Source organism: Catellatospora sp. TT07R-123 (assembly GCF_018327705.1).
GTDB lineage: Bacteria > Actinomycetota > Actinomycetes > Mycobacteriales > Micromonosporaceae > Catellatospora.
Genome location: NZ_BNEM01000001.1, coordinates 4,012,944 through 4,463,257, shown reverse-complemented (window position 1 = coordinate 4,463,257; position 450,314 = coordinate 4,012,944). Strand labels below are relative to the sequence as shown.

Here is a 450,314-nt window from a genome sequence, read left to right as displayed (position 1 = left end):
TTGGCGAAGACCTGGTGCAGCCGGGCCGGGTCGGCGCTGATGGTGTGGGCGACCACGCCGTCCAGCCGGAACCGGGTCTTCGGCGAGTTCAGCCCCGCCTCCTCCACGACCGTCGCCAGGAACTCGGCGACCGGCACCGGCACCCGCTGGAGCGTCACCGCGCCCGCGTCGACCTTCGACAGGTCCAGCAGCTCGGTGACCAGGCGGCTGAGGCGCTGCGTCTGCGCCAGCGCGGTGCGCAGCGTCGCGGGGTCGGCCGTGCTCACGCCGTCGACCATGTTCTCCAGCACGCCCTGCAGCGCCGTGATCGGCGTACGCAGCTCGTGGGACACGTTCGCGATGAGCTCCCGCCGCTGCTGGTCGCTGGCGGCGAGGTCGGCGGCCATCAGGTTGAACGCGCGGGCCAGGGTGCCGACCTCGTCGCGGCTGGTCGCGCGCACCCGGCGGCTGTAGTCCCCGCGCGCCATCGACCGGGCCGCGGCGGTCATCTCGCGCAGCGGCTTGGTCATCCCGTGCGCCAGCACCTGGAGCGTGATCACGCCGACCATCGCCGCCGAGATCGCGGTGCGCCACGGGATGCCGCCGAGCGAGAAGTAGAAGACGCTCAGGCCGGTCGCGCCGGAGATGCCCAGCAGGACGCCCAGCTTGAGCTTGATCGAACGGAACGGGTCCAGTGGCCGCGGCAGCCGGTCCAGCAGCCGGTTGGCGAACACGATCAGAGGGCCGAGCAGCCAGTACATGGGCTTGGTCAGCCAGTCGAGGATGCGCTCGATCATGTGTTCTCGGCTTCCAGCGCGTAGCCGACACCGTGCACGGTCCGGATCAGGTCCGCGCCGATCTTGCGGCGCAGGGCCTTGATGTGCGAGTCCACGGTACGGGTCCCGAAGCCCTCGGCCCAGCCCCAGATCTCGGCCAGCAGCCGCTCCCGGGGCAGCACCGCGCGGTGCCGCTCGGCCAGGTACACCAGCAGGTCGTACTCGGTCGGGGTCAGGTGGGCCTCGACGCCGTCGCGGCGCACCCGGCGCTCGGTCCGGTTGATCTCCAGCGGACCCAGCCTGATCGGCGCCTCCGGCGCGGTGGTGCGCTCGGTCCGGCGCAGCAGCGCGTGCACCCGCGCCGCCAGCACCCGCAGCGAGAACGGCTTGGTCAGGTAGTCGTCCGCCCCCACGGCCAGCCCGACCAGCAGGTCGTTCTCGTCGTCGCGGGCGGTCAGCATGAGCACCGGCACCGGCCGCTGCGCGTGGATGCGGCGGCACACCTCCAGCCCGTCGAACCCGGGCAGCATCAGGTCGAGCACGACCAGGTCCGGTCGCAGCCGCGCGGCTGCCTCGACCGCGGCGGGCCCCGTGCCCGCGTGGTCGACGGCGAACCCCTCCGCCCGCAGCCGCGCGATGACGGACCCGGCGATGGTGGGGTCGTCCTCGACAACCAGGACCCGACGCTCGTTCATGTCACGGGACTGTAGCCCTCACCTGTGCAGACCCTCAGCCCCCGATGTGAAGAACTTGTGCGCACGTAGGGAAGGGCACCTTCTTAACGGCCTGTGGATGGGGCACCCTGGAGATGTCAGACGGCTTCGATAGACCACTGGGGTGACAACGATGACCCATCCACTGCTCCGGCCCCAGCCGCTGCGCGCCTGGCAGTTCGAGGACCTCCTCGACACGCCCGACGACGGCTACCGGTACGAGATCTTCGACGGGAGCCTGATCGTGACCCCACCACCCCCGATGCCGCACTTCACCGTCTTGCACCGCATCCGCCGGGCGCTTGAGCGGCAGGCGCCTGACGATCTCGTGGTCGGGGAGAACCTCGGCGTGCTGCGCCGAGACGGAAGCTCCTACTTCATCCCCGACCTGGTCGTCTTCGACGCCGCGCTGCTCGGGACTGCGCTGCCCGCGCTGCCGCCACCAGCGGCGCAGCTGGTCATCGAGGTGGTATCGCCGAGCAACCCCGGCAATGACCTCGTGCTCAAGCGGTACGGCTACGCCGTGGCAGGCGTCCCCGAGTACTGGATCGTTGACGCGCGCACCCAGGACGTGCTGGTGCTGACACAGCCGGGGTCGATGGGCTACCTGACCGAGCAGAAGCACTCGGGCATCCTGCGCGGGGCTGACCCTTTCCCGTTCGAGCTGAATCTGGCCGAGGTCTTCGGCTGAGAGCCGCAGAAGCGGAACGGCCGGGCACCCGCTGGGGGTGACCGGCCGTTCGACGTCTTGCAGGATCAGTAGGCGCCCTTGCGCCGGAGCACGACCCCGACCGTCCGCCACAGGATGGACAGGTCGTAGGCCAGGGACCAGTTGTCGACGTAGTAGAGGTCCAGCCGGACCGCCTCGTCCCAGCTCAGGTCCGAGCGGCCGGAGACCTGCCACAGGCCGGTCATGCCGGGCCGCACCAGCAGCCGCCGCCGCACGTCGCCGAGGTAGTCGCCGTCGTCGGCGGGCAGCGGCCGCGGCCCGACCAGCGACATCTCGCCCTTGACCACGTTGATCAGCTGGGGCAGCTCGTCGATCGAGCTGGCCCGCAGGAACCGGCCGACCGGGGTGACCCGCGGGTCGTCGCGGATCTTGAAGAGCATGCCGTCGCCCTCGTTCTGGGCTTCCAGCTTGCTCTTGCGCTCCTCGGCGTCGGTGTACATGGTGCGGAACTTCCACACCTTGAACACCCGGCCCTCGTGCCCGACGCGCAGCTGGCGGAAGAACGCCGGGCCCCGGTCGGTGATCGAGATGGCCAGCGAGATCAGCAGCAGCAGCGGCGAGAGCACGATCAGGCCCAGCGCGGCGGCGACCCGGTCCAGCAGGTTCTTGGCCAGCCAGGCGACACCGGAGAGCTTCGGCTCCTCCACGTGCAGCAGCGGCAGGCCCTCGATGGGCCGGATGTGCACGCGCGGTCCGGCGATGTCGGTGAGCTGCGGCGCGACCACCAGGTCGATGCCGGTGCCCTCCAGCTGCCAGGCCAGGCGGCGCAGCTCGTCGGGCTCGGCCCCGGCCGAGCCGCACACCGCGATCGTGTCGGCGCGCAGCTCGTGCACCAGGTCGACCAGGTCGCGGCCGTAGTGCACCGGGATCGGCGCCTGCGCCCGCCGCGAGGCGGGCAGGTGCTCGGAGAGGTGGATCGCGACGGGCACCAGGCCGGCCCGGGGACTGCGGGAGACGACCTTGTACACGAACAGCGTCTCCGGCAGCGAGCCCACCAGCAGCATCCGGTACGTGGCCAGGCGCCCCCGGCGGCGGATCACGTACAGCACGCGCCGCAGCATCAGCCGCAGCACGAAGATGTACGCCATCGCGCCCAGCACGACGATGCCCACGGTGCCGCGCGACAGGTCCTTCTGGAACGCGAAGGCCAGGAACGACACGGTCGCGCCGACCGCGATGGTGGCCCGGAAGACGCGCTTGAACTCGTCGGTGCCCAGGCCGATGACGCGTCTGTCATAGGCGCCGTTGGCCCACAGCAGCAGCAGCCAGCCGATGGGCAGGCCGACATACGCCACGAGCTGGAAGAAGTTGGTGCGCCCGTCGAAGCCGGCGGTGACCCGCTGCGTCTCGAACTGGGAGATCGCCGTATAGCTGGCCAGGACCGCGCAGAGGAAGTCGGCGACGACCAGGCACAGGATGTATGGCCGGTGCCACTTGGCGCGCCGGGCCGTGGGCCGGGCGAACGCGCTCCGTGCCACGCCGTTGGTCTTGGGCGTCGGAGGGAGTTCGTAGCGGTCCGCCACGTAATCCGGGACGTTCGAACGGATGGGCGCCGTGCTCGGGTGCTTCAGGCTCGTCGTCACCTCACCTGGGTCCTCCCGTGCGTCACGTTCCTGCCCGGCGGAACCGGCCAGTGCTGCAGCCTGCGGCGCCGAACGTGCGGCAGGACGAGGTTCGCCCACAACGTTCAGTCTCGCATGGTTTGTCCGGGGTCACGGCGACACCGTGCGCAGATGCGTCCGAACACCCCAGGACCGGGACACTATACGAAGTCGGCTCCCGGTGACACTAGCGCAAGAGCTTGGAAAGTCTCCGGTCTGCGAGCGGCTTTCCGCCCGTCTGGCACGTGGGGCAGTATTGGAGACTGGAGTCCGCGAACGAGACTTCCCTGATCACGTCGCCGCAGACCGGGCATTTCTCACCCGCGCGCCCGTGCACCCGCAGCCCCGCCCGCTTCTCGGCTTTCAGCGTCGCCGCGCGCTGGCCGACCGACCGGGTGACCGCCTCGGTCAGCACCTGCTGCATGGCCGCGTGCAGCGCCTCCAGCTGCGCCGCGGTGAGCTTGTCGGCCCGCGCGAAGGGCGACAGCTTGGCCGTGTGCAGGATTTCGTCCGAGTACGCGTTGCCGACCCCGGCCAGCACCTGCTGGTCGCGCAGCACGCCCTTGAGCTGGGCGTTGCGGTCCTTGAGCACTCCGGCCAGACCGGCCAGGTCGAGGCTGAGCGCGTCCGGCCCGAGCCGGGCCACACCGGGCACCTGCGCCACGTCCGTCACGAGATAGGCGGCGAGCTTCTTCTGCGTACCGGCCTCGGTCAGGTCGAAGCCCGACCTGTCGCCCAGCCGCACCCGCAGCGCGATCGGCCCCTTGCCCGGCTTGAGCAGGGTGTCGGGCAGCTCGTCGCGGTAGTGCAGCCACCCGGCGCGGGCCAGGTGCACCACCAGGTGCAGCTCGTCGAGCTGGAGGTCGAGGAACTTGCCGTGGCGCCCGGCGCCGGTGACCGTCCGCCCGTGCAGGGCCGACAGGGGCGGGTCGAACGTCTTCAGGGCGCTGATCGCCGACACGTCGACCCGCTCGACGCGCTGACCCACGGCCCGCTCGCGCAGATACGCGGCGAGGGCCTCCACCTCAGGCAACTCCGGCACGACCGTAACGCTACCGTTCACCCATGGCGTTGAAAGTCGTCGTCGCACACAACCGGTACCGCTCCGAGCTGCCCTCGGGGGAGAACGTCATCGTCGACCAGGAGATGGCGCAGCTCACCGCGGCCGGGGTCACGGTGCTGCCCTTCCTGCGCAGCTCCGACGACATTCCGTCACTGTCGCCCGTCGGCAAGGCGCTGCTGCCGCTGTCGCCCATCTGGGCGCCGGGCGCGCAGCGGGACCTGGCCCGGCTGCTGAAGGCCGAGCGGCCGGACGTGCTGCACCTGCACAACCCGTACCCGCTGCTGTCGCCCTGGGTGGTGCGGACCGCGCACGCCCACGGGGTGCCGGTGGTGCAGACCGTGCACAACTTCCGGCAGGTCTGCGCGCCCGGCCTGTACTTCCGCGACGGCCAGGCCTGCTACGAGTGCCGGGGCAAGGCGTTCGCGCTGCCCGCGATCAAGCACCGGTGCTACCGGGACTCCGCCGCGCAGAGCGCGATCATGGCGACCACGCTGGCGGTGCACCGCCCGACCTGGCGCTCGGTCGACCGGTACATCGCGCTCACCGACAACATCGCCGACCACCTGCGCGACTACGGCATCCCGGACGGGCACATCGTGGTCAAGCCCAACGGCGTCGACGACCCGGGCCCCCCGACCCCGCCGGGGGAGGGCGTGCTGTTCGTGGGCCGGCTGACCCCGGAGAAGGGCCTGGGGCTGCTGCTGGACGCCTGGCGGCGGCACCCGGACGGCTCGCTGGGCACGCTGCGGATCGTCGGCGACGGCGAGCTGCGCACCCTGGCCGAGCAGGCCGCCGCGCAGCGGTCGGACGTGGTGTTCCTCGGCCCGCAGGACCGCGAGGGGGTACGGGCCGCGTTCCGCGCCTCGGCCCTGTTCGCCGCCCCGTCGACCTGGCACGACGTGCTGCCCACGGTGATCATCGAGGCGCTGGCCTCCGGCCGGGCCGTGATCGGCAGCGCGCTGGGCGGCATCCCGTACCTGATCGGGGACGCCGGGGTGGCGGTCGCGCCGACCGTCGACGACTGGGCCGCGGCCCTGCCCGACGCGGTCAAGCTCGCCCCGTCGCTCACCGAGGCCGCCCGCCGCCGCTACGAGCAGACCTTCCACCCGTCCGTGGTCATGGACCGCCTCATCGGCGTCTACGAGGACCTGCGCCGCTCCTGACTCGGGCGCGGGACGTGCTGTTCCCGCAGTTTCGGGGAAAGTGCTGGAATCACGGCCCGCTTTCGTGCAGTTCCCCGAAACTGCACGAAGCCTGCTACGCGCCGTAGAGGCGGGGCAGGTCGATCAGGAGGATGGTGGGGTCTGCCGCGGCGGCCCGGCGCAGCTCCTCGGTGAACCCGCGGCCGCTGAAGCAGGCCAGTCGCACCCGCTCGGTGCGGACCCGTTTCACGGCGAGCAGGTCCCGGGCCCGGCGCAGCCGGTCGAGATGGGGCAGCCCCATGGTCTGCTGCCACTTGGCCTCGCCCAGGCACAGCGCGGCGCCGTCGGTGCCGAGCACCACCACGTCGACCTGGATCTGGGTGCGCTCGGCCGGATCCGCGACGGTGCCGGCCGCCACCTCGGTCGGCGGCTCGCCGAACAACTCGACCGCGCTGCGCAGGGCGTACTCCCGGCAGAGCTGCTCGAAGTGGGGTCCGACCACCTGCGAGCGGAACGTGTCGCGACCAGCCTGCCAGGCCTGCTCGGCCATGCCGCGTTCCAGGAAGCTCCAGTTGCGGCGCATCACGGCCGAGTAGAACGTGATCAGCGGCTCCGCGATGCGGTAGACCGAGCGGCCGGTGCGGAACGCGTCCGCCTCCTTGGTGATCAGGCCGGAGTCCTCCAGCACCGTGAGCGGGTGGGAGATGTTGGTCGAGGGCCGCTCAAGATAGCCGGCGATGCCGCCTCGGGTGTTGTGTCCGAGCGCGATCGCGCCCAGCACGCCGTGGTAGAGCGCCGCGTCCCGGGCGCCGGTCTCTTCGGCGAGCAGGTATCGCGCCTCCCGGAACAGCGGCACCGCCGGGTTGAGCACGGTGCGCACCACCCACTCGTCGAAGTCGGCGGTCTTGGCCGGGGCGTCGGAGTGAACGAACTCGTGCCGGTACGCCGGGGTTCCGCCGACGATGCTGTGCAGCAGCACGGCCAGCTCCGGCTCTTCGGCGACCCCCCAGAATTCGGCGGCGGTCCGGTAGTCCATCGGCCGGACCACGAGTTCCAGGCTGGCCCGGCCGCGCAGGGGTGCGTTGCCGGACAGCAGGCCACCCATGATCGACATTGCGGAACCGCAGACGAGCAGTTTCGATGCGCGCTCGCGGGCCACGCCGCCCGGGTCGAGGGCCCGTTGCAGGTGTGAGGCCAGTGCGGGGCTCGCCGCCAGCAGGTACGGCAGCTCGTCGATGACGATCAGCCCGTCGGGCACCACGGCGTACAGCCGCTCGATCGCCTCTTCCCAGTTTCCGAGCTGGAATTCGCCACCGGTGCCCGCGCGTGCGCCCAGCGCCCGGCCGAAGCGGCGCAGCGACTCCAGCTCGGTGTCCTCACTGGCCGCGAAGTAGAAGCCGCCGGTGGCGCGGGCGATGGCGTCCAGCAGGAACGTCTTGCCCTGGCGGCGCCGACCGCTGACCACGCCGAACCGGACGCTGGGCGCGGTGGACGTCGCGAAGCCGACCAGCGACGTCCACTCGGCGTTCCGGTCGAACATCCCCTCAGGCTTCGTGAGCACCTTAGAACTGTACCTCTAAGAGGCGCGCCTCTTAGAGGTACAGTTCTAAGGCTGAGCGATGCAGGTGCGCCTCCGCTACGAGCGGTACGCCGAGCGGGCCGTGAAGGCGATGCTGGCCAGGAGGAAGCCGAAGTTGACCACGGTGAACGCGGCGATGAACCAGACGGTCAGCGCGGGCGCGAAGGCCAGCACCAGGCCGGCTGTGAAGATCACGGCGCCGTAGTCGCGGACCAGCTTCACCAGCCGCACCGGCAGCGAGGTCGAGGTGACCATCGACTGGGCCTTGTCGCTGGTGGCCAGCACGCTGGTCACCAGGTTGACCATCCACGAGCCCGCGAACAGCGCGGCCAGCCACACCGGCGGCTTGGCGACCGCCACCAGCGCGGTGACCAGCCCGATCTGGGCCGCGACGTCGCACAGGATGTCGATGCGCGCCCCGGCCAGGCTGCCCTGCTTGGTGACCCGGGCGAGCTGCCCGTCGGCGCAGTCCAGCGAGTACGCCACCTGCCAGCCGACCAGCGCCAGCAGCCCCAGCACCAGGCCGCCCTGCCCGCGCACCACCAGCAGCGTCGACACGGTCAGCCCGAGCACCAGGTTGGCCAGGGTCAGCGTGGTCGGCTTGAGGCCGGTGCGCTCGGCGATCAGCGCGAAGACCGCGCCGAGCCGCTGGCTGAGCGCCTCGGAGAACAGGCCGCCACCGCGGTTGACGGCGTAGAAGTCGGCGGCGGAGGGGCGCCGCACCGGCGCCGCGTGCAGCTCAGTCGATGACATCGGCGTAGTCTCCCACCCGCTCGCGGATCTGCTCGTAGCCCAGGTTCAGGTGCTCCAGGATGGTGTACCGGTCGGGCCGGGTACGCGGGGCGTACTCCACCGCGCGGGCGAAGTCGTCGTTGCTCAGGCCCAGGTCGGCCGGTGTGCGCGGCAGGTCGTGCCGCTTCAGGCAGGCGCTGATCTCGTCGAAGCGGGTCCGCTGCGCCGGGTCGATCGAGGCCCGCAGGTACGTGCAGAACAGGGCCCCGAGGCCGCACTGCTCGCCGTGCCCGGCCGTGCCGGGGAACAGGATGTCCAGCGCGTGCGAGATCTCGTGGCAGCCGCCGCTGGCGGGCCGGGACGTGCCGGCGATCGCCATGGCCAGGCCGCTGGTGATCAGCGACTCGGCCAGCACCGTCACGAAGCCGTCGTCGGTGACGTCGCCGGGGTGGCGCAGCACCGCCTCGGCGCCGGAGCGGGCCATCGCCACGGCCAGGCCGTCCACCGGCTCGCCGGTGACCTGGTTCGAGAGCTGCCAGTCGGCGATCGCGTTGATCTTGCTCAGCGTCTCGCCGACCCCGGCCCGGGTCTGCCGGTCCGGGCCCTGCTCGACGAAGTCGAGGTCGACCACGACCGCCAGCGGGATGTGCACGCCGTAGGAGCCCCGGCCGCCGTCGTGGTCCAGCGTGGCGACGGGGGAGGCGATGCCGTCGTTGGCCAGGCTGGTCGCGACGGCCACCATCGGGATGCCGTATCGCGAGGCCGCGTACTTCGTCGTGTCGATGGTCTTGCCGCCGCCGATGCCGACCACGGCGTCCAGGTTGCGCCCGCGTAGCTTCTCGCCCAGCGCCAGCGCCGACTCGACCGTCCCGCCCTCGACGTGCAGGACCAGCGCGTGGTCCAGGGTCGGGGCGATCAGTTCGGCGATGCGCTCGCCCTGGCCGGGGCCGACCACCACCGCGACGTCGCCGCCCGCGGAGATGCGCCGGTCGACCAGCAGCGGTCCCAGCGCGGCGATCGCCCCGCGGCGTACGTCGATGCTCAGCGGGGTCTGCACCGACCGGGTCAGTAGTGGCATGCGATCTCCCGGGCCCGGGCGAGGTCGTCGTGGTTGTCGACCTCGACCCAGTCCACCTTGCCGATCGCGGCGCCCCGGACGGTGCCGCCACGCTCGGCGAGCTCCTGGTAGCCGTCCTCGTAGTAGAGGTTGGGGTCGCGCTCCCAGGTGGCGCGCAGCGCGTCGGCGAGCGCGTCGGCGGCCTCGGGCCGGATCAGGGTGGCGCCGATGTACTCCCCGTGCGCGGTGGCCGGGTCCATCAGCTTGGTGATCTTCGCGAGGCGGCCGTCGGTGCCGAAGACGACCTTCATCTCCTCGTCGGCCAGCTTCTTCACGTCGTCGACCGCCAGCACGATGCCCGCGTCGGCGTACGCGGCGTCGGCGGCGGCGGCCTGGAGGGTGTGCTCGATCGACACCGGGTGCACGGTGTCGCCGTTGACCAGCAGCACGCCCCGGGCGAAGTGCTCGCGCGCCAGCCACAGCGAGTACGCGTTGTTCCACTCCTCGGCCTTGTCGTTGTGCACGAGGGTGATGGTCACGCCGTACTTCTCCTGCATGGCGGCGTGGCGGGCCTCGACGGCCTCGGCCCGGTAGCCGACCACGATCACGACCTCGGTGAACCCGGCCTCGGCCAGGTTGGCCAGCGCGATGTCGAGGATCGTGGTGTCCCCGTCCACCGGCACCAGGGCCTTGGGCAGCGTGTCGGTGTAGGGCCGCAGTCGCCGCCCGGCGCCGGCGGCCAGCACCATGCCGATCATGGTTTCTCCTTCGGGGAGGGGGTCTCGTCGCTGGTGAAGGCTACTGCACGGCAGACCCGCCCCCGGGTGCGGAGTTGGCACGGATACACACGCTCGCGGCCATGACAAGTCTTGTGAACTGCCCGAACCTGCCCCAAGATGTCCGTACGGTGCGTTTCAATGGGGTTGCGTTCCGAAGGGGTGATTGCAGATGACGCATGCCATGCAGGTGCGGGAGGCGATGAGCAAGCCGGTGCTGCTGGTTGGTCCGCAGCACACGCTGCGCCAGGCGGCTCAGCTCATGTCGATGCGCCGCGTCGGCTCGGCGATCGTGATCGATCCGGATGGCGAAGGACTCGGGATCATGACCGAGCGCGACATCCTCAATGCCATCGGTTCGGGCCTGGACCCGGACGTGGAGCAGTGTGCAGGCCACATCACCTGGGACGTGGTGTACGCGTCCCCCGACTGGAGTCTGGAGGAGGCCGCCATGGCGATGACCCGGGGCGGGTTCCGCCACCTCGCCGTCCTCGACGGCGACGAGATACTCGGCATCATCTCCGTACGCGACCTGATGCGGGTGTGGGCCCTGCGCCGTGCGGAGGCAACCGCCAACGTGTGATTTCCCGGTATCCGGACCCCACCCGCCCGGCTGAACGCAGGTGGGTGGGGGTGTCCCGCATTTCGGGCCGATTACGCTTGGTGGCCATGACCGCCGAGCAGCTCATCTCCTTCGCCCGGGGCGCCCCGAGCCTGGACATCGTCGATGTCGAGGGTCTCAGCGCCGCGGCCGTCCGCGCCTTCGCCGCCGACCCGGCCGGCCTCACCGCCTACGGCAACTCCTACGGCTACGCACCGCTGCGCAAGTGGGTGGCCGACAAGCACGGTGTCGCCGTCGACCAGGTCCTCATCACGAACGGCTCGCTGCAGGCCGACGCGTTCCTGTTCAACCAGCTCGTGAAGCCCGGCGACCACGTCGTGGTCGAGAGGCCGACCTACGACCGGACGCTGCTCAACCTGCGCTCGCTCGGCGCGCACGTGCACCAGGTCACGGTGCGGCCCGACGGCGTCGACACCGCCGAGCTGCGCGCGCTGCTGGAGTCCGGGGTGCGGCCGACGCTGGCGCACATCATCCCGAACTACCAGAACCCGGCGGGCGTCACGCTGTCGGTGGCGAAGCGGCGCGAGCTGATCGAGCTGGCCGTCGAGTACGGCTTCACGATCTTCGAGGACGACCCGTACGTCGACATCCGCTTCCGCGGCGACGCGCTGCCCTCGATGCTGTCGATGACGAAGCTCGGCGGCGGCGACGCGGCCGACGTGGTCGTGCACGCGAGCTCGTTCACCAAGACGGTCTGCCCCGGCGTGCGTGTGGGCTACCTGGTGGGTGCGAAGCAGGTCATCGACGACATCGCCCGCAACGCGACCAACCTCTACATCTCGGCCGGCCAGGTGGCGCAGGGCATCGTCTACGAGTTCTGCCGCTCCGGCGACATCGACCGCTCGGTGGCGACCGTCAGCGCGGCGCTGGCCGAGCGGGCGTCGGTGCTGGCCGAGTCGCTGCGCAAGCACATCCCGGGCGTCGAGTTCACCGAGCCCGACGGCGGCTACTTCCTCTGGATCGAGCTGCCCGCCGACGTGCACGTGGACAAGCTGCTGCCCGCGGCGGCCGAGCGAGGCGTGGCCGTGGTGAAGGGCTCCGACTTCCTGCTGGAGGGCGGCACCAGCGCGCTGCGGCTGGCGTTCAGCGCGGTCACCGCCGACCAGATCGACGAAGGTGTGCGCCGGCTCGCCGACGCCATCGAGGCCGTACGCGGCTGACGTCCCCGAACAGCCCGGCGCGCGGTCGAACCGCGCTGCCGGGCTGTTTCGCAGCCATTGGCCGATTCGGTTATCCGACCGATTTCTGTCGCATTTCTGACAATGGCTGGGTCGGCATGCAGGGTTCCCCCGCCCGCGTTCCGTGGATCACAATTCGTCCGGCGCGTCGACTACGTGCCGACAGCTTTGCCCCGCCCCCGATGAAAGAAGGAACGGTCACCCAACCCCCCACCCCGGGTGCCGTTCCGGCGCCGGGTGGACCTGCCGCATCTCCCCCCGACCGCGGCAGACACGTCCACCCGGCGCCATCGTCGTATCTGGACCCCGTCGCCCGGGACGCGCGGCCGGTGGTGCCCTCGGCCGCATGGCGCGGTGCCCGCGGCGCGTAGCCTGTCGAGCGGAGTCGCCGCCGCAGCGGCGGCCGCACGAAGGGGGCGAGCTGTGGTCGACGACATCCGGGACGAACCTGGCCGGCGCGCCTCCAACGGCGACCGCCTGACCCGCGCGTTCAGCGCCCCCGCGCGCGCCATGAGCAGGCTCGTCTCGGGAATCGGGCTCGGCGCCGACGAGGCGGCCGCCATCCCGCTCCAGCCGGGCGGGCGCCGTGACGCGATCGTCGACTGCGCCATCTACGAGCAGGGCCGGCGGCTGCCGTCCACGGGCGACTACCGCGAGGCGCTGGCGCAGGCCAAGCGCACGCCGGGGGCGTTCGTGTGGCTGGGGCTGCACGCGCCCGACGCCGAGCAGATGGCGGGTATCGCCGAGGCGTACGACCTGCACGAGCTCGCGGTCGAGGACGTGGTCAGCGCCGGGCAGCGGCCGAAGCTGGAGCAGTTCGGCGACGTGCACTTCCTGGTGCTGCGCACCGCCCGCTACGTCGAGCACAAGGAGCTGACCGACACCTCCGAGGTCGTCGAGACCGGGCAGATCATGCTGTTCATCGGCCCCGACTTCGTCATCTCGGTGCGCCACGGCAACGCCTGCCGGCTCCGGCCGGTCCGCGAGCTCCTGGAGAGCCGCCCCGAGCTGCTGCGCCAGGGCCCGTGGGCGGTGGCATACGGGGTGCTCGACCACGTGGTCGACCTGTACGTGCTGGCCGCCGACGGCATCGGCCAGGACGTGGACGTGCTGGAGGAGGCGGTGTTCTCCCGCGACTCCAGCGGCCGGATGCAGCGCATCTACCAGCTCAAGCGCGAGCTCGTGGAGTTCAAGCGCGCGGCGCTGCCGTTGCAGCGGCCGCTCCAGGCGATGCTCTCCGACACCCCGGAGATCACCAAGGAGCTGCGCAAGTACTTCCGGGACGTCCAGGACCACCTGGCCCGCGTGGTCGAGCAGGTCGGCGGGTACGACGACCTGCTGATCTCGATCATGCAGGCGCGCCTGGCCCAGGTCTCCGTCGACCAGAACAACGACATGCGCAAGATCGCCGCCTACGCCGGTATGGCCGCGGCGTGGACCGCGATCACCGGCGTCTACGGCATGAACTTCGAGTACATGCCGGAACTGCACATGCGCTACGGCTACCCGGTGACCATGGCCTTCGCCCTGGCCGTGTCGTACGGCATCTACCGCTCGTTCCGGCGCTCCGGCTGGCTGTGACGCCGGTGGGGCGCCGCTGGGGCGCCCCACCGGCGGTCCGCTACATGCGGCTGTTCTTCGAGCCCGAGGACGAGTACTTCGAGACGAAGCTGTCCGTCGCGTCGTTGGCCGCTTCGGCCATGTCGTCGACCTTGGACTTCGCGGCACCGCGGCTGTCCTTGAGCTGGGACGCCGCCGAGTGCAGCTTGTCGGCCGTCTTGTCCATCGCCTTGCTGGCGTGGTGGGTGGCCTTGTCGATGGCCGTGTCCGTCTTGCCGGACACCTTGTCGACCATGGCGCGGCTGTCCGAGCGCGCCGACTCCAGGGCCTGGCTCGGGTCGTACTCCGACCACTGCTGCTGCCTGCGGCGCCTGACGACCAGCGCACCCACGGCGCCGGCGGCGATCCCGGCCGCGAGCAGGCCGACGAGCATCTTGGTGTTCCTGTGCGACACCTGCGACTCCTTCTTCCGCGCCTTGGCCTTCGCCTTCTTCGCGGTAGAGGAGGCGCTCGCCGCGCCCTCCCGGTAGGCCGCGATCAGCGGCGCCAGGCTTGACATGGTCGAGTCGATCCCGCCGGACGTGGCGCGGCGCATCTTTCCGGTGGTCGGCCCGATCCGGTGGCCGACTCCGCCGGCGGCGTGCGTCGCCGCCTGGAGGAAATGGTCCCAGCTCTGGCCCATTTCATCCCGCATGAGCTCCCCGCGCGTCTTGTGCGGTTTGAAACCCAACATGTTCCCCCGCCTTCCTGCCGGCCGCCCCCGCGAACGGCAGATATCAGCCGCAGGGCGCCCCCGCGCCCTGTGGTGCACAAAGCGCGCGATCGAATCGATACGAAGGCGCGCCTTGCTCATGTCCCCGAGTGTCATCCTGCCTCGCCGGATGCCTCCGCACCACCGGAACGGGCACATGGGAGAATCTGTCGGTAACTGACCACCAAGAAATTCGGGAGAGAAGACGTGGCTGACGCCCGTTACGCCGTCCTGCACACCAGCGCCGGCCCGATCCGTCTTGAGCTGTTCGGCAACCACGCGCCCAAGACCGTCCGCAACTTCGTGGAGCTCGCCGAGGGCACCCGCGAGGGCGCGACCGACCCGCGCACCGGTGCTCCGATCAAGGGGCCGTACTACGACGGCACCCCGTTCCACCGCGTGATCGACGGCTTCATGATCCAGACTGGCGACCCGACCGGCACCGGTCGCGGCGGCCCCGGCTACACCTTCGCCGACGAGATCCACCCGGAGCTGGTCTTCGACAAGCCGTACCTGCTGGCGATGGCGAACGCCGGCCCGGGCACCAACGGGTCGCAGTTCTTCATCACCACCGCGCCGACGTCGTGGCTGAACCGCAAGCACACCATCTTCGGCGTGGTCGCCGACGCGGAGTCGCAGAAGATCGTCGACTCGATCTCCAGCACCGCGACGGACCCGATGGACCGCCCGCTGGAGCCGCTCGTCATCGAGCGAATCGAGATTGAGCGCTAGTCTCGTCCGCATGACGTCTCCCGCACCCCAGAGTGGTCAAGCCGCTGTGCCAGTCTGCTACCGCCACCGGGGGCGGGAGACGCATCTGACCTGCACCAGGTGCGGACGGCCGATCTGCCCCGACTGCATGATCCCGGCGTCGGTCGGGCACCAGTGCCCCGACTGCGTCGCCGAGGGCCGCCGCACCCAGCGCCCCGCGCTGACCCACTTCGGCGGGTCGCGCGCGGGCATGCACGGGTATGTCACCAAGGCGCTGATCGGCATCAACGTCGCCGTCTTCGCCGTGCTGGCCGTCCTGTACGGCATGGACACCCTGACCAGCGGTTCGACCCCGGTGCACGAGTGGGGCGCGGCGCTCGGCCGCACCGTCACCAAGATCGAGGGCGGCCTCTACCTCGGCGCGCTGCCGCAGTACGGCGAGGTCTTCACCGGCATCCACGACGGGGCCTACTACCGCCTCTTCACGGCGATGTTCCTGCACTACGGCGTGATCCACCTCGCGCTGAACATGTGGGCGCTGTGGGTGCTCGGCCGGTCCCTGGAGGCCGCGCTCGGCCCGATCCGGTTCGCGGCGCTCTACCTGCTGTGCGGGTTCGGCGGCAACGTGGCCTGCGCGCTGCTCAGCCCGTACGCGTTCTCCGCCGGTGCGTCGACGGCCATCTTCGGCCTGTTCGCGGCGTACTTCCTCGTGCTGCGGCGGCTGGGGCGCGACGCGATGTCGGTCGTGCCGGTCATCCTGGTCAACGTCGTGATCTCGTTCCTGCCGGGCATCTCGTGGCAGGGTCACCTGGGCGGGTTCGTCACCGGCGTCGCCTGCGGCCTGGGCCTGGCCTACGCGCCGCGGGAGAACCGCAACTTCGTGCAGGCGGCGGTGCTGGCCGGGGTGTTCGCGGTGCTGGTGGCGGTGGCGGTGTTCGTACCACCGCTGACGCAGGGGTAGCGCACAACGGGTGCGACGGGTGTCAATGGCCCCCGCGTGAGTGACTCGCGTGACGTCCGTCACGCGCGCTCGTTGGTCCTTACATGGACGTCTTCTCGCGTACGTTCCTCCCCGCCACCGGTGAGGCCGGCATTCCCATGGCCACGGTCAGCCGGCACATGCCGATCTTCCGGCGCTGCATCGAGGCGGGCGACGCCACCGTGCTGGTCGCCCGCGCGCTGCGCCCCGAACGGCCACTCGGGCGGGAGTACCTGCTGCTGCTGACGTACCGCCGCCTGGTCATCACCCAGGAGAGCCGGATCCTGCGGCGCCTGCGGCTGCACCTCAACACCGACCTGCGGCACCTGGCGAACGTCACCTGGCACCCGGACCCGCGCCTGTCGGCCATCGAGTTCGCGGCCACGGCCGTCGACGGCATCCGCGAGCGGTTCTGGATCCACGCGGGCCACCCCAAGCAGGTGTGGCACCTGGACGCCCTGTTCAGCCACGTCTTCAAGCCCAAGCTGATCGCCCAGCGCGCCGCCTCCCCCGACGCCACCCCGTACCGCTCCTTCGCGGAGCACCTAGTCGGCGCCTAGCTGTGCTGCTGGCGCCCGCCTCCGCGGGCGCGGGCTTCCGTCCCGAAAGCCGATGGCAGCCGCGCGTCGCTACATCGCTGCGCGATGTCACGCTCCTTCACGGCAACCATCGGCGGACGGAAGCCGGTCGGTGGTCGCGGCCCGGTGTGTAGGGAGCTTGACCCGAGCCTTACGTGATCCGTACACAGGTCGGACATGATGGCGGGCGTGACTGAGAAAGGTCTGGTCCTCGTCGTCGAGGACGAGCGGCCCATCGCCGACCTGATCCGGCTCTACCTACAGCGCGACGGCTACGGCGTGCAGGTCGAGCAGGACGGCAACGCGGGGCTCGCCGCGGCGCGGCGGCTGCGGCCGGTGGCGTGCGTGCTCGACATCGCGCTGCCCGGCCTGGACGGCACGGAGATCTGCCGCCGCCTGCGGGCCGACGACATCTGGGTCCCGATCATCTTCCTCACCGCCCGCGACGACGAGGTCGACCGCATCGTCGGCCTGGAACTGGGCGCCGACGACTACCTGACCAAGCCGTTCAGCCCCCGGGAGCTGGTCGCCCGGCTCAAGGCGGTGCTGCGCCGCTCCGGCGCCGCCCCCGAGCCCGACCGCAGCCGCACCGTCGGGACGGTGCGGCTCGACCCGTCCCGCCGCGAGGTGACCGCCGACGGCCGGTCGATCCACCTGACCAGCACCGAGTTCGACCTGCTGGCGCACCTGATGAGCCGCCCCGGCCGGGTCTACACCCGCGACGAGCTGCTCAGCACGGTGTGGGGCTACGCCGCCCACGGCGGCACCCGCACCGTCGACGTGCACGTCGCCCAGGTGCGGGCCAAGCTGGGCGAGGCCGCGGGCATCCTGCGTACGGTCCGGGGCGTGGGGTACACCGCCGATGCCTGACCGCCGCACCGACCTGACCGTGCCGATCCGGGTGCTCGCCGCCCCGCCGAGACCGGTCCGCAGCGCCACCACCCTGACCACCCGCGCGGTCGCCGCGGGCCTGCTCGTCGCGCTGATCTCGGTACTGGTGACGGCCCTGGTCGCGGTGCCGCTGGCCGCCCGCGCCGCCGAGCGCGCCGCCCGGGAGGGCCTGGCCGTCCAGACCGACGTGGTGGCCCTGATCCTGAAGAACCGCCGCACCGCGGCCTCCGACGAGAAGCTGATGCAGCAGCTGCGCAAGCTCGACGACGGCACCACGGGCTTCCTGATCACCGGCGGCGCGCCCGACCGCACCGGCCTGCCCGACCGGGTGGTCCGGCAGATCGCGGCCGGCCAGCCGGTGAGCGAGCGGCTGGCCCTGGTCGACGGCAGCCTGGCCGTGATCGAGGGACGTCCGCTGGGCGACGGCGACGGCGTCGTGCTGGCCCGGCCCGCCGGGACCGGGCTGGCCCGGCAGGTGCTGCGCAACCTGTGGCTGCCGCTGCTGGCCGGGCTGGGCGCGGGCGTGCTGGCGGGGGTGCTGCTGGGCCGGCGGCTGGCCCGCCCGATCCGCAACGCGGCCACCGCGGCGGCGCGGCTCAGCTCCGGCGACCGGGCCGTACGCCTGCACGCCGAGCCGCCGCTGGAGGTGGAGCGCCTGGCGCAGTCGATCAACGAGCTGGCCGAGGCGCTGGCCACCAGCGAGGGCCGCCAGCGCGAATTCCTGCTCTCGATCTCGCACGAGCTGCGCACCCCGCTGACCACCATCCGGGGGTACGCCGAGGCGCTGTCGGACGGGGTCGTCGACGCCGACGCCGCGCCGGGCGTCGGGCAGACCATGCTCGCCGAGGCGGAACGGCTGGACCGGCTGGTGGCCGACCTGCTGTCGCTGGCCCGCCTCGACGCCGCGGACTTCCCCATCGAGCCCGCCCAGGTGGAGCTCGTGTCGCTGGTGCGCTCGGCCGAGCGGGCGTTCGCGCCCCGGGTGGCGACCGCGGGCGTGCTGCTGCACGCCGACGTGCCGCCGCACGAGGTGTGGTCGTACACCGACCCGGTGCGGCTGCGGCAGATCATCGACGGCCTGGTCGAGAACGCGCTGCGGGTGGTGCCGCAGGGCCGCCCGATCGTGCTCGGGGTGCGCGAGCAGTCCGGCCGCGCCGTGGTCGAGGTCCGCGACGGCGGTCCGGGCCTCAGCGACGACGACCTGGCGGTCGCGTTCCAGCGCGGTGCGCTGTTCCAGCGCTACCAGGGGGTACGGCAGACCGGCACCGGCCTGGGCCTGGCGCTGGTGGCGGGGCTGGCCCGGCGTCTGGGCGGCACCATCGAGGCCGGGCACGCCGCCGAGGGCGGAGCCCGGTTCACGGTTTACCTTCCCCGTACGTCGGGCTGACCGGCGGTTGCCGCAGGCGGTGCAGGCTGTACGCCATGAAGAGACTCAGCCTCGCCGTCGCCCTGGGCCTGCTGCTCGGGCTGACCGCCTGCGGACCCGCGGCGCTGCCCGCGACCGCCACCGACCTGGTCGCCTCGGTCGAGGCGGAGTCGCTGGCCGCGCTGGGCGTGGACCCGGCCGATCTGGTCGCCGCCGAGCCGGAGTTCGCCGACAAGGCCTCCCCGGGCCCGGACAAGGCCGGTGACGGCACCGACCGGCGCCTGCGCAACTGGAAGCACCGCAAGGCGCTGCGGGTGCTGCTGCGCCGCGGCACCCTGCACGGCGAAGCCGTCGTGCAGACCAAGCAGGGGACCGTGACGGTGCTCGTCCAGCGGGGCGAGGTGACCGCGGTCGACGGCAGCACCGTCACCGTGAAGTCGGCCGACGGATTCACGGTCACCTGGACCTTCGGGGAGAAGCTGCGGGTGGTCGAAAAGCGCGCCACGGTCCAGCCGAGCGAGGTGAAGGTCGGTGCCCAGGTCGCGGTCGCCGGTGCGAAGAACGGCGACACGTCGACGGCCCGCCTGATCGTGATCCCGGTCGCGAAGTGACGGCACAGGGCGCCTTCCACCGGAGGTGCCCTGTCTCACACCCGGTTTCCTGAGCGCGCACATCGAACGGCGCTGACCTCGCCCGATGTGCGCGGGAGCAGCCGAAGGGCTAGACTCGGCGCGTTCCAGCCACAGTACGCAGCGGAGAGCCTCGTGAAGCTATCCATTCTCATGCCGGTCTACAACGAAGAGGCCCGGCTTGGCGAGGCGCTCAAGCAGGCGCTGGCGGTCGACTACCCCTGTGAGACCGAGCTGGTCGTGGTCAACGACGGCAGCAAGGACGCCACGGCCGAGATCCTCAACAACTGGGACGACTCCCGGTTGCGGGCGATCCACCACGCCAAGAACGCGGGCAAGGGTGCGGCGATCCGCACCGCGGTCGACTCCGCCACCGGTGACTACATGGTCATCCTGGACGCCGACCTCGAATACGACCCCAAGGACATCCCGAAGCTGCTCGGCCCGGTGCTGGAGGGCCGCAGCAAGGTCGTCTACGGCAATCGCACCTTCGGCGGCCACGCGGCCTTCTCGTTCTGGTACGTGATGGGCAACAAGGGCGTGACCCTGTTCGCCAACATCCTGTTCAACTCGTACATCGGCGACCTGGAGACCTGCTTCAAGCTGATGCCGCTGGAGCTGTACCGGTCGCTGAACATCAAGTCCAAGGGCTTCGGCATGGAGGCTGAGGCCACCGGGAAGCTGCTGCGCCGCAAGATCCGCCCGTACGAGGTGCCGATCAGCTACAACGCGCGCACCCGCGAAGAGGGCAAGAAGATCACCGCGATGGACGGCATCGAGGCGCTGCTCATCCTCATGCGCGAGCGCGTCCGCCCGATCCCGAAGCAGCGCTGACCCTCAGGGGCCGACCTTCAGCAGCACCTTGCCGACGTGATCGTTGGCCGCCACGAGCCGGTGCGCCGTGGCGGCCTCCGTGAGCGGCACCACCCGGTCGATCACCGGCCGGATCGCACCGGACTCCACCAGCGGCCACATGTCCCGGCGTACGCCCGCGACGATCTCGGCCTTCTCCGCCGCCGGGCGCGACCGCAGCGCCGTCGCCGCCACCGTGCCCCGCTTGGCCAGCAGCGCCCCCAGGTCCAGCTCCGCCCGGGTGCCGCCCTGCAACCCGATCACCACCAGCCGCCCGCCCCGGGCCAGCGCCTGCACGTTGCGCCCCAGGTATGACGCGCCCATGATGTCGAGCACCACGTCCGCGTTCACGCCGGTGAAGTCGTCGACCGTGTAGTCGATGCACTCGTCGGCGCCCAGCTCCCGCAGCCGGTCGTGCTTGACCGCGCGGGCCGTGGCCACCACGCGGGCGCCCAGCGCCTTCGCGTACTGGACCGCGAACGTGCCCACCCCGCTGCCGCCGCCGTGGATCAGGACCGTCTCGCCCGACCGCAGGCCCGCGACCTGGGTCAGGTTCGACCACACCGTGCAGGCCACCTCCGGCAACCCGGCCGCCGTCACCACGTCCACCCCGGACGGCACGGGCAGCAGCTGCGCCCCGGGCACGGCCGCCAGCTCCGCGTATCCGCCGCCGCTGAGCAGCGCGCACACCTCGTCGCCCGGCTGCCACTCCCCGGCGCCGCGCATGACGGTGCCCGAGCACTCCAGGCCGGGCCACGCGGGCGCGCCCTGCGGCGGCGGGTAGTAGCCGCCGACCTGGAGCAGATCGGCCCGGTTGACCGCCGTGGCGGCCACCCGCACCAGCACCTCGCCGTCACCCGGCACCGGGTCCGCCACCTCGCCCCACACGAGCTCGCCCTTGGCCGGGTTCGTCATCGCACGCACCCACCCATCTTCCCGCCCCAGGCGCCCCCACCCCCACCAACCCCGCCACATCCGCCCCCGCGCCGCGCGCCGCACGCGGCGGTTGGTGCAGTTTCGGGGAAAGTGCTGGAATCTTGGACCGGATACCCGCAGTTTCCCCGAAACTGCCGGACGCGACACCCGGCGGGTATCTGCGTGTACGCAGGGGGGTGCGCTCTGGCAGACTGGCTCCTGGCGATCTGCCAGGAGGGTTCGCCTAGTGGCCGATGGCGGCGGTCTTGAAAACCGCTAAGGGCAGCGATGTTCTTCGTGGGTTCGAATCCCACACCCTCCGCCGAAACAGGACGAAGGCCCCGCCCGTTCCCGGGCGGGGCCTTCGTGGTCGTGCCGGATGGTGCGTCGTGCCAGGTGGCGCGTCAGTGCTTGTCGTACAGGCCAGGCCCGCTGATCAGCTTGCCGAGCTGGTCGTCGTTCGTCGTGGCGACCGAACCGGCGCCGCCGAAGATGAGCACCTCCGAGACCGACCCGCTGGAGATGTTCAGCAGGTAGGCGGAGTACTTGTTCACGTCGCCGGTGCCCGGGGTGAGCAGCAGCGGCCCGCCGAGGACGCCCATCAGCGCGCCGCCCGCGAGGGCGTCGGGCCAGTTGGCGCCGGTGGCGAGGCTGGCCACCTTCATGTTCGGGAAGAACCTGTACGCCACCAGCGCCGCCGTCTGGTACCGGTCTGCGCCGGCCATCGCGATCGGAGCGTAGGGCGCCAGGGCGTTGGCCGCCTGGACGCCCACCGCGTACGGCTTCTGCCCCGTGGCCACAGTCCAGGCGTCCAGGTAGGTCTTGGTGGCCGCGGGCAGCACGTTGTCGCTGGTGAGCAGTACCACCGCGGACTTCGGGCCACCCGGGGTGTTGTACGCCCCGGCCGCCGCCCCCGCCGCCAGGGCGTCGGGGAAGTTGGCGCCGGTCGCGGTGATGACCACGTCCGGGTTGGGGTTGATCTTGTTCGCGATCGCGATCGAGGTGTCGAACCGGTTCGCACCCTGGAGCCGCTCGACCTCGTACCCCTTGGCGAGCAGGCCGGTCTCGATCGCCAGGGAGATCGCGCCGGTGCCGCCGAGCAGGTAGATCCGGCCGCCCGGGTCGAGCACGCGGTCGATCTCGGCCGCGGTGGTTCCGTCGAGGACGGTCGGCGAGGTCATCAGCAGCGGGCCCTGCTTGGCCCCGGCCAGGGCACCGCCGCCGAGCGCGTCGGCGAACGTGTCCGACCGCGACAGCACGACCGCGTCGGCCGTGGGCCGCGGGTCGGCCGGGTTGGTGGTGGTCGCCCAGCGGTAGGCGGAGACCGCCGCCGCCGTGGCGTACCGCGAGCTGCCCGAGATGCGGGTCACCGACTCCCGGGTCTGCGACCGGTAGAACGGCGTCCCGGTGATGCCGGGCAGCGCGGTGTGGGTGAGCTGCGCGCTGCCGTTGGCCGCGGCCGTCTCCACGCCGCCGGACTGATTGCGGAAGGCCAGGGTCTGACCGTTCGGCGACCAGCTCGGGAAGTCGTGGTTGTCCGGACCCGCCGCGGCGGCGGGGGTGTCGGTGACCTGCACGACGTTGCCGCCGGACAGATCCGAGGTGAAGACCTGCTGGTTGCTGCCCGTGCCCGCGGGGCGGACGAAGGCGACCTTGGTGCCGTCGGGCGACAGAGCCGGGTGGCTCGCGTTGCCGACGACCTTGCGCATGGTCGGGTTGGCCTTGGGGTTGTACACCCACACCTCGGGGGTGCTGCCCGCCAGCCGCGACTGGCGCTGGAACACCAGCACGCTGCCGTCGCCGCCGTCGGGGTAGGTGTAGTCGTAGCCGTCGCCCGCCGTGAGCGGCCCGGCAGTCGAGGACTGCAGGCTGATCGTGTCGGGCGCCGCCATGCAGCAGTACGGGTTGCCGCCGGCCGTCCACAGCTGCCACGGGTCGGTGGCCGAGGCACGCTCGGCCCAGACGACGCCGTTGCTGTCGAGGCCCAGCCAGCTGGGATGGGCACGTTCGGCGCCCGCCGCCGGGGCTCCGACGATCACCTGCGGATTGCCGGCGTCGGTGGCGTCCCAGCGGGAGGTGACGACCTGCCCGTTCCTGACGTAGAGCGCCCGGCTGCCGTCGGCGGTCCACGAGATCTCGTTCGTGGTGGCGCCGGAGGCCAACAGGGTGCCGTTGACGAAGATTCCGCCGTTGGCGGTGGTGAGGACGCCGTTGCCGTTGCCGCTGTGGCTGGCTTGGGCTGCCGGCGCGCCGCCGAAGGCGGCCAGTGCGCTGGTAGCGACGGCCGCGCCGAACGCGAGATACCGCCGTGACCGGTTTGAGGACAACGTGTCTCCTAGGGGAGGCGGCCGCCAGGTCCCTCGTGAGACGCCGGTAGGTTCCGGCCCCGGGCGGCACAGAACGCGAGTTTAAGCACGGTCCGTGAACGGATGGGCCGGTCGTACGGTCGAGGCTGTCCACTGATCGGGTCGGATATGCGAGACCGTACGGTCCGCGTCCCGCAGATGAACTGCGAGCGGCCGGTCAGCGCAGGCAGCAGCCGGAGCAGACCTTGGGCTGCGGCAGCGTGAAGGCCAGGCAGCAGGTGCGGCGCTGCACATCGGTCTCCCCGGCATGGCCGGGGACGAGGTCGACCAGATCCGCCAGGTCGAGCGCGCCGAGCACGGTGTGCGCGGAGTCGGTGACGTTGCCGGGCACGTCCGGACCGCCCCGGACCAGCGCATACGCGATGCCGGAGGCGATCGAGCCGAGCAGGGTGCGGCGGCCGACCTTGACGTGCTCGCGGATGCGCTCGGTCAGCGGGTCCAGGTGCTGGTCGAGCAGGCCGGTGCGCAGGGTCTTGAGCAGCAGCGCCTCGTCGCCGACGACGGTCACGCCCGGGTGGGGCGACTGGGCCAGCGGGTCGTCGGGCAGCACCGCGAGCTGCACGTCGCGCAGGCCGACCTGCACCAGCGCCTCGCCCGGCGCTCCGCTGAAGCGGACGAGCATGTTGTCGGCGGAGACCAGCGGCACGCGCCGGGCCACCGCCCAACTGAGGACGGCGGGCATGGCGACCCAGTAGCAGTAGGACTTCCACGAAAGAGTGGCAGCGGCGTGCGGTGCGGCGCCCCAGCGGCGGTGCGCGGTGGCGAACAGCGCGGGCATGCCCGCACCGCCCGTGAGCGCGGTCGCGGGCGTCCAGCCAGGCATCCCGCCGACGACGAGCGGTTCGGGCAGGCCGTGCACCGCTTCCTCACCGAGACGGCTGCGAATGGAGCGCAGTGTGACGGTCAGCGGCCTCAGGGCGTCGGCCAGGTCGAACGGCGTGAGCGTACGCACCCGTTCCTCACCTGCCCCTTCCTGCACCTAGTCATGGTCGCTGATGACTCGGCCACTCTACCTCGATAAGGCTAGGCTAACCAGACCCACGCCAGTTTACGTCATTTCACTTACCGTGTGTGACGTCTGGCATAGTTCGGTGTCTACGGTGATCCACTGGCCACTTGCAAAGCTGTCAAGGCTTTTGTCGCGTAATCACCACTTCTCGTTAGTTGATCCTCAGGCCGCGAAGAATGAGGATTCACGACATAAAGAGGAGGGGGCGAGGTGTGGCATGACCGAGCGCACCGAGGTCGGGTCATGAGCGTTTCGCCGGTGGAACGTGCCGTGGAGGCGTTCGCTACCGAGCTCAGCAGGTGGCGCATCGACCGGGGCATGACCAAGAAGCAGCTCGCCAGCCGGATGGGCTTCGATCCCTCCTACATCAGCCACATCGAGGGCCGAAGACATCGGCCCACCGAGGACTTCGCGCGCCGGGCCGAGGCGGTGCTCAACGCCGGCGGCGCGATCTGGCGCAGGTTCCAGGAATACGAGGAGGCCCGCCAGGCCCGCGGCCCGTCCACGCTGCTCACCCGTGAGCCGACCGTGCCCACCCAGTGGCTGCCCCCGGGCACCGGGCTGGTGGTGGAGCTAGAGGAGGCCCAGCTCACCTACGACGACGGGTCGTATCAGGTGGTGGTGCGCCGGGCCCTCTACAACGCGGGCAACGAGCCGGTCACGCGCTATCTGATCCGGGTCGCCGTCGACCGGTACCCGGGCCAGCCGCAGCGTTCCAACGCCCACCACCGCGCCCACCCGCTGAGCCTCGACGAGCTCGGTATGGTCGCGTTCTGCGGCGACCCCGGCTCCGCCGAGCCGATGGTGTGGCGCGCGAAGCAGGACCGGGACGCGTTCAAGGAGATCTGGCTGCTGTTCGAGAACGCCGACGGCCGGTTCCCGCTCTACCCGGGCGAGCGGACCACGGTGGAATACCGCTACCGCGTCGACGAGCTGAAGTGGGGCTCGTGGTTCGAGCGCGCGGTGCGGCTGCCCACGCGGCGGCTGGTGGTGCAGATGCGCTTCCCGGCCGGGCTCGACCCGCAGGTGTGGGGGGTGGAGACGTCGATGGCGGCCGAGGAGGCGCCGTTGCGCACCCCGATCGTGCGCGAGCAGGACGGCGACCGGGCGGTGTTCACCTGGCGCACCGAGGACCCGTCCCTGAACGCGCGGTTCCAGCTCCAGTGGCGGTTCCGGGCGGTGGCCTCGGCCCCGCCGGCCCTGGTGCACTGACGGCGGAGGCGCCGCGGCCGCAGCGGCCGCGGCGCTCAGACGTCGCTGAACGCGTCGTACCGGATCCGGGTCTGCGGCACCTGCAACTGCGCCAGCGACCGCAGCGTGCCGCGCACCATGCTCGGCGACCCGCACACGAAGAAGTCGTGCTCCAGCCACGGCCCGAACCGCGCCAGCGCGTCGGGGATCGTGCCCTCCTCGCCGCCCCACCCCGGATCGTCGCTGCACACCGGCACGATCGACAGCCACGGGTACGCCGCCGCGAGCTCCTGGAGCGAACCCAGGTCGTACAGGTCGTCGCGGTCGCGGGCGCCGAAGAACACGTGCACCCAGCGGGTGCGGTTGAACGTGGTCAGCTCCTCCAGCAGCGCCTTGATCGGCGACAGCCCGGTGCCGCCCGCCACGAACACGATGTCGCGGGTGGACCGGCGGTCCAGCACCATGGTGCCCATCGGCGAGGCCAGCCGCAGCATGTCGCCGACCCTGGTCCGGCGCACCAGCGCCCCCGACACCCAGCCCGCGCCCAGCGCCCGCACGTGGAAGTCCATCGTCCCGTCGCTGCGCGGCGCGTTGGCCACCGAGTACGTCCGCCACACCCGCGGGTGGTACCGCGGGCACTCCAGCGACAGGTACTGCCCGGCGCGGTACTCCAGCTGCTGGAGCGGCCGCACCGTGAACACGGCGATGTCGCGGCTGCGCCGCTCGTGCGCCACCACCTCGGCATGCCACCAGGCCGGGTTGCTGTCGGCGGCGGCCCCGGCGAGCATCTTGCGGGCGATCACGTCGTACGCGTCGCGCCACGCCTGCTCGTACTCGTGGGTCCACTCGTCGCGGGCGAAGGTGCGCAGGGACTCCAGCAGGGCGGCGCCGACCACCTCGTACTGGTCCGCCTGCACCTGGAACTTGCGGTGGTCGCGGCCCAGCGAGCGCAGGTACTCGTCGAACCGGTCCGGGTCGTCGACGGTCTGCACCGCGCTGACGATCGCGCCCAGCAGGCGAGCCCGCTGCACGTCCATCGTCACCGGGAACATCTCTCGTACGCTCGGATGGTTCAGGAAGATCCGGGCGTAGAAGTAACCGGCCAGCTTGTCCTGCTGCTCCTCGACGAGAGTCCAGCTCTCTTTCAACAGCCGCTGAAGGTCGCTCACGTTCGAACGATGTCAACTTCGAGCGTTCGGCCATCGCACAGAATGTGCGACCCTGTGGAGTCATGGCTGCTGAAGAGCTCGACTGGGGAAGCCCCCGCCCCACCCGGACCCTGCTGGGTCACGAGGTCCTGCTGCTGCTCGGCGTATCACTCGGCTACTCCGCCATACGATCCGTGCTCTCACTCATCGACAAACTCACGGTTCACGTTCCGTTGAACCAGCAGGCGGCCGAGCTGAACACGGCCGTCACCCCGGACCGGCCCTGGCTGGATCTGTCCATCCAGCTGACCCGGATCGCGTTCGGTGTGGTGCCCGCCCTGTTCGCGGTCCATCTGCTCAACCGGGGGCCCGGGCTGGGCGGCCGGCTCGGCGCGCCGGAGATCCTCGGGTACGCCCGGCGGCGGGTCGGTTTCGACCTCGGCGGCGGGGCACTGCTCGCGGCCGCCATCGGCATCCCCGGCCTCGGCCTGTACCTGGCCGCCAAGGCGCTGGGCGTCAACGCCACCGTGGTCGCCTCCGGGCTCGGCGACGTGTGGTGGGCGGTGCCGGTGCTGGTCCTGGCCGCGGTCGAGAACGCGGTGCTGGAGGAGGTCGTCGTGGTCGGCTACCTGCTGACCCGCCTGCGCCAGCTCGGCTGGAGCACCCCGGCGATGATCGCGGCCAGCGCGGTGCTGCGCGGGTCGTACCACCTCTACCAGGGCTTCGGCGCGTTCGTCGGGAACGCGGTCATGGGCGTGGTGTTCGCACTGGTGTTCCTGCGCTGGCGCCGGGTCGGACCGCTGATCGTGGCGCACACGCTGCTCGACATCGTGTCGTTCGTCGGATACGCCCTGCTGGCCGGTCACCTCAGCTGGCTGTGACGACCCGGCGGGGTGGTGGCGCGCCGCCCTGCCGTCCCGGCCGCCACCGTGCTGCCACCGTGCTGCCGTCGTGCCGCGCGGGAGTGGCCATGATCACAACGCCGGGGCTTTCCGCCCAGGATGAGGCACGGAACAGACACCCGGGCAGGAGCGGGGCGAGATCCCCCGACGCGCGACCCGATAGTCGCTTTGCTCAACCCGGTGCGGGCACGGTATCCTCGTGCGTCGGTGGTCGCACAGGGAAACCTGTATGCCCACCATGGAGGCTTCGCCTAGTTCGGTCTATGGCGCCGCACTGCTAATGCGGTTGGGGTCTTAAAGCCCCTCCCGGGTTCGAATCCCGGAGCCTCCGCGCGGGACCACGTTCGCGGTCGGAAATCCGGCCGTGTATGCTGATCCAGCAAGCAAGCGCCCGTAGCTCAACGGATAGAGCATCTGACTACGGATCAGAAGGTTAGGGGTTCGAGTCCCTTCGGGCGCACCAGCAGGCCAAGGGCCGGTTTCCAGTCAATGGAAACCGGCCCTTGATCGTTGTTACCCCCGACTTTGACCCCAGTAGGGCGCGGGCACGGCGATCTTTCGCTCGGAGCTGTCGGTCTTGACCGGCCCGAGGGTGATCTTGGGGTTCCACCCCAAACCCCGACCGACCTCGGGGATCAGCTCGCGGCCGAAGCCACGCCAGCACCCAAGGCGTTCCCGCGCTCTGGGCCGTCAGGCGGTGTGGGCGGCGAGGACGACGCGTACCCGCCGATGGATGGCGATGACGGCGACGAGGAGGAGGACGCCGATCGCGGCGCGTATCCACACGTAGAATTCCTGTCCGTGCTTCTCGTCGAGGATCGCGGTCCGCAACGCCGCGAGATCCTGCGTATCGATGCCGGGCGAGTTCAACCTGGAGAACGCGAGGAGCAGCAGTGCGATGGCGCCGGCCCGCCAGACGATGAAACCCCAATGGGTGAGGACGTCGCTCGCCGGAACGCGAACGGACTCCAGCGTCTTACGCACGGCGAAATGCCAACCGGCGAAGGCGAAGACGAAGACGAGACCCACAGCGACAACCATCTCTGACGACGACGTCGTAGTGTCAAAGGCGTCGAAGAACCGAGCACGGTCGAGGCCGGAGACAGTACCGTCCCATGACTCGTAGAACTCGATGCTGCGGGCGGTGACGAGCATCCAGTACGCGATGACGGCCAGGTGGGCAATACCAGCCGCCACCACGACCCAGGTCATGATGAGCCAGGTCCGAGGCGGACGTGGATAGCGGTACTCGGTACGCCACTCAAGCGGCTCATGACCGCACGCCCCACACCTGCCGGGCAGCGCCTTCGCCGCTCCGCACGCCACGCACGCCACGACATCCTCCCCGTATACCGCGCCCAAGCAGCGGACGGAACGATACCCATCCCAGAATCTTCGTGTCCAGCACTGTTCCCGTCCGGTTCTCTCGCCGTCGTACCGCCCACGAGAGACGCTCGCGGCCCGACTCCGGACCATAGGATTGGACCGGGCGGCCCGGAAGGGCGCGTTCGCTGTTGGAGAGGGAGGCTGCCCGTTCAGCCCGGGCCGGATCCGTAAAGTTCCAAGACGTGGTTGCACCTCAAGCACGGCGCTTCCACCTGGATCTCCGATACAGCAGCGACGTACAGCAACGCTGCTGCCCGCATCCAGCCGTGTCCGGCCGTCATTGGGCTGCGGACCTCGTCACGAACCGCCGTTGACCTTGCCGCCAGTAATCCGTAGGTCCAGGACCGGGCCGGGTCTGACCCTGCGCGACCCCAACGCCAGGCGACCATGCGCTCCATGGGGAACGAGCCGACCAGGCGGGGCAAGGCTCGTGCATCCGACGACGCGGTACGCGGCCGGGTCTACGGATCAGAAGGTTAGGGGTTCGAGTCCCTTCGGCCTCTACCTTTCCCCTCCCGCCCCGGTGGGATGGTGCAGTTTCGGGGAAAGTGCTGGAATCCGGCTCAAGATTCGTGCAGTTTCCCCGAAAGTGCATGTGGCGACGGCGAAAAGGCAGGAGCCCCGCACCGGTGACGGTGCGGGGCTCCTGTGGTCTGCGGCCGGGTCAGCCGACGAAGCTGAGCGAATACCCCTCGTGGATGTTCCCCGAGGTGTCCTGCACCCCGCCGACGACCAGCCGGTACGGCACGCCGTCGGTGAACATCGGCTTGCGCTGGACGCCGGTCGCCGGCCCCGTCGGGGCGATGGTGATGGTGCGGGTCGCCACGTTGTAGCCGACCTTGACCGGCACGACCTGGCCGGTGCGCCCGTCGTACAGCTTGACCGTCTTGGTGTTGACGGTGGCCGGGTTCAGCGCGCGCACGGTGGTGACCGTCATGCTGCCCACCGGGTCGAGGTTCGTGGCGAAGTCCGCCACGCTCGTCTGCCGGATCCAGGCGTACGGGGCGTTGCTGGGCACCGATCCGCGCACGTTGTACTTCACGTACAGGCCGAGCGCGTAGTTGCCCGCCGTGACCAGGTCCACCCAGCCGTCGCCGTTGACGTCGCCGACCGCCATCCCCCGGGGGTTCGGGTGCTGGGTGAGCGACACGGAGATGTTGACCGGGGCGGCGAACGAGCCGCCGGCCTGCTGGAGGTACATGAAGACCGGGCCGGTGTTGTTCGCGACGAACAGGTCCGTGCGGCCGTCCTTGTCGTAGTCCGCCACCGTGACCCCGCCAGGGAAGCCGGGTGAGGTCAGCTGCTGCGCGTCGGCGAGCGTGCCGTCGGGCAGCTGCTTGAGCAGGTTCACCGAGTTGCCGCCGGGCTTCGTGAACTGCGACTCGATCGTGTAGACCACGTCGGCCAGGCCGTCCCCGGTGACGTCGGCGATCTCGACGCCGTTGCTGGTGCTGCCGTGGGGGATCGGCCGGGCGGTGGTCGTCCAGCCGTCGGCCCCGTTGAGGCTGATGGTCAGGAACCCGTCCAGGTTGAGGCCGGAGTAGGTCACGACGTCGACCCGGCCGTCGCCGTTGACGTCCCCGGCGGCCACCTCGCCCATGTAGGGCCCGGTCGCGATGGTGGAGACCGTGAAGACCCCCGCCGGCTCCTGGGTGAGCAGGTAGAGCCCGCCCGCCGAGAACAGCAGGTCCTTGTCGCCGTCGCCGTCCACGTCGGCGGCGGTGAGGTAGGAGTAGAAGCTGGTGTTGGCGGTGCCGGGGATCAGCACGGGCGCGCCGAGCTTGCCGCTGCCGTTCTGGGCGTAGACCGCCACCCCGGCGGTCGTGGCTACGGCGACGTCGTTGCGGCCGTCGCCGGTGGCGTCGAGGACCGCCATCGCGAGCTGGCTGGCCGGCTGGATCTCGTCGTACTTGGTGCCGCTGTCGAGGGTGCCGTCGGGCTGCTGGGCGTAGACGTACATCCGGTAGCCGCTGGTGCCCTCGCCCTCCTCGTGGTCCGTCGCCATGAGGACGTCGTTGCGCCCGTCGCCGGTGACGTCGCCGATCGCCACGGTCTCGGCCCACGCCTGCCCCTGCGGCAGGTAGCGCTCGCCGGTGAACGGTCCGATCTCGGCCGCCGAGGTCGACATCCGCAGGTCGTAGGGGCGCGTGTCCGCGGCACCGTTGTAGTTGCGGACCTGCGCGTAGTACGCGCCGACGGCCAGGAGCCCGGTGAACTGCTCGACGGCGGCCGGGTCGGTGCTGTCCACGTGGGCGATGAGCCGCAGGTCCTTGTCGTACACGTCCAGGATCGGGTCGAGGTTCTGCGCCCAGAGCCCGTCATACCTGGGCGGGGTGACGGACAGCGTGACCGACCGGTCCGTGGCCAGGTCGAACCGGTACCAGTCGGTGTCGCCCTCCATCGCGACGATGGCGCTGACCGGGGTCGCGGTGAGCGCGGCGGCGCGGGCCGGGGTGTCGTTGGGCTCGCCGGTGCCGCCCGCACGCTGGGGGAAGGCGGTGGTGGCGGCGCCGCCGAGGGCCCGGTACGCGTCGAGCACGCCGAAGCCGTAGTACGGGTCGACGCCACGCGGACCGGCGTCGCGCGCCGTGGTCTTGATCCGCTCGATGACCTGCGTCGGCGTGAACGTCGGGTTCTTGGCCTTCACCAGCGCTGCGACGCCGGCGACCAGCGGCGCGGAGAACGACGTGCCGTCGCCGTACGCGTAGCAGTCGATGTCGCACGCGGGGTCGACGGGGTAGGTGGAGAGGATGCCGAACCCGGGCGCGGCGACGTCGACGTGGTCGCCCCACGAGCTGAAGTCCGTGAGGTTGCCCCCGCTGTCGGTGGCGCCGACGGCGAGGACCTCCGGGTAGTACGCCGGGTACTGCGGCTCGTCCGTGCCCTCGTTGCCCGCGGCGACCACCACGACGACGCCCTTGCCGACGGCGTACTTGATCGCCTCGTGCAGCATCGGGTTCTCGCCGGGGCCGCCCAGCGACATGTTGACGACCTTGGCGCCGTGGTCGACGGCCCAGGTCACGCCCTCGGCGATGTCGGAGTCGAATGCGTACTCGCCCGCGAACACCTTGATCGGCATGATCCGGCCGTTCCAGGTCACCCCGGCGATGCCCTCACCGTTGCCGGTGTTGGCGGCGATGATGCCGGAAACCATCGTGCCGTGCCCGGCGGTGTCCATCGTGTCGGTGTTGTTGCTGACGCTGTTGTATCCACCCACGACCCGGCCGACCAGGTCCCGGTTGCGCGAGTCGACGCCGGTGTCCACCACCGCGACGGTGACCGCGGTCGCGGACGACTGGAGGTCCCACGCCTGCGGCATCCGGATCGTGCTCAGGTAGCCCTGGTCGGTGGGGTAGAGCCAGTCGTTGGGCGCCTTGGTCGGGTAGCGGCGCTGGTCCAGCGCGGTGGTGACCACCGCGGGGTCGCCCTGGAGCACCTTGAGCGCATCACGGGCCGCGCTCTTGGTGGTGATTTTGAGGTACCCGGTCGAGCCGACGGTGCCGGCGACCTTGCCGCCGACCTTGCTCGCGATCCTGGCGCGGTCGGCCGCCGACGCGCCGGGCCGCAGGCGGACGAGCACGGTGTTCGGCTCGTACGCCGCCTTCTTCGTCTTGGACGCGGTGAGCCGCGCGGCCAGACGCTTGACCTTGCCGTTGCCGGCGGGTGCCCAGGTTGGTACGGTGCCCGCCTCGGCTGCGGCAGCCTGCCCGCTGACCCACTGGGGGCTGGCGCCGAAGGGCGCCGCGGCGGCGACGGAGACCAGCAGGACCGAACTGAAGACGGCCGCGACCGTGCGGCGGATGTACACGATTTCCTCCCCGTGGTGAAACCGCGCCCACAGGGCGCCGCCGCAGCCTTCCACCACATTCACCTGCGGCACAACCGACCGACAGGACACATCGAGATCCACTAGTCTGTCCGTCGAGGCTGCTCCGGCTATCCGTTCGGACGATTCACCACTGGTCAGCTGCCCGTTTTGCGGTCGTTGGCGGTATTGGATCCACCTGCCGCGTCTTGGCCCGGGGTGGCGTGCTCCTGCCATCGGCCCTAGGGTGATGAGCTGCGCCGCCCCGAGCGAGCAAGCTGCACGGCACCGACACGGGGTCGAGTGCGGCGCAGGATCCGAGGAGTCCCCTCTTGACTTCATCCCCCTTCAAGAAGCCGCTGGCGTATGCCGCGGCCCTGGCCGCGGCGGGTCTGCTCGCCGTCGGAGCCATGCCGACCGCCGCGGGTGCCAGCTACGGCGGCACCGGCAAGCTGACCTGGGCGACCGGTTCGCTCATCGCCATCCAGGGTTCCAACAACCTGGTGCCGTACTACTGCCCGACCACCAACTGCGCGTCGCCGGCCAACGAGCCCGTGACCGAGGTGGCCTGGACGCCGGACGGCAGCCGGGCGCTGTTCATCGACGTGGACGGCGACCTCAGCTCGGTGCGTTACAACAACACCGACAGCCGGACCTGGTACACCTACGGCTTCGGCACCGACGGCCACGTCCGGTCGTCGCCCACCTGGCTCGGCACCGGCCTGGTGGTCTTCGCCGACAAGCCCGCGGCCAACGAGCCGTGGGAGCTGCGTCAGGTCGACGGCTCCGGCACCATGTACGACTGGCTGTACTCGGTCGGCGACGGCTACAACTACACCAACCCCGACGGCAACGCCGGCGGCACGCTGGTCTACCAGCGCCAGGCCGACAGCAACGGCACGCCCACCGGCACGCCGTCGGTCCACGTCCAGAAGCCGAGTGCCAGCGAGACGGTCATCACCAACGCCGCCAACCCGGCGATCTCGCCCGACGGCACGAGGGTGGCCTTCGTCCGCGGCGGCCAGATCTACGTCTCGAACCCGACCGGCGGTGACCTGGTCCAGGTCGTCAGCACCGGTGTGGCCAGCGACAACCCGGTGTGGTCGCCCGACGGCACCGCCGTCGCGTTCAGCTACGGCACGGGCATCGCCACGGCCAAGGCGGACGGCAGCCAGGCCGACGCGCCGGTCTCGCAGACCGCGCAGTCGGGCAAGCCGGCGTACCAGACCACGCTGAAGAGCAAGGTCGCCCGGCTCCAGGGCAGCAACCGCTACGACACCGCGATCCAGGTGTCGAAGTCGCACTGGGCCACGGCCACCGACGCGGCCGACCCCCGGGCGAAGGCCAAGGCGGTCGTGCTGTCCCGGTCGGACACCTTCGCCGACGCGCTCAGCGGTTCCGCGCTGGCCGCCGCGAAGCAGGGTCCGCTGCTGATGACCCTGCCGACGTCGCTGGACGCCGCGACCGAGGCCGAGATCGCGCGCCTGCTGGGCGACGACACCTCGGCGACGGTCTACCTGCTCGGCGGCACCGGCGCCCTCTCGGCGGCGGTCGAGCAGAAGATCGTGGCGATGCACTACAACGTGGAGCGCCTGTCCGGCGACAACCGGTACAGCACCTCGGTGAGCATCGCCGACGCGATCCTCGAGGGCCAGCGGCCCACGTTCGTCCTCGCGGCGACCGGCGCCAACTACCCGGACGCGCTGGCGGCCGGCGCGGCGGCGGGCTCGTTCAACTACCCCGGCTCGAGCGGGCGGGCAGTCGTGGTGCTGACCAGCGACAAGGTCCTGCCCGCGCCGACCAAGCAGTTCCTGGACGGTCTGACCGACAGCACGTTCCTCTACGGCATCGGCGGTCAGGCGGTTCAGGCGCTCTCGTCGCCGACGAACTACTCCCCGATCCCGGTCACCGGCGCGAACCGCTACGAGACGGCCCGCGCCACGGCGTGGCAGTTCTTCGGCGGCGAGGCGACGGTCGGCCTGGCGACCGGCGCCAACTGGCCGGACGCGCTGGCCGGCGGTGCGCTGATGGCCACGCTCAACGGCCCGCTGCTGCTGACCCCGGGCACCAGCACCACGCTGCACCCGGAGGTGCAGGGGATGCTGGAGTCGGACAGCGGCTCGATCAACACCGTGCTGATCTTCGGTGGCTCCGGCGCGGTCAGCACCGCGCTCGACGCCGAGGCCGGCACGCTGGTCAGCGGCCCGGCCGGGTGGGACCCGCAGAACAACCCGACCACGCTCGGCGCGCGTACGACCGGCAAGACGGCGTCCACCTCGGTCCCCGTCTCGACGTACCACCGCACTCGCGAGCAGCTCCAGGAGATGGCGGAGCAGCTTCGGGCGGCGCAGAACGGTGCCAGCCGCACGCTGCGCTGACACTCGTACCACCGAAAAGGGACCCGGCCGACTGGCCGGGTCCCTTTTTTCGATGTCGTCATGGGCGTCCGCCGGGCATACAAAAGCGCCCGGCCGCACAAGCGCGGCACGGGTGCTCGGGCAACCGCCGGTCAGTCTTCCTTGCGGTTGGGGTCCTTGACGAAGACGCCGTCTCCCTGTCGTCCCTCGATCAGGTTCTCAGCCTTGAGGACCAGCATGGCACCGCGCACGGAGCCGTAGCTGATCTGGTACTCCTCGCGGAGCTGGCTGATGGACGGCAGCTTGTCTCCCGGCTTCAGCTCTCCCGAGCGGATCCTCTCGCGGATGGCGTTCGCCAGCCGCTCGTACTTGGCGGTCATACGGTCATCTCCCATGGCTCGCCCCAGTAGTAGATCACCGTCACTTGTCCGGAATCAACTCTTCTCTTCATCGTCTCTAGACATAGTCAACTAGCTCGTTTATGGTGATGAAGGCCTCAGGTCCCATGGCTCGCACCCCATGGTCCCTGAGGTCGAGGGTGTGCTGACTGCAGCCAGCGAGGCGCAGGTGGTACGCCGGGCGCGGTAGGCGCAACCCGTGTGCCGCCGCCTGCCGCGCCCTCCAGGGGATATACCCCCTGGCCGTTCAGCTGATTGGCAGGCTGTCGTTACAAAACCGTTACCTTAAGGTAAATCTCGACCGTCTGTGACGTGCCTCATGTGCGAGTCGGACATCCGCTGGCCAATGCCGCGAGTTCATTAACCCTGCGTGACATTTGTAGATCACGCACACCACCGCGTGTTACCGGCGGGTAGCTAGCCCCTTGTGGTCCGCGTCATAAGGCGGAAACATCTTGCCCACCCCCGAGCGCGCCGTACTCCTGCGCGCCGGTGCAGACGAACCCCGCTGGCGAGGCGCCGCGGGGCAACCCCCAACGCGAGGAGGTCCACGTGAAGGACTCGCAAGGCAACCTGGTACTGGGGCGTACCAGGTGGCGGCGTTTCGCCGCCGTCGTGGTGCCGGCCGCCGTCGCCGTCTCGGGCCTCATGGCCGGAGTGGCTCAGGGCGCGGTCCCGGTCACCTTCCACATCTCGGGTCAGACCGCGAAGATCGCGGCCAGCCACCTCAGCGCCGACGGCTTCAGCCAGTACGGCGGCGTGCTGGTGGAGAAGAACGGCACCCCGCACGCGGTGGCCATGTCGGCGATCAAGGACGCGACGCTGACCAACCTCTGCCAGTCGGTCACCACGCCGCTTCCGTTCGGCACGTTCACGCTGTTCATCCGGGCCGGCAACGAGCCGGGCAAGCCGGTGACCGCGCACAACCTGCTGATCGGCATGGACAGCCTGGCCGGTGACGCCGAGTTCACCAACATCAACATCGGCGCCGACGCGTCCGAGCTCACCGCCGGTGGCCCGCACGCGGGCAACGCCGGCCTGTTCGGCCAGGAGGCCGACGGCGCCGAGATCGACAACGTCAAGCAGGTCGCCCGCAGCACCCAGGCCGGCACCTTCAACCTGGTCGGTCTGTCGCTGACGGTCGAGGCGAACTCGACCGGCTGCTTCCCCGGCTGACACTGGCCGAGCCGTTTCGGCCGGGGGCGTGTCATCATGGCCCACCCCCGGCCGTTTTTCCTTGGAGGCACCCGTGAACCCGTGGCAACGGTATGGCGCCTGGCGCCGCAGCCGGCCGTACTGGGGTGGCAAGCTCCTCATACTCGCCGGTGTGGAGATCATCGGCAGTACGAAGATGACCCTGGACGGCGCCACCATCAGTGTCGGCATCACCGGGCTCCAGTCCCTGCTCATCCCGTTCATCCTCGTGGTGGCAGGGCTGCTGGCCTGGTTCTCGCCGGCGCAGCGGATGTTCTACGGCCTGGTCGGCGTGTTCGTGGCGATCTACTCGCTGATCGCGGTGAACCTGGGCGGCTGGTTCCTCGGCACGATCCTCGGCATCGTCGGCGGCGGACTCGTCTTCGCCTGGAACCCGGCGCCCGGCAAGGGCGACCAGGCTGAGCGCGACGACGACCCGGACGCCGACGGCGGCGGTCACTCGGCCGACGTGGACGACCTGCTCGACGGCCCGATGACCGACACCCTGCCGCCGGCGGTCAACCCGCTGCGCGGCGGCGTGCCGACCCAGCGCGAGCCGTACGGCGAGCCGATCACCGGTCAGGACCGCCCCGGCGGTGGGCGCCACGCGGCGCTGGGCATCGTCATGGCGACCCTGACCGCGTCCATGCTGGGCGTGGTCGCGGCCCAGCAGCCGGCCCGCGCCGCCGAGTGCGGCACGGCCCAGGCGGCCGCCGGTCCGGTCCGGACCGTCGTGGGCGGCCTGATCGGCACCGTGGGCAACCTGCTCGGCGCGGCGGCGGAGGTTACTCCGTCGCCGTCGGCCAGCCCCACCCCCTGCCCGTCCGCCTCGCCCGAGCCGTCGCCGTCGGCGTCGGCCGGGGGAGGCGAGCCCAGCCCGTCGGCGTCGCCGAAGCCGTCGGCCTCGCCGGAACCCTCCGGCTCGCCGACGGCCGAGCCGTCCCCGGACGACTCGGACCCCGCCTCGCCGACGCCGTCCCCGACGGCCAAGCAGCTGCAGGCGGCCAAGGGCCAGCCGCTGGTCGCCGAGCGCGCCTCGCTGCTGACCGGCAGCCGGGTCACCATGTACAACCTGGTGTTCGACGGGATCGTGCACCTGCCGACCCGCTCGGGCACGATCGAGGTGCTCCAGTTCTCGATGACCCAGTCGGACACGGTGGACTTCAAGCTCCACGTGTACGGCAAGGACGGCGCCGACCAGGAGCTGACCACGCCGAAGCTGACGGTCAAGGGTGACACCGTGAAGTTCTACACGAGCAGGTTCCGCGGGAACCTGCTCGGCGTCATCCCGGTCGACTACAGCCCGACGTCGCTGCCGCCGGGCCTCCCGCTCCCGCTGGTGTTCTTCACCGACCCGGTGATCGACCTGGTGTTCGTCGACTCGCCGGTGCTCACGGCACCCGACCTCAAGGTCACCACGCTGTAGCCGGTGCATGCGGTACATCCGAGGGCGCCTTCTCCCACCGGGAGGAGGCGCCCTTCGCATGTGCCGGGCGATCGGGGTGTGCGGCGCGGGACGTCCCCGATCGCCCGGCACACGCGAACGAGGCGTCAGGCGATGGCGGTGTCCAGGGCGATCTCGACCATCTGGGAGAAGGTCTGCTCGCGCTCCTGGGCGGTGGTGGCCTCGCCCCGCTTGATGTGGTCGCTGACGGTCAGGATGGTCAGCGCGCGCGCGTCGTAGCGGGCCGCGATCGTGTACAGCGCCGCCGACTCCATCTCGACCGCCAGCACGCCGTAGTCGGCCAGCGTGTCGTACAGGTCGGGGCGGTCGGTGTAGAAGGCGTCCGCGGCCAGGATCGGGCCGACCCGCATGGTGATGCCGCGCCGCTCGGCCACCTCGACCGCCGTACGCAGCAGGCCGAAGTCGGCCACCGGGGCGTAGTCGATCAGACCGTCGAAGCGCATCCGGTTCATGTTCGAGTCGGTGCTGGACCCGATGGCCGCGACCACGTCGCGCAGGTTCAGGGACTCGGCCAGCGCGCCGCAGGAACCCACCCGGATCAGCGTCTTCACGCCGTAGTCGTTGATCAGCTCGTGGGTGTAGATCGAGGCCGAGGGCATGCCCATGCCGGAACCCTGCACCGACACCCGCACCCCCTGGTACGTGCCGGTGAAGCCGAACATGTTGCGCACCGTCGAGTAGCAGTTCGCGTTCTCGAGGTAGTTGTCCGCGATCCATTTGGCCCGCAGCGGGTCGCCGGGCATGAGGACCCGCTCCGCGATCTCACCGGGCTTGGCGCCGATATGCGTACTCATGGGCTGATCTTCCCACGCAGCAGAAAACGCCCGCCGGTTCCTCGGTGGAAACCAACGGGCGTTCTCGTGGCGGTGGCGGCGGGATTTGAACCCGCGGAGGGGTTACCCCCTCACACGCTTTCGAGGCGTGCTCCTTAGGCCACTCGGACACACCACCGCCGCAGACAATACACGATGTTTCAGCAGGCGCCGAAACCGGTGTTGAACAGCTGACGCAGTGAGTCGCCGTAGCCGGCGATGGCCTTCTGGACGGTCGAGCCGTCGTGCAGGAACAGATAGCCGCGGTCGCCCTGGGTCACCAGCAACCCGGCGAACTGGTAGCTGCCGGTCGGCGGGGTCAGCTCCTGCGCCTGCGGGTACGCCGCCCGCACCTGCGCGACGGTGCTGCCGGTGTGCACGCCCTCGGGCGTACGCAGCGGGTGGTCGAACCAGACCAGCGCCAGCCGGTCGTCCGGGCCGAAGACCAGGCTGCCCTCGGGCATCCCACTGGCCTGGGCGGCGCAGCCCATGCGGGTCTTGTCCAGGCGCGGGTCGAGGTCGGTGCGGGTGTCGCCGAACCGCAGGCCGCGCACGCCCTGGAGGTCGACGATGTCGGGGCCCTGGGCCACGGAGCTGACCACGGCGCCGCGCACGGGCGCGGTGTGCGTCGCGGTGGTGGCCTGAGCGGCACAGGCGCCGCCCATCATCATGACGGTCGCGAGAGCGAATGATCCGCGCATGGCTGTCCCCTTACCAGAAACTACGGCCTGTGAAGCGATTCTCACCGGGGGTGAGGTCGTGCCGGTAATCCTACGACTACCTTGCGTGACCGCAACCTCACCGTGAGACTTCCTCGGGGACTCCAGGCTCATATTTATCCAGTTTAGGGCTGTTTTATGCCATCCAAACGCCCCGAAACACCACCACGCGCCCCCAAAACCCCCACCTCAAAGAATCTTGAAACTCGCGTGGATCATGCAGTTTCGGGGAAACTGCGCGAAAGGCGGCCAAGATTCCAGCACTTTCCCCGAAAGTGCACCCAGCGCACGGGGGTGGGTGGGGGAGGGGAGGAGCGGTCAGGGGCCCGTGGCCACTTGGCCGGGGTGGGGGTGGCAGGTGCAGGTGATCCAGAGGGCGCGGGTGGTGGTGCCCGTCGGGGTGCTGATGAGGCGGTGCTCCACCCGCTTGCCCGCGCCGTAGCAGTCCATGCAGACGAAGACGGGCTGCTGTGCCGCGCCGCGCTCCTGCTCGCTCATGCCGCCCACGCTAGGTCCCGGCCGCAGACGAGTCGAGCCCCGGTCCGCTGGACCGGGGCTCGCTGCTGGCGGAGGATACGAGATTCGAACTCGTGAGGGTTTTATCCCAACACGCTTTCCAAGCGTGCGCCCTAGGCCTCTAGGCGAATCCTCCGTGGAGAAGAATACATACCGGGGTGGCGACATGCACGACCGGCCCAGCGGGTATCATGGCATAGCCCCCGTGCGGCGGCATCCTGTGAACCTCCCCAGGGCCGGAAGGCAGCAAGGATAAGCAGGCAATACCGGGTGCACGGGGGCCCTTTCACGTCCGGGTCCGGCAGCGCGCGGGGATCGTGACGGTCTGTCGGCGGGGCGGTCTAGGCTGTCGGAGTCGGCAGTGGCGGCGATCCAGAGGAGCACGCATGCGCCCGGGTGGTGGACGGCAGCAGCAGCCCAACATGAAGCAGCTGATGAACCTGCAGCGCCAGCTTCAGCAGGCGCAGGAGGCGCTGGCCGAGGCCGAGGTGACCGGCACCGCGGGCGGTGGCCTGGTCACCGTGACCGCCAGCGGCACCGGCGAGTTCCGCCGCGTCTCGATCGACCCGAAGGCGGTCGACCCCGAGGACGTCGAGACCCTCGAAGACCTGGTCCTCGCGGCGATCACCAACGCCGCCGACGAGGTGCGCAAGATCACTGAGCAGAAGATGGGTCCGCTCTCCGCCGGTCTCGGCGGCATGGGCCTGCCCTTCTAAGGCCCGGCCACCGTGTATGAGGGTGCGATCCAGGATCTGATCGACGAGCTCGGCCGGCTGCCCGGAGTGGGCCCGAAGAGCGCCCAGCGCATCGCCTTCCACGTGCTGGCCGCCGACCCGACCGACATCAAGCGGCTGGCGGCCGCCCTGACGCGGGTCAAGGAGCAGGTGCGCTTCTGCGTGCAGTGCTACAACGTGGCTGAAGAGGAGTCGTGCCGCATCTGCCGCGATCCGCGCCGGCGTGAGGACGCGATCTGTGTCGTCGAGGAGCCCAAGGACGTGGTGGCCATCGAGCGCACCAACGAGTTCCGGGGCCGCTACCACGTGCTCGGCGGCGCGATCAACCCGCTGGAGGGCGTCGGCCCCGACAACCTGCGCATCCGTGAGCTGATGGCCCGGCTGAGCAGCGGGAAGGTCGCCGAGCTGATCCTGGCCACGGACCCCAACACCGAGGGTGAGGCCACCGCCACCTACCTGGCGCTGATGGTCAAGCCGATGGGCATCACGGTCAGCCGCCTCGCCAGCGGCCTGCCGGTCGGCGGCGATCTGGAGTACGCCGACGAGATCACGCTCGGTCGCGCATTCGAGGGTCGCCGCACTCTCTGAATTCCATCGCGGAATCCCCGGCATATATTCAAGCAGCGCGATGTTCCTATGGCATCTAGCTGCTGTTTCCCGCGTCACCGGCGTCCGGTTTTTATAACGCCCTCATCACGGTCGGGCCTGAACTTGGTTACAGGCACCGCCCGAGCTTGACGCCATACGACTCGCGAAGAATGCTCTGATCACGCGGTGGCGTGCACCACACGGCACCGTTGTCGCCTGTCATCCGACTGCCCCCCACGGCGGATGGGGTCGGGCGGCGCGAGTCACGCTAGGTAACAACCGAGCGGATGTCGCGCGGCAGCCGGCCATTCCTCAGGCGCAACCGGTGGACGTGACGGGCCTCCGCAGGGAGGGGCGCCCCGTCTCATGGCCACGCCAGTCGACACCTCAACTACCGAGGTGCGCACAGATGCCGCGCCCGCGAAGGAGATCGAAGGACGCTCGCTGGGCCGCATCGCCTGGACCCGACTGAAGCGGGACCGCGTCGCCATGGCAGGTGGGATCGTCATCATCCTGCTGGTGCTGATGGCCGTCTTCGCGCCGCTGATCGTCAAGTGGTTCGGGCATCCGGTCGACGAATACCACGACGGCCCGGAGTTCCTGGACCAGTCGACGGGCGGCGTGCCGGTCAGCGGCCCGCTCAACAGCGGGATCAGCTCAGACTTCTGGTTCGGCCTGGAGCCGCAGAAGGGCCGCGACATCTTCAGCCGGATCGTCTTCGGCGCCCGGATCTCGCTGCTCATCGCGTTCCTGGCGACGCTGCTGTCGGTGACCATCGGAGCGACCCTCGGGGTCGTGGCCGGGTACCTGGGCGGCTGGGTCGACACGATCATCAGCCGCCTGATGGACCTGTTCCTCGCCTTCCCGCTGCTGGTCTTCGCGCTCGCCATCGTGGGGGTGCTGCCCGACCACGCGTTCGGGCTCTCCGGCAACGGCCTGAAGATCGCGATCCTGGTCTTCATCATCGGCTTCTTCAACTGGCCCTACATCGCGCGCATCGTGCGCGGTCAGACGCTGTCGCTGCGCGAGCGCGAGTTCGTCGACGCCGCGCGCAGCCTGGGCGCCCGTGCGCCGTACATCATCGTCCGGGAGATGCTGCCCAACCTCGTGGCGCCGATCCTGATCTACGCCACGCTGCTCATCCCGAGCAACGTGCTGTTCGAGGCGGCGCTGTCCTTCCTGGGTGTCGGCATCCAGCCGCCGACCCCGAGCTGGGGCGGCATGCTCGGCGAGGCCGCGAACTGGACCAACCTGCCCCACTTCATGTTCTTCCCCGGTGCGGCGATCTTCGTGACCGTGCTGGCGTTCAACCTCTTCGGCGACGGCCTGCGCGACGCGCTCGACCCCAAGGGCAAGCGCTGATCAGCCGCAGGAGCGGTAACCAAGACCACCACCCCAGATCGCGGCCGACCGGGCCGCACCGTTAGGGAGGAATCGCAAGTGATCAAGAAGGCAAGGGCGCTGGCGGCCACTACGGCTGTCCTCGCGCTCGCGCTTGGAGCCGCCGCGTGCAGCTCCAAGAAGGACGAGACTCCGGGCACCGCGGCCCCGAAGCCGGCGTTCAACGCCGGTGTCGGTGCCGTCTACAACCCGTCCGACAAGAAGGGCGGCACCCTGACCTTCGCCGCCTCCCAGGACTGGGACTCCGTGGACCCCGGCGACACCTACTACGGTCTGTCCTGGAACTTCCTGCGCACCTACGGCCGCTCGCTGGTCATGTTCGCGCCGGCGCCGGGTGCCGCGGGCACCAAGCTGGTCGGCGACCTGGCCGAGGGCCTGGGCGTTCCCAGCGACGGTGGCAAGACCTGGACCTACAAGCTGCGTGCGGGTCTGAAGTACGAGGACGGCACCGCGATCAAGTCGGCTGACGTCAAGTACGCCGTGCTGCGGTCGCTGGACAAGGAGGTCCTGGTCAACGGGCCGACCTACTTCAACGACTGGCTGGCGCTCGAGGACGGGTACAAGGGCCCGTACAAGAGCAAGGGTGTCGACACCAAGGCGATCGAGACCCCGGACGACCTGACCATCGTCTTCCACCTGAACAAGCCGTACGGTGGCTTCGACTACTTCGCGATGCAGCCGTCGACCGTTCCGGTCCCGGAGGCCAAGGACACGGGCGCGAAGTACAAGGAGCACGTGATCTCCTCCGGCCCGTACATGTTCGACACGTACGAGGCGGGCAAGGGCTTCACCCTCAAGCGCAACCCCGAGTGGAGCGCGGCGACCGACCCGAACCGCAAGGCGCTGCCGGACCGCTACGAGGTCAAGCTCGGCCTCAACGCCAACGACATCGACAACCAGCTCATCTCCGGTGACCTGCAGGTCGACATCGCCGGCACGGGTGTGCAGGCCGCGACCCTGTCGAAGGTGCTGTCCACCCCGGACCTGAAGGCTCGCGCGGACAACCCGTCGATCCCGCGTCTGTGGTACACCTCGATCAACCCGATGGTGAAGCCGTTCGACAACATCGAGTGCCGCAAGGCCGTGATGTACGCGGTCGACAAGGTCGGCTACCAGAACGCCTACAACGGTGAGTTCGCCGGTGGCGCGATCGCGACCAGCATGCTGCCGCCGCAGGTGCCGGGTCACCTGACCGAGGACCTGTACCCGAACGGGGCCGACCACAAGGGCGACCTCGACAAGGCCAAGGCCGCGCTGACCGCCTGTGGCAAGCCCACCGGCTTCGACGCCAACATGGCGTACCGCTCGGACCGCCCGAAGGAGAAGGCGACCGCCGAGGCGCTGCAGCAGTCGCTGGCCCGCGTCGGCATCAAGCTGACCCTGAAGGGTTACCCGACCGGTGACTACTTCGCGCTGTACGCCGGCAAGCCGGGCTTCCGCAACGGTGAGGCCCAGCTGGGTCTGGCCACCAACGGCTGGGGCGCGGACTGGAACGACGGCTTCGGCTTCCTGCAGCAGATCGTCGACAGCCGGGTCATCCGTGACTCGGGCGGCTCGTCGAACCTCTCGGTCATGAGCCCCGAGGTCGACGCGCTGATCGACGCCGCGTTCAACGAGACCGACCAGGCCAAGCGCGACGCGCTGTGGGGCCAGGTCGACAAGAAGGTCATGGAGAACGCGGTCATCCTGCCGGGTGTCTGGGCCAAGGCGCTGACGCTGCGCGGCAAGAACGCGACCAACGTCTTCATCAACGAGTCGTTCGGTCAGTACGACTACCTCTCCATGGGTGTGCAGCAGTAATCCCTCACCCGCTACACACAGCAACAACCAAAGGTAGGTGAAGGCGTAGGGTGGCCCGGCCCGGAAGCGGGCCGGGCCACCCGAGCCGACGATTGTGGTCACATACATCATCAGGCGTCTGTTCGGCGCGGTGCTGATGCTCGTCGCGGTCAGCTTCTGCACTTTCATGATCTTCTTCGGGCTCCCCCGCCTCGCGGGCGCGACGCCGGAGAGCTTCGCGGCGCGCTACGTCGGCAAGACCTCGACCCCCGAGACGGTGGCGCTGGCCGCCGAGCGGCTCGGCTTCCACGACTCGCTCTGGGTGCAGTACGGGCGCTGGCTGCGCGACATCGTGATGGGTGCGGACTACAACTACGGGCCGGGCGTCGAGCACTGCTCCGCGCCGTGCTTCGGCTACTCCTTCATCACGCACCAGCCCGTCTGGCTGGACATCCTCGACCGCCTGCCGGTGACGGTGTCGCTGGCCCTGGGCGCCGCGATCCTCTGGCTGCTGGGCGGCGTCGCCACCGGCGTGGTGTCGGCGCTCAAGCGCGGCAGCATCTTCGACCGGGCCAGCATGGGCATCGCGCTCAGCGGCGTCTCGCTGCCGATCTTCTTCACCGGTCTGTTCGCGCTGACCTTCCTGAGCTACGGCGCTCCGCCGCTGTACCTGGACATCACCGCCAAGGGCGGCGCGTTCACCCCGATCACCGAGAACCCGATCGAGTGGGCGTACAACCTGATCCTGCCGTGGATCACCCTGGCGTTCATCTACGCCGCCGGCTACGCCCGGATCACCCGGGCGGGCATGCTGGAGACGATGGGCGAGGACTACATCCGTACGGCACGGGCCAAGGGCCTGCGCGAGCGCACCGTCATCACCAGGCACGGCCTGCGCGCGGCGCTGACCCCGATCGTCACCATCTTCGGTCTGGACCTCGGCCTGCTGCTGGGCGGCGCGGTGCTGACCGAGAGCACGTTCTCCCTGCAGGGCGTCGGCAAGTACACGATCGATGCGATCTTCGCCCAGGACATGCCCAAGATCATGGGCGTGACCATGGTGGCCGCCTTCTTCGTCGTCATCGCCAACCTGATCGTGGACGTGATGTACGCGGTCGTCGACCCCCGGGTGAGGCTGTCATGAACACTGTGATCTCTCCCCGCCAGGCGGAGGCCACCTCCTTCCTGGAGCTGCGCGACCTCAAGGTCCACTTCCCGACCGAGGACGGCCTGGTCAAGTCCGTCGACGGGCTGTCGTTCACGCTGGAGCGTGGCAAGACGCTGGGCATCGTGGGCGAGTCGGGCTCCGGCAAGTCGGTGTCCAGCCTGGGCATCCTCGGCATCTACAACAAGCGCAACGCCAGCGTCTCGGGCGAGATCTGGCTCGACGGCCAGGAGCTGGTCAGCGCCTCGCCGGAGTCCGTGCGCAAGCTGCGCGGCAAGCGGATGGCGATGATCTTCCAGGACCCGCTGTCGGCGATGCACCCGTACTACACCGTCGGCGCCCAGATCATCGAGGCGTACCGGGTGCACCACAACGTGTCGAAGAAGGTCGCCCGCAAGCACGCGATCGACATGCTCGGCCGGGTCGGCATCCCGCAGCCCGACCGGCGCGTGGACGACTTCCCGCACCAGTTCTCCGGCGGTATGCGCCAGCGGGCCATGATCGCCATGGCGCTGTCCTGCGACCCCGAGCTGCTGATCGCCGATGAGCCGACCACCGCCCTGGACGTGACGGTGCAGGCGCAGATCCTGGACCTGATGCGCGACCTCCAGCAGGAGTTCAATTCGGCGCTGGTCATCATCACGCACGACCTCGGGGTCACCGCCGAACTGGCCGACGACGTCCTGGTCATGTACGGCGGCAAGTGCATCGAGTACGGCACCGCCGAGGACATCTTCGAGCGGCCGGAGCACCCCTACACCTGGGGCCTGCTCGGGTCGATGCCCCGCCTGGACCGCCCGGTGACCGACCGGCTGCTGCCCATCAAGGGCACCCCGCCGTCGCTGATCAACGTGCCCTCGGGCTGCTCCTTCCACCCGCGGTGCGCCTTCGCCGACCGCACGGGCGGGGCCAGCCGGAACGAGGTCCCGGAGCTGCTGTCGCTCGACAGCGGCAGCCACTCGGTGCGGTGCCACCTGCCCGCGCCGCAGCGCCGCCAGATCTGGCAGCAAGAGATCAAGCCGAACCTGGAGGGAGCTGCGTGAGCACTCCGTTGAGCACCGAGCCGCTGCTGTCCGTGCGGGGTCTGCAGAAGCACTTCCCGATCACCAAGGGCCTGCTCAAGCGCAAGGTGGGCGCGGTGCAGGCGGTGGACGGGCTGGACTTCGACGTGCGACCGGGCGAGACCCTCGGCCTGGTGGGCGAGTCGGGCTGCGGCAAGACCACCACCGGCCGGCTGCTCACCCGGCTGATCGAGCCCACCGCAGGCAGCATCAGCTTCCAGGGCAAGGACATCACGCACCTGTCTCAGGGCAGGCTGCGCCCGATGCGGCGCGACCTCCAGATGATCTTCCAGGACCCGTACTCGTCGCTGAACCCGCGGCACACCGTCGGTGCGATCGTCGGTGCGCCGTTCCGGATCCAGGGGGTGAAGACCCCGCAGGGCATCAAGAAGTCCGTGCAGGACCTGCTGGAGCTGGTCGGCCTCAACCCCGAGCACTACAACCGGTATCCGCACGAGTTCTCGGGCGGCCAGCGCCAGCGCATCGGCATCGCCCGTACGCTGGCGCTGAAGCCCAAGATGATCATCGCGGACGAGCCGGTGTCGGCCCTGGACGTGTCCATCCAGGCCCAGGTGGTCAACCTGCTGGAAGACCTCCAGCAGGAGCTCGGCCTGACCTACGTGGTGATCGCGCACGACCTGTCGGTGGTGCGCCACATCTCCGACCGGGTCGCGGTCATGTACCTCGGCAAGATCGTCGAGATCGGCGACCGGGACTCGCTGTACCTCAAGCCGCGCCACCCGTACACGTCGGCGCTGCTGTCGGCGGTGCCGGTGCCGGACCCGAAGCGGCGCGCGGGTGACCAGCGCGAACGCATCCTGCTCACCGGGGACGTGCCCAGCCCGATCAACCCGCCGTCGGGCTGCCGCTTCCGCACCCGCTGCTGGAAGGCGCAGGACATCTGCGCGACCACCCCGCCGCCGCTGGTCCGCCAGGACGGCGACGTCGACGGCCACCTGGCCGCCTGCCACTTCCCGATGGCGGTCGGCGAGAAGCGCTGACGGCATCAGCTGCGAGAGGGCGAGGGCACGTGGGTGCCCTCGCCCTCTGCGTTGGTACAACTTGCGGCGGCACGGCCCGTGGCGGTGGCGCGGCGGGTGGCGGCGGCGCGGCGCGCGGTGATCGCTGTCTTCGGTCAGGAGATGCTGGCTGAGGCGAGGTTCTGACCGGAAGCACCGATCAACCCAGCCTGACCCCGCCTGACCCAGCCGGACCCGCCTGACCCGCCTGACCCAGCCTGACCCGGCCGCCGACGCGCGGTCGGCGGCAGGGTGGCAGGCGGGTCAGTCGAGTTTCTCCAGGTTGAAGGAGTGGCGGAGGGAGTCGACGGCGGCCTGCTCGGTGGACTGGCGCGCGGTGGCGGCGTCCATCACCTCGTCGGTGGGCTCGTCGCCGGGATCGAATCCCTCGTACGCGCGCACCCCGCCCGGCGGCGGGCCGTCGAACTCGGGGTCATAGGGCGGCTCGTCCAGCGGGGGGCCGTCGTCGGCGTGTGCCCGGCGCCCGGCCGCGGTCTGGGGCCGGCTCGGCCGCCCCGCGCCGCCGGTCGCACCGCCGGACGTGGCAGGGCCGCGGCGCGCGGCGGGTCCGCTCGGCGCGGCGGTCGGGCGGCTCGGTGCGGCCGGGGCACTGACCGGCGCGGCGCCGGGTGCCACCCCGCCGACCGGTGCCGTGGCGGGCCAGTCGGTGTCACCACCGGGCGGGGCGGGAGCGGCGGGTCGCGGCGCGGCCACCGAGGGGGCGGCGCCGACCGTACGCGCGGGCGCGGCGCCACGCTGGTCGCCGCCGACCTCGCAGCGCAGCTGCCACGTGCCGCCGAGCACCTGGTGCACCGCCTCCAGCAGCGGCGCGGGGTCGTTCTCCACCCCGGACGCGTGGATCTTGTGCTTGAACAGGAGGACCAGCGTGTGCCCGTCGAGGTCGCGGACGACCGCCTCCCGGGCGAACGCGGCGGCCTTCTTGCTCGTCCGACCGATCGTGCGCACGATCTCGTCCCACGAGCGGCGCACGTCGGCGGCGCTGCCCGCGCCACCGGCCGCCGCGGCCCCCGCGGGAGCACTGACGGGAACGGCGCTCACGGGCACGGAGCTCACCGGCGCGGGCGCCGCATTGACCGGCGCCGCACTGACCGGGGCCGCCGCCGGAGTGGGCCGGGCCGCGGCCTGCGGGGCCTGCGGGGCCGGCGGGGCCGGCGGCTGGGCGGGCGCAGCGTCACGGCCGGGTTCGGGCCGGGTCGGGGTCTCGGCGCGAGGTGCTTCGGCGCGGGCCGACGGCTCGGCACGGGCGTGGTCGGCCGGGCGCGGGGCCACGGCGCCCGACTCCAGCCGCTCCAGGCGCTGGAGCAGCGCGGACGCGGAGTCGTCCACGGCGGGCAGCAGCATGCGCGCGGCGATCAGCTCCAGCAGCAGCCGCGGCGAGGTCGCGCCCCGCATCTCGACCAGGCCGTTGGCCACGATGTCGGCGCAGCGCGACAGCGTCGCCGGGCCGAGCTGCCCGGCCTGGGCGCGCATCCGGGTCAGCTGCTCCTCGGGCACGTCCACCAGCCCGTTGGCCGCCGCCTCCGGCACCTGCCGCAGGATGATCAGGTCGCGCAGCCGCTCCAGCAGGTCGCCGGCGAAGCGGCGGGAGTCGTGCCCCGCCTCGGAGACCCGGTCGATGGTGGCGAACGCGGCCGAGCCGTCCCCGGCGATCAGGGCGTCGACCATCTCGTCGATCAGGGCGGCGTCGGTGACCCCGAGCAGGGACACCGCGCGGGCGTACGTGACGCCTTCGGGCCCGGAACCGGCGATGAGCTGGTCGAGCACCGACAGCGTGTCGCGGGCCGAGCCGCCGCCCGCGCGCACCACCAGCGGCAGCACCTGCGGCTCCACCGTGACGCCCTCGGACGCGCACAGCTGCTCCAGGTACGGCCGGAGCACGCCGGGCGGGAAGAGCCGGAACGGGTAGTGGTGGGTCCGGGACCGGATGGTGCCCAGCACCTTCTCCGGCTCGGTGGTGGCGAAGATGAACTTGACGTACTCCGGGGGCTCCTCGACGAGCTTCAGGAGCGCGTTGAAGCCCGCCGACGAGACCATGTGCGCCTCGTCGATGATGTAGATCTTGTAGCGGCTCACCGCGGGCGCGAAGAACGCGCGCTCACGCAGCTCACGGGCGTCGTCGACGCCGCCGTGGCTGGCCGCGTCGATCTCGATGACGTCGATCGAGCCGGGGCCGTCGGGTGCCAGCGCGCGGCACGAGTCGCACTCGCCGCACGGCTCCGGGGTCGGGCCCTTGGCGCAGTTCAGCGAGCGGGCCAGGATGCGCGCGCTGGAGGTCTTGCCGCAGCCGCGCGGCCCGGAGAACAGGTAGGCGTGGTTGAGCCGCCCGCTCTTCAGCGCCTGGATCAGGGGCTCGGTGACGTGATCCTGCCCGATCACCTCGGCGAAGGTGCGGGGGCGGTACTTGCGGTACAGCGCCAGCGCCACGGCTCCTCCATGTCTTCGCGCAGTTCAGGGGCACCGCATGCGTCAGATCCGCGCACGCCGGTTTTCATCCGAACGTCGCCCGCCACCGTACCCCGCGGGGCTGACCATCAGCTCACGCAGTCACTACGATCCCGCAGGCGACACTCGAAGGAAGGCACCACCATGCGACTGCGAACGATCGGCGTGCTCCTGGGCGCCCTGCTGCTGGGCGGGCTCGCCCCGGCGGCGGCGAGCGCGGCGGGCGGCCTCACCCTGTCCGCCGGGCGCGGCTCCGTGGAGATCAGCGAGTACGCGGTGAGCCTCGTCGGGGTCGCGGCGGCCGGTGCGAGCGGAAAGACGTCGGTGGTGGTGGACGCCTCGGAGGTGTCCAAGGACGTAGCCGTCCTGCACATGCTGCAGAACTGCGCGCGGGACGGGCAGGTGTTCACCTGCGAGACCAGCCTCGCGGCCGGGGCTGCGGCACAGTTCCAGCTGGTGGTGCAGGCGCGGCCCGGCGCCGCGCAGGGCCCGGCGGGCCACGTGCGCGTGTCGGCGCCCGGCGCGGACACGGTCACCGTCGACCTCACGGTGGTACGCCCCCGCCAGGCCGACCTCCAGACGGCCTCCGACCGGCAGGTCGCCTCGGTCGGCCAGACCGTGCCGGTGACCGTCGTGGTGCACAACGCGGGGCCCGACCCGGCCGCCGGCTCGGCGGTCACCGTCTCCACCGCCGACGACCTGGTGTTCCGCGGCTTCGCCAGTTGCCCCGGCAAGGTGTCGGGCCGCAGGTGCGTGCTGCCGGAACTGGCGGCGGGCACGTCGGTGGCGGTCGTGGTCTCGGTGAAGGTCACCGGCAGCCACCCCGCGGGGGCGTATGGCGTCGCCCTCTCGACCGCAGACCCGCGCCGGCCCGACGGCGGCCGCCTGGACGTGTGCGTGCGCGGCGGCTACTGCACCGACGGCCACCGCTACGGCGCCCGCGCGGCGGCGGCCCCCAAGCCGCCCGCCTCCCCGCAGCCTGCCGCCTCGGCGGAGCCGGACGGGCACCCGGCCGCGTCGGGTCTGCCGCTGTCGGCCCGGGGCCCGGTCGAGGGGCTGCCCGCGATGCTGGCGTTCGCGTTCGTGTTCGCGGTGGTCGTGCTCGCGTCGGTGCGGCTGGCCCGCTCGTCGCGGCCCGGCCGGGACGGCTGACGGGACAACGGTTCGATATCACCTCCACTACGGGAGGTAGCGAACTCCATCGACGACCGTTATGGTCGCGTCATGCGTACGCCCCGGCGCCGGGTCTGGTCGATCCTCCTCGTGCTCGCGACGCTGGTCGCGACGAGCTGCACCGACGACAACAGCAACCCGCTGCCCCCGCCGGGCGTGGCCGGGCTGCCCACCTTCAGCACCAAGGACACCCTGGTGTTCGGGGTGGGGCAGGCGCAGTCGCTCGACCCGGCGCTGGCCCCCGACGCCGAGTCGCTGCGGGTGGCCCGCCAGGTGCTGGAGACGCTGGTGCAGATCCAGCCGGGCACCGCCCGGGTGATGCCCGGCCTGGCCGAGAGTTTCACCGCCGACCCCGGTGGCACGGTGTGGACGTTCCAGCTCAAGCGGGGCGTGAAGTTCCACGACGGCACCGACTTCGACGCGGCCGCGGTCTGCGCCAACTTCGACCGGTGGTACCACTTCACCGGGCTGCTCCAGAACGCCGACGTCTCGGCGTACTGGCAGCTGGTGTTCGGCGGGTTCGCCCAGAACCGGTCCAGCCGCCTGCCCGCGAGCCTGTTCAAGTCGTGCGCGGCGACGGACGCGAGCACGGCGGTGCTGACGCTGACCAAGGCCAGCAGCAGGTTCCCGGCCGCGCTGGCGGTGCCCGCGTTCGCCATCTCCAGCCCGGCGGCGCTGGAGAAGTACCACGCCAACGACCTCAAGGGCCCGACCGGCTTCCCCGCGTACGCCGAGCACCCGGTCGGGACCGGGCCGTACCGGCTGGTGTCGTGGGACAAGAAGGCGCGCCGGATCACCATGGAGGCCTTCGACGGCTACCACGGGACCAAGGCGAAGATCAAGAATCTGGTGTTCCAGGCGATCGAGGCCAACCAGCGCAAGCAGGCGCTGATCGACGGCACCGTGCAGGGCTACGACCTGGTCAACCCGGCGGATCTGAAGGAGCTGGGGACGAAGGGCTTCAAGCTGCTGCCGCGGCCGCCGTACAACGTGCTCTACCTGGGTATCAACCAGAGCGGCAACCCGGCGCTGGCCAAGCCCGAGGTGCGGCAGGCGATCGCGTACGCGGTCAACCGGCAGCGCATCGTGGACCAGGTCTTCCCGCCGGGCGCGAAGGTGGCGCTGAACTTCCAGCCCGACACCGCCGCCGGGTACAACCCCGACGTCAACGACTACAAGCCGAACGTGGAGCAGGCCAAGCACCTGCTGGCACAGGCGGGCTACCCGAACGGGCTGACGCTGCGGCTGCACTACCCGACCAACATCTACCGCGACTACCTGCCGGACCCGAAGAAGATCGTGGACCTGATCGCCGAGGACCTGAAGGCGGCCGGGATCACGGTGCAGCCGGTGGCGCTGCCGTGGAACCCGGCGTACCTGACCGCGGTGACCAAGGGCAAGGCGCACGACCTGCACCTGTTCGGCTGGGAAGGCGACATCGGGGACGCGTACACGTTCCTGGGCAGCCTGTTCGACCAGCGGTCCAACGAGTTCGGCTTCACCGACGCCGAGCTGTTCGGCGCGCTGAAGGACGCCGACGCGGCGAGCTGGCTGCGCCGACCCGACCTGTACCGGGCGCTGAACGCGAGCCTGATGCAGAAGCTGCCCGCGGTGCCGCTGGTGCACGGCCCGACCACCATGGTCACCGTGCAGGACCTGGTCGGCATCGTGCCCAGCCCGCTGACCGACGAGCACTACGCGGACGCGCTGTTCCTCTAGCGGCGGCACAGCCGCCGCCGAGGCTGTGCCACGTCCGGGGTATCCGCGTGTCGGGATAAACGGACTTTTAAGGACATAAGGTAGCCTCCCAGCTTGCCACGTTCGTGCTCGCTGGGGGTCCGCATGGTCCGCGCTCTGGGTTCAGTCCTGTTGGGAACAGCGTTCGTGCTGGCCGGGGCCGGTGCGCTGCCCGCAGCCGCCGCCGACGGCCCGATAGCCGTCACCGTGCCCGACAAGGCGGTCGCCAACGAGATGGGCGGCACCGACCTGCTGGTCAAGCTAGACGACCGCGGTGAGCAGGACCTGAGCCGGGTGACGCTCAAGGTGCGCCTGGGCGGCGGGCTGTCCGGCCGGGTCGAGCTGGTCGGCGGCGACTGGTGCACCAAGGACAAGACCTCGGTCACCTGCTCCGTCGACCGGATCACGCCCGGCAGCGGCATCACCGCCCGCATCTCGCTGCGCGCCCGCAAGAACGCCCCGCTCGGGGCGGCGGGCAACGTCACCGTCAACGCCCACGCCGCCTCCGGCACCGCGCCCGCCGTCACCGTGCCGGTCGAGGTCGTCTCGCCGCCGTACACCGACATCGCCGCCCAGGCCGCGAGCGCCCCCACCTACCTGCGGGTCGGCGAGACCGGCGCGTTCACGGTCACCTACCGCAACGCGGGGCCGGTGCCCGGCGTGCTGCGCATCGGCAAGCCCGGCGGCTCCGGGTTCGCCGATCCGGCCTGGACGGACTGCCCGCTGGCGGACGGGGACGGCTGCCTGATCGAGGCGCTGGCACCCGGGGCCACCCGGAAGGTGACCTTCACCGAGAAGCTGACCAGCGCACATCCCGGCGAGCCGCACGTGCAGATGACCGTCGACGGGGCGTACGACCGCATCATCACCGACAACTACGCCAGCTTCCCGATCTGCGTGCACGAGACGGGCGAGTGCACCCGGGGCGGCCATCACGCCACGCCGACGCCGTCGCCCAAGCCGTCCGCGCACCCCAGCCCGGTCGACGCGCCCGCCGTGCAGCACGCGGCCGACAGCGCCGCGCCGGTGGCGCACGAGCCCGAGCAGCTGGCCCTGGCCAAGGCGGAGCCGCCGTACGACGAGGCCGAGGAGGTCATGGGCATCGGGACGTACGCGGTGATCGGGTTCTTGATCCTGTTCGCCTCCGGCATGCTCGCCTGGCACCACCGCCGTCGCCGCCGCTGACCGCGGACACGGAAGCGGCCGCCCGGAGTCACTCCGGGCGGCCGCTTCGGCGCTTCAGCCCTCGGGGCGGTTCAGGATGCCCACCGCCTGGGCGTGCAGCGCGGGCAGGCAGTCGCCGCCGCTCACCGGGACGGTCGCCCCGGTCACCGTGTACCACTCGCCCGCGCCCAGGTACTGCACCCGCAGCCGGGCCGCCCCGTCGGTGCCGAGCTCGCTGGCGAGGGTCAGCTCGCCGGTGACCACGCCCACCTCATCGGTCATGACTCCGCCCGGACCGGCGACGATGTTCGTGGTCAAGGAGCTCATCGGACTTCCTCCGTGGAGACCTGGCCGTCAGGGCTGTCAGACACACGTCTCCAGCATGTCCGTCAGGGCGGCCTTCTCGGCCGTGGTCACGGTGAGCTTCCAGTACGTCTTCACCGTGATCCAATCAACGGCGTAGGTGCACCAGAAGTCGCGCGACGGCGGCTTCCACGTCGACGGGTCCTGGTCGCCCTTGGACCGGTTGCTCGTGGACGACACCGCGAACAGCTGCGGCCGGGTCAGATCGTTGGCGAAGTCCGAGCGCTTGTCGTCGGTCCACGAGTCGGCCCCGGCGCGCCACGCGGCCGCCAGCGGCACCATGTGGTCGATGTCGACCTTCAGCGGGTCGGTGGTGTTGAGGCCGTCGTAGACGCTGTGCCAGCTGCCGCCGGTCACGTTGCAGCCGTCCAGCTTGATGTTCTTGCCGTCACGCGCCAGCACGGTGTCGCGGGTGTCGCAGTTGCTGCCCGCCTTCTTCCAGTGCGGGAAGCGGTCGCGGCTGTAGCCGGTCATCGGCTGGGGCTCGGCGACCTTCAGGCTCTTCAGCGAGGCCGCCGCGGTGGCGCCGTCACCGGCGGCCGCCGGCGGACGGGCGTTGCTGCTGCTCTTACTACCGGTGCCGGGCGAGCCCGTGCCGCCCGTCTCCGGGTCGCACGCGGCGGCGAACAGGGTGGCGCACAAGAGTAGGGAGATACCGGTCCATCTGAGGGGTTTGGGGGATCGCACGTGCTCACCCTACGGCTGATCCCTGCTGTCGCAACTACTCGGAAGACGTCTGCGCAGGTGTCCGGTTTCAGCGTGCGTTCGGCGCGACGGCGACGAGAATGGTGCGGGTGGACGGTGGGGGACTGGTGCTGCGCAGCCGCGCGGGCAAGGGGACGCTGGCCGCGGCGGTGCTCGCCTCCGGCATGGCCTTCCTCGACTCCACCGTCGTGAACGTGGCGCTGCCCTCGCTCGGCCGCGACTTCGGGGCGACCCTGGCGCAGCTCCAGTGGGTGATCAGCGGCTACACGCTGACGCTGGCGGCGTTCGTGCTGCTCGGCGGGGCGCTCGGCGACCACTGGGGACGGCGCCGGATGTTCGTCGTCGGCGTCGTCTGGTTCACCGTCGCCTCGGTGGCCTGCGGCGTGGCCCCGACCGTCGAGCTGCTGATCGCCGCGCGGATCGTGCAGGGCGTGGGCGCCGCGCTGCTCACGCCGGGCTCGCTGGCGCTGCTCCAGGCCTCGTTCACCGCCGACGACCGGGCACGCGCCATCGGGGCGTGGTCCGGGCTGGCCGGGGTCACCACCGCGCTCGGCCCGTTCGTCGGCGGGGTGCTGATCGACCAGGCGTCGTGGCGCTGGATCTTCCTGATAAACGTGCCGCTGGCGGCGGTGGCGGTGCTGCTGGCGCGGCGGTACGTGCCGGAGAGCCGCTCGCCGGCGGTGGACCACCACTTCGACCTGGCCGGCGGCCTGCTCGGGGCGGTGGCGCTGGCCGGGCTGACGTACGCGCTGATCGCCTGGCCGGAGCGGGGGTTCGGGTCGGTCGCCGTGCTGGGCGGGCTGATCGTGGCCGTGGCCGGGGCGGTGGCGTTCGTGCTGCGGGAGCGGCACTGCGGGCCGCGCGCGATGCTGCCGCTCAAGCTGTTCGACTCGCGCGCCTTCTCGGTGCTGAACCTCTACACCCTGCTGGTGTACGGCGCGTTCGGCGGCTTCCTGTTCCTGCTGGTCATCTTCCTGCAGAACGTCGTCGGGTACGACGCGCTCCAGGCGGGCCTGTCCACCCTGCCGATGACGCTGCTGATGTTCGCCTTCGCCGAGCGCTCCGGCGCCCTGGCCACGAAGATCGGGCCGAAACTACAGCTCACCGTCGGCCCGGTCTGCTGCGCGATCGGCATCCTGCTGCTGCGCGAGGTGGGTCCGGGCACGGACTACTGGACCGGCATCCTGCCCGGGGTGCTGGCCTTCGGCGTCGGCCTCACCCTGTTCGTCGCCCCGCTGACCGCCGCGGTGCTGGCCGCGGTCGCGGTGCGCCACGCCGGGGTGGCCAGCGGCGTCAACAACGCCGCCGCCCGCGCCGGGTCGCTGCTGGCCGTGGCCGTGCTGCCGCTGCTCGTCGGGCTCACCGGAGAACAGTACGAGCAGGCCGGGCCGATGACCGCCGGTTACCGGCAGGCGGCGCTGTGGGCGGCCGGGGTGCTGGTCGTCGCGGCGGCGGTGGCGCTGTTCGTCTGCCCGCACGTGCCCCTGACCAAGGCCGAGGTGCGCAGACAGAAGGAGGAGCACCTGCCCGAGTACGGCCGGTGCCCCTCCTCGTGAACGTCGTCAGCTGCGGTTGACCGCGCTCGCGACCGCCTTCAGCGAGGCCGTCACGATGTTGGCGTCGACACCCACGCCCCAGCGGGTCTCGCCGTCGACGTCGCACTCGACGTACGCGGCCGCCTGGGCGTCACCGCCGCTGGTCAGCGCATGCTCGGCGTAGTCCAGCACCCGCACCCGCACGCTGTGGTCGGACAGCGCGTGGATGAACGCGTCGATCGGGCCGTTGCCCACCCCGGTCAGGCGACAGGCGCTGCCGTCGAGGTCCGCCTCGGCGGCCAGCTCCACCTTGCCGTCGACCGTGGCCACCGAGTACGAGCGCACCGCCAGGCGGCGGTCGGTCAGGTACTCGTCGGCGAAGATCGCGTACATCTCGGCCGGGGTGACCTCGCCACCGGCGTCGTCGGTGCGGCGCTGGACCACGCCGGAGAACTCGATCTGCAGGCGGCGCGGCAGGTCCAGCTGGTGCTCGGACTTCATGATGTACGCGACGCCGCCCTTGCCGGACTGCGAGTTGACCCGGATCACGGCCTCGTACGAGCGCCCCAGGTCCTTCGGGTCGATCGGCAGGTAGGGCACGCCCCACTCGAAGTCCTCGACCGGCACCCCGGCCTTGGCGGCCTTGCGGGCGTGCGCGTCCAGGCCCTTCTTGATCGCGTCCTGGTGCGAGCCGGAGAACGCCGTGTAGACCAGGTCACCGGCGTACGGGTGCCGCTCGTGCACCGGCAGCTGGTTGCAGTACTCCACGGCGCGCTTGATCTCGTCGATGCCGGTGAAGTCGACCTTCGGGTCGATGCCCTGGCTGAACAGGTTCAGGCCCAGCGTGACCAGGTCGACGTTGCCGGTGCGCTCGCCGTTGCCGAACAGGCAGCCCTCGATCCGGTCCGCGCCGGCCAGCAGGCCCAGCTCGGCGGCGGCCACGCCGGTGCCCCGGTCGTTGTGCGGGTGCAGGCTCAGGATGACCGAGTCGCGGCGCGGCAGGCGGCGGTGCATCCACTCGATCGAGTCGGCGTACACGTTCGGCGTGGCCATCTCGACGGTGGCGGGCAGGTTGATGATCAGCGGGCGCTCGGGCGTCGGGTCGATGACCTCGATCACCGCCGAGCACACCTCCAGCGCGTACTCCAGCTCCGTGCCCGTGTAGGACTCGGGCGAGTACTCGTACCGGATCTCGGTGTCGGGGGTGATCATCTCGGCGTACTTCTGGCACAGCCGCGCCCCGTCGGTCGCGATCGCCGTGATGCCGTCGGTGTCCAGCCCGAACACCACCTCGCGCTGCAGCGTGGAGGTCGAGTTGTAGAAGTGCACGATCGCCCGCTTCGCCCCGCGCAGGCTCTCGAACGTCCGCTCGATCAGGTGCTCGCGGCACTGCACCAGCACCTGGATGGTCACGTCGTCCGGGATCAGCTGCTCCTCGATGAGCTGCCGCACGAACGAGAAGTCGGTCTCGCTGGCCGCCGGGAAACCGACCTCGATCTCCTTGTATCCCATCTTGACCAGCAGCTCGAACATGCGGCGCTTGCGGTCGGGGGACATCGGGTCGATCAGGGCCTGGTTGCCGTCGCGCAGGTCGACCGCGCACCACTGCGGGGCGGCCTCGACGCGGCGGGTGGGCCAGGTCCGGTCGGCGACGTCCACGCGGAACTGCTCGTGGTAGCCGCGATAACGCTGGAAGGGCATCTTGCTGGGGCGCTGAGCTGCAGCAGACATGGGTTCCATGCTCCTTGAAAGTCATGCGGGTCGCGCGATCCGACGCGGTTGTGTGGTCAAGCACACGGGCACGTGGATCGATGTCGTTGACCAGGCAACAGAAATGCCGGGACCGGGAGCTGAACGGAAACCGGCAAACGGGCACGCGCCGCTACTCCGCGACGAGGTGCCGGTGTGGCTGCGCAGTGGGCAGCGGCTAGGCCTCGTCGCGGCAGCGAAGCAGGAGGCTCACGTACCGCATGACAGTGGTCGACTTTACGCCGCTGTGGCCGTTGCGGGAGCAGTTGCCCGAAGACTGGGACGCGAGTCCGCCGCACGTCCCACCACCGGCCCGATGATCAGCGCCCCGACCGCGAACAGCCCGGCGATCACCAGCCAGCCCCACCCGCCCGTGCTGACCGCCAGCGCGATCAGCGCCGCCGGCCCGATCATCATCTGCGCCGACGTGCCCATCCGGTACGCCCCGAGGTACGCGCCCCGCCGCTCCGCCGGCGGCAGCTCGGCCATCAGGGTCCACGCGCCCGCCGACTGAAGCAGCTCGCACAGGGTCAGCAGCACCGTGGCCACCGCCAGCAGCGCCATCGTCAGCCAGCCGCTGGTGCCGCCCGCGAGCAGGTAGACCGGGCAGCCCACCGCCGCGGCGACGCCGCCCAGCCGCAGCGCGCGCACGGCCCCGGGCAGGGTGTGCGTCCCGCTGGTCAGCGCCACCTGCAACGTCGTGGCCATCAATGTGTTGATCAGGGTGAGCACGCCCAGCCACCAGCGCGGCGCGTCGGTGTCGTGCAGCAGCCAGAGCGGAGCCACCTCCAGCTCCACCGTGACGAAGCAGCCCATCACCGCGCAGACGGCGGTGACCGCCAGGTAGGGCCGGTCGCGGAACACCTCCAGCACGCGCGGGCGCTCGGCCCGGGCCTCGCGGCGCTGCCCGGCCCCGGGCAGCCTGGCGATGAAGACGGCGTTGCCGAGCAGCAGAACACTGTTGACCAGCACCATCGCGTAGTACGCGGGCCGGGCGTCGATCGCCAGCGCCAGGGCGGCGAGCCCGGCACCCAGTGACCAGCCGACGTTGAGCCAGGAGCGGGAGAAGGCGAGCGTCCGCACGCGTTCCTTCGGGTCGAGGGCCTCGATCAGATACACGCTGCGCCCGGCCTGTGCCACGGTGCCGAGCAGCTCCACGGCCACGATCACCACGAGGAACGTGGCGAACCCGCGCACGAGCGGCCACACCGCGAACAGCAGCCCCTGCAGCGCGACGCCCCGGCTCCAGAGCATCAGCGGGCCGAGCCGGTCGGCGAGCGAGCTCAGCGGTACGGAGAGCAGCAGCGCCGTCGCCGCGGCGGCGGACAGTCCGAGGCCGATCTCGTGCGGGCGCAGGCCGACGACGCGGGTGAAGAAGACGGCGCTGCCGGTGAGGAAGGTGCCCTGCCCGACCCCGAACAGCAGACTCTGGACGGCCAGCTGCCGGGCGACACCGGCGGGCGGGACCAGGTTCTCGCGTACCCCCATGCCGGACATCCCACCGGACGGGTGCTCATCCTGCTGCCCCGTGCTCGCCGACCTGCGGTTTCAGGATCCTTCGCCAAGACGGGAGACCATGCGGTGTCCGGCTACCTCGTATGCCCCGTCGCGCAGGACGTGCATGGTGATCATGCCGTCGACCTGGTCTGCGTCCGCGTCCCCGCGCACGATCCAGTAGTGCTCGACGCCGAGAGCCGCGTAGACACCGAACTTGTTCACGGCGTCGTTCTCCTCGCTGCGGTCCGAGACGGCCTCGACTACGACGTGGATGACTCCCGCGTCGTGGGTCGTATCGCGAGGTCGGGGCCGGTGCCCGGCGACGAAGACGACGCCGTCGGCGACGAAGTTGTTGCGGCCGCTGCCGCCGCGGACGAAACCGCTGTCCGCGACGTACTGCTCCCCGGCGACCTCGTGCCCGTGGCGGCGCCAGTGCTCCAGGATCATCAGGATGATCTGCCAGTGCCAGATGGTGACCGGCATGTGGACGAGCTCCAGCCTTCCGTCGTGCAACTCCCATGCCCAGCCCCGGTTGGGCGTGGGCAGGTTCTCGAACGTCGCGCGCGTGATCACGCCATCGCTGGGCAGATCGATGGTCACAGTCACGATCATCACCCTCCCTGCTCGACGCGTAAGGAGTTTCAGCGTACCGGCACGGGCAGATCCAGAGATACCGCCGATTCTCGGCTGTGGACAGCGTCTGCTGTCACGCCTTCGGGGATGGGCTCGGGGTGCCGGAGGCCGAGACGGACGGGCTGGGGGAGGGCGGGGCGTTGATCGGCAGCGGCTGGCCGGGCACGATCGGGCCGGGCAGCTGCACGGTCTGCGGGCCCGGCGCGGGCGCCCCGACCAGCATCAGCGTGCCGAAGCCGACCCGGGCCGCGGTCAGCGTGCCGTCGCTCTCGAAGCAGTAGATGCCCGGGTCCATCGGCAGCTTGAGGCTGGCCGCCGACGACTCCACCGAGTAGCAGCGGCCGATGGCGCCCGGCAGCGCGTCGACCTCGGCCACGGCCAGTGCCGCGCGGCGGTCGGTGAGCACGGTCAGCCAGTCGGTGACCAGGTGTTCCAGCTTCACGTCGGCCTTGGCGGGCAGCGCCCCGGGCAGCCGCACGCAGCCGGCGTAGGGGTGGTTGCCCGCGGGCAGGGCGCACTGGTGCAGCGCCCCGGCGGTCCAGACCAGCGCGATGTCGACCTGGCCGCTCTGCGCGCCGCCGGGCAGGTCGATGCGCCAGGTGCGGTCGATCGCCCGGGTGATGGTCACCCGGCGCACCGGCCGTTTCGGCGAGGTGAAGGTGTACGTGGCGACCTGCTTGAGGTCCTTGGCTGCCGCGGCCCGCCCGGCGAGCTGGGCGCGCGGCTCGGTCGGCTCGACCGGACCGGCGGCGGCCGTCGCGCTGGCGCTCGGCGTGGCCTGGGGGACGGTGTCCCCGCAGCCCGACAGGGCGACAGTCGCGACGATCAAGGCAAGGGGGGTGAGGGCAGCCCGACGCACGGGCCCATTGTCGCCGCCCGGTTCCACTCCCCGGCGCACCGCACTCGGTGTGGCGGGTGTCACAGTACAGATTTCTTCCGGCGGGAGCCCGGACCCGGCGGACGACCGGAGGGTGGGCGAGCCGGTGCGGCAGAGGATCTCGTACGCCACCAGCACCGCCGCCCGACTGCTGGGATCGAGCCGCAGGTGCTCGCGGAGGGCGCAGTTAAGCTGAGACGTCCCTAAGCCCTGACGTGGAGAGGAGCCCGGCACCGTGGCCCTCGTGGTGCAGAAGTACGGCGGTTCATCGGTCGCCAACGCCGAGCGGATCAAGCGGGTAGCCGAGCGGATCGTGGCGACGCGCAAGGCCGGCAACGACGTGGTCGTGGTGGTGTCGGCGATGGGCGACACGACGGACGAGCTGATCGACCTGGCTCACCAGGTGAGCCCGCTGCCGCCCGGTCGCGAGTTCGACATGCTGCTGACCGCCGGTGAGCGCATCTCGATGGCGCTGGTGGCGATGGCGATCCACAACCTGGGCTACGAGGCCCGGTCGTACACCGGATCGCAGGCGGGCGTGATCACCACGTCGACGCACGGCAGGGCGCGCATCATCGACGTGACGCCGGGCCGGCTGCGCGGCGCGCTCGACGAGGGCGCGATCGTGATCGTGGCGGGCTTCCAGGGCGTCTCCCAGGACACCAAGGACATCACCACCCTCGGCCGGGGCGGCTCGGACACCACCGCGGTGGCCCTGGCGTCCGCGCTCAAGGCCGACGTGTGCGAGATCTACACCGACGTGGACGGCGTCTACAGCGCCGACCCCCGGATCGTGCCCAACGCCAAGAAGGTCGAGCAGATCACGTACGAGGAGATGCTCGAACTGGCGGCCAGCGGTGCCAAGATCCTGCACCTGCGCAGCGTGGAGTACGCGCGCCGGTTCGGGCTGGCCATCCACGTCCGCTCTTCGTACTCGACCAAGACCGGAACCCTCGTCACCGGATCAATGGAGGACCTTTCCGTGGAGCAAGCACTCATCACCGGCGTGGCGCACGACCGCAGTGAAGCCAAGATCACGATCGTCTCCGTGCCGGACGAGCCGGGCGAGGCGGCCAACATCTTCCGCGCGCTGGCCGATGCCGAGATCAACATCGACATGATCGTGCAGAACGTCTCCACCGAGGCCTCCGGCCGCACCGACATCTCGTTCACCCTGCCCAAGGTCGACGGGCCGACCGCCATGGCCGCGCTCCAGAAGGTCCAGGAGCGCGTCGGCTTCAAGGGCCTGCTCTACGACGACCACATCGGCAAGATCTCGCTGGTCGGCGCGGGCATGCGCTCCAACCCGGGCGTGACCGCGACCTTCTGCGAGGCGCTGGCCCGCGCGGGCGTCAACATCGAGATCATCTCCACCTCCGAGATCCGCATCTCCGTGGTCTGCCGCGACACCGACCTCGACGAGGCCGTCCGCGCCGTCCACGACGCGTTCGAGCTCGGCGGGTCCGAGGAGGCCGTGGTCTACGCCGGTACCGGCAGGTGACGGCCGTGCCCATGCCCACCCCCGGCAGGCTCCCCACCCTCGCCGTCGTCGGCGCCACCGGCGCCGTCGGCACGGTGATGCTCGACATCCTCAGCCACCGCCGCAACGTGTGGGGCGAGATCCGCCTCATCGCCTCGGCCCGCTCCGCCGGGCGCCGGCTGACGGTCCGCGGCGAGGAGGTCGAGGTCGTCGCGCTCAGCGAGGAGGCCTTCGACGGCGTCGACGTGGCGATGTTCGACGTGCCCGACGAGGTCTCCGCGATCTGGGCCCCGATCGCCGTCGCGCGCGGCGCGGTCGCGGTCGACAACTCCGGCGCGTTCCGGATGGACCCGGACGTGCCGCTGGTCGTGCCCGAGATCAACCCGGAGCAGACGCGCAACCGGCCCAAGGGCATCATCGCCAACGCCAACTGCACGACCCTGGCGATGATCGTGGCCATCGCGCCCCTGCACAACGCGTACGGCCTCAAGGAACTGGTGCTCGCGTCGTACCAGGCGGTCTCCGGGGCCGGCCAGTCCGGCGTCGACGCCCTGCACGACCAGCTCACCAAGGTGGCCGGGGACCGGCTGCTGGGCTCGCGGCCCGGCAACGTCCGCCACGCCGTCGGCGACGACCTCGGCCCGTTCGCGGCGCCGGTCGCGCTCAACGTGGTGCCGTTCGCGGGCTCGCTCAAGGACGGCGGCTGGTCCAGCGAAGAGCTGAAGATGCGCAACGAGTCCCGGAAGATCCTCGGGCTGCCCGGCCTGAAGGTCAGCGCGACCTGCGTACGCGTCCCCGTGGTCACCGGCCACTCGGTCGCCGTGCACGCGGTGTTCGGGTCCGAGGTCGACGCGGGCGACGCCCGCGCGGTGCTGGACAGCGCCCCCGGCGTCATCGTCGTGGACGACCCCGGCGCCGGGGAGTTCCCGATGCCCATCGACGCCGTCGGCACCGACCCGTCCTGGGTCGGCCGCATCCGCCGGGCCGTCGACGACCCGCGCGCGCTGGACTTCTTCGTGACGGGCGACAACCTGCGCAAGGGTGCCGCCCTGAACACCGCCCAGATCGCCGAACTCCTCGCCACGGAACTCTCCCGCTGACTGAGGCAAGAAGGGCACCTTCTCATCGCATCGCGCGGTAGAGGGTGCCCTTCTTGACGCCCGTCCCTCCCCGCCTGGCCGGGGTGGGCGTGATGCGTGCAGTTTCGGGGAAGGGATGCGTGCAGTTTCGGGGAAACTGCCGGAATGGGGCCCGAGATTCCAGCACTTTCCCCGAAACTGCTGGAACGCTGTGGCGCTGGAACGCAGTCGGGAGTGCGGTCAGTCGGCGAGGAGGGCGTTGTTGCGGCCGGCTCGTTTGACCTTGTAGAGGGCCTGGTCCGCGCGATACAGGGCCGCTTCGGGGCTCTCCTGCTCGCGCTGGACCGCCACGCCGACGCTGATGGTGCGGCCGGTCGCCCGCGCCGCCGAGAGCAGCCGCTCGGAGATCCGCATCGCCTCGGCGGCGCTGGGCACGTCGATGACCGCGACGAACTCGTCGCCGCCGACCCGGAACAGCTCGTCGCCGAGCCGCAGCGCCTGTTGCAGCGCCGTCGCCATCTGCACCAGCACCCGGTCTCCCGCGGCGTGGCCGAGCGTGTCGTTGACCGTCTTGAACTCGTCGATGTCGATCGCGAGCAGCGCCGTCTGCCCCGGTGTCGCCGTGGCCAGCCGAGCCCCGAACGGGCCGCCGTGCCGCAGCCCGGTCAGCGGGTCGGAGTTGGCCTGGTGGTGCAGCCGCCGCAGCGTGCTCAGCTTCTCCAGGCAGCTCGTGGCCTGCGCCGCCAGCAGTTCCAGCAGGTTCACCATGGCGCTGTCGGGCATGATCGCGGTCTCGTCCAGCACCACCAGCGCGCCGGTCGACGAGGTCACCGACGGAGTGTTCGTCCCCAGCGGCACGGCGATCATCGTGCGGACCCCCGCCCCGGTCAGCGCCTCGAACCCGCGCGCGTCCAGCACCGCCGGATCGCCGAGCGTGTACGACGCCCCGTACCGGCAGGCCTCGTCCAGCAGTGCGGACAGCCGCTCCGGGTCGATCTGCGCCAGCCGGGCCACCAGCGGCCGGTCCCGGGGCTCGGGAGAGCTGGCCGCGATCACGACGTTGCCCGGCTGCTCGGGCTCGCCCGGCTCGGGAACCGGCAGGCCCAGCTCGGGCAGCAGGTCGGGAGCGGGCCGCAGCAGCACGGCCGCGGCCAGCCCGGTGACCTCGCGCGCCGCGCGGCAGGCCCGCATCAGCACCTCGGCGTCGGTCTCGGCGCTGGTCAGGGCCAGCGAGTGCCGCAGCAGCTGCTCGCTGCGGGTCTCCGGCGGCGGGCCGCCGAGCTCGCTGAGCCGGGCGCCGAGCAGGCGTCCGGCCTGCACGATGATCTCTTCCCAGCCGTCCAGCGCCTGGCCCTCGGCCCACTCGGCGTTGAGGACGCCGACGGGGTGGCCGGTGCGGTCGATGATGGGGGCGCAGATCTCGGCGGTGATGGGGGGCCCGAGCCGGATGTAGTCGGGATCGTTGGCGACGTCGAGGATGGTGACGGCCTGGCCGCTGGCGTACACCCGGCCGACCACGCCCCGGCCCAGGGGCACCGCCGAGAACACCTGCCAGGCGCCGCTGGCGGAGACGCAGCGGAGCTGGTCCTTGACGTGCAGCAGCGCCTCGATCAGTGCCGGGGTGTGGCGGCTGAGGACCGTCACGGTGGCACCGCACGCGTCGACCGCACTGCGTGAGGCACGCAATGCCGCGGCGACATCGTCGATGATGCGGTTAAGGGGCACGAGGTGGGGTTCCGCTTGATCCACTATTCCGGGGTAAGGGGCTTACGGCCGCCAAGCTTACTCACCGTGCGCGAGAAATCGGGGTTTCTGAGAACGCCTCGTAGACGGCTTCCGGCGCCGAACGGTGATCCCGTTGTCAGCCAAGGGACCAGCAGATCAGGCCGGTAGGGGTGGAACCGCTGCCCATCTCCCGGATATTGGGAAGGTGAGCTTCGGCACTCCGCGCTGACCTCCCCGCATGCTCGGTGGCAGGCCGGCTTGGCACCGATGCTTACATTGGCGCCGTGACACCCCCCGGTTCCCCGCGAGTGGTCCTTCGCGACTCGACGTGGAAGCAGCGCCTGGCCTTCTCGACCTTCTGGCTGTTCATGGCGGCGGTCGCCGTGAGGGTCCTCTGGGAGGTGGCGCACGATATCGCCACCTCGCCGCAGATCAGCGTGGCGGGGACGGCCTGCGTGGTCGCGCTCGTGCTGGCGATGAACTTCTTCGCCTGGTGCGGCCTGCTCTCGACGTTGCGCGATGCGGCCTGGCTGGCGGGCTCGGCCCTGACCGTGCGCGGCGCGTTCAGCACGCGCACGGTGGACCTGGCTGCCTCGACTGTCCAGGGCCAGGTCCACGACACCAGGGGTGGGCCGTCCATCTATCTCGTCGCGCGGGACGTCGCGACGGGCCGGACGGTGGAGCTCCGCATGGGCACCGGCGGCCGCGTCGACCTGACCCCGCAGCAGCTGGACGCGCTGGCGGACGCGGTCCTCGCGGGCGCGCACCAGCAGGGTGGGGACGGGCGGCACCTGCTGCTGTCGGAGCGGCTGCGGATGTACTACCGCCGACCGGCGCAGGTCGGGCGCTATCTGTGGGCCGACCCCAGCTGACGGCAGGCGCGGAAGCCGGTGCTCTGCCGGCTGTGTCGAGAAGCGACGACGTTCCGCGGCGGCCACCGGGTCGGTATCTGTTGGCAGCCATGGTTAACCTCTGCCTGCCCGCAACCTGACGTTCCGGAGGTAACAGTGCCCCGCGCCGCCCGGAGATCCACGTACCTCGGTGTCGCGACCGCAGCTTTCGCGGCCTGGGCCGCCCTCGGCGCGACCCCCGCGCTGGCGACCGAGCCCTCACCGTCAACCTCGCCGAGCAGCGATGCCACGAAGCCGACTCCGTCGGCGTCGCCCACCCCGGCACAGTGCCCTGGGAACCTGACGCTGACCCAGTTCGGGGGCGGCGGCGCGGTCCCGACTGCCAAACTTCCCGAGCAGCCGATCGTCGAAGTCGCCGCGCTGACCAACGACAGTGGTGCCATCTTGACCGATGGCTGGATCTTCTTCCAGGTGACGCCGTCGACTGACGTCTATCCCCCGACTCTGGGCCCCACGTCGCCGGTCAAGCCGAGCGTGTCCTGGAGCGTTGACGGAGGAGCATGGCATGCGGTCCCGCTGAGGTGGTTCTACGTTGAGCCGAGCCAGGGGCTGTCGTTTTGGACCACCGACGAGATGCCGCTGCACATGGTGCTGGCGCCGCACGTCCGCCACTCATTTCGTTTCCGGATGACGTTTCACCGGGGATCTCCGGTTGGTTCCTACACCATGACCCCCGAATTCGGTGCGAGCTGCACCCCGTTCGTGAGCGGTCACCAGAGATACCACTACGACTCGTCTCAGCAGCAGAACACGATGAGCACCCAGACATCCGCCTCGCCCGTCGGCGGGCCCTCCGCTTCGCCGTCGGCAGCGCAGGCGTCGACCGGCGCCTCCCCGACCCGCATGCCCGATCCCAGTCCGGCCGCTGCGGACGCGTCGAAGGGGCAGCCTGGCGGTCCGTGGCTGGCCGGAGGGGCCGCCGTCATGACCCTTCTCGCCGGATTCGTCGCCGTGAAGGCGGCACGAACCAGGCGGCTGCTTTCGTGACCGGCTAGCACACTGGGTCTACCCAGGACGTTTCCAGCGGGCGCAGCCCTCGTGCTGCCAGGTATTCCTCGAACCTGAACTGGCTGCCGGAGCTCACGAGCTCAGGGATCGGGTTGGGCATGGACGACGGCAGCGAACCCGACCCGGCGACAGTCACCTCCAAGCGGGCGTAGCAGTCACCTGCGGGACGGCCGGGCGCGCCCACGTGGACGCCCGAGGTGGAGGTCACCGTCGCTGACACGGTGGCGTGGCGGGTGAGTTTGGCCACGGTCGCGTTGGCGCCGACATACACGGCCCGGGTGATTTTGATCTTCATCGCCGGGCAGGCTTTCTGGAGCTGGGACGACTTCGCGAAGGTGTCCGAAGCCGGGCTTACCAGCAGCAGCAGCGCCGCCTTCGCGTCGTAAGGGCAGACCGGGGTGCTGGGCCGGGGGGTAGGGCTCGGCGAGGTCGCAGGCGGCGCAGTGCTCGGCTCGGCGCTGGCGGAGGCTGACGGTGACGGGTGCGGGCTGGGCGAGGGATTGGTGGGTGCCGACCCCGTGCTGACCGGGACGAGCGCGCCCAGGGCCAGCGCCAGGGCGCCCAGCAGCAGGGCCGCCGCGCGCGTGGCGTAGCGCCGGGTGACGGTGGTACGGACCGCGGCGACTCCCGGTGGCCGGGTCCGCGCCTGCGAGGCGGCGCGTGCGTCCGCGCCGTCTGCGCCGAGGGCGGCGGCGAGCGTGCTGCGGCCTCGGTGGAGCCAGGCCTTCACCGTGCCCTCCGGTGCCTCCATGAAGGCGGCGACGTCCGCGACGGCCATGTCCGCGAAGTAGTGCAGCACGATCGCCTGGCGCTGGTCCTGCGGCAGCTCCGCCAGGGCGCGGGCCAGGTCGATGTCGCTGCCGGTGGGTTCGGGCACGTCCGCCGGTGCCAGGTCGCGCTGCCACAGCCGGACCAGGCGGGTACGCCGCCAGCGGCTGACCGCGAGGTTCCAGGCGACCCGCCGTACCCAGGAATGGGGGTCCTCGTAGCGGGAGACTGTCGACCACTTGCCGAACGCTCGGCAGAACGCCTCCTGCACGAGGTCCTGTGCCTCGGCGTGGCTGCCGACGAAGGCGTGCAATTGGGATGTCAGCGGGCCGAACGCCGCGGAGTAGAACTCGGCGAAGTCACGCTGGCCCTGCACCTGATCTCCCGGGACGAAGGTGGTCGAGTATGGCGCTACGGCAGGCGCGGAGACTCTCGTCCCCGCGCCCCCCCGTTACGCCAGATCCGGCTCGCCACCGCAGTCGGAGTTCCCGTCGCCGGTCAACCCGACGGCCGTGGCAGGCCGTCCTTGCAAAGCGCGGGCGGATGTCAGGCCAGACCAGCCGTCCCTGCCGCTGTCGCCCTCTACACGTCGGGGGACGCATCAGGTTGCGGCGAAATTGGTGACCCCGGTCACAGGCGTCGGATGGCGAGCCTGAGCCGGGTCGCGTTGCGCCATGTTGGCAGAAATGAGGCGGGGCCACCCGGCAGGGTGGCCCCGAGGCATGCTTCCGCCGTTCAGCGGCTTTCTTCCATGGCCGGGTTCACCAACGGAGCCGGAGCCGCCGGAACTACCGGGTTGTACGCGACCGCAGCGGCCGCGGCCGCCTTCTCGTTGCGCTTGGCGATGATCGTCTTGACGGTGTGGAAGATCAGCGCCACCGGCACGATGAAGGCCTTGAACAGGATGAGGTACGACCCGCCGTCGAAGACGAAGGCGAGGTACAGGCCGTAGGCGAGGAAGCCGATGCCGAACAGCAGGTTGGCGATCCGAGCGCCCTTGGACGACTCCGGCGCGGTCAGCGCCAGCAGGATCACCCCACTGAGCAGTAGCAGCACGACGTACGTCGAGAACAATGGTTCGAGGGAGAAATCGATGTTCACAGAGGTCTCCGAAAATGCGGGGGGCACAGAGCCTGCCGAATGTAGGGGGCCTGTGACCTCGGCGTCTGTCCCGAACGCTGGCATTCTGGTGCCGACTCCGGCGCCAAGGGACAAACCACAGCCGGAGGCTTTCCCCGTACATGCGGAAAATGCCTCAGCGCCGGTTCTCTGCTGGACTATCGTGCACCGGTGTCTCGCGATCAGCTCCCCTCGACCGTCCTGCACGCGTTCGGCGTCGAAGGGCCGGCCCGACGACTGGACGGTGGGCAAGGCGACTCGTGGGCGGCAGACGACCTGGTATTCAAGCCGGACGGCGGTCCGCTGCAGGAATGGCTGGCCGGTGCGCTCGCGGAGGTGACGCCTGACGGCTTCCGTATCGCCGAGCCGGTCTGTACGCGTGACGGTGCCTGGGTCTCCCACGGGTGGTCGGCCACCCGGTGGGTCGAGGGCAGCGAACCGGACTACTCCGCGGTCTCGACGTGGCGGGACATCCTTGCCGCCGGCCGCGCATTCCACCGGGCGGTAGCTCATCTCGGCCGCCCGGACTTCCTGGAAGCGCGGCAGGACTGGTGGGCGCGGGCGGACAGGGCGGTGTGGGGTGAGCAGGAGATCCAGTTCCGCCCGGAGTTCGCCGCCGTGGCGCGACGGCTGCGGGGCGCACTGGAGCCGCTGGGGCGTCCTCAGCTCGTGCACGGGGACCTGACGAAGAACGTCTTGTTCGCTCCCGGGCTCGCTCCGGCGGTCATCGACATCTCGCCCTACTGGCGGCCGCCCCAGTACGCCGAGGGTGTCGTGGTGGCCGACGCGCTCTGCTGGCACGGTGCTCCGGCGACGCTGTGGAAGACCGTGGATGTACCGGTGGCGGCGGTCGCTCGCGCGCTGCTGTTTCGGATGGCCACGACGAACGAGCGGGTCGCTGCCGGAGCCGATGGGGTCGACCTGCGGGACGAAGCCCGGCGGTACGGGCTCGCAGCCGCAGCCATCGGCTTGTGACACACGAAAGCCCAGGTAAAGCAGTAGGGCCGGTCTCCCGTGAGGGAGGACCGGCCCTACTGGCACTTCTTCTGTCGGGGTAGCCGGATTTGAACCGACGGCCTCTTCGTCCCGAACGAAGCGCGCTACCAAGCTGCGCTATACCCCGAAGCGGTGCTCCGAAATACTAGCCCACCGCCCCGGCTCCGCCAAAACCGGTATCCCCCTCAGCGCGGGATGAGCGTCAGCAGCGTCGCCTCCGGGCGGCAGGCGAAGCGCACCGGCGCGGTCGGATGCGTGCCCAGCCCGGCCGACACGTGCAGCCAGGCCCCGTCCCAGCGGTGCAGTCCCCGGGCGAGCTTGCGCTCCAGCCCGCAGTTGGTGACCAGCGCCCCGAACCCGGGCACGCGCACCTGCCCGCCGTGGGTGTGCCCGGACAGCAGCAGGTCGAACCCGTCGGCGGCGAACGCGTCCAGCACCCGGGGCTCCGGGGCGTGGCTGAGCGCGATCCGCACCGCTGCGGCCGGGTCGGCGGGCCCGGCCGGGTACGCGTCGAGGCCGATGTGGGGGTCGTCCACGCCCGCGAGGTCGACCACGCGCCCACCCGCCTTGATCGTGGCGCGGGCGTTGTCGAGGTCGGTCCAGCCCGCGGCCAGGAAGGCGGCGCGCAGCTCCTCGGTGGGCAGCTCGACGCCGTGCTGGTATTCGCGGTCCTCCCGGAAGTAGCTGAAGGGGCTCTTCCAGACCGGGCCGGTGTAGTCGTTCGACCCGAAGACGAACGCGCCGGGCAGCGCCAGCAGCGGCTCGTACGCGGCGAGCACGCCGGGGACGGCGTCCGGGTGGGCCATGTTGTCGCCGGTGACGACGACCAGGTCCGGGTCGAGGCCGGCCAGCTCGCTGACCCAGCGCTGCTTGCGCTTCTGGCCGGGGGTCAGGTGCAGGTCCGACAGGTGCAGCACGCGCAGCGGCTCGGCCTCGGGGGCCAGCAGCGGCACGTCGTACCGGCGGAGGGTGAACATGTTGCGTTCGATCAGCGTGCCGTACGCGAGCGCGCCCGCGCCCACCACGACCGCGCCGACGGCGATTTTCCCGAGCGGACCCATGCTCCTAAGGGTAGTTTCATCGCCCATGAGGAAGCACATTGCCTGTCGCGCATCCGGCGGCGGCGGCGAGCGGGGCAGGGAGTCGTCATGGGCCTGAAGGAGCAGCTGACCGAGGACATGCGGGCCGCGATGAAGGCCCGTGACGAGGTGGTGACCGGCACGCTGCGGATGGCGCTGGCCGCCGTCGGCGTGGCCGAGGTGGCGGGCAAGGCCAAGCGGGAGCTGAGTGACGACGAGGTGCTCGCCGTGCTGGCCAAGGAGGCGAAGAAGCGGCGCGAGGCCGAGGTGGCGTTCGCCGACGCGGGCCGGGCCGAGCAGGCCGCCAAGGAGCGGGCCGAGGAGGAGGTGCTGGCGCGCTACCTGCCCAAGCAGCTCTCCGACACGGAGCTGGTGGAGCTGGTCACGCAGACGCTGGCTGCCGGCGGCTTCAGCGGCATGGGCGTGATGGGCCCGGCGATGAAGGCGGTCCAGGCCGCGGTGGCGGGCCGGGCCGAGGGCGGCAAGGTCTCGGCGGAGGTACGGCGTCAGCTCGCCGCCTGAGCGCATACATGAGGAAGGCCCCGGGTCGCCGCTGCTGCGGTGGCCCGGGGCCTTCTCACTTACTCCTGCTTGCTCACTTACTCCTGCTTGCGTAGCTGCGCGGCCAGGTTGGCCGGCGGCGGGATGATCGGGCCGTTGTGGTTGCCGTTGCCACCACCACCGCCCCCGCCCGGACCGCCGCCACCGGGGCCGCCACCGCCAGGGCCCCCGCCGGGCGGCGGGGTGGCGCCCTTGCCGTTGCTGATCTCGATCACGACGACGCCGTTCTTGATCGTCTTACCGGTCGGGTTGGTGCCCGCGGCGGTGCCCTTCGGGCAGGGGGAGTCGACCTCCTGCTTGGCGGTGTCGACGTCGAAGCCGGCCCTGCTCAGGATGGACTTGGCCTCGGGGATCGGCTTGCAGGTCACGACCGGGATGCTGACCTGGTTGCCGGTGACCAGCTTGTTGCTGCCGGGCTTGCTGAACTGGATGCCGGCCTTGCCCTTCATGGCACCCTTCATGGCGTTCTGCACCGATGGGTTGACCACGTCGTGCGACATCTTGTGCGTGCTGACCTGCGCCCAGTCCGGGTCGGTGAAGAAGCCCGAGATGGCCAGCTGCTTGGTCGTGATGGTCAGCGTCACCGACTTGGAGTTGTCGGTGGTGCCGGTCTTGCCCGCGATCGGCTTGCCGATGATGTCCCTGGAGGCGCGGGCGGTGGTGCCGTTGCAGCGGCCGTACAGCGACTGGTCGCCGACCGGGCAGCGGGCCGCGTCGATCGCGGCGCGGGCCACGTCGACCGCGATGTTCTGGGTGCACTCGGTCTGCGAACCGATCTCCAGCTTCTCGCCCTTGCTGTTGGTGATCGACTCGACCGGGATCGGCTTGCAGTACTTGCCGTCCGCGGCCAGCGTCGCGAAGGCGTTCGCGATCTGCAGCGGGGTCTGGTCCGAGGCGCCAAGGGTGAACGGGCCCCAGTCGTCCGGGTGCTGCGAGTGGTAGAAGTCGTCGATCTTCTGGTTCGGGTTGTCGTAGAAGGTCAGGCCCAGCCGCTTGGCCACGTCGATGACCTTGGCGCCGCCCACCATCTCGAACAGCGGCACGAAGAACGTGTTGACCGAGTTGCCGAAGCCGGTCCACATGTTCTGCGGGCCCCAGTTCTTGTTGCCCGAGTTGTTCGGGCACCAGAAGCCGCCGCAGTTCGGGTCGCCGTCGATGCGCATGTGCGAGACGTACGGCGCGGTGGTGTTGATGGTGGTGGCGAGCGGGTAGCCCTTCTCGATGGCCGCCACCATCGTGAAGAGCTTCATGACCGAGCCCGCCTGGTAGCCGGCGATGTCCGGGCCGCCGGTCATCAGCGGGTTGGTCGTGTTCGGGTACGACCCGCGGATGCCCTTGCTGGCCAGCGCCGGGTTCGAGGCGAGGCCGTTCTGCGGCTTGGTCTTGCTGTCGATCTTGAAGTTGCGGTTGGTGGCCAGGCCGCGGACCCGCCCGGTGCCCGGCTCGATCGCCGCCTGCATCAGCGCGTCGGACTTCCACTTCCAGCCCTTGAGCGCGTTGTTGATGCTGGTGCGCATCGCGTTCTGGGTCTGGAGGTCGAAGGAGGTCTGGATGCGGAACCCGCCGGACTTCAGCGCCCGCTCGCGGTCGTACGTGGTGGCGCCGAACTGCTCCTGCTCGTTCCACCAGCGCTGGAAGAAGTCGCAGAAGAAGCCCGCGTTGCTGGTCGCCTGCACGCAGCCGTTCGGGGTGATCTTGCCGACGATCTTCAGCTCCTCGGCCTTGCCCTTCGCGGCCTCCTCGGCCGTCAGGGCGCCGGTCTGCACCATCTCGTCGAGCACGTAGTCGCGGCGGCCCATGGCCTCCTGCTTGCCCACGCCGGTCTCGACGTTGAAGTCACCGGGGAACTTCACCAGCGCGGCCAGGAAGGCGGCCTCGGAGGCGGTCAGGTCCTTAGGCTCCTTGCCGAAGTACACCGAGGCGGCGGCGTAGACGCCGTAGGCGCGGTTGCCGAAGTAGGCGGTGTTCAGATACCCCTCGAGGATCTTGTCTTTGCCCATCTTCTGCTCGATGGCCAGCGCGTAGCGCATCTCGCGCACCTTGCGCTTGGTGGTGTCCTCGGTGGCGTCCACGACCTCCTGGGCCGTGTTCGCCGAGTACGAGATCGAGAGGCGGACGAACTGCATCGTCAGCGTCGAGGCGCCCTGCTGGACCTCGCCGGCGGCCTTGTTGTTGATGAAGGCACGCGCGATGCCCATGACGTCGACGCCGTTGTGCTCGTAGAACTTCTGGTCCTCGGCCGCGATGATCGCCTTCTGCATGACCTGGGGGATCTCGGCGAGCGCGAGGTCGCGCCGGTTCTCGTCATACATCGTCGCGATCAGCGTCTTGTTGTCGGACGCGTAGAGGTAGCTGATCTGCGGCGAGGTCTTCACGGTCAGCTCGTCCGGCAGCTGGCCGAACGCCTCGCTGCCGGCCTTCGTGGCCAGACCGGACAGTGCCACCGCCGGGAAGGCCGCCGCGGCGACCACCACTCCGGCAAGGAGGCCGCAAATCAGTAAGGACGCGGCATTCACCAGCAGGTTGTGGTCGCGCTTACGCATGGGGGTCACCGCCTCAGGTTACGTGAGCTGCTTTCGTTCTCGCATACCGCGTCGAGGCGGCCGCCCTCGGGGCCGCAACCGGAGCCGGAATGCGTCGTTGTCCAAGACGCACGACCCCTGGCGTGTGGTTGCGTTGCCGGCAGTGTGATGTCTCCCCAGATGTCGCCGACTGCTCATGTGTTACTCGCGATGCGACGCTCCGTGTCCGGGCGGGCCCCCGCCCACCGGTACCCGGAGCGTCGCGCCTTGGCGCGCACAACCCCAGGTCACGTACTGAGATGCGCCGTTTAAGACCTTTTTCAGGCATTTTGGCTGACAACGTTGCGTAATCGTCCGACTACGGAGCATGATGGGCGGGCGAGTAACGCACGCCGTTCGCGTCGGTTCGGGGGAACCATCGGGGGGATGTGCCCGCTTCCGCAGGAGCAGTCTGTCCCGCGGAAAAAGGCAGGTCGCGAGCGGTAGGGAACGTCAGGGGGGACGTGGACACATGGGCATGGTCAACGATTGGCCCAGTCTCGCGGCGTGCCGGAACGGAGATCCGGACGCGCTGTTCGTACAGGGAGCCGAGCAGAACGTCGCCAAACGGGTCTGCCGAGGCTGCCCGGTGCGGTACGAGTGCCTGGCGGACGCACTCGACAACCGCATCGAGTTCGGGGTCTGGGGTGGCATGACCGAGCGGGAGCGCCGCGCGCTGCTGCGCCGCCACCCGCACGTGGCCAGCTGGAAACGCGCCTTCGAGGTCGCCATGCAGGAGCAGGACCGCCGCGAGCTGGTCCGCGCCTGAGACCGGAATCACCAACGTCACCACGTATGGGAGCCGTCGGCGAACCGGACACCCGGTCCCGGCGGCTCCCCCGTGCGCTTCCTGTCAGCTCGCGAGGGCGTCGCGGACTGTCAGCTCGCGAGGGCGTCGCCGACGGTGCGCAGCCCGGCGAGGTCGTGCACGTCCGTCGGCTGAGCGGGCACGTACGCGACGGGGACGTTCGGGAACTCGTCGGTGAAATCGGTGGACACCACGCTCTCCCGCACCACCTGCCGCATCAGCAGCGCGTGCACCTCCAGCGCCTGCGCGGTCACCGCGTGTTCCGCGGACAGTTCGGCGGCCGCCTGCGCGCTCTGCGCGGCGGACAGCTCCGGCAGGTCCGAGCGGTGCACCCGGTTCAGGACCAGGCCGACCAGCGGCATCCGCTCGTCACCCAGGCGCCGGGCGAAGTAGCTCGCCTCCCGGACCGCGTCGGGCTCGGGCGCGGCCACCACCAGGAACGCCGTCTGCGGGTCCTGGAGCACCCGGTACGTCTGCTCGGCGCGCTCGCGGAAACCGCCGAAGGTCGAGTCGAGCGCCGACACGAACCCGGACAGGTCAGTCAGCAGCTGCGCGCCGAGGATCTTCTGGACCGCCTTCGAGAACACCCCGAACGACGCGGTGACCAGGTTGAACATGCTCTTGCCGCCCGCCCGCGCGGGCACCATCAGCAGCCGCAGCATCTTGCCGTCGAGGAACCGGCTCAGCCGGGCCGGGGCGTCGAGGAAGTCCAGCGCCGAGCGCGACGGCGGGGTGTCGACCACGATCAGGTCCCAGCGGTCCCCGGCCCGCAGCTGCCCCAGCTTCTCCATCGCCATGTACTCCTGCGTCCCGGAGAACGTCGAGCTCATCGCCTGGTAGAAGGGGTTGGCGAAGATCTCGCGGGCCCGCTCCGGCGCGGTGTGCGTCAGCACCACCTCGTCGAAGGTGCGCTTCATGTCGAGCATCATGGCGTGCAGCTCGCCCGGCCCGTCGACGTCCGCGACGGCGCGCGGGGTGTTGTCCAGCTCGGTCAGGCCCAGTGACTGGGCCAGGCGCCGGGCGGGGTCGATGGTGAGCACGACCGTACGGCGTCCGTGCTTCTCGGCTGCGCGCAGCGCCAGCGCCGCGGCCGTCGTGGTCTTGCCGACCCCGCCCGATCCGCAGCACACCACGATGCGCACTCTGGGGTCACCCAGCACGGCGTCCACGTCGAGCATGTGCTCAGCCTAAGCCGCGGCGCGCAGCAGCCCGGCGAGGTGCCGCACACCGGCCAGGTCGATGCCGTCGGGCAGCAGCGGCAGCTCCACCATCGGTCGGTGCAGCGCCTCCAGTTCCGTACGCAGCTGCTGCTCCAGGGCGTGGCGGGCCTGGTGGTCGCGCGCCTCGGCGAGCAGCGTCGTCACCGTACGCCGGTCGCCGGGCAGGCCCGCGGCGGCGAGCCCGCGCTTGAGCTCGGCCTGGGTGACCTTGGCGTCGGCGAGCAGCGGCGGGTGGGCGCAGTTCACGATGATCCGGCCGATCGGGATGTTCAGCGCCGACAGCTCGGCGATCGCGTCGGTGGTCTCCTGCACCGGCATCTCCTCCAGCAGGGTCACCAGGTGCACCGAGGTCATGGGGGAGCGCAGCAGCGCGGCCACGCTCTCGCTCTGCGTCTTGATCGGGCCCAGCTTGGCCAGGCGCGCCGCCTCGGCGGTGACGTTGAGGAAGCGGCCGATGCGGCCGGTGGGCGGGGCGTCCAGCACGACCGCGCGGTAGGTCCGGCGCCCGGCGTCGTCGGCGCGGGTCGTCGCCTCCTTGACCTTGCCGGTCAGCAGCACGTCGCGCAGGCCCGGGGCGATGGTCGTGGCGAAGTCGATCGCGCCGAGCTTGCGCAGGGCCCGGCCGGCCCGGCCCATCCGGTAGAACATTTCGAGATACTCCAGCAGCGCCTCTTCCGCGTCGACGGCGAGCAGGCGCACGTCGGCCCCGGCGTCGGGCAGCCGGCGTTCGGCGTACGGCAGCGGTTCCAGTTCGAACAGCTGGGCCAGGCCCTGCCGCCCCTCGACCTCGACCAGCAGCGTGCGGTGTCCGCCCGCGGCCAGCGCGAACGCCAGCGCGGCGGCCACGGTCGTCTTACCCGTGCCGCCCTTGCCCGTGACCACATGCAGACGGGCCGGCCACGCAGCGTCGTGTGCGCTGCGCGTGGCCGGCCCGGCGTTCGAGTCGTTCAGCACCACATGTTGATGGTGCCAGGTGCTACTTGACCTCGCAGACGAACCATCCCTCGTGCTTGACGAGGGTCAATGTCAGGTCCTGCTCGGACATCTTCTCGTCGCTGGTGACCAGCTTGATGGTCACCGCGGCGGTCGCCTCGGTCGTGGTCTCCCCGGAGATCTTCGGGGTCTCCCAGGTGAACGACGGGCTCTTCAGCTTCGCCTTGTCGGCCTTGATCTGGTCGATCTTCGCGGCGATCTTGTCGGTGTCGCGGGCGCCCTCGCAGGTCAGCTTCTCGGCCGCGGTCGCGTCGTTGTTCTTGTACACCGCGGTGAGGAAGCTCTGCGTCGCCTCCTTGGCCGTCGGCGCGCCGATGCCCTCGGTGTTGCGCAGCACGAAGTACGCCGTGATGCCGCCGGCGCCGCAGAGCAGCACCAGGACACCGGCGATGATGCCCAGGATCATGCCCAGGCGGCCCTTCTTCGCCGGCGGCACCGGAGCGCCGGGGAACGGCGCGTAGCCGGGCTGGCCGGGGGCCGGGTAACCCGGCTGGCCGGGGTAGGCGGGCTGGCCGGAGACCGGGTAGCCGGGCTGGGCCGACACGGGCTGGTCAGCGGTCGGGTACGCCGCGGTCGGGTAGGTCGGCTGGCCGGGAGCGGTGTAGCCGGGGGCGGTGTAGCCGGGCTGGCCCGTCACGGGCTGCGGCGCGGGCTCGCCCGGGGCCGGGTACGCCGCGGTCGGGGTCGTGAACGCGGGCTGCGGCGCGGTCGGGGCGCTGTAGCCCGGCTGCGGCGCGGCCGGGGCGGCGTAGGTCGGCTGGGTGTACGTCGGCTGGGTGTACGTGGGCTGCGGCGTGACCGCGGGCGGCACCGGCACGGCCGGAGCCGCGGGCGGCACCGGGGCGGGCGCGGCCGGGTACGTCGGCTGCGGCTCGACCGGCAGCGTGGCGGTCGGCTCGACCGGCGCGGCGGCCGGGGGCAGCGGCACCGCGGGCTGAGTAGCGGTGGGGTAGTCGATCGGGCCAGCCGCGTACGGGTCGACCGCCGGCGGGTACGAGCTGCCCGGCTCGGCAGACGGCTGCTGGTCGTTCGGCTGCGTCATGCGCGCTCTCCCCCTGGGTCGTCACTCTGCGGTGGTGGCACGTCCGGCCCCGCAGCGGCTCAGCTTAGCGGCACACTGCACATTTCCGCAGGGCCCCTGTGGCGGCGGCCGGACGCCGGCGGCGCGGTCGGCGGCGGTCGGCGGGGTGGTGCGGGTTAGGTTGTGGCCATGACGAAGTGGGAGTACGTCACCGTGCCGCTGCTGGTCCACGCGACCAAGCAGATCCTGGACAACTGGGGTGCCGACGGCTGGGAGCTGGTGCAGGTCGTGCCCGGCCCCAACCCGGAGCAGCTCGTCGCCTACCTGAAGCGGCCCAAGGCCGACTGAGCGAGATCCGCGGCCGGGGGCCGCGGCGACACAAGGAGAGACAAAGATGTCTGACCCGTACGCGAAGCTCGCCGAGCTGGGCCTGAAGGTCCCCGAGGTGGTGCCCCCGGTGGCGGCCTACGTGCCCGCCGTGCGCACCGGCAACCACGTGTACGTCTCCGGCCAGCTCCCCATGGCCGAGGGCAAGCTGCTGGCCACCGGCAAGGTCGGCGCGGAGATCACGCCCGAGCACGCCAAGGAGCTGGCGGCCCGCTGCGCCCTGAACGGCCTGGCCGCGCTGGAGTGGCTGGTCGGCCTGGACAAGGTCGTGAAGATCGTCAAGGTGACCGGGTTCGTGGCGTCGGCGCCCGGGTTCTCCGGGCAGCCGGGCGTCATCAACGGCGCGTCCGAGGTGTTCGGCGAGGTGTTCGGCGAGGCCGGGCGGCACGCCCGCTCGGCGGTCGGCGTCGGTGAGCTGCCGCTCAACGCGCCGGTCGAGGTCGAGCTGATCGCCGAGATAGCCGACTGATCAACTAGATCGCCGTTCGGATGGAATCCCGCGCCGGTGGGCCGGAGTTGGCATCCGAACGGCGATCTTGTGTCGGCTACAACGCCGAGGGGTGGGCGTTCGCGGAAAGCTCAGTAGCATCGCTGGCATGACGCAGCAGGTGGGCCCGGTGGCGCTGCCGGGGTGGGTGACCCTGGTCAAGGCGCCCAACCCTGGGCCGATGACCCTTGACGGCACCAACACGTGGCTGCTCGACGACGGGACGGTCATCGATCCCGGCCCGGACGACGCGGCCCACCTCAAAGCGATCATGGACGCCGGCCCGGTCCGCCGGATCCTGGTCACCCACGGCCACCCCGACCACCTCGACGGCGTCGCCCCGCTGGCGGCGCTGACCGGCGCGACCGTCGGCGAGGCGCCCGGCTGGGTCCGGGAGCTCAAGACCCCCGGCCACACCGCCGACTCCGTCTGCTTCGTCGCCGAGCGCGGTGCGGAGCGGGTCGTGTTCACCGGCGACACCATCCTCGGCCGCGGCAGCAGCGTGGTGGCCTGGCCCGACGGCGACGTCGGGGCATACCTGGCCAGCCTGGACCAGCTCAGCGCGTACCCGGTGCCGGGCCTGCCGGGCCACGGCCCGGTGCTGCCCGACTGCGCCGCCGCCGCGGCCTGGCTGCGCAGCCACCGCCTGGAGCGGCTGGACCAGGTGCGCGCCGCGATCGTCCAGGGAGCGCGCACCCCCACCGAGGTCTGCGAGGTCGTCTACGCCGACGTCGACCCGGCGCTGCGCTTCGCCGCCGAGTGGACCGTGCGGGCACAACTTGCCTACCTCGAAACGTTGAGCGAGCTGTGAAGACGCCATGACCTGCCCTGTCTGCGGGACCGTGCCGGTGCCGGCCGCCCGCTTCTGCCACCACTGCGGCGCGGCCCTGCCCGCGGCGGCGACCCTGCCCGCCACCGAGCGGCGCGTCGTCACCGTGCTCTTCGGCGACCTCTCCGACTTCACCTCCTGGTCGGAGGGGCTGGACCCGGAGCGGGTCGGCGCGGTCGTCGACCGGGTGCTGTCCGCGCTGGCCGGGGCGGTCAAGACGTTCGGCGGGCACGTGGACAAGCTGACCGGCGACGGCATCATGGCCGTCTTCGGCGCGCCGGTGGCGCACGAGGACGACGCCGAGCGGGCGGTGCGGGCCGCGCTGTCGATGCATCGCGCGGTGCGCCGGGTGCTCGACGACGAGCGTGGCGGCAGCGCCCCGACCGGGCTCCGGCTCGGGATCAACACCGGGCCGGTGGTCGCCGGCGTGCAGGCCGGGCTGGAGTACACGGTCATGGGCGACACCGTGAACACCGCCGCGCGGCTGGCCGACGCGGCTGCCGTCGGCGCCGTCTACGCGGGGGCGCGGACTGTCGCGGCGACCCAGTCCGTCGCGGGCTGGCGCACCCTGCGGCCGCTGCGGCTGAAGGGCAAGCGCGAGCCGGTCGAGACGTACGAGTTGCTGGGGCTGCACGACGCCCGGGGCAGCCGGGCCGGGCTGGGCGAGGAGGGGCCGTTCGTCGGCCGCGAGGCCGAGCTGGGCCGGGTCGCCGGCCGCCTGGCCGAGGTCGTCGATCGCGACGAGCCGCGGGTGCTGGTCTTCACCGCCGAGGCGGGCATCGGCAAGTCCCGGTTCGCCAGCGAGGTCGAGCGCTTCGCCAACGGGTACGAGGTGAGCGCGGGCCGCTTCGCCAGCCGCACCCAGGCGCGGGTGCTGTCGGTCCGCTGCGCCGCGTACGGCGAGCGCCGCCGCCTGGCGCCGCTGGCCGACCTGGTGCGCCTGGCCGTCGGCCTGCCCGCCGACCCGAACACCGCCGTCACCCGGCCGGTCGCCGAGGAGCGGCTGCGCCGCCTGGCCGCGCGGCTCACCCAGCGCAGCGAGCCCGGCCGCCCGGTCAACGTCGACGTCGAGGCGCTGCTGGCGCTGCTCGGCTACGCCGACCCGAACGAGCTGGCCCAGTGGCACGGCGTCTCGGGCGACGACCCGGAGCAGCCCGGCCGGGAGACGGCCGTGCTCGCCGTCGCCGTGGCCCGGCTGCTCGACGCGCTGTCCACCGAGTCCCCGCTCGTCGTGATCGTGGACGACCTGCACGACGGCACCCCGGAGACGCTGGACGCGCTCGGCTTCGCGCTGGAGGAGCTCACCGGCCCGGCGCTGGTGATCCTGCTGGGCCGCCCGGAGCTGGTGCGCCGGGCCGGGCAGCTCACCCGGGTCGCCGACGCCGAGGCGACGGCGCTGCCGCCGCTGCGCGGCGCGGACGCGGCCCGGCTGCTCACGGCGTACCTCAAGGGCGGGCGGCTGCCGCAGGCCGACGAGGACCGGCTGCTCACAACCGCGCAGGGCAACCCGTTCTACCTGGCCGAGCTCGTCACGCTGCTGATGGAGCGCGGGGCGCTGACCAAGGCCGGGGCGCAGCGCGGCCTGCCCGCCGCCCCGAACACGGCCGGCTGGCGGCTCACCCCCGGCTCGCTCGACGCGACGCTGCTCTCCCGCGACCTGGCCGCGGTGCTGGCCGCGCGCATCGACGCGCTGCCCACCGAGGCGCGCGCGGTGCTGCGCGACGCCGCCGTCGTCGGCGACGCGGTGCCCGCCGGGGCGCTGGAGGCGCTGCGCGAGCGCCGGTCCAGCCGCGACGGCCGCCCGGCCGCCGTGGTCGCCGTCGAGCTGGAACGCGCCGTCGACGAGCTGCTGCAACGCCGCATGCTGCGCCGGGTCCGGGGCGGGTTCGCCTTCGCCACCCCGCTGCTGCGCGAGGCCGCGTACGCGGGCGTCGGCAAGGCCGACCTGGCCGACCGGCACGCGTTCCTGGCCCGCTGGGCCGCGCCGGGCCAGACGCAGGTGACGGTCTCGTCCGGACGGACCGTGCCCGGCCTGGCCGGGGTCGCCGACGACGTGCGCGACTCGTTCGTGGCCGAGCACGCCGAGCGGGCCACCCGGCTGGCCGACGCCGTGCGGCTGCGTCCCGACGTGCCCGCCCGGCAGGTCGCCCCGCTGGGTGTGGCGGCACTGGGCCGGGCCGCGCGCCGGGCCGGGCAGGCGGGCGAACCCGCCGAGGCGGTGGCGTACGGCACGCGCGCCGCGCGCCTGGCCCCCGGCGCCCTGCCGCTGCCCGACCGCCTCGTGCACGCCCGCTCGCTGCTCCAGTACGGCCGCATCGCCGAGGCGCTGCACGACGCCGAGAAGCTGATCGCCGACGCCGCCGACGACCCGCGCGTGCGTGCCGGGGCGCTGCTGCTGGGCGGGCGCGGGCAGGTCGCGCAGGGCGACCCGGACCACGCGTACCGGCTGTGGTCGGAGGCGCTGAAGGCGGCCACCGACGCCGACCTGCCCGGGGAACGGGCCGAGGCGATGCGGCGGCTGGGCATGGCCGACTTCCTCAGCGGGCGGCTGGGCGACGCGTCCAGCCGGTTCGCCGGGGCGTACCAGATCGCGGTGAGCGCGGGCGACCGCAAGTCGCAGGCCTGGTCGCTGCAGAACCTGGCCTGGGTGACCACCACCCGGGGCGACTTCGCCGGGGCCGACGCGGCCCTGGCCCGCGCGGCGCGGCTGTTCGCCGAGACCCGCGACCCGGTGGGCCGGGCCTGGCTGCGCGGCACCACCGCGTTCGCGCGGCTGCTCGCGGGGCGGCTGACCGAGGCGCAGCGGCTCGCGCACGTGTTCCTGCCGTTCGGTGAGCGGGTCGGCGAGGCGTGGGCGGTCGGCACGCTGCGCGCCGTGGCCGCGTTCGCCGCCGCCGAGCTGGGCGACCTCGGCGAGGCCGACCGGGAGGCGCGGCGCGCCTACCGCGACTTCGCCGCCGCCAAGGACGTGTGGGGGCGCGGGTTCGCGCTGGTCGCGCGCGGGGTCGTCGCCCGCGGGCTGGGCGAGTACGGCCACGCCGAGGACCTGCTCGCCGAAGCCCTGGAGGAGGGCGAGAAGGTCGGGCACCCGCTGCTGGTCGGCATGGCCGGGACGGTGCGCGGCTTCGTGGCGCTGGACCGGGGCGACTTCGAGGCCGCCGAGTCCGACGCCCGCTCGGTGCTGACCATGGTCTCGCCGTACGGCGTGCTCGATCCGGCCCGGGTCGGCCCGCGCGCGCTGCTGGCCGCCGCGCGGCTGGCGGCCGGGGACGCGCCGATGGCGCTGCGGCTGCTCGCCCCGATCGCGGCCGCGCCGCACGGACCGTCGATGCTCTACTCCCGCCGCCAGGGCGTGGCCCTGTACAGCGAGGCGCTGCTGGCCGACGGGCAGATCGCGGCCGCGCTGGCCGCGGCGGAGCTGGCCCAGACGCTGCCGGCCGTCGATGTGCGCAGCCGGGTGCGGTCCGCGGTGACGTACGCGAAAGTGCTGTCCGCGGCGGGCCGCGACGCCGAGGCGGTCGAAGCCGCTGCCCAGGCGCGTGCGATGGCAGAGGAGACGCAGCAGGCGAGCGAACGCGGCGTTGCGTTGGCGACATGGGGTGCCGTTAGCGAAGGGCGAAGCGCTACCGTCTAGCGCGTGACTGACACCCCGCCGGCCGGGCCGAAGATTCCCGGCCTCACCGATCTGTCGCTGCTCGCCGTCGGCGGCTACGCGACGATCTTCCGTGCGGTGCAGGGATCGGTGGGCCGCGAAGTGGCGGTCAAGATCGAGAACCGGACCATCGACTCCGATCGGGACCGCACGCGGTTCCTGCGCGAGGCGCGGGCGGCGGGCAAGATGTCCGGGCACCCGCACGTGGCCGACCTGTTCGACGCCGGGGTGACCGAGGACAACCACCCATACCTGATCATGGAGCTGTACGCGGGGTCGTACCAGGACCGGATGCCGCTGAACCCGCACGAGGTGCGCGACATCGGCGTGAAGATCGCCGACGCGCTGGCCGACGCGCACGAGCGCGGCGTGGTCCACCGCGACGTCAAGCCCGCCAACATCCTGATCAGCCACTTCGGTGAGCCCGCGCTGGCCGACTTCGGCCTGGCCATCCTGGCCGAGCTGCGCGACCCCGACATCACCCTCGACGTGATGACCCCCGCGTACGCCCCGCCGGAGGCGTTCCGCCGCGCCGACCCCGCCGCGGCCGGCGACGTGTACGCGCTCTGCGCCACCCTGTACGCCCTGCTGCGGGGCGCCCCGCCGCGCTGGGAGCGCGACAGCCCGCCCGGCCTGCTCACCCTCATCGAGATGTTCGCGCTGCCGGTGCCCGACCTGCCCGACGTCCCCGCCTCCCTCTGCGAGGTGCTGCGCCAGGGCATGGCCAACGACCCGGACGACCGCCCCACGGCCCGTGCGCTGGAGGAGCTGCTCGCCGCCGTCAACCTCGACGCCGCCGACAAGAACGCCCCCGGCCGCGACACCGGGTCCGCCGGCGCCGACCAGCCCACCGTCCACGTCCCCGAACCCCGCCGCGGCGGCCTCGGCGGCTTCCTCGACAACCTCTTCGGTAGGTGATACCCGCAGTTTCGGGGAAACTGCGGGTATCACCGTCCCGATTGCTGCAGTTTCGGGGAAGCTGCAGCATCGTTGCTGGTGGGGGTCGTGTCGGAGGGTGACTCGCCGCCGGGTGCGTGTCGGCAGCGTTGAACCGCTCGTTGCTCTGGTGTCACCAAGCCGGAGAGCAGGTTCACCATGGCGACGCTCGACACCGCGCTGGACCCCCGCGCGCCCTCCTTCCTCGACAACCGGAGCACCGCCCAGGCCGCGCTGCGGCTGCTGGAGCAGGCGCACGGGCAGGCCCGCGACGGCGGTGGCGAGAAGGAGGTCACCCGCCACCACGCGCGCGGCAAGCTGCTGCCGCGCGAGCGGATCGAACTGCTCGTCGACAGCGACTCCGCACTGCTGGAACTGGCCGCCACGGCGGGCCGGGCGGGCGGCGAGCCCGCGGGCGCGGGCCTGGTCACGGCCGTGGGCATCATCGACGGGGTCGAGTGCATGCTGGTGGCCAGCGACCCGACGGTGCGCGACGGCGACCCGGCACTGGCCGGGCGGCGCAAGCTGGCCCGCGCCGTCGAGCTGGCCGGGCGGCAGCTGCTGCCGCTGGTGCTGCTGCTGGAGGCGACGCCCGACGCGGGCCGCCCCGCCGCGCCCGATCCGGCGCTCGCCGAGCTGAGCCGGCTGGCCACGCCGGTGCTGTGCGGGGTGTTCGGCCCGCTCGACGCCTGGCTGGCACCGCTGCCGGACCTGTGCGACCACGCGATCGTGGTGCGCGGCCGGGCCGAGGCGGTGCGGGTCGACCTGGTCGCCGAGGACGACCGCGACGCGCTGCGGCTGCTGCGGCAGAGCGTACGGCGGCTGGTGACCTTCCGCCCGCCGACGCCCGCGGTCGAGGGCGTGCCACCCCGGTACGAGGCAGAGGATCTGCTCGCCGTGGCCAGCGCCGATCCGGACCGGCCGGCCGACGCGCGCGAGGTGCTGGCCCGGGTGCTGGACGGGTCCGACTTCGACGAGTTCCGCCCGCAGCAGGGACCGGGGCTGCTGGCCGGGTTCGGCGCCGTGCACGGGCACCGCGTCGCGCTGCTGGCCGGGACGGACGCCGTGGTCGACGCCGAGTCGGCCGCCAAGGGCACGGAGCTGGTGCGGCTCGCCGTGGCGGCCCGGATGCCGGTGCTGGTGCTGGCCAACCCGCCGGTGGCCGGGCCGGGCGACCATGCGGCGCTGCTGCTGCGCGAGCTGGGCCGGGCCGACCGGATCACCGTGGTGCTCGGGCGGGAGCCCGGTGCCTGGGCGGTGGCCGGGCCGGGGTTCCGGTTCACCTGGCCCGTGGGCGACCTGTCGTCCGACCCGTACGACGGAGTGATCGATCCCCGGGACACCCGGACCGTGCTCGGCATCTGCCTGTCGGTGGTCGCCCGGTCCGCTTCCGCAGACCGAGAGGTGAGGCCATGATCCGCCGACTGCTGGTGGCCAACCGGGGCGAGGTGGCCCGGCGCATCTTCGCGACCTGCCGCGCCGTCGGCGTCGAGACGGTGGCGGTCTACTCGTCGGCCGACGCCGACGCGCCGTACGTGGCCGAGGCCGACTACGCGGTGCAGCTGCCGGGGTCGGCGCCGAGCGCGACGTACCTGCGGGGCGACCTGCTGCTCGCGGCGGCCCGCAAGACCGGCGCCGACGCGGTGCACCCCGGCTACGGCTTCCTCGCCGAGAACGCCGATTTCGCCGCGATGGTCACCGAGGCGGGGCTGACCTGGGTCGGACCGTCCTCAAAGATCATCTCGGTGATGGCGTCGAAGATCGACGCCAAGCTGCTGCTGGCCGAGGCCGAGGTGCCGGTGCTGCCGAGCTGGACCGACCCGCTCACGGTCGACGAGTTCCCGGTGCTGGTCAAGGCCGCCATCGGCGGCGGCGGGCGGGGCATGCGCATCGTGCGCGACGCCGACTCGCTCGGCGAGGCGGTCTCCTCGGCCCGCCGGGAGGCGTTCGGCGCGTTCGGCGACTCGACCGTCTTCTGCGAGCGCTACGTCGAGCAGGCCCGGCACATCGAGGTGCAGATCGCCGCCGACGAGCACGGCAACACCATCACCCTGGGCGAGCGCGAGTGCTCGATCCAGCGGCGGCACCAGAAGATCCTGGAGGAGGCGCCGTCCCCGGCCGTCTCGCCCGAACTGCGCGAGAACCTGTGCGCGGCCGCCGTCGCGGTCGCCGAGGCCATCGGGTACGTCGGCATCGGCACGGTCGAGTTCCTGCTCAGCCCCGACGGCGAGTTCTACTTCCTGGAGATGAACACCCGGCTCCAGGTCGAGCACCCGGTCACCGAGCTGGTCACCGGCCTGGATCTGGTGCGCCTCCAGCTGTTCCTCGCCGAGGGCGGGCAGCTGCCGTTCCCGAGCGCGCCGCCGATGCGCGGGCACGCCATCGAGGTGCGGCTGTGCGCCGAGGACCCGGCCAGCAACTGGCTGCCCGCCACCGGCCAGGTGCACCTGTTCGAGGTGCCCGAGGTGTCGGGCCGGTTCCGGCCGATGCTCCAGCCCGGCATCCGGGTCGACTCCGGCATCGAGGCCGGGTCGGTGGTCGGCGTCCACTACGACTCGATGCTCGCCAAGATCATCGCTTGGGCGCCCACCCGGTACGAGGCGGCGCGGATGCTCGCCGGGGCGCTGGCCCGTACCCGGATCCATGGCCTGGTCACCAACCGGGACCTGCTGGTACGCGTGCTGCGCCACCCCGCGTTCCTCACCGGCCAGATCGACACCGGCCTGCTCGACCGCCAGCCCGAGGTGTTCGCCCCGCTGCTGTCGTCGGTCGAGGCCGTACGCCTCAGCTGCCTGGCCGCGGCCCTGGCCGCCGCCGCCGACCGCCGCGCCGGGGCCTGCCTCCAGCGCGGCATCCCGTCCGGCTGGCGCAACGTCCCCTCCGTCGCCCAGACCGTCGTGTACGACGGCCCCGCCGGCCCGGTCGAGGTCGGCTACCGCCTCGACGGCACCGGCGCGCTGGCCCAGTGGTGGGTGCGCGCGGTCGACCCGGAGGAGCTCGACCTCGCCGGGCTCGGGCAGGTCGGCGTGCTCGACGACCACCCGCCCGTCGCGGTGGTCTCGGCCACCGGCACCGAGGTCGTGCTCGACGTGGCCGGCATCCGGCTGGCGTTGCAGGTGCACCGCGCCGGCGACATGTCGTACGTCGACAGCGCCGAGGGCTCGCTCGCGCTGCGGCGGCTGCCCCGGTTCCCGCTGCCCGTCCAGGAGCTGGAGGAGGGCGCGCTGACCGCGCCGCTGCCCGGCGCGGTCGGGCGGGTGCTGGTCGCGCCCGGACAGCGCGTCGGCGCCGGAGACCTGCTGCTCACGCTGGAGGCGATGAAGCTGGAGCACCCGGTGCACGCGCCCGCCGACGGGATCGTGTCGCAGGTGACGGTGCGGCCCGGAGCGCTGGTCGCGACCGGCGCGCTCCTGGCCGTGCTCGCCCCCGCCCCCGCCTAGCACGCAAAAGGAAGGGCACCTCCTTCTCGCAATGCGAGGTAGAAGGTGCCCTTCCTTACGCGCCCCCACTCCGCCCCCGCCGCCCGACGGGCGGAGGTGAGGCGACAGTTTCGGGGAAACTGCGCGAATCATGGGCGGCATTCCTGCACTTTCCCCGAAACTGCACGAACCCCACCGACCCGGTGACCCACCGACCCGGTGAGCCCGGAAACGGGACGTCCCCCGGGGAGCGGGCCGGATGGGTAGCCCGTCCCCGGGGGACGTCGGGTGGTGCTCGTGCGGACTACTCAGCGAAAGGGGTCCGTACGTATGGAACGTGGCGGAGCGCCGTGTTCGTTGTCCGGCCTGCCCGCCGGGTCAGGCGGTGCAGTGTTTTGCCTGGTCGGTCCGGAGTGACGGGAGAGTGTCCTCGGGCCGGCCCGGCGGGCAGGGCCGGGGTCTACTGCCGCGCCGAGGCGCCGCCGACACTCCAGGCGGCCGCGTCGCCGAGGGCGCCGACGGCCACGCTGCTGACGTTGACCGGCAGCTGGATCGGCGCGTACACCTGGGTGCCGTTGAGGATCCCGTGGTTGCCCGTGCTGACCAGGTTCACGTCGTGGTCGTGCCGGGCGTGGCGGCCGTGGTCGCCCTGGTGGTTGTGGTCGGTGCAGGGCTGGGGCCGCGGGCGCGGGCGCGGGTCCGGGTGGTGGCCGTTGCCGCCACCGCTGCCGCCGCCGTTGTTGCCGTTGTGACCCGTGCCGCCGCCGGTGCCGCCGCTGCTGTGGTCGATGTCGTCGCTCTCGGTGTCGAAGCGGTCGACCGTGCCGACCGCGTCCAGGGCGCCGAGGTCGATGCTGTCGGTGCCCCGGGCGGCGCTCTGGCCGCCGGACAGGCCGCCCAGGAGCGGGCCGACGAGCGGCAGGCCGCTGCCGAGACCGCCGCCGGCCAGGCCGCCGACCACGGGCAGGCCGCCCAGGCCGCCCACCAGCGGCAGGCCGCCGCCGGTCAGGCCGCCGCCGGTCAGGCCGCCGCCGGTCAGGCCGCCCACCAGGGGCAGGCCGCCGGCGAGGCCGCCGACCAGGGGCAGGCTGCCGACCAGCGGCAGGCCCTCGGTGGGCGCGGACTCGCGGCTGCCGTACCCGTCGTGGTCGTGGTGGCCGCACCCGCAGTTGTGGCCGTGGCCCTGGTCGGGCCGGGGGCGCGGCCGCGGCGTCGGGTAGTGCCCCGGCGTCGGGTTGTGGTGGCCGGGCTGCTCGGCGGAGGCGCCGCCGTCGCAGAACGCGGCCGCCGTGCCGAGCACGCCCGCGGCCACGCCGCAGACGTTGATCGGGGCCTGGATCGGCGCGAAGACCTGGGTGCCGTTGAGGATGCCGTGGTTGCCGGTGCTGATCAGGTGCGCGTCGTAGACGCCGTCCAGCTCGGCGGCGCTGCCGCCCTCGCAGCCGGCGAGCGCGTCACCGGCGACGCCGACGGCCACGCCGCACAGGTTGATCGGGGCCTGGATCGGGGCGAAGACCTGGGTGCCGTTCAGCACGCCGGTGTTGCCGGCACTGATGACACTGGCTTCCGCGTACGCCGCGGTGCCCGTGGCCATGACCGCGCCGGCGGTGAGCGCACCGGCCTTCAGGGAACGTCGAACCCACGTGTTCATAGTGGTGAGGACCTCTTTCGATCGTCGGAGACATCCGACCGACCGATCGAGGCGGCGTGAGAGGTGGTCCCGTCACCCGGGCAGGGGAGCTGGGTCACCGCACGATCGGTCACTGTGGACACGTCTAGCCGCTCGCCAAGGTGCGAGGTTCGCGACCACAGTGACCAACGAGGTCCGCCCAGGGGCTGACGTGTCAGGGACAGGTTCCCGACACTTCAGCGATACTATATGCCCGATTTTACCCTATTTGGCATGGCTCAGACGCGGGCGCGCCGGGCCAGCCGCTCCGGGTCCAGGATGATGACGCTCTTGCCGTCCAGCCGCAGCCAGCCGCGCGAGGCGAAGTCGGCCAGCGCCTTGTTGACGGTCTCCCGGGAGGCGCCGACGAGCTGCGCCAGCTCCTCCTGGGTGAGGTCGTGGGTGACCCGCAGCACGCCGCCGTCGCGGGTGCCGAAGCGGCCCGCCATCTGGAGCAGGTTCTTGGCCACGCGGCCGGGCACGTCGGTGAAGATGAGGTCGGCCAGCGCGTCGTTGGTCCGCCGCAGGCGGCGGGCGAGCACCCGCAGCAGCTGCTCGGCGATCTCCGGGCGGTTGTTCAGCCACGGGCGCAGGGCCTGCTTGCGCAGCCGGGCCAGCCGGACGTCGGTGACGGCGGTGGCGGTCGCGGTGCGCGGGCCGGGGTCGAACAGCGACAGCTCGCCGAGCATGTCCGACGGGCCCATCACGGAGACCAGGTTCTGCCGGCCGTCGGCGGCGCGGCGACCCAGCTTGATCTTGCCGGAGAGTACGATGTAGAGACTGTCGCCAGGCTCGCCCTCGTTGAACACGATCTCGCCCTTGCGGATCTCGATCGTCTCCATCTCACGGGCAAGCGCCTCCGCAGCCTCCGGGTCGACACCCTGGAAGATTCCGCTGCGAGCCAGCACCTCGTCCATCGCCATACCTCCATCGGCGCGGGGTGCGTGGGACCGCCATACGCCGCGCGAGGTCAGTCTAGGCGCAACCGGTCCCCAACCGGACGCCAACCCCCAGAATCCGCGGCGGTCGACCGATGTCGCAGGTGGCGCGCCGCGGGTAGAGTCCGCGGCGATGTCGACAGAGCCCCTCACCCCTGCTGACCAGCCCACCCCCCACCCCCGACCGGCCACCTCGATCGCTGCGACGGGCATGGATGCTCGACCGTCGGTCGTGGCGCGGCTGCGCAGCGTGCTGCGCGCCCGCCCCGGTGCGTCCGCGGCGGGCGGTGTCGTGCTTCTTGTCACAGTGGTCGCGCTCGTGGTGACCGCCACCACGTCCTCGGCCGGGGTGGGCCAGTGGCACGACCCGGTCGCGGCCGGCCCGTCCGCCGCCGCCAGCGCGTCCGCCGCCGCGCCGACCGGGGGCAAGACCATCAGCCTGTCCGCCACCGGCGACATCGTGATGGGCGACGCGCCCGGCAAGCTGCCGCCCAACGACGGCCGGGGCTACTTCGACAAGGTCAAGTCGCTGCTGCCCGCCGACGTGGTGATGGGCAACCTCGAACAGCCGATCACCGACGAGACCGGCACCGGCAAGTGCCCGAAGCCGGCGGCCAACCCGAGCCCCGCCAGCCCGGCGCCGGGCGCGAGCCCCAGCCCGAAGAACAACTGCCACCAGTTCCGGGTGCCCCCGTCGTACGCGGGGCACCTCAAGGACGCCGGGTTCAGCCTGCTCAACATGGCCAACAACCACGGCAAGGACTACGGCAACGCGGGTTACGCCAACACCCAGCAGTCGCTGGAGAAGTTCGGCCTCAAGCACACCGGCGAGACCAATGAGATCACCATCGTGCAGGTCGACGGGGTGAAGATCGCGGTGCTGGGCTTCTCGTCGTACTCGGGGAACAACAGCCTGCTGAACCTCACCTCGGCCAAGAAGGTCGTTTCGCAGGCGGCGGCGCAGGCCGACATCGTGGTGGTGCAGGTGCACATGGGCGCCGAGGGCGGCGACAAGAGCCACGTCCGGCCGGGCACCGAGTTCTTCCTGGGGGAGAACCGGGGCGACCCGATGAAGTTCGCCCGCGCGGTGATCGACGCCGGCGCCGACCTGATCATCGGGCACGGGCCGCACGTGGTGCGCGGCCTGGAGTTCTACAAGGGGCGCCTGATCGCGTACAGCCTGGGCAACTTCGCCGGAGGCGGCGCGCTGAGCAGCGGCGACCGGGTCGGCTGGGGCGGCGTGCTCACCGTCTCGCTCAAGCCGGACGGCAGCTTCGCCTCGGGGCGGTTCCGCTCGACCTACTTCTCCGGGTCGTACGGCATCCCGCAGCCCGACAAGGACGAGCGCGCGCTGAAGCTGATGAAGCAGATGACCGAGCAGGATTTCGGCGCGAACGGGGCGCGCGTCTCCGCCGACGGGTCGATCGCGGCACCCGCGACGTAGGCTCTCTGCCGTGGCAGCGGTGAAACCGGAGACCGAGCTCGGGCGCAAGCGGCGCGTGCGCAGGATGGCGCGCGAGCTGGCCGTGATCCACCCCGACGCGCACTGCGAACTGGACTTCACCACGCCGCTGGAGCTGGCCGTGGCGACGATCCTGTCCGCCCAGTGCACGGACGTGCGGGTGAACATGACCACCCCGGCCCTGTTCGCCAAGTACCGCACCGCGGCCGACTACGCCGGGGCCGACCGGGTCGAGCTGGAGGAGATGATCCGGCCGACCGGTTTCTTCCGGAACAAGACCGAGTCCCTCATGGGGCTGGGGCGCAACCTGGTCGAACGCTTCGACGGCGAGGTGCCGAAGACGCTCGAACAGCTGGTCACGCTGCCCGGCATCGGCCGCAAGACGGCGAACGTCGTGCTCGGCAACGCCTTCGGCAAGCCCGGGATCACCGTGGACACCCACTTCCAGCGGCTGGTCAACCGGTGGGCCTGGACCGAGGAGAGCGACCCCGTCAAGATCGAGCACGCGGTCGGGGCGCTGGTCGAGAAGCGCGACTGGACGATGCTGTCGCACCAGGTGATCTTCCACGGGCGGCGGGTGTGCCACGCCCGCAAGCCCGCCTGCGGCGCCTGCCCGCTCGCGCCGATGTGCCCGTCGTACGGCACCGGCCCCACCTCGCCGCTGGAGGCGGTCAAGCTGCTCAAGGGCCCGCGCACGGCGGAGATCGCCGCGCTGGCCGGGATCGAGGTCGCCGCGTGAGGCGCGTGCTCCCGGCGCTGGCGCTGCTGTCGCTGCTGGCCGGGTGCACCGGGTCCCCGCCGTCGGAAGAGCCGGTGCCGCAGCCGTTCGCCGCCTGCGCGCCGTACGGCCCGGCCGACCCGTCCCGCCCGTCCCCGCCCGCCACCGGGCAGCCCCGGCCGAAGACCGTCGCGCTGCCCGACCTCGACCTCGACTGCATGGCCGGCGGGCAGCAGGTCAACCTCGCCGCGCTGCGCGGCCCACTGGTGATCAACGTGTGGGCCTCATATTGCCTCCCGTGCCGCACCGAGCTGCCCGCACTCCAGCGGCTGGCCGACTCCGGCCGGGTGCCGGTGCTGGGCGTCATCGGCCGCGACACCCGCGACAGCGCCTCCTGGCTGGCCGACGAACTCAAGGTCAGCATGCGCACCCTGTACGACAAGGACGGCCGCCTGCTGGCCGGACTCGGCCTGAACGGCATGCCGCTGACGCTGTTCGTCGGCGCCGACGGCCGCGCCAGCGTCTACCACGGGACGGCGCTGACCGGCGAGACCCTCGACAGCCTGGTCGAGCAGCACTTCGGCGCCGCCGCATGAGCGCCCGCGGCGGCGTGAGCCCGACTCCACCGCAGTGGCTGGAGCCGCTGCTCACCAACCTGCGTACGGTCGAGGCCGTCGACTTCACCCGCATCCCGACCCCCGAGGACGGCGGCCGCCCGGCCGCGGTGCTGATCCTGCTCGCCGACGAGCACGAGCCCGGCGCCGGACCCGACGTGCTGATCATGCAGCGCGCCGCGACCCTGCGTACCCACGCGGGCCAGCCCGCCTTCCCCGGCGGCGCGGTCGAGCCGCAGGACACCGGCGCGTCCGCCACCGCGCTGCGCGAGGCGCAGGAGGAGGTCGGCCTCGACCCGGCCAGCGTCACCGTCCTGGCCGAGCTGCCGACCCTGTGGATCCCGGTGACCGACTTCCTGGTCACGCCGGTGCTGGCCTGGTGGCACGCACCGCACCCGGTCGGGGCGCACCAGCCGGAGGAGGTCGCCCACGTCGCCCGGCTGCCGCTGGCCGAGCTCGCCGACCCGCAGCACCGCGTCCGGGTGCGGCACCGCAGCGGCTGGATCGGCCCGGCCTTCCACGCCCGGGGCATGCTGGTCTGGGGCTTCACCGCCGGGGTGCTGTCGACGCTGCTCGACCTCGGCGGCTGGTCCCGTCCGTGGGACACCAGCCGCGTGGAGAGCCTGCCCGAGGTGGTGGCGCCGCCACACGTCACGCCGGTTAGTGGCAACCCCGATTCCCCTTCCGTAGGCTGAACCGATGTCGGTCGTCGACGTGGTCCTGCTAGCCCTGCTGCTGCTCTTCGGTATGAGCGGCTACCGGCAGGGCTTCGTCGTGGGCGTGCTCTCCTTCGCCGGCTTCTTCGGCGGCGCCCTGCTCGGCCTGCAACTCGGCCCGCTGGTCGCCGGCCTGGTCTCCGACGGCGCGCTGAAGCTGATCGTCTCCCTGATCGCCGTGTTCGGCCTGGCCGTGCTCGGCCAGTCGCTGGCCGGCTGGTGGGGCGGCAAGGTCCGCCGCGCGATCACCAACCCGGCCGGGCAGCACGTCGACGACCTCGGCGGCGCCGTGGTCTCGGTGCTGGCCGTGGCCATGGTGGCCTGGCTGGTCGCGGTGCCGCTGAGCGACGCGGGCCAGCCGTGGCTGGCCAAGGCGGTCCGCAACAGCCTGGTGCTCGGCGTGATCGACAAGGTCATGCCCGGCGAGGCCAAGAACCTGACCGAGGCGCTGCGCGAGACCGTCGACACCAACGGCTTCCCCGAGGTCTTCGGCGACCTGGTGCCCACCCGGGTCAAGGAGGTGCCCGCCCCCGACCCGAAGCTGGCCGGCTCGCAGATCGTGCTCAACGCCAAGAAGTCCGTGGTCAAGGTGCTGGGCAGCGCCCCGAGTTGCAGCCGCCGCATCGAGGGCTCCGGGTTCGTGTTCGCCAACGAGCACGTGATGACCAACGCGCACGTGGTCGCGGGCACCAAGACCATCCGGGTCGAGGTCAACGGCACGCGCCTGAACGGCAGGGTCGTCGTGTACGACCCTGAGCGCGACCTCGCCGTCATCCACGTGCCGGACCTGTCCGCGCCGGTGATGCGGTTCGCCAACTCGCCCGCCCGCACCGGCTCCGACGCGATCGTGCTCGGCTACCCGCTGGACGGGCCGTACAACGCGCAGTCGGCGCGCGTGCGCGACGTCGGCGACATCACCGGCCCCGACATCTACGAGGACGGCACGGTGACCCGCGAGGTCTACACCATCCGGGGCCTGGTGCGCAGCGGCAACTCCGGCGGCCCGCTGGTCTCGGCCGACGGCCAGGTGCTCGGCGTGATCTTCGCCGCGGCCGCGGACGACCCGAACGTCGGCTACGCGGTCACCGCCGACGAGGCGGCCACGGTCGCCCTGATGGGCCGCACCCGCACCACCGCCGTCGGCACCGGCAAGTGCGCCTGACCCCCACCCCTCGCCGACCGCCTGCCGCGCGCTAACCCCGCCACGCGCTAGCCCCGCCGGCCGCGCCTCCGTGCCGCGCGCATCCGCTGTCGATCATGCAGTTTCGGGGAAAGTGCACGAATAACGCCCGCCTTTGCGGCAGTTTCCCCGAAACTGCATGATCACCTCCCCGCCCGAAGGCGGGGTGGTGGTGCGGTGGGGGGCGTCAGTCGCGGTGGGAGCTGAGGCGGCGTAGGAGGGTGAGGGCGCCGCCGACGAGGACGGCGACGCCGGCCAGGGCGACGGTGAGGTCGCGGCGGCCGGGGGCGGGCACGGGTCGGCCGGGAGCCGGTGGGCCCGGTTCGGGTTCCGGGGAGGGTTCGAGGCTGGTGCCGGGGGCAGCGCCGAACCCGGCGTGGCCGGGCGGGGGCACCGAGTCCAGCTGGTTGCTCTCGACCGGGTCGACCTGCCTGGTCAGCGCGGCGACCGGGTCGACCAGGCCGAAGCCGTACTGATCGTCGCGGCCCGGCGGGCCGAGGTCCTGCGCGGTGGCGGTTAGGCGCTCGACCACGTCGGCAGCGGACATCCGGGGCCAGCGGGAGCGCACCAGCGCGGCTGTCGCCGACACCAGCGGGGCGGCGAAGCTGGTGCCCTGGACCCGCCAGTAGCCGCCGGGGCGGGCGCCGACCAGGTCGGTGCCGGGCGCGGCCAGGACCGCCTGCTCGCCGGTGAGCGAGCCCTGCCACAGGCTGTGCTGCACGCCCGGGGAGACGGCGGTGACGGCCAGCACGCCGGGTTCGCGGGCCGGGTACCAGATGTCGGAGGGCCCGTCCGGGCTGACGTTGCCGACGCAGGCGACCACGACCACGTCCCGGGCGAACGCGTAGTCGATCGCCTCGGCCAGCGCGTCGCTGGCGACGCCGCCGCCCAGCGACATGTTGATCACGCGGGCACCGTGGTCGACGGCCCAGCGCACGCCCTCGGCGACCACCCGCGCGTCGTCGTAGCGGTTCTTCGCGTCGAGGACCCGTACCGGAAGGATCTTGGCTGCGGGGGCGAGGCCGATCACGCCGCGGTCGTCGTCGTCGCGCCCGGCGATCAGCCCGGCCACGGTGGTGCCGTGCCCGACCTTGTCGTCGCTGCCGTCGCCGTGCTTGGTCACCAGGTCGATCCCGGGCAGCACCTGGCCGTCCAGATCCGAGTGGTGCGCGGACACCCCGGAGTCGATCACCGCGACGGTGACCCCGGCGCCGCGCGACAGCTTCCAGGCGTCGGCGGCGTCGAGTGCCCGCAGCTGCCACTGGTCGTCGCGGACCGAGTCGCGCGAGGCGCGCAGGGCCGCGCTGCGGTCGATCGTGAGCTCCGCCGGCGCGGCCGGCCCCGCCGCGGTCAGTGCCAGACCCGCCACCACCAGGGTGAACACCCCGGACACACGGAACAGCGCCGTCGCTGGATTACGCGGCACGGCGCTGCGGCTGGGCGTGGCTCGTCTGGGCACAGTGCGGCCATTCTCACACGCGATCCGGCGCAGCCGGAAGAATCGTCAGGCGGCCCAGCTCTGAATCAACCCGTAGAGACCGAGCACCCAGGCGGCCACCGGCACCACCGAGATCACCACGAGCAGGTCGAACAGATCCGCGGCGCGGCCGACGTACGGCGAGGGCGAGCGGCGCGACCAGGTCTGCCCGGCCAGCACCACCACCAGCGCCAGCAGCACCGCGCCGACGGCGAAGAAGGCCCGCGGCCCGCCGTCTGCCTGCCACACCGCCGCGCCGAGCAGCAGCACGTGCCCGATCAGGCCCGCCGCGATCAGCGGGGTGCGCTGGCGCACCGTCACGAACAGCCGCGAGCGCAGCAGCAGCGCGGTCGCGGCGACCGCGACGAGCACCCGCCCGGCCAGCCCGCCTGCGGTCACCAGCACCAGGCTGGCCCCGGCCATGAGCACCGTGTATCCCATCAGCATGCCGGTGAGCAGCTCCTCCGAGCGCGCCACCGCCGCGAAGACGCGGCTGCGGTCGGGCAGCCCGTTGCTGCCGCCGCGCCGCTGGTACGGGCTCTCCGCCTCGCCGGGCGCCCGCAGTTGCGTCACCGACGGCACCGGCACCTTGCCGAACCGGATCGCGAGCACCGGCACCAGGCCGATGCCGCAGACCAGCGCGCTGACCAGCACCGCCGCCGAGCCGCCCGGCCCGAGCGAGCCCAGCAGCGCGGCCAGCGCCCCGAGCAGGCCCGCGGTGCCGCCCGCGGTGAACACGCGCAGCCCGTGCCCGACACCCGCGGCGCCCAGCACCGCGAACAGCAGCACCGCCACGCAGCCGACCAGCAGCTGCCCGGCGCCGAGCCAGCCGCCCGCGCCGAAGAAGCCGCCGGGGCCCTCGCCGCCGAGCACCAGCGCACCGCCCGCGAACGCGTACGGCAGGGCGAACCCGGCCAGGGCGCTGCCCGCGACGCCGTCGCCGTACGCCCGGGAGGCCAGCACGCCGCCGACCAGCAGCAGCGCCGCCACGGTCAGGCCGAGGTAGCCGCCGGGCGCCCAGAGCGGACCGCCGCGCAGCAGCGCCAGCACGCCCGCGACCAGCAGCACGCCCGCCCCGGCCAGGGTGGCGGTGCGGGTGGCGGCCGGGGTCCAGGCGGCGCCGCGGCGGCGGGCGCCCTCGGCGATCGCCTCGACGACGTCGTCGTACTCCAGCTCGGGCCATTCGGCCTGCGCGGGCACGAGGTGCAGCAGCTCCCCGTCGCGCACCGCCTGCTGGTGCAGGGACTTGCCCTCGTCCAGGGCGGCGCCGTCGCCGCGGCGCAGCAGCCAGCCGCCGTGCTGCTCGCCGTCGTCGGCCAGGCCCATCCCGGCGTGGCGCAGCAGGTCGGGCAGGAGTTCGGCCAGTGGCACCTGCTCCGGCAGCGCGACGTCGACGCGGCGGTGCGGCGTGTGCACGGTGACCCGGGCGAGCCCGGCGGCCGAGGGCGTCGTGGCGGCGGTCGAGGGGTAGCTCACCCGGTACGTCTACCACGTTGTGCCGCAACGCGTCACCCCGTACCGGTCGCTGTCCACACCGCCGCCGGTCGCTGTCCACACCGGCGCAGCGGAAGTGAGCGGCAGCGATTAACCTGTGGTGCGTCAGCGCCTGGGGGAGGAGTCGCCATGGGTTCGGTGATCGTGAAGCGGGCGCCCCGCCGCCCCGCACCCGAGATCCCCGCCGGAGAGCTGGTCATCGACGCACCGCCGGAGATCCCGCAGGCGGCGGGCGGTCGCCTGCAGCAGGCCATGATGATCCTGCCGATGCTCGGCAGCGGTCTGGGCATGGCGATGATGGTCGGCAACGGCCAGGGCAACAAGATGTCCTATCTGGCTGGCGGCATGATGGGCGTCTCCAGCCTCGGCATGATCGCCGCGAGCCTGATGAGCGGCGCGGGCCAGCCGAAGAAGGCCGAGATGATGTCGGCCCGCCGCGAATACCTGCGCCACCTCGCCGCGCTGCGCCGCCGGGCCCGGCACGCGGTGCAGCAGCAGCGCGTCGGCCTGTTCTACCGCCACCCCGACCCGCAGCGGCTGTGGTCCACCGTGGACAGCCACCGGCTGTGGGAGCGGCGCGGCAGCGACCCCGACTTCGGCATCGTGCGCGTGGGCGTCGGCCCGCAGTCGCTGGCCACCCCGCTGATCCCGCCGGAGACCCGGCCGCTGGAGGAACTGGAGCCGATGACGGCCGGGGCGCTGCGGCGCTTCCTGGACGCGTACTCGGTGGTGCCGGACCTGCCGGTGGCGCTGTCGATCCGCGGCTTCGGCCGGGTGTACCTGCGCAGCGAGGGCGGCACCCGGGCCGACAACCAGCGCGCCGACGGCACGTACCAGGGCGGGGTCTTCGGCGGCGCGGCCGGGTTGACCCAGACCGACCACCGCGACGGCACCGACGCGCACGGCCTGGCCCGCGCGATGCTGGCGCAGCTGGCCGTGTTCCACGCCCCCGACGACCTGATCATCGCGGTCTGCGCCTCGCCGCACCGGCGCGACAGCTGGGACTGGGCCAAGTGGCTGCCGCACCACCAGCACCCCACCGAGAGCGACGCGCTCGGCCCGGTGCGGTTGTTCGCCACCTCCGCGGGCCAGCTGGAGGAGATGCTGTCCGGCGTGCTGGCCGGGCGGGCCCGCTTCGGCGTGGCCGACGCCGCGCCGCACGTGGTGGTGGTCTTCGACGGCGGCGATCTGGCCGACTCCCACCAGCTCGTGCTGCCCGAGGGCCTGGCCGGGGTGACCGTCTTCGACCTGGACACCGAGCCGCCGCGCCTGCTCGACCGCAGCATGCTGGTGCTGGAGACGCGCGGGCGCGAGCGCGGCCTGCACACCACCACCGCCAGCTCGGTCGCGGAGGTCGGCATCGCCGACCGGATCGGGGTCGCCGAGGCGGAGGCGATCGCGCGGCGGCTGGCGCCGCTGCGCCTGTCGGCGGTCGCGGTCGCCTCCAACACCGCGATGACCGGCGAGCGTGGCCTGGCCGACCTGCTGGGCATCCCCGACCCGGATCGCTTCGAGACCGCGTACGGCTGGTCGCCGCGGGCCGACCGCAACAAGCTGCGGGTGCCGATCGGCGTCGGCCCGGACGGCTCGGCGATCGAACTCGACATCAAGGAGTCGGCGCAGGACGGCATGGGCCCGCACGGCCTGCTCGTCGGCGCCACCGGCTCCGGCAAGTCGGAGCTGCTGCGCACCCTGGTGCTGGGCCTGGCCGCCACGCACTCCTCGGAGCAGCTCAACTTCGTGCTGGTCGACTTCAAGGGCGGCGCCACGTTCGCGTCGCTGGACCGGCTGCCGCACACCTCCGCGGTCATCACGAACCTGGAGGGCGAGAGCCACCTGGTCAACCGCATGGGCGACGCCATCACCGGCGAGGTGCTGCGCCGCCAGGAGCTGCTGCGGGCGGCGGGCAACTTCGCCAACCTGAAGGACTACGAGAAGGCCCGCACCGGCGGGGCGGCACTGGCGCCGCTGGCGTCGCTGTTCATCGTCTGCGACGAGTTCTCCGAGCTGCTGACCGCCAACCCGGACTTCATCGAGATCTTCGTGCAGATCGGCCGGGTCGGCCGGTCCATCGGCATGCACCTGCTGCTGGCCAGCCAGCGCCTGGAGGAGGGCCGCCTGCGCGGCCTGGACACGCACCTGTCGTACCGGATCGGTCTGCGGACCTTCTCGGCGATGGAGTCGCGCGCGGTGCTCGGCGTCGGCGACGCGTTCGACCTGCCCAAGGCGCCCGGCCACGGCTACCTCAAGTTCGGCTCGGAGCCGTTGCAGCGGTTCAAGGGGGCGTACGTCTCGGGCTCGTTCAAGCGGGCGGGCGAGGCCGTGGCCCGCCGCCGGGTCGACGGCGAGCAGTTCGTCTACGACTTCAGCAACCACTACCTGCCGGTGCCGAAGACCCCGAAGAGCACCGAGCTGGAAGTGAAGTGGGACGTCAAGCCGGGCGAGAGCCTGATGGACGTCATGATCGAGCGGATGGTGGGCCAGGGCCCGCCCGCGCACCAGGTGTGGCTGCCGCCGCTGGACCTGTCCGACCCGCTCGACCTCGCGTTCGGGCAGGTCGGCCTCGTCGAGGGGCGCGGCCTGACGGTGGCCAACCCGGAGCTGCGCGGCGCGCTGCGGGTCCCGCTCGCGGTCGTGGACAAGCCCGCCCAGCAGCTGCGCGACCTGCAATGGGTACGGCTGGCCGACGGCGCCGCCGGGCACGTGGCGGTCGCGGGCGGCAACCAGAGCGGCAAGTCCACCCTGCTGCGCACCCTGGTCACCGGCCTGGCGCTGACCCACACCCCGCAGGAGGTGCAGTTCTACTGCCTCGACTTCGGCGGCGGCACCCTGGCCGGCCTGCGCGAGCTGCCGCACGTCGGCGGCGTCGCGGGCCGCCAGGAGGCGATGCTGGTCCGCCGGACCGTCGGCGAGGTCGCCGAGCTGCTGAACAACCGCGAGGCCCGGTTCCTGGAGCACGGCATCGACTCGATGGCGTCGTACCGGCGGCTGCGGGCGGCCGGCCGGTTCCCCGACGATCCGTACGGCGACGTGTTCCTGGTCGTGGACGGCTGGGCCACGCTGAAGGAGAGCTACGACGACCTGGAGCCGGTGATCACCGACATCACCACCCGGGGTCTGGCGTACGGCGTGCACGTGGTCGCGGCGACGCTGCGCTGGCGCGACTTCCGCCCGGCCATCGCCGACCAGTTCGGCACCAAGCTGGAGCTGCGCCTGGGCGACCCCAGCGACACCATCTGCCGGGTCCGCCGGGTGGCGCCGCAGGTGCCGCAGCGCGCCGGCTTCGGCTGCACCCCGGACGGCCTGTTCTCGCTGGCCCTGCGCCCGGACGTGGACCAGGTCGGCGACCGGGAGGAACTGGTCCGGCAGATCGCCAAGCACTGGAGCGGCGCCCCCGCACCCCGTGTCCGCGTCCTGCCCAACGTCTACGCGTACGACCGGATGCCGGTCGAGGGCGGCGACCCCTGGGCCATGCCGATCGGCATCGCCGACGACCTCACCCCGGCCGTGGTCGACTTCTTCGCCGACGTGCACCTGTCGGCGTTCGGCGAGAGCGAGTGCGGCAAGTCGACGCTGCTGCGGCAGCTCGCCACCACGATCACCCGCCGGTACAGCCCGGACGAGGCGAAGCTGCTCATCGTCGACCCGCGCCGCAGCCTGCTCGGGGCGGTGACCACGCCGCACCAGCTGGCCTACATCACCAGCCTGGACCAGGTGCCCGACTACATGGACGCGATCGCGGCGAAGATGGCCGAGCGGCGCCCGCCCGCCGACGTCACCCCGCAGGACATCCCGCGCCGCCCGTGGCTGGCGGGCCGGGGCGAGTTCTTCCTGATCATCGACGACTACGACATCGTGGTCTCGTCGGGCGTGCACCCGCTGCGCAACCTGGAGCCGTTCCTGTTCGAGGCCCGCGACGTCGGCCTGCACCTGATCACCGCGTCGAACGTGAACTGGAGCCGCGCCGCGTACGACGCGGCGCTGTCGCGGGTGCTCGCCACGAACGCGCCGTACCTCCAGATGTCGGCCGACCGGAACGTGACGGCCCCGTTCGGCAGCCCGTTCCGCAACGAGCGGATGACGGCCGGCCGCGGCCGCCTGATCACCCGGCGCGGGGCGCGGCTGGTGCAGCTGGCGGACCTGCCGGCGTACTGACGCATATACGACGATCGGCCGCCCGGTGTCCCGGGCGGCCGATCATCACGTCAGTCGGCGAAAAGAACCGCAGGTCAGTGACCGGCGCCGCTCTCCAGGCGGTCGACCTCGCGCTGGAACGAGCGCTTGATCTCGGCCTCGGCGTCGGCGCGGCCGACCCAGGTCGCCCCCTCGACGCTCTTGCCGGGCTCCAGGTCCTTGTACACCTCGAAGAAGTGCTGGATCTCCAGCCGGTCGAACTCGGCGACGTGGTGGATGTCACGCAGGTGCTCCAGCCGCGGGTCGTCGGCCGGCACGCACAGCACCTTGTCGTCGCCGCCCTTCTCGTCCCGCATCCGGAACATGCCGATCGCGCGGCACCGGATCAGGCAGCCGGGGAACGTCGGCTCCTGGACCAGCACGAGTGCGTCCAGCGGGTCGCCGTCCTCGCCCAGCGTGTTCTCGATGAACCCGTAGTCAGCGGGGTACTGGGTGGAGGTGAAGAGGGTGCGGTCGAGCCGGATCCGTCCGGTCGCGTGGTCCACCTCGTACTTGTTGCGCTGCCCCTTAGGGATCTCAACCGTGACGTCGAAATCCATTTCACACTCCCAATGGCCTGTTAGTTCGCCGACGTTGGCGACTTTTAGTTAGTCTCGCCTGACTGAGTACGGCCATCCAAGGAGGGCACCGTTGGGGAGGCAAGGTTCACATTACGGTGCCGACCCTGCGGGTGGCGCCGGATCGCCGGGCGGTCCGGGCGTGCCCGGCGAGTGGGTGTGGAACGGCCGGGAGTACGTCTGGCTGGCGTCCCCAGGTTATCCACAACCCCAGGACCAGGGGATGCACGGCTATCCACCGTCTTATCCACAGGCGGCGGGCCCCCAGCCGGGCGGTTATCCACAGGATGTGCACAATGCGCGGCCGGGTAACCCACCGCCCAACCCCTATCCACAGGCCCACGACCAGCGCGGACAGTACGGCTACGCCCAGCCGCCCCAGGACGGCTACGGCCAGAGCGGCTACGGCCCGGCCCAGGACACCCAGCGGCTCCACGGCGCCCAGGGGAGCCAGGGCGGTCAGAGCGGTGCCCCCGCTCCCGCCGATCGGTCTGCTGCGCCCACCGCCCCGCACAGCCGCCGCCTGAAGAAGAAAAAGAAGAAGGGCAAGGGGCGCCGCGGTCTGATCACCACGTCGCTGGTGCTGGTGTCGGCGCTCGGCCTCGGCCTGGTCGGCGTCGGCGTGGCCAAGCCGCACCTGGTCACCGACCTGTTCTCCACCCCCGATCGGCAGTCCCCGGCGCCGACCGCGCCCGCCGAGCCGCCCCCGGCGGCGGTGCTCGCCGCGGCGGCAGCCGACGCGCCGATGCCCACCACGGCCGGGCTGAGCGCCGTGCTCGGCCCGCTGATGACCGGCACCGCGCTCGGCAGCCACGTGAGCGCCTCGGTGGTCGACCTGCACACCGGCGAGGTCCTGTTCGAACTGGACCCGACCGAGATGATCACTCCGGCGTCCAACACCAAGCTGGTGACGGCGGCGGCGGTCCTGGCCACCCGGGGCCCGACCTACCGGATCACCACGCGCGTGGTGGCCGGGCCCAACCCCGGCGAGGTCGTGCTGATCGGCGCGGGCGACGCCACCCTCGGCGTGAACAGCAAGAAGTTCTACGAGGGCGCGCCGCAGCTCGACACCCTCGCCGCCCAGGTCAAGAAGGCGATGGGGGCCACCCCGATCACCAAGGTGATCACGGACGGGTCGCTGTTCGCGGGCTCCAACACCGGCCCCGGCTGGTCGTCGGACGCCCCGCAGGAGGGCAACGTCTCCCGGATCACCGCACTGATGATCAACGGGGCGCGCACCGACATCAAGGACCGGGAGATGCCGTTCAACCGGTACAGCAACCCGGAGAAGGCCGCCGGCGAGGCGTTCGCCAAGCTGCTCGGCCTGCCCGCCAGTGCCGTGGTCAAGGGCGTCGCGCCCGCCGCGCCCGCCACCGACCCGGCCGCGCAGCCCAGCGCGGGCGCCTCGGCGGCCCCGGTCGCGATCGTGCCCGGCCTCGAACTCGGCGCCGTCCAGTCCGCTCCGCTGCTGCGCCAGATCGAGCAGATGCTCACCGAGAGCGACAACACCCTGGCCGAGATGCTGGCCCACCAGGTGGCGCTGGCCCGGGGCAAGCCTGCCTCGTTCGAGGGGGCGTCGGCGGCGATCGAGGAGGTCGTGACCGAACTCGGCCTCGACCCGGCGCAGAGCAACCTGTCCGACGGCTCCGGCATGTCCAGCCGCAACAAGATCTCGCCGAAGCTGCTGACGGCGCTGCTGGTGAAGGCGGCCGGCGGGGACCACCCGCAGCTCGCCGACTTCTTCAACGGCCTGCCCGTGGCGGGCTGGTCCGGCACCATGCTGCCCCGGTTCGGCAAGGTCAAGAACGCGTACGGCCTGGTCCGCGCCAAGAGCGGCACCCTCGACGGGGTGAACTCGCTGTCCGGCGTGCTCCAGACCGCCGACGGCCGGATGCTCGCCTTCGCGGTGCTCGCCGACGGCGTCACCGCGGGCCGCTATCCCGCCCAGGACGCCCTCGACAAGATCGTCGCCGCCATCGCCTCCTGCGGCTGCCGCTGACCCACCCGCCCCGCCCCGCCCCGTCCCGCCGGGCGGGGCCGAGACGGCCGGGACGACTCAAGATCAGCCGAGTTGCCGGGCAATCGGGCGAAAGAAGGCCCAAGATACGCCCGACTGCCCGGCAACTCGGCTGATCAAGGGCGCGCCCGGCGGCGCGTCGGTCACCGCGTACCCCCGAGGGTGGGTGCCGAGTGGCGCTGGGTGGGTGCAGTTTCGGGGAAAGTGCTCGAAATCCGGTGACGAATCCAGCACTTTCCCCGAAACTGCGGGAATCCGAGCTCGCCTCAAGCGGGGCGGGACGGGGTGAGAGTGTCGGCGGCGCGGGTGACGGTGATGGCGCCGGGCAGGTGGGTCGGACCCTGGCCGTGCCACCTGGTGACCAGGGCGTCCAGGGCTTCGACGTGGCGGTGGGACAGGGCCGTGCGCGGCGCGCCCAGCTCGGCGGCCCACTCGTGCAGCACCCGGGTCCGCAGCGCGGCGGGCAGGTCCCGCAGCGCGGGCACCGACAGGCCGCCGGTCACGCGGCAGGCGGCCAGCGCGTCGGCGGCCAGCTCGTCGAGGTAGGCGCTGTCCTGCGCGAGCTGTGCCGCCGTGCGGGCCAGGTTGGCCACCACGCCCTCGCCGAGCGTGGCGACCAGCGCGGGCAGGGCCTCGGCGCGCACCCGGGAGCGGGCGTACGCGGGGTCGGTGTTGTGCGGGTCGTCCCACGGGCGCAGGCCCTGGGCGGCGCAGGCGGCGCGGCAGTCGGCGCGGGGCAGGTCGAGGAACGGGCGGCTGAACCGTACCCCCGCCTGGTCCCGGTGGACCGGCATGCCGGACAGGCCCCGCGGCCCGGACCCGCGCGCCAGCGCGAGCAGCACCGTCTCGGCCTGGTCGTCGCGGGTGTGCCCGAGCAGCACGGCCGCGGCTGCATGGCGTCGGGCCGCCTCCGACAGCGCGGCGTAGCGGGCGGTCCGCGCCGCCGCCTCCGGGCCGCCGTCGGTGCCGACGTCGACCGCCGCGATCTCGACCGGGTCGAAGTCACGGGTACGCGCCCACGCCGCCACCTGCTCGGCCTGCCGCGCCGACCCGTCCTGGAGGCCGTGGTCCACGGTGACCAGCCCGACCCGGCGTCCCGCGCGGGGCCCGGCGAACGCGGCCGCGGCGGCCAGGGCGAGCGAGTCGGCGCCGCCGGAGCAGGCGACCAGGACCGGGCCCGGGGGCAGCGTGCGCAGCAGCGCGGTGACGGCGGTACGGGTGCGGGCGACAGCCGGGGGGAGCGCGCTCACGGACGCCCGGTCACGGGGTCGCGGGCGGGACCACGCGGGCGATCCAGGCGGCCGGGTCGGTGAGCTCGGCCGGCTTCGGCAGGGTCTGCGGCGAGGTCCAGACCTTGTTGAGGCCGTCCATGCCGACGCGGTCGAGCACCCCCTGCACGAAGGCGCGGCCCTCGGCGTACTGGCGCATCTTGATGTCGATGCCCAGCATCCGCCGCAGGTACTGCTCGACCGGGTTGCCCGGGTGCCGCCGCCGGTCGAACGCGGCCCGGATCTGGGCCACGCTCGGGATGACGCGCGGCCCGACGCCGTCCATGACCACCTCGGCGTGCCCTTCCAGCAGCGTGAGGATGGCGGTCAGCCGGTCCAGCACGGCCCGCTGCTGCGGTGTCTGCATCGCCTCGATCAGGGTCGTGCCGCGCTCGTCGCCGGTGGCCGAGCGGGCCGCCTTCATCGCGGCCTCGACCTGCCGGAACGTCTGGCTGAGCAGGTTGGCGGTCGGCGGCTCGGAGGCCTCGACGAAGCGGCGCACCTCGCCGAGGAAGTGCTCGCGCAGCCACGGCACGGCCGTGAACTGGGTGCGGTGGGTGACCTCGTGCAGGCACACCCACAGCCGGAAGTCGCGCGGGTCCGCCTTGATCCGGCGCTCCATGCCGACGATGTTCGGGGCGACCAGCAGCAGCTGGCCCGGATCGGTCGCGAACACCTCGTACTGGCCGAGCACCTTGCCCGACAGGTAGCCCAGCACCGCACCGGCCTCCACCGCGGTGACCTTCGCGCCGACCAGGCTGCCGACGACGCCGACCTTCGCCTCCAGCCGGTCGGTCAGCGGGTGGATGACCTGGCGCAGGCCGTGGATGTTGACCTCGGCCCAGGTGCGCCGGTCGACCACCCGCACCGGGGCGTCGTCGATCCGCGCGGTGAGCCCGGTGTACTCCGCGACGTGCGCGACGGCTTCGTCGGCGAGCAGGCGCAGCTCGCGTACTGCCGCGTCGGCCTGTGCGTAGGTGACCGACGGTCCGGTCGGCCCGAATCGGGCCGCGGCGGCGGTGGCCAGGTCCCAGTCCACGAGTGCCATGCCTAGAACCTACCCGCGCGGCTCCACCTGATGCCCGTGTCGCGCCGTTACGTGGTTTGATCGACCTCATGCGACGTCAGCCGGTGTACGCGCCGAACGGGGTGGTCGCCACCAGCCAGCCGCTGGCCGCGCAGGCGGGGCTGGCGATCCTGCGGGAGGGCGGTTCGGCCGTCGACGCGGCGGTGGCGGCCGCGGTGACCCTGACCGTGGTGCAGCCGGGCTCCAACGACATCGGCTCGGACCTGTTCGCGCTGGTCTGGGACGGGCAGCGGCTGCACGGGCTGAACGCCTCCGGCCGCGCCCCGGCCGCGCTGACCCGCGAGCTCATGGCGGAGCACGGTGAGGCGCCGACCGGCGCGCTGGGCGCGGCGCAGGCACGGGCCGCGCTGGCACCGCCGTCGCGCGGCTGGCTGCCGGTGACCGTGCCCGGCGCCCCGGCGGGCTGGCGCGACCTGCACGACCGGTTCGGCCGGGTGCCGTTCGAGCGGCTGTTCGCCGACGCGGTCTCCTATGCCGACCACGGCTGGACGGTGTCGCCGACGGTCGCGGCGGGCTGGGAGCGGGCGGTGCGTACGCACGCGGCCCTGACCCTGCCGGAGTGCCGGGCCTGGGCGGACGTCTTCGCCCCCGGCGGCCGGGCACCGCGGCCGGGGGAGCGGTTCCGCAATCCGGGGGCGGCGCAGGCGCTGCGGCTGATCGGCGGCAGCCACGCCGACGCGTTCTACCACGGCGAGATCGCGCGGGCGCTGGCCGCGCACGCCGCCGCCACGGGCGGGCTGCTCACCGCCGACGACCTGGCCCGGCACGAGAGCACCTGGGTCGAGCCGATGCGCGCCGACTATAAGGGCTTCAGCGTGTACGAGCTGCCGCCCAACGGCCAGGGCGTGGCCGCCCTCCAGGCGTTCGCGCTGCTGGACGGGCTGGCCGGGCACGGGCTGCACGAGCAGATCGAGGCGATGAAGCTCGGCTTCGCCGACGCCCACGCGTACGTCGCCGATCCCGACGCGGGGCCGGTGCCCGACCTGCTGGAGCCGGGCTACATCGCGGCGCGGCGGGCGCTGATCGGGCCCCGGGCCGGGGATCCGCCGCCCGGCGACCCGATGCGCGGCGGCACGGTGTACCTGGCCGCGGCCGATGCCGACGGGATGATGGTGAGCCTGATCCAGTCGACGTACCTGGGCTTCGGCTCGTTCACGGTGCTGCCGGAGTACGGCTTCGGGCTGCAGAACCGGGGCGCCGGGTTCAGTCTCGACCCCGCGCACCCGAACGTCGCCGCGCCGGGCAAGCGCCCGTTCCACACCATCATCCCCGGGTTCCTGTGCCGCGACGGGGCCCCGGTCGGGCCGTTCGGGGTGATGGGCGGGCACATGCAGCCGCAGGGGCACCTCCAGCTCGTGCTGTCCACCGTGGACGACGGCCTGGACCCGCAGGCCGCGCTGACCCGCCCCCGCTGGTACTGGCACACCGCCCGCCAGGTCGAGGTGGAACCCGAGTTCGATCCGGATCTGGTCCGTGACCTGCGCGAACGCGGCCACGAGGTGACCGTCTCGGCCGACCGGTCGACGTTCGGCATGGGACAGGCGATCTGGCGCCTGCCGGACGGGGCGGGTTACGTCGCGGGCTCCGAACCGCGCGGCGACGGGCAGGCCGCCGCGTACTGAGACGCCGCCGCAGCCAAGTCCCCGCCGGTCACGGGGTCGTTGACGCGGTGTGAGAATAGCGACGATTGTCCGGATCGCCTGCGGGGTCGCGCTGGTCGCGGGCTCGGTGGCCGTTCCGGCGGGTGCGAGCGTGGCGGCGCCGTCCGGCGCGCACAAGCTGCAACCCCAGTCCCGGGCCCTGGTCGGCCGAGCGCCGTCCAGCCGCCTGGCCCGAACCGACCGCAGCCTGCTCGGTCGCACCGACCACGAGCGCATCCCGGTCCTGGTCAAGCTCGACTACGACGCCGTGGCCAGCTACGCGGGCGGCCTGCCGGGCCTCGCCGCGACCAGCCCGGCGGTCACCGGCAAGCGCCTGCGGGCGGGCCGGGCCGAGCGCGACTACGAGGACTACCTGATCAAGCGGGAGCGCACCTTCGCCGCGACGCTGGCGGCCAAGCTGCCGTCGGCGCAGGTCGGCCGCCCGCTGCGCACCGTGTACGGCGGCCTGTCCCTCACCGTCCCCGCCGACCAGGTGCGCAAGCTCGCCGCGCTGCCGGACGTGGTGGCGGTGCAGCGCGACGAGCTGCGCGACCCGCTGACCGACTCGTCCGGCTCGTTCATCGGCGCCGACGCGCTCGCCCCGACCGGGCCGACCGGGACGGCCGACGTGTCCCGGGCCGGGCAGGGCGTCATCGTGGGCGTGCTGGACACCGGCGCCTGGCCCGAGCACCCGTCCTTCGCCGACCAGGGCGTGCTGGCCGCGCCCCCGGCCAAGGCCGACGGCACGAAGCGGACCTGCGACTTCGGCGACAACCCGCTGACCCCGGGCCGGGACGTGTTCCGCTGCAACCGCAAGCTGATCGGCGGCGCCCCGTTCCTGGACGGATACCTGGAGGCGTTCCCGAAGGAGACGTACAAGACGGCCCGCGACTCCGACGGGCACGGCACCCATACCGCCTCGACGGCGGCGGGCGACCTGCTGGCCTCGGCGAAGATCTTCGGGGTGGAGCGCGGCCCGATCCACGGCATCGCCCCGGGCGCCTGGGTCAGCGTGTACAAGGTGTGCGGCGCGCAGGGCTGCATGTCGTCGGACTCGGCCGCGGCCGTCGCCCAGGCGGTCCGCGACGGCGTCGACGTCATCAACTTCTCCGTCTCCGGCGGCACCGACCCGTTCACCGACCCGGTCGAGATGGCCTTCCTCGACGCGTACGCCGCGGGCGTGTTCGTGGCCGCGTCGGCGGGCAACTCCGGCCCGACCGCGGGCACGGTCAACCACCTGTCCCCGTGGGTGACCACGGTCGCGGCCTCGACCCAGCGCCGCGAGTTCGCCGCCGACCTCACCCTGCGCTCCGGCGACGCGGTGCAGACGCTGCGCGGCGCCTCGCTGATGGGCGCGGCCGGACCCGCGCCGCTGGTCCGGGCGGCCGACACCCCCGGCTACGGCGGCGGCAAGACCTGCGCGAAGGCGGCCAAGCCGAAGACGTTCACCGGCAAGATCGTGGTCTGCGAGCGCGGCGGCAACGCCCGCGTCGAGAAGGGCTGGAACGTCAAGGCCGGCGGCGCGGTCGGCATGGTGCTCTACAACCCGACCCTGCAGGACACCGAGACCGACAACCACTGGCTGCCGACGGTGCACCTGCCCGACGCGACGCTGCTGGAGTTCCTGGACGACCACCGCGACGTCACCGCGACGATCAGCGCGGGCGCCGCGGTCCAGGGCACCGGCGACGTGATGGCCGCGTTCTCCTCCCGCGGCCCCGGCGGCCTGATGCTCAAGCCGGACGTCACCGCTCCCGGCGTGCAGATCCTGGCCGGGAACACACCCACGCCCGACGACACCACCGGCGGCCCGTCCGGGCAGTACTTCCAGGCCATCGCGGGCACGTCGATGTCGTCGCCGCACGTGGCCGGCGCGGCGGCGGTGCTGGCCGCCCGCCACCCGGACTGGAGTCCGGGCGAGCTCAAGTCGGCCCTGATGACCACCGCCGTCACCGAGGTGACCGAGGAGAACGGCACCGACCCGGCCGGTCCGCTGGACCGGGGCGCTGGCCGGATCGCGGTGGACCGCGCCGACGCGGCCGGGGTGACCATCGCCGACACCGCCGACCGCATGTACGCCATGGCCGACGACGAGGTCCGCGCGGTGCAGCTCAACCTGCCGTCGATCAACGCGCCGATCATGCCCGGCCGCCTGTCGACCGTGCGGACGCTGCGCAACATGACCGACCGGCCGCTGACCTACCAGCTGGCCACCATCGAGCCGGACGACAGCGCGATCAGCGTCCCGGACACGGTCACCGTCCCGGCGCGCGGCACCGCCGCCCTGCCGGTGACGATCTACTCCCGCGCGGTCGCGTCCGACTTCCTGTTCGGCGAGATCCGGCTGGTGCCGGTCGGCGGCGGGCAGGACCTGCACCTGCCGGTCGCGTTCAAGCCGACCCAGGGCCAGGTCACCCTGGCCAGCGCCTGTACGGCGAAGAAGGTGACGCTGGCCCGCACCGTCGACTGCACCGTCACCGCCCGCAACACCGGCTACGACCAGGCGCCGGTGAACCTGTCGACCCGGCTCGACACGGGCCTGACCCTGGCCGACGTGGACGGCAAGGTGAAGCTAGACCGCGACGGCCAGGTGCGGCACAGCTCCGTCCTGCGCGGCGTCGAGCCGGGCACGCCCGCGCTGTCCGACCTGGCCGACCGGGCCTGGCAGCCGGTGGACGTCACGCCGGACCCGATCGGTGACGAGGAAATGATCAACTACGAGGTGCCGGAGTTCCGGTACGCCGGGCAGACCTACACCGGCATCGGCGTGGTCTCCAACGGCTACCTCGTCGTCGGCGGCGGCACCGGCCAGGACGTGCGCTTCGAACCGCCGAAGTCGGCCGAGGCGGCCCGCCCGAACAACGTGCTCGCGCCGTACTGGGCGGACCTGGACGGGTCGGCGGCCGAGGGCGTGCGCGTGGCCGAGGTGGACCGCGACGGCCGGAAGTGGATCGTGGTCGAGTGGCGGGTCAACCGCTTCGGCACCGAGGACGGCCAGCGCTTCCAGGCCTGGTTGGCCGAGGGCGACCAGGAGGACGTCCGGTTCGCGTACGACGCGAAGGAGCTGCCCGGCGGCGCGGCCGTGTTCGCGGTCGGCGCCGAGAACGCGCTCGGCAAGGGCGTGCTGTCCACCGACGCCCCGAAGGCGGACCGGGCGGTCGTGTCCACCGGCGGGCACCCGGGCGGGGTGGCGTCGTACACGGTGACGCTGCGCGGGGTCACGCCCGCCGACGGCACCCTCGTCACGACGATGACCAGCCCGGACGTGCCGGGCACCACCGTGGTCCGCAACCACCTCCCGGTGGTGCTCCACTGAGCGCTCCGCGTTCAGCGTCCCAGTAAGTCGCAGTAGGCAAAGGGCACCTTCTTCGGCTCGCTTCGCGAGGGGGAAGGTGCCCTTTCTCATCTCAGCCGGAAGGTCTGGCGGTAGCCCAGCGGGGTGGTGCCGAGGCGGCGGGCGAAGTGGTGGCGCAGGGTGGCCGAGTCGCCGAAACCGGCGCGGGTCGCGACCGACTCCACGGACAGTTCGGTCTCCTCCAGCAGCCGCCGGGCCAGCAGCACCCGCTGATGGGTGATCCAGTCGTGCGGTGTCGCCCCGGTCTCGGCCCGGAACCGGCGTGCGAACGTGCGCGGCGCCATGTGCGTCCGCCCGGCCAGGTCGTCCACGGTCAGCGGCTGGTCCAGGTGCCGCAGCAGCCACTCCAGCAGCGGTTGCAGCGTCTGGCAGTCGACCGCCTCGGGGATCGGTGCCTCGATGAACTGCGACTGCCCGCCCGCGCGGTGCGGCGGCACCACCATCCGCCGGGCCAGCTTCGTCGCCACGGACGCGCCGTGCGCCTGCCGGACCAGGTGCAGGCAGGCGTCGATCCCGGCGGCGGTGCCCGCACTGGTGATCACCCGGCCGTCCTGCACGTACAGCTCGTCCGGCGCCACCTGCGCGGTCGGGTAGCGCTCGCGCAGCAGGGCGGCGTGGTTCCAGTGGGTGGTGCAGCGGCGCCCGTCGAGCAGCCCGGCCTGCCCGAGCAGGAACGCGCCCGAGCACACCGCCAGCACCCAGGCCCCGCGCTCGGCGGCCGCCCGCAGCGCCGCCACGGCGGCGGGTGGCGCGTCGCAGGCCAGCGGGTGCGCGGGCACAGCGACCAGGTCGGCGTCGGCCAGCGGCGCGAGGTCCGCGTGCGGCTCGATCAGGAAACCCGACCGGGTACGGACCGGGCCGCCGTCGACGGTGCACACCGCGAAGTCGTACCCGGGGAAGCCGTCGGCGGTGCGGTCGGTGCCGAACACCTCGCACAGCACCCCGAGCTCGAACGGCGCGATCTCCTCCAGCGCCAGTACGGCGACGCGCGTCAGCATCCCTCCACGCTAGCCCGTGATTGGCAGGAAATCGACGGACAGTGGCATCTCTGCCACTGTCCGGCCCGCAGCCTGCGGCGGAGACTGGATACCGACACCGGTGCTGATCTCCAACAAATTTCTCTAAACGGTGAGGCCGTCATGGAGCTGTTCGTGTTCTTCGTGGTGTTCTCGCTGGTCCTCGGGGTTGCGGGCCAGCTCGGGATGATCGTCGCCAATTCCGACCCCGACGTGCCGAAGAGGTCCTTCATCGGGCACGCTTAAGCACATGGGCTGGTACGACGCGGACATCGACCGTGTGATCATCACTGAAGAGGAGCTCCGCGCTAAGACCGCGGAGCTCGCCAAGCAGGTCGCGGCCGACTACGCGTCGGTCGACGCCCTGCTGCTCGTCTGCGTCCTCAAGGGCGCGGTCATGTTCATGGCGGACTTCTCCCGCGAGCTGGGCCGCATCGGCGGTCCGCCGGCCGAGCTGGAGTTCATGGCGGTCTCGTCGTACGGCCAGGGGACCACGTCCTCCGGCGTCGTGCGCATCCTCAAGGACCTCGACCGCGACATCGCCGGGCGGCACGTGATCGTCGTGGAGGACATCGTCGACTCCGGCCTCACGCTGAGCTGGCTGCTGAAGTACCTGGAGTCCCGCTCGGCCAAGACCGTCGACGTGGTGGCCCTGTTCCGCAAGCCCGAGGCGATCAAGGTGCCGGTGCCGGTCAAGTACGTCGGCTTCGACATCCCGACCGAGTTCGTGGTCGGCTACGGCCTCGACTACGCGGAGCGCTACCGCGAGGTCCCCTACGTCGGCATCCTCAAGCCGGACGTGTACCAGCGCTGAGCGGTGTGGGGGTTGATCGCCGTTTCGGGCCGATTCCCGCGCTGTGCGCGCGGGTTCCGACCGGGAGCGGCGATCATGCAAGGTGCCCGAGTTCGCCCTGAGCGAACGGGGGTGCGATTTGTCCGTAATAGTGGGCAGCGGAACTGAGAAAACGCTGAACGTTGTGCGATCGGCACCACGCATCACTCAACCGATGGTTTCTACGGTGTACCGTCGAGTGACCGGGCCGCGCCCGGTGAGCTGACCGCCTCTATCGATCAGGAGGACACGGGCGCGATCTAGCGTCCGGTAACAGCATGGAGCGTACGCGTATCTTTCGCCGGCCGATCTTCTGGATCTTCATCGTGGCCATCTGCGCGATCCTGCTCAGCCAGCTCTTCACCAGCGGCCCGAGCTACCAGCCGGTTGACACCTCAGTTGCCCTGAGCACTATCGACCAGGCCGGCGCAGGTGCCATCAAGAAGGTGGAGCTGCGCGACAAGGAGCAGACGATCCGCATCGACCTGGCCAGCAAGGCCAAGTTCAACGATGTGGAGACCGACAAGATCGAAGCGCAGTACCCGTCTGACGCCGGACTTCAGGTGTTCAACCGGGTCGAGGAGGCCAAGAAGGCCGGCAAGATCTCGGAGAACTACAACACCGAGGTCACCGAGGAGAGCGTCTTCCTCTCCCTGCTGGTGAGCCTGCTGCCGATCGCGATCCTGGTCATTCTGCTGCTGCTGTTCATGTCGCAGATGCAGGGCGGCGGCTCCCGCGTCCTCAACTTCGGCAAGTCGAAGGCCAAGCTCGTCAGCAAGGACACCCCGAAGACCACCTTCTCGGACGTGGCCGGTGCCGACGAGGCCGTCGAGGAGCTGCACGAGATCAAGGACTTCCTACAGAACCCGGCGAAGTACCAGGCGCTCGGTGCCAAGATCCCGAAGGGCGTGCTGCTGTTCGGCCCGCCCGGAACCGGCAAGACCCTGCTGGCCCGCGCCGTCGCCGGCGAGGCCGGGGTGCCGTTCTACTCGATCTCGGGTTCCGACTTCGTCGAGATGTTCGTGGGTGTCGGCGCCTCGCGGGTCCGTGACCTGTTCGAGCAGGCCAAGGCGAACGCCCCGGCCATCGTCTTCGTCGACGAGATCGACGCCGTCGGCCGCCACCGCGGCGCCGGCCTGGGCGGCGGTCACGACGAGCGCGAGCAGACCCTCAACCAGCTGCTGGTCGAGATGGACGGCTTCGACGCCAAGGGCGGCGTCATCCTGATCGCCGCCACCAACCGCCCCGACATCCTCGACCCGGCGCTGCTGCGTCCCGGCCGCTTCGACCGCCAGATCGCGGTCGACACCCCGGACATGGTGGGCCGCAAGTCGATCCTGCGGGTGCACGCCAAGGGCAAGCCCTTCACGCCCGACGTCGACCTCGACGCGGTGGCCCGCCGCACGCCCGGCTTCACCGGTGCCGACCTGGCCAACGTGATCAACGAGGCCGCGCTGCTGACCGCGCGCCAGGACAAGCGCGCCATCAGCAACGACTCGCTGGAGGAGTCGATCGACCGCGTGGTCGCCGGCCCGCAGCGCCGCACCCGCGTGATGTCGGACCACGAGAAGAAGATCACCGCGTACCACGAGGGCGGGCACGCCCTGGTCGCCTGGGCGCTGCCGCACTCCGCGCCGGTGCACAAGGTGACCATCCTGTCCCGCAGCCGCTCGCTGGGCCACACCCTGGTGCTGCCGACCGAGGACAAGTACACCCAGACCCGTGCCGAGATGATCGACACCCTGGCGTACGCGCTGGGCGGCCGGGCCGCCGAGGAGCTGGTCTTCCACGAGCCCACCACCGGTGCCGGCAACGACATCGAGAAGGCGTCCGCCCTGGCCCGCGCCATGGTCACGCAGTACGGCATGAGCTCGAAGCTCGGTGCGGTCAAGTACGGCACCAGCGGCGACGAGCCGTTCCTGGGCCGGTCCTACGGCCACGAGCGGGACTACTCCGACTCGGTCGCCGCCGAGATCGACGCTGAGGTGCGCCACCTGATCGAGCTCGCCCACGACGAGGCGTACGAGATCCTGGTGGAGTACCGCGACGTCCTCGACGCGCTCGTGCTGGAGCTGATCGAGAAGGAGACCATCTCGACCGCCGACATGGCGCGGGTCTGTGCCCGGGTCGTCAAGCGGCCGCCGATGGCCCCGTTCAACGGCTTCGGCAAGCGCACGCCCTCCACCCAGCCGCCGGTGCTGACCCCGGCCGAGCTGGAGAAGAAGGCCAGCGAGAACGGCGCCGCAAGCGCCGACGGTGAGGTCACCGTCGGCTCGTCCGCGGAGAGCACGAACTGAACGGCGAGCAGGAACTAGACCACCTCGCCGCCCGACTGGTCGACGGCTCCCTCACCGGTGTTCCGGTGGAGGAGGCCGTCGACCTCGGGCGGATCGAGAAGGCTGTTCGGGAGATGCTCATCGCCCTCGGCGAGGACCCCGAACGCGACGGCCTCCAGCGCACCCCCGCCCGCGTCGCCCGCGCGTACGCCGAGCTGTTCGCCGGCCTGCGGGTCGACCCGTCGCAGGTGCTCACCACCACGTTCGAGGCCGACCACGACGAGTTCGTGCTGGTCCGCGACATCCAGGTGTTCAGCCTCTGCGAGCACCACCTGCTGCCGTTCAAGGGCGTCGCCCACGTCGGCTACCTGCCCGGCACCGACGGGCGCATCACCGGCCTGTCCAAGCTCGCCCGCCTCGTCGAGGTGTACGCGCGCCGCCCGCAGGTCCAGGAACGTCTCACCTCGCAGATCGCCGACCTGCTTCAGAAGCAGCTGGCCGCCCGCGGCGTGATCGTGGTGCTGGAGTGCGAGCACATGTGCATGGAGATGCGCGGCATCCGCAAGGCCGGTGCCCGCACCGTCACCAGTGCGCTGCGCGGCCTGTGCAAGACCGACCCGAAGACCCGCGCCGAGGCGCTGGCCCTCATCAACGCCCGCTGACGGCTTACCGCAGCGCGTACAGCAGCGCCGCCAGCAGCACCGGGGCGAAGCACGTCACCGCGCCCAGCGGCACCGTGCGCGACCCCTTCGGGAAGACCAGCCCGACCAGCAGCCAGCCCGTCGCGAACCCCAGCAGCGCCAGCGACAGGCCGCCCACCAGCAGGTAGAACAGCCGCGCGCCCGGGTCGGCCAGGCCCGCCAGGGCCATCTGCACGACCAGCACGGTCAGGCTGAGCGGGGCGTAGATGAGTAGGTTGCGGGGCAGCCCGCGCGCCGCCGTACCCCCGAATCGCGCCAGCGATCCGTCCGTGACCTCGATCGTCGCCTGCGCCTGCCGCAGCGCCGCCAGCGCCACCGCCGGACCGCCCGCCACCGCCTGCGCCGCCAGATGCTGCTCCGACGGGCCCGGCAGCAGCACCGGCGGCGGCGCGCCCACCCGGCCCGCGCCGGCCACCAGCCTGGTCGCCTGCAAGCTCAGCTGAGCCTGCACCGTCGGCAGCTCGTCGCGGGCCGCGGCCAGCGCCACCGCCTCCGCCGACGCGACGTCGGCGGCCTCCCGGCGCACCGTGTCCAACCGCTGCGCCGCGGCCAGATAATCCGTCCAGGCAGCACTGCGCTCGCTCATGCATCCCGCCCTGGAGCCGGTCCGACCAACACGCTCACGCCATCTCCTCGCTGCTCGCGCCGATCAGCACCACCGGCGGGTCCGAGTCCAGGTCACGCGCCTGCCACAGCCGCTGCCGCAGGGCCGTGAGCACCTGCAGATCGGTGTGCGGATCGGGGAAGCGCACCGTCTTCTCGTGGCCGCGCGTGGCGTTGCGCGGGCCGCCCAGGCCGCCCGCCGTGTTCACCACCGCGCAGCCCACCGGCAGCGACGCCGCCGCGTCGTTGGACGCCTGGAGCACGTCGGCGCCGCCCGGCAGCGCCACCCGCACCGGGAACTGCCCGAACACCGAATCACGCCGGGCGTGCAGCTGCTCGACCGCGTGCACCGACCGCGAGCTGAGGATCAGGTGCATCCCGTACGCCCGCGCGCGGCGCGCGATCGACTCCAGCAGCCCCACCGCCTCCTGTGCCACCGGATCGTCCCCGGCCAGCAGCACCGGGAACTCCTCCAGCACGCACACCACCCGCGGCAGCTGCGCCGACTCCCGCAGCTCGCCGAACCGCGCCACCCCGGCCTCCGCGCACCGCTGCACCCGGGCGTCCAGCTCCGCCGCCAGATCGCGCAGCACGGCCAGCCCCGCCTCGCGGGTGCAGCGCCCCCCGATGACGCGAGCGTGCGGCAGCCACGCCGGATCGGCCACACTCGGCGCGAACTCCGCGTACGCCCCGTCCCGCGCGAAGTCCAGCAGGTACAGGGCCAGCTCGTCGGGGTCGTAGCGGGTGCACAGGCCGTACAGGACATTGGTCAGGAACGCGGTCTTGCCCGCGCTCGCCCGACCCGCGACCAGCCAGTGCGGCGTCAGCTCGGTGAAGCTCAGCGGGATCGGCGCCTCCCCGGCCAGGCCCACCACCGTCGACAGCCCCGCCGCCGACGACTCGGCCCACCACTGGTCCGGGTCCGGCAGCAGGTCCATCAGATGCACCTGGCCCGAGGCGGCATAGCGGGCCGCGAGCTCCCGGCACACCCGCTGCACCAGGTCCGCGGGCGGATCCGGGTCCAGCTCCACCGGCACCGACAGACCGGACCACGTCGTGGTCGGGCTCGGCGGCCCACCGGCCGGCTGTGTCGCGAACGGACCACCACCCACCAGGGCGTACGGGTTGCGCAGCGCGAGCTGCGTGCTCATCGGCAGCGGCGCCTGCGCCGACGGCTGCGAGGTGTGCGGGGACAGGGGCGGCGGCGGCCAGCCCGCCACGATCAGATGCAGCCCCGCCGCCGGACCCGCCTGGGCCAGCGCCGTGATCCGCGACAGCTCGGCACCTTCGACATTCGACGGCAGAGCCGCGATCAGCAGCAGCATCGTGCAGTCCCGCCGCCGCGGCCGTGCCGCCGGGCGCCGCTGCGCGACCGGGCGGGTCGGCCGCACCCAGTGCTCCGCCTCGGCCAGCACCGCCTGCAACCCCGCCAGATCGTGCACCGGCGGAGGCATCAGCCCCGCGTCGGCCAGCGCCCCGAACGGGGCGAACAGCGCTCCGCCGACCGCGTCCACCGCCCGCACCACCAGCGTGCCCGACGGCGCCGTCGCCAGCAGCCGCAGCAGCAGCGACCGCAGCGCACCGGCCACCCGCGGATCACGCGAATCAGCCCCGAACGTCAGATGGCCCGTGCCCAGCAGCGGCACCACCAGCGGAAACTGGTCGTCGTCGAGCGGCCGGGCCGTGCCGACCCGGACGAACTCCGGGCGGCGCTGATCGCCCAGCGGCGTACCCGAAGAGATCCCGTCCAACCGTGCGCCCAGCCAACCCGGCGCCAGCTTCGCGGCCGCGGCCCGCAGCCGCTCCGCGAGATCGTGCTGCTCGGCCAGATCCGTTCGCGGCGGCGGCAGATAACTATCCAAAGCCGACATCGCCGCCTGCACCACAGCCGCCGCATGCCGGTGCAGACCAGCGGCCTGGTCAATGCGCGCGTTCCATCCTGCCAACGCTGAGCCCTCCGCTGCGTCCTCCCCCGGGGGAGGTTAGCGCAGGGCCCTCTACACCTCGCGCACAAACGCGCGGGAGGGTTTCACATACTTGCGACAGATCGACATCCGGAATCGGCTGCGCGGCACGCCCCCATCGGGTACGCGCCGCGCCGCGTCGTCCGCAGACCGGCTGCCGCCCTGCTACTGGGCCTTCGACAGGTAGTCGATGAACCGGGCGCGGATCAGGGGCTCGCTGCTGCCGTAGTGGTGGCCGGTGAACTCGCGCCACAGCGACACCGCGTCGTCGACCGCGGCGCCGATGTCGGCAAGCTCCCGCTCCTCCGTCTCCGGCGCGGTGGGCAGGTGACGGAACAGGTCCCAGAAGAAGCCCAGGTCGCGCTCGTCGCGCGCCTTCGCGAACGCGCGCTCGCGCAGCTGCTCGGTCGACATGGCGTCCAGTTCGGCGAAATCGGTCACCTGGCCAGCGTACCGGGGGGCCTGGATCGGGCCCGGCACGGTGGGAGATCACTAGGCGCCGGGGCGTCCAGGCCATAGGGTGTCGGCATGCAGCCTGAGCCGCCCAAGCCGCCGTCGCGACTGCTGGGGTATCTGAAGAAGCCGGTCGGGCTCGTGCTCGCGGCGGTCGCGATCGCGCTGATCCTGGTGATCATGTGTTGCTGCGGGCTGTGGGCTGCCGGAACGCTGAACCGCGGGTCTGTCTGAGCTGCTGCGGGGGGCCTTCGGGCCGGGGGCGCCGCCTGTCGGTGAAGTGATGGCGGGCGGGTGCGGCGGTGTGCCACGCTGGCATGCACTCACATGAGCGGATGTCTGAGCGAGAATGGTGCGATGGAGCGGCGGTCGGTTTGGCGCAAGGTCCTGCTGGGACTGGTGATCGTGTTGGCGGTGGGGGGCATCGGCGCCGCCGTCGCCACGTTGACGGCATACCACGAGGCAACCAAGATCGACCGATCCGTTCCGGAGGTGGTCGTCGCCGAGTATCTGCGGGCAGCGCTCCAGAACAAGGATGAAGTCGGTGTTGATCTCTACACCTGCCAGGATCCGAGCGCGCTGGCACCGATGTCAGCTCTTATCGATGAGCTGGCGAAACGGGAACACGACTTCGGCGTTCAGGTCATCATCAGCTGGGGTGCTCTCAACCGTGCTGACCAAAGCGGCCAGGTGCGGATTCAGACCGATCTGACCGTCACCGCGATCAAGGACGGCGCCGAGGAGAGCAGTAGTCAGCAGCGCTGGCAATTCGGTCTGGTAGAGGAGGACGGTTGGCGTGTCTGTGCTGCGGAGCAAGGCCCGATGCCAAGTGCCTCACCGACGCCTTCGCCAAGCATCGCAGCGTGATCGGCCACGACTACTCAAGCCAGAGTTCTGCTAGCGGGACGGCGCGAGTGGCTGGTGCCTGACCGGTAGCAGCCCAGCGATACCACTCACTTTCCTGGGCGACCCTGACCTGCGGCGAACCAGCCGTTCCCAGGTGCGCCTCCGTGACGGCCCGTAGACCGCGCTGCTCACCGTCGTTGCCAGTCTGGACGAGCCGGCGGCCCGTCAGCTGTCCAGTGGCCTGTGACGCCAGGATCTCGGCTGGCAGGGCCCCCCGAGTCGGCGGGGCGTCCAGCGATACCAGCACGAGACTGTCCACAGGTCCGGCGGCTCTTTCGGCGGCAGTACTGATGGTCTCGACCCAGACTCGCTCGACTGGTACCAGCGCCGCGAAGACCTCGACGCGTTCCCTCTCAGCGCGGTACCACTCTGCCTCCGCCAGAACTGGGACCAGACTTCGCGCGCCCTGCCGGATGATCGCATCACCACGCAGCTCGGTACGCCATCCGTGCCCCGGCAACCCGATCATCACGCGGGCTCCACGAAGCGATCCGCCACTGCCGACAAGTGTCATGGCAGGAACAGGAACTACCGGGGCAGGCGGAGTACGCCATTCGGCGGCCCAGGCCGCAAAGTCCGCTTCAGTCATGCGTCCTTCCCCCCATCGCCGTTGCCGAGAGCGGCGCCCTTTCCTGCCATGAAGGGAATCGGATCCACGGCGCCGCCATGCGAGCGGTCACCATCGAGATGGACTTCGAAGTGAAGGTGCGGTCCGGTGGAATGGCCACTGTTGCCGACGTACCCGATCACCTGCCCGGGCGAGATTCGATCGCCGACACGTACAAGGGGGCGGCTTTGCATATGGCAGTACCTGGTTATGACCTGGTCGGCATGAAGGATGTCTACGTACCAGCCGCATCCTGGGGTGTTGAGGTTGCCGTCTCGGTCGCAATTCCCGAGGTCGCACTTGCTTATGATCACCACGCCGGCTGCGGCGGCTCGAATGGGGGTGTGGCGGGCGGCACCAAGGTCGACGCCATTGTGGGCCGGCCGATCTGCAGTTCGAAAACGCGAATTGATCGAGGCCTTGACGGGGGCCGTCCATCCCGATGCCGCGATCTGGCCGAACGCCGCGCAACGCAGTTGGTTGCCGACGAGTACCGCGCGGGCAGCACCGTCGGTCAACTCGTTGACGATGCGTGTCGCCAAGGGCTCATGTTTTGCGTAGGCGTTCGGATAAGCGCTGATCTGGACCCGCTGTGCGGCGACAGTGAGCGGAAGGGTATCCCAGTTCTTTATCTTCAGGAGCTTCTGGTAGAACTTCGTCGCCGCGTACACAGGATCCATGATCTGTTCCGGGGTGCCCCAACCCTGACTTGGACGTTGTTGGAACAGCCCAAGGGAGTCATGGTCGTTGCGCTCGCCGAGAAATCCGTGATTAGTCAGGCTGCTTTCCTGCATCGCAGTTGCCACTGCGATCACCCAGCCGCGCGGTGGCACCTTCAGCTGCTGGCCGGTCTTGATGATGATGGCGGCATTTCGAACCTTGTCCTCGCCATAAGGACCGATGCGCGGAAACTGACCTGTGGCGCTCACGGTCTTGGTGCTGCCGCAGTTGAGTGTATTCGTCAGTGGTGATTGATTCGTAGCCAGATCTCCGAAGATCACGGCTGTAACGGCTCCACCGCAGCACAGCAGCGCCAGAACCGAAGTGACGGCAACTATGACTCCAGGGCGGAGTAATCGACGGCTGCCCTCGCGGATAGGGCTCGTGATGATAGGAGGGACGCTCATACGCGCTCCCAGTCGATGCCGTCCACCATCCATTTGCCCTGGGGCGCGACCAAACGTAGCCGAAGTGTACCGGCATCGATAGGAATGGCGACCTCGACGTAAGTGTCCGCAAGAGCCTCGACATGTGCCGTCCCGGTAATGCGATTGGCGGGCACGCTTACCGGATCCACCCCGTCGAGTTCGGTGACGAGCGCATCGGTGCACATCGGCCTGAGAGCGTCCAGCCATTCCTTCGCATTACGGTCGTGCCGGATCCAGTTCTTTGCGAAAGAGGTGGCTAGTGCCAAAGCCTCAGGCCCGTTGGTCGGCGTCACCGCGCTCGGCGTGGTGTCGACCGTTACGACCCCGTCATCGTCGGCGTCCGCGTCCACCGTGTGCTGTGTAGTCGGCGGCGGCTCATCGGCTGGCAGTACGCTTCCGCCGCCGACCAGCTTGCCGATTGCCACGATGAAGACGACGAATACCGCCAGCCCGAGCGCCACCACGGTTCGGGGCCGTAGAGGGATTCGGGACATCACTACCTCGACTCGGACCTGGTCTCGGCCCTGCTCGGCCGAGCGGGCTCGCTGGACGGCTCGGTTCGGGCCTCGGATCTGGTCGTGGCCTGCTGGGGCACGTTCGCCGGCCGGTAGACCGAGTAGCTCGGCTCGAGATCGGGCACGTCCGCCGAACGCCATGCCTCTGTCCGCACAGGGTCATTGCCGCCCCGTGCTTCGGCGCGAACCGATGCTGCGGACTCCTCGGCGGCTACTGCTAGCTCAGGCCTCGCCTCGGGGACAGATGTGGCGGTAGTGCTACCAGGAGCTACCACGATGCCAGCGGGGGTACGGTCGCCTGGCTGGATGCTCGTGGCCGCTGACGGCCGTGCGGTAATCAGGGAGGTGCCGCTGCTGCCTCCAGCCAACTGAGTGATTCGGCTGTATGGCCGAAGCAGAATCCATCCGACTATGCCGCACAGGAGCACCAAGGTGACCTGGAGCCAGCCTGCCAGCGACGACGTACTCATGATCAAATCAACTGCGAACAAGTAGATCGCGGCGCCTGTGCCGAAAATCGCGATGTTGAAGAGTGCTGCCAGCACCGAGTTGACCAGGCGTCGAAGCCCAGCGCTGGCCGGGCGTAGCAATCCGACGGTGCCGAGCGCCGGAGCAGCGATTACAGCCCATCTGATGATGAGGAAGCCGAGCAGGACCAGTACCGAAGCGATGACGTCAAACGCGGCGAAGGAGATGGCCGACAGGATCGCAACGAATCCCGCGCCGATCCGCTCCATACCCTTAGTGCCCTGTAGGTACTGGTATGCCTGCGGGTCTTCGGTGCGGATCTGCTCCGAGACCTTCATCCAATCGCTCTGCTTCTGACGAATCAGCCCGTCTCGTAACTGCTGTCGAGCATCCGCGTTCGGCGTGTCGTTGATCTGTTCGACTTCCTGCCAGCTCAGCGACTTCGCTCGGAGGAGAGCGGGTCCGTACTTCTTCGCCGTCTCGCTGTCTGCAGATCCGAGTTCGCCTCGCAGCCAATTGCGGTACAGGAGCGCCTCAACTGCAGTGTCCCCGGCGCGGACCGCCGGGGGCCGATGGTCGTCGCAGGCACCGGGTGCCGGGTCGCTACAGGTAGTGGTCGGCGCGGACCGAGGACCGACCGCATCGTGTACGACGCTGAGCACTCCAACCAAAGTTCCATCGGCTGCCTTCGCGGACTGGACAGGCCAGCTTGCTAGAGCAGTAACCCCGACCATGACGAGAATCGCCCAGCCGACGGTCGTGAGGGCCATGGACATCTGCGCCTGCCGGGATCGCCACAGCAGGTACACGCCGATGACAGCAAGCGTGATCACGCCGAAGACTGTGAACACCTGCGTGTAGAGGGCCTGGGTGGCCTTCTCGACGAGCGGGTCGGCCCAGCCCCACATCTCGCTGGGCTCCCAGGCACGCTCCCGGAGCGCGTTGGACACCCCGACGATGCCGCTGGCGAGCATGAACTCGCCGTTCGCGATCGTGTTCTCAAGCTTGTAGTCAGGGTGCATGACGGTCTGCACGCAGTTGATGTCATACGTGGTGTAGTCATAACCCGCGTAGCCGTAGCGGGCGTACTTACCCGCCGGCCCCCGGGTGTCCCAGGTGGGCTTGGAGACGAACCAGCCGGCGAGGCCGGAGTCGGGCGCGGCAGGATTCGGCGCCGCGAGGCACTGGGCCCGCGCCGCGCTGACCTCTTGCAGCCGTGAGATGCACTCGTCGAGCCCGCGCTTGGTCCACTCCTCCAGGGAGCACAGCTTGTCCCCGGGCGCAGTCTTCGCCGCGGCAGCAGTGTCCGCAGCCGCCTGCACCGGAGCCCCGAACAGTGTCCCCAGTGCCAGTACGACCGAAGCAACCGCCGCAGCTCCCAGCCGCTTCACCGCCCGCCCCCCTGCGCGCTCCGTGTCTCAGCCTGTCCGGTGGGCGTCGTGTCGAGGGTTTCGAGCAGCCCCGGCACGTACGACACGTCGACTCGCACCCGCTGCACGCGGCTGTCCACGTCCCGCAGCACGAACTCGCGGTATCCCAGCCGCCCCGCGCTGTTGGCGTCGGGCGCCGACAGCGAGGCCAGCACTTCCTCGTACCCCACATCCGTCGGCACGCGCAGCAGCCGCAGCGCCTCGGAGGCGATCTCCGGGTCCTGCGCGATACGCCCCACGAACACGGTCGAGACGAGGTTCTGCACGTCGAGCCCGAGGATGTCCTTCGGGTTCTGGGAGGCGACGAGCGCGGCGAGGTTCCACTTGCGGCTGTCGCGGGCGAGCCGGACCAGGAACGAGCGCCCGGACCGCCACCCCTCCATGAAGTGGGCCTCGTCGAGGCCGACGAGTTTGCGCTGGTGCATGTCGCCGGAGTAGCAGCGGCGCACGGCGAGCCGGTGCGCGGTGTGCAGCATCGGCAGGGCCAGGGCCTCTTCGGCCGACCAGTACTCGCGCTCGATCTTGAGGTCGGGCAGGCGCAGGCCGGACATGGTGATGACGGTGAGCGCCGCGTCGGTGCTGAGCAGGTCGCCGGGCGGGCTGCCGAAGAACAGCAGCGCCAGCGGCATCTCGGCGGTGTCGAGCAGCAGGTTGGCCAGTTCGCGGCCGGTGTCGTCGATGCCGGCGAGGCAGCGTACGACGTCGTCGAGGGTCGCGGTCTCCTCGGCGGGGACGGTGCGGACGGCGTGGCGCAGCAGCGTGGCGGTGGACGCCTCGCGGGCGACCTGCGGCGGCACGAGCATGGCGCAGATGTCCTGCACGAGCATGCGGCGTTCGGCGCGGGCGTTGCTGACGGCGATCTCATACTCGCGGTCGCCGTTGGGCCCGGTCGGGAACTCGGTGCGCTGCGGGGTCGGGATCAGGGAGTACGGCGCGAGCGTGCCCTGCTCCCCGCCGGTCAGGTTGAGCACGCGGGAGTACGGCCGCAGCTCGGGCATGCTCGCGAGCCGGGCCAGCGGGCCGCTCGGGTCGAGCAGGGTGACCTGGACGCCGCGGCGGGCGTTGAGGTAGCCCATGGCGCCGAGCAGGGTCGACTTGCCACCACCGGGCTCGGCGACCATGACGGACAGGCCGGAGCGCTCGCGCACCTCCATCGGGAAGTGCGGGTCGAGGAAGACGGGGCGGCGGCAGGTGCCCGCCGTACGGCCGAGCAGGTCGCCGCGGCGGTCGCCGACGGTCGACGCGGCCTGGGGCAGCGCGGCGGCGAGCAGCCGCACCGGCATACGGCGCAGGTAGCCGGTGTTGGCGATGGGCTCGCCGGGGATGAACTCGCGGGCGAGCTGGTCCTGCTGCTTGGGGTGCTGCAGGGACACGCGCAGGTCGCGGCTGTATGCCGAGATGACCGAGCGGGCCCGTTCCAGGCACTCGTCGCGGGTGGCGCCGCTGACGGCGACGCGGTGCCAGCCGTGCGCGCGGGCGGAGTCGACGGGCAGGCCGGTGGTCATCTCGTCGCCCATGACCAGGGCGCGGCTGGCCAGGCGCTCCAGCTCGGGCGGGGCGTCCATGCCGTGCTCGAGGTAGTCCAGCTGTTGCGAGCGGATCATGCGCAGCCGGTGTTCGAGGTTGCGGAAGCTGTCCTGCGGGCCGAGGATGTCCACCCGCGACGACAGCTCCATCGGCCAGGGCAGCCGCTCGTGGAAGTGCAACCAGGGCTCGTGCCGCTCGGGGATGTCCAGCGGCTCCATGCGGCCGACGGTGAGCACGGCGACGTGCCGTTCCTCGCCGGTCATCCGGTTGACGAGCTTGACCGTGCTGCCGTACGGCGCGCGGTAGCGCTCGATCTGCTCGGTGAGGGCGAGCAGGTCGCCCTCCTCCCAGCGGCCGTGGCCGACCGAGCCCATCGTGGCGGGCGGGCTCATGCCGAGCGCGACGGAGCGGTAGAGCAGCCATTCCAGCTCACCGGAGGCGGCGCGCTGGCCGCGCATGCCGAACGCGGCGAGCACCTCGTCGAACTGCTCGACCTGCTTGCCGAGTTTGCGGCGTTCGGAGTCGGCGGTGCCCTTGCCGAAGGCGCGCAGCAGCTTCTCGCTGAACGAGTCGCCCAGCGCCCGGCGGGCGAAGGTGACGCCCAGGAAGGTCTGGCCCTCGCTGTGGTTGATGTCGAGTAGGTGCCGCTGGGCGTTGACCAGGTGGTCGCCCCAGCCGGGGGCGCCGGGCACCGCGGGCAGCGGGCGGGTCGTGAGCTGGTCGAGCTGCTGCGCCCACTGGTCGGCCGGGAACGGCCTGGTGGTGCGCCGCAGGTGCAGCCGGAATCCGGCCAGGCCCGCGTACTGCTCGCTGATGGCGGACAGGAGCGCCTCGCGGTCGGCGTCGGGGCGGAACGCCCAGCGGACCTCGGGCAGCAGGTACCAGGCCGTCACCGCGTGCGGGGTGAACGTGAGGTGCCCGGCGATCTCGGTGATCGCGATCTCCTGCGCGGCGTCGCGGTCGCGCTTCTGCCTGGGCGGCGTCGCCGCCTTGACCGGCTTGGTGCTCGCGCGCTGGGGTGCGCGCGGCGCGGCCGGGGCCGCGTGGCGGCCGGGATGCTGCGCCGGGGCGCCCTGCGGCGCGAGGGGTCGGCTGCTCAGCGGCACGGTGCTGACCGGCACGGAGCTCACCGGGACCGAGCTGACGGGACGCTGGCGCAGGTCCGGCGGCGGGCGCATGGGGATGCCGCTGACGGGCACGCCGCTGACCGGGGCGGCCGGGGGCGGCCCGGCCGGGCGGGCCGGTCCGGCGGGCCCACCGGGGCGCTGGCCGGCCAGGCCGGATGCGGCCGGTCGGCCGGTCGCGGCGGGTCCGGCGGCAGGCGCCTCGGGGGTACGTCCCGACGGCTGCTGCGCGCGGCTCGGGGCGGCGGGCTGGCTCGGGGCGCGGCCCGGTGCCGCGGCGCCCGGGTGGGCGGCGGCGCGGGTCGGGTCGGGCGGCAGCGGGACGAAGTTCGGGGCCGGGCCGGCCGGCGGCGGCGGGACGGGCGGCTGCGCGGCCCGGGTCGGCGCCGTGCGGGGCACGCCGCCACCGCGGGTGACCGAACCCGGGTCGGCCGCCTCGGCGTCGAACAGCTCCAGGAACGGCGACTCGATGTCCGGGCCGACCGGTGCGGTTGGCGGCGGGGGAGGCGGTGGCGGCTCGTTCTCGCGGCGGGCGCTGGCGAGCCGTTCCCGCTGCGCCTGGGTGGCGCGGTCGGCGGCGGCGCGCAGCTCGGCGGCGCGGCGGTCGGCCGTGGTCTGCAGGTCGCTGCGCAGGTCGCGGCCGCTGTCGGGCCGGGTGCCGTCGATGCGGGCCTCGGGGCGGCCGTCACCGGCGACGGGGGCCTGCTCGGGCGCGGCCGGTTCGCGGCGCCGGGGCGGCTGGAACACGGCGACGGGGCCCTGCGCGGCAGAGCCTTCGACGGAGGGGACGACGTCGGAGACGGTGTCGTCCAGGTCGTACTCGGTATCGTGCCCGGTCATGTGATCGCCCGCCGCACGACGACGCGGCGCGCGACCAGGCGCGGGTCGTGATGCTCGGCGCCGGCCTCACGGTCGCGCCGCCAGTCGGTGAGCGCGGTGCGGATCACCATGCGGGCGGGGCGGTCGGGGTCGACGTGGCGGAACACGTACGACGTCGAGACGATAGCCAGCGCGATCTCCCAGGTCGGGAAGATCTCGAAGCGCTGGCTGAAGATCCAGTGGATGCCCATGTAGAGCGGCACGAGCAGCACGAACAGGCCGTACTGCGCGTAGGGCAGCTGCACCGGGAGGGTGTAGCCGGGCGGCCCGAGATAGACCAGGCGAGCCCGGTAGATGTCGTCGTCCGTGCGCAGCCGCATGGTTCCGCCTACTCGAACATGATCTTGACGAGGTTTTCCCCGACCAGCAGCAGCGCACCGGCGCCGACGATGAAGGCGATGCCGATGATGGCGATCGCGGAACTGGTGAGCACCTTCGAGACCTCGCCCTTGCTGGCGCGCCCGATGAAGATCACGCCCAGGATCGCGAGCAGGATCGGGGAGATCTTGGTCGCGAAGAAGGTCAGGATGTTCGTGGTGGCGATCTCGCCCTTGGGGTCCCCGGGTGCGGCCAGGACGGCGTCGGCGAGCGGGCTCAGCGTCGCTGTGGCGTGCGTCCACGCCGCCTGGGCGAGCTCCATGGCGATCATTTGTTACCTCCCCGCCGCGACCCGGCGCTGCATAATCGCTTAAGCCTTACCGATGGGGGTGCTCATCGGTGGGATGCGCCGAGTAACACCCTGCTTCGTGTCGAGTACTGTCAGTGGTTAGCGCCGGGATATTTCCATGTCTTGGTCCGGTGTCGGATCCATAGCAGAGAGTACGGTGCCCCCTGCGGCCCGACAAGCCGCGCAGCATGCGGCAGGTGTCAGATGTCCGCGCGTCACCTGCGCCCGGTGGCCGTGACGCTCACGTCACCGAAGGACAGCGGGATCGGCGCCTGTGGCTTGTGGACGGTGACCGTCGCCCGCGCCACCCGGTCGTCCTCCATGCAGGCCGCGACCAGGCGGTCGGCCAGCGTCTCCAGCAGGTTCACCGCGGGGCCCGCCACGATCACGGCCAGACGTGAGGCCAGCTCGCCGTAGTGGACGGTGTCGGCGACGTCGTCGCTGGCGGCGGCCGGAGCCAGGTCCAGCTCCAGCTCCACGTCCACGACGAAGTCCTGCCCGTCGCGCCGCTCGAAGTCGAAGACGCCGTGGTGGCCGCGTACCCGCAGGCCGGTCAACCGGATCAGACCCATGGTCACCAGCGTAGGCGGGGACTGCCCGTGGCCCGCCACACCGCGATCGCGTCGGCCGTGCCGAGCACGTCGTGCACCCGTACCCCCCAGGCGCCCGCGGCCACCGCGAGCAGGCTCGTCGCGGTGGTGGCCGCGTCGCGGTCGGCGGCGGGCCGCCCGTCCAGCAGCAGCCCCAGGTACGACTTGCGGCTGGCCGCGAACAGCACGGGGAAACCGAGCCCGACCAGCTCGTCCAGCCGCCGCGACAGGGCCCAGTTGTGCTCGGCCGTCTTGGCGAAGCCCAGACCCGGGTCGAGGATCAGCTGGTCGGGGCGCACCCCGGCGGCCAGCGCCTCGTCGACGCGCTCGGACAGCTCGGCCCGCACCTGGCCCACCACGTCGTGATAGGTCGCGAGGTCCTGCATCCGGTCCGAGTGCCCGCGCCAATGCATGATCACGTAGGGGCAGCCCGCCTCGGCCACCACCCGCCGGATGCCGGGGTCGGCCAGCCCGCCGGAGACGTCGTTGACCAGCACCGCCCCGGCCTCCAGGGCGGCGGCCGCGACGGCGGCGCGGGTGGTGTCCACGCTGGTCGCCACCCCCGCCCGCGCGAGCGCCCGGATGACCGGCACCACGCGGGCGGCCTCGGTCGCCGCGTCCACGCGCAGCGCGCCCGGCCGGGTCGACTCACCGCCCACGTCCACCAGGTGCGCGCCCTGGTCGCGCAGCTGGACCCCGTGGCGCACCGCGCTGTCGAGGTCCGTGTAGAGGCCGCCGTCGGAGAACGAATCCGGGGTCACGTTGAGAACGCCCATCACCACCGGCGGCGTCGCGCGCATCAGGTCGAGCACCACGCTGCGAGAATATCGGGCGTGACTTCCGTGGTCTTCTCGATCGGCAGCAACCTCGGCGACCGCGCCGACCACCTGCGCTTCGCCGTCCGGCGCCTGGCCGAACTCGGCGAGGTGGCGGCGGTGAGCGGGGTGTACGAGACCCCGCCGTGGGGCGACACCGAGCAGCCGGCGTACTACAACGCCGTGGTGCTGATGACCGGGGAGCACTCGGTCGAGGAGTGGCTGCTGCACGCGCAGCGCATCGAGCACGAGGCGGGCCGGGTCCGCCACCAGGCCCGCCGCTACAGCCCGCGCACCCTGGACGTGGACCTCGTCGCGGCCTGGACCGGCGAGGGCACCCCGGTCCTGCGTACGACGCCGGAGCTGACCCTGCCGCACCCGCACGCGCACCAGCGGGCCTTCGTCCTGCGCCCGTGGCTGGAGGTCCAGCCGTACGCCCAGCTCCCGGGGCACGGCTGGGTCAACGACCTCGTGCTGGCCGATCCGATGGCGGCGGAGGTGGCCGCGATGACCGCTCTACCCGAGGTCCGGCTCGAAGTAGAGTCGTAATCCGATCGGCCGCATTCTTGTCACGGGTGTGTGTCGCGACCGGAAGGGGAACGCCGCATGAGCGTGCGGAGCGAGGCGGCGGCATGAGCCGGCAACCCGCGCAGGAGCCTCGGCTGCAACCCACCAGTGCGTCCACCCTGGTCGTCGCGGCGCTCGCGTCGGCGGCGGTGGCCTGGCTGGTCATCAGCAACTGGTACATCAAGATGCCGCCGGTGCCGTGGCTGCCCGCGTTCACGCTGCTCGCGCTGGCGATCGTCGAGTTCACCCTGGCCCAGCAGACCCGCGCCCGGATCGAGCGCCGCCCCGGCCGTCTGCCGGTCGAGCCGCTCGCCGTCGCCCGGTACGTCGTGCTGGCCAAGGCGTCCTCACTGGCCGGTTCGATCTTCCTCGGCTTCTCGTCGGGCATCGCGGTGTGGCTGCTCGTCGACGACCGGCAGCTCGCCGCCGTCCAGCGCGACGTGCCGCCCTCGATCGTGCTGGCGGCCTGCTCGGCGGCGCTGGTGGCGGCCGCTCTGTGGCTCGAACGGGCCTGCCGCGTGCCCAAGCGGCCGGACGAGGACAAGTCCGAGCAACCCTGACGCTGCGCAACGGCGGCCCGACCCTCCGGAAGGGGCCGGTCGGACGCCGTCCGAACACTCGGGCAAGACTCTGTCGCATTCACGTTTCAGCCGGTACGGTGCGTCGGGTAACCCGGTCGTACCCCGCGACCGGTGGGGAGCCGACTCGGGAGGCGCGAGTCATGGCCTACGACAATGACGCGACCGAAACGACCGGGCAGCGGCGTTTTCGCGACGAGCCCGGGTTCCGGGAGGAGCCGGACTTCCGCGAGGGCGGCAGCACCGGGCAGCATGCGGCCGTGCCGAGCCGGGAGGCCGGGTTCCACCGCGGCCGTCCCGCCGCGGGCGGCAACCTCGACGACGTCTTCGACGACCCGGCGCACGGCGCGGTCGGCCGGGACCGGCTCGGCGTCCACTTCGCGTGGGAGGGCGTGCTCGCGCTCGGCATCGTGACCATCGGATACCTGCTGTTCCGCGGCTATGAGGACCGCCTGCACGGCACCTCGTTCAAGGAGCTGCTGGTCTTCGTCTCGGTGCTGGGCATGCTCGCCCTCGGCGCGTCCATGACGCTGCGGGTCGGCGCCGTCAACCTCGCGCTCGGCCCGGTCGCCGCCGGTGCGGCGGTCTTCTACGCCCAGCACGGCAACGACGGGATCGTCCCCACCGCCGGGGTGGCGGTCGCGCTCGCGGCCGCGCTCGGCGTGGCGATCGCGATCCTGGTGGTCGGCTTCCAGGTGCCCGGCTGGGCGGGCAGCCTCGCCGGGGCGCTGCTGGCCGTGGTCTGGATCCAGAAGCAGCCCACCACCGCGCTGACCGTCGCGGGCGAGTACAACCCGGTGCCCCACGCGTACTACCTGCTCGGCGCCTTCGCCGCGCTGAGCCTGGTCGGCGGCCTGCTCGGCGCGATCCGCTCGATCCGGCGCGGGATCGGCCGCTTCCGGCCCGTCGGCGACCCGGCCGAGCGCCGAGGCGCCCTCGCCGCGACGATCGCGGCGCTGGGCATCGTCGGCTCGACCGTGCTGGCCGCGATCGCCGGTGTGCTGCTCGCGGCGCTGTACGGCGCCCAGCAGCAGGTCGTCCTGCCCACTCTCGGGTTCGAACTGACCGGGCTGGCGGTCGGGGCGGCGCTGATCGGCGGCGTCAGCGCGTACGGCCGCCGCGGCGGCGTCTTCGGCACCGTGCTCGCCACGATCCTGCTCGGACTGGTGATGTGGTATTCGATCGCCGCCGACTGGAAGATGTCGCAGTTCGCGCTGGCCGCCGGGGCGCTCGCGGTCGGCCTGGTGGTCACCCGCCTGGTCGAGACGTTCGGGCGCCCGCTGCCCGCCGACGACCCCGACGACTGGTCCGACGTGGGTGTGCCCGGGACCGCGTCGTGGTCCACCGGCAGCGGCGACACCTGGGCGAACCTGCCCGCGCAGCCGGCGCCGCCGCGTACCGACCAGTGGGGCGACGACGACCGCTGGTCGTCGCTGCGCTGAGCTCACACTTTCGGGGGGTTGCCGCGCACGGCCGCGGCAACCCGTTCCCGGCACGTCACCGATCGTTAAGACGATGTGACGAATGTGCGGCGGTTACCGGCGCGACGGGCGTCGTTCTCCTGGTTCCAGGGGCTGTTCCGGACCGGGCGGCGCAGGTCCTCCGGCAAAAGGCTCTCGCATTCACCGGCCGTGGAGCATTCCCCTGGGCGGCAACTGTCGGTAGCCTCTAGCACCATGCCGGATTCCGAAACGCGAGATGATCAGCGGAGCGGACGACTGCTGCCAGTGCTCTTCTGGGCCGGCGTCGGTCTGGCCCCGATCGCAGCGTTGTTCCTGTTCGCAGCCGATGGAAGCATGGCGCTGCGCGCCGCCATCGGGATCATCATCCTATCGGTGATCTTGATTGGCCTGTCCATCACTCTGCGTCGCGATACCGAAACGGTACGCATAGAGCTTGAAGACATGATGATGGACGAGGTGGACACTCTGCGCGCCGACGTGCGCGACGACATCGCCACCGCCGCCCACGCGACCCACCGGGCGTTCGGCGAGAAGTTCCAGTACCTGGTGGACCAGCTGGAAGCCACCCGGCACGAGCTCGACGCCACCCGGGCGCAGATGGAGGCGATGCGCGCCGACCTGGCCCGCGCCGGTGCCCCCGCCCCGGCCGCCGCCCGCCCCAACGCCGCTCCCGCGCCGCACCAGCCGGGCCCCGGCGGGGGCCGGCAGGGCATGGCGCCCGGCGGCGTCGTCCGGCACACCGAGACCGTCCAGGTGACCACCCGCCAGACCATCGTCGACCCGCACGCCGAGGACGCCCAGCGCGGCACCGTATACGGCGGCTACGACCGAGACCGCGATCGCGACCGCAGCCGCGGCGACGGCGACTACGCGGCGCCCCGCATCGAGGTGCAGCGGCCGCGCTCCGAGCGGCACCGCGAGCGCGATCGCGAGGAGTCCTGGACCGAGCAGCGCCTGCGCGAGCAGCTCGACCGGCGCCGCGACGCGGCCGAGCCCGCCGCGGCCGAGCGCCGCAGCGGCCGTGAGGACCGCGACGACGACCGCCGCGGCCGCCGCTACGCCGACGAAGAGGACGACCGCCGCCCCGACCTCAGCGCCGGGGACCGCTGGGCCAGCATCCGCAGCGACGACCGCGGCCGCGAGCTGCGCATGGGCGAGCGTCGCGCCGACCTGCGCAGCGACGGCTCCGGCGGCACCGAGCTGCGCATCGAGGACCGCTGGGCCGCCGTCCGCCGCGAGGCCGACAAGCCCAGCAGCTTCTTCGACGACGACCAGTCCGACGAGCCGAGCAGCGGCTTCTCCAGGCGCGACCAGGAGCGCCGCGGCGACAACCCGCGCGCCCTGTCGTCCGCCTCCGACCGCGAGGAGCGCTGGTCCGACTACGAGTCCCGCCCCGAACGCGAACGCGACCGGGACCGCGACCGGGATCGAGACCGCTACCGCTGAGAGATCATCGATAGATGAGAACGGCGCCCGCCGACCGCGGGCGCCGTTCTCATTTGTCGATGTCGCCGACGACGAAGAACATCGAGCCGAGGATGGCGATGAGGTCGGGGACGAGGGTGCCGGGCAGCAGGGTGGACAGCGCCTGGACGTTGGCGTACGAAGCGGTGCGCAGCTTCATCCGCCACGGCGTCTTGTCGCCCCGCGACACCAGGTAGTAGCCGTTCACGCCGAGCGGGTTCTCGGTCCACGCGTAGGTGTGGCCCTCGGGCGCCTTGACCACCTTCGGCAGGCGTACGTTCACCGGCCCGCTGATCCGGTCGACCCGGTCCAGGCAGGCGCGGACGAGCCCCAGTGACGCGTACACCTGGTCCAGCAGCACCTCGAAGCGCGCGTGGCAGTCCCCGGTCGTACGGGTCACCACCGGCACGTCCAGCTCGCCGTACGCCAGGTACGGCTCGTCGCGGCGCAGGTCGAAGTCGAGCCCGCTGGCCCGCGCGACGGGCCCGGAGGCGCCGTACGCGGCGGCGGCGGCGGCGCTCAGCACGCCGACCCCGACCGTGCGGGCCAGGAAGATGTCGTTGCGCCGGATCAGGTCGTCGAGCGCGGGCATGCGCGACTCGACGAGGTCGACGGCCTCCCGGGCGCGCCGGGTCCAGCCCGCCGGGACCTCCTCCTTGAGGCCGCCGACGCGGTTGAACATGTAGTGCATGCGCCCGCCCGTGGCCTCCTCCATCACGGCCTGGAGCACCTCGCGCTCGCGGAACGCGAAGAACATCGGCGTGATCGCCCCGATCTCCAGCGGGTACGACCCGAGGAACATCAGGTGGTTGAGCACCCGGTTCAGCTCGGCCATCGCGGTGCGCAGCCAGACCGCCCGCTCGGGCACCTCCAGGCCCATCAGGCGCTCGACCGCCATCGCCGCGCCCAGCTCGTTGCTGAACGCGCTCAGCCAGTCGTGCCGGTTGGCCAGCACCAGGATCTGCCGGTAGTCGCGCACCTCGAACAGCTTCTCCGCGCCCCGGTGCATGTATCCGACCACCGGCTCGGCCGACAGCACCTTCTCGCCGTCGAGCACCAGCTTGAGCCGCAGCACGCCGTGCGTGGAGGGGTGCTGCGGCCCGATGTTGAGGACCATGTCGGTGCCGAGCTGCTGCGCTCCCGCGCCCGCACCGACCGTCAGTTCCCGAGTGCCGCCCGCATCCGCCATGGCCGCCATCGTAAGCCAGCTCCAGGCCTCCCCACCCCGTTAAGGAAGGGCAGCTTCAAATCGCCTACGGCGCAGAAGACGGCCCCGTCGGCCAGCTCCGCCCCGCGCCCCGCCCTTCGCGCCAAGTTGCCGGGCAATCGGGCGTATGCGGGCGCAAGATACGCCCGATTGCCCGGCAACTTGACTGATCTTGGACGTCTTTACCGCAGGTCGGTGAGGAAGGGCAACCCGCCGGGGTCGAGGTTGACGGGATGGGCTAGCCACCAGTGGGCGCCTAGGCCGGTGGGGGTGGTCAGCTCGGCGGACTCGCCGGCGGTGGCCAGGGCGCGGACGTACGCGGTGGGGTCGGTGGCCGCCAGGGACAGGGGCGGGCGGCGGCCGTCGACGCCGAGGCGGTGCAGGGCGTCGCGCTGGCGCAGCAGGACGTGCGGCCCGGCGGCGTCGGCGGCGGAGTCGACGGCGACGTGGCAGGTTATGTCGGTGCTGCCGTCGAAGGCGGGCAGGACCTCGCGGCCGTGGCGGAAGCCGGTCGCGGTCGGCAGGGACGGCCGGTCGCCGCGCAGGTGTCCGTAGTCGACGGTGAGCGCGAGCCCGGCCGACACGGCGGCGACGGCGTCGGCCCAGGCCTCGTCGCGGGCGCGGCCGATCTCGACGACGTCGTCGGGCCCGGCGGGCCACCAGCGGGCGGCCCAGGCGGCGTCGGCGGGCGACAGCGGGTCGCCGGGTTCCAGCCCGGGGTCGAGGTAGCGGCCGTCGCGGGCGAGGTCGAGGGGGACGTTGTCCAGCCACTCGGTGGCGAGCAGGACGCCGGTCAGGCCGCGCGGGATGTCGGTACGCCAGGAGATCCCGGCGCCCGTCCGTGCCGCGGCCTCCACGCCCACCGGCCGGACCCGGGCGCGGACGGGCGCGGGCAGCGCCGCCAGCAGTGCTTCCAGCAGTTCGCCCCGGCCCGCGCCGACGTCGACGAGGTCCAGGGCGGCGGGTTCGCCCAGCGCCGCGTCGACCTGGCAGACCAGCCGGGCCAGCGCGCCCGCGAACAGCGGGGAGGCGTGGGCGCTGGTGCGGAAGTGGTCGGCCGGCCGCTCGCGTACGAAGAAGCCGTCCGGCCCGTACAGGGCCTGCGCCATCGCGTCGCGCCACCGCATCAGCCGATCATGCCGTACGCCCGGTTTGTTAAGTCTGGGGGTCAGTGCGGTTTCGCACACTTGCTGTCGGGCAACTGGGACGCGGACGCATACTTGCCTCGACCGGTACCCCGACGCAGAGGACTGGATCGAACATGAGCGCAACGCGTGAGCTCACCGTGGGCGTGATCGGCGCCGGCCGGGTCGGCGCGGTCCTCGCGGCCGCCCTGCGGGCCGCCGGACACCACGTCGTAGCCGCCTCCGGCGTATCCGCCGCGGCCAAGCACCGCATCGGCACCCTGCTCCCCGGTGCCCGCAATCTTCCCGCCGACGAGGTGGCCCGCGCCGCCACCGATCTGCTGCTCGTGGCCGTGCCGGACGACGCCCTCGCGGGCGTGGTGACCGGGCTGGCCGCCACCGGCGCGCTGCGCCCCGGCCAGATCGTGGCGCACACCTCGGGCGCGCACGGGCTGGCCGTGCTGGCCCCGGCCGCCGCGGTCGGCGCCCGGCCGCTGGCGCTGCACCCGGCCATGACGTTCACCGGCGGCGCCGGTGACCTGCGCCGCCTGCGCGGCATCTCGTACGGCGTGACCGCCCCCGACGCCACCCTGCGCGAGCTGGCCGCCGATCTGGTGGCCGACCTCGGCGGCACCCCCGAGTGGATCGGCGAGCAGCAGCGCGCCCTCTACCACGCGGGCCTGGCGCACGGGGCGAACCACCTGGTGACGCTCGTGAACGAGGCGGCCGACCGGCTGCGGGACGCGGGCGTGTTCGACCCGGCCAAGGTGCTCGGGCCGCTGCTGACCGCCGCGCTGGACAACGCGCTGCGGATGGGCGACGCGGCGCTGACCGGCCCGGTGTCGCGCGGCGACGCGGGCACGGTGGCGCGCCACGTACAGGTGATGCGCGAGACGGCGCCCGACTCGCTGCCCGCGTACGTCGCACTGGCCCGCCGCACCGCCGACCGCGCCATCGCGGGCGGACGGCTGCGCCCGCGCGACGCGGAGCCGCTGCTGGGCGTGCTCGCCGGCTCGGCCACGGGGGCCGGGTATTCCGAGATCGGAGAGGCCGCGAAGTGAACGAGGGCATCGAGGTCGCGGGCAGCCGCGCCGAGCTGGCCGCCGCCCGCGCCGGGCTGACCGGCTCGGTGGCCGTGGTGATGACGATGGGCGCCCTGCACGAGGGGCATGCCACGCTGCTGCGCGAGGCCCGCAAGAGCGCCGACCACCTGCTCGCGACGATCTTCGTCAACCCGCTCCAGTTCGGGCCGAACGAGGACTTCTCCCGCTACCCGCGCACGTTCGACGCCGACCTGGAGATCTGCGCGCGCGAGGGCGTCGACGTGGTCTTCGCGCCGACGCCGGAGGTCATGTACCCGTACGGCCAGCCCGAGGTCACCATGCATCCGGGCCCGCTGGGCGACGTGCTGGAGGGCGCGGTGCGCCCCGGCCACTTCGCGGGCGTGCTGACCGTGGTCTGCAAGCTGCTCCGGCTCACCGGCGCCGACCTGGCGTTCTTCGGGGAGAAGGACTACCAGCAGCTGACGCTGATCCGGGCGATGGTCCGCGACCTGGAGCTGGGCGTGGAGATCGTCGGCGTGCCGACGGTCCGCGAGCCCGACGGCCTGGCCCTGTCCAGCCGCAACCGCTACCTCAGCGACGAGCAGCACGAGGCGTCGCTGGCCCTGTCGCGCGCGCTGCGCGCCGGTGCCGCGCGGCGCTCGGCGCCCGAGGTGCTGGCCGCGGCCCGGGCTGAGCTGGCCGGGCTGGACGTGGACTACCTGGCGCTGCGCGGCGCCGACCTGAGCGAGGACCCGGGTGCCGGGCCGGCGCGGCTGCTGGTCGCGGCCCGGGTCGGCCCGACCCGGTTGATCGACAACATGCCGGTGCACCTCGACGCGCCGCACCCCCGGGAGAGCTGAATGTTCCTGCGCACCATGTTCAAGTCGAAGATCCACCGGGCCGTGGTGACCCAGGCCGACCTGCACTACGTGGGGTCGGTGACGATCGACGAGGACCTGATGGACGCCGCGGACCTGCTGCCGGGCGAGCAGGTGGCGATCGTGGACGTCACCAACGGCGCCCGGCTGGAGACGTACGTGATCCCCGGCGAGCGGGGCACCGGCGTCATCGGCATCAACGGCGCGGCGGCGCATCTGGTCAAGCCGGGGGACCTGGTCATCCTGATCTCGTACGCCCAGATGGATGAAGCCGTCTCGCGGGCGTACACCCCGAAGGTGGTGCATGTCGACGCCGCCAACCGGGTCATCTCGCTGGGCGGGGACCCCGCCGAGGCGGTGGCGGGCATGGCCGGCGACCCGGTGCCGAGCCCGTACGCGGTGGTGCGCTAGCACCCTCGGCCGGTTTTGCGGCGCCCGCCGGTCCGTTAGGCTCCGGGCGGACCGGGCTCGGGAGGGGCGATGTCGATGAGGCGGTGGATCGCGGCCGGCACCGCCATGTGCGCGCTGCTGGCCCCGGCGCTGGCCGGATGTACGCAGACGATGGCCGGCGCGGACGGCGACCTCGTCGACGACTGGTCGGCGCTGCCGCAGGCCCAGGTGTTCACGCCCGGGGCCGAGGTCTGCCACCCCAAGACATACGAGCAGACCGGCCGGGCCACCGCCTACGAGCCGGTGGACTGCGCCCAGACCCACTACGGCGAGACGGTGTACGTCGGCACGCTGACCGGCGCCGCCGCCGCGCTGGCCGCCCCGCCGGAGCCGAACACGGCCGCGACGGCCGACGCGTTCGCCGAGTGCGACGAGCGGGCCACGGCGTACGCGGGACGCCAGTGGCGCGACGCCCGGCTCACCCTCGACCTCACGCTGCCCTCGACGGCGGCCTGGCAGGGCGGTGCCCGCTGGTACCGGTGCGAGCTGAACGAGCTGACCACCGTCACCGAGAACGCCGACTGGGTGCAGCGCAAGGGGAGCCTGCGCGGCGACCTGGCCGCGCCGCTGCTGCTCGGCTGCTTCAGCGAGAGCGGCGCCGACGACGTCGACAAGATGGACGAGGTCGACTGCGCCAAGTCGCACAACGCCGAGTACGTCGGCACGTTCGCCGCCGCCCGCAACCGCGCCTACCCGGCCAATGACAAGGACTGGGACTACTTCCACGACAACTGCCGCAAGGTGATCGCCGCGTACGTCGGCATCGCCCAGAGCGCGACCACCCGGTACGGGGTCATCTCGTGGCCGTACAGCCGCGCGACCTGGACCGGCGGCGACCGGGGCGTGCGCTGCTACCTGTGGCTGGAGCAGAAGAAGATGACGGGTTCGGCCAAGGACACCAAGGGCAAGGGCATCCCTACCTGACCAGATGGAATAGATCGGCCCCCAGGTGGGGAGCGGCGAGTGGCGCCCATGAACTATGCTCGCGATTCACGTTGGCCTAGATCGGGGGAGGGCATCCCATGCGACGTGGGATGAGCCGGGTTGTCGCCGGAATCCTGCTTGGTGCGGTGACGCTGCTCGCCGCCTCGGCGTGTACGCCGGAGCTGCCCAAGCACATCGACGGGAACCTGACGAACGGCTGGCCCGCCATGGCCGAGCCGAAGGGCTGGGAGCCCAAGGCGGACATGTGCATGAAGGCCTTCCACGACTCGCTCTCGCGCAGCATGTACGAGCCGGTGGAGTGTGACCGCGGACACAGCTACGAGACGGTGGGCATCGGCGAGTTCACCGGCGAGGCAGCGAACGCGGAGAAGGCCCCGGCGGCCGGTTCGGCCGCGCTGAAGGCGGCCTGGAGCGACTGCGACAAGAAGGCCACCGCGTTCGTCGGCGCCGACTGGCGCGGCGGCATGCTGTGGATGGGCGTCTCGGTGCCGGGCTCGGTCAGCTGGACCAGCGGCTCGCGCTGGTACCTCTGCCAGATCGCCGCCCTGGACCGGTCGTACGGCGACCCGAGCCTGCGCAGCATCTCGCTCAAGGACGAGCTCACCAAGAACTCGCCGCTGAAGTACGGCTGCTACCAGTACGGCAGCAGCATGGTCGCGATCGACTGCAAGAAGGCGCACAACTCGGAGTACGCGGGCATCTGGAACGCGCCGGCGAACATGACCTACGCGCGCCTGCCGAAGGCCGACGACACCATCGCGGGCGAGTGCCGCAAGGTGATCGCCAAGTACGTCAAGGTGCCGGCCGACGGCAACATGAAGTACCGCACCGGCGTCGCCTGGGACTGGCCGTCCGAGGCGGACTGGGACGCGGGCGACCACGGCGTGCGCTGCCACATCTGGCTGGACAAGAAGAAGGTCACCCGCTCGCTGAAGGGCACCGGCAACTCCGGTCTGCCGATCAACTACGCGTGATCATGATCGTTGGGATCGCCGTCTCGGGCCGTTCGGCCCGGGGCGGCGATCTTCTTTTTGCGCCGTTTCGGGGGCGAGTGTCAGGCGTCACGCGCCGTTGGGGGTGAATGGGCGGCTGCGGCGCGGTTGACTGTGCGTGTGCGCGAGGCGTTGAACGTTCCGGTCGAACTTCCGGTGCTGCCCCGGGCGCTGCCCGCGCGGGCGGCGTCGTGGGCCGAGCCCACCGACGTGGTGGTGATCGGGTCCGGCGTGGCCGGCCTGACCGCCGCCCTGCACCTGCGCGAGGCGGGTCTGCACGTCACGGTGGTCACCAAAGTCAACATCGACGACGGGTCCACCCGGTGGGCCCAGGGCGGCATCGCCGCCGTGCTCGATCCGCTGGACACCCCGGCCGCCCACGCCGAGGACACCCTGATCGCCGGGGTCGGCCTGTGCGCCGTGGACGCGGTGGACGTGCTGGTCACCGAGGGCCCGGCCCGGGTGCGCGAGCTGATCAAGATGGGCGCCGAGTTCGACCGCCACCCCGACGGCTCGCTGATGCTGACCCGCGAGGGCGGCCACCACGCCCGCCGGATCGTGCACGCGGGCGGCGACGCCACCGGTGCCGAGGTGCAGCGCGCCCTGCACGAGGCGGTGCGCCGCGACCCGTGGATCCGGCTGGTCGAGCACGCGCTCGTGCTGGACCTGCTGCGCGACGCCGACGGCCGCGCCTGCGGAGTGACCCTGCACGTGCTCGGGGAGGGCAGCGAGGACGGCGTCGGCGCGGTCATGGCCCGCGCGGTGGTGCTGGCCACCGGCGGCATGGGCCAGGTCTTCGCCTCGACCACGAACCCGGTCGTGTCCACCGGCGACGGCGTGGCCCTGGCGCTGCGCGCGGGCGCGGCAGTGACCGACCTGGAGTTCGTGCAGTTCCACCCCACCGCATTGTTCCTGCCCGGCAACAAGACCGCGCAGCAGCCGCTGGTCAGCGAGGCGCTGCGCGGTGAGGGGGCGTACCTGGTCGACGGGGACGGCAAGCGGTTCATGGTCGGGCAGCACGAGCTGGCCGAGCTGGCGCCGCGCGACGTGGTGGCCAAGGGCATCCACCGCCAACTGCTGGCCTCCGGCACCGACCACGTCTACCTCGACGCCCGGCACGTCGAGGACGTCACCCACCGGTTCCCGACCATCACGGCATACTGCCTGGCGGCCGGGGTGGACCCGTCGCGGGACCTGATCCCGGTCGCCCCGGCGGCGCACTTCGCCTCCGGCGGCGTCCGCACCGACCTGTTCGGCCGCACCAGCATCCCCGGCCTGTACGCCTGCGGCGAGGTCGCCTGCACCGGCGTGCACGGCGCCAACCGCCTGGCCTCGAACTCGCTGCTGGAGGGCCTGGTCTTCGCCCGCCGCATCGCGGTGGACATCGCCCGCGAGCTGCCCGCGCAGGGCCCGATAGGGCTCGACAAGGTCGCCGTCATCGGCGGCCTGGCCGCGACCGACGCGGTGACCGGGTCCGCCGACCTGGTCGTGGCGGAGACCGCCGAGCGCCGGGCCCGGCTCCAGCGGGCGATGACCCGGGGTGCGGGCGTGCTGCGCAGCGCCGAGACGCTGGCCGGGGCGGCCCGGGTGCTGGCCGAGGTCGGCGTGCCGCCGCTGCCGGGCCGCACCGCCGGGTGGGAGTTCGCGAACCTGCTGACGGTGGCCTCGGCGCTGGTCGCCGCGGCCTCGCTGCGCGCCGAGACGCGCGGCTGCCACTGGCGCGAGGATCATCCGGAGGCGAGCGCGGCCTGGCGCGGGCACCTGTTCCCGCAGCCGGACGCCGCGGGCAGGCTCACGGCGAAGTGGGAGGAGATGGCGTGAAGGAGTCGACGCGGCAGCGCCTGGACAAGGCGGGCCTGGACCCCGACGAGGTGCGGCGGATCGTCGAGAACGCGCTGCGCGAGGACCTCGGCCCGCAGGGGCTCGACGTCACCAGCGTGGCGACGATCCCGGCCGACCAGGTCGACACCGCCGAGCTGATCGCGCGCGAGGCGGGCGTGGTCGCCGGGCTGGCCGTGGCCGAGCTGGTCTTCGAGCTGGCCGGGCCGGGTGCCGAGGTGACCGTGCACGCCGCCGACGGCGACACCGTGGCCCGGGGCGACGTGCTCGCCACCGTCACGGGCCCGACCCGCACGCTGCTGTCGGCCGAGCGGACCGCGCTGAACCTGCTGTGCCGCATGTCGGGCGTGGCCACCCACACCCGCCGCTGGGTCGAGCAGCTGGCCGGGACGAAGGCGCTGGTGCTGGACACCCGCAAGACCACCCCGGGGCTGCGCCCGCTGGAGAAGTACGCGGTGCGCGCCGCGGGCGGCACCAACAAGCGCATGGGCCTCTACGACGTGGCCATGATCAAGGACAACCACAAGCTCGCCGCGGGCTCCATCACCGCCGCGTACGAGCTGGTCCGCGCGACGTTCCCGGACGTGCTGGTGCAGGTCGAGGTCACCACGCTGGCCGAGGCGCGGGAGGCGGTCGACGCCGGGGCCGGGTTCCTGCTCTGCGACAACATGTCCCCGCAGCTGCTGCGCGAGGTCGTCGCGGCGGTCGGCGACCGGGCCGAACTGGAGGCCACCGGCGGCCTCACCCTCGCGGTCGCCGCCGAGTACGCCGCCACCGGGGTCGACTATCTGTCGGTGGGGGCGCTGACCCACTCGTCCCCTATCGTGGACATCGCCTTGGACCTCCGACCGCGGAAGTGACGGCACATGCTGCTCTGCATCGACATCGGTAACACCAACACGGTGCTGGCCACGTTCGAGGGCGACAAGATCGTCCACTCGTGGCGGGTCAAGACCGATGCCCGCAACACCGCCGACGAGCTGGGCCTGATGTTCCGCGGACTGCTCGCCGGCGACAACGTGGAGATCAGCGGCGTGGCCGCCTGCTCGACCGTCCCGGCGGCGCTGCGCTCGCTGCGCACCATGCTCGGCCGGTACTACCCGGGCGTGCCCGCGGTGATCGTCGAGCCCGGGGTCAAGACCGGCGTGCAGCTGGCCATCGACAACCCGAAGGAGGTCGGCGCCGACCGCGTCGTCAACACCCTGGCCGCGCACACCCTGTACGGCGGCCCGGCGATCGTGGTCGACTTCGGCACCTCCACCAACTTCGACGCGATCAGCGCCCGGGGCGAGTTCCTCGGCGGGGTGCTGGCACCCGGGATCGAGATCTCGGTCGAGGCGCTGGCGGCCCGCGCGGCGCAGCTGCGCAAGGTCGAGCTGGTCAAGCCCGCGCGGGTGATCGGCAAGAACACGGTCGAGTGCCTTCAGTCGGGCGTGGTGTTCGGCTTCGCCGGGCAGGTCGACGGCGTGGTCAACCGCATGATCGAGGAGCTGGGCGGGGTGACGGCGGTGATCGGCACCGGCGGGCTGGCGCCCGTGGTGATCGGCGAGTGCCGCACCATCACCCACCACGAGCCGATGATCACCCTCATCGGCCTGCGCATGGTCTACGAGCGCAACGTCTAGGGCAGCCGGTGCATGCGGTAGACCACCGTCGTGTACGGCAGCTCGAACTCGTCCCGCCCGGCGAGCTCGGGATGCGTGGCGCACAGCTCGCGCACCTCGGCCAGCAGCCGCTGCTGCTCGTCGGGCGCCGCGGTCAGGTACCACGAGCGTGAGCTGACCAGGTTGAGCAGCCCCTGCGGGGTCTGCCGCACGCTGTGCCGGAACTCGGCCCGCTGGGCGAAGCTGAACCGCGGGCTGACGGCGAACGAGTCCAGGGCCGCGCGGTGGAAGGGCGCCGTCTTGATGAGCTCGTCCAGGCGCCTCGTCCAGTCCAGCGTGGTATCGCGGTCGTTCCACATGGGCGCCAGCACGCCGCCGGGCCGCAGCACCCGCGCGATCTCCGGGTACGCCGTGGCCGGGTCGAACCAGTGGAAGGCGGTGCCGGCCACCACCGCGTCGGCACCGCCGTCGGGCAGCGGGATCGCCTCGGCCGACCCGGCCAGGCACGCCGCGCCCGGGGTCGTGCGGGTGAACTCGGCCCGCATGTCCGGATCGGGCTCGACCGCCGTCACCTCGTGCCCGGCGGCCAGCGCGACCCGGGTGAGCTGGCCGGTGCCGGCCCCGAGGTCGACCACGCGCCGCGGCGTGTCGCCCAGCGCCCATGCCAGCGCCGCGCGGGGATAAGTGGGCCGTGCGCGGGCATAGGTCTGCGCGGCGGCCCCGAAGGAAAGGCGATGCTGTTCGAGTCGTTCCATGTCGTACCCCCGATTCAAGCGATCTTGGTCGAACACTGTAGCGCCGCGGATGGCGATGTGCCCGACCGGGCGGCGGCGGCGGATAGGCGGGCGCGGATCACTGCGCACCGCGATTGGACGACTGCCCGCAGTAATGCAATCGAGTGCGTCGAATCGTGCCCGGGAGTCGGCGGCCGTCCACCGCGTCCGGCACGCAGAGCGTACGCACTGGCGGTGCCCTGCTCGTGCCGACTCGCGCCCGGCGTTCGCGCCTCGGTACCGGCCGGTCTCGGCACCGCGCCGCCCATTGCCGGAGGCCTGATAATGGCGTCCGGTGCTGCTTATGTGGCAGCCTCGCGGTCGGCCTGGTCTGCGCGGCGGCGGCGCACGGGCCCGGTGGCCGACCGGCTCACCCGCTGTCACGGAGCTTTTGCGGAAACGTCGCCGGAAGCATCCGCGCGATGTTTAGGCCGTGTCCCGCTGTTCAGAATGTGGGCGTGCGCGGGGCGCTGTGCGGGCGCTCGGCTCGGCGGTGGGGCTTGGCGGTCGGGAGCGCGGCCAATTGACAGGGCATTCCATTTCCCCATGTCAGGGGCGCGGGCCTTCGGCTTTGTCCCGCGCGACCGCCGGGATGGTGCCGATCGCATTTCGTCGGTGGCGCGACAATGGTGCCGCAGAATTGATTCGCGCGCGTTGTCCAAGCTATCCTGTCGGCGTTCCCCATAGTTGAATTCGGCGCCTCGACTGGGACGGGGAGGCCAGGGGCGACGAGAAAGGAAGCCGAGCATGGCCAGGCGCGAGATTGTGGTGCTGGCAGACGACCTCGATGGTTCTGAGGGTGACGTCCGCAGCGTGAAGTTCGGGTTCGAGGGCAACAACTACGAGATCGACCTGGGCCCGGGGAACCACGACAAGCTGGCGCTGGCGCTGGCGCCGTTCGTGGCCGCCGCGCGCAAGGAGTCGAGCCGCCGGGGCCCGGCCGTCGCCGCCAAGGCGAAGGCGCCGACCGCCGCCGAGCAGCGCGCCTTCAACCAGCGCGTGCGCGAGTGGGCGAAGGGGCAGGGCAAGGAGGTCAACGACCGGGGCCGCGTCCCCGCCAAGGTGATCGAGGCGTACTACGCGGCGGGCCTGCGCTGACCCGCGCCGGTGCGGACCCGGGACGACCTGGGGGTTTCCAGCACCGTCCGGACTGACTGAGCGGTACAGCACGGAAGTTTCCGAGGACCTTTCGTGTTGTACCGCTTCGTGCTGTCTGCCCCCGGCACGGTCGCCGGGGGGTCCGGCACCCGATCCGGATATTTCGCTGTGCGCGTAGCGCCCGTGGATGCGGAACAGCCCGAGGGCGGGCATCGTTGGCTCAGATGCCTTTCCTGACCGAGGATTCGCGGGCAGTTTGCCCGCGAATATCCGAATTTCGACCGACGGTAAGCGACGTTACGGTTACCCAACGGTGACCGGGCGACCGTTTTCGGTGGGCCGACAGCGTCGGGGTCTGGCGTTAGAGTGAGTGAAACAGCTTCGCCGCCCCGCACCTCCAGAGGTGGAGGTCCGAGGAACTGAGGCGTAGGTGAGGAGCGGGAATGTTCGAGCGGTTCACCGACCGGGCGCGTCGGGTGGTCGTCCTGGCCCAAGAAGAGGCCCGGATGCTCAACCACAACTACATCGGCACGGAGCACATCCTGCTCGGCCTCATCCACGAGGGTGAGGGCGTCGCGGCGAAGGCGCTGGAGAGTCTCGGCATCTCGCTCGAAGGTGTGCGCCAGCAGGTAGAGGAGATCATCGGCCAGGGCCAGCAGGCGCCGAGCGGGCACATCCCGTTCACGCCGCGGGCCAAGAAGGTGCTGGAGCTGTCGCTGCGCGAGGCGCTGCAGCTCGGCCACAACTACATCGGCACCGAGCACATCCTGCTCGGTCTGATCCGCGAGGGTGAGGGTGTCGCGGCCCAGGTGCTGGTGAAGCTCGGCGCCGACCTCAACCGCGTGCGCCAGCAGGTGATCCAGCTGCTCTCGGGCTACCAGGGCGGCAAGGAGCCGGCTGCCGCCGGCACCGCCACCGGCGAGGCGGCCCCGTCCACCAGCCTCGTGCTGGACCAGTTCGGCCGCAACCTGACCCAGTCGGCACGGGAGGGCAAGCTCGACCCCGTGATCGGCCGGGAGAAGGAGATCGAGCGGGTCATGCAGGTGCTGTCCCGCCGCACCAAGAACAACCCGGTGCTGATCGGCGAGCCCGGCGTGGGCAAGACGACGGTCGTCGAGGGCCTGGCCCAGAAGATCGTCAAGGGCGAGGTGCCGGAGACGCTGAAGGACAAGCAGCTCTACACCCTCGACCTGGGTGCCCTGGTGGCCGGTTCGCGCTACCGCGGTGACTTCGAGGAGCGCCTGAAGAAGGTGCTCAAGGAGATCCGCACCCGCGGCGACATCATCCTCTTCATCGACGAGATCCACACCCTGGTCGGCGCGGGCGCCGCCGAGGGCGCGATCGACGCCGCCAGCATCCTCAAGCCGATGCTGGCCCGCGGCGAGCTGCAGACCATCGGCGCGACCACGCTCGACGAATACCGCAAGCACCTGGAGAAGGACGCGGCGCTGGAGCGGCGCTTCCAGCCGATCCAGGTCGGCGAGCCCTCGGTGGCCCACACCATCGAGATGCTCAAGGGCCTGCGCGACCGGTACGAGGCGCACCACCGGGTCACCATCACCGACGCGGCCCTGGTCGCGGCGGCGAACCTGGCCGACCGGTACATCTCCGACCGCTTCCTGCCGGACAAGGCGATCGACCTGATCGACGAGGCCGGTGCCCGGATGCGCATCCGCCGGATGACCGCGCCGCCGGACCTGCGCGACTTCGACGAGAAGATCGCCCAGGTGCGCCGCGACAAGGAGTCCGCGATCGACGCGCAGGACTTCGAGCGTGCCGCGCAGCTGCGCGACAAGGAGAAGCAGCTCCTGGGCCAGAAGGGCGAGCGGGAGAAGCAGTGGAAGGCCGGTGACCTGGACGTCGTCAGCGAGGTCGACGACGAGCAGATCGCCGAGGTCCTGGCCAACTGGACCGGCATCCCGGTGTACAAGCTGACCGAGGAGGAGACCTCCCGCCTGCTGCGTATGGAGGATGAGCTGCACAAGCGGGTCATCGGCCAGATCGACGCGGTCAAGGCCGTCTCCAAGGCGATCCGCCGTACGCGGGCCGGTCTGAAGGACCCCAAGCGCCCCTCGGGCTCGTTCATCTTCGCCGGTCCTTCGGGCATCGGTAAGACCGAGCTGTCCAAGGCGCTGGCGGAGTTCCTGTTCGGCAGCGAGGACGCGCTGATCCAGCTCGACATGTCCGAGTTCCACGACCGGTACACGGTGTCCCGCCTCGTCGGTGCCCCGCCCGGGTACGTCGGCTACGACGAGGGCGGTCAGCTCACCGAGAAGGTGCGCCGCCGGCCGTTCTCCGTGGTGCTCTTCGACGAGATCGAGAAGGCCCACCCGGACGTGTTCAACACGCTGCTGCAGATCCTGGAGGACGGTCGCCTGACCGACGGCCAGGGCCGCATCGTGGACTTCAAGAACACGGTGATCATCCTGACCACCAACCTGGGCACCCGTGACGTGGCCAAGGCCGTGTCGCTGGGCTTCCAGAAGTCCGAGGACGCCGAGTCGAACTACGAGCGGATGAAGGTCAAGGTCAACGACGAGCTGAAGCAGCACTTCCGCCCGGAGTTCCTGAACCGTATCGACGACACCATCGTGTTCCACCAGCTGGGCGAGGCGGAGATCCTCTCGATCGTCGACATCATGATCAAGCGGATCGAGGTCCAGCTGCGCAACAAGGACATGGGCCTGGAGCTGACCGACAACGCCAAGCGCTACCTGGCGAAGAAGGGCTTCGACCCGGTCCTGGGTGCCCGGCCGCTGCGCCGGACCATCCAGCGCGAGCTGGAGGACACGCTCAGCGAGCGCATCCTGTTCCAGGAGCTCAAGCCGGGCCAGCACGTGCTGGTCGACTGCGAGGGCGACCCGGAGCAGGTGGAGACCGCGAAGCTGACCTTCACGGCCTCGCAGCGCGCCGTCGCCGCCGAGGCGCCGGAGGCTCCGGCCGAGCCGGCCGCAGCCGCCTGACACACGGCAACGAGAAGAGGGGCACCGCGCGAGCGGTGCCCCTCTTCCGTATCCGGGACCGGTCAGTCGAAGACGACGTAGTCCTCCAGCAGAGCCGGGGTCAGGCCGGACCGGTAGATCGCCCGCAGGGCCGCCACCAGGTCGTCCATCAGCGCCGGGCGGAAGTGCATGAGCAGCACGTCGCCGGGCTTCACCACGTGCTGGGCGCTCTGGTAGCGCACGACGCCCTTGTCGACGGTCTGGGTCCAGTAGAACGACGCCTTCATGCCGCAGTCGCGCGCGGCGCGCAGCGTCGTGGCGTCGCGGTTGCCGTACGGCGGGCGGAACAGCGTCGGGCGCTTGCCGAACAGGTCCTCCAGCTTGTCGGCGGCCCCGCAGATCTCGTGCCGCTGGAAGTCGTACGACTTGCCCTTGAGCGAGTCGTGGCTGATCGTGTGGTTCTCCACCACCCCGCCGGCCGCCTCGATCGCCTTGAAGTAGTCGGTGTACCTCGACGCGGCGGGCGAGTTCAGGAACAGCGTGACCGGGATGTGCGCCTGCCGGATGAACTCGGGCACCATCGCCGGGCGCGACAGCGCCCCGTCGTCGATCGTGATGAACGCGACCTTCTGGTCGGTCGGCACCCGGAACCAGAACACCGACGACGTGCTCTCCGGCACGTGCACGCGCTGCGGTTCGGGTGCGTCCGGGAAGTCCGGCACCCGGGCCAGATACCACTCCAGCGACTTGGGCACCAGGTCACCGACCGGCACCGACGACGGGCTGGCCGACGGGTCCGGCGCGGGGCTGCCGGACGCGGAGGGGCTGACGATGGGCGAGGCCGGGGCCGAGAAGACCGGGGGATCCGACTTGTCACAGGCGTTCAGCGAGAGCACAGCCAGCAGGGAGCACACGGCAAGGACGCGGCGAGAGGGGGTGGATGCCACGCCCGGACTCTATCCAGGCGGCGCCGAGAAACAACCCCCCGCAGGTGGCGGGATCTCGTCAGATAGGGGAGTCGACCGGACCGGCGGGCAGGGCGAAGCGCTCGCGCTGCCGCACCACCAGGCCGTCGGCGAGCAGGCTGGCCAGGGCACGTTCACGCTGCGTGGCGTCGGGCCATACCGCGTCGAGGTCCTGCCGGGGCACCGCGCCGTCGCTGCCGCGCAGCACGGCCAGCAGCAGCCCGCGCACCTGGCGGTCGGTGCCCGCGTAGCGCTGCGGCTTGCGTGAGGGGCCTTCCGGCAGCGGCAGGCCGGTCAGCCGCCACTTGCACGCGGCGTGCAGCGGGCAGTCGCCGCAGCGGGGCGTACGGGCCGTGCACAGCACCGCCCCCAGCTCCATCAGCGCCGCGCTGGCCCGCGCCGCGGTCGCCGGATCTGGCGGCAGCAGCGTCTCCACCAGCGCCAGGTCGGCCGGAGTGGTGGCGGCTCCCGCGTCGGCCGCGCCGGTGACCGCCCGCGCGGCGACCCGGCGCACGTTGGTGTCGACCACCGGATGGCGCTGCCCGTACGCGAAAGCCAGCACCGCCCGCGCGGTGTAGTCGCCGACCCCGGGCAGGGCGAGCATCTGGTCCAGCCGCCGCGGCACGACCCCGCCGTGCCGCTGCACCAGCGCCACGGCACAGGCGTGCAGCCGCATCGCCCGGCGCGGGTAGCCCAGCCGCCCCCAGGCGCGGATCGCCTCGCCGACCTCGTCGGCGGCCAGATCGGCCGGGGCGGGCCAGCGCGCCGTCCACTCGTGCCACACCGGCAGCACCCGCACCACCGGCGTCTGCTGGAGCATGACCTCGCTCACCAGGATGGGCCAGGCGCCGACGCCGGGCACCCGCCACGGCAGATCGCGCGCGTTGGCGTCGTACCAAGCTGTGGTCAGCGCGGCGACTTCGGACATGACGCACACCCTACTGCGGCACAATCTGCCCATGAGCGAGCAGAGCGAGCGAATCATGTTGCAGGGAAATCCGGTGCCTCAGCGCGCCTGCTCGCGGAGCGGGGCGGCGGCATGAGCGCCCCTGGCAGTGCCGAGCTGGCCGTCACCGTGATCGGGCCGGACCGGACCGGGATCGTCGCCGACGTCGCCGAGGCGCTGGCCGGGCTCGGGGCCAACCTGACCGACTCGACGATGACCCGGCTGCGCGGGCACTTCGCGATGACCCTGATCTGCACCGCGTCCGCCCCGGCCGAGCAGGTCGAGGCCGCGCTGAGCCACCTGTCCGCCGACGGCCAGCTGCTGGTCACGGTCAGAGGCGTCGGGCCGGACGAGTCCGCGGCCAACGGCGGCCTGCCGTACCTGCTCAGCGTCCACGGCGCCGACCGGCTCGGCATCGTCGCCGCGGTGACCCGGGTCGTCGCGAACGCGGGCGGCAACGTCACCGACCTGTCCACCCGCCTGGTCGGCCCGCTCTACCTGCTGGTGGCCGAGGTGGACCTGCCCGAGGGCGTGCCGGGCCCGCTGACCGAGCAGCTGGCGCAGGTCGCCGACGAGCTCGGGGTCGAGGTCAGCCTCCGCCCGGCCGGGGCGGACGTCTTATGAGCGAGCAGAGCGAGCGCGTCAGCGCCGTCATCGAGGGCTGGGACCTGGCCTGCCTGGGTGAGGGCCGGGTGCTGCCCGTGGTCACCGCCCCGGCGCACGTGCTCAGCCGCCCCGGGCCGGCGGTCGACCCGACCGCGCCGGACATCGTCGCGCTGGCGGCCGACCTGGTCGCCACCATGCGGGTCTCGCCGGGCTGCGTCGGACTGGCCGCGCCGCAGGTCGGCGTGAGCGCGCAGCTGTTCGCCGTCGACGTCACCGAGCATCCGAAGACGGTCACCACGCACGGCATCTTCGTGCTGGCCAACGCCGTGGTCGTGGAGGCGAGCCGGTGGCGGCCGGGCCGGGAGGGCTGCATGTCCGTGCCGGACCTGACCGGCGACGTCAAACGCGCCGGGCGGATCGTGGTCACCGGCGAGCTGCCGGGCACCGGCCGCAAGGTCACCGTCACCACCGACGCCTTCGAGGCGCGGGCGCTGCAGCACGAGATCGACCACTGCAACGGACTGCTGTTTTTGGACAAGGTGAGTGGCGCGCACGCGATCTACCAGCGCAAAACCTATCTGTGATGTGGCCAGGCGTGTCGCGCAGGGCGTGTCGTGATCGAGGGCGCTAGCGTGAGCACATCATGAGACTGATAGTGGGTCCGCTGCCCGCCGCCGTCTATTGGCGTCGCCGAGCCATGGTGCTCGGCGCGGTGCTTCTCGCCGTGCTCATGATCTCGCTGGTCGTGCGCGGCACCAGCAGCGACGGCGCGAAGACGAACACCGCCGCGACCTCCTCGCCGGAGCCGACCGACGCCGCGGAGCCGAGCCCGGAGCCGTCGCCCAGCCCCAGCGACAGCACCATCGTGCCCGCCTCGGACGTGTCGCCCAGCCCGGAGCCGTCGTCGGCCGCCGACCCGGGCGAGTGCACCGACACCGAGATCAAGGTGACCGCCAAGCCCGCGCAGAACGCGATCAAGCGCGGCGCCGAGCTCTACATCACCCTGCTGATCAAGAACGTCGGCAAGCGCACCTGTGCCCGCGACGTCGGCGCCGACCTGCAAGAGCTGCGTATCGTCGACGGCACGACCAAGGTCTGGTCCTCCGACGACTGCGGCGGCCCGCGCGGCCACGAGGTGCGCCAGTTCCCGCCTGGCCACGAGCGCGCCTACACGGTGATCTGGAACGGGCACGCGAGCTCCGCCTGCGCCAAGACCATGAAGCGCACCCCGGACGGCCCGGTCCCCGACGCCGGCGACTACCAGCTGTTCGGCCGGGTCGGCACCGCGATCGGCCACGCGGTCACCCTGAAACTGACCTGAGGGTGCTGCCGGGTCGCGCGGCAGCTCAGACGTAGCGTTCCAGGATCGAGGTCTCGGCCAGCCGGGACAGCCCCTCGCGTACGCCGCGGGCGCGGGCATCGCCGACACCGTCCACGGCCTGCAGGTCCTCCACGGTCGCGCCCAGCAGCCGCTGGAGGCTGCCGAAGTGGTCGACCAGCCGGTCCACGATCGCCCCGGGCAGCCGCGGCACCCGGGCCAGCAGCCGGAACCCGCGCGGGCTGACCGCGGCGTCCAGCGCCTCGGTGGTCGCCGGGTAGCCCATCGCCTTGGCCACCGACACCAGGTCGATCAGCTCGCTGGGCGAGAGCATGTCCAGCTCGACCAGGGCCTCGTCGACGGTACGGGCCTTGCGCGCCTGCGGCAGGTAGTCGCGGATGACCAGGGTCCGGTCGGCGTCGACCCCGGCCATCATCTCGTCGAGCTGGAGCGACAGCAGGCGGCCGTCGGTGCCCAGCTCGACCACGTATCCGGCGATCTCGTCGGAGATGCGGCGGACCATCTCCAGCCGCTGCACGACCGCCAGCGCGTCGCGCACGGTGACCAGGTCCTCGATCTCCAGCGCGGACAGGGTGCCGCTGACCTCGTCCAGGCGCAGCTTGTACCGCTCCAGCGTGGCCAGGGCCTGGTTGGCCCGGGACAGTATCTGGCCGGAGTCGTCCAGCGCGTGCCGCTGACCCGCGACGTACACCCCGATGATGTGCATGGACTGGCTGACCGAGATGACCGGGTAGCCGGTCTGCTTGGAGACCCGCTCGGCGGTGCGGTGGCGCGTGCCCGACTCCTCGGTCGGGATGGACGCGTCCGGCATCAGGTGGACGGCGGCGCGCAGGATGCGGGCGCCGTCGGCCGACAGCACGACCGCCCCGTCCATCTTGCACAGCTCGCGCAGGCGCGTCGCGGAGAACTCGACGTCGAGCGGGAACCCGCCGGTGCACACGGTCTCCACGACCTTGTCGTACCCGAGGACGATGAGAGCTCCGGTGCGGCCCCGCAGGATGCGCTCCAGGCTGTCGCGCAGCGGCGTGCCGGGAGCGACCCGTGCCAGGGTGGCGCGCAATGGATCACCGCCGACGGCGGCGGCGTTCCAGGTGTTGTCGCGATCGATCGGCACGGGCACAGTCTAGTGGGGTCCTGCGCGAACGCTTGGCGCCCCGTGGCGCCGCCGTCACTCAGCGGACATCCGGGCAGCCCAATGCAGTGCCGTACGCAGATCGGACACTTCCTCCACCCGGATGCCCGGCGCCGCCACCCCCGTCGAGGCGGGCCCGCAGCCGGGCGGCACTAGCGCGTACTTGAAGCCCAGCCGGGCCGCCTCGGCCAGCCGCCGGGGCACCGTGCCGATCCGGCGCACCTCGCCGGTCAGGCCCACCTCGCCGATCGCGACCAGCCGGGGCGCCAGTGCCAGGTTCAGCCCGGCCGAGGCCACCGCCAGCGCCACCGCGAGGTCGGCCGCGGGCTCGATCACCCGAATGCCGCCCACCGTGGCCGCGAAGACCTCCTTGTCGTGCAGCGACATCCGCTCGGTGCGCCGCTCCAGCACCGCCAGCACCATCGCCAGCCGGGCCGAGTCGAGGCCGGACACGGTGCGCCGGGGCGAACCGGCCACGGTCGCCCCGATCAGCGCCTGCACCTCGGTGACCAGGGCGCGGCGGCCCTCCATGGCGACCGTGACGCAGGTGCCGGGGACGGGCTCGGCATACCTGGTCAGGAACAGGCCGGACGGGTCGGGCAGGGACGAGATGCCGCTCTCGGTCATCTCGAAGCAGCCGACCTCGTCGGCGGCGCCGAACCGGTTCTTCAGGCCGCGCACCAGCCGCAGCGAGGAGTGCTTGTCGCCCTCGAAGTGCAGCACCACGTCGACCAGGTGCTCAAGGACGCGCGGACCCGCGACGTTGCCGTCCTTGGTGACGTGCCCCACCAGGACGGTGGCGATGTTGCGCTCCTTGGCGACCGCGATGACCGCCGCGGTGACCGCGCGCACCTGGGTGACGCCGCCGGGCACGCCGTCGCTGCCCGGCATCGCGATGGTCTGCACCGAGTCGAGCACCAGCAGGCCGGGCTTCACCGCGTCCACGTGCCCCAGCACCGCGCCGAGGTCGGTCTCGGCGGCCAGGTAGAGCCGCTCGTGCAGGGTGTTCATGCGCTCGGCGCGCAGCCGGACCTGGGAGACGGACTCCTCGCCGCTGACGATCAGGGAGTTGCTGCCCGCACCGGCGGCCCACTGCTGGGCCACGTCGAGCAGCAGGGTCGACTTGCCCACGCCGGGCTCGCCGGCCAGCAGCACCACCGCGCCGGGGACCAGGCCGCCGCCGAGCACCCGGTCGAGTTCGCTCACGCCCGTGGCGACGGCGCGGGCCGGTTCGGCGCTGATGGTGGCGATGGGGCGGGCGGGCTCACCCGGGGCACGGGGAGCGACGGTGCGCATGGCGCCCAGCGCCGGGCCGAGGGACGACTCCACCACGGAGCCCCACTCGCCGCACTCGGGGCAGCGCCCCACCCACTTGGGAGGCTGATGCCCGCACGCGTCGCATTCGTACGCAGGGCGTGCGGGCTTCGCCGTCTTGGTCGTAGTGCTGCGCGCAGTCACGCCGATGAACCTACCGGGTGGCTGCGACAGAGCGTGCCGTCAGTGACCCTCGCCGACCGCGGCGCCCTCGCCCTCGGGCAGGGTCAGCGGGCTGCGCGGCAGCGGCGACAGCGGGATCGCGACCGGCACGGCCGGGATCACGATGGCCTGCTCGGTCTTGCCGTTGGAGACGTTGACCGTCAGCGGCACCGACGCGCCGTTGGCCAGCGCGGCCTTGAGCCCCTTGAGGACGTAGAACTGCTTGCTGGTGGGCAGCAGCTCGACGTAGCTGAACGGCGCGATGGTGATCTTCTCCGCCGCCGGGGCGGCCGGGCTGGGGCTCGGCGAGGCGGACGCCGAGGCGGCGGCCGAGGCGGCGGCCGAGGCAGAGGCCGACGGCTTGGCCGACGCGGAGGCAGCAGCCGAGGCGGACGCCGAGGGCTCGGCGGTCGGGCTGGCCTTGACGGCACCGGCCGAGGTCAGCTCGACGCTGCCCGCGGCGGCCGACGTCAGACCGGTGACCGTGACCGTGTCCTTGGTGTTGTTGAAGATGCGCAGCTGGAGCGGCGCGTCCTCGCCGACCTTGTAGCCCTGCAGGCCGGGGTAGGCGACCATCACGTCGCGCACCACGATGGTGCCCGCGCCGGGTGACAGCTGGATGGTGCCGCCGGCCGCGCCGGGCACGGCCGCGACCTGGTTGGCGGTCTGCGAGTGCATACCGGCACTGCAACCGGACAGGGCCAGGGCGGCGGCGGTCGCGCCGCCGGCGATGAGCATGGTGATCGAGCGCGTCACGGGGGTCAGCGTAATCTCCGCCGATCAGCGGCCCCTCGCCGACCCGCCGCTGTTCACAGCACCCCGGCGGCGACCAGCACCAGCACGTCCACCAGGGCGAGGCCGAGCAGCGCGCGGAAGGCGGTGCGCGGGGTGGCGTACCGGCCGATCGGGACCATCGCGATCGCCGTGACCGAAACCACCAGCCCGGCCCACAGCGGCGGCCGCGCCCCGGCGATCAGCACGACCATGGTGGCGATCAGCAGCGCCGTGGCCAGCAGCAGGCTGCGCCGGGCGCCGAGCCGCTGGGGCAGGCCGCGTACGCCGGTGGCGGCGTCGTCGGCCAGGTCGGGGACCGCGTTGAGCAGGTGCGCCGCGCCGGTGAGCAGCGCGGCCGCGAGCACCAGCCAGCCGGGCGCGGGCGCCGATCCGGGCCGGGCCGTCCCGATGAACTCGATCAGCGCCGCGAACGAGACCAGGTACGGCACGATCGAGGCCGGGGTCGCCTTGAGCGGCCAGTTGTACAGCTGCGCCGAGGCGAACGCCAGCAGGAACCAGCCCGAGGCGGGCCAGCCCCAGGCCAGGGCGGCGGCGACGGTCGCGGCCGAGGCCAGCCCGGCGGCGGCCGCGACGGTACGGCGCCCGCCCGGCTCCGCCGCCAGCGGCTTGTCGGCCCGTCCCACGGCCAGGTCGCGCCCGGCGTCGACGGCGTCGTTGGTCCAGCCCACGGCGAGCTGGCTCAGCCCGACCGTGCCCGCGACCAGGAGGGCAGAGCGCGCGTCGTGACCCAGTCCGGCGGCCAGCAGTCCGCTGACCGCGGTGACGGCGAGGGCGGGCAGCGGGTGGCAGGCGCGCAGCAGCCGCAGCGGTGACATCTGGCCAGTGTGGCGCGTCATCGGTAATCTCGCCGCATATGGAGCCTCGTCGCGCACCGACCGTCGCCTATGTCGTGGTGACGGCGATCCTGCTGGCGGCGGGAGCCTTCTGGTGGCACCGCAGCGCCCCGGCGGAAGTGGCCCCGGTCGCGGCACCCTCATCCTCATCCTCGCCGCTGGCGCCGCAGTTGGAGGAGGCGCTGCGCAGCCTGCCCGACCTGATCGTGCAGGGCCCCAGCATGGGCTCGGCCGAGGTCTTCCAGCCGTCGGTGCTCGACGTCGACGTGCCCTTCCAGCGCGATCTCGTCCTGAACGGCGGCCCGCACGAGCTGCGGCTGAGCTGCGTGGCGGAAGCGGCCCAGGGCACGGTGCACGTGGCGTTCGCCGGGCCGGGAGTGCAGCTGCCGGAGGCGGTGGTGCCCTGCGCCGACGGTCTCGGCTGGCAGCAGCAGACGCTGCTGGTGCCGGACCTCCAGCGCCCCCTGGAGGTCACCACGACGGTGCACGGTGTCGCCGCCGCGGTCGTCGGCTGGGCGATCATCCCGCGCGTGCTGACCGCCGCGCCCGAGACCTGGCACGACCGGGTCCTGAGCCAGCTGCCGGGCCAGAAGGGCCGGCCGTCGGCCGATTTCCGGCTGACGGCCGGCGAGCAGGTGCGGCACCGGTTCGAGACGCCCGCGACCAGGCAGGGGCTGCGCATCGTCTGTGCCGGGAACACGGTGGTGCGGGTGACCGTGACCGGGGAGAACCAGCAGCAGCTCGAGATGTTCTGCGACGCCGCCGAGCAGTACATGCTGGAGTTCGTCGGCGGCGCGACCGGCGGGACCGTGGTCTTCGAGGCGCTGGGCGACTCCGGCTCGGCGTACGTGCGCGCCGTCGTCGGCGACCCGATCGCCACGTACTGAGGGCTCAGCCTGCGGCGGGGCTGGCGGGCGGGGTCCCCGGCGGGGTCGAGGCCGGGGCGGAGACGGACGGGCCCGGCACGACCGGCGGGCCCGGGTTGGGCTGCCGCGGGATCGGCCGGGTCAGCCCCGGCCAGGCGATGAGCACCAGGCTGAGCAGGGTGATCACGACCGCGACGGCCAGCACCAGCAGCGGCAGCGCCAGCGAGGGCGCCTCGGGGTCGTCGATGCGTTCGGGCAGGTGCAGGCGCTTTCGCCAGCGGGCGCGGCGTACGGCCCGACGCCGGGCCCGTGCCTCCCGCTTGAGTTCCGCGCGGACCTTCACGGCCTCTTCGGCCAGCTCCGCGGGATCATCCGGAATGACGACCTCACCCCACTCGGGCGGGAGGTCGGGCAGTCCGTTTCCCAGCGTGCCCATCGCCGGCTCCTCGCGTGCAACACCGCGTCCCTCTACTGTCGCGCTTCGAAACCGATCACGCCAGTGGCAACATCGGAGGAGATCGAGTCTCGTTGACGAGACGGACAACGGACATCAGTCGCGCCAATGAGTGGATAAACGGTCACTCAGCGTAGTGCACCGAAGTCGCGCCCGCTGTGTCAAGCAGAAGAAATACGGCTCACAACAGGGGTGAGCTGCGCTAACTGTGCAAGACGGGCTGGGACTGCACGGCACGTCCGTGTTACCCTAGACACAGCGAAAGGGGTTTCGTACCTATGGATTTCAGTGTCGGCGAGACCGTTGTCTACCCCCACCACGGGGCCGCACTCATCGAGGCTATCGAGACCCGCACCATCAAGGGCGAGGAAAAGCTTTACCTCGTCCTTCGGGTTGCTCAGGGTGACCTGACGGTGCGGGTGCCCGCCGAGAACGCCGAGATCGTCGGCGTGCGAGAGGTGGTTGGCGAAGAGGGCCTGTCCAAGGTTTTCGACGTCCTCCGCGCTCCGCACACCGAGGAGCCGACCAACTGGTCGCGGCGTTACAAGGCGAATCTCGAGAAGCTCGCCTCGGGTAACCCGCTCAAGGTGGCTGAGGTGGTGCGTGACCTCTGGCGCCGCGAGCGGGAGCGCGGTCTGTCTGCGGGGGAGAAGCGGATGCTCGCCAAGGCCCGGGACATCCTTGTCGGCGAGGTCGCGCTCGCTGAGAAGAGCACCAAGGACGGGGCTGAAGTTCTCCTGGACAAGGTGCTCGCCGAAGCGTGACCGTTCCACCGGCAATGTCCTCACACATCGAAGACCGCGACGTCCCGCAGCATCGGGACGTCGCGGTTCTCGTTCCCGCCGCCGGCCAGGGCCTGCGCCTCGGCGGCGGCATCCCCAAGGCGCTGCGCGAGCTGGGCGGCCGCCCGCTGCTGGCGCACGCGTGTGCGCGGCTGGCCCAGGCGCCGTCGGTCGCGCTGGTCGTCATCGCGGCTCCGGCCGACCAGGTCGACGCCGTCAGAGAGCTGGTCCCCGCCGCGACCGTGGTGGCCGGCGGCGCCACCCGGCAGCAGTCCGTGGCCAACGCCCTGGCGGCGGTGCCCGCCGGGCTCGACATCGTGCTCGTCCACGACGCCGCCCGCGCCCTCACCCCGCCGGAGCTGGTGGAGGCGGTCGCCGCCGCGGTGCGCGCGGGCCACGACGCGGTCATCCCGGTGCTGCCCGTGGTCGACACCGTCAAGCGCGTCGACAGCACCGACACCGTGTTGGAGACGGTCGACCGCGCCGCCCTGCGCGTGGTGCAGACCCCACAGGGCTTCCGCCGCGCGGTGCTGGCCAAGGCCCATGCCGAGGCCGCCTCGGAGCACACCGACGACGCCGGCATGGTCGAGCGCCTCGGCCTGCCCGTCCACTGCGTCCCCGGCTCCGAGCACGCCCTCAAAATCACCCGCCCCCTCGACCTCGCCATCGCCGCGGCCCTCCTCTCCCACTCCGACACCGCATCCACCACCCCGGCCTGAGCACCGGGCCGCGGGGAGCGCACCGGGCGCCGGGCCCCCAAGATCGCGCAAGTTGCCGGGCAACCGGGCGAAAGCGGGGTCAAGATACGCCCGATTGCCCGGCAACTTGGATGATCGAGGGCGGGGTGTTCTAGGGTTCGGAGCGGGTGCCGTGCCCCTGGCACCGTGATCGTCAAGGAACGGGAACAGCAGTGAGAGTCGGTATCGGTACGGACGTGCACGCCTTCGACCCCCAGCGCCCCTGCTGGGTGGCCGGGCTGCACTGGCCGGACACGCCCGGCCTGGCCGGGCACTCCGACGCCGACGTCGCCGCCCACGCCGCCTGCGACGCGCTGTTCAGCGCGGCGGGCCTGGGCGACCTCGGCGCCAACTTCGGCACCGACCGCCCCGAGTGGTCCGGCGCGGCCGGGGTGGTCCTGCTCGCCGAGGCGGCCCGCCGGGTGCGCGCGGCCGGTTTCACCATCGGGAACGTCTCGATCCAGGTGATCGGGGTGGCTCCCAAGATCGGCAAGCGCCGCGACGAGGCGCAGCAGGTGCTGTCGGAGGCGGCCGGGGCACCGGTCACCGTCTCCGGCACGACCACCGACGGTTTGGGCCTGACCGGCCGGGGCGAGGGCCTCGCCGCGATCGCGGTGGCGCTGGTGCTGCCGGCCTGATACGGTCGCAAAGCCCTCCCGTAAATCGATTTCTGCCGCGTTTTCGCAAGTCTGCGCCCACGCGATTCCGAATTAGACGATAGAGGCGGGGTCGGCGCTATGCTGACAGCCCTTTCGAGACGGCTCGCACGACGGTTCACTGTCGTGGAGTCGATAGCGGGAATGGCTGTTGTGCGCGTCACGACGACAGGTGCCTGACCTCGGACGACCGGCGGCCTGTCGCAAGATGGCGATCATATGGCCAGGCAGACCGGGGTGGTGTGCGCGGCTCGGCCGAACAGTCACATTGCCGCACTCCCTCTTGCCTGCCGCAGCGTGCTAACGGAAGCTTCAGGTTTAGCGTTTGCCGCCCCGCGAGCCTGGTCGCGTTTGGGCGTTGGTCGGCCGACGCCGACCCCTTTCTATGTGCTGGGTGGGAGAAAACTGTGCGAAGGCTTAGTCGCACCTCGGTGGCAGGGCTGTCCGCCCTGGCCATCACGCTACTTGGCATCGGTCCAGCGCAGGCGGTCCAGCCGGTGCACACCGGCCTGCCGTCGGCGGTGCCGTCGACGGCGACCCCGAACATCAACGACGGCACCGTCAACACCATCCTCAAGGTGGGCAACAAGGTGTTCGCCGGTGGCACGTTCACGGGCGTGACCGACCGCGGCACCGGAACGGTGTACGCCAAGCCGTGGCTGTTCGCGTTCGACGCCACCACCGGTCTGGTGGATCCGGCGTTTAGCCCGAACATCAACGACGAGGTCGTTCAGGTGATGCCGGGCCCGGCCCCGAACACCATCTACGTGGGCGGCCGGTTCACCGGTGTCCAGGCGGGTGGCTGGAGCCGGCTGGTGCTGCTCAACACGACCGACGGCTCGGTGGTGAACTCGTTCAAGGCGCCGTCGCTGAACGGCGCGGTGAACACGGTCAAGCAGTTCGGCAACCGGCTGCTGGTCGGTGGCTTCTTCACGACCGTGACGACCGCCACTGAGGTCATCACCCGCAACGGCCTGGTGACGCTGGACGCGGCCACGGGCGCCTACGACCCGTACGCGAACATCTCGCTGACCGGGCACCACAACTACAACGGCACCGGGGCCAACTCCGCGGTCGGCGCGACCGACCTGGACATCACCCCGGACGGCACCAAGGCCGTCGTCATCGGCAACTTCAAGACGGCCAACGGCGGCGACTACGACCAGGTCGTCATGCTCGACCTGACCGGGCCGACCGCCACCATCGCCAACTGGCACACCAACCGGTTCGACGACGTGTGCAGCCGCAACGCGTTCGACAAGTGGGTCCGCGACGTCGACATCTCGCCGGACGGCACCTACTTCGTCGTCGTCAACACCGGTGGGCCGTACGGCAACACGGTGCTGTGCGACAGCGCCTCCCGCTGGGAGACGTCGGCGACCGGCACCAACCTCCAGCCGACCTGGGTCGACTGGACCGGTGGCGACACCCTGCTGTCGGTGGCGATCACCGGCGCCTCGGTGTACGTCGGCGGCCACGAGCGCTGGATGAACAACAGCGACGGTGCCGACCGGGCCCGCCAGGGTGCCGTGGCCCGTCCCGGCCTGGCCGCGCTGGAGCCGGTCAACGGCGTTCCGCAGGCGTGGAACCCCGGCCGCCACCCGCGCGGCATCGGCGCCTCGGCGCTGTACGCCACCGAGGACGGCCTCTACGTCGGCTCCGACACCGAGTACATCGGCAACTTCGAGTACAAGCGGGGCCGGATCGCGTACTTCCCGCTGGCCGGTGGCTACACGCCGCCGTCCTGGACGGTGGGCGACCTGCCGACCGACGTGTTCTTCCCGAACAACACGGTGAGCATCCCGGCCAACGACGTGCTGTTCCGCGTCAACGCCGGCGGTCCCGAGGTGGCTGCCAACGACGGGCTGCTGCCCTGGTCCGCGGACACCGCTGCGGCGCCGAGCACGTACCACAACACGGGCAGCTCGGTTAACTCGATCACGTCGAACGCGATCTCGCTGGACGGCTCCGTGGCGGCCAGCACCCCGCTGGAGGTCTTCAACGACCAGCGGTACGACGCCGCGGCCGCACCGGAGATGAGCTGGTCGTTCCCGGTCACCGCCGGGACGCAGGTGGAGGTCCGCCTCTACTTCGTCGCGCGGGACTGGCTCTACCACCTGCCCGGTGACCGGACCTTCGACATCAGCATCGACGGCACCCTGGTCGCCGACGACTACGACACGGTGGCGCAGGTCGGTTACAAGGTGGGCCACAAGCTGGCCTTCCCGGTGACCAGCGACGGCACGGTCAACATCGACTTCACGCACGTGGTGCAGAACCCGGGCGTCGAGGCGATCGAGATCATCCGTACCAGCGCCGGCACCGGCAGCGGTGTGGCGAAGCGGTCGTACAACGGCACCGTGGCCGGTGCGCTCACCGCGGTCGGCGGCGCCGACGGCACGGTGTGGGCGAACCTGCGTGGCGCGTTCCTGGTCGGCAACAAGCTGTTCTACGGCATGTCCGACAGCAACATGTACGTCCGGACGTTCGACGGCACCAACTTCGGTCCGGCGACGCTGCTCAACCCGCACTCGAACCCGTACTGGGACACGGTGCCGGTGGACGAGAAGGACACCACCAGCGTCACGTACGCCGGGGTGAAGACCAACCTCTACACCGAGCTGCCGAACGTGCGCAGCATGTTCTTCCTGAACGGGAAGCTCTTCTACACCATCGCCGGGTCGAACAACCTGTTCTGGCGCTGGTTCAGCCCGGACAGCGGCATCGCCGGGTCGCAGCGCTTCTCGATCGCGGGCAGCGGCACGACCAGCGCGCTGGAGAACCTGACCAACACCTCCGGGGTGCTGTTCATCTCCGGCGGGTACGCGTACTGGTCGCGCAGCGCGCCGGACAGCCGCCTGATCAAGCGGGCGTTCGACGGTACGGCCTTCAGCGGTTCCGCGGTCGCGGTCAGCGGCCCGGCGATCGACGGGGTCGACTGGCGTTCGCCGGGCGCGTTCATCCGCGGCTGACGCAGCACCTGACGTAGTAACCGGACCGGCCACCACCTGGTGGCCGGTCCGGCACGTTTCCGGACCCGACCGGGCCGCCGGAACCGGTCCATCCGGCCGACTTTCGGCGCAGTGTGCGGCTTATAGTCCTATTTGGTGTCCCAGTTTGTGCAGCTAGTCCCTTTTTGCGGCAATGGTTACGGCAGCTCCCGGGTCGGTTCGGCGACAGCCTTAACATCTGTGAACTGGCAGCATCCGAACCATGTCTGGGTTCTCACTGGTACGCCACGGGCGTCGGCGGCGCCTCGCGCTCGCCGCGCTCACCTCGGTGACGACGCTGGTCGCGGTCGCCCTGGGCGCCTCCGCCTCGGCCGTGTCGGCGCAACACACCAGGCTGGTCGGGCAGGACCCGGTCAACTGGACGCCGCACGCCCTCGACGGCACGGCCTACAAGATCCTCGCCATCGGCAACCGCGTCTACGTCGGCGGCTCGTTCAACTCGGTCCGGCCGTCCAACTCGGGCACCGTGACCACGCAGCGCCGCCTGTTCGCCTTCAACGCCACCACGGGCGCCCTCGACACCACCTTCAAGCCGGTGGTCGACGGTGCGGTGCGCGCGCTGGCCGCGGCGCCGGACGGGCAGTCGCTCTACATCGCGGGCGACTTCACCAACGTCAACGGCGTGCGCTCGCGCGGCGTGGAACGCGTCAACGCGGCCACCGGCGCCTCCTGGGCGGGCTTCACCGTCCCGGACATCGCGGGCGGCGTCGACGACATGAAGCTGTCGGGCAACCGGCTCATCATCGGCGGCAGGTTCCAGACCGTCGGCGGGGCCACCCGGCGCGCCCTGGCCGCGCTGAACGCCGCCACCGGCGCCCGCGACGACTTCCTGAACGTCAACGTGGACGTCGCCCGGGTCACCACCGCCGGGGTCACCTCGGCGATCAAGGTGACCGGCCTGGACGTGACGCCCGACGGCACCCGCCTGGTGATCATCGGCAACTTCAGCCGGGTCGCGGGCCAGCTGCGCGAGCAGATCGCCGTGGTCAACCTCACCGGCGCGGCCGCGACGCTGTCGCCGTGGACCACCATCCGCTACCGCGAGCAGTGCCTGGACACGTTCCCGACGTACCTGCGGGGCGTCGACATCTCCGCCGACGGCACCTGGTTCGCCGTGGTGACCAGCGGCGGCGGGCGCACCGGCGCGCTGTGCGACACCGCGGCCCGCTGGGACTTCGGCACCGCGACCTCGGGCAAGCAGCCGACCTGGGTCAACTACACCGGCCGCGACACGCTGCTGTCGGTCGCGGTGGCCGGCGCCGCCGTCTACGTGGGCGGCCACCAGCGCTGGCTGGACAACCCGCAGGGGCACAACGACGCGGGTCCGGGGGCCGTCCCCGCCGAGGGTGTCGGCGCGATCAACCCGGCGACCGGCAAGGCCCTGGCCTGGAACCCGGGCAAGGACCGGGGTGTGGGCACCGAGGACATCTACGCGACGGCGTCCGGACTGTGGATAGCCAGCGACACCGATACAGTTCATGGCGAGTTCCATGGAAGGATCGCCTTCTTCCCATTGCCGTAGCACTGATCGGAAGCGATTTCGATCAACGGTCACGAATGCGTGATCGACAATCGGTGGTGAACTGTGCGGCGCGCTGCGGGTGCTCATCCGCGGTGGCGCCGCACAAGGCTGCCGTGCACCATCCCTCAACGCGGCGCCTGCCGCTGGAAATGCTCGGAGTCTGACCGTGGCCTATACAGACCGGACCCTTCGAAACGCGCCCCCGCCGCGGAGCTTACGTCGGCCGCAGCGACGCCGGCCCGCGCGACTGCCGCGCGGCCGGATGCTCGTGGCGGCGATCGCGGCGACCGTCGTCGGCGTGGCGCTCATCGGCACCGCGGTGGTGGTGCTCGTGACAGGCGGGGACGACCCGCCCGCGACGACGACCTTGAAGATCAAGGTCAGTGAGGACACGTACGTCGTACGCGAGCAGCCGGACAACGTCTTCGGTGCCGAGGACAAGCTGGTCGCCGTCTCCAAGCCCGACTACTACGCCGTGTCGTACCTCAAGTTCGACGTGCCCATCCCGGCCGGCTACCGCATCGCCGCCATGTCGCTGCTGGTGCAGGCCGAGGGCAAGCCGCCGGGCCACGTGAAGGTGCGCACCGTGCTGTCCAGCGACTGGACCGAGAAGGACCTCGCCTACGCGCACCGCCCCGGTCTGGGCCAGGTGCTCAACGAGAACCCGGCCGTCTCCGAGGCCAACCTGCTCACCTTCAACGTCGACGGCGCGATCGGGCCGCTGGCCCAGCCGGTCCCGACCGCGACGCAGTACTCCTTCGCGGTCACCAACGCCAGCGACAGCAAGCCGCTCACCCTCTACGCCGGGGAGCACGGTGAGGGCCGGGCGGTGCTGGAGGTGACGTACATCGAGTCGACCGCGACCGAGCGGGAGATGCGCGAGGCCGTCCAGGGCCGCGAGAGCCCGGGGCCCAGCGGCAAGCCGTCGGGCACCCCGTCGCCCGGGGCGTCGCTCGACCCGTCCGCCTCGCCCGGGGCCACCCCGTCGGCGGGCAGCGGGACGCCGCCCGACCTGCCGACCGGCAGCACCCTGTGCGGCGCCTCCTTCTACCAGGAGAACGGCGAGTCGTACACGCAGGCGCTGGCGCGCGAGGACGGCTACTTCGGCGGTATGGAGGCGGCCCGGGTGTTCTACCCCGGTGCGCCGGCCAACTGGCCGGGCAGCGCCGGCAACGCCAAGCGCACCGTCATCGTGTCGTTCAAGTACTCGCCCAAGGACATCCTGAACGGCTCGCGCGACTCGTACCTGCGCAGCTGGTTCGCCAACGCGCCGCGCGACCGCGACGTGTACTGGGTCTACTACCACGAGCCCGAGGACAACATCGAGTCCGGCGTCTTCACCGCGGCCGACTACCGGGCGGCCTGGCGCCGCCTGGCGGGCCTGGCCGACCAGGCGGGCAACCCGAAGCTGCACGCCACGCTGGTCCTGATGGACTGGACCCTGATGTCGCAGTCGGGCCGCAAGTGGCGCGACTACTACGCGGGCGGCGACGTCATCGACGTGCTCGGCTGGGACGTCTACAACTGGGACAAGAAGAAGTACACCAGCGCCGACGACCTGGTCGGCCGGGTGCAGGCGATCTCCGACGGGGAGAAGAAGCCGTGGGGCATCGCCGAGATGGGCAGCGCGAAGATCACCGGCGACTCCGGCAGCGGCCGGGCGGCCTGGCTCACCTCGATGGCGAGCAAGGCGATCGCTGGCAAGGCCCTATGGATCACGTATTTCGACATCAACTGGTCGACGGCGGACTTCCGCCTGCGGGACGCGGTCTCGCAGCGGGCGTGGCGCGACTTCTGCGACCGGTGACCTGAGAGACGGGCGGGGCCGGGGATCTGATCCCCGGCCCCGCCCGTCTGTCACCGCTCAGATGCCGCGGCCGCGCTTGTGCAGCTTGCGCAGCACCGAATCGGCCGAGACCAGCCGCGTGGCCACCGCGAGCGCCAGGTACGAGCGCGCCTCGCGCGGGCTGTGCCGGATCGTCTTGCGTACCCACCGGATGGCGTCCTTGCGGTGCCCACCCGCGGCCTGCGCGAACGCGATCTGCCCGGTGATGCGGGCGTGCCCGCGCGGCGCGCTGTCGAACTCCGGGTACCGCTCCAGCAGCCACTGCAGCGCCTCGGCGATCGTCGCCCAGCGCGCGGTGAAGTACGACTGCCGGTGCCAGCGCACCCGCACCAGCGCGCCCGGCGCGTTGGCGATCGGGGCCCGCCGCGCCGCGCGCAGCAGCAGCTCGTAATCCTCGGCGTAGCTGCCCGGGATGTTCTCGTCGACCAGGCCGATCCCGTCGACCAGCGCGGCGCGCCGGAACAGGAACGTCGACGGGTGCAGCTCGGTCAGCCGGTCGCGCAGCAGGTCCGGCAGCGTGATGCTGTCCTTGCCGAGGGTCCGCTCCACGTCGCGGCCGTCGTAGTCGATGACCACGCCGATGCAGCACAGCTCCGACTCCGGCCGGGCGTCCAGCAGCGCCACCTGCGCGGCGAGCTTGCCGGGCAGCCACTCGTCGTCGTCGTCGCAGAACGCCACCAGCTCGCCGGTGGCCGCGCCGATGCCGGTGTTGCGACCGCCGGCCAGGCCCTGGGTGCGCGCGTTGGTGATGACGCGCACCTCGCGGTGCGGGTCGTCACGGCGCAGCGACAGGTCGGGCTCGCTCTGGTCGAAGACCACGATCACCTCGATCGGGCCGGGGTACTCCTGCCCGAGGATGGCGTCGAGGGCCTTGGCCAGCAGCTCGGGCCGGTTGCGGGTGGGCACCACCACCGAGACCTTGGCGGTCATTTCTTTCTCCAGTCCAGGTAGCCGTAGCGGGCGCGGAGCGGCCAGGTGATCAGGCTGAGCACGCGGCGCTTGCGGGCGGCGAGCTTGGCCCGCCAGGCGGCGTCGAGCCGCAGCGTCACCGAACCCGTGGTGAAGCGCATCGGGTTGCCCGCGACGGTGTGCGTCGCGGCCAGCTGCGCCGTGGGCAGCCCCTCGGCGGTGGCGGCGGGGCGGTCGAGCAGGTCCATCTTCCCGGTGGGCAGGTCGGCGAAGCCGCGGATGCGGCGCAGGCTGTCGGCCGGGGAGGCGATGAAGTCCTCGTACCTCATCCGCAGCACGGGGGTGCCCACCCAGTCGAGCAGGTGGAACAGCGCGTTGTGCACCAGCCAGTGCAGGCCCGAGCTGACCGTCGAGTACGTCGGCATGTACACCTCGGCGTCGACGATCTCCGGCCGCAGCACCTCGCGGCTCCACGAGTACGCCACCGCGCGGCCGTCGCGCACCAGGTGCAGCACCCGGAAGTCGATGCCGCGGGCGTGGCGCAGCGCGAACGCCAGCGAGGCGTGCTTGCTGGAGTCGACCACCACCGAGGTGCCGGACACCTCGGCCACCGCCCGGTACAGCTTGCGGTGCAGTTCGCCGTACGTGCGCAGGTCGTTCTTGCGGCGGGTGGCCCAGAACGGCAGCGCCAGCCGCGCCACGAACCGCATCCGGTCGACCCGGTGCTTGAGCGCGAGCACCTGCTCCACGTCGAGGGTGTCCCAGCCGCCGTACGCGACCTCGCCCACCTTGCCCCAGAAGTCGCAGTCGCGGAACCGCACGCCGCAGCCGCAGCGCTCGTTGTCGCGCAGCGCCCGCTCCCAGGTGTGGGTCACCTCGCCGACCGCGCACACGTCGGGCGCCTGCCCGAGCAGCCGGTCGGTCAGCGTGGAGCCGCTGCGCCCCCAGCCGCCGATGAACAGCACCCGCACGTCGTCGGCCGAGTGCCGGCTGGGCAGGCGGGCCGCCAGCGAGTCGATGATGTCGCCCACGCGCCGCACGGCGGCGGCCGACTCGGCACCGGCCTCGGCGGTGTCCAGCCGCAGCGCCTCGGGCTCGACCAGGGCGGCGTCGAGCACCGCGCGCAGCGACTCCTCGGTGCGGCACAGCCGGACCATGCCCGCCTCGCCCATGTGGGCGGCGAAGCGCTGCTGGTGGTCGTCGACGTGCTCGCCGAGGGTCGGGTCGCGCGGCACCACGACCGGGATGTGCCCGGCGCGGCGGGCCTCGGTGATGGTCGCCGGGCCGCCGTGGCAGACCACGAGCCCGGCCTCGCGCAGCCGCGTACCGAGCGTGGCGTGGTCGAAGAAGGCGGACGAGCCGGGCAGATCACGCGGAGTGGACGAGCCGTACTGCATGACGCAGGGCACGCCGTTCTCCTCGGCCCAGCGGGCGGTCCAGTTCAGCAGCCGGTCGAACGGGTGCACGTCGGTGCCGACCACGACGAGCAGCGGTGCGCGTCCGGTCTGGGTGCTTTCGTGCCGCCGGGGCGCCGGGACGGTCAGGTGCTGGGTGCGGATGTCGGGCGCGGTCACAGCAGCGGCCCCACCAGCGTCGATCCCTTGTAGAGGGACAGCTGCTGGGTGAACTGCACCAGCATGCGCGAGGTGAAGGGGCGGCACAGCCGCGCGGTCAGCGTGCGGGTCTCCAGCCGGTCGTACACCTCGATGTACACCGTGGGGATGCGCCGCAGCTTGGCCAGCACGAAGAAGGGCAGCGCGACCCCGGCGCCGGTCGTGATGACCGCGTCGGGCCGGGTGCGCCGCATCACGCCGAACGCCAGCAGGAAGTTGCGCAGGAGGTTGGGAATGTTGCGAGTCGTCGGATAGTGGGCGTAGACGACATTCTCCTCAGCCAGCAGGCTGTGCGCGTCGGGTGTGGGGAAGGTGACCCAGGTGCGGGCCCGGTCGGTCCACCACGGCTGCAACGCGTACAGCTGCGCGAGGTGGCCACCGGACGAACCGACCAGAAGGACGTGTCGGGCGTGTTTTCGTTCGGCCATCCCAGTTTCCTCTCCCAGAGACGACCGCAGCTTAACGGCACCTTTTAACATTTCGCCTCGGTGTACTGTCGGTAGACCGACATCGAACACCTTCTGCCAGTACGTATTTCGGTCACCAGGGCATGACCTGCGGTTTAACCGGCGGGCGATCTGTTCGGATGATGGCGGAATCGACCGTGTCAACCGCCACTGCCGCGTCCAATAACTCCGGTCTGAACAGAAGTGGCCGTTTGGCTGACCGGGTGATGCAAGCCGGTGACTAGCGTGAAACCCTGTCTACCTAGGATGACCGCCTGCGTGTGGCCACTCGCAGCCGCGCCGGACATCGACGGCCGAGTGTCAACAGGTTGTGAACAAGGGGAGCACATGGCAAGTAATTCACCCTCGGTGCAGTCGGCATCCATCGGTGACTACGTCGGCTGGCTGGTGCGCCGGTGGTGGCTGGTCGCGTTCACCGTGTTCGTGGGCGGCGTGGGCGGCCTCGTGGTCGCCGCCACCCAGGAGAAGGTCTACGTCTCCGAGACCAAGGTGCTGGTGCTCCAGGTCGGCCTCGACACCTCCGTCAAGGTGAACCTCGACACCGAGTCCCAGGTCGTGCGCTCCACCACCGTCGGCGAGGCCGCGCAGCACCTGCTCGGCAGTTCGACGCCGGTAGACCAGCTGGTCGAGCGGACCACGGTCACCGTGCCCGCCAACACCTCGGTGCTGGCGATCGCGTTCGAGGCGCCGACGGCGAGCGAGGCCCAGGCGGGCTCGCAGGCGTTCGCGCAGGCATACCTGGACCAGCGCGCGGCCGACGCGACCAAGAGCATCGAGCAGCAGACCGCCTCGCTCAAGGACGACATCTCCGGCCTGACCAAGCAGCTGAACGACGTCGCGGGCCGCATCGCCGCCCTGCCGAACAACTCGGTCGACCGCCAGCAGGCGGTGCAGCAGCAGCAGATCCTCACGCAGCAGATCAACACCATGAACACCCGCATGATCCCGCTGCTGGCTTCGGTGGTCAAACCGGGCAATATCCTTTCTGCTGCCAACAGGCCCGACTCCCCGGCCAAACCGGACCTCAAGCTGTACCTGATCAGCGGTGTCGCCATCGGCCTGCTGCTCGGCCTGGCCGGCGCGCTCGTGCTCGACCGCCTGGACAGCCGCATCTACAACAGCCGCCAGCTGCCGTACCTCGTCGACGTGCCGATCCTGCTGGAGCTGCAGCGCAACCGGGACAAGGTGACGGTCGCCGACGCGGCCAGCCATCTGGGCCGCGAGTTCAGCCTGCTGCGCAACACGCTGCGCGTCGCGGCGGGCACGGTCCGCGGCGGCCGCCCCTCGCCGACCGACGCGCTGCTCATCTGCGGCGCCGCCCGCGGCGGCGCGGTCGAGTTCGTCGTGGCGAACCTGGCCGCCGCGTTCGCCCGCTCCGGCGAGCGCGTGGTCGTGGTCTGCACCGACCCGCAGTCGTTCCTGCCGGGCCTGCTCGGCGTCAACCCGTCCGTCGGCCTCGGCGACGTCATCGCCGGCACCGCCGACCTGGACCGGGCGCTGACCAAGGTCTCGACGATCCACAACGTCTCGCTGCTCACCCCGGGCCACCTCGACCCGCGCGTCGAGCTGCCCGTCGCCGTGGTCTCCCAGCTGCTCGGCGAGATCCAGGAGCGGGCCGACCGGGTGCTGGTGGCCACGGCGCCGCCGAGCCACGCCGTCGACGCGCAGGCGCTCAGCGAGATCGCCGCGGCGGTGCTGCTGGTCGTCGAGACCCGCGCCGCCCGCATCGGTGACGTCGAGGCCTCGATCGAGCAGATCGCCCGGGTCCAGGGCCCGCTGGCGGGCCTGCTGGTGGTGCGCAATCCGCGCTCGGCCCGCAACAGCCGCAAGTTCCGCCAGGCTCCGGCCGCGGCACCGCAGCTGACCGCACCGCAGCCGGTCCAGCTGCCCCCGGCACGCGACCACGACATGACGATGGTGATGGACCGGGTCCCGGCCGCGTCGGAGGAGTTCGAGCCGATCGCCTTCTGGCAGCCCGGCGCGGACGAGAACGACACCCAGCCCATCGGCACGCAGCCCACCGGCACCAAGCGCCGCGGCGGCTCGGGCCAGTCCTCGGCCGACGCGCGATGAGCCGGACGCTGCGGGCGTACGCCGGCGCCTTGGCCGCCGTCGCGTTCCTGGCCTCAGGCTGCTCGATCGACGACCCGACCAAGGCCGGCGACGCCCCCAGCGCCCGGCCCTCCTTCAGCCTGCCCTCCCCCTCGCCGCTGCTGCCCAGGGCCCCGCTGACCGGGGCCGAGACCGATGAGGCGACGGCGGCCAAGACCTCGGTGCTGGTGCCGATCGAGGTCGGCACCGGCGCCGCCGCGCCGGTCGGGCTGGACCTGGCCGACCTGGTCGGGCTGGACTTCGCCGAGGGCAGCCTGCTGCGCGCGGTCGGGGTGTACCAGTCGCAGGCCGCCACCAAGGTCGGCCCGGTCGCGGCGGTGCGCCCGGGTGATCTGAAGCTGTTCAACCAGCTGCGCCCGTTCGTCGCCCACGACCACACGGTGGCGCAGGGCTGGCTGGACACGCTGAAGTCCACGAACCTGGCCTCGGGCACCCCCGCCAGCCGCAAGGCGGCGTTCACCACCGCCTCCGGCCGTACGTACGCGAACGCCGCGAGCCTTCAGGCGCCCGCCCCCTCGGCGGCCGCACTGCCCGCCCCGCTGTTCCAGTACGCCCAGCGGGGCGAGTCGCTGTCGGCGACCGGGCTCGAACCGGCCGCGTCGGTCACCGTGCAGGTGGCCGGGCACGCGGCCCTGACCTGGCGCTTCGACCAGACCACCAGGCGCTGGCAGACCACCGTCGGCGGGGTGCCGGTCGCGGCGGCCAACCTGGTGCTGCTGACCGTGCCGTACAAGCAGAAGGCGGTCAACGCCCTGCACCGGACCGTGTCGCTGCCCGATCCGGCCGGGACCGGCGCGGTGCGCGTCTTCGGCGCCGGGCAGTCCGTCACCGGCACCTGGAGCAAGGTCGGCGGCCTGGACTCGGCGCTCAACCTGCTGGGCCCGGCGGAGTCGCTGGTGCGGCTGGCCACCGGACCGACCTGGGTGCTGCTGCTGCCTGCCGCCGCGAAGGTGACCGTGTCGTGACCACTGCTTCACCCCTGCGCACGCCCGAGTCGGAGCCGTCGTCGATCCGCGGGGTGGCGGCGGCGCCGCCGCGCGCGCTGGCCCCGCCGCCGCTGCTCGGCTACCGCCGCCGGCAGCGCGATCCGATGCCGCTGCGTGAGTGGGCGCTGTTCGCCATGATCGTGCTGTACCCGGTCGGCTGGCTGCTCGGCCTGACGCTGGTCTGGATCCCGCTGCTGGCGGTCCCGATGGCGCTGGAGCTGCTGCGGCGCGGCCGGGTCAAGATGCCCGGCCCGTTCGCGCTGTGGGCGCTGCTGCTGTTCCTCGGGCTGGTCAGCGCCACCATGCTCGGTGCCACGCCGCCGCACGCGCTGGCGCCGGAGATGGGCCTCGGCCGGTTCCTGGCGTACGCGCAGCGCATGTCCGACCTGGCCGCGGCCGGGGTGGTGCTGCTGTACATCGGCAACCTCACCGAGCGGGAGCTGCCCACCAAGCGCGTCGTGAAGATGCTGGCCACGCTGTTCGTGGTGCTGGTCATCGGCGGCCTGGCCGGCATGGTGCTGCCGCGCTTCGCGATCACCACGCCGCTGGCCGAGGTGCTGCCGAAGTTCCTGATCAACAACGGCTTCGTCCGCTCGTCGGTCAAGATCGAGCTGTCGCAGTGGCAGAGCATCCTGGAGGAGGCGCCCCGGCCGCGTCCGGCCGCGCCGTTCCAGTACACGAACACCTGGGGCCAGTGCCTGGTGCTGCTGCTGCCCTGGTTCCTCATCGCCGCGCTGCACCGCACCAAGTCGCTGTGGCGGCGGTTCTGGGCGATCGGCGTGCTGGTGCTGTCGATGGTGCCGACGGTGTTCTCGCTCAACCGGGGCATGTGGCTCGGGCTGGGGCTGGCGGTGGCGTACCTGACCGTGCGGCTGGCGATCCGCGGCAGCATCCTGCCGGTCGTCGGCGTCATGGTCGGCGTCGCCCTGGTCGGCATCGTCACGCTGACCACCCCGCTGGGCACCACGGTGATGGAGCGCATCAACACCCCGCACTCCAACGAGGGCCGGGCCTCGCTCAACGGCGCGGCGGTCACCGCCGCCTGGGGCTCGCCGATCATCGGGTACGGCGGGCAGGCGGAGACCATCGGCAGTGAGCGCTCGATCGCGATCGGCCAGAGCGCGAGCTGCGAGCAGTGCGGCAACCGCGACATCGGCAGCGACGGCCAGCTCTGGTCGCTGCTGGTCACGCAGGGGTTCGTCGGCGCCGGCCTGTACATCCTGTTCTTCGCGTGGATGGGCTGGCGGTTCCGGCGCGAGCACTCCTGGATCGGCATCGCAGGCGGGCTGGTCGCCCCGCTGGCGCTGTGGTTCATGACGATCTACAACTCCGGCGGCATGACCCTGGTGATCATGATGGCCGGACTGGGCCTGATGTGGCGCAACGAGACGACGAAGGCGTATCGGTGAGCAGCAGCTACCTGCACGAACTAGGCCGCCTGCTGGGCGGCGACTCCTCCGGCGACGTCTTCGTCGGCCGCGGCGCGCCCGGTGCGGCCGAGACCTACACCGTGGTCCCCAACGCGGGATCGCCCCGGCTGCTGGTGCCGCACGGCGACCGGCGCGCCGCGAGCGCGGCGATCAGCCACACCAGCGCGCCCCGCTCGGCCAAGGACCGGCTGCGCCAGCGCGTGCTCTCCGGTGTCTTCGCCACGGGCGTCGGCGGCCTGGTCTTCCGGGACCAGGTCGCGGTCCGCCGCGGCGGCACGCTGGCCGAGCACCTGAGCGAGGTGGTCGGCACGCCGGTGCGCATGAGCGTGCGGTTCGGGCCGCCCCGCGCCAACCGCAAGCCGGTGCTCCAGCTCATCGACGCGCAGGCGCACACCGTCGCGTACGCCAAGGTCGGCGTGAACGAGCTGACCACCAGGCTGATCCGCGACGAGCACGCCGCCCTGGCCGCGCTGTCCGGCCGCGACCTCGCCCCCGCGCGCATCCCCGAGCTGCTGCACTTCGGCACCTGGGGCGATGCCCAGCTGCTGGTCATGAAGGCGCTGCCGGTCTGGGGCCGCGGGGCGGGCGCGCAGCTCGACCCGGCCGAGGGCACCGTCGCCGCGATGCGCTCGCTGGCGCGGGTGCACGGCGTGACCACCGGCCGCTTCGGCGGCGGCTCGTACGCCGCCCGGCTGGCCGCGCAGGTCGACGCGCTGGGCGAGCGTCCCGCCGCGCACCTGATGCGGGCCGTGCTGGCCGCCTGCGCCGGCGCCGAGCTGTCGTACGGCTGCTGGCACGGCGACTGGAACGGCGGCAACATGTCGATCCGCGGCGGCGAGGTGCTGCTGTGGGACTTCGAGCGGTTCACCGCCGACGTGCCGGTCGGCTACGACGTGCTGCACTTCGAGCTGCACGAGGCGGTCACCGTGCACGGCGCGGTCCCGGCGGTCGCCGCGGCCGACGTGGCCGCCCGCGCGGGCGCGCTGCTGGCGCCGTTCGGGGTCGACGCCGACGTCGCCCCCGCGGTGGCGGCGCTGTACTTCACCGAGATCGGCAGCCGCTATCTCGGTGACCGGCAGGACGGCTTCGGCACGCCGATGGGCCGGGTGGACGAGTGGATCAGGCCGGCGCTGGCCGGACTGGGAGAAGACTGGGCGGCTCTGGCGGGGCAGAGCCAGGTGGGGGAGGAAAACGATGGCGACTAGCCGCGTACGGAAGATCCTGTCGCATCAGGCGGGCGTGCTGGCCCGCTCGGCGGGGCGGTTGACGGCGGACCGGCGGATGACCCCGTCGTTCCTGATCGTGGGCACCCAGCGGGGCGGCACCACGTCGCTGCACAAGGCGCTGGTGCAGCACCCGTCGTTCCTGCCGGCGCGCTTCCGCAAGGGCGTGCACTACTTCGACATGGACTACCAGCGCGGGCACCGCTGGTTCCAGGGCCACTTCCCGAGCCGGTCGAAGGCGGCCCGGCTGGAGCAGGCCTCCGGGCACCGGGTCATCACCGGCGAGGCCAGCCCCTACTACATGTGGCACCCGCTGGCGCCGGAGCGCATCGCCCGGGACCTGCCCGGCGTGAAGCTCATCGTGCTGCTGCGCGACCCGGTCGGCCGTGCCTACTCGGGCTGGTCGCACGAGTACGCCCGCGGCTTCGAGACTGAGACCTTCGAGCGCGCCGTCGAGCTGGAGCCGCAGCGCATGGCCGGTGAGCGGGAGCGGATGAAGGCCGACCCGAGCTACCACAGCCACGCGGTACGGCACCTGGCCCACCTCGGCCGGGGCGAGTACATCGACCAGCTGCTGCACCTGGAGTCGCTGGTCGGCCGCGAGCGGCTGCTCGTGATCGACAGCGAGGACTACTTCGCCGAGCCGCAGCCGGCGTTCGCCGAGGTCTGCCGGTTCCTCGACATCCCGGACGTGGCCGGCATCGTGCACGACCAGCACAACGCCCGCTCGCGCACCCCGATGTCGGACGAGCTGAAGCAGCGGCTGGAGGAGCACTTCCGGCCGTACGACGAGCGGCTGGCCGCCTGGCTCGGGCGTACGCCCAGCTGGCGCCGATGAGCACCGAGGCTCCCGCACACCAGGGGACGTACGGCGTCGACCGCGGCCGCATCATGCGCACCGGCATCTTCAACCTGGTCGGCGCGGGCGTCTCCGCGGTCGCCGGGCTGGCGCTGACGGTCGTGGTGACCCGCGGCTTCGCCGCCGACGTCGCCGGGGTGCTGTTCAGCCTCACCTCGGTCTTCCTGATCCTGTCCGCCGCCGCCGTCCTCGGCGCGGAGACGGGCGTGGTGTACCTGCTCGCCCAGCAGCGGGTGACCGGCGCGACCGACCGGATCGGGGCCACGGTGCGCGTGGCCGCCGCCCCCGTCGCCGCGGCCAGCCTCGTGCTGGCCGTGGGCCTGTGGTTCGCCGCGCCCTGGTTCGTCGAGACGACGCTGCCCGACGCCCCGTCCGGGACGGTCGCGGCGGTGCGGGTGTTCGCGGTGTTCCTGCCCGCCTCCGCACTGACCTCGGTCTTCCTGGCCGTGGGCCGGGGCCTGGGCACCACCCGCCCGCACGTGCTGGTGGACCGGGTGCTGCGCCCCGGGTTGCAGCTGGTCGGCGCGGGCGCGGTGCTCGCGGCGGGGCTGAGCGGATCGGTGGCCCTGGCCCTGTCCTGGGTCCTGCCGTACGCCCTCGGGGTCGCCATCGCGCTGGTGTGGGCGCTGCGCCTGCGCCGGTCCGCCGAACGCGGCGGCGCGCGGCCGCAGCCGCCGGACCGGGCCGACTGGAGCCGGTTCTGGCGCTACAGCACCCCGCGGGCCGGCACCGGCCTGGCCCAGCTCGCGTTACAGCGGCTGGACGTGGTCCTCATCGCCGCGCTGCGCGGCCCGGTCGACGCCGCCCTGTACACGGCGGCGACGCGCTTCCTGGTGATCGGGCAGCTCGGCGGCCAGTCGCTGGCGACGGCGGTGCAGCACCGGTTCTCGGGGCTGCTCGCGCAGGACCGCCACGACGAGGCCAACCAGATGTACAAGATGACGACCACCTGGCTGATCACGCTGATGTGGCCGTTCTACCTGCTGTGGGCCATCTTCGGCGCCCAGCTGATGGCGGTCTTCGGCGACGGCTACGCCGCCGGGGCCACCGCCGGCCGGGTCGGCGTGGTGCTGTCGCTGGCGATGCTGGTGGCCACCGCGTGCGGCATGGTCTCCACGGTGCAGGAGATGGCGGGCAACACCGGGGTCGCGTTCTTCCAGACCATGCTGGCCCTGGCCGTCAACGTGGTGCTGGACCTGATCCTGATCCCGCGCCTGGGCATCCTCGGCGCCGCGCTCGGCTGGGCCGCGGCGCTGCTGCTGAAGAACCTGCTGCCGCTGGTGCAGTTGCAGGTGCGGCACCAGCTGTCACCGCTGTGCCGGGCCGGGTTCATCGCCATGGGCTCGGCCGTGGGCTGCTTCGCGGGCATCCCGCTGGCGGCCCGCGCGGTGCTCGGCGCCCATGTGCTGGTGGACGTGGCCGCGGTGCTCGTCGCCGTGGTCGCGTACGCGGCACTCGTCTGGTACAACCGGCAGACACTCCAGCTGGCCGGGCTGCGCGGGCTGCGCCGCCGTGGCGCGAAGGCGCGCGCGGCGACGGAACCCGAGCCGCAGCCGGAGAGTCTGTTGTCGGGGGAAAGAGCAGTCTCCGGGGAGAAGACACTGCGATGAGGAGAGCAATTCCGGCGGTCGGGCTGATCCTGGCTCTGACCGTCGGCGTCGGCGCGTGCACGCCGGCGCCTGACAACGATGTCCCGTCCAGGACGGCCCGCCCGCGCAGCACGCTCAACGCGCTGCCGCCGCCCTCGGCGGGACCGTTCACCACCACCGGGCGCGGCCCGCAGGTGCCCGCCGACGGCGCCTGGTTCGGCGCGTACGTCGACGCGCCGCAGCGCACCGGCGACCGGCTCGACGCGATCGGCGCGTTCGAGCAGGCGATCGGGCGAGAGCTCGCCATCGCCCACTCGTTCCACCCGTGGCGCGAGGACTTCCCGTCGACGTACGACTACGAGCTGGCGCACCGCGGCAAGCTGCTGCTGCTGTCGTGGGCCGGCACCGACACCCGGTCCCTGCTGACCGGGGTGTACGACGACGAGATCCGCCGCCGCGCCGAGGCGGTGCTCGCGTTCCGGGCGCCGATCCTGCTGCGCTACCGCTGGGAGATGGACCGGCCGAACCTCCAGACGGTGGTGCACTCGCCCGAGGACTTCGTGGCGGCCTGGAAGCACGTCCGGAAGATCTTCACCGACGTCGGCGCCACCAACGCGGGCTTCGTCTGGTGCCCGCACGCCGACGGCTTCGTCGACGGCCGCGCCCAGCCGTACTACCCGGGCGACGACCAGGTCGACTGGATCTGCGCCGACGTCTACCCCGACGAGCAGATGGCCAGCTTCACGCAGATGATGGCGCCGGTGATGGAGTTCGCCCGCCAGCACCCGCGGCCGCTGATCATCGGCGAGTTCGGGGTGGAGAAGGAGGGCGAGGGGCAGCGGGCGGCCTGGTTCGACGAGATGCGCCAGGTGCTCGATACCCAGCCGCAGATCAAGGCGGTCGTCTACTTCAGCGGCAAGACCGACAAGAAGCCCTTCTACGACACCACCCTCGACGGCGAGCCGTCCGCGGCGGAGGCGTTCCGCCAGCTCGCCAGCAGCGCCTACGTGCTCACCGCCCCGTTCGGCTGAGCCGGCAGACAACGAGAGGGGCGTCCGGGCCAGGCCCGGACGCCCCTCTCGCTTCGCTTCGGTTCAGTACGCGCCGGACGAGCGCAGCACCGCGGTGCAGGTACGCAGCAGGATCACCAGGTCCAGCGTCAGCGACCAGTTCTCCACGTAGCGCAGGTCCAGGCGCATCGACTCGTCCCAGGACAGGTCGGCGCGGCCGGACACCTGCCACAGGCCGGTCAGGCCCGGCTTGACCACCAGCCGCCGGTGCATGTCGGCGGGGTAGCTGGCCACCTCGCTCGGCAGCGGCGGGCGCGGCCCGACCAGCGACATCTCACCGCGCAGCACGTTGATGAGCTGCGGCAGCTCGTCGACGGAGTAGCGGCGCAGGAACCGGCCGATCGGGGTGACGCGCGGGTCGTTGCGCATCTTGAACAGCACGCCGTCGCTGCTCTCGTTGAGGTGCGTCAGCTGCGACAGCCGCTGCTCCGCGTCGACGTACATCGAGCGCAGCTTGAAGATGGGGAACTCCTTGCCGTTCTGGCCCACCCGGATCTGCTTGAAGAAGACGGGCCCGCGGGAGTCGCGCGGCAGGCGGATCGCCAGGGCGCAGAACAGCAGCAGCGGCGAGAAGGCCAGCAGCAGCAGCGCCGCGCCGACCCGGTCGACCACGTCCTTGACGAAGTGCCGGGAGCCGGAGAACCGCGGGTGGTCCAGGTGCAGCATGGGCAGGCCGTCGGCGGGCCGGATGGTGGTACGGCTGTTGGCCACGTCGATGAGCGCGCTGGCCACCATCAGGTCCACGTTGGACTGCTCCAGCCGCCAGGCCAGGCGGCGCAGCTCGGCGCCGGCGAGCTCGGGGCAGGTCAGCACCACGACGGTGTCGGCGTTGGCGTCGCGCACCACGGCCGGGACCTCGCGGATGGTGTTGTACACCCGGATGCCCATGTCGGCCAGCGGCGTGCCCGGCCGCAGCACCGGCACGCACGCGGCCACGACGCCGAGGCCGTGGTAGCGCTCGTGGCGCAGCTGGCGGGTCAGCTCGATGACGGAGCTCTCGTGGCCCACCACGACCACGCGGCGCAGGCACTTGCCGTCGGCCCAGGCGTGGTGCAGGCGGCGGCGCAGCAGGTAGCGGCTGACGAGGCCCAGGAACGTCACGATCGGCACCGCGATGACGACGTAGCCCCGGGCCACGCCCAGGTGCAGCGCGTACGAGCCGAGGCCGATCGCGGCGGCCAGGATCAGCCCGCTGCGCAGCACCCGCTGGTACTCGTCGTTACCCACGAACAGATAGCGGCGGTCATAGGCGCGCGTGCAGAACAGCGTCACGATCCAGGTGACCGGGACGGAGAAGCTGAAGTAGAGGTACTCCTCCAGCTCGGTCCGGCCGAAGGTGAGCCGCAGCGCCACCAGCGCCGCGACCAGGCCGACCGCGCCGTCGCCGAGCACCAGGCTCTTGACGTACCTGGACTCCCATCCTGAGCGGACGCTCACCTGCGGCTTCACCGAGGCGGTCCCCACGGCAGCCTTGCGCGCGGGCGCGGCCGCCGTGGAAGGCGAATTCGCTCCGACTTGGACGGTAGTCACTGTCAGCTCCCCACTGAGAGTGCCGGTCTTGCGGATACACGTCTATGAACTGGCGACATGTGCGGCCGAATTCATCTGCGAGTCGACATGATGCTACTTAACATCTATGTCTGGAACATTAAAAGTAAGGCTTTGTCACTTACCGGACGCGGTGCCGAGGGTGTGGGTAGTACCTTCGGTGGAATGGCACTAGGGCGTTAGACGGGTCCGAATAGTACGAACCGTCCAACGCCCTAAACGTCCGTGACGCGATCTGTCAGCGCGTCACGCGGGTGGTCGTCCCGACCACGTCCAGGCATACCCGGGATCTTCGCAGGAAAGCCCCGGCTCGCACAGGTCCAATGGGCGGAACGTGTCCACCATGACAGCCAGTTCGTCGAACCGCTCGGCCCCGATCGACCGTTCGGCCGCCCCGGGCTGCGGGCCGTGGGTGAACCCCGAAGGGTGCAACGACAGCGATCCCTGCGCGATACCGGATCCGCGCCGCACCTCGTAGTCGCCGCCGGTGTAGAACAGCACCTCGTCCGAGTCCACGTTGTGGTGGTTGTACGGCACCGGGATCGCCAACGGGTGGTAATCCACCTTTCGCGGCACGAACGAGCAGATCACGAAGTTCGGCCCCTGGAACGTCTGGTGCACCGGCGGCGGCTGGTGCAGCCGCCCGGTGATCGGCTCGAAGTCGTGGATCGAGAACGCCCACGGGTAGAGGCAGCCGTCCCAGCCGACCACGTCGAACGGGTGCTGCGCGTACACGTGGCGGGTCCAGCCGCGCCGGTGCTGCACCAGCACCTCGACGTCGGTGCCCTCGACCAGCAGCGGCCCGCCCGGCCCGCGCAGGTCCCGCTCGCAGTAGGGCGAGTGCTCCAGGAACTGCCCGCGCACCGACAGGTACCGCTTCGGCGGTCCGATGTGCCCGGTCGCCTCGATGGCGAGCAGCCGGACGGGGCCCTGCGGCACCAGCCGGTGCACCACCGAGGTGGGGATGACGACGTAGTCGCCGGCGACCGCGTCGAGCACCCCGAACACGGACTCCACCCGCAGCGTGCCCTCCTCGACGTAGAGGCACTCGTCACCGACCGCGTTGCGGTACAGCGGCGACGGGGAGTCGGCCAGCACGTACGAGATGCGGACGTCCTCGTTGGCGAGCAGGTGCTGGCGCCCCAGCACCGGGTCGGCCCCGGCGCTGTCGAGCTTGTGCGGCTGAAGGTGCCGCGGCTTGAGCGGCCGGTTGGGCAGCCGGGTCCAGGCGGGCGGGTCGAACTCCTCGGCGGCGACGATCGCGGTGGGCGCGTACCGGTGGTAGAGCAGCGAGGAATCCGACGAGAAGCCCTCCTGCCCCATCAGCTCCTCGGCGTAGAGGCCACCCTCCGGGGTGCGGAACTGCGTGTGCCGTTTCCGCGGTACTTCCCCGACGCTGCGGTAGTACGGCATGACGACCTCCTGTGTCGCATTTAGGAGCGGTGTGTCCACTTTACGAATTGATCCGTCCGATAATCGGACGCTCTTGTCCGCTCTATGTAGCGTCCATTAGATTGACTGATCATGTCAACGCCACCGTTGCTGGCTCAGCTGCTAGACGATGCCGCGGTCTTCCCGCCCGGCAGCGCCACGCTGCCCGACGCGGTCGCCGGCCACCGCGTCCACCGCTCCGCCTGGTACGCGGGCCTGGTCGGCCCGCTGCTCGTACCCGCCTCCCAGCTGGGCCAACTCACCTCGCTGGTGGCCGCCGACGAGAGCATCGCCGTGGGCGTCATCGGCGACGGCCCGCTCGCCGACAGCTTCGCCCCACCCCCGCGCGGCGTCCGCGTCGTACAGGTGGAGGCCGCGATGGCCCGGCGCGGCGAGGACCCGCTGCCCGCCCTCTCCTCCTTCACCACCCTGCTGCGCGAACACGAGCTGCGCGGCTTCGCCGAGATCCCGCTCGCCTGGGGGCTGCTGTCCGCGCTCGACCAGCTCGCGCAGGCGCGCGCCGGCGGCCTGGACGTCTCGGCGAAGTTCCGCACCGGCGGCCTGGCCGCCGAGCTGTTCCCCACTCCGATGGAGCTCGCCGCGGTGATCATCGCGTGCCACGAGCGGCAGCTGCCCTTCAAGCTCACCGCCGGGCTGCACCACGCCATCCGCCACACCGATCCCGAGACCGGCTTCACCCACCACGGCTTCCTGAACGTGCTCGCGGCCACCTGCGCCGCCGCGGACGGCACGGAGGTCGCCGAGGTCGCCGGGCTGCTCGCCACCACCCAGCCGCTGACGCTGATCGAGGCCGTGCGCACCCGCCGGTCCCAGCCGCGGCCGCTGTGGTGCGGATTCGGCACGTGCAGCATCCCCGAACCCCTCGCAGACCTGCAAAAACTCGGACTACTGGACGGAAGCGCATGACCTGGGTGCCCGGAGCCGCCGGCAGCGGATTCGACCTGAACCACCTCCCGTACGGCGTGATCGTCGCCGCCGACGGGCGACCGCGCTGCGCGGTGCGCATCGGGGAGCTGGCCTTCGACCTCGACGCGGCCGAGGCGGCCGACCTGGTGCTGGCCGCAGGCAGCCTGCGCGAGCCCAACCTCGACGCCTTCCTCGCGCTCGGCCCCGCCCACTGGGCGGCCGTGCGGGACCGGGTGACCGAACTGCTCGCAGACCCCGCGCACCGCACCGCCGTCGAGCCGATGCTCGTCCCGCTCGACCAGGTCACCAACGTGCTGGCCTGGACCGTCGCCGACTACGTGGACTTCTACTCCTCCGAGAACCACGCCGCGAACGTCGGGCACATCTTCCGGCCGGGCCAGCCGCCGCTGCTGCCCAACTGGAAGCACCTGCCCATCGGCTACCACGGCCGCGCGGGCACCGTCGTGGTCAGCCAGACTCCGGTGGTACGCCCCAGCGGTCAGCTCGCCGCGGGCGTGTTCGGCCCGTCCCGGCGCCTGGACATCGAGGCCGAGGTCGGCTTCGTCGTCGGCGTCGGCTCCGAGCTCGGCCGTCCCGTGCCCTGGTCGCGATTCGCCGACCACGTCTTCGGAGTCGTGCTGCTGAACGACTGGTCCGCGCGCGACATCCAGGCGTGGGAATATCAGCCGCTCGGCCCGTTCCTGGGCAAGTCCTTCGCGACCTCGGTGTCGGCCTGGATCACGCCGCTGGCGGCGTTCGGCCCCGACGCCTGGGTGGAGGCGCCCGAGCAGGACCCAGCGGTGCAGCCGTACCTCGACGACGACCGCCGCGCGCTCGACCTGGCCATCACGGTGGAGTGGAACGGCCACACCGTGGCCAGCCCGCCCTTCCGCACCATGTACTGGACGCCCGCGCAGCAGCTGGCACACCTGACGGTCAACGGAGCGAGCCTGCGCACCGGCGACCTCTACGGCTCGGGCACCGTCTCCGGACCCGAGCGGGGGCAGGTCGGCTCGTTCCTGGAGCTGACGTGGGGTGGCCAGGAACCGGTGGCCGTCGGGGACGCCGAGCGCACCTTCCTCGTCGACGGAGACGTCGTCGTGCTGCGCGCCCGGGTGGCAGACATCGAACTCGGTGCCGTCGTGGGAACTGTTTTCCCAGCTCAGAGCTAGTGTGACGGCGGGCACCCCACCCCGATTTGCCAGGTCATCCGGCGTCCGCGTAATGTTCTCTCTGCCAGCGCGGAACGGACAAAACACGCGAGCGAGAAGCTCAAGTCGAAGTCCGGAAAGTGGTGGACATTCGGGTGGTGCGGGACTTGCGCTCGCGAAACCGACCGGGTAACGTACTTCGAGCCGGCAACGAGCCGGGCGGATGAAGTCGCCAAGACAAAGTCTTGATGCGGATGTCCGGCCGGGTTGCAGGTTCCCCCCACGAACGATCATCACCTGGTGATGACTGTGCGCGGGGAACTGGGAAAGCTGCGAATCGATTCTCGTAGATCCTGAACTTTCAGGAAATTGCGGGTTGACACGAAGCGGAAGACCTAGTAAGCTGGATGAGTTGCCCCAAACGGGATCTCACAATGTGAGACGAAGTTGGTGTGTGCTTGTTCTTTGAGAACTCAACAGGGTGCTAGATATGCCAGTGCCAATTTATTGATCACCTCGTCGTGGTCATTCCTTTGGTATTAAGCAAACATTCGGACATTTTTTATGTCGGTGGTTGTTTTTTGCCGGGTTTTTGAATTCTTTTTGGAGAGTTTGATCCTGGCTCAGGACGAACGCTGGCGGCGTGCTTAACACATGCAAGTCGAGCGGAAAGGCCCTTCGGGGTACTCGAGCGGCGAACGGGTGAGTAACACGTGAGTAACCTGCCCCTGGCTTTGGGATAACCATCGGAAACGGTGGCTAATACCGAATATTCACTTCTGGTCGCATGGCTGGTGGTGGAAAGTTTTTCGGCTGGGGATGGGCTCGCGGCCTATCAGCTTGTTGGTGGGGTGATGGCCTACCAAGGCTTTGACGGGTAGCCGGCCTGAGAGGGCGACCGGCCACACTGGGACTGAGACACGGCCCAGACTCCTACGGGAGGCAGCAGTGGGGAATATTGCACAATGGGCGGAAGCCTGATGCAGCGACGCCGCGTGAGGGATGACGGCCTTCGGGTTGTAAACCTCTTTCAGCAGGGACGAAGCGAAAGTGACGGTACCTGCAGAAGAAGCGCCGGCCAACTACGTGCCAGCAGCCGCGGTAAGACGTAGGGCGCGAGCGTTGTCCGGATTTATTGGGCGTAAAGAGCTCGTAGGCGGCTTGTTGCGTCGTCCGTGAAAACCTGGGGCTCAACTCCAGGCTTGCGGTCGATACGGGCAGGCTAGAGTTCGGTAGGGGAGACTGGAATTCCTGGTGTAGCGGTGAAATGCGCAGATATCAGGAGGAACACCGGTGGCGAAGGCGGGTCTCTGGGCCGATACTGACGCTGAGGAGCGAAAGCGTGGGGAGCGAACAGGATTAGATACCCTGGTAGTCCACGCTGTAAACGTTGGGCGCTAGGTGTGGGGGGCCTCTCCGGTTTCCTGCGCCGTAGCTAACGCATTAAGCGCCCCGCCTGGGGAGTACGGCCGCAAGGCTAAAACTCAAAGGAATTGACGGGGGCCCGCACAAGCGGCGGAGCATGCGGATTAATTCGATGCGACGCGAAGAACCTTACCTGGGTTTGACATGCACTCTAAAACTGGAGAGATTCAGTGTCCTTCGGGGGGGTGCACAGGTGGTGCATGGCTGTCGTCAGCTCGTGTCGTGAGATGTTGGGTTAAGTCCCGCAACGAGCGCAACCCTCGTTCCATGTTGCCAGCACGTTATGGTGGGGACTCATGGGAGACTGCCGGGGTCAACTCGGAGGAAGGTGGGGATGACGTCAAGTCATCATGCCCCTTATGTCCAGGGCTTCACGCATGCTACAATGGCCGGTACAATGGGCTGCGATACCGTGAGGTGGAGCGAATCCCAAAAAGCCGGTCTCAGTTCGGATCGGGGTCTGCAACTCGACCCCGTGAAGTCGGAGTCGCTAGTAATCGCAGATCAGCAACGCTGCGGTGAATACGTTCCCGGGCCTTGTACACACCGCCCGTCACGTCACGAAAGTCGGCAACACCCGAAGCCCATGGCCCAACCCGTAAGGGAGGGAGTGGTCGAAGGTGGGGCTGGTGATTGGGACGAAGTCGTAACAAGGTAGCCGTACCGGAAGGTGCGGCTGGATCACCTCCTTTCTAAGGAGCACCTACCTGCGAAAGCGGGTCAGGACCCAGCTGCTGCGAGTGTCAGCAGTGGGGCTCATATGGCGGAGACGCTGGCAGAGAAGTATCGGCAACGGCCGGATCCCTAGTACTGCATCTTCGTGTGCGTGGAACGGCCCGGTGCGGCTGATGGCTTCGTATAGCACCCTGTTGGGTCCTGAAAGAACAAGCTCCGAGTTCGGGGCGGGTTTTTTCTGGATCGCCGATCGCATCTTCTGATTCAAACTGCCGCGTGTGTGGTGTGTGTTTCGGGTGTGGGTGTGGGTTGGTTGTTTGTTGAGATGTGCATAGTGGACGCGAGCATCTTTGTTTTCTGCGTATTGTAGGTAAGTTTTTAAGGGCAGACGGTGGATGCCTTGGCACCAGGAGCCGATGAAGGACGTGGGAGGCCGCGATAGGCCTGGGGGAGCTGTCAACCAAGCTGTGATCCCAGGGTGTCCGAATGGGGGAACCCAGCCCGAGTCATGTCGGGTTACCCGCACCTGAATTCATAGGGTGTGTGGAGGGAACGCCGGGAAGTGAAACATCTCAGTACCGGTAGGAAGAGAAAACAACATGTGATTCCGTGAGTAGTGGCGAGCGAAAGCGGATGTAGCCTAAACCGTGTGCGTGTGATACCTGTCAGGGGTTGCGTACGCGGGGTTGTGGGACCCTGCAGATCCAGCTGACACTGGGTGACACAGTTATAAAGTCGTGGGCTAGGCGAATCCTCTGGAATGAGGGACCGTAGAGGGTGAGAGTCCTGTAGCTGAAAGTTTACGACCTGTGGTGGGTGTTCCCGAGTAGCGGCGGACTCCTGTAATCTGCCGTGAATCTGCCAGGACCACCTGGTAAGGCTGAATACTCCCTGGTGACCGATAGCGGACTAGTACCGTGAGGGAATGGTGAAAAGTACCCCGGGAGGGGAGTGAAATAGTACCTGAAACCGTCTGCCTACAATCCGTCGGAGCTGAGGACTTGTTCTGAGGTGACGGCGTGCCTTTTGAAGAATGAGCCTGCGAGTTAGTGGCATGTGGCGAGGTTAACCCGTGTGGGGAAGCCGTAGCGAAAGCGAGTCTGAATAGGGCGCTTTAGTCGCATGCTCTAGACCCGAAGCGGGGTGATCTAGCCATGGGCAGGTTGAAGCGACGGTAAGACGTCGTGGAGGACCGAACCCACCAATGTTGAAAAATTGGGGGATGACCTGTGGTTAGGGGTGAAAGGCCAATCAAACTCCGTGATAGCTGGTTCTCCCCGAAATGCATTTAGGTGCAGCGTCGCGTGTTTCTTGCCGGAGGTAGAGCTACTGGATGGCCTAGGGGGCCCACAAGCTTACCGAAGTCAGCTAAACTCCGAATGCCGGTAAGTGAGAGCGCGGCAGTGAGACTGCGGGGGATAAGCTTCGTAGTCGAGAGGGAAACAGCCCAGATCACCAGCTAAGGCCCCTAAGCGTGTGCTAAGTGGAAAAGGATGTGGGATCGCATAGACAACCAGGAGGTTGGCTTAGAAGCAGCCACCCTTGAAAGAGTGCGTAATAGCTCACTGGTCAAGTGGTTCCGCGCCGACAATGTAGCGGGGCTCAAGCACACCGCCGAAGCTGTGGCATTCACACAATGACTCGGCCAGCGTGAGCTGGTCCAGGTGTGTGGATGGGTAGGGGAGCGTCGTGTGGCGGGTGAAGCGGCAGAGTGATCTAGCCGTGGACGCCACGCGAGTGAGAATGCAGGCATGAGTAGCGAATGCAGGGTGAGAAACCCTGCCGCCGGATGACCAAGGGTTCCAGAGTCAAGCTAATCTGCTCTGGGTGAGTCGGGACCTAAGGCGAGGCCGAGAGGCGTAGTCGATGGACAACGGGTTGATATTCCCGTACCCGCAAAGCAGCGCCCGCGACGAACCTGGCTGTACTAACCTTCATGGACGTGGATCACCTTCGGGTGGGAAGCGCGAGTGCTGGGATCTTGGCTGGTAGTAGTTGAGCGATGGGGTGACGCAGGAAGGTAGTCGAGCCCAGGCGGTGGTTGTCCTGGGGTAAGCGTGTAGGCCGTGGTGTAGGCAAATCCGCACCACAACAGGCTGAGACGTGATGCCGAGCCGTATCAGGTGAAGTCGATGATCCTATGCTGCCGAGAAAAGCCTCTAGCGAGCTGTGCGCGGCCCGTACCCCAAACCGACACAGGTGGTCAGGTAGAGAATACCGAGGCGATCGGGCGAACTGTGGTTAAGGAACTCGGCAAATTGCCCCCGTAACTTAGGGAGAAGGGGGGCCTCGTCTGGTGAAGGCCTTCGCGGCTGGAGCTGGGTGGGGTCGCAGAGAGCAGGGGGAAGCGACTGTTTACTAAAAACACAGGTCCATGCGAAGTCGTAAGACGCTGTATATGGACTGACGCCTGCCCGGTGCTGGAACGTTAAGGGGACCTGTCAGCCTTTCGGGGTGAAGCGGAGAACTTAAGCGCCAGTAAACGGCGGTGGTAACTATAACCATCCTAAGGTAGCGAAATTCCTTGTCGGGTAAGTTCCGACCTGCACGAATGGCGTAACGACTTCCCCACTGTCTCAACCACAGGCCCGGCGAAATTGCAGTACGAGTAAAGATGCTCGTTACGCGCGGCAGGACGGAAAGACCCCGGGACCTTCACTATAGCTTGACATTGGTATTCGGTTCAGATTGTGTAGGATAGGTGGGAGGCTTTGAAGCTGTGACGCCAGTCATGGTGGAGCCATCGTTGAAATACCACTCTGTTTGATCTGGGTATCTAACCTCGGACCGTGATCCGGTTCAGGGACAGTGTCTGGTGGGTAGTTTAACTGGGGCGGTTGCCTCCTAAAGGGTAACGGAGGCGCCCAAAGGTTCCCTCAGCCTGGTTGGCAATCAGGTGTTGAGTGTAAGTGCACAAGGGAGCTTGACTGTGAGACTGACGGGTCGAGCAGGGACGAAAGTCGGGACTAGTGATCCGGCACTGGCATGTGGAAGCGGTGTCGCTCAACGGATAAAAGGTACCCCGGGGATAACAGGCTGATCTTCCCCAAGAGTCCATATCGACGGGATGGTTTGGCACCTCGATGTCGGCTCGTCGCATCCTGGGGCTGGAGTAGGTCCCAAGGGTTGGGCTGTTCGCCCATTAAAGCGGTACGCGAGCTGGGTTTAGAACGTCGTGAGACAGTTCGGTCCCTATCCGCCGTGCGCGCAGGAGACTTGAGAAGGGCTGTCCCTAGTACGAGAGGACCGGGACGGACGAACCTCTGGTGTGCCAGTTGTCCCGCCAGGGGCATGGCTGGTTGGCTACGTTCGGAAGGGATAACCGCTGAAAGCATCTAAGCGGGAAGCTCGCTTCAAGATGAGGTCTCCCACCCAGAGATGGGGTAAGGCCCCCGGCTAGACCACCGGGTTGATAGGCCAGAGATGTAAGCACAGCAATGTGTTCAGTCGACTGGTACTAATAGGCCGAGGACTTACCTAACTATCTTTACGTCAGAAGCTGCGCAAAGAAACGCTCGCGTCCACCATGCACATCACGGCATGCAACCGCCTCCACCGTTCGGTGTCGTAGGCAAGGGTTGATATGTTGATAGTGTTACGGCGGTCATGGCGGAGGGGAAACGCCCGGAAACATTCCGAACCCGGAAGCTAAGCCCTCCAGCGCCGATGGTACTGCAACGGGGACGTTGTGGGAGAGTAGGACACCGCCGGACAAACATCGCTGTCAAGGCCCACCCCCCAGGGGTGGGCCTTGACGCGTTTACCCACCACCTTTCCCCACCGCCGGACAACACCACCACCCGCCCACACCGCCCCGGCACCAGGCCGACCCCGGGCCGGCTCAGGCCCAGCCCCCTCAGGCCCAGCCCCCTCGGCCTGGGCCTGCTGGCAGCACCAGCCGACTGGCCGGCCCCCGGGTCCTGGCCTGCTACCAGCACCGGCCGCCCTCCGGGGGCCGGGGTCTGCTGCCAGCTCGGCCCGCTCCTCCACGTCGATCATGAACTTGTGGACGTGTTCGGCGGCGTGTCCCCACCCCACCACCGTGATCAACCACCGGCCACCGACCCGATAGCGCAACACCACAGACACGGCACCAGCTGCGGTGGATGCGGGTCACGGGGACCTGAAGTCCGGGATGTGATCGCCGTCCTCGGTCACAATCTCACGCCTCAGGCCAGATCCCGACCGCAACCAGCGATCACGAGCCCAGGACCGCCGACACACCACCGCGACACCGCCAGCACAACCACGATGCACCAAATCACCGCACCCTGCCTCCCCAAACGGGAAGCGTGCCTCCCCACGGGCAGCGTGCAGTTTCGGGGAAAGTGCTGGAATCCGAAGCCCGATTCCAGCACTTTCCCCGAAACTGCACCAACGAACCGGCCTCCAGCGGCAGGACTCCCCAGGACGCTTACGGGACTGCTACCGTTCGCCGGGTGGATCTTGAAAGTTGGGTCGGCACAGCCGAGCTGCTGGTGAAGGAGCCCCTTCCCGCTCACCAAGAAGCCCGGGACAACGGCGTCTCCCGGCCTGGGCTGCATGTTGCGAGGCTGATGGAGAGCCGGGACTTCTGGGATGAGGACGCCCAGGCCGCAATGGGGTCGACATACCTGGTCTATGGGCAGATGCGCGACCGGCTGACCCAGGCGCTCACCGCGCGATGGGGCGCCCCGGAGTTCGTAGACCTGGGCGCTGCCCTGGACCGAGCGTTGGCCGGCGAACCCCTACCGCCGACCGTCGACCATCTGTGCAACGTCGCCTCGGGGCCCGCACCGCCGTGGCGACTCGGCCGCAGGACGGTGATGGTGGCGGTCGCCTGGGACGACAAAGAGCTCCCATGGTCCTGACTCTGTCGGTCGGCGCCGACGATCATGAAGTTGTGCCCGCGACACACCGTCGAACCGCGCCATAAGTTCATGATCGACGAGTTGGGCCTGGGGCCGGTGCCGGGGGCACGGGGTTAGGGGAGGGGGTGGGTTAGGAGGCGGCTAGGAGGACGGGGCGGGGGGAGGGGTAGTAGAGGGTGTCGGGGGCGTCGGCGGGGGTGTCCGGGCGGAGGCGTTCGAGGACGAGGTAGTGGCCGGAGGCATACACGTGGCCGAGGGTGTACGGGAAGGCCGGGTCCTCGTAGTAGAGGTCCAGGGGGGAGCGAGACAGCTCCTTCCCGGATTCGGCGTTCACGGCGATCAGCGTGTGGTCGGGAGTGACCAGCAGGATGCGGTCCCGGGCGCCGGTGGGCAGCAGCGTCGGCGCGGGGTCGCCCGGCTGCGGGCGCCAGGTCCAGCGGACCTCGCCGGTGGCGGGATCGTGGCTGGTCAGCTCGGTCACCGCCGCAGGGTTCACAGTGGTCACCACGGCGACGGGGGCGCGGGGCGTACCGGTGATCAGGGCGCCCGGCGCGGCCAGCGGGATCGACGGCGCCTCGGTGCCGGACGCGGCCGGGGGCAGCAGCCACGCGTGCGTGCCGTCGGCGGCGGTGACGCGTACGCCGAGGCAGTCGGAGGCGCCGACGGCGCACGACACCGGCTCGGCCGCAGTGGGCGACGTGCCCAGCGGCGGCAGCGGTGCGCCGGTGTCGGCGGAGTAGCGCAGCAGCGTGTGCGCGCAGGTGTCCAGCACGAGGAACTGGGTCGCGCCGGTGAATGCGGTGCCGTGGCAGGCGGGCAGCTCGTGGCGCCAGCGTACGGCGCCGGTCGTCGGGTCGTACGCGGTGATGGTGTTGCCGCCCGTGGTCAGCACGGTCCCGTCGGCGGTGAACAGGCCCGGCGGGTCGTAGACGGTGGCGGCGCCGGTGCGCCGCCCCTGGTAGCCGTCGCCGAGCACGTCCCCGCGTACCGACCAGATGGTCTTGCCGTCGCGGGCGTCGGTGCCGACGAGCATGCCGTCGCTCCACGCGCTGACGACGATCGGCTCCTCGCCCACGGTCACGATGCCGACGAGTTCGGCCGGCCAGCGGCGCAGTGACCACAGGGCGCTGGTCTCGTACTTGTAGTCGGCCGGGCCGTCGGCCCAGACCTGGCGCGGCGCGGCGTGGATGCGGATCCGGTCGCCGACGATGAGCGGTGCCGAGATCAGCGCGCCGAGGGCGCCGGGTCCGGGGATGACGCGCTTGGGCATCGGCCGGGTCGCCGTGGTGACGGTGTCGGTGGGGCGCAGGACACGCCACACCACGAGCCCGCTGCCCGCCACCAGCGCCGCGCAGACGGCGCCGGTGATCGCGACACGTGTCCTACGCGGCAGGTTCCGCCACGCCATCCCCCGTCCGCCGCTCAGCCGAAGTACTTCTCGGCGGCACGCAGCAGGGCGTCGTTCTCCTCGGCGGTGCCGATGGTGACGCGTACGCCGTCGCCGGCGAACGGCCGCACGATGACCCCTTCCGCCTCGCACACCTGCGCGAAGGCCGCCGCCTGGTCGCCCAGCGGCAGCCACACGAAGTTGGCCTGGCTCTCGGGGACGCTCGGCAGGTGCTCGTGCAGCGCCTTGGCGACCCGGGCCCGCTCGGCGATGACGAGGTCGCAGCGGCGGCGCATCTCGTCCTCGGCGTCGAGGGCGGCCAACGCCGCGGCCTGCGCGGGCAGGCTGGTGGAGAACGGGGTGACCACCTTGCGGACCGCGTCGGCGACCTCGGGCTGGGCCACCAGGTAGCCGATGCGCAGCCCGGCCAGGCCCCACGCCTTGCTGAGGGTGCGCAGCACCGCGACGTTGGGCCGGTCGCCGTACACCTCGACGCCGTCGGGCACGTTCGGGTCGGTGACGAACTCCTTGTACGCCTCGTCGAGCACGACCAGCACGTCCTCGGGCACCTTGGCCAGGAACGCGTCGATCTCGTCGCGGCGCACGCTGGTGCCGGTCGGGTTGTTCGGGTTGCAGACGAGGATCAGGCGGGTGCGGTCGGTGATCGCCGCGGCCATCGCGTCGAGGTCGTGGCCGTGCACCGCCGTGTTGGGCACCTTCACCGAGGTGGCGCCGGTGGTCGCGGCGATGATCGGGTATGCCTCGAACGAGCGCCACGCGTAGACCAGCTCGTCGCCGGGCAGGCAGGTGGCGCGGACCAGGTGCTCGGCCAGCGCGACCGAGCCGCAGCCGGTGACGACCCGCTCGGCGGGCACGCCGAGGCGCTTGGCGAACTTGTCGCGCAGGGCGCCGACGCCCATGTCCGGGTAGCGGTGCACGTTGGTGACCGCCTCGGCCACGGCCTCGGCGACGCCGGGCAGCGGGCCGTACGGGACCTCGTTGCTGGCCAGCTTGATCGCGCCGGGCACGGACCTGCCGGGCACGTAGTTGGGCAGGGCGGCGAGGTCGGGGCGGGTGAGGCTCCGCTTGGTCATCAGGCACCTCTCTTCTGGGGACGGGATGCGTCGGGCAGCTGGACCACGTACGTGCCGGCCGAGCGGTCGTGCCAGGCCATGCGCTGCCGCCGGTCCATCAGGATCAGGACGGCGTCGAGGATCTGCGGGATCACGAAGAGGATCGCGCAGCAGGGGATGAGCAGCAGCGGCAGCGCCATCGGGGTCCAGCGGCGCCAGGCGCGGCCGGTGCGCAGCGGCTCCAGGCTCTCCACCGGGACGACCTTGATACGCATGATGCGCTTGCCGAACGTCTGCCCGGAGTGCGCCGTGGCGGGCACCTCGTAGGCGAACCACAGGCCCAGCGCGATGAAGATGATCACGAGGAACAGGCCGTTGGCCTGGGTCGGGCGGCTCACGTCGGTGAGCTGCTCGCCGTCGAGCATCTTCTGGTACGTGGCCTGCACGAGCGGCACGAAGTCGCGCAGCCACAGGTACACGAACCAGCCGTTGATCAGGACGTTGAGGCCGAGCACGACCAGGAAGTCGATGAACCGCGCGCCGAGGCGTACGCCGGGGGAGGCCAGCGGCATGCCGTGCGGGCGTACCGGCGCGGTCGGGAGGGGGTGCGGCCAGCCGGGCGGCAGCGGCCGGTTGCCCGGACCGGCCGGACCGCCAGGCCCCGGCCTGCCGAACGGCGGCGGCGGGAAGACCGGCGGCGTGACGCCGTCGCGGGACGCGCTGACCCCGCCCGCGGGCGGGGCGGTGATCGGCGGGGGCGGGGGCGGCGGGGCGGGTTCGGGCTCCGGCGGACCGTCCGGCGGCGTGGTGTCGGCGGGCAGGGCCGCACCGATCCAGCCCTCACCGTCCCAGTAGCGCTGCGTACTGGGATCGGCAGGGTCCTTGTACCACCCGGGGCTGATCGTCATGACTGCTATTTAACCGACCTTCACCACGACGGTCTTAGCCACCTTGTCGTGCAGGCACTGCTGCAGCGGCTTGTCCCACAGCTGCCAGAGCCCGTCCAGGTAGCTGAGGAACGGGACGAACGCGGCGGCGACGTACTGGATCCCCCAGCGCTTGGCCAGGTCGCCCCGGGTCAGCGGCTGGGTGGGGTCCACCGGCACCACCTGGAGCTTCATCAGCTTCTTTCCAAGAGTGCGCCCGTTGGTGCGCAGCTGGTACTCCACGTAGTAGAGGTACGTGAACAGCAGCAGCACCCCGACGATGGCGATCATCACACCGAACATGGTGGCCATCAGCGTGAAGACCTCGTCCGACGGCACCTGCCCGTTCGCGTCCGGGCTCATGCTCACGATCGAGCTGATCCAGATGATCATCACCGGGATGAGGAGCACGAAGTAGATCGCCATGTATACCAGGGTGTCGATCAGGTGAGCACCGAGGCGCTGGCCGAAGCTGGCCAGCGGGGCGCCGTTGGGCGCGAGCGGCACCAGCATCGGGCTCCAGGCGCCGGGCTGCGGGGGCGGCGGCGTCCAGCCGCCGGGCTGCGCGCCCCACGGCGGTGGGGCCTGGTGCGGGATGCCGGGCTGCGGATATCCGGCCGGTATCGGGGGCCGGACGACGCCCTGCTGATCGGGGGTCGGGCCGGGGGGCACGGGGGTGGTCATGCGAGACATCCTTCCACGTCAACGCCGCATGAGCGTCCCGGCGGTCGTGCGCTGCGGGAGGGGAGCGAGCCGGCCCCCCAGCTCTGGAAAGGGGCCGGCTCGCGTCCGGTGACGTTGAGAAGGGCACCTTCCATCACGTATTCCGATAAGAAGGTGCCCTTCCTCACCGCCGGTCCGGGGTCAGAGGTTGCCGCGGGTTTCCTGCTCGCGCTCGATGGCCTCGAACAGGGCCTTGAAGTTCCCCTTGCCGAAGCCGAGCGAGCCGTGGCGCTCGATCAGCTCGAAGAAGACGGTCGGGCGGTCCTGCACCGGCTTGGTGAAGATCTGGAGCAGGTAGCCGTCCTCGTCCCGGTCGACCAGGATGCGGCGCTGCTTGAGCTCCTCGATCGGCACGCGGACGTGGCCGATGCGGGCGCGCAGCTCCGGGTCGTCGTAGTACGAGTCGGGGGTGGCCAGGAACTCCACGCCCGCCGCCCGCATCGCGTCGACGGTGGCGAGGATGTCGTTGGTCGCCAGCGCGATGTGCTGGGCGCCGGGGCCGCCGTAGAACTCCAGGTACTCGTCGATCTGGGACTTCTTGCGGGCGATGGCCGGCTCGTTGAGCGGGAACTTCACCTTGCGGGTGCCGTTGGCGACGACCTTGCTCATCAGCGCCGAGTAGTCGGTGGCGATGTCGTCGCCGATGAACTCGGCCATGTTCGTGAAGCCCATGACGCGGTGGTAGAACTCCACCCACTCGTCCATCCGGCCGAGCTCCACGTTGCCGACGACGTGGTCGACGGCCTGGAAGAAGCGCTTCGGGGCGCCTGCGGCGACCGCGGCGGACCGGTCGACGACCGGGTGCGCGGCGACGAAGCCGGGCTCGAACGGGCCGTGGTAGCGCGAGCGGTCGATCAGGGTGTGCCGGGTGTCGCCGTACGCGGCGATGGCGGCGACGCGGACCGTGCCGTGCGCGTCGGTGCGGTCGACCGGGGCCTGCAGACCGGTGGCGCCGTGCTCGACGGCGTACGCGTACGCGGCGTCGACGTCGGGGACCTCCAGCGCGATGTCGGTGACGCCGTCGCCGTGCCGGGCGTGGTGCTCGGCGCCGGGCGCGGCCGCGTGCACGGCGCCCCGCAGCACGAACCTGGCGCTGCCCGAGGTGAGCACGTACTCGGCGTAGTCGCGGTAGCCCTGCTCGGGGCCGCGGTAGGCGACCAGGGTCATCCCGAACGCGGTCGAGTAGTAGTGGGCCGCCTGCCGGGCGTTGCCCACGAGGAAGGCGAGGTGGTCGACGCCCTTCACCGGGAACGGGTCGTGCAGCGGTGCCGCGTGGGTGGCGGCCGGATGAGCGACAGCGGTCATGGCCGAAGAATGGCGCGCCAGCCGTGAGCTGGGCAACTGTCAGTACGGACGCTGATCAGAATGCGCAGATCGACCGGTGGTCTGCCGCATTCGCTGTACAGATTGACTAGTTATCAATTCGTTATCGAACTAGGTAATGCTTCCTGGGCTCCCGGGAGTACTCCCAGGTGACGAGGGAGACAGGGATGAACGACTTCGCGGAGTTCTACCTCAGCGGCAAGGACGCGGTGTTCCGCGCCGTGCTCGCCGCCGGTGGCAACCGCGCAGCGGCCGAGGACGCGGTCGCCGAGGCGTACGCGCGGGCGTGCGCCCGGTGGGCGACGGTCCGCGAGCACCCCAACCCCACCGGCTGGGTGCTGGTCACCGCGCTGAACGTGCAGCGTTCGGTATGGCGCCGGCTGCGCCGGGAGGTCCTGGGCGACGTCCCGGAGCGAAGCGCCGTCCGCGAGCCGGACGGCGACCTGCGCAAGCTGCTCGCGACCCTGCCCCGGCGCCAGCGCGAGGTGGTGGCGCTGCGGTTGCTGGCCGACCTGAGCGTCGCCGAGACCGCCGACCTGCTCGGCATCGCCGAGGGCACCGTGACCGCGCACCTGCACCGCGCCCTGAGATCTCTTCGTCACCAACTCGAGCCCGCCGCAGTGACGGCGCTGCGCTGCACCCCGGAGGTGGCGTGATGACCGTCGACGACCTGCGCACCAGGCTCACCGAGGAGTACGGGGAGGAGCGCTTCACCATGACGGTGACCGAGATCGAGCAGCGCGCGGGCACCGGTGCCCGCCGCAGGATGGCGGGCTGGGCGGTGGCGGGCGTGGCCGTGCTGGTCGCGATCGCCTTCCTGGTGTGGCCCACCGGCGGCGCGGGCATCGTGGAGCCGCTGGCCTCGCCCAGCGCCTCGCCCACCGCGAGGGGCAGCTCGGCGTGGCGCGCCGGGTTCGCGCAGGCGTGTGACCAGAAGTGGCTGGAGGAGGACCGCAGCCGCCTGGACCCGTCGTTGCGGGGCGCGCTGCCGACGCTGCGGTTCGACGTCGCCGACGGCGAGCTGGGGCTGCGCGTCTACGCGACCGGCGACACGAGCCTGATGGTCGAGTGCGAGCGCAACAGCCATGACACCGGCGTCAGCTGGAGCACGCCCGTGGCGCCGTTCCGGTCGCTGCTCAACGATGTGGGCACGCAGCTGCCGCGCTTCGGCACCGGCTCCCCGCCGGACGAGAACGGCGTGCGGCAGGGCGCGGACTACTACATCGGCCGGGTGCCGGTCGGCACCCGCGAGATCCTGGCGTACGGCGAGAACGGTGAGCAGTTCCAGGCGCTCATCGACGGCAGCCTGTACCTGCTCTGGGCGCCGGACGGCGGGCTGCGCCACGCCGCCGTGCGCGCCTTCACCGCGGACCGGATGATCACCGAAGGCGAGGGCGGCCACGTCGACGGCGCCTATCGGGAGCAGGCACTGACCGAGGCGTGCCGCCGCACCGCCGCCGCGGACTTCGCGCAGGTCGGCTTCGGCGGCCTGCCGCCGGTGCGGTTCAAGTGGCACACCGGCGACCACGCCGCGTTCCTCTACGGTGACGAGAACCTCATGGTGGTGTGCCGCCGGCTGCCCGACGGCCCGGTCACCGTGACGGCGGTCGCGGCACTGCGGGACCCGAGCAGCGTCTGGCAGGCCATGCAGTTCATCGACTCCGACCACAGCCGGCACGGGTGGCTGCTGGGGCTGGCGCCGGAGGGCGCGGTCAGCGGCAGGGCCGAGCTGCGCAGCGGGAAGAAGGTCACGTTGAGCCTGTCCGGCGGCTGGTTCGGGGCCTGGTGGGACTCGGCCGAGGGCGTGGTCGACGAGCGGCCGGTCCGCATCGAGATCACCACCGCGACCCAGGTGTGGACCGTGGAGGACGGACAGGTCACGCACCGGGCGCGGTGACATGATGGGCGCGTGACCGGCATCGTGGACGAGCTGGACGTGAGGCTGATCGACCTGCTGGCCGCCGAGCCGCGGATCGGCGTGCTGGAGGCCTCGCGCCGCCTGCGGGTGGCGCGGGGCACCGTCCAGGCCCGCCTCGACCGGCTGGTGGCCCGAGGGGTCATCACCGGGTTCGGGCCGGAACTGGACCCGGAGGCGATCGGGTACGGCGTGACCGCGTTCGTGACCCTGGAGATCCGGCAGAGCGGCGGCCACGATCCGGTCGCCGCGCACCTGGCCACGATCCCGGAGGTGCTGGAGGCGTACACGATCACCGGCGGCGGGGACCTGCTGTGCCGGATCGTGGCCCGGTCCAATGCCGACCTCCAGCGCGTCATCGACGAGATCGTGGCGTACGACGCGATCCTGCGCGCCTCCACGCTGATCGCCCTGGCCGAGCAGTTGCCGTACCGGACGCTGCCGCTGGTGCGTAAAGCCGCCCGACACGGATAGATCGGACACTCACTCACGTTCGATCGTCAGCTGGCTATCCTGGGCGGATGGCCAAGGGGAGGGCCGGCACCGGGTGGCTGGTCGCGGTGGCCGTGGCGATGACGGTGCTGGTCAGCACCAACGTGTGGAACCCCTTCCCCGACCTGTGGAACTGGATCAGCACCAGCGGCCCGATCGCCGACCCGCCCGCCCGCTGGCAGGAGCGCCTCGGCGGCAGTCCGCAGCACGTGGCCCTGCTGGAGCAGCACGTCGTGATCGAGCACCGGGACATGGTCGAGGTGCGCAGCCGCCTGAGCGGCCGCCAGATCTGGCAGACCCCGGCCGACTGGGCCGCCGTCGCCGGGCCGCCCGCCCGCACCGTCGTCGTCGCGGGCAAGCTGCTGGTCAAGGGCTACCAGGTGATCGACCCCGCGACCGGGGCGGTGCTGCGCCGCGACGAGCGGGCCGCGGCGGTGTGGACGTTCGCCGACTACCTGCTGGACGTCGCGTGCCGGACGCCCAAGGACTGCCAGCTGACCGCGCGCGAACCCGCCAGTGGCGACGAGCGCTGGCACGTCGGCCTGCCCGGCATGGGTTTCGTGCTCTTCGCCGACAACCCGGAGCTGACCGGCAGCGCGCCCCCGACCGCCGACCGCATCGCCGAACGGGTCGAGCCGCAGCCGATGCCGCAGCTGCTCGGCTTCCCGATCGACGGCCGCGTGTACGTCGTCGACACCGCGCAGGGCACGGTGCTGCCCGAGGTCAGCCCGAGCCGCCGCGAGCGCATCATCGTGCTCGGCGGCCGCGTCATCCACAGCGAGGCGGTGCCGCGCGACGGCGGCTGCGGCGTCACCGTCACCGGGCGCGACGCCGTGACCGGCGACGAGGTGTGGCGCTGGCGCGACAACCAGCTCGGCACCATCACCGGCGGCGGCTGCGACCAGCGCCACCAGCCCACCGGCTCGGGCGACCTGGTGCTGGCCACCACCCCGGACGGGCGGCAGGCCCTGCTGGACACCGGGTTCGGGCGCCAGGTGCTGCTGTGCGCCCCGGGGGAGCGGGTGGCCGCCGTCGACGGCAACCGGGCGGTGGTCCGCTCGGCCGACGGCGCGAAGTTCACCGGATACAGCCTCGACCTGGAGTCGGGCGGCAAGCCGAAGGCGCTGTGGAACCGCAAGGTCAACGCCGAGGCGTCCGCGGCGATCCGGGGCAAGGTCGTGATCGTGGTCGACCGGGGCCCGGACCGGGTGATCGTGCTCGACACCACCACCGGCAAGGTGCGCCGGCAGGTCGACACCGACGCCGAGGTGGTCGCCGCGGACGCGAACGGGCTGCTCCTGGGTCAGCGGCGTGATCTCGGTTACCTGGCGTTCGATTAGGCAGAGCGCGAATTCAGCCCGGGGGCAACCCGTGAGTACGCTTTTGCGCATGACCGACTTCGCCTACTCCTCCCTGCTGCCCCTGGGCGCGGACACCACCGACTACCGGCTCGTCACCGACGAGGGTGTGGACGTCGTCAGCGGGCCGGGTGGGCGCAAGTTCCTGACCGTCGAGCCGGAGATCCTCACCCAGCTCACCGCCGAGGCGATGCACGACATCGCCCACTACCTGCGCCCCGCACACCTGACCCAGCTGCGCGCGATCCTCGACGACCCGCTGTCGTCGGCCAACGACCGCTTCGTCGCGCTGGACCTGCTGCGCAACGCCAACATCGCCGCGGGCGGCGTGCTGCCCATGTGCCAGGACACCGGCACCGCGATCGTGATGGGCAAGCGCGGCCGCCACGTGCTGACCGACGGCGCCGACGAGGCCGCCATCGCGCGCGGCGTGTACGAGGCGTACACCAAGCTCAACCTGCGCTATTCGCAGCTCGCCCCGCTGACCGTGTGGGAGGAGCGCAACACCGGCACCAACCTGCCCGCGCAGATCGAGCTGTACGCCGAGGACCCCGACGGGCACGCGGACGCGTACAAGTTCCTGTTCATGGCCAAGGGCGGCGGCAGCGCCAACAAGTCGTACCTCTACCAGGAGACCAAGGCGCTGCTGAACCCCGCCTCGTTCATCCGGTTCCTGGACGAGAAGCTGCGGCTCATCGGCACCAGCGCCTGCCCGCCGTACCACCTGGCGATCGTGATCGGCGGCACCTCGGCCGAGCACGCGCTCAAGACCGCCAAGCTGGCCTCGGCCAAGTACCTGGACAACCTGCCCGGTGAGGGCAGCATGCTGGCGCACGGCTTCCGCGACGTGGAGCTGGAGGCCGAGGTGCTGGAGCTGACCCGCAGCTTCGGCATCGGCGCGCAGTTCGGCGGCCGCTACTTCTGCCACGACGTGCGGGTGATCCGCCTGCCCCGGCACGGTGCCTCCTGCCCGGTCGCGATCGCGGTCTCCTGCTCCGCCGACCGCCAGGCCGTCGCCAAGATCACCCCGTCGGGCGTATGGCTGGAGCGCCTCGAAACCGACCCGGCCCGCTACCTGCCCGAGACCACCGACGAGGACCTGACCGCCACCGACGGCGACGTGGTGAAGGTCGACCTCAACCAGCCCATGTCCGCCATCCGCGAGCAGCTGGCGCAGTACCCGGTGAAGACCCGGCTCTCGCTGACCGGCCCGCTGGTCGTGGCCCGCGACATCGCCCACGCGAAGATCGCCGAACGGCTGGACGCGGGCGAGCCGATGCCGCAGTACCTGCGCGACCACGCCGTCTACTACGCCGGCCCCGCCAAGACGCCGGAAGGCTTCGCGTCGGGCTCGTTCGGGCCGACCACCGCGGGCCGCATGGACGCGTACGTGGAGAAGTTCCAGGCGGCCGGGGGCTCCTACGTGATGCTCGCCAAGGGCAACCGCAGCGCCCAGGTCACCAAGGCCTGCCAGGCGTACGGCGGCTTCTACCTCGGCTCGATCGGCGGCCCGGCGGCCCGGCTGGCCCAGGACTGCATCAAGCGCGTCGAGGTGCTGGAGTACGCCGAGCTCGGCATGGAAGCCGTGTGGAAGATCGAGGTCGAGGACTTCCCGGCCTTCATCGTCGTCGACGACAAGGGCAACGACTTCTTCGCCGAGACCTCCAAGCCCAACCCGGTCCTGAGCATCGGCCGCCGCTGACCGCATTCCTCGATCATCCGAGTTGCCGGGCAATCGGGCGTATCTTGAGCACTCATACGCCCGATTGCCCGGCAATTTAGTCGGTCATGGGGGACCAGTCCGCTGCGGTGAGGGCGGCGCGGACCTCGGCGACGACGCCCGCGAAGTCGGTACGCATGCGGCGGCTCGTCACGTGCAGGACGGTCCAGCCCGCGCCGACCAGCAGGTTGAGGCGTCGGCGGTCGAGGTGGAAGCTGTCGGGGCTGTCGTGCCACTCGCCGTCGTACTCGATCGCGACCCGGTACCGCGGCCAGGACAGGTCGGGGTGCAGCAACCGTCCGCCGACCTGCACCGGATGCTGGAGCTCGGGACGGGGCAGCCCGGCGCGGATCAGCCCGAGCCGTAGCCGCGTCTCCTGCGGTGACTGCGCTCCCCCGTCGGCCAGCGCGAATGCCTGAGCGGCACGCGCGGCGCCATGACGGCCGACCCGGTCCGCGGCGAGCTCTGCCAACTGCTCGGCGGTCACCCGCTTGTCCCGCAGGAGCGCGTCGAGCACGGCGACCGCCGGGACGAGGTCCAGCCAGAGCACGATGTCCCAGCTGGTACGCAGCGGAGTCGTCACCGGCAGGCCGTGCTGGAGGGCCATCTCGCCCGGCCCCAGCACCATCCGGTGCACGGCTGCCTCCTTGCGCTGGTTGAGGCGCGTACCGGCCGGGACGATCAGGTGGACCGGGTCGGTGAACGAGGCGGCGTGTTCGACGCCGTGCAGGTAGGCCGCGCTGGGGCCCGCTATGCCGGCGTGCTCGGGCAGGTCCAGGGCCAGGGCGTGGCAGCGCAGGCCGTGGTCGCGGTCGAGGCGGGAGTCGGCGTAGACGCCGTACGCGAGGCGCTGCCAGTTGGCGCCGCGCAGCTGTTCGAGGGTGAGCAGGCCTTCGCGGAGCGCATCGGCGCCGCGGAACACCTGCCAGGCAAGTTGCTGTGGCCGTCGAGTTCGTCGCACGGCGGACAGCGTGCCGGAGATCTGCGGTTCATGTGGATCGTGCTGTGGATAACCGGCCCAAGGCTGTGGATTACGTGTGGGAAAGCTGTGGAAATCGCGGTTATCCACATGTGGATACGCAGTTCATGGGGTTATCCACAACCCGGTGGACAACGCTCCCGCCCGCCAGACCGGGCAGCGCGCCGCCTGGTCGTACGCCCGCCCTGGTCGTGTTCGTCCCGGTCGTATGCCCGCCCAGAACGGGTGCCCGCCCAGGTTGGGCGCCCCAAGATCGGGCAAGTTGCCCGGCACTTGGGCGAAAGAGTGGCCAAGATACGCCCGATTGCCCGGCAACTTGGCTGATCTTGGGCGCCCGGCGCCCGGCACGTGCCGAGAGGCGCGGCGGGTGGGGGAAGGGAAGGAGGGGAGGTTAGGCGAGGGCGGTGGTGAGGGTGTGGGCGGCGGCTACGACGAGGGGGCCGACCATCGCGGGGTCGAGGGGGGCCAGGGCGACCACGCCGACGCTGGCGCGCAGGCCCTCGACGTCGCGTACGGGTGCCGCGATGCCGTACGCCCCCGGCTGGAGTTCACCGGAGGAGACCGTCCAGCCCTCGTCGGCGTCGAGGATGGCCCGCCCGGCCGCCCCTGCCGCGAGCGGGTGGCGGGACCCGGTGCGGTACGCGACATGGAACACCGTCGAGCTCGGCTCCACCACCGCGACGGCGACCGCCTCGTCCCCGTCGGCGACGGTCAGGTGTGCCGTGGCGTGCACCTGGTCGGCCAGCTTGCGCAGCGCGGGCAGGGCCGCGTCGGCCAGCAGCGGCTGCGCGCGGCGGGCCAGGTGCAGCAGGCCGAGGCCCAGCCGCAGCCGACCGGAGGAGTCGCGTCGGATCAGCGCGTGCTCGGTGAGCGTCGTGGCGAGCCGGTAGACGACCGCGCGGCCCACGCCGAGGCGGGTGGCCGCCTCGGTGACGGTGAGGCCGCCAGGGGTGTCGGCGACGAGGGTCAGTAGGCGGAGGCCGCGATCCAGCGTTTGCGCCGTGTCCACCCTCCCACCCTATCGGGGTGCGGAAGGGCGCCTTCTCGGCGCGTCGCGGCGCAGGAGGACCCTCCCCGGCAGGTGTCGGCGCGTACGCGCGGTGGGGGCTGCGGTTGCGGGGCTGATCAGGCCGGATGGGCTAACGTATACCGATGATCACCACTGTTGCCTTCGATGCCGACGATACGCTGGTGGACATCGTGACCGGAGTGAACGCCGGGCTCGCCGCGGTGGTGGCGACGGTCGGTGATCCCCGGCTCAGCGTCGCCGGGTTCCGGGCCGACGCCGACGAGTGCTGGCGGCAGCTGGCCGACCAGCCCGCCCGGCTGATCCGGGAGACCGCGCTGCGGATCACGCTGGACCGCGTCGGCCTCGCCGACCAGACCCCCGGCCTGCTCGACCTGTTCTTCGAGGTCCGGTTCGCCAACTCGCGGCCGTTCCCCGGCGTGCTCGACGTGCTGGCCAAGCTGCGCAGCGAGTACCAGCTCGGCTACGGCACCAACGCCAACAGCGAGGCGGCGCTGTGCGGGCTCGGCGGCTGGTTCGCCTTCGAGGTGTACGCGCTGCGCGGCGGTGTGCCGAAGAAGCCCGCGCCCGCGTTCTTCGAGGCGCTGCTGGACGCGGCGGACGCGCGGCCCGAGGAGGTCGTCTACGTCGGCGACTCGTACGACCACGATGTCGTCGGCGCGGCGGGCGCCGGTCTGCGTACCGTGTGGCTCAACCGCGCGGGTGCCCCCGTGCCCGGCCCGGTCCGCCCGGACGCGATCGTCGCCGACCTGGCTGATCTGCCCGCAGTGATCGCGAAAATGCCCTCCTGACCTGCGCGGATAACCGCGTCACAGCGAGGTGCGCGGCTTGCGGCCGCGTGCCAGGATGCCGGGCATGTCAGGCAGGGCGAGCGGGGCGGACGGCCGCGAGTGGTGGGTGGGCCGTCGCTGGCTGCCCTGGAAGCCGAAGCCGCACCGGTTCCGCGGCAACAGCAGCGGCGGCGGTTTCGTGGACTTCGGCAGCCTCGACCTCGGCGACGAGCCGGTCGGCTGCACGATCGCGCTGGTCTTCTTCGCGCTCGTGGTGGCCTTCCCGCTGTTGCTCGTGCTGGCCCTCTTCATCGCCGAATGGCTGCTCGCGCTCCTGCTGCTGCCGCTGTTCGTGCTCGTGCGGACCCTGTTCGGGGTGCCGTGGCGGGTGGTGGCGCGCGGCCGCGCGACGGACGGGCGCCGCTGGCGCTACTACACCCAGGCCGGCGGGTGGCGGGCCTCGGGCGAGCTGATCGACCGGGCGCTGGAGGAGATCCGGGTGTACGGCGAGCCGCGCTGCCTCGGCGCGTTCCAGCTCGACGAGGCGCCCGCGGGCGGCACGAACACCGGCTCGCCGGAGCGGCTGCTCGCCTCGGTGCAGGCGGGCGACCCGCTGCGGTTCGGCGGCTCGGTGTACGGCACCGACTCCCGCTACGCCCGCCGCGGCTGGCTCGACGGCACCCTGCGCGCCGACGCGGTCTCGCTGGAGCTGTCGCAGGGTGGCGGGGCGTCCCGGCGGAACATCCCGGTGCTGGGCGGCACCGCCGAGGCCGACCCGGAGGGGCCGGGCGGCTCCCGGACGGTGATCGGCTTCACCGGCAACGACGGGCGGAGATACCGCATCGCGGCCGATGAGCGGTACCTGCCCGCGCTGCGGTGGCTGCAGTCGCAATGGAGTCGCGAAGGATGACTATCCTTATCGGGTGACGTTGAGACTCTTCGACACCGCGACCAGACAGGTGCGCGACTTCGTGCCGCGCGTTCCCGGTCAGGCCTCCGTGTACCTGTGCGGCCTCACCGTCCAGTCCGGTCCCCATATCGGCCACCTGCGCTCCGGCGTCAACTACGACGTGCTGCGCCGCTGGCTGCTGCACTCGGGCCTGTCGGTCACGTTCGTGCGCAACATCACCGACATCGACGACAAGGTGCTGCAGAAGTCGCTGGAACAGGGTCGCCCGTTCTGGTCGATCGCGTACGCCAACGAGGTGATCCTCGCGGCCGCGTACCGCAGCCTCAACGTGCTGGCGCCGACGTACGAGCCGCGCGCCACCGGCCACGTGCCGGAGATGCACGAGCTGATCCAGGAGCTGATCGCGCTCGGGTATGCGTACCCGAGCACCGACGGCAGCGGCGACGTGTACTTCTCCGTCTCCTCCTTCGGCGACTACGGCGCCCTGTCCGGCCAGCGCCCCGACGAGATGCTGGCCGCGCCGGACGGCCCCGAGCGGGCCAAGCGCGACCCGCGCGACTTCGCCCTGTGGAAGGGCGCCAAGACCGAGGAGCCGGACGACGCCGAGTGGCCGTCGCCGTGGGGCCGCGGCCGGCCGGGCTGGCACATCGAGTGCTCCGCGATGGCGCGGCGCTACCTCGGTGCCGAGTTCGACATCCACGGCGGCGGGCTCGACCTGGTCTTCCCGCACCACGAGAACGAGCAGGCCCAGTCGCGCGCGGCCGGGCTGCCGTTCGCGCGGTTCTGGGTGCACCACGGCCTGCTCAACCTCGGTGACGCGAAGATGAGCAAGTCGCTGGGCAACGTGATCGACCTCGACGCGGTCACCGAGCGCGGCCTGCGCCCCGCCGACCTGCGCTACTACCTGCTGTCCCCGCACTACCGGGCGCGCATCGACTTCAGCTGGCAGGCGCTGGAGGAGGCCGCGACCGCGTACCGGCGGATCGAGGGCTTCGTGCAGCGCGCGACCGAGCTGGTCGGCGTGACGCAGCCCGGGGTGCTGTGCGCCGACTTCGCCGCGGCGATGGACGACGACCTCAACACCTCCGCGGCGCTCGCCGCGCTGCACGAGGTGGTGCGCGAGGGCAACACGGCGCTGGCCGGCGGCGACAGCAAGGCCGCCGCGGGCGCGCTGAGCAGTGTGCGGGCCATGCTCGGCATCCTCGGGCTCGACCCGCAGGACCCCGCCTGGGCGGACACGAAGGCCGGCGACTCGCTGCGCGGCACCGTGGACGCCCTGGTGGCACTCGCGCTGGAGCAGCGGACCGCCGCCCGCGCGCGCAAGGACTGGGCCGCCGCGGATGCCGTGCGCGACCAGCTCAAACAGGCCGGAGTGGTGGTCGAGGACACCCCGCACGGTCCACGCTGGACGATCGGAAGTGAACTGTAATGCCGGGCAACTCGCAACGCCGTAACGTACGCCAGGTCAGCAAGAAGACCGCGAGCAAGGGAACTGGCGGCAAGGGCAAGGACACCCTGAAGGGGCGGGGCAAGACCCTGCCCGCCGACGAGCGACCCTGGCACAAGGGCTACTCCGGCACCGAGAAGGTGCCGTCGAAGACCGCGTGGAAGCAGGACAAGGAGCGCAAGGCGGCCGCCGTCGAGGGGCGCAGCCCCAAGATCGGCAAGCCTGGCTCCAAGGACACCACCTGGGGCCGGGGCGGCACGGGCAAGGGCGCGCCGACGCGGCGCACCGCGCCCGGCCGGGCCACCGCCGCCCGCGCCGCCGGGCCGCGGGTCGCGCCCGGCCGCAAGTCGCTCACGCCCAAGGACGCGCCGGAGCTGCTCGTCGGCCGCAACCCGGTCGTCGAGGCGCTGCGCGCGCACATCCCCGCGACCGCGCTCTACCTCGCGCAGGGCATCGACATCGACGACCGGATCACCGAGATCGTCCGCACCTCGGGCGACCGGGGCATCCCGATCCTGGAGATCAGCCGGGCCGAGCTCGACCGCCTCACCGGCGGCGTGCTGCACCAGGGCGTCGGCGTGCAGGTGCCCTCGTTCGCGTACGAGAGCTTCGAGGACCTGCTCGCCGCCTCGGCCGAACACCCGGAGCCGCTGCTGGTGGCCCTCGACGGGGTCACCGACCCGCGCAACCTGGGTGCGGTCATCCGATCGGCGGCCGCGTTCGGGGCGCAGGGCATCTTCGTGCCGGAGCGCCGCGCCGCCGGGATCACCGCGACCGCGTGGCGCACCAGCGCCGGTGCGGCCGCGCGGCTGCCGGTCGCGCAGGTCACCAACCTGACCCGGGCGCTGAAGCAGGCCCAGCAGGAGGGGTTCACGGTCGTCGGGCTGGACGCCGACGGGGAGACGGACCTCTACCAGCTGGAGGCTGCGATCGGGCCGCTGGTCGTGGTGGTCGGGTCGGAGGGGCGCGGGCTCGGGCGGCTGGTCGGACAGACCTGTGACCTGCGGGTGAGCATCCCGATGGTGTCGGAGGTCGAGTCGCTGAACGCGTCGGTGGCGGCTGCGGTCGCGCTGGCCGAGGTGGCCCGGCGCCGCGCGGCGTGACCTGTTCCCGACCTGCCACCGTTGACGTGGCGGGGCGGGGCAGGATGTGTTTTCAATAGACGTTGGCCTATCTCGTCGAGAATGATCTCGTGTCACTCGATGAGATAGGCCAACGTCTATGTAAAGCGGGGTCGGGGTGGGCGGCGGCGCGCCGGGTTCAGTCCGGGGTGCGGGTCATGGCCAGGACGTCCAGGGCGGCGTCGAGTTCCGCCTCGGACAGGCGGCCCGCCTCGACGTGGCCCCGTTCCACGACCACCTGGCGGATGGTCTTGTTCTCCGCCAGGGCCTGCTTGGCGATGGCGGCGGCCTCCTCGTACCCGATGTGGCGGTTGAGCGGGGTCACGATCGAGGGCGAGCCCTCGGCGTACAGGCGGCAGATCTCCTCGTTGGCGGTGAGCCCGAGGACGCAGCGCTGCGCGAACACCCGGGACACGCCGGCCAGCAGCGTGATCGACTCCAGCAGGTTGCGCGCGATCACCGGCAGCATCGTGTTCAGCTCGAAGTCGCCCTGCGATCCCGCGAACGCGATCGTCGCGTCGGCCCCGATCACCTGCGCGCACACCTGGCGCACCGACTCGCACAGCACCGGGTTCACCTTGCCGGGCATGATCGATGAGCCGGGTTGCAGGTCGGGCAGGTGCACCTCGCTCAGCCCGGCGCGCGGCCCGGACCCCATCCAGCGGATGTCGTTGGCGATCTTGTACAGGCTGACCGCCACCGCGCGCAGCTGCCCCGACAGCTCCACCAGCGCGTCACGTGAACCGTGCGCCTCGAAGTGGTTCTCGGCCTCCCGCACCGGCAGGCCGGTGTTGCGGACCAGGTGGGCGTACACCTCGCGCCGGAACGCCGCGCTGGCGTTGACGCCGGTGCCGACCGCGGTGCCGCCCAGCGGCAGCTCCGCCACGTGCGGCAGCGCCGAGGCGACCCGCTCGGCCCCGCGCTGCACCTGCTGGGCGTAGCCGGAGAACTCCTGGCCCAGGGTCACCGGGGTGGCGTCCATCAGGTGGGTGCGGCCGGACTTGACCACGTGCGCGAACTGGGCCGCCTTCAGCTTCAGCGCCTCGTGCAGTTCCAGCAGCGCCGGGCGCAGGTCGTCGGCGATCAGCCGCAGCGCGGCCAGGTGGATGCCGGAGGGGAACACGTCGTTGCTCGACTGCGAGGCGTTGACCTGGTCGTTCGGGTGCACCGGGCGGCCCAGCGCCTGCCCGGCCAGGCGGGCCAGCACCTCGTTGAGGTTCATGTTGGTGGAGGTGCCCGAGCCGGTCTGGAACACGTCCACCGGGAAGTGCCGGGCCAGGTCACCGTCGATCACCTGGCGGGCCGCCGCGGCGATCGCCTCGGCGGTCGCGCGGTCCAGCACACCGGTGTCCGCGTTCGCCTGCGCGGCCGCCTCTTTGATCTGGGCAAGAGCGATGATCAGGGGGTACGGCAGCGGCGTGCCGGAGATCGGGAAGTTCTCCACGGCCCGCTGCGTCTGGGCGCCCCACAGCGCGTCGGACGGCACCCGGACCTCGCCCATCGTGTCGTGCTCGACTCGATATTCGGTCATGCCTACATCCTTACCCGCCCCGCGAGGCGGATAAGGAACCGCCAGGCCGCCGGGTTGGCAGCAAGATCGCCGTTTTCGGTCGGAGGCTGCCGCTGGGCAGCACTTCTTGACCGCGAACGCTGATCAAACCGCACAGCGGGCACAGCAAAGGGGGCGGAGCCGACCGGCTCCGCCCCCTTTGGGCTGGCTACTGCGTCAGATGCGCACGCCGGAGGCGGCGTGGAACGCGTGGTGGTGGTCGGCGGCCGGCTTCACGTACACCGTCTCGCCGAGGCTCGGCATCGCGGCGCGGGACGTGGTGACCACGAACCGCTCCTCGCCACCGTTGATCGCGGCGTGGCCGTACACGTTGGCGTTGGCGCCCAGGTCCTCGACCAGGTCCACGACGATCGGCAGACCGCCGTCGCCCGCGCCGACCAGCGCCGAGTCCTCGGGGCGGAAGCCCACGGTGACCTGGCCGTTGCCGCCCTCGGCCTGAGCCGCGGCGACCTGCTCGCGGGTCAGCGGGAGCACCAGCTGACCGAACACGGCACCACCATCGGTGAGCTGCACGGTCTTGATGTTCATGGCCGGCGAGCCGATGAAGCCCGCGACGAAGACGTTCGACGGGCGGTCGTACAGGGTCCGCGGGGTGTCGCACTGCTGGAGCACACCGTCGAGCAGCACGGCCACGCGGTGACCCATGGTCATGGCCTCGACCTGGTCGTGCGTGACGTACACCGTGGTGATGCCGAGCTGCGACTGCAGCGTGGCGATCTGCGAACGGGTCTGCACGCGCAGCTTGGCGTCGAGGTTCGACAGCGGCTCGTCCATGAGGAAGACCTGCGGCTCACGCACGATGGCGCGGCCCATGGCGACACGCTGGCGCTGGCCACCGGAGAGCGCCTTGGGCTTGCGGCCCAGGTACTCCTCCAGCTGCAGCATCTGCGCGGCCTTCTTGACCCGGGTGTCGATCTCCGACTTCGGGGTCTTGCGCAGCTTGAGCGCGAACGCCATGTTCTCGTACACCGTCATGTGCGGGTAGAGGGCGTAGTTCTGGAAGACCATCGCGATGTCCCGCGACTTCGGCGGGAGGTTCGTGACGTCCTTGTCGTTGATGTAGATCGCGCCCTGGTCGACGTCCTCGAGGCCCGCGAGCATGCGCAGGCTGGTGGACTTGCCACAACCGGAGGGGCCGACGAGGACGAGGAACTCGCCGTCGCCGATCTGGAGGTCGAGCTGGTCGACGGCGGGACGCTCGGTGCCCGGGTAGATCCGGGACGCCTTGGCGTACGTGACGGTAGCCATGGGGGTGCTTCCTTCCACCGGCAGGAACGTGCCGGACGATCCGAGTGAAAGTGAGTGCCGTCCGTGTTCACCACGTCCGGCGTCCGCCAAAGTAACCCGGTCACGGGCTGTTAACAAGCCGTTGGATCATCAGGTGGAACGCCCCTGCCAGGCAAAACGTACTTTAGTGCCATAGACGGGGCGAAACTTCTGGGAATCCGGTGGCGAGGCGCACGGCTCCGGCGCGTACCATCGCTGTGAACCGTTTCACGGTTCGTGCCGGCCTGGCGCAATTGGTAGCGCACCCGACTTGTAATCGGAAGGTTGCGGGTTCAAGTCCCGCGGTCGGCTCACTATCCCGCCGCGAGTCAGAGCCCCTGCCGGGTTGTCTCCCGGACGGGGGCTCTTCTGTCTTGCCAGGCTTCTTGCCAGGCGAGCTACGGCATGGATAGCAGGAACAGTGCTGCGAATGCCGCCACGCCCAGCGCGTCACAGGCCACGACCACGAGCAGGTCGAACCAGATTGACTGCCGCAGGCGCGGCCCGGTCGGCGGGTGGCCGATCCGAATCGACACCACTGCTCGGCATCCGCTACCCGTGCGGTGGCGACACCATCAACCCGGCCGTCTTCCAGACGTTCGCGCAGGACATCGAGGCGGCGCTGGCCGCCGGGGATGCCGCCGCGGCGGCTGCGGCCAACCGGCCGTCGGCGTACGTGCGCTCGCAGGTGCCCCCGAACCAGTCGGTGGTCGTGAACACCGCGACGACGATGACCTACACCGAGGAGGTGTGGGACAACGACAACATGGCGAACCTTGCCGTGAACAATGACCGGCTGACGATCCGGACTGGCGGCCTGTACCTGTGCGGTGCGAGCGCGGCCACGCTGTTCGGGTTCACGACCATCACCAGCCTGTCGGTGTCGCTGATGCTGAATGGGACGACCCTGCTCTGGCGCAGACAGAAGCAGGGAGACAGCGGGATCGGGGTGGCCGCCCTGACCCGGGTGCTGCTGGAGCTCAGCCCCGGCGACGTGTTGCAGGCGCAGTGTCGCTGGACGTGGACAGGCGGTCCGACCAACATCACCAGCCGGGCGCTGACGGCGTCGTTGATCGCGACCAACTGACCGGGCTCGGACGGGGTGCCGACACGTAAAGACGGCGCCTCGGAGGAGCCGATCGAAAGATGCGAGCGGCCCGTCGGTCGTGGTCGGTAGAGTAGTTGCTTCACGTTGAGACGACCACAGGAGCAGCAGCGTTGAGCGTCAGACTTCCGTCGCGCTATGAAGATCTCGATGTCGCCTTTCGCGCTCGACTCCGGCCCAATCCGGATCTTATTCAGGTCGTCCAGCGCTGCTACAGCTCGATGAAGATCTCGGGAGGTCTCCGGTTCCTGCCGCTCTACGGGCGCAGCGGGTCCGGCAAGAGCAGCGCGGTCCGGGAGCTCGCGACCCACCTTCCCGAGTGCCGTGTGGTGGAGCTGACCCGCAGCCAGATCCAGTCCGAGGTTGAACTCGTCGCGGCGGTCACGTCACACCCCGGGCGTGGGCAGCTCACGCCCCAGATCACCGTGGCCGTCGTCGACCAGTACGAGGAGGTGGTGGCCGAGCAGAACGCGGTGCCCAGCCAGTTCGTGGAGCGGCTGAGCCTGCTCGACCGTGGCGTGCTGAAGGACAGCTGCGTGCTGGTGGTCTGGCTGACCACCAGCCGGGAGTTCCAGGCCCAACTTGCGGGGGCGACCACCCGCAACGAGCGAATCCTGGCGTCTGCGGGCATGGAGCTGGTCGGGCCCGCCAAGTCGGAGTGGCCCGCCATCATCGAGGAGACCTTCGAGTTCCACAACGGCGGCCAGAACCTGCCCGACCAGGAGGTGCTGCGTACCGACCTGGAGGAGATCGCCGCGACGACGGGAACCATCGGTTCGGCCATCGAGCGTGTCGGCGGGCAGCTCGGGGAGCGGATGGGAGCCCTGCAAGACCTCTCGAAGCACCAGGTCGTCATGTTGTGGCCGGTGACCGACGGCCTGCGCATCCAGCGCATCCAGTCATTCACGAATGCGCGGGAGGGCTACCGGCTCAACTGGGGGTCCTTCTACCAGGAGCTGAGTGCCGACGATCGCCGTACGCTCCCGCTCGCGGCGTACAACCGCGCCCGGCTGTACTTCGACGTGCGCCTGGTGCCGATTGCCGCAGCGGACATCTACCCGCTGTGCCGGGACCTGAGCGATAGCGCGCCGAGTATCGGCAAGTCGTACCTGGACCGCTTCGAGCAGTCGCATTTCGTTTCGCTTCTGAAAGAGACCTGGAACCTCGACTCCTTCACACCGATGAAGGAGCGCGAGTCGAAGCGGGCTGCGGTAGCGCGGGACTGGTACAACACCTCAGGCGTGACCCGAGACCCGGTCGGCTTGGGCAGGCGGCTTGCCTACTGCCTGGGGGAGATCGGCATCTCGGCCAAGCACGAGCAGGACATCGTCACGCCTCACAGCACGGTGCGTGCCGACATCTTGGTGTCCCGCGGCAATTCGTTCCAGTCGGAGGTCATCGTCGAGATGAAAGCCTTCTCCGCCGAGAACACGATGCCCTCTAGCATCCGCGATGCGATCAAGACCACGCTGCGTCGACACGCGCAGCTCGCTGGCTTCTTGCCACGCACGTAGCCGTCAGGGCACCTCGCCGCACCGTCACTCGGCCGCTGCGGCGAGGGACCACCCCGGTCAGGCCGCCGCCGCGAGACGGTTGAGTCCGTTGCGCAGCACTCGCCGCCGTACCGCTGCCAACCTGCTCCTCCGCCATGCCGACCGGGGGCAATAATGCCTGTTCAGGGTCGGTCCGGCGAGTTCCGCCGGTTACTTGTCGGCGCGTGCCAGGGTGCGGGTGAGGGCGGGCAGGACGGCGATGGACAGGGCGAAGCCGAACCCCTGCAGCACCATGGCCGCCAGGTACGCCGCCCCGGACAGCCCGGCGGCGCCGACCAGCCCGAACGGCGACGTCGGGATGATCGCGTCGATGGCGAGCAGCAGCGCGTTCACGTTCAGGTCGTCGGTCGGCTGGGTCGCGCCGGTCGGGCGGAAGACGAACGTGCCGACCGCGATGGCGGTGAGCAGGCAGGCGAACGCCCGCGCGGGGACGTAGCCGTACCCGGCGAGGGCGTCGATGAGCAGGCCGGGGATGCGGCGGAGCAGGCCGGCCAGGCTCAGCGGGCCGCTGCTGTACCGCCGCTGGGTGCGCCGCTTGCCGAGCAGGATGATCCGGGCCTGCCGATCGTGGCCGTTGGTGCGGTAGTAGGCGGCGAGCTGCTCGTACGGCTGCGGGTGGTAGCCGTCGGGGTCGCGCCGCAGCCAGCCCAGCCGCAGGTGCACCGGCGGGTCGGGGTCGGGGTCGAGATCGGTGTACGTCAGCCCGCTCAGCCGCATCGGGTTGAGCAGCGCCCCGGCCGGCACGCAGAGCCGCCCGATGGTGCCCTGGCGCAGGTCGGTGACGCCGGGGACCGCGTCGGGCAGGGTCAGCCAGCCGGTGCTCAGCGACTCGCAGTCGAGCGTGAGATGGGTGGTGGAGGCGCCGCCGTCGGGCACGGTGAAGGTGGCCCCGGCGAACGTGGCACCGCTGAGGGTGGCGTTGGCCAGGGACACGGTGCCCTCGGCGGAGAAGCCGTACGAGCACTGCAGGATCCGGCCGACGGTCAGGTTGCGCCCGTTGAGCGCCAGCCCGCCGGGGTTGGCCAGCTTCGCCCCGGCCAGCGACAGCTGCCCGGTGACGGTGGCGCCGTACAGGTTGACGCCGCCGGTGGCGGTGAAGCCGCCGTGGCAGGTCATGTCCATGTCGACGTGCAGGTTCTCGGCGGCCAGCGCGTCGGCTCCGGGGTTGTCGAGCTTCGCGCCGGCCAGGGACAGGGTCCCGCCGATCTTCGCGCCGCTCAGGTCGACCAGGCCGCTGGCGGTGAAGCCGTCGTAGGCGTAGAACGCCTGGCCGACGGTGATGCTCTGGGCGTGCAGCGCGCGGCCGCCGGGGTTGTTGAGCGTGGCGCCGACCAGCGAGATCTGACCGTCGACGCGGGAGCCGTACAGGTCGATCGCGCCGGTGGCGGTGAAGCCCCGGTAGGCGAGCAGGCTCTCGCCGACGGACAGGTTCTGGGCGTTGAGCGCCTGGCCGCCGGGGCGGCTGAGGGTGGCGTCGAGCATGGACAGCTGCCCGCCGACGCGGGCACCGCTGAGGTCGATGGTGCCGCTGGCGTCGAACCCGTTGTTGAAGTAGACATCCCGTTCGACGACGAGGTTCTGGGCGTTGAGGGCGTACCCGTCGGGGTTGACCAGCACCGCGCCGATCAGGGAGAACCGCCCGCCCACCTTGGCGCCGCTGAGCTCGATCGTGCCTTCGGCGCGGAAGCCGTCCTGGCAGAGCATGTCGCGGTCGACGGCCAGGTTCTGGGCGTTCAGCGCGTAGTCGCCGGGGCGGCGCAGCTCGGCGCCCATGAGCAGCAGCATCCCGCCGATGTGCGCGCCGGACAGCGCCACGGTGCCGTCGGCGGTGAACCCCTCGTTGCAGATCAGGTCCTGGTCGACGACCAGGTTCCAGCCGTTGAGGGCGTCGGCGCCGGGGTTGACCAGCCGGGTTCCGGCCATGGACAGCTGCCCGGCGATCCGGGCGCCGTTGAGGTCGAGCTCGCCCTCGACCCGGCTGCCGGTCAGGTGGGCGGGGCCGGAGGTCTGCAGGCCGTGCGCGGTCAGGCCGGGCAGGCGGCAGCCGGTGAAGGCGACACCCTTGGTGAACGCGTCGGCCAGGTCGGGCGCCCGGTCCAGCCAGCACCGGTCGAGGTGCAGTTCGTATGCGGTGTCGCCGCCGTTGAGGTCGAGGTCGCCGGTGACCAGCGCCCCGGCCAGCCGCACCTTGGCGATGTAACCCCGCTCGACGTCGCGTACGCCGAGCAGCAGCCGCGCGATCAACTGGGCGCGCACGGTCCGGTCGGCGCCCCACGTGTCCGGATCGAACCCTGCCGCGGCCGGGTCGCCCGAGCCGAGGTCGACCAGGCCGCCGGTGGCGAACGCGTCCCACAGGGCACGTTCGGCCTCGTTGACCAGCTCGTTCCTGTCCACGTGCGCTCCTCCCCGAGCCCGAAACGGGGAAAGCCTTTCATCTGCCGTCGACTGAGCAAAGCCGACGATGGGCCGGTGCGCCGACCGGTTCGGCTGAGGCGGCGCCGGTCAGGAGGCGGCGGCGTCGGCGCCCGTGGCCTGGCGGCGGTGGCTGTCGATGGTGCCGACCAGCCCCACGAGCTGCTCGAACGAGACCTTGACGGCGGGCGAGAGCGGGCTGCGGGTCACGCCGACGTGGGTGCGCAGCACGGTGCCGTCGTGCAGTTCCAGGTGCAGCAGGCGGCTGCCGGGCCTGGCGGGCAGGGGCCGGATGTAGACGGCGCGCAGCCGGTCCAGCGGGACGACGGTGCGCGACAGCGGGTTGCGCAGCAGCAGCCGGTCGCCGACGAGGTAGATGCCGCGCTGGTACAGCAACTGCGAGCCGACGAGCAGGCACAGCAGCGCGACGGTGGCGGGCGGGTCGATCCGGCCGTCGACGAGGGTGGCGGCCAGCAGCAGCGCGGACAGGACGGTGCCGACGAGGTAGAGCAGGCCGAGGGTGGGCCGTGGGGTGAGCCGGGTGGTGCGGACGGGCTGGACCGAGGGCATGGGCGCATTGTGCCGTGGGTACGGCCGGCGCCGCTGTCCTGGTGCCGCGCCCGCGTACAGCCGGGGCCGTACGCGGGCGCGCCGGGTCGGGCTCAGCCCAGCGGGAGCAGGCCCGCGGCGGTGCCGACGATCGGCAGCGACCGCAGCACCTCCATCGAAGTGCCCATGTTGCCCAGCAGCGGCAGGTCGTTGACCAGCGGCAGCTGGCTGACCAGGCCGCTGACCGGGAGCATCGCGCCGCCGGCGCCCGCGGGGGCGCTGCCGGTCAGCGAGCCCAGCAGCGGCAGGCCGCTGAGCGGCAGCTGGCCCACCAGCGGCAGCTCCTCGGGCGTACCGGCCGGGTCGGCGTACTCGGCGTCCTCGCCCGCGATCGGGCGGTCGGTGGCGCGGTGGCGGCCGACGTGCTGGTTGGCCGGGGCGGCGTCCAGCGTGTGGGCTGCCGGCGCGGGCAGCAGCTGCGGCTGCGTCGCCGGAGCCAGGCCCGGCTGCGGCAGGGCCGTCCGGGGCGCGAGCATGTTCGCGCCGCGGCCCAGGCCGGCGCCGCTCAGGTTGCCGGTGACCTTGCCCAGCGCGTCGCCGACGATCGGCAGCGAGCCGACGATCGGCAGCGAGCCGCCCGGCTTGCCGCCCTGGACGATGCCGTTGCGCAGCAGGCCGCCCACGAACGGGACCTGGTTGATGGTGTCGAGGCCGAGCTTGCCGTTGACGACGTCCCGGACGACGGGGAGCTGCTTGGCGATGTCGCCCATGACCAGGATGCCGTCGAGCGGACCGCCGTCGCCGAGCAGGTCGCCCACGATCGGGATGCCGCCCAGGAACGGGATGCCCTCGGTCGGGCCGCCCGCGAGCAGGTCGGCGCCGGGAGCCAGGCCGTTCGGGGCGTCGAGCAGGTCGTCGACGCTGCCGTGGCCCATCGCGTCGGCGATCAGCGACGGGACGATCTGCGAGGTGGCGTCGGCGACCTGCTGCGACAGCACCGGGTCGAGCGTGAGGCCCAGCTGGTCGCTGGGGTCGAGCATGCCGCCGTCGAGCAGCATGTCGGCCTGGCGGGACATGGGGTCGGGCTCGTCCAGCCAGTCGGCGAAGCGGTCCTGGCTGATGTCGCCGGCGGACGGCGCGGCGGCGGCCGGTGCCGACGGCGCGCGGTCGGGCTTGCCGGTGTTGAGCCCGCCGGTCAGGCCGCTGAGGCCGTCGGTCAGCCCGCCCAGCGGACCGCCGCTGTCCCCGCCGAGCAGGCCGCCGGTGAGGCCGTCGAGCGGGCCGCTTCCGCCGCCCGCGGCGTCGCCGCCCAGCAGGCCGCCGGTGAGGCTGCCCAGCGGGCCGTCGGTGAGCCCGCCGATGGGGCTCGCCTTGCCGAGCAGGCCGCCGGTGAGCCCGCCGGTCAGGCCGCTGACCGGGCTGGTGCCCTCACCGCCGAGCAGGCCGCCGAGCGGCCCGAGCGGCAGGCCCTCGGTCTGCGCGGCCTCGGTGCCGCCGAGCAGGCCGGTCTGGCCGAGCAGGCCGGTGGTGCCGGAGAGCAGGTTGGAGCTGGGCAGCATGGCGGACAGGCGCGGGAGCTTGCCCGCGAGCGTGATGTCCTGGCCGCCGAGGGCGTGCGCGGTGACGCCGAGGCCGCCGGAGCCGCGCTTGATCGCGACGGGACCGTCGGGCAGCAGCCCGGCGTCGACCCGGGCGTCCGGCGTGTCCAGCGACAGGCCCAGGTTGCTCAGCCCACCGGTGGGTGAGAGGAGATCGGCCACCAACCCGCGCATGGCCTGAAGATCTGCGGTCGGCTTGGCCTCGGTGGCCGTTTCAGCGTGCGCGACGCCACTGCCGAGAAGCATGACGCCGCTCGCCACGCCGACGGCGCCGACGGCTCGGTAGAACCACTTGTTCATGTCCATCCATTCGATTGCTGACCGGTGCACCCGAACTGCGGGGTGCGCAAAGGTGCATTCGTCTGAGGGAGCAACGACCAAAAGGGGCATATCGTCGCGGTAAACGCATGTGCGGCGATCGCTGGCGGGTGGCCCGCGGTGGTGCGCGATCGATACCATCCGGGCGTGTCGAGCCCCTCCTCGGTCATCCCCGCCCAGCGCCGCGGCACGGGGAGCCACTTCGTCGTCAACGGTTCCGACGGGCTGGCATACCGCCTCGCCGAGCAGCTCACGCAGCGATACGGCGCCGACGTCGTGCTGCTGATGACGCCTGAGCAGCTACGCGGCGCCCGCGACTTCAGCGAGCTGCCCCGGGTGCGGGTGCTGGTCGTCGACCGGGTCGACGAGCGCGCCCTGCACCAGGCCGACCTGACGAACTCGCTCGGCCTGGCCCTGGCCGTGCAGGACGACGTCGCCAACATCCACATCGCGCTGCGCGCCCGTGACATCCGGCCCGACCTGCGACTGGTCGTCCGGATGTACAACTCCAACCTCGGCCGCGGCATCGAGGAGCTGCTCGGCAACGCCAAGGTGCTCTCCGACGCCGAGATCGCCGCTCCGGCGCTGGTGGCCATCGCGCTCGACGAGGTCAGCGCGGTGCCGGTGCCGGTCGCGGGCCGTACCCTCGTGGTCGCCCGGCGCGGCGCCGCCGTGCCCGCCGACGTCGTCTGCGGGCTGGTGGACACCGTCGGCACCGGCGCCGCCGTCGACCTGCTGCCCGCCGACGCCGCGTCGGCCGACCTGGTGCTGGCCGAGAGCCGGGAGACGACCTCGGTCGCCGACACGGTCAACGCGGTCGCGCTGCGGATGACCCGGCGCGCCCGGCGGTGGCGGCTGCGCGCCGTCGTCGACACGATGAAGTCCCTGGTGTCGCGGCAGTTCCGGTTCGCGGTCAGCACGGCGCTGGTCGTGCTCGCGGTGGCCGGGTTCTTCTTCGCCCGCGGCGAGCACGTGCGCAGCCTGTGGGACGGGATCTACCTGACCGCGGCCAACGCGTTCGGCGGCCCGGAGCTGAGCCCCGACCTGCCCGGCCGCCAGCAGGTGCTGCAACTGGTCATCGCGCTGGCCGGGCTGGCGCTGGTGCCGCTGGTCACCGCGATGGTGGTCGAGGGCCTGGTCAACGCGCGGCTCGCGGTCGCGCAGGGGCGGCTGCGGCTGCCCACCGACGGGCACATCGTGCTGGTCGGGCTGGGCAACGTCGGCACCCGCGCGCTGCGCATGCTGTACGACCGCGGCCTGCCCGTCATCGCCATCGACATCAACGAGCAGGCCCGGGGCGTGGCCCTGGCCCGCGAGCTGGGCATCCCGCTGATCATCGGCGACGCCAGCCGCGAGAGCACGCTGCGCTCGGCCAACGTGCAGCGCTGCCGCGCGCTGATGACCCTGGCCAGCAACGACGTCATCAACCTGGAGGCCGCGCTGCACGGCCGCAACCTGCAACCGCAGCTGCGGGTGCTGGTCCGGCTGTTCGACGGCGACCTGGCCGCCCGGGTACGCAAGACCTTCAGCATCCGCTTCACCCGCAGCGTCTCCTACCTGGCCGCCCCGGCCTTCGCCGAAGCGCTGATGGATCGCGAGGTCATCGGCACCATCTCGGTCGAGCGCCGGGTGCTGCTGATCGCCGAGGTCGTCGTCGGCCCCGGGTCGCCGCTGGACGGCACGCGCGTCGGCGAGGCCGACCAGCCCGGCGCGGTACGGGTCATCGCGCTGGCCGAGTTCGGCGAGCCCCGCCCGCTGTGGCGCCCCGCCGACAACCGGGTGCTGCACGCGCGCGACCGGCTCACCGTGGTGGCCAGCCGCGACGGGCTCAGCGACCTGATGGCGCAGGCCGCCGCCGCGGGCGTCGCCACATCCTGAACCCGCCGCCCCCGCCGACCGCCGCGAACAGCACCAGCCCGGCGGTCCGGGTCATCCCGGCGGTGTCGAACGGCGGCCCGGACAGCTGGCGCCACGAGTTGAAGCCGACCCCGGCCGCGAACACGGCCACCGTCGTCTCGCAGCTGGCCGGGGTGCTGTCGGTGGTGCACTGCACCCGCAGATCGTGGTCGAGCAGCAGGTCGATGCGCTCGCGGGCGTCGGCGGCCAGCGGCGCGCCCTGGCGGCGGGCGTAGCGCAGCAGGTCGTAGCCGAAGTCGTGGGCCATGCACGGCACCGCGAAGTCGAACGGCCGCCCCTCGCCGGGTACGGAGCACGAGCCCTGCGGGTTGATCACGCGGGTCTCGCCGTCGGCCAGGGTCGCCGTGACCGGGGCGTACCCCATCACCTTGGCGAAGTCCGCCGGGACGGCGGCGAGGTCGCCGCTGGACAGGGCCTGGACGGTACGGGTCGCGGCCGGGTCGTGCCGTTCGTGGGCGTCGCCGGGGGCGGCCAGGGTCAGCGCGGCGGCCACGCCGGCGCCGAGCACGACCAGGGAGCGCAGCAACCCGCGCACACCGGCGCGGGCACCGCCGGGGGAACGGCGCAGCCGTGATCGCATCGTCGCGACCCTTCGGTAGGGGCGTCCCGGCGGGGGTCGCGCCGACGGGGGAGTCGGTCACGTCCGGGTCGGCGGCCCACCCTACCTGCGAAAACACGCCCCGCCCAGCGTCGCGCACACTCCGCGGGTCAGTCGACCAGGGACTCGTCCTCCGGTGCCTCGTCCTCGTCGTCGTCCTCGGGGAGCAGCATGTCGTCGTCGACCTCGTAGCCGAGGACGGCCTGCTCGTCGGGGTGGTGGATCAGCACGTTGGCCAGGAACGACTGGACCGCGGGGGCCAGGCCGAGGTCGCGGCCGGCCTGCTCGCTCAGCTTCCAGCGGTGCCCGATGATCTGCACGAACAGCTCCGGCGGCTCCAGCTTGCCGCGCAGGTGCGGCGGCACGGCGCGGATCACCGGCTCGAACACCTCGGTCAGCCAGCGGTGCGCGGCCTGGGCCTCGTCGGGCAGGTCGTCGGACTCGGCCCGGTACGCGTCGAGGTCGTTGAGCAGGGCGCGGGCCTGGTTCTCCTCGGCGTCCAGGCCGGTGAGGCGCAGCAGGCGGCGGGTGTGGTGACCGGCGTCGACGACCTTCGGGCGCAGCATGACGGTGCGGTGGCCGCCCTCCTCGACGACCGACATCGACACCTCTTCGACGTCGAAGCCGAGCTCGTTGAGGCGGCGGATGCGCTTGTCCATCTGGCGCCGGGTGTCGGCCTCGACGGCCTGCTCGAAGGTGAGCTCGTGCCACAGCGTCTCGTACCGGCGGACGACCTCGTCGGAGACGTGCTCCGGGTCGATGCCCTCGTGCAGCAGTCCCGCGGCCTGGAGGTCCAGCGCCTCGCCGAAGATGTTGGTCCGGGCGATCTCCAGGTCCTCGCCGCGCTGCCCCGGCGACAGCCGCAGGTGCAGCTGTCCGGTCTCGGCGTCGACCAGGTACGCCGCGAACGCGCCCGCGTCGCGCCGGAACAGGGTGTTGGACAGCGAGCAGTCGCCCCAGAAGAAGCCGAGCAGGTGCATCCGCACCAGCAGCGCGGCGAGCGCGTCGAGCAGGCGGTTCATCGTCTCGGGCCGCAGGGTGTGCGAGAACAGCGCCCGGTACGGCAGCGAGAACTGAAGGTGCCGGGTGACCAGCACGGGTTCGAGCACCTCGCCGTCCAGGGCGACCCGGTCGGCGACGATGGCGATCGCCTCGACCGCGGGGGCGCTGATGCGTTCGAGGGCGCGCAGCAGGTCGTACTCCCGCTCGGCGATCTTCTCGCGGGTCTCCTTGACGGCGTAGACGGTGCCCTGCAGCTTCACGAAGCGCACGACGTGGCGGGAGATGCCCTGGGGCAGCGCGACCAGATGGTCGGCCGGCCACTCCTCCAGTGGAGTGGACCAGGGCAGGTCGAGAAGGGCCGGGTCGACGAGGGCAGAGGTTATCCGCACGCGCCTAAGACTACGGATGGGCGCCGACGGGCGGAGCGCCCCTGTGCCGCATCCCCTATTCGGCCGAGGGTCCGGCCCGTGGCCTGCGTCGTTGTGCATCCCGGGAGATCAGCGCAGATGTTCTGGAGGCGGGTCGGATGCGGCGTACGGTCGCGATGGTGATGGGAATCTCTGCCGTGCTGGCACTGGCGACCGCCGCGGGCGCGTCGGTGCTGCACGAGCGGACGGCGCCGCCGGCCGCCGAGCACGCGCTGGTCAGCGGCGTGCAGGCGCCGGCCGAGCGGGCAGCCGCCGCGGCCGACCCCGCCGCGGCCGTGGTGGCGGAGCAGCCGCAGACCCCGCCGGCGAACGTGTACGCCACCGGCCGCGCCGAGGCCGGGAAGCTGGAGCAGACCCACACGGTGCTCGGGTACCTGGACGGGAAGAAGAGCGCCACGCTGCGCTATCCCGGCGCGGAGTTCGTGAAGGTCCACTTCTCGCAGCTGGTGCTGCTGCCCGGCGACTACCTGACCGTCAGCGACCCGCGCCGCACCGAGGTGCACCGCGTCGACGGCGACGCGGTCGGCTCGGTGCTGGGCACGGCCGGGCGCTGGGCGATGTCGGTCACCGGCGACACCGCCCTGGTCGAGCTGCACACCGGCGCGCTGGACCTGCTGGGCCTGGGCGCGGCGGTGGACCGGCTCGGCGTGGTCGTCGACCGGGTCACGCACGGGTACACCGAGGCCGAGCGGGACCGGGCGTCGGAGTCGTACCGGCTGGCGAAGAAGCGGCAGGCCCGCACCGGCCGCGAGGAGACCGTCTGCGGCGACGACGAGAAGGCCGACGCGGTCTGCTACCGCACCACCGACCCCGTCGTCTACCGGCGGTCCAAGGCGGTGGCCCGGATGCTGATCGACGGGGTGGAGCTGTGCACCGCCTGGCGGATCGGCCCGACCAACCGCATGATCACCAACAACCACTGCGTGGCCGACGAGAAGCAGGCCGCCGACGTCGAGGTGTGGTTCAACTACCAGTGCGCCGAGTGCGGCGGCTACGCCGTGTTCCGGCCGACGAAGGTGTGGCTGGACCAGCTCATCACCACCGACAAGGTGCTCGACTTCAGCCTGTTCTCGGTGACCGACTTCGACCAGGTGGAGAAGTTCGGCTACCTGGACCTCGACCTGCGCCGCCCCGCCGAGGGCGAGGAGCTCTACATCCCGCAGCACCCGGCGGGCGCGCCCGCGATGGTGGCGCTGACCAGCGACAAGGACGCCGCGGGCAACTGCGCGGTGCAGGACAACGCCTACACCGGGTACGCCGAGGACACCGACGTCTCCTACTACTGCGACACCGAGGGCGGCTCGTCCGGCTCCCCGGTGATCTCCCGCCAGACGAACAAGGTGGTCGCCCTGCACCACTTCGGCGGCTGCCCCAACTCGGGCGTACGGATCGAGCTCATCTTCGACAAGATCAAGTCCAAGATGTGACCCAGGCCGCCGAACCCGGCGTGCGCGAACCGCGCGGAAGTCGTGGGGATCCGGTGACGGATTCCGCGACCGCCGCGCGGTTCCTGCATAGTGGGCGGGTGGTGAGGTGGACGCGCAGGCTGGACCGGTTCGCTAGCTGGTGGTGGGACGTCGCGCTGGTGGCGGTGTTCGTGCTGGTCACCGTGCTGGTGGCGCGGGGGGCCACGGCTGATCTGGACCTGGGCGTACGCGACTGGGTGCAGACCCACCAGCCGGGCTGGGCGCACGCGGCGGCCCGGCTGCTCAACTACCTCGGCCAGGGCTGGCTGGTCATGTGGATCATCACGGGCGGGCTGACCGTGCTCTTGCTGGCGCGTAGCCGGTCGTGGCGGGCGCTGCTGCCCGCGGTCACCGGCTTCCTGCTGACCTACGTCACGCTCGGGCCGCTGAAGGTCTGGACGCACCGGGACGCGCCGAGCAGCGCGCTGCCCAACGCGGTGGAGATGTTCAACGCCGCCGCGACGGGCTACTCGAACTCGTACCCGTCCGGGCACGTGGTCAACGCGATCGTGTGGTGGGGGATCATCGTGATCCTCGCCGGGCGGATGTGGGCGCTGCCGCCGGTGCTGGTGCGCTGGGTGCGGGTGGCGCCGCCGGTGGTCGTGCTGCTGACGACGACGTACCTGTCGTACCACTGGATCACCGACGGGATCGCGGCCCTGGCGCTCGGCCTGCTGCTGGACCGCCTGATCCACCGCGTCGACTGGAACGCCGTCCTGCCCGATCTCCGCCCCGCCCGCACCGGGGTTGAGCAGCCACAGGGCTGAGAAGCCGCCCCTCCTGTACACATTCCGTTCAGAAGGCGCCCTTCCTTAGCTCAACCTCGGGGGACTAGCCTGCGCGGGTGATCGTTGGGTTGTCGCGTCGGCTCGGGCCGCTGGACGCCGTCGTCATCGGGCTCGGCTCGATGCTCGGCGCGGGCGTGTTCGTGGTGTGGGGACCGGCCGCGGCCGCCGCCGGGACCGGGCCCGCGCTGCTCGGCGCGCTGGCACTGGCGGCGCTGGTGGCGGCGTGCAACGCGACCGGGTCGGCCCGGCTCGCCACCCGCTACCCCGAGTCCGGCGGGACGTACGTGTACGGGCGCGAGCAGCTCGGGGCGTACACCGGCTTCCTGGCCGGGTGGGCGTTCGTCATCGGCAAGACCGCCAGCTGCGCGGCGATGGCGCTGACCATCGGCTTCTACCTGTGGCCCGACCACGCCCGGCCGGCCGCCGCCGCGGCGGTGGTGCTGCTGGTCTCGGTCAACGTCCGCGGCATCGCCAAGACCGCGCTGGCCACCCGCATCCTGGTCGTGGTCACGCTGGCGGTGCTGGTCGCGGCCGTGGTCGCGGGCCTGACCCGCGGAGGTACGGCCGACGCCGGGTCCGTCGGCCCCGGCAACCCGCTGGCCGCCGCGGGCCTGCTCTTCTTCGCCTTCGCCGGGTACGCCCGGCTCGCCACGCTGGGCGAGGAGGTGCGCGACCCGGCCCGCACCATCCCGCGCGCGGTGTGGATCGCGCTGACCGTGGTGCTCGTGATCTACGCGGCCGTGGCGCTGACCTGCCTGACCGTGCTGGGCCTGCCGGGCCTGGCCCAGTCGACCGCCCCGCTGGCCGACGTCGCCGCCCACTCGGTGCCCGCCCTGGTCCCCGTCGTACGGGCCGGGGCCGCGATCGCGGTGTGCGGGGTGCTGCTGAGCCTGCTCGCCGGGATCGGGCGCACCGTGCTGGCCATGGGCCGCCGGTCCGACCTGCCCAGCCGGCTGGCCGCCGTGCACCCCCGGTTCCAGACGCCGTGGCTGGCCGAGCTGGCCGTCGCGGCGATCGTCGTCGCGGTGGTGTCGCTGGCCGACGTACGCGGCGCGATCGGCTTCTCCAGCGTGGCCGTGCTGACCTACTACGCGATCACCAACGCGGCCGCGTGGACGCTGGGCGGGCCGAAGACGCTGCGCGCGGTCGCGGCGCTGGGCCTGATCGGCTGCGTCGTGCTCGCCACCACCCTGCCCGAACCCACGGTGCTCGCCGGAGTGGGCATGCTCGTCCTCGGCACCATCGCCTACGCCGCCCGCCGCCGCTGACCGCGCCCGGCCGCGCGGTACTGCGACGCGGGGCCGCGGCGTGCGGTCCGCCGCAGGCGGCCCGTCATGATCGGCGTTTGCGGTCAGACGGTGCCCGTAGACGGTGGGTTCTGACCGCAGACACCGATCTTCACAGGCCAACCCACCGCGGCCCGGCCCGGCCCGGCCAGCCGTGCGCCGACCCGGCGGGTCGACCCGGCGCTCAGCCGGTGATGATGACGGCGATGCGGGTGCCGGTGGGGATCTGGCCTGCGGCTATGTGGGAGTAGAGGCCTGCCAGCAGCTTGCCGGTGTAGATCGGGTCGGGGCGGTAGCCGTGCCGGGTGGCGAAGTCGGTGCAGAAGGCGAGCAGGTCGGGCGGGGTCTTGGCGTACCCGCCGAAGTGGTGGTCCAGGTCGAGGCGCCAGTTGCCGGTCGGGGCGCCCCAGGTCTCGGTCTGGAGGCGGGTCACCTCGTCGGCGAGGAAGCCCGCGCCCTTGAGCACCGCGAAGCCGAGGGCGGTGGCGCCCGGTGGCAGGCCGCCCGCGAGCCCGGCCAGGGTGCCGCCGGTGCCGACGGGGCAGCACAGCAGGTCGTAGGGGATGCCGAGTTCGGCGGGCAGCTCGGCGCAGCCGCGTACGGCCAGGGCGTTGCTGCCGCCCTCGGGCAGGAGGTAGCAGTCGCCGAAGCGCTCGCGCAGCCCGGCCAGGACCGGTTCGGTGTGCTTGCGGCGGTAGGCGTCCCGGTCCAGGTAGGTCAGCCGCATGCCCTGCGCCGCGGCGTAGGCCAGGCTCGGGTTGAGCGGCTCGTGCGGCTCGCCGCGTACGACGCCGACGGTCGCGAACCCGTGCCGCCGCCCCGCCGCCGCCACCGCGCGCAGGTGGTTGGAGTAGGCACCGCCGAACGTCAGCAGCGTCGAGTGCCCCTGCTCCCGCGCCGCGACCAGGTTGTACTTCAGCTTCCGCAGCTTGTTCCCGGGCAGCTCCGGATCGGTCAGGTCGTCGCGGCACAGCCACAGCCGCACCCCGCGCTCCTCGATCCGCTCGTCGCGAACCTCCACCACCCGCACCCGACCACCCCGCCACACCCGAACCCGCCCCCCGACCGCCCGCCGACCGGAGAACCCCTAGATCAGCCGAGTTGCCGGGCAATCGGGCGTATGACAGGGCACCATACGCCCGATTGCCCGGCAACTTGCGCGATCTTGGGGCTCGGCCCGGCTCGGCCCGGCGGCCGGAGGCGGGCCAGGCCGGGTCCGGGTCAGGGCAGGGTCAGGGTCCGGGTCAGAGGAGGGTGAGGAAGTGGCGGACGGTGGCGGCCATGGCGGTACGGGCCGGGGCCAGGTACTTGCGGGGGTCGACGAGTTTCGGGTCGACGGCGAGGACCTCGCGGACCGCGCCGGTCGCCGCGATGTTCAGCGCCGTGCCGATGTTGACCTTCACCAGGCCACCCGTGACGGCACGGCGCAGCTCGGCGTCGCCGACGCCGGAGGAGCCGTGCAGCACCAGCGGCACCGCGACGGCCGCGCGCAGCGCCGCGATCAGATCGTGGTCCAGGGCCGCGTCGCGGCTGGTCATCGCGTGTGACGAGCCGACCGCGACGGCCAGGGCGTCCACGCCGGTGGCCGCGACGTAGCCGACCGCCTCGGCCGGGTCGGTCCGGGCCCCGGGCGCGTGCGCGCCCAGCGGCGCCGCCCCGTCCTTGCCGCCGACCGTGCCCAGCTCGCTCTCCAGCCACAGCCCGTGCTCGTGCGCGAACTCGGCGGCGGCCCGGGTGGCGGCCACGTTCTCGGCGTACGGCAGCGTCGAGGCGTCGAACATCACCGACGAGAAGCCGTGCCGGGGCGCCTGGCGCAGCAGCTCGACCGACTCGACGTGGTCGAGGTGCAGGGCCACGTCGATCTCGGCCTCCTCGGCGACCGCGCGGGCGGCCGCGGCGATCGGGCCGAGCCGGCCGCCGTGGAACTTCACCGCGTTCTCGCTGATCTGGAGGATGACGGGACGCCCGGCGGCCGTGGCCCCGGCGGTGATCGCCTCGGCGTGCTCCAGGGTGATCACGTTGAACGCGGCCACGCCGCCGCCGCGCGCGGCGGCCTCGGCGACCAGCTTCCCGGTGGGGACCAGCGCCATCAGACCCACGCTCCCGCGCGCAGCACCCGGGTGACGGCCAGGTCGCCGTCGAGCAGGACCGCGTCGGCGCGCAGGCCGGGGCGCAGCGCGCCGACCTCGTCGGCCAGGCCGATCGCGCGGGCCGGGGTGGTGGCGGCCATCCGGGCGGCGTCGACCAGCGGCAGTCCGGCGCCGACGGCGCGGCGCAGCGCCGCGTCCATGGTCAGCGTGCTGCCCGCGATGCTGCCGCCGTGGGCGAGCCGGGCGACCCGGTCGGCGACCACGACGGCCTGGCCGCCGAGGTCGTACTCGCCGTCGGCCATGCCGGTGGCCGAGATCGCGTCGGTGATCAGCGCGGCGCGGTCCGGGCCGGTGGTGTGCGCGACCAGGCGCAGCGTGCCGTCGTGCAGGTGGATGCCGTCGGCGACGAGCTCGCACACCACGGTCGGGGAGTCCAGCAGGGCCACGATCGGGCCGGGCTCGCGGTGGTGCACCGGGCGCATGCCGTTGAACAGGTGCGTGGCGACGGTCGCGCCCGCCGCGACGGCGGCCACGACCTGCTCGTACGACGCGTCGGTGTGCCCGACCGCCGCGACCACCCCGTGCGCCGCCATCTGCTCGATAGCGGCCAGGGCCCCGTCGCGCTCCGGCGCGACGGTGACCATGCGCAGCACGCCCGCGCCGAGCTTCAGCAGCTCGGCGACTTCGTCGGCGGCCGGGTCGCGCAGGAACTCGGGGTTCTGCGCCCCGCACCGGGCGTGCGACAGCCACGGCCCCTCGAAGTGGACCCCGGCGAGCACCCCCTCGGCCACCAGCGGCGCGTACGCCGCGAGCGCGTCGCGCATCAGCTCGACCGGCGACGACACCAGGCTGGCCAGCAGCGTCGTGGTGCCGTGACCCAGGTGGAACGCGGCCCCGGCGCGGGCCTGCGCCGCGTCGCCGGTGGTGAAGGTGTGCCCGCCGCCGCCGTGGTTGTGGATGTCCACGAAGCCGGGCAGCACCCAGCGGTCCTCGGCCGGTCCCGGCTCGATCGCGGCGATGGTGTCGCCCGCGACGACCAGGGTGCCTTCGACGACGCCGTCGGGGGTGACGATCCGTCCGGACAGGTTCACGCCTTCTCCTCGATTCGCTTGTCGACGGCGTCGGGGTCCTTGCTGTGCCCGGCGCTGCCGACCAGGTCCAGCGCCATCAGGGCGGCGCCGAGGCTGCCCGCCTCGTCGCCGAGCTGGGCGCGCACGATCTCGGGCAGCCGGTGGAAGGTCACCTTCGCGGCCAGGGACTCGCGCAGCGGCGCGAGCAGGGCCTCGCCGGACTCGGCCAGGCCGCCGCCGATGATGACCAGCTCGGGGTCGAACAGGGCCTGGCCGGTGAGCAGGCCGTCGGCCAGCGCGTCGACGGTCTCGGCCCATACCTGGTCGGCGTGGGGGTCGGCGCCCAGGCGGGCGGCGACCTCGGCTGCGGTGGCGGTGGTGCCGGTCAGCTCGGTGTAGCGCAGCTGCACGGCCCGCGCCGAGGCGACGGCCTCCAGGCAGCCGCGCAGGCCGCAGGGGCAGGCCGGGCCCTGCGGGCGGACCACGATGTGGCCGATCTCCCCGGCGGCGCCGTGCGCACCGGACAGGACCGTGCCGTCGACGACGTGGGCGGCGGCTATGCCGGTGCCGATGGGCACCACGAGCACGTGGCGGCGGCCGCGGCCGGCGCCGAGGCGGGCTTCGGCCATACCCCCGGCGCGCACGTCGTGGCCCACGGCCGTGGGCAGGCCGGTGCGCTCGACCACCGCGTCGCGCAGCGGCACGTCGCGGAAGCCGATGTTGGACGACCAGCGGGCCACGCCCGCCTGTTCGTCCACGATGCCGGGCACCACGACGCCCGCCGCGATCGGTCGCCAGCCCTGTGCGTGGGCGGTGGCGGCCAGGCTGGCGGCGATGTCGAGGATGGTCTCCAGCACGGCCTGCGGGCCGCGCTCGGCGCCGGTGGCGTGCCGTTCGGTATGGCGCACCCGGTGCTGGGCGTCGACCAGGGCGCACTTGATGCCGGTGCCGCCGACGTCGATGGAGACGACGACGTCGGTGCCGCCGGTGGCGGCCTTCTTCCTCGTGCGGCCCGGCGCGGTCACGGCAGGATCACCGAGCGGCTGAGGTGCCGCGGCGCGTCGGGGTTCAGGCCCTTGTGCTCGGCCAGCGCGACGGCGAAGCGCTGCGCGACGATCAGGTGGGCCATCGGGTCCAGGCCCGGCTCGTGTACGAACCGCGCCCCGGTCGCCTCGACGTCGCCGCGCAGCCCGGCCGGGACCTCGCCGAACGCCCACACCGCGCGCCCGGTCGTGCTGATCGAGATGGGACCGTGCCGGTAGTCCATCGCCGGGTAGGCCTCGGTCCAGAACGCGGCCGCCTCGCGGCACTTGAGCGCGGCCTCCTGGGCCAGGCCGTTGGTCCAGCCCCGGCCCACGAAGGTGACCTGCTCGATCGCGGCCGGGTCCAGCGGCAGCGGCAGCTCCAGCGCGCGCCGGGCGTCGGCGGCGGCCGAGCTCAGGTCCTCGCCGAGACCGGCGCGCAGCAGGGCGAGCGCGCTGGTGGCGAAGCGGGTCTGCACGACCGAGCGCTCGTCGGCCCAGGGCAGCGCGACGACGTCGCGGGCCAGCGTCACGGCCGGGGTGTCGACGTCGCCGACCAGCACGGTGCTGCGGGCACCCGCCGCCTTGAGGATGTCCAGGACCTCGGTGGTGGTGCCGGAGCGCGTGATCGCGACGATCCGGTCGTACGGCCGGGCGATGGGGAACTCGGATCCGGCGAAGGCGTCGGTCTCGCCCTGGCCGGAGGCTTCGCGCAGGGCGGCGTACGCCATGGCCATGAACCAGGACGTGCCGCAGCCGACCACGGCCACGCGCTCGCCGGGTCGGGGCAGTGCCGCCGTCACGCCGCCTGCCGCGTCTGCCGCGCGTAGCCACAGGTCGGGTTGGCTGACAATCTCCTCGGCGACGTACGACATCGGCACTCCCAACGCGCTCTGCTGCGCAGATCAGTTCGAAAGTCAGGGTTTTCGCGCGCTATTCTGCGCGACAGGCCTCCGGATGGCAACCTGAGCATCACATACGCGCAGCACATGGCGTTGCACGGGCCGGTTTCGCGCACTAGTGTGCACGCATCTGCTCATCGGATGCGCATACGGAGGATCGGTGGACCGGTACGCCCGCTGGAACGCGCTGCTGGAACTGCTCACCGACTCCGGGCGGATAAGCGTCGAGGAGGCCGCCGAGCGGCTCGACGTCTCGCAGGCGACCATCCGCCGCGACTTCGACCAGCTCGCCCAGCAGCAGATGATCACGCGTACCCGGGGTGGTGCGGTGGCCAGCGGGGTCTCCTACGACCTGCCGCTGCGCTACAAGACGGCCAAGCACTCCGCGGAGAAGCAGCGCATCGGCGCGGCCGCGGCGTCGCTGGTCCAGCCCGGGATGGTGGTCGGCCTCAACGGCGGCACCACCACCACCGAGGTCGCCCGCGCCCTCGCCGTACGCCCCGAGCTCAACTCGGTCTCCGACGGCGCGCAGCTGACCGTGGTCACCAACGCGCTCAACATCGCCAACGAGCTGCTGGTCCGGTCCCGGATGAAGATCGTGGTGACCGGCGGCGTGGTCCGGCCGCAGTCGTTCGAGCTGGTCGGGCCGCTGGGCGGCGGCATCCTGCGCGAGGTGACCCTCGACCTGGCGCTGCTCGGGGTCGACGCCATCGACGTGGCGCTGGGCGCGGCCGCCCACCACGAGGGCGAGGCCGCGATGAACTCGCTGATGGTCGCGCGGGCCAAGCGGGTCGCCATCATCGCCGACGCGTCCAAGCTGGGCAGCCACGCCTTCGCCCGGATCTGCCCGGTGGAGCGGATCGAGACCCTGATCACCGACTCCGGCGCCGACCCCGCACTGGTCGAGTCCTTCCGCGCGGCGGGACTGCACGTAATCGTGGCCTGACGCAGGGAATTCGGGGCTGTGGCAATGCTGCATACCCAGTAGGGTGCGGGGGTCACCGTCGACTAGGAGGTCCCCGTGACCGCTGTCTTGGAGATCCAAGGCCTGCGCAAGACGTACCGCGCCCGGGGTGGCCCCCGACGGGCGCTGGACGGCTTCGAGATGTACGTCGAAGCCGGCCAGGTGCACGGCTTCCTCGGCCCGAACGGCTCCGGCAAGACCACGACGCTGCGCACGCTGCTCGGCCTGATCCGGCCCGACAGCGGTGACATGCGGCTGCTCGGCCGCCCGGTGCCGCAGGCGCTGCCCGAGGTCATCGGCGAGGTCGGCGCGATCGTGGAGAGCCCCCAGTTCTTCCCGCACTTCAGCGCGAACGACACCCTGTCGCTGCTGGCCGACGCGGGCAACCTGCCGCAGGCCCGGGTCGACTGGGCGCTGGAGCTGGTCGGCCTGCGCGACCGCGCCAAGGAGCGGGTCAAGACCTACTCCCTCGGCATGAAGCAGCGCCTGGCCGTCGCCTCGGCCCTGCTCAAGCAGCCGAAGCTGCTCATCCTCGACGAGCCCGCCAACGGTCTCGACCCGGGCGGCATCCGCGAGATGCGCGACATGATGGCCGCGCTGTCGGCGGGCGGCATGACCGTCATGCTGTCCAGCCACATCCTGGGCGAGGTGCAGCTGATCTGTGACAGCGTCACCATCATCTCGCTGGGCCGCCGCGTCGCGGCCGGTCCGGTCGCAGAGGTGCTGCAGGCCCACTCGACCAACCAGGTGCGGGTCCGGCTGGAGGCCGTCACCGACCTGGCCGCGGCCGCGGCGGTGCTGTCCGGCGCCGGTATCAGCGTGCAGACCGAGCCCGACCACCTGATGCTGTCGAACGTGGACAAGCCCGCGCTGGTGTCGCGCCTGCTGGCCGAGCGCCAGCTATACGTCAGCGAGCTGGCGCCGATCGCGGTCGACCTCGAGGACGTCTTCCTGGAGCTGACCGGCACCGCCCCGGTGCCCGGCCAGGCCCGCCAGGTCGACAACAGCGTGAAGCCGGAGCAGAACGGGGTGGCCGCATGAGTCTCGTCCGCGCGGAGCGGCGCCGCTTCCTCAAGCGCCGCCTCATCAAATGGCTGCTGGTGATCGCGGTCGCCCTGTTCGCGATCATCGCCGCGGCGATCTTCCTCAACAACGAGAAGGTCTCGCCGCAGCGGATCGCCGCCGCCGAGGCCCAGGCGCAGCGCAACTACGAGGACTCGGTCGTGCAGTGGCACACCGAGCACGACCTGCGCTGCAAGTCGGTCACCGAGGGCACCCCCGAGGCGGACATGTGCGCCCAGGACATGGAGCCGCAGCGCGAGTGGTTCACGCCCGACCTGCCGAGCACGTTCATCTTCAAGAAGGACTTCTCCCCGCTGATCACGGTGTGGGCGGCCCTGCTCGCCGTGATCGCGTTCGTGATCGGTGCGTCGTTCGTCGGGGCGGAGTGGAGCACCGGCTCCATGATGACCCTGCTCACCTGGCGGCCGCGCCGCATCCAGGTGCTCAGCACCAAGCTCGCGGTGTTGGCGGGCTGGCTGACCGCCATCAGCGCGGTCAGCCTCGCGCTGTGGACGGGCGCGTTCTGGCTGACCGCGCAGCTGCGCGGCAGCACCGACGGGATGACATCCGGCACCTGGCAGTCGCTCGGGCTGACCGGGCTGCGCGGGCTCGGCCTGGTGCTGGCCGTCGGGATCGTCGGCTTCCTGCTGGCCACGCTCGGGCGGCACACCGGCGTGGCACTCGGCGTGGCGCTGGGCGTGATCATCGTGGGGCAGGTCGGCCTGGGCATCGTGCTGGGGCTGCTCCAGGTGCCGTTCCTGGAGGCATACCTGCTGCCGTCGCACCTGATGGCCTGGATGGACAAGCAGTACATCGTCCAGAACTGGAGCGTCGACTGCACCGGTCCCGGCCCGTGTCTGCCGGAGACCAGGACGCTGACCTGGGAGGGCACCGGCTCGATCGCGCTGGCCGCCGCCCTGGTGCTTGCGGTGGTCGCCTTCTGGCAGATCAAGCGCCGCGACATCGCCTGACCGAGCGATATTGCTCACTTTCGGGTACGCATGATCCCCGGCGACCCGGGTATCCAGCACTTGGCTGGAGCCCCGGGTCGCCGGGCGCTTTTGTGACGTAACAAGCCTGCTCACGGGTCTTTCGTTGATCTCGGCAGCGCACCTAGACTCGTTGGGCGCGGCTCGCGGGAGGGGACAAAATGGAGCAGATCAGGCAGCGCTCACGTACCGACGGCGCGGCCCTGGAGGAACTCCCGCTCCTGCCCGAGACCACCCGCCGAGAACCCGCGCCGCACGACGTCGCGCCCTCGGTCGAGCTCGACGACGAGATCGACTCCGACCGGCCCGCCGGGGTCGCCGCGGTCGTCGTCCCCGAGGAGGGGCTGACCGAGCGGGAGCGCGGCATCCTCGACTTCGAGCGGCAGTGGTGGCGCCACGCGGGCGCCAAGGAGCAGGCCATCCGCGACCGGTTCGAGCTCTCCTCGACCCGCTACTACCAGGTCCTCAACGCGCTGCTGGACAACCCCGCCGCGCTGGAGCACGACCCGGTCCTGGTCGGCCGCCTCCGCCGCCTCCGCGGCTCCCGCACCCGCGCCCGCTGACCTTCCGCGCGTGCGGGGGGTGGACAAGATCGCTGTTTGCGGTCGAAGCCTGCGCGCTGAGCGCGCGTTCTGACCGAAACCGGTGATCTTCTCAACCGGCCCGATCAGGGTGTGTGAAAGGTGGCCGGAAGGGGGCTGAAAGAACTCTCAGCAACCGTCCGGGTTCTCCCCGATGGGTGGGCGGGGGTGCCGCCGTACTGTGGCGGTCATGCGCGCGCTCGCGGCCCGGTGGTGGGCTCGGACAGGTGCCGGCCGGTGGAGCCGGAGACGGTGGATCGGCCTCGGCACGGCGGTGGTGCTGCTCGCGGCCGCGGCCGTCTGGGCGGCCTGGCCGACCCCGACGGCGTACCGGACCGTCGACGAGCGGGTGACCGTGCGCTCGGGCCCTGACGGCACCGAGTCGGTCACCCTCGACACCCGCCTCTACCTGCCCAAGGACGCCTCGGCAGGGCACCGGGTGCCCGCGCTGCTGCTCGCGCACGGGTTCGGCGGGACGAAGGAGAGCGTCACGGCCGACGCCGAGGACCTGGCCGGGCTCGGGTACGCCGTGCTCACCTGGACCGCGCGCGGCTTCGGCGCCAGCACCGGCCAGATCCACCTCGACGCCCCCGACTATGAGGTCCGCGACGCCAGCCGCCTGCTGGACCACCTCGCCGAACGCCCCGAGATCAGGCTCGACGGCTCGGGCGACCCGCGCGTGGGCGTGCTCGGCGGCTCGTACGGCGGCGCGCTGTCGCTGCTGCTGGCCGCGTACGACCACCGGGTCGACGCGATCGTCCCCATGATCACCTGGAACGACCTGGGCCGCTCGCTGTTCGCGCAGTCGGTCCAGCCCGCCACCGGCGACCCGGCGGCCGACGAGGCGATCAGCTACGACGGCGTCTTCAAGCAGTCCTGGGCCGGCATCTTCTTCGGCTCGGGCACCGGCGGCGGCCGCGGCGGCCTCAGCCTCGGCGGCGGCACCGACGCCACGGCGCTGAGCGGCGCGGAGGGCGGCGCGCCGAGCGCCGCCGGGAACCCGCAGTGCGGCCGCTGGGCCGAGGACGTCTGCCAGACGTACCTGCGCATCGCCACCACCGGGCGCCTGGACGCCCCGGCCCGCGAGCTGCTGACCGCCAGCAGCCCGGCCTCGGTGCTCGACCGGATCAAGGCGCCCACGCTGCTGATCCAGGGCGCCGCCGACTCGCTGTTCCCGCTGTCGGAGGCCGACGCCAACGCGCGCGGCATCGCCGCGAAGGGCACCCCGGTCCGGGTGGCCTGGTTCACCGGTGGCCACGACGGCGGCGAAGGCCCGCAGTCGGACCAGGACCGGCTCAAGTACCTGACCGCGCAGTGGTTCGACCGGTATCTGAAGAACGACGGCTTGAAGGGCGACGGCGCGGCCCCGGCCGACACGTTCACCTACTCGCGGATCACCGGCCTCGACGCCGTCGACCGGGGCACCATGGCCACCGGCTACCAGGTGACCGACTACCCGGGCGTGGACGGCGCCGGCTCGGTCCGGGTGCGCCTGTCCGGGCCGCCGCGCAGCATCGCCAACCCGCCCAACGGCACCCCGGCCGCGCTGTCGTCGCTGCCCAGCGCCGGTGCCCTGGCGAGCTTCGTGAGCGGTGCCGTGACCGACCTGCCCGGCCAGCACGCGCGCTGGGAGTCGGCGCCGCTGGACGAGAACCTGACCATCGTCGGCTCGCCGACGGTCAGCATCCGGGCCGCGTCGCCGACCGGCGAGGCGGTGCTGTTCGTGAAGCTGTACGACGTCGACCCCGCCGGCTCGGCGACCCTCAGCAACGGCCTGATCGCCCCGGTCCGGCTCACCGGCCTGCCCACCACCATCGCCGAGGCGCAGCCGGTGCGGGTGGTCCTGCCCGCGATCGTGCGCGAGATCGAGGCGGGCCACCGGTTGCGCCTGACTGTCGCCACCGCCGACCAGTCCTACCTGGGCCCGGTCGCCCCCGCGGTGTACACGGTGGGGATCGGCGCGGGCAGCAGCGCCGACCTGACGTTGCCCACGGTGGCCGCCACGCCGATCGCCACCGCCGACGCGCTGTGGCTGTACGTGCTGATCGGCCTGGTGGCGCTGCTGGCCGTCGGCCTGCTCGCGGCGGTCGCGGTCGCCCGCCGCCGCAACCGGCGGCTGGACCGCTCGGTGGTGGCCGAGCACGCCGACACCCCGCTGCGGGTGCGCGGCCTGCGCAAGACGTACGGCGACTTCGTGGCCGTCGACCACATCGACTTCACCGTCGAGCGCGGCCAGGTCGTGGGCCTGCTCGGGCCCAACGGCGCGGGCAAGACCACCAGCCTGCGGGTGCTGATGGGCCTCACCCAGGCCACCAGGGGCGACGTGCTGATCTTCGGGCATCGGCTGGCGCCCGGCGCCCCGGTCCTGTCGCGCATCGGCGCTCTGGTCGAGGGGCCGGGCTTCCTGCCCCACCTCACCGGCGAGCAGAACCTCCGCGCGTACTGGAAGGCCACCGGCCGCCCCTGGGAGCAGGCGCGCTTCGGCGAGGCGCTGGAGATCGCCGGGCTCGGCGACGCGATCAACCGCAAGGTCAAGACATACAGCCACGGTATGAAGCAGCGCCTGGCCGTCGCCCAGGCCATGCTCGGCCTGCCGGAGCTGCTGGTGCTCGACGAGCCGACGGACGGGCTCGACCCGCCGCAGATCGCCGAGATGCGCCGGGTGCTCCAGCGCTACGCCCAGGACGGGCGGGCGGTGCTGGTCTCCAGCCATCTGCTGGCCGAGGTCGAGCAGACCTGCACCCACGCGGTCGTGGTGAACAAGGGCAAGGTCGTCGCCTCCGGGCGGGTCGAGGAGATCGTCGGGGACAGCCCGACCACGCTGCTCGACGTCACCGACGTCGACCTGGCCAGCCGCACCCTGGACCGCCTCGACGGCGTCGCCGGGTACGCGGTCGACGGGGAGCGGACGCTGGTCGTCGACCTCGGCGACCTGAGCCGCGCCGACGCGGTGACGGCACTGGTCAAGGCCGGGGTCGGCATCGACCGGGTGACGCCGCGGCGGCGCCTGGAGGACGCGTTCCTGGCCCTGGTGGGCGAGTCGACGGCAGGGAGTGGAGACCGATGAGCACGACCGCTGACGTGGTGCACGCCGACGGCGCCGCCGCCGGATACCGGCCGAGCCGGACGCTGACGTACGCCGCCGAGTTCCAGCGCCAGTGGCGCCGCAGGCGCACCCAGCTCGCGCTCGGGTTCATGGTGCTGCTGCCGGTGATCCTGCTGATCGCGTTCGAGCTCGGCAGCGGCGCCGACGACGGCCGCAACGGCCGCGGCCAGTTCTCGCAGCTGGTGGATGTGGCCGTCGCCGGTGGGCTCAACTTCGCTCTGTTCACCGTCTTCGTCTCGGCGAGTTTCCTGCTGGTCGTCGTCGTGGCGCTGTTCCACGGCGACACCGTCGCCTCCGAGGCGAGCTGGGGCAGCCTGCGCTACCTGCTCGCCGTCCCGGTGCCCCGCGCCCGCCTGCTCGGCATCAAGCTCGCCGTGGCCCTCAGCTACTCCGCACTGGCGATCCTGCTGCTGCTCGGGACGGCGCTGGCGCTGGGCACGCTGCGCTACGGCTGGCACCCGCTCCAGTCGGGCATCGCGGCCGAGGTGCCCGCCGGGGAGGGCGTGCTGCGGCTGCTGGCGATCGCCGGTTACCTCGGGCTGACACTGCTGGTCGTGGCGGGGCTGGCGTTCCTGTTGTCGGTGCTCACCGACGCGCCGCTCGGGGCGGTCGGCGGGGCGGTGCTGCTGTACATCGTGTCGAGCATCCTCGACCAGATCACCGCGCTGGGGACGCTGCGCAACCTGCTGCCGACCCACTTCGCCCAGGCGTACCTGGGGCTGCTGACGACACCGATGCAGTTCGACGACGTGATCAAGGGCGCGATCTCGGCCATCTCGTACGCCGCGATCTTCTGCGCCCTCGCCTTCTGGCGCTTCTCCCGCAAGGACGTGGTCAGCTGACCGCCGAAGCGGGGTCCCTGACGTGACGCTTACATTGCGGGTGCCCGGTTCTGATGGTGGGTTGCCAGGCTCTGGGGCATGAAACGAGTGCTCGCAATGACGGCGCTAGCCGTGATGGTCGGCGTGGCGCTGACCGGGTGCCGCGGTGGCGGCGCCCGGGACGGCGCCGGAGCCCCGGCCCGCAACGGCGGCACGACCGTGACCACCCCCGCCCCGGCGAAGACCGCCGCCGACCCCGCGGCCGCCGCCGCGCAGGCAGACACCGACCTCGGCGAGATCGACAAGATGCTCGACGAGCTGGACGGGCAGCTGAAGAAGGCAGAGGAGAGCCCCACCGATGCGGACTGACAAGCACACCGGCACCGGCCGCCTGGTCCTGGCGGGCCGCCTCGCCGCAGCGGGCCTGATCGCGGCCACGCTCGGCCTGACCGCCGCGCTGCCCGCGCAGGCCGCCGCGCCCGCCGGCGTGGTGCTGGCCGACAAGGCGACCACCCTGGACGCGGCCAAGAAGCTGACCACGGCGCGGATCGACGGCCGGCTGGCCGTGCTGCGCGCCAACGGCGTGGCGATCCGCAACGCCGCCCGCCTGGCCGACGGCCACCAGTCGGCCCTGCAGGCGATCCTCGACAAGGACATCGCCGGGCTGACCGAGCTGAAGACCAAGGTCGCGGGCGAGACCACGCTGGAGGCGATCAGGGCTGACGCGCGCAGCATGGTCGAGGACTACCGGGTGTACATCCTGGTGCAGAAGCAGGTGCACCTGACGGTCGCGGCCGACGTGGAGACCGCCGCGGTGGCGCGGCTGCGCGGGGCGTACGACAAGCTGGCCAAGGCGATCGAGGCGGCCAAGGCCGGCGGCACCGACACCAGCGCCGCCGAGGCGAAGCTGGCCGACCTGAAGTCGCAGCTCGACGCGGCCGAGTCGGCCGTCGGCGGGGTCGCCGACGCGCTGCTCGCGGTGCAGCCGGGGCCTGACGCCGACGCGATCAAGGCCAAGACCCAGGCCGCCCGGGAGAAGGTCCACGCCGCGCGTACGGCTCTGAAGGCCGCCATCGCCGACGCCAAGGCGATCAAGGACCTGGTCGGCAAGAAGAAGAAGTGAGCTCCACCCAGGGGGTGAGGCGTAGGTCTCATCCCCTGGGAACGCTGGCCCGGTCAGATCGAGTTCTGCTTAACTACGAATCACAACTGAATACCTCATCCAGAGGAGCTGAGGGACACGGCCCGACGACGCTCCGGCAACCACCATCGATGGCAGGTGCCAACTCCGTCCGACGCGCCACGGTGGTGACGTCGGGAAGATGAGAGGACATCATCGTGACGACTTCCGTCATCTCGCCCCTTGGCGTCGACTCTCCCGCGCGCGGTCTCGAGTGTCGCGGCTGCGGTGCCCGCTTCCCCCTCGCCGCCCAGCACGCCTGTTACGAGTGCTTCGGCCCGCTTGAGGTGTGGTACGACGCGGACGCGCTGGCCAAGGTGACCCGCGCCCAGATCCTGGCCGGTCCGCAGAACATCTGGCGCTACGCCGGGCTGCTGCCCGTCGGGCAGCACGCGGCCGACCGGGTCACCCTCGACCCGGGCCTGACCCCGCTGGTCCGGGCCGACGCCCTGGCCGCCGAGATCGGCCTGCGCGCGCCGCTGTGGGTGAAGGACGACTCGGCCAACCCGACGCACTCGTTCAAGGACCGCGTGGTGTCGGTGGCGCTGACCGCCGCCAAGGCGCTCGGCTTCACCCGCTACGCCTGCGCCTCGACCGGCAACCTGGCCAACTCGGTCGCCGCGCACGCGGCCCGCGCCGGGGTCCCCTCGATCGTCTTCATCCCGCACGACCTGGAGCAGGGCAAGATCATCACGACCGCCGTGTACGGCGGCGACCTGGTCGCCATCGAGGGGTCGTACGACGACGTCAACCGGCTGTGCTCGGAGCTGGTCGAGACCGACGAGTTCGAGGACACCGCGTTCGTCAACGTGAACGTGCGCCCGTTCTACGCCGAGGGCTCCAAGACGCTGGGCTACGAGGTGGCCGAGCAGCTCGGCTGGCGCATCCCGGCGCAGGTGGTCATCCCGATGGCCTCCGGCGAGCTGCTGACCAAGGTGGACAAGGCGTTCGAGGAGCTGGTCTCCGCCGGGCTGGCCGTCGCCCCGGAGCTTCCGGATGGTCGGCGCGGCTGGAAGGTCTTCGGCGCCCAGTCGGCCGGGTGCAACCCGATCGCGACCGCGCTGCACGCTGACACCGACGTGATCACCCCCGTGAAGCCGACCGGCATCGCGAAGTCGCTGAACATCGGCGACCCGGCGGCCGGGCTGTACGCGCTGGAGGCCGTGCGCCGCACCGGCGGCTGGATGGACTACGCGAACGACGACGAGATCCGCGACGCGATCCGGCTGCTGGCCCGCACCACCGGCGTCTTCGCCGAGACGGCGGGCGGCGTGACCACCGCGGTCGCCGCGAAGCTGGTCGCCTCGGGCAAGCTCGACCCGACCCTGGAGACGGTCATCTACAACACCGGCGAGGGCCTCAAGACCATCGACGCGGTGGCGGAGCTGGTCGGGCCGACGTACCGGGTGAAGCCGTCGCTCAAGGCCGCCCGTGAGGCGGGCCTGCTGGGCTGAGCCCGCCACTTCCGGGGGAAAACCGGATGCGGTGGCGGACGGGCCGCGGGCACCCTGTGCGGCATGACCCTCACCATCACCAGGCTGAGCCCTGACGACGCGACCGCGATCGACCAATGGTGCCACGCGACCGAACAGGTACGGCGACATGAGGTGCCGCACTTTCCCCCGATGCCACCCCGGCTGGTGCGGCTGCTGCTGACGCACGAGTATCCGGGGCGGCGCAACCTGTTCCACGTGGCGCTGCGCGACGGCGAGCCGGTCGGCCGGGTCGACATCTCGCTGCCCACCGAGGAGAACCTGCGGAACCTGAGCTTCACCATCGAGGTGGACCCGCGGTTCCGCAGGCAGGGGATCGGGCGGCAGCTGCTGGACTTCGTGCTGTCGGTGGCGGCGGACAACGGCCGTACCGTGCTGATGTCGCACAGCTCGCTGTCGCTGCCGGACCTGCCCGCGCACGACGGGGCCGGCGCGGCGTTCGGCGCGGCGATGGGGTTCGGCAGCACGCTGCCGGAGGTGCAGCGGCGGCTGGAGCTGGCCTCGCTCGACGAGGCGGTGCTGGCCGGGCTGTATGCGCACGCGCAGGCGAAGGCGGAGGGCTACCGCCTGGTGCACTGGCGCGAGGACACCCCGGACGACCTGGTCGCCGGGGTGGCGTACCTCGATTCGCGGCTGATCTCCGACGCGCCCATGGGCGACCTGCAACTGGAGCCCGAGCAGATCGACACCGCCCGGATGCGCCAGAGCGAGCAGGTGGACCGCGCCCGGGGCCGGCAGGCGTGGCGCGTCGGCGCCGTGCACGAGGCGACGGGGCAGCTCGCGGCGTTCACCGCGATCACCACGATCGAGGACGTGCCGTGGCACGCGTGGCAGCAGATCACGATCGTGGACCCGGACCACCGCGGCCACCGGCTGGGCACCCTGGTCAAGCTGGAGAACCTGCGCCGGTTCCGCGCGGAGGCGCCCCTGGTCGAGGTGATCGACACGTTCAACGCCGCGGAGAACTCGTACATGATCGCCATCAACGACGAGATGGGCTACCGCCCGGTCCACGGCGCCCAGAACTGGCAGCGCGAACTCTGACCCCTCAAGATCGGCTGAGTTGCCGGGCAATCGGGCGTATCTTGACCGCCCATTACCCCGATTGCCCGGCAACTCGGCGCCTGAAGGGCGGGGTGGGACGGGCGTCGGCGCAGGTCAGTGGCCGGATTAATCGGGTAAAAGGGGATGAATGGGGGATGTCGGGGAAAGGGGCATGATCGTTGCGGGGGTATGAGGCCGCGACTGCTCTACTCCCTGCTCGCCGTGGTCGCGGTGGTTCCGGCGCTGACGATCGCCGCCGTCACCACCGCCGTCGCGCAGGCCCGTTCCCCGCAGGCCGGCGGCACCCTGACCGCCCGGGTGTTCGCCACCCGCGAGGGCCTGGTCGGCTGGCGTACCGCCAACGGGCACACCATCACCAACCGGGACTGGTTCGCGGCGCTGCCGTCCTGGCGCGGCCTGTCCGACCAGGGCGAGGGCGACCGCAGCGTACGGGTCTGCCACGAGGGCAACGACCGCTGCGTCTTCCTGCCGGTGTGGGACGTCGGCCCGTGGAACACCATGGACGACTACTGGGCCGAGAACCGGCACTCGTGGGACGACCTGCCCCGGGGCAAGCCGGAGGCGCAGGCGGCGTACGAGGACGGCTACCACCGGGGCAAGGACGAGAGCGGCCGGAAGGTGAGCAATCCGGCCGGGATCGACCTCGCCGACGGGGCGTTCTGGGACGGGCTGGGGCTGGACCGCAACGACTGGGTGGACGTCACCTTCCTGTGGACGGGGGACGGCGACCGGGGGACGGTGGACACGCCCAAGGGCGAGCCGTTGCGGGTGCGGTCGGGGCCGCGGCTGGGGGCCGCGGTGCGCGGCGGGGCGGCCGAGCACGCGCAGGTGCCGATCCGGTGCCAGGTGCGCGGCGACAAGGTCGACGGCACGGTGCGCAGCACCGACCTGTGGGACAGGGTGGGTGAGGGCATCTATGTGTCGCACGCGTACATCGAGGTCGACGACGACTTCAAGGTGCGCGAATGCTGACGCGGATGGTGGCCGCGGTCACGCCGTCGGGCATGATGGCAGACATGACTGCTACCGTCACCGACCTCTTCGCCACCCACGAGGAGCTGCTGACCGGCGCGCTGCGGGCGATCACCGAGCGCGGCTACTGGTCGGCCTACCCCGAGTCGCCCAGCCCGAAGGTGTACGGCGAGACCGCCGCCGCCGACGGCAAGGCCGCCTTCGAGGCGCTGCTGGGCAAGGACTTCCCGCTGGACCAGCCCGCACAGGACCGGGTCGCGCCGGAGCAGTCGCCGTTCGGCGTCGCGCTGGGCGTGCGCTACCCGCGTACGGGCGTCGATGCTCTGATCGCCGCCGCCACCGCGGCGCTGCCCTCGTGGCGGGACGCCGGTCCGCGCGTGCGCGCCGGGGTGTGCCTGGAGATTCTGGCGCGGCTGCACAAGCGCGTGTTCGAGCTGGCCAACGCGGTGCACGCGACCACCGGCCAGCCGTACGTGATGGCCTTCCAGGCCGGCGGCCCGCACGCGCTGGACCGCGCCCTGGAGGCGGTCGCCTACGGCTACGCGGAGCAGACCCGGCAGGTGTCGTCGGTGGTCTGGACGAAGAAGGCCGACACGCTGGCCAAGACGTACCACGTGGTGCCGCGCGGCATCGGGCTCGTGATCGGGTGCAACACGTTCCCGACCTGGAACTCGTGGCCGGGCCTGTTCGCCTCGCTGGTCACCGGCAACCCGGTGCTGGTCAAGCCGCACCCGGGCGCGGTGCTGCCGCTGGCGATCACGGTGCAGGTGGCGCGCGAGGTGCTGGCCGAGGCCGGGCTCGACCCGAACACGGTGCAGCTGGCCGTCGACACGCGGGACAACCCGGTCGCGGCCGAGCTGGCGCTGCGGCCGGAGGTGCGCATCATCGACTTCACCGGGTCAACCGCGTTCGGCGACTGGCTGGAGGACAACGCCCGCCAGGCGCAGGTGTACACCGAGAAGGCCGGGGTCAACACGGTCATCGTCGACTCGACCGGCGACTTCGCGGGCATGTGCCGCAACCTGGCCTTCTCGCTGACGCTGTACAGCGGCCAGATGTGCACCACCCCGCAGAACCTGCTCATCCCGGCGGCCGGGATCGAGACCGAGGCCGGGCACAAGAGCTTCGACGAGGTCGTGGCCGGGGTGGCCGACGCGGTGCGGGCGATCACCGGCGACGCGGCCAAGGCGGTCGAGCTGACCGGCGCGATCGTCAACGACGCGGTGCTGGAGCGGATGGACGGCGCCCGCAAGCTGGGTGACGTGGTGCTCGACTCGACCGAGCTGGCCCACCCGGCGTACCCGGGGGCGGTGTGCCGTACCCCCATGATCGTGACGGCGACCGACGGCTATGCCGCGGAGTGCTTCGGCCCGGTGACCTTCGCGGTGCCGACCGCGAGCACGCGCGCGAGCATCGAGGTGTTCCGGCAGACCGTCGGCGCCAAGGGCGCGCTGACCGCGGCGGTGTACAGCACCGACGAGGCCGTGCTCGACGCGGTCGAGCAGGCGTCCCTGGAGGTCGGCGTGCACCTGTCGGCGAACCTCACCGGCGGCGTCTTCGTGAACCAGTCGGCGGCGTTCTCCGACTTCCACGCGTCGGGGGCGAACGCGGCGGCCAACGCGGCGCTGACCGACGGCGCGTTCGTGGCGTCCCGGTTCCGCACCGTCCAATCGCGCCGCCCCGCCTAGCGAGGTGGGGAAGGGCACCTTCTCCTCGCCTGGCGAGGAGAAGGTGCCCTTCTTCATCCGTGCTGACTTTCGGCGCGCGCGGTGACGCTCAGTGATCGGTAAGGACCGGCATCAGTTGCGCGGCGACGGACTGGCACAGCTGTGTGCCGTGCTCGAAGCCCAGCTCCGACGGGTATCGCAGCAGCACCCCGATGCTCCACTCGTCGTTGACCGCCAGGCACGACATGTGCCAGAGCCGGTCCTCGGCCCGCAGCAGCCAGCCGTTCTTGATGGCGATGTGCGCCGCCTCGTCCAGCGGGAACGCCGTACGCGGCCCGAAATCGCCGGGACCGCGCACCCCGCGCATCTGGTCCAGCAGCCACCCGGTCCAGGTGGGCCCGGCCGCCCGGCCGTCGGCGATGCAGGCTCCGAGCCGGGCCACGTCGCGCGCGGACACGGTCGTGTTCGACCACCAGGGCTGCGCGTACGGCGCCGAGTCGGTCAGCCCGCAGGTCTCGATCATGCGCTCGATCCCGACCTGGCCGCCGTTGCGCTCGTAGAAGGCGTCGGCCGCCGCGTTGTTCGAGTCGCGGATCATGATGGTGATCCGGTCGAGGCTGCCCTGGTCCGGCGTCTCGTTGCGATGCAGGAAGTCGGCGGCCAGCCATACCTTGACCAGGGACATGGTGTCGCTGGTGGCGTCCAGGTTGGTCGAGCCCGCCATGATGCCGGTGCGCCGGTCGAGCATCGCCCAGCTCGCGAACCCCGCGGTGTCCAGCCGTACCGGCGGCAGTTCGGGCGGCGGCACCATCGGCAGCGCCAGGTTCGGGGCGACGCGGTGCACGAGTCCGTTGAAGAACTGCATGCCGCGGGCGACTCCACCGGCGATGAACAGCCCCGCCGCGCACATCACCGTGAGCGCTAGAGGCATCAACGTTCCTGGTTTGCCGCCGCGTCTGGCATGGCGACCGTGGCGATTCACAATTCATCCAACCGTGGGATGACTTCCCCGGTCACGCCGGAGAGCGTGCTCTCCGTCAGATTGCCGACTGTCGAACTGTAATGGGAGCGCTACAGGTCCGTTTTGGGGCTGTGCGAGGGTGCGGGTGCTCGTGTAGCGTGCGAGGACGGCTGACAACACCCAGCCGCGGGTCGGCCTGAACGGCGACCCAGCTTTACAGAAGTGAGGAAGTGCACCGTGGCACAGGGCACCGTGAAGTGGTTCAACAGCGAGAAGGGCTACGGCTTCATCGCGGTCGACGGAGGGCAGGACGTGTTCGTCCACTTCTCCGCGATCGAGATGGACGGCTACAAGGCGCTCGACGACGGTCAGCGTGTTGAGTTCGAGATCGCACAGGGCCAGAAGGGCCCCCAGGCGGAGAAGGTCCGGGTCATCGCCTGACCGCTCGGCCATCAAAGCTTGAGAGACGCTGGAAAAGCCCTGATCCCTAACGGGATCAGGGCTTTTCTGTTGCTGTTGGCGCTTCGCGCAGGGGGCAGCGCCGGGCTGGCCACCGTGCCACACTGATCGGCCCTTACCCGATCTCCGATGGAGCGGCAGCATGCTCGGACCGGTCTCCGATCCGTACGATCCCGACACGCAGACACCCGAGCTGATCGGCTACCTGCCGCCCGCCGAAGCGTTCGTGCCGGTGGGAGGCGACGAGGACCCCCTGGTCAACCCGGTGGTCGACGGCATGGCCGGCTGGGCGCACCGGGTCGGCGGGGTGCTGCGTCGCGGTTGGCCGGTGCTGCTGGGCCTCTTCGCGCTGACCCAGCTGCTGCCGTCGCTGGTCTTCAAGGTGCTGGTGGTGTACGGCGTGACCGGCGTACACGGCATCGGACCGCTGTCGCGGGTCGCCGACTCCAGCGTGCTGGTCACCTCGATGGCGCAGACGTCGCTGGTCGCCCTGGTGCTGCTGCTGGCACCGCGGATGCTCGGGTACGCCGCCGCCGCGTACGCCGCGGTCCGGCAGGCGGACGCGCAGCCGGTCACCTTCGGCGGCGCCCTGCGCTACGGCCTGCGCCGCTTCGTCGGCCTCACCGTCTGGCACGTGGCCGCCGTCGCGCTGGTCGGCATCGTCTTCTACGTGCTGCTGTGCTGCTCGGTCCAGGCCGCCCAGAGCTGGCTGGGGCTGCTCCCGGCGGTGCTGCTCGCGGCCTACCTCTGCCTGTGCGTCGCCTTCCTCGGGCCCGCGTACCTGTTCGAGCGCGCCGCGCCGATGACCCGCTCCCGGACGCTGACGCACGCGCGGTTCTGGCCGACGACCGGCCGGCTCGTGCCGCTCGGGCTGGTGAGCCTGCTCGGCCTGGTGCTCGACTCGCTGCTGGCCCGCCTCGCGGTCATGGCGCAGCTCACCGACGTGCTGCCCGTCGCCGTGCTCGACGTGGCGGTGAGCCTGGTCGCCGGTCTGGTGCTGCTGCCGCTGTCGGTTGTGCAGTTCAGCGGCGTGCTCGTCGCGTACGCGGAGGCGCGGGGCCACACCGGCGAGCTGGTCCGGACCTCGCTGCTCGCGGCGGAGCTGGGCTGATCGCCGTACGCGGCGCCGCCCGCGCGCGAAGGTGAAGGTGAACCGTTCTCGATGTGTCCGGCGGGCGAACGCGTGTGATCATCGGTCGGTTCGCTTGCACTCGGGGGGCGAGAGTGCTAAACAGGTGTTTGGCACTCTCCTGTGGTGAGTGCCAAAACGAAACCAAGAGTCGGACTGGCGGGGCTGCTGAATGGTGGCAGCCGGTCGTCGCGGGCCAGCCGTCCGACCTCGGGACTTGTCCAGGAGGACAACGCCGTTATGGCCAAGATTATTGCGTTCGACGAGGAGGCGCGCCGCGGCCTCGAGCGGGGCATGAACATCCTCGCTGACGCCGTAAAGGTGACGCTCGGCCCCAAGGGTCGCAATGTCGTGCTCGAGAAGAAGTGGGGCGCCCCCACCATCACCAACGATGGTGTGAGCATCGCCAAGGAGATCGAGCTCGAGGACCCGTACGAGAAGATCGGCGCCGAGCTGGTCAAGGAGGTCGCCAAGAAGACCGACGACGTGGCCGGTGACGGCACCACGACGGCGACCGTCCTGGCTCAGGCGCTGGTCCGCGAGGGCCTGCGCAACGTCGCCGCCGGCGCGAACCCGATGGCCCTGAAGCGGGGCATCGAGGCCGCCGTGGCGTCCGTGGCCGAGGAGCTGTCGAAGCTCGCCAAGGACGTCGAGACGAAGGAGCAGATCGCCTCCACCGCCTCGATCTCCGCCGCTGACACCACCGTCGGCGAGATCATCGCCGAGGCGATGGACAAGGTCGGCAAGGAAGGCGTCATCACCGTCGAGGAGAGCAACACCTTCGGTCTGGAGCTGGAGCTCACCGAGGGTATGCGCTTCGACAAGGGCTTCAACTCGGCGTACTTCATCACCGATCCCGAGCGCATGGAGGCGGTCCTGGAGGACCCCTACCTGCTGATCGTGAACGGCAAGATCTCCAACGTCAAGGACATGCTGCCGATCCTCGAGAAGGTCATGCAGAGCGGCAAGCCGCTGCTGATCATCGCCGAGGACGTCGAGGGCGAGGCCCTGGCCACCCTGATCGTGAACAAGATCCGCGGCACCTTCAAGTCCGTCGCCGTCAAGGCCCCGGGCTTCGGCGACCGCCGCAAGGCCATGCTGCAGGACATCGCGATCCTGACCGGCGGCCAGGTCGTGTCCGAGGAGGTCGGCCTCAAGCTCGACAGCACCGGTCTGGACATGCTGGGCCGCGCCCGCAAGGTCGTCGTGACCAAGGACGAGACCACCATCGTCGACGGTGCCGGTGACGCCGAGCAGATCAACGGCCGGGTGAACCAGATCCGCGCCGAGATCGAGAAGTCGGACTCCGACTACGACCGCGAGAAGCTGCAGGAGCGCCTGGCCAAGCTGGCCGGCGGTGTCGCGGTGATCAAGGTCGGCGCGGCCACCGAGGTCGAGCTCAAGGAGCGCAAGCACCGCATCGAGGACGCCGTCCGCAACGCGAAGGCGGCCGTCGAGGAGGGCATCGTCGCCGGTGGCGGCGTGGCGCTCGTGCAGGCCGGCAAGACCGCGTTCGACAAGCTCGACCTGAGCGGCGACGAGGCCACCGGTGCCAACATCGTCCGGGTCGCGCTCGACGCCCCGCTGCGGCAGATCGCCGTCAACGCGGGCCTCGAGGGTGGCGTCGTGTCGGAGAAGGTGCGCAACATCGAGCCGGGCTGGGGCCTCAACGCCGCCACCGGCGAGTACGTCGACCTGCTCAAGGCCGGCATCATCGACCCCGCCAAGGTGACCCGCTCGGCGCTGCAGAACGCTGCCTCGATCGCGGCCCTGTTCCTCACCACCGAGGCCGTCGTGGCCGACAAGCCGGAGAAGGCGTCGGCCGCCCCGGCGGGCCCCGGCGGCGGTGACATGGACTTCTGATCTTTCGGGATCAGAGGCGGCAGCTCTGCTGATCTCTCGGGATCGCGAGCGTATGAACAGCGGAAAGGCCCCGGCTTCGGCCGGGGCCTTTCCCGTGTGCGTCACATGCTTTCGAGCTCGCGGCCCCTGGTCTCGTGCACCGCCTTCGAGACGAAGATGAAGGCCAGCAGCGCGAACAGGCAGTAGAGGCCGTACGCGAAGGTCAGGCCGATGCTGGCCAGCGCCGGGAAGGTGGTGCTGATGAGCCAGTTGGCCACCCACTGGGCGGCGGCGGCCACGGCCAGTGCCGTCGCGCGGATCGTGTTGTTGAACATCTCGCCCAGCAGCACCCAGACGACCGGGCCCCAGCTCATACCGAACGCGACGACGTAGAGGTTCGCCGCGACCAGGGCGACCTTGCCGACGTCGGGGCTGAGCATGGTCACGGACTCGCCCGCCGCGTTGACGGTCTGCGTGGCGGTGGAGAAGCACCAGGCCATCGTGCCGAGCGTGACCACCATGCCCGCCGCGCCGATGAGCAGTAGCGGTTTGCGGCCGATCCGGTCGACCAGGGCGATCGCGATCAGCGTGGTGATGATGTTGGTGACGCTGGTGATCACCGTGATCAGCAGCGAACTCGACTCGCTGAAGCCCACCGACGCCCACAGCGTCGACGAGTAATAGAAGATCACGTTGATGCCGACGAACTGCTGGAACACCGAGAGCAGGATGCCCACCCAGACGATCGGCAGCAGGCCCAGGCGCGGGCCTCTGAGGTCGGACAGGCGCACCTTCTCGCCGGGGCGGCTCACCGTACGCTGAATGTCCTCGATCCGCTGGTCGACGTCGCCGCCGATCAGCCGCTTGATGACCTTGCGGGCCTCGGCCAGGCGGCCGCGCCGCACCAGGTAGCGCGGCGATTCCGGGATCTGCAGCGCGAGCACCGCGTAGATCACCGCCGGGATCGCGGCGGAGGCGAACATCCACCGCCACGCCGCGCCGCCCCACGGCACCGAGGCCATCGCCCCGCCCGCGACGTCGGCGAGCAGGTAGTCGACCAGCAGGGCGACGAAGATGCCGCTGACGATGGCGAGCTGCTGGAGCGAACCGAGCCGGCCGCGCATGTGCGCGGGGGACACCTCGGCGATGTACGCCGGGGCGATGACGCTCGCCGCGCCGACCCCCAGGCCGCCGATGACGCGCCAGACGGTCAGGTCCCAGGCGGCGAAGGCGAGTGCCGATCCGATCGCGCTGACGACGAACAGGGCGGCGGCGATGAGCATGACCCGTACCCGGCCGAGCCGGTCGGCCAGCGGACCGGCGAACCAGGCGCCGACGGCGCAGCCCAGCAGTGCCGAGGACACCACCAGGCCGAGGACGACGGAGTTGAGATGGAAGGTCTCCTGCAGCGCGTCCACGGTGCCGTTGATGACGGCGGTGTCGTATCCGAAGAGGAATCCGCCCACCGCCGCCGCGGTCGAGACCATGATCGCCGCGCCGTGCGCCTCCGCGGCGCTGCCCGGGACTGACGACGAGGCTGCCACGTCCTCATCGTCGCGCAGCGTTCGCGACATTGCGCCCGAACATGAAAATTGGTGCAATCGACGCATGCGCCGGCTGTCGCGTTGAGAAGGTGCCCTTCCACCACGGAAGGCGACGACAAGGTGCCCTTCCCTGCCACCGGAGGCTAGAGGGGCTTGCGGAGCAGGAAGAACACGCGCTCGATGACAGCCCCCGCGGCGCCGGAGTAGAAGCTCACCGGCCCCACCCACCCGATCTGGACGCTGCGCAGCCCTCGATCGGCCTGCTCGCGCAGGCACCGGCGCAGCAGCACGCCGCCGATGCCGAGTCCCGTCGCGGCGGGCAGGGTGCCCATCGGGCCGAACCAGCTCGGGCGGCAGCCGCCCCAGGCCGCGAAGCCGACCGGCGCTCCGTCGCGGAAGGCCAGTTGGCAGCCGCCGTGGCCGCCGATCGCCCGCTCCACCTCGGCCACCCAGGCCGCGTCCCACTCGGCGGCGATGATCGGGCGCAGCTCGGGCAGGTCGGCCGGGGTCGCGGCGCGTACCACGACGTGCGCGGCGGCCAGCCGCTCCTGGGCCGAGCGCGTCTCGCGCAGCGCGGGCGAGCCCTCGACCAGCTCGGCGGTCATGTTCCAGGCCGTACGGTCGTGCGCGTACCCGAGCGCGGCCAGCGAGCACAGCGCGGGCGTGTACCGCACGTCCACCCCGGGCCAGGCGTGCACCGGGGCGTTGCCGCTGACCTGGACCGCGGTCAGCCCGCGCCCCCGCAGCATCTCCTCCACCGCCTCGACCAGCGCCCGGCCGTGCCCCTGGCGGCGGTGGCCCGGGTCGACCGCGAGCAGGTCCAGGTGCCCGACCGCCGGGTCGCGATGGCCGGTGCTGCCCAGGGCCACCCCGACCACCTCGCCGTCGGGTTCGTCGCCGTCGATCGCGACGAAGCCGGTCGACCCGGCCAGCAGGTCGACTATCTCGGCCGCCTCGGCCGCGTCGTCGGCCAGCAGCGACCGCTCCAGCAGGCCGGTGACGGCGGCACGGTGGTGCGGCTCGTACGGGCCGATCATGACGGTCAACGCTACCCCGCGGCGGCGGTCACGGCGTCCGCCGCGTTGACGATGCCGGCGCCGGCCTGGTCCGCCTCCGTTCCGCAGCCGGTGGGGACGGCGGGCTTGGCGCCGCGGCGCAGCAGCTGCTCGGTGCCGGGCAGGTCGCCGACGAGTTCCGGGTGCGCCGACCACAGCAGCGCGATCACGCCCGCGACGTGCGGAGTCGCCATCGAGGTGCCACTGAGCTTGGCGTACGTGTTGCCCGGCATCGCCGACAGCACCTCGTCGCCGGGGGCGGCCAGGTCGGGCTTGCCGTCGGCCGGGCCCCGGCTGGAGAAGTCGGTGATCTGGCGCTGCTCGTTCACGGCCGCGACGGTGATCGACGCCGGGTCGGTGGCGGGCGGGGTGTCCAGCGAGCCGCACCGGGGCCCGGTGTTGCCCGCGGCGGCGACGAAGGCGATCCCGGCCGCAGCCAGGGCGGCGGTGGCCGGGCGCAGCACGGTGGCGTCACAGCCCTCGATCGGCGGGCAGCCCCACGAGTTGGTCAGCACGTGCGGGGCGCGCGCCGGGCGGCCGTCGGTGAACGGGTTCCCGCCGTGCGGGAACGGCGCGAGCATGAACTGCATGCAGTCCAGGTACAGCGAGGGGCTGCTCATGTTGCGTTCGAGGTTCACGCAGGCGACCCACTGCGCGCCGGGGGCGACGCCGACGTTCTCGCGGCCCACGGCGGTGGCCATGGTGTGCGTGCCGTGGCCGTTGTGGTCGTTGGGGGTGGTGCTGCCCGACCAGGGGTCGTACCAGGAGTCGTCGCCGCCGCGGTACTGCGCCGACAGGGCCGGGTGGGTGCCGTCCACGCCGGAGTCGGAGCCGCCGACCACGATGCCCGAGCCGGTGATGCCGCGCTTCCACAGGTCGGGTGCGCCGACCTGCTGGAGGTTCCACTGGGTCAGCGCCGGGGGCTGGGTCTGCGTGCCGTGGCTGACCCCGATCGGCCGGGGCAGCGGCCTCAGCCGCTGGTCGAGCAGCACCCGGTCGACGTCGTCGCGCGTCTCCAGCCACGCCTTCAGCTCCGGGCCGCCGTTCACCCGCAGCGCGTTGACCAGGTAGTACGGCTGGTAGTCGAAGTGCCAGCGGTCGAGGTCGCGGCGCAGCGGCGCCTGGGTGCGCTCGGCGTGCTCGACGAGCCGGTGGTAGACGGCGGCGACCCGGGCGTCGCGGCCGGGCCCGAGGCCGGTGGTGGTCGGCAGGCCGGTCAGCGGCGCCTGGTCCTTGAGCACCACGAACAGCTGGTCGCCGTAGAGGCCGGGATGTCCGGCGGACAGGTAGAAGGCGCCGGCGCCCAGGCCCAGCACCACGGCCAGGCCGGTGGCCAGGGCGCGGTTGCTGGTGCGCGGCCGCACCGCCAGCGTGTCGACGAACGGCGCCGGTCCGGCCGTTCCGTACCAGCCGCCCGCCGGGGCGCCGGGCGGGACCGGGTACGGCGTCGGCGCGGCCGGATGGCCCGGCACCGCGTGCGGCGGCACCGGGGGCGGGGCGTACGGGGCGGTGACGGTCCTGGTGCGGATGGTCCGCAGCAGGCCCAGGCCGTACGCCAGGCCCAGGATCAGGGCGATCGCCAGCGAGACCAGGGCCGCGAGGAAGACGTAGTACGGGACGTCGTGGTCGTACAGGCTGAGGTTGATCTCGTCGGGGTCGACGAAGGCGAGCGGGCCGAAGACCGCCAGCGCCACCGTGACCAGGGTGGCCCGGCCGGACGGGCTGGCGGGGGCCAGCGCGGCCACCGCGAAGCCCAGCGGCGGCAGCACCAGCAGCGTCAGCAGCTGCACCCCGGCGGCGCCGGTCCCGGCCGCCACCAGCGTCAGCACCACGCCCGCCACCAGGCCGCCGACCAGCACCAGGGTCGGCCTGCCCCGGGTCGTGAAGTGCCGCCACAGGTCCCAGCCGAGCACGGTCGCGGTGAACCAGCCGACCGCGGCCGCCGCCAGCAGGGCCGTGACCGTCTCGGTGAACCCGCCCAGCGCCCCCGCCCACAGGAACGGCACCAGCACCGCCACGCCCGCGAGCACGGCCCACCCCAGCGCCCCCGGCGTCGCCTGCGGGCGTGCCGTGACGGAGTCGTCCACCACGGGCGCGGCCGGACGCGACGCCGCGACGGCACTGTCCGATCCGGGCACATCGGCCTCGGCCGGAGGCGGGACAGTTGCGGCGGGCCGGGCGGCCGGGCGGGCGCGGCGCGACAGCAGCCATGCGGCGACGGCCGCGACGGCGGCCAGGGCGAGCAGGTACAGCTCGTTGGCGGTGGCCGGGATGAGGCGCAGCAGGCAGCCGACGGTCAGCGCACCGGCACCGGCGAGGAAGGCGCGGCCGGTGGCCCGTACGCCCTCGTGCCGGGGCAGGGACGCCAGCAGCGCGGCCGGGCCGCCCACCAGCAGCGCGGCGCCCACCGCCGGGGCGAGCCAGACCCAGCCGGGGGCCTCCAGGCCGAACTGGCCGAGCAGCTGCTCCCAGAAGACGAGGCCGTACTGGCTGGCGACGGCGAAGCACACGGCCCACAGCCCGAGCAGGACGGCGAGGATCTTCATGCCCGCAGCCGGATTCGCCCCGGTCGGAGGCGGCGGCGCCCACGTCGCCGCAGGCCACCCGCCCTGCTGCGATCCGGGGGCGCCCGAGTTGTGCGGAACACCCTGTCGATCACCGTATGAGGACACAGCCGCACGGTACCGTGATGGGATGCGTGACCGCAGCGTGTCCCGCTTTGCCGCCGGCGCCCTCTCGCCAGAGCGCCGCAGTGCCGACCTGCGCCGGCTTCGCGAAGAAGAGTTCGATGTCCTGATCGTCGGGGGTGGAGTGACCGGTGCCGGTGCGGCACTGGACGCCGCCTCGCGCGGCCTGCGGGTCGCGCTCATCGAGGCGAGCGACCTCGCCTCCGGCACCTCGTCGCGCTCGTCCAAACTGATCCACGGCGGCCTGCGCTACCTGGAGCAGCTGGAGTTCCCGCTGGTGCACGAGGCGCTGCGCGAACGCGGCCTGCTCACCACCCGGCTGGCCCCGCACCTGGTGCGGCCGGTGCCGTTCCTCGTGCCGCTGCCCGCCGAGCAGCAGGGTGTGTCCGGGGTGGCCCGGCGCGCCTGGCACCGGGTCTACTACGGCGCCGGGGTCGCGCTCTACGACGCGTTCGCCGGGATCGTCGGGCACGGGCGCGGGATGCCGCTGCACCGGCACCTGACCCAGGCCGGGACGCGGCGGCTGTTCCCGTCGCTGCGGGAGGAGGGCCTGGCCGGGGCGATCCGCTACTACGACGGGCAGGTCGACGACGCCCGGTTCGTGGTGACGGTGGCCCGGACCGCGGCCAGCCTCGGCGCGGCCGTGGTGACCGGGGTGCGCGCGGTGGGCCTGCTGCGCCAGGCCCGCGAGGTCACGGGGGTACGGGTCAGCGACGGCACCGGGGAGTTCGACGTGCGCGCCCGCACCGTGGTCGCGGCGACGGGCGTGTGGAGCGGCGACGTGTCGTCGTGGCTGCCCGACGCGAAGATCGGGTTCCGGGTGCGGGCGTCCAAGGGCGTGCACCTGGTCGTGCCGCGCTCGGCGATCACGGGCGAGGTCGGGCTGATCCTGCGTACCGCGACGAGCGTGCTGTTCGTCATCCCGTGGGGCGGGCACTGGATCATCGGCACCACCGACACCGACTGGGCGCTGGACCGGGACCACCCGGCCGCGTCGGCCAAGGACATCGAATACCTGCTCTCGCACGTCAACGCGGTGCTGGACCGTCCGATCGGGCTGTCCGACATCGAGGGCGTGTACGCCGGGCTGCGGCCGCTGCTGTCGGGGGAGTCCGACTCCACCTCGGCCCTGTCCCGCGAGCACGCGGTGGTCGAGCCGCTGCTCGGGCTGCTGCTGGTGGCGGGCGGGAAGTTCACCACGTACCGGGTGATGGCACAGGACGTGATCGACCGCGCGGCCCGCCGCCTGGGCACGGTGCGGGCCAGCGGCACCGCCGGGCTGCCGCTGCTGGGCGCCGACGGCTGGCAGGCGATGTGGCGCGACCGCGCCGACCTGGCCCGGCGGCACGGGCTGAGCGCCGGGGCGATCGAGCACCTGCTGGAGCGCTACGGCACGCTGACCACCGAGCTGCTGGCGCTGATCGACGCCGACGCCGCGCTGAAGGAGCCGCTGCCCGGAGCGCCGGAGCACCTGAGCGCCGAGGTGGTGTACGCCGTCGGCCACGAGGGCGCCCGGCACCTGGTCGACGTGCTGTCCCGGCGTACCCGGATCTCGTTCGAGACCGCCCACCGGGGCTCGGCGACGGCCCGCCGCGCGGCTGAGCTGATGGCCCCGGTGCTGGGCTGGGACGCGGCCACCGTCGAGGCCGAGATCGCCAGGTACCTGTCCCACGTCGAGGCCGAGCGGGAGTCGCAGCGGATGCCGGACGACGTCGCGGCCGACGCCGCCCGTCTGGCCGCCACCGTCTAGCCGGACGAGAGCGAGAGCCGGCTCAGGCGGCGAGGACCTTGCCCGGGTTGAGCAACCCCGACGGGTCCAGCGCCGCCTTGATGGCGCGGTGCACGTCCACGCCGACCTCGCCGAGTTCGGTGGCGAGCCAGTCGCGTTTGAGCAGGCCGACGCCGTGCTCGCCGGTGCAGGTGCCGCCCAGCGCCAGGCCGCGCTCCATGATCTCGTCGAAGACGCGGCGGCCCGCGGCGACGCTGGCCGGGTCGGCCCGGTCGACCACGATGTTGGGGTGCATGTTCCCGTCCCCGGCGTGCCCGACGACCCCGACCGGCACGCCGTGGCGCGCGGAGATCTCGGCGACGTCGTCGAGCAGCTCGGCCAGCCGGGTACGCGGCACCGCCACGTCGTCGATGATCAGCCCGCCGTGCTCGTACAGCGACACGGCCAGCCGCTCCATCGCCGGGTGCGCCAGCCGTCGCGCCAGCAGCAGCTGCGCCGCCTCCTCGGCGTCGGTGGCCTGCCACACCTCGATCGCCCCGGCCGCGGTCGCCGCCTCGGCGATCCGCTCCAGATCGGCCGCCGCCCGCGATCCGGTGTCGGCCGAGGCCAGCAGCAGCGCGGCCGCTGTGGTGTCGAGGCCCATCGGCCGGTATGCCTCGATCGCCTCCAGGTGCACCCGGTCCAGCAGTTCCAGCAGGCTGGGCGACAGCCCGGCGGAGAAGATCCGGTTCACCGCGTCCCCGGCGGCGGCCGTGGTCGGGAACACCGCGACCAGGGTCAGCGACTCCTCGGCGGCCGGGCGCAGCGCCACGGTGATCTCGGTGATGATGCCGAGGGTGCCCTCGGAGCCGACGAACAGCCTGGTCAGGTCGTATCCGGCGACGCCCTTCGGGGTGCGGCGGCCGGTGCGCAGCACCCGCCCGTCGGCGAGCACGACCTCCAGGCCGAGCACGTACTCGGTGGTGACGCCGTACTTCACGCAGCACATGCCGCCCGCGTTGGTGGCGACGTTGCCGCCGATGGTGCTGGACTCCCACGAGCCCGGGTCGGGCGGGTAGCGCAGCCCCTCGGCGGCCACGGCGCGGGCCAGGGCGGCGTTGACGACGCCGGGCTGGACGACGGCGATCCGGTTGGCCGGGTCGAGGTGCAGGATGCGGTCCATACCGAGCATGGAGACCACCAGGCAGCCGTCGACGGCGTTGGCGCCGCCCGCCAGGCCGGTGCGCGCGCCCTGGGCCACGACCGGCACGCCGTGGCGCGCGGCGGCGGTGACGGCGGCGGCGACCTCCGCGGTGGACTGCGGGCGTACGACGGCCAGCGGCACCCCCGCCTCGACCAGATCCGCTTCGTCCCGCCGGTATGACGCGAGCAGGTCGGGATCGGTGATCACCCGATCGGGCCCCAGCGCGCCGCGCAGTTCATCGAGCAAGGTCACCCGAGCACGCTAGCGTGAACGGGTGATCTACGTCGACAACCCGGTCTGGCCCGCCCACAACCGCCTGTGGGCGCACCTGGTCAGCGACGTCTCCCGCGCCGAGCTGCACGCCTTCGCCGAGCTGCTGGGCGCCCCCCGCCGCGGCTTCGACCGCGACCACTACGACATCCCGTCCGAACTCGTCCCGGTGGCGATATGGCTCGGCGCCACCCACGTCACCGCCCGCGACATAGCCCGCCTCCTCCGCACCGCCAACCTCCGCCTCCCCAAACACCTGGCCACCGCCGCACGCCCCCCCGTGCGTTGATCATGAACTTGTGGCACGGTTCGACGGTGTGTCCCGTGCACAGCTTCCTGATCAACTGGCCTCGGGGTCGGCGGCGGGAGCCGGGGCGTGGAGGGCGGACAGTTCGCGGGTGAGGTTGGTGCGGGCTGCCACCTCCCAGGTGGGGTGGTGGTGGTACAGCTGGGGGAGGGACAGGAGGTTGCGGAGGACGGTGGCGCGGCCCACCTGCCAGAGCTCGTCGGGGACGTGGGCGTACTCGGCGCGTACGCCGGCGACGTAGGTGCAGTAGTCGGGCCACGGGACGGCCAGGATCGCCAGGTCGGCGTCGGCGAGCCGGGTGCCGGTGCGGTCGGCGGGGTCGACGGCGTGGCCGGCGGTGAGCCGTACCAGCCGGACCGCCTCCTCGACCACGGCGGCGGGCAGGCCGCACTCGGACAGCAACGCCGCGGTGAGCTCGGCGCTGCGCTCCTCGTTGTCGGCGGCGGTCGGGTCGTAGATCGCGTCGTGGCCCCACAGCGCCAGCTCGATCACCGGGTCGTCGACCAGGTCCAGGGTGGCGGCCAGGTGGGACAGGTCGTGGTAGAAGCGGTGCGGCTCGGACCAGCGGTTGACCAGCTCGGTCCCGACAGCGGTCAGGGTGTCGTCGGGGGCGGTCGCCCCGGCGGCGCGGGCGGTGGCGACGAAACGGGCTACCTCGGCCATGGCTGAATCTTGACGCATCGGCACGGCTCGCGATGCGGTCTGCGCCACAGTGGTGTCATGGACGCCGCTGAGCTCGGCCGACGCACCCGGGTCACCCTGGGCGACCGGGCGCGCCGGGTCCGGGCGGGCGCCCTGCTGGCGGCGCAGGCGGCGATCGCGGCGGGCGGGGCGTGGTGGGTCGCGCACGACCTGATCGGGCACCGCCAGCCGTACTTCGCGCCGATCGCGGCCGTGGTCACGCTGGCCATCTCGATGGGGCAGCGGATGCGCCGCGCGTTCGAGATCGTCGCGGGCAACGCGGTCGGCATCCTGCTCGGCGAGCTGCTGGTGCTGTACATCGGCCGGGGCGTGTGGCAGCTGGCCCTGGTCGTGTTCCTGGCCATGTCGCTGGCGGTGTTCCTGGGCGGCTCGGCGGCCCTGGTCAGCCAGTCCGCGTCCTCCGGCATCCTGGTGGCCACGCTGCTGCCGACCACCACCGACTACTTCCTGAGCCGGTTCGTCGACGCGGTCGTCGGCGGTGCGGTGGCGCTGGTGGTGATGGGCCTGCTGCTGCCGCTGAACCCGCTGACCGTGGTGAGCAGGGCGGTGGCCCCGCTGCTGGACAGCCTGTCGCGCGGGCTGCACGAGGGCGCCGACGCGCTGGAGCACCGCGACGCCGACGTGGCGCAGGCGGCGCTGGGGGACATGCGCCAGGCCGAGGCGCAGCTGCGGGCGTTCGGCGAGTCGCTGACCGCCGGGCGCGAGCTGTCCACGATCGCGCCGGTGCACTGGCGCAAGCGGGCGGCGCTCACCGAGTACATCGACGCCGCCGACCATCTGGCGCGGGCGCTGCGCAACAGCCGGGTGCTGGTACGCCGGATCACGTCGATCCTGCGCGACGGCGAGCAGGTGCCGCCGCCGCTGGTGGACGCGGTGCACCAGCTCGCCGACGCGGTCGACCTGCTGCGCCGGGACCTGGCCGCCGCCCGCGAACCCGAGGACAGCCGCGACGCGGGCGTACGCGCCGTACGCGCCGCCCGCGAGGCCCACACCGCCGGCCTGGACTTCTCCGGCCAGGTCGTCTACGCCCAGGTCCGCTCGACGGCGACCGACCTCCTCCGCGCCACCGGCCTGCCCCGCGAGGACGCCGAACGCCTCGTCCGCCGCGCCCACACCCGCCGCCCACCCGCCCCCGCCCCACCCGCCCCCGGCCCGTCGGCGGGCCCAGAGGCGGCTAGTTGATCAGGAAGCCGTGCACAAGACACGCCGTCGAACCGTGCCATAAGTTCATGATCGACGCCTAGAGGGCGGGCTAGAGGGCGGCGAGGGCGGCGACGAACGCGTCTACCTCGGGTTCGGTGGTGCCTAGGCCGATGCTGGCGCGGAGGGCGGTGGTGGGGGTGGTGGGCCAGCGGTGGCGGTCGGCGGCCTCCTGGAGCAGGCGGCGGGCCAGGGGGTGGGCGCAGAACAGGCCGTCGCGTACGCCGATGTTGTGCTCGCGGGCCAGGTAGGCCGCCACCTCGGACGAGTCCCGGCCGCGCACCGCGAACGACACCACCCCGATACGCGGGGCGGTGGGCTCGAAGGTGCGCAGTTCGGCGACGCCCGGGATGGTCGACAGCCCGGCCCGCAGCCGGGCCAGCAGCAGCTGCTCGCGCCGGTGCAGCGCGTCGCGGTCGGCCGCCTCCAGCGTCGCGCAGACCGCGGCCAGCGCCACCGCGCCGAACAGGTTCGGCGTGCCCGCCTCGTGCCGGGCCGGGCCGGTGTTCCAGCGCACGTCGTGCGTGGCGTCGCCGACGCCGCTGGTCGCCCCGCCTCCGGCCAGGTACGGCTCCGCCGCGTCGAGCCAGTCGCCCCGGCCGACGAGCACCCCCGCCCCGAACGGGGCGTAGAGCTTGTGCCCGGACAGGGCGAGGTAGTCCACGTCCAGCGTGCCCAGGTCGACCGGCACATGCGGGGCGAGCTGGGCGGCGTCCACGACGGTCCGGGCGCCGAACCGGCGCGCGATGTCGGCCAGCTCGCGCACCGGCCACAGCTCGCCGGTGACGTTGCTGGCCCCGGTGACCGCGACCAGCACCGGGCCGTCGGGGGAGTCCCGGCGGACCTGGGCCAGCGCGGCGGCCAGGTAGCGCACCGCGGCGGCGGCCGAGTCGGGCACGGGCAGGCGGATGGCACGGTGCCACGGCAGCAGGTTCGCGTGGTGCTCACCGGCGAAGGTGACCACGGTGGTGCCCGCGGGCAGGGCCGCGGCCAGCAGGTTCAGCGCGTCGGTGGTGTTGCGGGTGAAGATCACGTGGTCGTCGGCGCGGGCCCCGACGAAGTCGCCGACGGTCTGCCGGGCGCGCTCGTAGGCCAGCGTGCACCGCTGGGACAGGGCGCCCGCGCCGCGGTGCACGGAGCCGTACCAGGGCAGCAGCTCGGTGACGGCGTCGGCGGCGGCCTTGAGGCACGGCGCGGTGGCGGCGTAGTCCAGGTTGATCTGGCCGGGCACGCCCAGCACGGTCAGATCGGCGGCGGCGACGCGCACCGGCTCGACGGGCACGGCGGGCGCGTCGGTGGAGCACGAACGGGTGGCGACAGCGGTCACGGGGGCACCTCCGGGGTCAGGGACCCCGGCTGCGGTGACAGGCAGGAGGTCCGCGCTTGCCCAGCACGACCGTCGGACTGGGCCTGGTCATCACCCGGGGCACCCCGCCGCGAACACAGAGGGTTGCCGGTCAGCGAGCCGGGGCTTTGCCCGCGCCGGGACGGCGGGGCGGCTGACACTCGTAACCTGGGCGTCAGTATAGCGATCCCGGACGCGCCCCGTCCCGGCCCTTTCGGTCGATCGACGGGACGAGCAGCGGCGGACACCGGTGGGTAGGCTGCGGGCATGGCCGATCACACCGCCGACGGCAGCCCGTACGCCGCGCTGCCGTCCTACCTGGCCGCCGACGCCGTGTCGCCGACGCCGCCGGCCCCGCCGCCGCGGCCGAAGCGGGGCTGGCGGCGCTGGCTGGCGCTGGGACTGGCCATCGTGGTCGTCGCCGGTTCGGCCGTGGGGATGCTCGGCTACCTGGGCTGGAACCTCGGCCCGCAGGCGTTCACCATCGGCCTGGTCGCCGCGGTGCTGCCGGTGCCGGTGCTGGTCAGCGTGTTCCTGTGGCTGGACCGGTATGAGCCGGAGCCGCCGTGGCTGCTGGTCGGCGCGTTCGTCTGGGGCGCGTTCCCGGCCACGGGCCTGGCGCTGCTGGTGAACAGGTTCTTCTTCGAGACCGTCGGCCTGCCCGACGCGATCGTGGCCACCGTGGTCGCCCCGGTGGTCGAGGAGAGCGGCAAGGCGCTCGGCCCGCTGCTGATCTTCTGGTTCATGCGCCGGGAGCTGTCCGGCATCACCGACGGCCTGGTCTACTGCGGACTGTCCGGGGTCGGCTTCGCCATGGTCGAGAACATCCTCTACCTCGGCGGGCACGGCTACTCCGACGCCAACTCGCAGTACGGGCCGTACTCCGGGGCGCAGCTGGTGTTCATGATGTTCCTGCTGCGCATCCTGCTGTCGGGCTTCGCCCACCCGCTGTTCACGTCGATGACCGGCGTCGGCATCGGCATCGCGGCCCGCTCGCCCCGCCGGGTGGTGCGCATCTGCGCGCCGCTGTGCGGCCTGCTGCTGGCGATGATGATGCACGGCTCGTGGAACCTGATGGCGGTCCTGTCGGCCGAGTACACGCCGCTGTTCTTCCTGTACGGCTACATCGCCGTGATGATGCCGGTGTTCCTGTTCATGGTCGGCGTCGCGCTGTGGGTGCGCGCCCGCGAGGGCAGGCTGGCATTGCAGGTGCTGCCCGCGTACGCCGCGGCGGGCTGGCTGACCCCGCCCGAGGTCGCCTCGCTGGGCACGCTGGGGCGCCGCCACGCGGCCAAGGTCTGGGCCCGGCGGGTGGCGGGCGACGCCGGCCGCAAGGCGATGCGCGACTTCCAGTTCGCGGCGACCCGGCTGGCCCTGGTGCGCGACGGCATGATCCGCGGGCTGGACCGGACCGACGCGCAGCGGGCCGCCAGCGCCGAGGAGGAGTCGCAACTGCTGGCCCAGCTCTTCGCGGCCCGGCAGGTCTACGCGGGCCGCGACCCGCAGATGCCCCCGGCGCACTGGGACGGCAGCTCCTACCAGGTGGTCTTCCCGGACGGGGTGGCCCGCCCGGTGCCCGCGCCGCCGGAGCCGGTGGTGCCGCTGCCGCTGCTGCCGCCGCCACCGGTCCCGGTCTACCAGGCCTACCCGGCGTTCCCCGGCTACCCGCCGCCGGGCCAGCCGCCGCAGCCCTACTTCGGCGGGTTCTCCGGACCGGCCGCGGGCTGAACCGCGACGGCCGCGACCTCGGCGTTCGTGGGCGGCCGGGCGCCGACCAGCTGACGGATCGCGGTGTTGAGCACCGCGATCAGCGGCACCGCGATCAGCGCGCCGATGATCCCGGCCAGCGACACGCCCGCCGCGATGCCGATGATCACCGCGAGCGGGTGGAGGGCGACCGCCCGGCCCATGATCAGCGGCTGGAGCAGGTGGCCCTCGATCTGCTGCACCGCGATCACTGCGGCGAGCACCAGCAGCGCCGTCACCCAGTTGTTGGTGGCGATCAGGGCGACCAGCACGGCGACGGCGCCGGACAGGGTGGCACCGACGATCGGGATGAACGCGCCGAGGAACACCAGCGCGGCCAGCGGCAGCGCCAGCGGCACCCGCAGCACGACCAACGCGATGCCGATGCCGACCGCGTCGATGAACGCGACCAGGACGGTCGCCCGCACGTACGACCCGAGCGAGCGCCAGCCCGCCACGCCCGCGCGGTCCAGCGGCTCGCGGGCGTTCTTGGGCAGCAGCTTCAGCAGGAAGCGCCAGATCGAGCGGCCGTCGCGCAGGAAGAAGAAGAGCGAGAAGATCACCAGGAACAGGCCGCTGAGCACCTCGATCAGCGTGGTCGCGGTGGTCAGCGCCCCCGTGGTCAGCGCGTCCTTGTTCGCGTTGATCATGTCGGTGAACTGCTTGATCAGGTTGTCGAGCTGCTGGTCGGTCAGGTGCAGCGGCCCGGTCTTCAGCCAGCCGGGGATCTTCTTGGCGCCCTCGGTGCCCTTGTCGATGAGCTGCGGCAGGCCGTCCAGGAACTGGCTGATCACCAGCCACAGCGTGCCGACCACGGCACCCAGGCCCGCCACCACCACGATCGCGGTCGCCAGCGAGCTGTGCACCCGCTTGCGCTTGAGCAGGCGTACCGCCGGGGACAGCAGCGCCGCCAGCAGCAGTGCGATCAGCAGCGGCACGATGACCAGGCTGACCTTGCCCATCAGCTGGAGCAGGTAGTACAGCGCGAAGCCGAGGATGATCAGGCGCCAGCCCCAGGCCGCGCCGATGCGCAGCGCGTACGGCACGTCGGCGTCGTCGCGGCTGCTCGTCGAGTGGTGGGCCTGCTCGGGCTCGGCGGCGGGCAGCGCCTGCTCGGCCTGCCGCCGCTCGCGCTCCTCCTGCTCCCGCCGGGCGCGCACGCCGGCCCGGCTCGCCTCGTACGCGCGCCGGACGTTCGCCTTGAAGTTATCCAACCGACCCACAGTGGCCTCCCGAAGACGATTCGCTCAGGTTAGTCGCCTGGCACCCCTCACACCCCGGGGAAGTACCCTGACCGGCGTGACTGTGAACTCGTCGAGCGACGACTCCGGGCTGCCGATCCGACTCCTGCACGACCGGGTGCTGGTCAAGCAGGAGGCCAGCGAGGGGGAGCGGCGCTCGTCGGCCGGGCTCGTGATCCCCGCCACCGCCTCGGTCGGCACCCGGCTGTCCTGGGCCACCGCGGTCGGCGTCGGCCCGCACGTGCGCGCGATCCAGGTCGGCGACCGGGTGCTGTACGACCCGGACGAGCGCTCCGAGGTCGAGCTGCACGGCGAGTCGTACGTCCTGCTGCGCGAACGCGATGTGCACGCCGTCGCCGCCTCCCGCGTCGAACCCGACGCCACCGGCCTGTACCTCTGACTCAGCTCTGGGAGAGCCTGCGCAGGGAGTTCAGCACGACTTCCTGCTTGGTGGTGTACCAGAACGGCGGCAGGCTGGCGCGCAGGAACGCGCCGTAGCCGCGTGCCGTCTCCAGCCGGGAGTCCAGCACCGCGACCACGCCCTTGTCGGAACTGGTCCGGATGAGCCGGCCCACGCCCTGGGCCAGCCGGATCGCCGCGATCGGCACGCTGACGGCCGCGAAGCCGGAGCCGCCCGTCGCGTCGACGGCCGCGGAGCGGGCCGCGGCCAGCGGCTCGTCCGGGCGCGGGAACGGCAGCCGGTCGATGACGACCAGCTGGCACGCGTCGCCGGGCACGTCCACGCCCTGCCACAGCGACATGACGCCGAGCAGGCAGCTGTTGCGGTCCTCGCGGAACTTGCGCACCAGCAGCGGCAGCGCCTCGTCGCCCTGGAGCAGCACGGTGAGGTTCGTCCTGGCCCGCAGCAGCTCGGCGGCCTGGGTCGCGGCCTTGCGCGAGGAGAACAGCCCCAGCGTGCGGCCGCCCAGCGCCTGCACCAGCGCCAGCAGCTCCGCCCCCGCCGCGTCGGGCAGGCCCGAGGCGGCCGGGCGCGGCAGGTGCGACGCGACGTAGAGGATGCCCTGCTTCGGGTAGTCGAACGGGGAGCCGACGTCCAGCGAGGTCCAGCCGTCGTCCTGGCCAGGCTTGTCGGAGACCGGCAGGCCCAGCGAGCGGGCCACCGTGTCGAACCGGCCGCCCAGGGTGAGGGTCGCGGACGTGGCCACGACGGTGCGCTCCTCGTATAGCTTCTCGCTGAGCAGGCCCGCGACCGACAGCGGCGCCACGACCAGTGCCCGGCGCGGTTCCTGCTCGACCCAGGCCACGTCGTGGTCGGCGTCGGCCAGCAGCCGCTGCGCGGTCTTGGAGACCTCGTCGAGCAGCGACTTGGCCTGCTGCTTGCGCACGGGATCGGGGTCGTCGGCCTTGATCTCGCCGATGCGGGTCAGCGCCCGGCGGGTGGCCCCGTCGAGCAGCGTGCACGCCTCGACCATGGCCTGCGGCAGCGGCCCGGTGATCCGCCCGGCCGGGGTCTCGGCCAGCCCGACCGTGAGCGCGTCGGCCCCCTCGACCAGCGCCTGGTACTCCTCGCCCTCCAGGAAGGTGCGGGCGGCGCGGGCGGTGCGGTCGACGGTGTCCGGGGTGAGCTCGGCCTGGGCGGCGCTGGAGACCCGGTCGGCCAGCTCGTGCGCCTCGTCGATGATCAGCAGCTTGTGCTCGGGCACGATGTGCCGGCCGGCCATCATGTCGACCGACAGCAGCGAGTGGTTGGTGACCACGATGTCGGCCTCGCGGGCGCGGGCACGCGACAGCTCGGCGAAGCAGTCCGCCCCGTACGGGCAGCGGGCGGCGCCGACGCACTCGCGCGCCGGGGTGGAGACCATCCGCCAGGCGGTGTCGTCGACGCCGGGGTCCAGCTCGTCGCGGTCGCCGGTGTCGGACTCCATCGCCCAGTCGCGGATGCGCGCGATCTGCTTGCCCAGCCGCCCGGCCTCGCCGAGCCACTTGGTGCCGCCGCCGCTGCCGGTGTCGAACAGCGAGTCCTGCGGGTCGTTCTCGTCGGAGTGCTCCAGCTTGGCCATGCAGATGTAGTGGTGGCGGCCTTTGAGCAGGGCATAGGTCGGCTCGCGGCCGAGCACCTTCGCGACGGCCTTGCTGATGCGCGGCAGGTCCTTGTCGACGAGCTGTGCCTGGAGTGCCAGCGTCGCCGTCGAGATGACGACAGGGCCGTCGACGACCAGCGCGGGGGCGAGATAGGCGAGGGACTTGCCGGTGCCGGTGCCGGCCTGCACGAGCAGGTGGTCGCCGGACTCGACGGCATCGGCGATGGCCTGCGCCATCGCCTGCTGGCCCGGCCTGGTGGCGCCGCCGGGAACGGAGCCCACCGCGGCGGCGAGCAGGTCCAGCGCACTGTGGCTGGGGGTTCGGGTCTTCTTCGGCGGCACCGAATGACCGTACCGGCACGCACCGACACCCTTCCAACGCGGCGCCGGATTTGGGAGTATGGCGCATTGTGGGATCAGCCACGAGGTGAGGTTGCCGATGAGCGTCGTACGGGTGGAGATCCGCAAGTTCGACGGGAGCACGCACCGGGCGTACCCGGCGCAGCTGCTCGGCCGCGACGAGTACGGCACCTGGCTGGGCATCCCGAGCGGGACCGTCAGCGACAGCGGCAAGGTGTACGAGATCCCCGGCGTGGTCCTCGTCCCGCACACCGGCTGGTGGACCGCGATGTTCAACGCGGCGCCCCGCAACACCTCGGTCTACTGCGACATCACCACCCCCGCCACCTGGCACGACAGCACCGTGGTGGTCACCGACCTGGACCTGGACGTCCGCAAGATCCGCGAAACCGGCGAGGTCCAGCTGGTCGACGAGGACGAGTTCGCCGCCCACCGCGCCAAGTTCAACTACCCCGACGAGGTCGTCGCGCAGGCCCGCGCCGCCGCCCAATGGCTCCTAGACGCGGTCACGTCGGCCCGCGAACCCTTCGCCACCCACTACCACCCCTGGCTGGCCCACGTCTGCCCCACCGCCTCGTAGTGTTGATCATGAACCTATGGCACGGTTCGGCGGCGTGTCGAGGGCACGACTTCCTGATCAACTAGCGCCGGATTGGCCGTAGCGGAGGCGGGCACCGGCATCCTGCGCAATGATCGGGATGTGGCGCAGGTGTCCGAATTGCTGCGGGCCGGGTCGGGGGTAGACCTCGGCTCGATCGATCCCGCCGGTACGCCGGGGCTGCCCGATACCAAGCAGGTGCGGCGCGACCCGAAGTCGTGGGCGCGGGCCGAGCTGGCCGATCTCGGCACGCAGCTGGCCCGCCGCCAGGAGATGCTCTACGCCTGCGCGAAGAAGGACCGCGCCGAGCGGCGCAGGGTCCTGCTGGTGCTCCAGGCCATGGACTGCGGCGGCAAGGACGGCACGGTGCGCCGCGTCGCCGGCACCATGAACCCGCAGGGCCTGCACATCGTCGGCTTCGGCCCGCCCACGCCGAAGGAGCTGGAGCACGACTTCCTCTGGCGCATCCGCCACGCCCTGCCCGAACCCGGGCTCATCGGCATCTTCAACCGCTCCCACTACGAGGACGTGCTGGTGGCGCGGGTGCGCGACCTGGTGCCGCCGAAGGTGTGGCAGGCGCGGTACGCCAAGATCAATGCTTTCGAGCAGGAGCTGATCGACTCCGGGTGCGCGGTGGTCAAGGTCATGCTGCACATCTCGTACGACGAGCAGCGCCGCCGCCTCCTCCAGCGCCTGCGCGACCCCGCGAAGTACTGGAAGTACAACCCCGAGGACGTGGACAACCGCGCCTACTGGGATGCCTACCAGCGCGCGTACGCCGACGCGATCGCCGAGTGTGGAACTGGTCACGCGCCCTGGTACGTCGTCCCGGCCGACCGCAAGTGGTACCGCGACTGGGCCGTGGCGCACCTGCTGCTGGACGCGCTCGACCACCTCGACCTCGCCTACCCGCCGCCCGATTTCGACCCGGAAACCGAGATCAAACGGATGGAGCGGGACGGAACCGGCTAGGTTTGGCGGCCTCACCCGAAGGTGAACAAGAGGTGAACAGGTCATGAATCCCGGGCGGCAACGGGTGACCGGCGCACCAACAGAAGGTGAGTGTGCTTAGCATTCACGCCGACCGGACCGACTTGAGAGACCACCGACCCAAAGGTGCTAGCGGTGAAGTTTTCGCTCCGCCCCCAAGAGGGCGCCTTCTACGAGATGTTCTCCCGTGCTGCCCAGAACCTGGTCCGCGGCACCGAACTGCTGACCGAGCTGGCGCTGCCCGGTGCCGACGTGCAGTCGGTCAGTGAGCGGCTGGCCGACGTCGAGCACGACAGCGACCAGATCACGCACGAGCTGTACAACAAGATCAACTCGACCTTCATCACCCCGTTCGACCGGGAGGACATCTACCGCCTGGGCTCCGGCCTGGACGACGTGATGGACCACCTGGAGGCGGTCGGCAACCTGGTCTACCTGTACGGCCTGACCAAGCTCCCGGCCCTGCCCCGCGAGATGATCGAGCTCATCGACATCCTCGACCAGCAGGCCAAGGTCACCGCGCTGGCCATGCCGCGGCTCAAGCAGATGAAGGGCCTCAAGGACTACTGGGTCGAGTGCAACCGGCTGGAGAACGACGGCGACCGCACCTACCGCATGCTGCTGGTCCGCCTGTTCAGCGGCGAGTACGACGCGCTGACCGTGCTCAAGATGAAGGAGGTCGCCGACGAGCTGGAGGCCGCCTGCGACGCCTTCGAGCACGTGGCGAACACCGTCGAGACCATCGCGGTCAAGGAGTCCTAGTGGCCGCGGGCGACACGCACCTGCGGGGGTCGGCATGAACGACCTGCTCATCCCCGTCATCGCGGTCATCGTGGCCGCCATGGTGTTCGACTACACCAACGGCTTCCACGACGCCGCCAACGCCATCGCGACCAGCGTCTCGACGCGGGCGCTCACCCCGCGCATCGCGCTGGGCATCGCCGCGCTCGGCAACTTCGTCGGCGCCCACTGGGGCGGCCAGGTCGCCAAGACCGTCGGCAGCGGCATCGTCACGCTGCCCGAGGGTGCCGCCAGCCTCGGCGTGGTGCTGGCCGGCGTCCTGGGCGCCATCACCTGGAACCTGTTGACCTGGTGGTTCGGCATCCCGTCGTCGTCCTCGCACGCCCTGATCGGCGGTCTGGTCGGCGCGACGCTGTGCGCCTCGCTGTTCGGCCTCAGCGGCACCGTGCTGTGGGGCGGCATCGTGGAGAAGGTCGTCCTCCCGATGGTGTTCTCCCCGCTGACCGGCTTCATCCTCGGCGCCCTGCTGATGCTGCTGCTCCTGTGGGGCGTGTACGGCCTGGCCAAGGCCTGGTCGGGCACCAGGGCCGCCGGGCTCACCAGCCCGTCGCCGCTCAACCGGTTCTTCCGGTTCATGCAGTCGCTGTCGGCCATCGCGATGTCCTTCGGCCACGGCATGCAGGACGCCGCCAAGACCATGGGTATCGTCGTGCTCGCGCTCTACGTCGGCGGCTTCCAGTCCAGCCCCGACCACATCCCCGGCTGGGTGTACTACACCTCGGCGACCGTGCTGGCGGCAGGCACCTACGCCGGTGGCTGGCGCATCATCCGGACCCTGGGCCGCCGGGTCATCCACCTCGACCCGATGGCCGGCTTCGCGGCCGAGACGGTCGCCAGCACCGTGCTGTTCACCGCGGCGGCGCACGGCTGGCCGATCTCGACCACGCACACCATCACCTCATCGATCATGGGTGTGGGTGCGACGAAGAAGTTCTCGGCCGTCCGCTGGGGCGTGGCGGGCAACATCGTGATGGCGTGGATCCTGACGTTCCCCGGCGCGGCCCTGGCCGCCGTCATCGCCTACGTCCTGGTCCGCCCCCTGTTCTGACCTTGACGAAGGGCACCTTCCGCCGCGACGCGGCGGAAGGTGCCCTTCGTGCAAGATCGGCGGTTCCGGTCAAAGGCTGCGCTTCAGCGCCGCCAGCTGACCGCAGGCGGCGATCATCACCACCGCGGCCGCCCCGCTCAGGCGTAGGTGACGCCGATCTGGGCGCGGACGGCGTCCAGGGTGCTCATGACAGCCAGCGTCGAGGACAGCGGCACCAGGTCCGACTCCAGCTTCCCGGCGCGCAGGCAGCGGGTCGCCTCCTCGGCCTCGTAGTTCAGGCCGGTCGGGTCGAAGTCGAACTGCTGCGGCTCGGCCCCGTCGCGGTGCAGCACGAACCGGTCCGGCGCGTGGAAGCCCCACGGGAAGTCGATCTTCCCGGTCGAGCCGGTGATGGTCGCCATCCGCACGTCGCCGCCGACGCCGCAGTACAGCGTCGCCACCGCACCGGAGTCGAAGCCCAGCACCATGCCCGTACGCGCGTCGGTGCCCTCCGGCCACAGCGACGCCCACGCCCGCACCTGCGTCGGCGCACCCAGCAGGAACTGGGCGAAGCTCACCGGATACACCCCGAGGTCCAGCAGTGCGCCGCCGCCGAGCTTCGGGTCGCGCAGGCGGTGCTCGGGGCCGGGGTCCAGCGCGATGCCGAACGACGCCTGCACGCCGACCACCTCACCGATCGCCCCGTCGGCGATCAGCTCCTTGGCCTTGAGGATCGCGGGCAGCGTACGCGTCCACATCGCCTCCATCAGGAACAGCTCGCGCTCCCGGGCCACCGACACCAGGTCCTGCGCGGTGGCCAGGTCGAGCGTGAACGCCTTCTCCACCAGCAGCGGCTTGCCCGCGCGCAGGCACAGCAGCGCCGTCTCATGGTGGTGCGAGTGCGGCGTGGCCACGTAGATGATGTCGACGTCCGGGTCGGCGGCCAGCGCCTCCCACGAGCCGTGGGCGCGCGCGGCACCGTGCCGCTGCGCGAAGGCCTCGGCGGACGACGGCGTCCGCGAGCCCACGGCGGCGAGCACGGTGCCCGGCACCTTGGTCAGGTCCTGTGCGAAACGTGACGCGATCCCGCCCGTGGCGAGGATGCCCCAGCGGATCGTGCGGTCGCTGCTCTGATCAGTCACGAGGCGAAGCTACACCGGTTAAGGCGTCAGCCCCCGACACGGATCAGCTTGGCGCTCAGGTGCGGCGTCAGGCCCTGGCCGACGGCCGCCATGTCCTGCGCGTACAGCAGCGCCCGGTCGACGATGCCGTAGAGGCGCTGCCCGGCGGTGACCTCCTTGGCCGACGCGGTGCGCGCCACGAAGTCGGTGGCCATCTCGATCTGCGGCGGGTTGGACTTCACCTTGCCCAGGTACAGCTCCATGATCCCGGTCGGGGTGGTCAGCAGCGCCTCGACCTCGTCGCCGTGCTCGCCACCGGGCCGCCACCAGCCGACCTCGCGGCCGCCCGGCCGCACCGGCTTGTCGTCGTCGCCGAGGATCCAGGCGCGGGCCTCGTAGAACAGGAACGGGCGGCCGTCGTGGCTGATCCGGATCTCCTGCGCGAAGTGGAAGTTCTCGATCGTCGGGTAGCTGCCCTCGCCGCGCCCGCGCCACAGCCCGACGAACGGCAGCAGGTCGAGCAGCTGCGGGTGCAGGTCCGGGCCCTGGCGCAGGTCGTGGGTGTCCTCGAAGGGGTACGGGTCGACCGGCGGCGCGTTGAGCCAGGCCGGTGGCTGGATCGGGTTGTCCTCAGTGGTCACGGTCCACACCTGTCGTCGCGGCGCCGGGAGCTCGGCTCACCAGCGTCCTCGGGATATCTTCACGGCGAGATACGCCAGGCCACCGGCGAGCGCGCCGAAGCCGGCGACCAGCAGGCTGACGAACCCGATCTCGGTGACCACAGACAGATCCTAGAAGGAGCTCCAAGCGGCGCGCATAAGCTGTCCGCGTGGCACGAAAACTGATCGTGAAGACGACCGCCGGCGCCGACGCCCCCGAGCGGTGCGCCCAGGCTTTCACCGTCGCGGCGACCGCCGTCGCGGCCGGTGCCGAGGTGTCGCTGTGGCTCACCGGCGAGTCGAGCTGGTTCGCGCTGCCGGGCCGGGCCGCCGAGTTCGAGCTGCCGCACTCGGCGCCGCTGCCCGACCTGCTGGCCGCGGTGCTGGCCGGGGGCACGGTCACCCTGTGCACCCAGTGCGCCGCCCGCCGCGGGATCACCCAGGACGACCTGGTCGAGGGCGTACGCATCGCCGGGGCCGCCGTGTTCGTCGAGGAGTGCCTCGCCGAGGGCGCCCAGGCGCTGGTCTACTAGGTCAGTTCGCGCGGCAGCCGGAGCTGAGGTCGAGGGCGAGGGTGCCCTCACCGGTGATCTTTCCGCGTACGGCGACGAAGTCCCCGGCGTCGAAGAAGAACGCCTCGGCCGGGCCCTCGCCGGGGCGGACGGACACGTCGGGCACCCCGGCGACCAGCGCGGTGAGCGCCCGCGACTCGTCGCCGACCGGGCCGGACAGGGTGATCGTGCGGACCGTGTCCGTGCCCTGGCGGGCGGAGGTGAGGGAGCAGCTGCTATCGGCGTACCCCTGGTCGTCGACGACCCAGCCCGGCGGGACCTGCCGCAGCAGCTGCCCGGCGGTCTGGTCGATGGTCGCGCGGGCCTCGGCGATCGTGGTCTGGTCGTGCACGGTGGCCCGGTCGTGGAAGGCCGACCAGAACGCCAGCACCAGCAGCAGCACCGCCCAGGCGGCCACGAGCGAACCCCACAGCCACCGGCGCCCGCGAGGGGCGGGCGGGGCGGGCGACTCGTGCGGGGCCGGGGCGTCGATCGTCACGCCGTTCATATTGCCACGCCGCCGCAGCCCGCAGACGCGGCGAGGGCGCCGCCCCGGCAGAGCCGGGCGGCGCCCTCGCGCGCTGGTGCGGACGGTCAGGCGACCGTCAGGCTGAGCTGGTTGACGCCGCGCTCGGCGGTGACGGTCGCGTCGCCGTTGCCGAAGCGGGACAGGGCGCGCAGCTGCCAGGTGCCCGGCGCGGCGAAGAAGCGGAACTGGCCCGCGGGCGAGGTCACGACCTCGGCGGTGAACTCACCGCTGCGGTCGAGCAGCCGCACGTACGCCCCGGCGATCGGGTCGCCGCCGGCCGCCTGCACGACGCCCGTGATCACGGTCTCCTTCTCCAGGTCGACGCTCAGCGGAAGCGGCGCGGCCTGGTCGGGAGCGGCGCAACCGGCCGCGGTGGTGGAAGCAGCGGTCTGAGTCGGGGTAGTCATCTCTGTTCACGCCTTCCCGGGCTCGTCGCCCAGTGCCACCGGCACGCCGACCAGCGAGCCGTACTCGGTCCAGGAACCGTCGTAGTTCTTCACGTTCTGCTTGCCGAGGATCTCCTGGAGCACGAACCAGGTGTGCGAGGAGCGCTCGCCGATGCGGCAGTAGGCGATGGTGTCCAGGCTGTCGTCGATGCCGGCGGCCGCGTACAGCTCGGTCAGCTCGGCGTCGGACTTGAACGTGCCGTCCTCGTTGGCCGCCTTCGACCACGGGACGCTGATCGCGGTGGGGATGTGGCCCGCACGCTGCGCCTGCTCCTGCGGCAGGTGGGCGGGGGCGAGCAGGCGGCCGGCGTACTCGTCGGGCGAGCGGACGTCGACCAGGTTCTGCACGCCGATGGCCTTGACCACGTCGTCGCGGAACGCGCGGATGCTCAGGTCCTGCTCCTGCGCCTTGTACTCGGTCGCCGGGCGCGCCACCACGTCCTTGGTCAGGGGGCGGGCGTCGAGCTCCCACTTCTTGCGGCCGCCGTCGAGCAGCTTCACGTCGCCGTGGCCGTAGAGCTTGAAGTACCAGTACGCGTACGCCGCGAACCAGTTGTTGTTTCCGCCGTACAGCACCACGGTGTCGTCGTTGCCGATGCCGCGCGAGGACAGCAGCGCCTCGAACTGCTCGCGGTTGACGAAGTCCCGGCGGATCTGGTCCTGCAGGTCCTTGCGCCAGTCGAGCCGGACGGCGCCGGCGATGTGACCGCCTTCGTAGGCGGTGGTGTCCTCGTCGACCTCGACGAACACCACACCGGGCGTGGTCAGGTTCTTCTCGGCCCAGTCGGCCGAGACGAGGGCGGATTCGCGACTCATGGAGGGTCTCCCTTGAGAGTTGGCTGTTGGCAGACGTCTATATCTGGGGTGACAGTCCACGGGAGCGCAGGCGGGAGACCGGGGGAGATGTCGCCGCGCGCGGGTCCACGGGGGGATCACCGGGCACTGGGCGACGGCGGCAGGCTGACGGCGTGACGGGAACGGCTCAGCGATGAGCACTGGTCACGGGGTCAGGAGGCAGAGCTGCTGTTCGATCACCTAGGCGATCGGGTGCGAAAACTGTGCCGCCGTCAGAGGACGGGGCAACACAGGCACGTGGCCACGCGGCACAGGTCGACCGCGCGCCGTTTGGTAAGCAGCGGGCTCATAATCCAGAACCCTACCAGCCGTGCCGCTATCCGGGAATGTGCCGTCCATCATCCGGGATCGCGATACCAGCGGTTGATCAGGCCAATTCGACGTTCGTCGCGGTGAACGAGACCAGCAGCCCGGTGTCGGCGGTGCGCAGATCGGTCAGCGCGAGCTCGAACGGCAGCTTCGGCAGGCTCAGCGTCACCGCCAGCCGCTCCCGGTAGTTGTCCAGCAGCTGCTGGCTGACCCCGCCCAGGGCGCTGCGCAGCTCGGTGGCGCGCAGGCGCACCTTGCCGCCGACCACGGTCACCTCGGCCGCGCCGGTCACCTCGCCCAGCAGCGGCAGCCTGCCGGCGACCTCCACCTCGCGCTCGCCCTTGGCGCGCAGCGTGAGGTTGGTCAGGCCGCTGGCCTTGACCAGGTCGGCGTAGGAGACGGTCGCGGTGCCGGTGACCTGCTGCGCCACCGGGTGGACGGTGCCGTCGAGCACCCCGGAGGTCGGCGCGGTCACGTCGTGCGCCTGTACGGTGAGCAGCGGCAGCGGCAGGGTGCCGCCCTTCAGGTCGCGCAGGGTCAGGTCGATCTCGTCGTACCGGCCGGCGGCGACCTGGGTCAGGAACGGGACCCCGGTGATCGAGACCTGGGGCGGCGACGAGGTGATGCCGCGCTCCTCCAGCCGGGCCGCGACGCGCTTGGCGATCTCGCCCTCGGCCACGTGGGCGCCGACGCGGTCGGCGACGACGACCAGCACGCCGAGCACCACCGCGATCACGGCGGTGACGCGCAGCGCCCGGCTCACGCGGGCACCAGGAACACGACACTGATCACGTACGCCACCGGGGCGGCCAGGGCGAAGCCCGCCAGCGGGCCCTGCATGTGGCGGGCCAGCCACATCGTCGGCGCGTCCCCGGCCAGCTCGCGGCCCGCCTCGGCGAAGCCGATGGTCAGGTCGGCCAGCACCGCGGCACCCGCCGCGGCCATGCCCACCAGCGCCGCCTCGTGCGGCGTGAACGGCACCATGTAGCGCCCGATGAGCGCGGCGGCGGCGGTGCCGAGCATGGCGCCCAGCACGATGCCGGCCGAGCCGCGGGGCACCTGGTCGGCCAGGCGCGGCCACGGGGCGACCACGTCGGTGAGGCGGGCGACGCCGAGGGCGATGCCGCTGGCGATGAGACAGACCACGATGGCCTGGGTGCCCGCGGGGACGCGGGTCAAAACGATGAGTGTGGCGAAGGACACCACGCCCAGGACGATCACGACGGTCGAGGCCAGCGACTCCGACACGCGCATGCGGCCCTGGGGCCGGAACATCTGGCCGAGCACGCCCGCGACCAGGCCGCCTCCGGCGACCAGGCCGAGCGGGGTCACCGAGGGGGTGTCGGGGTAGATGGCACCGATGTCGGCGGCGATCGCGGCCAGCACGCCGACGGTGGCCACCACCTTGAGCGCGGGCGGGCGCATCGCCATCGTGGTGGCGAACATGTAGAGCAGCTGCGCACCGAAGACGACCGCCGCGTACGGCACGCGGCCCAGGCCGACGCCCGCCGTCTGCGCGCCCATCACCAGGCCCGTCGCCAGCAGCAGCGCGAAACCGGCCACCGCGAGCGCCAGCATCCGGCGCACCGGGACGATCGGCAGCTCGGGGCCCTCGTCGGTGATGTCGAGGTCGTCGTCGGGCTCGGGCGCCTCGGCGCCCCGCAGGGCGCGACGGCCGCGGGTCGGCTCCTCGCGCCGGGTGCGGGTGGCGGTGTCGCCCCCGCCGCGCGGGTCCCGGGCCGCCGGGGCCGGGGCGGGTCCGGGCACGGGGCCGCGACCGGCCGGGCCGGGGGCAGGGCGGAACTGGCCACCGTCGAACTGGGGGCCTGTCGACCTGCGGTTGCGGACGCTGTCGTCGGGAGGGGAACCGAGCACGCACCGATCGTGCCACCTCGACCCCCGACCGCGCACCTCACCGGCGAGGTACTGCCGACAAAACACGCTGGAAACATGCTCGAAACCTGCGTACTCGCGCAGCGACGGTGAGTGACAAACGCGTCAGGTGCTGGTATTTCTTGTGTCTTCAACTATGCTCATGCTTTACCCGCCCGTCAGCGACGCCGGGACCGACGTGAGGCCACGCCCCCTCAGTGCGACCGCCATCCCCCATTGGTGATCACTGTGGTGCCAACCCGCGCGGCCAGCCCGCGAAGGACGGAGGCGATCCGTGGAAATTCTGCTCCTGGTCACCGCACGTGCTGGTGAGCCCTCTGCTGTGCTCCCGGCGCTCGATCTGCTCCCGCACACCGTGCGCACCGCGCCCCGCGACGTGCGCACGCTCGTGTCGACGCCCAGCCCCGACGCGGTGCTGGTCGACGCGCGTACCGAACTGTCCGAGGCGCGTGCCACCTGCCGGATGCTGCACGCGACCGGGATCGGCGTGCCGCTGGTCGCGGTCGTGACCGAGGCCGGTCTCGTGGCGATCAACGCCGACTGGGGCGTCGACGACGTGATCCTCGCCGGGGCCGGTCCGGCCGAGGTCGAGGCGCGGCTGCGGCTGGCGGTGGGCCGTCTCAACTCGGCGACCGCGGCGGCCGGCGGCCTCATCCGCGGCGGTGAGCTGACCATCGACCCCGACACGTACGCGGCCAAGCTCAAGGGACGCCCGCTCGACCTCACATACAAGGAGTTCGAGCTGCTGAAGTTCCTGGCGCAGCACCCGGGCCGGGTCTTCACCCGCGACCAGCTGCTGCGCGAGGTGTGGGGCTACGACTACTTCGGTGGCACCCGCACCGTCGACGTGCACGTGCGGCGCCTGCGCGCCAAGCTCGGCTCCGAGTACGAGGCCATGATCGGCACCGTACGCCAGGTCGGCTACAAGTTCGTCGTCCCGTCCTCGCGCCAGTCGCTGGCCGACCGGGAGGCGAGCATCGCCGACCAGCTCCTCGCCGACCTGCCGTCCTTCTAGGAACATCGATGCGTTCACTGCGCCCGTGGCCCCGCTGCCACGGGCGCAGTGTCATGTGCGGCTAGGCTTGGCGACATGTCGAGCAAGGTCGATCAGCGTACGGCGCTGACCGCAGACGAGGCCGCGGCCGTGCTGTCGCTGGCGAGCGCGGCCGGTGACACCGACGGCGCGTTCCCGCTGTCCGAGCACACGGTGCTGCACCTGCGCCACGGCGGCGACACCCCGTCGGTGCACCTGATCGCCCATGACGAGCACGGCGACCTGGCCGGTTACGCCCACGTGGACACCACCGACGGGGTCGACGGCCCCTCGGCCGAGCTGGTGGTGCACCCGCTGGCCCGGCGGCACGGGCTGGGCCGGGCGCTGACGCTCGCGGCGCTGACCGCCGCCGCGGAGGCCGACCCGTCCGGCCGGCTGCGGCTGTGGGCGCACGGCGACCACCCGTCGGCCAGCGCGCTGGCCCTGTCGCTGGGCTTCCAGCGGGCCCGGGTGCTGTGGCAGATGCGCCGCTCGCTCTACGCCGAGGTGCCGCAGCCGGTGCTGCCCGGCGGCGTCGTGGTGCGGCCGTTCCGGCCGGGCGACGACGAGCAGCCGTGGCTCGACCTGAACGCCCGCGCCTTCGCCGACCACCCGGAGCAGGGCCGGTGGTCGCTGTGCGACCTGCACGTGCGCATGGCCGAGCCGTGGTTCGATCCGGAGGGCTTCCTGCTGGCCGAGCGCGACGGCCGACTGGTCGGCTTCCACTGGACCAAGGTGCACGGGGAGCTGCGCGGTGAGGGCGCCGACGGCGCCGGGCACGACCACGACCCGATCGGCGAGGTGTACGTGCTGGGCGTCGACCCGGACGCGCACGGCGGCGGCCTGGGCCGGGCGCTGACCGCGGCCGGGCTGCGGCACCTGCGCGCCCGCGGACTGGACCAGGTCATGCTGTACGTCGACGAGTCCAATCAGGCCGCGACCTCGCTGTACACCCGGCTCGGCTTCTCCCGGTGGTCGACAGACGTTCTGTTCCAACGGATCTGAGGGTTCCGCCGCGCTGTGACACGGGCCACTATCTAGGACGTGGCCGACACCGCCGAACCCCGCGACCCCTGGGCCGTGCCCGCCGACTTCACCGCCTGGGTGGAGCGGCGGCTGCGGCCGCTGGAACGCGGCACCCGCCAGCTGGAAGGCGAGGACCAGGCCGCGCAGAGCATGGCCCGCGAGCTGCTGACGGTGGTCGCGGCACGCTGGCCGCGGCTGCGCCGGGCCGACACCCGCCACGGCGACCCGGCGGGCACCGCCGCCGACCGCTACCTCCAGCAGCTGTTCGCGCGGGAGGCCGCCGACGCGGGGCTGCGCGACGCGATCCGGCTGGACCTCGACCGGCCCGTGCCGGTGCCGCGGGACCAGCCGTCGTACGCCAGGACGCTGACCATGGCCGACGAGGCGGCGCTGCTGTGGGAGCGGGCGAAGACCACTTCCCGGCGCCGGGTGCTGATCGGCGCCGGGCTCGGCGGCTTCGCGCTGGTCGCGGCGGTGTGCCGCATGATCTGGGCCGACCCGCCGGAGGACGAGCCCACGCCCAGGCACCCCCGGGCCGAGGCGTCGCGCTCGGCCGTGGACACGCTGCCCGCCGCGGCCGACCAGGCGCGCCTGACCACGCTGCGGGTGCCGGGGCTGCCCGCCGAGCTCGCCCCCGGCGACGCCGCGAAGCTGCCCGCGCTCAGCGCCGACCCGGTTACCCGGGCACTGGCGCTGCTGACGCCGTCGGCCACGGTCGGCACCCCGGTCCTGGCCCTGGGCGAGGACGGGCGCTGGCGCCGGGTCGACCAGGCGGGCGACCGGGTCGGGCTGGGCATGGAGGAGTCCGCGCTGTCACCCGACGGCTTGCACGCGGCGTTCGCACTGGTCGACGGGGTGCGGGTGGTGGACCTCGCCACGGGGGCGGGGCGGACGTACCCCACCCCCGAGCAGCCGCCGGCCGTGGCCTGGCTCGGCCCCGGCCACCTGCTGCTGGGCGTCGACGCGCTGCTGGACCTGCGCGCGGAGCGGCTGGTGCCGTGCCCGGCGGGCCCGGTGGACGCGGTGACGTATCGCGGTGTCGTGCCGCTGTCGGGTCCGGGGCCGCTCACCGAGCTGCTCTCGGTCGGCCAGCCCGCCGCCGCCGGGGCGCGCGTGCGGCGCTGGGTGCTGGACGCGGCCAAGCCCGGCGAGACCACGGTGGCGATCACCGGTGAGCGGGCGGACCTGATCGGCCCGTTCCAGGGACCGGGCTTCGGCCACGGCGACGGCGTGCTGGCGCGGGTGTGCAGCGCGCGGTCGGGACAGCAGGGCCAAGCGGTCGGGGTGTTCACCACCGACGGCGCGGTGCGGCGGGTGCTGCTGGCCGACGAGTCGGTGACGGGCGCGGTGCGGGTGATCGGCTGGCTGGACCCCCGCCGGGTGCTCCTGCGCTGCGTGGGACGGGTGGGCTCGGGCCCGGCCCGGCAGCGGATCCTGGCCTGGGACCTGCGCGACGGCCACCTGGCACTGATGGCGACGGTCGCGGTCGAGGGCGGCCTGTCGCTGCCCGATCTCACCGGCTCGGTGTGAGCCCGTTCACTTCACGGCTACACCGTGCTGAGTCCCGCGACACCGGTGCTGTTTTGCCTGTTCACCCTATGTTCACCTAGGGCCGACCGCGCGGCTACCTGAGCCGTGCATCGTCGGTGTCGGGCCGGCGACGGCCTGCATCCCGACTAGGAAGGCACCCCTGAAGTGAACCGTAACGTGCTCTCCCGGCGCGTCCTTGCTGGTGTCGCGCTCGCTGCGTTCGTTCTTGCCGGTTGCTCGTCGAAGAACGACGGCACGACCGACCCGTCCGCCAGCGCCAACGCCGGCGGCGTCGCATCCCTCACTGGCGAGCTGAAGGGTTCGGGCGCGAGCTTCCCGAACACCTACTACCAGGAGGTCATCACCCAGCTCAAGGACGAGGCCAAGGGCCTGACGGTCACCTACAACTCGATCGGCTCGGGCGCCGGCAAGAAGGAGTTCGGGCAGGGCCTGACCGACTTCGCGGGCACCGACAGCGCGGTCAAGGACACCGACGGCGTCGCCGCCGGTTCGTTCCTGTACGTCCCGACCGTCGCGGCGCCGATCACGGTGTCGTACAACGTCAAGGGCATCGACAAGCTCCAGCTGTCGGCCGACACCCTGGCCAAGATCTTCCAGCGTGAGATCAAGGTGTGGAACGCGCCGGAGATCGCCACGGACAACCCGGGCGTGACCCTGCCGGCCACCGCGATCACCGTCGCGCACCGCGGCGACGCCTCGGGCACCACCAGCAACTTCACCAAGTACCTGGCCGCTGCGGCGCCGACCGCCTGGAAGCTCGGCTCGGGCGACACCGTCGCGTGGGCCGCCGACACCCAGGCCGGTCAGAAGAACACCGGTGTGGCGCAGCTGATCAAGGCCGCCGACGGTGGCATCGGCTACGTCGACCTGGCCGACGCGGCCGACTCGGGCCTGAAGTTCGCCTCGATCAAGAACAAGGACGGCCAGTTCGTCGCCCCGACCCTGGAGGGCGCCACCGCCGCGCTCGCCGGTGCCGAGGTCAAGGACGACCTGTCCTACAACCCGCTGAACGCCGCCGGTGCGGCCGCCTACCCGATCACCGCGCCGACCTACATCCTGGTCAAGCCGAAGTACGACGACCCGAAGAAGGCCGCGCTCGTCAAGGCTTTCGTCAAGTACGTGCTGACCGAGGGCAAGGCCATGGCGGCCGAGCTGCACTACGCGGTGCTCCCGGCCGACCTGCAGGCCAAGGCGCTCGCCCAGCTGGACAAGGTCAGCTGAAGCTGATCCGAGCTTGACCCTATGGGAGCGGGCTCAGCAGAGCCCGCTCCCATCGGCACACGGCCACCCCTCGGAGAAGAAGATGACAGTGGTAGACAACCCCGCCAGCCTGACCCGGAAGGACCCCGGTCGCCACGCCGACCGGCTCTTCTGGGCCCTGTGCGTCTCCGCCGGACTCGCGGTCCTGCTGATCCTCGGGCTGATCCTCGCCAGCATGCTCCAGCAGTCGCTGCCGGCGCTCACCAAGGAGTTCTTCACCAGCTCGACCTGGGTCCCGAACGACCCGGACGAGGCCGGCCCGCTGACGCCGCACTTCGGCTCGCTGACCTTCCTCTTCGGCACCGTCATCGTCTCGCTGATCGCGCTGGTGGTGGCCGTGCCGGTGTCGCTGGGCATCGCGCTGTTCCTGACCGAGCTGGCGCCCCGCCGGGTGCGCAGCACGGTGGTCCTGCTGGTCGACATGCTGGCGGCGGTGCCGTCGGTGGTGTTCGGCCTGTGGGGCATCATCGTGGTCGCCCCCGCCCTGGTGCCCGTGTACGAGTGGCTGCACGACACCCTCGGCGGCATCCCGGTGCTCGGCTCCCTGTTCGGCGAGACGGTCAGCAGCGGACGCAACTTCATGACCGCGGGCCTGATCGTGGCCGTGATGATCATTCCGATCATCACCTCGATCAGCCGGGAGGTCTTCGCGACCGTCCCGAGCTCGGACAAGCAGGCCGCGTACGCCCTGGGCGCCACCCGCTGGGAAATGATCAAGGGTGCGGTCCTCCCGCACAGCTTCGGCGGCGTGGTCGGCGCGGTCATCCTCGGTCTGGGCCGGGCCATGGGCGAGACCATCGCGGTCGCCCTGGTCGTCGGCAGCGCCGTCCAGATCACCCCGAACCTGCTGGCCAGCGGTTACGCCCTGCCCGCCGTCATCGTGAACACCTTCGGCGAGGCCTCCGGCGATCTGCGCGCGGCCCTCATCGGTATGGGTGTCGTCCTGTTCATCCTCACCGTCGGCGTGAACCTGCTCGCCCGGGTGGTCGTCCGGCGCGCCGAGATCCGCATGAAGGGAGCCCCGGCATGAGCGTCGTCACCGCGAACCGTCCCGCGGCGGCCGCGCCGGCCCCGCTGGACCTGCGCCGGTCCTCGCTGCCGCTGCGCCGCCGCCTGGTGGACAACCTCAGCAAGGTCCTGATGACCATGACCCTGCTGGTGGCCCTCGTGCCGCTCGGCCTGGTCGTGTACTACGTCATCGCCAAGGGCGGCAGCATCATCAGCTGGGACTTCCTGACCGGTGACATCCCGCGCTCGGCCCGCCGGGCGGGTGGCGGCATGGGCCCGGCGATCGCCGGCACGCTGGTCATCACCGGCACCGCGGCGCTGCTGGCCGTGCCGCTCGGCGTGCTCGGCGCGATCTACCTGAACGAGTACGGCAAGCAGCGGCCGCTGGCCCGGTTCATCCGGACCATGGCCGACGTCATGACCGGTGTCCCCTCGATCGTCATGGGTCTGTTCATCCTGGTCGTCTGGGTGCTCACGGTGAAGGAGAAGTCCGCCTTCGCCGGTGCGCTCGCCCTGGCCTGCCTGATGCTCCCGGTGATCATCCGCAGCACCGAGGAGATGCTGCGCCTGGTCCCCGACGAGCTGCGCCAGGCCAGCGCCGCGCTGGGCGCCCGCCGCTGGAAGACCACCCTCTCGGTGGTGCTGCCCGCCGCGATCTCCGGCATCGTCAGCGGCGTGATGCTCGCCATCGCGCGTGCCGCCGGCGAGACCGCGCCGATCGTCGTGGTCGTCGGCATCACGTACGAGACGAACTGGAGCCTGTTCGGCCTGAACACCGCCCTGCCCGCGCAGATCTTCAACAACGCGACCGAGCCCTATCCGGCCGCGGAGTTGCGCGCGTGGGGCGCCGCGCTCACGCTGATGGTGATCGTCCTGCTGTTCACGGTGATCGCCCGCCTGATCTCCAGCCGCTTTGCGATCAAGGAACGCTGAGGTACACCCCATGACGAGCAGCACCGACTTCTCCCTGTCCACCCTTCTCCCGGGAGCGCAGCCTGCCATGCCGACCGCATCCGCCACGCCGGTGATGCAACTGGAGGACGTGAGTGTCTTCTACGGCAGCTACGAGGCCGTACGACACACGAACATGTCCATCCGCGAGCACCAGATCACCGCGCTCATCGGCCCGTCGGGCTGCGGCAAGAGCACGGTGCTGCGCTCGCTGAACCGTATGAACGACCTGGTGCCCGGCGCCCGCGTCGCGGGCAAGGTGACCTTCCACGGTCAGGACCTCTACGCCTCCGACGTCGACCCGATCCAGGTCCGCCGCCGCATCGGCATGGTGTTCCAGAAGCCGAACCCGTTCCCGAAGTCCATCTACGAGAACGTCGCGTACGGCATGAAGATCAACGGGATCAAGGACAACCTCGACGACCGCGTCGAGCAGGCCCTGCGCGGTGCCGCCCTGTGGGACGAGGTCAAGGACAAGCTCAAGTCGAGCGGTCTGGCCCTGTCCGGCGGCCAGCAGCAGCGGCTCTGCATCGCCCGCGCAATCGCGGTGCGGCCCGAGGTGATCCTGATGGACGAGCCGTGCTCCGCGCTCGACCCGATCGCCACCGGCAAGATCGAGGACCTGATGCACGACCTCGCCGGGACGTACACGATCGTGATCGTGACCCACAACATGCAGCAGGCCGCGCGCGTCAGCCACCACACCGCGTTCTTCACGGCCGAGCTGGACGAGGCCGGCGTGCGCCACGGCCGCCTGGTCGAGTTCAACGAGACGGGCCGGATCTTCACCAACCCGTCCGACAAGCGCACCGAGGACTACATCACCGGCCGCTTCGGCTGATCCGCGCCCCACCCCAGCAGCCCCGCCCGGCATCCGCCGCGGCGGGGCTTCCGCTTTCCCGGACCACGCGCTTCCTAGATCACGCAAGTTGCCGGGCAAACGGGCGTATGAACGGCCAAGATACGCCCGATTGCCCGGCAACTCGGCCGATCTTGAACCCGGCCGGTCCTCGGCCGATCTTGAACGAGGCCGGCGACTCGGCGGATCTTCAGAGGGTGGGCATGTAGGGGGTGGAGACGTCGCGGGGGGTGGCGAGCATCGCGGCCACCGTCGGGTGGGCGGCGAGGCTGCGCAGGGTGACCAGGGTCGGCGGGATCATGGGCAGCTCGCCCGCGGCGAACTCGGCCAGGGCCTGCTCGGGGGTGAGCCAGCGGACCCGGTCGGCCTCGAACTCCGGCAGTGCCGCCTCCTGCCCGTCGGGCATCGCGGCCAGGTAGAACCAGGTGTCGTACCGGCGGGGCTCGAACAGGGGCGTGAGCCAGCGGTCCCAGGCGACCAGGGCGCCGGACTCCAGCCGTACCCCCGTCTCTTCGAGGATCTCGCGGACCGCCGCCTCCGCCGGGGTCTCGCCCGGCTCCAGCGCGCCGCCGGGAAAGGCCCACAGGCCGCCGAAGGCGAGGTTGCGCATCCGCTGCATGAGGAAGACCGTGCGGTCGGGGCGGACCAGCACCACGGTCGCGGCGTCGCGCGGCGCTGCGGGCTCGCGGCCGGAGGCGGCGAACTCCTGCGACAGCGTCACGAAGCGTTCCCGGTGCTCGGGCGGCAGCAGCGCGAACGGGTCGTCGGGGCGGACGTCACTCGACATGGACCAGCACCGCCTGTCCCTGGCCGACGCCGATGCAGGCCGCGGCGATGCCGTAGCCGCCGCCACGGCGGCGCAGGCTGTGGCACAGGTCGAACAGCACGCGCGGCGCGGACGCACCGAGCGGGTGGCCGTACGCGATGGCGCCGCCGTCGACGTTGACCAGCTCGCGGTCCAGCTCGGGGAACTCGTGCAGGCAGCTGAGCACCATCGCGGCGAACGCCTCGTTGAGCTCCCAGCCTTTGATGTCGGCGACCGACAGCCCGGCCTTGGCCAGCAGCGCCCGGATCGCGGGGACGGGGCCGACCGAGAAGCGCTCGGGGGAGACGCCGACGACGGCGCTGGCGACGATGCGGCCCAGCGGCTGCACGCCGAGGCGGCGGGCGGCGGCCTCGGAGCCGACCAGGGCCGCGCTGGCCCCGTCGTTGACGGGGGAGGAGTTGCCCGCCGTCACGGTGCCGTCGCGGGTGAACGCGGGCTTGAGGCGGGCCAGCGCCGCCAGCGAGGTGTCGGGGCGGACCGACTCGTCCCGGGTCACCCCGGCGAGCTCGACGATGCGGCCGTCGAAGGTGCCCGCGTCCCACGCGGCGGCGGCGCGCTGGTGCGAGCGCAGCGCCCAGGCGTCCTGCTCGTCGCGGCCGATGCCGAGCTCCGTGGCGACCTGCTCGGCGGCGACGCCCAGCGGGACGGTCCAGGCGTCGGAGAAGGTCGGGTTGACCATGCGCCAGCCGAGCTGGGTGTTCCACAGCTTCGCCTCGGCCGGGAACGGCACGTCGGGCTTGGGCATGACGAACGGCGCCCGGCTCATGCTCTCCACGCCGCCCGCGATGAGCAGGTCGGCGTCTCCGGCGCGTACGGCCCGCGACGCCTGCACGATCGCCTCGGCCCCGGCGGCGCACAGCCGGTTGACCGTCGCGCCCGGCACCGTCACCGGCAGCCCGGCCAGCAGCGACGCCATCCGGGCCACGTTGCGGTTGTCCTCGCCCGCGCCGTTGGCGTCGCCGAGGATCACGTCCTCCACCAGGGCGGGGTCGAGGTCCGGGTGGCGTTTGAGCAGCGCGATCAGGGGCGCGGCGGCCAGGTCGTCGGCGCGTACGCCGGACAGCCCGCCCTTGTGCCGGCCGAACGGGGTCCGGACCGCGTCGAGGAGGTACGCGTGCGAGGTCATGCCCCGAACCCTACGTCACCTGATCGATCGTTCAGTAGCCCGGACCGCCGGTCGGCTCAGACGAGGAAGCCCAGGTGCGCCCGCAGCTTGCCGGTCAGCGCCGACGGGGGCAGCACGGCCCCGTCGATGCTGCGGATCTCGGTGATGCCGCGGATGCTCGACAGCAGCCACACGCCGTCGCCGCCGCGCAGCTCGGTCGGGGTGACCATGCGCTCGGCGGCCGACAGGCCCAGCTCGCCCGCCGCGGCCAGCAGGTACGCCGCGGTGGTGCCGGGCAGGATGCCGGTCTGCGCGGCGGGCACCGTGTACAGCGTGTCGCCTTCCAGCCAGACCAGCGTGGCCGTCGGCGCCTCCAGGGCGAACCCGTCCTCCGACACCCAGAGCACGTCGTCGACCCCGTTGGCGGCGGCCCAGCGCAGCGAGGCCATGTTCACCGCGTACGACAGCGACTTGACGCCGCCGAGCAGCCACGGCGCCGGGGTGCGCGCCGCGGCCGGGAAGCCCAGGGTCAGCGCGGCGACCGCCACGCCGTCGCGGCGCGCCGCCAGCGAGGCCGGGCCGACCGGGTTGACCGTGGCGAAGCAGGTCACCGGACCGCCGACGGCGGCCTGCGACTCCGTGCCGCGGGTGCACACCAGCCGCACCGCGCCCTCGGTCCCGGCGGGCCACTGCGCGCACGCCAGCTCGGCCAGCTCGCGCAGCACCGCCGCCTCGGGCAATGCGAGGTCCATCCGGGCGGCCGACCGGACCATCCGGGCCAGGTGCTCGTCGAGCAGCCACGGGTGCGGGCGCCCGTCGGCGCCGTCGCGGACGTGCATGGTCTCGAAGATGCCGTCACCACGGAGCACCCCGAGATCATCGGCGCGCAACACGGGGGTGTCGGCCGGCACCACGCCCCGGCCCAGCACTACCAACACAGGCTCTGCCACAGGCCGGAATGCTACGCGCCCCGCGAACTATGATCGGACGATGCCGGACCGTGGCTCCGCCGAACTCGCCGAACTGCTGCGCGATCGCGGCCTGCGCCTCACCCCTCAGCGCCAGCTCGTGCTCGACGCGGTGCGCCAGCTCGAACACGCCACCCCCGAGCAGGTGCACGCGGCGGTGGGCGAGGTCAACGCGGGCGTCAACATCACCACCGTGTACCGCACGCTGGAACTGCTGGAGGAGCTGGGGCTGGTCACCCACGTGCACCTGTCGCACGGCGCCCCGACGTACCACGACGCGGCGACCAGCAGGCATGTGCACCTGGTGTGCCGCAACTGCGAGACGGTGACCGAGCTGGAGCAGTCGGAGCTGGCCCCGCTGGCCGAGCGCCTGCTGGCCGAGCGCGGCTTCCGGATGGACCTGGGACACGTGGCCCTGTTCGGGCTGTGCGGAGGATGTACGTGATGGGCACCCCGACCACCGTCGGCCAGCTCGACCCGACCTCGCCGGACGCGCCGGTCGCCGCGCACCTCGGCGACCCTATGCGCGAGCAGCGCACCCTGCTCACGGGCGCGGCGGTCGTGGACCGCTCGCACCGGGGCGTGCTGGCGCTGACCGGCCCCGAGCGGCTGAGCTTCCTGCACAACCTCACCAGCCAGCACCTGACCGCGCTGGCCGACGGGCAGGGCACCCGCACGCTGGTGCTGTCGCCGCACGGCCACGTCGAGCACGAGCTGTGGCTGGCCGAACTCGACGGCACCCTCTGGGTCGACGTCGAGCCGGGCACCGTCGACGACCTGGTCGGGTTCCTCACCAAGATGCGCTTCTTCACCCAGGTGGAGATCAAACCCGCCGACCTGGCGCTGTACAGCGTGGTCGGGCCGGGCGCGCTGTCCGCCGTGGTCCGGCTCGGCGTGGCCGTCCCGGCCGAACCGGACGTGCTGCCGGTGCCCGAGGCCAAGTTCCACACCGGCTCGGTGCCACCCCGCCCCACCAGTGTGTACGGCCTGCGCCCGCTGCCCTCTGCCACTGGCGGGACTGGTGGTTTCCTGCGCCGCCACGCCCTCGGCGACCTCCCCGTGGTCGACCTGCTGCTGCCCCGCGCCACCGCCGAGCAGACCCTGGCCGAGCTGGACCTGCCCCGGGCCGGGCTGTGGGCGTACGAGGCGGTGCGGGCCGCCGCGAAGCAGGCCCGGGTCGGCACCGACACCGACCACCGGACGCTGCCGTCGGAGGTGGACCTGACCGCCGTCGCGGTGCACCTGGAGAAGGGCTGCTACCGGGGCCAGGAGACCGTGGCCCGGGTGCACCACCTCGGGCGGCCGCCCCGGGCGCTGCGGCTGCTGCACCTGGACGGCATCGGCACCGACGAGCTGCCCGCGAAGGGCACGGAGGTGACGGCGGACGGGCGTACCGTCGGATTCGTCGGCACCACCGCCCGCCACGCGGAGCTCGGGCCGATCGCCCTGGCGGTCCTCAAGCGCAATATCTCCGGTGAGACCCCCCTGTCGGCCGGAGAATCTACGGCCGCTATTGACCCAGACTGAAGGTCTTGTGGAAAGATGCGCCCATGAGCAACGGCACCCTGATCACCGTCGCGCCCACGGGCGCGGAGTCCGCCAAGGCTGACGTTCCGGCGCTGCCGGTGACGCTGGACGAGCTGGTCGCCACCGCCAAGGAGTGCGAGGCCGTCGGCGCGAGCGTGGTGCACGTACACATCCGGGACGAGAACGCCCAGCCCAGCCTGGACCCGGGCCGCCTGCGCGACACCGTCGCCGCGATCCGCGCGAGCACCGACCTGATCGTGCAGCTGTCCAGCGGCGGCTCCGTGCACGACCCCGAGTCGGCGCGCCTGGCCGTGCTCGACGCCGCCCCCGACATGGCCAGCTGCACCATGGGCACGGTCAACTTCGGCGAGGACGTGTTCCTCAACCGCTGGGAGTTCATCGTCGACCTGCACACCCGCATGCAGGAACGCGGCATCGTCCCCGAGTACGAGATCTTCGACCTGGGCCACCTGTGGTCGCTGTCCCGCCTGCTCGACAAGTACGGCCTGCCCGCCGGCGGCCACGTGCACGTCGACTTCGTCATGGGCGTCCCCGGCGGCATGCCCGGCACCGCCGCCGCCCTGGTCGCCTGCCAGCAGGCCCTGCGCGACCTGCCCGAGGGCACCACGTTCTCGGCCACCGGCATCGGCCGGACCACCCTGCCGGTGCTGCTCACCTCGCTCGGCGCGGGCGGCCACCTGCGGGTGGGCATGGAGGACACCGTCACGTACGCCAAGGGCCAGCCGGTGGAGTCCAACGCCCAGCTCGTGGCACGGGCCGCGGCTTTCGCCCGGCTTGCCCAGCGCCCGCCGCTGACCCCGGGTGAGGCACGCAACCTCCTGGGGATCCCCGCGAGATGAAATGTGAAAGCCCGGTAGCGTTCCTTACATGGGCAAGCTTTATGAGGGCGGCGTGGCCCTCGTCGAGGTCGAACGCAGCGGATTCGTCGAGGGGGGCCACCGCGGCTCCGTGATCGTGCTGGACGCGTCCGGCACACCAGTCAGCACAGCGGGCGACGTGACCGGGCCGATCTTCGCGCGCTCGTCCAACAAGCCGATGCAGGCCATCGGCATGCTGAGGGCGGGGCTGCGCCTGGCCGACCAGGCCGATCTGGCGCTGGTCTGCGCCAGCCACTACGGCGAGGACTTCCACATCGCCCGGGTGCGCGCGCTGCTGCGCTCCGGCGGGCTGACCGAGGCCGCGCTGCGCTGCCCGCCCGACCTGCCCCTGGACGACGACGCGAAGGTCGCCGTCGGCGGCGTCAAGCAGCGGGTCTACATGAACTGCTCCGGCAAGCACTCCGGCATGCTGCTGACCTGTGTCGCAGCGGGCTGGAACACCGAGGACTACTTCCAGACCGACCACCCGCTCCAGCAGCGCCTGTCGGCCACCGTCGAGGAGCTCGCCGGGGAGTCGGCCGCCGCGACCGGCGTCGACGGCTGCGGCGCGCCCGTGCTCGCGACCTCGCTGACCGGCCTGGCCACCGCGTTCCAGCGGATCGCCGAGGGGGTGCCCGGGTCGCTGGAGCGGACCGTGGCCGACGCGATGCGGGCCTACCCGGAGCTGGTCAGCGGCACCAACCGCGAGGACGCCCAGCTCATGCGGGCCGTGCCCGGCCTGCTCTGCAAGGTCGGCGCCGAGGGCGTGTGGGCCGCCGCGATCCCGGGCGTGGGCGCCGTCGCCCTGAAGGTCGACGACGGCGCGGCCCGCGCCCGCGGCCCCGTGATGATGTCGGCCCTGCGCCGCCTGGGCGTCACCCCCGACGTGCCCACCCTCGCCGAACCCGCCCTCCTCGGCGGCGGCCGCCGCGTAGGAGCCCTCCACGCGCTCTGGTGACCCCACCCCCGCGCACCGCGTCCCGACGCGCGAGGCGTGAGGCGCGCCACACCTGTGTTTTTGATAGACGTTGGCCTATCACATCGACTGAACGAAGATCGAAGTCGATGTGATAGGCCAACGTCTATCAAAAGTGCGCCGCCCCGGCGCTCGGTTCCGGGTCGCTGTCGAGTTCCGTGGGGCGGGTGCCATGACGCGGTGTGGCGAGCGTCGCTAGCTGATAGCAAGCATTATGCTAGCAACTGCTAGCACTGCTGGGTAGGTTGGGGTGCGTGCAGAGTCCCGATATCGGCGCCTTCATCAAGGACCTGCGGGAGAACGCCCGCATCTCCCTGCGCCAGCTCGCCGAGCAGGCGAACATCAGCAACCCGTACCTGAGCCAGATCGAGCGCGGCCTGCGCAAGCCGTCCGCGGAGGTCCTGGCCCAGCTCGCGGCGGCGCTGCGGGTATCCACCCCGGTCATGTACCTGAAGGCCGGGCTGCTCGGCTCCGACCACGAGGGGCACAGCGTGCCGACCGCGATCGCGGCCGACCCGCTGCTGACCGTCGCGCAGAAGCAGTCGCTAACGCAGATCTACGAGACGTTCGTACGCGAGAACGCCCGGACCGATGATGTCGCGCCCGACGCCGCACCGCCCGCCGAGCCCGCGCCGCAGCGGGCTGCACCGCCGAAGGAATCGGCACCGGTGGCGAAGAAGGCGGTCGCGAAGAAGGCCGGGCGCAAGAAGGCACAGGAGGAGCAGTGACCATGACCCAGACGACGAACAAGAACGACGAGCGCGCCTACCCGAGCGCGTTCTACGCCGCCGCCGGCGTCGGCGACCTCGCCTACCAGCAGCTGCGCAGGCTGCCCGAGGTGGCCGACAAGCTGCGCGACAAGGCGGCCGAGTTCGCCGACCGCGCCGCCAGCACCTCCGCGCCGCAGTGGAAGGCCAAGGCCAACGAGTACGGTGCGCTGGCCACCAGCAAGGCCGCCGAGCTGACCGCGAAGGTCGACCCGGTCGTCATCCGGGACAGCATCGTCACCGGCACCCAGCAGGCCGCCGAGAAGGCCGCGAAGTTCTACGACACCCTGGTCACCCGGGGCGAGCAGGCGTTCGCGCAGCAGCCGGCCGAGTCGGAGCCCGCCGCCGCGCAGGCCCCGGCCGAGGACGTGCCGCCGGCCGCCAAGCCCGCCGCCAAGCGGACCACGCCGAAGGCCAAGTGACGTATGGACATGGCGCCCGCACCCGCGGGCGCCATGTCTCAGGTGGGCTGCGGGCCGTAAGCGCTCTAAGCTGTGAGCCATGGTCGCCGCCAACTTCGCCTTCGCCACGGAAGCCCTGATCGACCGCGTCCTGGTCTACGGGATCACGGTGCTGCTGCTGTGGGCCTTCGTGGACTGCGCGTTCCGGCGCGCCGACGCCTTCGTCGCCATCGGCACCCTGCAGAAGGCGGTCTGGCTGCTGATCGTCGGTGTCGCCTCGCTGATCATGGTGTGGCAGTCGCTGACATTCCCGGACATGGGCCTGCTCTCCTGGCTCGGCAGCTTCGTGGCGGCCTTCTACCTGCTGGAGGTCCGGCGCGGCCTGCGTGAGGCGATCGAGGGACCCTGGTGACCATCGGTGATGAATGATCTGCGCTGGCCACCCCCGCCGGACGGATTTCCTCGCCGCCTGGGCAAGCCGCGCAACTCCGCGCCCAACACCGGCCGCCCGGCCCCGCCCGCGCTGCCGACCGAGATCGTGGACACCCCGCACGGCGTGCAGCTCGAACGCCTGATCACCGGCGTCGGCACGCCCGTCACCGTCTTCGCGCACGGCCTGGGCCACGGCATCGCCGAGACCCGCCCGCTCGGCAGCGCCGTGAGCGGCAAGCGCGTGTTCTTCCAGTTCCGCGGCCACGGCGAGTCCAGCGCCCCGCGCGGCGCCTGGGACTACGGCGACCTGGCCCGCGACCTGCGCGCCGTCGCCGACATGACCGGCGCCACCCGGGCGCTCGGGGTCAGCCTCGGCGCGGGCGCGCTGTGCCGCCTGCTCGCCGAGACCCCGGACCGGTTCGAGAAGGTCGTCTTCTTCCTGCCCGCGGTGCTCGACCGGCCGCGGCCCGACGCCGCCCGCAAGCGGCTGGTCAACCTGCTGGAGGCGATCAACAGCGGCGACCTGCCGACGGTCGCCAACGCCGTGGTCGAGGAGATCCCGCCGTCGGCCCGCAACGGCGCCTCCGGCTGGGCGTACGTGCGCCAGCGGCTCAGCACCCTGATGAACGCCGGCCTGAGCAGCGGGCTGCTCACCCTGCCCGACCAGGTCGCCGTGCCCGACGTCAACCTGCTGCGCGACGTCACCGCCAAGGCGCTGGTCATCGGCTGCATCGGCGACGACCTGCACCCGTCCTCGATCGCGGAGGAACTCGCCTCGGTGCTGCCCGAGGTGTCGCTGCACATCTACAACCGCCCGGCCGTGCTCTGGCACGAGCGGGCTGACCTGCGCGAACGGATCTCGTCCTTCCTCAACGGTTGACGGTGGCACTAGGCTCGCCAGGCGTGGCAGGTCAATCCGTAAAGAATTTCTTCACCGGCGTACGGCTCTACGGCCGGGGCCTCGCCAGGTATGCCCGCAGCCCCCGCCTCATCCTGCTCGGACTGATCCCGGCGGTGCTGAGCCTCGTGCTGTTCACGGGTCTGTTCTTCCTGCTGTTCTACTTCATGGGCGAGATCACGGACACGGTCACCTGGTTCGCCCGGGACTGGTCCGAGGCCGGCCGCGAGACGATGCGCGTCTTCGCGGGCATCACGGTCGTCGGCGTGTCCGGGCTGGTGGCGGTGCTGTCGTACACGGCGGTGACGCTGCTGATCGGCGACCCGTTCTACGAGAAGATCGCCGAGTCGATCGAGGAAGGCTTCGGCGGCGTCCCCAACGCCGTCGAGCTGCCCTGGTACCAGGAGCTGCGGCGCAGTCTGGTGGACGCGCTGCGGCTGCTGCTGGTGTCGGTGCTGATCGCGGTCCCGCTGTTCGCGGCCGGGTTCATCCCGGTCGTGGGGCAGAGCGTGGTGCCGGTGATCGGGGCGTTCGTCGGCGGCTGGTTCCTGTCGCTGGAGCTGGTCGGGGTGGCGTACAACCGGCGCGGCCTGCGCCTGCCGGACCGCCGCCGCGCGCTGCGCCAGGACCGTGCGACCGCGCTCGGGTTCGGGGTGGCGGTGTTCTGCACGTTCCTCATCCCGCTGGGGGCGGTGCTGCTGATGCCCGCCGCCGTCGCGGGCGGCACCCTGCTGGCCCGCCGCTCCCTCAACCTCCCCATCCACCAGGAATAGGGAAGGGCACCTGCGCCGTCCCGCCTCGGTGAGACGGGCCGTGGTCCGGCTCGTTCCGTGGTGGAAGGCCCTTCCCGCCCCCCGCGCGCGAGGGAGCGGCTCCGGTCGGACGGGACGGCGGGCAGGTTCGGCCGGGTGCCCGGTATCGGGGCGGGACGGGAAGGCGCTAGCGTCTGCGGCCATGCGCCGTACCACGATCGCCGTCGTCGCGCTGCTGTTCGCCGTCACCGTGCAGGCGCTGCGGGCCAGCGGCCCGCTGCTGGACCAGCTCGCGGGACCGGTCGGCATCGTCAACGCGGCGCTGATCGCGCTGGGGATCTTCGCCGTACCCGGCCTCATCCTGCATCTGCTGGGCCGCCTGCACCTCCCCGGTCGCGCGCCTGCGCAGGGCCGCACGCCCCTGCTGGGCCGGCTGCGCCGGCGCCGGTCCGCCGGGCCGGAAGCGACCGCGCAGGCCGTCCCGGACGACGAGACAGCACCGCCGACGGCCCAGCCCGCCGAGCCGGACCCGAGCACCGACAGCAGTGGCGATGGACCGCCGGTTCCGCAGCAGCGGCAGGGCGAGGCCGCCATGCCAGCCGGACCCGCGGCACCGGAGACCGACGAACCGTCGCCGGGCGACCCGGCCGATACGGCGGATGCGGTCGCCGACGAGCAGTCTTTCGAGACCCACACGGTCCGCGCCCCGGCTCACACCGTCCCCCTGGCCGCCACCGCGACCCGGATCGACGCGAGACTCGCCGCCACGGCCGCCGAGGAGCAGTCCTCGCAGACCGACGCCACGAACGCTGCCGCTACCGCCGGGTCCGGGTCCGGGTCCGACGCTGCCGCTACCGCCGAGTCCGAGTCTGCCGCTGCCGCTGCCGCTGCCGCTGCCGCTGCCGCCGAGTCCGACGCCGACTCCGACACGGGGGCCGAATCCGACGCCGAGTCCGACTCCGACGCGGGGGCCGAGGCTGGCGTGGGTGGCGAGCATGAGCCCGAGGCTGAGGCCGGGGACGGGGCTGAGGCGGGGGAGCGGCGGCCGTTGCCTGCTGGCGGGCTGTTGCTCGTCGCGTGCATCGGGCTGTTCACGGTGCTGTGGGCGCTGGCGATCTGGGCCGACCGGCCCGGCCTGCCCGTGATGGCGGCTGCGGCCGTGCTCGGCATGACCTCCCTGGGGCTGGCGGCCCGCTGCCTCGGCGACCCCGTCGGCGTCACGATCGGCCTGCTCGCCGGGGGCGGCCTCGACCTGATGGTCCGTTCCGCGACCGTCACCCTCGACCCGGTCTGGAGCCGCTCCGGCGCGGGCTGGGTCCCGCCGACCGTCCTGGCGGTGCTCACGGCCGGTCTCGCGGTCACGGCCGGTCTCGCGTACGCGGCGCGCCGCGACCTCGCCCCCATGGACGCCACCGGCCGCACCTGGATCATCGGCGGCTACCTGGCGGTGTGGACCACCACGATCGGCAACCCGGCGTTCGTGGCGTCGCAGTCGGGCATCACGGTGCAGCTGTGCCTGGCCGGCTCGATGTTCCTGCTGCTCAACGCCGTCGAGCTGGTGCGGAGGCTGACGCTGTCCGGCGGCACGAACGCGATCCCCGAACCCGACCATTGGGTCGCCGGGTCGGCCGCGCTCGCCGGGCTGACCGGCGGGCTCGCGCTGGCGTGGTGGAGCACCGGGTGGCTGGTGCCGGTCGGCGTGGTGCTGGCGCAGCTGTCGGCCACCGTCGCGGTCGCGCGCGGCCTGGCGTCGCCCTCAAGCCGTTTCACCTGGGCGTACGGGCTGGTCTGGGTGCTGCCCGTGCTGCTGTTCCAGGTGCACTACGACCTGCCGCTGCCGTTCGGCAACCGCTGGCTGCTGGTCGGGCTCGCCGTGCTGGTCGGGCTCGGCGGCATGGGGCGCCGACCGGACCACCCGGGCGGCCCGTGGCGCTTCGACGTACGCGGCATCGTCGCGACGCCGCCGTCGCTGCTCGGGCTGTCACTGGCGCTGGCGATGGTCGTACCGGCGCTGATGCACATCACGCAGCCGCCGCCGCCCCAGCAGCCCCGGCCCGCGCTCGGCCTGCGCGTCATGAGCTGGAACATCAAGTACGGCCGCGACGACGCCACCGGCGCCGCCGACCCCCGGCAGCTCGCCACCGCGATCCGCGCCTCCTACCCGGACGTCGTGCTGCTCCAGGAGGTCAGCCGGGGCTGGGCCATCGGCGGCGGCGTGGACGTGGCCGAATACCTGTCGCGCGAGCTCAACATGCGCTACTACTGGTCCCCGGCCGCCGACGGCCAGTTCGGCAACCTGATGCTGACCCGGCTGCCGGTCCACGACGTGCGGTACGCCCGCCTGCCGTTCGGGCAGGGCCCGATGTGGCGTTCGGTGCTGAAGGCGACGGTGACGCTGGACAGCGGGCTCAGCCTCGACGTGTTCACCGCGCACCTGACCCACCGCAAGCCGAACACTCCGACGCGGCTGGCCCAGATCGACGCGATCCTGAGCCGCACCGACCCGGCCCGGCCGACGGTGATCGCGGGCGACTTCAACTTCTGGCCGAGCTGGCCGGAGCGCGACGAGTTCGTGTCGTCGGGGTGGGTGTCGGCGCAGGACGCGACCGGGCACGCCGACGAGTGGACCTCGCCGACGGACGTGCCGACGAACCGGGTGGACTGGATCTTCGGCTCGCCGGAGGTCGCCTTCCTCGACTTCGCCGTCCTCAACCAGGTGAAGGGCTCCGACCACTTCCCGATCCTGGCCGTCATCCGCCTCCGCTGACCCACCCCGCGAGGCCGCGCTTTCCCGGAAACCGCGGCCTCGCTGGGCCCGCACAGCCCCGTGCCGCGAGCTGATCGCGGCGCGGCCCCGCGAAGATCGCGAGTTGCGGTCGAAAGCTGGCGTGTCAGCGCAGTTCCTGACCGTGAACAGCGATCTCCCGGCGGCGCGCGATCTCCCGGCGGCGCGCGATCGGTGTGCGGGATGCGGGAGGTCGCGGTTAGGCGGTGCCGCGGATGACCAGTTCCGTGGGGAGGATGACGCTGTCGGCGATGGTCTCGCCCGCGGCCAGGCGCAACAGCTGGCGGGCCATCTCGCGGCCCTGGCCGACGATCGGCTGCCGGACCGTGGTCAGCGGCGGCTCGGTGTAGCGGGCGAGCGCGATGTCGTCGAACCCGATCACGGCCACGTCGTCGGGCACCCGCCGCCCGGCCGCCTGGAGCGCCTGGAGCGCCCCGTGCGCCATCAGGTCCGAGGCGACGAACACCGCGTCGAGGTCCGGGTCGTCCTCCAGCAGCTGGCGCATGGCGACCGTGCCCGAGTCGCGGGTGAAGTCGCCGACGGCCACGATCGAGCGCCGGTCCGACCCGCGCAGCTCCTCGCGGTATCCGGTGAGCCGGTCGATCCCGGCGACCATGTCCTGCGGCCCGGCGATGGTGGCGATGCGGTTGCGGCCGGTCTCCAGCAGGTGCCGCACGGCCAGCCGGGCCCCGTTGACGTTGTCGACCTCGACGTACGGCACCCGCACCTGGCCCAGCGGGCGGCCGCCGCACAGCACCGGGATGCCCATCCGGGCCAGCTGGCCCGGCAGCGGGTCGGCGCCGTGCATCGAGGCGATGAGCACGCCGTCGATGTGCCGGGCCATGGCGTAGCGCTCGATGCGGTCGTGGCTGGCGGCCGACCCGGCCACCATCAGCACCAGCTGCTTGTCGGCGGCGTCGAGCTCCTGGCTGACGCCGCGGATGATGCCGGGGAAGAACTGGTCGTCGGAGAAGACCCGCGACGGGCTCTCGGGCAGGACCAGCGCGTACGAGTCGGTGCGCTGGGTTACCAGGCTGCGCGCGGCCTGGTTGGGCACGTATCCGAGCTCGTCGACGGCGCGCTGGACGGCGGCGCGGATCGACTCGGCGACCGTCGGCGATCCGTTCACCACCCGCGACACGGTCGCGCGCGACACGCCGGCCCGCTGGGCCACCTGTTCGAGGGTCGGTCTGGCCATGGCCGCCGCCGCTCAGCCGACGCGCAGGGCGGACAGCAGCGACTCGTCGCCGCTGACGTCCAGGCTGTCGAAGCCGATGCGGCCCCACAGCGCGAGCTGGAGGTCGCTGGCGGGCCCGACGGCGCGCACCCGGGTGTCGGGGCCGTCGGCGTCGAGCAGGGTGTCGGTGTCCAGCAGGGCGATGCCCTCGCCGCGCAGCCGGATGAACCACTCCTCGTGGTGGTGCTCGTCGGCGGCGACGAGCTGGACCACGCCGTACCGGTCGGTGGGGCCGGTGCGGCGGCCGGCCGGGAGCAGGCTGTCGAGCACCTCGGTGACGCCGTCGGCGGCCAGGCGGTCCTCGATCGGCTCGGCCAGGCCCTGCGCCATCTGGATGTCCCAGCGGTGCACCGCGGTCTCGTGCGCCATCCGGCGGTGCCAGAAGCCCGCGACCTTGGGCTGCGGCGCCCAGTTGTACGCCGGCATCTGCGGGTCGACCGCCTCCAGCAGCTCCAGCAGCGCCTTGAACTCGTCGTCGAACCAGGCCAGCGTGGCGTCGGCGCCCGGGTAGTCGTGGCGGCGGGAGGCCGGGTCGGGGGCGGTGGTGACGCCTCGCCCGGCGAAACCGCGGATCCAGCGGTAGACCCCGCCGAGGTGCTGCACCAGGTCGAGAACGGTCCAGTCGGGACAGGTCGGCACGGTCGCGGTCAGATCGGCCTCGGCCGCCACCGTGCGGAACGCCGCCGCGTCGGTGCGCAGCGAGTCGAGCCAGAACTCCTTGGTGCCGTGCGCCCTCATGCCGCCGTCCTCATCTGTCCGCATCGCCGGGTCCGCGTTACCGCACCAGGTCGCCGCACGACGTCGTGGTGACGTTGGGCGCTCTCGCGACCCCGCGTCCGTGGCCGCACTAGTGTGGTGACGTGTCTGACAATAGTCTCGCCCGCCCCGCCCTCGCCGACCTGACCACCCTCGGACTGGGCGGCCCGGCCGGGAAGCTGGTCACGGCCGGCAGCTCGGACGAGATCGTGGCGGCGGTACGCGACGCCGGCCGCTCCGGCGAGCCGGTCCTGCTGCTGGCCGGGGGCAGCAACGTGGTGATCGGCGACGCCGGGTTCCCGGGCACGGTGGTGCTCGTCCGCTCGTCCGGCGTGACCGTGACCGGCCGCGACGGCGACGACGTGTCGGTGCGGATGGCCGCCGGGCACCCGTGGGACGACGCCGTGGCCCAGACGGTCGCCGCGGGCTGGTCCGGCATCGAGGCGATGTCGGGCGTGCCGGGCGCGGCGGGCTCGACGCCGATCCAGAACGTGGGGGCGTACGGGCAGGACGTGTCGCAGACCGTCGAGTCCGTCACCGTGTACGACCGCACCGAGGGCGAGATCCGGCAGTTCACGCCCGAGGAGTGCCGGTTCGAGTTCCGCAACAGCGTGTTCAAGTACACCGACCGCTGGGTGGTGCTGGACGTGGTGTTCCGGCTGCGCCAGGACGGCCTGTCCGGGCCGGTGGCGTACGCGGAGCTGGCCCGGGTGCTCGGGGTCGAGCTGGGCGAGCGGGCGCCGCTGGACAAGGTGCGCGAGGCGGTGCTGGAGCTGCGCCGGAGCAAGGGCATGGTGCTGGACCCGACCGATCCGGACACGCGGTCGGTGGGCTCGTTCTTCGTGAACCCGATCCTCAGCTCGCAGGCGTACGCCGGGCTGCGGGAGCGGGCCGGGGAGCTGGAGCCGCCGGCGTGGCCGGGTGCGGACGGCGTGGTGAAGCTCAGCGCGGCGTGGCTGATCGAGCAGGCCGGGTTCGGCAAGGGGTACCGGCGCGGGCCGGTCGCGATCTCGTCGAAGCACGCGCTGGCGCTGACCCACCCGGGCGGCGGCACGACGGCGGACCTGCTGGCGCTGGCGGCGGAGATCCGCGACGGCGTGCACGAGCGGTTCGGGGTGACGCTGCGGCCGGAGCCGGTGCTGGTGAGCTGCGAGTTCTGATTGCGCCCTTTTGGGCGTAATGATCGTTACGTCCGATGTGAGTCACATCGCGGAGCTGCCGGCGCTGCTGGACTACTACCAGCAGCTCGACATACCCCTGAACGCCTCCCTGTTCATCGGCGCCGGACTCGTCGCGCTGGGGCTGGGCCTGCTCGTCTACGCCATCGTCATGGGCTGGGGCGACCACCGCGAGCCCTCCAATGACTGAGGCGGCTCTCGCCATCGCCGCCGGGACCGATGTGGTGCCGCCGCCCAAGGCCATCCTGCTGTTCCTGGTCTGCGCAGGCCTCGGCTGGTACCTCGGCGGCCGCTACCGCCCCCACCGCTAGCCCCCACCCCCGTCGACAGCCCCGCCACGCGCCGCGCCCCGCCACGCGCCGCGCCACGCGCCGCGCCACGCGCCGCGCCACGCGCCGCGCCACGCTCGCCCGCTCGCTCGCTCGCCATGATCGAGTGCACTTTCGGGGAATGTGCTGGAATCTTGAGCCCTTTTCCAGCACTTTCCCCGAAAGTGCATGATCGCCGGGGCGCGGGGCGCGGGGCGCGGGACGCGGGGCGCGGGACGCGGGACGTGGCGGGGCGCGGGACGCGGGACGTGGCGGGGCGCGGGACGCGGGACGTGGCGGGGCGCGGGGTGCGGCGTGGCGTGGGGCGCGGGGTGTGGTCAGTGGCGGGTGCCGGGCCAGGGGACCGTCAGTTCGCCCAGGCGCCAGCGGTGGCGGGTGTCCAGGACGGGCCAGCCGCTTGCGTGCAGCCGGGACACCGTGTCGAGCCAGCGCTGGCGCGGGCCGAACACGGCCAGCGGGGCGGCGTGGCGCCACGCGTCGTCGAGGGCGCGTAGCAGGTCGTGCACGGGCTCGCCGGGGACGTTGCGGTGGATCAGGGCCTTGGGCAGGCGCTCGGCGAACGTGGCGGGGGACTCCAGCGTCGCCAGTTTGGCGGCGAGGGTTAGGGTGGCCGGGACGGCCGACCCGGCGGGCAGGGCGACCCAGCTGCCGAGGCGGCCGAGCTCGTCGCAGGTGCCCTCGACGAGCCAGCCGCCGGGGGCCAGGGCGGCGGTGACGGTGGTCCAGGCGCCGGGGACGGCGCTCTCGTCATACTGGCGCAGGACGTTGAAGGCCCGGACCACGACGGGCCGCAAGCCGGCCAGCTCGAACCCGCCGCGGGCGAAGGTCAGGCCGGGCGGATCGGCCGCGGGCTGCGCCGCGGCGACCCGGGCCGGGTCGATCTCCAACCCGGTGACGCGCACATCCGGGCGTACGCGCGCGAGCCGCGCCCGCAGCTCCACCGCCGTGATCGGCGTGGCGCCATACCCGAGGTCCACCACCAGCGGCTCAGCCGCGTCGCGCAGCGCCCGCCCACACCACCAGGCGATCCACCGATCCACCCGCCGCAGCCGGTTCGGATTAGTCGTCCCCCTGGTGATCTCCCCCTGCACCTTCACCGGCTCACCCCAGCCCGTCGATCAGGAAGCTGTGCACACGACACACCGTCGACCCGTGCCATAAGTTCATGATCGACGCGGGAGGGACGGGGTGGAGGGGTCAGGCGGTGGTGCGGTGGACCTTGTGTTGGGCGGCTTGGGCCAGGGGGCGGACGACCATGCGGTCGATGTTGACGTGGTGGGGGAGTTCGGCGGTCCAGGTGATGCAGGTGGCGATGTCCTCGGCCGTCAGGGGGTTGGCTACGCCCTGGTAGATGGCGGCGGCGCGGGTGGTGTCGCCGGCGAAGCGGTTGACCGCGAACTCGTCGGTCTTGACCATGCCGGGGTCGATCTCGACGACGCGGACGGGCTGGCCGCACAGTTCCAGGCGCAGGGTCTCGACCAGGGCGGTCTGGGCGTGCTTGGCCGCGGCGTAGCCGCCGCCGCCCTCGTACACGATCAGGCCCGCGGTCGAGCTGACCGTGACGATGGTGCCTGCGCCGGAGGCGGTCAGGGCGGGCAGCAGGGCCTTGGTCAGGCGCAGCGTGCCGAGCACGTTGACGTCGAACATCGCCTGCCAGTCGGCGACCCCGGCGGTGGCGACCGGGTCGGCGCCGACCGCGCCGCCCGCGTTGTTGACCAGCAGGTCCACCCGCCCGACCGTGGCCGCGAACGCCGCCACCGCGGCATCGTCGGTCACGTCGCAGGTCACGGCCGTACCATTGATCTCCTTGGCGAGCGCCTCGACCCGGTCGGTGCGGCGGGCCAGCGCGAACACGTGGTAGCCGGCCTGGGCCAGGCTGCGGGCGGTGGCCGCCCCGATGCCGCTGGAGGCTCCCGACACGACCGCGATCTTCTGGTACGACATGAGCAGATCCTAAGCCGCCGCCTGCTCGGCGCGACCCGCTGCGATCCACGTCACGCCCCGGTCGGGAAGACGCGGGCGCTCCCGGCTGTTGATCGCCTCGTGAGCTCTCGATCCCTCCCACGGCGACTGGCGATGCTCTCCGTGCACACCTCGCCCCTGCACCAACCGGGCACCGGGGACGCCGGCGGCATGAACGTGTACATCGTCGAGGTGTCCAAGCGCCTGGCCAGAGCCGGCGTCGAGATCGAGATCTTCACCCGCACGACCGGCCGGGACCTGCCGCCGCGCACCGAGCTCGCCCCCGGCGTGCTCGTGCGCCACATCAGCGCCGGCCCGTTCGAGGGCCTGGCCAAGGAGGACCTGCCCGCCCAGCTGTGCGCGTTCACGCACGGGGTGCTGGGCGTCGAGGCGTCCCGCCCGCCGGGCTACTACGACCTGCTGGCCTCGCACTACTGGCTGTCGGGCCAGGTCGGCTGGCTGGCCAAGGACCGCTGGGGCGTGCCGCTGGTGCACACCGCGCACACCCTGGCCAAGGTGAAGAACCTCCAGCTGGCGGCGGGGGACCGGGCCGAGCCGATGGGCCGGGTCGTCGGCGAGGAGCAGGTGGTCGAGCAGGCCGACCGGCTCGTCGCGAACACCCCGACCGAGGCCCGCGAGCTCGTCGACCTGTACGGCGCCCCGCTCGACCGCGTCGCCGTGGTCGCCCCCGGCGTCGACCTGGACCGCTTCCGCCCCGGCGACCGCGCGGCCGCCCGCGCCCGCCTCGGCCTGCCCGCCACCGACAAGATCGTCGCGTTCGTGGGCCGCATCCAGCCGCTCAAGGCCCCCGACGTGCTCATCCGCGCCCTGGCCGAGACGACCGGCGTCACCGCGCTGATCGTGGGCGGCCCCAGCGGCTCGGGCCTCGACCGGCCGACCGCGCTGATCGAACTGGCCCAGGTGCTCGGCGTGCACGACCGGGTCCGCTTCCTGCCGCCGCAGTCCGGCGACCGGCTCGCCGACGTGTACCGGGCCGCCGACGTGGTCGCGGTGCCCTCGCACAACGAGTCGTTCGGGCTGGTCGCGCTGGAGGCCCAGGCCTGCGGCACGCCCGTGGTGGCGGCCGCGGTCGGCGGCCTGGTCACCGCGGTGCGCGACGGCATCAGCGGCGTGCTCGTCGACGGGCACGACCCGGTCGTCTGGGGCCGCGTGCTCGACCGGCTGCTCGCCGAACCCTTGCGGCTGGCCGAGCTGTCGGCGGGCGCGGTGCGGCACGCGCACGACTTCTCCTGGGACCGTACGGCCCAGAGCCTGCTGTCCGTCTATGGTGAGGCGATGACCGAGCACCGCGCCCGCCGCGAGCTGGAGCTCACCACCTGCGGGCGCTGGTGATGGCGACCGTCGCCGACGCCTGCGCCCAGATCGAACGGGCCTGCGCCGAGCTGCCCCTGGACCGCACCGGCGCCTCGTCGTACGTGGTGACCCTGCCCGGCACGCACAAGCTCAAGACCAACGTGAACCTGATCGTCGGCGAGCACGCGCTGCGGATCGAGGCGTTCGTGGTGCGCCAGCCCGACGAGAACCGCGAGGCGGTGTGGGCCTGGCTGCTGCGCCGCAACGCCAAGCTCTACGGGGTCGCGTTCACCATCGACGCGGTCGGCGACGTGTACCTGACCGGCCGCCTGCCGCTGGCCGCGGTCACCGAGACCGAGCTGGACCGCCTGCTCGGGGCGGTGCTCGCCGCCGCCGACGAGTCCTTCGACACGCTGCTGGAGCTCGGCTTCGCCACCGCGATCAAGCGCGAGTGGCAGTGGCGGGTGAGCCGCGGCGAGCCCACCGACAACCTCCGCGCCTTCCAGCACCTCTTCACCGCCGCCGACGGGGCGCCGACCGAGCACGACGCCAGCTGACCCGCCACGGTCAGCAGGCTCACGCAACACTCCCAAAGGTCGAACCCGCCGCCCTTCTCATCCCGGCCGCCGCCGCCCACTTTCCGCCCGCAGGCGGCGATCTTCCCGCGAAGATCGCCGCCTGCGGTCATTTCCGACACTCCAGCAGCAGGTTCTGACCGCAAACACCGATCACCCAACGCCGCCCGCAGGGCGGGCGCGGGTCACGCGGCTGCGACCTGCTCCGCGATGCGGTATGTCGCGGCGTCGTAAAGGATCAGCCGCGCCTCCTCGACGCTCGTCTCGGCGGTGCGCAGCACCGACAGCGCTTGGCGGACGGCGTCGTCGACCGGCCAGCCGTAGATGCCCGACGAGATCAGCGGGAAGGCGACCGTACGCGCGCCCAGCCCGCCCGCGACCCGCAGCGCGTTGCGGTAGCAGTCGCGCAGCAGCTCACTGCGGTCCTCGGTGCGGCTGTAGACGGGGCCGACGGTGTGCACCACCCAGCGCGCGGGCAACCGCCCGGCCGTGGTGGCGACGGCCTGGCCGGTGCCGAGACCGCGCCCGTAGTGCGAGGCGCGCAGCGCGCGGCACTCGGCGAGGATCTCCGGGCCGCCCTTGCGGTGGATGGCGCCGTCGACCCCGCCGCCGCCGAGCAGCGACGAGTTCGCGGCGTTGACGACGGCGTCCACCTGCTGCGCGGTGATGTCGCCCTGGAGCAGGGTTACCAGCATGATCGGCGTCCCGGGTCAAGAAGCGGTTGTCTACCGCACATCCTGACCCGCGACGCCGATCATGCGCAGCCCCTTATCGCTTGCAGTGGTACGTGAACGCGGTCGAGCCCTCGACCGTGGGCGGGCCGAGCACGCGCAGGGTGGCGCTGGCCTCCTTGGTGCCCTCGCCCTTGAAGTCCCAGTACAGGTGGACCTCGGCGCTGGTCTGGCCGGAGCGGAACGTCTGCTCCAGCGCACCGGAGCTCTGCCCGTCCATCCGCACCCACTCGTAGGTGACCTTGCCCGCGCCGCCGTCGGTCCTGATCGTGCCGACCAGGTCGACCTTCACGTCGCACTGGTCGGTGATCGGCTTGGCCAGCTTGACGTCGATGGCGGTCACCGCGACCGGGTTGCGCGACTGCCACCACTGCCAGCCCTTGTAGCCCACCGCCACCAGCAGCGCGACCAGCATCAGCGCGCTGAGGAACCCGATGATGCGGCGCGAGGCCGACCGCTTGCGCGGCGGCCGGGCGTTGGCCGCCGCGGCGAGCTGCCACGCGGGCGGCGCGGGCGGCACCCCTTGGCCGAAGCGCAGGTTGACGTCCGGCTGCGCCGACTGCGGTGCGGCCGGCGGCCCGCTCGCGGCCCGGCGCTGTTCCTCGGCGGCGCGGTTGCCCAGGCGGGTCGCCCCGTCGGGTGCGACGGCCGGTGCGGCCACCGGCGGTGCCGGCTGTTGCGGGGGTACGGGCGCAGCCTGCGGCGGCACTCCGGCGGGCGCCTGCCGGGGCGGCACGGGGGCCGACTGGGAGCCGCCGACCAGCTTCACCGTCGCCTCGCTGCCCGGCGACACGGGCGGCAGTGCCACCGGCGGTGCGCTGACCGGCACCGGGCCCGCCGCGGCGGCCGTCGCGTTCGCGGCCAGGGCCTTGACGGCCCCGCGGTCGCCGAACCCGGCCACCTTCGCCCCGCCGGAGGTCAGCACCGGCAGCGCGGAGGTCAGCCCGGCGCTGCCGCCGGTCGCCTCCGCCTGCTGGGCGGCCTGGCGCAGCAGCTGCGCCACGGCCGGGTCGGTGTTGCCGGAGGCCAGGTAGTTGAGCAGTTTCGCCCAGCCCGCCGTGTCGTGGCCCGGCCCGGCAGTGGTGCCCGCGAGCGCGTGCGTGTATCCGGTCTCGGCCAGCAGCGCCGCCCCGGCGCCGCTGAGCACGATCGTCTCCGGGCGCAGGTCGCCATGCGCCCGCCCGGCCTCGTGCAGCTTCAGCAGCGTCTGCGCGGTGTCAGTGGCGATCAGCAGCGGCACCTCGGGCGGCACCGGCACGCCCGAGGCGATCACCTGCGCCAGCGTCGGCGACGGTGATGCCGAGGTGATCAGCCAGGTGTACCGGCCGTCGACGAGCTGCTCGGTCACGTTGAGCAGGCCCGGCAGGCGCAGCGCCGCCACGGCCTGCACCACCTCGCCGACCCGCTGGGCGGTCGCGTGATCGGCCAGTGCGCGCTCTTCCAGCCGCACTCCGCCGCGCACCTTGCCGTCCTCAGTGGACAGCACGTGCCAGGTGCCGAGCCGTCCGGGCCGCCCCTGCCCCCGTACGGTGTACTTACCGCCGATCATGTCCGCCACGGCGGAGCCGTCCTTTCAGCCGATGATGCAGCCCTGATTCGGGATGATGGGAGCAGGGTAGGTGGTGCTCGGAATGACCGGTCCACCGAACTGGCTCCGGATCGACATCTCCAGGTAGGTGTTGCAGGGCAACGTCATGCCGGTCAGGTCCACGACGTGGCTGAAGTTCGCCTTCGTCGTGTCCACCACCACCGGCACGATCACCGTCTTCGCCGGGTAGTTCAGCTCCGTGCCGTCGGAGTTCACCACGGCGAAGCGCAGCGTCAGCGTGTACTTGCCCGGGTTCTTCAGCGCGACGATCACCGTGGCCCGCACCTCCGAGCCGATCGCCTGCTGGAAGCACTGCTCCTTGTACCACCAGCACAGGCCGGGGCGGGCGAGGCTGGTCACCGGCGCGACCGGGATGGTCGGCGACGGCGATGCGGACGGCTTCGGCTTCGGGCTCTTGCTCGGGCTCGGCGCCGGCGTCGGGGACGCCGAGGGGGAGGCCGAGGGCGACGGGGACGGCGACGGCGAGTCCGACGGGGTCGGGCTCGAGGTCGGGAAGGCCGAGGCGGTGGCGCTGGGCGAGGCGACCGGCGGCGGCAGCGGCAGCGGCGCCGGGTTGCCCAGGTTGGCGAAGCCGACGCCCGCCGCGCCCAGGACCAGCGCGGTCACGCACGCGGTCAGGGTCCAGAAGGCCCGCTTGGACATGCCCAGGATCGTGGTGGCCACGGCGCTGGCGTCGGCCTGCATGCCCGCGAGCGGGAACAGCAGCGCCAGCAGCAGCGCGCGCCGGGCCAGCTTGCCCCGGCCGTCCTCCTCCCAGTCCGGGCCGAACCCGGCACCGGCGACGGCCTCCAGCTCGTGCAGGAACGTGTCGGCGTCGCGGGGCCGCTGGCGCGGGTCCTTGGCCAGTCCCCGGCGCACCAGGCCGCGTACGGCCTCGGGCACGTCGTCGACGGGCACCGGTGCCTGCTCGTGCTGGCGGCGCAGCCCGGCCAGGTCGCCGGGCGCCCGGAACGGCGGCTTGCCGACCAGGCACTCGAAGAACGTGGCGGTGGCCGCGTAGATGTCGGTGGACGGGCTGGCGGGCGCCCCGGCCCACTGCTCGGGCGCCATGTACGACGGCGTGCCGGCCAGCGGCCCCTGCCGCCCGCTGCGCGCCGCGATGCCGAAGTCGGCGAGCTTGCTCTGCCCCTCGCCGTTGACCAGCACGTTCTCCGGCTTGTAGTCGCGGTGCACGACGCCGCGCGCGTGCGCGGCGGCCAGGCCCAGCAGCGAGCCCTTGAGCACCACGAGGGCGGCCTGCGGCTCGGTGGGGCCCTGCTCGCGCAGGATGGCGCGCAGCGCCACCCCTTCGACCAGCTCCATCACGATCGCGGCGCCGTCGGGCGCCTCGACGTACTCGTACAGCCGGGCGACCTCCGGAGAGTCCACCTCGGACATGATCCGGGCCTCGGCGCGGAACGCGCGGATGAACTCCTCGTCGCCGCGCAGGTGCTCGGCCAGGTACTTGATGGCGACCTTCACCCCGGTGGCGTCGTGCTGCGCCAGCAGCACGGTGCCCGAGGCCCCCCGCCCCAGTTCCCGGATCTCGGTGTAGCCCGGCACGGTCCACATCGGCATGTTCATGCCGTCCCCCTACTGCCTTCCAGGTTTCGCCCGCTCATGCCGACGCCTCCGCTGGCGGCGTGCTGCGGCGGGACTTGACGAAGCCGACCAGCTTGCGGAACAGCCGGTACCAGACCGGGAACATGATCAGGCCGATGAGCAGCACGATCACCACGACGTCGATGCCGGGCGGCAGGTACCGGTCGACCAGGCCGCCGAGCCGGTCGCGCCACGCGAGCAGCCCCAGCAGCACGAACAGGCCGGTCCCGGCGATGGCGGCGAAGCCGTACGCGGCCATGCCGACCTGGCGCAGGCCCGGCCGGCGCCCGGCCCTCAGGTCGGCCCAGACCCCCTTGGCGAAGTACGCCGAGGCCTCCTCGCGCAGGCGCGGCAGGCGCAGCCCGTCGGCGAGCGCCTGGTAGCCGTCCAGCGGCATCAGCGGGTTGAGGTTGTACAGCGTGTTCAGGTAGAGGCCGAAGGCGAGCTGGTAGGCCACGCCGGACACGCGCGGCTCGGGCAGCCAGGCGGCGGTCATCGCGCACATGCCCGCGATCGCGGCGGTGGACAGCGGCCCCGACAGCGTCACCACGATGCGCGACCAGCGGGTGCCGAACCACATGTCGGAGGTGTCCACGAACGCGAACGGCATGCCCATGGTCAGCATGAAGCCGCCCCGGGTCACGGTGCGGCCGTACGACTTCACCGCCAGCGCGTGCGCCGACTCGTGCACCACCAGCGCGACCAGGTAGCCCAGGCCGACCGCGACCGCGCCGGGCACCCCGGCGCCGCGCAGGTCGAACAGGTCCTGCTCGGCGCTGGCCACCACGGCGGCGTACAGCCCCACGGCGATCACGACCCAGAGTCCGAAGACGCCGGTACGCGTGAAGAAGCGCCAGCCGAAGCCCCGGTACACCCGGTCGAAGAAGCCGTCGAGGCCCTTCACCGACAGCTCCATCCGCAGCAGCGCGTTGAAGATCGCCCGGCCGATCCGCTTGAGCAGCGGCGGCCGCTCCGGCTCGTGCTGGCCGTGCACGCCGCGCACCAGTTCCAGCGCGGCGAAGGTGTCCAGGGTGCGCTCGATGCGGGGCAGGGCCAGCTCACCGAACTTCTGCGCGTACGCGAACAGCAGGTCGCGCACGGTGTTCTCGCCGTCGAGCTGGTGCCACAGGAACACATCGCGCTCGTCGAGCTGGAGGTACTGGCCGGTGCGGGTGTTGCGCAGCACCCACTGCCGGTCGCCGCGCACGTCGGGCACCTGCTTGAGCGCCCAGCCGCTGCGGCGCCGGGGCCGGGCCGACAGGGGCCCGTTCGCGGTGGGGGCGGGCTCGGGCATGCCGGAGGGGGCCTGCTGGGGCTGGAGCAGCATGCTGTGCTCGACCCCGGCGATCATGGTCTTGGAGCCGATCGCGGCGGTGCGCGGCTGCGCGAAGCGCACCGGCACGTCGCCGACGTGCAGCTCGATCTCGTCGCTGAGCGGCGCGCTGTTGCCGTGCATGGTGTGCCCGGCGACGGTGGTGCCGTTGAAGGAGCTCAGGTCCTCGATCTCGAACCCGTGCGCGGTGCGGGTCACCTGCGCGTGCCGGCGCGAGACGCTGGCGTCGTCGAGCACGACGTCGTTGTCGGCGCTGCGGCCGATGGTGGTGACCGGCTTGACCAGCGGCAGGGTCTGCGGCCCGGCGGGGGTGGTCCAGCGCAGCTCGGGTGCGGCGTACGCCTCCACTTTGGCGCCCTTGCGCAGCGTGCCGCAGTGCAGACAGTAGGGGTAGTCCCGGCGCAGGTGCACGTGGCAGGCGTGGCACAACATCGTTCGGCCTCTCGGGGGCGACGAAGGTGGGCCTGACTCGACGGACCGTGTGAGGGTGGTGCCGCCGTACGGGCCACCCTCGTGGGGGCGTGCCAGATCATAAGCGGCCGAACGGGTGTACGGCGTCGGCTGACTGCTTTACGACCCATCACCGATCAGCCGGTACGGGCCAGTACGAGCCGGTGCGCTGCCGGGCGGCGGGAGAGCGACGGGGGGCACTCTCCCCGCCGCCCGGCAGGGGTCCGACAGGTCAGGCCGCGGCCGTACCCTCGTCTTCGGACTTGTTGAACGCCTTGGCCGCGGCCACTCCGGCCAGGCCGCCCGCGACCGCGCCCGCGGCCAGGCCGACGCCGCCCAGGATCAGGCCGGTGTTGTCGGCGCCGCCGTCGGCCTGCTCGGCCGCGACCGGCTGGATGGCCGCCGGGTCCGCCGCCGGGCCGGTCGGGTCGCCGGTCTGCAACGGCCCGACCTCGACGTCCGAGCTCGGCTCCGGGTCCGGCACCGGCGGGGGCGTCGGCGCGGGCTCCGTGCTGTGCGACGACGAGCTGTGCGAGGAGCTGTGCGAGCCCTCGCCGTCGGGGCTGTGGTCGCCGGAGTCGCCCGGGTCGTGCGGCAGCGGCGGCGGGGGCAGCGGCCCCGGGTCGTCGGCCGGCGGCAGGTGGAGGCCGGGGTCGATCGGGTGGAGGAAGCCGGGGTCGACCGGGTGGATGTCGATCGGGCCGATCGGGAACAGCGGGCCGATCGGGCCGGGGTCCGGGTGCACCGGGTCGATCACCGGCGGCAGGTGGATGTCGAACGGCGGCGGCGGCACGACCGGGTCCGGGTCCGGGTGCGGCAGGTCGAAGTGCGGCATCTCGAACAGCCCGGCCAGGCCGCCGGTGCCGATGCCCGACTTGGACAGGCGGGCGCCCAGCGCGGTGGGGCCCGCTCCGGCCGACGCGTCGGCCAGGCCGCGCAGCTGCTCGGTCTCGTCGGGCGTGAGGCCGTACTGCACGGCGACGGCCTCCGGGTTGGCGCGGGCGTGCCGAGCGAACTCGGGGTCCACCGCCATCCTTGCGATCAGATCGCGGAACTGCGACATTGCTGACTCCTCGACGGGTGCGGAACCCGGCGCGTCGCGTGGCGGCGGTCGTGTCCCGAGCGGGGGTGGTGCATTCAACGCTAGGTCCGGTAGGGGACTGCGCACATCGCGGCGAGTACGTAACTTTGCCCCGAGGGTGCTGCGTACCGACCCGGAGAAGGGGAGGCGGCCGTGGACCACGAGCAGGCCGCGAAGCTGCTGGCCGAACGGCTCGGACGGCAGGTGCCGCCGCGCCTGGTCGAGCAGCTGCTGCGGCGTACCGACGCCGACCCGGCCCTGCTGTCGGCCGTGGCCGACCAGGTCGACCCGGACGGCGACGTGCTGCACCGCATCCCGCTGCGCTGGCCGCCCGAGCAGGTCGCCGCGGTGCGCGCGACGCTGGCCGGGCTCGGCCCGCACGGGCGGGCGGTGACCGGGGCCGGTGCCGTGATCGGGCGGGAGTTCGACCTGGCCATCCTGGAGGGCGCCTGCCCCGACGTCGACGTGCTGACCGGGCTGGAGGAGGCCGAGGAGGCGGGGCTGGTGCGGCCGCTGGCCGGGCAGGTCTTCGGCTTCGTACGGGCCATGGACCGCGAGGTCTGCTACGACGCGCTGAGCACCCGGGCGCGGGCCGCGCTGCACGAGCGGGTGGCCGCGGCGCTGGTGCGGCTCGGGGCGCTGGGCGGGACGCGGGCGGCGACCGTACCGGAGCTGGCTCTGCACACCGCCGAGGCCGCCGCGCTGGGCGGGGCCGAACGGCTCGACGCCGCCGTGGCCGCCTCGGCCGCCGCGGGCGCGGCCGCCGCCGACGAGGGCGCCCACGACCTGGCCGCGGGCTACCTGGCCCAGGCCGCGCTGTTCGCCGGTCGCGCGGGCTGGGCCCCGGGCCAGGCCGGGCGGCTGCTCGCCGCCGGGGGCACGGCCCGGCTGCGCGCCGCCGCCACCGCCGGTGCCCGGGAGGCGGGCCGGGCCTCGCTGCTCGGCGCGCTGCGCCTGGGCCTGCGGGCCGGTGACCCGGGCCTGGTCGCCGCCGCCGCGCTCGGCCTGGGCCCCCGGCCCAGCGCGGGCGCACTGGCAGGCGACCGCACCACCCCCGCCGACCCGGTCCGCCTCGACGCGCTGCGCCAGGCCGCCGCCCTGCTGCCGTCGGCCGGCGCCGTGCCGCCCGAGCTGCGCTCGGCCGCCGTCCGGGTGGGCGCCCGGCTGGCCCTGGAGACCGGGCAGGCGTTCGACGGGCTGGCCGACGCCCGCGCCAGCGGCGATCCGCGCGCGGTGGCCGAGGCGCTGCTGGCCGCCGACGGCGACCTCGACCAGGCGGTACGCGAGGCCGTCGCGCTGCACGACCCCGAACTGTTGTGCCGGGCGTACGACCGCGCCGCCGCGGCCGCCGTCGCCGCTGTCGACCGCACCCGCGCCGCGCACCTGCTCGCGGCGCTGGCCGCCCTCGGCGAGGGCCGTCCGCCCGCCTTCGTCCGCTGGTACGCCCAGCGCGCCGCGGCCGAGCTCGCGGTGCTGCGCGGGGCTCCCGACGCCGCCGCCACGGCGCGGGCGCTGGTCGCGGGCGAGGCGGTCGACCCGGCCGCCGCCGCGACCGCCGACGCGGCGCTGCGGGAGTTCGGCGGCCGCCGGGGCGGGCCGGACGGGCTGACCGCGCGGGAGCGCGAGGTGCTGGCCTGGGCGCTGCGCGGGACGCCCGCCAAGGAGATCGCCGAGGGGCTGTTCCTGGGGGAGCGGACGGTCGAGACGCACCTGGCGAGCATCTACCGCAAGCTCGGGGTACGCACCCGGATCGAGCTGATCAAGAAGCTGGGCGGCAATAGCGGAGCGTAGAGATAGCGGTTACCAAATGTTACGAATGAGATTCGCAAATGGCTGGACGGAGCTCTGACCAGGCGCGTAGCGTCTCTGGCAAGCGCATCGCTCGATGAAACACCCGGGGGATGGCCCAGCTGATCGATTATCGGCTGTGGCGCCGAGCGAAGCGCCGGGGGATGGGTGGCACCACGCCGTTGGGGGACGGCCGCCACCTGAGACCGGTCGGCCGGCCGGCGACGCTAACGGGGGTGAGCGTCGCACGGGCCGGCCGCCGGCACGTCCAGCCCTCGTTACTTCCGCCCCGCCCGCCCTGGCGGTTCGTGCAGTTTCGGGGAAACTGCACGAATCCCGGCCCGCTTTCGAGCACTATCCCCGAAACTGCACCATCACCCGCCCGTCCCCACCCCCCACCCCTGCCCCCGTCGCCCGTCCCGCCTTAGATAAACGCTGGCCTATCTCATCGACTCCGGGTAGATCGAAATCGACGAGATAGGCCAGCGTTTATGTAAAGCGGCTGCCCGGTGCGGCGGCGGCCCCGGGGTGGGGTGCTGCGCGGCGGGCGGGGTTCTCGGTGGGGTCAGCGGCCCTGGTTGGCGACCGCGGCGGCGGCCTCGGCGGCGGCCGCCGGGTCCAGGTAGGTGCCGCCGGGGGTCACCGGCCGCAGGTGCTCGTCAAGGTCGTAGCGCAGCGGGATGCCGGTCGGGATGTTGAGGGCGGCGATGGCCTCGTCGGAGATCCCGTCCAGGTGCTTGACCAGGGCGCGCAGCGAGTTGCCATGCGCCACGACCAGCACGTTCTTGCCGTCGCGCAGGTCCGGGATGATCGCGTCGTACCAGTACGGCAGCATGCGCCCGACGACGTCCTTGAGGCACTCGGTGCGCGGCTTGAGCTCGTCCGGCAGCCCGGCGTAGCGAGCGTCGGCGAACTGCGAGAACTCGTCGTCGTCGGCGATCGGCGGCGGCGGGGTGTCGTACGACCGGCGCCAGAGCATGAACTGCTCCTCGCCGTACGCCTCCAGGGTCTGCTTCTTGTCCTTGCCCTGCAGGGCGCCGTAGTGGCGCTCGTTGAGCCGCCAGCTGCGCGACACGGGGATCCAGTGCCGGTCCGCCGTGTGCAGGGCGATCTCGGAGGTGCGGATCGCGCGGCGCAGCACGCTGGTGTGCACCACGTCGGGCAGCAGGCCGTGCTCCTTGAGCAGCTCGCCGCCGCGGCGCGCCTCCGCCTCACCCTGGGCGTTGAGGTCGACGTCGACCCAACCGGTGAAGAGGTTCTTGGCGTTCCATTCGCTGTAGCCGTGCCGCAGCAGCACCAGTGTTCCAACCATGCCTGCCATCCTCCCCGATGCCGGTGCAGGGGGTGTGAGCAGGCCCCGGCAGCCCCACGTGGTGACCGTCACGCGAAAAGGCGAGTGACTTATGTCGTGGGCCGCCTTTAGGTTGTAAGGCGCTGAGGGCCATTTCGAGCATTACAGGGGAGCGGCGGACGTGCGGGGCTGGCTGCAACAGACGGCGGGCGGACTACCCAAGACTTTCTGGTACCTGTGGAGCGGCACCCTGATCAACCGGACGGGTGCCTTCGTCATGCTCTACCTAGAGATCCACATGGTGTACGACTACGGCTTCACCGCCTCGTTCGCCGGTCTCGTGCTCGGCCTGTTCGGCGGCGGCATGGCGCTCGGCTCGCTGGCCGGGGGCGTGCTCGCCGACCGCTGGGGCCGCCGCTCGACGCTGCTGCTGTCCAACACGGCCCTGGCCGCCACCGCGATCGGCCTGGGCCTGTCGTTCCAGCCGCTGCTGGTCGCCCTGCTCGCGACCGTGTACGGCTTCTGGAACGGCCTGGGCCGCCCCGCCTTCTCGGCCACCATGGTCGACGTGCTCGGCCCGAGCCTGCGCATGCGCGGCATGAACCTCAACTACTGGGCCATCAACCTGGGCTTCTCCGCCGCCGCGATGCTGGCCGGCGTGCTCGCCCACGCCCCGCACCTGACCGTGTTCGCGCTCAACGCGGCCACGCAGCTGGTCATGGCGGCGATCGTGTTCCTGCGCGTGCCCGAGACGACCCCGGTCACGGCCGTCACCGGCCGCCCGAAGGCCGAGGGCAGCATCGGCACCGTGCTGCGCGACCGCGTGTTCATGACGTTCGTGCTGCTCAACCTCGGCCTGTGGATCATCATCGAGGCCTGCAAGCTGATCCCGATCGCGATGCACCAGCGCGGCCTGGACGCCACCGACTACGGCACCGTGATCGCCGTCAACGGCATCATGATCGTGGTCGGCCAGCTGTTCGTGCCGCGCCTGCTGGCCGGGCGCAGCCGCAGCCGGGTGCTCAGCGCCGCCGCGCTGCTGGTCGGCCTGGGCATGGGCGCCGTCGCCGTCGCGGGCACGGTGCCGCTGCTGATGCTGACCGTGGTGGTGTGGACGGCGGGCGAGATGATCAACGCGCCGGTCAACGGGACGTACATCGCGGACCTGTCCCGGCCGACCATGCGCGGGCGATACCAGGGCGTGGCCTCGATGGGCTTCACCGCCGCCAACTTCGTCGCGCCGATCATCGGCGGCGCCCTGCTCGACCACGCCCCGCCCGCGACGCTGTGGCTGTTGCTGGCCGCCCTCGGTGTCGCCGTCGCGATCGGCCAGGCCGTCAGCGGTCCGGCCCGCGAGCGCCGGGTGCTCGCGCTCCAGGCCGCCCAGGCGCGACCGGCGGAAGGGGTGCGCGCGGATGCGGCCCTGGCTGCGTGAAACTGCCGGTGGGTTGCCCGCGACCTACTGGTACCTCTGGACCGGCACGCTGATCAACCGGGCGGGCGGGTTCGTGGTGGTCTACCTGACCATCTACCTGACCACGGTGCAGCACTTCAGCTCGACCGAGGCGGGCCTGGTGCTCGGCCTGTGGGCGGCGGGCGGCGCGGTCGGCACGATGATCGGCGGCGTCGCCGCGGACCGGATCGGGCGGCGGCCGGCGCTGCTCGCGGCGCACCTGGGTGCGTGCGGGCTGCTGCTGTCGCTGGCGTTCGCGCAGGGACTGGCGGCCATCGCCACGCTCGTGTTCCTGTTCGGGCTGGTCGCCGAGTCGGCGCGGCCGGCGTTCCAGGCGCTGATGATCGACGTGGTCCCGGAGCGCGACCGGCTGCGGGCGTTCACGCTGACGTACTGGGCGGTCAACGTCGGGTTCGCCGTCGCCGCGACCGTCGCCGGGCTGGTAGCCAAGGCCGACCCGAAGCTGATCTTCATGGTGGACGCGGCGACGACGCTGGCGCCGTTCCTGCTGATCCTGCTCAAGGTGCGCGAGCCGCGACGGGTGCGCCCGGTCGTGGCCGCCGACGTGCCCGCCGGACCGCAGCCGGGGCTCGGCACGGTGCTGCGCGACCGGATCTTCATCGGGTTCGTGCTGCTCAACATCCTCATCTCGTTCGTGTTCATGCAGCACCTGTCGACGCTGCCGATCGCGATGACCCGCGACGGCATCCCGCCGCAGCAGTACGGCCTGGTCATCGCCCTCAACGGCGTACTGATCGTGGCGGGCCAGCTGTTCATCCCCAAGCTGATCAAGCAGTACGACCGCTCGAAGGTGCTCGCCGTCGCCTCTCTGATCATCGGACTCGGGTTCGGCCTGACCGCGTTCGCCGACTCGGCCGGGTTCTACGCCGTCACGGTGTTGATCTGGACCGTCGGCGAGATGCTGAACAGCCCGTCCAACTCGACCCTGATCGCGGCGCTGTCCCCGGCGGCCATGCGCGGCCGGTACCAGGGCATGATGTCGCTGTCCTGGTCCGTGGCGGGTTTCGCCGCCCCGGTGCTCGGCGGCTGGGTCCAGCAGCACCTGGGCGACGAGGTGCTCTGGCTGGGCTGCGCGCTGGTGGCCGCGGTCGCGGCGGCGGCGCAGCTGTGGGCCGGACCGGCCCGCGAGCGTCGGGCCGCCGCCCTGCGCGCGATGTGAGGACCACCCGATGACGTTCCTGCGCCAGACCGTGGGCGGGCTGCCGCGCGTATTCTGGATGCTGTTCTCGGTGATGCTGGTCAACCGCCTCGGCGCGTTCGGCCTGCTGCTGCTGCCGACCTACCTGACCAGCGCCCGGGGCGCCACGCTGGCCGTCGCGGGCCTGGTCACCGGCGTGTACGGCGCCGGCGGCGCGGTCGGCACCCTGCTCGGCGGGGTGCTGGCCGACCGGTGGGGCCGCAAGCCCACCTACCTGGCCGGGCTCAGCACCGCCTCGGTGCTGATGCTGGCCATGGGCCTGGCCCGCCCGCTGTGGCTCATCGCCGTGCTCGCGGGCGGCATCGGCCTGGCCCACTCGCTGCCCGGCCCCGCCACCGTCGCCGCGATCGTCGACGTGCTGCCCGAGGCGGACCGCTCCCGCGCGTTCAACCTCCAGTTCTGGGCGTTCAACATGGGCGGCGCGATCGCGGCGTCGGTGGCCGGGCTGATCGCCGAGGCGAGCTTCACGGCCCTGTTCTTCATCGACGGCGCCATGACCGCCGCCACGGCCCTGGCCGTCTGGCGCCTGATCCCGGAGACGCTGCGCCGGCCGGCCGCAGCTCCGGCCGTCGGTGGGAGTGATCGCGGTTTCCGGTCATCTGATGCCGTCGGAGCGCACGTTTCGACCGCAGACAGTGATCATCTTCCCCAGCGGGCGGGACTGGGGACGGTCCTACGGGACCGGGTGTTCCTCACCTTCGTCGGGTTGACGTTCGTGCTGGCGCTGCTGACGGTGCAGGGGCAGTCGATCCTCCAGCTGGCGATGGAGGGGGACGGGCTGCGGCCGGCGGCGTACGGCGCGGTGGTGTCGCTGGGCGGCGCCATGATCGTGGTCGGGCAACTGTTCGTGCCCAGGCTGATCCGGGGCAGGCGGCACGCGACGGTGCTGGCGGGGGCGTTCGCGCTGCTGGCGGTCGGCTACTCGGCGGTGGCCCTGGCCGGGCCGCTGTGGACGTACCTGGCGGCGGCCTCGGTGTGGACGATCGGGCAGATGCTGGCCGCGCCGCCGAACGCCTCGATCATCGCCGAGCTGGCCCCGGCGCGCCTGCGCGGGCGCTACCAGGGCGTCTTCTTCCTGGTCTTCCCGGCGGCGGGGTTCGTCGCGCCGACCGTGGGCGGCTGGAGCCTCCAGCAGCTCGGCTCGTGGCACTGGGTCGGGTGCGGACTCCTCGGCATGCTCGCCGCGGCCGGGCATCTGGTCGCGGCGCGCACGCGCGAGCGTCGTACCGACCACATCAGAGTGATCGAATCGGCCGCCGCTTCGGGCGCGCCGGAGCCCGCCGTTGCCTGAGTCGTGATCGGACGCTAATAAAATCGCAACAGGCCCTCCACCGAATGGTGGAGGGCCTACTCGTCTGTTCGTATGAGCTCGCAAAGTAACGGTTTGAAAACGTCCAACGTGACTGTTGACACAGCCGCAAATTAAGTAAGAATTCTTTCCACATACAGTTAACACTCCTTCCTAAAAGAGGTTGACGATCGTGGAACGAGGCGGGCACTCGGCGGCAGGCACCGACAGCGTGCTCGCCCGGCTGCGCGCCAAGCTTCCCGAGTTCAGCGGGGCTCTGCGCCGAGTGGCCGAACAGGTGCTCACCGATCCCGCCGGCGCGGCCCGCGCCACCATCGTCGAGCTCGCGGAGCGTTCGCATACATCGCCCGCGACGATTACCCGGTTCTGCCGGGCCGTCGGCTTCGAGGGATACGCCGATCTCCGCCTGGCCATCGCGGGCGAGACCGGCCGCGCCGCCCGCTCCGCCGGATGGGCCGTGGACATCGGCCGGGCCATCCAGCCGGGCGACCCGCTGGAGCGCGTGCTCGGCCAGATCATGGCCGCCGACACCCAGGCCATGCAGGACACCGCGGCCATGACCGACCTGGCCGAGGTCGAGCGGGCCGCCGACGCGATCGCCGCCGCGGAGCGGGTCGACATCTACGGCGCCTCCGGCTCGGCACTGGTCGGCGCGGAGATGCAGTTCTCGCTGCACCGTATCGGGATCGCCGCCTGGTCCTGGCCGGACGTCCACAACGGCCTGGCCAGCGCCGCCCTGCTGCGCAACGGCGATGTGGCGCTGGGCATCTCCCACTCGGGGCAGACCCGCGAGACGATCGAGATGGTCGCCGAGGCGGGCAGCCGCGGCGCCACCACCGTCGCGCTCACCAGCTTCCCGCGCTCGCCGCTGGCCGACGTCGCCGACATCGTGCTGACCACGGCCACCCAGGCGACCACCTTCCGGCCGGACTCGCTGTCGGCCCGCCATCCCCAGCTGGTCGTGCTGGACCTGCTTTACATCGCGGTCGCGCAGCGTACGCACGAGCGCGCGCACGAGGCGTTCCAGCGCACCGCCCAGGCCGTAGCCGGCCACCGCCTGCGGGAGGTGGTGTGACGTGCCGACCGCACTCGCACCCCGTTCCGCGCGACCGGCCCCGGCCCCCACAGACTCCGGCGCGGCAGCGTCGGTAGGCGCGGCGACGTCCTGCTCGGACGTGACGCTGCGGCATCTGGTCACGCCCTGCGGCGTGACGTTTCCCGGCGCGCCCGGGGAAGCGCAACACCAGAGCGAAGTGCAGCGACGCGCCGGATGGGCCCGACGCGCCGCCATATCTCGTACGAGGAGATTGTCATGACCGTAACCCCTGACAGCCCGTCGGAGCTGAACCGCCGCACCGTGTTGCGCCGGGCTGCCGCCGCTGGTCTGCTCGCCGCCCCCGCCGCCGGGATCCTGGCCGCCTGTGCCAGCACCGACACCAGCGGTGACACCGGCGACAAGGGCTCGTCCAGCGAGTCGAACCCGTTCGGCGTCGACGCCAGCAAGCCGGTTGAGGCGGTCGTCTTCGACGGCGGCTTCGGCCAGGACTACGCCAAGTACTACGCGTCGTCCTACGAGAAGAAGTACGCCGGCTCCAAGGTCGGCATCGTGTGGTCGAAGGAGATCCAGACGGACCTCCAGCCGCGCTTCGCCGGCAACAACCCGCCGGACGTCATCAACAACTCGTCGCCGAAGACCCTCGGCATCGACGTGCTGGTCGCCAACAGCCAGGTCGTCGACCTGACCGAGCTCTTCGAGTCGCCGAGCGTGGACGACCCGAAGGTCAAGGTCAAGGACACGCTGCTGGCCGGCGTGATCGACGAGGGCCTGTACAACGACAAGCCCTACACCCTGAACGCCGCGTTCACCGTGTACGGCTTCTTCCACGACGCGACCCTGTTCGCGGCCAAGGGCTGGACCGTCCCGAAGACCTGGGAGGAGTTCCTCACCCTCGCCGAGAACGCGAAGAAGGAGGGCATCGCCGCGTTCACGCACCAGGGCAAGTACCCCTGGTACATGAACAACGTGATCATCGACTGGGTGTGGAAGACGGGCGGCAAGTCGGCCGTCGTCGCCATCGACAACCTGGAGCCCAACGCGTGGAAGGCCCCCGCGGTCGTCACCGTGATCGACAAGATCAAGGAGATGCTGGACAAGGGCTACGTGCAGCCGGGCGCCGCCCAGCTGGACCACACCACCACCCAGCAGGCCGTGATCGACGGCAAGGCGCTGTTCATCCCGTGCGGCACCTGGCTCGAGGGTGAGATGGCCAAGACCCTCAAGCCGGACACCAAGCTCGAGGTGACCGCGCAGTGGAGCCTGACCGCGTCCGACGCGAGCCCGTACGGCACCATCCGTGCCGCCGCGGGTGAGGGCTGGATCGTTCCGTCCGGCGGCAAGAACAAGTCCGGTGGCCTGGAGTTCCTGCGCCTGATGCTGTCGAAGGACAACGCGCGCAAGTTCGCCGAGCTGACCAAGTCGCTGCCGGTCGTCAAGGGCGCCGCGGAGGGCCTCACCGGCTCGTCGCAGTTCACCTCGGCGAACAAGGCGCTGGCCGAGGCCGGCACCAACATCGTCAGCACGAAGTTCGGCGGCTGGTACCCCGACCTGTACAAGGCCTTCGAGGGCGCGATCAGCAACCTCATGTCGGGCAAGGGCGGCTCCGCCGAGTTCACCGACGCGATGCAGAAGGCGGCCGACAAGATCGCGGCCGACCCGAACGTCAAGAAGCAGAAGCGCACCAACTGATGTTTCTCGGGGTGGGGCCGGGCGACCGGCTCCACCCCGCCTTCTCCGCTATCGCTCGACCGAAGGACTGCGATCATGAGGCACCGCAGGCTCCCGTTCATCGCGGGCTTCCTAGTTGCCCCGGTAGTGCTCTACCTGGTCTACGTGATCTGGCCGTACATCCAGACGTTCGGCTACTCGTTCACGGACTGGAACGGCTTCTCGCCCGACGTCCCCTACGCGGGCGTCGGCAACTACACAGACCTGTTCAAAGACGAGGTCTTCCTGCGGGCGCTGTTCCACAACGCCGTGATCCTGACGGTGTATCCGATCATCACGATCGCCATCGCGCTGTTCTTCGCCTTCATGCTCAACGTCGGCGGCAACGGCAGGACCGCGGGTGTGACGGGCGTCTGGGGATCCGCGTTCTACAAGATCGTCTTCTTCTTCCCGCAGGTGCTGTCGATCGCCATCGTGGCGATCATCTGGAGCCGCGTCTTCGAGAGCAGCACCGATACGGGCCTGCTCAACTCGCTGCTGCTGAAGCTGGGCGTGATCGACCACGACCACCCCAAGCTGTTCCTCGGCGAGACCGACTCCTGGCCGTTCAAGGCCCTGCACATCGGTGACGACATCACCCTCGACTCGCCGGTCGTGCTCTGGTGCCTCATCGCGGTGGCGGTCTGGGGCGGCGTCGGCTTCTACCTGGTGCTGTTCTCCGCCGGCATGCAGTCGATCCCCCGCGACATCTACGAGGCCGCGCTGCTGGACGGGTCCAGCCGGGTGCAGTCCTTCTTCAAGGTCACGCTGCCGCTGCTGCGCGAGCAGATCTCGGTCGCCTGGGTCTACCTCGGCATCGCCGCGCTCGACTTCTTCCTGCTGGCGTTCGCCCTGCCCAGTGTGGGTGTCCAGGCCAACCATGCCAGCGAGGTCATGAGCACCTGGATGTACTACACGGCGTTCAGCGCCGGTCGGGTGGACAAGTTCGGCTACGCCTGTGCCATGGGTATCGCGCTGGCCGTCTTCACCCTGCTCTTCACCATGATCCAGCTGCGGCTCACCCGCAGCCGCGACAAGATCGAGTTCTGAGGTGGCTGAGATGACGACGACGACCGCCCGGCGCGCCGCCCTCGCTCCCGCCCCTGCCGCTCCCGCCCCCAAGCAGGGCGACGGCGGCGAGAGCCTGGTCTACGGCTTCTTCTCGCACATCTTCATGGTCATCTGGGCGCTGATGGTGACGATCCCGCTGCTGTGGGCCGTGGTCCAGGCGTTCAAGAGCGACCGGGAGATCCTCACCGACCCGCTCGGCCTGCCCTCCCACTGGAGCGTCGAGGCCTTCGGGCGCGCCTGGACCAAGGGCCACATCGGCGAGTACTTCCTCAACACCCTCATCGTGATGACGTTCAGCCTCACGCTGACCATGCTGCTCGGCTCGATGGTCGCGTACGTGCTGGCCCGGTACGCCTTCTGGGGCAACCGGATCATCTACTACCTGTTCGTCGTGGGCCTCACCATGCCGATCTTCCTCGGCCTGGTCCCGCTGTACCGCACCGTGCAGAACGTCGCCGCGATGCTCACCAACGCGACGGGCCTGCCGTTCAACGACTGGATCGGCCTGAACACCTACGGCGGCCTGGTCCTGGTGTACGTCGCCTACTCGCTGCCGTTCACCGTGTTCTTCATGCACGCGTTCTTCCGTACGCTGCCGACGGCGATCGCCGAGGCGGGCATGGTCGACGGCGCCAGCCACACGCGCCTGTTCTTCAAGATCATGCTGCCGATGGCCAAGCCCGGTCTGATCAGCGTCGGCCTGTTCAACGTGATCGGCCAGTGGAACCAGTTCCTGCTGCCCAAGCTGCTGATGTTCCCGCAGTCCGGGTTCGACAAGGAGCGGTATGTCATCACGCAGGGCCTGCTGAACCTGGCCAACAACTCGAAGTACGAGACCGACTGGGCACGGCTTTTCGCCGGTATGACGCTCGCGATGCTGCCCATCCTGGTCGTGTACCTCATGTTCAACCGCCAGATCCAGGCCGGCCTGACCAGCGCCACCATCAAGTGACCACCCGGGGCGGCCGCCGAGCGGCCGCCCCGCTCACCCGTCCGGCGCGAGGCGGTCCCACCCCGCTCCACCCCGTTCTTTCATAAACGTTGGCCTATCTCATCGAGTTCGATCTACCTGGACTCGATGAGATAGGCCAACGTTTATGTAATGGCGGAGCCGGGCTGTGGACGGGGCGGCGTGTCGTCCACAGGTCTTGTCCGGCCGGTGGATGCGGCGGTGTTGTGGGCTCAGGCTGCGGCCATGGGTGTACGGCTGGATAAGGTGCTCGCCGACAGCGGCGGGGTGGCGTTGCGGCACGACGTGCTCAGGACGGTGCCGGAGTACGAACTCGCGTGGGCCGTGCGGGCGGGGCACGTGCTGCGGCCGCTCCCGCGGACCTTCCTGTTGCCGGGAGTCGTCGCCGATCCGGTCGCGGTCATCGGCGCCGCCATGACGTACGCGGGGGTGCCGGCCGCTGTCAGCCATCTCTCGGCCCTGCGTCTGTGGGGGCTTCCGGTGCCCGAAGCCTCGTGGGTGCACCTGATGACGGGGGAGACGCGCCATCTGCGAGGTGCCCCCGGTGTCCGGGTGCACCGGCGCGAGGGCTTCGGGCTGGAGCCGCCTGAGGTGGTGACCAGGGTGGGACTGCCGGTCACGCGGATCGAGGATGCGATCGTCGACAGCTGGCCGCTGCTCGACGGTGAGGCGAAGCGGGCTCCGGCCATCACTGCGGTCGCGATGCGGATGACCACCCCGCAGCGCCTGTCCGAGGCGCTTGAGCGGGCGCCGCGCCTGGCTGGTCGCCGTCACCTGGTGCGGTTGATCGGGCTGTTAGACGTCGGCTGCCGTAGTCCGCTCGAACTCTGGGGTCATGATCACGTGTTCGTGGGCCGCCCGTTCGCCGGACTGCGCCGACAGGTCGCGGTTCGACTGGAAGACCGGACGGTATACCTGGATCTGCTCGACGAGCAGACCGGTCTGAACATCGAGCTCGACGGTGCGGCGTACCACTCGTCCCGGCAGGATCGGGAGCGGGATCTGCGGCGTGACGCGGCGCTCACGGCTCTCGGGTTCACGGTGGTGCGGTACAGCGCTGCGCGGTTGTACCGCGAGCCGCAGATCGTGCGCGCGGAGGTGCTCAGGATGCTCACCCGTCGCCGCTGACCGACATCGGCGCATGGGGTGAGCCACCCGTCCACCGGCACTCCGCCCGGCCCGCTCCAAGGGGCTTTTCAATAGACGTTGGCCTATCACATCGACTGATCGGAGATCGAAGTCGACGTAATAGGCCAACGTCTATGAAAAACGGGTGGTTCGGGGTGGTGGTGGTGACTCGCGGCGCGGGTGGTGGCTGGTCGCCGCAGGTCGGGGGTCAGGACTCGCCGGTGACGAGGTAGATGACGTGGCGGCCGGCGTTCACGGCGTGGTCGGCGTACCGCTCGTAGAAGCGGGCCAGCAGGGCCGCGTCGACCGCCGCCTCGACGCCGTGCGACCAGGTCGGGCCGAGCAGGTTCGCGAACATGGCCTTCTCGAGGTCGTCCATGGCGTCGTCGTCGCGCTCCAGCTCGGCGGCGCGCTCGATGTCGCGCGAGGCGAGCACGAGCGTGATCTTGCCGGCGATGCGGTCGGCGACGTTGGCCATCTGCCCGAAGGTGGGGGCGAGCTCGGACGGCACGCAGACCGCCGGGTACCGCCGCAGCGCGGCCTTGGCGACGTGCTCGGCGAGGTCGCCCATGCGCTCGAGGTCGGTGCCGATGTGCAGGGACGTGATGACCATGCGCAGATCTGAGGCGACGGGCGCCTGCTGGGCGAGCAGCCGCAGCACCTTCTCCTCGACCTGCTTGAACAGCGCGTTGATCTCGTTGTCGCGGCGGACGACCCGCTCCGCACCCTCCTTGTCGGCGCTGAGCAGGGCGGTGGTGGCGGCGCTCATGGCGGTGCGGACCGCCTCGGCCATCGACACCAGCAGGCGGCCGACCTCGAGCAGGTCGGCCCGGAACTCCTCGCGCATTCGTCACTTCCTGAGATGGGGGCGGGAACTGGTCGTCCCTCGGTGCGCTCACCGTAGGTCGCGCACGCATCCTGGAGGTGAACAATGGTGAACGAGGACAGGCGCATCGGTGAACACTGTGCAACCAATGCCAGCTTTAGTCTATTTGATAGTGGTTTGGAGTAGAACGTGAGTCGGAAGATCTGACCTACGATCGCATCGTGAAGGCACTGGCAGCAGCTTCCAGCGACGGGACGATCGGGATAGCGATCGCCGTCGGTGTCGTGCTGGGTCTGCTCGCCGGGCTGGCCTGGGCGCGATACCGGGCGAACAGGCGGGCGGCCTCGGCCGTCAACACGCTCGGCCCGAGCGGCCTGGGCGCGCCGCCGCCGAACGACCCGCTGGCCGGGCTGGGCCGCCGGAGCCTTGACTCGCTGCGCGTCGGCGTCGTGCTGCTGGACGCCGGGGACCAGGTCGTGCTGGCCAACCGGGGTGCCCGCGCCATGGGCCTGCTGCGCGCCAGCGCGATCCCGGGCACGATCACCGCCCACCCCATCCTGCGTACGCTCGCCGCGCAGGTGCGCCACACCGGCGTGCCGCGCGAGGTCGAGCTCGACCTGCCGCGCGGCCGCGAACTGGCCGAGTCCCAGCCCCTGGGTGTACACCTTCGGGCCGTCGCCGTCGGCGGCGGGCTGGTCTGCGTCGAGGCGGCCGACGTCACCGACGCGCACCGGGTCGAGCGGGTGCGCCGCGACTTCGTGGCCAACGTCAGCCACGAGCTGAAGACCCCGATCGGGGCGCTGCAACTGCTGGCCGAGGCGCTGCGGGACGCGACGGAGCCGCGTACCGACGACGAGGACGCCGACCCGGTCGCCACCGCCGCGCAGGCCGCCGAGGACGTGGCGGCCAGCCGCCGGTTTGCCGAGCGGATCCAGCGGGAGAGCACCCGGCTCGGACGACTGGTCTCGGAGCTGCTGGAACTGTCCCGGTTGCAGGGTGCCGAGCGGCTGCCCGACCCGGAGCCGGTCGCCGTCGACGGCGTGATCGCCGAGGCGCTGGACCGGGCCCGCACCACAGCCGTCTCGAAGAAGATCGAGCTGGTGGTGGTCGGCACGCGGGGGCTGACCATCTTCGGCAGCGACTCGCAGTTCGCCACCGCGCTGGGCAACCTGGTGGAGAACGCCGTGGCCTACTCGCACGAGGGCGCGGCCGTGATCGTCAGCGCGCTGGCCGAGGGCGACCGGGTCGACATCAGCGTCTCCGACCAGGGCATCGGCATCGGGCCGGAGGACCTGGACCGGGTCTTCGAGCGCTTCTACCGCGCCGACCAGGCGCGTTCGCGCGCCACCGGCGGCACCGGCCTCGGCCTGGCCATCGTCAAGCACATCGCGACCAACCACGGTGGGCGCGTCGACGTGCGCAGCCGCCTCGGCGGCGGCTCCACGTTCACGCTGCGCCTGCCCGCCCGCCCGCCGGAGGCGATGCTCCCGCAGCCCGCCGACAGCGACCTGACTGCCGCCGTACCCCCTGCAAACCCTGTGCATCCGGCCCCGGCCGGCTGACCAACCTTCGGAAAGGTGGGCCAGATGTCCCGCGTACTGGTCGTGGAGGACGAGGAGTCCTTCTCTGACGCGCTGTCGTACATGCTGCGCAAGGAGGGATTCGAGGTCTCCGTCGCCGCCACCGGCACCGCCGCGCTCACCGAGTTCGACCGGACGGGCGCCGACATCGTGCTGCTGGACCTGATGCTGCCCGAGATGTCCGGCACCGAGGTGTGCCGCCAGCTGCGGCAGCGCTCGCACGTGCCGATCATCATGGTCACCGCCCGCGACAGCGAGATCGACAAGGTCGTCGGTCTGGAGATCGGGGCCGACGACTACGTCACCAAGCCGTACTCGCCGCGTGAGCTCGTCGCCCGGATCCGCGCGGTGCTGCGCCGCCAGGCCGGGGACGTGGTCGAGGTCGCCGGGGGCACGCTGGCGGCCGGTCCGGTGCGGATGGACGTCGAGCGGCACGTGGTGACCGTGGAGGGCACGCCGGTGCAGCTGCCGCTCAAGGAGTTCGAGCTGCTGGAGCTGCTGCTGCGCAACGCCGGCCGGGTGCTGACCCGCGGCCAGCTCATCGACCGGGTATGGGGTGCCGACTACGTCGGCGACACCAAGACGCTGGACGTGCACGTGAAGCGGCTGCGCTCGAAGATCGAGCCGGAGCCGTCGACCCCGCGCTACCTGGTGACGGTACGAGGACTGGGCTACAAGTTCGAGCCGTGATCCTCGGCCGTCGCCGCACCAGCCGCCCGCCCGCCTCAGTCCCCGCCCCGCCTTTCATAAACGTTGGCCTATCTCATCGACTCCGAGAAGATCGAACTCGATGAGATAGGCCAACGTTTATGAAAAAACGGTGGGAGACCGGGTGCCACGGCGGGGCTGGTGCCCGGGTGGGTCAGTACAGGTCGCGCAGTGCCTCGGCGATCTGGTCGATCTCGCGCAGCTGTCCGGTGGACACCGCGATGACCAGGTCGTACGCCGTGTCCTGGTCGAGTGCTGCCAGGCGGCGGCGGGTCACCGCGCCGTTGACGGTCAGGAACGCCGTCGCCGCGATCCAGCCGATGCGCTTGTTGCCGTCCACGAACGGGTGGTTGCGCACCAGCGACTGGAGCAGCGCCGCGGCCTTGGTCCACAGGTCCGGGTAGGCGTCGGCGCCGAAGACGGTGCTGCGCGGCCGGGCGACCGCGGACTCGACCAGGCCGGGGTCGCGCACGGCGACGCCGAGCCGGGCCGCGATCGCCATGACGTCCGCGTACGACGGGACGAAGAGCTCGCTCACTGGGCCAGCCGCGCGAGCAGGTCCTCGTGCAGCGCGACGATGTCGTCGACCGCCGCCGCGAACGCCTCCGTCGAGGCGTCGACCGTCTCGGGCAGGTCGTCGAGGGCAGCCAGCCGCTCCTCGTCGACGGGCCCGGATTCGACGGGTACGGGGCGCTGGCGGGTCTCGTCGGTCATGAGTCGAGGTTAGCGCCGGGGGCAACCGTGTTGCCGCGCTCGCGGGCGGCGACGGTGGCCGGGTGCTCGGCGATCAGGCCGTGCTTCTCGCGCTGGGCGCACAGCTCGGCCAGGCGCGCGTACGCCTGCGCGCCGATGAGCTCGGTCAGCTCCGGGGCGTAGCTGACGTACATCGGTTCGGCGCCGGTGTGCGCGTCCGGGGACGAGGTGCACCACCAGTGCAGTTCGTGGCCGCCCGCGCCCCAGCCGCGCCGGTCGAACTCGCCGATCGAGGAGACCAGGATCCGGGTGTCGTCGGGGCGCTTGGTCCACTGCTGGTCGCGCCGGACCGGCAGCTGCCAGCACACGTCGGGCTTGTAGCGCAGCGGGTGCACGCCGTCGCGCAGTGCCTGGGCGTGCAGGGCGCAGCCGCCGCCGCCCGGGAAGTCGTCGTCGTTGAGGAACACGCACGGGCCGTGCTCGCCCTGGGTGGCGGTGCGCCGGGCGGGCTTCTCGTCGTGCAGTTCGTCGAGCTCGGTCCACTTCTCGAAGCCGCGTACGTGGTGCTGCCAGGTGGTGCGGTCCAGTCGCTTGACCGCCGCCTTGACCCGCTTGACGTCGTCGTTGTCGGTGAAGAACGCACCGTGCGAGCAGCAGCCCTCGCGCTCGCGACCTTCGATGATGCCCCGGCACTTGCTGCCGAACACGCAGGTCCACCGCGACAGCAGCCAGGTCAGGTCGGCCCGGATCAGGTGCTTGGGGTCGGCCGGATCGGCGAATTCGAGCCATTCGCGCGGGAAGTCCAGCGGGGTCTCGCCCTCGTGCTCCATCCGTCCAGGGTACGGCGGCGCCGGGGAGTGCCCGTCCCTGCCGCGCCGCCGGGTATCCGAGACGATCTTCCGTACCGCCGGGCGCGGGCCACCGCTAGGTTATGGGGCATGCGGCTCGGGGTGCTGGACGTCGGGAGTAACACCGTCCATCTGCTGGTGGTGGACGCGCATCGGGGTGCCCATCCGTGGCCCGCGCATTCGCAGAAGGAGCGGCTGCGGCTGGCCGAGCAGCTCGGTGAGGCCGGGGAGCTGACCCGGGCCGGGGCGGACGCCCTGGTCAAGGCATGTGTGCAGGCGCGGGTGGCGGCCCGGGAGCTGGCGGTCGACGAGCTGATGGCGTTCGCGACCTCGGCGGTGCGCGACGCCACGAACTCGGCCGAGGTGCTGCGCCGCGTACGCGAGGAGGCAGGGGTCGACCTGCGGGTGCTCTCCGGCGAGGACGAGGCCCGGATGACCTTCTTCGCGGTCCGCCGCTGGTTCGGCTGGTCGGCGGGGCGGATGCTGGTGCTCGACATCGGCGGCGGCTCGCTGGAGATCGCGGCCGGGATCGACGAGGAGCCCGCCCATGCCGTGTCGCTGCCCCTCGGCGCGGGCCGCCTGACCAGGATGTTCTTCCAGAGCGACCCGCCGTCCGCGGCGGAGCTGGCGGAGCTGGAGTCGTACGTGGACGCGCAGTTGCAGCACCGCGAGCTGGCCGCGCTGCGCGGCTGGAAGATGGCGGTGGCGACGTCGAAGACGTTCCGGTCGCTGGCCCGGCTGGCGGGCGCGGCGCCCAGCGGCGACGGGCTGTGGTCGCCGCGGTCGATGACCCGGCAGGGGCTGCACCAGGTGCGCGGGTTCATCCAGCGGATGGCGTCGCCGGCGCTGGCCGAACTGGACGGGGTCAGCGCGAGCCGGTCGCATCAGCTGCTGGCGGGTGCCGTGGTGGCGGAGGCCACGATGCGCCGTCTGGGCATCGACGAACTGCGGATATGCCCCTGGGCGCTCCGGGAGGGGGTCATCCTCGACCGCTTGGACCAGCTCACCGGCAGGTGATGGGGCTACCCTGGACAGCGTGTCCATTCCCGTACTCCTGTCCAGTTCGTCCGTTTTTCCGGAGCCGACCGCGGCCGCTTTCGAGCTGGCCGCCGCGCTGGGTTATGACGGCGTCGAGGTGATGGTGTGGACCGACGCGGTCAGCCAGGACGCGGGTGCGCTGCGCGGTCTGTCGCGCCACTACGGCGTGCCGGTGCTGTCGGTGCACGCGCCCTGCCTGCTGGTCACGCAGCGGGTGTGGAGCTCCGACCCGAAGGAGCGGCTGCGCCGGGCGGTGGTGCTGGCCGACACGCTGAGCGCCCCCACCGTGGTGGTGCACCCGCCGTTCAGCTGGCAGCGCGACTACGCCCGCGCGTTCGGCGACACCGTCGCGGACCTGGCGCACCGGCACACCGGCATCCGCGTCGCGGTGGAGAACATGTATCCGGTGCGCATGGGCCGCCGCCAGTTCGTGCCGTACGCCCCGGGCTGGGACCCGACCGAGACCGGCTACGACTCGTACACCCTGGATCTGTCGCACTGCGCGGCCTCGCGCTCCAACGCGATGATCATGGCGGACGCGATGGGGGCCGGGCTGGCCCACATCCACCTCGGTGACGGCACCGGCGAGGGCCGCGACGAGCACCTGGTGCCCGGCCGCGGCGGCCAGCCGTGCGGGGCACTGCTGCGTTCGCTGGCCGGGCGGGGGTTCACCGGTTCGGTGGCGCTGGAGGTGGCGACCCGCAAGGCCGGCAGTCGCGCCGAGCGCGAAGCCGACCTCGCGGAGTCACTGGAGTTCGCCCGCACGCACCTGAGTCAGCCGGTCACCCGACCGGCGTGAGGACCGGGGTCAGTTCCTTGGCCCGCTCGGCGGGCTGGGGGAGGCGGGCCGCCGGGGCGGCCGCGCTGGCGGCCTTCTTGCGGGCGCGGTGCGCGGCCACGTGCGAGCGGGTCGCGCAGCGCTCCGAGCAGAACCGGCGGCAGTTGTTGGACGAGGTGTCCAGGTAGACGTTGCCGCAGCGCTCGTCGGCGCAGACGCCGAACCGGGCGCTGCCGTATTCGCACAGCCACACCGACAGGCCCCAGACGGCGCCCGCCAGGTATTCGGCGCTGACCGCCGAGCCGCGGCTGGTGACGTGGATGTGCCAGTTGCCGGAGTCGTGGCCGGAGATGCGCGGGTGCACGGGATGCGCTTCGAGCAGCGAGTTCAGCTCGTTGACAGCCTCGTGCTCGCGGCCGGTGGCGCCATGCTCGAACACCTCGCGCAGACGGCGCTGGGCCTTGCGAAAGACCTGCAGGTCGCGCTCGGTGGCGTCTTCGCACATCCAGTCGGGGCCGGGCAGCATGGCGCGAAGCTGGATGAGGTCGTCCAGCGGCGCGTTGACAAGCTCAACAGCCGTTCGGGCGTACGCATCGAAGTTCACCCGACAAAGGTAGAGCACCCGCGCCTTTTCCGCAGTGTCAACATAGGCGGCCCCCGAGCGGCGGTGACGGACCGTGTTCAGGCTGCTGCGCTCGGGCGATGTAGGGGTCACGGACGGTGTGCCGCCGCCGGTCGGCCCGAGGGGCCGGGAACGTCGGCGGGGCACCGCTCCCGCGGCCGGGCCGTCCTTTCGCCACCGCCACCGTCGGTGACCCGCGCGCGGGAGGCAGTGACGATGGGCACAGCCGGGCGCGAGCTGCCAAGACATAGAAGGGTGTTCTTGTATACAAGTGGCGGTGGTCCCGGCAGGCGGCGGCCGCAGGGGAGTTACGCTGCCATCATGCTTCGCTCCGTGATCCTTGCCGCCGCTCGCTCCCACAAGGTGGAGCGGCTGGTCGAGACCGCACCGGTCAGCCGTGATGTGGTCAAGCGCTTCGTCGCCGGCACCGGCACCGCAGAGGCCCTCGACACCACGTCGGAACTCGCCGACAAGGGACTCTGCATCACGCTGGACAACCTCGGCGAGGACACGCTGACCCCGGAGCAGGCCGAGGTCACCAAGGGGGCCTACCTGGAGCTGCTGAAGGCGCTGGGCGGGGCGGGGCTGACCGCCGACCGGGCGCCCGCCGGGGCCCAGACCATCGCCACGGCCGAGGTGAGCCTGAAGCTGTCCGCGCTCGGTCAGGCCTTCGACGAGCAGCTGGCCGAGGCCAACGCGCGGGAGATCTGCGCGGCCGCGACCGCGGTGGGCACGACGGTCACCCTGGACATGGAGGACCACACCACCACCGACTCGACTTTGGACATCCTGTCCCGGCTGCGCCGCGACTTCCCGGCCACCGGCGCGGTGGTGCAGGCGTACCTGCGGCGCACCGAGAGCGACTGCCGGGAGCTGGCCGTCGCCGGGTCGCGGGTGCGGCTGTGCAAGGGGGCGTACAAGGAGCCCGAGCACGTGGCCTACCAGGGGGCGCTGGAGGTCGACAAGTCGTACGTGCGGTGCATGAACATCCTGATGGCGGGCGAGGGCTACCCGATGCTCGCCACGCACGACCCGCGGCTGATCGCCATCGGGCAGGACCGGGCGCGCTGGTTCGACCGCTCGCCGAGCCAGTTCGAGTTCCAGATGCTGTACGGCATCCGCCCCGACGAGCAGCAGCGCCTGGCCCGGCTCGGGCACACCGTCCGCGTCTATGTCCCCTACGGCACGCAGTGGTACGGCTACCTCATGCGCCGACTCGCCGAGCGCCCCGCCAACCTGGGCTTCTTCGCGCGGGCGCTGGTGTCGAAGAAGTAACTGATCGGCTGATCATAGGTGGTTGACCGGGCAGGGTAGCGTCCACGTCCGTGCAGCCCGAGGACGCGACTTCTCCGTATCAACCGCCCGTCCCCGACGAAACGGCAACGCGGCACCTCCCGCTCGACGGTGAGGAACCCACCCCCAACGCCGTGATCGCGGCTGCCCAGGCGCCGGTCGTGCCGACCCAGGCCGTCCCGCAGTATCCGGCCGTGCCGCCGGTGATGCCGCAGGGCCCGCCGCCGACGTACGGGGTGCCGACGCAGGCGGTGCCCGTCCAGCCGCTGCCCGAGCAGCCGACCCAGCCGACCCCGGTGACCTCGGTGCCGCCCGCCCCGGCGCAGTACGGACCGCAGTACGGCCAGCCGACCTACCCGGCGGCCTACCCGCAGCAGCCCTACGGCCAGCAGCCTTACGGCCAGCAGGCTTACGGCCAGCAGCCTTACGGCCAGGAGGCTTACGGCCAGCAGCCCTACGGCCAGCCGGGCCAGCCGACGTACGGCCAGCAGCCCTACGGCCAGCCCACCGCGCCGCAGTACCCGGGCTACCCGGCCCCTGGGCAGCCTGTGCCGGGACAGGCCGTGCCGGGGCAGCCTGTGCCGGGGCAGCCGGTGTCGGCGCCCGTGCCGGGGCAGCCCGTGCCGGTGCAGCAGCCGTGGCAGTACCAGCAGCAGGCGCCGCAGCCGGCCGCCTGGCCGCAGCCCTATCCGGGCACCGCGCCCGCGCAGTGGCCCGGGGCGCCGGTGCCGCCGCCGCGCAAGCGGCGCGGCAAGCTCGTCGCGATCGTTGCGGTGGTGGTGGTCCTGGCCTGCCTGGGCGCGGGCACCCTGGTCGTGCTGGGCGTGCCGTGGCTGGTCAAGCAGGCTGACAAGAACCCGAGCGCGAACCCGAGCACGGCGCGCAGCCCGAAGCCGGGCGACCCGGTGAGCGTGGCCCAGGCCTGGGTGGCCGACAAGATCAGCAAGGCGCTGGCCAAGCAGGACGAGGCCCTGATCAAGGGCGACGAGTCCGGCTACCTGAGCGTGGTCGACCCGGCCGCGACGGCCGCGGTCGAGACCCTGCAACGGCAGTTCCAGTCGCTGCGGGCCATGAAGGTCTCGCTCATCGCCGACAAGGCGGACCGGCCCTCGCCCGTGGCGACCGCGGACGGCGAGTGGCGGACCGAGGTCACGACGCAGACCTGCTTCGTGGTCACGCCGTGCGAGGACGCCGAGGCCAAGTCCGGCACCCGCTGGCGGATCGACAACGACCAGGCCGTGATCGTGGAGTGGACGCCGCGCACCGGCAACCCGTCGCCGCACCCGTGGCAGGTCAGCGAGCTGGTCGCCAGCGCGGGCGAGCGGACCGTGGTGGCGACCACCCCGACGTACGCCGCGAAGCTGCCCACGCTGCTGCGCGAGGCGGAGAAGGCGGCGCAGGTCGCCGACCGGTTCGTCCGGCCCGACCACAAGCCGAGCCGGTACATCGTCTACTACGCGGGTAAGCGCGAGTGGAAGAGCTGGTTCAACTGGGGCCCGCCGGACTGGGCCGGCGGCGTGGCGATCGACGTCAGCGACGACCGATACGAGTTGGTGCTCAACGCGGACGTGCTGCAGCCGAGCTTCCTGGACAACATCCTGCGCCACGAGCTGACCCACGCCTCGTCGCTGCCCGGCCGCTACACCGACCGCGACGACCTGTGGTGGCTGGTCGAGGGCCTGGCCGAGGTCGCCGAGATGTCCGGCCTGCCGGTCAAGCAGTACGAGGGCCTGCCGGACGTGAAGCGGTACCTGAAGGGCTGGGACGGCAACGTCGAGGTCGAGCCGCCGGGTGACAAGACCGACGAGTGGATCGTGGGCGCCCGCTACGGCATCGGCTTCCTCGCCCTGCGCCATGTGAGCGAGAAGTTCGGCGAGAAGAAGCTGGTCGAGTTCTTCCACGCGATCGTGCACGACCACCAGTCGATCGAGAACGCCGCCACGAAGGTCCTGGGCGTGTCCTGGCCCGCGCTGGAGAAGGAGTGCGCCGACTACATCAAGCGCAATGCTCGCTGAATCAAGCGCAATGCTCGCTGATCTTGACGAAAGCCTCGCATCGGTCACAACCGTCCCGGTACCGTACTCAATACACAGGAAGGTACGGCCGCGACACTTCCACCACGGCCGTCCTGTGCTGGAGGAGGTGGGGCTGGTCATGATCGGATCAGCACGACAGGACGCCCGCCTGGCGGAAGTCAGGTTCCTCACCGTGGCCGAGGTGGCCACGCTCATGCGGGTGTCGAAGATGACCGTGTATCGCCTGGTGCACTCCGGCGAGCTGTCGGCGGTACGTGTCGGCAGGTCGTTCCGGGTGCCCGAGCAGGCGGTTCAGGAGTATCTGCGCGCGGCGCTGTGACCGTCCGCGCTCAGGCACAACCCCCTGGACGTGCAAGTGCGGCTGCTCGGCTACCCTGAACGGGTTCCACCACCGTCAACGTCGAGAGGGATGCCGTATGGGCTCCGTGGTCAAGAAGCGCCGCAAGCGCATGGCGAAGAAGAAGCACCGCAAGCTGCTGCGCAAGACCCGCGTTCAGCGTCGTCGTCTCGGTAAGTAGTGCGTGTGCCCGGGCTGTGACTGTTCCGGCTCGGCGTCCAACTTCGCCGCCCCGGGGAGGCGCGTCATGACCACGGTAGACACCGGCATCGCCGGAGACCGTGTGCGCGCACCCCGGGTCGTCATCGTCACCGGCATCAGCCGGTTCCTCGGGGCGACCGTCGCCGCCCGCATCGCGGCCACCCCCGGGGTGTCCCGCGTGATCGGCGTCGACCGCGCCGACCCGCCCAGCGAGCTGCGCCCGCTGCTGCGCGGCGTGCGCGTGCACCGCATCGACCTGAGCGACGGCGCGGGTGAGCTGGTCGAGCTCGGCGCCGAGGCGCTGGTGCACCTGGCCGTGATGTCCTCGCCCGACGGCAGGGGCGGCCGGGCGGCGATGAAGGACCAGAACGTCATCGGCACCATGCACCTGCTCGCCGCGTGCCAGCAGATGCCGTCGCTGCGGCGGCTGGTGCTGCGCTCGTCCACCGCCGCGTACGGCGCGTCGTTCCGCGACCCGGCGGTGTTCACCGAGGACACCGAGCCCCGGGCGGTGCCGCGCGGCGGCTACGCGCGCGACATCCTCGACATCGAGGGCTACGTGCGGGGCTTCCGCCGCCGCAACCCCCGGGTCACCACCACCGTGCTGCGCTTCGCCCCGTTCGTCGGGCCGCGCGCCGACACCGGGCTGCTCCAGCTGCTGGCGCAGCCGGTCGTGCCGACGGTGCTGGGCCGCGACCCGCGCCTGCAGTTCATCCACGCCGACGACGCGCTGGAGATCCTGTGCCGGTCGGTGCTGGAGGACCACCAGGGCGTGTTCAACGTGGCCGGGCCGGGCACCATCACCCTGTCCCAGGCGATCCGCCGCCTCGGGCGCGTCGCGCTGCCGGTGCCCGAGGGCACCCTCCAGTCCGCCACCGTGTACGCGGGCGGCGTCGGCGGCCTGAGCAGCCTGGACCAGGTCGACCTGTTCGTGCACGGACGGGTGGTCGACACCGCCCGCCTGACCGCGCAGTACGGCTTCACCCCCCGGTCGACCGCCGACGCGTTCGACGACTTCGTCCGGGCCCAGCACGGCGGCGCCGTCCTCACCCCGGACCGGATGGCGCAGACCGAGCAGCGCATCCTCGACATGATCAGGTCGGTCCGGGCAGGGAGGACCCCGTGACCACTCCTGAGCACACCCCCGAGGTCGCCGACGAGTTCGACCAGCGCGTCGCCTCCGGCCTGGCCTTCCTGCGCCGCCGCCTGTCCGGCCAGTACCAGGTCGACGAGTTCGGCTTCGACCCCGAGCTCACCGAGCAGGTGTTCCAGCCCGTGCTGCGCCTGCTCTACCGCGACTGGTTCCGCACCGAGGTGCTCGACGTCAAGAACCTGCCCGCCGAGGGCGGTGCGCTGGTCGTCGGCAACCACTCCGGCACCATCGCCCTGGACGCGCTGATGCTGACCGTGGCCTGCCACGACGAGCACCCGGCCCAGCGGCACCTGCGCCTGCTCGGCGCCGACTTCGTGTTCAAGCTGCCGTTCGTGTCGGAGCTGGCGCGCAAGTCCGGTGCCACCCTGGCCTGCAACCCGGACGTGGAGCGGCTGCTGGAGGCGGGCGAGCTGGTCGGCGTCTTCCCGGAGGGCTTCAAGGGCGTCGGCAAGAAGTTCGCCGACCGGTACAAGTTGCAGCGGTTCGGCCGGGGCGGGTTCGTGTCGGCGGCGCTGCGCACCCGCAAGCCGATCGTGCCGGTCGCGATCGTCGGCGCCGAGGAGATCTACCCGCTGCTGGGCGACGTCAAGCCGCTGGCCCGGCTGATCGGGGCGCCGTACTTCCCGATCACGCCGACGTTCCCGTGGCTGGGGCCGCTGGGGCTGCTGCCCCTGCCGAGCAAGTGGCTGATCCGGTTCGGCGAGCCCATCGACACCGCGCCGTACGCCGACCGCGCCGACGACCCCGCGGTCGTGTTCAACCTGGCCGACCACGTGCGCGAGACGATCCAGGGCATGCTGCACGAGCTGCTGGAGCTGCGGCCGGACGCGTTCGGCCCGTAGGCCGCGCGCGGGTTCACAGCGCCAGCGCGCGCAGGTCCAGCACGTGCCAGACGAGGGTCTCGTTGTCGCCGGTGGACCACCACAGCATCCCGTCGCGTGCCACGACCTGGTTGGAGACCGGGGCGACGCGGGTCAGCTTCGCGGTCTTCAGGTCGTACAGCAGCAGTTCCGTGGCGGCGTAGTCGGCGCTGGAGCGCGAGTAGACCTCGTACCGGTCCAGCAGCGCGATGTCGGTGACGGCCGCCGCGACGCTGCCGACGGCGGTGCGCACCGTGCCGCTGCCGTCGGGCTTGCGCAGCTCGATCGTGGTGGTCGCGGCGTCGTCGCCGCCGATGGTGACGGCGCGGCACCAGGCGGGGGAGCAGGACAGCATCTCGCCCGGCTGCGCCGGGACGGCGGTCTCGGCGCCGCTGCCCAGGTCGTGCAGCCGCACCGGGGTGCCGTCGGCGGTGTCCTCGCTGACCAGCCATGGCCAGGCGCTGATCGACCAGGCGCCCGGGACCTCGCGCCGCTGCGGCTTGCCGCCCGCCAGGGGCACGGTGAAGACCGCCGACACGTCCGGCTTGCCGATGTCGGAGATCCAGCTCAGCAGCCCGTCGTGCAGGCTGAGGTCGCCCTGCTTGTCGAACAGCACCACGTTGCCGGTGTCCGGGGTGACCACGCGCGGCGCCCCGGCGGCCAGCGGCGCCGCCATCACCCGGGTGTGCGCGGCCCCGTCCTTGTCGCTGGTCAGCTCCAGCCAGGCCAGCGTCGTGCCGTCGGTGGTGAACCCGGCGAACTCGGGCGCCCGCTCGCGCGGCACCGTGACCAGTTCCCGCTGCTGGCCGCCGCTGAGCAGCAGCAGCCGGATGCCGTTCTCGTCGGCCGTGGGCGCGGTGCCGACCGACCGCTGCGGGTCGAGCAGATACACCGGGGTGTACGGCGCGCCGTCGGGCAGCAGGCCGGGCAGCTGCGACAGCGCCGCCCCGGCCGCGAGCTCCGGCGTGCCGTTCTCCGGCCGGGCCGGGCCACCGGGCCCGCCCGGGTCCAGCGTCAGCATCACCGCCGCGGCGCCCACGGCCGCGACCAGCGCGACGGCACCGCCGACCCGTCTGGACCGGGCACTCGTACGGCGCTCGCCCGCAGACTGTCCCTGCTCGTCCGCCCCCCGCGGCCGTACGGTCTCCGTCACAGGCTCTTCTTCCTCCGTCGGCTCAGCGCCATCCCGCCGACCACCGCGCCGGCGACCATGCCCGCGCCCAGGACCATCGGCACGGCCACCTTGGCGGCGTTGCGGCCGCTGCGGAAGTCGCGCATCTCCCAGCCCTGGCTGCGGGCCATCCGGCGCAGCGCGCTGTCCGGGTTGACCGCGACCGCCCGGCCGACCGTGGTCAGCATCGGCACATCGTTGATCGAATCGCTGTACGCGGTGCACCGCGCCAGGTCCAGGCCCTCGGCCGCGGCCAGCGCCTCCACGGCGTTGGCCTTGTTCGGGCCGTGCATCATCTCGCCGACCAGCCGCCCGGTGTAGGCGCCGTCGCGGATCTCGGCGACCGTGCCCAGCGCGCCGGTCAGCCCGAGCCGGGCCGCAATGACCCGGCCCAGCTCCACCGGGGCGGCGGTGACCAGCCACACCCGCTGGCCCGCGGCCAGGTGGGCGTCGGCCAGCGCCCGGGTGCCCGACCAGATCCGGTCGGCCATCAGCTCGTCGAAGATCTCCTCGCTGAGCCGCTGCATCTCCTCGACCTGCCAGCCCTTGACGAACGACAGCGCCGCCTCGCGGGCCTTGGCCATGTCGCCCGCGTGCTCGGCGGCCAGCAGCCGGAACCGGGCCTGGCTGATCGCGAACCGGGCCAGGTCGATGGTGGTGAAGTAGCGCCGGGCGGCCAGGCCGCGGGCGAAGTAGTACAGCGACGCGCCCTGCATCATCGTGTTGTCGACGTCGAAGAACGCGGCCGCGGTGCGGTCCTGGGCGGGCCGCGCGGTCGGCGCCAGCTCGGCTGCGGCCAACGGCGGCTGTGCCGTCATCACCGCCTCCTCGAGCGGGGCTGACCTCTGCCTGCGCGCCATCCGACCTCCTCTGCCGTGCCCGCGCCCGGTTGTGGCGAGCCTTCTCACAGCGTAGGGGCGCGATGCCCGTTCGGCATCGCGCCCCAGTTCCGTGCCATGACGTCCGATCAGCCGAGCAGGCCTCCGAGGATGCGGCCCAGCTCGTCGAGCAGGCCCTCCTCCTGCTGCGGCGCCGGCGACTGCCCGGCCGGGGCCGGGGACGCGCTGGCCGACGGGGCCGGGGAGGCCGACGGGTTGGGCCCGTTGCCGGCCGGCTTGCCGTTGTTCTCCTTGACCGGGTCCTGCGGGCGCTGCTGCGTCGGCTGCTCCGGCTGCGGGCTGGCGTTGGCGCAGGTGCCGGGGACGGCACCCAGCTTGTCGCTGCCGACCGAGGCCGCGCCGCAGGCCATCGCCGTACGGGCGTCGGCTGAGCGCTTCTCGATCTGGTCGAGCAGGCGCAGCGAGTCGGTCACCTTGTCGCGGCCGGTGCCCGTGGCGTCGTCGAGCAGCTGCGCCACCAGCATCCGCTGGTCGCCGACGAAGCGGTCCACCGAGTCCAGCGCGCCGGTGTCGCCCCGCTCGATCGCCGACGTGAGCAGCATCTTGATGCCCTGGCGGGTGTCGCCGTCCATGTCGCGCAGCGCGTCGGTGAAGCCCTCGGCCCCGCGTACGGCGTGGGCCTCCTGGAGGCGGGTGCGGGCGAACTCCAGGTAGAGGCGGCCGCGGCTCAGGTCGGACCCGGCCAGGGCCAGCTGCGCCTTCTCGGTCGAGCGCTTGACGCCGTACAGCGTGTCGCCGGGTATCGCGTCACCGCTCGCCACCGACACGCCGGACAGTGCCAGCGTGCCGGCGGCGATGCCGACCACGATCGCGCCCCGGGCGCGGGCCCGTCCGGTGCGCGCCGACCAGCCGGCCGTGGAGCGCCGGTCGTCGACTTCGGGTCGGGCGGTGACGCCGATGCCTTCGCGTTGCGCGGTGGCGATCAGCTGAGCGCGGAGATCGCGCTTGAACGTGGCGTCGGGCGTGCCGGGCAGCGTGACGGTCTGGAGCTGCTGCCCGACCGCGACCAGCTCGGTGAGCTGGTCGTCGACGCGGGAACGCGTGTGGTGACGGCGGCCGCCATTGGCCTCGTCGAGTAGCTGGGCGAAGCGCTCGGCGCGCCGGCGATCGAACAGGGAGGTGTTCACCGCGGGCACCCCCCTTCGCTGATCGCGGTGACTGATACGGCGAGGGCGGTGGAGATTGCCGCTCGCACCCGGTCAAACGCGATCAGGGCACGATCAGTTACGCCCGCCGCGGTGGTGCCACCGCAGAGAGTGATGTGAATCACGTTCACGGCTGGAAACCCTCCGGGAGCAGTCGGGCCAGGGCGCGCACCGCGCGGTACTGCAGCGCCTTGATCGCGCCCTCGTTCTTGCCCATCGCCTGCGCGGTCTCGGCGACCGAGAAGCCCTGCAGGAACCGCAGCACGATGCACTCCTGCTGCTCGGGGTTGAGCTGCTTGACCGCCGTCAGCAGGGCGACGTTGGTGATGTGGTCCACCACCGCCGTCTCCGGGCTGCCCTCGGGGCCGCGGTCCTCGCGGTCGGCGTCGAGCACGTCGCCCGTGGTGACCTCCAGCCGGTAGCGGCCGGACTTGAAGTGGTCGGCGACGAGGTTGCGCGCGATGGTCACCAGCCAGGCGCCGAGGTCGCGGCCCTGCCAGGTGAAGCTGCCGATGCGCTTGAGCGCCCGCAGGAACGTGTCGGAGGTCAGGTCCTCGGCCAGCGGGCGGTTGCCGACGCGGAAGTAGATGAACCGGAAGACGGTGTCGACGTACCGGTCGTAGATGAGGCCGAACGCCTCGGCTTCGCCCTGCTGGGCCCGCTCGACCAGCGTCCACACCTCGTGCGCGGCGTCGCTGGGGTCGGGCCGGTCGGGGAAGACCGGGCTGCCGCCACCGCCGGTGCCCTGCTCCTCGACCTCGGGCAGCACCGCGGTGTCACCCTCGGCCGTGGCGCCGTGCGGCCCGGACTGGGTGGGCATGCCGCGGCCGCCGACCCGGCCGCCGACGGGCTTGGTGCCGGGAGGCTGGTGCCGGGTCGCGGCGTCGTTGGCCTGCCGGGTACGGATGCGCTGCGTGCCGCCGTCGCCACGTACCGCGGTGGCGAGCATCTCGTTGAGCGAGATACGAAGGGCTGCCAGACCGTCGACCAGGGCCCGGCGGGCCGCTGCCACCTCGCTGGTGATCAGCTCATCGCCGTAGAACAGAGAACTCATCCCGCCACCTCCGCGTGCCCCCAGTCCGATACGCCCCGCGCCGCCGGCGGTCGCGCGCGACCACCGGCATAACGGGCAATACCCACCATAAGCCGCTGAACACCCATGGGGCACGCGTTCAGTGCGATAACCGGCACAAAGGCCTCCTCTGGCTGAGGGGTGTCGACTCATGGCAAAACGGGCGAGTCGACCCTGGTGATGATAAGGGCCAACGTCACCCAGCGGTATGGAGCCAGTTACACGCTGGACCGAAATGTTGCCGCCTGCGGGAAGACCTCGTCGCACAACGTGTGCGGCATAGCGCCCTCGGTGTGCCAATGTGGGGCCGACTCACCCGCCTGGGTGAAGATCGCCCAGCTCGGGCCGCCGACAGGGGTTGCCGGACCGGGTCGGGGGCGTGAACGGGGCTGGGCGGGCCACCCTCCGCTGTGGAAAACTCAGCCCCCGTGAACCTCGCCACACTGCTGCGCAACCAGGCCGCCACCCAGCCGGACCGCATCGCGCTGCGCGCGGGCGAGCAGACGCTGACCTGGGCCGAGTGGGACGCCCGCACCGACGCCGCCGCGCACGGGCTGGCCGCGCTGGGCCTGCCGGCCACCGGCGGGCACGCCGCCCGGGTCGCGATCGCGCTGCCGAACACGGTCGAGTTCGCGGTCGCGCTGACGGCCGTGCTGCGGGCCGGGCTGATCGCCGTGCCGTGCAACCCCGGCCTGACCCCGCGCGAGCTGCGCCACGTGCTGGCCGACAGCGGCGCGCAGGCACTGCTGGCGACACCGGACCTGCTGGCGGGCGTCGCCGGGGCGGTGCCGCACGAGCTGTCGGCGCTGCCGACCGCCGCCGCGGCGGGCGAGCTGCCCGCAAGCGCCGACGAGCAGGTGGCGGTCCTGCTCTACACCTCCGGCACCGAGGGCGCGCCCAAGGGCGCGATGCTGCCGCACCGGGCGCTGCTGGCCAATCACCGGCAGCTGGGCGCCGTCGAGCCGCCGCTGCTGGGCGCCGCCGACACGGTGCTGCTGGCACTGCCGCTGTTCCACGCGTACGGCCTGAACACCGGCCTGGGCTCGGTGCTCTGGCACGGCGCCACCGGCGTGCTGGTGCCCGACTTCGACCCGGCCGGCACCGCCGGGGCCATCGCGGCGCACGGGGTCACCGTCGTCGTGGGTGTGCCGCAGATGTTCCTGGCCTGGAGCACCCTGCCGGACGTGCGGGAGCGGCTGGCCTCGGTGCGGCTGGCGGTGTGCGGCGCGGCGGCGCTGGAGCCCGCCGCCGCGACCCGGTTCGCCCAGCTCACCGGCATCACGGTGCAGGTCGGCTACGGGCTGACCGAGACCGCGCCCGTGCTGGCCGCGACCGTGGCCGCGCCGTCGGCCAAGCCCGGTTCGATCGGGCGCCCGCTGCCGGGCGTGGAGCTGCGGCTGGTCAACGCTGCGGGGGAGGACGTGTGGCGCGGCGGCTCGGCGCTGCTCGACGACGATGACGACGACGACCCGGACCTGGCCGTGCCGGACTCGCCGGGCACCGACCCGGGCGAGCTGGTGGTGCGCGGCGAGAACCTGTTCCTCGGGTACTGGCCCGACGGGCGGGGCGGGCCGGACGCCGACGGCTGGTGGCCCACCCGCGACGTGGCGTACGCCGACGGCGACGGCGACCTGTTCCTGGTCGACCGGCTCGGCGAGCTGATCCTGGTCAGCGGCTTCAACGTGTACCCGGCCGAGGTCGAGCAGGTGCTGCTGGCCCACCCGGGCGTGGCGCAGGCGGCGGTGCTGTCCGCCCCGCACCCGCTCACCGGCCAGCAGGTGCGCGCGATCGTGGTGCCCGCGCCGCGCGCCGAGCTGACCGAGGCGGAGCTGGCCGCGCACTGCGCCCGCAACCTGGCCCGGTTCAAGTGCCCGGCGCGCATCGAGTTCGCCCCGGAGCTGCCGCTGTCGGTCATCGGCAAGGTGCGCAAGTCGCTGCTGCGAGAATGACCGGGTGACCCGACTGACGCTGTACACCCGGCCGGGCTGCCATCTGTGCGAGGTGGCCGCCGAGACGCTCGACCGCATCGGCGAGCCGTACACCGAGATCGACATCTCCGGCGACCGCGAGCTCGAAGCCGACTACGGCGACCGCATCCCGGTGATCATGCTGGACGGACGGGAGCACGGCTACTGGCGGGTGGAGGAGGACCGGCTGCGCCGCGACCTGGCCAAGCAGTGATCACCCGGTACTCTGTCCCGATGGGAAGGCATCTCGTCTGGGACTGGAACGGCACACTGCTCGACGACCTGCACCTCGTGGTCGCCGCGACCAATGCGGCGTTCGCGACGGTCCCCGGCCCGGCCGGGCCGGTCTCGGTGAGCGTGCACGAGCACCGCCGCGACTTCCGCCGCCCGATCAACGAGTACTACGGGCAGGTGCTGGGCCGCGAGGTGAGCCGCGCCGAGTTCGCCGTGCTCGACCAGGTCTTCCACGACAGCTACCGGACCAGCCTGACCACCGTCGCGCTGGCGGCCGACGCGCTGGCGGCGATGGCGGCCTGGCAGGGCACCCAGTCGCTGCTGTCCATGTGGTTCCACCACGAGCTGGTGCCGCTGGTCGACCGGTACGCGCTGACGTCGAAGTTCCTGCGGGTCGACGGGCTGCGCGAGAACACCGACGGCGGCTTCAAGGCGATCCACCTCAAGCGGCACCTGGCCGAGCTGAGCATGGACGGCGCGAACGTGGTCATGATCGGCGACTCGATCGACGACGCGGACGCGGCGGCCTCGGTCGGCGCGAGGTGCGTCCTCTACAGCGGCGGCCTGACCGACCCGGACCGGCTGCGCGCCTACGGCGTGCCGGTGGCCGACAGCCTGCTCGACGCGGTGACGGTGGCCACGACCCTGTCCTGAGCGGGCGGTGACCTCGGTCGCATCCCCTGGTCCCGGGCAGTGAGATCGATCACTGCCCGGTTTCTGTTTTCGTGCGCACTTCGGGGCGCGAGACGATCAGCGTGACCGATGGGGATGGGCGTGTTTTGTCGCTGGTTGTCATAGTTGCGACATAATCGCGGAGCAGCGCCCATCCGGACTGCCGCGACGAACCGCGCACGAGCGCGCTCGACGAGCCCGGCAGACGCCTGACGAGCCAGAGTGGGGGCACCATGCCGCGGGGGCATTCTGGCCGTTGAGCGAGTCCCGGATGGGCGCGCTTTCAAGATCGCGATTTGTGCACCCGTTCACAAGCGCCTAGGCTGTTGCCTCGACGTTCCCCGCTAGCACAGAGCCGATCGGCCATGTGATCCGGGGGTCTAAGCCTTGTTCGGCACGGAGTCTCATGAGTCAGCAGCGCACCGGTCACGAAGCCGGGATCACCGGCCGTGTCGGCGCGGCCGCCGGAGGATCAGACCCGGATTTTCCGGATCTGCCCGAGGCCACGGTGGCCCGGCTGCCGGAGTATCTCCGCGCCCTGCACCACCTCGCCGAGACCGGCCACGACACCGTCTCCAGTGAGGGTCTGGCCAGCGCCGCCGGGGTCAACTCGGCCAAGCTCCGCAAGGACCTGTCGCACCTGGGCTCCTATGGCACCCGCGGCGTCGGCTATGACATCGAGCCCCTGATCAGCCAGATCGAGTACATCCTCGGGCTGAACAAGCGGCGCGCCGTCGCCCTGGTCGGCGTCGGCAACCTCGGCCACGCCCTGGCCGGCTACGCCGGGTTCGTCAGCCGCGGCTTCCGCATCGCCGCGCTGTTCGACGCCGACGTCACCCGGGTCGGCGAGCTCATCAACGGCATCCCGGTCCGGCACGTCGACGACATCCCCGAGGTCGTGGCCGCCGAGGGCATCTCCATCGCCGTGCTCGCCACCCCCGCCGGTGCCGCCCAGATGGTCGCCGACCAGCTCGTGGCCGCCGGTGTCACCAGCATCCTGAACTTCGCCCCGGTCGTGCTGAACCTGCCCGACCAGGTGGACGTGCGCAAGGTCGACCTCGCGGTCGAGCTGCAGATCCTGTCGTTCCACGAGCACCGCAAGTCGGCGCGCAACGGCGCGCGGGCGGCCGAGGACGGCGCCCGTGACGGCGGCGGCGAGCCGGGCGGACCGCGCCTGCGCAGCGGCGCGAACAGCACCGCGCGGCGGGGCGCCCCGGCAGTGGCGCGCTTCCTGGCCGCCGAGAGCGGCACCGGCCCCGGCCGGACCGCGCGTGGGGAGGTCGCCGCATGAACCTGATCGTGGTCGGTGCGTCATACCGCACCGCGCCGGTGGAGCTGCTGGAGCAGCTGTCCCTGGTCGACGGTGCGCGGGCCCTGCCGCGCCTGCTCGCCGACGGGCGGGTGGGCGAGGCCGTGGTCCTGTCCACCTGCAACCGGGTCGAGGTGTACGCGGCCGTGCCCGCGTTCCACCCGGGCCTGAGCCACCTCGGCGACGTGCTCGCCGAGCTGACCGGCCTGCCCGCCGAGCGTCTGGCCTCCTCGCTGTACGTGCACCACGGCGACGACGCGGTGCGGCACGTGTTCCGGGTCGCGGCCGGGCTGGACTCGATGGTGGCGGGCGAGGCGCAGATCCTCGGCCAGCTGCGCGAGGCGTACCAGTCGGCCACCGACGCCGACGCCACCGGCCGGGTGCTGCACGAGCTGCTCCAGCAGGCGCTGCGGGTGGGCAAGCGGGCGCACGCCGAGACCGGCATCGACCACGCGCCGCGCAGCATGGTCAGCGCGGCCCTGGACCACGCCGTCGCTCAGTCTGAGCAGGCCTGCGACTGGCTGGTCGTGGGCGCGGGCGCGATGGGCGCGCTGGCCGTGGCCGAGCTGACCCGCCGCGGCGCGGGCACCGTCACCGTGGTCAACCGCGGGCACGAGCGGGCCGAGCGGCTGGCCCAGGCGTACGGTGCGCAGGCTGCCCCGTTCGAGCGGCTGCCCGAGCTGCTGGCCGCCGCCGACGTCGTCATCACCGCCACCGCTTCGGTGGACCACGTGCTCACCGTCGACAACGTGTGCGCGGCGCGCACCGGTGCCGCCAAGATCCTCACTATCATCGATCTGGCGCTGCCGCGCGACGTGGAACCCGAGGTCGGTGGGCTCGACGGCGTACGGCTGGTGGACGTGGCGCGCCTGGGCGCCGTCGTGGCGCAGCCCGCCGACCGCGAGGTCCTGGCGGTCGAGCGGATCGTCGACGCCGAGGTCGAGACGTACGCTGGGTGGCTGCGCGGGGCCGAGGTGGCCCCGACGGTGGCCGCGCTGCGCGCCCGCGCCGACGACGTGGTCACCGCCGAGCTGCGGCGGCTGACCCAGCGCCGCGCCGACCTGACCGACGAGCAGCGTGCCGAGGTCGCCCACACGGTGCACCGCATCGTGCAGCGGCTGCTGCACCAGCCGACGGTGCGCGTGCGCCAGCTCGCCGCCGAACCCGGCGGTGAGGCGTACGCCCAGCTGCTACGTGACCTGTTCGACCTGTCGGTGATCCCCGGATCGCCGGCGAAGACCACGGTGGCCGACGTGCCGGACGTTTCCGGGCGGCCGGTGACGGAAGAGGGTGCCCGATGAGTTCTCCCACTGGTGTGCTGCGCCTGGGCACCCGGGGCAGTGCCCTCGCCCTCGCGCAGTCGCAGATGGTCGCCGACGCGCTCACCAAGAAGACGGGTATGGCCGTCGAGCTGGTCGAGATCGTCACCCCCGGTGACCGCTCCTCCGCGCCGGTGCAGCAGCTCGGCGTGGGCGTGTTCGTCTCCGCGCTGCGCGACGCGCTCGGTGCCAAGGAGATCGACTTCGCGGTGCACTCGTACAAGGACCTGCCCACCGCGCCCGCTGACGGCCTGGCCATCGCGGCCGTGCCCGAGCGGGCCGACCCCCGCGACGCGCTGATCGCCCGCGACGGGCTCACCCTGGCCGAGCTGCCCTCCGGGGCGGTCATCGGCACGGGTGCGCTGCGCCGCATCGCGCAGATCGCCGCGCTGGGGCTGCCCGTCACGACCGTGCCGATCCGCGGCAACGTCGACACCCGCCTGCGCAAGGTCGCCGACGGCGAGCTGGACGCGGTGGTGCTGGCCCGCGCCGGCCTGGCCCGGCTCGGCCGCGCCGGCGAGGTCACCGAGATTCTGGACCCGATGCTCATGCTGCCCGCGCCCGCCCAGGGCGCGCTGGCGATCGAGTGCCGGTCCGCCGATACCGCTCTGGTCGAGGCGCTGGCCGCACTCGACCACCGGGCCACCCGCGCGGCGGTCACCGCCGAACGGGCCCTGCTGGCCACGCTCGAGGCCGGGTGCAGCGCGCCCGTCGCGGCGCTGGCCGAAGTCACCGAAGACGACGAGATCTACCTGCGCGGTGCCGTGATCAGTCCGGACGGGCGGTTCTCCCTGCGGCTGTCACGCACCGGAACGCTCGCCGAGGCCGAGCAGATCGGGCGGCTGCTCGCCGCCGACCTGCTCGAAGACGGTGCCGAGAATGTACTTGGGAGTGCAGAATGACCCGCACCCGTAAGCCCGCCGGGCACGTCGCGTTCGTCGGGGCTGGACCCGGCGACCCTGGCCTGCTCACCCGCCGCGCCTACGAGACGCTGCGCGAAGCCGACCACATCGTGTACGACCGCAGCGTCCCCGACGCGATGCTGGAGTCGCTGCGCACCGAGTTCGGCGAGCAGACCGAATACAGCCCCGCCGAGGGCGTGCCCGGAGACGTGGCCAAGGTGCTGCTGTCGGAGGCCCGCTCCGGCCGCAACGCCGTCCACCTGGTCGCCGGTGACCCGTTCGGCCACGACGCCGTGGTCAAGGAGGTCCAGGCGGTCGCCCGCACCAACGTGCGGTTCGCCGTCGTGCCCGGCATCGGGCAGGCCGCGGGTGTCGCGACGTACGCGGGGGTGCCGCTGACCGGCGTGCGCACCTCGACCGACGTCGACGACATCGCCGCGGTCGACTTCGACGGGCTGGCCTCGGCGCTCAAGCACGGCTCGGTGGCGCTCGCGGTCGACGCGGGCGACCTGGCCTCGGTGCGCGACGGGCTGCTCGCGGCCGGCGTCGAGGGCACCGCCCAGGTCGCGATCACCGGTGACGGCACCGGCGAGACGCAGTACACGACCATCTCGACCGTCGACAGCTTCGTCGCCGCCGCGCTGGGCTTCTCCGGCCGCGTCGTGGTGACCGTCGGCTCCGGCGTGGCGAACCTGGACCGGCTCGGCTGGTGGGAGGCGCGCCCGCTGTACGGCTGGCGCGTGCTGGTGCCGCGCACCAAGGAGCAGGCGGGCGTGATGAGCGCGCGGCTGCGGGCGTACGGGGCGATCCCGTGCGAGGTGCCGACCATCGCGGTCGAGCCGCCCCGGACCCCGGCCCAGATGGAGCGGGCGATCAAGGGCCTGGTCGACGGCCGGTACGCGTGGGTCATCTTCACCAGTGCCAACGCCGTGCGCGCGGTGTGGGAGAAGTTCGGCGAGCACGGGCTCGACGCCCGCCACTTCGGCGGCGTCAAGATCGCGTGCATCGGCGAGTCGACCGCCGAGGCGGTGCGCTCGTTCGGCATCCAGCCCGAGCTGGTGCCCGGCGGCGACCAGTCCAGCGAGGGCCTGCTGGCGGAGTTCGCGCCGTACGACGAGATCTTCGACCCGGTGGGCCGGGTGCTGCTGCCCCGCGCCGACATCGCGACCGAGACGCTGGCCGCGGGCCTGACCGAGCGCGGCTGGGAGGTCGACGACGTCACGGCCTACCGGACCGTGCGGGCGGCGCCGCCGCCGGAGGAGATCCGCAACGCCATCAAGTCGGGCGGGTTCGACGCGGTGCTCTTCACGTCGTCCTCGACCGTACGCAACCTGGTCGGCATCGCGGGCAAGCCGCACACCCGCACCGTCGTGTCCGTGATCGGCCCGAAGACGGCCGAGACCGCGGTCGAGTTCGGCCTGCGCGTCGACGTCCAGCCCGAGCACGCCTCCGTGCCCGACCTGGTCGAGGCGCTGGCGATGTACGCCGTCGAGCTGCGCGAGCGCCTGGCGGCGATGCCCGCCAAGCAGCGCCGCGGCTCGAAGGTGCAGGGCCCGACCGCGCTGAGGTTCCGCTGACCGTCTGAACCGCCGGTATCGGCATAGGGGGTAGCCATGTCCTTCCCGAACATCCGCCCGCGGCGGCTGCGCACCAGCGCGGCCATCCGGCGCATGGTCAGCGAGACCCGGCTGCACCCGGCCGAGCTGGTGCTGCCGCTGTTCGTCAAGGAAGGGCTGGCCGAGCCCCGGCCGGTCAGCTCCCTTCCGGGCGTGGTGCAGCACTCGCGCGAGTCGCTGCGCAAGGCCGTCGCCGAGGCGGCCCAGGCCGGGGTCGGCGGAGTCATGCTGTTCGGCATCCCCGAGCGCAAGGACGCGACCGGCTCCGGCGGCACCGACCCGGGCGGCATCCTCAACGTCGCCATCCGCGACGTGGTCCACGAGGTCGGCGACGCGGTCGTGGTGATGAGCGACCTGTGCCTGGACGAGTTCACCTCGCACGGGCACTGCGGTCTGCTGCGCGAGGACGGCGTGGTCGACAACGACGCGACGCTGGCCGCGTACGCCCGGATGGCGGTGGCCCAGGCCGCCGCCGGGGTGCACGTGGTCGGCCCGTCCGGGATGATGGACGGCCAGGTCGGCGTGGTCCGCAAGGCCCTCGACGAGGTCGGCTACACCGACGTCACCATCCTCGCGTACGCCGCGAAGTACGCCTCCGCCTTCTACGGCCCGTTCCGGGAGGCGGTCGAGTCGTCGCTGGACGGCGACCGGCGCACCTACCAGCAGGACCCGGCGAACCTGCGCGAGTCGCTGCGCGAGGTGGCGCTCGACGTCGCCGAGGGCGCCGACATGGTCATGGTCAAGCCGGCCCTGGCCTACCTCGACGTGATCAGCGCGGTACGCGCCCAGTTCGACGTGCCGGTCGCCGCCTACCAGGTCAGCGGCGAGTACGCCATGGTCGAGGCGGCCGCCGCCAACGGCTGGATCGATCGCGAGCGGATCATGATGGAGACGCTGCACTCCATCCGCCGCGCCGGCGCGCAGATCATCCTGACGTACTGGGCCACCGAGGCCGCCCGCCGCCTCCGCGCGGAGTACTGAGCCCGGCTCCTAGGATCAGCTCATGATCGCTGAGCTGCAATGCGTCGTGCTCGACTGTCCGGAACCCGCCCGGCTCGCGGCCTTCTACCAGGCCGTACTGGGCGGTGACGTGGACCGGCCGGATCGCCGCTGGTCGCTGGACGCCGACTGGTCGACGCTGCACCTGCCGTCCGGCCTGGTCCTGTGCTTCCAGCGGGTGGTCGCATACCAGCCGCCGCAGTGGCCCGACCCCACCCGCCCGCAGCAGTTCCACCTGGACTTCGGCGTCCCCGACCTCGACCGCGCCGAACCCGACGTACTCGCCCTCGGCGCCCGCCTGCTGGACGGCACGTCCAACCGTGGCTGGCGCGTCTACGCCGACCCCGCCGGCCACCCGTTCTGCCTGGTCCGCCACTAGCGCGGCGTCAGGCCGCGGGTCGGCTGCGGGCGGAGATCGCGATGGCCGGTCAGAAACTGTCGCCTGAGCGGCTCATGTGACCGCAGACAGCGATCTTGCTGCCACCCCGGTCAGCCGCAGCACCCACCGCCGCAGCAGCCGCCACCACCACCGGAGGGCGCGGGCGCGGCACCGCCGCGGCCGCCCAAGCCGACCGTGCTGAGCAGCTTGACCGTGTCCTGGTGCCCGGCCGGGCAGGCGGCGGGCTCGCTCGCGGCGGCCATCGGGCGGTCCACCTCGAACGTGTCGCCGCAGGCGCGGCAGCGGAAGTCGTAACGCGGCATGCGGATCAGTCTAGGCCGAGGTTCCGGCGATGCCGAGCCGCTGTGCGAGGGCTGCGACGTCGCCCTCGTACTCCAGCCAGGGGCGGTCGGCGATGAAGCCGAGCTCCTGGTTGACCTTGATGAGCGGCTCGTTGACGGCGGCGTTCCAGGTCTGCACCTCGGTCAGCTTCGGCTCGGCGGAGCGAAGCTCGAACAGCATCCGGGCCTTGATCGCCCGGCCGACGCCGTAGCCGCGGTGCCGGGGGACCACGACGGTGTCGTACTGGTCGGCACGGCCGGGGCGCTGAGCGGGCACCACGACCTCGGTCAGCCCGGCGATCTCGCCGGTCTTCTCCACCACGGCGACGACCACGTAGAGCTTCAGGCCGCGCGCGTCCAGGGTGTTCAGACTGGCCTGCAGCCGCTGCGGCTCGTATGAGCTGGGCCGCAGCTCCAGGTCGCCGAGCTCGTAGTCGTCGCGCACCTCGGCCTTGGCGGCCGCGTACGCGGTGAGCAGGTGGTCGGGCGGGCCGCCCGGGTAGAACTCGATCTGGTAGCCCGCGCCCACCCCGGCGGCGAGGTCGCCGAGGGTGAACCAGTCGACCGTGCCGAGGTTGAGCACGCTGCGGATCTCGGTGAACGCCAGCGTGAAGCCGTACGCCTCGAAGAAGTCGACCGTGACCGTGCCGCCGGCGACCTCGACCCCGAGCAGGTCGAAGCCCTCGGTGTGGGCCAGCCGCACCTGCTCGGTGAGCAGCAGCCGGCCGATCTGCTGCCGGCGGGCCTTGGGGTGGACCAGGATCTCGACGACCCCGATGTCACCCAGTAGGAGGATGCTGCCTGCCCCGAGCGGGGGCACGCCGCGGGCGGCGTCGCCGGGCTTCTCCTCGACGAGCCAACTGGTCTTGCGTTCGCCGGGCATGGTCACCGACAGGTAGTCGCGCATGCGACCGTCGTGCCACAGGGGATCATCCGGCAGGTCGACCGCACTGACCTCGTTGAGGAGGGCGACCAGAGAGGCGATCTCAGTGGCGGACGCGGTACGGGGATCCCATTCGCGCACCTTCACCCGTCCAGCTTGCACACTGCGGCCGGGAAACGGAAGGGTCCTACCTGTCATCGTATGCAAACCATTACTCTGAGTGGCGTTCGTCGCGCGGCCAGGTTGCTGTCGGTAGCGTGGATCGTCGCTTCCCATCCTCGCCGGTCAGCGGCTCGGGCGGGCGGTCAGGCCCGGCTCTTGGCCCCGTACGCCTGGGCGGTGTCGTAGACCTTCTGAAGGTAGACGCCGATGTTGTTGTATGACAGCACGACGGCCTTCCAGTTCGCGACCACGGACAGGTCCTTGTTCGGCGCACACAGATAGTAAGCGGCGGCCAGGGACGCGTCGTCCAGGTCGTGCGGGTCGGCGAGCTGGTTGGCGTCGGCGTCCACCCCGTACGACCGCCAGGTCGCCGGGAGGAACTGCATCGGCCCCACCGCGTGGTCCCAGACCCTGTCGTTGTCGAACGCCCCGGCGTCGGTGTCCGGGACCCGGCCGACGTCGCCCTTGCCGTTCAGCGCCGGGCCGATGATCGGCGGCAGCGCCCGGCCCTGCTCGTCGAGTTTGGCACCCTTCGCGCGGCCGTGGTCGGACTCGACCTGCCCGATCGCGGCCAGCGTGGTCCAGCTCAGATGGCAGGCGGGCCGGGTGCTGAGCAGCACCCACTCGGCGTACGCGTACGCCTCCAGCGCCGGGACGGGCACCTGCACCTTGGGCGACTGCTGCTCGGCCCAGCGGTGGAACGCGGCGGCCGGGCGCGGCACACCCGTCGGCAGCGGCGACAGCGACGGCAGTGGGAGCTGGCTCGGGCTGGGCAGCCCGGTCGGCGCGGCGCTGGCCGAGGCGCTCGGCGCCGGAGCGGCCTTGGCGGAGACCAGCGCGGGCACCAGGAGCGCACCGGCGGTGGCGGTCGCCGCGACGACGGCGATGATGGTCAACCCGGCAGTGGTCAGCCGCCCGTACGGCTTGCGCGCGCCGCGCCGCAGGCCGCCCCAGGCGGCCCGTCCGCCCCGCATCGCGCCGTCACGCAGCTTCGGCAGCCCGGCCCGCACCGTGGCCACAGCCCGCCCGGCGAGCCCGGTGGGCGGGCTGGCGGGGTCCGCGGCCGCGTCATCGGGCGCCGCCGGTCCGCCCGGCGTCACCGCCGGCTCCGTGTCACCCGCCGCCTGCTTGGCCCCGTCACCGTCACGCACGCCGACGAGTATGTCTCACGTGTGGACCCGCTGTCGCGCCACGCAGGTCAGGTCGGCAGTTCTGCCTGGGTTTCCCCGAACCGGGCGCGTCGGGTGATCCAGATCTGACCTGTCGGCCCACATCCGCCCCGCGGTGTCGTCGTTACGACGGTTGGCAGTGCGCGCGCCGGGGATCGCATCGACCCGGGGCGATGCCTCGACACCCGCCCGCAGTTCGGGCGGCTCGATCAACCCGTTCTCACGATGTCCGGTGCAGGTGGGGGTACGGCAGCATGAACCGCGACTTCCAGGGGGGCGGAGGTTATCCACGCGTGCCGCAGCGTTCACACCTGCCGCGTGGGCAGGTGACGTTTCTCTTCACCGACATCGAGGGGTCGACCCGACTCGCCCAGATGCTCGGCGACGGCTACCGGCCGGTGCTGCACGAGCACCGGCGGGTGCTGCGTGCTGCGCTCGCCACCGCGGGCGGAGTGGAGCTGTTCACCGAGGGCGACTCGTACTTCTTCGTCTTCGCCGAGGCCGCGCACGCCCTGCGGGCCTGCGCGCAGGCGCAGCGGGCGCTGGCGCAGCACCCGTGGGACGACCCGAAAGCACAGCCCCGGGTACGGATGGGCCTGCACACCGGCACCGCGCACCCGCACGGTGGTGAGTACGCCAGCCCCGAGGTGCACCGCGCCGCCCGGGTCGCCGCCGCCGCCCACGGTGGACAGATCCTGCTCTCCGCGTCGACCGCCCAGGCCGCGTGCACCCTGCCCGAGGAGGGCTGGCTGCTCGACCTCGGCCTGCACCGGCTGCGCGGCTTCGACGGCCGCGAGCGGCTGTACCAGCTCGTCGCGCCCGGTCTGGAGCAGCACTTCCCGCGCCCGCGCACCGAGCAGGCCGCCCCGCACAACCTGCCCAGTCACCTGACCTCGTTCGTGGGGCGCCGCAGCGAGCAGGCCGAACTCGGCGCGCTGCTCGGCGCGCACCGCCTGGTCACCGTGGTCGGGGCGGGCGGTGCGGGCAAGACCCGGCTGGCCGTCGCGGTCGCGGGCGAGCTGGTCGAGTCCTACCCCGACGGCGTGTGGTCGGTGGACCTGGCCACCGTCACCGACCCCGGCCTGGTGGCGTTCACCGTCGCCACCGTGCTGGGCCTGCGGCCCGAACCGGGCCGCCCGGTGACCGAGACGCTGGTCGACTTCCTGAGCTCCCGCCGGATGCTGCTGCTGCTCGACACCTGCGAGGCGCAGCTGTCGGCGGTGGTGCCGCTGCTGGCGCGCCTGCTGACCGGGGCGGCCGAGGTGAGCGTGCTGGCCACCAGCCGCGAGCCGCTGGGCCTGGCGGGCGAGCTGGTGTGGCGGATCCCGCCGCTGTCGCTGACCGAGGGCGAGGACGGCACCAGTGACGCGGTGACACTGCTGGCGCAGCGTACGGTGGCCGCGCGCGGCGGGCGGCCGGTCGAAGCCGCAGAGCTGGCCGGGCTGGCCCGGGTCGCCGCCCGGCTGGACGGGCTGCCGCTGGCGATCGAGCTGGCCGCGGCGCGGTTGCGCGTGCTGTCCGCGGGCGAGCTGGCCGGGCGCCTGCACGCCGAGCTCACCGCCGACGAGGCCGACCCCCTGCTGGCGCTGGACGCGGGCGGCCACACCGCCGCGGCGCACCCGCGGCACGCCACCATGCAGGCGACGGTGACCTGGTCGTACCGGACGCTGCCCGAGGACGCGGCCCGGCTGCTGCGCTGGCTGTCGGTGTTCGCCGGGCCGGTGCGCCTGTCCGGGGTGGAGTCGCTGATGGACGCCGACCCGCTCTGCCCGCTGACGGTGCTGGTGGACAAGTCGCTGGTGCAGGCCGAGCCGGGACCGCACGGCACGACATACCGGATGCTCGACCCGATCCGGGGGTACGCGGCGCGGCGGCTGACCGAGCAGGGCGAGGAGGCCGCCGCCCGGGACCGGCACGTGGCCTGGGCGCTGAGCGAGCTGCGCGAGATGCACCACGGCGCCGACGGGCAGCCGGTGACGCTGTCGCTGTACTCGATCGACCCGTTCGCCGCCGAGTTGCGTGCCGCGCTGCGCTGGTGCGGCACGGGCGGCAGCGCCCGCGACGGCCTGCGCCTGTCCTGCCGCCTGGACCAGTGGTGGCGCGAGCGCGGTCTGGCCCGCGAGGGCCGGCTGTGGCTGTTCCGCCTGTACGCCCGCCTGTCGGAGACCGGCGAGGCGGTGCCCGACGCCGAGCTGGCCCGGGTCTACCACGCCCATTCCGGGCATGCCGCCGTCGACGGCGAGTTCGCCGAGGAGCTGCGGTTCAGCCGCCGCGCCGAGGCGTCGGCCCGGCGTGCGGGCGACCCCGGGCTGCTGGCGCGGGTGCTGGCCGGGCGGTCGGGGGCGCTGCGCGACGCGGGCCAGCCCGCCGACGCCGAGACAGCCTGCCGCGAGGTGATCGAGTGGGCCGAGCGGCACGACGTGGCCGCCGACGCGCTGTTCGCGGTGTGCAACCTGGCCGAGCTGCTGTGGCTGCGGGGGGCGCTGGACGAGGCGGCGGACCTGCTCGCCGCGTCGCGCCAGCTGGAGCAGCTGCGTCCGGCCGAGCGCGGCCGCCGCACGCTGGACCTGCTGCTGGGCATGGTGGCGCTGCGCCGCGGCGACCTGGTGGCCGCGCACGAGCACCTGACGGTGGCGCTGCGCTCGCGGATGGCGTACGGCTTCCACGGGCGCGCCTGTGTGGCGATCAAGGCGATGGCGGCGCGCTGTGTGCAGGGCGGCGACGCGCGGACCGCGGCGACGCTGTTCGGGGCGGCCGAGTTCACGACGGTGAAGCTGCACTGCGGCCCGGGGATCTTCGCCGCGTACTGGACCGCGCAGCAGGATGCGGCGCGCAAGGCGCTGGGTGACGCCGCGTTCGACGAGGCGTACGCCGAGGGAGCCCGGTTGTCACTGGGGGAGACGGCGTCGCTGGCGCTGGCGGTGGAGCACCCGGACCTGTCGGCCGACTCCAGCCGCTTCGCCGAGCTGCCTGCCGCCTGAGCACCCCGACCGTCCCGGCGCGACTGCGCCGGGACGGTGCGTCCCTGCGCTGGCATCCCGGAGACGGATCGGGACGCACGCGCAGGCTGTCAGGGGTGCGGCCCGGTCAGTCCAGGCCGCCGTTGGCGCGGATCGCGTCGCGCTTCATCCGCTGCGCCCGGGCCAGCTCGGCGTCGCTGACCGCGATGCTGCCGAACTCCTTCACCGCCTGGTAGTAGGTCCAGGCGAGGCTGTAGCAGGCCGGGCGCACGATCGCGTTGTACGTCGCGCACCTGCGCTTGAGATCCTCGTAGAAGGCGCTGTCCAGGCGGGCCTTGCTCGCCGCGAACAGCCCCATCTCCTTGTGGTTGCGGTAGCCGAAGTCGTGCCGGTAGCACGAGAGCTTGAAGTCGAACCCGATGGGGTTGTCCGGGCTGGACGAGCAGTAGTCGGTGGACCAGTTGAACGCGTACGCCGCCCAGGCGCCCTGGTTCTGCCGGGCCGCGTTCCAGGCGTTGTAGCTGGCGGCGCTGGTCTGGGTCCAGCTGGACAGGACCGACACCTTCTCCTCGGTGGTGACCGCGGCGGCGGGGGAGGCCACGGCGAGCACGGCGGCGAGGGCGGTGAGGGGCACGAGCAGCAGGCGGAGGCGCTTCACGGGGGGTCACCTCGGGTTTCGAGTCGGCACGGGGGGCGTCGGGCAACTCGGGCGATGCTGGGGGGTGTGCATCGGTTGTGGTGAATCTAGCTGTTGCAACGATGTTTCGGAAGTGTTGACTTGCGGCTACTGGACAGCCGGCGCCCGACCCTGGCCGCGCGCGGGTCCCGTCGGCGGCGCGGTGCCGCTAGGATCCCCTGGCCGGTGCGAATCCGCGCCGTTCTCACGTTGCCCGGAGGGCGAGCCGATGTCCTACTCCGACCCCGACTTCGATCCCTGGGGCGACCAGCCGGGTCAGGGCCGTCCCCGGCACGGCCAGGACCAGTACCCGCCCGGTCAGCCCCCGCAGGGCGGTTATCCACAGCAGGGTGGATACCCACAAGGCGGTTATCCACAGCAATCGGGTGGTTACCCACAGCAACCCGGTGGATATCCGCAGGGCGGACAGGGCCAGGGCGGCTACGGCCAGCCTCCGCAGTACGGCCAGCAGGGTGGATACCCGCAGCAGCAGCCCGGTTACGGGCAGCAGGGGTACGGCCAGGGCGGTTACGGCCAGCAGCCCGCCCAGCCCGGCTACGGCCAGGGCGGCTACGGCGGCCAGCAGGGCTACGGCCAGCAGGATGGCTATGGACAGCAGGGCGGCTACGGGCAGCAGGACGGTTACGGGCAGCAAAGCGGATACGGCCAGCAGGGCGGATACCCGCAGCAGGGCTACGCGCAGCAGGGCGGTTATCCACAGCAGGGTCAGGCCCAGCCCGGCTACGCCCCCGCCGGGCGCCAGGACGACGGCTTCCCCGGTTGGGGCGAGGATGTCGCCGCGTCCGAGCGCAGCCGGCGCCACCCGATCATCGAGAAGCGCCGCAAGAAGTCCCGCAAGGGCCTGTGGATAACGCTGGTGATCCTGCTGCTGCTGTGCGGCGGCGGTGGCGCCGCGGGCTACTGGGTCTACAACAAGGCCAAGAACACCGTCGAGGACGTCGCCGACAAGCTGGACGACGCCGACAAGACCTCCGTGGTCGAGCCGAAGACTCTCGGCGGCCGCGCGAGGAGTACGGACGCGGGCCTGGCCAAGACGGTCAACGACATGAAGTCGGGGTTCGCCTCCGCGCTGCCCGGTGCCACCTCGTCGGTGGCGGCCTACTACGGCTCGGCGGAGAAGAAGAACCTGGCCATGGCGTTCGCGGTCGCGATGCTGAATCCGGCGCCGCAGACCACCCTCGACCAGTTCGCCTCGGGAGCCGCCTCCTCGCTCGGCAAGATCACGTTCGAGAAGGTGGAGCCGGGGCCGCTCGGCGGGGTGGCCCAGTGCGGCCAGGGGACCTCGGATGGGGTGCCGGTGGCGATCTGCCTGTGGTCCGACAACGGCAGCCTAGGCATGATCATGTATTTCGGGCAGAACTACGCCGGCATCAAGACCAAGTTCGCCGCCGAGCGCGGCGAGATCGAGAAGAAGGCGACCGCCTGACGTGCCCGTCGCGCTGTCCTGATCGCTCCGCGAAGCGACATGGGCCTCGCTGTCGCCCACACCTCATACGGTGTCGATACACCGTATGAGGTGTGGGCGCGTTCGGCTTCATGGCGCCGGATCGCGCGCGCCTGACGGCGGGTCGCCGACGCGGGAAAGTCGAACGCGCCCGTGGCCGGTAGACCCGGCCACGGGCGCGTTCGCTGCGTGACGGTTACAGGATCGTCCAGGTGTCGCCCGAGTTGAGCAGGGCGGCCAGGTCCTGCTCGGGCTCGCCCGCCTTGGCCTTCGCCGCGTCGAGCTGGTTGCGCACCAGCTCGTCGTAGGACGGGCGGCGCACCGAGCGGAACACGCCCACCGGGGTGTGCCGCAGGTCGGGCCCGGCCAGCCGGGACAGCGCGAACGCGTACGCCGGGTCCTCGGCGTGGGCGTCGTGCACGAGCACGTCACCCGCGGCGGTGTCGGCGGCCTCGCCGACGGCCAGCCCGAAGCTGCCCGCCGGGTGGGTCACCACGTGCTGGTTGTCGGACCCGAAGGTGATCGGCTGCCCGTGCTCCAGCCGGATCAGGTAGTCGTCGCGGGTCGCGGGCTCCTTGAGCACGTCGAAGGCGCCGTCGTTGAAGATGTTGCAGTTCTGGTAGATCTCCACGAACGCCGAGCCCTGGTGGTCGGCGGCCTGCCGCAGCACCGACTGGAGGTGCTTGCGGTCGGAGTCGATGGTCCGGGCCACGAACGAGGCCTCGGCGCCCAGCGCCAGCGAGATCGGGTTGAACGGCGCGTCCGAGGAGCCGGACGGCGTCGACTTGGTGATCTTGCCCAGCTCGCTGGTCGGCGAGTACTGCCCCTTGGTCAGGCCGTAGATCTTGTTGTTGAACAGCAGGATCTTCAGGTTGACGTTGCGGCGCAGCGCGTGGATCAGGTGGTTGCCGCCGATGGACAGCGCGTCGCCGTCACCGGTCACCACCCACACCGTCAGGTCCGGTCGCGACACCGACAGGCCGGTCGCGATCGCCGGGGCACGCCCGTGGATCGAGTGCATGCCGTACGTGTTCAGGTAGTACGGGAAGCGCGAGGAGCAGCCGATGCCCGAGACGAAGACGGTCCGCTCGCGGGGGATGCCCAGCTCCGGCAGGAAGCTCTGCATCGCGGCGAGGATCGCGTAGTCACCGCAGCCGGGGCACCAGCGCACCTCCTGGTCGGACTTGAAGTCCTTCGCCGACAGCTGGACCGGAACCGCGTTAGACATTCTTGATCACTTCCTCGAGCATGGTCTCCAGCTGGGTGGAGGTGAAGGGAAGTCCGCGGACCTGGTTGTAGCCGACGACGTCGACCAGGTAGCGCGCCCGGATCACCTGGGCGAGCTGGCCCAGGTTCATCTCCGGGATGACCACCTTGTCGTACGAGGCGAGCACCTCGCCCAGGTTCTTCGGCAGCGGGTTGAGGTGCCGCAGATGCGCCTGAGCGATCTTCACGTCGCGCTGGCGCAGGGCCCGCGCCGCCGCGCCGATCGGCCCGTACGTCGAACCCCAGCCCAGGACCAGCACCTTCGCCTCGCCCGAGGGGTCCTCGACCTCGACGTCGGGGACGTCGATCGCCTCGATGCGGGCGGCCCGGGTGCGCACCATGAAGTCGTGGTTGCCCGGGTCGTACGAGATGTCGCCGGTCTTGTCGGCCTTCTCCAGGCCGCCGATCCGGTGTTCCAGCCCCGGCGTGCCCGGCACCGCCCACGGCCGCGCCATGGTCTTCGGGTCGCGCAGGTACGGGTAGAACTTGCCGTCCTCGCCGTTGGGCCCGGTGGCGAACTCGACCCGCAGGTCGGGCAGCTCACTGACCTCCGGCAGCAGCCACGGCTCGGAGCCGTTGGCCACGTAGCCGTCCGACAGCAGGATCACCGGGGTGCGGTAGGTCAGCGCGATCCGGCACGCCTCGATGGCGGCGTGGAAGCAGTCCACCGGGGACTGCGCCGCCACCACGGCCACCGGCGCCTCGCCGTGCCGCCCGAACAGGGCCATGCTGAGGTCGGCCTGCTCGGTCTTGGTCGGCAGACCCGTCGACGGCCCGGCCCGCTGCACGTCCACGACCACCAGCGGCAGCTCCAGCGCCACGGCCAGGGAGATCGTCTCGCTCTTGAGCGCGACGCCCGGACCGCTGGTCGAGGTGATGCCGAGCGCGCCGCCGTACGAGGCGCCCAGCGCCACGCCGACCGCCGCGATCTCGTCCTCGGCCTGGACGGTGGTGACGCCGAACTTCTTGTGCTTGCTCAGCTCGTGCAGGATGTCGCTGGCCGGGGTGATCGGGTACGCGCCGAGCACGATGGGCAGCTGCGCCCGCACGCCCGCCGCGACCAGGCCCAGGGCGAGCGCGGCGTTGCCGGTGATGTTGCGGTAGTTGCCCGGGGCCATCTGGGCGGGCGGCACCTCGTACCGCACCGCGAAGCCCTCGGTGGTCTCGCCGAAGTTCCAGCCCGCGGCGAACGCGGCCTTGTTCGCGGCGACCAGCTCGGGCCGCGCGGCGAACTTCTTCTCCAGGAACGCCATCGTCGACTCGTGCGGGCGCGAATACAGCCAGCTCAGCAGGCCGAGGGCGAACATGTTCTTGGCGCGCTCGGCGTCCTTCTTGCTCACCGGGTGGTCGGCCAGCGCCCCGACGGTCATGCTCGTCAGCCCGACCTTGTGCACCTGCCAGCCCGCCAGCGAGTCGTCCTCCAGCGGGTTGCTGTCGTAGCCGACCTTCTGCAGGTTGCGCTTGGTGAACTCGTCGGTGTTGGCGATGACCGTGCCGCCCTTGGGCAGGTCGGCGATGTTCGCCTTGAGCGCGGCCGGGTTCATCGCGACCAGCACGTTGGGCGCGTCGCCCGGCGTGAGGATGTCGTAGTCGGCGAACGCCACCTGGAAACTGGACACGCCCGGCAGGGTGCCTGCTGGTGCCCGGATCTCGGCGGGGAAGTTCGGCAGCGTCGAGATGTCGTTGCCGAGCTGTGCCGTCTCCGAGGTGAACCTGTCGCCGGTGAGCTGCATGCCGTCACCGGAGTCACCGGCAAACCGGATCACCACCCGGTCGAGCTGGTGAACCTCCTTGGCGCGGTGCCCGTGCTCGTCGGGACCCGGGTGCTCGCTGAGCTGCCCGGCGCCCTCACGTTGTTCGGCCACTGGACGCGACCTCCTGCTGGGGTGGTGTGCTGTTACGTCTCGATTAAGGTCAGCCTACGTCGGCGGTAGGGAATCGCGGTGACAAGGGTGCCCAGGCCAAACCGGCGATGAACGTGATAAAGGCGACACAGCACCGGGTGCCGAGTCGCCCAGATCACTCACTCATCCCAAAAGCTGACACGAACGAAGAACCACGTTGCGCGGATCGAACCTTGTCGCGCGGATCGGGCCGGGGCTCAGCGCGCGAACGCCAGACCGGTCCACGTGTACGTGACCTCAGCGGCCGCCGACACCGTCAACCTGCCGTCGGGCTCCATCCGCCAGGAGCCGATCCCCTCCCCGTCCGCGATGGGCACCGTGGCCAGCGCGCGCCAGCCGTCCGCGGCGGCGTCGAACACCACCAGGTTGTCGCCGGGCGCCGCGCCGCCGGTGCCGCCGGGCGCGCACGAGATCTGGAGCAGCAGGTAGGGACGCCCGGCCGGATCGAGCAGCACCAGGTGCGGGCCGTTGGAGGGCGCGCCCCGCACGATCGTCCAGGTGCGGTCGCCGCCACCGGCGATGCCGTCGGCATCGAAGGCGGGCCGGACCGGCCCCGTGGGCGCGGGCAGGCCGCCGCAGTGGACGCGGTCGGCGACCGGGGTCAGGTCCAGGACGCGGCCGGGTCCGGACGGAAACGCCGGGGGGTACGCCGCCGACACGTCCGCCGCCGCGAAGGTCGAGCCGGTCCAGCGGTAGCCGTACGCCATACCGGGACGGTGCCCCTCCGGGCCCCGGTGCCAGGGGTGCATCTCGACGTTGACGACACCGCCCGCGATCCAGAAACCGGGGAACAGCGCCCCGCGGATGCCGACCCAGCCCAGTGCCCGCAGCGCCCCGCCGGAGTCCCTGGTGACCGCGAGCAGCTGACCCTCGGCGTCCAGACTGTCCTCGGCGTCCTTCTTGCAGTACGCGTACAGCACGGCCTCGGCCCGGCCGTCCCCGGTCAGGTCCCCGTATACGACCGTGTCGGGCGAGATGCCGGTCCGCGGGTAGGCGGTGCCGGAGACGTACCCCTCGCCGGAGTTGCGGAAGGCCAGCCGCCCGGAGGCGCACCCCTGCTGGGCCGGCACGCCGCCGATCGTGGCGCTGCCCCAGTCCACCCGGCCGATCGGGTCGTCGCCCACCGGCCGGCCCAGCGGCGGCAGGCTCGGGCCGGGCACCGCCGGGCCGGACGGGCTCGGCGTCGCGGTCACCGACGGGCTCGGGCTCTCGGCCGGGGGCACCGGCTGGTGGCCGCGCGGACCGAACAGGTCGAGCCCGAGCAGCGCCAGCACCGCGACCACGGCCGTGACCGCACCCGCCAGCGCGCCGCGCCGCACCCGGCGCTGCTGCTCGCCGCGCCGGCGCACCTCGGGCGCGGGCGCCCGGCGGCCGGCCTGCGGGTCGGCCAGCAGGACCGCCAGTTCCGCCCGCCCCCGCGACAGCCAGGACTTGACTGTGCCCGTCGGCACGCCCATCTCCCGGGCCACGTCGCCGACCGGCAGGTCCACCAGGTGGTGCAGCACGATCGCCTGCCGCTGGTCGGCGGGCAGTTCGCGCAGCGCGGCCACCAGCGCCACGTGCTCGGGGTCGGGCGGCGCGGTGTCGTCGGGGCGCTGGCGCACCAGGTGCGCGGCGGCCACCCGCAGGTGCCGCCAGCGGGACCGGGCCAGGTTGGTGGCGACCCGGTACGCCCAGGCGGCCGGGTTGTCGTAGCGCGACAGCTCGCCCCAGCGCTGCCACGCGCGGCAGTACGCCTCCTGGGCCAGGTCGTGCGCCTCGGCCCGGTCGCCGGTCAGTGCGTACACCGCGGCCACGGTGCCGGGATAGTGGGCCTGGTAGAAGGCGTCGAAGTCGGCGGCGGACGCGTCGGCGCGCGGTCGCGGCGCGAGCGCGAGATCGCCGCGGGCGGCGCCGCCGGGCGGGGTGACGGGCACAGTCATGCAGGGTCACACACGTTGCCCCGGCGTCCGGTTGCACGAGTCCCAACCGTTACCGGAAGCGCTAGGCTGCGTCCGTGGACGGATACCTCGGCCCGTACGCGACCGTCGGGCTGCTGCTGCTGGTCGGTGTGCTCATCCTCGGCGGGGCGTTCACCGCCAACCGCCTGCTGCGCCCGTCGCGGCCCAACGACGCGGCCGGCAAGTTCGACACGTACGAGTGCGGCCTGGACCCCGTCGAGGGCGGCTGGGCGCAGGTGCACATCCGTTACTACGTCTATGCGTACCTCTACGTCCTGTTCGCGGTCGAAGCGGTGTTCCTGTTCCCGTGGGCCGTGGTGTACCTGTCGGGCGGGGCGAAGGTCGTCGTCGAGATGGCGCTCTTCGTGGCCGTGCTCGCGCTCGGGCTGCTCTACGCCTGGCGCAAGCAGGCACTGCGCTGGCTCTGAGGCGCCCGGTCCCGGGGGCGTCCCGCACCGCTTACTGGGAGCGTCCTGCACCTCGTTCCGGGGTCATCCCACACCCCGTTCCGGGGTCATCCCACAGGGTGGACGGATCGGCCCGGACAGGTCGCATGGCAGGGTCGCGCTGAAGCGCGACACGTGCCACGATCGTGGGCATGGGCAACCTGCTGCTTCTGATCGTCGTCGCGCTCACCGTGGGCGCCGTGGTGTTCGGGGTGATGACGCTGGTCACCGGGGGTGACCCGGGACTGACTCCGGCCGAACCCGACGAGCGCGCCACGCCGTTGCCCGCCGATCGGCCCCTCGTCGAGGGCGACATCTCCACGGCGACGTTCGACGTCGGCTGGCGCGGATACCGCATGGCCCAGGTCGACCAGACGCTGCGCCGCCTGGCGTACGACATCGGCTACAAGAGCGAGCTGATCCAGGTGCTGGAGGCCGAGGTCGCCGCGCTGCGCGAAGGCCGCACCGAGGACGCCGAGACGCTCGCCCGCACCCGGGCCACGGCGCTGGGCCAGTCCGTGCCGTCGGCCGGAGCGCTCGCGGCCGCCGCCGGATCCGACGCCGAGCCGGTCGAGGACGAGGCTCCGCAGCCGGTCGACGCCGAGCACGACACCGACACCGACGGCGACGCCCCGGCGGAGACCACCCCGGCGCCCGCCGCCGAGCCGGTCCGGCGGTGACCGGGAGCGACCCGGCCGCACCCGGCTCCGGCGAGGTCACCGCGACGATCATCGTCGCCGCCCCCGCCGAGCGGGTCTACGCCGCGTTCACGGCCTGGGAGCGCCAGAGCGACTGGATCCCGCTGACCAAGGTCCGGGTGATCGAGGGCGACGGCGGCGAGGGCAGCCTCATCGAGGCGGTGACCGCCGCCGGGCCGGCGACGCTGCGCGACGAGATGCGCGTGGTGAAGCTCGACCCGCCGTACGAGGTGCGCGTCGTGCACTGCGGCAAGGTGCTGCGCGGCCCCGGGGTCATGCGCTGCACCCCGATGGCCGGCGACCGCACACAGGTCGTCTGGCACGAGTGGTTCCACCTGCCCGGCGGGGTCGCCGGACGGGTGGCGTGGCCGCTGCTGTGGCCCGGTTCGAAGGTCAGCCTCAAGCAGGCCCTGAAGCGCTTCGCCCGAATGGTCGAGTCCGGCCGCCTCCCGTGAGTGAATCCTCGTCGGGACTGCCGTGGAAGGTCGAGGTCGACCTGCCCGCCCTGGCCGCGCGGATGGCGCGTTACCGCAGGCCTGCCGCAGGCGCCTGAGTCAGCTGACCTGGGCCGGGGTTATCGCCTGTACGGCGGGCCGTTCGGCGGGAGCCCAGCCGGGGCCGCGCAGCAGCGTGGCGGGCCAGTGCCATACGCGGCGGGTGCGCAGGTCGCGGACGATGGCCGCGTACTCGTGATAGGCCACGCGCAGCGGGTTGTGGGTCGCGATGTTCGTGGTGAGGCCGTACACGGGGCGCTCGGTCTCCGGCGCGAAGCTGCCGAACATCCGGTCCCAGATGATCAGCATGCCGGCGAAGTTGCGGTCCAGGTAGCCGCCCTGTGAGGCGTGGTGCACCCGGTGGTGCGACGGGGTGTTGAACACGAACTCGAACGGCCGCCACATCTTGTCGATGCGCTCGGTGTGGATCCAGAACTGGTACACCAGGTTGATGCCGCCGCAGAACGCGGTGATGCGCGGGTCGACGCCGACGGCCGCCAGCGGCAGGTAGAACAGGAAGCCGGTGAAGCCGGTCCAGCTCTGCCGCAGCGCGGTGGACAGGTTGAACGTCTGCGCCGAGTGGTGCACCACGTGCGAGGCCCACAGCACGCGGATCATGTGGTGGCCGCGGTGCGACCAGTAGTAGCAGAAGTCCTGTGCGATCAGGAACAGCGGCAGCGCCCACCAGTGGAACTCGATCCGCAGCGGCGTGGCCAGGAAGACCGCGCTGGTGACGACCGCGGTCCCGAGGCCCCACAGCACGTCCCAGCCGAGGCTGCCCAGACCCATGCTCAGGCTGGTCGCGGTGTCCTTGCCGCCGTAACCCACCTCGTCGGAATCGGGATGGAACCAGTAGGACACCCGTTCGAGGACCATGAGCAGAATGAACAGCGGGACCGAGTACAGCACGACAGACGGGAAGTGCGGCAGTTCCATGGGTTCCGAAGAGTATTCGCGTATGGCAGAGGGGGCAATAGGGTGAGCGTGGTGATCGGCGCGGACGGGCTGGCGCGATGTGCCTGGTCGGGCAGCGCCCCGGAGTACAACGCGTACCACGACGACGAGTGGGGGCGGCCGCTGCACGGCGACGACGCCCTATTCGAGCGGCTGAGCCTGGAGGCGTTCCAGTCCGGGCTGAGCTGGATCACCATCCTGCGCAAGCGGCCCGCGTTCCGGCAGGCGTTCGCCGGGTTCCACATCGCGTCGGTGGCCGCGTTCGGGCCCGCCGACGAGCAGCGGCTGCTGGCCGATCCCGGCATCGTGCGCAACCGGATGAAGATCGAGGCGACGCTGCACAACGCGCGGGTGGCGCTGGAGCTGGAGGGCGGGCTGAGCGCGCTGCTGTGGTCGTACGCCCCGGACGCGGCGACCCGGACCCGCCCGGCCACGATGGGCGAGGTCCCCGCGACCACCCCGGAGTCGGTGGCGATGGCCAAGGCCCTGAAGAAGCGCGGGCTGCGCTTCGTCGGCCCGACCACCGCGTACGCCCTGATGCAGGCCACCGGCATGGTCGACGACCACGTCGCGGGCTGCCATCGCGCCGCGCTGTGATGGGATGAGGCTGTGGAGAGAGAGTGGCTGGTCAGCGTGTCCTTGCCGATCGAGGCGGCCACGCCCGCCGAGGCGGTCGCCGAGTTCTGGCGGTACGTCGTCGAGCTCGGCCCCGCCGAACTGCCCGCCTTCGTGTCCCCCGCAGGTGACGAGCTCGCCATGACCGCCTACGTCTCCGACGGCCCCGCCCCCCTCGACCCCGAAGAGGATTGAGCCGCAGGCGCCCTGCCCGCGCAGGGCGCCTGTGCTGCTAGCGGCCCTCGAAGCGCGGGGTTCGCTTCTCGACGAAGGCGTTCGTCGCCTCGCGGTGGTCGGTGGTGCTGCCGGCGGCGGTCTGGGCGGCGAGCTCGACCGCCAGCGCGTCGGCCAGGGTGCCGGTGGCGCCCTCGAACAGCTCGCGCTTGATCTGGGCGTACGCCACGGAAGGCCCCGCCGCCAGGCGGGCGGCCAGCTCCTGGGCCGCGGGCAGGACGTCGTCGTCGTAGTCGAGCAGGCGGGTCAGCAACCCGAGGCGGTGCGCCTCCTCGCTCCTGACCGGCTCGGCCAGCAGCAGCAGCTCGGTGGCCTTGGCGTGGCCGACCAGGCGCGGCAGGGTCCACGACACCGCCGAGTCGGCCGCCAGCCCCACCCGCGCGAACGCCATCAGGTACGACGTCGACGGCCCGCCGATGCGGAAGTCGGCCAGGAACGCCAGGCCCGCACCCGCGCCCGCGGCGGCGCCGCGCACCGCGGCCACGACCGGCTGCGGCAGCGCCGCCAGCGCGGTGACCATCGGGTTGTAGTGCTCGGACACGGTGTCCAGCGGCGCCTTGGTCTCCAGCGCGGACAGGTGCTCGCGCAGGTCCTGCCCGACGCAGAAGGCCCGCCCGGCACCGGCGAGCACCACGGCCCGGCAGGTCGCGTCGGTGGCGAGCTCCAGGAAGGTGTCCCGCAGGGCCTCCTTCAGCGCCACGTCCAGCGAGTTCAGCGAGTCGGGGCGGTTCATGGTCACCGTGGCGACGCCGTCGGTGCGGTCGACGAGCAGCGGTGCGGACATCAGTTCTCCCTGAGGCAGTGATCGACGAAACGGTCGGCGGCGGGCCGCAGCCGGGCTGCGTGCCGGTCGAAGAACGCGGCCGCCGCGGTGCCGGGCCAGTCGGGCGGCAGCACGGAGGCGGGCAGCTGGGGGTCGCGGAAGAGGAACGCGCGCCAGGCGTGGACCAGGGCGCAGCGGGTCGCGTACGCGCTGCGGTCGTCGGTGAGCCTGGTGACGGCGCTGACGGCCGGAGTGAGCTGTGCCACGAACCCTGAGTATGCGGCGCCGACGGCGGAGATGTTCCAGGCTCGGGAGATCATCGCGGCCGAGTCGCCGCCGGTGTGGGTCGCCGAGAACCGGTCGAAGCGCACCCCGGCGTCGACGAGGAGCTGGTCGGCCTCCCCGGCCGGGCGGGCGGCGATCCAGACCGACTGCTCCAGGCGGCCGTACCCGAGGAAGGCCAGGTCGGCGGCGAGGCGGTCGCGTTCGGTGCGCCGCAGCGCCGCCGGTTCCGGCAGCGCGACGACGATCAGGTCGAAGCGGCCGTCCCAGCCGCCCCGGCCGGTGCGGTAGATGCGCGCCGCGGCCTCGTCGAGGCGGCGCACCGCGCGCGGCGTCAGCTGGTATCCGGGGCCTGAGGGCAGGCGTACGGGCGCGAGCCAGCCCTGTCGCACCATCCGGGACACCGCCGTACGGACGGCGGGCGCCGCGACGCCGAGCGGCGCGAGCAGCCGGATCAGGGCCGCGATCGGCGCCCTTCCGCCACGTTGTCGCAGGTGATCACCGTAGAGGTCGAAGAGTGCGGAACGGGCCTGCATGAGGGGTGATTGTGACAGATGTGAACTGTGGTGGCGAGATGATGTCACAACGTGACCGGCCCGGTTTGGGCTTCGCGTGGTCCATCAGGGAAAATCATTGGTCGGCACCCACGCACGGCTCACCCAACCGTGACGGGTGCCGGACAGCGTACGACGGCGCGCGGCCGCGACGGGCAGCCTTCGGGCAGGTCCGCCAGGCCGGATGTCGGGCGTTGCAAGGCGGGGAGGCCCGCCGAAGTCTTGCATTCCAACCCGGGTGCAGGTCTGGCAAGTCTGAGGGGAGACACACATGGCGGCGATGAAGCCGCGGACGGGCGACGGTCCGCTGGAGGTCACCAAAGAGGGCCGGGGAATCGTCATGCGCGTGCCGCTGGAGGGCGGCGGGCGGCTTGTGGTGGAGATGACACCAGACGAGGCCACTGCCCTGGGCGAGGCGCTCAAGCTCGCCGTCGGCTGACGACGGCTCAGTAACAAGCAAGGCACACCCCCCGCCCGGGTCCGCCGCCGTGCCGACGGCGCTCCCGGTCGGCTCGCCCCCTCCACGGCAACTGTGCTCCGGGTGCCGCGCGCGAGCGCGCGGCACCTCGCCCTTTGCCCCGAAACCGCTGCCTGACCTGGCGGCGGCGTTCCGCCTCGGCCGCGGCCGGTGGCCGGGTGGAACGCGGTAGGGTCAGGCGGCTGGTTACGTGGCGGTGGAGGTGCGAATCATGATCGACATTCGACTCGGTGGCGCGCGACCGGAGTCGGCGCAGGGCTGCGTGGCGGTCCCGGTGCCGGCGGCGGACGGCGGAGCGCCGGTCGCGATCACGCCTGGCCTGCTGCCCGACGACGTCGCCGCCGAGGCGGCGGCCTACCTGGCCGAGACCGAGCACAAGGGGGCGGCCGGCTCGGTGCAGTCGCTGCCCCGCCCGCTGCGGCAGCCGTCGAAGCTGCTGCTGGTCGGCGTCGGTGCCGGTGACGAGGCCGGCTGGCGGACCGCCGGCGCGGCGCTGGCCCGTGCCGCCGTCCGCGAGGCGGAGCTGACCGTGCTGGCCCCGGCCGAGCTCACCGACGCGGCCCTGCGCGGCCTGGCCGAGGGGCTGTGGCTGGCGTCGTACCGGTTCGCGATGATCGAGCCGAAGGCCGACGCCGCGCCGAAGCTGGCCCAGGTCACCGTGGCGGTGGCGGCCACGCCGGAGCGCGAGGCGGCGCTGGCGGCCGCGCGTACGGTGTCCGACCTCACCCGCTTCGCCCGGGACCTCACCAACACCCCGTCGCAGCTCAAGACCCCCGCCTGGTTCGTCGAGCAGGTGCTCGCCCGCACCGGGGCCCGCGTCACCGCGACCGTGCGCGACCAGGACCAGCTCGCGGCCGAGGGCTTCGGCGGCATCCTCGCCGTCGGCGGCGGCTCGGCCCAGCCGCCGCGCCTGCTCCAGCTGAGCTGGGCGCCCGAGGGCGCCACCCGGCACGTGGTGCTGGTCGGCAAGGGCATCACGTTCGACACCGGCGGCATCGACATCAAGCCGACCGAGGCCATGCAGCTGATGCGCAAGGACATGGGGGCCGCCGCGACCGTCTGCGCCACCATCCTGGCCGCGGCCGAGCTGGACCTGCCGGTGCGCGTCACCGTGCTGGCGCCGCTGGCCGAGAACATGGTCTCCGGCAGCTCCTGGCGCTCCGGCGACGTCGTCACCCACTACGGCGGCCTCACCTCCGAGGTGCACAGCACCGACGCGGAGGGGCGGGTCGTGCTCGCCGACGCGATGGCGTACGCGGTGGCCCGCCTGGAGCCCGACCTGCTGCTCGACCTGGCCACCCTGACCGGGGCGTCGCGGGTCGCGCTGGGCAAGAAGACCGCCGCGGTGTTCAGCGACAACGAGGAGCTGGTGGCCGGGATCGGCACCGCCGCCGCGCAGGCGGGCGAGCTGGTCTGGCGCCTGCCGCTGGCCGACGAGTACGTCAAGGACGTCGCCGCCGAGATCGCGGACCTCAACAACGCCGCGGGCAACCCGGGCGCCATCACGGCCGCGCTCTACCTGCGCGAGTTCGCCGGACCGCTGCGCGACCGGTGGCTGCACGTGGACATGTCGGCCCCGTCCTGGAGCGGCGGCACCGACGGCGAGCTGGTCAAGGGCGCCACCGGCTGGGGTGTGCGCACCCTGGTCCGCTGGTTGCAGGGGCTCGCGGCCTAGGCCTTCACCGCGGCGAGCAGGCCCTCGCCGATCGGCAGCACGGCGGGCTGCCAGCGCTCGTCGTCCCGGATGGCCAGGGCCACCTCGCGTACGGTGAACACGTCGCGGCCGGTGGTCAGCACGCCGTGCAGCACCACCAGGCCGCCGGGGCGCAGCAGCCGGAGCGACTCGTGCACGCACGACGCGTACTCGGTGGGCTCGGCGTCGACGAAGACCAGGTCGTATGCCCCGTCGGCCAGACGCGGCAGCACCTCCAGCGCCCGCCCGGTGATCACCCGGGTGCGCGAGGCCGGGAACCCCGCCTCGACGAACAGCCGCCGGGCCATGCGCTGGTGCTCGGACTCCCGCTCGATGGTGGTGAGCACCCCGTCGGGGCGCATGCCGCGCAGCAGCCACAGCCCGCTGACCCCGGTGCCCGTCCCGATCTCCACCACGGCGCGGGCGCCGCACGCCCCGGCCAGCATCCGCAGCGCCGCGCCGACCGCCGGGGACACCGGTTGCAGGCCCACCTCCACGGCCAGCCCGCGGGCCGTCTGCGCGATCAGGTCCTCCGGGACGAAAGACCCCGGGAAGTCCGAAGCGGGTCCAGGCTGGCGCTGCAGCGTCGTCATGTGCGCACCTTCCGCGAACAGTGATTTTTCACGTTAGAACCGTGCCATCCTGGAGCCGGGGACGGACGGGGGGCTGGTCAGTGACCGACGGCTGGGTTTATCGCCGACCGGATGACGAGGATCGCGCGGCGGCACGCAGCACGCCGCCGGCTGTCGCACCGGCGTCGCATTGGTGGTCCGATGCGCTCAACGATCCGTGGCGTGATCCGCACTCGCCGGCGACGCTGACGCCGCCCGTGGAGCGGACGCACGAGCCCTCGCCCGAGCCGCTGGCCGAGCCCGACCATACCCGACGTCGTACGTTGTGGACAGTCGCCGGAGCGGCGGTGCTCGCGGGGCTGCTCGCCGGAGTGCTCGGCGGCGCGATGGGCGTACGTTTCAGCGACGATCCGGTCACGGTCCGCTCGGTGCTCGGCGCCCCCGGCAGCTCGCCGGTGCAGCGCGCCCCCGATTCCCTGGCCGCCGTCGCCCGCATGGTCCTGCCCAGCGTGGTGACGGTCCGGGTGCCGGTCGACGGCAGCGTCTCACTGGGCTCCGGCTTCGTCGTCACCTCCTCCGGATACGTGGTCACCAACGACCACGTGGTCTCGGGCGGCTCCGGCGTGGCCACCGTGATCTTCGACGACGGCAGCACCTCACCCGCCAAGCTGGTCGGCTCCGACCCCGAGTCCGACGTCGCCGTGCTCCAGATCCAGGGCAAGCACCAGGTGACACCCGCCGTGCTGGGCGACTCGGACACGGTCGCGGTGGGCGACGCGGTGGTCGCGGTCGGCTCGCCGCTGGCGCTGCGCGGCACGGTGACCGCAGGCATCGTCAGCGCGCTGGACCGGCCCATCGCCACCGCCGCCGACAACGGCACCACCCGCTACTACGCGGCGATCCAGACCGACGCCGCGGTCAACCACGGCAACTCCGGCGGCCCGCTGGTCGACGCGGCCGGGCAGGTCGTCGGCATCAACGCCGTGATCAAGTCGATGGCGGGCAGTGAGGATTCGGCGGGCAACATCGGCCTGGCCTTCGCCATCCCGATCAACCACGCCCGCCGCGTGGCCGACGAGATCATCGCGGAGGGCCGGGCGCACCGGACCGTGATCGGCGCCGAGCTGGAGGACTCGTTCCGCGGCCCGGCGGGCGGGGTGAAGCTGGGGCAGGTGGTGTCCCTGGGGCCGGCCGCCGAAGCGGGCATGCGTACCGGCGACGTGGTGGTCGCCTACGGCGGGCACGTCGTCAGCGAGCCCACGGATCTCATCGCACTTGTGCGGAAAGCTGCACCGGGTGACGTGGTCAAAGTGACCTATAAACGAGGGTCTACCAGGCACGATACGTCGGTGACCCTCGTCGCTGACGCCGACTGAGGGGTGGCCCGCCGGGCTGGGGCAGACGTACCCTTGCCGATGCGGAACTCAGTCGGGAGGCAGCAGTGCTAGACAACCTGAACAGCTGGGAGTTCATCGGGCTGCTCCTGCTCGCCCTGCTGATCTTCGGCGAGAAGTTGCCCAAGGTCATCCAGGACGGGATGCGCATGCTGCGCAACCTGCGCGCCATGGCGACCAACGCCACCGGCGACCTCAGCCGCGAGCTCGGCACGGACATCCGCATCGAGGACCTGAACCCGAAGGCGTTCGTCCGCAAGCACCTGCTCAGCGAGGAGGACGAGGCCGCGCTGCGCAACCCGCTCACCGGTCTCTACCAGGACCTGCGCAACGAGGTCGACGGCGTGAAACGCTCCGCCCAGGAGACCCGCACCTCGATCAGCGCGATGACCTCGACTACCCCGTCGCCCGAGGTGGCCGCGACCCCCGCCGCCCCCGCCCCGCGGGTCCACAACTTCGACGACGCGACCTGACCCCGTCGTCCCCTTCGCTACCTGAAACGGCGATCACCCGGGTTTGCCCCGACGGTGATCGCCGTTTTCGGTCGAATAGCGCGCCCAAAGGCCGTTTCCTGACCGCAGACAGCGATCAAACCGGCCAGCCCGCGGGCAGGATCGCCGCGGCCAGCGCCGTGCCCGTCGGCTGCCAGGCATGGTCGCCGCGGCCAGCCTGGAGGCATGATCGCCGCTTGCGGTCAGGACCTGGCCGTGGGGCACAGGTTTGGACCGCAGGCGACGATCATGCCGGGCAGGCTGCGGGAGGAACTGGGCCGCGGGCTACTTGCGGGCGGGGGACAGGCCCAGGGACTTGCCGATGAGGGAGTCGCGGCGGACGGCCAGGCGGTCGGCGATGGCGTTGAGGGCCTTGCCGGCGGGGGAGTCGGGGGCGCTCAGCACCACGGGGGTGCCGTCGTCGCCGGCCTCGCGTACGCCGGTGTCCAGCGGGATCTGGCCCAGCAGCGGCACCTGCGCGCCGGTGAGGCGGGTCAGCGAGTCGGCCACGGTCTGGCCGCCGCCGGAACCGAACACCTCAAGGACGGTGCCGTCGGGCAGGGTCAGCCCGGACATGTTCTCGATGACGCCGACCAGGCGCTGATGGGTCTGCAACGAGATGGCACCCGCGCGCTCGGCGACCTCGGCCGCAGCGGCCTGCGGCGTGGTGACCACCAGGATCTCGGCGGTGGGCAGCAGCTGGGCCAGCGAGATGGCGATGTCGCCGGTGCCGGGCGGCAGGTCGAGCAGCAGCACGTCGAGGTCGCCCCAGTAGACGTCGGCGAGGAACTGCTGGAGGGCGCGGTGCAGCATCGGCCCGCGCCACACGACGGCGGCGTTGCCGCTGGTGAACATACCGATGGAGATGACCTTCACGCCGTGCGCCTGCGGCGGCATGATCATGTCTTCGACCTGGGTCGGGCGGCCTTCCACGCCGAGCATGCGCGGCACCGAGTGGCCGTAGATGTCGGCGTCGACGACGCCGACGGACATGCCCCGGGCGGCCAGCGCGGCGGCCAGGTTGACGGTGACGCTGGACTTGCCGACCCCGCCCTTGCCGGAGGCGACCGCGTACACGCGGGTGCGGCTGCCGGGCTGCGAGAACGGGATCACCGGCTCGGCGGCGGCACCGCCGCGCAGGCGCTTCTGCAGGTCCTGGCGCTGGTCGGGACTCATCACACCGAAGTCGATCTCGACGGCGGTGATGCCGGGGACCGTGGTCGCGGCGGCGGTGATGTCGGTGCGCAGGGTGTCCTTGAGCGGGCAGCCCGCGACGGTGAGCAGGATGCGGACATGCGCCGTGCCCGAGTCGACCTTGACCGACTCCACCATCCCCAGCTCGGTGATGGGACGGCGGATCTCCGGGTCGTTCACGGAGGCGAGCGCCGTGAGGACGGCCTGCTCGTCGGTGTTCACAGCAGCGGCGGACATGCGCCCATGCTACCCGCGGTATTGATCATCACTGCCCATCCGGTGGGCGCGGTGGCATGCGCAACATTCCCGCGTACGGCTGAGTGATTCTCGCGTACCGGATGAGCTAAACCGCGCGGCGTGGCAGGATCGATGGGGTCGGCCGCGCGCCATGCCCCTTGCGGCGCGCGGCCCCTTCCATGCCCGCAGCGGCGGCCCCTCACGCGGTCCGGTTGCCACGCTGTTCGAGCTGGTGGCGGCGCTGCGCCGCGTCGTCGAGCTCCTCGGCCAGCTTGGCCAGCTCGGAGCGGATGTAGTCGCGGGTGGCGACCTCGTTCAGCGCCATCCGCAGCGAGGCGATCTCGCGGGCGAGGAACTCGGTGTCGGCTTTCTGCGCGGTGGCGCGGCGGCGGTCCTCGTCCAGGGTCAACCGGTCCCGGTCGGCCTGCCGGTTCTGCGCGAGCAGGATCAGCGGCGCCGCGTACGACGCCTGCGTGCTGAAGAACAGGTTGAGCAGGATGAACGGGTACGGGTCCCAGCGCATCCCGAACACGCCGATCAGGTTCAGCAGGATCCACACGATCACGAAGATCGTCATGTAGACGATGAACTTGGCCGTACCCATGAAGCGGGCGAACTTCTCGGCGAAGTCGCCGAACGCCTCCGGGTCGAGCCGGGGCAGCCGTACCCCGCTGGCGTCGCGCGGCTGGTCCAGCCGCCCGCGCTCGCTCATCGCGCCCCGCTCACGACGGGCTCCGCGGGGTCTCGTGCCGTTCCCGCCAGTCGCGCGGCAGCAGGTGGTCGAGCACGTCGTCGACGGTCACCGCGCCCACCAGCCGGTCGGCCGAGTCCACCACCGCGATCGCCACCAGGTTGTACGTCGCCATCCGCCGGGTGATCTCCGCCAGCGGCAGGTCCGGCGGCAGCGGCGCGATGTCGCGCTCCAGCACCCCGCCGAGCAGGTCGGAGGGCGGCACGCGCAGCAGTCGCTGGAAGTGCACCGTGCCCAGGTAGCGGCCGGTCGGGGTGTCGATCGGCGCCCGGCACACGAACACCTGCGACGCCAGCGCGGGGGACAGGTGCTTCTCCCGGATGCGGGCCAGCCCGTCGGCGACCGTCGCGTCCGGGGTCAGGATCACCGGCTCGCTGGTCATCAGCGCGCCCGCGGTGTTGGGCCGGTAGTGCATCAGGGCCCGGACCGGGGCGGACTCCTCCGGCTCCATCAGGTCCAGCAGCAGCTGGCGCTCGACCGGGGGCAGCTCGGCGAGCAGGTCGGCGGCGTCGTCGGCGTCCATCTCCTCCAGCACGTCGGCCGCGCGTTCGCGGTCCAGCCGGGCCAGGATGTCGACCTGGTCGTGCTCGGGCAGCTCCTCCAGCACGTCGGCGAGGCGCTCGTCGTCCAGGGCGGCGGCGACCGCGTGGCGGCGCTGGTCGGGCAGGTCCTGCAGGGCGCTGGCGAGGTCGGCGGGGCGCAGCTTCTCCAGCACGGTCAGCAGCGAGGCCGTGCCCTGGATCACCGACGGATCGATCAGGCCGGTGAGCTCCTCCCACTCGAACTGGTGCAGCTGCCCGCGCCGGCCCAGGCGGCTGGTCACGTCGCGCACCGCGACCCGGCCCAGCTGCCACTCCCCGGCCCGGTCGGACTCCATCGCCACGTCGACCACCATCGCCACGCTGCCGTTGGGCGTGGTCACGCGCCGGTCCAGCAGGTCGGCCAGGACCAGCAGCTCGGTCGCGTTCTTGGCGAACCGGCGCAGGTTGATCTGCCCCGAGCTGAGCACCACGCTCTCGGTGTCGATGCCGGTGATCCGGCCGATGGGCAGGAAGATCTGGCGGCGCAGCGGCATCTCCGCGACGATGCCGACGACCTGCGGGGGATGGGTGCTGCGTACCCGGACGACCACGTCGCGGACCCGGCCCACCTGGTCGCCGTTCGGGTCGAAGACGGCGAGGCCGGCGAGCCGGGCGACGAAGACCCTGGTCACCGTGGCCATATTGGCATGTTATGCGTATTTATCACATGGTTGGCGGCGTTCCACCAGCCCCGTGGCGCGGCAGCCTCAGCGGCGGCGTACCCGGTGCAGCCGGAACGGCTTGCGCGTCGCGTTGGCCGCCGGGGTGGGCCGGACCTCGGCCCGCTCGGATGCGTCACCCCGGGGCACCGGCTCGCCCGCCGGGCTGAGCGCCAGGAGCACGCACTCGTCCGCCCACCGCGCCGCCAGGGCCTCGGCCGTGCCGGGCGCGTTCAGGCGCTTTCCCGCCATGGTCACCGCGACCGACGCCCAGCGCTCGTCCTGCGGCCCGATCCGCTCCACCGCCGCCGGGTAGGTCGCCACGGCGCCGCCGTGGTCACCGCGCAGCGTCACGGTGGCCGACCCGGCCTCCGCGAGTCCGGGCGCGGACTGCTCGCCGGGCCCCAGGACCACGTGCAGTCGGCCGTCCTGGGGCAGGCACCACAGCGCGTACGCGGGGCCGCCGGCCACGGCCACCCACGCGATCGCGGCCTTCTTCCCGGCCTCTTCCACCAACGGATCGGTCATGCCCACCATTCTCACCCGCCCCACCCCACCCGACACCAGCCCCGCCCACCCCGCCCGCCCCCGCGCCGTTCCGGTCCGGTCCGGTCCCAAGTTGCCGGGCAATCGGGCGTATGCGGGCGCAAGATACGCCCGATTGCCCGGCAACTTGCCCCGGCCCGCCCCGCCCCGGCCCACGCGGCCCGGCCCCACCTGGCCCACCCGGCCCGGCTGGCCCTGGTGGGGCAGGGGCGGGGGCGGTTATGGGGGCGGGTGGGTCAGGGGAGGGTGGCGGGGGTGGGGGCGAGGGCGAGGGCGGTGGCGGCGGGGAGGGTGGGGGCGGCCGGGCCGGTGAAGGCGTCGTCGGTGGCGAATACCAGGTGGTCGACCAGGTCGGGGGCGGACAGCCGGATCGCCCGGATGCCCAGCGCCTCCGCGCCGCTGAGCTCCCGCGACCCGCCGTCGCCGACGAACGCGCAGTCCCGCGGGTGGACGCCGAGCTGCTCGCAGGCGGTCAGGTACATCTCCGGACGCGGCTTGCAGTGTCCGACGTGTACGGAGAAGACCTTCGCGTCGATCAGGTGCGTGATCGGCAGGCTGCGCATGATCTCGGGCAGCTCCCAGGCGCAGTCGCTCACGACGGCGAGCCGGACGCCGCGCCGTCTCAGCTGCCACAGGGTGGGGAAGGCCTCGGGGCGCAGCCGGGTGTCGGCGCGTACCGCCATCAGCCGGGCGGCCTGCGCGGCCCGCAGCCGGGAGGCGCTGGGCGCGACGCCGAGCTCGTCGGCGATCCAGCGCAGGGTCTCCAGCGCGTCGCCGTAGGCGGCGCGGCAGCGGGGGTAGAAGGACGTGTCGAGCACCGCCCGGTACTCGGCCGGATCGCAGCCCAGCAGGCGGGGCACCAGATCGTGTGCCGGGCCGCGGGTGCAGGCGCTGGTCAGCGTGCCGTAGAAGTCGAGCAGCAGCGCGCGCGGGGAACCGGGATAAACCGAATGGTATGGATCCATTCGGTTGAGAGTAATCATACGGTCACGTGAATGACATAGGATGATCGCTCACAGTGTCCACAAGATCGCACAGAGTGGTATGGCAGGATCGGGCGACGTGCGCCCCAGGCTCGACACGCTCACCATCGCCGCCGTGACGGTCGCGATCATCGCCGTCTCCTCGTCGGGCGCGCTCATCGCGTACGCCGCGGCCCCCGCCCTGGCGATCGCCTTCTGGCGCAACGCCCTGGCCGTCGGCGCGCTCGCCCCCGTCGCCGCCGTACGCCGCCGCGACGAGCTGCGCGGTCTGCGGGCCAAGGGCGCGCTGCGCTGGTGCCTGCTGGCCGGGGTGGCGCTCGCGGCCCACTTCGCCACCTGGGTGCCCGCGCCCAAGCTCACCACCGTCGCCACCGCCACCGCCCTGGTCGCCACCCAACCGGTGTGGGCCGGTCTCATCGCGCTCGGCCAGGGGCGCAGCCTGGGCCGCTGGACCTGGTGCGGCATCGGCGCCGCCGTGGCCGGGGCGGCGCTCACCGCCGGCGTCGACTTCACCAGCGGCGGCCACACCGCGCTGCTCGGCGACGTGCTGGCCGTCGTCGGAGGGCTCATGGCGGCCGTCTACACCTCGCTGGGCGAGAAGGCACGCGCCCAGACCAGCACCACGACCTACACCACCGTCTGTTACTCGGTCTGCGCGCTGCTGCTGCTCACGGTCTGCCTGATCTTCGGCGTCCCGCTGTCCGGGTACGCCGGTTCGACCTGGCTGGCGCTGCTGGCGCTCACCGGCGGGGCCCAGCTGCTGGGCCACTCGCTGCTCAACTACGCCCTGCACAAGATCTCGGCGACCACGATCAGCGTGCTGGTGCTGCTGGAGGTGCCCGGCGCCGCCCTGCTCGGCTGGGCCTGGCTCGGCCAGGCACCTCGCCCCGCCGCCTGGCCCGGCATCATCCTGCTGGTCAGCGGCGTGGCCCTAGTCGTGCTGGGCGCCCGCCGTACCCCCGTACCCCCAACGCCAGACCCGCTCGACCTAGACACCGACCCGCGATCGGCCGCCGACCGCATCGGTGAAGGAGCGTGACATCGCCGAAGGCGATGCAGCGACGCGCCGATGCGGTCGGCTGAAAGGCCGATCGCCGCGCCCGCGGAGGCGGGCGCCGACAGCAGAGCTCAGCCCTGGCGGACGCTCTGACCGCCGTCGACCACGAGCATCTGCCCCGTGATGTATCCCGCCGCGGGCGAGCACAGGAACGCGATCGTCGCCGCGACCTCGTCCGGGGTGCCGGGGCGGCCCATCGGGGTCTCGTATCCCTGCTTGAGCTCGACCAGGGTCGACGCCGAGGTGTGGATGGTGCCGGGCGCCACCGCGTTGACGGTGATGCCGTCGGCGACCAGCTCCATCGCCAGCGCCCGGGTCAGGCCGAGCACCCCGGCCTTGGCCGCGGCGTAGCCCGCCTCGGCGGGCAGCGCGTTGACCGGGCCCGCGGTCGCGGACAGGTTCACGATGCGGCCCCAGCCGCGCTCCGACATGCTGCTCAGGAACGCCCGGCTGCACAGGAAGGCCGTGGTGAGGTTGCGGTCGATCTCGGCGCGCCACTCCTCGAAGGACAGCTGCGCCACCGGCCGGATCACCTCGGGCATGGCCCGGCTGGTCAGGCCGGCGTTGTTGACCAGGATGTCCACGTCGCCGAGCTGCTCGGTGACGGCGTCGGCGAGGGCGCCGACCTCCTCCTCCAGGGTGAGATCGGCCACGAAGCCCAGCACGCCCAGCTCTCCCGCGCGCTCGTGGATGCGCCGGGTCGTGGAGACCACGGCGACCTTCGCACCGAGCGCGGCGAGCTGGCGAGCGGTGGCGAAGCCGATGCCGTGCGGGCTGCCCGCGCCGGTGACCAGGGCGATCCGGCCGTCCAGCCGGAAGGGATCCATCCGCTCGTTCATGGTTCGATCCTGCCGGTTTGTCCGAGCTGACGCTAGTAGGCAACACCCCTTACTCTGACGGGACCTCTCTCTACCTGGAGTTCCCGCGATGAGCGACCCCACCGCGTCCCCGCCGCCCAGCCCCGAGCCCGGCTCCTCGCCGGTGTTCCCCGAGCCTGTGCCGCTGACGTTCGGCGATGCGGCCGGTGCCCCCGCCCCCGCGGCGGCAGAGGCCGCCCCGCAGCCCGCCAACCCGTACGGCACCTGGGCAGGCGCCTTCCCGGCCGCGCCCGAGGGCGCCCCGCAGTCCGGCCCGGCCACGGTCGTGGGCCAGTACCCGCCCGGCCAGCCCACCTACGCCCAGCCCGGTTATCCCCAGCCCGGCTACGCCCAGCCGGGTTATCCCCAGCCCGGCTACCAGGCCTACCCGTACGGCTACGCGTACGTGCAGCGGCGCACCAACGGCATGGCGATCGCGGCGCTGGTGGTCTCCATCGCGGGCTTCTTCGTCTCGTGCTTCGTCTACATGGCGCCCGGGGTGATCATCGGCCCGATCGGTGCGATCCTCGGCCACGTCGCCCGCAAGCGCCTGCGCGCCAACGGCGAGGACGGCGACGGCATGGCGCTGGCGGGCATCATCGTCGGCTGGATCCTGACCGGCCTGGGCCTGCTCGCCACGATCGGCATCGTGATCTTCTTCTACTACATCTCGCAGATGCCCGACTACACCTCCGACCCCTCGACGTTCTGAGGCCGGTGCGAAGCGGGCGTGGCGCCTGCCACGCCCGCCCGCGACCGCCGGGGCGCATCGCGCATGCTTGAGGCATGGCGACTGCACCCTCCGGAACCCTCGTACAGGCCCTGGCCGAGGTACGCGACCTGCTGCTCGGACCCGACCTGGTCCGGGCCACGGCCAGCGGCGCCCGCCGCGGGCAGGCCCCGGCGGTGCTGAAGGCGACGCTGCGGCCGGTGACCCTCAAAGCGGGCGACCGCCTGCAACTGGTCACCGAGGACGGGCAGCGCCCCACCACGGTCAACCTCGCCCCCGGCGACGAGGCCGCCGCCCGCGTCGACGAGCTGCTGGCCGAGCCGTTCGCCAGCTGGGTGGTGGAGACCGGCCACGGCTCGCTGCGGCTACAGGCCACCAAGAAGGGCGCCGTGCTGCACCGGGGCGCCGCCGTCGCGCCACCGGCCGGCACCGGCCACGACCGGGCCAAGGAACACCTGATCGACCCCGGCGACCCGCTGTACGACGTGATCGGCGGCGACGCCGCCAAGCGCCGCCAGGTCGACGCGTTCCTGCGGGCGCTGGCCGCCACCCTGCCCGATCCCGAGCAGCTGCCCCGGCCGCTGCACGTGGTCGACCTCGGCTGCGGCAACGCGTACCTGACCTTCGCGGCGTACCGCTACCTGTCCGGCCAGGGCGTCGACGTGCGCCTGACCGGCGTGGACATCCGGCCCGACCAGCGCGAACGCAACACCGCGCTGGCCCGCCGGCTCGGCTGGGAGGAGCACGTCACCTTCGTGGCGGGCAGCATCGCCGACGCGCCGGTCGACACCGCCGACGTGGTGCTCGCGCTGCACGCCTGCGACACCGCCACCGACGACGCCCTGGCGCGGGCGATCACCTGGGACGCCCGGTGGATCCTGGCCGCCCCGTGCTGCCACAAGGACATCTCGCGGCAGCTGCGCAAGCGGCCGCCGCAGGGGGCGTACGCGATGCTGACCGAGCACGGCATCCTGCGGGAGCGCTTCGCCGACGTGCTGACCGACACGGTGCGCGCGGCGCTGCTGCGGCGGCACGGGTACGCGGTGGAGGTGGTGGAGTTCATCGACTCGGCGCACACCCCGCGCAACGCGATGATCCGTGCCCGCCGTACCGGTGCGGCCCCTGCCGCCGACCCGGACCTGGACAGCCTGCTCGACCAGTGGCACATCCACCCCCACCTGGCCACCCTGCTCACCGACCCGTCCTGACCGCGCCGACCGGCCCGGAGGGCTGGTCAGGACAGGCTGGTGGGGGCCGTCGCGGGTGTCTGCGGGGCCGGGACCGTGGCGGTGGCCCGGGGGGACAGGGCGGCGGCCAGGGCGGTCGCGGTGTCCGCGAGCAGCGTGTCGGGCCGCATCCGCTCACCGGCCAGCTCCGAGACCAGCGTCGCGAAGCCGGGCAGCGCGAACCCGTCCTCCTCGCCGATCGCCGGTGCGATCTTGGCGAGCGACGCCCGGGTACGCCCCCACGCCTCCAGCAGCTCGCGCCGCGACGGCACACCGAACCCGTGCCCGACCGGCGCGCTGTGCCGCAGCCGCACCACCGCCGACCCGTTGAGCATTTCGGCCAGGCGGCAGCCGTACGTGACGACCTCGGCCTGATGTGCGTCGAGGCGGCTGTACACGGTGCAGCGGCGGTGGCAGCCGACCGCGCACACCGACAGCGCGTGGGCGGTGTTGGAGTGCTGGCGGTCCAGGTACGCCCGCCAGCCGGCGGTGTTCTCGTGCGCCACGGTCAGGGCGCGGCGCGCGGCGGACTTCTCCGGCTTGGTGTGCGGGCACTCGCGGTCGTCGAAGTCGCCCCAGGCGCTGCCGTCGCCGCCGACCGAGGCGGGCATGCGCACCGGGTCGGCGGCGTGCTTGAGGACCCGTTCCCAGGCCAGCAGCGCGGCGTACTCGCTGGCGATGTGCACGCCCGCGACGACCGCATTGGTCTCGCCGCGGTCGAACCGGGCGCCGATGACCTCCAGCAGCAGCCGGTACGCCGGGCGCATGCTGCCCAGGGCGCCGCGGTGCTGCTCGCGCGGCGCCTGGGGCATCCGGCAGGCCAGGGCGCGCTCGCGCAGCGGCTCGGGCACCTGGTCGCCGTCGACGGTGTCGGCGACGGCGTGCTCGGTGTTGGCGTCGGCCGCCGCGTTGCTCTCGCCGAAGTCCTCCGCGTCGAGGTCCAGCAGCCGCTGGCCGAACGCGCAGAGCTGCTGCACGCTCGCCACGTCGTGGACGGTCAGCGCCGCACCGGCCGAGACCAGTGCGGCGACCTCTGCGAAGGCGTATCGCCTGGCCAGCGCGACGAGTACCTCGTGAGCCGTCTCCACCTGCCCAGTCTTCCACGACCGGGCACGCCGGGACGGTCAGCGACGGCGTACCGCTAGCGCGCTGGCACGCCCAGGACCTGGCACGCCTCGCGGTACAGCCGCGTGACCTCGACGCGGACCTGCGCCCGTTCGGTGAGCCGCTGCGCGAACGGGACCCGGATCGGCGTGTCGACCCCGTCGACCACCGCGCGGAACTCCAGGCCGACGGCGTCCATCCCGGACATGACGGCGGCCGAGGCCTGGGGCCGGGTGTGCTCGGGCAGGGCGGCGCGGCAGATGAGCAGCGAGTCCCCGGCGTGGTCGTCGTTCATGTGCCGCATGATCTGCGCGATGACCTCGGGCGGGAACGGGTTGGGGTGGACCCGGCCGAGGTCGGCGAGCACCTCGGTGTTGAGCCGGTACGCCAGCCGCACCTCGTCGACGATCCGCTCCTGTTCCGCGCCGTCCCAGGGGGCGGCGTCGAGGGCGGCGCGGTAGCCGTTCTTGAACGCGTCCAGGTCGCCGAGCGGGGTGAAGTCGTAGAAGCGCAGGCCGTCGCCGTCGAGGTGGTATGCGCGGGCCAGGGCGCGGGCGACGTACTGCCCGCCGGACAGGTCGCCCAGATAGCGGTTGTAGTGGTGGGCCACGTAGCCGCCGGGCCAGGTGAACGCGGTCTCGCGCAGGCGTGCGGTGTACTCGGCGGTGGCGGGCACGGGACTGAGCGCGTCGCGCCAGTCGGCGCCGAGCAGGAACTCCAGGTCCGCGGCGAGGGCGGGCAGGCGCGTGAGCCCGTCGTGGTGGAACGCCCCGGCGACCGGGTGCCCGGCCCAGGGGCGGGCCGCCTCCTCCAGCACCTCGTAGATCAGGTGGTGCTGGGCGGTGAGGGCGGCGTGCGCGGCCAGCGGCAGACGGCCCCGGGTGAGGTCGTCGAGGAACGTCGTCTGCTCGGCCGCCTTGTGGTCGGTCCAGGTGGCGGTGCGCAGGCGGGCGGAGAAGGGTTCACTCATGGGCTGGACCATACGTTAGTAAGGTAAGCCTAACCTCAAACTTTTGGTTGACCCTCGGTCCGTACACGCCCGCCCCGTCCGTCCGTACCCACGAGAAAACGCCCCCCAGCCGGTTCTACCGGCTGGAAGGCGTCATCGTGTGCGCAAGCGTGAAGAAAGGCACCTTCTACCGCGTACGGCGAGTGGAAGGTGCCTTTCCTCGCCTCAGTCGGTGGTCGTGGTGGTGGGGCGGCGACGGCGACGGCGCGAGCGGGCGGGCGCCTCCGCCGGGTCGGCCGGGGCCGCGTTGTCGGAGAACTCGACGACCAGCGTCGGCTCGCGCGGCGGCGCCGGCTCGGTGCTGCCCTCGTGCTCGTGCGTCACCGAGGCGGCCGCGGCGGCACCGCTGCGACGGCGGCGACGCCGGCTGCGGCTGCGGCTGGTGCCGTCGGCCGTGCCGGCCTCCTCGGCCGGGTCCGACGCCTCGGCGTCGGCCGGGACGGCCTCGACGTCCGCCTCGTCGGTGAGGCGACGGCGGCGGCGCGGGCTGCGCTCACGCGGGGGAGCAGCCTGCTCGGCGGGGCCGCGCTTGTTGCGCACGCCCCTGCGGCTGCCGCCCAGGTCCTCCTCCACCTCGGCCGACAGCCCGGCCCGGGAGCGCTGCGCGCTGGGCAGGGTGCCGGTGATGTCGGTGGGGATGTCCAGGTCTGAGTAGACCCACGGCGAGGTGTGGTATGTCTCGACCGGGCCGTCCGGACCGGTCAGCTCCAGGCTGAGCGTCTTCTCGACGATCCGCCAGCGGGGCATGTCCTCCCAGTCGACGAAGGTCACCGCGACACCGGTGGCTCCGGCGCGGCCGGTGCGGCCGATGCGGTGCACGTACGTCTCCGGGTCGTCCGGGCAGTCGTAGTTGATGACGTGGGTGACGCCGGAGACGTCCAGGCCGCGCGCGGCGACGTCGGTGGCGACCAGCACGTCGATCTTGCCGGCGCGGAACGCCCGCAGTGCCCGCTCGCGGGCACCCTGGCCGAGGTCGCCGTGCACGGCCGCAGCGGCGAAGCCGCGGAAGTCCAGGTCCTCGCTGACGCGGTCGGCGTTGCGCTTGGTGCGCGTGAAGATCATGGTGAGGCCGCGGCCGTTGGCCTGGAGCACGCGGGCCAGCAGCTCCAGCCGGTTGAGCTGGTGCGTGCGGTAGACGACCTGCTTGGTCTGCGGGCTCACGCCCGGCTCGGTGGTGTGCCCGGCGTGCACCGTCACCGGCGTACGCAGGAAGCGGCGCGACAGCGCCACGATCGGGTCGGGCATGGTCGCCGAGAACAGCATGGTCTGCCGCTCGACCGGCAGCATCGACAGGATCTTCTCGACGTCGTCGAGGAAGCCCAGGTCGAGCATGCGGTCGGCCTCGTCGAGCACGAGCGCGCGGACCTTGTCGAGCTTCAGGTGCTTCTGCTTGCACAGGTCCAGCAGGCGGCCGGGCGTGCTGACCAGGATCTCCACGCCGGACTTGAGCGCATCGACCTGCGGCTCGTACGCGACGCCGCCGTAGAGGGCGAGCACGCGCACGCCACGGGACTTGCCGGCCCCGGCGAGGTCCTTGGCGACCTGGAGGCCCAGCTCGCGGGTGGGCACGACGACGAGCGCCTGCGGCGCGCCGGCGCCCTCGCCCTCGCCGGGCGCGGTCACGCGGTCGATCAGCGGGATGCCGAAGCCGAAGGTCTTGCCGGTGCCGGTGGGCGCCTGTCCGATCATGTCGCCGCCGCGCAGCGCGATCGGCAGCGCGTACTCCTGGATGGCGAAGGCGCGCTCGATGCCCATCGCGGCCAGGCTGGCCACGGTCTCCGGGCGTACGCCGAGCTCGGCGAAGGTGGGCGCGAGGGTGGGTGTGCTGTTGTTCGTGATGTCGGTCATCGGGTGCTGGGGTGCCCTCTCAGTGATCCGCTGCGGCTACCGGGCGGCGGCCGTGCTGCGGATGTCGGTACGCCCAGTTCATCGAAGGGCGCTTATTCAGTCACGAAACGCGGGGCGCTGCTGGCGGAGGCGGAGATGAATCCGATCCACAGGCACGACCGCTGACGATCGCGGCGCCGCACACGCGATGACATGGGCGCTCGCCCATGTCAGCTCACCTATCGTACGACCACGTTCGCGTCTGGTCACCTGGTGCGGGCCGATTGACCGCAGATTAGTGGGATATCACACGCAAATCGGTCAGTTGTTGAGGCCGACCGCCGTCATCCGGGTCGTATGAGCGCTCGTCAGGCGCCCGAACAGGCTCTCCACAGCCTCGCCGTCGTCCCCGTCGAGCAGCAGCGAGGCCAGCGGGGTGCGCTCCTGGGCCACCTGCTGCGCCTGCGACAGCGCCTCGCCCACGAGGCGGCGCGCCCACATGGACAGGCGGTCGGCCAGGACGGGCTCGGCGGCGATGCTGGCGCGGATCTCGCGGGCGGCGAAGACGGCGTAGTCGTCGTGGTGCAGCACGTCGAGCACGAGCGCGCGGTCGGCGTCGGACAGCGCCGCGGCGGGCACCAGCCGGGCCACCTCGCGGAAGAAGTCGTCGCTGATCCCGTCCCCGACGTACGCCTTGGTCAGCGCCTCGGCCCAGTCCGCGGGCTCGGTGTTGTCGTGGTACGTCCGCAGCGCCGCCGTGAACGGGGCCATCGCGTCCTGCGGGTCTGCCCCCAGCGCGGTCAGCCGGTCGGCCAGCCGCCGGTAGTTGCCGATCTCGGCGGCCGCCATCTGCGCCAGCAGCGCCTGGCGGCGCAGGTCGGGTGCGAGCCGGGCGTCGGCGGCCATCCGGTCGAAGGCCAGCAGCTCGCCGTACGCGAGCATGCCCAGCAGATCGATCACACCAGCATCAGCCGCCACCGCGGCAGTATATGTCGCGACATGATGAGCGACACACCTCGTGACCGGCCACCGCCGCACACCGGCCACCACCGCAGACCGGCCACCGACCCGCGATCGGCCGCCGACCGCATCGGTGAAGAAGCGTGACATCGCGAAGCGATGCAGCGCCGCGCCGATGCGGTCGGCTTGAAAGGCCGATCGCCGCGCCCCGCGAAGGCGGGGCGCAGACAGCACAGCCGATCGCCGCGCCCGCGCAGGCGGGCGCCAGCAGCTCAGCGGGTGAAGCCCACGCTGCGCGTGGTCGACTCGGCGATCTCGACGTATGCCAGCTTGTCCGTCGGCACGATGATCCGACGGCCCTTCTCGTCCACCAGGGTCAGGATCCGGGTGTCCGACGCGAGCGCGTCGGCCACCAGCTTCTCGACCTCGGCGGGCGTCTGCGCGCTGTCCACCACCAGCTCACGCGGGGCGAACTGCACACCAACCTTGACCTCCACACAACCTCCTCGGCTCGTGAGCGAGACTACCGCGCTGTCGCGGCAGGACGGTCCGAAAGCCCGGCGGCGCCGCGTGCCGCGCCGTCGGGCTCACGTCAGAGCGGGGAGTCGCGGCGTCAGTGCTCGCCGGTGAGCGGGAAGCTGCTGATGCCGCGCCAGGACAGCGCGGCGACCAGGCCCTCGGCCTCGTCCTGGTCGATGACACGGCCTGCCGCCAGCCACCACCGCGCCGAGACCTGGGCCGCGCCGCTGAGCCCGGCCGCGAGCACCTCCGCGCGGGCCCGGCTGACGCCGGTGTCCGCCATGATCGTGGCGGTTATGGCCTCGACACTCATCCGCTCCATCCGGTCGACCCGCTCGGCCACCGCCGGGTCGTGGCGCAGATCCGACTCGAACACCAGCCGGTACGCCTCACTCTCGTGCGAGACGAAGTCGAAGTAGGCGCGCATGGCGCCCTGGACGCGCTCCTTGTTGTCCGTGGTGGCGGCCATCGCCGAGCGGATGCGCTCGGCGAACGCGTCGCAGTGCGTGTCCAGCAGCGCCAGGTAGAGCTCCAGCTTGCCGGGGAAGTGCTGGTACAGGACGGGCTTGGACACGCCGGCGCGCTCGGCGATGTCGTCCATCGCCGCCGCGTGGTAGCCCTGGGCGACGAAGACGTCCTGAGCAGCGGCAAGGAGCTGCTTACGTCGTGCCGACCGGGGCAGCCTGGTCGGCCGGCCCGTGGCTGTGGCGCCGTTCGGGTTGGCCCCGCTGGTGGCCGCGGTCATGGAATCTCCTCACCCTGCGGACGGACCTTTGACGGATCTTGCAAACTGGCCCGTCGTTGCAACTTATCGTCATTCGCCGTTCACGGTAGCCTCAGCGTGGGCGACGGAGGAGCGCACGGTGGATGTAACTGGGCAGACCGACAACGCGGGGCGAGCAGATCTGCCCCCCGTCGGCGGAGCCGACGAATCCGCGACGGACGGTGTCGCAGCAGCCACGACCGCCGGGCAGGCTCAGCCTACCCGGGCCGAAGCAGACGGCGTCTGGTCGAGCGCGGGCGCGGCCCTGGAGCCCGGCTTCGAGCCGTTGACGCCGTGGCGTGCCGCGGTGGCGGACCGGCGCGGCATCGACGCGCTGACCGGAGCCGACCCGTACGCCGGGTCCGTGGCGCGCCCGGTGCCGCCGATACCCGCCGCCCCGAACGGGCACCACCGGCCGATGGCGCCGTCCCCGGCGGGCGAGCGGCACGCGTACGCCGACGGCCCGCTCGCCGAGGATCCGTACGCCGACGAGCTGGCCCAGGCTTCGGCCGAGTTCGCCCGGTTCGCCGCGTTCGACGAGCCCACCCCGGCACACGGGCTGCCCCACCTGGGCGCCCCGCCGGTGTTCACGCCGTACCAGCCGACGCCCCTGGTGCCCCCGGCCGAGGTGACGCCGATCCCGGTGATGCCGCCGCTGGCCGCTGCGGCGCAGTCGGCGCTGACCATGCCCACCGGCGCCTATCCGGTCCCGCCGCCCGGCCTGCGCCCGTCGCTGCCCGCCGAGCTGTCCGGTCCGGTCCCCAGCGCCTCCGCCACCGACCCGCCGCTGGCCGCCATGGCGGAGGCCGCCACCCGCGCCGTCCCCACGGCAGAGCCGCCGCAGCCGGAGCAGTCGATGACGCAGCCAGATCCGCAGCAGACCCCGCCGAACCCGGCACCGGCCGAGCCGCGTGCGGTCGCCCCGAGGATCGGCGACATCCGCGCGATCGACCACGACGCGGCCGATCCCGACGACAACCTGTCACTGGGGGCCCGCTGGGGCCGGGCGTTCGCGGACGCGCCGCTGCCGACCCGGCCGCCGGTGGTGCCGGAGCCGGCCACGCCCGCGCCGCCGCTGCCCGCCGCCGCGCAGCAGCCGCCGCCGGAGCGCGTGCCGGGTCCGGGCCGCCCCGACGGCCGCGCCGGGTACGCCATCCCGGCTCAGGACCCGTTGGGCCGCGCCGCCGACGGCACGGCGCCGCAGGCCGCCCACGGTGCCGCGCCGCAGGCCGCCCACGGTGCCGCGCCGCAGGCCAACCATGGTGCCGCGCCGGACGCCGCCCACGGTGCCGAACCGGACGCCGACGAGGACGACGAGCACCTGCCGCAGCGGGTGCCGGGCGTGCCGGACGTGCCGCCGACCACGCATCCGCTGGCCGAGACCGACAACCATGCGGGCACCCCGCAGCTGGACCGGATCGCCTCGCACCTCAAGCGCGACGACCTGCCGGCCGAGCAGCGGCCCGACGGATTCGACGTGGACGCGGTGCTGAAGGCGGTGCGCGGGGTCGCCGGCGTACGCGACGCGGCGCTGCGCACCACCGCCACCGGCGCCCACCACCTGCGGCTCGACCTGGCTGAGGGGGCCGACCCGGCCGCCATCAGCCGGATGGTCGCGCGGATGCTCCAGGAGCAGATGGGCATCGACGCCGCCCCGGCGGGCGGTCTGCTGCCCCGGCACCCGGCGCAGCCCGCCGAGGCGCCCGCGCCGACGGCCACGCTGCCCGCGCCGCGCTCCGGCGCCGGTGCCGCGCCGCCGCCCGGCCTGACCGGACTGCCCGACCACACGGACCCGCCGCTGCGCGAGCCGCGCCGCCGCCACCCGGTGACGGTGCCCCGCCGTGCCCCGGGCGAGCTGCGCGGCAGTGAGCGGGCGCCTTCCCTGCGCGCCGTCAGCAGCGAACCGGAGCTGCCGCAGACGGCCTCGCCGCCGCCGCTGCACACCGAGCGCGACCAGGGCCCGCGCCCCATCATCGAGCACGTCCAGACCAGCACGTTCGGCCTGGACGCCACGGTCGAGGTGCGGCTCAACACCGGCAACCGCACGGCGACCGGCGTGGCCAGCGGACCCGCCGTCGACGCGTACGTGCTGCGCCTGTGCGCCGCGGCCACCGCGGTCGCCGTCGACGACCTGCTGCGCGAGGGCACCACCACCGGCGAATCCGGACGGTGCTTCGTCGAGCAGGCCACCATCGTGCCGATGGGCAGTTGCGAGGTGGCCGTCGTGGTCGTGCTGCTGGTCTGCGGCGGATGGGTCGAGCAGCTCGCGGGCTCGGCACTGGTGTCGGGCGATCCGCGCCGTGCGGTGGTCCGGGCCACCCTCAGCGCGGTGAACCGCAGGCTCGCGGCGCTGCTGCCGTAGAGATATGGCAGGCTGTCACGATGCGCACCGCCCCCTCGCCCCGTGCGGCCCGGAATCGGGAGATCGACACGACGGGCGTACGGGCGTCCAGGGCTGAGGCCGGGCGCCTGGCGCGGGCCCGGATGCGGCAGCGGCGACGCCGCACCGCCGTGCTGTGCCTGCTCGTCGGCGCGGCCGCCCTGGTCGGCATCGACCTGCTGCGCGGCGCGCCGGAGCCGCCGCCGACCCGCCCGGTCTCGGCCACGCCGGTCTCGCCGAGCGCGGTGGCGAGCCCGTCGCCCGCGCCCAGCCCGTCGCCCGCGCCGGAGCCGGTCTACCAGATGGACGGCCCGACGCCCGCCTCCGGGCCGGGGACCTGGACGTACGCGACCACCGCCGGGAAGGTGCTGGGCACCGCGGGCAGCATCAAGCGGTTCCGGGTGGCGGCGGAGTCCAACGTGGCCAAGGACGAGCTGCCCGAGTTCACCCGCATGATCGACGAGACGCTGGGCGACCCGCGCAGTTGGATCGCGGGCAAGCAGTTCCGGTTGCAGCGGGTGCCGTCGGGGTCGGCGTACCAGTTCACGGTCTATCTGGCGACCGGGGAGACGACCCGGAAGCTGTGCGCGCAGGGCGGCATGGACACCCGGATGAACGGCGGGGTCTCGTACACCTCGTGCCGCCTGCCCGGCCGGGTCGTCATCAACCTGAACCGCTGGCGCGGCTCGGTGCCGGACTACATCGACAACCACATCGAGCTGCACACCTACCGCAACTACGTGATCAATCACGAGGTCGGGCACGAGCTGGGCCACTACCACGAGGCGTGCCCGGGGCCGGGCAAGCTCGCCCCGACGATGCAGCAGCAGACGCTGGGCCTCAAGGGCTGCGTGGCCAACCCCTGGCCGTTCGTCAACGGCAAGCGCTACGCCGGACCCGGGATCTCCTGATGCACTCCGACCTGGACACCCATCCATCACGGCGGTCCGACGGCGGTCCGCAGACCGACGACGGCGCCGGGTTCCGCGCCCGGCGCCGGGCCCAGATCCGGGCCGCGCGGCGCCGCAACATGATCATCGTGCTGTCGCTGCTCGGCGTGGTGGTGGGCCTGGTCGGCATCGATCTGGCCCGCGGCGCGGACGGGGTGCTGCTCGACGGCCCCGCCGCCACCCCGGCGGCCGCCCCCGGTGACGGCTCCCCGTCGGGCGGTCCGTCGGCCGCGCCGCAGCCCTCCGGCCGCGAGGAGAGCACCCAGGCGCCCGCGCCCGCCGACCCGGCCGGCGTGCCCACCGCCGGCACCGGCAAGTTCGCCTACGTCGGCGGCACCGGCCAGCCGCTGGGCGCCAAGGGCACCGTGCGCAAGTTCCGCGTCGCCGTCGAGCAGGGCACCGACCAGCAGGCCAACCCGTTCGGCGGCGAGGTCGAGCGGATCCTGGGCGACCCGCGCGGCTGGACCGCGGGCGGGGTCTACCGGTTCCAGCGGGTCGCCGAGAAGGCCACCGCCGAGTTCACGGTGTACCTGGCCAGCGCGGAGACGTCGAAGAAGATGTGCGCGGCGGGCGGGCTTTACACCGACGGGTTCGTCTCCTGCCGCCTGCCCGGCCAGGTGATCATCAACCTGTCCCGCTGGCTGGCGGGGGTGCCCGACTACGGCGCCCCGCTGGGCGACTACCGGGCGTTCGCGCTCAACCACGAGGTCGGGCACCAGCTCGGGTTCGGGCACGAGGCCTGCCCGGGGGAGGGCCAGGACGCGCCGGTGATGCAGCAGCAGTCGACGGGGCTGAAGGGATGCAAGGCCAACGCGTGGCCGTACCGCAGCGGGTTGCTGTATCGAGGCCCCGCTATTCCCTGACGCGCCTGTCAGCGCAGGTGACACACCTCGCAGTCCGCGAGGTGGTCGATCATGGCGATCGGCGGGCGGCCGAGCGAGAATGAGCACATGTCATTGCCGCCGCTGGTGGAACCCGCCGAGTCGCTCTCGGTGGACGAGATCCGCCGCTACAGCCGTCACCTGATCATCCCGGACGTCGGGGTTGCCGGGCAGAAGCGGCTCAAGAACGCCAAGGTGCTCTGCGTCGGTGCCGGGGGCCTCGGCTCGCCCGCGCTGATGTACCTGGCCGCCGCGGGTGTGGGGACGCTGGGCATCGTCGAGTTCGACACCGTCGACGAGTCCAACCTGCAGCGCCAGATCATCCACGGCCAGTCGGACATCGGCCGCCCCAAGGCCGAGTCGGCCGCGGCCAGCATCCGCGAGATCAACCCGTACGTCAACGTGGTGATCCACAACACCGCGGTCGACCGGGACAACGTCTTCGACATCTTCAGCCAGTACGACCTGATCGTCGACGGCACGGACAACTTCGCCACGCGCTACCTGGTCAACGACGCCGCGGTGCTGCTGGGCAAGCCGTACGTGTGGGGCTCGATCTACCGGTTCGACGGGCAGGCCAGCGTCTTCTGGGCCGAGCACGGCCCCTGCTACCGCTGCCTCTACCCCGAGCCGCCGCCGCCCGGCATGGTGCCGTCGTGCGCCGAGGGCGGCGTGCTGGGCGTGCTGTGCGCCAGCATCGGCTCGATCCAGGTGACCGAGGCGATCAAGCTGCTCACCGGCACCGGCGAGCCGCTGGTGGGCTCGCTGATCGTGTACGACGCGCTGGAGATGACGTACCGCAAGATCAGGGTCCGCAAGGACCCGTCCTGCGTGCTGTGCGGGGAGAACCCGACCGTCACCGCGCTGCTGGAGGACTACGAGGACTTCTGCGGTGCCGTCTCCGTCGAGGCGCAGGAGGCGGTGGTCGACGCGACCATCACCGCCCGCGAGCTCAAGGAGTGGCAGGACGCGGAGAAGGACTTCCTGCTGGTGGACGTCCGCGAGCCCGCCGAGTTCGAGATCGTCCGCATTCCGGGCAGCGTGCTCATCCCCAAGGGCGAGATCCTGTCCGGCGAGGCTCTGGCCAAGCTGCCGCAGGACAAGCAGATCGTGCTGCACTGCAAGTCGGGTGTCCGGTCGGCCGAGGCGCTCGCCGCGCTGAAGGCGGCCGGGTTCAAGGACGCGGTGCACGTCCAGGGCGGCGTGCTGGCCTGGGTGAAGACGGTCGACCCGAGCCTGCCCGGTTACTGAGCCCGCCCCGGTTACCGGGCCTGACCGGCTACTGATAGCGATCTTCGAAGAACTGTCGGTAATCTGACGAAAGGCCGACGGCGGGATGCCGCCGTCGGCCTTTCGCGCTCTCAAGCGCTGGTCGGAGACGTATTCCGGCCTAGCGTGCTGTTGACCTTGACCGACCTCCTGAGGTCGACTACCGGATGGGACACGTACCCTCGATGACCGTGGTGGATCTCGACGCGGCAATCGGTTTCGTGGTGAAGAAGGGTGACCCGGTGGACCGGGCACGCCTGTCGTACCTGCGTACCGGGGTCATGCCGAGTGATGACGTCGTCTCGGCCATGGAAGCCGGTCAACTTCCCAGTGGCGGCTGGCCGACCTCGCAGCGCGGGAAGATCGCCTCGATCGACGTCACCTGCTACCGGATCGACCAGCTGGACGACCTCGGCGCCCTCGGGCGTCCGGCGGCCCAGCGCGCGCTGGACTGGCTGGGCGGCCGCCAGGCACCCGACGGCAGCTGGCAGGAGGTCAAGGAGCTGGCGCCCGAGGCCCCCGAGTGGGCGCAGCCGGGTGACCCCGAGGCCACCCTGTACATGACCGCGACGGCCACCTTCTGGCTGACCGTGTTCGGCCTCGACTTCCGGGCCACCCTGCCCTACGGCGACAACACGCCCATCCCGTACGCGGACTCCGCCGCGCGCGGCGCCGACTTCATCAAGAACAGCCTCAACGCCGACGGCACCTGGCCGTCGTACCTGATGACGGGCTGGCTGGGCGCCGCGGTGATGTACCGGCAGGACATGTACTACGAGGCCGCCCGGATGCAGTCGGTGCTCGGCGAGCGGCTGCCCCGGATGGCGCCGGTCGACGCGGCCGCGATGGCCGCCACGATGCGCCGGGTCGGCGTCTCCGCCGACGACTGGACCATGATCGCGGCGAAGAAGCGGCTGGCCGAGACGCAGCGCACCGACGGCGGCTGGGACTCCGAACAGGGTGACGCGTTCGACGTGCACCTCACCCTGAACGTCATCCGCGCGATCCGCTAGCCGCGCACCTGCCCCTCGCCGGTGATCACGAACTTGGTGCTGGTCAGCTCCGGCAGGCCCATCGGGCCGCGCGCGTGCAGCTTCTGCGTCGAGATGCCGATCTCGGCGCCGAAGCCGAGCTCGCCGCCGTCGACGAACCGGGTCGAGGCGTTGACCAGCACGGCGGCCGCGTCCACGTGCGCGGTGAAGCGGTTCGCGGCCGGCAGCGAGGTCGTGATGATCGCCTCGGAGTGGCCCGAGCCGTAGCGGCGGATGTGCGCCACCGCCTCGTCCAGCGACGGCACCACGCGCGCCGACAGCTCCAGCGCCAGGTACTCGGTGCCCCAGTCCTCCTCGGTCGCGGGCACGACGGTGCCGTCGTACGCGGCGACCTCCGGTGAACCGTGCACCGTCACGCCGTGCCCGCGCAGCGCCGCCAGCGCCCGGGGCAGGAACGCGTCGGCCACCGCCGCGTGCACCAGCAGCGACTCGGCCGAGTTGCACACCGACGGCCGCTGCACCTTCGCGTTGAGCAGGATGTTCAGCGCCATGTCCAGGTCGGCCGACTCGTCGACGTAGATGTGGCAGTTGCCGACCCCGGTCTCGATCACCGGCACCGACGACTCCTCGACCACGGTGCGGATCAGCGACGCGCCGCCGCGCGGGATCAGCACGTCGACCAGGCCGCGGGCGCGCATCAGCTCCTTGACCGTGTCCCGGGTCGACGAGTCGACCAGCTGCACCGCGTCGGCGGGCAGGCCGGCGGCGGCCAGCGCGTCGCGCAGCACCGCCACGATCGCCGCGTTGGAGCGGGCCGCCGAACCCGAGCCGCGCAGCAGCACCGCGTTGCCCGACTTCAGGGTCAGCCCGGCGGCGTCGGCGGTGACGTTCGGCCGCGCCTCGTAGATGATGCCGACCACGCCGAACGGCACCCGCAGCTGGCGCACCTGGAGCCCGTTGGGCAGCGTCCCGCCCCGGACCACCTCGCCGACCGGGTCCGGCAGGCCCGCGATCTGGCGCAGGCCCTCGGCCATCCCGGCCAGCCGCGACGCGTTCAGCGCCAGCCGGTCCACGGTCGACTCGGGCGTGCCCTGCTCGCGCGCCGCGGCCACGTCCAGCTCGTTCGCCGCCAGGATCTCGGCGGTACGCGACGACAGCGCCTCGGCCATCACCAGCAGCGCCGCGTCCTTCACCGCCCGCGACGCCGTCGCCAGCACCGTGGCGGCCTCCCGGGCCCGCCCCGCCTGCTCGATCACACTCATGCGCACCGCTCCTCAGTCACTCGCCGCACTCCGCCGCCCGCCCCGCGCTCCCTCGCGCCGAAAGCGATGGGAAAGTGCCCTTCCGCCACGTATTGCGATAACAAGGTGCCCTTCTCACGCCTGGAGCAGGACGAGGTCGTCGCGGTGGACGACCTCGCGCTCGTAGGCGGGACCGAGCGTCGCGGCCAGCTCACCGGTGGAGCGGCCCAGCAGGCCCGGCAGTTCGAGGGCGTCGTAGTTGACCAGTCCCCGGGCGACCGGGCGGCCGCCGGAGTCCACCAGGTCGACCGGGTCGCCCGCGGTGAACGCGCCGTCGACGGCGGTGATCCCGGCCGGCAGCAGCGAGGCGCGGCGCTCCACGACGGCGGAGACCGCGCCCGGGTCCAGGTGCAGGCGGCCGCGCGCCGTGGTGGCGTGGGCCAGCCAGTGCAGGCGGGCGGTGGCCCGTACCCCCGCGGCGTGGAAGAGCGTGCCCACCGACTCGCCGGACAGGGCCGCGGCGGCCATGGGCGCGGCCGTGAGCACCACCGGGATGCCCGCGTCGCTGGCGATCCGGGCCGCCTCGACCTTGGTCACCATGCCGCCGGTGCCCACCCCGGCGCTGCCCGCGCCGCTCACGTCGACCGACCGCAGCCGCGCGAAGTCGGTGACCTCGTCGATCCGCCGCGAGTCCGGGTGCGAGGGGTGGCCGGTGTACAGCGCGTCGACGTCGGACAGCAGCACCAGCAGGTCGGCCTGCACCAGCGCGGCCACCAGGGCGGCGAGCCGGTCGTTGTCGCCGAACCGGATCTCCTCGGTGGCGACCGTGTCGTTCTCGTTGATGATCGGGACGGCGTTCATGTCGAGCAGCTTGCGCAGCGTCCGGTACGCGTTGCGGTAGTGCGCCCGCCGGGTCACGTCGTCGACGGTCAGCAGCACCTGGCCGACGGTGCGCCCGTGCCGCCCGAACTCCTCCGTGTACGCGTGCATCAGCCGTCCCTGGCCCACGCTGGCCGCAGCCTGCTGCGTGGCCAGGTCCCGCGGTCGCCGGGCCAGCCCCAGCGGCGCCAGCCCCGCCGCGATCGCCCCGGACGACACCAGCACGACCTCCCGCCGCGCCCCGCCCGGCCGCTCGGCCGCGGCCACCGCCGCCACCAGCGCCCCGAGCCTGTCGGGGTCCAACCCCCCGGCAGCCGTCGTCAGTGACGACGACCCCACCTTCACCACCACGCGCTTACTCCGCGTGACCACGTCCCGCATGCCCCCATTCTGCCCACCCCACCCACCCCCACCCCGCCCCCATCCCACCCACTGGCCCGCGCCCTTCCCTCAGCGTTGATCATGAACTTATGGCACGGTTCGACGGCGTGTCCCGTGCACAGGCTCCTGATCGACCGAGCGGCGGACGCTGGCGGGGCGGGTCGGCGGCGGCGGGCTGGGAACTAGCCTGGCGGCATGACGCCCGAGGAGTACACCGAAGCCGTGCTGCGCCTGGTGGAGCAGATTCCACCTGGACGGGTGATGACCTACGGGGCGGTGGCGGACGCTCTGGCCGACGAGTCCGGCCGCAACTCGGCCCGCCGGGTCGGCACGATCATGGCCCGCCACGGCGGCGGGGTGCCCTGGCACCGTGTCGTCGGGGCGGGCGGCCGTCTGCCTCCGGGGCACGAGAACGAGGCCCGCCGCCGCCTCCAGGCGGAGGGCGTCACCTTCCGCGGCGCCCACGTCGCCGCCACCCACATCAACTGAACCCCCGACCGCGCGCCCACCGGCCGCCCATCTGTCGATCAGGAGGCTGTGCCCGCGACACACCGTCGAGCCGTGCCACAAGTTCATGATCGACGGGGAGGCCGGTGGGCGGGGGCCGGTGGGCGGGGCCGTGGGCGGTGGGGTTAGAGGAGGAGGGCTGTTCCGCTGCGGCGGGGGTCGGCGGCGGCGCCGGACAGGCCGATGGCGGACACCCCGCCGAAGTAGTGGTTGAGGGACGGCCAGCGGTTGACGGTGTAGCCGGCGGCGGTGAGGGCGTCGGCGGCGTCGGCCGGGTACCCCGGTTCGACGTGGACGACCTCGTCGAGCGGGTGCAGCCGGGCCGCGGTCACGGCGGCAGCCACGTCCAGCTCCTCGATCAGTACGCCCACCAGCGTGTTCAGCAGCGCCGACCGGATCCGCGAGCCGCCCGCCGAGCCCAGCGCGAGTTGCAGGTTCCCCCGGTCGAGCACGATCAGCGGGCACATCATCGAGCCCATCCGCTCGCCGGGCGCGAGATCGCCCGCGATCAGCTCGCCCTCGCCGAGCATCGAGTTGAGGTGGATGCCGAGGCCGGGCAGCCAGATGCCGGAGCCGAGCCCGAGCGTGGTGGTGACGACGCAGGCGTTGCCCGCCTCGTCGACGGCGGTGACGTTGGTGGTGTTGCCGAGCTTGTCCAGTCGCCGGCGCACGTCGAGGGCGTCGGCCAGGGCGACGGCGCGGCCGCCGCGGTCGAGTTCGGCCAGGTCGGCGGGTAGTGAGCGGATGGTGTCGATGACGCGGTTGAGGTCGGCGCGGCCGAGCACGGTGCGCCCGCCGAGCGGCGCCCCGGCCACCTCGCGGTCGAGCACGCGGTATGACGCGAGGTCCAGCGGTCCGAGCGCGCCGCCGTCGGCGCGGACCGCCTCGACGATGCTCGCGCCGATCTTGCCGGTGTAGCAGGCGGACGGGCCGTCCGAGGCGATCATGGTCAGCGCGTCGGCCAGCCCGGCGTGGTAGAGCATCTCGCCGCCGCGCAGCAGCCGCCCGCCGGGGGCGTACGCGGGCAGGCCCTGGTCGAGCAGCATCGCCTCCAGCAGCGACGGCAGCGTGACGGCGTGCGCCTCGGGGATCGGCGTCCCGGTGTGCGCCAGTTCGACCGCGGGCGCGACGATCTCGGACCAGGGCAGCACGCCCCAGCGGGCGTGAATCTCGCCACACCCGGCGGGCACGCCGGGCACCGCGACGGACGCTCCGCCGATCTCGTACGGCAGCGGCACCTCCCCGAAGGCGACCGAGATCGGCCGCATCGGCCCTGACTTACGATCCGCATCCAAACCAGGCATTGCGACGAAGAAATCAAGGCAGGAAACCCGCCCTGTCGAAGCTTCGAAGTATGTGGCGAAGCCGCCACCGCTCAGGCCAGTGAAAACGGTCTCTCCCACGCAGGCGGCGAAGACCGCGGCGACCGCCGCGTCGGCGGCCGATCCGCCCATCTGGAGTATCCGAAGGCCTATTTCAGCGGTAGCCGGATGGCCCGCTGCCACACCGGCAGGTACCCGCATTCAACTGCCTCCCGTACCATCCGCCCTCATGACATCCAGTGTGGAGGTGATGGAGGCTCCGGGCGAAGCGCTTCCCACGCATGTTCGCATCGGATATTCCCTCGGTTCGCTGACGACCGGGGCGTTCGGCACCGTGCCCGGCCTGCTGCTGCTGCCGTACCTGACCGACACCCTCGGTGTCGCCGCAGGTCTGGCGGGCCTGCTGGTGCTGCTGCCCAAGGCCTGGGACGTGGTGCTCAACCCGGTGGTGGGCCGGCTCTCCGACCGGACCCAGACCCGCTGGGGCGCCCGCCGGCCGTACCTGCTGTTCGCCGGGCTCGCCATGGCGGCGCTGTTTGCCGGCATATTCGCTGCTCCTCTCGGGTTCTCCGACCTGTCGGGGCTGTACGTCGTGGTGATGTTCCTGCTCACCGCGACCGCGTTCGGCTTCTTCCAGGTGCCGTACGTCGCGATGCCCGCCGAGATGACCTCCTCGCCGGACGAACGCACCAGGCTGATGACCTGGCGGGTCGCGTTGCTCGCCACCTCGATCCTGGTCTCCGGCGCGCTCGCGCCGATCATTCGAGACTCCACCGGCGGCGGCCTCCCCGGCTACCGCTGGATGGGCATGTTCGTCGCCGCGATCATGGTCTGCGGCACCCTCTTCGCCTTCTTCAGCACCGCCAAGGCGCCGACCGGCGTGATCACCGCCAGCGAGCCGTCGCTGCGGGCGCAGCTCAAGGTGGTGGCGGCCAACCGCCCGTTCCGGGTGCTGGTCGCCTGCTTCGTGGTCCAGGCCACCGGCGTGGCCTGCATGCTCGGCGGGGTCGAGTACTTCGCCCGGCACGTGCTCGGCGACCCCGGCACCACCACCACGCTGTTCGTGGTCGTGGTCAGCCCCGCCCTGGTGGTCATGCCGCTCTGGCGCCGGGTGGGCGAGCGGCTGGGCAAGCTCAAGGGGTACGTGGTCGCCTCGATCACGCTGACCGTGGCGACCCTGGCGCTGGTCGCGGCACCGGTGCTGCCGCACTGGGCCGTGTACGCCGTCATCGCCGTGATCGGCTTCGGCTATGCCGGGCAGCAGCTGTTCGGCCTGGCCATGCTGCCCGACTGCATCGCCTACGACACCGCCCGCACCGGCAAGCGGCAGGCGGGCGTGTTCACCGGCGTGTGGACCGCGGGGGAGACCCTGGGCCTGGCGCTGGGCCCGTTCATCTTCGGGGTCGTGCTCCAGCTGTTCGGATACATCTCCACCACGGCCGGAACCGCGGTCGCGCAGACCGACTCCGCGCGGACCGGAGTCCTGCTCGGATTCACAGTTGTGCCGGGCCTTATCGTGGGCATCGCACTGGTGCTGCTCCGCGGATACGACCTGGGCGACATGCCCGCGGTGACCGATCCCGAACCGGCTGCCAGCCGCAGGTGACAGTCGGCCCGTGGCGTACGGGCGAGCCACGGAGGGGTGCCATGTTCTCGCAGCAGGTGCAGCAGTTCCATCAGCTGGTGCTGGGGCGTGACCCGATGGCCGCGCTGACGGCCGTGGCCCCGCTGGTGCGCGCCGCGCAGCAGGTGCCCCCGGCCGAGCTGACGCCGGCGGTGGCCTACCTGGCCCCGGCGATCGCGGCGGCGCCGCTGCCGTTCGTGGCCGCCAACGCCGCCACGGCCGCGGGCGCCATGGTCGAGCTGGGCGCCGACCCCGGCCCGCTCACCCGGATCGTGCTGGAGCGGCTGAACGGGGCGCTGACCGGCACCCACGCCTTCCTCGACGCCTGGCTGTCCCGCTTCCCCGGGCGCCCGCTGCCCGAGCGGGACCAGGCCGGCATGACCGTCGCTACCGGCATGCTCGGCGCTGCGATCGGCCCGGCGCCCGCGATGCCGCTGCTGGCGGCGTGGCGCGACGGGCCGCACTGGGCGCTGGCCGCGGTGGCCTGCCTGCACCACGAGACCGCCCGCACGCAGCTCGGCGACCGTGCCGCCTGGATGGCGCAGGTCGACCCGCTGCACTCGACGGCGCCCGCGTTCATGCGGCTCATCCTGGCCCTGCGCATCCTCGACGAGCACGTGCTGGTGGTGCACCGGCCCAGCCGCCACGGCGCGATGGTCTGGCTCGGCGGCATCGCCGACAACTTCCAGCTCCAGGTGCTGCTGGCCGACGCGCTGGTCGGCGCGGGCCTGGTCGAGGGGCGGCGGCCGGAGCAGCGCTGGGTCAACGTGATGCGGTTCGGGCCCGACGGCACCGAACTGGAGCACGTGGACGACTACTTCCACATGTCCGACGCGACCGGCGCGGTGCTGCGCAACGAGACCGGCCCGGCCGACATCTCGGCGATCAGCGGCACCCGGATCCTGATGCTGGACACGCCGCGCTACAGCCGCCACTGGCGGCCGGGGCGCCGGTTCCCGATCACCGCCCAGGCGCGGGTGGACCGCATCCTGACCCAGCAGGAGGTCGACGCCTGGCTGGGGTATGTGGCACCCGCCCAGTGAGCCGCGGGTCTGTGGCCGGGCACCGGTGGAGGTCTAGGCTGGGCCCATGGCCCTGCCCTCGGTGCTCGGAGACCCGATCAAGTTCGTGCTGAACTGGGGTCGGCGCTACTCGCTGTGGGTGTTCAACTTCGGCCTGGCCTGCTGCGCGATCGAGTTCATCGCCAGCAGCATGAGCCGCCACGACTTCATGCGGCTGGGCGTGATCCCGTTCGCGCACGGGCCGCGCCAGGCCGACCTGATGGTCGTGTCGGGCACGGTCACCGACAAGATGGCCCCGGCCATCAAGCGGCTCTACGACCAGATGCCCGAGCCGAAGTACGTCATCTCGTTCGGGGCGTGCAGCAACTGCGGCGGGCCGTACTGGGACTCGTACTCGGTGACCAAGGGCGTCGACCAGATCATCCCGGTCGACGTGTACGTCCCCGGCTGCCCGCCGCGCCCCGAGGCGCTGCTGCACGGCATCCTGCGCCTCCAGGAGAAGATCGCCGCCGAGCAGTCGGGCCTGGGCGGCGTGCACCGTCCCGACACGGCCGCCCTGCTGGCGCCGCCGGTCAACCCGGGCCGCTGACGGTCCGGTTCAGCACGGCGTCCAGAACGTGGCGGACAGCGCGTCGTCGCCGTAGGCGTTCTGGTCTCCTCGCGCGATGGTCTGCCGGATCGATCGCCCGCCCGCGACGAAGTACAGGTCGCCGTGGCAGTCCGCAGGCTCGTCGATCGTGGCGTACACGGTCGGGTTCGCGTAGGTGAGCAGGTAGACGTGCGAGGCGTACAGCTTCTGCGACCCGTCGGGCTCGTAGCGGTACTGCGCCCAGAAGACGCGGATCGTCTCACCGGGGCAGATGCGGTAGTAGAGCTGGCCCTGCTCGATGCCGGACAGCTGGTAACCGCGATCGCCGGGCCCGGTGATCCAGACGTACCCGCGCTTGACACAGCGTGGGGTTCCCTTTGGCTGCGGCGATCCCGGGGCCTGCGCTCCCCCCTTGAGCACCTCGCTGGGCGACAGGCTCGGGCCGGCGGAATCGGACGCCACCGACCACCACGGGTTCGACGATCCAGCCGGCGAAGGGCTGGTGTCCACCGCGGGAAGGCCGCCTCGGCCGGGTATCAGCGGGCTCAGGCCGAGCACCGCGACCACGGCGAGCACGGCCGCGGCGGCGGGCCGGGTGCGCCTGCGGCGCCGCAGCGTGCGCCGCGCCGCGTCCGCCCCGGGCGGGGTGAGCAACGGCCGCACCGCGTCGGCGGTCCCGGCCAGCGCGTCGCGCAGCGGGTCGCGGTCAGACACGGTCCACCTCCTCCGCGTGCTCGTCGGCCAGGTGCCCGGCCAGCGTCGTCCGCGCCCGGTGCAGCCAGGACTTGACCGTCCCCTCGGCCACCCCGATGACCTCCGCGACCTCGGCGACCGGCAGATCCTCCAGATGGTGCAGGATGACGGCCTGCCGCTGCCGCTCGGGCAGCAGGGCCAGCGCCGCGACGATCGCGACCCGGTCCGGCTCGGGCCCGGCCGTGGTGTCCTCCACCCGGCCCCGGGTGACCAGCTCCAGGCCGCGCCGCATCCGGCGCCAGCGGCTGGTCGCCAGGTTCCACGCGGTGCGCCGCACCCACGCCTCGGGCTGCTCGTCCTGGATGCTCGGCCAGCGCGACAGCGCCCGGATCATCGCCTCCTGCACCACGTCCTGAGCCTCGGCCAGGTCGCGGGTGTGCACATAGAGCGAGGTGGCCAGCCGGTGGAACACCGCGCCGTAGAACTCCGCGAAGTCGCGGTGTCCGGTCACGGTCTGCTCCTGGAGTTGTCGGGGTGGCCGCAGCATAACGGGGCTCGCCAATCCCGGTGCGCAAGCGAGTGGTCGAGCGGCGGGCACCGGCGGGCATAGGATGCCGGGCATGACGCCGGAGGAGATCGGGGCACACCTGACACGGCTCGTCGAGGGCGCGCAGGCGGGCGTGTCGAGCGGCGGCGCGTACGCGCGGGCCGTCGTCGACGTGCCGCCGCAGGCGTGGCCGGTGGCGCTGGCCGCCGCCCGCGACGGGCTGGGCTGCGACTTCTTCGACTGGCTGACCGCTGTGGACGAGCTCGACGCCGGGTTCGACGTGGTGGCGCACCTGTGGTCGACCGTCGCCCGGCACGGGGTGCTGCTGCGCACCCGGGTGCCCGCCGACGCCCCGACGCTGGCCTCGGCGGTGCCGGTGTACCCGGGCGCGGCCTGGCACGAGCGGGAGACGTACGAGATGTTCGGCATCGGCTTCCCCGGTGAGCTGGAGCCGCTGCTGCTGCCGCCGGAGTTCGAGGGCCACCCGCTGCGCAAGAGCTTCGTGCTGGCCAGCCGGGTCGCCAAGCCGTGGCCGGGGGCCAAGGAACCGGGCGAGTCCGAGACCGGCACCAGGCGCCAGGCGGTCCGCCCGCCCGGCGTGCCCGCGCCGGGGGAGTGGGGGCCGGCGTCATGACGTGGGAGATCGTGCTGCGGGTGGTGCTGGTCGCGGTGGCGTTCCTGACGCTGCCGCTGCTGGTCGGGCAGACCGAGCACAAGGTGATGGCGCACATGCAGGCCCGGGTCGGCCCGATGTACGCCGGGGCCTTCCACGGTTGGGCGCAGCTCATCGCCGACGGGGTCAAGTTCGCGCAGAAGGAGGACCTGACCCCGCGCGAGGCCGACGGGCCGGTGTTCCGGCTGGCCCCGGCGGTGGCGCTGCTGCCGTACCTGCTGGTGCTGCTCGTGATCCCGCTCGGGCCGGGCGACCTGGTCGGGCAGCCGCTCGACGTGGGCCTGTTCTTCGTGCTCGCGATCGTGGGCGTAGGCGTGGTCGCGGTGCTGATGGCGGCGTGGTCGTCGGCGAACAAGTACGCCCTGCTCGGCGGGCTGCGCGCCGCCGCCCAGCTGCTCGGGTACGAGCTGCCGTTCGTGCTCGCCGCCGCCAGCGTCGCGATGGCCGCCGGCTCGCTGAGCCTGCCTGAGATCGTGGCGTCGTGGCGGCCCTGGTGGCTGCTGTGGCAGCTCCCGGCGATGGTCGTCTTCTTCGTGGCGGGCCTGGCCGAGATCCGCCGCCCCCCGTTCGACATGCCGATCGCCGACTCGGAGCTGGTCTTCGGCTACCTCACCGAATACACCGGCCTGCGCTTCGCCTTCTTCCTGCTCGCCGAGTACGTCGGCATCGTCGTGATCTCGGCGCTGACCGCCGCGCTGTTCCTCGGCGGCTGGCACGGGCCGTGGGCCGACTCGGTCGGCTGGCTGTGGATGCTGCTGAAGACGGGGCTGGTCGCGTTCGTGGTGATCTGGCTGCGGGTCGCGTGGCCGCGGCTGCGGGAGGACCAGTTGCAGCGGCTGTGCTGGCTGGTGCTGGTGCCCGTGGCACTCGCGCAGCTCGTCCTCACCGCCGCCGTGCGCATCGCCCTCCAGTAGGGAAGGGCGCCTTCTCCTCGGTTCACGTGGAGGAAGGGCGCCTTCTCCACCGCCAGGACGGGCTCCTACTCGCGCGGGGGACGGCGACACGGCAGGATGGTGCGTATGAGCATTCCTGGCGCGGGACTGGGCAAGGGGCTGGCTGTCACGCTCAAGACGCTCGTCGCGCCGAGCATCACGCAGCAGTACCCGGACGTGGCTCCCGAGCTGCCGCCCCGCTCGCGCGGCGTGATCGCGCTGCGGGAGGAGAACTGCACGGTCTGCATGCTCTGCTCGCGCGAGTGTCCCGACTGGTGCATCTACATCGACTCGCACAAGGAAGAGGTCGTCGTGCCCGGCGCGGCCCGCCCGCGCCAGCGCAACGTGCTCGACCGCTTCGACATCGACTTCTCGCTGTGCATGTACTGCGGGATCTGCATCGAGGTGTGCCCGTTCGACGCCCTCTACTGGTCGCCCGAGTTCGAGTACGCCGAGTACGACATCCGCGACCTGCTGCACGACAAGGACCGCCTCGGCGAGTGGATGGCCACCGTGCCGCCCCCGCCGCCGCACGACCCCCACGGTGAGCCGTCGAAGGAGGAGACCGCCGTGGCCAAGCGGGCAGGCACCTCGTGACGCTGCTGGACGTGGCGCTCACCGTCGCGGGCCTGCTCGCCGTCGCCGGCGGGGTCGCGGTGGTGAGCACGAAGCAGCTGGTCCGCGCCGGGTTGTGGCTGGTCGTCGCGCTCGGCGCGGTCGCGGTCGAGTTCCTGCTGCTCGGGGCGGAGTTCGCGGCCTGGGTGCAGGTGCTCATCTACGTCGGCGCCGTGGTGGTGCTGCTGCTGTTCGCGGTGATGCTGACCCGCGCCCCGATCGGGCGCAGCCCCGACCTGGACCGCCCGCTGCTGCCCGCGCTGCTGGTCGGCGCCGCCGCCGGGCTGGGCCTGGCCGGGCTGTTCGCCGCCGCGTTCGGGCGGCTGACCGTCCCGGCTCCGGCGCCCGGCACCGCGCAGAAGCTGGGCACCGCGATCTTCGACGACTGGGCGCTGCCGTTCGAGGTGCTGTCGGTGCTGCTGCTGGCGGCGCTGGTCGGCGCGATCGTGCTCTCGCGGCGGGAGACGGCCCGATGATCCGCCCGGTGATCCCGCTGGTGACCGCGGCCCTGCTGTTCGGCCTCGGCACGTACGGCGTGCTGCGGCGGCGCAACGCGGTGCTGGTGCTGATGTCGGTCGAGCTGATGCTCAACGCCGTCAACCTGATCCTGGTCACCGGCGACGTGCTGCGCCCGAAGGTGACCGGCCAGGTGTTCACCCTGTTCGTGATCGTGCTCGCGGCCGCCGAGGTCGGTGTCGGCCTGGCGCTGGTGCTGCGGCTGTTCCGGCTGCGCCGCGACATCAACATCGACCAGGTGCCGCTGGACGAGCCGGGCACCGCAGCGGCGCCCGATCCGGCGCCCGCGCCCGTGCTCGACGAGGAGCCGACGCGATGACCGAGCTGCTGGTGCTGGCCCCGCTGCTGTGCGGGCTGGTCGGCCTGCTGGTGCCCATGCGGAATCGCCCCGTCGCGGCGGCGCTGGGCATCGCCGGGGCGGCCGCGAGCCTGATCGCGGTGGTCGCGCTGCTGGCGCGCGGGACGACCGGCGAGCAGACCCGCTCCTGGGCCGGCTTCGGGGACCTCTCCGTGACGCTGACGTCGCTGCTGGACACGCGGGCGCTGCTGGTGGCGCTGGCGGTGGCCGTGGTGGCGCTGTGCGTGCAGGTGTACTCCAACGGCTACCTGCACGGCGACGAGCGGTACGGGCCGTACGCGGCCCAGATCTCGATCTTCACGGCGGCGATGCTGACCGTGGTGTGCTCCGGCGACCTGATCCTGCTGCTGATCGGCTGGGAGGTCATGGGCGCCTGCTCGTACCTGCTGATCGCGCACGACCGCGCCCTGCCCGAGGCGCCGCGCGCCGCCGTCAAGGCGTTCCTGGTGACCCGGGTCGGCGACGTGGGCTTCCTGCTCGGCATCGCCCTGCTCGGCGTGCACGCGGGCAGCTTCCAGCTCACGAAGGTGCTGGCCGCGGTGCCGACGATGGGCACCGGCACGGTCACCGCGGCGGCGCTGCTGCTGCTGGCGGGCGTGTTCGGCAAGAGCGCCCAGTTCCCGCTGCACACCTGGCTGCCCGACGCGATGGCCGGCCCGACCCCGATCTCGGCCCTGATCCATGCCGCGACGATGGTCGCCGCCGGGGTGTACGTCGTCGCCCGCCTCTACCCGGTGTTCGAGGCCGCGCCGGCCGCACGGATCGTGCTCGGCGCCAGTGCCGCGATCACGCTGCTGCTCGGGACGCTGGCCGCCACCGCCGCCGACGACCTCAAGCGGGTGCTGGCCTGGTCGACGGTGTCGCAGCTGGGCTACATGATGGCGGCGCTGTCGGTGGGCGCGGTGAACGCGGCCCTGTTCCACCTGCTCGCGCACGCCGCGTTCAAGGCGCTGCTGTTCCTGTGCGCCGGATCGGTGATCCACGCGGTGGGCAGCAACCTGATGTCGCGGATGGGCGCGCTGCGCAGGCCGATGCCGTGGACGTTCTGGACCATGACGATCGGCCTCGGCTCGCTCGCGGGCCTGCCGCCCCTGGTCGGCTTCTTCAGCAAGGAGGCCGTCGTCGGCTCCCTGCACGAGCAGCCGGTGCTGTGGGCCGTCGCGCTGGTCGGCGTCGCGCTGACCGCCTGGTATGCCACCCGCGCCTGGCTGCGCGTCTTCTTCGGCCGCGGCAGCGAGCACACCGCGCACGCGCACGAGCCGAACTGGTGGCTGCGCGGCCCGCTGGTGCTGCTGGCGGTCCCGTCGGCCGGGCTCGGCATCGGCGTGCTGCTGACCACCTCGGACCTGATCCACCTCGACCTCGCCGTCCTGCTGCCACTGGCGCTGGCCGTGCTCGGCGGGTGGGCCGCCTGGTGGGGTTGGCGCCGCGCCGGTGCAGGCGACCCGGCGCAGGTGCTGGGCAGTGCCGGTCCGTTCCTGGCGAGCGGGCTCGGGCTGGACGCGGTGCAGGACGCGCTGGTGGTGCGCCCGGTGCGGGCGCTGGCCCGCGCGGTCACCGCGATCGACACGGCCGGGGTCGACGGCGCGGTCAACGGCCTGGGCCGGGCCACCGTCGCGGCCGGTGGCGAGGTCGTCGCCTGGCACCGCGCCCCGCTGCCGCGCGCACTCGCGGCCGTGCTGCTCGGCGCGGTGGTCGTGACGGTTACGGCGGTGATGTTCGGATGAGCGAGCGGAGCGAGCGAACAATGGGCTCAGCGCGGCCTGTGCCTCATGCCGGTTGCTCGCGCAGCGGGGAACCGGCATGAGCGACTCGGTTCTCCTGATCGGCCTGCTGGCGGTGCCGCTGGCCGGAGCCGTGCTGGCCGCCGCGCTGCGCGGCCGCGCCGGGGTGGTCGCGGCCACGGCGGTCTCCGCGCTGACGCTGCTGCTGGCGGTGCCGCTGGGCTTCGACCGGGCACCGGCGCCCCCGGGCCGCGGCATCCACCCGTGGCACGCCGTCGACCTGTCCTGGGTGCCCGCGCTGCACCTGCGGCTGCAACTGGGCGTCGACGGGATCTCCTACCCCCTGGTGCTGCTCACCGCGCTGCTGACCCTGCTGTGCTGCGGTTTCCTGCTGTGGCAGCGCCCCGACCGGGCGCATCTGCTGGCGGCGCTGCTGCTGGTGATCGAGGTCGGCATCCTCGGCACCTTCCTGGCCCTGAACCTGGTGCTGTTCTTCCTCGCCTTCGAGGTGGTGCTGCTGCCGATGGCGGCGGTCATCGCGGGCTGGGGCGGCCCGGCCCGCCGCGCGGCCGCGCTGAAGTTCGCGCTCTACACCCTGGCCGGGTCGGTGCTGCTGCTGGTCGGCGTGGTCGCGGTGGTCGCGCAGACCGACACCGCCGATCTGGTATCGCTGACCGCCCAGCCCTCCCTCGGCCACACCGCCCAGCTGTGGATCTTCGGACTGTTCGCGCTGGCCTTCGCGGTGAAGAGCCCGCTGTGGCCGCTGCACACCTGGCTGCCCGACGCGCACACCGAGGCCCCGACCGTCGGCAGCGTCATCCTGGCCGGCGTGCTGCTGAAGATGGGCACGTACGGGCTGATCCGGGTCGGGCTCGGCGTCACCCCGCAGGGCGCGGCGAGCTTCGCGACACTGCTCGGGGCGCTGGCCGTCACGGCCATCCTGATCGGGTCGCTGGTCTGCCTGCGGCAGACGGAACTCAAGCGGCTCATCGCGTACTCGTCGGTCGGGCACATGGGCTTCGTGCTGCTCGGCATCGCCGCGGGGGCCGCGGGCAGCGCCATCGGCGTGCAGGCCGCCCTGATCGGCAACATCGCGCACGGCGTCCTGACCGGCCTGCTGTTCTTCCTGGCCGGGGCGATCAAGGACCGGGCGCACACCGGCCTGCTGGGCGACCTCGGCGGGCTGCGCGAGCGCCAGCCGTGGCTGGCGGGCATCCTCGGCCTGGCGGCGCTGGGCAGCCTCGGCCTGCCCGGCCTGGCCGGGTTCTGGGGCGAGGCGTTCGCCGTCGTCGCGGCGGTGCGGCTCGGCGGCACCGGCTGGCTGGTGCTGGCGGTGCTGGCCGCGATCGGCGGGGCGCTGACCGCGGCGTACCTGCTGCGGCTGCTGCGCCGGGTCAGCCACGGCCCGGCCGCTCCGGCGCTGGCGGGCGCGGCCGAGGTGCACGTGCCCGAAGTGCTGGCCTGGGCGCCGCTGGTGCTGCTCGCGCTGCTGATCGGCGTGCTGCCGGGGCTGGTGCTGACCGCGTCGGCCGGTGCGGTCGACGCCCTGACCATGGGGGTGGCACCGTGACCTGGTCCCCGTTGACACCCCTGGTGGCCGCCGCGGCCACGGTGGTGCTGGCCCTGCTGTCCGACCTGTTCGCCCCCGGACGCTGGCGCGTGCCGTACGCGGTGGCGCTCGGCGGGACCCTGGTGACGCTCGCCGCGGCGCTGGCCACCCCGGCCCGCCAGGCGGGCAGCGTCCTCTGCGCGGGCACCTCCACCGGCGGCGACGCGATCTTCCCCGTCGACTGCGCGTACGTCTACGACGGCCGGGCCCGGGTGGTCGCCGTCGTGGTCGTCGCGCTGACCGCCGCCGCGCTGCTGCTGTGGGCACCGGCCCTGCGCCGGGGCGAGGCGCCGGTGGGGGAGGCGGTGTTCCTGCTGACCAGCGCCATGACCGGCGGTGTCGCGCTGGCCGGCGCCGGTGACCTGATCACCCTGATCGTGGCCCTGGAGACGCTGACCGTCCCGCTGTACGTCCTGGTCGCCCTGCACCGGCGGCGCCAGTCCGAGGCCTCGGCCGCGTCGGTCACCTTCTTCGCCAACAGCGTGGTGGCCACGGCGGTCAGCCTGCTCGGCGCCGCCCTGCTCTACCTGTCCACCGGCACCGTCCAGCTGCGCGGCCTGACCTCGGTGCCAGAGCAGATCCCCGCCGAATGGCACCCGGTGGCGCTGACCGGCCTGGTCCTGGTGCTGGTCGGCCTCGGCTTCAAGGTCGCCGCGGCACCGCTGCACGCCTGGGCGCCCGCCACGTACGACGGCGCGCCCGTGCCGGTCGCCGCGTTCCTGTCCACCGCCTCGAAGCTCGGTGGCGTGGCCGCGATCCTGATCGTGCTCCAGGGCGTCCTCCAGAACGGCCCGAACGGCCCGGACCGGGGCATGTTCGTGGCGGCGGGGGTGGCGCTGGCGATGCTCGCGGCCCTGTCGATGGTGCTCGGCACCCTGGGCGCGCTGCGCCAGAGCCGCACCGTGCGGCTGCTGGCGTGGTCGTCGGTGGCGCAGGCCGGCTTCGTGCTCGCCCCGCTGGGCGGCGTGTCCGGGCTGGCGGCGCTGGGCCCGGCGATCGGCCTGATGGACGCCGCGCTGGCCTACGCGGTCTTCTTCGTCGTGCTGGAGATCGCCGCGTTCGGCGCGGTGGTGGCGCTGCGGCCGGGGGAGCCCGACGGCGGCAGCCTCGACGATCTGCGCGGGCTGGGCCGGGGCGCGCCGTGGCGGGCCGCCGGGCTGGCGTTCGCGCTGGTCGGGCTGGCCGGACTGCCGCCGGTGCTGGCCGGGCTGTTCGCGAAGATCACGGTGGTGCAGGCGCTGGTCGACGTCGACTCGTACCGCCTGGCGGTGCTGGTCGCCCTGGTCTCGGTCGCGGGCCTCGCCGTCTACTGGCGTCCCGTCACCGCGCTCTACCGCGGCGGCGACGCGACCGCGGCCGCGCCCGGCTGGGCCCCGGTGACGGCGCTCACCGCGGCCGTGGCGGCGGGCGTGCTGCTCACCGTCGCCCCGCAGCTGCTGTACACCGCGATCAGCGCCTGGCACTGACCCTCACCTTCGGCACGAGTCGGCCCATACCGGCTGTGATCAGGCAAAACGTGCCGTCGCTGTACGGTGGCTAGAATTTCTTTCAGTCGACTCACAGCGCGTGAGGGGAAGGGCACCGGGGTAACCGCCGGTTGCACCTGGTGCGCGGGGACCCACCGCGCCAGACGTGGAGGGAATGGATGCACAGCCACAACGGCCTCAAGACGGCGGCACTGCTCGGCCTGCTCACCGCGATGATCCTCGGGGTCGGCTACTGGCTGGGCGGCAGCGGCGGCCTGGTCATCGCCGTGCTCATCTCGCTGGTCATGAACGGTGTCAGCTACTTCTTCTCCGACAAGCTGGCCCTGCGCTCGATGCACGCGCAGCCCGTCACCGAGGCGGATTTCCCGCAGCTCTACCAGATGGTGCGGGAGCTGTCCCAGCAGGCCGGCCAGCCCATGCCCCGGCTGTACGTCAGCCCCACCATGCAGCCCAACGCCTTCGCCACCGGCCGCAACCCGCAGCACGCCGCGGTCGCCGTGACCGAGGGCATCACCCGCATCCTCGACTACCGCGAGCTGCGCGCCGTCATCGGCCACGAGCTGTCGCACGTGTACAACCGCGACATCCTCATCTCCAGCGTGGCTGGCGCCCTGGCGGGCATCATCACGATGCTGGCCAACCTGGCCTGGTTCCTGCCCATCGGCGGCGACGACGAGGACGGCCCGAACCCGCTGGTGCTGATCATGATGCTGATCCTGGGCCCGATGGCGGCGTCGATCATCCAGCTCGCCATCAGCCGCAGCCGCGAGTTCCAGGCCGACGCCTCGGGTGCCCAGCTCACCAACGACCCGCTCGCCCTGGCCAGCGCGCTGAAGAAGATCCACAACGGGGTGCAGCAGATGCCGCTGCCCGCCGAGGGCCAGCTCGCCAGCTCGGCCCACCTGATGATCGACAACCCGCTGCGCGCGGGCGGCATCGCCTCGCTGTTCTCGACGCACCCGCCGATGGAGGAGCGCGTCCGCCGCCTGGAGGCCATGGCCGCCAGCTCCGGCCCGATCCAGTACATGCGCTGAGGCGCGAAGATCGCCGTTTCCGGTCACCACGTGAGGTCAGAGCCCACGTGGTGGCCGGAAGCGGCGATCTTCTGCGTTGCCGATCGTCAGCGGTAGTTGGTGAACTGGAGGGCGACGCCGAAGTCGCCGCCCTTGAGCAGGGTGATGACCTCCTGGAGGTCGTCCTTCTTCTTGCCGGTGACGCGAAGCTGGTCGCCCTGGATCTGGGCCTGCACCCCCTTGGGGCCCTCATCCCGGATCTTCTTGGAGATCGCCTTGGCCTTCTCCGCGTCGATACCCTGAACGATCTTGCAGTCGATCTTGTACGTCTTGCCGGAAGCCCTCGGGTCGCCCGCGTCCAGCGACTTCAGGGAGATGTTGCGCTTGATCAGCTTCTCCTTGAAGACGTCCAGTGCGGCCTTGACCCGCTCCTCGGAGCTGGCCTCCAGGGCGACGTCCTCGCCGGACCAGGCGATGGAGGCTCCCGTGTCGCGGAAGTCGAACCGCTGCGCCAGCTCCTTCTCGGTCTGGTTCAGCGCGTTGTCCACCTCCTGCCGATCTACCTTGCTGACGATGTCGAAGGACGGGTTAGCTGCCATGCGTTCCGTTTTAGCAGATCCCGCAGCGCGCCGTGCCCATGGTCCGACCCGGTTGCGCATCGGGCCCCTGATACCGCTATCCTTATCGAGCCACGCTGCCCCAGGGCGGCGCTGGCAACGCTGTACCAGGCGGGTTGCCCGAGCGGCCAATGGGAGCGGACTGTAAATCCGTCGCGAAAGCTACAGAGGTTCGAATCCTCTACCCGCCACCACAGCGCGAGTGCGGCCCCCGACCGACAGGTCGGGGGCCGCACTCCTTTTCCGGGCGAGTGCGCCGTATTTCCGGCGAGTGCGCCGTGCAGTTTCCGGGAAGCCGTGCAGTTTCGGGGAAACTGCACGAATCCGGGCCAAGATTCCAGCACTTTCCCCGAAACTGCTGCTTACGCAGGCGGGTTGTGGGGGCTGGTTAGCCTGCCGGGGGTGGGGGTATTCAGTCGGGCGCCCTATGTGGCGACGATCAACGGTGAAGTGTTCCGGTGTGTCGTCTGCCAGGGCGGGCTGTTCACCAGCCGCACCATCAAGCTGAACACGGCCGGGCTGGAGTTTCTCGACCTGGCGTGGGCCAACAAGTCGTCGCTGGGCGTCATCTGCACCAACTGCGGCTACGTCCACGAGTTCCTGGGTGACGCGGTCCAGCTGTGGGACTCCGAGTCGGGCGCCAGCGCCTCCTGACATTCAAGATCATGCTTGCGGGCGGGAGTACCGTCCAGGCATGACTGACGGCGAGCGCGCATCCGGCGAACGGGCCCCGACCGAGAAGTGGCGCACCCTGCCGGAGCGGGTCGATCTCGACCAGTTGGTGGAGACGGTCGACCTGGAGCCGCGGGTCGAGCACGTCCGCGCGGTCAACTACGGCGCCGAGTTCATCCGCATCGACCACGCCTGAGCTGGGCGGGTCAGCCGGGCCGGGCGGGCCGGGCGGGCGGGCGGGCCGGGCGGGCGGGCCGGCCGGGCGGGGCGGCCGGGTTCGGGGGCGTGTCGGCGGGTGGGGGTGCGGATGATCGTCGTGTCCGGTCAGAAGGCGAACTCAGACGGCACTTTCTGACCTCGAACAGCGATCACCGCGGCAGCCCTCGCCGTGCGCGGCAGCCCTCGCCGTGAAGTGACCGCAGACGCCGATCAAGCAGCCGGACAGCCCGGCGCAGCCCGGTCCCGGGTCGGGTGGTGATCCCGGGCCTACTCGGCGGCGTACGGGACCAGGGCGGTGATCTCGGCCCCGCCGTCGGGGCTGTCGCGCACCTCGACCTCCACGCTGTCGGAGAACGTCCGGACCAGCCACAACCCGCGTCCACCGGTCGCACCCGGGCCGGGCCGCCGGATGTTCAGCGCCTCGGCGGGCGGTCCGCTGCCCGGGTCGGACACCTGGCAGGCGATGGTGTCGCCGTCGCGCCACAGCCGCAGCCGCCCGTGTCCGCCACCGTGCCGGACCGCGTTCGTGGCCAGCTCGTACGCGACGAAGACGAGGACGTCGATCCGCTCCTCGGGCATGCCCGACTCGCTGGCGTGGGCGGCGACGGCGGCGCGCAGCCCGACCAGCTCCGGCTCGGTGAACGGCAGGTCCAGCAGCAGCCGTCGCTGTCCGGGCCGCGGCGTGTTGCCCGGCCTGTCGCGCGAGGGCCGGTCAGTCACCATGCTCGACGGCCATCAGCGTGACGCCGGGAATGTCCCGCAGACCCAGCGCGGCGAGGATCTTGTATGGCATCCCCTGGCAGCGGACGGTCATCCGCTGGGCCGGGGTGAGCCCGACCGCCGCCTGGGCCACCACGCCCGCGGCGACGGTGTCCAGGAAGACGAGCCGGGTGAGGTTGACGTCGATGTGGTCGTCGAGGGCGAGCGCCTCGGTCATGGCCCGGGTCAGCGGCTCCGCGGCGCGGTAGTCGATCTCGCCGGCGACGCGCACCCCGGTGGGCACGTGCTGGCGGCAGATCCGCAGCAGCGCGTCGTCGTGGTAGGTGATCGCCGCGACGGTGCGCCCGTGCGCCTCGGCCGCGGTGGCCAGGGTGACGGTGTCGAAGCACTGGCGGTCGTACTGGCAGACGGCGGTGGCGTTCTCCTGCGCGAGCATCCGGCTCAGCTGCGACTCGTACGCCATGAGCCCGGCCGCGCCGCCGACCGGCCGCAGCGCCCAGCACATGTCGCTGGTGACCCGCAGGCCCTGGTAGCCGTCGCGGCCGGCCCGCTCGATCTGGGTGCGGACCGCGCCGAGGGCGCTGCCCGGGTCGAACACGCCCTGCGGCACGAAGAACTCGCCCGCGGACGCGATGTGCAGCTGTCCCGTCTCGGCGGCCGTGGCCGGCTCGAAGCCGCGCCGGGCCAGCTCCTCGGTGAGCGCGGACGGGCTCAGCGACTCGGTGAGGCAGACGACCTTCTGCCCGGCGCGCAGCCCGTCGCGCACGAACGCGGCGACGATGTCCAGCCGCTCGTCGCTGTCGGAGAAGGTCAGGCAGGCGTGATCGCCTGGCCGGAGCTCCTCCACGGACGTACCGCTCACCGGTCCCTCCTCGACCCAACCCCCGCAGCGCCGCGCATCCCGCAGAGCTGCGCAACACGGTAACCCGGTATCAAGCGTGCCATCGAGCTACCCATGGTGCAGGCCGGTCAAACTTCGCGGACGGGGCGGTGGGGTCCGGGGGCGGTTCAGCGGTGCAGATGCTCCAGGTTGCGCCACTGGCCGATCGCGCACAGCCCGTCGGCGACCCGGCGCGCCTCGCCCTCGGTGGCGTACTCCCGCATGATGGACCTGCCGTGCTGGCGGTGCTCGACCTCCCAGGGCCCGGCCGGGTTCGCGCGCAGGAACACGTCCTGACGTGCATAGCTGGTGGTGGTGCCGTTCCATCGGTGCTCGACCAGACGCATCATGGCGGTATCGTACACACGTTCGAACAGCAGGCAAGGACTGTCTTGACGGCGCCGGGGGACGTACAGTGTGGTTCCGCATTCCTGAGGGTGAGCTGCCGCTGCGGCCGGTCCAGCCCGTCCTCACCGAACGGCTATAAATTGGTCGGACCGCGGCGTGGCACGCCATGCGGGCTTCCTCTTGTGCCGGAACCTGTGGCACGATCCTTGACAGCCCCTGGTTTTCCTCTGTCACCCGTGGAGTCGATGATGCGAACGAGCAAGCTTGCCCGGTGGATGGGCAGCGGCGCGCTCATCGTGGCGCTGGGAACCGTGCTGGGTGGTGTCGCAGAGCCGACGATGTCGGCGCAGGAGTTCCAGTGGAGCGCCGGTGAGACCGTCCTTCCGGACGAGTTCCAGTGGAGCTCTCTGCCCAGCGGTGACGACACCGCGGGTGCCACGGCGCTGACGGGCCGTGAAGAAGCCGAATTTCAGTGGAGCTGACCGGTAGCCGGTCAGCCCCCTAGAGAGCGGACCAACGGCGTTGGCCAGAGCTGAACGAGGCGTGCGGCGCTCCGCCGAACTGGCCTGGTTGATCACGGGCCCGGCAGCGGTGCTGGCCCTCGGACTCTCGGCGCTGGCCGCCAATCGTTCGACGGCACACCTTGCGCACTGGTGGCTGATCCCGCTCTTCTTCGCCCTGTGGGTCGGCGCGGAGACGACCGTCCTCCAGTTCGAGGTCCGGCGGCACGGGTTCTTCCTCACCCTCGCCGAGATCCCATTCCTCCTCGGGCTCTTCTACCTGCCCCCGGTGCCGCTGCTGCTGACCCGCATCGCGGTGCAGTGCATCGTGCAGTGGCGGCGCAAGGTCGCCCCGGTCAAGGCGGCGTTCAACGTCGCGGTCATGTCGCTGGGCACCGCGGCCGCCAGCCTGCTGGTGCTGATCGGCGGCCCGATCGACCTCGAAGATCCGCGCAGCTGGCTGGTGCTGGTCGTCGCGGTGATGGTGAGCGTGCTGGTCTCGCTCGTCAGCGTGGTCAGCGTGATCACCCTCGTGCAGGGAAGGTTCGCGCCGCAGGAACTCGCCGCGGCGGTGCCCGGCGTCGTCATGGCCGGCATCAACACCGCCGTCGGGCTCGCGGTCCTTCTGCTGCTACAGCAGGGCATCGGCGCGATCATCCTGATGGCGGTCCTGATCGTCTGCTTCGCCCTGGCATACCGGTCGTACAACCGGTCGATGAACCAGCACCGCACGCTGACCGAGATCTACGACCTGACCGGCGCCATCTCCGACACCCCGCACGACGGCACCCTGCCCGACGTCCTGCTCGCGCGGGTCCGGCAGCTGCTCCAGGCCGAGTACGCGACGCTGTGGCTGCCCGCGCAGGGGCGCCACCCCGAACTGCTGCTCAGCGCGCGGCCCGACGACAAGGGCCTGCTCGACGTCGCCGGCGCGCCGGACTCGATGCGCAAGCAGGCGGTCGGCACGGGGCGGACCGTCGCCGGCGGTGCCAAGCTCGGCGACGACCAGCTCCGCGCGGAGCTGCGCGAGTCCAGCGTCAAGGACGCGATCGTGGTGCCGCTGCGGGCCAGCTCCGCGGTGATCGGAACGCTGGAGGTCGCGGGCCGCCTCGGCGACAACATGCACTTCGGCCCGGCCGACGTGCGGCTGCTGGAGTCGGTCGCCGCGCACGCGGCGGTGGCGGTGGAGAACAACCGCCTGGTCGACCGGCTGCGCTACGACGCCTACCACGACGCGCTGACCGCCCTGCCCAACCGGCGCCGGGTGACCCAGGCGCTGGAGGAGGCGGTGCGGGTCCGCGCTCCCGGCGAGGTCGTGGCCCTGCTGATGTTCGACGTGGACGGGTTGCGCGACGTCAACGACTCGCTCGGCCACGCCGCGGGAGACCAGCTGCTGGCCGAGGTGGCCACCCGGCTGCGCACGCTGGCGCCGCCCGCGGCCCTGGTGGGCCGCTCCGGCGGCGACGAGTTCGTCGTCACCCTGCGCCTGCCCCACGCCGAGGCCGCCGTCGACCTGGCGACCGAGCTGCGGAGCCTGCTGCAGGACCCGATGACCTTCGGCTCGCTGACCCTCGACGTCAACACGGCGGTGGGGATCGCGCTGCATCCCGAGCACGGCTCCGATCCGGCGACGCTGATCCAGCGCGCCGACGTGGCGACGCACGCGGCCAAGGGCCTGGCCAGCGGCGTGCAGCTGTTCGACGTCGGGCTGGAGTCGCGGTCGATGCGGCGGGTGGGCCTGGCCGGCGACCTGCGCCGCGCCCTGGACAACGGCGAGCTGGAGGTCTTCTTCCAGCCCAAGGTGTCGCTGCGGGACCGGCGCCTGGTCGGGGTGGAGTGCCTGGCCCGCTGGGAGCACCCGACCCACGGCGCGGTCGCGCCCGAGGACTTCGTCGCGGTGGCCGAGCACACCGGCCAGCTGTCCCGCCTGACCGACGTGGTGCTGCGCGAGGGCCTGCGCCGGGCGCGGCAGTGGGTGGACGCCGGACGGCCGCTGTCGGTGGCGGTGAACCTGTCCCCGCGCACCCTGGTCGACCCGTCGTTCCCGCAGCGCGTCGACGATCTGCTCCAGGAGTACGGCGTATCGCCCGACCGGCTGACGCTGGAGATCACCGAGGACGGGGTGGTCGACGGCGTCGACCGCCTGCTGCCCACCCTGCGCCGCCTGTACGACCTGGGCGTGCACCTGTCCGTGGACGACTTCGGCACCGGCTACTCGTCGCTGTCGTACCTGCGGCGGCTGCCGGTGCACGAGGTGAAGGTGGACCGCTCGTTCGTGCAGGGCATGGCGACCGACCCGGGCGATCTGGCGATAGTGCGGGCCGTGGTGGACATCTCGCGGCACTTCGGGCTGACCGTGGTGGCCGAGGGTGTCGAGAGCGAGCTGACGCTGGAGCTGCTGGAGGAGATCGGCTGCGACATCGGCCAGGGCTTCCTGTTCAGCCGGCCGCTGCCGTACGAGCGGCTGGAGGCGTGGCTGGGCGCCCAGACCGACGCCGAGCCCACCCCGCTGGGCGAGGTGCGCCGCCTGCGCGCGGTCGGCTGAGGCCGTCCGCCGGATGCCGCGGCAAGGTTGTGGCGCGCCACACCGAACCCGATTTCCGCCAGGGCCCGATGTTGTGTACTCTTACCAAGGCGCGCGGCGAGGTGGGAAACCACCAGGCAGCGAGCACGCCCCCTTAGCTCAGTCGGCAGAGCGTCTCCATGGTAAGGAGAAGGTCTACGGTTCGATTCCGTAAGGGGGCTCGACCGGACTGCCGGATATTCTTCCGGCAGGGCTCGCCAGGCGGTGTAGCTCAGTTGGCAGAGCAAGCGACTCATAATCGCTGTGTCGCCGGTTCAAGTCCGGCCATCGCTACGCATTAGACACCCGGGCGTCAGCCGCCGGAGGGTGCGCGACCAGGTCGGGCAGCAGCTCCGATGGTCGAGCGGTGTAAGGATCGCCACTGGTGACCCTTTTGCAGATCGGGACGGACTCTGTCTATCCTGAAATGCCGGTAATTCAAAGCAGCTGTTTCAGAAAGGCACTCCCGTGGCCAAGGCGACTGACGTACGTCCAAAGATCACCATGGCGTGCGTGGACTGCAAGGAGCGGAACTACATCACCAAGAAGAACCGGCGTAACGACCCGGATCGGATTGAGCTGAAGAAGTTCTGCCCGCGCTGCGGCAAGCACACCGCGCACCGCGAAACCCGCTGAGCGACTCAGCGCGAGACCCGATGACGGCGGTCTCACCAGATCTTCGAGCAGGGGGTGGCCCACCAGGGCCACCCCCTGCTGGCATAGGTTCACTGGCATGCCGATGGATCAGTCGTTCATCGGTCGGACATACCCGCCGACCGAGCCCTATCAGGTGGGGCGCGAGAAGATCCGGGAGTTCGCCGACGCGATCGGCGCCCCGGACGCCCTGTACCACGACGTGGCGGCCGCGCACGCGGCCGGCTACCGCGACGTGGTGGCGCCGCCCACCTTCCCGATCATCCTGAGCTTCGCCGCGATGGAGCAGATCGTCACCGACCCCGAGCTGGGCATGGACTACACCCGTGTGGTCCACGGCGATCAGCGCTTCAGCTACCGCCGCCCGATCGTGGCCGGCGACGAGCTCGTGGTGGTGAGCAGCATCGACGACATCACCCACCGGGGCGGGCACGACTTCCTCACCACCCGCGCGGAGCTGTCCACGCCGGCCGGGGAGCCGGTCGTCACGGTCGTGTGCAAGCTGGTCGTCCGAGGGCACGGTGAGTGAGATGGCGTACGAGACGGGGCAGCAGCTGCCCTCGCAGACCTTCCGGGTGACCCGCGCGGACCTGGTCCGCTACGCGGGGGCCTCCGGGGACCTCAACCCGATCCACTGGAGCGAGCGTACCGCGGTCGGGGTGGGCCTGCCGGGGGTGATCGCGCACGGCATGTACACGATGGCGCTGGCGGGCCGGGCGGTCACCAACTGGGTCGGCCGGGCGGACGCGGTGCTCGACATCGGGGTGCGGTTCACCCGCCCGGTGCCGGTGCCGGACACGGACGAGGGAACCGCGGTGGACTTCACCGCGGTGATCAAGTCGGTCACCGCGGAGGGTCTGGTCACGTTCGACCTGACCGCCACGTGCGGTGGCGAGAAGGTGTTGGCGCAGGCCAGGGTCGTGATCCGGCAGGACTGACGGGCCGGTGGGGGGTCGGCGAAACAGGCCGGACAAAAAAGGGCCGAGCCCAGTTGGCTCACTCGCCCGGATACCCGTACACTGGTCCGCCGTGGGGTTAGTGACCTCTGACGGTTAGCTTAGGCGGCCGTTCAGGTGACTTTCCCGCACAGGGGTGTGGCGCAATTGGCAGCGCAGCGGTCTCCAAAACCGCAGGTTGCAGGTTCGAGTCCTGTCGCCCCTGCGGCTTCGGCCTACCGGCCCTCGGTGGGCGATCCGTGGAAACTGGCCGTCGGCATGGCCGACGGCGCACCATGGGTCGTATGGCCCTCTCGGCCCCACCTGGGGCAGGGGCCAGCGTGACAGGTGCCCCTCGACAGCGAGGGCACACGGGCCCGTGTCCCTGCACGGACCCGACACCACCCCGCGAGATGGAAGTAGGGCGCAGTGGCCGAGAGCAACCGACGTGGCGAGGACGCCGCGGCCGAGCACGTCGACGACGTGTTCGACGACGCTGTCGACGATGACGCCCTGACCGACGAGGACGCTGCCGTCGGCGGCGGACGCGGCACGGCGACCAAGGCCCGGCCGGTGGACGGCAAGGGCGCTCGCGCGGTCAAGAAGGCGGACGCGACCGAGAAGGTCGGTTTCTTCGGTCGAATCGGACGTTTTGTCCGTGAAGTCGTCGCCGAGCTGCGTAAGGTCATCTGGCCGACTCGTAACGAACTGCTCACCTACACCGCGGTCGTGCTCGTGTTCGTGACCGCCATCATGGCGATCGTGACCGGCCTCGACTACCTGTACGCCAAGGGTGTGCTGTTCGTCTTCGGCGACCACAACGCCAAGTAACGAATACGGAAGTGAGCGAGCTACGTGCCTGAGTACGACGAGACGGCCCAGTCCGACGACATCGAGGTGACCTCCGCGGTCGCGGTGTCCGACGAGCCGGCGCACGGGGCGGCGGAGCACGCTGAAGACGAGTTCGACCCGGCTGCCGAGCTGCGGCAGAAGCTGCGGTTCGCCCCGGGCGACTGGTATGTCGTGCACTCGTACGCCGGTTACGAGAACAAGGTCAAGACCAACCTCGAGACCCGCATCACCAGCCTCGACATGGAGGAGTACATCTTCCAGGTCGAGGTGCCGACCCGCGAAGAGGTCGAGGTCAAGAACGGCAAGCGCACCCAGGTGCAGAGCAAGGTCTTCCCCGGCTACCTGCTGGTCCGGATGGACCTGACCCCCGAGTCGTACTCGTGTGTGCGCAACACGCCCGGGGTGACCGGGTTCGTGGGTGCCACCGACCGCGCGGACCGGCCCGCGCCGCTGAGCCTCGACGAGGTGCTCAAGTGGCTGCTGCCGTCGGTCGAGGCGCCCGGTGCGCAGAAGAAGGCCAAGGCCGAGATCAGGGTGCTCGACTTCGAGGTGGGCGACTCGGTGACCGTCACCGACGGCGCCTTCGCCTCGCTGCCGGCGACGATCAGCGAGATCAACGCCGACCAGCAGAAGCTCAAGGTGCTCGTCTCGATCTTCGGCCGGGAGACCCCGGTCGAGCTCAACTTCAACCAGGTCACCAAGATCTGACGAAGCTCTCCGGACGCGGCGGGTGGCCTCTGGCCCCCGCCGCGTCGGCGTTGCGGGCGCGCGCCGCCGCGCCGCGTCCGCGGTCACACCGACCTCGGCGAATAGGCGCGGACCAGTATGCGGTAGCCTTGAACGTCCGGCCTGTGCCGCGCGCTGACCGTGCGCGCATCGCACCGGCCGGTCCGGTGTAAACCACCCTGATCCGGCGTTCGATGCCGGGTCGACAAGTCCCAGGAAGTAGACATGCCTCCGAAGAAGAAACTCGTCAAGACGTTCACGCTGCAGCTGAAGGCCGGCCAGGCCACCCCGGCTCCGCCGGTGGGTCCGGCGCTGGGTCAGCACGGCGTGAACATCATGGAGTTCTGCAAGGCGTACAACGCCCAGACCGAGTCGCAGCGCGGTGACATCGTCCCGGCGCAGATCAGTGTGTACGAGGACCGTACGTTCACGTTCATCCTGAAGACGCCGCCCGCCGCCCGGCTCCTGATCAAGGCCGCCGGCGTGCCCAAGGGCTCCGGCGTGCCGCACACCACCAAGGTCGGTTCGGTGACCCGCGCCCAGCTCCGGGAGATCGCCGAGAAGAAGATGTCCGACCTGAACGCCAACGACATCGAGATGGCCGAGCGCATCATCGCCGGCACCGCTCGGTCGATGGGCATCACCGTCAAGGACTGACGCCGTCGTACGGCGCTGCGCGCCGACGGTGACCCATTTCGTGGGAGGGCCCGCAGGGGCTCGACACAACCACAGGAGAACTGAGAAATGAAGCACGGCAAGTCTTACAACACGTCCTTCGAGCAGGTGGACCGTACCAAGCTGTACGGCCCGCTCGAGGCGATCAAGCTCGCCAAGGACACCACCAAGGTGAAGTTCGACGCCACGGTCGAGGTCGCGATGCGCCTCGGTGTCGACCCCCGCAAGGCGGACCAGATGGTCCGCGGCGTGGTGAACCTGCCCCACGGCACGGGCAAGACCGCCCGCGTCATCGTCTTCGCCTCCGGCGAGAAGGCCGCCGAGGCGACCGCCGCCGGCGCCGACGCGGTGGGCACCGACGAGCTGGTGGCCCGGATTCAGGAGGGCTGGCTGGACTTCGACGCCGCGATCGCGACGCCGGACCAGATGGCCAAGATCGGCCGTATCGCGCGGATCCTGGGCCCGCGCGGTCTCATGCCGAACCCGAAGACCGGCACCGTGACCATGGACATCGCCAAGGCGGTGGCCGACATCAAGGGTGGCAAGATCACCTTCCGGGTGGACAAGCACTCGAACCTGCACCTGATCATCGGTAAGGCCTCGTTCTCGCCCGAGCAGCTGGTCGAGAACTACGCCGCGGTGCTCGACGAGGTCCTGCGCTGCAAGCCGTCCGCGGCCAAGGGCAAGTACCTCAAGAAGGTGTTCGTCACCACCACGATGGGCCCGGGCATCCCGGTCGACCCGAACGTGACGCGCAACTTCCTGGAGACCGAGGCCTGATCCGCCCCGCTCCGTCACGGCGCCGTCCGCACACCGCGGGCGGCGCCGCTGCTTTGCCGGGGTACGTCACAGCACCCCGATTTGGTGGCCCGATACCCGGTCACGTAGAGTCGCCGTAACAGTTCCACCCAAAGACCGCTGGTCATCGTCCGGGCAACCGGGCGATCGAAGGACCCGCCGCTCGGCAACGAGCGGGAGAACGGGCGGCCCGCGCAGGGAAGGACGGTAGCCTCGCCTGCGGCGCCCAGCGCCGCGTGAAGCCCCGTGCGCCCTGCGCCGGGGCGTTTTTCGTTCTCCCATTCGCTGCCGGGACCAGGGTCCCCGCGAAACCAGCCTGGAGTACGAGAGAGGAGGGGACATGGCGGACAAGATCCGTGCCGACAAGGCCGGCAGCGTTGCGGAGCTCACCAAGCGCTTCCAGGAGTCCAACGCCACGGTGCTCACCGAGTACCGCGGCCTGACCGTGAAGCAGCTGACCGATCTGCGTCGTTCCATGGGCGGTGCCGAGTACACCGTCGCCAAGAACACGCTCGCGAAGATCGCCGCGACCAACGCCGGTCTGACCGGTCTCGACGCTCTGTTCACCGGTCCTACCGCGCTCGCCTTCGTCTCCGGCGACGTCGTCGACGCGGCCAAGGGCCTGCGCGACTTCGCCAAGGCCAACCCGCTGCTCGTCATCAAGGGCGGCGTCTTCGAGGGCAAGGCCATCTCGGCCGCCGAGGTCGGCAAGCTCGCCGACCTGGAGTCCCGCGAGGTGCTGCTGGCCAAGCTGGCCGGCGCGATGAAGGCAAGCATGAGCAACGCCGCTGCCCTGTTCCAGGCGCCGCTGGTGAAGGCCGTCCGTACGGCCGCCGCTCTGCAGGACAAGCTCGAGAAGGAGGGCGCCGACGCGTGAGCGTCGCCGCCTTCTGTCCCAACTTTGCTCGCGGCGTCCTGCCGCAGCTGATGAACCACGTACGAAAGGACGCCTGACATGGCGAAGCTGAGCACCGACGACCTCCTTGCCGCGTTCAAGGAGATGACCCTGATCGAGCTCTCCGAGTTCGTGAAGCAGTTCGAGGACACCTTCGACGTCAAGGCCGCCGCCCCGGTCATGGCCGGCCCGGTCGGCCCGGCCGTCGTCGCCGAGGCGCCGGAGGAGAAGGACGAGTTCGACGTCGTCCTCGACAGCGACGGTGGCAAGAAGATCCAGGTCATCAAGGTCGTGCGCGAGCTGACCGGCCTGGGCCTGAAGGAGGCCAAGGACGTCGTCGAGGCCGCCCCCAAGGCGATCCTCGAGAAGGTCAACAAGGAGACCGCCGAGAAGGCCAAGGCGAAGCTCGAGGCCGAGGGCGCCAAGATCACCCTCAAGTGATCCGGCGCCGCGTTCCGTCAGACGGGACGCGGCCTACCGCGCAGATGCGCTAGTCGAGAGGCGGGCACCCGACAGGGTGCCCGCCTCTTGCGCTTCTGGCTGCGGATACGGGCGCTCCGTTGCATAGTTGACGCCGTACGTGACACTGGAACAGTCGTCGGGTCTTGACTGGGACCGCGACGCCAGGCAGTCTTTCTTCAGTACGACCTTCCGAGTTAGTAGCGGCAGGAGTGCGGAGCGTGGCGACACCGATCTGAAGGTGGGCTGGACCACGTTCTGCGGAAGCCTGCCGTGGAGACTCGACAGCGGTCGCTGCTTCGGCTACACTGCTAGTTTGCGCTGCCCTTCGACTTTTCCCGTGCCCAGAATGTCCGATGTCGGATGCTGGTCAGGGGTCGTCGGGATGTTCGCGTAACGGCCGTTGCACCACCGGTCCTCGGAAGGACGTATCTTGGCAGCCTCCCGCCCTGCGAAGACCAGTCGATCGTCGAGCGCGTTCGCTCCTCGCCGGATCTCGTTCGGCAGAATCACCGAACACCTCGAAGTACCAAACCTGCTCGCAATTCAAACCGAGTCTTTCGACTGGCTTGTCGGCAATGAGTCCTGGCAGATCCGTTCGGTGGATCTCGTCGCAGACGCCCGATCGGGCCTTGCGGAGATCCTCGAGGAGATCAGCCCGATCGAGGACTTCTCCGGCACCATGTCGCTCAGCTTCTCCGACCCTCGCTTCGACGAGGTGAAGGCTTCCATCGAGGAGTGCAAGGAGAAGGACCTCACCTACTGCGCGCCGCTGTTCGTGACGGCGGAGTTCACCAACAACTCGACTGGCGAGATCAAGAGCCAGACGGTGTTCATGGGTGACTTCCCGATGATGACGCCGAAGGGCACTTTCATCATCAACGGCACCGAGCGCATCGTGGTCAGCCAGCTCGTCCGTTCCCCGGGTGTGTACTTCGCCAAGGAGCCGGACAAGACCTCGGACCGCGACCTCTCCAGCGTCAAGGTCATCCCGAGCCGGGGTGCCTGGCTGGAGTTCGACATCGACAAGCGCGACACCGTCGGCGTGCGCATCGACCGCAAGCGCCGCCAGGCCGTGACCGTCCTGCTCAAGGCCATCGGCTGGACCAATGACCAGATCCGTGAGCGGTTCGGCTGGTCCGAGCTGCTCATGACCACGCTGGAGAAGGACCACATCGCCGGCCAGGACGAGGCGCTGCTCGACATCTACCGCAAGCTGCGCCCTGGGGAGCCGCCGACGCGGGAGAACGCCCAGACCCTGCTCGACAACCTCTTCTTCAACCCGAAGCGGTATGACGTAGCCAAGGTCGGCCGATACAAGTTCAACAAGAAGCTGGAAGTCAACGTCCCGATCACCACCGGCACGCTGACCGAGGACGACATCGTCGCCACCGTCGAGTACCTGGCCCGCCTGCACGCGGGTGAGGAGGGCTACGAGGCCGACGACATCGACCACTTCGGCAACCGCCGCCTGCGCACCGTCGGCGAGCTGATCCAGAACCAGGTTCGGGTCGGCCTCTCCCGCATGGAGCGCGTCGTGCGTGAGCGCATGACGACGCAGGACGTCGAGGCGATCACGCCGCAGACCCTGATCAACATCCGCCCGGTGGTGGCGGCGATCAAGGAGTTCTTCGGCACGTCGCAGCTGTCGCAGTTCATGGACCAGACCAACCCGCTCGCGGGTCTGACCCACCGCCGCCGCCTGTCGGCGCTCGGCCCGGGTGGTCTGTCGCGTGACCGCGCCGGCTTCGAGGTCCGGGACGTGCACCCGTCGCACTACGGCCGCATGTGCCCGATCGAGACGCCGGAAGGCCCGAACATCGGTCTGATCGGTGCGCTCTCGACGTTCGCGCGGGTCAACCCGTTCGGCTTCGTCGAGACGCCGTACCGCAAGGTCGTCGAGGGCCGGGTCACCGACCAGATCGACTACCTGACCGCCGACGAGGAGGACCGGTTCGTCAAGGCGCAGGCCAACGCCGTGCTCCTGTCGGACGGCTCGTTCGCCGAGGACCGCGTCCTGGTCCGCCGTAAGGGCGGTGAGGTCGACTACGTGCCGCCGACGCAGGTCGACTACATGGACGTGTCGCCGCGGCAGATGGTGTCCGTCGCGACCGCGATGATCCCGTTCCTCGAGCACGACGACGCCAACCGCGCGCTCATGGGCGCGAACATGCAGCGTCAGGCGGTGCCGCTGGTCAAGGCCGAGGCTCCGCTGGTGGGTACGGGTATGGAGTACCGTGCCGCCACCGACGCCGGCGACGTGGTCGTGGCCGAGGTGGGCGGCGTGGTCGAGGACCTGTGCGCCGACTACATCACGGTGCACCAGGACGACGGCTTCCGCCGGACGTACCTGCTGCACAAGTTCCGCCGCTCCAACTCCGGCTCCTGCGTGAACCAGAAGCCGACGGTGCTGGAGGGCGCCCGCGTCGAGGCCGGCCAGGTCATCGCCGACGGCCCCTGCACCGACAACGGCGAGATGGCGCTCGGCCGCAACCTGCTGGTCGCCTTCATGCCGTGGGAGGGCCACAACTACGAGGACGCGATCATCCTCTCCCAGCGCCTGGTGCAGGAGGACGTCCTCACCTCGATCCACATCGAGGAGCACGAGGTCGACGCCCGCGACACCAAGCTGGGCCCGGAGGAGATCACCCGGGACATCCCGAACGTCAGCGAGGAGATGCTGGCCGACCTGGACGAGCGCGGGATCATCCGCATCGGTGCCGAGGTCGTGCCGGGCGACATCCTGGTCGGCAAGGTCACGCCCAAGGGCGAGACCGAGCTGACCCCGGAGGAGCGGCTGCTGCGCGCGATCTTCGGCGAGAAGGCGCGCGAGGTGCGTGACACCTCGCTGAAGGTGCCCCACGGCGAGACCGGCACGGTCATCGGCGTGCGCACCTTCTCCCGCGAGGACGGCGACGAGCTGCCCCCGGGCGTCAACGAGCTGGTCCGGGTGTACGTGGCCCAGAAGCGCAAGATCCAGGACGGTGACAAGCTCGCGGGCCGCCACGGCAACAAGGGCGTCATCTCCAAGATCCTGCCGGTCGAGGACATGCCGTTCCTGGAGGACGGCAGCCCGGTCGACATCGTGCTCAACCCGCTGGGTGTGCCGGGCCGTATGAACATCGGCCAGGTGCTGGAGGTCCACCTCGGGTGGGTCGCCAAGACCGGCTGGAAGGTCGAGGGCGACGACGCGGAGTGGAAGAAGGCACTGCGCTCCATCGGGGCGCACGAGGCCGAGTCCAACACCAACGTGGCGACCCCGGTCTTCGACGGCGCGCACGACGACGAGATCGCGGGCCTGCTGGCCAGCACCCTGCCCAACCGGGACGGGCTGCAGCTGATCGGCGAGTCGGGCAAGGCGAAGCTGTTCGACGGCCGGTCCGGCGAGCCGCTGCCGGACCCGATCTCGGTCGGCTACATGTACATCCTCAAGCTGAACCACCTGGTCGACGACAAGATCCACGCTCGGTCGACCGGCCCGTACTCGATGATCACGCAGCAGCCGCTGGGTGGTAAGGCGCAGTTCGGTGGCCAGCGGTTCGGCGAGATGGAGTGCTGGGCCATGCAGGCCTACGGCGCCGCGTACGCGCTGCAGGAGCTGCTGACCATCAAGTCCGACGACGTGCTGGGCCGCGTGAAGGTCTACGAGGCCATCGTCAAGGGCGAGAACATCCCCGAGCCGGGCATCCCCGAGTCGTTCAAGGTGCTCCTCAAGGAACTGCAGTCGCTGTGCCTGAACGTCGAGGTGCTGTCCAGCGACGGTGTGGCCCTGGAGATGCGCGAGACCGACGACGAGGTGTTCCGGGCCGCGGAGGAGCTCGGCATCGATCTGTCCCGGCGTGAGCCGAGCAGCGTCGAGGAAGTCTGATGAAGGCGATCCCCGGGGCTGGCAAGACCGCCCCGGGGATCGCTTTCCCCATCAACTGATCCTGACGAAGACACGAGCAAAGAGGGACTTACAACGTGCTCGACGTTAACTTCTTCGATGAGCTTCGGATCGGCCTGGCCAGCGCTGAGGACATCCGGCGCTGGTCGCACGGCGAGGTAAAGAAGCCCGAGACCATCAACTACCGCACCCTGAAGCCCGAGAAGGACGGACTCTTCTGCGAGAAGATCTTCGGTCCGCAGCGGGACTGGGAGTGCTACTGCGGCAAGTACAAGCGGGTCCGGTTCAAGGGCATCGTCTGTGAGCGCTGCGGCGTCGAGGTGACCCGGTCCAAGGTGCGCCGCGAGCGCATGGGCCACATCGAGCTGGCCGCCGCGGTCACCCACATCTGGTACTTCAAGGGTGTGCCGAGCCGGCTGGGCTACCTGCTGGACCTGGCGCCGAAGGACCTCGAAAAGATCATCTACTTCGCCTCGTACGTGATCACGAGCGTCGACGCCGAGGCGCGTCACCGCGACATGAGCACGGTCGAGAACGAGCTCTTCGCCGAGAAGCGCCAGGCCGAGAACGCCCGTGACGCCGAGGTCGAGAAGCGCGCGGTCAAGCTGGAGTCCGACCTGGCCGAGCTGGAGGCCGAGGGCGCCAAGGCCGACGTGCGCCGCAAGGTCAAGGAAGCCGGCGAGCGCGAGATGCGCCAGATCCGCGACAAGGCGCAGCGCGAGATCGACCGCCTGGACGAGGTGCTGGACACGTTCCGCAAGCTCGACTCCAAGCAGCTGGTCACCGACGAGCTGCTCTACCGCGAGCTGCGCGACCGCTTCGGCGAGTACTTCACCGGCGGCATGGGCGCCGAGGCCATCAAGGCCCTGGTCCAGAACATGGACCTGGAGGCCGAGGCCGAGTCGCTGCGCGAGACCATCCGCTCGGGCAAGGGGCAGCGCAAGCTGCGCGCGCTCAAGCGGCTCAAGGTCGTGGCCGCGTTCCTGTCCACCGGCAACTCGCCGCTGGGCATGGTGCTCGACTGCGTGCCGGTCATCCCGCCGGACCTGCGTCCGATGGTGCAGCTCGACGGTGGCCGCTTCGCGACCTCCGACCTCAACGACCTGTACCGCCGCGTCATCAACCGCAACAACCGCCTCAAGCGTCTCATCGACCTCGGCGCGCCCGAGATCATCGTGAACAACGAGAAGCGGATGCTGCAGGAGGCCGTCGACGCGCTGTTCGACAACGGCCGCCGCGGCCGGCCGGTGACCGGCCCGGGCAACCGCCCGCTCAAGTCGCTGTCCGACATGCTCAAGGGCAAGCAGGGCCGGTTCCGCCAGAACCTGCTCGGCAAGCGCGTGGACTACTCGGGCCGTTCCGTCATCGTCGTCGGCCCGCGGCTGAAGCTGCACCAGTGCGGTCTGCCCAAGCAGATGGCGCTGGAGCTGTTCAAGCCGTTCGTGATGAAGCGGCTGGTCGACCTGAACCACGCCCAGAACATCAAGTCGGCCAAGCGCATGGTCGAGCGCCAGCGCCCGGTCGTGTGGGACGTGCTGGAAGAGGTCATCACCGAGCACCCGGTGCTGCTCAACCGCGCGCCCACGCTGCACCGTCTGGGCATCCAGGCGTTCGAGCCGCAGCTGGTCGAGGGCAAGGCCATCCAGATCCACCCGCTCGTCTGCACCGCCTTCAACGCGGACTTCGACGGTGACCAGATGGCCGTGCACGTGCCGCTGTCCGCCGAGGCCCAGGCCGAGGCGCGCATCCTGATGCTGTCGAGCAACAACATCCTCAAGCCGGCCGACGGCAAGCCGGTGACCATGCCCACCCAGGACATGATCATCGGGCTGTACCACCTGACCCACCAGCGGACCGGCATGGTCGGCGAGGGCCGGGTGTTCAGCTCCGAGGCCGAGGCGATGATGGCGTTCGACAACGGCGAGCTGCACCTGCAGGCGCCGGTGCGGATCCGTCTGCGCGACGTCACGTCGGTCGACAACGGGCCGTCGGTCGCCAAGTGGGAGGCGCCGGAGGGCTGGGAGTCGGGCGACGTCCTGTTGCTGGACACCACGCTGGGCCGGGTCCTGTTCAACGAGACCCTGCCGGTGGGCTACCGCTTCGTCAACCACGAGGTGCGCAAGAGCCAGCTGTCGGGCATCGTCAACGACCTGGCCGAGCGCTACCCGAAGGTGGCGCTGGCCGCGACGCTGGACGCGCTCAAGGAGGCCGGTTTCCACTGGGCCACCTGGTCGGGCGTGACCATCGGCATGGAGGACGTCATCTCGCCGCCGCGCAAGGGCCAGATCCTGGAGCGGTACGAGAAGGACGCCGAGCGGATCGACAAGTCCTACCAGCGTGGTCTGATGACCGCCGAGGAGCGCCGCAGCGAGCTGATCGAGCTGTGGACCAAGGCGACCACCGAGCTGGCCAAGGAGCTGGACACGGCGCTGCCGCAGGAGAACCCGCTGTGGCGCATGATCCACTCCGGCGCGCGAGGCAACATGCTGCAGCTGCGTCAGATCGCGGCGATCCGTGGTCTGGTGGCCAACCCCAAGGGTGAGATCATCCCGCGGCCGATCAAGTCCTCGTACCGCGAGGGCCTGAGCGTGCTGGAGTACTTCATCTCCACGCACGGCGCCCGCAAGGGTCTGGCCGACACCGCGCTGCGTACCGCCGACTCGGGTTACCTGACCCGTCGTCTGGTGGACGTGTCGCAGGACGTGATCATCCGCGAGGACGACTGCGGCACCGACCGCGCCATCCCGATGGTGATCGGTTCGCGTACGCCCGGCGACCCGAACGGGGCGCTGCACGTGCACGAGCACGCCGAGACCGGGGCGCACGCCCGCACGCTGGCCGAGGACATGTCGGACCCGTCCGGCAAGCTCGTCGCGGCGCGGGGCACCGACCTCAACTCGATCGTGGTCGACGCGCTGGTCCGCGCCGGGATCGAGACGGTGCGCGTGCGCAGCGTCCTCACCTGCGAGAGCAAGCTCGGCGTCTGCGCGGCCTGCTACGGCCGGTCGCTGCCGGCGGGCAAGCTGGTCGACGTCGGCGAGGCGGTCGGCATCATCGCGGCCCAGTCCATCGGTGAGCCCGGTACGCAGCTGACGATGCGTACCTTCCACACCGGTGGTGCGGCCTCGGGTGAGGACATCACCCAGGGTCTGCCGCGTGTGCAGGAGATCTTCGAGGCGCGCGTGCCCAAGGGCAAGGCGCCGATCGCGGACACTCCGGGACGCATCCGCATCGAGGCCGGGGACCGGTCGAAGAAGATCATCATCGTGCCGGACGACGGCAGCGAGGAGATCGTCCACGACAAGATCTCCAACCGCGTGAAGCTGAAGGTGCACGACGGCGCCCACGTGGAGGTCGGCGAGAAGCTCACCGAGGGCACCATCGACCCGCACGAGCTGCTGCGCATCATGGGCCCGCGCGCGGTCCAGGTCCACCTGACCAACGAGGTCCAGGAGGTCTACCGCTCGCAGGGTGTGATGATCCACGACAAGCACATCGAGATCATCATCCGCCAGATGCTCAAGCGCGTGACGATCATCGACTCGGGCGCGACGGAGTTCCTGCCGGGCGTCCTGGTCGACCGGGCGCAGTTCGAGGGCGAGAACCGCCGGCTGGTGTCCGAGGGCGGCGAGCCCGCGGCCGGCCGTCCGGTGCTGATGGGTATCACCAAGGCGTCGCTGGCCACCGAGTCGTGGCTCTCGGCCGCCTCCTTCCAGGAGACGACCCGGGTGCTCACCGACGCGGCGATCAACGCGCGCAGTGACTCGCTCATCGGCCTCAAGGAGAACGTCATCATCGGAAAGCTCATCCCGGCGGGTACCGGCATCAGCAAGTACCGCAACGTCCGGGTGGAGCCGACCGAGGAGGCCAAGGCGAAGGTCTACTCGATGACCTCGTACGGCGAGACCGACTACGGCTTCGGGCCGGCCAGCGGTGTCGCGGTGCCTCTGGACGACTTCGACTTCGGCTCGTACCGGTAGCGAGGGCGTCGGCCCGGTTTCCCGGGCCCTCAACTGAATGAACGGTGATCGTGGCGTCACCCGTGTCGTTAGAAACGGCATGGGTGACGCCACGATCGCTTTCTCCGGCCGGGATCCGGCCGACCCCGAGCCGGTCGCCGACAGCAAGGCCACCGCGGCGTTCGGGCTCGGCCTGCTGGCCGTGGTGACCGGCCTGGCCCTGGGCGGCATGGTGCCGGGCACCATCGCCCTGGCGCTGGCCCGGCAGGCCCGCGCCGAACTGCGCGAGGGCCAGGGGTGGCGCACCGGGGCGGGCCGGGTGCGCTGGGCCGAGCGGCTGGCCTGGACCGGCATCGTCCTGGCGGCGGTGAGCGCGCTGGCGCTGACGGTGCTGCTGGTGCTGCGCGGGGTCCGGTTCGGGCGCCAGGACTACCCGCCCACGGTCGACTGAGACGGGCCGGGCCGCGCCATGGCAGGATCGCGGGTGTGAGTCAGCAGCCGCCCCCGTTCCCGCAGTGGCCCGCGCCGCAGCCGGTGCCGCAGCCGCAGCCGCAGTGGACCCCACCGCCGCCCGCAGGCCCGGCCCCGGTGGCCTACCCGGCCCCGGTGCGCGTGGAGCCGGTGCCCGGCACGCCGTACGCGGTGGCCGTGCTGCCCGCGCCGTCGAGCGTCTCCGGCGTGGGCATCGGCGCGCTGGTGACGGGGATCGGCTCGGTGCTGGTGTCGCTCGTGGTGTGGTGCCTGGGCCTGGTCGGCAGCCAGGCCGGCTGGGGCGCGCTCGTCGCGGGCGCCTTCACCGTGCTGTCGGTGCTGCTGGGCGCGGCCGGGATCGTGCTGGGCCTGCTGGCCCGGCGGCAGATCCGGGCCGCCGCCGCGGGCGGCCAGGCGAGGCTCACCGGATCGGGGACGGCGCTGACCGGGCTGATCTGCGGTGCCACCGGTGTCGCGCTGGCGCTGACCGGGGTCCTGGTGGCGACCTTGCTGGTCCTCGGCGACAGCGCGCCGACCGCCCCGAAGCCGCGGGTGAGCGCCTCTCCGTCGCGGTGACTCCGCTCACGGGTGCCGTCTCGTGCAAGGCCGCCGAGGCGAGGAGGTAGACTGTTTCCGGAGTTCGTGTCGAAGGCGGACTGGCATGGCTGGGCACCACTCCCGGCATCGATGAGTCAGCGAAGAGGTCATCGACGGGCGTGGGCTCACCCCGTTTTGACCAGTCGGCCCTTGGTTCGGTACTCTTTCCCCTCGTGCCCGGGCATGCCCGGGCCCCTCGTGCGTGCACCAAACGCGGAGCGGCGAGGTCCTTGGGACCGCGCAGACCGCAGCACCCACGACAACGACAGACTCCGACAGCTCGAGCAATCGAGCCGCCGGGCCCGTGCGCCGGACGACACGCCCGACCGCGGGGGTCGAGCGGCGTCGCGGATCACACCGTGACAGCGCCGACCGCAGCAGTTCGGGTCGCGTACGCGGCCAAGGCCACATAAGTTTCCGCGGTCGGACCGCGGAGAGAAGCAAAGGGAGCGGAGAAACCCGGTGCCCACCATCCAGCAGCTGGTCCGCAAGGGCCGCCAGGCGAAGACGAGCAAGACCAAGACGCCGGCGCTGAAGGGAAGTCCTCAGCGGCGCGGGGTGTGCACGCGTGTGTACACCACGACCCCCAAGAAGCCGAACTCGGCCCTTCGGAAGGTCGCTCGCGTCAAGCTGAGCAGCCAGATCGAGGTCACCGCGTACATCCCGGGCGTCGGTCACAACCTGCAGGAGCACTCCATCGTGCTCGTCCGCGGCGGCCGTGTTAAGGACCTGCCGGGCGTGCGTTACAAGATCATTCGTGGTTCGCTGGACACCCAGGGCGTCCGCAACCGCAAGCAGGCACGTAGCCGCTACGGTGCGAAGCTTGTCAAGGAAGGGAAGAAGTAATGCCGCGTAAGGGCCCCGCGCCGCGTCGGCCGCTGGCCGCTGACCCGGTTTACAGCTCGCCGCTGGTCACCCAGCTGGTGAACAAGATCCTGCTCAACGGCAAGCGCCAGCTCGCCGAGCGCGTCGTGTACGACGCCCTCCAGCGCTGCCACGAGAAGACCGGCACCGACCCGGTCGTCACGCTCAAGCGCGCGATGGACAACGTCAAGCCGACCCTCGAGGTCCGCAGCCGCCGTGTCGGTGGCGCGACCTACCAGGTGCCGGTCGAGGTCCGTCCGGCCCGTGCCACCACGCTGGGTCTGCGCTGGCTGGTCACCTACTCCCGCGCCCGCCGCGAGAAGACCATGGTCGAGCGGCTCATGAACGAGCTGCTGGACGCCAGCAACGGCCTCGGTGCCGCCGTCAAGCGGCGCGAGGACACCCACAAGATGGCCGAGTCGAACAAGGCCTTCGCTCACTACCGCTGGTGAACTGCCGTGGAGCCGGTCCCGGAATCCGGGCCGGCTCCACAACCTTGACTTTCGGGACACCGTCCCGTTCTTGAAAGGATCGTGAAGTGGCCGCCGCAGACAGCGCCCTCGCCAAGACTCGCAACATCGGCATCATGGCGCACATCGACGCCGGTAAGACCACGACTACCGAGCGGATCCTGTTCTACACCGGTATCACGCACAAGATCGGTGAGGTCCACGAGGGCGCGGCCGTCATGGACTGGATGGAGCAGGAGCAGGAGCGTGGTATCACCATCACCTCCGCTGCTACCAAGTGTGAGTGGAAGGGCCACACGATCCAGATCATCGACACGCCCGGCCACGTCGACTTCACCGTCGAGGTGGAGCGTTCGCTGCGCGTGCTCGACGGTGCCGTCGCCGTGTACGACGGTGTCGCCGGCGTGGAGCCGCAGACCGAGAACGTGTGGCGCCAGGCTGACAAGTACAACGTTCCGCGTATGTGCTTCGTCAACAAGCTGGACCGCACCGGTGCGGACTTCTTCCGCTGCGTCGACATGATGATCACGCGCCTCAACGCGACCCCGCTGGTGCTGCAGATCCCGATCGGTCTCGAGGGTGACCACATCGGCGTCGTGGACCTGCTGGGCATGCGCGCGCTGACCTGGCGTGGCGAGACCCAGAAGGGCGAGGACTACGCCATCGAGGCGATCCCCGCCGACCTGCAGGCGCAGGCCGACGAGTGGCGCGTCAAGCTGCTCGAGACCCTGTCCGAGGCCGACGACGAGATCATGGAGCGCTACCTCGAGGGTGGCGAGTTCACGATCGAGGAGCTCAAGGCCGCGATCCGTCGCGCCACCATCGCCGACAAGCTGAACCCGGTCGTCTGCGGCTCCGCCTTCAAGAACAAGGGCGTGCAGCCGATGCTGGACGCCGTCATCGACTTCCTGCCCTCGCCGCTGGACATCCCGGCGATCGACGGCACGATGATGGACGGGGAGACCCCGGCGGTCCGCCACGCGGACCCGAAGGAGCCCTTCTCCGGCCTCGCCTTCAAGATCCAGACCGACAAGCACCTGGGCAAGCTGACCTACGTGCGCGTCTACTCGGGCACGCTCGAGTCGGGCTCGCCCGTGATCAACTCGACCAAGGACCGCAAGGAGCGGGTCGGCAAGATCTACCAGATGCACGCCAACAAGCGCGAGGAGCGCGCGTCGGCCAGTGCTGGTGACATCATCGCCGTGCAGGGTCTCAAGCAGACCACCACCGGTGACACGCTGTCGGACCCGGCGAACCCGGTGATCCTGGAGTCGATGACCTTCCCGGACCCGGTCATCTCGGTGGCCATCGAGCCGAAGACGAAGGCCGACCAGGAGAAGCTGGGCACCGCGATCCAGAAGCTCGCCGAGGAGGACCCGACCTTCCGCGTGAAGCTCGACGAGGAGACCGGTCAGACCGTCATCTCCGGCATGGGCGAGCTCCACCTGGAGATCCTGGTCGACCGGATGAAGCGCGAGTTCAGCGTCGAGGCCAACGTCGGCAAGCCGCAGGTGGCGTACCGCGAGACCATCCGCCGCAAGGTGGACAAGATCGAGTACACCCACAAGAAGCAGACCGGTGGCTCGGGTCAGTACGCGAGCATCATCATCAGCATCGAGCCGCTGCCGCTGGACGCCCCGGCGCAGTACGAGTTCGTCAACGCCGTCACCGGTGGCCGCATCCCGAAGGAGTTCATCCCCTCGGTCGACGCCGGTGCCCAGGACGCGATGCAGTACGGCGTCCAGGCCGGCTACCCGCTGGTCGGCGTGAAGCTGACGCTGATCGACGGCAAGTACCACGAGGTCGACTCGTCGGAAATGGCATTCAAGATCGCCGGTTCGATGGCGCTGAAGGAGGCGGCCCGCAAGGCCGACCCCGCCATCCTCGAGCCGATGATGGCAGTCGAGGTCGTCACCCCCGAGGACAACATGGGTGACGTCATCGGCGACCTGAACTCCCGCCGCGGCATCATCCAGGCCATGGAGGAGCGCAGCGGCGCTCGTATCGTCCGCGCCCTGGTCCCGCTGTCGGAGATGTTCGGCTATGTCGGCGACCTGCGGTCGAAGACCCAGGGCCGGGCGAGCTACAGCATGGTATTCGACTCCTACGCCGAGGTTCCCGCGAACGTCGCGAAGGAGATCATCGCTAAGGCCACGGGCGAGTGATGTGACGGTGGCGCCGGTTCCGGCCGGCGCCACTGCTGCGAGCTCCACCAGCTCCAGCGAAGGTAAAAGCGCCGGTGACCCCCGGCGGGCAGATGTCCTAAGCGCCAGTCGGCGCCGTCGGGCGAACGAACCAACAGTCCACAGGAGGACACCAGTGGGGAAGGCGAAGTTCGAGCGGACTAAGCCGCACGTCAACATCGGCACCATTGGTCACATCGACCACGGTAAGACGACGCTGACGGCGGCAATCACTAAAGTTCTGCACGACAAGTTCCCGGCTCTCAACCCGTACACCCCGTTCGACGAGATCGACAAGGCGCCGGAGGAGAAGGCTCGTGGCATCACGATCTCCATCGCGCACGTGGAGTACCAGACGGAGGCGCGGCACTACGCGCACGTCGACTGCCCGGGTCACGCTGACTACATCAAGAACATGATCACCGGTGCCGCCCAGATGGACGGCGCCATCCTGGTGGTCGCCGCGACCGACGGTCCGATGCCGCAGACCCGCGAGCACGTGCTGCTGGCGCGTCAGGTCGGCGTTCCCTACATCGTCGTGGCGCTGAACAAGAGCGACATGGTCGACGACGAGGAGCTCCTGGAGCTCGTCGAGCTCGAGATCCGCGAGCTGCTGTCGAACCAGGAGTACCCGGGTGACGACCTGCCGGTCGTCCGGGTCTCCGCGCTCAAGGCGCTCGAGGGCGACGCCAAGTGGTCCGAGGCGCTGCTGGGCCTGATGGACGCGGTCGACTCCGCGATCCCGCAGCCCGAGCGTGAGATCGACAAGCCGTTCCTCATGCCGATCGAGGACGTGTTCACGATCACCGGTCGTGGCACCGTCGTCACCGGTCGTGCCGAGCGTGGCATCCTCAAGCCGAACGAGGAGGTCGAGATCGTCGGCATCCGCGAGAAGTCGATGAAGACCACCTGCACCGGCATCGAGATGTTCCGCAAGCTGCTCGACGAGGCCCGCGCGGGCGAGAACGTCGGTCTGCTGCTGCGCGGCATCAAGCGCGAGGACGTCGAGCGCGGCATGGTCGTGGTCAAGCCCGGCTCGACCACCCCGCACACGGAGTTCGAGGCGTCGGTCTACATCCTCTCCAAGGAGGAGGGTGGCCGTCACACCCCGTTCTTCCAGAACTACCGTCCGCAGTTCTACTTCCGTACCACGGACGTCACCGGCGTCGTCACGCTGCCCGAGGGCACCGAGATGGTCATGCCCGGCGACAACGTCGAGATGAACGTGAAGCTCATCCAGCCCATCGCGATGGAGGAGACCCTCCGCTTCGCGATCCGCGAGGGTGGCCGCACGGTCGGCGCCGGCCGAGTCACCAAGATCCTCAAGTGATCTGAGCGGGCGCCCCGCTTCGGCGGGGCGCCCGCAACCATGAACCTGGCCCGCCACCGGTGCCGCCGAAAGGTGCACCAGGGACAGCCACGTTCTCTGTACACGCAGGTCGGGCCCACTTTAGTGAGGCCCGGCACCCTGATTTCACAATGACGTACCTGGTACGGCATAATGAACAGGTTGCGTTGCGAGCGGTCACCTCGTGTGGGTGAGCCGCGTCGCGCGGCGTCAGAGGTAGACATCGATCCGGGTTAACGATCCCGGGGTGAAGTCAGGCCTCTGGCGGGAAGCTCCTGTGATCGGGCGTGATGCCCGTTGAGCCAAGCAAAGCGGCCCCCACCAGGGCGGCAGTCTGGCTCAGCGCGCGACACGCCCGACCGCGGGGGTCGGAGAAGGGTCGGTGCGTCGGCAGACTCGCCGGCGGGGATCGCAATAGAGAAGGAAACAGAAGCCACCATGGCGGGACAGAAGATCCGCATCCGGCTCAAGGCCTACGACCACGAGGTCGTCGATTCCTCGGCGCGGAAGATCGTCGAGACGGTGACCCGTACCGGGGCGCAGGTTGCTGGCCCGGTGCCACTGCCCACGGAGATCAACCGTTTCTGCGTGATCCGTTCGCCGCACAAGTACAAGGACTCGCGCGAGCACTTCGAGATGCGCACGCACAAGCGTCTGATCGACATCATCGACCCGACCCCCAAGACGGTCGACTCGCTCATGCGACTCGACCTGCCGGCTGGCGTCGACATCGAGATCAAGCTGTAGGGACCGGACACTGATGGACAGGCAAGTTAAGGGCATCCTGGGCGCCAAGCTCGGCATGACCCAGGTCTGGGACAACAACAAGGTAGTCCCGGTAACTGTGGTTCAGGCCGGCCCGTGCGTCGTCACGCAGGTCCGCACCGCGGACAAGGACGGCTACTCGGCCGTCCAGCTGGCCTATGGCGCGATCAACCCGCGCAAGGTGAGCCAGCCGAAGGCCGGTCACTTCGCCAAGGCGAACGTCGCGCCGCGCCGTCACATCGTCGAGCTGCGCACCACCGACGCCGGTGAGTACGAGCTCGGCCAGGAGGTCACCGTGAACACGTTCGCGGCCGGTCAGGCCATCGACGTCACGGGCAAGACCAAGGGCAAGGGCTTCGCCGGTGTCATGAAGCGGCACGGCTTCCACGGCCTCAAGGCCAGCCACGGTGTCGAGCGCAAGCACCGCTCGCCCGGCTCGATCGGCGCTTGCGCCACGCCGGGCCGCGTGTTCAAGGGCGTTCGCATGGCCGGCCGCATGGGTGGCGTGCGCTACACCGCGCAGGGCCTGACCGTGCACGCGGTGGACGCCGAGAACAACCTGCTGCTCGTGCGGGGCGCCATTCCCGGCCCCAAGGGTGCGCTGGTGCTCGTGCGCAGCGCCGCGAAGCTGAAGAAGGGTGGTGCCGCGAAGTGACCACGGTTGACGTTATCAACGCTGAGGGCGCCAAGAGCGGTTCGGTCGAGCTGCCCGCCGACGTCTTCGACGTCCAGGCGAACATCCCGCTGATGCACCAGGTCGTCGTGGCCCAGCTGGCCGCCGCGCGCCAGGGCACGCACAAGGCGAAGAGCCGCGGCGAGGTCGCCGGTGGCGGCAAGAAGCCGTACAAGCAGAAGGGCACCGGTCGCGCCCGTCAGGGCTCGATCCGCGCGCCGCAGTTCACCGGTGGTGGCGTCGTCCACGGCCCCGTGCCGCGTGACTACAGCCAGCGGACCCCGAAGAAGATGAAGGCCGCCGCCCTGCGCGGTGCGCTGTCGGACCGGGCCCGCAACGGCCTGGTGCACGTGGTGTCCGCGTTCGTCGACGGGGAGACCCCGTCGACCAAGGCCGCCCTGGCCACGATCAAGGCGACCGCGGGCGAGGCCCGCCGGGTGCTGGTCGTGCTGGGCGCCGAGGACGAGGTCAACTGGGTGAGCCTGCGCAACCTGCCCGAGGTGCACCTGCTCGAGGCCGGCCAGCTGAACACGTACGACGTTCTCGTCAGCGACGCGGTGGTCTTCACCACCGCCGCGCTGGAGGAGTTCCTGGGCGTGCCCGCTGAGGAGGGTTCCAAGTGACCACGATTGCCGACCCGCGCGACATCATCGTCGCTCCGGTGGTCTCGGAGAAGAGCTACGGCGAGCTCAACCGCAACTGGTACACCTTCCTGGTGCACCCGGACGCGAACAAGACCGAAATCAAGATCGCTATTCAGCAGATCTTCAATGTTCGGGTGCTGACCGTGAACACGCTCAACCGCGAGGGCAAGCGCAAGCGCACCCGCACCGGCTGGGGTCAGCGCAAGGCGACGAAGCGCGCGATGGTGAAGCTCGCCGACGGCGACCGCATCGAAGCCTTCGGCGGACCGGTGAGCTGAAGGGTTATAGAAGACAATGGGTATCCGTAAGTACAAGCCGACGACGCCCGGTCGCCGCGGCTCCAGCGTCGCCGACTTCACCGAGATCACCCGGTCGACGCCGGAGAAGTCGCTGCTCGTTCCGCTGCCGAAGAAGGGCGGGCGCAACGCGCACGGCCGGATCACCACGCGGCACCAGGGTGGCGGTCACAAGCGTCAGTACCGTCTGATCGATTTCAAGCGGGTGGACAAGGACGGCGTGCCGGCGAAGGTCGCGCACATCGAGTACGACCCCAACCGCACCGCGCGCATCGCGCTGCTGCACTACGTCGACGGCGAGAAGCGCTACATCATCGCGCCGAAGGACATGAAGCAGGGCGACCCGATCGAGTCGGGTCCCGGCGCGGACATCAAGCCGGGCAACAACCTGCCGCTGCGCAACATCCCGGTCGGCACCACGGTCCACTGCGTGGAGCTGCGTCCGGGCGGCGGGGCCAAGATGGCCCGCTCGGCCGGTGTCGGCATCCAGCTGCTGGGCCGCGAGGAGGACTACGCCACGCTGCGTATGCCCTCGGGCGAGATCCGGAAGGTGGACGTGCGCTGCCGCGCCACCGTCGGCGAGATCGGCAACGCCGAGCAGTCGAACATCAACTGGGGCAAGGCCGGCCGTATGCGCTGGAAGGGCAAGCGCCCCTCCGTCCGCGGTGTCGCCATGAACCCGGTCGACCACCCGCACGGTGGTGGTGAGGGTAAGACCTCCGGCGGTCGTCACCCGGTCAACCCGCAGGGTAAGCCCGAGGGCCGTACCCGCAAGAAGGGCCAGGCGAGCGACAAGATGATCGTCCGCCGCCGCTACGCCACCCGTAAGCGCGGGTAAGGGAGACTGACATGCCTCGCAGCCTGAAGAAGGGCCCGTTCATCGACGACCACCTGCTCAAGAAGGTGGAAGCGCAGAACGAGAAGGGCACCAAGAACGTCATCAAGACCTGGTCGCGCCGCTCGACCATCGTGCCGGACATGCTGGGTCACACCATCGCCGTGCACGACGGCCGCAAGCACATCCCGGTCTTCGTGTCGGAGGCGATGGTCGGGCACAAGCTCGGCGAGTTCGCGCTCACCCGCACGTTCAAGGGCCACGAGAAGGACGACCGGAAGAGTCGCCGTCGCTGACGGCGGACCGTAACAGGAACAAGGGGAAACACGATGCCTACGAATGACGCGCAGGCCGCGCCGGGCGCCCGTGCGGTCGCCCGCCACGTGCGCCTGTCCGCCAGCAAGGCGCGCCGTGTGGTCAACCTCGTTCGCGGTCTGCCCGCGAAGGAGGCACTGACGGTGCTGCAGTTCGCGCCGCAGGCCGCGAGCGAGCCGGTCTACAAGGTGCTGGCGAGCGCCATCGCGAACGCCGAGAACAACGAGCGCCTCGACCCGGACGCCCTGCTGGTCAGCGCGGCGTACGTCGACGAGGGCCCGACGCTGAAGCGGTTCCGGCCGCGGGCGCAGGGCAGGGCGTACCGGATCCGCAAGCGGACCTGCCACATCACCATCGAGGTGGAGGCTGTGGCGCCGAAGACCCCGGTCCGCAAGGCCACCGCCGCCGCGAAGGCGACGCCGGCCAAGGCCACCAAGGCCGCCGCGAAGACCGCTGAGGCCCCGGCCGCCGAGCAGGAGGAGACCAAGTAATGGGTCAGAAGGTTCACCCGATTGGGTTCCGGCTCGGCATCTCGACCGACTGGAAGTCCCGCTGGTACGCCGACAAGCTCTACAAGGACTACATCGGCGAGGACGTCAAGATCCGTCGCATGATGGCCAAGGGCCTGGAGCGCGCCGGCATCAGCAAGGTCGAGATCGAGCGGACCCGTGACAAGGTCCGGATCGACATCCACACCGCCCGGCCGGGCATCGTCATCGGCCGTAAGGGTGCGGAGGCCGACCGCCTGCGTGGCGAGCTGGAGAAGCTCACCAAGAAGCAGGTCCAGCTGAACATCCTCGAGGTCAAGAACCCCGAGTCGGACGCGCAGCTGGTGTCGCAGGGCATCGCCGAGCAGCTCACGGGCCGCGTGGCGTTCCGCCGGGCGATGCGCAAGGCGATCCAGTCGGCGATGAAGAACCCGATGGTCAAGGGCATCCGAGTGCAGGTCTCCGGCCGTCTCGGCGGCGCTGAGATGAGCCGCACGGAGTTCTACCGTGAGGGTCGCGTGCCGCTGCACACGCTGCGCGCCAACATCGAGTACGGCTTCTTCGAGGCCCGTACCACCTTCGGCCGGATCGGCGTGAAGGTGTGGATCTACAAGGGTGACGCCGTGCCGGGTCGCGAGACCCCGGCCGAGTCCGCGGGTCGTCCGCGTCGTCAGGAGCGGGGTGGCGAGCGGTCCGAGCGTCCGCGCCGCGGCCGTTCGGGCGCGACCGGCACGACCGGCGCGGGCACCGAGGCTGGCCGTGCGGCCGCCGCGGAGCTCACCAAGGACAGCGCCGACGCGGCTCCGGCCGCGGCGGTTGAGCAGGAGGGCTGAACCAATGCTGATGCCGCGTAAGCCTCCGAATGGCTTCCGCAAGCCGCATCACCCCGACCGTTCCGGTCGGAGCAAGGGCGGCAACCGGGTGGTGTTCGGCGAGTTCGGCATTCAGGCGCTCGAGCCGGCGTACGTCACCAACCGGCAGATCGAGTCGGCACGTATCGCCATGACCCGTCACATCAAGCGTGGTGGCAAGGTCTGGATCACGGTCTTCCCGGACCAGGCCCTGACCAAGAAGCCCGCCGAGACCCGCATGGGTTCCGGTAAGGGCTCGCCCGAGTGGTGGGTGGCGAACGTCAAGCCGGGACGCATTCTCTTCGAGATGGCGTTCCCGAACGAGGAGACTGCTCGTGAGGCCATGCGTCGCGCGATCCACAAGCTCCCGATGAAGTGCCGAATCGTGAAGCGCGAAGTGGGTGAGTCCTGATGGCAGCGGGCACCAAGGCCGGCGAGATGCGTGAACTCTCCGGTGAGGAGCTGGTCACCAAGCTGCGCGAGGCCAAGGCGGAGCTGTTCAACCTCCGCGTGCAGGGCGCGACCGGTCAGCTCGACAACAACCGTCGGCTGAACGTGGTGCGCCGGGAGATCGCCCGGATCTACACGATCATGCGCGAGCGTGAGCTGGGGCTCTCGGCCGCGCCTACTGAGGTGGCGTAACGAACATGAGCGAGACCAACGAGAACGCTGTCGACCGCAACCGGCGTAAGGTACGCGAGGGCCTGGTCGTCAGCGACAAGATGGACAAGACCGTCGTCGTGTCGGTCGAGGACCGGGTCAAGCACTCGCTGTACGGCAAGGTTCTGCGCCGTACCGCGAAGCTGAAGGCGCACGACGAGCAGAACGCGTGCGGCATCGGCGACCGGGTGCTGCTCATGGAGACCCGCCCGCTGTCCGCCACCAAGCGGTGGCGCGTGGTGGAGATCCTCGAGAAGGCCAAGTGACCCTGCCTCCGGCAGGTTCGCCGGCCGCCTAGCGGCCGAAGATCAGATAGCTGGACGGGGCGTCCTGCGGGGCGCCCCCGAAGGTTCGAGTTCCGCCAGGCTCCGCCCGTTCGACCCCGGACGGGCGGAGAACCGGCAGACATACAGGAGTTGACGTGATCCAGCAGGAGTCGCGACTGCGAGTCGCCGACAACACGGGTGCCCGGGAGATTCTCTGCATCCGCGTTCTCGGTGGTTCGGGTCGGCGCTACGCGAGCATCGGCGACGTCATCGTGGCCACCGTCAAGGACGCCATCCCCGGTGCCGGTGTCAAGAAGGGCGACGTCGTCAAGGCGGTCGTCGTCCGCACCGTCAAGGAGCGGCGCCGTCCGGACGGCTCGTACATCCGCTTCGACGAGAACGCCGCCGTCATCATCAAGGACGGTGGCGACCCGCGCGGTACCCGCATCTTCGGCCCGGTGGGCCGCGAGCTGCGTGACAAGCGCTTCATGAAGATCATCAGCCTTGCCCCGGAGGTGCTGTGACCATGAAGGTCAAGAAGGGCGACAAGGTCAAGGTCATCGCCGGCAAGGACAAGGGCAAGGAGGGCACCGTTCTGGCCGCCTTCCCGCGCACCGAGAAGATCCTGGTCGAGGGCGTTAACCGGATCACCAAGCACGAGAAGATCCGGACCACCCAGCGTGGCGCCAAGACCGGCGGCATCGTGACCCAGGAGGCGGCAATCCACGTCTCCAACGTCATGCTGCTCGAGGACGGCAAGCCCGTCCGGGTCGGTTACAAGATCGACGAGAACGGCGTGAAGGTCCGTATCTCGCGTCGTACCGGCAAGGAGCTGTGATGTCGACGGCCACCACTACGAAGAGCATGCCGCGTCTGAAGGAGCGGTACCGCGCTGAGATCGCCGGCCAGCTGCGTGAGCAGTTCGGCTTCGCGAACCCGATGCAGGTGCCGGGCCTGGTCAAGATCGTGGTGAACATGGGCGTCGGCGAGGCGGCCCGTGACTCGAAGAAGATCGACGGTGCGGTCAAGGACATCACCGCGATCACCGGCCAGAAGCCGCAGATCCGCCGGGCGACCAAGTCCATCGCGCAGTTCAAGCTGCGCGAGGGCATGCCGATCGGTGTCAAGGTGACGCTGCGCGGCGACCGGATGTGGGAGTTCCTCGACCGACTGCTGTCGATCGCGCTGCCCCGTATCCGCGACTTCCGCGGTCTGGACGGGCGCAAGCTCGACGGTCACGGCAACTACACCTTCGGTCTGACTGAGCAGTCGGTTTTCCACGAGATCGACCAGGACCGGATCGACGCGGTCCGGGGCATGGACATCACGCTGGTGACCACCGCCAAGACCGACGATGAGGGCCGGGCGCTGCTCAAGCTCCTGGGCTTCCCGTTCAAGGAGAACTGAGCAGATGGCCAAGAAAGCGCTGATCATCAAGGCTGCGGCCAAGCCGAAGTTCGCGGTGCGCGCCTACACCCGGTGCCAGAAGTGCGGCCGGCCGAAGGCCGTCTACCGCAAGTTCGGGCTCTGCCGTGTCTGTGTTCGGGAGATGGCTCACCGCGGTGAGCTTCCCGGCGTGTCCAAGGCTTCCTGGTAAGGATCCCGCGCCCGGTGTGAGACCGGGTGAGGATCTGAACCGGCAAATCCAAGGCTTCCCCTTCGCCGTAGGCCTGGCACTGACCTGGGAACCGCGGCGAGAAAGGCTGATAAACCATGACGATGACCGACCCGATTGCAGACATGCTCACGCGTCTGCGCAACGCCAACCAGGCGTACCACGACAAGGTGACGATGCCCTACTCGAAGATCAAGGCGAGCATCGCCGAGGTCCTCAAGGCCGAGGGTTACATCGCCAGCTGGATCGTGGAGGAGCCCACTGAGGGCGCCGTCGGCAAGAGCCTGACCGTCGACCTGAAGTTCGGCCCGAACCGGGAGCGGAGCCTGGCCGGCATCCGGCGAGTCTCCAAGCCCGGCCTGCGGGTTTACGCCAAGTCTCCGGAGCTGCCCCGAGTGCTGGGTGGCCTGGGTGTGGCGATCATTTCGACGTCTCAGGGGCTGCTCACCGACCGGCAGGCCCGTAAGCGCGGGGTGGGCGGGGAAGTCCTCGCCTACGTCTGGTGAGGAAGGTCTGCAATGTCGCGAATCGGACGTAAGCCAATCCCGGTGCCTTCCGGCGTCGAGATCACCATCACGGGCCAGACCGTCAAGGTCAAGGGCCCCAAGGGCGAGCTCCAGCACACGCTGAGCGAGCCGATCGTCGCGGAGCGCGGTGAGAGCGGCGAGCTGCTCGTCACCCGCCCGAACGACGAGCGCCGCGCCAAGGAACTGCACGGCCTCTCCCGTACCCTCGTCGCCAACATGATCGTCGGCGTCACCGAGGGCTACAAGAAGAGCCTGGAGATCAACGGCACGGGTTACCGCGTGACGGCCAAGGGCGCCGACCTCGAGTTCGCGCTCGGGTTCTCGCACCCGGTCGTCGTGAACCCGCCGGCTGGCATCACCTTCGCGGTGGAGAAGCCGACGCTGTTCCACATCTCGGGTATCGACAAGCAGCTTGTCGGCGAGATCGCGGCCAACATCCGGAAGATCCGTCCGCCGGAGCCGTACAAGGGCAAGGGCGTCAAGTACCAGGGCGAGGTCATCCGTCGTAAGGCCGGTAAGGCTGGAAAGGCTGGTAAGAAGTGAGCGCCACGCTGCTCAAGCGCCGTAACGGTGTCGGCGCCAAGCGCGCCGTCGGGAAGGCGCGTCGCCACTTCCGCATCCGCCGGAACCTCAACGGCACGGCCGAGCGTCCGCGCCTGGTCGTCACCCGGTCGCTGCGTCACATCTGGGTCCAGATCGTGGACGACACCAAGGGTCACACCGTGGCGTCGGCTTCGAGCATGGACGCGTCCATCCGGGGCGGCGAGGGCGACAAGAGCGCCATCGCCGGCAAGGTTGGTGCGCTCATCGCCGACCGGGCCAAGGCCGCCGGCATCACCAAGGTCGTCTTCGACCGCGGTGGCAACCGCTACGCGGGCCGCATCGCGGCTCTGGCGGATGCCGCTCGCGGTGCCGGACTCGAGTTCTAGGAAAGGTGGCTGGGATAATGCCAGGACCACAGCGCCGGGGCACGGGTTCCGGTAACACTGAGGGCGGCGGCGACGGTCGCGGTCGCGGCGAGCGTCGCGGTCGCGGCGAGGGCCGCGGCAACGCGCCGGTCGAGAAGACCCCGCACCTCGAGCGGGTCGTCACGATCAACCGCGTGGCGAAGGTCGTCAAGGGCGGTCGTCGCTTCAGCTTCACCGCGCTCGTCATCGTCGGCGACGGCGACGGCAACGTCGGCGTCGGCTACGGCAAGGCCAAGGAGGTGCCCGCGGCGATCGCCAAGGGCGTCGAGGAGGCCAAGAAGCACTTCTTCCGGGTTCCCCGGATCGGCAGCACCATCCCGCACCCGGTGCAGGGTGAGGCCGCTGCCGGTGTGGTGCTGCTGAAGCCGGCCAGCGCCGGTACCGGTGTCATCGCCGGTGGCCCGGTGCGTGCCGTGCTGGAGTGCGCGGGCATCCACGACGTGCTGTCGAAGAGCCTCGGCTCCTCGAACCCGATCAACATCGTGCACGCGACCGTGGCCGCGCTCAAGATGCTGGAGTCCCCGGAGGCCATCGCGGCCCGCCGCGGGCTGCCGGTCGAGGACGTCGCGCCGGCCGCGCTGCTGGCCGCGCGTGCGGGAGCGGGTGCGTAACGATGGCACGTTTGAAGGTCACCCAGCTGCGGTCTGAGATCGGGTGCAAGCGCAACCAGCGCGAGTCGCTGCGTTCGCTCGGGCTCAAGCGGATCAACGACGTGGTGGTGAAGGAAGACCGTCCCGAGATTCGTGGCATGATCTTCGCGGTCAACCACCTCGTGAAGGTCGAGGAGGTCGAGTAATGACGATCAAGATCCACCACCTCCGCCCGGCGCCCGGGTCCAAGACCGCCAAGACCCGTCTGGGTCG

The 450,314-nt window shown here is 71.6% G+C and carries 412 protein-coding genes, 11 tRNA genes, 3 rRNA genes, 1 other RNA gene, 3 pseudogenes and 2 riboswitches (2 of these 432 cut by a window edge); of the genes and pseudogenes, 267 read left to right on the top strand and 163 right to left on the bottom strand.

The genetic code is table 11. The annotated features are described in order from the left end of the window. Positions 1-776, bottom strand: the 5' portion of a protein-coding gene (locus Cs7R123_RS19330) for a cell wall metabolism sensor histidine kinase WalK (protein WP_212828367.1). The gene continues 370 nt to the left of window position 1, outside the view; the window shows 776 of its 1,146 coding nt (coding positions 1-776); its start codon is at positions 774-776; its stop codon lies beyond the left edge, outside the window. Further along, positions 773-1,450, bottom strand: a complete 678-nt coding sequence (locus Cs7R123_RS19325) for a response regulator transcription factor (protein WP_212828365.1) — start codon at positions 1,448-1,450, stop codon at positions 773-775. Before Cs7R123_RS19325 ends, Cs7R123_RS19330 begins: the two co-directional genes overlap by 4 nt. 151 nt (positions 1,451-1,601) lie before the next feature. Between Cs7R123_RS19325 and Cs7R123_RS19320 the strand changes: the two genes are divergently transcribed. Then, positions 1,602-2,159, top strand: a complete 558-nt coding sequence (locus tag Cs7R123_RS19320) for a Uma2 family endonuclease (protein WP_212828363.1) — start codon at positions 1,602-1,604, stop codon at positions 2,157-2,159. 65 nt (positions 2,160-2,224) lie between these two features. Here Cs7R123_RS19320 and Cs7R123_RS19315 read toward each other — a convergent pair whose 3' ends face one another. After that, complete coding sequence (locus Cs7R123_RS19315; RefSeq protein ID WP_244872027.1) at positions 2,225-3,745, bottom strand: sugar transferase; 1,521 nt, start codon at positions 3,743-3,745, stop codon at positions 2,225-2,227. Positions 3,746-3,986: 241 nt separating this feature from the next. Continuing rightward, positions 3,987-4,841 carry an Fpg/Nei family DNA glycosylase gene (locus tag Cs7R123_RS19310; protein ID WP_212828358.1) on the bottom strand — a complete coding sequence of 285 codons (855 nt, stop codon included), beginning with the start codon at positions 4,839-4,841 and terminating at the stop codon, positions 3,987-3,989. A gap of 29 nt (positions 4,842-4,870) precedes the next feature. Here Cs7R123_RS19310 and Cs7R123_RS19305 point away from each other — a divergent pair, with 29 nt between their 5' ends. Further along, positions 4,871-6,025, top strand: coding sequence for a glycosyltransferase family 4 protein (locus tag Cs7R123_RS19305; protein WP_212829277.1), 1,155 nt, complete (start codon positions 4,871-4,873; stop codon positions 6,023-6,025). A 94-nt stretch (positions 6,026-6,119) separates the two neighbouring features. Here the strand turns inward: Cs7R123_RS19305 and Cs7R123_RS19300 are convergent, their stop codons facing one another. The 4 genes from Cs7R123_RS19300 to Cs7R123_RS19285 form a co-directional block, all read right to left on the bottom strand. Next, complete coding sequence (locus tag Cs7R123_RS19300) at positions 6,120-7,565, bottom strand: ATP-binding protein (protein ID WP_244871918.1); 1,446 nt, start codon at positions 7,563-7,565, stop codon at positions 6,120-6,122. Between the two features lie 75 nt (positions 7,566-7,640). Further along, a complete protein-coding gene (locus Cs7R123_RS19295) occupies positions 7,641-8,336 on the bottom strand; it encodes a CDP-alcohol phosphatidyltransferase family protein (protein ID WP_212828357.1) in 696 nt (231 codons plus the stop codon). Further along, the gene (locus tag Cs7R123_RS19290) at positions 8,323-9,393 is read right to left on the bottom strand and encodes an iron-containing alcohol dehydrogenase family protein (protein WP_212828356.1); all 1,071 of its coding nucleotides are present in this window, start codon (positions 9,391-9,393) and stop codon (positions 8,323-8,325) included. The genes Cs7R123_RS19295 and Cs7R123_RS19290 overlap by 14 nt, the downstream gene beginning before the upstream one ends. Beyond that, the gene (locus Cs7R123_RS19285; RefSeq protein ID WP_212828355.1) at positions 9,381-10,130 is read right to left on the bottom strand and encodes a sugar phosphate nucleotidyltransferase; all 750 of its coding nucleotides are present in this window, start codon (positions 10,128-10,130) and stop codon (positions 9,381-9,383) included. The genes Cs7R123_RS19290 and Cs7R123_RS19285 overlap by 13 nt, the downstream gene beginning before the upstream one ends. Before the next feature lie 202 nt (positions 10,131-10,332). On the opposite strand from Cs7R123_RS19285, the gene Cs7R123_RS19280 reads away from it, so the two are divergent. The 3 genes from Cs7R123_RS19280 to Cs7R123_RS19270 all read left to right on the top strand — a co-directional run bounded on the left by Cs7R123_RS19280 (position 10,333) and on the right by Cs7R123_RS19270 (position 13,529). Beyond that, complete coding sequence (locus Cs7R123_RS19280) at positions 10,333-10,731, top strand: cyclic nucleotide-binding/CBS domain-containing protein (RefSeq protein WP_212828353.1); 399 nt, start codon at positions 10,333-10,335, stop codon at positions 10,729-10,731. A gap of 86 nt (positions 10,732-10,817) precedes the next feature. Beyond that, positions 10,818-11,930 carry a PLP-dependent aminotransferase family protein gene (locus Cs7R123_RS19275; RefSeq protein WP_212828351.1) on the top strand — a complete coding sequence of 371 codons (1,113 nt, stop codon included), beginning with the start codon at positions 10,818-10,820 and terminating at the stop codon, positions 11,928-11,930. Positions 11,931-12,371: 441 nt separating this feature from the next. Beyond that, entirely contained in the window at positions 12,372-13,529 is a 1,158-nt protein-coding gene (locus Cs7R123_RS19270; protein WP_374706969.1) for a magnesium and cobalt transport protein CorA, read from the top strand. A 40-nt stretch (positions 13,530-13,569) separates the two neighbouring features. Here Cs7R123_RS19270 and Cs7R123_RS19265 read toward each other — a convergent pair whose 3' ends face one another. Continuing rightward, the gene (locus Cs7R123_RS19265) at positions 13,570-14,361 is read right to left on the bottom strand and encodes a hypothetical protein (protein ID WP_212828344.1); all 792 of its coding nucleotides are present in this window, start codon (positions 14,359-14,361) and stop codon (positions 13,570-13,572) included. A 105-nt stretch (positions 14,362-14,466) separates the two neighbouring features. On the opposite strand from Cs7R123_RS19265, the gene Cs7R123_RS19260 reads away from it, so the two are divergent. The 7 genes from Cs7R123_RS19260 to Cs7R123_RS19230 all read left to right on the top strand — a co-directional run bounded on the left by Cs7R123_RS19260 (position 14,467) and on the right by Cs7R123_RS19230 (position 20,247). Then, positions 14,467-14,991, top strand: coding sequence for a peptidylprolyl isomerase (locus Cs7R123_RS19260; protein WP_212828342.1), 525 nt, complete (start codon positions 14,467-14,469; stop codon positions 14,989-14,991). Positions 14,992-15,001: 10 nt separating this feature from the next. Then, positions 15,002-15,931, top strand: a complete 930-nt coding sequence (locus Cs7R123_RS19255; RefSeq protein ID WP_212828340.1) for a rhomboid family intramembrane serine protease — start codon at positions 15,002-15,004, stop codon at positions 15,929-15,931. 83 nt (positions 15,932-16,014) lie between these two features. After that, entirely contained in the window at positions 16,015-16,509 is a 495-nt protein-coding gene (locus tag Cs7R123_RS19250; protein ID WP_212828339.1) for a hypothetical protein, read from the top strand. A 198-nt stretch (positions 16,510-16,707) separates the two neighbouring features. Next, complete coding sequence (locus Cs7R123_RS19245) at positions 16,708-17,397, top strand: response regulator transcription factor (protein ID WP_374706968.1); 690 nt, start codon at positions 16,708-16,710, stop codon at positions 17,395-17,397. Further along, on the top strand, positions 17,390-18,805 hold the full coding sequence (locus tag Cs7R123_RS19240; protein WP_212828336.1) for a cell wall metabolism sensor histidine kinase WalK: 1,416 nt from the start codon (positions 17,390-17,392) through the stop codon (positions 18,803-18,805). The genes Cs7R123_RS19245 and Cs7R123_RS19240 overlap by 8 nt, the downstream gene beginning before the upstream one ends. A 35-nt stretch (positions 18,806-18,840) precedes the next feature. Further along, complete coding sequence (locus Cs7R123_RS19235; protein WP_212828334.1) at positions 18,841-19,395, top strand: hypothetical protein; 555 nt, start codon at positions 18,841-18,843, stop codon at positions 19,393-19,395. 153 nt (positions 19,396-19,548) lie between these two features. Then, on the top strand, positions 19,549-20,247 hold the full coding sequence (locus Cs7R123_RS19230; RefSeq protein WP_212828331.1) for a glycosyltransferase family 2 protein: 699 nt from the start codon (positions 19,549-19,551) through the stop codon (positions 20,245-20,247). A 3-nt stretch (positions 20,248-20,250) separates the two neighbouring features. On the opposite strand, the gene Cs7R123_RS19225 is transcribed toward Cs7R123_RS19230, so the two are convergent. Then, a complete protein-coding gene (locus Cs7R123_RS19225; RefSeq protein WP_212829274.1) occupies positions 20,251-21,180 on the bottom strand; it encodes an NAD(P)H-quinone oxidoreductase in 930 nt (309 codons plus the stop codon). 233 nt (positions 21,181-21,413) lie between these two features. Here Cs7R123_RS19225 and Cs7R123_RS19220 point away from each other — a divergent pair. Further along, positions 21,414-21,502 (top strand) — tRNA-Ser (locus Cs7R123_RS19220). An 82-nt stretch (positions 21,503-21,584) separates the two neighbouring features. Here Cs7R123_RS19220 and Cs7R123_RS19215 read toward each other — a convergent pair. Beyond that, complete coding sequence (locus Cs7R123_RS19215) at positions 21,585-23,507, bottom strand: cell wall-binding repeat-containing protein (protein WP_212828329.1); 1,923 nt, start codon at positions 23,505-23,507, stop codon at positions 21,585-21,587. Positions 23,508-23,703: 196 nt separating this feature from the next. After that, positions 23,704-24,525 (bottom strand): ferric iron reductase, encoded by an 822-nt coding sequence (locus Cs7R123_RS19210; RefSeq protein ID WP_212828324.1) that lies wholly within the window; start codon positions 24,523-24,525, stop codon positions 23,704-23,706. A 273-nt stretch (positions 24,526-24,798) separates the two neighbouring features. Here Cs7R123_RS19210 and Cs7R123_RS19205 point away from each other — a divergent pair. Then, a pseudogene (locus Cs7R123_RS19205) lies at positions 24,799-25,752 on the top strand (helix-turn-helix domain-containing protein); the annotation flags it as partial. A 50-nt stretch (positions 25,753-25,802) separates the two neighbouring features. Here Cs7R123_RS19205 and Cs7R123_RS19200 read toward each other — a convergent pair. Beyond that, entirely contained in the window at positions 25,803-26,915 is a 1,113-nt protein-coding gene (locus tag Cs7R123_RS19200) for a globin domain-containing protein (RefSeq protein WP_212828322.1), read from the bottom strand. Between the two features lie 62 nt (positions 26,916-26,977). Between Cs7R123_RS19200 and Cs7R123_RS19195 the strand changes: the two genes are divergently transcribed. The 3 genes from Cs7R123_RS19195 to Cs7R123_RS19185 all read left to right on the top strand — a co-directional run bounded on the left by Cs7R123_RS19195 (position 26,978) and on the right by Cs7R123_RS19185 (position 28,259). After that, a complete protein-coding gene (locus Cs7R123_RS19195) occupies positions 26,978-27,775 on the top strand; it encodes a CPBP family intramembrane glutamic endopeptidase (protein ID WP_212828321.1) in 798 nt (265 codons plus the stop codon). Between the two features lie 261 nt (positions 27,776-28,036). Beyond that, positions 28,037-28,127, top strand: a tRNA-Ser gene (locus Cs7R123_RS19190). 56 nt (positions 28,128-28,183) lie between these two features. Continuing rightward, positions 28,184-28,259: transfer RNA gene (locus Cs7R123_RS19185), tRNA-Arg, on the top strand. A gap of 227 nt (positions 28,260-28,486) precedes the next feature. Here Cs7R123_RS19185 and Cs7R123_RS19180 read toward each other — a convergent pair. Further along, complete coding sequence (locus tag Cs7R123_RS19180) at positions 28,487-29,008, bottom strand: hypothetical protein (protein ID WP_212828319.1); 522 nt, start codon at positions 29,006-29,008, stop codon at positions 28,487-28,489. An 838-nt stretch (positions 29,009-29,846) separates the two neighbouring features. Then, a complete protein-coding gene (locus Cs7R123_RS19175; protein ID WP_212828317.1) occupies positions 29,847-32,990 on the bottom strand; it encodes a S8 family serine peptidase in 3,144 nt (1,047 codons plus the stop codon). Between the two features lie 329 nt (positions 32,991-33,319). On the opposite strand from Cs7R123_RS19175, the gene Cs7R123_RS19170 reads away from it, so the two are divergent. Further along, complete coding sequence (locus Cs7R123_RS19170) at positions 33,320-35,365, top strand: cell wall-binding repeat-containing protein (RefSeq protein ID WP_212828315.1); 2,046 nt, start codon at positions 33,320-33,322, stop codon at positions 35,363-35,365. 131 nt (positions 35,366-35,496) lie between these two features. On the opposite strand, the gene Cs7R123_RS19165 is transcribed toward Cs7R123_RS19170, so the two are convergent. Continuing rightward, the gene (locus Cs7R123_RS19165) at positions 35,497-35,724 is read right to left on the bottom strand and encodes a winged helix-turn-helix domain-containing protein (RefSeq protein ID WP_212828313.1); all 228 of its coding nucleotides are present in this window, start codon (positions 35,722-35,724) and stop codon (positions 35,497-35,499) included. 570 nt (positions 35,725-36,294) lie between these two features. Here Cs7R123_RS19165 and Cs7R123_RS19160 point away from each other — a divergent pair. Next, the gene (locus tag Cs7R123_RS19160) at positions 36,295-36,918 is read left to right on the top strand and encodes a DUF6230 family protein (protein ID WP_212828311.1); all 624 of its coding nucleotides are present in this window, start codon (positions 36,295-36,297) and stop codon (positions 36,916-36,918) included. A 28-nt stretch (positions 36,919-36,946) separates the two neighbouring features. After that, positions 36,947-38,362, top strand: coding sequence for a DUF6114 domain-containing protein (locus tag Cs7R123_RS19155; RefSeq protein WP_308442887.1), 1,416 nt, complete (start codon positions 36,947-36,949; stop codon positions 38,360-38,362). A gap of 125 nt (positions 38,363-38,487) precedes the next feature. On the opposite strand, the gene deoD is transcribed toward Cs7R123_RS19155, so the two are convergent. The 5 genes from deoD to Cs7R123_RS19130 all read right to left on the bottom strand — a co-directional run bounded on the left by deoD (position 38,488) and on the right by Cs7R123_RS19130 (position 40,584). Further along, the gene (gene deoD / locus Cs7R123_RS19150) at positions 38,488-39,195 is read right to left on the bottom strand and encodes a purine-nucleoside phosphorylase (protein ID WP_212828307.1); all 708 of its coding nucleotides are present in this window, start codon (positions 39,193-39,195) and stop codon (positions 38,488-38,490) included. Between the two features lie 67 nt (positions 39,196-39,262). Then, positions 39,263-39,352: transfer RNA gene (locus Cs7R123_RS19145), tRNA-Ser, on the bottom strand. Positions 39,353-39,374: 22 nt separating this feature from the next. Next, a complete protein-coding gene (locus Cs7R123_RS19140) occupies positions 39,375-39,914 on the bottom strand; it encodes a hypothetical protein (protein ID WP_212828306.1) in 540 nt (179 codons plus the stop codon). 336 nt (positions 39,915-40,250) lie between these two features. After that, a complete protein-coding gene (locus tag Cs7R123_RS19135) occupies positions 40,251-40,430 on the bottom strand; it encodes a hypothetical protein (RefSeq protein WP_212828304.1) in 180 nt (59 codons plus the stop codon). A 66-nt stretch (positions 40,431-40,496) separates the two neighbouring features. After that, positions 40,497-40,584, bottom strand: a tRNA-Ser gene (locus Cs7R123_RS19130). Between the two features lie 61 nt (positions 40,585-40,645). Between Cs7R123_RS19130 and ffs the strand changes: the two genes are divergently transcribed. The 8 genes from ffs (at position 40,646) to Cs7R123_RS19090 (ending at position 48,177) form a co-directional block, all read left to right on the top strand. Beyond that, positions 40,646-40,735, top strand: an RNA gene (ffs, locus tag Cs7R123_RS19125) — signal recognition particle sRNA small type. 99 nt (positions 40,736-40,834) lie between these two features. Further along, entirely contained in the window at positions 40,835-41,164 is a 330-nt protein-coding gene (locus Cs7R123_RS19120) for a YbaB/EbfC family nucleoid-associated protein (RefSeq protein WP_212828300.1), read from the top strand. A 12-nt stretch (positions 41,165-41,176) separates the two neighbouring features. Then, a complete protein-coding gene (gene recR, locus Cs7R123_RS19115) occupies positions 41,177-41,770 on the top strand; it encodes a recombination mediator RecR (RefSeq protein ID WP_212828298.1) in 594 nt (197 codons plus the stop codon). A 366-nt stretch (positions 41,771-42,136) separates the two neighbouring features. After that, the gene (locus tag Cs7R123_RS19110; RefSeq protein WP_212828293.1) at positions 42,137-43,132 is read left to right on the top strand and encodes an ABC transporter permease; all 996 of its coding nucleotides are present in this window, start codon (positions 42,137-42,139) and stop codon (positions 43,130-43,132) included. A gap of 78 nt (positions 43,133-43,210) precedes the next feature. Beyond that, a complete protein-coding gene (locus tag Cs7R123_RS19105; RefSeq protein WP_212828292.1) occupies positions 43,211-44,971 on the top strand; it encodes an ABC transporter substrate-binding protein in 1,761 nt (586 codons plus the stop codon). A gap of 94 nt (positions 44,972-45,065) precedes the next feature. Then, positions 45,066-46,094, top strand: coding sequence for an ABC transporter permease (locus tag Cs7R123_RS19100; RefSeq protein WP_212828291.1), 1,029 nt, complete (start codon positions 45,066-45,068; stop codon positions 46,092-46,094). Beyond that, the gene (locus tag Cs7R123_RS19095; protein WP_212828290.1) at positions 46,091-47,158 is read left to right on the top strand and encodes an ABC transporter ATP-binding protein; all 1,068 of its coding nucleotides are present in this window, start codon (positions 46,091-46,093) and stop codon (positions 47,156-47,158) included. Before Cs7R123_RS19100 ends, Cs7R123_RS19095 begins: the two co-directional genes overlap by 4 nt. Further along, a complete protein-coding gene (locus tag Cs7R123_RS19090) occupies positions 47,155-48,177 on the top strand; it encodes an ABC transporter ATP-binding protein (RefSeq protein WP_212828289.1) in 1,023 nt (340 codons plus the stop codon). Before Cs7R123_RS19095 ends, Cs7R123_RS19090 begins: the two co-directional genes overlap by 4 nt. A gap of 282 nt (positions 48,178-48,459) precedes the next feature. Here Cs7R123_RS19090 and Cs7R123_RS19085 read toward each other — a convergent pair whose 3' ends face one another. After that, positions 48,460-50,640: a DNA polymerase III subunit gamma and tau gene (locus Cs7R123_RS19085; protein ID WP_212828288.1), complete on the bottom strand. Its 2,181-nt coding sequence runs from the start codon at positions 50,638-50,640 to the stop codon at positions 48,460-48,462. A 162-nt stretch (positions 50,641-50,802) separates the two neighbouring features. Here Cs7R123_RS19085 and Cs7R123_RS19080 point away from each other — a divergent pair, with 162 nt between their 5' ends. The 3 genes from Cs7R123_RS19080 to Cs7R123_RS19070 all read left to right on the top strand — a co-directional run bounded on the left by Cs7R123_RS19080 (position 50,803) and on the right by Cs7R123_RS19070 (position 54,753). Further along, positions 50,803-51,810, top strand: coding sequence for a DUF11 domain-containing protein (locus tag Cs7R123_RS19080; protein ID WP_212828287.1), 1,008 nt, complete (start codon positions 50,803-50,805; stop codon positions 51,808-51,810). 72 nt (positions 51,811-51,882) lie between these two features. Beyond that, entirely contained in the window at positions 51,883-53,550 is a 1,668-nt protein-coding gene (locus tag Cs7R123_RS19075; RefSeq protein WP_212828286.1) for an ABC transporter substrate-binding protein, read from the top strand. Between the two features lie 150 nt (positions 53,551-53,700). Continuing rightward, positions 53,701-54,753 (top strand): hypothetical protein, encoded by a 1,053-nt coding sequence (locus Cs7R123_RS19070; protein ID WP_212828284.1) that lies wholly within the window; start codon positions 53,701-53,703, stop codon positions 54,751-54,753. Between the two features lie 54 nt (positions 54,754-54,807). On the opposite strand, the gene Cs7R123_RS19065 is transcribed toward Cs7R123_RS19070, so the two are convergent. Together Cs7R123_RS19065 and Cs7R123_RS19060 are read right to left on the bottom strand one after the other, a co-directional pair. Continuing rightward, positions 54,808-55,059: a hypothetical protein gene (locus tag Cs7R123_RS19065; protein ID WP_212828282.1), complete on the bottom strand. Its 252-nt coding sequence runs from the start codon at positions 55,057-55,059 to the stop codon at positions 54,808-54,810. A 36-nt stretch (positions 55,060-55,095) separates the two neighbouring features. Then, complete coding sequence (locus Cs7R123_RS19060; protein ID WP_244871916.1) at positions 55,096-55,737, bottom strand: HNH endonuclease family protein; 642 nt, start codon at positions 55,735-55,737, stop codon at positions 55,096-55,098. A gap of 143 nt (positions 55,738-55,880) precedes the next feature. On the opposite strand from Cs7R123_RS19060, the gene Cs7R123_RS19055 reads away from it, so the two are divergent. After that, positions 55,881-57,356, top strand: a complete 1,476-nt coding sequence (locus Cs7R123_RS19055; protein WP_212828280.1) for an MFS transporter — start codon at positions 55,881-55,883, stop codon at positions 57,354-57,356. A gap of 6 nt (positions 57,357-57,362) precedes the next feature. On the opposite strand, the gene leuA is transcribed toward Cs7R123_RS19055, so the two are convergent. The 4 genes from leuA to Cs7R123_RS40750 all read right to left on the bottom strand — a co-directional run bounded on the left by leuA (position 57,363) and on the right by Cs7R123_RS40750 (position 62,043). Continuing rightward, positions 57,363-59,066, bottom strand: a complete 1,704-nt coding sequence (gene leuA, locus Cs7R123_RS19050; protein ID WP_212828278.1) for a 2-isopropylmalate synthase — start codon at positions 59,064-59,066, stop codon at positions 57,363-57,365. A gap of 255 nt (positions 59,067-59,321) precedes the next feature. After that, a complete protein-coding gene (locus Cs7R123_RS19045) occupies positions 59,322-60,572 on the bottom strand; it encodes an MFS transporter (RefSeq protein ID WP_212828276.1) in 1,251 nt (416 codons plus the stop codon). A gap of 60 nt (positions 60,573-60,632) precedes the next feature. Further along, entirely contained in the window at positions 60,633-61,187 is a 555-nt protein-coding gene (locus Cs7R123_RS19040) for a Uma2 family endonuclease (protein WP_212828274.1), read from the bottom strand. Positions 61,188-61,287: 100 nt separating this feature from the next. Continuing rightward, positions 61,288-62,043 carry a hypothetical protein gene (locus tag Cs7R123_RS40750; protein WP_212828273.1) on the bottom strand — a complete coding sequence of 252 codons (756 nt, stop codon included), beginning with the start codon at positions 62,041-62,043 and terminating at the stop codon, positions 61,288-61,290. Between the two features lie 283 nt (positions 62,044-62,326). Here Cs7R123_RS40750 and Cs7R123_RS19030 point away from each other — a divergent pair, with 283 nt between their 5' ends. Then, positions 62,327-63,592: an aspartate kinase gene (locus Cs7R123_RS19030; RefSeq protein ID WP_212828272.1), complete on the top strand. Its 1,266-nt coding sequence runs from the start codon at positions 62,327-62,329 to the stop codon at positions 63,590-63,592. Between the two features lie 11 nt (positions 63,593-63,603). After that, positions 63,604-64,671 carry an aspartate-semialdehyde dehydrogenase gene (locus tag Cs7R123_RS19025; RefSeq protein WP_212829272.1) on the top strand — a complete coding sequence of 356 codons (1,068 nt, stop codon included), beginning with the start codon at positions 63,604-63,606 and terminating at the stop codon, positions 64,669-64,671. Between the two features lie 219 nt (positions 64,672-64,890). Here Cs7R123_RS19025 and Cs7R123_RS19020 read toward each other — a convergent pair whose 3' ends face one another. Beyond that, on the bottom strand, positions 64,891-66,375 hold the full coding sequence (locus tag Cs7R123_RS19020; RefSeq protein ID WP_244871914.1) for a diguanylate cyclase: 1,485 nt from the start codon (positions 66,373-66,375) through the stop codon (positions 64,891-64,893). Positions 66,376-66,659: 284 nt separating this feature from the next. Here Cs7R123_RS19020 and Cs7R123_RS19015 point away from each other — a divergent pair, with 284 nt between their 5' ends. Together Cs7R123_RS19015 and Cs7R123_RS19010 are read left to right on the top strand one after the other, a co-directional pair. Then, positions 66,660-67,247: a hypothetical protein gene (locus tag Cs7R123_RS19015; RefSeq protein ID WP_212828271.1), complete on the top strand. Its 588-nt coding sequence runs from the start codon at positions 66,660-66,662 to the stop codon at positions 67,245-67,247. A gap of 135 nt (positions 67,248-67,382) precedes the next feature. After that, positions 67,383-68,273, top strand: a complete 891-nt coding sequence (locus tag Cs7R123_RS19010; RefSeq protein WP_212828269.1) for a hypothetical protein — start codon at positions 67,383-67,385, stop codon at positions 68,271-68,273. 4 nt (positions 68,274-68,277) lie between these two features. On the opposite strand, the gene Cs7R123_RS19005 is transcribed toward Cs7R123_RS19010, so the two are convergent. Further along, positions 68,278-69,438 (bottom strand): SigE family RNA polymerase sigma factor, encoded by a 1,161-nt coding sequence (locus tag Cs7R123_RS19005; protein ID WP_212828267.1) that lies wholly within the window; start codon positions 69,436-69,438, stop codon positions 68,278-68,280. A 359-nt stretch (positions 69,439-69,797) separates the two neighbouring features. Continuing rightward, positions 69,798-70,163 (bottom strand): hypothetical protein, encoded by a 366-nt coding sequence (locus Cs7R123_RS19000; protein ID WP_212828265.1) that lies wholly within the window; start codon positions 70,161-70,163, stop codon positions 69,798-69,800. 189 nt (positions 70,164-70,352) lie between these two features. Here Cs7R123_RS19000 and Cs7R123_RS18995 point away from each other — a divergent pair, with 189 nt between their 5' ends. Then, complete coding sequence (locus Cs7R123_RS18995) at positions 70,353-71,156, top strand: phosphotransferase (protein WP_212828264.1); 804 nt, start codon at positions 70,353-70,355, stop codon at positions 71,154-71,156. A gap of 74 nt (positions 71,157-71,230) precedes the next feature. Here Cs7R123_RS18995 and Cs7R123_RS18990 read toward each other — a convergent pair. Then, positions 71,231-71,304, bottom strand: a tRNA-Pro gene (locus tag Cs7R123_RS18990). A 58-nt stretch (positions 71,305-71,362) separates the two neighbouring features. Beyond that, the gene (locus Cs7R123_RS18985) at positions 71,363-72,238 is read right to left on the bottom strand and encodes a metallophosphoesterase (RefSeq protein WP_212828262.1); all 876 of its coding nucleotides are present in this window, start codon (positions 72,236-72,238) and stop codon (positions 71,363-71,365) included. A gap of 87 nt (positions 72,239-72,325) precedes the next feature. Here Cs7R123_RS18985 and Cs7R123_RS18980 point away from each other — a divergent pair, with 87 nt between their 5' ends. Next, positions 72,326-72,778 carry a GatB/YqeY domain-containing protein gene (locus Cs7R123_RS18980; protein WP_212828260.1) on the top strand — a complete coding sequence of 151 codons (453 nt, stop codon included), beginning with the start codon at positions 72,326-72,328 and terminating at the stop codon, positions 72,776-72,778. Positions 72,779-72,855: 77 nt separating this feature from the next. Here the strand turns inward: Cs7R123_RS18980 and Cs7R123_RS18975 are convergent, their stop codons facing one another. Continuing rightward, the gene (locus tag Cs7R123_RS18975) at positions 72,856-75,360 is read right to left on the bottom strand and encodes a transglycosylase domain-containing protein (RefSeq protein WP_212829270.1); all 2,505 of its coding nucleotides are present in this window, start codon (positions 75,358-75,360) and stop codon (positions 72,856-72,858) included. Positions 75,361-75,850: 490 nt separating this feature from the next. Between Cs7R123_RS18975 and Cs7R123_RS18970 the strand changes: the two genes are divergently transcribed. Beyond that, the gene (locus tag Cs7R123_RS18970; protein ID WP_166381528.1) at positions 75,851-76,147 is read left to right on the top strand and encodes a WhiB family transcriptional regulator; all 297 of its coding nucleotides are present in this window, start codon (positions 75,851-75,853) and stop codon (positions 76,145-76,147) included. A 110-nt stretch (positions 76,148-76,257) separates the two neighbouring features. Here the strand turns inward: Cs7R123_RS18970 and Cs7R123_RS18965 are convergent, their stop codons facing one another. From Cs7R123_RS18965 to Cs7R123_RS18955, 3 genes are read right to left on the bottom strand one after another with little or no spacing between them, the layout of a single operon-like run. Further along, on the bottom strand, positions 76,258-77,364 hold the full coding sequence (locus tag Cs7R123_RS18965; RefSeq protein WP_212828258.1) for an ArsA-related P-loop ATPase: 1,107 nt from the start codon (positions 77,362-77,364) through the stop codon (positions 76,258-76,260). 9 nt (positions 77,365-77,373) lie between these two features. Beyond that, the gene (locus Cs7R123_RS18960) at positions 77,374-78,360 is read right to left on the bottom strand and encodes an ArsA-related P-loop ATPase (protein WP_374707002.1); all 987 of its coding nucleotides are present in this window, start codon (positions 78,358-78,360) and stop codon (positions 77,374-77,376) included. A 22-nt stretch (positions 78,361-78,382) separates the two neighbouring features. Then, complete coding sequence (locus tag Cs7R123_RS18955; protein WP_212828256.1) at positions 78,383-79,441, bottom strand: DUF4878 domain-containing protein; 1,059 nt, start codon at positions 79,439-79,441, stop codon at positions 78,383-78,385. A gap of 168 nt (positions 79,442-79,609) precedes the next feature. Between Cs7R123_RS18955 and Cs7R123_RS18950 the strand changes: the two genes are divergently transcribed. From Cs7R123_RS18950 to Cs7R123_RS18920, 7 genes are all read left to right on the top strand, one after another. Then, the gene (locus tag Cs7R123_RS18950; protein WP_212828254.1) at positions 79,610-79,768 is read left to right on the top strand and encodes a DUF4177 domain-containing protein; all 159 of its coding nucleotides are present in this window, start codon (positions 79,610-79,612) and stop codon (positions 79,766-79,768) included. Positions 79,769-79,814: 46 nt separating this feature from the next. Beyond that, a complete protein-coding gene (locus Cs7R123_RS18945) occupies positions 79,815-80,276 on the top strand; it encodes a RidA family protein (RefSeq protein WP_212828253.1) in 462 nt (153 codons plus the stop codon). A 127-nt stretch (positions 80,277-80,403) separates the two neighbouring features. Continuing rightward, positions 80,404-81,105 (top strand): MBL fold metallo-hydrolase, encoded by a 702-nt coding sequence (locus tag Cs7R123_RS18940; protein WP_212828252.1) that lies wholly within the window; start codon positions 80,404-80,406, stop codon positions 81,103-81,105. A gap of 7 nt (positions 81,106-81,112) precedes the next feature. Next, entirely contained in the window at positions 81,113-84,757 is a 3,645-nt protein-coding gene (locus Cs7R123_RS18935) for an adenylate/guanylate cyclase domain-containing protein (protein ID WP_212828251.1), read from the top strand. 3 nt (positions 84,758-84,760) lie between these two features. Further along, complete coding sequence (locus Cs7R123_RS18930; protein ID WP_212828249.1) at positions 84,761-85,693, top strand: serine/threonine-protein kinase; 933 nt, start codon at positions 84,761-84,763, stop codon at positions 85,691-85,693. Positions 85,694-85,870: 177 nt separating this feature from the next. Next, positions 85,871-87,127, top strand: coding sequence for a carboxyl transferase domain-containing protein (locus Cs7R123_RS18925; protein WP_212828244.1), 1,257 nt, complete (start codon positions 85,871-85,873; stop codon positions 87,125-87,127). Further along, a complete protein-coding gene (locus tag Cs7R123_RS18920; protein ID WP_212828238.1) occupies positions 87,124-89,151 on the top strand; it encodes a biotin carboxylase N-terminal domain-containing protein in 2,028 nt (675 codons plus the stop codon). Before Cs7R123_RS18925 ends, Cs7R123_RS18920 begins: the two co-directional genes overlap by 4 nt. Before the next feature lie 439 nt (positions 89,152-89,590). Here the strand turns inward: Cs7R123_RS18920 and Cs7R123_RS18915 are convergent, their stop codons facing one another. Both Cs7R123_RS18915 and Cs7R123_RS18910 read right to left on the bottom strand, forming a co-directional pair. After that, positions 89,591-90,781: a chaplin family protein gene (locus Cs7R123_RS18915; RefSeq protein ID WP_212828237.1), complete on the bottom strand. Its 1,191-nt coding sequence runs from the start codon at positions 90,779-90,781 to the stop codon at positions 89,591-89,593. A 257-nt stretch (positions 90,782-91,038) separates the two neighbouring features. Further along, on the bottom strand, positions 91,039-91,716 hold the full coding sequence (locus Cs7R123_RS18910; protein WP_120317442.1) for a Crp/Fnr family transcriptional regulator: 678 nt from the start codon (positions 91,714-91,716) through the stop codon (positions 91,039-91,041). A gap of 232 nt (positions 91,717-91,948) precedes the next feature. Here Cs7R123_RS18910 and Cs7R123_RS18905 point away from each other — a divergent pair, with 232 nt between their 5' ends. The 5 genes from Cs7R123_RS18905 to Cs7R123_RS18885 are packed head-to-tail and all read left to right on the top strand — an operon-like array spanning position 91,949 to position 96,409. Next, on the top strand, positions 91,949-93,181 hold the full coding sequence (locus Cs7R123_RS18905; RefSeq protein ID WP_212829268.1) for a CapA family protein: 1,233 nt from the start codon (positions 91,949-91,951) through the stop codon (positions 93,179-93,181). A 10-nt stretch (positions 93,182-93,191) separates the two neighbouring features. Beyond that, entirely contained in the window at positions 93,192-93,938 is a 747-nt protein-coding gene (gene nth, locus Cs7R123_RS18900) for an endonuclease III (protein WP_280517306.1), read from the top strand. Beyond that, on the top strand, positions 93,935-94,513 hold the full coding sequence (locus Cs7R123_RS18895) for a TlpA disulfide reductase family protein (protein ID WP_244871913.1): 579 nt from the start codon (positions 93,935-93,937) through the stop codon (positions 94,511-94,513). The genes nth and Cs7R123_RS18895 overlap by 4 nt, the downstream gene beginning before the upstream one ends. Next, positions 94,510-95,226 (top strand): CoA pyrophosphatase, encoded by a 717-nt coding sequence (locus Cs7R123_RS18890; protein ID WP_212828236.1) that lies wholly within the window; start codon positions 94,510-94,512, stop codon positions 95,224-95,226. The genes Cs7R123_RS18895 and Cs7R123_RS18890 overlap by 4 nt, the downstream gene beginning before the upstream one ends. A gap of 4 nt (positions 95,227-95,230) precedes the next feature. Continuing rightward, complete coding sequence (locus tag Cs7R123_RS18885) at positions 95,231-96,409, top strand: MarP family serine protease (RefSeq protein ID WP_212828235.1); 1,179 nt, start codon at positions 95,231-95,233, stop codon at positions 96,407-96,409. Between the two features lie 205 nt (positions 96,410-96,614). Here the strand turns inward: Cs7R123_RS18885 and mycP are convergent, their stop codons facing one another. Continuing rightward, a complete protein-coding gene (gene mycP / locus Cs7R123_RS18880) occupies positions 96,615-97,829 on the bottom strand; it encodes a type VII secretion-associated serine protease mycosin (protein WP_374707000.1) in 1,215 nt (404 codons plus the stop codon). Between the two features lie 102 nt (positions 97,830-97,931). After that, positions 97,932-99,380 carry a type VII secretion integral membrane protein EccD gene (gene eccD / locus Cs7R123_RS18875; protein WP_212828234.1) on the bottom strand — a complete coding sequence of 483 codons (1,449 nt, stop codon included), beginning with the start codon at positions 99,378-99,380 and terminating at the stop codon, positions 97,932-97,934. Between the two features lie 147 nt (positions 99,381-99,527). Here eccD and eccCa point away from each other — a divergent pair, with 147 nt between their 5' ends. Then, positions 99,528-103,553, top strand: a complete 4,026-nt coding sequence (gene eccCa, locus Cs7R123_RS18870; RefSeq protein WP_212828233.1) for a type VII secretion protein EccCa — start codon at positions 99,528-99,530, stop codon at positions 103,551-103,553. 74 nt (positions 103,554-103,627) lie between these two features. Here eccCa and Cs7R123_RS18865 read toward each other — a convergent pair whose 3' ends face one another. Then, positions 103,628-104,131, bottom strand: coding sequence for an inorganic diphosphatase (locus tag Cs7R123_RS18865; protein WP_212828232.1), 504 nt, complete (start codon positions 104,129-104,131; stop codon positions 103,628-103,630). A gap of 307 nt (positions 104,132-104,438) precedes the next feature. Between Cs7R123_RS18865 and dacB the strand changes: the two genes are divergently transcribed. Further along, a complete protein-coding gene (gene dacB / locus Cs7R123_RS18860; RefSeq protein ID WP_212828230.1) occupies positions 104,439-106,148 on the top strand; it encodes a D-alanyl-D-alanine carboxypeptidase/D-alanyl-D-alanine-endopeptidase in 1,710 nt (569 codons plus the stop codon). A gap of 284 nt (positions 106,149-106,432) precedes the next feature. Here the strand turns inward: dacB and tilS are convergent, their stop codons facing one another. Next, positions 106,433-107,416 (bottom strand): tRNA lysidine(34) synthetase TilS, encoded by a 984-nt coding sequence (gene tilS / locus Cs7R123_RS18855; protein ID WP_212828228.1) that lies wholly within the window; start codon positions 107,414-107,416, stop codon positions 106,433-106,435. Between the two features lie 10 nt (positions 107,417-107,426). Then, the gene (locus Cs7R123_RS18850) at positions 107,427-108,482 is read right to left on the bottom strand and encodes a zinc-dependent metalloprotease (protein ID WP_212828226.1); all 1,056 of its coding nucleotides are present in this window, start codon (positions 108,480-108,482) and stop codon (positions 107,427-107,429) included. Positions 108,483-108,550: 68 nt separating this feature from the next. Between Cs7R123_RS18850 and Cs7R123_RS18845 the strand changes: the two genes are divergently transcribed. Both Cs7R123_RS18845 and Cs7R123_RS18840 read left to right on the top strand, forming a co-directional pair. Continuing rightward, positions 108,551-110,143: a gamma-glutamyltransferase family protein gene (locus tag Cs7R123_RS18845; RefSeq protein WP_212828224.1), complete on the top strand. Its 1,593-nt coding sequence runs from the start codon at positions 108,551-108,553 to the stop codon at positions 110,141-110,143. Positions 110,144-110,192: 49 nt separating this feature from the next. After that, entirely contained in the window at positions 110,193-113,477 is a 3,285-nt protein-coding gene (locus Cs7R123_RS18840) for a S8 family serine peptidase (protein ID WP_212828221.1), read from the top strand. Between the two features lie 86 nt (positions 113,478-113,563). Here Cs7R123_RS18840 and Cs7R123_RS18835 read toward each other — a convergent pair whose 3' ends face one another. Then, entirely contained in the window at positions 113,564-114,514 is a 951-nt protein-coding gene (locus tag Cs7R123_RS18835; RefSeq protein WP_212828219.1) for a GlxA family transcriptional regulator, read from the bottom strand. Positions 114,515-114,655: 141 nt separating this feature from the next. Between Cs7R123_RS18835 and Cs7R123_RS40745 the strand changes: the two genes are divergently transcribed. The 4 genes from Cs7R123_RS40745 to folE all read left to right on the top strand — a co-directional run bounded on the left by Cs7R123_RS40745 (position 114,656) and on the right by folE (position 118,302). Next, positions 114,656-114,778 (top strand): hypothetical protein, encoded by a 123-nt coding sequence (locus Cs7R123_RS40745; RefSeq protein ID WP_280517305.1) that lies wholly within the window; start codon positions 114,656-114,658, stop codon positions 114,776-114,778. A 4-nt stretch (positions 114,779-114,782) separates the two neighbouring features. Beyond that, positions 114,783-115,346 (top strand): hypoxanthine phosphoribosyltransferase, encoded by a 564-nt coding sequence (hpt, locus tag Cs7R123_RS18830; protein WP_212828217.1) that lies wholly within the window; start codon positions 114,783-114,785, stop codon positions 115,344-115,346. 296 nt (positions 115,347-115,642) lie between these two features. Next, complete coding sequence (ftsH, locus tag Cs7R123_RS18825) at positions 115,643-117,661, top strand: ATP-dependent zinc metalloprotease FtsH (protein ID WP_212828215.1); 2,019 nt, start codon at positions 115,643-115,645, stop codon at positions 117,659-117,661. Then, positions 117,658-118,302: a GTP cyclohydrolase I FolE gene (gene folE / locus Cs7R123_RS18820; protein ID WP_212829264.1), complete on the top strand. Its 645-nt coding sequence runs from the start codon at positions 117,658-117,660 to the stop codon at positions 118,300-118,302. Before ftsH ends, folE begins: the two co-directional genes overlap by 4 nt. Positions 118,303-118,306: 4 nt before the next feature. Here folE and Cs7R123_RS18815 read toward each other — a convergent pair whose 3' ends face one another. The 3 genes from Cs7R123_RS18815 to Cs7R123_RS18805 form a co-directional block, all read right to left on the bottom strand. Then, entirely contained in the window at positions 118,307-118,927 is a 621-nt protein-coding gene (locus Cs7R123_RS18815; RefSeq protein WP_212828214.1) for a hypothetical protein, read from the bottom strand. 34 nt (positions 118,928-118,961) lie between these two features. Then, positions 118,962-120,815, bottom strand: coding sequence for an FtsK/SpoIIIE domain-containing protein (locus tag Cs7R123_RS18810; RefSeq protein WP_212828213.1), 1,854 nt, complete (start codon positions 120,813-120,815; stop codon positions 118,962-118,964). Positions 120,816-121,073: 258 nt separating this feature from the next. Beyond that, positions 121,074-121,322, bottom strand: coding sequence for a hypothetical protein (locus Cs7R123_RS18805; RefSeq protein ID WP_212829263.1), 249 nt, complete (start codon positions 121,320-121,322; stop codon positions 121,074-121,076). A 114-nt stretch (positions 121,323-121,436) separates the two neighbouring features. Between Cs7R123_RS18805 and Cs7R123_RS18800 the strand changes: the two genes are divergently transcribed. After that, a complete protein-coding gene (locus Cs7R123_RS18800) occupies positions 121,437-121,595 on the top strand; it encodes a hypothetical protein (protein WP_212828208.1) in 159 nt (52 codons plus the stop codon). Between the two features lie 123 nt (positions 121,596-121,718). After that, a complete protein-coding gene (locus Cs7R123_RS18795) occupies positions 121,719-122,228 on the top strand; it encodes a hypothetical protein (protein WP_212828207.1) in 510 nt (169 codons plus the stop codon). A gap of 10 nt (positions 122,229-122,238) precedes the next feature. Here the strand turns inward: Cs7R123_RS18795 and Cs7R123_RS41115 are convergent, their stop codons facing one another. From Cs7R123_RS41115 to folP, 9 genes are all read right to left on the bottom strand, one after another. Beyond that, positions 122,239-122,856, bottom strand: a complete 618-nt coding sequence (locus Cs7R123_RS41115; protein WP_374706967.1) for a hypothetical protein — start codon at positions 122,854-122,856, stop codon at positions 122,239-122,241. Further along, the gene (locus Cs7R123_RS18790; protein ID WP_212828199.1) at positions 122,853-124,001 is read right to left on the bottom strand and encodes a M23 family metallopeptidase; all 1,149 of its coding nucleotides are present in this window, start codon (positions 123,999-124,001) and stop codon (positions 122,853-122,855) included. Before Cs7R123_RS18790 ends, Cs7R123_RS41115 begins: the two co-directional genes overlap by 4 nt. Then, positions 123,998-124,486, bottom strand: coding sequence for a hypothetical protein (locus Cs7R123_RS18785; RefSeq protein ID WP_212828192.1), 489 nt, complete (start codon positions 124,484-124,486; stop codon positions 123,998-124,000). The genes Cs7R123_RS18790 and Cs7R123_RS18785 overlap by 4 nt, the downstream gene beginning before the upstream one ends. A 32-nt stretch (positions 124,487-124,518) precedes the next feature. Continuing rightward, positions 124,519-126,396: a DMT family transporter gene (locus Cs7R123_RS18780; RefSeq protein ID WP_244871910.1), complete on the bottom strand. Its 1,878-nt coding sequence runs from the start codon at positions 126,394-126,396 to the stop codon at positions 124,519-124,521. Beyond that, positions 126,393-129,926, bottom strand: a complete 3,534-nt coding sequence (locus tag Cs7R123_RS18775) for an ATP-binding protein (RefSeq protein ID WP_244871909.1) — start codon at positions 129,924-129,926, stop codon at positions 126,393-126,395. Before Cs7R123_RS18775 ends, Cs7R123_RS18780 begins: the two co-directional genes overlap by 4 nt. Further along, entirely contained in the window at positions 129,923-130,285 is a 363-nt protein-coding gene (locus Cs7R123_RS18770; RefSeq protein ID WP_212828190.1) for a hypothetical protein, read from the bottom strand. Before Cs7R123_RS18770 ends, Cs7R123_RS18775 begins: the two co-directional genes overlap by 4 nt. 8 nt (positions 130,286-130,293) lie before the next feature. Beyond that, a complete protein-coding gene (locus Cs7R123_RS18765) occupies positions 130,294-130,614 on the bottom strand; it encodes a hypothetical protein (protein WP_212828188.1) in 321 nt (106 codons plus the stop codon). A 233-nt stretch (positions 130,615-130,847) separates the two neighbouring features. Then, positions 130,848-131,204, bottom strand: coding sequence for a dihydroneopterin aldolase (gene folB, locus Cs7R123_RS18760; protein WP_212828187.1), 357 nt, complete (start codon positions 131,202-131,204; stop codon positions 130,848-130,850). Positions 131,205-131,206: 2 nt separating this feature from the next. Continuing rightward, positions 131,207-132,034, bottom strand: coding sequence for a dihydropteroate synthase (gene folP, locus Cs7R123_RS18755; RefSeq protein ID WP_212829261.1), 828 nt, complete (start codon positions 132,032-132,034; stop codon positions 131,207-131,209). A 21-nt stretch (positions 132,035-132,055) separates the two neighbouring features. Between folP and folK the strand changes: the two genes are divergently transcribed. The 4 genes from folK to Cs7R123_RS18735 all read left to right on the top strand — a co-directional run bounded on the left by folK (position 132,056) and on the right by Cs7R123_RS18735 (position 136,091). Further along, complete coding sequence (folK, locus tag Cs7R123_RS18750) at positions 132,056-132,586, top strand: 2-amino-4-hydroxy-6-hydroxymethyldihydropteridine diphosphokinase (RefSeq protein ID WP_212828185.1); 531 nt, start codon at positions 132,056-132,058, stop codon at positions 132,584-132,586. 83 nt (positions 132,587-132,669) lie between these two features. Beyond that, positions 132,670-133,164 (top strand): DUF3180 domain-containing protein, encoded by a 495-nt coding sequence (locus Cs7R123_RS18745; RefSeq protein WP_212828183.1) that lies wholly within the window; start codon positions 132,670-132,672, stop codon positions 133,162-133,164. Between the two features lie 161 nt (positions 133,165-133,325). After that, complete coding sequence (locus tag Cs7R123_RS18740) at positions 133,326-134,624, top strand: ABC transporter permease (RefSeq protein WP_212828181.1); 1,299 nt, start codon at positions 133,326-133,328, stop codon at positions 134,622-134,624. 462 nt (positions 134,625-135,086) lie between these two features. Beyond that, on the top strand, positions 135,087-136,091 hold the full coding sequence (locus Cs7R123_RS18735; protein ID WP_212828179.1) for a hypothetical protein: 1,005 nt from the start codon (positions 135,087-135,089) through the stop codon (positions 136,089-136,091). 49 nt (positions 136,092-136,140) lie between these two features. On the opposite strand, the gene Cs7R123_RS18730 is transcribed toward Cs7R123_RS18735, so the two are convergent. Together Cs7R123_RS18730 and Cs7R123_RS18725 are read right to left on the bottom strand one after the other, a co-directional pair. Continuing rightward, a complete protein-coding gene (locus Cs7R123_RS18730) occupies positions 136,141-137,298 on the bottom strand; it encodes an NADH-quinone oxidoreductase subunit D (RefSeq protein ID WP_212828178.1) in 1,158 nt (385 codons plus the stop codon). A 200-nt stretch (positions 137,299-137,498) separates the two neighbouring features. Continuing rightward, entirely contained in the window at positions 137,499-138,443 is a 945-nt protein-coding gene (locus tag Cs7R123_RS18725) for an SAM-dependent methyltransferase (RefSeq protein ID WP_212828177.1), read from the bottom strand. A 134-nt stretch (positions 138,444-138,577) separates the two neighbouring features. Here Cs7R123_RS18725 and Cs7R123_RS18720 point away from each other — a divergent pair, with 134 nt between their 5' ends. The 8 genes from Cs7R123_RS18720 to Cs7R123_RS18685 all read left to right on the top strand — a co-directional run bounded on the left by Cs7R123_RS18720 (position 138,578) and on the right by Cs7R123_RS18685 (position 146,212). Further along, a complete protein-coding gene (locus Cs7R123_RS18720; RefSeq protein ID WP_212828176.1) occupies positions 138,578-139,501 on the top strand; it encodes a Rossmann-like and DUF2520 domain-containing protein in 924 nt (307 codons plus the stop codon). Continuing rightward, on the top strand, positions 139,498-140,343 hold the full coding sequence (panC, locus tag Cs7R123_RS18715) for a pantoate--beta-alanine ligase (protein ID WP_244871908.1): 846 nt from the start codon (positions 139,498-139,500) through the stop codon (positions 140,341-140,343). The genes Cs7R123_RS18720 and panC overlap by 4 nt, the downstream gene beginning before the upstream one ends. Beyond that, the gene (gene panD, locus Cs7R123_RS18710) at positions 140,344-140,772 is read left to right on the top strand and encodes an aspartate 1-decarboxylase (RefSeq protein WP_212828175.1); all 429 of its coding nucleotides are present in this window, start codon (positions 140,344-140,346) and stop codon (positions 140,770-140,772) included. Positions 140,773-140,841: 69 nt separating this feature from the next. Beyond that, a complete protein-coding gene (locus Cs7R123_RS18705; RefSeq protein ID WP_212828169.1) occupies positions 140,842-141,735 on the top strand; it encodes a septum formation family protein in 894 nt (297 codons plus the stop codon). Between the two features lie 98 nt (positions 141,736-141,833). Next, a complete protein-coding gene (locus tag Cs7R123_RS18700; RefSeq protein ID WP_212828168.1) occupies positions 141,834-142,730 on the top strand; it encodes a septum formation family protein in 897 nt (298 codons plus the stop codon). Positions 142,731-142,880: 150 nt separating this feature from the next. After that, positions 142,881-144,569 carry an L-aspartate oxidase gene (locus Cs7R123_RS18695; RefSeq protein ID WP_212829259.1) on the top strand — a complete coding sequence of 563 codons (1,689 nt, stop codon included), beginning with the start codon at positions 142,881-142,883 and terminating at the stop codon, positions 144,567-144,569. Then, positions 144,566-145,447 carry a carboxylating nicotinate-nucleotide diphosphorylase gene (gene nadC, locus Cs7R123_RS18690; RefSeq protein ID WP_212828166.1) on the top strand — a complete coding sequence of 294 codons (882 nt, stop codon included), beginning with the start codon at positions 144,566-144,568 and terminating at the stop codon, positions 145,445-145,447. Before Cs7R123_RS18695 ends, nadC begins: the two co-directional genes overlap by 4 nt. Positions 145,448-145,453: 6 nt before the next feature. After that, positions 145,454-146,212, top strand: coding sequence for a type III pantothenate kinase (locus Cs7R123_RS18685; protein WP_212828165.1), 759 nt, complete (start codon positions 145,454-145,456; stop codon positions 146,210-146,212). On the opposite strand, the gene Cs7R123_RS18680 is transcribed toward Cs7R123_RS18685, so the two are convergent. Then, positions 146,209-146,946, bottom strand: coding sequence for a class I SAM-dependent methyltransferase (locus Cs7R123_RS18680; protein WP_212828161.1), 738 nt, complete (start codon positions 146,944-146,946; stop codon positions 146,209-146,211). The two genes, Cs7R123_RS18685 and Cs7R123_RS18680, sit on opposite strands and share 4 nt — an antisense overlap. A gap of 765 nt (positions 146,947-147,711) precedes the next feature. Here Cs7R123_RS18680 and Cs7R123_RS18675 point away from each other — a divergent pair. Beyond that, positions 147,712-148,062 (top strand): Lsr2 family protein, encoded by a 351-nt coding sequence (locus Cs7R123_RS18675; RefSeq protein ID WP_212828159.1) that lies wholly within the window; start codon positions 147,712-147,714, stop codon positions 148,060-148,062. A gap of 443 nt (positions 148,063-148,505) precedes the next feature. Further along, positions 148,506-151,025: an ATP-dependent Clp protease ATP-binding subunit gene (locus Cs7R123_RS18670; RefSeq protein WP_212828158.1), complete on the top strand. Its 2,520-nt coding sequence runs from the start codon at positions 148,506-148,508 to the stop codon at positions 151,023-151,025. A 62-nt stretch (positions 151,026-151,087) separates the two neighbouring features. Here Cs7R123_RS18670 and Cs7R123_RS18665 read toward each other — a convergent pair whose 3' ends face one another. Together Cs7R123_RS18665 and Cs7R123_RS18660 are read right to left on the bottom strand one after the other, a co-directional pair. Further along, entirely contained in the window at positions 151,088-151,951 is an 864-nt protein-coding gene (locus Cs7R123_RS18665) for a polysaccharide deacetylase family protein (protein ID WP_244871907.1), read from the bottom strand. 58 nt (positions 151,952-152,009) lie between these two features. Continuing rightward, positions 152,010-152,897, bottom strand: coding sequence for an A/G-specific adenine glycosylase (locus Cs7R123_RS18660; protein WP_212828156.1), 888 nt, complete (start codon positions 152,895-152,897; stop codon positions 152,010-152,012). Between the two features lie 111 nt (positions 152,898-153,008). On the opposite strand from Cs7R123_RS18660, the gene Cs7R123_RS18655 reads away from it, so the two are divergent. The 3 genes from Cs7R123_RS18655 to Cs7R123_RS18645 are packed head-to-tail and all read left to right on the top strand — an operon-like array spanning position 153,009 to position 154,842. Then, positions 153,009-153,539: a glycine cleavage system protein R gene (locus Cs7R123_RS18655; RefSeq protein ID WP_212828155.1), complete on the top strand. Its 531-nt coding sequence runs from the start codon at positions 153,009-153,011 to the stop codon at positions 153,537-153,539. Next, entirely contained in the window at positions 153,536-154,105 is a 570-nt protein-coding gene (locus Cs7R123_RS18650) for a peptide deformylase (RefSeq protein WP_212828154.1), read from the top strand. Before Cs7R123_RS18655 ends, Cs7R123_RS18650 begins: the two co-directional genes overlap by 4 nt. A 59-nt stretch (positions 154,106-154,164) precedes the next feature. Next, positions 154,165-154,842, top strand: a complete 678-nt coding sequence (locus Cs7R123_RS18645; RefSeq protein WP_212828151.1) for a hypothetical protein — start codon at positions 154,165-154,167, stop codon at positions 154,840-154,842. 25 nt (positions 154,843-154,867) lie between these two features. On the opposite strand, the gene disA is transcribed toward Cs7R123_RS18645, so the two are convergent. The 4 genes from disA to Cs7R123_RS18625 are packed head-to-tail and all read right to left on the bottom strand — an operon-like array spanning position 154,868 to position 159,078. Next, positions 154,868-155,974, bottom strand: coding sequence for a DNA integrity scanning diadenylate cyclase DisA (gene disA / locus Cs7R123_RS18640; RefSeq protein ID WP_374706966.1), 1,107 nt, complete (start codon positions 155,972-155,974; stop codon positions 154,868-154,870). Between the two features lie 54 nt (positions 155,975-156,028). After that, positions 156,029-157,456: a DNA repair protein RadA gene (radA, locus tag Cs7R123_RS18635; protein WP_212829257.1), complete on the bottom strand. Its 1,428-nt coding sequence runs from the start codon at positions 157,454-157,456 to the stop codon at positions 156,029-156,031. A 33-nt stretch (positions 157,457-157,489) separates the two neighbouring features. Continuing rightward, positions 157,490-158,224: a hypothetical protein gene (locus Cs7R123_RS18630; protein WP_212828148.1), complete on the bottom strand. Its 735-nt coding sequence runs from the start codon at positions 158,222-158,224 to the stop codon at positions 157,490-157,492. 53 nt (positions 158,225-158,277) lie between these two features. Beyond that, positions 158,278-159,078 (bottom strand): UbiA family prenyltransferase, encoded by an 801-nt coding sequence (locus tag Cs7R123_RS18625; RefSeq protein ID WP_212828146.1) that lies wholly within the window; start codon positions 159,076-159,078, stop codon positions 158,278-158,280. Between the two features lie 38 nt (positions 159,079-159,116). Between Cs7R123_RS18625 and Cs7R123_RS18620 the strand changes: the two genes are divergently transcribed. Further along, positions 159,117-159,983, top strand: a complete 867-nt coding sequence (locus tag Cs7R123_RS18620) for a hypothetical protein (RefSeq protein ID WP_212828140.1) — start codon at positions 159,117-159,119, stop codon at positions 159,981-159,983. A gap of 4 nt (positions 159,984-159,987) precedes the next feature. On the opposite strand, the gene Cs7R123_RS18615 is transcribed toward Cs7R123_RS18620, so the two are convergent. Beyond that, complete coding sequence (locus Cs7R123_RS18615; protein ID WP_212828139.1) at positions 159,988-160,398, bottom strand: hypothetical protein; 411 nt, start codon at positions 160,396-160,398, stop codon at positions 159,988-159,990. Positions 160,399-160,694: 296 nt separating this feature from the next. Here Cs7R123_RS18615 and Cs7R123_RS18610 point away from each other — a divergent pair, with 296 nt between their 5' ends. The 6 genes from Cs7R123_RS18610 (at position 160,695) to Cs7R123_RS18585 (ending at position 168,931) form a co-directional block, all read left to right on the top strand. Further along, positions 160,695-161,180: a CarD family transcriptional regulator gene (locus tag Cs7R123_RS18610; protein WP_120317389.1), complete on the top strand. Its 486-nt coding sequence runs from the start codon at positions 160,695-160,697 to the stop codon at positions 161,178-161,180. A 14-nt stretch (positions 161,181-161,194) separates the two neighbouring features. Next, positions 161,195-161,917 carry a 2-C-methyl-D-erythritol 4-phosphate cytidylyltransferase gene (gene ispD / locus Cs7R123_RS18605; RefSeq protein WP_212828138.1) on the top strand — a complete coding sequence of 241 codons (723 nt, stop codon included), beginning with the start codon at positions 161,195-161,197 and terminating at the stop codon, positions 161,915-161,917. A 191-nt stretch (positions 161,918-162,108) separates the two neighbouring features. Continuing rightward, positions 162,109-162,573 (top strand): 2-C-methyl-D-erythritol 2,4-cyclodiphosphate synthase, encoded by a 465-nt coding sequence (gene ispF / locus Cs7R123_RS18600; RefSeq protein WP_212828137.1) that lies wholly within the window; start codon positions 162,109-162,111, stop codon positions 162,571-162,573. A 425-nt stretch (positions 162,574-162,998) separates the two neighbouring features. Beyond that, entirely contained in the window at positions 162,999-165,563 is a 2,565-nt protein-coding gene (locus Cs7R123_RS18595; RefSeq protein ID WP_212828136.1) for a malectin domain-containing carbohydrate-binding protein, read from the top strand. Between the two features lie 241 nt (positions 165,564-165,804). Beyond that, positions 165,805-167,124, top strand: a complete 1,320-nt coding sequence (locus tag Cs7R123_RS18590; protein WP_244871906.1) for a hypothetical protein — start codon at positions 165,805-165,807, stop codon at positions 167,122-167,124. A gap of 268 nt (positions 167,125-167,392) precedes the next feature. After that, positions 167,393-168,931 (top strand): DNRLRE domain-containing protein, encoded by a 1,539-nt coding sequence (locus tag Cs7R123_RS18585; protein WP_212828135.1) that lies wholly within the window; start codon positions 167,393-167,395, stop codon positions 168,929-168,931. Positions 168,932-168,988: 57 nt separating this feature from the next. On the opposite strand, the gene Cs7R123_RS18580 is transcribed toward Cs7R123_RS18585, so the two are convergent. The 3 genes from Cs7R123_RS18580 to Cs7R123_RS18565 are packed head-to-tail and all read right to left on the bottom strand — an operon-like array spanning position 168,989 to position 171,920. Beyond that, entirely contained in the window at positions 168,989-169,900 is a 912-nt protein-coding gene (locus Cs7R123_RS18580; protein ID WP_212828133.1) for a glycosyltransferase family 2 protein, read from the bottom strand. Then, entirely contained in the window at positions 169,897-171,453 is a 1,557-nt protein-coding gene (locus tag Cs7R123_RS40225; RefSeq protein ID WP_244871905.1) for a glycosyltransferase, read from the bottom strand. The genes Cs7R123_RS18580 and Cs7R123_RS40225 overlap by 4 nt, the downstream gene beginning before the upstream one ends. After that, complete coding sequence (locus Cs7R123_RS18565; protein WP_212828131.1) at positions 171,450-171,920, bottom strand: UDP-N-acetylglucosamine--LPS N-acetylglucosamine transferase; 471 nt, start codon at positions 171,918-171,920, stop codon at positions 171,450-171,452. Before Cs7R123_RS18565 ends, Cs7R123_RS40225 begins: the two co-directional genes overlap by 4 nt. 366 nt (positions 171,921-172,286) lie before the next feature. On the opposite strand from Cs7R123_RS18565, the gene Cs7R123_RS18560 reads away from it, so the two are divergent. Genes Cs7R123_RS18560 through Cs7R123_RS18530 form a run of 7 tightly spaced genes read left to right on the top strand, consistent with a single transcriptional unit; the run spans position 172,287 to position 181,189 of the window. Beyond that, positions 172,287-174,032: a lipopolysaccharide biosynthesis protein gene (locus Cs7R123_RS18560; protein WP_212828129.1), complete on the top strand. Its 1,746-nt coding sequence runs from the start codon at positions 172,287-172,289 to the stop codon at positions 174,030-174,032. Then, positions 174,029-175,036, top strand: a complete 1,008-nt coding sequence (locus Cs7R123_RS18555) for a DUF3048 domain-containing protein (protein ID WP_212828128.1) — start codon at positions 174,029-174,031, stop codon at positions 175,034-175,036. The genes Cs7R123_RS18560 and Cs7R123_RS18555 overlap by 4 nt, the downstream gene beginning before the upstream one ends. After that, on the top strand, positions 175,033-176,466 hold the full coding sequence (locus Cs7R123_RS18550; protein ID WP_212828127.1) for an O-antigen ligase: 1,434 nt from the start codon (positions 175,033-175,035) through the stop codon (positions 176,464-176,466). The genes Cs7R123_RS18555 and Cs7R123_RS18550 overlap by 4 nt, the downstream gene beginning before the upstream one ends. After that, positions 176,463-177,692, top strand: coding sequence for a phosphotransferase (locus Cs7R123_RS18545; protein WP_212828126.1), 1,230 nt, complete (start codon positions 176,463-176,465; stop codon positions 177,690-177,692). The genes Cs7R123_RS18550 and Cs7R123_RS18545 overlap by 4 nt, the downstream gene beginning before the upstream one ends. After that, the gene (locus Cs7R123_RS18540) at positions 177,682-178,548 is read left to right on the top strand and encodes a sulfotransferase domain-containing protein (protein WP_212828125.1); all 867 of its coding nucleotides are present in this window, start codon (positions 177,682-177,684) and stop codon (positions 178,546-178,548) included. The genes Cs7R123_RS18545 and Cs7R123_RS18540 overlap by 11 nt, the downstream gene beginning before the upstream one ends. Then, positions 178,545-180,179, top strand: coding sequence for a polysaccharide biosynthesis C-terminal domain-containing protein (locus tag Cs7R123_RS18535; RefSeq protein ID WP_212828124.1), 1,635 nt, complete (start codon positions 178,545-178,547; stop codon positions 180,177-180,179). The genes Cs7R123_RS18540 and Cs7R123_RS18535 overlap by 4 nt, the downstream gene beginning before the upstream one ends. Continuing rightward, positions 180,176-181,189, top strand: coding sequence for a glycoside hydrolase family 26 protein (locus Cs7R123_RS18530; RefSeq protein WP_212828122.1), 1,014 nt, complete (start codon positions 180,176-180,178; stop codon positions 181,187-181,189). The genes Cs7R123_RS18535 and Cs7R123_RS18530 overlap by 4 nt, the downstream gene beginning before the upstream one ends. Positions 181,190-181,252: 63 nt before the next feature. Here Cs7R123_RS18530 and Cs7R123_RS18525 read toward each other — a convergent pair whose 3' ends face one another. Further along, entirely contained in the window at positions 181,253-182,665 is a 1,413-nt protein-coding gene (locus Cs7R123_RS18525; RefSeq protein ID WP_212828120.1) for a sugar transferase, read from the bottom strand. Between the two features lie 357 nt (positions 182,666-183,022). Next, positions 183,023-184,189: a homogentisate 1,2-dioxygenase gene (locus Cs7R123_RS18520; protein WP_212828112.1), complete on the bottom strand. Its 1,167-nt coding sequence runs from the start codon at positions 184,187-184,189 to the stop codon at positions 183,023-183,025. Between the two features lie 111 nt (positions 184,190-184,300). Here Cs7R123_RS18520 and Cs7R123_RS18515 point away from each other — a divergent pair, with 111 nt between their 5' ends. From Cs7R123_RS18515 to Cs7R123_RS18490, 6 genes are all read left to right on the top strand, one after another. Then, entirely contained in the window at positions 184,301-185,134 is an 834-nt protein-coding gene (locus Cs7R123_RS18515; RefSeq protein ID WP_212828110.1) for a hypothetical protein, read from the top strand. Continuing rightward, complete coding sequence (gene fahA, locus Cs7R123_RS18510) at positions 185,131-186,306, top strand: fumarylacetoacetase (protein WP_212828109.1); 1,176 nt, start codon at positions 185,131-185,133, stop codon at positions 186,304-186,306. The genes Cs7R123_RS18515 and fahA overlap by 4 nt, the downstream gene beginning before the upstream one ends. Positions 186,307-186,885: 579 nt before the next feature. After that, a 16S ribosomal RNA gene (locus Cs7R123_RS18505) occupies positions 186,886-188,402 on the top strand. 351 nt (positions 188,403-188,753) lie between these two features. Further along, positions 188,754-191,866 (top strand): 23S ribosomal RNA (locus Cs7R123_RS18500). A gap of 115 nt (positions 191,867-191,981) precedes the next feature. Continuing rightward, a 5S ribosomal RNA gene (gene rrf, locus Cs7R123_RS18495) occupies positions 191,982-192,098 on the top strand. Together the 16S, 23S and 5S rRNA genes form the textbook arrangement of a ribosomal RNA operon. A 726-nt stretch (positions 192,099-192,824) precedes the next feature. Further along, positions 192,825-193,235 (top strand): hypothetical protein, encoded by a 411-nt coding sequence (locus tag Cs7R123_RS18490; RefSeq protein ID WP_212828108.1) that lies wholly within the window; start codon positions 192,825-192,827, stop codon positions 193,233-193,235. A gap of 130 nt (positions 193,236-193,365) precedes the next feature. On the opposite strand, the gene Cs7R123_RS18485 is transcribed toward Cs7R123_RS18490, so the two are convergent. The 5 genes from Cs7R123_RS18485 to hppD form a co-directional block, all read right to left on the bottom strand. Further along, complete coding sequence (locus tag Cs7R123_RS18485; RefSeq protein WP_212828107.1) at positions 193,366-194,643, bottom strand: PQQ-binding-like beta-propeller repeat protein; 1,278 nt, start codon at positions 194,641-194,643, stop codon at positions 193,366-193,368. Between the two features lie 14 nt (positions 194,644-194,657). Further along, the gene (gene hisC, locus Cs7R123_RS18480) at positions 194,658-195,716 is read right to left on the bottom strand and encodes a histidinol-phosphate transaminase (protein WP_212828106.1); all 1,059 of its coding nucleotides are present in this window, start codon (positions 195,714-195,716) and stop codon (positions 194,658-194,660) included. Further along, positions 195,716-196,603 (bottom strand): RDD family protein, encoded by an 888-nt coding sequence (locus Cs7R123_RS18475; RefSeq protein WP_212828105.1) that lies wholly within the window; start codon positions 196,601-196,603, stop codon positions 195,716-195,718. The genes hisC and Cs7R123_RS18475 overlap by 1 nt, the downstream gene beginning before the upstream one ends. Before the next feature lie 9 nt (positions 196,604-196,612). Next, positions 196,613-197,305: an RDD family protein gene (locus tag Cs7R123_RS18470; protein ID WP_212828104.1), complete on the bottom strand. Its 693-nt coding sequence runs from the start codon at positions 197,303-197,305 to the stop codon at positions 196,613-196,615. Positions 197,306-197,485: 180 nt separating this feature from the next. Continuing rightward, positions 197,486-198,649 (bottom strand): 4-hydroxyphenylpyruvate dioxygenase, encoded by a 1,164-nt coding sequence (gene hppD / locus Cs7R123_RS18465; protein ID WP_212828102.1) that lies wholly within the window; start codon positions 198,647-198,649, stop codon positions 197,486-197,488. A 185-nt stretch (positions 198,650-198,834) separates the two neighbouring features. Here hppD and Cs7R123_RS18460 point away from each other — a divergent pair, with 185 nt between their 5' ends. The 5 genes from Cs7R123_RS18460 to Cs7R123_RS18440 are packed head-to-tail and all read left to right on the top strand — an operon-like array spanning position 198,835 to position 204,134. After that, on the top strand, positions 198,835-199,323 hold the full coding sequence (locus tag Cs7R123_RS18460; RefSeq protein WP_212828100.1) for a sigma-70 family RNA polymerase sigma factor: 489 nt from the start codon (positions 198,835-198,837) through the stop codon (positions 199,321-199,323). Further along, on the top strand, positions 199,323-200,564 hold the full coding sequence (locus Cs7R123_RS18455; RefSeq protein ID WP_212828099.1) for a hypothetical protein: 1,242 nt from the start codon (positions 199,323-199,325) through the stop codon (positions 200,562-200,564). Before Cs7R123_RS18460 ends, Cs7R123_RS18455 begins: the two co-directional genes overlap by 1 nt. Before the next feature lie 12 nt (positions 200,565-200,576). Further along, entirely contained in the window at positions 200,577-201,056 is a 480-nt protein-coding gene (locus Cs7R123_RS18450; protein WP_244871904.1) for an Lrp/AsnC family transcriptional regulator, read from the top strand. Positions 201,057-201,103: 47 nt separating this feature from the next. Beyond that, positions 201,104-202,414 carry a PQQ-binding-like beta-propeller repeat protein gene (locus Cs7R123_RS18445; protein WP_212828098.1) on the top strand — a complete coding sequence of 437 codons (1,311 nt, stop codon included), beginning with the start codon at positions 201,104-201,106 and terminating at the stop codon, positions 202,412-202,414. Between the two features lie 49 nt (positions 202,415-202,463). Then, positions 202,464-204,134 (top strand): fumarate hydratase, encoded by a 1,671-nt coding sequence (locus Cs7R123_RS18440; protein ID WP_212828094.1) that lies wholly within the window; start codon positions 202,464-202,466, stop codon positions 204,132-204,134. A gap of 76 nt (positions 204,135-204,210) precedes the next feature. On the opposite strand, the gene Cs7R123_RS18435 is transcribed toward Cs7R123_RS18440, so the two are convergent. Both Cs7R123_RS18435 and Cs7R123_RS18430 read right to left on the bottom strand, forming a co-directional pair. Beyond that, the gene (locus Cs7R123_RS18435) at positions 204,211-205,113 is read right to left on the bottom strand and encodes a hypothetical protein (protein ID WP_212828092.1); all 903 of its coding nucleotides are present in this window, start codon (positions 205,111-205,113) and stop codon (positions 204,211-204,213) included. A gap of 409 nt (positions 205,114-205,522) precedes the next feature. Further along, complete coding sequence (locus Cs7R123_RS18430) at positions 205,523-206,140, bottom strand: IclR family transcriptional regulator (RefSeq protein ID WP_212828090.1); 618 nt, start codon at positions 206,138-206,140, stop codon at positions 205,523-205,525. 143 nt (positions 206,141-206,283) lie between these two features. Here Cs7R123_RS18430 and Cs7R123_RS18425 point away from each other — a divergent pair, with 143 nt between their 5' ends. The 4 genes from Cs7R123_RS18425 to rlmB all read left to right on the top strand — a co-directional run bounded on the left by Cs7R123_RS18425 (position 206,284) and on the right by rlmB (position 210,388). Then, positions 206,284-206,949, top strand: a complete 666-nt coding sequence (locus Cs7R123_RS18425) for an HAD family hydrolase (RefSeq protein ID WP_212828088.1) — start codon at positions 206,284-206,286, stop codon at positions 206,947-206,949. 64 nt (positions 206,950-207,013) lie between these two features. Beyond that, complete coding sequence (locus Cs7R123_RS18420) at positions 207,014-207,838, top strand: hypothetical protein (protein WP_212828087.1); 825 nt, start codon at positions 207,014-207,016, stop codon at positions 207,836-207,838. Positions 207,839-207,851: 13 nt separating this feature from the next. Then, positions 207,852-209,267: a cysteine--tRNA ligase gene (cysS, locus tag Cs7R123_RS18415; RefSeq protein ID WP_212828086.1), complete on the top strand. Its 1,416-nt coding sequence runs from the start codon at positions 207,852-207,854 to the stop codon at positions 209,265-209,267. Further along, the gene (gene rlmB, locus Cs7R123_RS18410; RefSeq protein WP_212828084.1) at positions 209,267-210,388 is read left to right on the top strand and encodes a 23S rRNA (guanosine(2251)-2'-O)-methyltransferase RlmB; all 1,122 of its coding nucleotides are present in this window, start codon (positions 209,267-209,269) and stop codon (positions 210,386-210,388) included. The genes cysS and rlmB overlap by 1 nt, the downstream gene beginning before the upstream one ends. 157 nt (positions 210,389-210,545) lie before the next feature. Here rlmB and Cs7R123_RS18405 read toward each other — a convergent pair whose 3' ends face one another. Together Cs7R123_RS18405 and Cs7R123_RS18400 are read right to left on the bottom strand one after the other, a co-directional pair. Beyond that, entirely contained in the window at positions 210,546-211,937 is a 1,392-nt protein-coding gene (locus Cs7R123_RS18405; RefSeq protein WP_212828082.1) for an aspartate ammonia-lyase, read from the bottom strand. A 195-nt stretch (positions 211,938-212,132) separates the two neighbouring features. Next, a complete protein-coding gene (locus Cs7R123_RS18400; protein ID WP_212828079.1) occupies positions 212,133-213,224 on the bottom strand; it encodes an ABC transporter ATP-binding protein in 1,092 nt (363 codons plus the stop codon). 257 nt (positions 213,225-213,481) lie between these two features. On the opposite strand from Cs7R123_RS18400, the gene Cs7R123_RS18395 reads away from it, so the two are divergent. From Cs7R123_RS18395 to Cs7R123_RS18385, 3 genes are all read left to right on the top strand, one after another. Continuing rightward, positions 213,482-213,554: transfer RNA gene (locus Cs7R123_RS18395), tRNA-Thr, on the top strand. 172 nt (positions 213,555-213,726) lie between these two features. Further along, positions 213,727-214,329, top strand: a complete 603-nt coding sequence (locus Cs7R123_RS18390; RefSeq protein WP_212828078.1) for a hypothetical protein — start codon at positions 213,727-213,729, stop codon at positions 214,327-214,329. Between the two features lie 131 nt (positions 214,330-214,460). After that, entirely contained in the window at positions 214,461-215,861 is a 1,401-nt protein-coding gene (locus tag Cs7R123_RS18385; protein ID WP_212828077.1) for an ATP-binding protein, read from the top strand. Positions 215,862-216,050: 189 nt separating this feature from the next. On the opposite strand, the gene Cs7R123_RS18380 is transcribed toward Cs7R123_RS18385, so the two are convergent. The 3 genes from Cs7R123_RS18380 to Cs7R123_RS18370 form a co-directional block, all read right to left on the bottom strand. Further along, positions 216,051-218,294, bottom strand: coding sequence for a hypothetical protein (locus tag Cs7R123_RS18380; protein WP_212828076.1), 2,244 nt, complete (start codon positions 218,292-218,294; stop codon positions 216,051-216,053). Between the two features lie 108 nt (positions 218,295-218,402). Continuing rightward, positions 218,403-218,882 carry a hypothetical protein gene (locus Cs7R123_RS18375; RefSeq protein ID WP_212828075.1) on the bottom strand — a complete coding sequence of 160 codons (480 nt, stop codon included), beginning with the start codon at positions 218,880-218,882 and terminating at the stop codon, positions 218,403-218,405. A gap of 92 nt (positions 218,883-218,974) precedes the next feature. Next, complete coding sequence (locus Cs7R123_RS18370; RefSeq protein ID WP_212828074.1) at positions 218,975-220,759, bottom strand: hypothetical protein; 1,785 nt, start codon at positions 220,757-220,759, stop codon at positions 218,975-218,977. A gap of 165 nt (positions 220,760-220,924) precedes the next feature. Here Cs7R123_RS18370 and Cs7R123_RS18365 point away from each other — a divergent pair, with 165 nt between their 5' ends. Beyond that, positions 220,925-222,655 carry a TrkA family potassium uptake protein gene (locus Cs7R123_RS18365; protein WP_212828073.1) on the top strand — a complete coding sequence of 577 codons (1,731 nt, stop codon included), beginning with the start codon at positions 220,925-220,927 and terminating at the stop codon, positions 222,653-222,655. Here Cs7R123_RS18365 and Cs7R123_RS18360 read toward each other — a convergent pair. Together Cs7R123_RS18360 and Cs7R123_RS18355 are read right to left on the bottom strand one after the other, a co-directional pair. Beyond that, positions 222,606-223,274: a phospholipase A2 gene (locus Cs7R123_RS18360; protein ID WP_212828071.1), complete on the bottom strand. Its 669-nt coding sequence runs from the start codon at positions 223,272-223,274 to the stop codon at positions 222,606-222,608. The genes Cs7R123_RS18365 and Cs7R123_RS18360 overlap by 50 nt on opposite strands. Before the next feature lie 128 nt (positions 223,275-223,402). Then, entirely contained in the window at positions 223,403-224,683 is a 1,281-nt protein-coding gene (locus tag Cs7R123_RS18355) for a DUF4032 domain-containing protein (protein WP_244871903.1), read from the bottom strand. Between the two features lie 161 nt (positions 224,684-224,844). Here Cs7R123_RS18355 and Cs7R123_RS18350 point away from each other — a divergent pair, with 161 nt between their 5' ends. From Cs7R123_RS18350 to Cs7R123_RS18340, 3 genes are all read left to right on the top strand, one after another. Next, entirely contained in the window at positions 224,845-226,149 is a 1,305-nt protein-coding gene (locus tag Cs7R123_RS18350) for a serine protease (protein ID WP_244871902.1), read from the top strand. 98 nt (positions 226,150-226,247) lie between these two features. After that, a complete protein-coding gene (locus Cs7R123_RS18345) occupies positions 226,248-226,955 on the top strand; it encodes a phosphatase PAP2 family protein (protein ID WP_244871901.1) in 708 nt (235 codons plus the stop codon). A gap of 80 nt (positions 226,956-227,035) precedes the next feature. Further along, the gene (locus Cs7R123_RS18340) at positions 227,036-228,244 is read left to right on the top strand and encodes an APC family permease (RefSeq protein WP_212829252.1); all 1,209 of its coding nucleotides are present in this window, start codon (positions 227,036-227,038) and stop codon (positions 228,242-228,244) included. 202 nt (positions 228,245-228,446) lie between these two features. Here the strand turns inward: Cs7R123_RS18340 and Cs7R123_RS18335 are convergent, their stop codons facing one another. The 5 genes from Cs7R123_RS18335 to Cs7R123_RS18315 all read right to left on the bottom strand — a co-directional run bounded on the left by Cs7R123_RS18335 (position 228,447) and on the right by Cs7R123_RS18315 (position 233,319). Continuing rightward, complete coding sequence (locus Cs7R123_RS18335; protein WP_244871900.1) at positions 228,447-229,283, bottom strand: 1-aminocyclopropane-1-carboxylate deaminase/D-cysteine desulfhydrase; 837 nt, start codon at positions 229,281-229,283, stop codon at positions 228,447-228,449. 223 nt (positions 229,284-229,506) lie between these two features. After that, positions 229,507-230,352 (bottom strand): ketose-bisphosphate aldolase, encoded by an 846-nt coding sequence (locus Cs7R123_RS18330; protein WP_212828063.1) that lies wholly within the window; start codon positions 230,350-230,352, stop codon positions 229,507-229,509. Further along, positions 230,352-231,392: an N-acetylglucosamine-6-phosphate deacetylase gene (gene nagA, locus Cs7R123_RS18325; protein WP_374706998.1), complete on the bottom strand. Its 1,041-nt coding sequence runs from the start codon at positions 231,390-231,392 to the stop codon at positions 230,352-230,354. The genes Cs7R123_RS18330 and nagA overlap by 1 nt, the downstream gene beginning before the upstream one ends. Positions 231,393-231,439: 47 nt before the next feature. Beyond that, positions 231,440-232,447, bottom strand: a complete 1,008-nt coding sequence (locus Cs7R123_RS18320; RefSeq protein WP_212828058.1) for an ROK family protein — start codon at positions 232,445-232,447, stop codon at positions 231,440-231,442. After that, positions 232,444-233,319, bottom strand: a complete 876-nt coding sequence (locus Cs7R123_RS18315; protein WP_212828057.1) for an SIS domain-containing protein — start codon at positions 233,317-233,319, stop codon at positions 232,444-232,446. The genes Cs7R123_RS18320 and Cs7R123_RS18315 overlap by 4 nt, the downstream gene beginning before the upstream one ends. A gap of 187 nt (positions 233,320-233,506) precedes the next feature. On the opposite strand from Cs7R123_RS18315, the gene Cs7R123_RS18310 reads away from it, so the two are divergent. The 12 genes from Cs7R123_RS18310 to paaN all read left to right on the top strand — a co-directional run bounded on the left by Cs7R123_RS18310 (position 233,507) and on the right by paaN (position 247,267). After that, entirely contained in the window at positions 233,507-234,292 is a 786-nt protein-coding gene (locus tag Cs7R123_RS18310) for a DeoR/GlpR family DNA-binding transcription regulator (RefSeq protein ID WP_212828055.1), read from the top strand. A gap of 75 nt (positions 234,293-234,367) precedes the next feature. After that, positions 234,368-235,351: an ABC transporter ATP-binding protein gene (locus tag Cs7R123_RS18305; protein WP_212828053.1), complete on the top strand. Its 984-nt coding sequence runs from the start codon at positions 234,368-234,370 to the stop codon at positions 235,349-235,351. Then, positions 235,348-236,343: an ABC transporter permease subunit gene (locus Cs7R123_RS18300; protein ID WP_212828051.1), complete on the top strand. Its 996-nt coding sequence runs from the start codon at positions 235,348-235,350 to the stop codon at positions 236,341-236,343. The genes Cs7R123_RS18305 and Cs7R123_RS18300 overlap by 4 nt, the downstream gene beginning before the upstream one ends. 179 nt (positions 236,344-236,522) lie before the next feature. Beyond that, positions 236,523-236,924 (top strand): DUF3263 domain-containing protein, encoded by a 402-nt coding sequence (locus Cs7R123_RS18295; RefSeq protein WP_244871899.1) that lies wholly within the window; start codon positions 236,523-236,525, stop codon positions 236,922-236,924. Between the two features lie 208 nt (positions 236,925-237,132). Then, positions 237,133-240,009 (top strand): alpha/beta fold hydrolase, encoded by a 2,877-nt coding sequence (locus Cs7R123_RS18290; protein WP_212828049.1) that lies wholly within the window; start codon positions 237,133-237,135, stop codon positions 240,007-240,009. Beyond that, a complete protein-coding gene (locus Cs7R123_RS18285; RefSeq protein WP_212828047.1) occupies positions 240,006-240,890 on the top strand; it encodes an ABC transporter permease in 885 nt (294 codons plus the stop codon). The genes Cs7R123_RS18290 and Cs7R123_RS18285 overlap by 4 nt, the downstream gene beginning before the upstream one ends. A 78-nt stretch (positions 240,891-240,968) precedes the next feature. Beyond that, a complete protein-coding gene (locus tag Cs7R123_RS18280) occupies positions 240,969-241,238 on the top strand; it encodes a hypothetical protein (RefSeq protein WP_212828039.1) in 270 nt (89 codons plus the stop codon). Further along, entirely contained in the window at positions 241,228-241,992 is a 765-nt protein-coding gene (locus tag Cs7R123_RS18275) for a hypothetical protein (protein ID WP_212828038.1), read from the top strand. The genes Cs7R123_RS18280 and Cs7R123_RS18275 overlap by 11 nt, the downstream gene beginning before the upstream one ends. A 92-nt stretch (positions 241,993-242,084) precedes the next feature. Further along, a riboswitch (SAM riboswitch) is annotated at positions 242,085-242,198 on the top strand. Positions 242,199-242,207: 9 nt separating this feature from the next. Next, positions 242,208-243,503 carry a threonine synthase gene (thrC, locus tag Cs7R123_RS18270; RefSeq protein ID WP_212828036.1) on the top strand — a complete coding sequence of 432 codons (1,296 nt, stop codon included), beginning with the start codon at positions 242,208-242,210 and terminating at the stop codon, positions 243,501-243,503. A 63-nt stretch (positions 243,504-243,566) separates the two neighbouring features. Then, the gene (locus tag Cs7R123_RS18265) at positions 243,567-244,586 is read left to right on the top strand and encodes a GNAT family N-acetyltransferase (protein WP_212828034.1); all 1,020 of its coding nucleotides are present in this window, start codon (positions 243,567-243,569) and stop codon (positions 244,584-244,586) included. Between the two features lie 189 nt (positions 244,587-244,775). Then, the gene (locus tag Cs7R123_RS18260) at positions 244,776-245,579 is read left to right on the top strand and encodes a hypothetical protein (protein ID WP_212828032.1); all 804 of its coding nucleotides are present in this window, start codon (positions 244,776-244,778) and stop codon (positions 245,577-245,579) included. Between the two features lie 44 nt (positions 245,580-245,623). Next, positions 245,624-247,267 carry a phenylacetic acid degradation protein PaaN gene (gene paaN / locus Cs7R123_RS18255; protein WP_244871898.1) on the top strand — a complete coding sequence of 548 codons (1,644 nt, stop codon included), beginning with the start codon at positions 245,624-245,626 and terminating at the stop codon, positions 247,265-247,267. 88 nt (positions 247,268-247,355) lie between these two features. On the opposite strand, the gene Cs7R123_RS18250 is transcribed toward paaN, so the two are convergent. Next, complete coding sequence (locus tag Cs7R123_RS18250; protein WP_212828030.1) at positions 247,356-248,177, bottom strand: serine hydrolase; 822 nt, start codon at positions 248,175-248,177, stop codon at positions 247,356-247,358. A gap of 267 nt (positions 248,178-248,444) precedes the next feature. Here Cs7R123_RS18250 and Cs7R123_RS18245 point away from each other — a divergent pair, with 267 nt between their 5' ends. From Cs7R123_RS18245 to groL, 3 genes are all read left to right on the top strand, one after another. Beyond that, complete coding sequence (locus Cs7R123_RS18245; RefSeq protein WP_033342363.1) at positions 248,445-248,648, top strand: cold-shock protein; 204 nt, start codon at positions 248,445-248,447, stop codon at positions 248,646-248,648. 160 nt (positions 248,649-248,808) lie between these two features. Further along, the gene (locus Cs7R123_RS18240; protein ID WP_212828028.1) at positions 248,809-249,777 is read left to right on the top strand and encodes a hypothetical protein; all 969 of its coding nucleotides are present in this window, start codon (positions 248,809-248,811) and stop codon (positions 249,775-249,777) included. A 258-nt stretch (positions 249,778-250,035) separates the two neighbouring features. Further along, positions 250,036-251,658 (top strand): chaperonin GroEL, encoded by a 1,623-nt coding sequence (gene groL, locus Cs7R123_RS18235; protein ID WP_212828026.1) that lies wholly within the window; start codon positions 250,036-250,038, stop codon positions 251,656-251,658. A gap of 101 nt (positions 251,659-251,759) precedes the next feature. On the opposite strand, the gene Cs7R123_RS18230 is transcribed toward groL, so the two are convergent. From Cs7R123_RS18230 to Cs7R123_RS18220, 3 genes are all read right to left on the bottom strand, one after another. Then, positions 251,760-253,211: a sugar porter family MFS transporter gene (locus Cs7R123_RS18230; RefSeq protein WP_212828024.1), complete on the bottom strand. Its 1,452-nt coding sequence runs from the start codon at positions 253,209-253,211 to the stop codon at positions 251,760-251,762. A 113-nt stretch (positions 253,212-253,324) separates the two neighbouring features. After that, complete coding sequence (locus Cs7R123_RS18225; protein ID WP_374706965.1) at positions 253,325-254,227, bottom strand: GNAT family N-acetyltransferase; 903 nt, start codon at positions 254,225-254,227, stop codon at positions 253,325-253,327. Between the two features lie 2 nt (positions 254,228-254,229). Further along, positions 254,230-256,782, bottom strand: a complete 2,553-nt coding sequence (locus Cs7R123_RS18220; protein WP_244871897.1) for a S8 family serine peptidase — start codon at positions 256,780-256,782, stop codon at positions 254,230-254,232. A gap of 148 nt (positions 256,783-256,930) precedes the next feature. On the opposite strand from Cs7R123_RS18220, the gene Cs7R123_RS18215 reads away from it, so the two are divergent. Continuing rightward, positions 256,931-258,673 (top strand): glycerol-3-phosphate dehydrogenase/oxidase, encoded by a 1,743-nt coding sequence (locus tag Cs7R123_RS18215; protein WP_212828020.1) that lies wholly within the window; start codon positions 256,931-256,933, stop codon positions 258,671-258,673. A gap of 22 nt (positions 258,674-258,695) precedes the next feature. On the opposite strand, the gene Cs7R123_RS18210 is transcribed toward Cs7R123_RS18215, so the two are convergent. Continuing rightward, positions 258,696-260,087 carry an FAD-binding oxidoreductase gene (locus tag Cs7R123_RS18210; protein WP_212828018.1) on the bottom strand — a complete coding sequence of 464 codons (1,392 nt, stop codon included), beginning with the start codon at positions 260,085-260,087 and terminating at the stop codon, positions 258,696-258,698. 22 nt (positions 260,088-260,109) lie between these two features. Here Cs7R123_RS18210 and Cs7R123_RS18205 point away from each other — a divergent pair, with 22 nt between their 5' ends. Beyond that, positions 260,110-260,394 carry a DUF4031 domain-containing protein gene (locus Cs7R123_RS18205; protein WP_212828016.1) on the top strand — a complete coding sequence of 95 codons (285 nt, stop codon included), beginning with the start codon at positions 260,110-260,112 and terminating at the stop codon, positions 260,392-260,394. 51 nt (positions 260,395-260,445) lie between these two features. On the opposite strand, the gene Cs7R123_RS18200 is transcribed toward Cs7R123_RS18205, so the two are convergent. Beyond that, the gene (locus Cs7R123_RS18200; protein ID WP_212828014.1) at positions 260,446-261,075 is read right to left on the bottom strand and encodes a metal-dependent phosphohydrolase; all 630 of its coding nucleotides are present in this window, start codon (positions 261,073-261,075) and stop codon (positions 260,446-260,448) included. Between the two features lie 57 nt (positions 261,076-261,132). Between Cs7R123_RS18200 and Cs7R123_RS18195 the strand changes: the two genes are divergently transcribed. After that, the gene (locus tag Cs7R123_RS18195; RefSeq protein ID WP_212828012.1) at positions 261,133-262,296 is read left to right on the top strand and encodes an aromatic acid exporter family protein; all 1,164 of its coding nucleotides are present in this window, start codon (positions 261,133-261,135) and stop codon (positions 262,294-262,296) included. A 70-nt stretch (positions 262,297-262,366) separates the two neighbouring features. On the opposite strand, the gene Cs7R123_RS18190 is transcribed toward Cs7R123_RS18195, so the two are convergent. Continuing rightward, positions 262,367-263,596, bottom strand: coding sequence for an aminotransferase class V-fold PLP-dependent enzyme (locus Cs7R123_RS18190; protein ID WP_212829248.1), 1,230 nt, complete (start codon positions 263,594-263,596; stop codon positions 262,367-262,369). 92 nt (positions 263,597-263,688) lie between these two features. Continuing rightward, a riboswitch (SAM riboswitch) is annotated at positions 263,689-263,828 on the bottom strand. A gap of 98 nt (positions 263,829-263,926) precedes the next feature. Between Cs7R123_RS18190 and Cs7R123_RS18185 the strand changes: the two genes are divergently transcribed. Beyond that, complete coding sequence (locus Cs7R123_RS18185) at positions 263,927-265,387, top strand: PrsW family intramembrane metalloprotease (protein ID WP_212828010.1); 1,461 nt, start codon at positions 263,927-263,929, stop codon at positions 265,385-265,387. Here Cs7R123_RS18185 and Cs7R123_RS18180 read toward each other — a convergent pair. Then, complete coding sequence (locus Cs7R123_RS18180; protein WP_212828008.1) at positions 265,351-266,628, bottom strand: AI-2E family transporter; 1,278 nt, start codon at positions 266,626-266,628, stop codon at positions 265,351-265,353. The genes Cs7R123_RS18185 and Cs7R123_RS18180 overlap by 37 nt on opposite strands. Positions 266,629-266,710: 82 nt before the next feature. Here Cs7R123_RS18180 and Cs7R123_RS18175 point away from each other — a divergent pair, with 82 nt between their 5' ends. Then, positions 266,711-267,046 carry a co-chaperone GroES gene (locus tag Cs7R123_RS18175; protein WP_374706997.1) on the top strand — a complete coding sequence of 112 codons (336 nt, stop codon included), beginning with the start codon at positions 266,711-266,713 and terminating at the stop codon, positions 267,044-267,046. A gap of 1 nt (position 267,047) precedes the next feature. Here Cs7R123_RS18175 and Cs7R123_RS18170 read toward each other — a convergent pair whose 3' ends face one another. Further along, positions 267,048-268,925 (bottom strand): ATP-dependent DNA helicase, encoded by a 1,878-nt coding sequence (locus Cs7R123_RS18170; protein ID WP_244872024.1) that lies wholly within the window; start codon positions 268,923-268,925, stop codon positions 267,048-267,050. 196 nt (positions 268,926-269,121) lie between these two features. Between Cs7R123_RS18170 and Cs7R123_RS18165 the strand changes: the two genes are divergently transcribed. The 4 genes from Cs7R123_RS18165 (at position 269,122) to Cs7R123_RS18150 (ending at position 272,485) form a co-directional block, all read left to right on the top strand. Further along, a complete protein-coding gene (locus Cs7R123_RS18165) occupies positions 269,122-269,628 on the top strand; it encodes a DUF402 domain-containing protein (RefSeq protein WP_212829246.1) in 507 nt (168 codons plus the stop codon). Between the two features lie 120 nt (positions 269,629-269,748). Continuing rightward, entirely contained in the window at positions 269,749-270,618 is an 870-nt protein-coding gene (locus Cs7R123_RS18160) for a PPK2 family polyphosphate kinase (protein ID WP_212828002.1), read from the top strand. A 153-nt stretch (positions 270,619-270,771) separates the two neighbouring features. Further along, a complete protein-coding gene (locus Cs7R123_RS18155; protein WP_212828001.1) occupies positions 270,772-271,398 on the top strand; it encodes a DUF47 domain-containing protein in 627 nt (208 codons plus the stop codon). 34 nt (positions 271,399-271,432) lie between these two features. Beyond that, on the top strand, positions 271,433-272,485 hold the full coding sequence (locus Cs7R123_RS18150) for an inorganic phosphate transporter (RefSeq protein WP_212828000.1): 1,053 nt from the start codon (positions 271,433-271,435) through the stop codon (positions 272,483-272,485). A 137-nt stretch (positions 272,486-272,622) separates the two neighbouring features. On the opposite strand, the gene Cs7R123_RS18145 is transcribed toward Cs7R123_RS18150, so the two are convergent. Genes Cs7R123_RS18145 through mtfM form a run of 3 tightly spaced genes read right to left on the bottom strand, consistent with a single transcriptional unit; the run spans position 272,623 to position 274,367 of the window. After that, positions 272,623-273,606 (bottom strand): Gfo/Idh/MocA family protein, encoded by a 984-nt coding sequence (locus tag Cs7R123_RS18145; RefSeq protein WP_244871896.1) that lies wholly within the window; start codon positions 273,604-273,606, stop codon positions 272,623-272,625. A gap of 26 nt (positions 273,607-273,632) precedes the next feature. After that, entirely contained in the window at positions 273,633-274,226 is a 594-nt protein-coding gene (locus Cs7R123_RS18140) for an FABP family protein (protein WP_280517304.1), read from the bottom strand. Between the two features lie 36 nt (positions 274,227-274,262). After that, on the bottom strand, positions 274,263-274,367 hold the full coding sequence (gene mtfM, locus Cs7R123_RS40740) for a small membrane protein MtfM (RefSeq protein ID WP_275411636.1): 105 nt from the start codon (positions 274,365-274,367) through the stop codon (positions 274,263-274,265). Positions 274,368-274,414: 47 nt separating this feature from the next. Here mtfM and Cs7R123_RS18135 point away from each other — a divergent pair, with 47 nt between their 5' ends. Next, complete coding sequence (locus Cs7R123_RS18135) at positions 274,415-274,777, top strand: DsrE family protein (RefSeq protein ID WP_212827999.1); 363 nt, start codon at positions 274,415-274,417, stop codon at positions 274,775-274,777. Position 274,778: 1 nt separating this feature from the next. Here Cs7R123_RS18135 and Cs7R123_RS18130 read toward each other — a convergent pair whose 3' ends face one another. The 6 genes from Cs7R123_RS18130 to Cs7R123_RS18110 all read right to left on the bottom strand — a co-directional run bounded on the left by Cs7R123_RS18130 (position 274,779) and on the right by Cs7R123_RS18110 (position 278,701). Next, a complete protein-coding gene (locus tag Cs7R123_RS18130) occupies positions 274,779-275,294 on the bottom strand; it encodes a hypothetical protein (RefSeq protein WP_212827998.1) in 516 nt (171 codons plus the stop codon). 95 nt (positions 275,295-275,389) lie between these two features. Continuing rightward, positions 275,390-275,731, bottom strand: a complete 342-nt coding sequence (locus Cs7R123_RS18125) for a DUF1416 domain-containing protein (protein WP_212827996.1) — start codon at positions 275,729-275,731, stop codon at positions 275,390-275,392. Positions 275,732-275,737: 6 nt separating this feature from the next. Further along, entirely contained in the window at positions 275,738-276,586 is an 849-nt protein-coding gene (locus Cs7R123_RS18120) for a sulfurtransferase (protein ID WP_212827994.1), read from the bottom strand. Between the two features lie 251 nt (positions 276,587-276,837). After that, positions 276,838-276,915 (bottom strand): Ms5788A family Cys-rich leader peptide, encoded by a 78-nt coding sequence (locus tag Cs7R123_RS41110; RefSeq protein WP_330164811.1) that lies wholly within the window; start codon positions 276,913-276,915, stop codon positions 276,838-276,840. A gap of 77 nt (positions 276,916-276,992) precedes the next feature. Beyond that, positions 276,993-277,697 carry a DUF2993 domain-containing protein gene (locus tag Cs7R123_RS18115; RefSeq protein ID WP_212827992.1) on the bottom strand — a complete coding sequence of 235 codons (705 nt, stop codon included), beginning with the start codon at positions 277,695-277,697 and terminating at the stop codon, positions 276,993-276,995. Beyond that, entirely contained in the window at positions 277,694-278,701 is a 1,008-nt protein-coding gene (locus tag Cs7R123_RS18110) for a hypothetical protein (RefSeq protein WP_374706995.1), read from the bottom strand. Before Cs7R123_RS18110 ends, Cs7R123_RS18115 begins: the two co-directional genes overlap by 4 nt. A gap of 400 nt (positions 278,702-279,101) precedes the next feature. Between Cs7R123_RS18110 and Cs7R123_RS18105 the strand changes: the two genes are divergently transcribed. From Cs7R123_RS18105 to pstB, 7 genes are all read left to right on the top strand, one after another. Next, positions 279,102-279,842 carry a response regulator transcription factor gene (locus Cs7R123_RS18105; protein ID WP_212827990.1) on the top strand — a complete coding sequence of 247 codons (741 nt, stop codon included), beginning with the start codon at positions 279,102-279,104 and terminating at the stop codon, positions 279,840-279,842. A gap of 75 nt (positions 279,843-279,917) precedes the next feature. Next, positions 279,918-280,865, top strand: a complete 948-nt coding sequence (gene mshD / locus Cs7R123_RS18100; protein WP_212827988.1) for a mycothiol synthase — start codon at positions 279,918-279,920, stop codon at positions 280,863-280,865. Between the two features lie 39 nt (positions 280,866-280,904). Then, positions 280,905-282,416 (top strand): hypothetical protein, encoded by a 1,512-nt coding sequence (locus Cs7R123_RS18095; RefSeq protein ID WP_212827986.1) that lies wholly within the window; start codon positions 280,905-280,907, stop codon positions 282,414-282,416. A 165-nt stretch (positions 282,417-282,581) separates the two neighbouring features. After that, positions 282,582-283,658 carry a phosphate ABC transporter substrate-binding protein PstS gene (pstS, locus tag Cs7R123_RS18090; protein ID WP_212827984.1) on the top strand — a complete coding sequence of 359 codons (1,077 nt, stop codon included), beginning with the start codon at positions 282,582-282,584 and terminating at the stop codon, positions 283,656-283,658. A gap of 82 nt (positions 283,659-283,740) precedes the next feature. Next, entirely contained in the window at positions 283,741-284,727 is a 987-nt protein-coding gene (pstC, locus tag Cs7R123_RS18085; protein WP_212827982.1) for a phosphate ABC transporter permease subunit PstC, read from the top strand. After that, positions 284,724-285,638 carry a phosphate ABC transporter permease PstA gene (gene pstA / locus Cs7R123_RS18080; RefSeq protein ID WP_212827980.1) on the top strand — a complete coding sequence of 305 codons (915 nt, stop codon included), beginning with the start codon at positions 284,724-284,726 and terminating at the stop codon, positions 285,636-285,638. The genes pstC and pstA overlap by 4 nt, the downstream gene beginning before the upstream one ends. Positions 285,639-285,648: 10 nt before the next feature. Next, on the top strand, positions 285,649-286,497 hold the full coding sequence (pstB, locus tag Cs7R123_RS18075; RefSeq protein WP_212827978.1) for a phosphate ABC transporter ATP-binding protein PstB: 849 nt from the start codon (positions 285,649-285,651) through the stop codon (positions 286,495-286,497). 208 nt (positions 286,498-286,705) lie between these two features. On the opposite strand, the gene Cs7R123_RS18070 is transcribed toward pstB, so the two are convergent. Genes Cs7R123_RS18070 through Cs7R123_RS18060 form a run of 3 tightly spaced genes read right to left on the bottom strand, consistent with a single transcriptional unit; the run spans position 286,706 to position 289,396 of the window. Then, positions 286,706-287,302 carry an NUDIX hydrolase gene (locus tag Cs7R123_RS18070; protein WP_212827976.1) on the bottom strand — a complete coding sequence of 199 codons (597 nt, stop codon included), beginning with the start codon at positions 287,300-287,302 and terminating at the stop codon, positions 286,706-286,708. After that, on the bottom strand, positions 287,292-288,467 hold the full coding sequence (locus Cs7R123_RS18065; protein ID WP_212827974.1) for a thiolase family protein: 1,176 nt from the start codon (positions 288,465-288,467) through the stop codon (positions 287,292-287,294). Before Cs7R123_RS18065 ends, Cs7R123_RS18070 begins: the two co-directional genes overlap by 11 nt. Positions 288,468-288,523: 56 nt before the next feature. Continuing rightward, positions 288,524-289,396, bottom strand: a complete 873-nt coding sequence (locus Cs7R123_RS18060) for an aminotransferase class IV (protein WP_244871893.1) — start codon at positions 289,394-289,396, stop codon at positions 288,524-288,526. A 40-nt stretch (positions 289,397-289,436) separates the two neighbouring features. Here Cs7R123_RS18060 and Cs7R123_RS18055 point away from each other — a divergent pair, with 40 nt between their 5' ends. The 10 genes from Cs7R123_RS18055 to Cs7R123_RS18010 all read left to right on the top strand — a co-directional run bounded on the left by Cs7R123_RS18055 (position 289,437) and on the right by Cs7R123_RS18010 (position 298,812). Beyond that, complete coding sequence (locus Cs7R123_RS18055; protein WP_212827972.1) at positions 289,437-289,859, top strand: Fur family transcriptional regulator; 423 nt, start codon at positions 289,437-289,439, stop codon at positions 289,857-289,859. Next, positions 289,850-290,941, top strand: a complete 1,092-nt coding sequence (locus Cs7R123_RS18050) for a folate-binding protein YgfZ (protein ID WP_374706964.1) — start codon at positions 289,850-289,852, stop codon at positions 290,939-290,941. The genes Cs7R123_RS18055 and Cs7R123_RS18050 overlap by 10 nt, the downstream gene beginning before the upstream one ends. A 23-nt stretch (positions 290,942-290,964) precedes the next feature. Continuing rightward, the gene (locus Cs7R123_RS18045) at positions 290,965-291,801 is read left to right on the top strand and encodes a 3-keto-5-aminohexanoate cleavage protein (protein ID WP_212827968.1); all 837 of its coding nucleotides are present in this window, start codon (positions 290,965-290,967) and stop codon (positions 291,799-291,801) included. 28 nt (positions 291,802-291,829) lie between these two features. Further along, entirely contained in the window at positions 291,830-292,777 is a 948-nt protein-coding gene (locus Cs7R123_RS18040) for an asparaginase (protein ID WP_212827966.1), read from the top strand. A gap of 263 nt (positions 292,778-293,040) precedes the next feature. Next, positions 293,041-293,523 carry a helix-turn-helix domain-containing protein gene (locus Cs7R123_RS18035; protein WP_374706963.1) on the top strand — a complete coding sequence of 161 codons (483 nt, stop codon included), beginning with the start codon at positions 293,041-293,043 and terminating at the stop codon, positions 293,521-293,523. Positions 293,524-293,525: 2 nt separating this feature from the next. Then, entirely contained in the window at positions 293,526-293,984 is a 459-nt protein-coding gene (locus tag Cs7R123_RS18030; RefSeq protein WP_212827962.1) for a hypothetical protein, read from the top strand. 79 nt (positions 293,985-294,063) lie between these two features. Continuing rightward, complete coding sequence (locus Cs7R123_RS18025; protein WP_212827960.1) at positions 294,064-294,375, top strand: DUF2516 family protein; 312 nt, start codon at positions 294,064-294,066, stop codon at positions 294,373-294,375. A 9-nt stretch (positions 294,376-294,384) separates the two neighbouring features. Continuing rightward, positions 294,385-295,275: an alpha/beta fold hydrolase gene (locus Cs7R123_RS18020; RefSeq protein ID WP_212827958.1), complete on the top strand. Its 891-nt coding sequence runs from the start codon at positions 294,385-294,387 to the stop codon at positions 295,273-295,275. 23 nt (positions 295,276-295,298) lie between these two features. Next, positions 295,299-296,066 (top strand): EI24 domain-containing protein, encoded by a 768-nt coding sequence (locus Cs7R123_RS18015; protein ID WP_244871892.1) that lies wholly within the window; start codon positions 295,299-295,301, stop codon positions 296,064-296,066. A 181-nt stretch (positions 296,067-296,247) separates the two neighbouring features. Next, on the top strand, positions 296,248-298,812 hold the full coding sequence (locus Cs7R123_RS18010) for an endonuclease/exonuclease/phosphatase family protein (RefSeq protein ID WP_212827955.1): 2,565 nt from the start codon (positions 296,248-296,250) through the stop codon (positions 298,810-298,812). A 217-nt stretch (positions 298,813-299,029) separates the two neighbouring features. On the opposite strand, the gene Cs7R123_RS18005 is transcribed toward Cs7R123_RS18010, so the two are convergent. Next, positions 299,030-300,028: a LacI family DNA-binding transcriptional regulator gene (locus Cs7R123_RS18005; RefSeq protein ID WP_212827953.1), complete on the bottom strand. Its 999-nt coding sequence runs from the start codon at positions 300,026-300,028 to the stop codon at positions 299,030-299,032. Between the two features lie 12 nt (positions 300,029-300,040). Then, the gene (locus Cs7R123_RS18000; protein WP_244871891.1) at positions 300,041-300,829 is read right to left on the bottom strand and encodes a maleylpyruvate isomerase family mycothiol-dependent enzyme; all 789 of its coding nucleotides are present in this window, start codon (positions 300,827-300,829) and stop codon (positions 300,041-300,043) included. A gap of 98 nt (positions 300,830-300,927) precedes the next feature. On the opposite strand from Cs7R123_RS18000, the gene Cs7R123_RS17995 reads away from it, so the two are divergent. From Cs7R123_RS17995 to Cs7R123_RS40735, 3 genes are read left to right on the top strand one after another with little or no spacing between them, the layout of a single operon-like run. Next, the gene (locus Cs7R123_RS17995) at positions 300,928-301,983 is read left to right on the top strand and encodes a UDP-N-acetylmuramate dehydrogenase (RefSeq protein WP_212827951.1); all 1,056 of its coding nucleotides are present in this window, start codon (positions 300,928-300,930) and stop codon (positions 301,981-301,983) included. Positions 301,984-302,020: 37 nt separating this feature from the next. Next, positions 302,021-302,191, top strand: a complete 171-nt coding sequence (locus Cs7R123_RS17990) for a hypothetical protein (protein ID WP_212827943.1) — start codon at positions 302,021-302,023, stop codon at positions 302,189-302,191. Continuing rightward, complete coding sequence (locus tag Cs7R123_RS40735; protein WP_280517303.1) at positions 302,184-302,312, top strand: hypothetical protein; 129 nt, start codon at positions 302,184-302,186, stop codon at positions 302,310-302,312. The genes Cs7R123_RS17990 and Cs7R123_RS40735 overlap by 8 nt, the downstream gene beginning before the upstream one ends. A gap of 335 nt (positions 302,313-302,647) precedes the next feature. Here Cs7R123_RS40735 and Cs7R123_RS17985 read toward each other — a convergent pair whose 3' ends face one another. After that, positions 302,648-303,427, bottom strand: a complete 780-nt coding sequence (locus Cs7R123_RS17985) for a class I SAM-dependent methyltransferase (RefSeq protein ID WP_212827941.1) — start codon at positions 303,425-303,427, stop codon at positions 302,648-302,650. A gap of 100 nt (positions 303,428-303,527) precedes the next feature. After that, on the bottom strand, positions 303,528-304,274 hold the full coding sequence (locus Cs7R123_RS17980) for an SDR family NAD(P)-dependent oxidoreductase (RefSeq protein WP_212827938.1): 747 nt from the start codon (positions 304,272-304,274) through the stop codon (positions 303,528-303,530). Between the two features lie 132 nt (positions 304,275-304,406). Between Cs7R123_RS17980 and mshA the strand changes: the two genes are divergently transcribed. Both mshA and Cs7R123_RS17970 read left to right on the top strand, forming a co-directional pair. Beyond that, positions 304,407-305,645, top strand: a complete 1,239-nt coding sequence (gene mshA, locus Cs7R123_RS17975) for a D-inositol-3-phosphate glycosyltransferase (RefSeq protein ID WP_212827936.1) — start codon at positions 304,407-304,409, stop codon at positions 305,643-305,645. After that, a complete protein-coding gene (locus Cs7R123_RS17970) occupies positions 305,645-306,163 on the top strand; it encodes a YbjN domain-containing protein (RefSeq protein ID WP_212827934.1) in 519 nt (172 codons plus the stop codon). Before mshA ends, Cs7R123_RS17970 begins: the two co-directional genes overlap by 1 nt. A gap of 203 nt (positions 306,164-306,366) precedes the next feature. Here the strand turns inward: Cs7R123_RS17970 and Cs7R123_RS17965 are convergent, their stop codons facing one another. From Cs7R123_RS17965 to Cs7R123_RS17945, 5 genes are all read right to left on the bottom strand, one after another. Continuing rightward, the gene (locus tag Cs7R123_RS17965; RefSeq protein ID WP_212827932.1) at positions 306,367-306,876 is read right to left on the bottom strand and encodes an O-acetyl-ADP-ribose deacetylase; all 510 of its coding nucleotides are present in this window, start codon (positions 306,874-306,876) and stop codon (positions 306,367-306,369) included. Positions 306,877-306,949: 73 nt separating this feature from the next. Continuing rightward, a complete protein-coding gene (locus Cs7R123_RS17960) occupies positions 306,950-308,470 on the bottom strand; it encodes a hypothetical protein (RefSeq protein WP_212827923.1) in 1,521 nt (506 codons plus the stop codon). Between the two features lie 15 nt (positions 308,471-308,485). Further along, complete coding sequence (locus tag Cs7R123_RS17955) at positions 308,486-310,084, bottom strand: serine/threonine-protein kinase (protein ID WP_244871890.1); 1,599 nt, start codon at positions 310,082-310,084, stop codon at positions 308,486-308,488. Between the two features lie 34 nt (positions 310,085-310,118). Further along, positions 310,119-311,867, bottom strand: coding sequence for an FHA domain-containing protein (locus Cs7R123_RS17950; RefSeq protein ID WP_212827921.1), 1,749 nt, complete (start codon positions 311,865-311,867; stop codon positions 310,119-310,121). A 250-nt stretch (positions 311,868-312,117) separates the two neighbouring features. After that, complete coding sequence (locus tag Cs7R123_RS17945; RefSeq protein ID WP_212827920.1) at positions 312,118-312,948, bottom strand: hypothetical protein; 831 nt, start codon at positions 312,946-312,948, stop codon at positions 312,118-312,120. Between the two features lie 171 nt (positions 312,949-313,119). On the opposite strand from Cs7R123_RS17945, the gene Cs7R123_RS17940 reads away from it, so the two are divergent. Beyond that, a complete protein-coding gene (locus tag Cs7R123_RS17940; protein WP_212827919.1) occupies positions 313,120-314,757 on the top strand; it encodes a helix-turn-helix transcriptional regulator in 1,638 nt (545 codons plus the stop codon). A 562-nt stretch (positions 314,758-315,319) separates the two neighbouring features. On the opposite strand, the gene Cs7R123_RS17935 is transcribed toward Cs7R123_RS17940, so the two are convergent. Continuing rightward, the gene (locus Cs7R123_RS17935) at positions 315,320-316,075 is read right to left on the bottom strand and encodes a phosphoglyceromutase (RefSeq protein WP_280517302.1); all 756 of its coding nucleotides are present in this window, start codon (positions 316,073-316,075) and stop codon (positions 315,320-315,322) included. A 151-nt stretch (positions 316,076-316,226) separates the two neighbouring features. Between Cs7R123_RS17935 and Cs7R123_RS17930 the strand changes: the two genes are divergently transcribed. The 8 genes from Cs7R123_RS17930 (at position 316,227) to Cs7R123_RS17895 (ending at position 325,959) form a co-directional block, all read left to right on the top strand. Beyond that, the gene (locus tag Cs7R123_RS17930; protein WP_212827917.1) at positions 316,227-317,480 is read left to right on the top strand and encodes an MFS transporter; all 1,254 of its coding nucleotides are present in this window, start codon (positions 316,227-316,229) and stop codon (positions 317,478-317,480) included. Then, entirely contained in the window at positions 317,461-318,678 is a 1,218-nt protein-coding gene (locus Cs7R123_RS17925; protein WP_212827916.1) for an MFS transporter, read from the top strand. The genes Cs7R123_RS17930 and Cs7R123_RS17925 overlap by 20 nt, the downstream gene beginning before the upstream one ends. A 10-nt stretch (positions 318,679-318,688) precedes the next feature. Next, complete coding sequence (locus Cs7R123_RS17920; RefSeq protein WP_212827915.1) at positions 318,689-320,008, top strand: MFS transporter; 1,320 nt, start codon at positions 318,689-318,691, stop codon at positions 320,006-320,008. 190 nt (positions 320,009-320,198) lie between these two features. Continuing rightward, on the top strand, positions 320,199-321,101 hold the full coding sequence (locus Cs7R123_RS17915) for a MurR/RpiR family transcriptional regulator (protein ID WP_212827914.1): 903 nt from the start codon (positions 320,199-320,201) through the stop codon (positions 321,099-321,101). 237 nt (positions 321,102-321,338) lie between these two features. Further along, positions 321,339-322,772 carry an N-acetylglucosamine/diacetylchitobiose ABC transporter substrate-binding protein gene (ngcE, locus tag Cs7R123_RS17910; protein WP_212827913.1) on the top strand — a complete coding sequence of 478 codons (1,434 nt, stop codon included), beginning with the start codon at positions 321,339-321,341 and terminating at the stop codon, positions 322,770-322,772. 75 nt (positions 322,773-322,847) lie between these two features. Further along, the gene (locus Cs7R123_RS17905; protein WP_212827910.1) at positions 322,848-323,840 is read left to right on the top strand and encodes a carbohydrate ABC transporter permease; all 993 of its coding nucleotides are present in this window, start codon (positions 322,848-322,850) and stop codon (positions 323,838-323,840) included. A 10-nt stretch (positions 323,841-323,850) separates the two neighbouring features. Continuing rightward, complete coding sequence (locus Cs7R123_RS17900; protein WP_212827908.1) at positions 323,851-324,813, top strand: carbohydrate ABC transporter permease; 963 nt, start codon at positions 323,851-323,853, stop codon at positions 324,811-324,813. A gap of 243 nt (positions 324,814-325,056) precedes the next feature. Further along, positions 325,057-325,959, top strand: a complete 903-nt coding sequence (locus Cs7R123_RS17895; protein WP_212827906.1) for a DUF559 domain-containing protein — start codon at positions 325,057-325,059, stop codon at positions 325,957-325,959. A gap of 208 nt (positions 325,960-326,167) precedes the next feature. Here Cs7R123_RS17895 and phoU read toward each other — a convergent pair whose 3' ends face one another. Next, positions 326,168-326,806, bottom strand: coding sequence for a phosphate signaling complex protein PhoU (gene phoU / locus Cs7R123_RS17890; protein WP_212827904.1), 639 nt, complete (start codon positions 326,804-326,806; stop codon positions 326,168-326,170). 236 nt (positions 326,807-327,042) lie between these two features. Here phoU and Cs7R123_RS17885 point away from each other — a divergent pair, with 236 nt between their 5' ends. After that, positions 327,043-328,347 (top strand): cell wall metabolism sensor histidine kinase WalK, encoded by a 1,305-nt coding sequence (locus Cs7R123_RS17885; protein ID WP_212829239.1) that lies wholly within the window; start codon positions 327,043-327,045, stop codon positions 328,345-328,347. 24 nt (positions 328,348-328,371) lie between these two features. Beyond that, positions 328,372-329,055: a response regulator transcription factor gene (locus tag Cs7R123_RS17880; RefSeq protein WP_212827902.1), complete on the top strand. Its 684-nt coding sequence runs from the start codon at positions 328,372-328,374 to the stop codon at positions 329,053-329,055. A 172-nt stretch (positions 329,056-329,227) separates the two neighbouring features. Here Cs7R123_RS17880 and Cs7R123_RS17875 read toward each other — a convergent pair whose 3' ends face one another. The 3 genes from Cs7R123_RS17875 to Cs7R123_RS17865 are packed head-to-tail and all read right to left on the bottom strand — an operon-like array spanning position 329,228 to position 330,596. Continuing rightward, complete coding sequence (locus Cs7R123_RS17875) at positions 329,228-329,611, bottom strand: type II toxin-antitoxin system death-on-curing family toxin (protein ID WP_244871889.1); 384 nt, start codon at positions 329,609-329,611, stop codon at positions 329,228-329,230. Then, positions 329,608-329,787 (bottom strand): hypothetical protein, encoded by a 180-nt coding sequence (locus Cs7R123_RS17870; RefSeq protein ID WP_212827900.1) that lies wholly within the window; start codon positions 329,785-329,787, stop codon positions 329,608-329,610. The genes Cs7R123_RS17875 and Cs7R123_RS17870 overlap by 4 nt, the downstream gene beginning before the upstream one ends. Further along, the gene (locus tag Cs7R123_RS17865) at positions 329,784-330,596 is read right to left on the bottom strand and encodes a hypothetical protein (RefSeq protein WP_212827898.1); all 813 of its coding nucleotides are present in this window, start codon (positions 330,594-330,596) and stop codon (positions 329,784-329,786) included. The genes Cs7R123_RS17870 and Cs7R123_RS17865 overlap by 4 nt, the downstream gene beginning before the upstream one ends. Before the next feature lie 108 nt (positions 330,597-330,704). Between Cs7R123_RS17865 and Cs7R123_RS17860 the strand changes: the two genes are divergently transcribed. Both Cs7R123_RS17860 and Cs7R123_RS17855 read left to right on the top strand, forming a co-directional pair. After that, entirely contained in the window at positions 330,705-331,631 is a 927-nt protein-coding gene (locus tag Cs7R123_RS17860) for a Ppx/GppA phosphatase family protein (protein WP_212827896.1), read from the top strand. A gap of 19 nt (positions 331,632-331,650) precedes the next feature. Next, a complete protein-coding gene (locus Cs7R123_RS17855) occupies positions 331,651-332,451 on the top strand; it encodes a sugar phosphate isomerase/epimerase family protein (RefSeq protein WP_374706962.1) in 801 nt (266 codons plus the stop codon). On the opposite strand, the gene Cs7R123_RS17850 is transcribed toward Cs7R123_RS17855, so the two are convergent. Continuing rightward, a complete protein-coding gene (locus Cs7R123_RS17850; RefSeq protein WP_212827895.1) occupies positions 332,435-333,034 on the bottom strand; it encodes a CGNR zinc finger domain-containing protein in 600 nt (199 codons plus the stop codon). The two genes, Cs7R123_RS17855 and Cs7R123_RS17850, sit on opposite strands and share 17 nt — an antisense overlap. A 339-nt stretch (positions 333,035-333,373) precedes the next feature. Here Cs7R123_RS17850 and Cs7R123_RS17845 point away from each other — a divergent pair, with 339 nt between their 5' ends. The 6 genes from Cs7R123_RS17845 (at position 333,374) to Cs7R123_RS17820 (ending at position 338,914) form a co-directional block, all read left to right on the top strand. Next, positions 333,374-334,327, top strand: a complete 954-nt coding sequence (locus Cs7R123_RS17845) for a proline dehydrogenase family protein (protein WP_212827894.1) — start codon at positions 333,374-333,376, stop codon at positions 334,325-334,327. Between the two features lie 152 nt (positions 334,328-334,479). Next, entirely contained in the window at positions 334,480-336,360 is a 1,881-nt protein-coding gene (locus Cs7R123_RS17840) for a hypothetical protein (RefSeq protein ID WP_212827893.1), read from the top strand. A gap of 139 nt (positions 336,361-336,499) precedes the next feature. After that, a complete protein-coding gene (locus Cs7R123_RS17835; protein ID WP_212829236.1) occupies positions 336,500-336,700 on the top strand; it encodes a helix-turn-helix domain-containing protein in 201 nt (66 codons plus the stop codon). A 97-nt stretch (positions 336,701-336,797) separates the two neighbouring features. Then, the gene (locus tag Cs7R123_RS17830; protein ID WP_007465623.1) at positions 336,798-336,899 is read left to right on the top strand and encodes a 30S ribosomal protein bS22; all 102 of its coding nucleotides are present in this window, start codon (positions 336,798-336,800) and stop codon (positions 336,897-336,899) included. 66 nt (positions 336,900-336,965) lie between these two features. After that, the gene (locus Cs7R123_RS17825) at positions 336,966-338,045 is read left to right on the top strand and encodes an NAD-dependent epimerase/dehydratase family protein (protein WP_212827892.1); all 1,080 of its coding nucleotides are present in this window, start codon (positions 336,966-336,968) and stop codon (positions 338,043-338,045) included. After that, positions 338,042-338,914: a lysophospholipid acyltransferase family protein gene (locus tag Cs7R123_RS17820; protein WP_212827891.1), complete on the top strand. Its 873-nt coding sequence runs from the start codon at positions 338,042-338,044 to the stop codon at positions 338,912-338,914. Before Cs7R123_RS17825 ends, Cs7R123_RS17820 begins: the two co-directional genes overlap by 4 nt. Before the next feature lie 13 nt (positions 338,915-338,927). Here the strand turns inward: Cs7R123_RS17820 and Cs7R123_RS17815 are convergent, their stop codons facing one another. The 4 genes and pseudogenes from Cs7R123_RS17815 to Cs7R123_RS17800 all read right to left on the bottom strand — a co-directional run bounded on the left by Cs7R123_RS17815 (position 338,928) and on the right by Cs7R123_RS17800 (position 343,096). Continuing rightward, positions 338,928-340,085, bottom strand: a complete 1,158-nt coding sequence (locus tag Cs7R123_RS17815) for a hypothetical protein (RefSeq protein ID WP_212827890.1) — start codon at positions 340,083-340,085, stop codon at positions 338,928-338,930. Then, a complete protein-coding gene (locus tag Cs7R123_RS17810) occupies positions 340,082-340,921 on the bottom strand; it encodes an HAD family phosphatase (protein ID WP_212827889.1) in 840 nt (279 codons plus the stop codon). Before Cs7R123_RS17810 ends, Cs7R123_RS17815 begins: the two co-directional genes overlap by 4 nt. A gap of 371 nt (positions 340,922-341,292) precedes the next feature. Next, positions 341,293-342,129, bottom strand: a pseudogene (locus Cs7R123_RS17805) (DUF5667 domain-containing protein); the annotation flags it as partial. A gap of 145 nt (positions 342,130-342,274) precedes the next feature. Next, positions 342,275-343,096, bottom strand: coding sequence for an ECF subfamily RNA polymerase sigma factor, BldN family (locus tag Cs7R123_RS17800; protein WP_374706994.1), 822 nt, complete (start codon positions 343,094-343,096; stop codon positions 342,275-342,277). 551 nt (positions 343,097-343,647) lie between these two features. On the opposite strand from Cs7R123_RS17800, the gene Cs7R123_RS17795 reads away from it, so the two are divergent. From Cs7R123_RS17795 to Cs7R123_RS17755, 9 genes are all read left to right on the top strand, one after another. Beyond that, entirely contained in the window at positions 343,648-345,168 is a 1,521-nt protein-coding gene (locus tag Cs7R123_RS17795) for an AMP-binding protein (RefSeq protein ID WP_212827885.1), read from the top strand. A gap of 4 nt (positions 345,169-345,172) precedes the next feature. Next, a complete protein-coding gene (locus Cs7R123_RS17790; RefSeq protein WP_212827881.1) occupies positions 345,173-345,400 on the top strand; it encodes a glutaredoxin family protein in 228 nt (75 codons plus the stop codon). 20 nt (positions 345,401-345,420) lie between these two features. Continuing rightward, positions 345,421-346,074 (top strand): HAD family hydrolase, encoded by a 654-nt coding sequence (locus Cs7R123_RS17785; RefSeq protein ID WP_212827880.1) that lies wholly within the window; start codon positions 345,421-345,423, stop codon positions 346,072-346,074. Between the two features lie 424 nt (positions 346,075-346,498). Continuing rightward, positions 346,499-347,383 (top strand): redox-sensing transcriptional repressor Rex, encoded by an 885-nt coding sequence (locus Cs7R123_RS17780; protein WP_212827878.1) that lies wholly within the window; start codon positions 346,499-346,501, stop codon positions 347,381-347,383. Then, positions 347,380-348,702: a glutamyl-tRNA reductase gene (locus Cs7R123_RS17775; protein ID WP_212827877.1), complete on the top strand. Its 1,323-nt coding sequence runs from the start codon at positions 347,380-347,382 to the stop codon at positions 348,700-348,702. Before Cs7R123_RS17780 ends, Cs7R123_RS17775 begins: the two co-directional genes overlap by 4 nt. After that, complete coding sequence (hemC, locus tag Cs7R123_RS17770) at positions 348,699-349,622, top strand: hydroxymethylbilane synthase (RefSeq protein WP_212827876.1); 924 nt, start codon at positions 348,699-348,701, stop codon at positions 349,620-349,622. The genes Cs7R123_RS17775 and hemC overlap by 4 nt, the downstream gene beginning before the upstream one ends. Then, positions 349,619-351,199, top strand: a complete 1,581-nt coding sequence (locus tag Cs7R123_RS17765; protein ID WP_212827875.1) for a uroporphyrinogen-III synthase — start codon at positions 349,619-349,621, stop codon at positions 351,197-351,199. The genes hemC and Cs7R123_RS17765 overlap by 4 nt, the downstream gene beginning before the upstream one ends. 36 nt (positions 351,200-351,235) lie before the next feature. Then, a complete protein-coding gene (gene hemB, locus Cs7R123_RS17760) occupies positions 351,236-352,219 on the top strand; it encodes a porphobilinogen synthase (RefSeq protein WP_212827873.1) in 984 nt (327 codons plus the stop codon). A gap of 22 nt (positions 352,220-352,241) precedes the next feature. Continuing rightward, positions 352,242-352,616 carry a VOC family protein gene (locus Cs7R123_RS17755; RefSeq protein ID WP_212827872.1) on the top strand — a complete coding sequence of 125 codons (375 nt, stop codon included), beginning with the start codon at positions 352,242-352,244 and terminating at the stop codon, positions 352,614-352,616. 110 nt (positions 352,617-352,726) lie between these two features. On the opposite strand, the gene Cs7R123_RS17750 is transcribed toward Cs7R123_RS17755, so the two are convergent. The 3 genes from Cs7R123_RS17750 to Cs7R123_RS17740 form a co-directional block, all read right to left on the bottom strand. Further along, on the bottom strand, positions 352,727-352,939 hold the full coding sequence (locus tag Cs7R123_RS17750) for a zinc ribbon domain-containing protein (protein WP_212827869.1): 213 nt from the start codon (positions 352,937-352,939) through the stop codon (positions 352,727-352,729). Between the two features lie 10 nt (positions 352,940-352,949). Next, positions 352,950-353,987, bottom strand: a complete 1,038-nt coding sequence (locus Cs7R123_RS17745) for a GNAT family N-acetyltransferase (RefSeq protein ID WP_244871887.1) — start codon at positions 353,985-353,987, stop codon at positions 352,950-352,952. A 158-nt stretch (positions 353,988-354,145) separates the two neighbouring features. Further along, positions 354,146-355,153, bottom strand: coding sequence for a lytic transglycosylase domain-containing protein (locus Cs7R123_RS17740; protein WP_212827865.1), 1,008 nt, complete (start codon positions 355,151-355,153; stop codon positions 354,146-354,148). A gap of 311 nt (positions 355,154-355,464) precedes the next feature. Between Cs7R123_RS17740 and Cs7R123_RS17735 the strand changes: the two genes are divergently transcribed. After that, positions 355,465-358,152, top strand: a complete 2,688-nt coding sequence (locus tag Cs7R123_RS17735) for an adenylate/guanylate cyclase domain-containing protein (RefSeq protein WP_212827863.1) — start codon at positions 355,465-355,467, stop codon at positions 358,150-358,152. A gap of 106 nt (positions 358,153-358,258) precedes the next feature. Here the strand turns inward: Cs7R123_RS17735 and Cs7R123_RS17730 are convergent, their stop codons facing one another. Next, positions 358,259-358,789 carry a phospholipase gene (locus Cs7R123_RS17730; protein WP_212827861.1) on the bottom strand — a complete coding sequence of 177 codons (531 nt, stop codon included), beginning with the start codon at positions 358,787-358,789 and terminating at the stop codon, positions 358,259-358,261. A gap of 247 nt (positions 358,790-359,036) precedes the next feature. On the opposite strand from Cs7R123_RS17730, the gene Cs7R123_RS17725 reads away from it, so the two are divergent. Then, positions 359,037-360,254 (top strand): hypothetical protein, encoded by a 1,218-nt coding sequence (locus tag Cs7R123_RS17725; RefSeq protein WP_212827859.1) that lies wholly within the window; start codon positions 359,037-359,039, stop codon positions 360,252-360,254. A 214-nt stretch (positions 360,255-360,468) separates the two neighbouring features. Here Cs7R123_RS17725 and Cs7R123_RS17720 read toward each other — a convergent pair whose 3' ends face one another. From Cs7R123_RS17720 to Cs7R123_RS17710, 3 genes are all read right to left on the bottom strand, one after another. After that, positions 360,469-361,500 (bottom strand): 2-oxoacid:ferredoxin oxidoreductase subunit beta, encoded by a 1,032-nt coding sequence (locus tag Cs7R123_RS17720; RefSeq protein ID WP_212827858.1) that lies wholly within the window; start codon positions 361,498-361,500, stop codon positions 360,469-360,471. Further along, a complete protein-coding gene (locus Cs7R123_RS17715) occupies positions 361,493-363,307 on the bottom strand; it encodes a 2-oxoacid:acceptor oxidoreductase subunit alpha (RefSeq protein ID WP_280517314.1) in 1,815 nt (604 codons plus the stop codon). The genes Cs7R123_RS17720 and Cs7R123_RS17715 overlap by 8 nt, the downstream gene beginning before the upstream one ends. A gap of 332 nt (positions 363,308-363,639) precedes the next feature. Continuing rightward, positions 363,640-365,364, bottom strand: a complete 1,725-nt coding sequence (locus Cs7R123_RS17710; protein WP_212827856.1) for a SigE family RNA polymerase sigma factor — start codon at positions 365,362-365,364, stop codon at positions 363,640-363,642. 74 nt (positions 365,365-365,438) lie between these two features. On the opposite strand from Cs7R123_RS17710, the gene ndhC reads away from it, so the two are divergent. The 3 genes from ndhC to Cs7R123_RS17695 all read left to right on the top strand — a co-directional run bounded on the left by ndhC (position 365,439) and on the right by Cs7R123_RS17695 (position 366,981). Continuing rightward, positions 365,439-365,810: an NADH-quinone oxidoreductase subunit A gene (gene ndhC / locus Cs7R123_RS17705; protein ID WP_212827855.1), complete on the top strand. Its 372-nt coding sequence runs from the start codon at positions 365,439-365,441 to the stop codon at positions 365,808-365,810. Between the two features lie 170 nt (positions 365,811-365,980). Beyond that, complete coding sequence (locus tag Cs7R123_RS17700; RefSeq protein WP_212827854.1) at positions 365,981-366,508, top strand: DivIVA domain-containing protein; 528 nt, start codon at positions 365,981-365,983, stop codon at positions 366,506-366,508. Continuing rightward, positions 366,505-366,981, top strand: a complete 477-nt coding sequence (locus Cs7R123_RS17695; protein ID WP_212827853.1) for an SRPBCC family protein — start codon at positions 366,505-366,507, stop codon at positions 366,979-366,981. Before Cs7R123_RS17700 ends, Cs7R123_RS17695 begins: the two co-directional genes overlap by 4 nt. Before the next feature lie 99 nt (positions 366,982-367,080). Here Cs7R123_RS17695 and Cs7R123_RS17690 read toward each other — a convergent pair whose 3' ends face one another. Beyond that, positions 367,081-367,956, bottom strand: a complete 876-nt coding sequence (locus Cs7R123_RS17690; RefSeq protein WP_212827851.1) for a sterol desaturase family protein — start codon at positions 367,954-367,956, stop codon at positions 367,081-367,083. 42 nt (positions 367,957-367,998) lie between these two features. Here Cs7R123_RS17690 and Cs7R123_RS17685 point away from each other — a divergent pair, with 42 nt between their 5' ends. Both Cs7R123_RS17685 and Cs7R123_RS17680 read left to right on the top strand, forming a co-directional pair. Beyond that, positions 367,999-368,571: a DNA-3-methyladenine glycosylase I gene (locus Cs7R123_RS17685; protein WP_280517301.1), complete on the top strand. Its 573-nt coding sequence runs from the start codon at positions 367,999-368,001 to the stop codon at positions 368,569-368,571. A gap of 24 nt (positions 368,572-368,595) precedes the next feature. After that, positions 368,596-368,784 (top strand): annotated as a pseudogene (locus Cs7R123_RS17680) (hypothetical protein); the annotation flags it as partial. A gap of 37 nt (positions 368,785-368,821) precedes the next feature. Here Cs7R123_RS17680 and Cs7R123_RS17675 read toward each other — a convergent pair. Both Cs7R123_RS17675 and Cs7R123_RS17670 read right to left on the bottom strand, forming a co-directional pair. Further along, the gene (locus Cs7R123_RS17675; protein WP_212827845.1) at positions 368,822-369,607 is read right to left on the bottom strand and encodes an enoyl-CoA hydratase-related protein; all 786 of its coding nucleotides are present in this window, start codon (positions 369,605-369,607) and stop codon (positions 368,822-368,824) included. Then, positions 369,607-370,404, bottom strand: a complete 798-nt coding sequence (locus Cs7R123_RS17670; RefSeq protein WP_212827843.1) for a PaaX family transcriptional regulator C-terminal domain-containing protein — start codon at positions 370,402-370,404, stop codon at positions 369,607-369,609. The genes Cs7R123_RS17675 and Cs7R123_RS17670 overlap by 1 nt, the downstream gene beginning before the upstream one ends. Positions 370,405-370,693: 289 nt before the next feature. Between Cs7R123_RS17670 and Cs7R123_RS17665 the strand changes: the two genes are divergently transcribed. Together Cs7R123_RS17665 and Cs7R123_RS17660 are read left to right on the top strand one after the other, a co-directional pair. After that, entirely contained in the window at positions 370,694-370,861 is a 168-nt protein-coding gene (locus Cs7R123_RS17665; RefSeq protein ID WP_120317235.1) for a DUF3117 domain-containing protein, read from the top strand. Between the two features lie 250 nt (positions 370,862-371,111). Further along, positions 371,112-372,575 carry a M17 family metallopeptidase gene (locus Cs7R123_RS17660; protein ID WP_212827841.1) on the top strand — a complete coding sequence of 488 codons (1,464 nt, stop codon included), beginning with the start codon at positions 371,112-371,114 and terminating at the stop codon, positions 372,573-372,575. Here the strand turns inward: Cs7R123_RS17660 and Cs7R123_RS17655 are convergent. Beyond that, the gene (locus Cs7R123_RS17655; protein WP_212827839.1) at positions 372,572-373,186 is read right to left on the bottom strand and encodes an O-methyltransferase; all 615 of its coding nucleotides are present in this window, start codon (positions 373,184-373,186) and stop codon (positions 372,572-372,574) included. The genes Cs7R123_RS17660 and Cs7R123_RS17655 overlap by 4 nt on opposite strands. Before the next feature lie 80 nt (positions 373,187-373,266). Here Cs7R123_RS17655 and Cs7R123_RS17650 point away from each other — a divergent pair, with 80 nt between their 5' ends. Both Cs7R123_RS17650 and Cs7R123_RS17645 read left to right on the top strand, forming a co-directional pair. Beyond that, positions 373,267-374,541 (top strand): S1C family serine protease, encoded by a 1,275-nt coding sequence (locus tag Cs7R123_RS17650; protein ID WP_212827837.1) that lies wholly within the window; start codon positions 373,267-373,269, stop codon positions 374,539-374,541. A 65-nt stretch (positions 374,542-374,606) separates the two neighbouring features. After that, entirely contained in the window at positions 374,607-375,032 is a 426-nt protein-coding gene (locus Cs7R123_RS17645; protein WP_212827835.1) for a hypothetical protein, read from the top strand. A 303-nt stretch (positions 375,033-375,335) separates the two neighbouring features. Here the strand turns inward: Cs7R123_RS17645 and Cs7R123_RS17640 are convergent, their stop codons facing one another. From Cs7R123_RS17640 to Cs7R123_RS17620, 5 genes are all read right to left on the bottom strand, one after another. Next, the gene (locus Cs7R123_RS17640) at positions 375,336-376,481 is read right to left on the bottom strand and encodes an Mrp/NBP35 family ATP-binding protein (protein ID WP_212827833.1); all 1,146 of its coding nucleotides are present in this window, start codon (positions 376,479-376,481) and stop codon (positions 375,336-375,338) included. Between the two features lie 199 nt (positions 376,482-376,680). Further along, entirely contained in the window at positions 376,681-377,193 is a 513-nt protein-coding gene (locus Cs7R123_RS17635; protein WP_212827832.1) for a DUF1003 domain-containing protein, read from the bottom strand. A gap of 10 nt (positions 377,194-377,203) precedes the next feature. Continuing rightward, on the bottom strand, positions 377,204-378,454 hold the full coding sequence (locus tag Cs7R123_RS17630; protein WP_212827831.1) for a magnesium transporter MgtE N-terminal domain-containing protein: 1,251 nt from the start codon (positions 378,452-378,454) through the stop codon (positions 377,204-377,206). A 66-nt stretch (positions 378,455-378,520) separates the two neighbouring features. Beyond that, positions 378,521-379,009, bottom strand: coding sequence for a hypothetical protein (locus Cs7R123_RS17625; RefSeq protein ID WP_212829235.1), 489 nt, complete (start codon positions 379,007-379,009; stop codon positions 378,521-378,523). A 245-nt stretch (positions 379,010-379,254) separates the two neighbouring features. Then, positions 379,255-379,983: an HAD family hydrolase gene (locus Cs7R123_RS17620; RefSeq protein ID WP_244871885.1), complete on the bottom strand. Its 729-nt coding sequence runs from the start codon at positions 379,981-379,983 to the stop codon at positions 379,255-379,257. A 79-nt stretch (positions 379,984-380,062) separates the two neighbouring features. Here Cs7R123_RS17620 and Cs7R123_RS17615 point away from each other — a divergent pair, with 79 nt between their 5' ends. Continuing rightward, positions 380,063-381,040, top strand: a complete 978-nt coding sequence (locus Cs7R123_RS17615; RefSeq protein ID WP_212827829.1) for a DMT family transporter — start codon at positions 380,063-380,065, stop codon at positions 381,038-381,040. Positions 381,041-381,129: 89 nt separating this feature from the next. Here Cs7R123_RS17615 and Cs7R123_RS17610 read toward each other — a convergent pair whose 3' ends face one another. After that, the gene (locus Cs7R123_RS17610) at positions 381,130-381,897 is read right to left on the bottom strand and encodes an SDR family NAD(P)-dependent oxidoreductase (RefSeq protein ID WP_212827827.1); all 768 of its coding nucleotides are present in this window, start codon (positions 381,895-381,897) and stop codon (positions 381,130-381,132) included. An 88-nt stretch (positions 381,898-381,985) separates the two neighbouring features. On the opposite strand from Cs7R123_RS17610, the gene Cs7R123_RS17605 reads away from it, so the two are divergent. Both Cs7R123_RS17605 and Cs7R123_RS17600 read left to right on the top strand, forming a co-directional pair. Beyond that, a complete protein-coding gene (locus Cs7R123_RS17605) occupies positions 381,986-382,627 on the top strand; it encodes a DUF4190 domain-containing protein (RefSeq protein WP_212827825.1) in 642 nt (213 codons plus the stop codon). Between the two features lie 74 nt (positions 382,628-382,701). Then, complete coding sequence (locus Cs7R123_RS17600) at positions 382,702-383,853, top strand: SAM-dependent methyltransferase (protein ID WP_212827823.1); 1,152 nt, start codon at positions 382,702-382,704, stop codon at positions 383,851-383,853. A gap of 26 nt (positions 383,854-383,879) precedes the next feature. Here Cs7R123_RS17600 and Cs7R123_RS17595 read toward each other — a convergent pair whose 3' ends face one another. The 6 genes from Cs7R123_RS17595 to Cs7R123_RS17565 all read right to left on the bottom strand — a co-directional run bounded on the left by Cs7R123_RS17595 (position 383,880) and on the right by Cs7R123_RS17565 (position 390,035). Beyond that, entirely contained in the window at positions 383,880-384,959 is a 1,080-nt protein-coding gene (locus Cs7R123_RS17595) for a hypothetical protein (RefSeq protein WP_212827821.1), read from the bottom strand. A 53-nt stretch (positions 384,960-385,012) separates the two neighbouring features. Continuing rightward, a complete protein-coding gene (locus Cs7R123_RS40220; RefSeq protein ID WP_244871883.1) occupies positions 385,013-385,945 on the bottom strand; it encodes a biliverdin-producing heme oxygenase in 933 nt (310 codons plus the stop codon). Positions 385,946-386,149: 204 nt separating this feature from the next. Next, the gene (locus Cs7R123_RS17580) at positions 386,150-387,832 is read right to left on the bottom strand and encodes a DEAD/DEAH box helicase (protein ID WP_212827819.1); all 1,683 of its coding nucleotides are present in this window, start codon (positions 387,830-387,832) and stop codon (positions 386,150-386,152) included. A gap of 300 nt (positions 387,833-388,132) precedes the next feature. Then, the gene (locus Cs7R123_RS17575; RefSeq protein WP_244871882.1) at positions 388,133-388,789 is read right to left on the bottom strand and encodes a ferritin-like fold-containing protein; all 657 of its coding nucleotides are present in this window, start codon (positions 388,787-388,789) and stop codon (positions 388,133-388,135) included. 254 nt (positions 388,790-389,043) lie between these two features. Next, positions 389,044-389,268: a DUF3107 domain-containing protein gene (locus Cs7R123_RS17570; RefSeq protein WP_212827817.1), complete on the bottom strand. Its 225-nt coding sequence runs from the start codon at positions 389,266-389,268 to the stop codon at positions 389,044-389,046. Positions 389,269-389,384: 116 nt separating this feature from the next. Then, positions 389,385-390,035 carry a TetR/AcrR family transcriptional regulator gene (locus tag Cs7R123_RS17565; RefSeq protein ID WP_212827816.1) on the bottom strand — a complete coding sequence of 217 codons (651 nt, stop codon included), beginning with the start codon at positions 390,033-390,035 and terminating at the stop codon, positions 389,385-389,387. 118 nt (positions 390,036-390,153) lie between these two features. Between Cs7R123_RS17565 and Cs7R123_RS17560 the strand changes: the two genes are divergently transcribed. From Cs7R123_RS17560 to Cs7R123_RS17540, 5 genes are all read left to right on the top strand, one after another. Then, a complete protein-coding gene (locus tag Cs7R123_RS17560; protein ID WP_212827814.1) occupies positions 390,154-392,415 on the top strand; it encodes a hypothetical protein in 2,262 nt (753 codons plus the stop codon). Between the two features lie 20 nt (positions 392,416-392,435). Beyond that, on the top strand, positions 392,436-393,344 hold the full coding sequence (locus tag Cs7R123_RS17555; RefSeq protein WP_244871881.1) for a DUF3152 domain-containing protein: 909 nt from the start codon (positions 392,436-392,438) through the stop codon (positions 393,342-393,344). After that, positions 393,344-394,246, top strand: coding sequence for a DUF3152 domain-containing protein (locus tag Cs7R123_RS17550; RefSeq protein WP_244871880.1), 903 nt, complete (start codon positions 393,344-393,346; stop codon positions 394,244-394,246). Before Cs7R123_RS17555 ends, Cs7R123_RS17550 begins: the two co-directional genes overlap by 1 nt. 87 nt (positions 394,247-394,333) lie before the next feature. After that, entirely contained in the window at positions 394,334-395,515 is a 1,182-nt protein-coding gene (moeZ, locus tag Cs7R123_RS17545) for an adenylyltransferase/sulfurtransferase MoeZ (protein WP_212827812.1), read from the top strand. 185 nt (positions 395,516-395,700) lie between these two features. Continuing rightward, the gene (locus tag Cs7R123_RS17540; protein WP_244871879.1) at positions 395,701-396,546 is read left to right on the top strand and encodes a prenyltransferase/squalene oxidase repeat-containing protein; all 846 of its coding nucleotides are present in this window, start codon (positions 395,701-395,703) and stop codon (positions 396,544-396,546) included. Here the strand turns inward: Cs7R123_RS17540 and Cs7R123_RS17535 are convergent. Both Cs7R123_RS17535 and proB read right to left on the bottom strand, forming a co-directional pair. Beyond that, positions 396,543-397,787, bottom strand: a complete 1,245-nt coding sequence (locus Cs7R123_RS17535) for a glutamate-5-semialdehyde dehydrogenase (protein ID WP_212827809.1) — start codon at positions 397,785-397,787, stop codon at positions 396,543-396,545. The two genes, Cs7R123_RS17540 and Cs7R123_RS17535, sit on opposite strands and share 4 nt — an antisense overlap. Positions 397,788-397,901: 114 nt before the next feature. Beyond that, on the bottom strand, positions 397,902-399,026 hold the full coding sequence (gene proB / locus Cs7R123_RS17530; RefSeq protein ID WP_212827807.1) for a glutamate 5-kinase: 1,125 nt from the start codon (positions 399,024-399,026) through the stop codon (positions 397,902-397,904). A gap of 195 nt (positions 399,027-399,221) precedes the next feature. Here proB and Cs7R123_RS17525 point away from each other — a divergent pair, with 195 nt between their 5' ends. After that, a complete protein-coding gene (locus Cs7R123_RS17525) occupies positions 399,222-399,515 on the top strand; it encodes an MGMT family protein (RefSeq protein WP_212827806.1) in 294 nt (97 codons plus the stop codon). A gap of 143 nt (positions 399,516-399,658) precedes the next feature. Here Cs7R123_RS17525 and Cs7R123_RS17520 read toward each other — a convergent pair whose 3' ends face one another. Beyond that, the gene (locus Cs7R123_RS17520) at positions 399,659-401,056 is read right to left on the bottom strand and encodes a gamma-glutamyltransferase (RefSeq protein WP_212827805.1); all 1,398 of its coding nucleotides are present in this window, start codon (positions 401,054-401,056) and stop codon (positions 399,659-399,661) included. Positions 401,057-401,084: 28 nt separating this feature from the next. On the opposite strand from Cs7R123_RS17520, the gene Cs7R123_RS17515 reads away from it, so the two are divergent. Genes Cs7R123_RS17515 through Cs7R123_RS17505 form a run of 3 tightly spaced genes read left to right on the top strand, consistent with a single transcriptional unit; the run spans position 401,085 to position 404,090 of the window. Continuing rightward, complete coding sequence (locus Cs7R123_RS17515) at positions 401,085-402,461, top strand: MFS transporter (RefSeq protein WP_212827804.1); 1,377 nt, start codon at positions 401,085-401,087, stop codon at positions 402,459-402,461. A gap of 41 nt (positions 402,462-402,502) precedes the next feature. Further along, positions 402,503-403,522 carry a hypothetical protein gene (locus tag Cs7R123_RS17510; protein WP_212827800.1) on the top strand — a complete coding sequence of 340 codons (1,020 nt, stop codon included), beginning with the start codon at positions 402,503-402,505 and terminating at the stop codon, positions 403,520-403,522. A gap of 46 nt (positions 403,523-403,568) precedes the next feature. Further along, positions 403,569-404,090 (top strand): NADH-quinone oxidoreductase subunit B, encoded by a 522-nt coding sequence (locus Cs7R123_RS17505; RefSeq protein WP_212827798.1) that lies wholly within the window; start codon positions 403,569-403,571, stop codon positions 404,088-404,090. A gap of 9 nt (positions 404,091-404,099) precedes the next feature. Here Cs7R123_RS17505 and Cs7R123_RS17500 read toward each other — a convergent pair whose 3' ends face one another. Both Cs7R123_RS17500 and Cs7R123_RS17495 read right to left on the bottom strand, forming a co-directional pair. Beyond that, positions 404,100-404,804, bottom strand: coding sequence for a hypothetical protein (locus Cs7R123_RS17500; RefSeq protein ID WP_212827796.1), 705 nt, complete (start codon positions 404,802-404,804; stop codon positions 404,100-404,102). After that, on the bottom strand, positions 404,797-405,294 hold the full coding sequence (locus tag Cs7R123_RS17495; protein ID WP_244871878.1) for a SigE family RNA polymerase sigma factor: 498 nt from the start codon (positions 405,292-405,294) through the stop codon (positions 404,797-404,799). Before Cs7R123_RS17495 ends, Cs7R123_RS17500 begins: the two co-directional genes overlap by 8 nt. Before the next feature lie 109 nt (positions 405,295-405,403). On the opposite strand from Cs7R123_RS17495, the gene Cs7R123_RS17490 reads away from it, so the two are divergent. From Cs7R123_RS17490 to htpX, 9 genes are all read left to right on the top strand, one after another. After that, the gene (locus Cs7R123_RS17490) at positions 405,404-405,964 is read left to right on the top strand and encodes an NADH-quinone oxidoreductase subunit C (RefSeq protein WP_212827792.1); all 561 of its coding nucleotides are present in this window, start codon (positions 405,404-405,406) and stop codon (positions 405,962-405,964) included. Then, complete coding sequence (locus tag Cs7R123_RS17485; protein ID WP_212827790.1) at positions 405,961-406,917, top strand: complex I subunit 1 family protein; 957 nt, start codon at positions 405,961-405,963, stop codon at positions 406,915-406,917. Before Cs7R123_RS17490 ends, Cs7R123_RS17485 begins: the two co-directional genes overlap by 4 nt. A gap of 96 nt (positions 406,918-407,013) precedes the next feature. Beyond that, positions 407,014-407,532: an NADH-quinone oxidoreductase subunit I gene (locus Cs7R123_RS17480; protein ID WP_212827788.1), complete on the top strand. Its 519-nt coding sequence runs from the start codon at positions 407,014-407,016 to the stop codon at positions 407,530-407,532. Beyond that, positions 407,529-408,026: an NADH-quinone oxidoreductase subunit J gene (locus Cs7R123_RS17475; RefSeq protein ID WP_212827786.1), complete on the top strand. Its 498-nt coding sequence runs from the start codon at positions 407,529-407,531 to the stop codon at positions 408,024-408,026. Before Cs7R123_RS17480 ends, Cs7R123_RS17475 begins: the two co-directional genes overlap by 4 nt. Next, positions 408,026-408,385, top strand: a complete 360-nt coding sequence (gene nuoK / locus Cs7R123_RS17470) for an NADH-quinone oxidoreductase subunit NuoK (protein ID WP_212829228.1) — start codon at positions 408,026-408,028, stop codon at positions 408,383-408,385. Before Cs7R123_RS17475 ends, nuoK begins: the two co-directional genes overlap by 1 nt. Then, positions 408,382-410,151, top strand: a complete 1,770-nt coding sequence (locus Cs7R123_RS17465) for an NADH-quinone oxidoreductase subunit L (protein WP_212827783.1) — start codon at positions 408,382-408,384, stop codon at positions 410,149-410,151. The genes nuoK and Cs7R123_RS17465 overlap by 4 nt, the downstream gene beginning before the upstream one ends. A gap of 76 nt (positions 410,152-410,227) precedes the next feature. Further along, entirely contained in the window at positions 410,228-411,718 is a 1,491-nt protein-coding gene (locus Cs7R123_RS17460) for a NuoM family protein (protein ID WP_212827782.1), read from the top strand. Then, a complete protein-coding gene (locus Cs7R123_RS17455; RefSeq protein ID WP_244871877.1) occupies positions 411,715-413,223 on the top strand; it encodes an NADH-quinone oxidoreductase subunit N in 1,509 nt (502 codons plus the stop codon). Before Cs7R123_RS17460 ends, Cs7R123_RS17455 begins: the two co-directional genes overlap by 4 nt. 179 nt (positions 413,224-413,402) lie before the next feature. Continuing rightward, entirely contained in the window at positions 413,403-414,278 is an 876-nt protein-coding gene (htpX, locus tag Cs7R123_RS17450) for a zinc metalloprotease HtpX (RefSeq protein WP_212827780.1), read from the top strand. Positions 414,279-414,364: 86 nt separating this feature from the next. Here htpX and Cs7R123_RS17445 read toward each other — a convergent pair whose 3' ends face one another. Continuing rightward, positions 414,365-414,856 (bottom strand): YajQ family cyclic di-GMP-binding protein, encoded by a 492-nt coding sequence (locus Cs7R123_RS17445; protein WP_212827779.1) that lies wholly within the window; start codon positions 414,854-414,856, stop codon positions 414,365-414,367. Between the two features lie 128 nt (positions 414,857-414,984). Between Cs7R123_RS17445 and Cs7R123_RS17440 the strand changes: the two genes are divergently transcribed. From Cs7R123_RS17440 to Cs7R123_RS17430, 3 genes are all read left to right on the top strand, one after another. Beyond that, positions 414,985-415,068: transfer RNA gene (locus Cs7R123_RS17440), tRNA-Tyr, on the top strand. 208 nt (positions 415,069-415,276) lie between these two features. After that, positions 415,277-415,528, top strand: coding sequence for a hypothetical protein (locus Cs7R123_RS17435; RefSeq protein ID WP_212827778.1), 252 nt, complete (start codon positions 415,277-415,279; stop codon positions 415,526-415,528). A gap of 40 nt (positions 415,529-415,568) precedes the next feature. Continuing rightward, positions 415,569-415,742, top strand: a complete 174-nt coding sequence (locus Cs7R123_RS17430; protein ID WP_212827777.1) for a hypothetical protein — start codon at positions 415,569-415,571, stop codon at positions 415,740-415,742. A 290-nt stretch (positions 415,743-416,032) separates the two neighbouring features. Here Cs7R123_RS17430 and Cs7R123_RS17425 read toward each other — a convergent pair whose 3' ends face one another. The 3 genes from Cs7R123_RS17425 to Cs7R123_RS17415 form a co-directional block, all read right to left on the bottom strand. Then, on the bottom strand, positions 416,033-416,488 hold the full coding sequence (locus Cs7R123_RS17425) for an ATP-binding protein (protein ID WP_212827775.1): 456 nt from the start codon (positions 416,486-416,488) through the stop codon (positions 416,033-416,035). Then, positions 416,478-417,347 carry an MEDS domain-containing protein gene (locus Cs7R123_RS17420; RefSeq protein WP_212827773.1) on the bottom strand — a complete coding sequence of 290 codons (870 nt, stop codon included), beginning with the start codon at positions 417,345-417,347 and terminating at the stop codon, positions 416,478-416,480. Before Cs7R123_RS17420 ends, Cs7R123_RS17425 begins: the two co-directional genes overlap by 11 nt. A gap of 146 nt (positions 417,348-417,493) precedes the next feature. Continuing rightward, positions 417,494-417,715, bottom strand: a complete 222-nt coding sequence (locus Cs7R123_RS17415) for a hypothetical protein (protein ID WP_212827772.1) — start codon at positions 417,713-417,715, stop codon at positions 417,494-417,496. Between the two features lie 246 nt (positions 417,716-417,961). On the opposite strand from Cs7R123_RS17415, the gene Cs7R123_RS17410 reads away from it, so the two are divergent. The 43 genes from Cs7R123_RS17410 to rplO all read left to right on the top strand — a co-directional run. Continuing rightward, positions 417,962-418,195 carry a hypothetical protein gene (locus tag Cs7R123_RS17410; RefSeq protein ID WP_212827770.1) on the top strand — a complete coding sequence of 78 codons (234 nt, stop codon included), beginning with the start codon at positions 417,962-417,964 and terminating at the stop codon, positions 418,193-418,195. A 61-nt stretch (positions 418,196-418,256) separates the two neighbouring features. Then, positions 418,257-420,758, top strand: coding sequence for a bifunctional diguanylate cyclase/phosphodiesterase (locus Cs7R123_RS17405; protein WP_212827768.1), 2,502 nt, complete (start codon positions 418,257-418,259; stop codon positions 420,756-420,758). A gap of 127 nt (positions 420,759-420,885) precedes the next feature. Continuing rightward, positions 420,886-420,958, top strand: a tRNA-Thr gene (locus Cs7R123_RS17400). A 39-nt stretch (positions 420,959-420,997) separates the two neighbouring features. After that, positions 420,998-421,070, top strand: a tRNA-Met gene (locus tag Cs7R123_RS17395). Between the two features lie 174 nt (positions 421,071-421,244). Continuing rightward, entirely contained in the window at positions 421,245-421,412 is a 168-nt protein-coding gene (gene rpmG / locus Cs7R123_RS17390; RefSeq protein ID WP_018347744.1) for a 50S ribosomal protein L33, read from the top strand. A gap of 97 nt (positions 421,413-421,509) precedes the next feature. Further along, positions 421,510-421,959: a MaoC family dehydratase N-terminal domain-containing protein gene (locus Cs7R123_RS17385; protein WP_212827766.1), complete on the top strand. Its 450-nt coding sequence runs from the start codon at positions 421,510-421,512 to the stop codon at positions 421,957-421,959. Between the two features lies 1 nt (position 421,960). Further along, complete coding sequence (locus Cs7R123_RS17380) at positions 421,961-422,368, top strand: MaoC family dehydratase (protein ID WP_212827764.1); 408 nt, start codon at positions 421,961-421,963, stop codon at positions 422,366-422,368. Positions 422,369-422,518: 150 nt separating this feature from the next. Continuing rightward, a tRNA-Trp gene (locus Cs7R123_RS17375) sits at positions 422,519-422,591 on the top strand. A gap of 203 nt (positions 422,592-422,794) precedes the next feature. Beyond that, positions 422,795-423,196: a preprotein translocase subunit SecE gene (gene secE / locus Cs7R123_RS17370; protein ID WP_212827762.1), complete on the top strand. Its 402-nt coding sequence runs from the start codon at positions 422,795-422,797 to the stop codon at positions 423,194-423,196. Between the two features lie 24 nt (positions 423,197-423,220). Then, positions 423,221-423,925, top strand: coding sequence for a transcription termination/antitermination protein NusG (gene nusG, locus Cs7R123_RS17365; protein ID WP_212827759.1), 705 nt, complete (start codon positions 423,221-423,223; stop codon positions 423,923-423,925). A 243-nt stretch (positions 423,926-424,168) separates the two neighbouring features. Next, positions 424,169-424,600: a 50S ribosomal protein L11 gene (gene rplK, locus Cs7R123_RS17360; RefSeq protein WP_212827758.1), complete on the top strand. Its 432-nt coding sequence runs from the start codon at positions 424,169-424,171 to the stop codon at positions 424,598-424,600. 87 nt (positions 424,601-424,687) lie between these two features. Further along, positions 424,688-425,398 carry a 50S ribosomal protein L1 gene (gene rplA, locus Cs7R123_RS17355; protein ID WP_212827757.1) on the top strand — a complete coding sequence of 237 codons (711 nt, stop codon included), beginning with the start codon at positions 424,688-424,690 and terminating at the stop codon, positions 425,396-425,398. 358 nt (positions 425,399-425,756) lie between these two features. After that, on the top strand, positions 425,757-426,293 hold the full coding sequence (gene rplJ, locus Cs7R123_RS17350) for a 50S ribosomal protein L10 (protein ID WP_212827755.1): 537 nt from the start codon (positions 425,757-425,759) through the stop codon (positions 426,291-426,293). 78 nt (positions 426,294-426,371) lie between these two features. After that, positions 426,372-426,752, top strand: coding sequence for a 50S ribosomal protein L7/L12 (rplL, locus tag Cs7R123_RS17345; RefSeq protein ID WP_212827753.1), 381 nt, complete (start codon positions 426,372-426,374; stop codon positions 426,750-426,752). A 451-nt stretch (positions 426,753-427,203) separates the two neighbouring features. After that, complete coding sequence (locus Cs7R123_RS17340) at positions 427,204-430,638, top strand: DNA-directed RNA polymerase subunit beta (protein ID WP_212827751.1); 3,435 nt, start codon at positions 427,204-427,206, stop codon at positions 430,636-430,638. Between the two features lie 95 nt (positions 430,639-430,733). After that, a complete protein-coding gene (locus Cs7R123_RS17335; RefSeq protein WP_212827749.1) occupies positions 430,734-434,636 on the top strand; it encodes a DNA-directed RNA polymerase subunit beta' in 3,903 nt (1,300 codons plus the stop codon). A 79-nt stretch (positions 434,637-434,715) separates the two neighbouring features. After that, positions 434,716-435,066, top strand: a complete 351-nt coding sequence (locus Cs7R123_RS17330; protein WP_212827747.1) for a hypothetical protein — start codon at positions 434,716-434,718, stop codon at positions 435,064-435,066. A 35-nt stretch (positions 435,067-435,101) separates the two neighbouring features. After that, the gene (locus Cs7R123_RS17325) at positions 435,102-435,662 is read left to right on the top strand and encodes a hypothetical protein (protein ID WP_244871876.1); all 561 of its coding nucleotides are present in this window, start codon (positions 435,102-435,104) and stop codon (positions 435,660-435,662) included. A 483-nt stretch (positions 435,663-436,145) separates the two neighbouring features. Further along, positions 436,146-436,529 carry a 30S ribosomal protein S12 gene (gene rpsL / locus Cs7R123_RS17320; RefSeq protein ID WP_120317147.1) on the top strand — a complete coding sequence of 128 codons (384 nt, stop codon included), beginning with the start codon at positions 436,146-436,148 and terminating at the stop codon, positions 436,527-436,529. Continuing rightward, entirely contained in the window at positions 436,529-436,999 is a 471-nt protein-coding gene (gene rpsG / locus Cs7R123_RS17315) for a 30S ribosomal protein S7 (protein ID WP_212827743.1), read from the top strand. The genes rpsL and rpsG overlap by 1 nt, the downstream gene beginning before the upstream one ends. A gap of 86 nt (positions 437,000-437,085) precedes the next feature. Next, positions 437,086-439,182, top strand: a complete 2,097-nt coding sequence (gene fusA / locus Cs7R123_RS17310) for an elongation factor G (protein ID WP_212827736.1) — start codon at positions 437,086-437,088, stop codon at positions 439,180-439,182. A 154-nt stretch (positions 439,183-439,336) separates the two neighbouring features. Further along, a complete protein-coding gene (gene tuf / locus Cs7R123_RS17305; RefSeq protein ID WP_212827735.1) occupies positions 439,337-440,530 on the top strand; it encodes an elongation factor Tu in 1,194 nt (397 codons plus the stop codon). Between the two features lie 456 nt (positions 440,531-440,986). Then, a complete protein-coding gene (gene rpsJ, locus Cs7R123_RS17300; RefSeq protein ID WP_007073037.1) occupies positions 440,987-441,295 on the top strand; it encodes a 30S ribosomal protein S10 in 309 nt (102 codons plus the stop codon). A gap of 13 nt (positions 441,296-441,308) precedes the next feature. Then, complete coding sequence (gene rplC / locus Cs7R123_RS17295) at positions 441,309-441,968, top strand: 50S ribosomal protein L3 (protein ID WP_212827734.1); 660 nt, start codon at positions 441,309-441,311, stop codon at positions 441,966-441,968. Next, positions 441,965-442,609: a 50S ribosomal protein L4 gene (gene rplD, locus Cs7R123_RS17290; RefSeq protein ID WP_212827733.1), complete on the top strand. Its 645-nt coding sequence runs from the start codon at positions 441,965-441,967 to the stop codon at positions 442,607-442,609. Before rplC ends, rplD begins: the two co-directional genes overlap by 4 nt. Then, positions 442,606-442,908, top strand: coding sequence for a 50S ribosomal protein L23 (rplW, locus tag Cs7R123_RS17285; protein ID WP_212827732.1), 303 nt, complete (start codon positions 442,606-442,608; stop codon positions 442,906-442,908). Before rplD ends, rplW begins: the two co-directional genes overlap by 4 nt. 16 nt (positions 442,909-442,924) lie before the next feature. Further along, positions 442,925-443,764: a 50S ribosomal protein L2 gene (gene rplB / locus Cs7R123_RS17280; RefSeq protein WP_212827731.1), complete on the top strand. Its 840-nt coding sequence runs from the start codon at positions 442,925-442,927 to the stop codon at positions 443,762-443,764. A gap of 11 nt (positions 443,765-443,775) precedes the next feature. Further along, positions 443,776-444,057, top strand: coding sequence for a 30S ribosomal protein S19 (gene rpsS, locus Cs7R123_RS17275; protein WP_212827730.1), 282 nt, complete (start codon positions 443,776-443,778; stop codon positions 444,055-444,057). Between the two features lie 33 nt (positions 444,058-444,090). After that, positions 444,091-444,567: a 50S ribosomal protein L22 gene (gene rplV, locus Cs7R123_RS17270; RefSeq protein WP_212827728.1), complete on the top strand. Its 477-nt coding sequence runs from the start codon at positions 444,091-444,093 to the stop codon at positions 444,565-444,567. Further along, a complete protein-coding gene (gene rpsC / locus Cs7R123_RS17265) occupies positions 444,567-445,397 on the top strand; it encodes a 30S ribosomal protein S3 (protein WP_212827726.1) in 831 nt (276 codons plus the stop codon). Before rplV ends, rpsC begins: the two co-directional genes overlap by 1 nt. A 4-nt stretch (positions 445,398-445,401) precedes the next feature. Then, a complete protein-coding gene (gene rplP / locus Cs7R123_RS17260) occupies positions 445,402-445,827 on the top strand; it encodes a 50S ribosomal protein L16 (RefSeq protein ID WP_212827724.1) in 426 nt (141 codons plus the stop codon). Beyond that, on the top strand, positions 445,827-446,057 hold the full coding sequence (gene rpmC, locus Cs7R123_RS17255; protein WP_212827722.1) for a 50S ribosomal protein L29: 231 nt from the start codon (positions 445,827-445,829) through the stop codon (positions 446,055-446,057). Before rplP ends, rpmC begins: the two co-directional genes overlap by 1 nt. Positions 446,058-446,062: 5 nt before the next feature. Beyond that, positions 446,063-446,341, top strand: coding sequence for a 30S ribosomal protein S17 (rpsQ, locus tag Cs7R123_RS17250; RefSeq protein WP_212827720.1), 279 nt, complete (start codon positions 446,063-446,065; stop codon positions 446,339-446,341). Positions 446,342-446,496: 155 nt separating this feature from the next. Further along, positions 446,497-446,865, top strand: a complete 369-nt coding sequence (gene rplN / locus Cs7R123_RS17245; RefSeq protein ID WP_203741712.1) for a 50S ribosomal protein L14 — start codon at positions 446,497-446,499, stop codon at positions 446,863-446,865. After that, the gene (rplX, locus tag Cs7R123_RS17240; RefSeq protein WP_212827719.1) at positions 446,862-447,179 is read left to right on the top strand and encodes a 50S ribosomal protein L24; all 318 of its coding nucleotides are present in this window, start codon (positions 446,862-446,864) and stop codon (positions 447,177-447,179) included. Before rplN ends, rplX begins: the two co-directional genes overlap by 4 nt. Then, complete coding sequence (gene rplE, locus Cs7R123_RS17235; RefSeq protein WP_212827718.1) at positions 447,179-447,748, top strand: 50S ribosomal protein L5; 570 nt, start codon at positions 447,179-447,181, stop codon at positions 447,746-447,748. The genes rplX and rplE overlap by 1 nt, the downstream gene beginning before the upstream one ends. Before the next feature lie 4 nt (positions 447,749-447,752). Then, positions 447,753-447,938: a type Z 30S ribosomal protein S14 gene (locus Cs7R123_RS17230; RefSeq protein ID WP_155374087.1), complete on the top strand. Its 186-nt coding sequence runs from the start codon at positions 447,753-447,755 to the stop codon at positions 447,936-447,938. A gap of 116 nt (positions 447,939-448,054) precedes the next feature. Next, positions 448,055-448,462, top strand: a complete 408-nt coding sequence (gene rpsH, locus Cs7R123_RS17225) for a 30S ribosomal protein S8 (RefSeq protein WP_212827717.1) — start codon at positions 448,055-448,057, stop codon at positions 448,460-448,462. A 12-nt stretch (positions 448,463-448,474) separates the two neighbouring features. Further along, complete coding sequence (gene rplF, locus Cs7R123_RS17220) at positions 448,475-449,026, top strand: 50S ribosomal protein L6 (RefSeq protein WP_212827716.1); 552 nt, start codon at positions 448,475-448,477, stop codon at positions 449,024-449,026. A gap of 8 nt (positions 449,027-449,034) precedes the next feature. After that, positions 449,035-449,412 carry a 50S ribosomal protein L18 gene (rplR, locus tag Cs7R123_RS17215; protein ID WP_254548909.1) on the top strand — a complete coding sequence of 126 codons (378 nt, stop codon included), beginning with the start codon at positions 449,035-449,037 and terminating at the stop codon, positions 449,410-449,412. A gap of 17 nt (positions 449,413-449,429) precedes the next feature. Beyond that, on the top strand, positions 449,430-450,062 hold the full coding sequence (rpsE, locus tag Cs7R123_RS17210) for a 30S ribosomal protein S5 (protein WP_212827713.1): 633 nt from the start codon (positions 449,430-449,432) through the stop codon (positions 450,060-450,062). 2 nt (positions 450,063-450,064) lie between these two features. Further along, complete coding sequence (gene rpmD, locus Cs7R123_RS17205; protein WP_212827711.1) at positions 450,065-450,247, top strand: 50S ribosomal protein L30; 183 nt, start codon at positions 450,065-450,067, stop codon at positions 450,245-450,247. After that, positions 450,247-450,314: the start of a 50S ribosomal protein L15 gene (gene rplO, locus Cs7R123_RS17200; protein WP_212827710.1), read on the top strand. It continues 376 nt past the right edge of the window; only the first 68 of its 444 coding nucleotides appear in the window; it begins with the start codon at positions 450,247-450,249; its stop codon lies off the right edge, out of view. The genes rpmD and rplO overlap by 1 nt, the downstream gene beginning before the upstream one ends.

What these genes read in the sequence shown, in the direction of transcription:
- Cs7R123_RS19325 (WP_212828365.1), bottom strand. Translation starts at nt 1,450, where the DNA reads ATGAACGAGCGTCGGGTCCTGGTTGTCGAGGACGACCCCACCATCGCC.
- Cs7R123_RS19320 (WP_212828363.1), top strand. Translation starts at nt 1,602, where the DNA reads ATGACCCATCCACTGCTCCGGCCCCAGCCGCTGCGCGCCTGGCAGTTC.
- Cs7R123_RS19295 (WP_212828357.1), bottom strand. Translation starts at nt 8,336, where the DNA reads ATGTCATCGACTGAGCTGCACGCGGCGCCGGTGCGGCGCCCCTCCGCC.
- Cs7R123_RS19290 (WP_212828356.1), bottom strand. Translation starts at nt 9,393, where the DNA reads ATGCCACTACTGACCCGGTCGGTGCAGACCCCGCTGAGCATCGACGTA.
- Cs7R123_RS19285 (WP_212828355.1), bottom strand. Translation starts at nt 10,130, where the DNA reads ATGATCGGCATGGTGCTGGCCGCCGGCGCCGGGCGGCGACTGCGGCCC.
- Cs7R123_RS19280 (WP_212828353.1), top strand. Translation starts at nt 10,333, where the DNA reads ATGCAGGTGCGGGAGGCGATGAGCAAGCCGGTGCTGCTGGTTGGTCCG.
- Cs7R123_RS19275 (WP_212828351.1), top strand. Translation starts at nt 10,818, where the DNA reads ATGACCGCCGAGCAGCTCATCTCCTTCGCCCGGGGCGCCCCGAGCCTG.
- Cs7R123_RS19265 (WP_212828344.1), bottom strand. Translation starts at nt 14,361, where the DNA reads ATGAGCAAGGCGCGCCTTCGTATCGATTCGATCGCGCGCTTTGTGCAC.
- Cs7R123_RS19255 (WP_212828340.1), top strand. Translation starts at nt 15,002, where the DNA reads ATGACGTCTCCCGCACCCCAGAGTGGTCAAGCCGCTGTGCCAGTCTGC.
- Cs7R123_RS19250 (WP_212828339.1), top strand. Translation starts at nt 16,015, where the DNA reads ATGGACGTCTTCTCGCGTACGTTCCTCCCCGCCACCGGTGAGGCCGGC.
- Cs7R123_RS19245 (WP_374706968.1), top strand. Translation starts at nt 16,708, where the DNA reads ATGGCGGGCGTGACTGAGAAAGGTCTGGTCCTCGTCGTCGAGGACGAG.
- Cs7R123_RS19240 (WP_212828336.1), top strand. Translation starts at nt 17,390, where the DNA reads ATGCCTGACCGCCGCACCGACCTGACCGTGCCGATCCGGGTGCTCGCC.
- Cs7R123_RS19235 (WP_212828334.1), top strand. Translation starts at nt 18,841, where the DNA reads ATGAAGAGACTCAGCCTCGCCGTCGCCCTGGGCCTGCTGCTCGGGCTG.
- Cs7R123_RS19225 (WP_212829274.1), bottom strand. Translation starts at nt 21,180, where the DNA reads ATGACGAACCCGGCCAAGGGCGAGCTCGTGTGGGGCGAGGTGGCGGAC.
- Cs7R123_RS19195 (WP_212828321.1), top strand. Translation starts at nt 26,978, where the DNA reads ATGGCTGCTGAAGAGCTCGACTGGGGAAGCCCCCGCCCCACCCGGACC.
- Cs7R123_RS19180 (WP_212828319.1), bottom strand. Translation starts at nt 29,008, where the DNA reads ATGACCTGGGTCGTGGTGGCGGCTGGTATTGCCCACCTGGCCGTCATC.
- Cs7R123_RS19165 (WP_212828313.1), bottom strand. Translation starts at nt 35,724, where the DNA reads ATGACCGCCAAGTACGAGCGGCTGGCGAACGCCATCCGCGAGAGGATC.
- deoD (WP_212828307.1), bottom strand. Translation starts at nt 39,195, where the DNA reads ATGAGTACGCATATCGGCGCCAAGCCCGGTGAGATCGCGGAGCGGGTC.
- Cs7R123_RS19140 (WP_212828306.1), bottom strand. Translation starts at nt 39,914, where the DNA reads ATGCGCGGATCATTCGCTCTCGCGACCGTCATGATGATGGGCGGCGCC.
- Cs7R123_RS19135 (WP_212828304.1), bottom strand. Translation starts at nt 40,430, where the DNA reads ATGAGCGAGCAGGAGCGCGGCGCGGCACAGCAGCCCGTCTTCGTCTGC.
- Cs7R123_RS19120 (WP_212828300.1), top strand. Translation starts at nt 40,835, where the DNA reads ATGCGCCCGGGTGGTGGACGGCAGCAGCAGCCCAACATGAAGCAGCTG.
- Cs7R123_RS19110 (WP_212828293.1), top strand. Translation starts at nt 42,137, where the DNA reads ATGGCCACGCCAGTCGACACCTCAACTACCGAGGTGCGCACAGATGCC.
- Cs7R123_RS19095 (WP_212828290.1), top strand. Translation starts at nt 46,091, where the DNA reads ATGAACACTGTGATCTCTCCCCGCCAGGCGGAGGCCACCTCCTTCCTG.
- Cs7R123_RS19080 (WP_212828287.1), top strand. Translation starts at nt 50,803, where the DNA reads ATGCGACTGCGAACGATCGGCGTGCTCCTGGGCGCCCTGCTGCTGGGC.
- Cs7R123_RS19075 (WP_212828286.1), top strand. Translation starts at nt 51,883, where the DNA reads ATGCGTACGCCCCGGCGCCGGGTCTGGTCGATCCTCCTCGTGCTCGCG.
- Cs7R123_RS19065 (WP_212828282.1), bottom strand. Translation starts at nt 55,059, where the DNA reads ATGAGCTCCTTGACCACGAACATCGTCGCCGGTCCGGGCGGAGTCATG.
- Cs7R123_RS19055 (WP_212828280.1), top strand. Translation starts at nt 55,881, where the DNA reads ATGGTGCGGGTGGACGGTGGGGGACTGGTGCTGCGCAGCCGCGCGGGC.
- leuA (WP_212828278.1), bottom strand. Translation starts at nt 59,066, where the DNA reads ATGTCTGCTGCAGCTCAGCGCCCCAGCAAGATGCCCTTCCAGCGTTAT.
- Cs7R123_RS19045 (WP_212828276.1), bottom strand. Translation starts at nt 60,572, where the DNA reads ATGGGGGTACGCGAGAACCTGGTCCCGCCCGCCGGTGTCGCCCGGCAG.
- Cs7R123_RS19025 (WP_212829272.1), top strand. Translation starts at nt 63,604, where the DNA reads ATGCCCACCCCCGGCAGGCTCCCCACCCTCGCCGTCGTCGGCGCCACC.
- Cs7R123_RS18985 (WP_212828262.1), bottom strand. Translation starts at nt 72,238, where the DNA reads ATGGGTCCGCTCGGGAAAATCGCCGTCGGCGCGGTCGTGGTGGGCGCG.
- Cs7R123_RS18980 (WP_212828260.1), top strand. Translation starts at nt 72,326, where the DNA reads ATGGGCCTGAAGGAGCAGCTGACCGAGGACATGCGGGCCGCGATGAAG.
- Cs7R123_RS18975 (WP_212829270.1), bottom strand. Translation starts at nt 75,360, where the DNA reads ATGCGTAAGCGCGACCACAACCTGCTGGTGAATGCCGCGTCCTTACTG.
- Cs7R123_RS18970 (WP_166381528.1), top strand. Translation starts at nt 75,851, where the DNA reads ATGGGCATGGTCAACGATTGGCCCAGTCTCGCGGCGTGCCGGAACGGA.
- Cs7R123_RS18965 (WP_212828258.1), bottom strand. Translation starts at nt 77,364, where the DNA reads ATGCTCGACGTGGACGCCGTGCTGGGTGACCCCAGAGTGCGCATCGTG.
- Cs7R123_RS18955 (WP_212828256.1), bottom strand. Translation starts at nt 79,441, where the DNA reads ATGACGCAGCCGAACGACCAGCAGCCGTCTGCCGAGCCGGGCAGCTCG.
- Cs7R123_RS18950 (WP_212828254.1), top strand. Translation starts at nt 79,610, where the DNA reads ATGACGAAGTGGGAGTACGTCACCGTGCCGCTGCTGGTCCACGCGACC.
- Cs7R123_RS18945 (WP_212828253.1), top strand. Translation starts at nt 79,815, where the DNA reads ATGTCTGACCCGTACGCGAAGCTCGCCGAGCTGGGCCTGAAGGTCCCC.
- Cs7R123_RS18940 (WP_212828252.1), top strand. Translation starts at nt 80,404, where the DNA reads ATGACGCAGCAGGTGGGCCCGGTGGCGCTGCCGGGGTGGGTGACCCTG.
- Cs7R123_RS18935 (WP_212828251.1), top strand. Translation starts at nt 81,113, where the DNA reads ATGACCTGCCCTGTCTGCGGGACCGTGCCGGTGCCGGCCGCCCGCTTC.
- Cs7R123_RS18925 (WP_212828244.1), top strand. Translation starts at nt 85,871, where the DNA reads ATGGCGACGCTCGACACCGCGCTGGACCCCCGCGCGCCCTCCTTCCTC.
- Cs7R123_RS18920 (WP_212828238.1), top strand. Translation starts at nt 87,124, where the DNA reads ATGATCCGCCGACTGCTGGTGGCCAACCGGGGCGAGGTGGCCCGGCGC.
- Cs7R123_RS18915 (WP_212828237.1), bottom strand. Translation starts at nt 90,781, where the DNA reads ATGAACACGTGGGTTCGACGTTCCCTGAAGGCCGGTGCGCTCACCGCC.
- Cs7R123_RS18910 (WP_120317442.1), bottom strand. Translation starts at nt 91,716, where the DNA reads ATGGACGAGGTGCTGGCTCGCAGCGGAATCTTCCAGGGTGTCGACCCG.
- Cs7R123_RS18905 (WP_212829268.1), top strand. Translation starts at nt 91,949, where the DNA reads ATGGATGCTCGACCGTCGGTCGTGGCGCGGCTGCGCAGCGTGCTGCGC.
- Cs7R123_RS18890 (WP_212828236.1), top strand. Translation starts at nt 94,510, where the DNA reads ATGAGCGCCCGCGGCGGCGTGAGCCCGACTCCACCGCAGTGGCTGGAG.
- Cs7R123_RS18885 (WP_212828235.1), top strand. Translation starts at nt 95,231, where the DNA reads ATGTCGGTCGTCGACGTGGTCCTGCTAGCCCTGCTGCTGCTCTTCGGT.
- eccCa (WP_212828233.1), top strand. Translation starts at nt 99,528, where the DNA reads ATGGGTTCGGTGATCGTGAAGCGGGCGCCCCGCCGCCCCGCACCCGAG.
- Cs7R123_RS18865 (WP_212828232.1), bottom strand. Translation starts at nt 104,131, where the DNA reads ATGGATTTCGACGTCACGGTTGAGATCCCTAAGGGGCAGCGCAACAAG.
- Cs7R123_RS18850 (WP_212828226.1), bottom strand. Translation starts at nt 108,482, where the DNA reads ATGGCACTCGTGGACTGGGACCTGGCCACCGCCGCCGCGGCCCGATTC.
- Cs7R123_RS18845 (WP_212828224.1), top strand. Translation starts at nt 108,551, where the DNA reads ATGCGACGTCAGCCGGTGTACGCGCCGAACGGGGTGGTCGCCACCAGC.
- Cs7R123_RS18835 (WP_212828219.1), bottom strand. Translation starts at nt 114,514, where the DNA reads ATGCTGACGCGCGTCGCCGTACTGGCGCTGGAGGAGATCGCGCCGTTC.
- Cs7R123_RS40745 (WP_280517305.1), top strand. Translation starts at nt 114,656, where the DNA reads ATGGAGCTGTTCGTGTTCTTCGTGGTGTTCTCGCTGGTCCTCGGGGTT.
- hpt (WP_212828217.1), top strand. Translation starts at nt 114,783, where the DNA reads ATGGGCTGGTACGACGCGGACATCGACCGTGTGATCATCACTGAAGAG.
- ftsH (WP_212828215.1), top strand. Translation starts at nt 115,643, where the DNA reads ATGGAGCGTACGCGTATCTTTCGCCGGCCGATCTTCTGGATCTTCATC.
- Cs7R123_RS18815 (WP_212828214.1), bottom strand. Translation starts at nt 118,927, where the DNA reads ATGAGCGAGCGCAGTGCTGCCTGGACGGATTATCTGGCCGCGGCGCAG.
- Cs7R123_RS18810 (WP_212828213.1), bottom strand. Translation starts at nt 120,815, where the DNA reads ATGTCGGCTTTGGATAGTTATCTGCCGCCGCCGCGAACGGATCTGGCC.
- Cs7R123_RS18805 (WP_212829263.1), bottom strand. Translation starts at nt 121,322, where the DNA reads ATGTCGACCGAGCAGCTGCGCGAGCGCGCGTTCGCGAAGGCGCGCGAC.
- Cs7R123_RS18800 (WP_212828208.1), top strand. Translation starts at nt 121,437, where the DNA reads ATGCAGCCTGAGCCGCCCAAGCCGCCGTCGCGACTGCTGGGGTATCTG.
- Cs7R123_RS18795 (WP_212828207.1), top strand. Translation starts at nt 121,719, where the DNA reads ATGGAGCGGCGGTCGGTTTGGCGCAAGGTCCTGCTGGGACTGGTGATC.
- Cs7R123_RS41115 (WP_374706967.1), bottom strand. Translation starts at nt 122,856, where the DNA reads ATGACTGAAGCGGACTTTGCGGCCTGGGCCGCCGAATGGCGTACTCCG.
- Cs7R123_RS18790 (WP_212828199.1), bottom strand. Translation starts at nt 124,001, where the DNA reads ATGAGCGTCCCTCCTATCATCACGAGCCCTATCCGCGAGGGCAGCCGT.
- Cs7R123_RS18775 (WP_244871909.1), bottom strand. Translation starts at nt 129,926, where the DNA reads ATGACCGGGCACGATACCGAGTACGACCTGGACGACACCGTCTCCGAC.
- Cs7R123_RS18770 (WP_212828190.1), bottom strand. Translation starts at nt 130,285, where the DNA reads ATGCGGCTGCGCACGGACGACGACATCTACCGGGCTCGCCTGGTCTAT.
- Cs7R123_RS18765 (WP_212828188.1), bottom strand. Translation starts at nt 130,614, where the DNA reads ATGATCGCCATGGAGCTCGCCCAGGCGGCGTGGACGCACGCCACAGCG.
- folB (WP_212828187.1), bottom strand. Translation starts at nt 131,204, where the DNA reads ATGGGTCTGATCCGGTTGACCGGCCTGCGGGTACGCGGCCACCACGGC.
- Cs7R123_RS18745 (WP_212828183.1), top strand. Translation starts at nt 132,670, where the DNA reads ATGAGCCGGCAACCCGCGCAGGAGCCTCGGCTGCAACCCACCAGTGCG.
- Cs7R123_RS18740 (WP_212828181.1), top strand. Translation starts at nt 133,326, where the DNA reads ATGGCCTACGACAATGACGCGACCGAAACGACCGGGCAGCGGCGTTTT.
- Cs7R123_RS18735 (WP_212828179.1), top strand. Translation starts at nt 135,087, where the DNA reads ATGATGATGGACGAGGTGGACACTCTGCGCGCCGACGTGCGCGACGAC.
- Cs7R123_RS18730 (WP_212828178.1), bottom strand. Translation starts at nt 137,298, where the DNA reads ATGGCGGATGCGGGCGGCACTCGGGAACTGACGGTCGGTGCGGGCGCG.
- Cs7R123_RS18725 (WP_212828177.1), bottom strand. Translation starts at nt 138,443, where the DNA reads ATGCGGTGGCGCGACGCGATGGCGCAGGCCCTGTACGGGCCGGACGGC.
- Cs7R123_RS18720 (WP_212828176.1), top strand. Translation starts at nt 138,578, where the DNA reads ATGAGCGCAACGCGTGAGCTCACCGTGGGCGTGATCGGCGCCGGCCGG.
- panD (WP_212828175.1), top strand. Translation starts at nt 140,344, where the DNA reads ATGTTCCTGCGCACCATGTTCAAGTCGAAGATCCACCGGGCCGTGGTG.
- Cs7R123_RS18705 (WP_212828169.1), top strand. Translation starts at nt 140,842, where the DNA reads ATGTCGATGAGGCGGTGGATCGCGGCCGGCACCGCCATGTGCGCGCTG.
- Cs7R123_RS18700 (WP_212828168.1), top strand. Translation starts at nt 141,834, where the DNA reads ATGCGACGTGGGATGAGCCGGGTTGTCGCCGGAATCCTGCTTGGTGCG.
- Cs7R123_RS18685 (WP_212828165.1), top strand. Translation starts at nt 145,454, where the DNA reads ATGCTGCTCTGCATCGACATCGGTAACACCAACACGGTGCTGGCCACG.
- Cs7R123_RS18680 (WP_212828161.1), bottom strand. Translation starts at nt 146,946, where the DNA reads ATGGAACGACTCGAACAGCATCGCCTTTCCTTCGGGGCCGCCGCGCAG.
- Cs7R123_RS18675 (WP_212828159.1), top strand. Translation starts at nt 147,712, where the DNA reads ATGGCCAGGCGCGAGATTGTGGTGCTGGCAGACGACCTCGATGGTTCT.
- Cs7R123_RS18670 (WP_212828158.1), top strand. Translation starts at nt 148,506, where the DNA reads ATGTTCGAGCGGTTCACCGACCGGGCGCGTCGGGTGGTCGTCCTGGCC.
- Cs7R123_RS18660 (WP_212828156.1), bottom strand. Translation starts at nt 152,897, where the DNA reads ATGTCCGAAGTCGCCGCGCTGACCACAGCTTGGTACGACGCCAACGCG.
- Cs7R123_RS18655 (WP_212828155.1), top strand. Translation starts at nt 153,009, where the DNA reads ATGAGCGCCCCTGGCAGTGCCGAGCTGGCCGTCACCGTGATCGGGCCG.
- Cs7R123_RS18650 (WP_212828154.1), top strand. Translation starts at nt 153,536, where the DNA reads ATGAGCGAGCAGAGCGAGCGCGTCAGCGCCGTCATCGAGGGCTGGGAC.
- Cs7R123_RS18645 (WP_212828151.1), top strand. Translation starts at nt 154,165, where the DNA reads ATGAGACTGATAGTGGGTCCGCTGCCCGCCGCCGTCTATTGGCGTCGC.
- Cs7R123_RS18625 (WP_212828146.1), bottom strand. Translation starts at nt 159,078, where the DNA reads ATGTCACCGCTGCGGCTGCTGCGCGCCTGCCACCCGCTGCCCGCCCTC.
- Cs7R123_RS18620 (WP_212828140.1), top strand. Translation starts at nt 159,117, where the DNA reads ATGGAGCCTCGTCGCGCACCGACCGTCGCCTATGTCGTGGTGACGGCG.
- Cs7R123_RS18615 (WP_212828139.1), bottom strand. Translation starts at nt 160,398, where the DNA reads ATGGGCACGCTGGGAAACGGACTGCCCGACCTCCCGCCCGAGTGGGGT.
- Cs7R123_RS18610 (WP_120317389.1), top strand. Translation starts at nt 160,695, where the DNA reads ATGGATTTCAGTGTCGGCGAGACCGTTGTCTACCCCCACCACGGGGCC.
- ispD (WP_212828138.1), top strand. Translation starts at nt 161,195, where the DNA reads ATGTCCTCACACATCGAAGACCGCGACGTCCCGCAGCATCGGGACGTC.
- Cs7R123_RS18590 (WP_244871906.1), top strand. Translation starts at nt 165,805, where the DNA reads ATGTCTGGGTTCTCACTGGTACGCCACGGGCGTCGGCGGCGCCTCGCG.
- Cs7R123_RS18580 (WP_212828133.1), bottom strand. Translation starts at nt 169,900, where the DNA reads ATGACCGCCAAGGTCTCGGTGGTGGTGCCCACCCGCAACCGGCCCGAG.
- Cs7R123_RS18565 (WP_212828131.1), bottom strand. Translation starts at nt 171,920, where the DNA reads ATGGCCGAACGAAAACACGCCCGACACGTCCTTCTGGTCGGTTCGTCC.
- Cs7R123_RS18560 (WP_212828129.1), top strand. Translation starts at nt 172,287, where the DNA reads ATGGCAAGTAATTCACCCTCGGTGCAGTCGGCATCCATCGGTGACTAC.
- Cs7R123_RS18555 (WP_212828128.1), top strand. Translation starts at nt 174,029, where the DNA reads ATGAGCCGGACGCTGCGGGCGTACGCCGGCGCCTTGGCCGCCGTCGCG.
- Cs7R123_RS18540 (WP_212828125.1), top strand. Translation starts at nt 177,682, where the DNA reads ATGGCGACTAGCCGCGTACGGAAGATCCTGTCGCATCAGGCGGGCGTG.
- Cs7R123_RS18535 (WP_212828124.1), top strand. Translation starts at nt 178,545, where the DNA reads ATGAGCACCGAGGCTCCCGCACACCAGGGGACGTACGGCGTCGACCGC.
- Cs7R123_RS18530 (WP_212828122.1), top strand. Translation starts at nt 180,176, where the DNA reads ATGAGGAGAGCAATTCCGGCGGTCGGGCTGATCCTGGCTCTGACCGTC.
- Cs7R123_RS18520 (WP_212828112.1), bottom strand. Translation starts at nt 184,189, where the DNA reads ATGCCGTACTACCGCAGCGTCGGGGAAGTACCGCGGAAACGGCACACG.
- Cs7R123_RS18515 (WP_212828110.1), top strand. Translation starts at nt 184,301, where the DNA reads ATGTCAACGCCACCGTTGCTGGCTCAGCTGCTAGACGATGCCGCGGTC.
- fahA (WP_212828109.1), top strand. Translation starts at nt 185,131, where the DNA reads ATGACCTGGGTGCCCGGAGCCGCCGGCAGCGGATTCGACCTGAACCAC.
- Cs7R123_RS18485 (WP_212828107.1), bottom strand. Translation starts at nt 194,643, where the DNA reads ATGGCGTGGCGGAACCTGCCGCGTAGGACACGTGTCGCGATCACCGGC.
- hisC (WP_212828106.1), bottom strand. Translation starts at nt 195,716, where the DNA reads ATGACCAAGCGGAGCCTCACCCGCCCCGACCTCGCCGCCCTGCCCAAC.
- Cs7R123_RS18475 (WP_212828105.1), bottom strand. Translation starts at nt 196,603, where the DNA reads ATGACGATCAGCCCCGGGTGGTACAAGGACCCTGCCGATCCCAGTACG.
- Cs7R123_RS18470 (WP_212828104.1), bottom strand. Translation starts at nt 197,305, where the DNA reads ATGACCACCCCCGTGCCCCCCGGCCCGACCCCCGATCAGCAGGGCGTC.
- hppD (WP_212828102.1), bottom strand. Translation starts at nt 198,649, where the DNA reads ATGACCGCTGTCGCTCATCCGGCCGCCACCCACGCGGCACCGCTGCAC.
- Cs7R123_RS18460 (WP_212828100.1), top strand. Translation starts at nt 198,835, where the DNA reads ATGAACGACTTCGCGGAGTTCTACCTCAGCGGCAAGGACGCGGTGTTC.
- Cs7R123_RS18455 (WP_212828099.1), top strand. Translation starts at nt 199,323, where the DNA reads ATGACCGTCGACGACCTGCGCACCAGGCTCACCGAGGAGTACGGGGAG.
- Cs7R123_RS18445 (WP_212828098.1), top strand. Translation starts at nt 201,104, where the DNA reads ATGGCCAAGGGGAGGGCCGGCACCGGGTGGCTGGTCGCGGTGGCCGTG.
- Cs7R123_RS18440 (WP_212828094.1), top strand. Translation starts at nt 202,464, where the DNA reads ATGACCGACTTCGCCTACTCCTCCCTGCTGCCCCTGGGCGCGGACACC.
- Cs7R123_RS18425 (WP_212828088.1), top strand. Translation starts at nt 206,284, where the DNA reads ATGATCACCACTGTTGCCTTCGATGCCGACGATACGCTGGTGGACATC.
- Cs7R123_RS18420 (WP_212828087.1), top strand. Translation starts at nt 207,014, where the DNA reads ATGTCAGGCAGGGCGAGCGGGGCGGACGGCCGCGAGTGGTGGGTGGGC.
- rlmB (WP_212828084.1), top strand. Translation starts at nt 209,267, where the DNA reads ATGCCGGGCAACTCGCAACGCCGTAACGTACGCCAGGTCAGCAAGAAG.
- Cs7R123_RS18405 (WP_212828082.1), bottom strand. Translation starts at nt 211,937, where the DNA reads ATGACCGAATATCGAGTCGAGCACGACACGATGGGCGAGGTCCGGGTG.
- Cs7R123_RS18400 (WP_212828079.1), bottom strand. Translation starts at nt 213,224, where the DNA reads ATGGCTACCGTCACGTACGCCAAGGCGTCCCGGATCTACCCGGGCACC.
- Cs7R123_RS18375 (WP_212828075.1), bottom strand. Translation starts at nt 218,882, where the DNA reads ATGCCCTCGGTCCAGCCCGTCCGCACCACCCGGCTCACCCCACGGCCC.
- Cs7R123_RS18370 (WP_212828074.1), bottom strand. Translation starts at nt 220,759, where the DNA reads ATGAACAAGTGGTTCTACCGAGCCGTCGGCGCCGTCGGCGTGGCGAGC.
- Cs7R123_RS18360 (WP_212828071.1), bottom strand. Translation starts at nt 223,274, where the DNA reads ATGCGATCACGGCTGCGCCGTTCCCCCGGCGGTGCCCGCGCCGGTGTG.
- Cs7R123_RS18350 (WP_244871902.1), top strand. Translation starts at nt 224,845, where the DNA reads ATGGGAATCTCTGCCGTGCTGGCACTGGCGACCGCCGCGGGCGCGTCG.
- Cs7R123_RS18330 (WP_212828063.1), bottom strand. Translation starts at nt 230,352, where the DNA reads ATGGCGCTGGTCCCCACCGGGAAGCTGGTCGCCGAGGCCGCCGCGCGC.
- Cs7R123_RS18315 (WP_212828057.1), bottom strand. Translation starts at nt 233,319, where the DNA reads ATGTCGTACGTCGCCGAGGAGATTGTCAGCCAACCCGACCTGTGGCTA.
- Cs7R123_RS18300 (WP_212828051.1), top strand. Translation starts at nt 235,348, where the DNA reads ATGAGTCTCGTCCGCGCGGAGCGGCGCCGCTTCCTCAAGCGCCGCCTC.
- Cs7R123_RS18295 (WP_244871899.1), top strand. Translation starts at nt 236,523, where the DNA reads ATGGAGCAGATCAGGCAGCGCTCACGTACCGACGGCGCGGCCCTGGAG.
- Cs7R123_RS18290 (WP_212828049.1), top strand. Translation starts at nt 237,133, where the DNA reads ATGCGCGCGCTCGCGGCCCGGTGGTGGGCTCGGACAGGTGCCGGCCGG.
- Cs7R123_RS18285 (WP_212828047.1), top strand. Translation starts at nt 240,006, where the DNA reads ATGAGCACGACCGCTGACGTGGTGCACGCCGACGGCGCCGCCGCCGGA.
- Cs7R123_RS18280 (WP_212828039.1), top strand. Translation starts at nt 240,969, where the DNA reads ATGAAACGAGTGCTCGCAATGACGGCGCTAGCCGTGATGGTCGGCGTG.
- Cs7R123_RS18275 (WP_212828038.1), top strand. Translation starts at nt 241,228, where the DNA reads ATGCGGACTGACAAGCACACCGGCACCGGCCGCCTGGTCCTGGCGGGC.
- Cs7R123_RS18265 (WP_212828034.1), top strand. Translation starts at nt 243,567, where the DNA reads ATGACCCTCACCATCACCAGGCTGAGCCCTGACGACGCGACCGCGATC.
- Cs7R123_RS18260 (WP_212828032.1), top strand. Translation starts at nt 244,776, where the DNA reads ATGAGGCCGCGACTGCTCTACTCCCTGCTCGCCGTGGTCGCGGTGGTT.
- paaN (WP_244871898.1), top strand. Translation starts at nt 245,624, where the DNA reads ATGACTGCTACCGTCACCGACCTCTTCGCCACCCACGAGGAGCTGCTG.
- Cs7R123_RS18250 (WP_212828030.1), bottom strand. Translation starts at nt 248,177, where the DNA reads ATGCCTCTAGCGCTCACGGTGATGTGCGCGGCGGGGCTGTTCATCGCC.
- Cs7R123_RS18240 (WP_212828028.1), top strand. Translation starts at nt 248,809, where the DNA reads ATGCTCGGACCGGTCTCCGATCCGTACGATCCCGACACGCAGACACCC.
- groL (WP_212828026.1), top strand. Translation starts at nt 250,036, where the DNA reads ATGGCCAAGATTATTGCGTTCGACGAGGAGGCGCGCCGCGGCCTCGAG.
- Cs7R123_RS18230 (WP_212828024.1), bottom strand. Translation starts at nt 253,211, where the DNA reads ATGTCGCGAACGCTGCGCGACGATGAGGACGTGGCAGCCTCGTCGTCA.
- Cs7R123_RS18220 (WP_244871897.1), bottom strand. Translation starts at nt 256,782, where the DNA reads ATGAAGATCCTCGCCGTCCTGCTCGGGCTGTGGGCCGTGTGCTTCGCC.
- Cs7R123_RS18215 (WP_212828020.1), top strand. Translation starts at nt 256,931, where the DNA reads ATGCGTGACCGCAGCGTGTCCCGCTTTGCCGCCGGCGCCCTCTCGCCA.
- Cs7R123_RS18200 (WP_212828014.1), bottom strand. Translation starts at nt 261,075, where the DNA reads ATGGCCGAGGTAGCCCGTTTCGTCGCCACCGCCCGCGCCGCCGGGGCG.
- Cs7R123_RS18195 (WP_212828012.1), top strand. Translation starts at nt 261,133, where the DNA reads ATGGACGCCGCTGAGCTCGGCCGACGCACCCGGGTCACCCTGGGCGAC.
- Cs7R123_RS18185 (WP_212828010.1), top strand. Translation starts at nt 263,927, where the DNA reads ATGGCCGATCACACCGCCGACGGCAGCCCGTACGCCGCGCTGCCGTCC.
- Cs7R123_RS18170 (WP_244872024.1), bottom strand. Translation starts at nt 268,925, where the DNA reads ATGGCGCAGGCCATCGCCGATGCCGTCGAGTCCGGCGACCACCTGCTC.
- Cs7R123_RS18150 (WP_212828000.1), top strand. Translation starts at nt 271,433, where the DNA reads ATGAACGACCTGCTCATCCCCGTCATCGCGGTCATCGTGGCCGCCATG.
- Cs7R123_RS18125 (WP_212827996.1), bottom strand. Translation starts at nt 275,731, where the DNA reads ATGACTACCCCGACTCAGACCGCTGCTTCCACCACCGCGGCCGGTTGC.
- Cs7R123_RS18120 (WP_212827994.1), bottom strand. Translation starts at nt 276,586, where the DNA reads ATGAGTCGCGAATCCGCCCTCGTCTCGGCCGACTGGGCCGAGAAGAAC.
- Cs7R123_RS41110 (WP_330164811.1), bottom strand. Translation starts at nt 276,915, where the DNA reads ATGAGCCCGCTGCTTACCAAACGGCGCGCGGTCGACCTGTGCCGCGTG.
- mshD (WP_212827988.1), top strand. Translation starts at nt 279,918, where the DNA reads ATGTCGAGCAAGGTCGATCAGCGTACGGCGCTGACCGCAGACGAGGCC.
- pstC (WP_212827982.1), top strand. Translation starts at nt 283,741, where the DNA reads ATGACAGTGGTAGACAACCCCGCCAGCCTGACCCGGAAGGACCCCGGT.
- pstA (WP_212827980.1), top strand. Translation starts at nt 284,724, where the DNA reads ATGAGCGTCGTCACCGCGAACCGTCCCGCGGCGGCCGCGCCGGCCCCG.
- pstB (WP_212827978.1), top strand. Translation starts at nt 285,649, where the DNA reads ATGACGAGCAGCACCGACTTCTCCCTGTCCACCCTTCTCCCGGGAGCG.
- Cs7R123_RS18070 (WP_212827976.1), bottom strand. Translation starts at nt 287,302, where the DNA reads ATGTCGAGTGACGTCCGCCCCGACGACCCGTTCGCGCTGCTGCCGCCC.
- Cs7R123_RS18065 (WP_212827974.1), bottom strand. Translation starts at nt 288,467, where the DNA reads ATGACCTCGCACGCGTACCTCCTCGACGCGGTCCGGACCCCGTTCGGC.
- Cs7R123_RS18055 (WP_212827972.1), top strand. Translation starts at nt 289,437, where the DNA reads ATGCCGGACCGTGGCTCCGCCGAACTCGCCGAACTGCTGCGCGATCGC.
- Cs7R123_RS18050 (WP_374706964.1), top strand. Translation starts at nt 289,850, where the DNA reads ATGTACGTGATGGGCACCCCGACCACCGTCGGCCAGCTCGACCCGACC.
- Cs7R123_RS18045 (WP_212827968.1), top strand. Translation starts at nt 290,965, where the DNA reads ATGAGCAACGGCACCCTGATCACCGTCGCGCCCACGGGCGCGGAGTCC.
- Cs7R123_RS18040 (WP_212827966.1), top strand. Translation starts at nt 291,830, where the DNA reads ATGGGCAAGCTTTATGAGGGCGGCGTGGCCCTCGTCGAGGTCGAACGC.
- Cs7R123_RS18030 (WP_212827962.1), top strand. Translation starts at nt 293,526, where the DNA reads ATGACCCAGACGACGAACAAGAACGACGAGCGCGCCTACCCGAGCGCG.
- Cs7R123_RS18025 (WP_212827960.1), top strand. Translation starts at nt 294,064, where the DNA reads ATGGTCGCCGCCAACTTCGCCTTCGCCACGGAAGCCCTGATCGACCGC.
- Cs7R123_RS18020 (WP_212827958.1), top strand. Translation starts at nt 294,385, where the DNA reads ATGAATGATCTGCGCTGGCCACCCCCGCCGGACGGATTTCCTCGCCGC.
- Cs7R123_RS18010 (WP_212827955.1), top strand. Translation starts at nt 296,248, where the DNA reads ATGCGCCGTACCACGATCGCCGTCGTCGCGCTGCTGTTCGCCGTCACC.
- Cs7R123_RS18005 (WP_212827953.1), bottom strand. Translation starts at nt 300,028, where the DNA reads ATGGCCAGACCGACCCTCGAACAGGTGGCCCAGCGGGCCGGCGTGTCG.
- Cs7R123_RS18000 (WP_244871891.1), bottom strand. Translation starts at nt 300,829, where the DNA reads ATGCGGACAGATGAGGACGGCGGCATGAGGGCGCACGGCACCAAGGAG.
- Cs7R123_RS40735 (WP_280517303.1), top strand. Translation starts at nt 302,184, where the DNA reads ATGACTGAGGCGGCTCTCGCCATCGCCGCCGGGACCGATGTGGTGCCG.
- Cs7R123_RS17980 (WP_212827938.1), bottom strand. Translation starts at nt 304,274, where the DNA reads ATGTCGTACCAGAAGATCGCGGTCGTGTCGGGAGCCTCCAGCGGCATC.
- mshA (WP_212827936.1), top strand. Translation starts at nt 304,407, where the DNA reads ATGCTCTCCGTGCACACCTCGCCCCTGCACCAACCGGGCACCGGGGAC.
- Cs7R123_RS17970 (WP_212827934.1), top strand. Translation starts at nt 305,645, where the DNA reads ATGGCGACCGTCGCCGACGCCTGCGCCCAGATCGAACGGGCCTGCGCC.
- Cs7R123_RS17965 (WP_212827932.1), bottom strand. Translation starts at nt 306,876, where the DNA reads ATGCTGGTAACCCTGCTCCAGGGCGACATCACCGCGCAGCAGGTGGAC.
- Cs7R123_RS17955 (WP_244871890.1), bottom strand. Translation starts at nt 310,084, where the DNA reads ATGAACATGCCGATGTGGACCGTGCCGGGCTACACCGAGATCCGGGAA.
- Cs7R123_RS17950 (WP_212827921.1), bottom strand. Translation starts at nt 311,867, where the DNA reads ATGTTGTGCCACGCCTGCCACGTGCACCTGCGCCGGGACTACCCCTAC.
- Cs7R123_RS17945 (WP_212827920.1), bottom strand. Translation starts at nt 312,948, where the DNA reads ATGTCGCAGTTCCGCGATCTGATCGCAAGGATGGCGGTGGACCCCGAG.
- Cs7R123_RS17935 (WP_280517302.1), bottom strand. Translation starts at nt 316,075, where the DNA reads ATGGCAGGCATGGTTGGAACACTGGTGCTGCTGCGGCACGGCTACAGC.
- Cs7R123_RS17925 (WP_212827916.1), top strand. Translation starts at nt 317,461, where the DNA reads ATGCGGCCCTGGCTGCGTGAAACTGCCGGTGGGTTGCCCGCGACCTAC.
- Cs7R123_RS17920 (WP_212827915.1), top strand. Translation starts at nt 318,689, where the DNA reads ATGACGTTCCTGCGCCAGACCGTGGGCGGGCTGCCGCGCGTATTCTGG.
- ngcE (WP_212827913.1), top strand. Translation starts at nt 321,339, where the DNA reads ATGACCGTAACCCCTGACAGCCCGTCGGAGCTGAACCGCCGCACCGTG.
- Cs7R123_RS17905 (WP_212827910.1), top strand. Translation starts at nt 322,848, where the DNA reads ATGAGGCACCGCAGGCTCCCGTTCATCGCGGGCTTCCTAGTTGCCCCG.
- Cs7R123_RS17900 (WP_212827908.1), top strand. Translation starts at nt 323,851, where the DNA reads ATGACGACGACGACCGCCCGGCGCGCCGCCCTCGCTCCCGCCCCTGCC.
- Cs7R123_RS17895 (WP_212827906.1), top strand. Translation starts at nt 325,057, where the DNA reads ATGGGTGTACGGCTGGATAAGGTGCTCGCCGACAGCGGCGGGGTGGCG.
- phoU (WP_212827904.1), bottom strand. Translation starts at nt 326,806, where the DNA reads ATGCGCGAGGAGTTCCGGGCCGACCTGCTCGAGGTCGGCCGCCTGCTG.
- Cs7R123_RS17880 (WP_212827902.1), top strand. Translation starts at nt 328,372, where the DNA reads ATGTCCCGCGTACTGGTCGTGGAGGACGAGGAGTCCTTCTCTGACGCG.
- Cs7R123_RS17870 (WP_212827900.1), bottom strand. Translation starts at nt 329,787, where the DNA reads ATGACCGACGAGACCCGCCAGCGCCCCGTACCCGTCGAATCCGGGCCC.
- Cs7R123_RS17865 (WP_212827898.1), bottom strand. Translation starts at nt 330,596, where the DNA reads ATGGAGCACGAGGGCGAGACCCCGCTGGACTTCCCGCGCGAATGGCTC.
- Cs7R123_RS17860 (WP_212827896.1), top strand. Translation starts at nt 330,705, where the DNA reads ATGCGGCTCGGGGTGCTGGACGTCGGGAGTAACACCGTCCATCTGCTG.
- Cs7R123_RS17845 (WP_212827894.1), top strand. Translation starts at nt 333,374, where the DNA reads ATGCTTCGCTCCGTGATCCTTGCCGCCGCTCGCTCCCACAAGGTGGAG.
- Cs7R123_RS17835 (WP_212829236.1), top strand. Translation starts at nt 336,500, where the DNA reads ATGATCGGATCAGCACGACAGGACGCCCGCCTGGCGGAAGTCAGGTTC.
- Cs7R123_RS17830 (WP_007465623.1), top strand. Translation starts at nt 336,798, where the DNA reads ATGGGCTCCGTGGTCAAGAAGCGCCGCAAGCGCATGGCGAAGAAGAAG.
- Cs7R123_RS17825 (WP_212827892.1), top strand. Translation starts at nt 336,966, where the DNA reads ATGACCACGGTAGACACCGGCATCGCCGGAGACCGTGTGCGCGCACCC.
- Cs7R123_RS17810 (WP_212827889.1), bottom strand. Translation starts at nt 340,921, where the DNA reads ATGACGGCACAGCCGCCGTTGGCCGCAGCCGAGCTGGCGCCGACCGCG.
- Cs7R123_RS17800 (WP_374706994.1), bottom strand. Translation starts at nt 343,096, where the DNA reads ATGCTCGCCACCGCGGTACGTGGCGACGGCGGCACGCAGCGCATCCGT.
- Cs7R123_RS17785 (WP_212827880.1), top strand. Translation starts at nt 345,421, where the DNA reads ATGGGAAGGCATCTCGTCTGGGACTGGAACGGCACACTGCTCGACGAC.
- Cs7R123_RS17780 (WP_212827878.1), top strand. Translation starts at nt 346,499, where the DNA reads ATGAGTCAGCAGCGCACCGGTCACGAAGCCGGGATCACCGGCCGTGTC.
- Cs7R123_RS17775 (WP_212827877.1), top strand. Translation starts at nt 347,380, where the DNA reads ATGAACCTGATCGTGGTCGGTGCGTCATACCGCACCGCGCCGGTGGAG.
- hemC (WP_212827876.1), top strand. Translation starts at nt 348,699, where the DNA reads ATGAGTTCTCCCACTGGTGTGCTGCGCCTGGGCACCCGGGGCAGTGCC.
- Cs7R123_RS17765 (WP_212827875.1), top strand. Translation starts at nt 349,619, where the DNA reads ATGACCCGCACCCGTAAGCCCGCCGGGCACGTCGCGTTCGTCGGGGCT.
- hemB (WP_212827873.1), top strand. Translation starts at nt 351,236, where the DNA reads ATGTCCTTCCCGAACATCCGCCCGCGGCGGCTGCGCACCAGCGCGGCC.
- Cs7R123_RS17755 (WP_212827872.1), top strand. Translation starts at nt 352,242, where the DNA reads ATGATCGCTGAGCTGCAATGCGTCGTGCTCGACTGTCCGGAACCCGCC.
- Cs7R123_RS17750 (WP_212827869.1), bottom strand. Translation starts at nt 352,939, where the DNA reads ATGCCGCGTTACGACTTCCGCTGCCGCGCCTGCGGCGACACGTTCGAG.
- Cs7R123_RS17725 (WP_212827859.1), top strand. Translation starts at nt 359,037, where the DNA reads ATGTCCTACTCCGACCCCGACTTCGATCCCTGGGGCGACCAGCCGGGT.
- Cs7R123_RS17720 (WP_212827858.1), bottom strand. Translation starts at nt 361,500, where the DNA reads ATGTCTAACGCGGTTCCGGTCCAGCTGTCGGCGAAGGACTTCAAGTCC.
- Cs7R123_RS17710 (WP_212827856.1), bottom strand. Translation starts at nt 365,364, where the DNA reads ATGACTGTGCCCGTCACCCCGCCCGGCGGCGCCGCCCGCGGCGATCTC.
- Cs7R123_RS17700 (WP_212827854.1), top strand. Translation starts at nt 365,981, where the DNA reads ATGGGCAACCTGCTGCTTCTGATCGTCGTCGCGCTCACCGTGGGCGCC.
- Cs7R123_RS17690 (WP_212827851.1), bottom strand. Translation starts at nt 367,956, where the DNA reads ATGGAACTGCCGCACTTCCCGTCTGTCGTGCTGTACTCGGTCCCGCTG.
- Cs7R123_RS17675 (WP_212827845.1), bottom strand. Translation starts at nt 369,607, where the DNA reads ATGTCCGCACCGCTGCTCGTCGACCGCACCGACGGCGTCGCCACGGTG.
- Cs7R123_RS17670 (WP_212827843.1), bottom strand. Translation starts at nt 370,404, where the DNA reads ATGCAGGCCCGTTCCGCACTCTTCGACCTCTACGGTGATCACCTGCGA.
- Cs7R123_RS17665 (WP_120317235.1), top strand. Translation starts at nt 370,694, where the DNA reads ATGGCGGCGATGAAGCCGCGGACGGGCGACGGTCCGCTGGAGGTCACC.
- Cs7R123_RS17660 (WP_212827841.1), top strand. Translation starts at nt 371,112, where the DNA reads ATGATCGACATTCGACTCGGTGGCGCGCGACCGGAGTCGGCGCAGGGC.
- Cs7R123_RS17655 (WP_212827839.1), bottom strand. Translation starts at nt 373,186, where the DNA reads ATGACGACGCTGCAGCGCCAGCCTGGACCCGCTTCGGACTTCCCGGGG.
- Cs7R123_RS17640 (WP_212827833.1), bottom strand. Translation starts at nt 376,481, where the DNA reads ATGTCCGCCGCTGCTGTGAACACCGACGAGCAGGCCGTCCTCACGGCG.
- Cs7R123_RS17635 (WP_212827832.1), bottom strand. Translation starts at nt 377,193, where the DNA reads ATGAGCGAGCGCGGGCGGCTGGACCAGCCGCGCGACGCCAGCGGGGTA.
- Cs7R123_RS17630 (WP_212827831.1), bottom strand. Translation starts at nt 378,454, where the DNA reads ATGGCCACGGTGACCAGGGTCTTCGTCGCCCGGCTCGCCGGCCTCGCC.
- Cs7R123_RS17625 (WP_212829235.1), bottom strand. Translation starts at nt 379,009, where the DNA reads ATGGTGGGCATGACCGATCCGTTGGTGGAAGAGGCCGGGAAGAAGGCC.
- Cs7R123_RS17620 (WP_244871885.1), bottom strand. Translation starts at nt 379,983, where the DNA reads ATGGATCCATACCATTCGGTTTATCCCGGTTCCCCGCGCGCGCTGCTG.
- Cs7R123_RS17615 (WP_212827829.1), top strand. Translation starts at nt 380,063, where the DNA reads ATGGCAGGATCGGGCGACGTGCGCCCCAGGCTCGACACGCTCACCATC.
- Cs7R123_RS17610 (WP_212827827.1), bottom strand. Translation starts at nt 381,897, where the DNA reads ATGAACGAGCGGATGGATCCCTTCCGGCTGGACGGCCGGATCGCCCTG.
- Cs7R123_RS17605 (WP_212827825.1), top strand. Translation starts at nt 381,986, where the DNA reads ATGAGCGACCCCACCGCGTCCCCGCCGCCCAGCCCCGAGCCCGGCTCC.
- Cs7R123_RS17600 (WP_212827823.1), top strand. Translation starts at nt 382,702, where the DNA reads ATGGCGACTGCACCCTCCGGAACCCTCGTACAGGCCCTGGCCGAGGTA.
- Cs7R123_RS40220 (WP_244871883.1), bottom strand. Translation starts at nt 385,945, where the DNA reads ATGAGTGAACCCTTCTCCGCCCGCCTGCGCACCGCCACCTGGACCGAC.
- Cs7R123_RS17580 (WP_212827819.1), bottom strand. Translation starts at nt 387,832, where the DNA reads ATGACCGACATCACGAACAACAGCACACCCACCCTCGCGCCCACCTTC.
- Cs7R123_RS17565 (WP_212827816.1), bottom strand. Translation starts at nt 390,035, where the DNA reads ATGACCGCGGCCACCAGCGGGGCCAACCCGAACGGCGCCACAGCCACG.
- Cs7R123_RS17555 (WP_244871881.1), top strand. Translation starts at nt 392,436, where the DNA reads ATGCGCACCGCCCCCTCGCCCCGTGCGGCCCGGAATCGGGAGATCGAC.
- Cs7R123_RS17550 (WP_244871880.1), top strand. Translation starts at nt 393,344, where the DNA reads ATGCACTCCGACCTGGACACCCATCCATCACGGCGGTCCGACGGCGGT.
- moeZ (WP_212827812.1), top strand. Translation starts at nt 394,334, where the DNA reads ATGTCATTGCCGCCGCTGGTGGAACCCGCCGAGTCGCTCTCGGTGGAC.
- Cs7R123_RS17540 (WP_244871879.1), top strand. Translation starts at nt 395,701, where the DNA reads ATGGGACACGTACCCTCGATGACCGTGGTGGATCTCGACGCGGCAATC.
- Cs7R123_RS17535 (WP_212827809.1), bottom strand. Translation starts at nt 397,787, where the DNA reads ATGAGTGTGATCGAGCAGGCGGGGCGGGCCCGGGAGGCCGCCACGGTG.
- proB (WP_212827807.1), bottom strand. Translation starts at nt 399,026, where the DNA reads ATGCGGGACGTGGTCACGCGGAGTAAGCGCGTGGTGGTGAAGGTGGGG.
- Cs7R123_RS17525 (WP_212827806.1), top strand. Translation starts at nt 399,222, where the DNA reads ATGACGCCCGAGGAGTACACCGAAGCCGTGCTGCGCCTGGTGGAGCAG.
- Cs7R123_RS17520 (WP_212827805.1), bottom strand. Translation starts at nt 401,056, where the DNA reads ATGCGGGTACCTGCCGGTGTGGCAGCGGGCCATCCGGCTACCGCTGAA.
- Cs7R123_RS17515 (WP_212827804.1), top strand. Translation starts at nt 401,085, where the DNA reads ATGACATCCAGTGTGGAGGTGATGGAGGCTCCGGGCGAAGCGCTTCCC.
- Cs7R123_RS17510 (WP_212827800.1), top strand. Translation starts at nt 402,503, where the DNA reads ATGTTCTCGCAGCAGGTGCAGCAGTTCCATCAGCTGGTGCTGGGGCGT.
- Cs7R123_RS17505 (WP_212827798.1), top strand. Translation starts at nt 403,569, where the DNA reads ATGGCCCTGCCCTCGGTGCTCGGAGACCCGATCAAGTTCGTGCTGAAC.
- Cs7R123_RS17490 (WP_212827792.1), top strand. Translation starts at nt 405,404, where the DNA reads ATGACGCCGGAGGAGATCGGGGCACACCTGACACGGCTCGTCGAGGGC.
- Cs7R123_RS17485 (WP_212827790.1), top strand. Translation starts at nt 405,961, where the DNA reads ATGACGTGGGAGATCGTGCTGCGGGTGGTGCTGGTCGCGGTGGCGTTC.
- Cs7R123_RS17480 (WP_212827788.1), top strand. Translation starts at nt 407,014, where the DNA reads ATGGTGCGTATGAGCATTCCTGGCGCGGGACTGGGCAAGGGGCTGGCT.
- Cs7R123_RS17465 (WP_212827783.1), top strand. Translation starts at nt 408,382, where the DNA reads ATGACCGAGCTGCTGGTGCTGGCCCCGCTGCTGTGCGGGCTGGTCGGC.
- Cs7R123_RS17460 (WP_212827782.1), top strand. Translation starts at nt 410,228, where the DNA reads ATGAGCGACTCGGTTCTCCTGATCGGCCTGCTGGCGGTGCCGCTGGCC.
- htpX (WP_212827780.1), top strand. Translation starts at nt 413,403, where the DNA reads ATGCACAGCCACAACGGCCTCAAGACGGCGGCACTGCTCGGCCTGCTC.
- Cs7R123_RS17445 (WP_212827779.1), bottom strand. Translation starts at nt 414,856, where the DNA reads ATGGCAGCTAACCCGTCCTTCGACATCGTCAGCAAGGTAGATCGGCAG.
- Cs7R123_RS17430 (WP_212827777.1), top strand. Translation starts at nt 415,569, where the DNA reads ATGACTGACGGCGAGCGCGCATCCGGCGAACGGGCCCCGACCGAGAAG.
- Cs7R123_RS17425 (WP_212827775.1), bottom strand. Translation starts at nt 416,488, where the DNA reads ATGGTGACTGACCGGCCCTCGCGCGACAGGCCGGGCAACACGCCGCGG.
- Cs7R123_RS17415 (WP_212827772.1), bottom strand. Translation starts at nt 417,715, where the DNA reads ATGATGCGTCTGGTCGAGCACCGATGGAACGGCACCACCACCAGCTAT.
- Cs7R123_RS17410 (WP_212827770.1), top strand. Translation starts at nt 417,962, where the DNA reads ATGCGAACGAGCAAGCTTGCCCGGTGGATGGGCAGCGGCGCGCTCATC.
- Cs7R123_RS17385 (WP_212827766.1), top strand. Translation starts at nt 421,510, where the DNA reads ATGCCGATGGATCAGTCGTTCATCGGTCGGACATACCCGCCGACCGAG.
- Cs7R123_RS17380 (WP_212827764.1), top strand. Translation starts at nt 421,961, where the DNA reads ATGGCGTACGAGACGGGGCAGCAGCTGCCCTCGCAGACCTTCCGGGTG.
- rplK (WP_212827758.1), top strand. Translation starts at nt 424,169, where the DNA reads ATGCCTCCGAAGAAGAAACTCGTCAAGACGTTCACGCTGCAGCTGAAG.
- rplA (WP_212827757.1), top strand. Translation starts at nt 424,688, where the DNA reads ATGAAGCACGGCAAGTCTTACAACACGTCCTTCGAGCAGGTGGACCGT.
- rplJ (WP_212827755.1), top strand. Translation starts at nt 425,757, where the DNA reads ATGGCGGACAAGATCCGTGCCGACAAGGCCGGCAGCGTTGCGGAGCTC.
- rplL (WP_212827753.1), top strand. Translation starts at nt 426,372, where the DNA reads ATGGCGAAGCTGAGCACCGACGACCTCCTTGCCGCGTTCAAGGAGATG.
- Cs7R123_RS17330 (WP_212827747.1), top strand. Translation starts at nt 434,716, where the DNA reads ATGGGTGACGCCACGATCGCTTTCTCCGGCCGGGATCCGGCCGACCCC.
- rpsG (WP_212827743.1), top strand. Translation starts at nt 436,529, where the DNA reads ATGCCGCGTAAGGGCCCCGCGCCGCGTCGGCCGCTGGCCGCTGACCCG.
- rpsJ (WP_007073037.1), top strand. Translation starts at nt 440,987, where the DNA reads ATGGCGGGACAGAAGATCCGCATCCGGCTCAAGGCCTACGACCACGAG.
- rplC (WP_212827734.1), top strand. Translation starts at nt 441,309, where the DNA reads ATGGACAGGCAAGTTAAGGGCATCCTGGGCGCCAAGCTCGGCATGACC.
- rplB (WP_212827731.1), top strand. Translation starts at nt 442,925, where the DNA reads ATGGGTATCCGTAAGTACAAGCCGACGACGCCCGGTCGCCGCGGCTCC.
- rpsS (WP_212827730.1), top strand. Translation starts at nt 443,776, where the DNA reads ATGCCTCGCAGCCTGAAGAAGGGCCCGTTCATCGACGACCACCTGCTC.
- rplV (WP_212827728.1), top strand. Translation starts at nt 444,091, where the DNA reads ATGCCTACGAATGACGCGCAGGCCGCGCCGGGCGCCCGTGCGGTCGCC.
- rpsC (WP_212827726.1), top strand. Translation starts at nt 444,567, where the DNA reads ATGGGTCAGAAGGTTCACCCGATTGGGTTCCGGCTCGGCATCTCGACC.
- rplP (WP_212827724.1), top strand. Translation starts at nt 445,402, where the DNA reads ATGCTGATGCCGCGTAAGCCTCCGAATGGCTTCCGCAAGCCGCATCAC.
- rpmC (WP_212827722.1), top strand. Translation starts at nt 445,827, where the DNA reads ATGGCAGCGGGCACCAAGGCCGGCGAGATGCGTGAACTCTCCGGTGAG.
- rpsQ (WP_212827720.1), top strand. Translation starts at nt 446,063, where the DNA reads ATGAGCGAGACCAACGAGAACGCTGTCGACCGCAACCGGCGTAAGGTA.
- rplE (WP_212827718.1), top strand. Translation starts at nt 447,179, where the DNA reads ATGTCGACGGCCACCACTACGAAGAGCATGCCGCGTCTGAAGGAGCGG.
- Cs7R123_RS17230 (WP_155374087.1), top strand. Translation starts at nt 447,753, where the DNA reads ATGGCCAAGAAAGCGCTGATCATCAAGGCTGCGGCCAAGCCGAAGTTC.
- rpsH (WP_212827717.1), top strand. Translation starts at nt 448,055, where the DNA reads ATGACGATGACCGACCCGATTGCAGACATGCTCACGCGTCTGCGCAAC.
- rplF (WP_212827716.1), top strand. Translation starts at nt 448,475, where the DNA reads ATGTCGCGAATCGGACGTAAGCCAATCCCGGTGCCTTCCGGCGTCGAG.
- rpsE (WP_212827713.1), top strand. Translation starts at nt 449,430, where the DNA reads ATGCCAGGACCACAGCGCCGGGGCACGGGTTCCGGTAACACTGAGGGC.
- rpmD (WP_212827711.1), top strand. Translation starts at nt 450,065, where the DNA reads ATGGCACGTTTGAAGGTCACCCAGCTGCGGTCTGAGATCGGGTGCAAG.